The 360,782-nt window shown below is 51.1% G+C and carries 302 protein-coding genes (1 of these 302 only partly in view); 110 read left to right on the top strand and 192 right to left on the bottom strand.

All coding sequences use genetic code 11. From position 1 onward, the window contains the following. Positions 1-177: 177 nt before the first annotated feature. The 3 genes from Q4E93_RS18295 to Q4E93_RS18285 form a co-directional block, all read right to left on the bottom strand. Positions 178-498 (bottom strand): transposase, encoded by a 321-nt coding sequence (locus tag Q4E93_RS18295; RefSeq protein WP_303587631.1) that lies wholly within the window; start codon positions 496-498, stop codon positions 178-180. A 189-nt stretch (positions 499-687) separates the two neighbouring features. Next, the gene (locus Q4E93_RS18290) at positions 688-1,389 is read right to left on the bottom strand and encodes a DUF6896 domain-containing protein (protein WP_303587629.1); all 702 of its coding nucleotides are present in this window, start codon (positions 1,387-1,389) and stop codon (positions 688-690) included. A gap of 131 nt (positions 1,390-1,520) precedes the next feature. Continuing rightward, positions 1,521-2,096 (bottom strand): hypothetical protein, encoded by a 576-nt coding sequence (locus Q4E93_RS18285; RefSeq protein ID WP_303587627.1) that lies wholly within the window; start codon positions 2,094-2,096, stop codon positions 1,521-1,523. A 180-nt stretch (positions 2,097-2,276) separates the two neighbouring features. Here Q4E93_RS18285 and Q4E93_RS18280 point away from each other — a divergent pair, with 180 nt between their 5' ends. The 3 genes from Q4E93_RS18280 to Q4E93_RS18270 all read left to right on the top strand — a co-directional run bounded on the left by Q4E93_RS18280 (position 2,277) and on the right by Q4E93_RS18270 (position 4,662). After that, complete coding sequence (locus Q4E93_RS18280) at positions 2,277-2,861, top strand: Crp/Fnr family transcriptional regulator (RefSeq protein ID WP_303587625.1); 585 nt, start codon at positions 2,277-2,279, stop codon at positions 2,859-2,861. A gap of 360 nt (positions 2,862-3,221) precedes the next feature. After that, complete coding sequence (locus Q4E93_RS18275; protein ID WP_303587623.1) at positions 3,222-3,980, top strand: SDR family NAD(P)-dependent oxidoreductase; 759 nt, start codon at positions 3,222-3,224, stop codon at positions 3,978-3,980. Between the two features lie 94 nt (positions 3,981-4,074). Beyond that, a complete protein-coding gene (locus Q4E93_RS18270) occupies positions 4,075-4,662 on the top strand; it encodes an NADPH-dependent F420 reductase (RefSeq protein WP_303587621.1) in 588 nt (195 codons plus the stop codon). Positions 4,663-4,826: 164 nt separating this feature from the next. On the opposite strand, the gene Q4E93_RS18265 is transcribed toward Q4E93_RS18270, so the two are convergent. Then, positions 4,827-5,078, bottom strand: a complete 252-nt coding sequence (locus Q4E93_RS18265; RefSeq protein ID WP_303587619.1) for a hypothetical protein — start codon at positions 5,076-5,078, stop codon at positions 4,827-4,829. 397 nt (positions 5,079-5,475) lie between these two features. On the opposite strand from Q4E93_RS18265, the gene Q4E93_RS18260 reads away from it, so the two are divergent. Both Q4E93_RS18260 and Q4E93_RS18255 read left to right on the top strand, forming a co-directional pair. Then, positions 5,476-5,895: a hypothetical protein gene (locus Q4E93_RS18260; protein WP_303587617.1), complete on the top strand. Its 420-nt coding sequence runs from the start codon at positions 5,476-5,478 to the stop codon at positions 5,893-5,895. Positions 5,896-5,938: 43 nt separating this feature from the next. Beyond that, positions 5,939-6,961: an LLM class flavin-dependent oxidoreductase gene (locus tag Q4E93_RS18255; protein WP_303587615.1), complete on the top strand. Its 1,023-nt coding sequence runs from the start codon at positions 5,939-5,941 to the stop codon at positions 6,959-6,961. 37 nt (positions 6,962-6,998) lie between these two features. On the opposite strand, the gene Q4E93_RS18250 is transcribed toward Q4E93_RS18255, so the two are convergent. The 3 genes from Q4E93_RS18250 to Q4E93_RS18240 form a co-directional block, all read right to left on the bottom strand. After that, entirely contained in the window at positions 6,999-10,799 is a 3,801-nt protein-coding gene (locus Q4E93_RS18250; RefSeq protein WP_303587614.1) for a glycosyltransferase family 2 protein, read from the bottom strand. Then, positions 10,796-12,109, bottom strand: coding sequence for a glycoside hydrolase 5 family protein (locus Q4E93_RS18245; protein WP_303587613.1), 1,314 nt, complete (start codon positions 12,107-12,109; stop codon positions 10,796-10,798). The genes Q4E93_RS18250 and Q4E93_RS18245 overlap by 4 nt, the downstream gene beginning before the upstream one ends. A gap of 141 nt (positions 12,110-12,250) precedes the next feature. Then, a complete protein-coding gene (locus tag Q4E93_RS18240; RefSeq protein WP_303587610.1) occupies positions 12,251-12,706 on the bottom strand; it encodes a cold-shock protein in 456 nt (151 codons plus the stop codon). A 137-nt stretch (positions 12,707-12,843) separates the two neighbouring features. Here Q4E93_RS18240 and Q4E93_RS18235 point away from each other — a divergent pair, with 137 nt between their 5' ends. The 5 genes from Q4E93_RS18235 to Q4E93_RS18215 all read left to right on the top strand — a co-directional run bounded on the left by Q4E93_RS18235 (position 12,844) and on the right by Q4E93_RS18215 (position 17,297). Next, entirely contained in the window at positions 12,844-13,416 is a 573-nt protein-coding gene (locus tag Q4E93_RS18235) for a Crp/Fnr family transcriptional regulator (RefSeq protein ID WP_303587609.1), read from the top strand. Between the two features lie 110 nt (positions 13,417-13,526). Further along, positions 13,527-14,261, top strand: a complete 735-nt coding sequence (locus tag Q4E93_RS18230; protein ID WP_303587608.1) for an SDR family NAD(P)-dependent oxidoreductase — start codon at positions 13,527-13,529, stop codon at positions 14,259-14,261. Positions 14,262-14,435: 174 nt separating this feature from the next. Further along, positions 14,436-14,558 (top strand): hypothetical protein, encoded by a 123-nt coding sequence (locus Q4E93_RS18225; RefSeq protein ID WP_303587606.1) that lies wholly within the window; start codon positions 14,436-14,438, stop codon positions 14,556-14,558. Positions 14,559-14,594: 36 nt separating this feature from the next. Next, positions 14,595-15,803 carry an exodeoxyribonuclease VII large subunit gene (locus Q4E93_RS18220; protein WP_303587604.1) on the top strand — a complete coding sequence of 403 codons (1,209 nt, stop codon included), beginning with the start codon at positions 14,595-14,597 and terminating at the stop codon, positions 15,801-15,803. A gap of 240 nt (positions 15,804-16,043) precedes the next feature. Then, positions 16,044-17,297 (top strand): TCR/Tet family MFS transporter, encoded by a 1,254-nt coding sequence (locus tag Q4E93_RS18215; protein WP_303587603.1) that lies wholly within the window; start codon positions 16,044-16,046, stop codon positions 17,295-17,297. On the opposite strand, the gene Q4E93_RS18210 is transcribed toward Q4E93_RS18215, so the two are convergent. Continuing rightward, the gene (locus Q4E93_RS18210; protein WP_303587601.1) at positions 17,259-17,861 is read right to left on the bottom strand and encodes a phosphatase PAP2 family protein; all 603 of its coding nucleotides are present in this window, start codon (positions 17,859-17,861) and stop codon (positions 17,259-17,261) included. The two genes, Q4E93_RS18215 and Q4E93_RS18210, sit on opposite strands and share 39 nt — an antisense overlap. 123 nt (positions 17,862-17,984) lie before the next feature. Between Q4E93_RS18210 and Q4E93_RS18205 the strand changes: the two genes are divergently transcribed. Next, positions 17,985-18,143, top strand: coding sequence for a hypothetical protein (locus Q4E93_RS18205; protein WP_303587600.1), 159 nt, complete (start codon positions 17,985-17,987; stop codon positions 18,141-18,143). 41 nt (positions 18,144-18,184) lie between these two features. Here Q4E93_RS18205 and Q4E93_RS18200 read toward each other — a convergent pair whose 3' ends face one another. Beyond that, positions 18,185-21,022, bottom strand: coding sequence for a M16 family metallopeptidase (locus tag Q4E93_RS18200; protein ID WP_303587599.1), 2,838 nt, complete (start codon positions 21,020-21,022; stop codon positions 18,185-18,187). A gap of 118 nt (positions 21,023-21,140) precedes the next feature. On the opposite strand from Q4E93_RS18200, the gene Q4E93_RS18195 reads away from it, so the two are divergent. Next, the gene (locus Q4E93_RS18195) at positions 21,141-22,073 is read left to right on the top strand and encodes a DMT family transporter (protein ID WP_303587597.1); all 933 of its coding nucleotides are present in this window, start codon (positions 21,141-21,143) and stop codon (positions 22,071-22,073) included. Here the strand turns inward: Q4E93_RS18195 and Q4E93_RS18190 are convergent. The 4 genes from Q4E93_RS18190 to Q4E93_RS18175 all read right to left on the bottom strand — a co-directional run bounded on the left by Q4E93_RS18190 (position 21,988) and on the right by Q4E93_RS18175 (position 23,957). Continuing rightward, a complete protein-coding gene (locus Q4E93_RS18190; RefSeq protein WP_303587596.1) occupies positions 21,988-22,479 on the bottom strand; it encodes a MarR family winged helix-turn-helix transcriptional regulator in 492 nt (163 codons plus the stop codon). The genes Q4E93_RS18195 and Q4E93_RS18190 overlap by 86 nt on opposite strands. Positions 22,480-22,483: 4 nt before the next feature. Further along, positions 22,484-22,975, bottom strand: a complete 492-nt coding sequence (locus Q4E93_RS18185; protein ID WP_303587595.1) for a GNAT family N-acetyltransferase — start codon at positions 22,973-22,975, stop codon at positions 22,484-22,486. A 105-nt stretch (positions 22,976-23,080) separates the two neighbouring features. Beyond that, entirely contained in the window at positions 23,081-23,566 is a 486-nt protein-coding gene (locus tag Q4E93_RS18180) for a peptide deformylase (protein ID WP_303587593.1), read from the bottom strand. A gap of 13 nt (positions 23,567-23,579) precedes the next feature. Next, positions 23,580-23,957 carry a winged helix-turn-helix transcriptional regulator gene (locus tag Q4E93_RS18175; protein WP_303587591.1) on the bottom strand — a complete coding sequence of 126 codons (378 nt, stop codon included), beginning with the start codon at positions 23,955-23,957 and terminating at the stop codon, positions 23,580-23,582. Between the two features lie 90 nt (positions 23,958-24,047). On the opposite strand from Q4E93_RS18175, the gene Q4E93_RS18170 reads away from it, so the two are divergent. Then, positions 24,048-24,791 carry an SDR family NAD(P)-dependent oxidoreductase gene (locus Q4E93_RS18170; protein WP_303587589.1) on the top strand — a complete coding sequence of 248 codons (744 nt, stop codon included), beginning with the start codon at positions 24,048-24,050 and terminating at the stop codon, positions 24,789-24,791. Between the two features lie 30 nt (positions 24,792-24,821). Here Q4E93_RS18170 and Q4E93_RS18165 read toward each other — a convergent pair whose 3' ends face one another. From Q4E93_RS18165 to Q4E93_RS18155, 3 genes are all read right to left on the bottom strand, one after another. Continuing rightward, positions 24,822-25,325, bottom strand: coding sequence for an SRPBCC family protein (locus Q4E93_RS18165; protein ID WP_303587587.1), 504 nt, complete (start codon positions 25,323-25,325; stop codon positions 24,822-24,824). A 12-nt stretch (positions 25,326-25,337) separates the two neighbouring features. After that, on the bottom strand, positions 25,338-25,685 hold the full coding sequence (locus Q4E93_RS18160; protein WP_317505173.1) for an ArsR/SmtB family transcription factor: 348 nt from the start codon (positions 25,683-25,685) through the stop codon (positions 25,338-25,340). Between the two features lie 75 nt (positions 25,686-25,760). Continuing rightward, positions 25,761-29,900 (bottom strand): hybrid sensor histidine kinase/response regulator transcription factor, encoded by a 4,140-nt coding sequence (locus Q4E93_RS18155; RefSeq protein WP_303587585.1) that lies wholly within the window; start codon positions 29,898-29,900, stop codon positions 25,761-25,763. 219 nt (positions 29,901-30,119) lie between these two features. On the opposite strand from Q4E93_RS18155, the gene Q4E93_RS18150 reads away from it, so the two are divergent. The 9 genes from Q4E93_RS18150 (at position 30,120) to Q4E93_RS18110 (ending at position 45,015) form a co-directional block, all read left to right on the top strand. Further along, positions 30,120-33,323, top strand: a complete 3,204-nt coding sequence (locus Q4E93_RS18150) for a SusC/RagA family TonB-linked outer membrane protein (RefSeq protein WP_303587584.1) — start codon at positions 30,120-30,122, stop codon at positions 33,321-33,323. Positions 33,324-33,342: 19 nt separating this feature from the next. Further along, positions 33,343-35,049: a RagB/SusD family nutrient uptake outer membrane protein gene (locus tag Q4E93_RS18145; RefSeq protein ID WP_303587583.1), complete on the top strand. Its 1,707-nt coding sequence runs from the start codon at positions 33,343-33,345 to the stop codon at positions 35,047-35,049. A gap of 27 nt (positions 35,050-35,076) precedes the next feature. Further along, complete coding sequence (locus Q4E93_RS18140; protein ID WP_303587581.1) at positions 35,077-36,567, top strand: glycan-binding surface protein; 1,491 nt, start codon at positions 35,077-35,079, stop codon at positions 36,565-36,567. 8 nt (positions 36,568-36,575) lie between these two features. Beyond that, a complete protein-coding gene (locus tag Q4E93_RS18135; protein WP_303587579.1) occupies positions 36,576-38,327 on the top strand; it encodes an alpha-L-arabinofuranosidase in 1,752 nt (583 codons plus the stop codon). Positions 38,328-38,333: 6 nt separating this feature from the next. Continuing rightward, positions 38,334-41,693, top strand: a complete 3,360-nt coding sequence (locus Q4E93_RS18130; protein ID WP_303587577.1) for a VCBS repeat-containing protein — start codon at positions 38,334-38,336, stop codon at positions 41,691-41,693. Positions 41,694-41,786: 93 nt separating this feature from the next. Next, complete coding sequence (locus Q4E93_RS18125; RefSeq protein WP_303587576.1) at positions 41,787-42,341, top strand: dihydrofolate reductase family protein; 555 nt, start codon at positions 41,787-41,789, stop codon at positions 42,339-42,341. Positions 42,342-42,353: 12 nt separating this feature from the next. Further along, positions 42,354-42,704, top strand: coding sequence for a YciI family protein (locus tag Q4E93_RS18120; RefSeq protein ID WP_303587573.1), 351 nt, complete (start codon positions 42,354-42,356; stop codon positions 42,702-42,704). A 5-nt stretch (positions 42,705-42,709) separates the two neighbouring features. Further along, positions 42,710-43,939, top strand: a complete 1,230-nt coding sequence (locus tag Q4E93_RS18115) for an RNA polymerase sigma factor (protein ID WP_303587572.1) — start codon at positions 42,710-42,712, stop codon at positions 43,937-43,939. 77 nt (positions 43,940-44,016) lie between these two features. Beyond that, positions 44,017-45,015, top strand: coding sequence for a YncE family protein (locus tag Q4E93_RS18110; protein ID WP_303587571.1), 999 nt, complete (start codon positions 44,017-44,019; stop codon positions 45,013-45,015). A 17-nt stretch (positions 45,016-45,032) separates the two neighbouring features. Here the strand turns inward: Q4E93_RS18110 and Q4E93_RS18105 are convergent, their stop codons facing one another. From Q4E93_RS18105 to Q4E93_RS18085, 5 genes are read right to left on the bottom strand one after another with little or no spacing between them, the layout of a single operon-like run. Beyond that, positions 45,033-48,077 carry an efflux RND transporter permease subunit gene (locus Q4E93_RS18105; protein ID WP_303587570.1) on the bottom strand — a complete coding sequence of 1,015 codons (3,045 nt, stop codon included), beginning with the start codon at positions 48,075-48,077 and terminating at the stop codon, positions 45,033-45,035. Between the two features lie 4 nt (positions 48,078-48,081). Beyond that, entirely contained in the window at positions 48,082-49,017 is a 936-nt protein-coding gene (locus Q4E93_RS18100) for an efflux RND transporter periplasmic adaptor subunit (protein WP_303587568.1), read from the bottom strand. A gap of 12 nt (positions 49,018-49,029) precedes the next feature. Further along, positions 49,030-50,265, bottom strand: a complete 1,236-nt coding sequence (locus Q4E93_RS18095; protein ID WP_303587566.1) for a TolC family protein — start codon at positions 50,263-50,265, stop codon at positions 49,030-49,032. Next, on the bottom strand, positions 50,262-51,545 hold the full coding sequence (locus Q4E93_RS18090) for a sensor histidine kinase (RefSeq protein ID WP_303587565.1): 1,284 nt from the start codon (positions 51,543-51,545) through the stop codon (positions 50,262-50,264). The genes Q4E93_RS18095 and Q4E93_RS18090 overlap by 4 nt, the downstream gene beginning before the upstream one ends. Positions 51,546-51,547: 2 nt before the next feature. Next, entirely contained in the window at positions 51,548-52,222 is a 675-nt protein-coding gene (locus Q4E93_RS18085; RefSeq protein WP_303587564.1) for a response regulator transcription factor, read from the bottom strand. A gap of 94 nt (positions 52,223-52,316) precedes the next feature. On the opposite strand from Q4E93_RS18085, the gene Q4E93_RS18080 reads away from it, so the two are divergent. After that, positions 52,317-53,024, top strand: a complete 708-nt coding sequence (locus tag Q4E93_RS18080) for a DNA alkylation repair protein (RefSeq protein ID WP_303587563.1) — start codon at positions 52,317-52,319, stop codon at positions 53,022-53,024. Here Q4E93_RS18080 and Q4E93_RS18075 read toward each other — a convergent pair. Continuing rightward, a complete protein-coding gene (locus Q4E93_RS18075) occupies positions 53,021-53,602 on the bottom strand; it encodes an HD domain-containing protein (protein ID WP_303587562.1) in 582 nt (193 codons plus the stop codon). The genes Q4E93_RS18080 and Q4E93_RS18075 overlap by 4 nt on opposite strands. Positions 53,603-53,715: 113 nt before the next feature. Here Q4E93_RS18075 and Q4E93_RS18070 point away from each other — a divergent pair, with 113 nt between their 5' ends. Then, the gene (locus tag Q4E93_RS18070) at positions 53,716-55,950 is read left to right on the top strand and encodes a putative Ig domain-containing protein (protein WP_303587560.1); all 2,235 of its coding nucleotides are present in this window, start codon (positions 53,716-53,718) and stop codon (positions 55,948-55,950) included. On the opposite strand, the gene Q4E93_RS18065 is transcribed toward Q4E93_RS18070, so the two are convergent. The 20 genes from Q4E93_RS18065 to Q4E93_RS17970 form a co-directional block, all read right to left on the bottom strand. Next, entirely contained in the window at positions 55,940-58,111 is a 2,172-nt protein-coding gene (locus Q4E93_RS18065) for a multicopper oxidase domain-containing protein (protein WP_303587559.1), read from the bottom strand. The genes Q4E93_RS18070 and Q4E93_RS18065 overlap by 11 nt on opposite strands. Before the next feature lie 15 nt (positions 58,112-58,126). Then, a complete protein-coding gene (locus tag Q4E93_RS18060) occupies positions 58,127-58,609 on the bottom strand; it encodes a DUF3347 domain-containing protein (RefSeq protein WP_303587557.1) in 483 nt (160 codons plus the stop codon). A 50-nt stretch (positions 58,610-58,659) separates the two neighbouring features. Next, the gene (locus Q4E93_RS18055) at positions 58,660-59,034 is read right to left on the bottom strand and encodes a hypothetical protein (RefSeq protein WP_303587556.1); all 375 of its coding nucleotides are present in this window, start codon (positions 59,032-59,034) and stop codon (positions 58,660-58,662) included. A 17-nt stretch (positions 59,035-59,051) separates the two neighbouring features. Continuing rightward, positions 59,052-59,264 carry a heavy-metal-associated domain-containing protein gene (locus Q4E93_RS18050; protein ID WP_303587554.1) on the bottom strand — a complete coding sequence of 71 codons (213 nt, stop codon included), beginning with the start codon at positions 59,262-59,264 and terminating at the stop codon, positions 59,052-59,054. A 1-nt stretch (position 59,265) separates the two neighbouring features. Further along, entirely contained in the window at positions 59,266-61,455 is a 2,190-nt protein-coding gene (locus Q4E93_RS18045; RefSeq protein ID WP_303587553.1) for a heavy metal translocating P-type ATPase, read from the bottom strand. A gap of 55 nt (positions 61,456-61,510) precedes the next feature. Continuing rightward, complete coding sequence (locus Q4E93_RS18040) at positions 61,511-62,074, bottom strand: helix-turn-helix domain-containing protein (protein ID WP_303587551.1); 564 nt, start codon at positions 62,072-62,074, stop codon at positions 61,511-61,513. A gap of 50 nt (positions 62,075-62,124) precedes the next feature. Beyond that, positions 62,125-63,522 carry a SusD/RagB family nutrient-binding outer membrane lipoprotein gene (locus Q4E93_RS18035; protein ID WP_303587549.1) on the bottom strand — a complete coding sequence of 466 codons (1,398 nt, stop codon included), beginning with the start codon at positions 63,520-63,522 and terminating at the stop codon, positions 62,125-62,127. A gap of 10 nt (positions 63,523-63,532) precedes the next feature. Beyond that, positions 63,533-66,538 carry a SusC/RagA family TonB-linked outer membrane protein gene (locus Q4E93_RS18030; RefSeq protein WP_303587547.1) on the bottom strand — a complete coding sequence of 1,002 codons (3,006 nt, stop codon included), beginning with the start codon at positions 66,536-66,538 and terminating at the stop codon, positions 63,533-63,535. 373 nt (positions 66,539-66,911) lie between these two features. Next, positions 66,912-67,295 carry a nuclear transport factor 2 family protein gene (locus tag Q4E93_RS18025; RefSeq protein ID WP_303587545.1) on the bottom strand — a complete coding sequence of 128 codons (384 nt, stop codon included), beginning with the start codon at positions 67,293-67,295 and terminating at the stop codon, positions 66,912-66,914. 505 nt (positions 67,296-67,800) lie between these two features. Beyond that, a complete protein-coding gene (locus Q4E93_RS18020; protein ID WP_303587543.1) occupies positions 67,801-68,268 on the bottom strand; it encodes a pyridoxamine 5'-phosphate oxidase family protein in 468 nt (155 codons plus the stop codon). Between the two features lie 169 nt (positions 68,269-68,437). After that, a complete protein-coding gene (locus Q4E93_RS18015; protein ID WP_303587541.1) occupies positions 68,438-68,803 on the bottom strand; it encodes a DMT family transporter in 366 nt (121 codons plus the stop codon). Next, complete coding sequence (locus Q4E93_RS18010; protein ID WP_303587539.1) at positions 68,709-69,662, bottom strand: sterol desaturase family protein; 954 nt, start codon at positions 69,660-69,662, stop codon at positions 68,709-68,711. Before Q4E93_RS18010 ends, Q4E93_RS18015 begins: the two co-directional genes overlap by 95 nt. Before the next feature lie 3 nt (positions 69,663-69,665). Then, on the bottom strand, positions 69,666-70,592 hold the full coding sequence (locus tag Q4E93_RS18005) for an N-acetylneuraminate synthase family protein (protein WP_303587537.1): 927 nt from the start codon (positions 70,590-70,592) through the stop codon (positions 69,666-69,668). Between the two features lie 5 nt (positions 70,593-70,597). Further along, on the bottom strand, positions 70,598-71,098 hold the full coding sequence (locus tag Q4E93_RS18000) for a KdsC family phosphatase (protein WP_303587535.1): 501 nt from the start codon (positions 71,096-71,098) through the stop codon (positions 70,598-70,600). Positions 71,099-71,128: 30 nt separating this feature from the next. Next, the gene (locus Q4E93_RS17995; protein WP_303587533.1) at positions 71,129-71,932 is read right to left on the bottom strand and encodes an SDR family oxidoreductase; all 804 of its coding nucleotides are present in this window, start codon (positions 71,930-71,932) and stop codon (positions 71,129-71,131) included. A gap of 5 nt (positions 71,933-71,937) precedes the next feature. Then, the gene (locus Q4E93_RS17990; RefSeq protein ID WP_303587532.1) at positions 71,938-73,275 is read right to left on the bottom strand and encodes an aminotransferase class III-fold pyridoxal phosphate-dependent enzyme; all 1,338 of its coding nucleotides are present in this window, start codon (positions 73,273-73,275) and stop codon (positions 71,938-71,940) included. Then, positions 73,265-74,176 (bottom strand): transketolase family protein, encoded by a 912-nt coding sequence (locus tag Q4E93_RS17985; protein WP_303587530.1) that lies wholly within the window; start codon positions 74,174-74,176, stop codon positions 73,265-73,267. The genes Q4E93_RS17990 and Q4E93_RS17985 overlap by 11 nt, the downstream gene beginning before the upstream one ends. A 13-nt stretch (positions 74,177-74,189) precedes the next feature. Further along, positions 74,190-75,869: a cytidylyltransferase domain-containing protein gene (locus Q4E93_RS17980; RefSeq protein WP_303587528.1), complete on the bottom strand. Its 1,680-nt coding sequence runs from the start codon at positions 75,867-75,869 to the stop codon at positions 74,190-74,192. Continuing rightward, complete coding sequence (locus Q4E93_RS17975; protein ID WP_303587526.1) at positions 75,820-76,920, bottom strand: hypothetical protein; 1,101 nt, start codon at positions 76,918-76,920, stop codon at positions 75,820-75,822. Before Q4E93_RS17975 ends, Q4E93_RS17980 begins: the two co-directional genes overlap by 50 nt. A gap of 118 nt (positions 76,921-77,038) precedes the next feature. Further along, on the bottom strand, positions 77,039-77,704 hold the full coding sequence (locus tag Q4E93_RS17970) for a GDSL-type esterase/lipase family protein (RefSeq protein WP_303587525.1): 666 nt from the start codon (positions 77,702-77,704) through the stop codon (positions 77,039-77,041). A 41-nt stretch (positions 77,705-77,745) separates the two neighbouring features. On the opposite strand from Q4E93_RS17970, the gene Q4E93_RS17965 reads away from it, so the two are divergent. After that, on the top strand, positions 77,746-78,336 hold the full coding sequence (locus tag Q4E93_RS17965; RefSeq protein ID WP_303587524.1) for a nucleotidyltransferase family protein: 591 nt from the start codon (positions 77,746-77,748) through the stop codon (positions 78,334-78,336). Between the two features lies 1 nt (position 78,337). Here the strand turns inward: Q4E93_RS17965 and Q4E93_RS17960 are convergent, their stop codons facing one another. Genes Q4E93_RS17960 through Q4E93_RS17945 form a run of 4 tightly spaced genes read right to left on the bottom strand, consistent with a single transcriptional unit; the run spans position 78,338 to position 84,706 of the window. After that, positions 78,338-78,751 carry a Dabb family protein gene (locus Q4E93_RS17960; RefSeq protein WP_303587522.1) on the bottom strand — a complete coding sequence of 138 codons (414 nt, stop codon included), beginning with the start codon at positions 78,749-78,751 and terminating at the stop codon, positions 78,338-78,340. 36 nt (positions 78,752-78,787) lie between these two features. Beyond that, complete coding sequence (locus tag Q4E93_RS17955; protein WP_303587520.1) at positions 78,788-80,173, bottom strand: aminopeptidase P family protein; 1,386 nt, start codon at positions 80,171-80,173, stop codon at positions 78,788-78,790. Positions 80,174-80,196: 23 nt separating this feature from the next. Continuing rightward, a complete protein-coding gene (uxuA, locus tag Q4E93_RS17950; RefSeq protein WP_303587518.1) occupies positions 80,197-81,384 on the bottom strand; it encodes a mannonate dehydratase in 1,188 nt (395 codons plus the stop codon). A gap of 40 nt (positions 81,385-81,424) precedes the next feature. Further along, complete coding sequence (locus Q4E93_RS17945) at positions 81,425-84,706, bottom strand: glucuronyl esterase domain-containing protein (protein WP_303587517.1); 3,282 nt, start codon at positions 84,704-84,706, stop codon at positions 81,425-81,427. Positions 84,707-84,935: 229 nt separating this feature from the next. Between Q4E93_RS17945 and Q4E93_RS17940 the strand changes: the two genes are divergently transcribed. The 8 genes from Q4E93_RS17940 to Q4E93_RS17905 all read left to right on the top strand — a co-directional run bounded on the left by Q4E93_RS17940 (position 84,936) and on the right by Q4E93_RS17905 (position 97,272). After that, complete coding sequence (locus Q4E93_RS17940) at positions 84,936-85,964, top strand: LacI family DNA-binding transcriptional regulator (protein WP_303587516.1); 1,029 nt, start codon at positions 84,936-84,938, stop codon at positions 85,962-85,964. A 23-nt stretch (positions 85,965-85,987) separates the two neighbouring features. Further along, entirely contained in the window at positions 85,988-86,740 is a 753-nt protein-coding gene (locus tag Q4E93_RS17935) for an SDR family NAD(P)-dependent oxidoreductase (RefSeq protein WP_303587515.1), read from the top strand. A 10-nt stretch (positions 86,741-86,750) separates the two neighbouring features. Beyond that, entirely contained in the window at positions 86,751-89,564 is a 2,814-nt protein-coding gene (locus tag Q4E93_RS17930) for a glycosyl hydrolase 115 family protein (protein WP_303587514.1), read from the top strand. A 245-nt stretch (positions 89,565-89,809) separates the two neighbouring features. Then, entirely contained in the window at positions 89,810-90,400 is a 591-nt protein-coding gene (locus Q4E93_RS17925; RefSeq protein ID WP_303587513.1) for a hypothetical protein, read from the top strand. Between the two features lie 118 nt (positions 90,401-90,518). Next, positions 90,519-90,956, top strand: a complete 438-nt coding sequence (locus Q4E93_RS17920; protein ID WP_303587512.1) for a hypothetical protein — start codon at positions 90,519-90,521, stop codon at positions 90,954-90,956. Between the two features lie 174 nt (positions 90,957-91,130). Next, positions 91,131-93,008 carry a M1 family metallopeptidase gene (locus Q4E93_RS17915; protein WP_303587511.1) on the top strand — a complete coding sequence of 626 codons (1,878 nt, stop codon included), beginning with the start codon at positions 91,131-91,133 and terminating at the stop codon, positions 93,006-93,008. 127 nt (positions 93,009-93,135) lie between these two features. Then, positions 93,136-95,025, top strand: a complete 1,890-nt coding sequence (locus Q4E93_RS17910) for a DUF8202 domain-containing protein (protein ID WP_303587510.1) — start codon at positions 93,136-93,138, stop codon at positions 95,023-95,025. Between the two features lie 72 nt (positions 95,026-95,097). Further along, positions 95,098-97,272: a glycoside hydrolase family 3 N-terminal domain-containing protein gene (locus tag Q4E93_RS17905; RefSeq protein ID WP_303587508.1), complete on the top strand. Its 2,175-nt coding sequence runs from the start codon at positions 95,098-95,100 to the stop codon at positions 97,270-97,272. Here the strand turns inward: Q4E93_RS17905 and Q4E93_RS17900 are convergent. Both Q4E93_RS17900 and Q4E93_RS17895 read right to left on the bottom strand, forming a co-directional pair. Then, positions 97,265-98,461, bottom strand: a complete 1,197-nt coding sequence (locus Q4E93_RS17900; RefSeq protein WP_303587505.1) for a DUF5009 domain-containing protein — start codon at positions 98,459-98,461, stop codon at positions 97,265-97,267. The two genes, Q4E93_RS17905 and Q4E93_RS17900, sit on opposite strands and share 8 nt — an antisense overlap. A gap of 51 nt (positions 98,462-98,512) precedes the next feature. Then, positions 98,513-99,502 carry a type I glyceraldehyde-3-phosphate dehydrogenase gene (locus Q4E93_RS17895; protein ID WP_303587503.1) on the bottom strand — a complete coding sequence of 330 codons (990 nt, stop codon included), beginning with the start codon at positions 99,500-99,502 and terminating at the stop codon, positions 98,513-98,515. A gap of 162 nt (positions 99,503-99,664) precedes the next feature. On the opposite strand from Q4E93_RS17895, the gene Q4E93_RS17890 reads away from it, so the two are divergent. Further along, a complete protein-coding gene (locus tag Q4E93_RS17890) occupies positions 99,665-100,135 on the top strand; it encodes a response regulator (protein ID WP_303587502.1) in 471 nt (156 codons plus the stop codon). 18 nt (positions 100,136-100,153) lie between these two features. On the opposite strand, the gene Q4E93_RS17885 is transcribed toward Q4E93_RS17890, so the two are convergent. Next, positions 100,154-101,203: a DUF6340 family protein gene (locus Q4E93_RS17885; RefSeq protein WP_303587501.1), complete on the bottom strand. Its 1,050-nt coding sequence runs from the start codon at positions 101,201-101,203 to the stop codon at positions 100,154-100,156. Between the two features lie 78 nt (positions 101,204-101,281). After that, complete coding sequence (locus Q4E93_RS17880) at positions 101,282-101,833, bottom strand: HdeD family acid-resistance protein (protein WP_303587500.1); 552 nt, start codon at positions 101,831-101,833, stop codon at positions 101,282-101,284. A gap of 30 nt (positions 101,834-101,863) precedes the next feature. On the opposite strand from Q4E93_RS17880, the gene Q4E93_RS17875 reads away from it, so the two are divergent. Beyond that, positions 101,864-102,550 (top strand): FadR/GntR family transcriptional regulator, encoded by a 687-nt coding sequence (locus tag Q4E93_RS17875; RefSeq protein ID WP_303587498.1) that lies wholly within the window; start codon positions 101,864-101,866, stop codon positions 102,548-102,550. A 10-nt stretch (positions 102,551-102,560) separates the two neighbouring features. Beyond that, a complete protein-coding gene (locus tag Q4E93_RS17870; RefSeq protein ID WP_303587496.1) occupies positions 102,561-103,799 on the top strand; it encodes an MFS transporter in 1,239 nt (412 codons plus the stop codon). A gap of 72 nt (positions 103,800-103,871) precedes the next feature. On the opposite strand, the gene Q4E93_RS17865 is transcribed toward Q4E93_RS17870, so the two are convergent. Beyond that, on the bottom strand, positions 103,872-104,057 hold the full coding sequence (locus Q4E93_RS17865; protein WP_303587494.1) for a hypothetical protein: 186 nt from the start codon (positions 104,055-104,057) through the stop codon (positions 103,872-103,874). Between the two features lie 206 nt (positions 104,058-104,263). Between Q4E93_RS17865 and Q4E93_RS17860 the strand changes: the two genes are divergently transcribed. Further along, on the top strand, positions 104,264-104,821 hold the full coding sequence (locus tag Q4E93_RS17860) for an RNA polymerase sigma factor (protein ID WP_303587492.1): 558 nt from the start codon (positions 104,264-104,266) through the stop codon (positions 104,819-104,821). Between the two features lie 8 nt (positions 104,822-104,829). After that, a complete protein-coding gene (locus Q4E93_RS17855) occupies positions 104,830-105,915 on the top strand; it encodes a S1C family serine protease (protein ID WP_303587491.1) in 1,086 nt (361 codons plus the stop codon). A gap of 32 nt (positions 105,916-105,947) precedes the next feature. Here Q4E93_RS17855 and Q4E93_RS17850 read toward each other — a convergent pair whose 3' ends face one another. Beyond that, positions 105,948-106,790 (bottom strand): nucleotidyltransferase family protein, encoded by an 843-nt coding sequence (locus Q4E93_RS17850; RefSeq protein ID WP_303587489.1) that lies wholly within the window; start codon positions 106,788-106,790, stop codon positions 105,948-105,950. A gap of 131 nt (positions 106,791-106,921) precedes the next feature. On the opposite strand from Q4E93_RS17850, the gene Q4E93_RS17845 reads away from it, so the two are divergent. Together Q4E93_RS17845 and Q4E93_RS17840 are read left to right on the top strand one after the other, a co-directional pair. Continuing rightward, a complete protein-coding gene (locus tag Q4E93_RS17845; protein WP_303587487.1) occupies positions 106,922-107,758 on the top strand; it encodes a 1-aminocyclopropane-1-carboxylate deaminase/D-cysteine desulfhydrase in 837 nt (278 codons plus the stop codon). Positions 107,759-107,794: 36 nt separating this feature from the next. Then, positions 107,795-108,727: a hypothetical protein gene (locus Q4E93_RS17840; protein ID WP_303587486.1), complete on the top strand. Its 933-nt coding sequence runs from the start codon at positions 107,795-107,797 to the stop codon at positions 108,725-108,727. Here Q4E93_RS17840 and lipB read toward each other — a convergent pair. Beyond that, the gene (lipB, locus tag Q4E93_RS17835; protein WP_303587485.1) at positions 108,708-109,448 is read right to left on the bottom strand and encodes a lipoyl(octanoyl) transferase LipB; all 741 of its coding nucleotides are present in this window, start codon (positions 109,446-109,448) and stop codon (positions 108,708-108,710) included. The genes Q4E93_RS17840 and lipB overlap by 20 nt on opposite strands. Before the next feature lie 44 nt (positions 109,449-109,492). Between lipB and Q4E93_RS17830 the strand changes: the two genes are divergently transcribed. Further along, entirely contained in the window at positions 109,493-110,548 is a 1,056-nt protein-coding gene (locus tag Q4E93_RS17830; RefSeq protein ID WP_303587484.1) for an RluA family pseudouridine synthase, read from the top strand. A 9-nt stretch (positions 110,549-110,557) separates the two neighbouring features. On the opposite strand, the gene def is transcribed toward Q4E93_RS17830, so the two are convergent. From def to Q4E93_RS17800, 6 genes are all read right to left on the bottom strand, one after another. After that, positions 110,558-111,136, bottom strand: a complete 579-nt coding sequence (gene def / locus Q4E93_RS17825) for a peptide deformylase (protein ID WP_303587483.1) — start codon at positions 111,134-111,136, stop codon at positions 110,558-110,560. A 32-nt stretch (positions 111,137-111,168) separates the two neighbouring features. Then, entirely contained in the window at positions 111,169-111,585 is a 417-nt protein-coding gene (gene ruvX / locus Q4E93_RS17820) for a Holliday junction resolvase RuvX (protein WP_303587482.1), read from the bottom strand. Between the two features lies 1 nt (position 111,586). Continuing rightward, complete coding sequence (locus tag Q4E93_RS17815) at positions 111,587-112,006, bottom strand: type II toxin-antitoxin system VapC family toxin (protein ID WP_303587481.1); 420 nt, start codon at positions 112,004-112,006, stop codon at positions 111,587-111,589. After that, a complete protein-coding gene (locus Q4E93_RS17810) occupies positions 111,996-112,226 on the bottom strand; it encodes a DUF6364 family protein (protein WP_303587480.1) in 231 nt (76 codons plus the stop codon). Before Q4E93_RS17810 ends, Q4E93_RS17815 begins: the two co-directional genes overlap by 11 nt. Before the next feature lie 62 nt (positions 112,227-112,288). Further along, on the bottom strand, positions 112,289-113,266 hold the full coding sequence (locus Q4E93_RS17805; RefSeq protein WP_303587478.1) for a UbiA-like polyprenyltransferase: 978 nt from the start codon (positions 113,264-113,266) through the stop codon (positions 112,289-112,291). Next, positions 113,263-113,817: an RNA methyltransferase gene (locus Q4E93_RS17800; protein ID WP_303587477.1), complete on the bottom strand. Its 555-nt coding sequence runs from the start codon at positions 113,815-113,817 to the stop codon at positions 113,263-113,265. The genes Q4E93_RS17805 and Q4E93_RS17800 overlap by 4 nt, the downstream gene beginning before the upstream one ends. A gap of 117 nt (positions 113,818-113,934) precedes the next feature. Between Q4E93_RS17800 and mutS the strand changes: the two genes are divergently transcribed. The 3 genes from mutS (at position 113,935) to Q4E93_RS17785 (ending at position 118,987) form a co-directional block, all read left to right on the top strand. Further along, entirely contained in the window at positions 113,935-116,556 is a 2,622-nt protein-coding gene (gene mutS / locus Q4E93_RS17795; RefSeq protein WP_303587476.1) for a DNA mismatch repair protein MutS, read from the top strand. Positions 116,557-116,796: 240 nt separating this feature from the next. Continuing rightward, positions 116,797-117,798, top strand: a complete 1,002-nt coding sequence (locus Q4E93_RS17790; RefSeq protein ID WP_303587475.1) for a helix-turn-helix transcriptional regulator — start codon at positions 116,797-116,799, stop codon at positions 117,796-117,798. A gap of 205 nt (positions 117,799-118,003) precedes the next feature. Beyond that, positions 118,004-118,987 (top strand): helix-turn-helix transcriptional regulator, encoded by a 984-nt coding sequence (locus Q4E93_RS17785; protein WP_303587474.1) that lies wholly within the window; start codon positions 118,004-118,006, stop codon positions 118,985-118,987. A gap of 62 nt (positions 118,988-119,049) precedes the next feature. Here Q4E93_RS17785 and Q4E93_RS17780 read toward each other — a convergent pair whose 3' ends face one another. The 4 genes from Q4E93_RS17780 to Q4E93_RS17765 all read right to left on the bottom strand — a co-directional run bounded on the left by Q4E93_RS17780 (position 119,050) and on the right by Q4E93_RS17765 (position 125,247). Beyond that, a complete protein-coding gene (locus Q4E93_RS17780) occupies positions 119,050-120,513 on the bottom strand; it encodes a gluconokinase (RefSeq protein ID WP_303587472.1) in 1,464 nt (487 codons plus the stop codon). A gap of 4 nt (positions 120,514-120,517) precedes the next feature. Then, positions 120,518-121,645 (bottom strand): cysteine desulfurase family protein, encoded by a 1,128-nt coding sequence (locus Q4E93_RS17775; RefSeq protein WP_303587471.1) that lies wholly within the window; start codon positions 121,643-121,645, stop codon positions 120,518-120,520. Between the two features lie 144 nt (positions 121,646-121,789). Further along, entirely contained in the window at positions 121,790-123,169 is a 1,380-nt protein-coding gene (gene glmM / locus Q4E93_RS17770; RefSeq protein WP_303587470.1) for a phosphoglucosamine mutase, read from the bottom strand. Positions 123,170-123,300: 131 nt separating this feature from the next. After that, positions 123,301-125,247 carry an LTA synthase family protein gene (locus tag Q4E93_RS17765; protein WP_303587469.1) on the bottom strand — a complete coding sequence of 649 codons (1,947 nt, stop codon included), beginning with the start codon at positions 125,245-125,247 and terminating at the stop codon, positions 123,301-123,303. Between the two features lie 140 nt (positions 125,248-125,387). Here Q4E93_RS17765 and Q4E93_RS17760 point away from each other — a divergent pair, with 140 nt between their 5' ends. Continuing rightward, positions 125,388-126,014 (top strand): phosphatase PAP2 family protein, encoded by a 627-nt coding sequence (locus Q4E93_RS17760; RefSeq protein WP_303587467.1) that lies wholly within the window; start codon positions 125,388-125,390, stop codon positions 126,012-126,014. Then, positions 126,007-127,317, top strand: coding sequence for a hemolysin family protein (locus Q4E93_RS17755; protein ID WP_303587465.1), 1,311 nt, complete (start codon positions 126,007-126,009; stop codon positions 127,315-127,317). Before Q4E93_RS17760 ends, Q4E93_RS17755 begins: the two co-directional genes overlap by 8 nt. Here the strand turns inward: Q4E93_RS17755 and Q4E93_RS17750 are convergent. Further along, on the bottom strand, positions 127,314-127,790 hold the full coding sequence (locus Q4E93_RS17750) for a DUF6702 family protein (protein WP_303587464.1): 477 nt from the start codon (positions 127,788-127,790) through the stop codon (positions 127,314-127,316). The genes Q4E93_RS17755 and Q4E93_RS17750 overlap by 4 nt on opposite strands. A 51-nt stretch (positions 127,791-127,841) precedes the next feature. On the opposite strand from Q4E93_RS17750, the gene Q4E93_RS17745 reads away from it, so the two are divergent. Together Q4E93_RS17745 and Q4E93_RS17740 are read left to right on the top strand one after the other, a co-directional pair. Next, the gene (locus Q4E93_RS17745; protein WP_303587463.1) at positions 127,842-128,426 is read left to right on the top strand and encodes a HupE/UreJ family protein; all 585 of its coding nucleotides are present in this window, start codon (positions 127,842-127,844) and stop codon (positions 128,424-128,426) included. Positions 128,427-128,457: 31 nt separating this feature from the next. Next, positions 128,458-130,833, top strand: a complete 2,376-nt coding sequence (locus Q4E93_RS17740) for a M1 family metallopeptidase (RefSeq protein WP_303587461.1) — start codon at positions 128,458-128,460, stop codon at positions 130,831-130,833. A gap of 69 nt (positions 130,834-130,902) precedes the next feature. Here the strand turns inward: Q4E93_RS17740 and Q4E93_RS17735 are convergent, their stop codons facing one another. From Q4E93_RS17735 to Q4E93_RS17725, 3 genes are all read right to left on the bottom strand, one after another. Beyond that, complete coding sequence (locus Q4E93_RS17735) at positions 130,903-133,497, bottom strand: alpha-L-arabinofuranosidase C-terminal domain-containing protein (RefSeq protein ID WP_303587459.1); 2,595 nt, start codon at positions 133,495-133,497, stop codon at positions 130,903-130,905. After that, entirely contained in the window at positions 133,494-135,887 is a 2,394-nt protein-coding gene (locus Q4E93_RS17730) for a beta-L-arabinofuranosidase domain-containing protein (protein WP_303587458.1), read from the bottom strand. The genes Q4E93_RS17735 and Q4E93_RS17730 overlap by 4 nt, the downstream gene beginning before the upstream one ends. A gap of 85 nt (positions 135,888-135,972) precedes the next feature. Beyond that, positions 135,973-136,638 (bottom strand): toxin-antitoxin system YwqK family antitoxin, encoded by a 666-nt coding sequence (locus tag Q4E93_RS17725; protein WP_303587457.1) that lies wholly within the window; start codon positions 136,636-136,638, stop codon positions 135,973-135,975. Between the two features lie 90 nt (positions 136,639-136,728). Between Q4E93_RS17725 and Q4E93_RS17720 the strand changes: the two genes are divergently transcribed. Then, positions 136,729-137,433 carry a peptidylprolyl isomerase gene (locus tag Q4E93_RS17720; RefSeq protein WP_303587456.1) on the top strand — a complete coding sequence of 235 codons (705 nt, stop codon included), beginning with the start codon at positions 136,729-136,731 and terminating at the stop codon, positions 137,431-137,433. 37 nt (positions 137,434-137,470) lie between these two features. On the opposite strand, the gene aroQ is transcribed toward Q4E93_RS17720, so the two are convergent. The 13 genes from aroQ to Q4E93_RS17655 form a co-directional block, all read right to left on the bottom strand. Beyond that, positions 137,471-137,884, bottom strand: coding sequence for a type II 3-dehydroquinate dehydratase (gene aroQ, locus Q4E93_RS17715; RefSeq protein WP_303587455.1), 414 nt, complete (start codon positions 137,882-137,884; stop codon positions 137,471-137,473). Next, positions 137,884-138,969: a glutamine-hydrolyzing carbamoyl-phosphate synthase small subunit gene (carA, locus tag Q4E93_RS17710; protein WP_303587454.1), complete on the bottom strand. Its 1,086-nt coding sequence runs from the start codon at positions 138,967-138,969 to the stop codon at positions 137,884-137,886. The genes aroQ and carA overlap by 1 nt, the downstream gene beginning before the upstream one ends. A 75-nt stretch (positions 138,970-139,044) precedes the next feature. Beyond that, complete coding sequence (gene rplQ, locus Q4E93_RS17705) at positions 139,045-139,590, bottom strand: 50S ribosomal protein L17 (RefSeq protein ID WP_303587453.1); 546 nt, start codon at positions 139,588-139,590, stop codon at positions 139,045-139,047. Positions 139,591-139,785: 195 nt separating this feature from the next. Further along, positions 139,786-140,781, bottom strand: coding sequence for a DNA-directed RNA polymerase subunit alpha (locus Q4E93_RS17700; protein ID WP_303587452.1), 996 nt, complete (start codon positions 140,779-140,781; stop codon positions 139,786-139,788). A 28-nt stretch (positions 140,782-140,809) separates the two neighbouring features. Continuing rightward, entirely contained in the window at positions 140,810-141,415 is a 606-nt protein-coding gene (gene rpsD / locus Q4E93_RS17695; protein WP_303587451.1) for a 30S ribosomal protein S4, read from the bottom strand. 130 nt (positions 141,416-141,545) lie between these two features. Continuing rightward, positions 141,546-141,950: a 30S ribosomal protein S11 gene (gene rpsK / locus Q4E93_RS17690; protein WP_303587450.1), complete on the bottom strand. Its 405-nt coding sequence runs from the start codon at positions 141,948-141,950 to the stop codon at positions 141,546-141,548. A 290-nt stretch (positions 141,951-142,240) separates the two neighbouring features. Continuing rightward, positions 142,241-142,621 (bottom strand): 30S ribosomal protein S13, encoded by a 381-nt coding sequence (gene rpsM, locus Q4E93_RS17685; RefSeq protein ID WP_303587449.1) that lies wholly within the window; start codon positions 142,619-142,621, stop codon positions 142,241-142,243. Positions 142,622-142,650: 29 nt separating this feature from the next. After that, positions 142,651-142,767, bottom strand: a complete 117-nt coding sequence (gene ykgO, locus Q4E93_RS17680; RefSeq protein WP_038084689.1) for a type B 50S ribosomal protein L36 — start codon at positions 142,765-142,767, stop codon at positions 142,651-142,653. A 6-nt stretch (positions 142,768-142,773) separates the two neighbouring features. Then, positions 142,774-142,992, bottom strand: a complete 219-nt coding sequence (infA, locus tag Q4E93_RS17675) for a translation initiation factor IF-1 (protein ID WP_303587446.1) — start codon at positions 142,990-142,992, stop codon at positions 142,774-142,776. Positions 142,993-143,155: 163 nt separating this feature from the next. Next, entirely contained in the window at positions 143,156-143,569 is a 414-nt protein-coding gene (locus tag Q4E93_RS17670; RefSeq protein ID WP_303587442.1) for a hypothetical protein, read from the bottom strand. Positions 143,570-143,631: 62 nt separating this feature from the next. Then, positions 143,632-144,627 (bottom strand): aldo/keto reductase, encoded by a 996-nt coding sequence (locus tag Q4E93_RS17665; protein WP_303587440.1) that lies wholly within the window; start codon positions 144,625-144,627, stop codon positions 143,632-143,634. Positions 144,628-144,684: 57 nt separating this feature from the next. After that, complete coding sequence (locus Q4E93_RS17660; RefSeq protein ID WP_303587438.1) at positions 144,685-146,325, bottom strand: amidohydrolase; 1,641 nt, start codon at positions 146,323-146,325, stop codon at positions 144,685-144,687. Between the two features lie 30 nt (positions 146,326-146,355). After that, positions 146,356-147,537 carry a homogentisate 1,2-dioxygenase gene (locus Q4E93_RS17655; RefSeq protein WP_303587641.1) on the bottom strand — a complete coding sequence of 394 codons (1,182 nt, stop codon included), beginning with the start codon at positions 147,535-147,537 and terminating at the stop codon, positions 146,356-146,358. Between the two features lie 182 nt (positions 147,538-147,719). Between Q4E93_RS17655 and Q4E93_RS17650 the strand changes: the two genes are divergently transcribed. Further along, positions 147,720-148,217: a metallophosphoesterase family protein gene (locus Q4E93_RS17650; protein ID WP_303587639.1), complete on the top strand. Its 498-nt coding sequence runs from the start codon at positions 147,720-147,722 to the stop codon at positions 148,215-148,217. Here the strand turns inward: Q4E93_RS17650 and Q4E93_RS17645 are convergent. Both Q4E93_RS17645 and Q4E93_RS17640 read right to left on the bottom strand, forming a co-directional pair. Next, positions 148,214-150,523, bottom strand: coding sequence for a PAS domain-containing hybrid sensor histidine kinase/response regulator (locus Q4E93_RS17645; RefSeq protein WP_303587437.1), 2,310 nt, complete (start codon positions 150,521-150,523; stop codon positions 148,214-148,216). The genes Q4E93_RS17650 and Q4E93_RS17645 overlap by 4 nt on opposite strands. Before the next feature lie 19 nt (positions 150,524-150,542). After that, a complete protein-coding gene (locus tag Q4E93_RS17640; protein WP_303587435.1) occupies positions 150,543-150,983 on the bottom strand; it encodes a hypothetical protein in 441 nt (146 codons plus the stop codon). A 136-nt stretch (positions 150,984-151,119) separates the two neighbouring features. On the opposite strand from Q4E93_RS17640, the gene Q4E93_RS17635 reads away from it, so the two are divergent. Next, on the top strand, positions 151,120-151,512 hold the full coding sequence (locus tag Q4E93_RS17635; RefSeq protein WP_303587433.1) for an Hpt domain-containing protein: 393 nt from the start codon (positions 151,120-151,122) through the stop codon (positions 151,510-151,512). A 26-nt stretch (positions 151,513-151,538) separates the two neighbouring features. After that, on the top strand, positions 151,539-152,246 hold the full coding sequence (locus tag Q4E93_RS17630) for a LytR/AlgR family response regulator transcription factor (protein WP_303587431.1): 708 nt from the start codon (positions 151,539-151,541) through the stop codon (positions 152,244-152,246). A 518-nt stretch (positions 152,247-152,764) separates the two neighbouring features. On the opposite strand, the gene Q4E93_RS17625 is transcribed toward Q4E93_RS17630, so the two are convergent. Beyond that, complete coding sequence (locus tag Q4E93_RS17625) at positions 152,765-153,226, bottom strand: hypothetical protein (RefSeq protein ID WP_303587429.1); 462 nt, start codon at positions 153,224-153,226, stop codon at positions 152,765-152,767. Positions 153,227-153,339: 113 nt separating this feature from the next. Between Q4E93_RS17625 and Q4E93_RS17620 the strand changes: the two genes are divergently transcribed. From Q4E93_RS17620 to rpe, 3 genes are read left to right on the top strand one after another with little or no spacing between them, the layout of a single operon-like run. Beyond that, complete coding sequence (locus Q4E93_RS17620) at positions 153,340-153,525, top strand: hypothetical protein (RefSeq protein ID WP_303587427.1); 186 nt, start codon at positions 153,340-153,342, stop codon at positions 153,523-153,525. A gap of 52 nt (positions 153,526-153,577) precedes the next feature. Next, positions 153,578-154,582 (top strand): tetratricopeptide repeat protein, encoded by a 1,005-nt coding sequence (locus Q4E93_RS17615; RefSeq protein ID WP_303587425.1) that lies wholly within the window; start codon positions 153,578-153,580, stop codon positions 154,580-154,582. A gap of 21 nt (positions 154,583-154,603) precedes the next feature. Continuing rightward, positions 154,604-155,254, top strand: coding sequence for a ribulose-phosphate 3-epimerase (gene rpe, locus Q4E93_RS17610; RefSeq protein WP_303587423.1), 651 nt, complete (start codon positions 154,604-154,606; stop codon positions 155,252-155,254). Between the two features lie 2 nt (positions 155,255-155,256). On the opposite strand, the gene Q4E93_RS17605 is transcribed toward rpe, so the two are convergent. After that, positions 155,257-156,168 carry a hypothetical protein gene (locus Q4E93_RS17605; RefSeq protein ID WP_303587421.1) on the bottom strand — a complete coding sequence of 304 codons (912 nt, stop codon included), beginning with the start codon at positions 156,166-156,168 and terminating at the stop codon, positions 155,257-155,259. Positions 156,169-156,213: 45 nt separating this feature from the next. Here Q4E93_RS17605 and Q4E93_RS17600 point away from each other — a divergent pair, with 45 nt between their 5' ends. The 3 genes from Q4E93_RS17600 to Q4E93_RS17590 all read left to right on the top strand — a co-directional run bounded on the left by Q4E93_RS17600 (position 156,214) and on the right by Q4E93_RS17590 (position 159,280). Then, positions 156,214-158,694, top strand: a complete 2,481-nt coding sequence (locus Q4E93_RS17600) for a carboxypeptidase-like regulatory domain-containing protein (protein WP_303587419.1) — start codon at positions 156,214-156,216, stop codon at positions 158,692-158,694. 182 nt (positions 158,695-158,876) lie between these two features. Beyond that, positions 158,877-159,005, top strand: a complete 129-nt coding sequence (locus Q4E93_RS17595) for a hypothetical protein (protein ID WP_303587418.1) — start codon at positions 158,877-158,879, stop codon at positions 159,003-159,005. 8 nt (positions 159,006-159,013) lie between these two features. Next, entirely contained in the window at positions 159,014-159,280 is a 267-nt protein-coding gene (locus Q4E93_RS17590) for a T9SS type A sorting domain-containing protein (protein WP_303587417.1), read from the top strand. Positions 159,281-159,351: 71 nt separating this feature from the next. Here Q4E93_RS17590 and Q4E93_RS17585 read toward each other — a convergent pair whose 3' ends face one another. The 3 genes from Q4E93_RS17585 to Q4E93_RS17575 are packed head-to-tail and all read right to left on the bottom strand — an operon-like array spanning position 159,352 to position 163,415. Beyond that, positions 159,352-160,698 (bottom strand): sugar porter family MFS transporter, encoded by a 1,347-nt coding sequence (locus Q4E93_RS17585; RefSeq protein WP_303587415.1) that lies wholly within the window; start codon positions 160,696-160,698, stop codon positions 159,352-159,354. 17 nt (positions 160,699-160,715) lie between these two features. After that, positions 160,716-162,473: a class I mannose-6-phosphate isomerase gene (locus tag Q4E93_RS17580; RefSeq protein WP_303587414.1), complete on the bottom strand. Its 1,758-nt coding sequence runs from the start codon at positions 162,471-162,473 to the stop codon at positions 160,716-160,718. A 6-nt stretch (positions 162,474-162,479) separates the two neighbouring features. Further along, positions 162,480-163,415 carry an ROK family protein gene (locus tag Q4E93_RS17575; protein WP_303587412.1) on the bottom strand — a complete coding sequence of 312 codons (936 nt, stop codon included), beginning with the start codon at positions 163,413-163,415 and terminating at the stop codon, positions 162,480-162,482. A 100-nt stretch (positions 163,416-163,515) separates the two neighbouring features. Between Q4E93_RS17575 and Q4E93_RS17570 the strand changes: the two genes are divergently transcribed. Together Q4E93_RS17570 and Q4E93_RS17565 are read left to right on the top strand one after the other, a co-directional pair. Next, on the top strand, positions 163,516-164,232 hold the full coding sequence (locus Q4E93_RS17570; RefSeq protein ID WP_303587411.1) for a pyridoxine 5'-phosphate synthase: 717 nt from the start codon (positions 163,516-163,518) through the stop codon (positions 164,230-164,232). 154 nt (positions 164,233-164,386) lie between these two features. Beyond that, positions 164,387-165,490, top strand: coding sequence for a DUF2911 domain-containing protein (locus Q4E93_RS17565; RefSeq protein WP_303587409.1), 1,104 nt, complete (start codon positions 164,387-164,389; stop codon positions 165,488-165,490). Between the two features lie 22 nt (positions 165,491-165,512). Here Q4E93_RS17565 and Q4E93_RS17560 read toward each other — a convergent pair whose 3' ends face one another. The 18 genes from Q4E93_RS17560 to hisG form a co-directional block, all read right to left on the bottom strand. Then, on the bottom strand, positions 165,513-166,610 hold the full coding sequence (locus Q4E93_RS17560; RefSeq protein ID WP_303587407.1) for a TlpA disulfide reductase family protein: 1,098 nt from the start codon (positions 166,608-166,610) through the stop codon (positions 165,513-165,515). A 7-nt stretch (positions 166,611-166,617) separates the two neighbouring features. Further along, positions 166,618-167,217, bottom strand: a complete 600-nt coding sequence (gene hisIE, locus Q4E93_RS17555) for a bifunctional phosphoribosyl-AMP cyclohydrolase/phosphoribosyl-ATP diphosphatase HisIE (protein WP_303587405.1) — start codon at positions 167,215-167,217, stop codon at positions 166,618-166,620. A gap of 16 nt (positions 167,218-167,233) precedes the next feature. Then, entirely contained in the window at positions 167,234-167,992 is a 759-nt protein-coding gene (gene hisF / locus Q4E93_RS17550) for an imidazole glycerol phosphate synthase subunit HisF (RefSeq protein WP_303587403.1), read from the bottom strand. Positions 167,993-167,995: 3 nt separating this feature from the next. Continuing rightward, entirely contained in the window at positions 167,996-168,727 is a 732-nt protein-coding gene (gene hisA, locus Q4E93_RS17545) for a 1-(5-phosphoribosyl)-5-[(5-phosphoribosylamino)methylideneamino]imidazole-4-carboxamide isomerase (protein ID WP_303587401.1), read from the bottom strand. A gap of 11 nt (positions 168,728-168,738) precedes the next feature. Beyond that, the gene (hisH, locus tag Q4E93_RS17540; protein WP_303587399.1) at positions 168,739-169,329 is read right to left on the bottom strand and encodes an imidazole glycerol phosphate synthase subunit HisH; all 591 of its coding nucleotides are present in this window, start codon (positions 169,327-169,329) and stop codon (positions 168,739-168,741) included. Between the two features lies 1 nt (position 169,330). Continuing rightward, a complete protein-coding gene (gene trpA, locus Q4E93_RS17535) occupies positions 169,331-170,104 on the bottom strand; it encodes a tryptophan synthase subunit alpha (RefSeq protein WP_303587397.1) in 774 nt (257 codons plus the stop codon). Beyond that, positions 170,101-171,297, bottom strand: a complete 1,197-nt coding sequence (gene trpB, locus Q4E93_RS17530) for a tryptophan synthase subunit beta (protein ID WP_303587395.1) — start codon at positions 171,295-171,297, stop codon at positions 170,101-170,103. The genes trpA and trpB overlap by 4 nt, the downstream gene beginning before the upstream one ends. Before the next feature lie 11 nt (positions 171,298-171,308). Continuing rightward, the gene (locus Q4E93_RS17525; protein ID WP_303587393.1) at positions 171,309-171,950 is read right to left on the bottom strand and encodes a phosphoribosylanthranilate isomerase; all 642 of its coding nucleotides are present in this window, start codon (positions 171,948-171,950) and stop codon (positions 171,309-171,311) included. 65 nt (positions 171,951-172,015) lie between these two features. Beyond that, the gene (trpC, locus tag Q4E93_RS17520) at positions 172,016-172,801 is read right to left on the bottom strand and encodes an indole-3-glycerol phosphate synthase TrpC (RefSeq protein ID WP_303587390.1); all 786 of its coding nucleotides are present in this window, start codon (positions 172,799-172,801) and stop codon (positions 172,016-172,018) included. A 2-nt stretch (positions 172,802-172,803) separates the two neighbouring features. Next, positions 172,804-173,796 (bottom strand): anthranilate phosphoribosyltransferase, encoded by a 993-nt coding sequence (gene trpD, locus Q4E93_RS17515; RefSeq protein WP_303587388.1) that lies wholly within the window; start codon positions 173,794-173,796, stop codon positions 172,804-172,806. Positions 173,797-173,798: 2 nt separating this feature from the next. Next, a complete protein-coding gene (locus Q4E93_RS17510) occupies positions 173,799-174,368 on the bottom strand; it encodes an anthranilate synthase component II (RefSeq protein ID WP_303587386.1) in 570 nt (189 codons plus the stop codon). An 18-nt stretch (positions 174,369-174,386) separates the two neighbouring features. Beyond that, positions 174,387-175,808, bottom strand: a complete 1,422-nt coding sequence (locus Q4E93_RS17505) for an anthranilate synthase component I family protein (RefSeq protein ID WP_303587384.1) — start codon at positions 175,806-175,808, stop codon at positions 174,387-174,389. Between the two features lie 252 nt (positions 175,809-176,060). Continuing rightward, the gene (hisB, locus tag Q4E93_RS17500) at positions 176,061-177,200 is read right to left on the bottom strand and encodes a bifunctional histidinol-phosphatase/imidazoleglycerol-phosphate dehydratase HisB (RefSeq protein WP_303587383.1); all 1,140 of its coding nucleotides are present in this window, start codon (positions 177,198-177,200) and stop codon (positions 176,061-176,063) included. A gap of 97 nt (positions 177,201-177,297) precedes the next feature. After that, positions 177,298-177,732: a c-type cytochrome gene (locus Q4E93_RS17495; protein ID WP_303587381.1), complete on the bottom strand. Its 435-nt coding sequence runs from the start codon at positions 177,730-177,732 to the stop codon at positions 177,298-177,300. Between the two features lies 1 nt (position 177,733). After that, entirely contained in the window at positions 177,734-179,002 is a 1,269-nt protein-coding gene (locus tag Q4E93_RS17490; protein WP_303587379.1) for a PQQ-dependent sugar dehydrogenase, read from the bottom strand. 172 nt (positions 179,003-179,174) lie between these two features. Beyond that, on the bottom strand, positions 179,175-180,227 hold the full coding sequence (gene hisC / locus Q4E93_RS17485) for a histidinol-phosphate transaminase (protein WP_303587377.1): 1,053 nt from the start codon (positions 180,225-180,227) through the stop codon (positions 179,175-179,177). 10 nt (positions 180,228-180,237) lie between these two features. Next, a complete protein-coding gene (hisD, locus tag Q4E93_RS17480; RefSeq protein ID WP_303587375.1) occupies positions 180,238-181,527 on the bottom strand; it encodes a histidinol dehydrogenase in 1,290 nt (429 codons plus the stop codon). A 9-nt stretch (positions 181,528-181,536) separates the two neighbouring features. Further along, positions 181,537-182,391 carry an ATP phosphoribosyltransferase gene (gene hisG / locus Q4E93_RS17475; RefSeq protein ID WP_303587374.1) on the bottom strand — a complete coding sequence of 285 codons (855 nt, stop codon included), beginning with the start codon at positions 182,389-182,391 and terminating at the stop codon, positions 181,537-181,539. Positions 182,392-182,746: 355 nt separating this feature from the next. Here hisG and Q4E93_RS17470 point away from each other — a divergent pair, with 355 nt between their 5' ends. Further along, complete coding sequence (locus Q4E93_RS17470) at positions 182,747-184,537, top strand: M28 family peptidase (RefSeq protein WP_303587373.1); 1,791 nt, start codon at positions 182,747-182,749, stop codon at positions 184,535-184,537. Between the two features lie 15 nt (positions 184,538-184,552). Here the strand turns inward: Q4E93_RS17470 and Q4E93_RS17465 are convergent, their stop codons facing one another. Continuing rightward, positions 184,553-185,371 (bottom strand): tetratricopeptide repeat protein, encoded by an 819-nt coding sequence (locus tag Q4E93_RS17465; protein WP_303587371.1) that lies wholly within the window; start codon positions 185,369-185,371, stop codon positions 184,553-184,555. 18 nt (positions 185,372-185,389) lie between these two features. After that, on the bottom strand, positions 185,390-186,028 hold the full coding sequence (locus tag Q4E93_RS17460; RefSeq protein WP_303587369.1) for an RNA polymerase sigma factor: 639 nt from the start codon (positions 186,026-186,028) through the stop codon (positions 185,390-185,392). An 11-nt stretch (positions 186,029-186,039) separates the two neighbouring features. Between Q4E93_RS17460 and Q4E93_RS17455 the strand changes: the two genes are divergently transcribed. The 3 genes from Q4E93_RS17455 (at position 186,040) to Q4E93_RS17445 (ending at position 191,929) form a co-directional block, all read left to right on the top strand. Further along, positions 186,040-187,119, top strand: a complete 1,080-nt coding sequence (locus tag Q4E93_RS17455) for a hypothetical protein (RefSeq protein ID WP_303587368.1) — start codon at positions 186,040-186,042, stop codon at positions 187,117-187,119. 117 nt (positions 187,120-187,236) lie between these two features. Further along, the gene (locus Q4E93_RS17450) at positions 187,237-189,231 is read left to right on the top strand and encodes a DUF7849 domain-containing protein (RefSeq protein WP_303587367.1); all 1,995 of its coding nucleotides are present in this window, start codon (positions 187,237-187,239) and stop codon (positions 189,229-189,231) included. Next, positions 189,212-191,929, top strand: coding sequence for a CHAT domain-containing protein (locus Q4E93_RS17445; protein ID WP_303587365.1), 2,718 nt, complete (start codon positions 189,212-189,214; stop codon positions 191,927-191,929). Before Q4E93_RS17450 ends, Q4E93_RS17445 begins: the two co-directional genes overlap by 20 nt. Positions 191,930-191,940: 11 nt before the next feature. Here the strand turns inward: Q4E93_RS17445 and Q4E93_RS17440 are convergent, their stop codons facing one another. The 5 genes from Q4E93_RS17440 to Q4E93_RS17420 form a co-directional block, all read right to left on the bottom strand. Next, on the bottom strand, positions 191,941-192,435 hold the full coding sequence (locus Q4E93_RS17440) for a hypothetical protein (RefSeq protein ID WP_303587363.1): 495 nt from the start codon (positions 192,433-192,435) through the stop codon (positions 191,941-191,943). 109 nt (positions 192,436-192,544) lie between these two features. Then, positions 192,545-193,858, bottom strand: a complete 1,314-nt coding sequence (locus Q4E93_RS17435; RefSeq protein ID WP_303587360.1) for a gluconate:H+ symporter — start codon at positions 193,856-193,858, stop codon at positions 192,545-192,547. A 19-nt stretch (positions 193,859-193,877) separates the two neighbouring features. Continuing rightward, complete coding sequence (locus Q4E93_RS17430) at positions 193,878-195,596, bottom strand: IlvD/Edd family dehydratase (protein ID WP_303587358.1); 1,719 nt, start codon at positions 195,594-195,596, stop codon at positions 193,878-193,880. Between the two features lie 7 nt (positions 195,597-195,603). Further along, entirely contained in the window at positions 195,604-197,118 is a 1,515-nt protein-coding gene (locus Q4E93_RS17425; protein ID WP_303587357.1) for a serine hydrolase, read from the bottom strand. A 58-nt stretch (positions 197,119-197,176) separates the two neighbouring features. Then, complete coding sequence (locus Q4E93_RS17420; protein ID WP_303587355.1) at positions 197,177-197,893, bottom strand: carboxypeptidase-like regulatory domain-containing protein; 717 nt, start codon at positions 197,891-197,893, stop codon at positions 197,177-197,179. A gap of 75 nt (positions 197,894-197,968) precedes the next feature. Here Q4E93_RS17420 and Q4E93_RS17415 point away from each other — a divergent pair, with 75 nt between their 5' ends. Continuing rightward, positions 197,969-198,769, top strand: coding sequence for an NIPSNAP family protein (locus Q4E93_RS17415; RefSeq protein ID WP_303587354.1), 801 nt, complete (start codon positions 197,969-197,971; stop codon positions 198,767-198,769). Between the two features lie 385 nt (positions 198,770-199,154). On the opposite strand, the gene Q4E93_RS17410 is transcribed toward Q4E93_RS17415, so the two are convergent. Genes Q4E93_RS17410 through Q4E93_RS17390 form a run of 5 tightly spaced genes read right to left on the bottom strand, consistent with a single transcriptional unit; the run spans position 199,155 to position 201,315 of the window. Beyond that, the gene (locus Q4E93_RS17410) at positions 199,155-199,793 is read right to left on the bottom strand and encodes a SprT-like domain-containing protein (RefSeq protein WP_303587352.1); all 639 of its coding nucleotides are present in this window, start codon (positions 199,791-199,793) and stop codon (positions 199,155-199,157) included. After that, entirely contained in the window at positions 199,786-200,196 is a 411-nt protein-coding gene (locus Q4E93_RS17405) for a hypothetical protein (protein ID WP_303587350.1), read from the bottom strand. The genes Q4E93_RS17410 and Q4E93_RS17405 overlap by 8 nt, the downstream gene beginning before the upstream one ends. Further along, positions 200,186-200,455, bottom strand: a complete 270-nt coding sequence (locus tag Q4E93_RS17400) for an AtpZ/AtpI family protein (protein WP_303587348.1) — start codon at positions 200,453-200,455, stop codon at positions 200,186-200,188. Before Q4E93_RS17400 ends, Q4E93_RS17405 begins: the two co-directional genes overlap by 11 nt. Beyond that, positions 200,433-200,879, bottom strand: coding sequence for a bactofilin family protein (locus Q4E93_RS17395; protein WP_303587346.1), 447 nt, complete (start codon positions 200,877-200,879; stop codon positions 200,433-200,435). The genes Q4E93_RS17400 and Q4E93_RS17395 overlap by 23 nt, the downstream gene beginning before the upstream one ends. 40 nt (positions 200,880-200,919) lie before the next feature. After that, positions 200,920-201,315, bottom strand: a complete 396-nt coding sequence (locus tag Q4E93_RS17390) for a hypothetical protein (RefSeq protein WP_303587344.1) — start codon at positions 201,313-201,315, stop codon at positions 200,920-200,922. 209 nt (positions 201,316-201,524) lie between these two features. Here Q4E93_RS17390 and porW point away from each other — a divergent pair, with 209 nt between their 5' ends. Then, positions 201,525-204,761 carry a type IX secretion system periplasmic lipoprotein PorW/SprE gene (gene porW / locus Q4E93_RS17385; RefSeq protein WP_303587342.1) on the top strand — a complete coding sequence of 1,079 codons (3,237 nt, stop codon included), beginning with the start codon at positions 201,525-201,527 and terminating at the stop codon, positions 204,759-204,761. Between the two features lie 59 nt (positions 204,762-204,820). After that, positions 204,821-207,244, top strand: coding sequence for a penicillin-binding protein 1A (locus Q4E93_RS17380; RefSeq protein ID WP_303587340.1), 2,424 nt, complete (start codon positions 204,821-204,823; stop codon positions 207,242-207,244). 77 nt (positions 207,245-207,321) lie between these two features. Here the strand turns inward: Q4E93_RS17380 and Q4E93_RS17375 are convergent, their stop codons facing one another. After that, on the bottom strand, positions 207,322-207,795 hold the full coding sequence (locus Q4E93_RS17375) for a Dps family protein (protein ID WP_303587339.1): 474 nt from the start codon (positions 207,793-207,795) through the stop codon (positions 207,322-207,324). Positions 207,796-208,078: 283 nt separating this feature from the next. On the opposite strand from Q4E93_RS17375, the gene Q4E93_RS17370 reads away from it, so the two are divergent. Next, a complete protein-coding gene (locus Q4E93_RS17370) occupies positions 208,079-208,495 on the top strand; it encodes a hypothetical protein (protein WP_303587337.1) in 417 nt (138 codons plus the stop codon). Positions 208,496-208,545: 50 nt separating this feature from the next. On the opposite strand, the gene Q4E93_RS17365 is transcribed toward Q4E93_RS17370, so the two are convergent. The 14 genes from Q4E93_RS17365 to Q4E93_RS17300 form a co-directional block, all read right to left on the bottom strand. Continuing rightward, positions 208,546-209,001 carry a septal ring lytic transglycosylase RlpA family protein gene (locus tag Q4E93_RS17365; RefSeq protein WP_303587336.1) on the bottom strand — a complete coding sequence of 152 codons (456 nt, stop codon included), beginning with the start codon at positions 208,999-209,001 and terminating at the stop codon, positions 208,546-208,548. A 64-nt stretch (positions 209,002-209,065) separates the two neighbouring features. Beyond that, positions 209,066-210,661: a L,D-transpeptidase family protein gene (locus tag Q4E93_RS17360; protein WP_303587334.1), complete on the bottom strand. Its 1,596-nt coding sequence runs from the start codon at positions 210,659-210,661 to the stop codon at positions 209,066-209,068. 169 nt (positions 210,662-210,830) lie between these two features. Further along, entirely contained in the window at positions 210,831-211,853 is a 1,023-nt protein-coding gene (locus Q4E93_RS17355; RefSeq protein WP_303587332.1) for a chorismate synthase, read from the bottom strand. Continuing rightward, the gene (gene aroA / locus Q4E93_RS17350; protein ID WP_303587330.1) at positions 211,850-213,127 is read right to left on the bottom strand and encodes a 3-phosphoshikimate 1-carboxyvinyltransferase; all 1,278 of its coding nucleotides are present in this window, start codon (positions 213,125-213,127) and stop codon (positions 211,850-211,852) included. Before aroA ends, Q4E93_RS17355 begins: the two co-directional genes overlap by 4 nt. Position 213,128: 1 nt before the next feature. Continuing rightward, positions 213,129-214,160: a 3-dehydroquinate synthase gene (gene aroB, locus Q4E93_RS17345; RefSeq protein WP_303587328.1), complete on the bottom strand. Its 1,032-nt coding sequence runs from the start codon at positions 214,158-214,160 to the stop codon at positions 213,129-213,131. After that, positions 214,157-214,585: an IS200/IS605 family transposase gene (gene tnpA / locus Q4E93_RS17340; protein WP_303587326.1), complete on the bottom strand. Its 429-nt coding sequence runs from the start codon at positions 214,583-214,585 to the stop codon at positions 214,157-214,159. Before tnpA ends, aroB begins: the two co-directional genes overlap by 4 nt. A 2-nt stretch (positions 214,586-214,587) precedes the next feature. Next, positions 214,588-215,679, bottom strand: coding sequence for a chorismate mutase (locus Q4E93_RS17335; RefSeq protein ID WP_303587323.1), 1,092 nt, complete (start codon positions 215,677-215,679; stop codon positions 214,588-214,590). 35 nt (positions 215,680-215,714) lie between these two features. After that, positions 215,715-217,403 (bottom strand): DEAD/DEAH box helicase, encoded by a 1,689-nt coding sequence (locus tag Q4E93_RS17330; protein ID WP_303587321.1) that lies wholly within the window; start codon positions 217,401-217,403, stop codon positions 215,715-215,717. A 77-nt stretch (positions 217,404-217,480) separates the two neighbouring features. Then, positions 217,481-218,329 (bottom strand): prephenate dehydrogenase, encoded by an 849-nt coding sequence (locus Q4E93_RS17325; protein ID WP_303587319.1) that lies wholly within the window; start codon positions 218,327-218,329, stop codon positions 217,481-217,483. 15 nt (positions 218,330-218,344) lie between these two features. Next, positions 218,345-219,556: a pyridoxal phosphate-dependent aminotransferase gene (locus Q4E93_RS17320; protein ID WP_303587317.1), complete on the bottom strand. Its 1,212-nt coding sequence runs from the start codon at positions 219,554-219,556 to the stop codon at positions 218,345-218,347. Between the two features lie 4 nt (positions 219,557-219,560). Next, entirely contained in the window at positions 219,561-220,394 is an 834-nt protein-coding gene (locus Q4E93_RS17315; protein WP_303587315.1) for a prephenate dehydratase, read from the bottom strand. Between the two features lie 227 nt (positions 220,395-220,621). After that, positions 220,622-221,185, bottom strand: a complete 564-nt coding sequence (locus Q4E93_RS17310) for a hypothetical protein (protein ID WP_303587313.1) — start codon at positions 221,183-221,185, stop codon at positions 220,622-220,624. 4 nt (positions 221,186-221,189) lie between these two features. Then, the gene (murQ, locus tag Q4E93_RS17305) at positions 221,190-221,999 is read right to left on the bottom strand and encodes an N-acetylmuramic acid 6-phosphate etherase (RefSeq protein ID WP_303587311.1); all 810 of its coding nucleotides are present in this window, start codon (positions 221,997-221,999) and stop codon (positions 221,190-221,192) included. A gap of 22 nt (positions 222,000-222,021) precedes the next feature. Then, on the bottom strand, positions 222,022-222,864 hold the full coding sequence (locus Q4E93_RS17300) for an N-acetylglucosamine kinase (protein WP_303587309.1): 843 nt from the start codon (positions 222,862-222,864) through the stop codon (positions 222,022-222,024). Between the two features lie 185 nt (positions 222,865-223,049). Here Q4E93_RS17300 and Q4E93_RS17295 point away from each other — a divergent pair, with 185 nt between their 5' ends. Further along, entirely contained in the window at positions 223,050-224,639 is a 1,590-nt protein-coding gene (locus Q4E93_RS17295) for a S41 family peptidase (RefSeq protein ID WP_303587308.1), read from the top strand. 46 nt (positions 224,640-224,685) lie between these two features. Here Q4E93_RS17295 and Q4E93_RS17290 read toward each other — a convergent pair whose 3' ends face one another. Continuing rightward, positions 224,686-225,072, bottom strand: coding sequence for a DUF6249 domain-containing protein (locus Q4E93_RS17290; protein WP_317505171.1), 387 nt, complete (start codon positions 225,070-225,072; stop codon positions 224,686-224,688). Positions 225,073-225,292: 220 nt separating this feature from the next. Here Q4E93_RS17290 and Q4E93_RS17285 point away from each other — a divergent pair, with 220 nt between their 5' ends. Together Q4E93_RS17285 and Q4E93_RS17280 are read left to right on the top strand one after the other, a co-directional pair. Next, the gene (locus Q4E93_RS17285) at positions 225,293-225,883 is read left to right on the top strand and encodes an RNA polymerase sigma factor (RefSeq protein WP_303587305.1); all 591 of its coding nucleotides are present in this window, start codon (positions 225,293-225,295) and stop codon (positions 225,881-225,883) included. Then, positions 225,855-226,448: an anti-sigma factor family protein gene (locus Q4E93_RS17280; protein ID WP_303587303.1), complete on the top strand. Its 594-nt coding sequence runs from the start codon at positions 225,855-225,857 to the stop codon at positions 226,446-226,448. The genes Q4E93_RS17285 and Q4E93_RS17280 overlap by 29 nt, the downstream gene beginning before the upstream one ends. Positions 226,449-226,459: 11 nt before the next feature. Here Q4E93_RS17280 and Q4E93_RS17275 read toward each other — a convergent pair whose 3' ends face one another. Continuing rightward, complete coding sequence (locus tag Q4E93_RS17275; RefSeq protein ID WP_303587301.1) at positions 226,460-228,730, bottom strand: Tex family protein; 2,271 nt, start codon at positions 228,728-228,730, stop codon at positions 226,460-226,462. A 52-nt stretch (positions 228,731-228,782) separates the two neighbouring features. Between Q4E93_RS17275 and Q4E93_RS17270 the strand changes: the two genes are divergently transcribed. The 5 genes from Q4E93_RS17270 to fbaA all read left to right on the top strand — a co-directional run bounded on the left by Q4E93_RS17270 (position 228,783) and on the right by fbaA (position 237,690). Further along, on the top strand, positions 228,783-230,144 hold the full coding sequence (locus tag Q4E93_RS17270; RefSeq protein ID WP_303587299.1) for a pyridoxal-phosphate dependent enzyme: 1,362 nt from the start codon (positions 228,783-228,785) through the stop codon (positions 230,142-230,144). Between the two features lie 749 nt (positions 230,145-230,893). Then, entirely contained in the window at positions 230,894-231,679 is a 786-nt protein-coding gene (locus Q4E93_RS17265) for a helical backbone metal receptor (protein WP_303587298.1), read from the top strand. A gap of 47 nt (positions 231,680-231,726) precedes the next feature. Then, complete coding sequence (locus tag Q4E93_RS17260) at positions 231,727-235,380, top strand: hypothetical protein (RefSeq protein WP_303587296.1); 3,654 nt, start codon at positions 231,727-231,729, stop codon at positions 235,378-235,380. 22 nt (positions 235,381-235,402) lie between these two features. Continuing rightward, positions 235,403-236,512 (top strand): hypothetical protein, encoded by a 1,110-nt coding sequence (locus Q4E93_RS17255; protein WP_303587637.1) that lies wholly within the window; start codon positions 235,403-235,405, stop codon positions 236,510-236,512. 110 nt (positions 236,513-236,622) lie between these two features. Beyond that, entirely contained in the window at positions 236,623-237,690 is a 1,068-nt protein-coding gene (gene fbaA, locus Q4E93_RS17250; protein WP_303587295.1) for a class II fructose-bisphosphate aldolase, read from the top strand. 16 nt (positions 237,691-237,706) lie between these two features. On the opposite strand, the gene Q4E93_RS17245 is transcribed toward fbaA, so the two are convergent. From Q4E93_RS17245 to Q4E93_RS17205, 9 genes are all read right to left on the bottom strand, one after another. Then, entirely contained in the window at positions 237,707-239,023 is a 1,317-nt protein-coding gene (locus tag Q4E93_RS17245) for a MutS-related protein (protein ID WP_303587294.1), read from the bottom strand. Next, entirely contained in the window at positions 239,020-240,342 is a 1,323-nt protein-coding gene (locus Q4E93_RS17240; protein ID WP_303587293.1) for a MutS-related protein, read from the bottom strand. The genes Q4E93_RS17245 and Q4E93_RS17240 overlap by 4 nt, the downstream gene beginning before the upstream one ends. Positions 240,343-240,345: 3 nt before the next feature. Continuing rightward, the gene (locus Q4E93_RS17235) at positions 240,346-242,658 is read right to left on the bottom strand and encodes a Gldg family protein (protein ID WP_303587291.1); all 2,313 of its coding nucleotides are present in this window, start codon (positions 242,656-242,658) and stop codon (positions 240,346-240,348) included. A gap of 7 nt (positions 242,659-242,665) precedes the next feature. Beyond that, a complete protein-coding gene (locus Q4E93_RS17230; protein WP_303587289.1) occupies positions 242,666-243,592 on the bottom strand; it encodes an ABC transporter ATP-binding protein in 927 nt (308 codons plus the stop codon). Positions 243,593-243,606: 14 nt separating this feature from the next. Next, complete coding sequence (locus tag Q4E93_RS17225; protein WP_303587287.1) at positions 243,607-245,157, bottom strand: redoxin domain-containing protein; 1,551 nt, start codon at positions 245,155-245,157, stop codon at positions 243,607-243,609. A gap of 18 nt (positions 245,158-245,175) precedes the next feature. Further along, on the bottom strand, positions 245,176-246,639 hold the full coding sequence (locus tag Q4E93_RS17220; RefSeq protein WP_303587285.1) for a RagB/SusD family nutrient uptake outer membrane protein: 1,464 nt from the start codon (positions 246,637-246,639) through the stop codon (positions 245,176-245,178). Between the two features lie 20 nt (positions 246,640-246,659). Beyond that, positions 246,660-250,340 carry a SusC/RagA family TonB-linked outer membrane protein gene (locus Q4E93_RS17215; protein ID WP_303587283.1) on the bottom strand — a complete coding sequence of 1,227 codons (3,681 nt, stop codon included), beginning with the start codon at positions 250,338-250,340 and terminating at the stop codon, positions 246,660-246,662. Between the two features lie 300 nt (positions 250,341-250,640). Then, positions 250,641-251,864, bottom strand: a complete 1,224-nt coding sequence (locus Q4E93_RS17210; RefSeq protein WP_303587281.1) for a FecR family protein — start codon at positions 251,862-251,864, stop codon at positions 250,641-250,643. Between the two features lie 56 nt (positions 251,865-251,920). After that, complete coding sequence (locus tag Q4E93_RS17205; RefSeq protein WP_303587279.1) at positions 251,921-252,469, bottom strand: RNA polymerase sigma factor; 549 nt, start codon at positions 252,467-252,469, stop codon at positions 251,921-251,923. A gap of 93 nt (positions 252,470-252,562) precedes the next feature. On the opposite strand from Q4E93_RS17205, the gene Q4E93_RS17200 reads away from it, so the two are divergent. Together Q4E93_RS17200 and Q4E93_RS17195 are read left to right on the top strand one after the other, a co-directional pair. After that, on the top strand, positions 252,563-253,621 hold the full coding sequence (locus Q4E93_RS17200; protein ID WP_303587277.1) for a class I fructose-bisphosphate aldolase: 1,059 nt from the start codon (positions 252,563-252,565) through the stop codon (positions 253,619-253,621). A 70-nt stretch (positions 253,622-253,691) separates the two neighbouring features. Next, a complete protein-coding gene (locus tag Q4E93_RS17195) occupies positions 253,692-254,306 on the top strand; it encodes a hypothetical protein (protein ID WP_303587276.1) in 615 nt (204 codons plus the stop codon). Positions 254,307-254,365: 59 nt separating this feature from the next. On the opposite strand, the gene Q4E93_RS17190 is transcribed toward Q4E93_RS17195, so the two are convergent. Continuing rightward, positions 254,366-255,595 carry a BamA/TamA family outer membrane protein gene (locus Q4E93_RS17190; protein WP_303587274.1) on the bottom strand — a complete coding sequence of 410 codons (1,230 nt, stop codon included), beginning with the start codon at positions 255,593-255,595 and terminating at the stop codon, positions 254,366-254,368. Between the two features lie 56 nt (positions 255,596-255,651). On the opposite strand from Q4E93_RS17190, the gene Q4E93_RS17185 reads away from it, so the two are divergent. After that, a complete protein-coding gene (locus Q4E93_RS17185) occupies positions 255,652-256,650 on the top strand; it encodes a YCF48-related protein (protein WP_303587272.1) in 999 nt (332 codons plus the stop codon). A 1-nt stretch (position 256,651) separates the two neighbouring features. Here Q4E93_RS17185 and Q4E93_RS17180 read toward each other — a convergent pair whose 3' ends face one another. Then, on the bottom strand, positions 256,652-256,981 hold the full coding sequence (locus Q4E93_RS17180; RefSeq protein WP_303587270.1) for a DMT family protein: 330 nt from the start codon (positions 256,979-256,981) through the stop codon (positions 256,652-256,654). A gap of 1 nt (position 256,982) precedes the next feature. Then, positions 256,983-260,504 carry a chromosome segregation protein SMC gene (gene smc / locus Q4E93_RS17175; protein WP_303587268.1) on the bottom strand — a complete coding sequence of 1,174 codons (3,522 nt, stop codon included), beginning with the start codon at positions 260,502-260,504 and terminating at the stop codon, positions 256,983-256,985. A 223-nt stretch (positions 260,505-260,727) separates the two neighbouring features. Between smc and Q4E93_RS17170 the strand changes: the two genes are divergently transcribed. After that, entirely contained in the window at positions 260,728-261,564 is an 837-nt protein-coding gene (locus Q4E93_RS17170) for a universal stress protein (protein ID WP_303587266.1), read from the top strand. Positions 261,565-261,629: 65 nt separating this feature from the next. On the opposite strand, the gene Q4E93_RS17165 is transcribed toward Q4E93_RS17170, so the two are convergent. Continuing rightward, positions 261,630-265,562, bottom strand: coding sequence for a T9SS type A sorting domain-containing protein (locus Q4E93_RS17165; protein ID WP_303587264.1), 3,933 nt, complete (start codon positions 265,560-265,562; stop codon positions 261,630-261,632). Between the two features lie 137 nt (positions 265,563-265,699). On the opposite strand from Q4E93_RS17165, the gene Q4E93_RS17160 reads away from it, so the two are divergent. After that, the gene (locus Q4E93_RS17160; protein WP_303587262.1) at positions 265,700-266,272 is read left to right on the top strand and encodes a methyltransferase domain-containing protein; all 573 of its coding nucleotides are present in this window, start codon (positions 265,700-265,702) and stop codon (positions 266,270-266,272) included. Here Q4E93_RS17160 and Q4E93_RS17155 read toward each other — a convergent pair. The 4 genes from Q4E93_RS17155 to bshB1 form a co-directional block, all read right to left on the bottom strand. After that, positions 266,265-267,311 carry an agmatine deiminase family protein gene (locus Q4E93_RS17155; protein ID WP_303587260.1) on the bottom strand — a complete coding sequence of 349 codons (1,047 nt, stop codon included), beginning with the start codon at positions 267,309-267,311 and terminating at the stop codon, positions 266,265-266,267. The two genes, Q4E93_RS17160 and Q4E93_RS17155, sit on opposite strands and share 8 nt — an antisense overlap. A gap of 9 nt (positions 267,312-267,320) precedes the next feature. Then, on the bottom strand, positions 267,321-268,196 hold the full coding sequence (locus Q4E93_RS17150) for a carbon-nitrogen hydrolase (RefSeq protein WP_303587258.1): 876 nt from the start codon (positions 268,194-268,196) through the stop codon (positions 267,321-267,323). Positions 268,197-268,259: 63 nt separating this feature from the next. Beyond that, complete coding sequence (locus tag Q4E93_RS17145; RefSeq protein ID WP_303587256.1) at positions 268,260-269,327, bottom strand: fatty acid desaturase family protein; 1,068 nt, start codon at positions 269,325-269,327, stop codon at positions 268,260-268,262. Positions 269,328-269,468: 141 nt separating this feature from the next. Further along, a complete protein-coding gene (gene bshB1, locus Q4E93_RS17140) occupies positions 269,469-270,206 on the bottom strand; it encodes a bacillithiol biosynthesis deacetylase BshB1 (RefSeq protein WP_303587254.1) in 738 nt (245 codons plus the stop codon). A gap of 150 nt (positions 270,207-270,356) precedes the next feature. Between bshB1 and lpdA the strand changes: the two genes are divergently transcribed. Further along, a complete protein-coding gene (lpdA, locus tag Q4E93_RS17135) occupies positions 270,357-271,760 on the top strand; it encodes a dihydrolipoyl dehydrogenase (RefSeq protein ID WP_303587253.1) in 1,404 nt (467 codons plus the stop codon). 77 nt (positions 271,761-271,837) lie between these two features. Continuing rightward, positions 271,838-272,371 carry a DinB family protein gene (locus tag Q4E93_RS17130; protein ID WP_303587251.1) on the top strand — a complete coding sequence of 178 codons (534 nt, stop codon included), beginning with the start codon at positions 271,838-271,840 and terminating at the stop codon, positions 272,369-272,371. Here the strand turns inward: Q4E93_RS17130 and Q4E93_RS17125 are convergent. Genes Q4E93_RS17125 through Q4E93_RS17110 form a run of 4 tightly spaced genes read right to left on the bottom strand, consistent with a single transcriptional unit; the run spans position 272,343 to position 277,380 of the window. After that, complete coding sequence (locus Q4E93_RS17125; RefSeq protein WP_303587249.1) at positions 272,343-273,461, bottom strand: bile acid:sodium symporter family protein; 1,119 nt, start codon at positions 273,459-273,461, stop codon at positions 272,343-272,345. The two genes, Q4E93_RS17130 and Q4E93_RS17125, sit on opposite strands and share 29 nt — an antisense overlap. Positions 273,462-273,466: 5 nt before the next feature. Beyond that, complete coding sequence (locus Q4E93_RS17120; protein WP_303587247.1) at positions 273,467-274,906, bottom strand: mandelate racemase/muconate lactonizing enzyme family protein; 1,440 nt, start codon at positions 274,904-274,906, stop codon at positions 273,467-273,469. A 48-nt stretch (positions 274,907-274,954) separates the two neighbouring features. Further along, a complete protein-coding gene (locus tag Q4E93_RS17115; RefSeq protein ID WP_303587245.1) occupies positions 274,955-275,881 on the bottom strand; it encodes an RraA family protein in 927 nt (308 codons plus the stop codon). A gap of 11 nt (positions 275,882-275,892) precedes the next feature. Beyond that, entirely contained in the window at positions 275,893-277,380 is a 1,488-nt protein-coding gene (locus Q4E93_RS17110; RefSeq protein ID WP_303587243.1) for a gluconokinase, read from the bottom strand. Between the two features lie 137 nt (positions 277,381-277,517). Here Q4E93_RS17110 and Q4E93_RS17105 point away from each other — a divergent pair, with 137 nt between their 5' ends. The 3 genes from Q4E93_RS17105 (at position 277,518) to Q4E93_RS17095 (ending at position 280,830) form a co-directional block, all read left to right on the top strand. After that, a complete protein-coding gene (locus tag Q4E93_RS17105; protein WP_303587241.1) occupies positions 277,518-278,372 on the top strand; it encodes a helix-turn-helix transcriptional regulator in 855 nt (284 codons plus the stop codon). Further along, complete coding sequence (locus Q4E93_RS17100; RefSeq protein WP_303587239.1) at positions 278,369-279,898, top strand: gluconokinase; 1,530 nt, start codon at positions 278,369-278,371, stop codon at positions 279,896-279,898. Before Q4E93_RS17105 ends, Q4E93_RS17100 begins: the two co-directional genes overlap by 4 nt. A gap of 80 nt (positions 279,899-279,978) precedes the next feature. Further along, complete coding sequence (locus Q4E93_RS17095) at positions 279,979-280,830, top strand: methylated-DNA--[protein]-cysteine S-methyltransferase (RefSeq protein WP_303587238.1); 852 nt, start codon at positions 279,979-279,981, stop codon at positions 280,828-280,830. A gap of 2 nt (positions 280,831-280,832) precedes the next feature. On the opposite strand, the gene Q4E93_RS17090 is transcribed toward Q4E93_RS17095, so the two are convergent. After that, positions 280,833-281,735, bottom strand: coding sequence for a DNA-3-methyladenine glycosylase family protein (locus tag Q4E93_RS17090; protein WP_303587236.1), 903 nt, complete (start codon positions 281,733-281,735; stop codon positions 280,833-280,835). 160 nt (positions 281,736-281,895) lie between these two features. Here Q4E93_RS17090 and Q4E93_RS17085 point away from each other — a divergent pair, with 160 nt between their 5' ends. Genes Q4E93_RS17085 through Q4E93_RS17075 form a run of 3 tightly spaced genes read left to right on the top strand, consistent with a single transcriptional unit; the run spans position 281,896 to position 285,317 of the window. Then, the gene (locus Q4E93_RS17085; protein ID WP_303587234.1) at positions 281,896-282,528 is read left to right on the top strand and encodes an RNA polymerase sigma-70 factor; all 633 of its coding nucleotides are present in this window, start codon (positions 281,896-281,898) and stop codon (positions 282,526-282,528) included. Beyond that, positions 282,525-283,547, top strand: coding sequence for a FecR domain-containing protein (locus Q4E93_RS17080; protein ID WP_303587232.1), 1,023 nt, complete (start codon positions 282,525-282,527; stop codon positions 283,545-283,547). The genes Q4E93_RS17085 and Q4E93_RS17080 overlap by 4 nt, the downstream gene beginning before the upstream one ends. A 6-nt stretch (positions 283,548-283,553) precedes the next feature. Then, positions 283,554-285,317, top strand: coding sequence for an STN and carboxypeptidase regulatory-like domain-containing protein (locus tag Q4E93_RS17075; RefSeq protein WP_303587230.1), 1,764 nt, complete (start codon positions 283,554-283,556; stop codon positions 285,315-285,317). 17 nt (positions 285,318-285,334) lie between these two features. Here the strand turns inward: Q4E93_RS17075 and Q4E93_RS17070 are convergent, their stop codons facing one another. After that, the gene (locus Q4E93_RS17070) at positions 285,335-286,114 is read right to left on the bottom strand and encodes an arylamine N-acetyltransferase family protein (RefSeq protein WP_303587229.1); all 780 of its coding nucleotides are present in this window, start codon (positions 286,112-286,114) and stop codon (positions 285,335-285,337) included. 317 nt (positions 286,115-286,431) lie between these two features. On the opposite strand from Q4E93_RS17070, the gene modA reads away from it, so the two are divergent. Genes modA through Q4E93_RS17055 form a run of 3 tightly spaced genes read left to right on the top strand, consistent with a single transcriptional unit; the run spans position 286,432 to position 288,627 of the window. Continuing rightward, a complete protein-coding gene (gene modA, locus Q4E93_RS17065; protein ID WP_303587227.1) occupies positions 286,432-287,205 on the top strand; it encodes a molybdate ABC transporter substrate-binding protein in 774 nt (257 codons plus the stop codon). Positions 287,206-287,236: 31 nt separating this feature from the next. After that, positions 287,237-287,914 (top strand): molybdate ABC transporter permease subunit, encoded by a 678-nt coding sequence (gene modB, locus Q4E93_RS17060; RefSeq protein ID WP_303587225.1) that lies wholly within the window; start codon positions 287,237-287,239, stop codon positions 287,912-287,914. After that, a complete protein-coding gene (locus Q4E93_RS17055) occupies positions 287,911-288,627 on the top strand; it encodes an ATP-binding cassette domain-containing protein (RefSeq protein WP_303587223.1) in 717 nt (238 codons plus the stop codon). The genes modB and Q4E93_RS17055 overlap by 4 nt, the downstream gene beginning before the upstream one ends. Here Q4E93_RS17055 and Q4E93_RS17050 read toward each other — a convergent pair. Both Q4E93_RS17050 and Q4E93_RS17045 read right to left on the bottom strand, forming a co-directional pair. After that, a complete protein-coding gene (locus tag Q4E93_RS17050) occupies positions 288,602-289,309 on the bottom strand; it encodes a siderophore-interacting protein (protein WP_303587222.1) in 708 nt (235 codons plus the stop codon). The genes Q4E93_RS17055 and Q4E93_RS17050 overlap by 26 nt on opposite strands. Before the next feature lie 59 nt (positions 289,310-289,368). After that, positions 289,369-290,244 carry an AraC family transcriptional regulator gene (locus tag Q4E93_RS17045; protein ID WP_303587221.1) on the bottom strand — a complete coding sequence of 292 codons (876 nt, stop codon included), beginning with the start codon at positions 290,242-290,244 and terminating at the stop codon, positions 289,369-289,371. 26 nt (positions 290,245-290,270) lie between these two features. Between Q4E93_RS17045 and Q4E93_RS17040 the strand changes: the two genes are divergently transcribed. Next, positions 290,271-291,407, top strand: coding sequence for an NAD(P)/FAD-dependent oxidoreductase (locus Q4E93_RS17040; protein ID WP_303587220.1), 1,137 nt, complete (start codon positions 290,271-290,273; stop codon positions 291,405-291,407). Between the two features lie 54 nt (positions 291,408-291,461). Beyond that, positions 291,462-293,918 carry an ABC transporter permease gene (locus Q4E93_RS17035; RefSeq protein WP_303587218.1) on the top strand — a complete coding sequence of 819 codons (2,457 nt, stop codon included), beginning with the start codon at positions 291,462-291,464 and terminating at the stop codon, positions 293,916-293,918. A gap of 146 nt (positions 293,919-294,064) precedes the next feature. Here Q4E93_RS17035 and Q4E93_RS17030 read toward each other — a convergent pair whose 3' ends face one another. The 3 genes from Q4E93_RS17030 to Q4E93_RS17020 form a co-directional block, all read right to left on the bottom strand. Then, positions 294,065-294,637 (bottom strand): hypothetical protein, encoded by a 573-nt coding sequence (locus Q4E93_RS17030; RefSeq protein ID WP_303587217.1) that lies wholly within the window; start codon positions 294,635-294,637, stop codon positions 294,065-294,067. A gap of 80 nt (positions 294,638-294,717) precedes the next feature. Further along, on the bottom strand, positions 294,718-295,284 hold the full coding sequence (locus Q4E93_RS17025) for a hypothetical protein (protein WP_303587215.1): 567 nt from the start codon (positions 295,282-295,284) through the stop codon (positions 294,718-294,720). 38 nt (positions 295,285-295,322) lie between these two features. Next, the gene (locus Q4E93_RS17020) at positions 295,323-295,754 is read right to left on the bottom strand and encodes a DUF1573 domain-containing protein (protein WP_303587213.1); all 432 of its coding nucleotides are present in this window, start codon (positions 295,752-295,754) and stop codon (positions 295,323-295,325) included. Between the two features lie 187 nt (positions 295,755-295,941). Between Q4E93_RS17020 and Q4E93_RS17015 the strand changes: the two genes are divergently transcribed. From Q4E93_RS17015 to Q4E93_RS34460, 3 genes are read left to right on the top strand one after another with little or no spacing between them, the layout of a single operon-like run. Further along, positions 295,942-297,861, top strand: coding sequence for a hypothetical protein (locus Q4E93_RS17015; protein WP_303587212.1), 1,920 nt, complete (start codon positions 295,942-295,944; stop codon positions 297,859-297,861). A gap of 24 nt (positions 297,862-297,885) precedes the next feature. After that, a complete protein-coding gene (locus Q4E93_RS17010; protein WP_303587210.1) occupies positions 297,886-299,664 on the top strand; it encodes an O-antigen ligase family protein in 1,779 nt (592 codons plus the stop codon). Further along, positions 299,661-300,884 (top strand): acyltransferase family protein, encoded by a 1,224-nt coding sequence (locus Q4E93_RS34460; protein WP_368501884.1) that lies wholly within the window; start codon positions 299,661-299,663, stop codon positions 300,882-300,884. Before Q4E93_RS17010 ends, Q4E93_RS34460 begins: the two co-directional genes overlap by 4 nt. On the opposite strand, the gene Q4E93_RS17005 is transcribed toward Q4E93_RS34460, so the two are convergent. The 7 genes from Q4E93_RS17005 to Q4E93_RS16975 all read right to left on the bottom strand — a co-directional run bounded on the left by Q4E93_RS17005 (position 300,871) and on the right by Q4E93_RS16975 (position 320,645). After that, entirely contained in the window at positions 300,871-308,961 is an 8,091-nt protein-coding gene (locus Q4E93_RS17005; RefSeq protein WP_303587208.1) for a GH92 family glycosyl hydrolase, read from the bottom strand. The genes Q4E93_RS34460 and Q4E93_RS17005 overlap by 14 nt on opposite strands. A gap of 12 nt (positions 308,962-308,973) precedes the next feature. Beyond that, entirely contained in the window at positions 308,974-310,542 is a 1,569-nt protein-coding gene (locus Q4E93_RS17000; protein WP_303587206.1) for a RagB/SusD family nutrient uptake outer membrane protein, read from the bottom strand. Positions 310,543-310,546: 4 nt separating this feature from the next. Then, on the bottom strand, positions 310,547-313,978 hold the full coding sequence (locus Q4E93_RS16995; protein ID WP_303587204.1) for a TonB-dependent receptor: 3,432 nt from the start codon (positions 313,976-313,978) through the stop codon (positions 310,547-310,549). Positions 313,979-314,116: 138 nt separating this feature from the next. Then, positions 314,117-315,214, bottom strand: a complete 1,098-nt coding sequence (locus tag Q4E93_RS16990; protein ID WP_303587202.1) for a FecR family protein — start codon at positions 315,212-315,214, stop codon at positions 314,117-314,119. A 66-nt stretch (positions 315,215-315,280) separates the two neighbouring features. Further along, positions 315,281-315,847 carry an RNA polymerase sigma factor gene (locus Q4E93_RS16985; RefSeq protein ID WP_303587200.1) on the bottom strand — a complete coding sequence of 189 codons (567 nt, stop codon included), beginning with the start codon at positions 315,845-315,847 and terminating at the stop codon, positions 315,281-315,283. Between the two features lie 17 nt (positions 315,848-315,864). Further along, entirely contained in the window at positions 315,865-319,203 is a 3,339-nt protein-coding gene (locus Q4E93_RS16980) for a VCBS repeat-containing protein (protein WP_303587198.1), read from the bottom strand. A 164-nt stretch (positions 319,204-319,367) separates the two neighbouring features. Then, positions 319,368-320,645: a M43 family zinc metalloprotease gene (locus Q4E93_RS16975; RefSeq protein WP_303587197.1), complete on the bottom strand. Its 1,278-nt coding sequence runs from the start codon at positions 320,643-320,645 to the stop codon at positions 319,368-319,370. Positions 320,646-320,921: 276 nt separating this feature from the next. Between Q4E93_RS16975 and Q4E93_RS16970 the strand changes: the two genes are divergently transcribed. Continuing rightward, positions 320,922-321,743 carry a glutaminyl-peptide cyclotransferase gene (locus tag Q4E93_RS16970; RefSeq protein ID WP_303587195.1) on the top strand — a complete coding sequence of 274 codons (822 nt, stop codon included), beginning with the start codon at positions 320,922-320,924 and terminating at the stop codon, positions 321,741-321,743. Positions 321,744-321,746: 3 nt separating this feature from the next. On the opposite strand, the gene Q4E93_RS16965 is transcribed toward Q4E93_RS16970, so the two are convergent. The 4 genes from Q4E93_RS16965 to Q4E93_RS16950 are packed head-to-tail and all read right to left on the bottom strand — an operon-like array spanning position 321,747 to position 328,058. After that, on the bottom strand, positions 321,747-322,649 hold the full coding sequence (locus Q4E93_RS16965; RefSeq protein WP_303587193.1) for a class I SAM-dependent methyltransferase: 903 nt from the start codon (positions 322,647-322,649) through the stop codon (positions 321,747-321,749). A gap of 28 nt (positions 322,650-322,677) precedes the next feature. Further along, positions 322,678-323,328 carry a hypothetical protein gene (locus Q4E93_RS16960; protein WP_303587192.1) on the bottom strand — a complete coding sequence of 217 codons (651 nt, stop codon included), beginning with the start codon at positions 323,326-323,328 and terminating at the stop codon, positions 322,678-322,680. 17 nt (positions 323,329-323,345) lie between these two features. Next, positions 323,346-325,001 carry a TonB-dependent receptor gene (locus Q4E93_RS16955; protein WP_303587189.1) on the bottom strand — a complete coding sequence of 552 codons (1,656 nt, stop codon included), beginning with the start codon at positions 324,999-325,001 and terminating at the stop codon, positions 323,346-323,348. A 24-nt stretch (positions 325,002-325,025) separates the two neighbouring features. Next, complete coding sequence (locus tag Q4E93_RS16950) at positions 325,026-328,058, bottom strand: tetratricopeptide repeat protein (protein WP_303587188.1); 3,033 nt, start codon at positions 328,056-328,058, stop codon at positions 325,026-325,028. Positions 328,059-328,342: 284 nt separating this feature from the next. On the opposite strand from Q4E93_RS16950, the gene Q4E93_RS16945 reads away from it, so the two are divergent. Together Q4E93_RS16945 and Q4E93_RS16940 are read left to right on the top strand one after the other, a co-directional pair. After that, on the top strand, positions 328,343-328,753 hold the full coding sequence (locus Q4E93_RS16945) for a DoxX family protein (protein ID WP_303587186.1): 411 nt from the start codon (positions 328,343-328,345) through the stop codon (positions 328,751-328,753). 90 nt (positions 328,754-328,843) lie between these two features. Next, positions 328,844-329,251 (top strand): acyl-CoA thioesterase, encoded by a 408-nt coding sequence (locus Q4E93_RS16940; protein WP_303587184.1) that lies wholly within the window; start codon positions 328,844-328,846, stop codon positions 329,249-329,251. On the opposite strand, the gene Q4E93_RS16935 is transcribed toward Q4E93_RS16940, so the two are convergent. Continuing rightward, entirely contained in the window at positions 329,242-330,084 is an 843-nt protein-coding gene (locus tag Q4E93_RS16935) for a glycerophosphodiester phosphodiesterase family protein (RefSeq protein WP_303587183.1), read from the bottom strand. The genes Q4E93_RS16940 and Q4E93_RS16935 overlap by 10 nt on opposite strands. Positions 330,085-330,180: 96 nt before the next feature. Between Q4E93_RS16935 and Q4E93_RS16930 the strand changes: the two genes are divergently transcribed. The 3 genes from Q4E93_RS16930 to Q4E93_RS16920 all read left to right on the top strand — a co-directional run bounded on the left by Q4E93_RS16930 (position 330,181) and on the right by Q4E93_RS16920 (position 333,722). Then, a complete protein-coding gene (locus Q4E93_RS16930; protein ID WP_303587182.1) occupies positions 330,181-331,437 on the top strand; it encodes a competence/damage-inducible protein A in 1,257 nt (418 codons plus the stop codon). Positions 331,438-331,522: 85 nt separating this feature from the next. Next, positions 331,523-332,905 (top strand): dihydrolipoamide acetyltransferase family protein, encoded by a 1,383-nt coding sequence (locus Q4E93_RS16925; protein ID WP_303587181.1) that lies wholly within the window; start codon positions 331,523-331,525, stop codon positions 332,903-332,905. 97 nt (positions 332,906-333,002) lie between these two features. Next, the gene (locus tag Q4E93_RS16920; protein ID WP_303587179.1) at positions 333,003-333,722 is read left to right on the top strand and encodes a hypothetical protein; all 720 of its coding nucleotides are present in this window, start codon (positions 333,003-333,005) and stop codon (positions 333,720-333,722) included. Here the strand turns inward: Q4E93_RS16920 and Q4E93_RS16915 are convergent. The 4 genes from Q4E93_RS16915 to Q4E93_RS16900 form a co-directional block, all read right to left on the bottom strand. Continuing rightward, positions 333,703-334,599, bottom strand: coding sequence for a DMT family transporter (locus Q4E93_RS16915; RefSeq protein ID WP_303587178.1), 897 nt, complete (start codon positions 334,597-334,599; stop codon positions 333,703-333,705). The genes Q4E93_RS16920 and Q4E93_RS16915 overlap by 20 nt on opposite strands. A 1-nt stretch (position 334,600) precedes the next feature. Then, entirely contained in the window at positions 334,601-335,389 is a 789-nt protein-coding gene (locus Q4E93_RS16910) for a polyprenol monophosphomannose synthase (RefSeq protein ID WP_303587177.1), read from the bottom strand. A 64-nt stretch (positions 335,390-335,453) separates the two neighbouring features. After that, complete coding sequence (locus Q4E93_RS16905; RefSeq protein WP_303587176.1) at positions 335,454-336,221, bottom strand: 3'-5' exonuclease; 768 nt, start codon at positions 336,219-336,221, stop codon at positions 335,454-335,456. 29 nt (positions 336,222-336,250) lie between these two features. Further along, positions 336,251-337,606: a UDP-N-acetylmuramate--L-alanine ligase gene (locus Q4E93_RS16900; RefSeq protein WP_303587174.1), complete on the bottom strand. Its 1,356-nt coding sequence runs from the start codon at positions 337,604-337,606 to the stop codon at positions 336,251-336,253. A 246-nt stretch (positions 337,607-337,852) separates the two neighbouring features. On the opposite strand from Q4E93_RS16900, the gene Q4E93_RS16895 reads away from it, so the two are divergent. Both Q4E93_RS16895 and ytxJ read left to right on the top strand, forming a co-directional pair. Then, positions 337,853-337,978 (top strand): hypothetical protein, encoded by a 126-nt coding sequence (locus Q4E93_RS16895; protein WP_303587171.1) that lies wholly within the window; start codon positions 337,853-337,855, stop codon positions 337,976-337,978. Between the two features lie 126 nt (positions 337,979-338,104). Beyond that, positions 338,105-338,434: a bacillithiol system redox-active protein YtxJ gene (gene ytxJ / locus Q4E93_RS16890; RefSeq protein WP_303587169.1), complete on the top strand. Its 330-nt coding sequence runs from the start codon at positions 338,105-338,107 to the stop codon at positions 338,432-338,434. Here the strand turns inward: ytxJ and Q4E93_RS16885 are convergent. After that, positions 338,431-338,940, bottom strand: coding sequence for a CAP domain-containing protein (locus Q4E93_RS16885; RefSeq protein WP_303587167.1), 510 nt, complete (start codon positions 338,938-338,940; stop codon positions 338,431-338,433). The genes ytxJ and Q4E93_RS16885 overlap by 4 nt on opposite strands. Before the next feature lie 322 nt (positions 338,941-339,262). Between Q4E93_RS16885 and Q4E93_RS16880 the strand changes: the two genes are divergently transcribed. The 4 genes from Q4E93_RS16880 to Q4E93_RS16865 all read left to right on the top strand — a co-directional run bounded on the left by Q4E93_RS16880 (position 339,263) and on the right by Q4E93_RS16865 (position 340,965). Then, positions 339,263-339,715: a MauE/DoxX family redox-associated membrane protein gene (locus Q4E93_RS16880; protein WP_303587165.1), complete on the top strand. Its 453-nt coding sequence runs from the start codon at positions 339,263-339,265 to the stop codon at positions 339,713-339,715. Continuing rightward, entirely contained in the window at positions 339,712-340,008 is a 297-nt protein-coding gene (locus Q4E93_RS16875; protein WP_303587163.1) for a DUF6520 family protein, read from the top strand. The genes Q4E93_RS16880 and Q4E93_RS16875 overlap by 4 nt, the downstream gene beginning before the upstream one ends. Before the next feature lie 220 nt (positions 340,009-340,228). Then, a complete protein-coding gene (locus Q4E93_RS16870) occupies positions 340,229-340,681 on the top strand; it encodes a MauE/DoxX family redox-associated membrane protein (protein ID WP_303587162.1) in 453 nt (150 codons plus the stop codon). Beyond that, a complete protein-coding gene (locus Q4E93_RS16865; protein WP_303587160.1) occupies positions 340,678-340,965 on the top strand; it encodes a DUF6520 family protein in 288 nt (95 codons plus the stop codon). Before Q4E93_RS16870 ends, Q4E93_RS16865 begins: the two co-directional genes overlap by 4 nt. Before the next feature lie 6 nt (positions 340,966-340,971). Here Q4E93_RS16865 and Q4E93_RS16860 read toward each other — a convergent pair whose 3' ends face one another. From Q4E93_RS16860 to Q4E93_RS16815, 10 genes are all read right to left on the bottom strand, one after another. Continuing rightward, positions 340,972-342,399 carry a RagB/SusD family nutrient uptake outer membrane protein gene (locus Q4E93_RS16860; RefSeq protein WP_303587158.1) on the bottom strand — a complete coding sequence of 476 codons (1,428 nt, stop codon included), beginning with the start codon at positions 342,397-342,399 and terminating at the stop codon, positions 340,972-340,974. A 12-nt stretch (positions 342,400-342,411) separates the two neighbouring features. Then, positions 342,412-345,849, bottom strand: coding sequence for a SusC/RagA family TonB-linked outer membrane protein (locus Q4E93_RS16855; RefSeq protein WP_303587156.1), 3,438 nt, complete (start codon positions 345,847-345,849; stop codon positions 342,412-342,414). A 133-nt stretch (positions 345,850-345,982) separates the two neighbouring features. Continuing rightward, positions 345,983-347,017 (bottom strand): FecR family protein, encoded by a 1,035-nt coding sequence (locus Q4E93_RS16850; RefSeq protein ID WP_303587154.1) that lies wholly within the window; start codon positions 347,015-347,017, stop codon positions 345,983-345,985. 103 nt (positions 347,018-347,120) lie between these two features. Continuing rightward, the gene (locus tag Q4E93_RS16845; protein ID WP_303587152.1) at positions 347,121-347,729 is read right to left on the bottom strand and encodes an RNA polymerase sigma factor; all 609 of its coding nucleotides are present in this window, start codon (positions 347,727-347,729) and stop codon (positions 347,121-347,123) included. A 233-nt stretch (positions 347,730-347,962) separates the two neighbouring features. Continuing rightward, entirely contained in the window at positions 347,963-348,412 is a 450-nt protein-coding gene (locus Q4E93_RS16840) for a hypothetical protein (RefSeq protein WP_303587150.1), read from the bottom strand. A gap of 99 nt (positions 348,413-348,511) precedes the next feature. Next, entirely contained in the window at positions 348,512-349,342 is an 831-nt protein-coding gene (locus Q4E93_RS16835) for a sulfite exporter TauE/SafE family protein (RefSeq protein WP_303587149.1), read from the bottom strand. A gap of 12 nt (positions 349,343-349,354) precedes the next feature. Then, complete coding sequence (locus Q4E93_RS16830) at positions 349,355-349,786, bottom strand: EamA family transporter (protein WP_303587147.1); 432 nt, start codon at positions 349,784-349,786, stop codon at positions 349,355-349,357. Positions 349,787-349,809: 23 nt separating this feature from the next. Beyond that, the gene (locus tag Q4E93_RS16825; RefSeq protein WP_303587146.1) at positions 349,810-351,405 is read right to left on the bottom strand and encodes an FG-GAP-like repeat-containing protein; all 1,596 of its coding nucleotides are present in this window, start codon (positions 351,403-351,405) and stop codon (positions 349,810-349,812) included. A 6-nt stretch (positions 351,406-351,411) separates the two neighbouring features. After that, positions 351,412-353,208 carry a RagB/SusD family nutrient uptake outer membrane protein gene (locus tag Q4E93_RS16820; protein WP_303587144.1) on the bottom strand — a complete coding sequence of 599 codons (1,797 nt, stop codon included), beginning with the start codon at positions 353,206-353,208 and terminating at the stop codon, positions 351,412-351,414. A gap of 30 nt (positions 353,209-353,238) precedes the next feature. After that, positions 353,239-356,595, bottom strand: coding sequence for a SusC/RagA family TonB-linked outer membrane protein (locus Q4E93_RS16815; RefSeq protein ID WP_303587142.1), 3,357 nt, complete (start codon positions 356,593-356,595; stop codon positions 353,239-353,241). Between the two features lie 194 nt (positions 356,596-356,789). Between Q4E93_RS16815 and Q4E93_RS16810 the strand changes: the two genes are divergently transcribed. Next, positions 356,790-357,104, top strand: a complete 315-nt coding sequence (locus Q4E93_RS16810; protein WP_303587141.1) for a hypothetical protein — start codon at positions 356,790-356,792, stop codon at positions 357,102-357,104. A 50-nt stretch (positions 357,105-357,154) separates the two neighbouring features. Here the strand turns inward: Q4E93_RS16810 and Q4E93_RS16805 are convergent, their stop codons facing one another. The 3 genes from Q4E93_RS16805 to Q4E93_RS16795 form a co-directional block, all read right to left on the bottom strand. Continuing rightward, complete coding sequence (locus Q4E93_RS16805; protein WP_303587139.1) at positions 357,155-357,733, bottom strand: gluconate 2-dehydrogenase subunit 3 family protein; 579 nt, start codon at positions 357,731-357,733, stop codon at positions 357,155-357,157. 62 nt (positions 357,734-357,795) lie between these two features. Beyond that, positions 357,796-359,511 carry a GMC oxidoreductase gene (locus Q4E93_RS16800; RefSeq protein WP_303587137.1) on the bottom strand — a complete coding sequence of 572 codons (1,716 nt, stop codon included), beginning with the start codon at positions 359,509-359,511 and terminating at the stop codon, positions 357,796-357,798. A gap of 3 nt (positions 359,512-359,514) precedes the next feature. Further along, positions 359,515-360,782, bottom strand: the 3' portion of a protein-coding gene (locus Q4E93_RS16795) for a GMC oxidoreductase (protein WP_303587135.1). 412 nt of this gene lie beyond the right edge of the window; 1,268 of the gene's 1,680 nt are visible here — the last part of the coding sequence; its start codon lies off the right edge, out of view — the gene reads right to left on this strand; the stop codon is at positions 359,515-359,517.

Here is a 360,782-nt window from a genome sequence, read left to right as displayed (position 1 = left end):
CTTCTATTTGTACAACTACGATCTTGTTCTCTATCCTTTCGCCGGCAATCGTAAGACTGTGGGTGCTGGGTTTGATGCCTTTGCGGGCGCCAGACGCCTTGTAATAAAAACTGCTGGGGGCCAACCCAGCCCATTTAAGCAGGCTTCGAACCGGTACACTCCGAAGGGCATAGACTCTCACGAGCCCTTGCGCCTCCGCTCGTAGGCCTCGTTTTTTTTTAATAACTCCGTTTTGAACTCGAGCTCTAGTGCCTGATTGCCGATGATCTTTTTAAGCCGGGCGTTCTCCTCTTGCAAGGCCTTCAGCTCCGGATCTACCTTCCTGTACTGGGGCTTCAAGGACCCAGCCCCGCCCTGGTCAAACTGCTGCTTCCACCGTAGGAAAACGGAATGGGAAAGATTGTGCTTGCGCAGCGTCTGGGTGATCCCATGCTGCTCCGCTTCCTGGATGATCTGAAGCTTTTGTTCCACTGAGAAACTCCTGCGACCTTTTGCCATAATACCCTAAATTTAAGTGACTAAATTGATTTAATAATTTAGTCCAGCTATTTAGGGGGTCAGTACACTCTTATCTTGCTCATGCTTTATAATTTTAGGTGAACTAACTTCATTACAAAGATCGAGAGAAAATCAGATTGGGATAGGGGCACCTACATTAAGGGACAATAAAAAATAAATTGTATTTGTCTAGTTCGGTTTATTTTTCCCTTTGACTATTATATCGCGCTGCCACCCTCCATCTGAGTATACTCGTTCAAACTTTCCCAATTTTATCATCCCTTCAAGGATTCTCGTTCCGTCTCCGTACTCTTCATACAACTCAACGGGCAACGGACTATAAGTTACTGTTGACAAAATATATTTGGTAAAAAAGTAGGCATCTAATGCTCCAAATTCTGCCCCGCTTAAAAGAGACACCTCTATTTCCTGATTTGTCTTTGTATTGAAAAAAGCACAGTGACCACCATGAAAAAAATATTCCCATGGATTCATTACCCCTCTCTGTTTCCCCATTTTAAATATACCGAATGTGTCCATAGGTCTGTCCAGATTGATCTCAACTTTTAAATGAATTGCCAGGTCAGTAATTAATTTTGTTGCTAAACTATGATAATCCTTTGCACATCTTTCAAAGAAAATTTGATGCTCAAGAATTTCCTCGTCACTTATTAATTTAGCTATATTAATTTCCGGCTCAACCGTGTGGATGCCTATGAAAAAATCGGGAAGCGCTTTTTTCCATTGATTCCCTATAGATTCTCTTAGATTTTGAATGTGTCGTCCGAATACTACTTTTAGTTTGATGTTCCTGGGAATGAGCGAAATCCGCTCAATGGAAGGAAGTGAGTCAGGGGTACTACAATTCACTATTTCGGTTGTTCGCTGCAATCTAAATATTCTTAATTGGTTGATTATTGATTAGGTCAAATAATTCGTTTCACCTATGTTATCTATATTTTGAATATGATTGGCAATGCAGGCCTCTAGGTAAAATTTTCTATAGTCCATTGGGCTGTACTTTATTTTCTTCTTTTTCTTAAATATTTCCTGAATGTGGTGGAGTATCTGTCTCCAAATTTTACGATGCTTATAGTATCCAGTTTTATCACAGTTGGTTTTTCATCAAGGTTTCCATCGGGATCATAGTTGTGAATACTCATACTTTTTTCCGCAACTCTTGTAATTGGCCCAATCCAAAAGTCAAGCGAGCCATTGTTAACATTTTCTATGACAACGTGTATGTCATAATTTTTTAGCGTCTTTAAAATATCAGCCCAGCATGTTAATGGCAAATGCTTTTCAAATCCATACCCGTTGGCCAAAAGTCCCTCAGCATAAAATATTTTCCGTTGAGTCCGTTCGTAGCTGGAATGCCTTATGCTATTAAAGTCGTCAAGTCTAATCACTGCATATCCGTCAAGAGTGAATTCGTTGTCAAGTTGCAAAAAAAGGAAGTTGTTCGACATTCCAAGAATAAATCCTGACAAATCCTCCTCCTCGTTGCATACCGTCCTAAAAATCTTTACAAAGGATTTGTTGTTGATGTGTTTTTTCAACATCAAATTGTATTCTCTTATTTTTTCCTGTCCTTTCATTCAAAAAGTTCTTTTGATTTTCAAGCTGACCATCAGAATTATCAAATTAAGATATGGTTCTACCAATCTCTTTCCCTTATCGCTTGCTGGAAGGCCATATCGGGCAGGCAATGCCCCTAAATATATTTTAGTCTTTTAGCAGAAGCTTGAGTAAATTACGCATAATTTTAGACTCGAACGATGTCCAATTTTGAAACGTTTTTCGATTACATTCAAAATATATCAGGCAAACTTCTATCCGAAGATGATAAGCATTTATTGACGGCACATTTCAAAACCAGAAAACTCCGAAAGCGGCAATATTTTTTACAGGAAGGGGACGGATGCAAATATATTGGGTTTATTGTAAAAGGGTCCGCCAGGACCTTTACGGTAGATGAAAAAGGACATGAACATATACTGAAATTGTCCGTGGAAAATTGGTGGCTGACAGATTTTGAAAGCTTTTATCTATTAACGCCAAGCCGCTTTAATATTGAGGCGCTGGAGGAATTGGAGATCCTGCAATCAACCAACGCGGAAATTGAAGAGTTTCTTAAGAAGATCCCTGCCTTTTTAGCGATGTCGAACGTAATCAGTCAAAACAACACCATTGCAGCCCAGAAAAGAATGCAGGCTATTAACTATTCAGCCGAGGAGCGTTACGAGGAATTGGTCAGTAATTATCCTCATTTTCTGCAGCGGTTCCCGCAAAATATGATCGCTTCTTATCTTGGTTTATCCCCTGAAACTTTAAGCAGGATAAAGAAAAACGCTTTAAAATAGTCCGACTGATCAATGTCTGGATTTGCAAAGGTACTTGTCTCCTACTTCTGCCAGAGACTCCAATGCATTATTGGCCAATTTTATACTTCCCCGGATGAGAAAAAGGCGCTCAACAATGGAATATATGCCGTTGTGGTCTTTCTGGAATCCTGCATTTTGACCCCTAACCGATGCATTAAATAGTTGTCTTATAAACAGTTACCATGTTCTCTTGATTTAAGTCACCACTTCAACTTGACATTTTTCGTGTGTATTTAATGATCCGTGTCAACATGCAGCTCGTTAAGATGCACCAATTTTGAAGTGTAATTCAGAACGGAAAAAAACCGTAGGACTTGAATATAATTAATAATAGAAATCATGAGTAAATTAGAAAACAAGGTAGCGGTAGTTACCGGTGCTTCCAAAGGAATAGGTGCAGCGATTGCCAAACATTTTGCTGCTGCAGGCGCAAAGGTTGTTGTAAATTATGCTTCCAGTAAAGAAGGAGCGGACAAAGTGGTTAAAGCGATAACCGATAATGGCGGCACAGCCATTGCGGTAAAGGCCGATGTATCGAACGAAGCCGATGTGATCAGGCTGTTTAAAGAAACTGAGCATGCTTTCGGCACGGTGGATATTTTAGTAAATAACGCAGTACATCAGGGGTATGCGCCTATTGAACAAATTTCAGCAGAAGAATTTCGTAAAAGTTTCAACGTTAATGTGTTAGGGCCTGTATTAACTATTCAGGCAGCGCTGAAACTTTTCGGGGATAGGGGCGGAAACATCATCAACATCAGTTCGGGTGCAAGTAAATACCCTCTTCAAAATGCCTCATTATACTCTTCAACCAAAGCGGCACTGGATGCCTTCACGATTGCTTTATCTAAGGAATTAGGTATTAAAAACGTTCGTATCAATTCTATTTTGCCGGGCGCTACGGACACGGAAGGCGCAGCCAGCGCGGGCGTCACTGCCGGCAGTGAGTATGAAAAGATGTTTGTAGAAAAAACACCGCTTGGCCGTAGAGGCCAGCCCGCCGATATTGCGAAAGCAGCAGTATTTCTGGCTTCAGATGATGCAGCCTGGATCACCGGTGAGCAAATTTCCGTGTCGGGTGGTATGTACGGTTTTTAAATTCGTAATCTCCAAAAATGAAACTCAATTAGAAATATCACTGATTGACGGCGGTTTCACCCAACCATATAATACTTTTATTAAGAATAAAACTATGAAATTAATAGGTATCCTTGGAGCAGGGCATATCGGCATAGCCGCGGCTACTCGATTTTTGGCCAACGATTTTCAGGTCCTGATCAGTAACAGTAAGGGACCTGAAACCCTTACCGATATTGTCTCACAACTGGGCACCGGCGCAAAAGCCGTAACAGCGGCTGAGGCTGCCGCAGCGGATATTATTCTAGTAGCAGTACCCTGGGCTAAGGTCGAGGATCTCAGCGGACTCACAGACTGGAACGGAAAGATCGTGATCGACGCCACCAATCGTATAGAATACGGTGCCGGAATTGAAGATGGAGGACTGGCATCAAGTGAAGTTGTGCAAAATTATTTACCGGGCGCGAAGGTCGTTAAAGCGATGAATACCCTCTCTGCCAAAATACTTGCCGCAGATCCGTGTGTTGCAAACGGAAAGAGGGTTCTTTTTATTTCTGGCGACGATAAAGATGCGAAGGCCATCGTGAGCGGAATTGTCAGTAAAATCGGCTTTGCGCCCATCGACCTCGGCACGCTTGCAGCCGGTGGCAGATTACAGCAGTTTAATTGGCCGTTAAACAGTCAGAATTTTATTAAGCTTTAAGTGCACAGGTTCGAAACTATCCCTCCTGGCACGCAAAGCATGGGAATCCAAAGAAATGCCTTCAGAATCGACGATCTGAAGGCATTCTTCAATGTAAAAATTTGGCTCTCGCTGAGCCTAAACTGGAGCGAGCTTACATGAGCTGCTATGTACTCGTGTTTAAGTCAATAATCAGTTGTATCAATAATGTCCTTGACCTTTCTCTTTGCAAACCGGTATCGCAGGAATTTCCACATTTCAGGGTCCAGCATCACCCCTTTCTCTTTAATAAGTCTAAGTTCTTTATCTTTAATATCCAATAGAATTAAACTTAACATCTCATCGGACGCACATTTTTCGAGGCCGATAAGAAACAATTTAGTTTGACCTATAATAGCAACTTTCAAGCTTCTGGCAGGCGAATATCCGACGGTCATTGCATGGGTTTATTTAAGCCTTAACATATCCTTTCGTTCCTTTTTCATTTCAGGCAACGAAGGGGGCATTGCCTGACCATATTTCCAAACTTATGTGATAGCCAACATCCATATATTTTATAACCCTCCGATCCGGCTCATCGCTGTCTGCCTTATCATCCCTTATTTTAATCTCGAAATAGTGACTATCGGTTTTCACTACATCGTAGATCTTATTAAGGTAGGACATAAGAAACAGTGAACTGGACCGATACCGAACTGTGTCGCCCGCGTGAACCTTTTCACCGGGATTTAGTGATTTCCACATAAAGGTTGAATCAAAGATATTAGAAATTTTCCCCAAGCAACCACTATACTAATAATCAATTAATTATAAGCAAAAATCAGGTCAACTTGAATGATTGTTGCTATTTTCTACGGTTGGGGTGAGGGGTCGGAATTGGATGGGGGAGATGCGTTTTCAAGCATAAGACAAGAAATTTCTGCCTTGGTCCTATTGGTTAGGCGAATAAATTACAAAAAACAAAAACGGTTCAATATTTTGAAACCCGGCGAGCAATTAATTTCATTAGTTGGGCCTCCTGCTCCGGAGTTTGCAGAAGAAATTGGTTTACCCTGGTATTTAAAATTAGTAACAAAGCTTTTAAGTTCCGGCGCAAAGAAGAAAGCAAAAAAAATAAATACCAGGTTTCTATTCTTATTTATGAGGGCAGAAGGAAGCCAATTAGGGAAAATTACGTCGTTGATAGAAGCAGGTGTTATTAAACCTACAGGCTCTTTTGAAAAAACGTCCTTCACGCTTCAGGCGACGATATAATTTCTATCTTTGCAAGGGCTATTTTACAGTCGAAAAAGGATTTATGAAGAAAATAGGATTTTTATCGTTCGGACATTGGTCCAATCATCCAGCCTATAAAACCCGAACGGCGAGTGACACATTGCTTCAGTCCATTGAATTGGCCGTTGCCGCCGAAAAGATCGGTCTGGATGGTGCGTATTTTCGGGTGCATCATTTTGCGGCTCAGCTGGCATCTCCATTTCCTTTGCTTTCGGCAATCGGTGCCAAAACAAGCAACATAGAGATTGGAACAGGTGTTATCGATATGCGTTATGAAAATCCCCTCTATATGGTGGAAGACGCCGGAGCCGCTGATTTAATTTCTGGCGGGCGATTACAATTGGGGATCAGCAGGGGTTCGCCGGAACAAGTGATCGATGGGTGGCGTTATTTTGGGTATGCACCTGCTGAAGGAGAAACAGATGCTGATATGGGGCGTAATAAAGCGTTGCAATTTTTGGATAAGCTCAAAGGTGTTGGGTTTGCCCAGCCTAACCCATCCCCAATGTTTCCCAATCCACCGGGCTTATTACGATTGGAACCACATTCCGAGGGATTGCGGGACCGTATCTGGTGGGGAGCGGCCTCTAATGCTACAGCAATTTGGGCGGCCGAACACGGTATGCACCTGCAAAGTTCTACCTTGAAATTCGACGAAAGCGGTAAGCCTTTCCATGTACAACAAGCCGAACAGATCAGGTTGTACAAAGAAGCATGGAAAAAAGCAGGACATCAGCGCGAGCCAAGGGTTTCGGTGAGCCGGTCGATCTTTGCCCTGACCACTGACCAGGACAGATATCTCTTTGGACAGGAAACCAATAGAGTCGATCAAATCGGCTTTATTGAAAAAGACAAACGTGCCATTTTCGGAAGGAGCTATGCCGGGGAACCAGATCAGCTCATCAGGGAGCTGGCCCAGGACGAAGCCATCCAGGAAGCGGATACGCTCCTTTTGACGATACCCAATACATTAGGAGTTGACTACAATGTACACTTGCTGTCTTCCATTTTGAAGCATGTTGCACCCGGATTAGGTTGGCGTTGATTTTTTTTCCGGCTCGTGCTTGGAAGAAAAAACATTATCATCGATAGTCATTTTGCAAAGGCGTATTAAGTGAAGTGTGGACTACTTTTACATCCGTCCCCTTTATTGTATAGAGATACACCTTATACAGGGAAGGGTTAGGTGGTATGGTAATGACCACCCGGGCGCCGGTTCCGGCGGATGATATGTTTATCGGTGTCCCGATTGCATCTTCCAGAACGAGGTACCATTCGAATCGCAGGCCCATGGCCTGAGGAGAGGCAATACGCCAACCATTGCCCGAGGGAACAATTGCACTATATGCCAGATCGGCGCCTTTCTCCGTTGGGCTGGCCGTCCGCAGGATCTTAATTTCAGGGAGCGTGTCCGGCCCCGGACTGCCGGTCCATCTTTGCCTCAGTTCATAATAATCGGGCTTCCTTCGATCGTGGCTGTCGAGTAAGCCGTCCAAGGTCGCTATGTCTGTAGCTTCATCATCCTTCCAGTTGCTGATAAAAGTGCCTGCCTGTGACGACGGCAGGCGCAGGTAAGCAGCCGCGGTTACATTACCATAGAACCATGGTCGCTTAAGCTTTCCGATAAGAGAGAAGGACGTGTCTCTTTCATTGATGACCAGGCCAAAGCCTGCTATGCAGGGGACACGGGCATGGATCATTTCAACAGCTTCGGGCATACTGCTGGTAGCGGCTACGTCTATGGTGATCGGCCTTAGGGAATCTTCTTTCCGGACATCCGCTATCAGTTCCTGAAGCCAGGACAGATAAGCGTCGCGTTGGTAGTTAACGTCGGGTTTATAATAAGTCGATCCCAGGCTCTGGTAAGTAGTATTTCCGATGTTCCAGGATATGATCTGTCCATCTTCCTTCAGTTTCCTCACCGTCGCCACGATCTTCCTGCGCAACTGCATGAGTGTTGCTGCATTATCCCCTGTAAAGCTGATCCCGTTCGGTATCCAAAAGCCATATTGGATCTTAATGTCCATCTTACCTGCGGCACGTAGGATATTGTGATCATAAATACCGGGGCCGTAATGTTTTATGGTGTTAATGCCCAATTGTTTTATCTCTGTGAAGTCTTTAACCAGTTCGTTCCACCTAAACGCCCGCCGGTTGCCATACCAATTCTGCCCCCTGGAATACCCGATCCCCCTGAGTCCTGTGAACAGCTGTTTACCATCGATATGCTGAAATACACGGGAGGTATCTTCCGGCATCGGCGTCAATGCAGAACCGTAGCTTAACCCGGAGAAATGCTTATGTTGCGGCGTCAGCAGGAAGACCGAGTCGCGGTCTATACCCGTCCAGTTAAGTGGCGATTTGCCATCCCCTGACGGCGTGTTCTTATCCGACGAGTTATCAAAGAAGACGAGCCCTTTTATTTCGGGATAGTAGGTTTTGACAGCATGGAAGGCCTCTGTGAACCATTGGAGCTGCCTGCCTTCCGAAGGCAGGGAACCCAATTCTGTGATCATCACTGGCAGGCCTGACTGAAAAATGGCCTTTTTATGGAAGGGATCGTACAACTCGCGCATGGCGTACCAGGTGGAATCCGGATTCTTACGACCATAGTTAAGAATGGTCACACCGATCCAATCGACATAAGCGGCGCCGGGAAAATAATCATCGGCTGCGGTTGCCTTCCAGGGATTCCATACCCAGATCACGTTAAGGACATTCCTGCTGCCGAAGTAATCATGCACATACTTCCAGGCGGCGGTAAATTCCGCAGCGGTATTGCCCCCCGTTGGCGACCAGGGGTAGAAAGGATTGTCCGCCTCGTGGGCAAATCGCAGGAAAACGGGCCGCGCGAAGGTTTTCAGTTCTTTACAAAATCTATCGAGAAAGCCGTCATATTTCCCCTGTACGATCCGTTGAAATATTTTTTTCTCCTTTTCGGCGGTTGGCGGTCTTTCCGGTCCATCAAACAGCGTTTGCCAGGGTTCCCACGTGATCATGGAGAGGGAACCCTGTCTGTAGATGGAGTCCATTGTGCCAACAGGAAGGTCACATTCCCGTCTATCCCCCCAGGGAAGATACAGGGATACAATATCCAGCTGCCGCTGATATCTTTTTCTAACGGCGGCGACAGTATCGGCAGGCGTAATGCTCCCCCTCGCCCCCGGCGAAAAGATGCCGGTAAGGAAAATATCCTTCCGGCCCGGAACACTCATGGCCCCGGGGCCTTTGTTCCATTCCAGCTCCAGGATATACAGCGTTATGCCGATCGTGACGGCAAGGAGCGGCAAGGCGGCAATGCGTACTCCTGAATAGATCCGGCGTCTCAGTCTCCAGAAATGAAGCTTGAATGTGGCCACATGCCGCATGATGAATTGCATGCCCGGGTGCCTATTCCTGAAAGCCCTGAAACGCTGCTGTCTGCTCGCTGCCACTGTAAACAGCATGATCAGGCAGTTGAGCGCGGCAAAGCCCGCCATGCCGATGGAGTAGGGATTCCAGTCATAGACAAGGCCATAAATGATGGCCAATGCCGACAGCAGGATTACCAGGATATTAGGAAAGTTGAGGCGCCAGCTGTCTGACTTTTCATCCTCTTTTGGTGTCGGGTCGTATGGAACTTTTATCCGGAAGACCGCGAACACGAACCCCAATATATAGATCCACCATGTTCCGATCATCAACAATCCGCCTACGACATGGAAACCTCGCTCTTCGTCTTCCATCACCCAATTTTGAACAAAATGCCTGATGAGAAAAATAGCGACGATCAGGGGAAAAATGCTTATCATAAACCTTTCGAATCCCACCGCGGTGGTGCTCAGGTCCAAAAGGAAAAGCATCGGGATCAAAAGATTGATCAGAAAAACGATCCCGGACAAATAATAGAAAGAGCCGAGACCGTAATGTAGTTTCTGGCGCCAGGTGAACTGCCGGAATAACTTTGGGTAGGTAGTGAATAACAGTTCAAAGACACCCCTTGACCATTTCAGCTGCTGCTTGTAATAAGCCGACAAGGAAGAAGGAACAAGCCCCCGGGCCAGGACACGGGGCACGTATACGGACCTCCATCCCTTTGCATGCAAATGCATGGCCGTGTTCATGTCCTCGGCGAGGCCCGCGGCATGCCCTCCAATGGAGTCCAGCGCCGTCCGGCGGAATGTACAGTTCGCGCCAATCGCCTGCACCGTGCCGTACTTGTTCATTGTCATCATCATCGGGCCATAGAACTGGTAGGTTTGCTGGGACGCACCTTTCGCTATCAGCGTCGCGCGGGAATTTTTATAGGCCTGTACGATCTGGACAAATCCTATGGAGGGATCGTTGAATTGAGACACGATCGGATCAAGAAATTCGGGAAAAGGAACGTGATCCGGATCAAGCACGACACACAATTCACCGGAAGACTGCTTTAGGGCATTGTTGATATTTCCCGCCTTGGCATCTTTCCTGTTATTGCGGGTGACATGTTGTATGCCCAACCTCCCGCAAAGGTCCTTAAGGTAGGGATCGTTGGCCTCGTCACAGAGGTAAGTTGTATGCGGGTACCTGATCTGAGTGATCGCTATCAACGTTTCCTCGATCATAGCCAGCGGTTCACCCGGGCAATAGGTCGTAAAAATATCGACCGTAAATTCTCTTTCCAGCGGCGGCGTCGGAGGTACTGTAATAAAGATATAGTGGACCCATTCCAATACGATCCTGATGCAGGTAAATACAATGGTGAAAAGTAATAACCAATATAGCACCGTATGCCGATCATGTCCCGCCTGGTAGACGGTATAGAGGAAGTAGCCCATGGCAACAAGCCCCAGAATGACCATTATTCTGATGGAAAGAAGCTCGGTACGGGAAGGGGCGCGTATCGTATTATTCGCTTTCATGGGTCTTTCACTACATAAAAGGGGATGTTACAGGTGGAGAAATTTCCAAATTTATCATATAGCTTGGCAAAAAGACGATAAGGTCCTCCGACAGAAGGTGTGAGGATCTCGGCGGTCAACCCCTCCCCTGCCTTGATATGTTCTTCTATTGGAGGGGGTTTCACTGGTTTGATGTCCTCCTCTTTGGTATGATACCAGTCTTCCGGAAGCAGCTCCCATTTTACCCTGGTGATATTGCTGTCAGGCTGTAACAGGACAACCTCAGCATGAACCGTAACAGCCGGATTGAACATCAGATCGGATGGCGCCCCCTTTTTCTCGATAAGCATATAGTTGATCTGCGGAGGCATATGATCCGGGAACTTTCCGGTCCACAGGTATTGCATCAGGCTAACGGACTCCGACCTGTTCCCTTCCTCGTCGAACATGCTGAACCAGGTGTGGGTATATTCCTGCTTCTGTCCCCAATAAAAAACAAGCGACCCCAGCAAACGAGGATCTGTTGGGGCAATAGCCTTTTCGTAACGTTCCCGGTACATTTCCGCCTTCTTGGTGCTACTGTTCTCAATATAGGCTCCCCAGGCGGTGAATGCCGTGCCGCTCCATGGACCATCGATACCCCATTCCGTTAACAGATAAGGGCCTTTCCAAAACCAGGTGAGGCCGTCGATCTGGCGCTTCATGTCAGGAAGCTTGTTGAAAACATTGAGAGAGATGAGGTCGACATTGCTTTTACGCAAAACGTTAAAAATGTACTTGGAATGCACATTCAGGATGGTCGTAGTCACAGGATGATCCGGATCTTCCACATGGATCATGTCGACGATATCGCCAAATGCGCTATAAAAATCATTGTACCGGAGATTGAAAGGGAAATACAGCTCATTGCCTACGCACCACATGAGGAGGGCCGGATGATATTTGTATGTATGCACTACCTTTTGAAGGGCCTTATACTGCTTGAGAAGTCTATCGGCATCATAGAAGCTCAATGCGTCAGCATAATGAAAAGGCAGACCGACTACCACTGCCAGATGGTTCGCTTCTGCCTCATCCAATATCCGCCCCAGGTTCGCCGTATCCCATACTCTGATGGTATTTCCCCCGGATTCGTGCAGCGTAGCCAGATGCGTATACCCGCTGCCGCCTTTTATAAAGAAAGGGTGGCCGTTCCGGAATAAGGTAAACTTCCCAGCTTTATGATCGATAAATACCTTGCGCTTTTCAGCAGGCGGAACTCTTTTGGGGGAGCAAAACGGGAGGACTGTGATCAGTAAAAATAAAGTAACCGCGAGCCTTGGTACGTACATAACTAACACCTGTACTTCCCCTTACTCAAAATATATGCCGTAAAATGACGGAAATTTTATATATGCGGAAGATGACCCCCGGTCCGCTGTATATTAGAAGTAATATACAAATAAAATAATGTATAATATATTGAAGATGAATTAAATAACCTTTTTGACATTGAGAGCATTCAACCCTCTGGGGCCATTCTCTACTTCAAAAGTTACCTTTTCGTTCTCCTTTATCCTTTCAGAGAGCTGATTTACATGCATAAATACACTTTCCTGCGATTGCATGTCTTTAATAAATCCAAATCCTTTCGACTCGTTGAAGAATGTAACTACACCTGTTCTTATCAGGTCAGCCGGGTTGCCTTCTACAGCTTTAGGCGTGCTTATCTGCATATCTTCGGCTCTTACCCTTTTCCTGTTACGCAAATCAGGAGGGGTGGCGGACAAGTTGCCATTTTCATCTAAATAAGCCATCATCTCTTCAAGGGTCTTACCCTTGCTGTTCTTTGCCTTGCGCTCCTCCATCTTTTCCCGCTTGTCCTGGCGCTTTTTTGCCTTTTTCTTATTTCTTTCTTTTTTACCTATGGTTTCTCCAAAATTTCCCATTAATCTCTTTAATATTTGATATCCAGTGAAGGTACGCTTTTTAATTGCAAACTATTTTTAATTTTACCATCTTGCCAATGGCATTTACATTTGTAAGATCCCACGAAATTCGGTCACAGGAAACGTTGAAACCAACAATGGAAGGGAAAGAAACCTTAAGAGCTCATATAGCTAAGACAACCATGTTGACCGACGGGCAATTTGAATATTTTTATTCGCATTTCAAAAGACAGGCGTTTCAGAAAGGGCAGGCCCTTATTACCGAGGGCGATCGTGTAGATTACGAATACTTCGTCGTTTCCGGCTGTCTAAAATCCTTTTTTATCAATGACGATATGAAAATGTTCATCCTGCAGTTTGCAATGCCTACCTGGTGGGCTTCCGATTACAACGCCCTGTATCACCGTACCAAAGCTACCATTAACGTAGACTGCATTACTGATGGAGAATTGCTTTGCCTCAGCAATGACGATCGGGAAAAGCTATGTCGCGAGATCCATAATGTGGAGCATTTCTTCCGGTGGAGGACCAATAAAGGGTTTGTTGCAGCCCAAAAGAGACTGTTATCCTTTATGAACAACAATGTGAAATACCGGTATGAGGAGCTCCTGGAACAATACCCGGAGCTTTATAACATCGTCCCTAAGCAGCTGATTGCAGCATACCTGGGCGTTTCAAGAGAAACGCTTAGCCGCCTGTACCATCCCTGATAAGTGACCTGCCTCACATAAGATGCCGGTTCATTCAAAAGTGACCTGGATCACACAGTATTATGAGAGCGCCGTGCTTACTTTGTGTTGTAATTAAAAACACAAGGAAAATGGAAAAGCAAACAATCATCGTCACCGGCGCATCGTCAGGCATCGGAAAAGAAATAGCCCGCCAATTCTTACACAATGGCGACAATGTGGTGATCAATTCTTCAACTGCTACAAAGCTGGAGCAGGCTTTCCTGGAACTGGGGGGAGGCGATAATCTCGCCATGGTGGCAGGTAACATAGCGCATAGAAAGACCGGAGAGAAACTGGCAGCGACCGCCATCGAAAGGTTCGGCTCAGTAGACGTATTGGTGAACAATGCCGGTATTTTCGGGACCAGGCCTTTCCTGGAGGTGGATGAGGCTTATCTCGACCGGTTTCTTAATACGAATCTGAAAGGGACCTTCTTTACTACCCAGGCCGTTATCCCTCAAATGCTCAGGCAGCATGACGGCGTAGTGATCAACATCGGCACCCCTCTGGTAAATCATGCGCTGGGAGGCTCCCCTACCACCGCGGCACTCGCCTCCAAAGGAGCGATACATTCGCTCACAGTCCAGTTGGCAGCCGAGTTCGGAAAAGATAATATCCGGATCAATACGGTGGCGCCCGGCGTTATCCGCACGCCTATGCATGGAAATGACGCCGATCGAAGCGCCGGGTTGCACCTCCTGAACCGGGTCGGCGAAGTGGAAGACATCGCCCAAATGGTCTTTACCGTTGCAAAAAGCAAGTTTATCAATGGCGCTATCATCAATGTGGACGGCGGTATGGCCGCCGGTCACCACCTGAATTAAAATAAATTCCCCCCTATGTGATACAAAACAAAGGCATCTGAACCACTGAATATTACCTATCCCATCCTGCAAGGGCCATTCGGCGGCAACCTTTCATCCGTCGCACTGGCAGCAACTGTCTTCAACGCCGGCGGGCTTGGAGGCTACGGAGCTTATACGCTAAGGGAGGCGGCCATGGAACAGGAAAAATGGGATATGATCTTATTCTGGGGCGGTCAGATCGCACCGGTATTGAAACATACAAAAGCCGGGGAGCTGATGCAGTCCATCATAGAAGAAACCAACATCGGGACGTAGAAGAACGTAAATTTGCAAAGGAGGCAAAGTTTACTTATGGCTGAAGAACTACCCGTTCTGACTTCGGAAATAAATTATTCCCCATCGGCGATCCTGCAACTTTTCAACAATGCGCTTACCCCACCGGCTTCAAAAAAAATGCTGCAGCTTAAGGGCATTTACCAACCGGGGAAAGGAATGGCCTATGGCGGATTCTACTATGATACGCTCCGGGATGAGACGACAGATGCACAGCTAACGCTGATCGTGCCTGCCCTGGCCCGTTCCACCCTCAAGCCCGGAAAGACAATTGAATTCTGGGGGTTTATTACCCGGCGGGTCGTCCCGGCCGGCGGGCGGATCGAGATCCATATCAATCTTTCCCAGCTGGTAGCCCAGGTAGCCAGCAAACATTCTGAAAAAGAGGTCCTGATGCTGGAGATCCTGCGGCAGAAAGCTGCCATGGGCTACCGGGACGTAGACGCCATGATCAAGTCGCGGATTGTCCGGGAGCAGCGTATCAGCATCACCATCCTGATCGGCAAAACAGCCATAATAGACGCGGATATTAAGCACAGCCTGGAAGAGGCCATCGGCTTTTTCGACCTGCGGTTCCAAAGGATCGGGCTGAACTCGGAAACAGAGATCACAGCCGCATTAGAGCGATTGAACGACACAGGGATGCAGGACATCCTTGTCATTGCCCGGGGAGGGGGCGAAAATATGGAGATCTTCAATAGCCCGGCTATCGCAGCTTGTTGTTTGAAGCTGGTCCCCCTGCTGGTGACGGCCATTGGCCACAAAGAAGATACCAGCCTGGTACAACAGGTGGCGGACAAAGCCTTTATCACTCCTACCGCCCTGGGACAATATTTACGGGCGATCTATAATGACACAATCGCCGAGATCGAAAATTCCAGGGCAAAATATACCGAGCTGATCAGGAGCCAGTATGAAGCGACCTACGGGAAACAAGTGAAGAACATGGAAACGCAGGTCCAGGCATTAAAAGAGCTAAGCGAAAAAGAAACGGGACTGCATAAGGAAGAAGTAAAAATGATCCAACAGCAGCTGACAACGCTGGACCTTCAGAAAACAGAGATGGAATACAATTCCCGGCAAGCGCGCGAATTAGCCCATATGCTGGAGGATAGAGCCAATGACCTCGAAGTGGCCATCCGCAGATTGAAGCTGCAACGATGGCGATGGCTAGCCATCGCCATCGGACTGGGGTTATTGATCGGTTGGCTGCTGGGGAAAAAATAAGCTGGTATAACAATTGCATAGTTGCCTTTGGCTTTTAATAGGATATTGGATTTTAGCAACGGCCCGGATTTCTATCCGGGCTTTTTTAAACCTTCGACTTTAACCTTCGACCATATCTTTTAAGGTGCCATCGGATGAATCCGAAACCCTGGGGGCCGGGTTAAAATAATACTAATCAAATTAGCATTTTGTTCCGATCTTTTGTAAGTTTGTTGCTCAAGTCCATAAACACCGACTTTTATGCAACCAACCAAGAAGGCAGCTATCAGCTTTATATTCATCACTTTACTGATTGATGTAATGGGATGGGGTCTTATCATCCCCGTGATGGCTGACCTGATCTCGCAATTAAAGGGCATACCTGTCAACCAGGCCAGTACATACGGCGCCCTGTTGCTTTCCGTCTTTGCCATCACCCAGTTTTTATGTGCGCCGGTGATCGGCAATCTAAGTGATCGGTTTGGCCGCCGGCCCGTCCTGCTGTCTTCTTTATTGGGCTTCGGCATCGATTATATCATCCTGGCATTGGCCCCGGCATATGGATGGCTATTCATAGGGCGTGTGATCGCCGGTGTCACAGGCGCCAGCTTTACAACCGCCACTGCCTATATTGCCGACGTAAGTACAGATGAAACCTCCAGGGCGAAGAATTTTGGCCTGATCGGGGCTGCTTTTGGTTTGGGCTTTGTGCTCGGACCCGCACTCGGAGCGTTCCTGTCCACCTGGGGGATCAGGGCGCCCTTTTATGCTGCTGCCGCCCTTTGTTTACTGAACTGCCTGTACGGATACTTTTTATTACCTGAATCGTTGAGCAAGGAAAACCGGCGGCCCTTCGAGTGGAGGCGCGCTAATCCTTTCGGATCTCTGAGATTCCTCAGATCGCACCCGGAGATTGGCGGATTGGCATTCAGCTTTTTCCTGATCTATCTTGGCGCCCAGTCAGTACAGGGCAATTGGAATTTCTTCACGATCTACCGGTTCCATTGGAGTGAAAAAACAGTGGGCATCTCCCTGACCGTAGTGGGGGTGCTGGTCGGCGCGGTGCAGGCTGGATTGACAAGGGTCATCAACCCGAAGATCGGGAATGAAAAAAGCATTTACCTCGGGCTTTCTCTCTACACATTGGGGCTGGTGCTGTTTGCTTGTGCCACACAGGGATGGATGATGTTTGCTTTCCTGGTGCCCTATTGCCTGGGTGGGATCTGCGGCCCATCGCTGCAATCCGTCATTTCGGGCCATGTATCCCCCTCCCATCAGGGAGAGCTGCAGGGTTCACTGACAAGCCTGATGAGCCTGACCACCATCATTGGCCCGTTGATCATGAGCGGCACCTTTGCTTATTTCACCAGCACGAAAGCACCCTTCTATTTCCCGGGCATGCACTTCCTCATCGGAGCTGTATGCATGCTGCTGAGCATTGTTATTACCAAAAAGGTCTTGGGCAGGGAAAAAAAGTCACCTGAGCAATTTCCGGCTCAACCAGTGGCTGAGTAATGCGCCGCCGGTACCGACAAGGGCCCCGCCAATGACATCGGTGGGATAATGCTGCCCCAGGTAAACCCTCGAATAGCCAACGGTGCCCGCCCAAAGATAGGCTGGCACTACCACATACCATTTTCTGTATTCCAGGGCAAGGCTGGTGGCGGTGGCGAATGCTATGGTTGTATGGCCCGAAGGAAATGATCTTCCGGTCTCTACCTTGTACGGAAATATTTTATCGGGATGTTTTTCCCCGGGCCGCTGCCTGTCAATACTAAATTTGAGCGTTTCCGTAATAGCAGCGGAGACCACCAGGCCCGCCAGGCTTTCGTATGCTTTTTTACGGCTGTTCTTATCGTGGGCAATAATACCGTAAACGAACTGACTTACAGGTAATGCAACCCCCAAGGGATAAGCAGAAGAGGTTGCCCCCCGCCATACGGCGGAATGAGGGTTTTGAGGATTTATGCGCTCCGCGACTTTGAGGTCCCAGTCCTGGCTGAATGCCACAAGACTATGGCTGCAGCAAACCACAAATAATGAAAGAGGAAGAAGAAAATGTCTTTTAAGTATTGACATGCTTGCGGATACGATGGGATCAATATGATTGAAGATATTCAATTTTGGTGATACTCAATTGTTAAGACAGAAAATGTTTTACAGTGGTCCGGGTTTTGATGGCAAACATTAAAACGCCCCATTATGAACAAGGACAAACAAAAACCTAATGACAAAGAGGACGATCCTGTAAAAAGAGGACAGGAAGCCATCAGGATACAAGTGAAGACCAGCGGCAAATCGAAGAAAGAAGCCGAAAAAGACCAAAAAAAGGATGCAGAGCAATGGCGGAATGAAGGATAAGAAGGCCCGGATCTCGGGATCCGGGCCATTTGCATAAGTCATTATTCAGGTAAGAGCACCAGCCTGATCAGGTTGTTACCCTTCAGATACCGGTCAGCTGCCTGCTGCAGCGCCTGGACTGTCACCTTGTCCAGATCCTCTTTCATATGCAGCACCTCGTCGACATTCTCCTTATTCTGGTATTGAGAAGAGAGGTAATGCAGCCAGAAACTATTTGTCTTATCCGCCGTCTCGAACGAACGGAGGGTCTCCGCCTTATACTTCTCCAGGTTGACAGGCAGGGGCCCAGCCTTCCTCAGCTTGTCTATCTCATCAAGTGCGGAAGCAATGAGCTTGTCCACGTTCTGCGGCGCACATCCGAATGCTACCGTTAAAGCATACCGGGGAGTGGGATACTTTGTAAAATTCACGGAGGCATTAGGGCTGTATACGCCGCCTTCATCTTCCCGCAGCCGTTCCAGCAACCTGATCTCCAGCACCTCTGACAGTGCCTGCAGCAAGTCGTTGTTCTCATTGCTGAAAGTATAGTCGCCGCTGAGAACAAGGCGCACGGTTGCCTTGGGTTCTTTCCCCTTATGTACGGTCTTCGTGATCTGGCCGGCGGGGATGTGGATCCCACGGTCTATTGCCTGCTCATTGAGATGGGTGGCGGGCAATGCACCAGGATATTGCTCCAGCAAAGGCCTGATGGCGGCTGTATCAAAGCTGCCGACAAACAGGAAAGTAAAGCCCGATGCGTCAGAAAATCGCTCTTTATAGATGGCATAAGCCTTGTCAAGGTCGATCTGATCCAGTTTCGCCACGGTAGGCCCCGTTGCCCGGCTGTTGTAATTGCTCATCACGGCGCTGACCGTGTCGGAAAAAACGCTGTTGGGGTCGTTGGCGCGGTTGGCCAGTCCCGCCTTGCTCCGGGAAATGATATTATGGAATATGCCGGTGTCCTTTCTTGGAGCCGTAAAATAAAGGTAGGTCAGCTGTAAGGCCGTTTCCAGGTCTTTAGGAACTGCAGCGCCATTGATGCCCTGCATCCTGTCTCCAATGTACGGTTGCACCGATACCTGTTTGCCCGAAAGATATTTGCCCAGCTGTATGAGATTGAAATCTCCGGCGCCGCCATTGTTGATGAGGACAGCAGCGTTGGCTGCCGACTGGAAGTCGGCGTCTTCATAGAGCGAGCTGCCGCCCGGCGCGAAAGCCGTAAAAAGCACCTCGTCATTCTTGAAGTCCGTGGGTTTTAAAATGACCCTGACACCATTGCTCAGCGTCATCTCTGTTATTCCCAGGGCTTTGTTTTGTTTTACATCGACCACTTTGCCAGGGGTAGGCTTAATGGCCAGCAACTGGTTGCCCTTCACATCGTCCGTATACCCCGTCAGCTTTTCTTGCTCCACTGATTTCAGCCAGCCATTTACTGTTGCCTCGTCAGGCAAACCCGCTTTCTCTTTCTCCGGCGCCAGTATCAGGATATCCCTGTCAGTGGTCCTGATATATTCTTTTGCCAATGCATTTACTTCGGCAAGCGTGATCGTCGGAAGGGCGTCCTTTACCAGTGCGTATTCCTTATCGATACCCGGCGCAGCCTCTCCTTTCAGAAAATATCGCTGGTACTCTTCTACATAGCTTTGCGAGTTGGTCTTACCTTTTTCCTTAAGCGAAGACTCCATATTGCTCATGTAATTTTGACTGGCCCTGTCCAGCTCAGGCTGTGTAAAGCCAAAGCGACCGGCACGGACGGCTTCACGCCAGGCCGCTTTAAAACCATTCTCCAGCTGTCCGGGTTTCGCTGCAACATTGGCATCAAAGATGCTAAGGCCTCCCAGGAAATCCTCGATGCCCGCTCCGGCCTGTATAAATGGAGGATTGGCTTGTTGTCCCAGCTCACTGTAGCGTTGGCTCAGCATCTGGTTGAATAGCTGCCGGACGATGGCGTTGCGGTATTCCGTGGCCGTCCTCAACTCCGTACCCGCATGCTTGATCACCACCTCGGCGACCGTCGACGGCATTTCCGGGTCTGTAACAGCGATGAATTGGTTCTTTCCTGTCAGGTTGATCCGGTATTTTGGCCTGGGTTTTTCCCCGGCAGGGTTCTTCAGGTCCGCGAATTTCTTCCTGATCAGCTGTTCGACGGAATCCACATTGATATCCCCTACCACGATCAGCGCCTGCAGATCCGGGCGATACCAGTCGTGGTAAAATCGGCGGATGGCGGCGGGCTTAAAATTATTCAGGACGGAGTCTGTCCCGATGGGTATACGATTGGCATAGCGCGAGTGATTCAGCAGCTGGGGCCAGTATTTTTGTTGCATACGCTCCTGAGCGCCTTTTCCAAGGCGTTTTTCTTCCAGCACAACGCCTCGTTCCTTATCTATCTCCGTGGGATCCAGGGTAGCTTCCTGCGCCCAGTCGCGCATGATCTGGAAACCATGTTGAAGAAGGTCGGGATCGTCCGACGGCAGGGGCAGTTGGTACACCGTCTCATCGAAGGACGTGTAAGCATTTAGATCCGCGCCAAACCGTACGCCCGATCTTTGCAAATAATTAACTAATTCATTTTTGGGAAAATGGGCAGTACCGTTGAAGCTCATGTGCTCCATGAAATGGGCCAGTCCCCGCTGGTCATCCGCTTCCAGTACAGAGCCCGCCTTGTTCACAAGGTACAGCACTACCCTGCTCTTGGGTTCTGTATTGCGACGGACGAAATAGGTAAATCCATTGACCAACCGGCCTGTCCGAACGACAGGATCCAGTGACAGCGGTTTTTCACCTGAAGCTTTTTTTTGTTGTGCTGCGACAGTGAGGGTTAGTAACGAACTAAAGATCATAACGGCAGGTGCGATGGTTGACCTTTTCCATCGACGCCACCGGTGTGTTGAATGCATATTTTAAGTTTTGCGCAAATTATAAAGAATTTCATGCCCGGCCGCACCGTTGATCATGATTGCAGAATTTACTACATTCGGGTTGCAATACCTTGAATCGATCCAAAATGATTTACCTGTGGCAAATAAGAGATTAGTAGGACTTGTCAGCATTTTATTCGTTATGATCGTATGGGGAAGCTCGTTCGCCGTCACTAAAGTCATCGTCAACGTTGTCCCTCCTTTGACACTGGCCTTTTACAGATGCAGTATCGGCGCCCTTACCCTGTTGAGCATATTCTTTATCCGGAAAGGGCGGTCGGCGGGCAGGCATCTTGCCGATATACCCTGGGGAGTAATAATACTTTTAGGCTTTACGGGTGTAACGGTATTCTATATCTTTTTCAATCTTTCAGTCCGGCTGACCTCCGCCTCGGTGGGAGCCCTGCTGCAAGGGTTTATCCCGATATGTATCGCAGTGCTTGCTGCCGTCTTTCTTAAAGAAAAACTTTCTATCAAGCAGGTGTTCGGGATCATCCTATCCGTCACCGGCGTGATATTCATCGGGTTCCTGTCGTCCAATCAAAGTAGTACAGGTAACAGCATCACAGGCAATGTGCTGATGATCATTGCCGTCATTGCATGGGGCGTCTATACCATCATCTCCAAAAAAGTAGCGGACAGAGACCCTTTGCTCATCACCAGTCTTTGTACTTTGGCCGGCTCGGTGTTATTGCTGCCGGCCGCGGTATATGAAAATTGGGGTAAGGGATGGCCTTCCGTGTCATTTTCCGGATGGCTGGCCATCGTTTTCCTGGGCGCGCTTGCTTCGGGCATCTGCTATTTGTTGTATAACAAGTCCCTTCAATTATTAAGTGCCGCTGAAGTGGGGAATTTTATCAACCTCGATCCCCTGGTGGGGTTTATCTTAGCATTGGCTTTTTTACACGAAAGCGTTACCATGGTGCAGATCATCGGGGGAGTGCTCATTGTCGTGGGTATTGTTTTAAGTACAACACCTTCGCCCGTTGAAAAAAGCTCTGCTGATCCAGTTTCTCTTCCACCTCTATGATCGCCTTCATCAGGTTGTTCCTTGTATCCGTGAATTCAGCAATACTAGCCGTCATGATATCCCATACCGGCTTCATTTTTCCAATCAGCGCCTTTCCCTTATCCGTCAGCCGGAGCAATCTTTTCCGCTCGTCGATCTTGTCTTTTTGAGAGCGGATCAACTTTTGCTTTTCCAGTTCTTTCAGCAGACTGATCGTCGAAGGATGAGTGTACCCTATCTCCGATGCTATCTCGACAACGCTCAACAGCGGCTTGAAATGCAACGTATAGATCACGGGAAACCATTTAGGCTCAAACTCGATGCCATGGGCTTTATAGATCAGGGCGCCGTCCTTACGCAATCTTTCGCTGAGGCGCTGCAGCCTGGTGGAAATTGCGAGTAACCCGGATTCATCTATGACATTCATGATGCTATTGTTGATTGACAAGATGTAAATGATAGAAGATGTCATCCGCCGGCATCAAAGGGAAATAGCCTGGTAATTCCTTTTTCTCCAGCCGGTGAAATCCATTGCGTTCATAAAACCGGTGTGCCGCCTGGAGGACACTCACCGTTCCCAGATAGAGTTCGGATATCCCATGTTCCCCGCAATATTCCACCAGCGTTTCGAACAAACGTTGGGCAATGCCGGATCCCTTGCCCCGAAACTCCTTTCTTACAAACATCTTTCGGATGGCGCCGGCCCGGTGCCCAATGGCAATGAGCGCGATAGTCCCCACCAGTTGCCCTTCGCTGAATGCACCCCAGAAGTTACCGCCCGGAGCTATATAAAAGCTTTCAACGTCCAGCAGGTCGGATTGCTGTGCAAGGGTGACTGGGATATTGAACTCCATCTGCTGGATGGGCAGAATAAGATCTACGATGCTGTCGCAGTACGTATTGTCAAGAGGGTGTATGAGCATTTCCGTGTCCATTATACCTGAGTATTAGATATAAAACTACGTAGTCAACTACATATATACAAATAATTTTCTTCCCTTCTCCTCCGGCTCACCCCTGGTAGTCAATTAAGGCCTCCATTTAAAAGATTGTCCATCAATAGCTCGCATAGTGCAGAGCACGCCATTCAAATGATCGTATTCATGCTGCAGCAGCTCCGACAGGTCGCCATCCATATCCCATTGTTGCGGCCGCCAGCGCTCATCCAGGTATTGGATGGTGAGGGCGCGGTGCCTTTTCACCTTCACCAGCAGGTGGGGAAAGCTCATGCAGTCATCCCACAATTCGAATAATTCTTCGCTGAGGTTCACCAGCTCAGGATTGATGAACACGACAGGCCGGTCGATATGCATATAGATCAGCCGCTTCATGATGCCCAGCTGCGGGGCTGCAATAGCCCTCCCAAAATGATAGCGGGCCTTTACTTCTTTCATCACGTTGTCCAGATCCGCAACCCAGGCTTTCACCTGCGGTAACTCGGATGGCAGAATGGGAGCGCAACGCTCATACAAGCGGGGATCTCCCAGCAATAATAGATCTTTTAGCGTTTTCATTTCCCTGGTATTGTCAGATGGCCGGAGTCATTTGCAGGGGGGTGACCTTACTCCTATGCATATTTCCCCAATCGGACATGGCGCTGAACATCGCTTTCATACTTTGGCCCAGTGGGGTCAGCTGATATTCCACCCGAGGCGGCACTTCCGCATATACATGGCGTTGCACGATCTGGTCTTTCTCCAGTTCCCTTAATTGCGCAACAAGCATACGCTCCGATATACCTTCGATCGATTTCTTCAACTCGCCATACCGCATCGGACCGAAAAGCAGCCTGCATAATATGGCAGGCTTCCATCTTCCTCCTATGATGTCCAGCGTATACGCCATCCCACAACTGGCGCTGATCTGTTGCTGATTTAAGGTATTGGTGGAGTTGTTTTTTCTCATTTCTTACTTTTTTGTTAGTACCTAACAATTTGTGGCTTACTTACAAATATAAATCATTGCCGTTAGTTTTGTGTTCAAATAAAAAAACCCATGAGCAAAAAATTAGAAAATAAAATAGCATTGATAACAGGCGGAAGCCGCGGCATCGGCGCCGCTATCACCAGGAGACTCGCTGCCGAAGGCGCCAGGGTAGCCTTCACCTATGTGCATTCTGCCGAAAAAGCAGCCGCGCTTGCCGCGGAAATAAATGCAGCGGGAGGGCATGCCATCGCCATCGCAGCCGACAGCGCCAGCCCCCGGGAAGTGACCGACGCCGTTGATAAGACGGTGGCCACATTCGGCGGGATCGATATTTTGGTCAACAATGCCGGCATTTACATGTGCAAAGCTTTCGAAGAGCACAGCCTGGCGGATTACGAGCAAATAATGGCCGTGAATGTTCGCGCGGTATATGTCGCCGCCCTGGCAGCGGTGAAACATATTTCCACAGGAGGGCGCATTATCACTATCGGGAGTAGTATGGCAGACAATGCCTTGGGCCCGCAAACCACTTTATATACCATGAGCAAATCAGCCCTGCAGGGTTTTACAAGAGGGCTGGCCAGGGACCTTGGCAACAAAAAGGTCACCGTAAATGTAATACAGCCCGGTCCGATCGACACGGATATGAACCCGGCGGATGGTGCGCTCGCTGATTTTATCAGGACCCGGCTGCCGCTGTCCGATTATGGGACAGGAGAAGACGTGGGTGGACTGGTGGCCTTCCTGGCAAGTGAGGAGGGGAAATATATCACGGGTACCGCACTTACCATTGACGGCGGCTTTAATGCGTAAGAAGGTGAACCTTTTATTTATTCACGCGCCTTAATGACTGGCCTGCAGTTCTCCCTCCAGGAGCCTGTCCAGGCTTTCATGCGAGTCAGTGACACCTCTTTCCATTCCGGATTGTACCATTCCATCGCGGTCGGCAACAGACTGAAAGACCGACTGGATGGTCACCTTTGTTCTGTCACCCGGCAAGGCTTCGAACTTTGCCGTCTCCAGGACGACATGGCCACTCTCCGGCAATCCTTCGAATTCGAATGTCCGGATAAGCCGCTCGGGCGCCGTCTCATCGTGACAAACCCCATGAAAGCCATACTCGTTACCCTGCTTATCCGTATGAATAAAACGCCATGATCCACCAGCTCCCGGTTCCCATACATCGATCTTCATGGTCATTTCGCAAGGCCCCATCCATCTCGGTAAAAGTTCCCGGTCCGTAAAGGCTTTGAACACCAACTGCCGGGGCGCCTCGAATTCCCTGATGATAAAGAGCTCCTGTTTGCCTGGTTCGGCCACGATCTTCGTTTGATTTCTTGTTGTCATTGTTGTAAGTTTTTAGTTGCTATTTTTTTTCCGCGATCTGCTTTTTGTTTTCATCTCCTCCAACAAAAGATCCAGTTTGCTGAACTGGTGATCCCACAACTTCCTGTACCGCTCGATCCATTCCGACACCTCATTCAGCTGCTGCAGGCTGGCTTCACAGTACCTTTCACGGCCCTGCTTCTTAATAGTAATGAGCCCGCACTCCGCGAGGATCTTGATATGCTGCGAGATGGCCGGCCGGCTGACTTCAAAATTCTCCGCTATAGCGTTGAGGTTTAATGATTGGTAAGCAACCAGGTTAATGATCTCCCTCCTGGTAGGATCAGCTATCGCCTGAAATACGTCTCTTCTTATCTGCATATTATATTATGTAAGCATTTACTTACGAATTTAAGCGTAAGTATTTACTTACACAAATTTATTTTTAAAAAAGCTTTATTTCACCCTCTTCTCCGACCGGTAAACGGAGGGGATCATGTTGAATTCCATCTTGAAGTATTGCGTAAAATATTTGGGATTGTTGAATCCAACAGTATATGCGATCTCTGCCACGGTGAGCTGGCTTTTCTCCAGCAGCTCGGCCGCCCTTTTCAGACGAATGTGACGGATCAGCTCCACAGGTGTCTTGCCTGTAAGGAGCAGCAGCCGCTTGTAAAACGTGCTCCGGCTGGCATGGAACTGCATGCTCAGCTCCCCGACTGAAAAATCCGGGTTGCCCATGTTCTTTTCAATCTGCCCCAGCACTTCCCGCATAAAGGCGTCATCGGCAGAAGCGACCTCCACTGGCATGGGTTGGGCCTGCACTTGCCGTTGATAGGTCTTTTTAATGATCTCGTTGTACTCCAGGGCATTCCGGATCTTCGACAGCAGCACTTCGAAATTGAATGGCTTGGAAATATAATCGGTGGCTCCCGTCTGTAATCCCCGCAGTTCACTGCCCTCACCAGTCATCGCCGTCAACAGGATGACAGGGATCTGCCTCGTCCGCTCGTCCGACCGGATCTTTTCACAAAGCTGGATGCCATCCATCATCGGCATGCTGACATCGCTGACTACGAGATGCGGATGCGCGGCAAGCACTTTCCTCCACCCCTCTTTCCCATCGGAAGCTTCGATGATCCTATAGAATGCACGAAGGTTGTCCTTCAGGTAGAAACGGAAATCCTCATTGTCCTCGATGATCAGGATCGTGCGTTTGGCGGAGCTCTCCTGCGCTTCCTCTGCGATGCCTTTAAGGGCAGCTGTCACGCCTCTCGTCTCCACCGTCGCATCTGCCATCGCCGGCGCAGGCAGCAGCCCAACCTCCGGCGCCATTATTTCCCTGAAAGGCAGACTCACGGTAAAGCAGCTACCTTTATTCAATTCACTCTCGACTGTCAGATGGCCATGATGCATTCTTACGAACTCCTGCGTGATGGACAGACCGATGCCGCTGCCCTGGTTCAGGATGGTCTCAGGAACATCGCTCTGGAAAAACCGCTCGAAGATCTTTTCCTGCTTGTCCGGAGCTATGCCGATGCCCGTATCCTTTATCTTAATTGACAGCAGCACATCTTCCTCCCTGGATGCTGTTTCCAGGGTTACGCTCACCGCCCCATTTTCCGGCGTGAACTTAAACGCGTTCGACAATAGATTAAAGAGGATCCGTTCCATCTTATCGTGATCGAACAGCGTCACCAGCGACCTGCGATCCTCCCGGTAGGAGAAGGATATATTCTTTCTTTCCGCCAGGTCGATAAAAGAGCTGTAGATGTCCCTGGCAAACCGGACTACATCGCCCTGACGAATGTGCAGCTTCAGTTCATTCACCTCCATTTTCCGGAAGTCCAGCAGTTGGTTGACCAGGTGCAAAAGCCGCCGCGCATTCCGGCGGATCATTTCATACTGCCGGCGCGGGTCGCCTTGAACAGGCTGGTCCAGCAGCTTGTCCACCGGTGCAAGGATCAATGACAGTGGCGTCCTCAGCTCATGGCTCATATTGGTGAAAAACCGGATCTTCATCAGGTCCATCTCGTGCATACGCCGGGTCTCCCTACGCTCATGCTCCAGGGCAAAACGCATTTTCGCTCTTTGTAAGATCATTCTCCGGGCCAGGATCAAACTGCCGGCAAACAGCATAAAATAGACAAAATATGCAAGCGGCGTTTTCCAGAATGGCGGCAGCACGATGATCTTTAATGTAGCTTCCTGACCATACCATTCCCCATCCTCATTGGAAGCCTTCACCCGGAAAAGATATTCGCCCGCATCGAGGTTCGTATAAGTGGCCTTCCGTATTTTGCCGTCCGTGGTCAGCCAATTCCTGGAAAATCCCTCGAGCGTGTACGTATATTTATTTCTGGCATTATAGATAAATCCCAGCGAGGCAAACTCGATGGAAAAGACTTTATCCTTATAATGCAAAGTGATGGCGTTCGTCTCCGTGATGGCTTTATGCAGGATCACATGGCCCCCCGTCGTGTCGCCGACATGCACTGGCTTATTGAAAACCTCCAGGCCGGTGAATGCAATAGGCGGCGTCTTCCCCGTGGGAACGATGTCCCCGGGGTTGAATATATTGAAGCCATTGGGGCCTCCGAAGATCAGCAATCCGTCCTTTGTCGCCAGGCCGGCGCGTTCATTGAATTCCCTGCCCTGCAACCCGTCCTGCTCATGAAAGTTCCTGCACCGGATATGAAAGACCGGGCTATCTTTCCCCCTGGACAGCTGGATCCTGGAAAGGCCATTGGGCGTGCTGATCCACAGATCATGCCGGCTGTCCTCCTGGATGCTGCGGACAGTGTTGTCGGGGAGGCCGTCCTCTACGCTAAAAGATTGGAAAACCTTTTTATCAGGGTCAAAAACATTCAGGCCCTCCCTTGTCGCAGCCCACATATTTTGCCGGCTATCCCTGAAGAGTAAAATAACATTATCCGAGCTAAGCCGGTTGCTGTCCATGGAATAATGATGGAAGCGGCCCGTGCTTTTCTCCAGCACGTCGATACCGTACCCGGTAGCCACCCAGAGGTTCTTATAGACATCCTCTGTAATAGACGAGACATACCCATTGCGGATCGAGCCCGGCCGGGAATATTTATAATGATAGAATTTATTGTCCCGTCGATCCAGCCTGTCCATCCCTTCTCCCAGCGTGCCTATCCACAGCTGTCTTTCCGAATCCTCGTAAACGCACATTATCCTGTCCTCGGCCAGACTGTTGGTGTCCTTGTCATTATGCCTGTAATGCACGAAGCGCTTGCCATCAAAGCAGTCTAATCCTCCAAAATAAGTTCCGATCCACAACTTGTTATCCTTGTCCAGCAGCAGGCTCACGACAATGTTATTGGACAGGCTGTTCTTATTACGCTCATCATGGACGTATTGTGTAAAGGTGTTGGTCTTCCGGGAGAAGTAGATAAGACCGCCGCCGTTGGACGCTATCCAGATATTGCCCGTGGCGTCCTCCACAAAATTATTGACGTCATCGAAGCTGAGGCTGCCTCGTTGATGAGGCTCATGCCTGTACTGGGGGAATTGGAAACTGCTCTGGTGATAGTAGCTGATCCCGCTTTTGAATGTTCCCACCCACATCGTGCCCAGGTTATCCCTGAACAGAGACGTAGTGCTGTTTTCCGAGATACTTTTTCCATCGTCCTCTATGTGGGCCACGTATTTCACGGAAAAATCCCGTTTGTCAATGATATTGACACCGCCATGGTCCGTTGCCAGCCAGATCAGGCCTTTACCATCCTGCAAAGCACTGTAAATGACATTATTGTTCAGCCGCCTTTCCCCGGCATCAAGGGCAAAATGTTTTAGCTCCCGCGTAGCGGGATGATAATAATAGGTGCCTTTGAACACCCCGCTGGAGTAGATCCATAAGTCATCCTGTCCGTCGATATAGATGCCGGCATGGATATGATCGTTGCAGAAATCCTTTTTCAGCGCCTCTGTCCGGAAAACCACCTTATGCCGCCTGCTGTCAACCTTTTCCAGTAGGCCATTCTCATGGACGACCCAGAGGTCCCCATTGCTGTCTTGCTTCGCGCCAGCGATCAGCGCTGTAGAGAGAGCCATGGGATCGGCCCCTCCCGGCCGGAGGGCGATCACCTTGCCATCCGGTAAATAATGATACAATCCCTGGTCTTTATAGACAAACCAAAAACCAGACTTTCCGTTCACGATATTTATCAACCAGGATTCGGGCAAACCGCGCTTCCTCAGATACCCCAGATAGTCCCCGTCAAACTGGTCCAGGCCAAAATCATAAATATTGAACCGTCCGGCCCTGGCGTCCACCCACATTTTTCCATCCGGCCCTTCGAAGATCTGCTCAATATAATTGTCGGTGATGGACTGCGGATTCCGTGCATCGTGTTTAAATAGCTTGAACTGGTAGCCGTCAAACCGGTTGAGTCCGGATAAGGTGCCGAACCACATAAACCCTTTTCCATCCTTGTACATGCAGGTGACATGGTTGTTGGAAAGCCCGTTGGTGAAATCCAGGTGGGAAAAAAGGTATTCGTTTGGCTGTGCGTAAAGCTGGCTGAACACCAGCCAGCAGAACAGGAGGAGTGGGGTCTTTTTGGGCATCATATCTTAAGCAGTCGTTATAGCAAATATAATATTTATCGCTCATAAGAGTATACGCGATTTAAGCCCCAAAAGTCCAAAAACACCCCCTCATCGAACATTTTCATACCCTTTTATACGATTCTTATCCCCCTGCCTCAGGCGCATTGTATCTACTTTTATTCGGAGAATTTCGACCGATTGCAAATTCTCCCTTACATACCAAAACACAATTGCTTACGTATGAGAAATTTAAGAAGATCAGACCTGCTTGCCCTGCTGGGATTACTCCTTATCATCCTGGCCGTTACCCCTCCCCTGGTCGCTCAACGATCCGGCGCCCGCCGGGTCACCGGAGTGATCACCGCCCAAAATAATGGCGCACCCCTTTCCGGAGCCACAGTTGCCGTTAAAGGGACCAAAAACTTCGTTACAACGGATGAGAACGGCGCGTTTACTATTTTGGTCGCGCCGGAAGAACGGGTGGTCGTCACCAATGTCGGATTTACGGCCAAAGAGGTGAAAGCAGGCAATTCCACCGTCCTCAACATCGCACTATCGCAGGATTACAACCACCTGGAAGATGTAATCGTCGTCGGCTATGGTAAAATGAAAAAGACTGACCTCAGCAGCGCAGTCCACACCATTTCCAACGCCGATCTTCAAAAGACGGTGAATGTGACCCTGGAAGACGCTCTCCGGGGAAAATCGCCCAACGTCTATGTATCCACCAGCAGCGGCTCGCCAGGGGCCGGAGCCTCGGTTATCATCCGGGGCGTAAGCACGGTCACCGGCAACTACCAACCTTTATACGTGATCGACGGCGTGCAGATCCGTCCTGGCTTGAATGGCGGTGGCGCCTATAATGTAAGCCCGGGACTGACTAATTCGCTGGCAGGCATCAATCCCGATGATATCGAGAGCGTCAGCGTGCTGGAAGGCCCTGCAGCCACCTCTATTTACGGTGCCGCCGGCGCCAACGGCGTTTTGATGATCACGACCAAGCAGGGTAAAGCCGGAGCTACCAGGGTGAATTTCAACGAATCACAGACGATCCAGACAAGACCGCCTAACCAGCCCGTGATGAACCTCCGGGAATATGCCGTCTACATCGGCAAATTACAACAGTTAGGGCTGGTAGGCGTCGAGCCGCCGGAACTGGCCGATCCCTCCATCCTGGGTCCCGGCACGGACTGGCAGCACGAACTGTTCCGCCCTACCCTCATGCAAAAGCATTCCCTGGGTGTCAGCGGCGGCTCTGAAAAATCCACCTTTTACCTGTCGGGCGACTATCTCAACCAGAACGGCGTTGCAGCAGGATCGGGCTTCAAGCGGGGGTCCATCAGGCTGAACCTGAATAACCAGGCAAACAAATGGTTGAAGATCAGCACCAACCTCAGCGCTTTCGCCACCTATGAAAAGGCAAATACTTTCCGGAACAACATCGTCAACCTGGCGCTCAACCAGAACCCCACCATCCCTGTGAAGAACCCGGATGGCACTTATGGTGGTCCTGCCAACACAGCCCAGGCACAATATGCCATTACCAACCCGCTGGCCATTGCCAACCTGAATAACAACTATAATACTTCTTTCGGGGCCATCGGTGGTTTGAACATCGACATCACGCCTATAAAAGGACTTTTATGGCACACGGAGACAAATGGCAACTATACCTTCACCAATAACTATACATTCGCCCCATCCTATAACCTCGGTCCTTATTATGCCAACCTGACCACCAGCGGCGGCCGGGGCAGCGGCAACAATTATTGGGCCTCCCTGAATACGCGGGTGCAGTATGACTTCTCCCTCAACAAGCACAGCATCTCGATCATGGGCGGGCATGAAGCCACCTACTATGCTTACCAGAGCTTAAGCGGAACGGGCACCGGCTACTCCACTAACTCTGTACAGGAATTGAGCGTCGCCTCCCCCTTATCGCCTCCTGCCACCAGCTCCAGGGGTAATGGCGCCGGCGAATCCTATTTCTCCCGTCTTGGCTATTCCTACAATAATAAATACTTCGCACAGGTCGTGGTCAGACGCGACGGTAGCAGCAATTTCGGACCGTCTAACCGCTGGGGCACCTTTCCTGCGGCTTCGGTAGCCTGGAAGATCTCGGACGAACCTTTTATGCGGTCCATTCCGCTCATTGACGATCTGAAGCTGCGCGCGGAATACGGCATTTCCGGCAATTCCGGCTCGGGCGGTGCGGTTTATTCCAACCTGTATTCCAGCTCTACGGTATGGGGCACAGGCTTTTTGCCTTCCAATTTTCCCAATCCCGACCTCAAATGGGAGCAGGATAAGTCAACCAACATCGGACTGGACCTGCATATGTTCAACAACCGGCTCGAGATCATCGCAGATGCTTATTATAAGAAGATTTCCAACCTTATCCTCTCCGCATCAGGCCCCAGCTACATGGGCGGCTATCTCAGCGGTGGCTATGGCGGACAGCTGAGTTGGCCTGTGAAGAATTATGGTGACATGGAGAACAAAGGCTTCGGAGTTTCCGTCAATACGGTCAATATATCCACGAAGGACCTTCAATGGCGGACTGGCGTCAATTTTTCCATGGACAGGAATAAAGTGAATAAGCTGGTATCTACCATCTTTACCCAATATTACTCGCAGATCAATGACAGACAATCGGAATTCCTCACCAAGGAAGGCCAGCCGCTGAGCATGATAACAGGGTATGTAGCCGAAGGACTCTTCCAGGATTACAAGGATATTGAAAGCCATGCCATACAGACGGGCGCCGTAGGCAGTCCGCGCATCATCAACCCGACCAACGGCAGCTGGGTCGGAGATATTAAGTACAAGGACATCAATGGTGACGGCTATGTGGACCAGAATGACCGCGTACCCATCGGCAATCCCTGGCCTAAGTTCAATTACAGCTTTACTTCAACCCTTACTTATAAAGGATTTGAGCTGAACCTCTTTTTCACCGGCGTATCCGGCAACCAGATCCTGAACCTGACACGTTATCAGAATGAGACGCTGCCCCAGGGTACCAGCCCCTACAGCAACCACTACAAAGGGGTCATCAACTTTGCCGTTCCCAGCAGCATGAATTCTGCCGATGCGCTGACGGCCACATTGACCAATCCGGGTCACAGGATACCTAACGTATTCGTCGACGCCAACGGCAACAACCGGATCTCTACATGGAACGTGGAGAGCGGGACCTATTTCAGGCTGAAGAATGCTCGCCTGAGCTACCGGGTGCCCTCGAAATATTTATCAGTCACACATGTGCTCCGGGGCGTGCTGGCGACTTTCCAGGTACAGAATGTATTTACCATCACGAAATACACGGGATATGATCCCGAAATAGGCATGTACAATTACAATGGAGTGAACATAGTTGGTATGGATGAAGGCAGATACCCTTCCACAAGATCGTACAACTTCAGCCTTTCATTGGATTTTTAACAACTACAATTCGAGACAAATGAAACCGAGCATTATATTTTTTACCATGATCTTCCTGCTTGCCGCATCGATCATGCCGGGCTGCAAAAAAGATTATTTAAACCGTCCTCCCCTGGCATCTCCCACCGCAGGTACTTTCTACCGCACCGACGCGGATATTCTAAGCGGTACAGGGCCGCTGTACAATGGCTCATGGGGCGGTTACAATGGTACCTCTCTCCAATACATAGGAGACATCATGGGCGGCAACAGCACGACGGATAATTACAACGGCAGAGGATCCTATCTTAGCTTTACGGTGACATCCACGGATCCCAGCGGAGCGCTGCAAAGCGCATACCAGGCACTGTGGTCTGTCGTGGCCAATGCCAATGTAGTGGCCTATAATATCAAGAACGCAGGTGCGGGAGCCAGCGAGAGCGGGAGGAACTCCGGTCTGGCAGAGTGTTATTTCATGCGGGCTGCAGCTTATTACTACCTGGCCCTGGACTGGGGAGCGGTGCCCATTATTTACAACAACAGCAGCCAGTTGGGAGATACCAGTATCCGGAGGAACAACCTGGCGGATGTATGGCAGTTCATCATCAACGACCTCACCTGGGCTAAGAATAACCTCGCTGCCACCCCCCTGCAGCCAGCCCGTATCACCAAATGGAGCGCCGAGGGCATGCTTGCCCGGGCTTATCTGGTACGGTCTGGGCTGGGCCAGTCAGGCACCCGCAAGCAGACGGACCTGGACAGTGCCAAATTCTATGCGGGCGATGTCTGCAATAACAGCGGCCTTTCCTTGCTTCCGAACTATTACAACCTGTTCACGAGTAAATATTTCAGTGGCACCAACGTCCCGGCGGAATGTCTTTTCGGCCTTTTGTGGGTGCCCACAGGCCAGTGGTTCGTACAAAACCATATGCAGGCCAACCTTGCCTATAGTAGCCTTATCACGCAGACGGGCGACGGATGGGGCGGCGCATTCGGCGCATCTCCCAGTCTGCTGGAATATTTTACGGACCCGGCCAATAAAGCCGATTCCATCCGCAGAAAAGCCACCATTTTCATGCCCAATGATAACTACCCTGATATCGCCCAGGCCACCGGCGGCTGGCATGTGGATACCGCGCTTTTTAATAACGGCAAGATCTATCATCCGGGCGATAAAGGCAACGGTGGTACCGACCATGCCTACGTGAAGAAATATGTCATCGGGTCTCCCGCCGACAACGGAGGCTTCGGCGGATCGCAGAATGAGAACCTAAGCACTTATATCTTCCGGCTTTCTGAAGTATACCTGATCTATGCTGATGCGATCCTGGGTAATAGCTCCACGACTTCCGATCCGGAGGCGCTGAAATATTTCAATGCGGTAAGGACCCGCGCAGGCGTGGCGCCCAAGTCATCCATCAGCTATGCCGATCTTATCCAGGAAAGGAAAGTAGAGTTTGCCTTCGAAGGCCATGCATGGTACGACTGGAAAACATGGTTCTATTTCGACCAGGCCGCGGCCACCAATTACTTTTCCAATCAGAACCGGGGCACCTACAATATCTCTTATAATTCAGGGAACCCATTTGTAACCTATTTCGCACAGGATAACCAAACGCCCGGCACTATCAATTACTTTATCGCGCCCAACAAGGCAGACCTCCCTTACCCGGAATCCGATCTCCTGGTGGCGCCTGGCCTGGCGCAGCCAGCAGTGCCCTTCGACTTCAGCAAAGTGAAATATTAACATTGATCCAAATAAAATCTTTTAGAGATGTTAAAGAAATTATTACTTCCCTTCCTCCTCATTGCCGGCCTCATACAATTCGGCTGCAAAAAGAATTCATCCGGTCCGCCAACGATCACAGGTATCCGGCTTATCGATACGACTAAGCGGGACAGTCTTTTCACCAGGGCCATGCCCGGCACCGAGATCGTCATCCAGGGAAATAACCTTGACGGGCTAAGGGCGGTGTTTTTCAATGATACATCCGCCTACTTCAACCCTGTATACGCCACCGGCAGCAATGTCATCGTCACCATCCCTTCCAGCGCCCAGACCATGGCGACCAACCCGTCCGTGCCCGGCAATATCAGGCTGGTCACCGACCACGGTACGGCAACGTACAACTTCACCCTCTATCTGCCTCCGCCTTACATTACATCCATCGCCCTCGATAATTCGGGTACGATCGTCACCATCAACGGAGGGAATTTCCAGGGGGTCAAAAAAATAACCTTCCCGGTCGCAGGTAATGACACGGCACTGTCCTACACCGTTAATAAAGACTATAACCAGATCGTTGCCGCTATTCCTCCCGGCGCATCTTTCAAAGACTCGATACGGGTGATCTGCACGTTTGGGACGGGTTCGTTCTCCTACCCGCCACCCATGGTCATTAAGTCCGTCTCCAACGAGAATGCCATGGCAGGCACTACCATTACCATCAACGGCAGCAATTTTATCGGCGTAAGCCAGGTGACTTTCCCCGGCGGTATACCGGGGACAAACCTGCAGGCGGTAAGCGTTACCCAGCTTACGGTGACGGTGCCACCTGGAATCACTGCCCCGGACTCGCTGAAGGTAGAAGGTGTGCTGGGCACCGTCACAGCCCCTCAGCTGTTCGACTCTTACCTCACCCATCCTTCACCAGGCTACCTGTCCACTTTCGATGTCCAATGGAATGGGGACAATCAGGGTTTTGTGGGCTGGACGGGAGGATATGCAGCAGCACCAGCCACAGCTTACCCCAATGCCACTGGCAGCGTGGCCTTCCTGGCACAGGGTAGCCCCATGCCTGGCCATACCGCCCCCCCCTCACAGGGTAACGCCGGATTCGTCCAGTTGAATGACGTACCCTGGGTCAGCAATACAGCCACCCCGGTCGCCGGGTATTCCCTGAAATTCGAGGTGTATACGGCCCAGCCCTGGAGCGCCGGCGCCATATGGGTCATGATGGGCGACTGGTATGGCTGGCATAATTACCTGGCACGTTATGCGCCCTGGGAAAGCGCCGCAGGCGGCACCTTCCAGCCTTCCGGCTGGACGACGGTGACCATACCGCTGACACAGCTTGTATCCATTTCCGGCAATGCATGGGACCTATCCACCTTCCCGTCCACCGGCTCGCCCGCAAACAAGTTCTCGGACTATAGCTCCACCGCATTGTGCTTTACTATCGTCAACGATCAGGCATCACCCGATATTCCGGCAAATACGCTCAATATCGCCATTGACAACATCCGTATCGTAAAAGGTCAATAAAACATTATATGAAAACACACCTATCTGGCAGCAGGTGGCTCATCCTGCTGTTGAGCCTGGCTGCCTGCAAGAAACATACAACTCCGAACAACCCTGTTGATGGCAAGTATCCTGTTAAAACAGACTCCATCTATAACCCGGTGGACCCGGCTGTTCCGGCGACCATTGGTTTTTTCGCGGACGGATGGGTTGGCAGGTCTTTTGCAACCCCTGCCGGCGATGTCGCCGGGTCACCTGCCACGGCAGTTGCCTCCGACTCTTTGACTATTGACGTCAATAAGGTCCTGGTAAAGACCTCTCCCTACCTGTTTGGAAATAATTCCAATCTGTGGTCGGGTCAGATGGTGACGCAGCCGGTGCTGATGCAATATCTCGAAGACCTCTCCCCCAATATCGTCCGCGGCCCGGGTGGCAGCATCAGCGACGTGTATTTCTGGAACGGAACGGACGCCCATCCCAAGCCGGACGACGCGCCTGACAACCTGATGAATGCCGACGGAGCCTCCAGCTCCATCGGTTCCTGGTACGGCGGCAACACGGCCGGCTGGACCTTTTCGCTCCAGCATTATTACGAGCTTTTATCCCAGACCAACAGCACTGGCATCATCACCGTGAACTATGGTTATGCCCGCTATGGCACGGGACCAAATCCCGTAGCCGCCGCCGCCCACCTGGCAGCCGACTGGGTACGCTATGACAATGGCAGGACGAAGTATTGGGAGATCGGCAACGAATCCTACGGCAGCTGGGAAGCCGGCTACCGCATCAATACCTCGAAGAACCAGGACGGACAACCCGAAATGATCACAGGATCCGTCTATGGCGCACATGTCAAAGTATTTGCCGACTCCATGCGGGCTGCCGCGAGAGAAACGGGCGCCACGATCTATATCGGCGCCACCCTATATGAGCATCCTCCCGCAAGCTATGATTACGCTTCTATCCAGAGCTGGAACCAGGGTGTATTAGGCAATGCCGGCGCAGCAGCCGATTATTTCATCGTGCATAATTATTTCACTGCCTTCAATACAAACTCCTCTGCCAAGGACATTTTGGCTACGGGTACAGCCGTACCTTCGTCCGTCGCGTCATACGTTCAACAACAGATCACCGGTGCAGGCCTGCCCATGAAACCCATCGCTATGACGGAATGGAATATTCAGGCCACGGGTTCGAAACAAAATACCTCGTACGTCGCAGGCATGCATGCCGCGCTGACGCTGGGCTCATTCATCAAAAACAAGTTCGGAGAAGCCAGCCGCTGGGACCTTGCCAATGGGTATTCCAACGGCGACGATCAGGGTATGTTCAACAATGGGGACGAACCACAGGCCCCATTATGGAATCCCCGTCCGGCATTCTATTACATGTACTATTTCCAAAAGTATTTTGGCGACAGGATGGTCGCGGACACTTTGCGGAAGGCCCTGAACAACGGGGATATCACTACTTATTCATCCACGTTCTCTTCCGGGCAGGCGGGAACCATTATCATCAATTCCGGCGCCTTCAACCACGTGGTGTCCGTCGATTTTCAGCACTTCCCCGCCGGAAGTAAATACTATTGGTATGCCCTGACAGGAGGTACGGACGCCCCCTTCTCCGGAGCGGTGTATGTCAATGGAAAGGGGCCGGCCAGCGCCACCGGAGGGCCGCTGGAATATGCGACGATCAAGCCTTATTCGGCTCCGCTGACAGGCTCCATCAAGGTGTCCGTCCCAGCGATGAGCGTCATATACCTGGTAGCCGATAAAAAATAGTTGGTTATGGATAAAACCCCGGTGATGGCGGCTCTATGTCTTTTGACCGCCTTGGCATCCTGCGTTTCCCATGACAGGAAGGAAGGGCTGCATTTTACGCGCCTGTCCTCTTCCTCCACAGGGGTGACATTCTCCAATACCATCACCGAGGACGATTCGGCAAATATGTTCGTCAATGAATACACGTACATGGGTGGAGGAGTAGGGATCGGCGATTTCAATAAGGACGGACTGCCCGACATTTTCTTTACAGGCAGCCAGGTAAGCTCAAGACTCTATCTCAATAAAGGGAAAATGCGCTTCGAGGATATTACGGCGGCGGCGGGTGTGACCACTGCCGGATGGTGCACGGGTGTCAGCATCATCGATATCAACAACGACGGCTGGCCGGATATCTATGTCTGTGTATCCGGTAAAGTACCGGGAGGTCTTCGGAAAAACCTTCTTTTTGTCAACCAGCATGATCTGCGTTTCAGCGAAGAAGCCGCGGCCTATGGTCTTGCCGATACAGGTTACGCCACGCAGGCGGTCTTCTTCGATTATGACAAGGACGGCAGGCCCGACATGTACCTGCTGAACCATACGTTGAATGACGACCGGCCCAATGACATCCGGGATAGAAAGACAGACAGCAATGCGATAGCTGGCGATAAGCTGTTTCATAATGATGGCATCCCCGCCGGCATGGACCACCCGGTATTCAGGGATGTTTCCAAACTGGCCGGCATCGTGGAGGACGGCAATGGCCTGGGTGTCGCTGTCAGCGACATCAATGGCGACGGATACCCGGACATCTATGTTGCCAACGACTATATCCGCAATGACAGGCTGTGGCTGAACAATAAGGACGGCACTTTCACCAATTGCATCAGTGCTGCGATGAGGCACCAAAGCTATTCCAGCATGGGTGTGGATGCAGCCGACCTGAATAACGATGAGCTTCCTGACATCATGAGCCTCGATATGCAGCCGGAGACCAGCCGGCGGAAGAAAATGATGTACTCCTTCCTGGGCGAGGAGCGCTGCCATATAGAAGCGGCAAAAGGCTATGAACCGCAATATATCCGCAACATGCTGCAGCTGAACAATGGCAATCGGCTCGTCAATCACCGGGAAGAACCTTTCTTTAGCGAGATCGGCCAGCTGGCGGGTGTCTTTGAGACGGACTGGAGCTGGAGCGTTCTGCTGGCTGACCTGGACAATGACGGATGGAAGGATATCCATATCACCAATGGCCTGGGGCGCGACCCTACCAATATCGACTTTTTGGAATACAGGCGTAATATGATGATGCGATCCGGTGTTCCTGAGAAAGACGCAGGTCAAAGGAGAATGCTGATGGAACATCTGTCTGAGCTGGGCCCTGTACGCCTTCATAACTATTTATATCGTAACAACGGCAGCCTGAGCTTCGAAGATATTTCCATACAGGCTGGCATCGATGAGCCGTCGGTGTCAAACGGCGCGGCTTATGCCGATCTGGACAATGACGGCGATCTCGACCTTGTCACCAATAATATCAACAGTACGGCTTTCATTATGCGGAATGACCTGGCCCCCGCGCCCGCTGCCTCCAACAATCTCACGGTCGTTTTAAAAGGCGACTCACTTAATAGGGACGGACTCGGCACGAAAATATTTGCGTACGCAGGAACCTCTTCTCAAATGGTGGAGCAATATCCCGTGCGGGGCTACCTGTCCTCGGTAGATGCGCGACCGCACTTCGGCTTTGGTGCTAGGCAGGTCGATTCTCTAAGGATCGTTTGGCCCGATGGCAGAACAGAGTTCATTGATCACCCTGCAGTCAACAAGACCTTACTCGTGACACATGCCGATGCGCAAGCCCCTCCTCCCGGGAACGCCTCCCCTTCGTCAAATACAACCTTCAAAGACCTGACTCAGCAGATGAAGATCGATTTCGTTCATAAGGAAAGCTTTTTCTATGATTACGGCATCCAACCCCTGATCCAGCAAAAATATTCACAGGAAGGTCCTTTTATCAGCACAGGCGATATCAACGGAGATGGACTGGAGGACTTCTTTATTGCCGGAGCTTTCCGGCAATCCGGCAGGGTCTTCCTGCAAAAGCCCGGCGGAGATTTTACAGGCAGGGACCTTGTTACGGGAGTGAAGAATGAGGAGGATATGCAAAGTGCCTTATTCGATGCGGATGGGGATGGCGACCTTGACCTGCTGATCGCAGGAGGAAGCAGCGAGTTCGAAATTAATTCATCTTTTTATCGTCCCCGCCTGTATCTGAACGACGGCAAAGGAAATTTCCGGCAGGATGAGTCAGCCTTTTCTCCCATGGTGCGCACGCCGGCAAAAAGTATCGCGGTGGCAGATATGGATGGCGATGGGGACCAGGATGTTTTCATCGGCGGAAGGGTTTCGCTGGGCACTTTTCCGACACCACCCCGAAGCTATGTGCTCCGCAACGATCATGGCAAGTTTGTCGATGTCACTGCAGCCGTCTGCCCTGCGCTGGAGACGCCAGGGCTGATCAATGCCGCGGTGTGGGCGGACCTGGACCACGACAATTCACCGGAGCTGCTGCTCGCCGGAGATTGGATGTCCCTCCGCATTTTCAAGAACAATGGGGGTACCCTGGTGGAGATCACTGCGCAAAGCGGTCTGGCGGAACACTCGGGTTTTTGGAGAAGCCTTGCCGTCGCCGACATCGACCATGACGGCGATATGGATATCATTGCCGGGAATTTTGGATTGAACAATCCCTTCCATATCAACGATCAACAGCCCGCACAGTTGATCGCCAGGGATTTTGACGCCAACGGCATCGTCGAACCCATCTTTTGCAATTATATTAAGAACGATGACGGTAAATTCCTGCTGTCGGCAGGGATCCCAAGGGATCAATGGGCCAGGCAAATGCCTTCGATCAAAAAGTCCTTTGACGTGAATGCGTCCTACGCCGCCGCGTCGATGGACCAGCTGTTTACAAAGGAAATGATGGCAGGCGCAACGGTCCTGCACTGTGCGGAGGTTCGCAGCGGATTCTTCGAAAATGACGGCCATGGCAAATTCACTTTCCATCCCTTCCCCACCCCGGCCCAGATAGCCCCGGTGAATGCCATTGTCGTTGACGACGTCGACAAAGACGGGAGAATGGACATTTTATTGGCCGGCAATGAATACCAGGCGGCAGTACCGGCAGGCCGGTATGATGCTTCTTACGGCCTTTGGCTAAAGGGCGATGGACATGGCGGCTTTATCCCAGTGCCGCCGGCCACCTCCGGTCTAATACTCGACGGAGATGTCAAAGACTTGAAAATGATCAAAGTCGCAGGTCGAAGGATAATGCTCGCAGCCATTAACGACCAGCCAATGAAGGCATTTTGCTACTAGCTCCTCTAAAAAAATTCATCCCCCGTCCAATTTTTGCTTTCTCATTTGATATAAGGGTGTACAATATCTTTATCAATTATTAAATCATTAGAAATGAGAAAGTTAGTGATTTTCAACTTCACCACCCTGAATGGCTATTTCGCAGGACCCGGTGGGGACCTCACCTGGCACAGGCATGGCGAAGAAGAAAGTAAATTCGCCAGCGAATCGGTGGGGCAGGGCGGCGTTCTGCTCTTCGGACGCATTACATACGAACATATGGCCAGCTACTGGCCTACGCCGCAGGCAATCCAGCAGGCCCCTGCCGTCGCCGAAGGAATGAATAAGGCGGAGAAGATCGTCTTTTCCCGGACGCTGAAAAAAGCCGGTTGGCAGAATACACGGATCATAAATGGGGATCTCGCCGGCGCCGTTAAGCAGCTGAAGGAGACGCCGGGAAAGGACATGTGCGTCCTGGGCAGCGGCAGCATCATCACCCAGTTGGCGGATGCGGGCCTTATCGACGAATACCAGTTCATGGTCGATCCGGTAGCGTTGGGAGATGGCGCCCCCACCTTCAAGGGATTGCAGCGCAAGCTGGACCTGAAATTAGTCTCCGCCCGGACGTTCAGGAGCGGAGTTGTCTTACTTTCGTATCAACCTTTATAAAATCTTAAAATTATGGACGAATACTTAATACTGATGCGTCTCGACATCATTACCAAAGAAGCACAGCCTTCCCCGGAGCAGATGCAGGTGTATATGAAAAAATATCAGGATTGGGTGGGTGGCATTGCGGCGCAAAATAAATTCGTGGGAGGCACTGCCCTGTCAATGGAAGGGAAGGTCATCAAGCCAAAGCAAATCATCACGGACGGCCCCTTTGCAGAAGTAAAAGAATCGATAGCCGGATTTATCACCATCCGGGCAAAGGATTTTGACGAAGCCGTCAGCCTGGCGAAGCTATGCCCCATCCTTGGAGGAGAAGGCAATAGCGTGGAAGTGAGGAAAATAACGGGCGGGCATAACTGACGAACATGGCAGATCAGCAGCTGATACCTCATCTATTCAGGACGGAGTACCGGAAGATCGTCGCGGTGCTCTGTAAATATTTTGGATTGGGCGGGATGGAGAATGCCGAGGATATTGCCAGTGAGACCTTCCTCACGGCCACGCAAACCTGGGGCCTGCATGGTATCCCGTCCAATCCTACCGCCTGGCTATACGGCGTGGCAAAGAACAAGGCCAAAAATCATCTGCAGCGTCATACGCTGTTCCGGGATAAGATCGCCCCGGCGTTGAAAGGCGATGAGTCAATGGAACAAGACCTTGACCTCTCGCCTCAAAATATCATCGACAGCCAGCTCCAGATGATGTTCGCCATTTGCCATCCTTCCATTTCCCCCGAAGCGCAGATCGGCCTCTCCCTTCGCATCCTCTGCGGTTTTGGCATTGAAGAGATCGCAGACGCCTTCCTTACGAATAAGGAGACCATCAACAAACGATTATTCCGGGCCAAAGAGCAGCTGCGGACTTCCGGGATAAAGATCGGCGTTCCCGGCCCGCCGGAGATCGAAGAAAGGCTGTCTCCTGTATTGACCACCATCTATCTTCTGTTTAACGAAGGCTATTATTCCATCAGCCGGGATCAACCGCTCCGTAAGGACCTTTGCCTGGAAGCCATACGGCTGTGTACCATGCTTGTTGAAAATGCCGCGACCAATCAGCCACAGGTGAATGCCTTGCTTGCTTTGATGTGTTTCCATGCTTCCCGGTTCGACGCGCGTACGGACAGGAATGGCGGCATCATCCTGTACGAGGAGCAGGACCCCAGCCTTTGGAATGTGGACTTCATCAGCAAAGGAGGTTATTTTTTGCAATGCTCCGCCACTGGCAACAAGCTGTCCAGGTATCATCTGGAAGCGGGTATTGCCTATTGGAGCACACAGCGTGCCGACATCCCGGAAAAATGGGAGAACATTTTGCAATTTTACAACCGGCTGCTGCAAATGGAATATTCGCCCATTGCGGCCCTCAACAGGACGTATGCGCTCTCGAAGGTCAATGGAAAAGCAGCCGCCATCGTTGAAGCGGAAAAACTGGAATTGACGGACAACCATTTTTACTTTGCCTTGCTGGGAGAGCTGTATACGTCCATCGATGATGAAAAAGCCAGGCTGCATCTTCAAAAAGCTTATTCCCTGGCGAAGACGCCGGCAGACAGGCAGGCCATTCAGAAAAAGATGGACAGGCATGCCACTCTTTGAACCGGGCACAGTGAGCACTCGCCAGTTCAGTTTTGCTACAGGATTAGTTCTGATCTTCGGCGGACAATCTTATAAAAATGAAAAAAAAGAACTTATTCCTGGGCCTGGCGGTCATGTCACTTACCTTTCATACCGTAGTAGGGCAACAATATGCCTTTGACAAGAAGATCGCACTTCCCGGCGACGGCGGCTATGACTATCTGTCGATCGACGAAATAAACAATCATTTATTCGTTTCGCATGGCACTTCCGTCAACGTGATCGATCTCGGTACGGAAAAGCCCATCGCCAGCATCGATGGCATGAAAGGCGTACACGGAATAGCCGTGGACAATGAGCTCAACAAGGGGTTTATCAGTGACGGTAAAGGCAATTCCGTTGTCGTCTTTGATCTCTCTACCTTTAAGATCCTGGCGACCATTCCCCTCAGCGCCAAGGGCCCTGATGCGATCATATACGATCCATACAGCAAAAAGGTCCTCACCTTCAACGGTAACAGCAAGAACGCCTGCGTCATCGATCCTGTAGCCTTGAAGGAGATCAAGACCATCGACCTGGAAGGAGGCCCGGAATTCGCCGTACCCGACGGGAAGGGCCTCATCTATAATAATAATGAAGACCTGAATGTCCTCAAAGTCATCGATGCGAAGAACTGGACAGTAAAAGCCTCCTGGCCCCTCGCCCCATGCGGCGGCCCTACAGGACTGGCCCTGGATGCAGCGCACGGCAGGCTTTTCACCGGCTGCCGCACCAATAAAGGCCTCAGTGTAGTGAATATCGCAACGGGAAAAGTGATCGCCACCCTACCCATCGGCGCGGGCGTCGATGCCGTGGTCTATGATGCCGCCAACCAGCTGATATTCGTCTCTAACGGCGACGCTACCGCCACAATTATCCGCCAGGAATCTGCCGACAAGTACACCATAGTACAGTCATTGACCACCGTCCCCCGCGCCAAAACCATGGCGTTCGACAAAAAAACCAGGAAGATCTATTTCAGCGCACCCGAATTCCAACCGGGGACCCGCAATATCATACCCGGCACCTTTGCTGTGCTGGTCTACAAGCCTCAATAGATCGGACGGATTGAACCCTATATTAGTTCCGGCGGCCTGTGCTTCCTGTAAAGCAATCGCAGCATCGACGGCAGGACGATCAGCAGGATGGGCAGCGCAGCCACAAACCCTCCGATCACCGCAATGGCCAGCGGCTGGTGCAGCTGGGCTCCCGTGCCGATGCCCAGGGCCAGCGGCATCAGGGCAATGATGGCCCCTAGTGCCGTCATCAGTTTGGGGCGCAGACGCGTTGAGACGGAGAATACGATGGATTCATCCACCGACCTCTCCTTCAATGAATCCCGGAACTGCAGGAAAGTGAAAATGGCATTTTCCCCAATGATGCCCACGATCATGATCAGCCCGGTGTAGCTGCCCACGTTCAGCGGCGTATGCGTGATGTATAAAGCAATATAGCTGCCGGCGATCCCCAGCACGGCCAACAGGATAATGAGCAGGGCAACCCGCAGATCGCGAAAAAGAAAAAGTATGACTGAAAAGACCAACAGGCTCGATGTGATCAATATCGTCAGCAGCTCCTTGAATGACTGCTGCTGCTCCGCATAGGACCCGCCGTATTCAATATGATATCCCTGCGGCAGCACCACATCCGTTGCCACACTCTTTTGGACGTCCTTCATCACGCTTCCCAGGTCGCGGTTCTCCAGTCGTGCTGTGACCTCACCCATCGACTGAAGATTTTCACGACTGATCTCTGCATCCCCCGGGTTCACCTTTACGCCTGCCAGTTCAGTTATAGGTTTCAGCCTTCCCGAAGGCAGGAATATCTGCAATTGCTGGATATCGGCGACCGTTGCCGTCCTGCTATTGGGATAGACCATCCGTATGTTGGTGAGCTGCTCTTTTTCAAGGATGCTACCTACAATATTCCCTTCCAGCCTGTTTTGCAGCTGCAGCTGCAACATAGCTGGAGTGACGCCAAATTGCGCCAGCTTGTTATAATCCGGCTCGATGCTGACCGATGGGCCGGCGATCACAATACCGTCAAATACGTCGGCAGCACCCTCCACTTTTTTCACCGATTCGGCCACCTGTTTGGAAAGGTCCTGCAATTTTTTTACGTCGTTACCGAATATTTTGATCGCCACAGGCTGGACCGAGGTCATCAGGTCGCCCAGCATATCCCCTATCACCTGGCCGAAATCGATCCGCAAGGCGGGTTGGGAGGATTCCACCTGCTTGCGTATGTCCGCTATGACCTCGTCGGTGCTGCGTGCCCTCTCCTTTTTCAGCTGTATCAGGTAATCTCCCGTATTGGGCTCGGTAATAAAAAAGCCCATCTGCGTCCCCGTGCGACGGGAATAGCTTGCCACCTCCGGCACCGAAGTAACGATCTTTTCCACCTGCCGCAGGATCCTGTCCGTCTCCTGAAGGGAAGTGCCGGGCGGAGAGGTATAATCCAGCACGATGCTGCCTTCATCCATTTCCGGTAAAAACCCTGTCTCCAGTTTGGGCAGAATGAGATAAATGGCCAAAGCCAATCCTGCTATAAGCACCATGCTCACATAGGGCTTGTGAATGAAGAATCCCACCCATTTCTGCCGTTTCACCATATGGGCTTTGGGCTCTTTTTTAGGCGATTTGCCCCTTTTCGGGCTCAGCAGCAGGTAGATTACGGGGAGGCCGATCCAGGTGACGAAAAAAGAGCACACCAACGTAATGATCATCGTATTGGTCAGCACCTTGAAATAGGCGCCGGCTACTCCGCTCATTAGTTCGAAGGGAATAAAAATGACGATGGTGCTCAGGGACGATCCGATCATAGCAGGGTACAGGTAACGAATGGCTTTTTCAACCAGGACGCCGGACGGTTCGAGAGGATGTTCCTCATGCGTTCGCTGTATTTGTTCTACCACCACGATGGCATCGTCGATGATCAGTCCAATGGACGCTGCAATAGCCCCCAGGGTCATGATATTGAAGGTATAGCCAATAGCATAGACCACTATCAACGTCAGACAGATGGTGACGGGTATGGTGATAAGAATGGTTGCGCTGGCCTTTACGCTCCGGAGAAAGATAATGGCCACTATGATCGCCAGCGCAACGCCGATCCATAAACTGTCCGTTACGCTCTTTACCGAGTCCTGCACGAAATCAGCCTGTACATAGTAGGGCTTGAGCCGGACATTTTTGGGAAGGATCTTTTGCAGGTCGGCGATCTTTTGCTCCATCCGGGTAGACAGATCGATCAGGTTGGCATTGGGCTGCTTGATGACGGCGATCAGCAGGTTCTCCTTTCCGTTGGCGTTGATCTTCGTATATTCCACAGACTCCTGGATGGAGACATTAGTGATCTCGTCGAGACGGACGACCCTTTTTCCATTGTTGATGACGATGAGGTCCTTTAGCTGGCCCAGCGTCTTCACCGTGGCATCAGTGACAGTAAGGTATAAAAGATGATAGTCTGAGAGATAACCATTGCTCCGGATGAAATTAGTTTGCGCGAGGACGGAGGAAAGCGAATCCGGTGTGATGCCCAGGGTACTCATTTTCTGCATGTCGAGGGTGAGCCAGTATTCCTTTTGCTTCCCACCGATGACCCGGACCTCGGATACACCCTGGACCTGGGATAAAAATGGCTTGACGGTATATAGGGCCAGCTGCTTGATATCGATGGGGGACGCAGCCGAATTCGTCTCCAGAGAATAACCCAGCACGGGAAGTATGGAAGGGTTCATCTTTTCTACTGTTACCTGTACGCCGGCGGGAAGGCTATTGCTGACCTGGGCGATCTTCGATTCGATGCGCTGCTGCGCCAGGTCGATATTGCTGTTCCAGTCCATGAAGGCCGAGATCTCACAGGTGCCGCGGCTGGTGGTGCTGCGGATATTCAGCAGGTCAGGCACTTGCTTGATGGCATTCTCCAGCGGCTTGGTCACCGTAACCATCATCTTGTCCACAGGTTGCAGGCCGGCATCCGCAATGATCTTTATCTTCGGGAATGTGATCTCCGGGAACAGCGACGTCTTCAGCCGGCCATAGAAAAAAAAGCCGCCCATCATGATGATCGCCAGCAACGCCGTCACAGGACTCTTATAGGATGCAAAAAAGTTCTTCATGATATTATTGTTTCTGCACGATTACTTTAGCCGTATCAGGCAACCCGTAATTACCGGCGATCACGATCCTGTCGTCCTTTGAAAACATCGGATCCAGGATCTCGATTGTATTATGCTGCTCCAGACCCATTCGCACGGGAGTCTTAACAGCAGTGGAGGAATCAATGAGCTTCATTACCCAAAAGCTGGTTTGCGCTTCATCAGACAGGATAGCAGATCTGGGCAGCGTCTGCGCATGACTACGTAGATTCTTGATGATCCGCACCTTCGCTATCAGGTTTTGCGGTATCGGGGTCCGGCTGCTCACCTTTATGACCACCGGTTGTGTCTGTGAAAGGGAATCGACAACGGGCATAACGGAGCTGATAACACCTGTCAGGTGTGTGGCATCTGGCAATACCAGGTCCACATTCCTTTTGTTAAGCACAAAAGGCCGCAGCTCATAAGGTAGGTTCAGCAAAAAAACAAAGCTATTGATATCACTGATGACGGCCAGTTGTTCTCCATCCTGCACATAATCCCCGGGCTGATGGTTCAGCTGTGTGACGTACCCTGCTGAAGACGACCTGACAGTGCTCATGCCGGAGAACTTAAACGAGCTGTCCAGCCTGGAGATGGAATTGCCGATGACCAGGGATTCCTTTGTCTCGATGATAAACAACGGTTTCCCTACCCCCACCAGCTCCCCGGGTTTGACATTTACTGTTTTAACATACCCTACAGCTGTGGACCGTACATAGCTGCTCTGTAAGAAAGTGGAGGTGGCATTCAGCTCGATGGAGTCCGTTAGATCCTTGTATTCGACGTTCATCACCGTCACCGGCGTTCTGATTTCCTCAGTAGCGGGGTCAGCCGCCGTAGCTTCCGCCGGGGCGCTTTTACCGTTGCAGGAAATAGACCCGGCCAGCACGACTATCCATAAAAATCCAAATTTTGCCATGTACCTATGGTTTTATAAAGCTTCCCAATAATTGATCTGGTTAATGATCTGCAGCCTGCTGGTGTAATTCTGGTTCAGCAGGTTCCTGGCATTCAGCCACGTATTGATAGCCAGCACCAGTTCGGTGATCCTGACATTGCCTGTCTCCAGCAGCTTGGCGTTCACTTCGATCAGGGCGCTGGAATACTTGATCTGCCCCCTGATATCCTCGATCAGCGATTCGGTGGCGCGTAGCTGCTGTGTTAATTGGGCTATCTGTTGGTCATACTGCCGCAGAAAGAAATCCCGATAACCGGTCCTTGTCCTTTCGGCAATATCGATCTTTTTGAATTTCATTTGCCGCTGCTTCCCGTCGTAGATCGGCACATTGAGCGAAAGCCCAAAGCTCGTTCCGAAATTCCTGCCAAGCTGGAATGGATAGCTTGATAAATACCCGGCATCCGCGAATACGCTTAACTTGGGTTTGTAGCTGTAATTGACGAGCGCGTGCTGGTTAATGTTCTTCAGGCTGTCAATGGTATATTGCCTGTAAAACTCAGAGCTGTATGCATCCGGCAGTACGGACATTTTCAATCCGGGATCCGGAAGATCGGTGACTGCAGTGTCGACGACACCGCATAAATAATTCAGCAAGGCAAAGTCGTTCCTGAACTGGATCTCCGACTGCCGGAAGATCAGCTGCTGTTGCTGCATGGTAACATAGAACGTAAGATAATCGGTCTGCTTATATATATTGGCCTGTGTCAGCCCTTTCAATATGCCCTCCTCCTTTTGCAGCAGCGCCAGGGTTTCCCGGTTGAAGTTCATGATCACCATGTCGCCGTATGCGGTGATGTACTGGGCAGTCACCGTCTTCTTCAGGTCCCGCCGGGCTATCGCCGTGGCGTTGCCGATGGTCTTTTGATTCAGGGAAAGGGTCTGGTATTGCGCGGACAGGTAGTTCCTGCCCACAAATGTCTTGGTCGCCAGCACCTGGGCGGAAAGCTGGCCTCCATTGGTAACAGCATTGTCATATCCATAGCCGCCGATCAAAGGTGCATAGGAATTATTACTGACACCGTTTACCTGCGGCAGATACGAGGCCCGGATCAGCTGACTGTCCACTCCGTTTGAAAGCAGCTGATTCTGATAGTCCTTCAATAAAGGACTGTTGTCCCTGGCCCGCCCGAGATAGTAGTCCAGGTTATGATCCTGGCCGAAGGCGCAAAGGCGGACACTTAAAAGAATATATAGAAAGCCTTTTTTCATTCGGGATCACGTTTAAATAATATACGGAAGACATGCCTGCCTTCCTGGAAAGAATAATCGACGCTATAGCGGTAAAGAGTACATATATTTTTTACGATGGCAAGTCCCAGACCAGTGCTGTCATCACTCCCTGCCGGACCCGCCTGCTTGTAGAACCGGTCAAAGATCCTGCTCAAAACCAGCGGTGTGGATGCGCCCGTGTTCTCGATAACAAGCGTGTCCTTCTCCGTTCTTACCACAATCGCTCCATTGTCTGTGTTGTACCGGATGGCATTGGAAAGCAGGTTGCCTATGAGGATTTCTATCAGGGTGATATTGACGCTGACAATGATGGCGTCCGGGAAATCCCCGTGGATGGAAATATTCCTTGCTTCCGCATGTATCCGGGAATGCCGTATGAGCCTGCTGCATATGGATCCTATCTCCACCTCTTCGACAGTTTGGTATTGATTGTTCTCGATCTTTGCCAGCAGCAGAAGCGATTTATTTAATTTTATCAGACGCCTGTTGGTAACGTCCAGGGAATTGATCAGGTCCGCCTGCTCCTCCGATAAATGCGGGGTCTGCATCAACAGCTCCAGCTTGCTCTGGAAAATGGCCAGCGGAGTTTGCATCTCGTGAGACGCATTCTCTGTAAACTCCTTCTGCTGCAGGAATATTTCGGAGCTGCGGCTGAAAAGATTCTTCATTGCCACATTCAGCTCATTGAACTCGTCGGTGGTGCTGGCCAGGAAGGAAAGATTGGTCTGTTTGTTGACCTGGAATTGATGCATATTTTTCAAAGCGACGTAAAAGGGCTGCCACAGTCTTTTAGACACTTTTTGGTTGATCCAAAGCATGCCGCCGATGAGCATCAGCAATACAGCGGCCTGCACCAGCAATATGCTGCCCAGGAGATCCTCGTTCTCGACGAGGCTGCTGCTGATGATCAGCCGATACGTCTTCCCGCCTACAGTGATCATGCCTGCAATCTCCCTGTAAGGTTCCTTTTCCCTGTGCTTTGGGCTAAATCGGTAGCCGGTGTAAATACGGTCTCCGATGACCTCATCGGCCGGCGACAAGGAAATATCCTTATCCAGCCTGGACCAGGCCGTCAGGTCAGCCTGCGACCGGATCTCACCCAAATTCGAACGGATCTCCCGCAGCTGGGAGCGCAGGGATCTATCCACAGAATGCAGAAGAACCGATCGCACCACGAAATAGAATAGAGGGATGGTCAACAGAAAAATGAGGGATGAATAAAACAGATAATTACGTATGGTCTTATTATTAAGCCTCATGGTCAAACGTCGAATTTGTAACCCATTCCATAGATCGACCGGATATACTCGCTACAGCCTGCCTGCTGCAGTTTCTTTTTAAGGTTTTTCATATGAGAATAAATAAAATCGTAATTACTGTAAATATCCGATTCATCGCCCGACAAGTGTTCGGCAATAGCATTCTTCGAAATGACCCTGTTCTTGTTATAGGCAAGATATAACAGCAGATCATATTCCTTCCGGGTAAGCTCCACTGTACATCGGTGAACAGTGACCGTCTTGGCCGTTAGATCGATCGTTAATTCATTAAAAATAAGTATCTGCTGCCCCTGAAAATGTCGCCTGCGGATAACCGCCAGGATACGGGCATTTAATTCGGACAAGTGAAAGGGCTTCGTAAGATAATCGTCCGCCCCCAGGTTCAATCCCTGGATCCTGTCGCCGATGGAGTTCTTTGCCGAAATAACGATGACGCCGTCGGACTTTTTGTTTTCCTTTAACTCGTTCAGCAATGAAAGGCCATTCCCGTCGGGAAGGGACACATCCAGCAGGATGCAGTCATAGCTGAAAAGCTCTATCTTTTCCCGGGCCGTCTTATAATCGGGAGCCTCTTCACAGACAAAGTTTTCACTTTTAAGATAGGTGGCCATACTTTTCATCAATTCCTGTTCGTCTTCGACGATTAGTATTTTCATTCTGCTGCTTTGAGCAAATTAACCACCTCAATCTGGAGGAATTCTGAAGACCGGGCAGAAAAAATAAGTAAATTTACCTACAATCCCTTCTCCCATGACAGTAAAAGAGATCATGGCCCGGCTGGAATCCCTGGGCAGCCCGCAAATAAAGAATATACATTTGAAACACGGTATAAAAGAGCCGCTTTTCGGTGTAAAAGTATCCGATCTGAAACCCATCCAGAAGCAGATAAAAAAAGATTACCAGCTCGCGAAGGACTTGTATGCCACAGGTAACGCTGACGCCATGTACCTGGCGGGCCTCATTGCGGACGATAAAAAAATGACGAAGAAAGACCTTCAATCCTGGGTGAAGCAGGCCGATTCCGACACCTTATGTGGATACACCGTCCCCTGGGTGGCTGCGGAGAGCCTCCATGGCTATGAGCTGGCGCTGGAATGGATCGAATCGAAAGAAGCGCATATTGCTGCCGCAGGCTGGTCGACCCTTTCCAACCTGGTAGCGCTGAAGCCGGATAGCGAGCTGGATTTAAAGGCACTGAAAGCCCTGCTGGCCCGCGTCGGAAAGACCATACACGCCTCGGCCAATTGCGTAAAGTACAATATGAATAACTTTATCATTTCCGTCGGCGCCTACGTGACGCCACTGACGGAGGAAGCCATCGCAACAGCCAAAAAGATGGGTGTGGTGAAAGTAGATATGCATGGGACAGCCCGTGAAATGCCGGACGCCATCGCGTATATTAAAAAGATAGAAGACAGAGGCAGCCTGGGCAAAAAAAAGAAGACGGTGAAATGCTAGAGACTTTTCAGCCACCTTATATTTTCCTGCTTCCCGCTGTCCAGCAAGTCCTGGCAGTATTTTGTAAAAAAACGATGCTCTTCCAGCAACTTTATGCTTTTTTTGTGCCAGTCAGGATATATCTTTCCTGTCCGTAATTCAACTTCTCTTTTCACCGCAGTATCCGTTTCCTTAAATTTTGATGTGCCAAAATGAAAAGTATCCGCGTCGCAAAGTATTTCCTCATACAATGTGTGCGGATCCCATGGGTACTTCGTAGCCATGATACAACCTGCAATGGCAGTTACCAGCCGTTCGGGCACAGGCAAGGGAGTCAGGCAGGTCCGCATGATCGCTGCTCCACGCTCTTCATGTCCTGTCATGTCCCCATTTAAATGACCGATGTCATGGAACCAGGCGGAGACCTTTACAATAAAGCGCTCCGGCGCTGACAGGAGATAGTATCCGCAGATCTCTTCCGTAAAATGAACAACGTCTACCGTATGATCCAGATTGTGATAGGGAAAATGCCTGTCGGAAAAAACATAGCTATTCCTTACATATTCTTCTACGTCCCTTTCAATTTTGCTATAATCCATGCCTGGTAAATTTCGAAGTCAATTCTGAAGAAATTCTGGACTGGTTAATATCAGGCAACAATTTACTAAAAACCTTCTATGGATACGGCGGTCGTTCAGCTAGATTTGTTGCCATGTTCCAAAAGATCACCGCCACCTTCGCCTGCTGGCTGCTGTCCTGTGCGGCTTTCGCGCAGCATAAAGACGCCATTTTCCTGGATAAAGCACAGTTTACGACCGGCGATGATCCGGCCTGGTCCTTCCCGGGCTTTGACGATAAGACATGGAAAACCTTACAGACCGGGCAGGTGTGGCAGGCACAGGGTTTCGATAATTACCATGGCTTTGCATGGTACAGGATCCATGTATTCGTTCCTTCCTCGCTCAGGGAAAATGCGTTCTGGAAAGATAGTCTCCGGCTGTTCCTGGCGCATGTCAACGATGTCGACGAGACGTATTTCAATGGTGTAAAGGTCGGCAAAACAGGGGCCTTCCCGGACGATGCGGGAGGATATGTCAGTAAATGGCCGGCCACCAGGGAATATCATATTGCGGCCGAGGCCGCTGCCGTCAAATGGGACGCGGAGAATATCATTTCGATAAAAGTATACGATGGAGGAGGGACGGGAGGCATCTTTATGGGCGCACCGTACATCGACATGCTGGAGAAAACGGATGGTCTTGCTATAACGATGGCGGCGGAAGATATACGGTACGATGCGGATAAGGCTACCCTGACCTTAACCGTATCCAATAGCTATTCCGTCTATTTTGACGGCGTGCTGAAGACAAAGATCCTGGATGCGGCGGCGCATGGCATCATCACACAGAAAAATGCGGTGCTCCATATCCGACCTTTAGACAAGAGTGTCTTCCATTTCACCGTACCTAACAGGCCGGGTGTCGAAATATCCTGGTCATTCACCCAGACAGGCACGACACTGGTGAGATCCGAAAAGCAAACCTTGCCCTATACCCTTACACCCTCACCTGCCGACCTCCCTCGGATCAACAGCGCGGCTGTGCTGGGTCTCCATCCGGGATCACCGGTCTTGTTCAAGATCGCCGCCACAGGTAAAAAGCCTTTGCGGTATGCGGCCTCGGGTCTGCCAGCGGGTGTACAAATAGACCCCTCTACAGGTATGATCGGCGGTGTGGTTACCGACAGTGGCAGCTATCCAGTGGTGATCACTGTGAGCAATAGCCTGGGCAAGGCGCAGCAGCATTTCAATATCGTTGCCGGAGCCAGGCTGGCGCTTACTCCTCCTATGGGCTGGAACAGCTGGAATTGCTGGGGTATCAATGTCAGTGCAGACAAAGTAATGCAATCCGCACAGGCATTGATCGATAAGGGATTGATCGATTATGGCTGGACCTATATCAATATTGATGACGGATGGCAAAAACCCGTCCGCGCCACAGACAGCAGTGTTGTCCCCAATGAAAAGTTTGATGATATGATGGCGCTGGGTACCTGGCTGCATAGCCGTGGATTGAAGTTCGGGATCTATTCTTCCCCCGGACCCCGGACTTGCGGCGGCTATCTGGGATCCTATCGGAATGAGGAGAAAGATGCCAGCACTTATGCAGCATGGGGTGTGGATTATTTAAAATATGACTGGTGCAGCTATGATGAAATAGCCAGGAATGACAGTGCGCTGACGACATTCATAAAGCCATATTCCATCATGGACGAAGCGCTGCAAAAGCAAAAGCGGGATATCGTATACAATCTTTGCCAGTACGGAATGAGAGATGTCTGGAAATGGGGCTCGCAGGTCCACGCACAAAGCTGGCGGACGACGGAAGACATCGAGGACACCTGGCAAAGCTTTAGTAGCATCGGCTTCGGGCAGGCCCGGCTCTACCCTTATGCTGGCCCCGGGCATTGGAATGATCCCGACATGATGATCGTGGGAAAGGTGGGATGGGGTCAGGATCTTCATCCAACAAGGCTGACGCCGGACGAACAATACACGCACGTCAGCCTTTGGTGCCTGTTGTCAGCTCCATTGCTCATCGGATGCGATCTCAGCAAGCTGGACGCTTTCACCCGGAATCTGCTGACCAATTCCGAGGTACTGGCCATCGACCAGGATGTCCTTGGCAGCCAGGCTCAACGCATGGTTGAGAACGACAGTACGCAGGTGTGGGTAAAACAGCTGGCTGACGGCGGAAAGGCGATAGGCGTTTTTAATATGACCTCCGGCTACAGCCATGTAAGACTTCCATGGAAAGAGCTGGGGTTCAGGCGTACGCAAAGAGTACGGGATGCATGGCGGCAAAAGAGCCTGGGGACGGTGCAAAATGTACCCAGGCTCCTGTTACCCCCTCATGGGTCCGTGCTTCTAAAACTCGCTAGTAATTAAAGGTCACCCCTGCTCCAAAGCCCATATCACTGTCATAGTGGGTTGAAAGACCGAAGTACTTAGTGAGAATATACCGGAACCCCACCATGTATTCCCTGTCCGTATTCGCCATGAAATTGAACCGCAGCCTGCTGGTGACAGGTATATCTTCCCTGCCCAGCTGGAGCCGGAGATTGCCCTTCATATCCACACGGGCATCCGCCGTTACCAGGAACGGCAACGTATACTGTAGTCCTACGCATAATACGGAACGCTTATTTTTCGTATCCTCCTGTCCAAAGAGGTTCTTTTCCATGACGCCGCCCCTTCGGTAGCGGAAGTCCCAGCCTACATAGGGCAGCCAGAACTGCATCCTTCCGAGATATCTTCCGAAATGGGTCTCGCTCTCATAACCTTTATTCCCATCCGTACCCACCCGCCATTCCGTCTGCAGCCTGTAGCGTCTGTCGGCAACGATCACTTCTCCGTCGCTGCCATTGCTTTCCAGCCCTACCCTTCCCATGGGATAAAGGGTCCTGTCGTCCGCATAGACCTTTTTCAACGCCTTTTTCGGATCGCCCAATGCCGGATCGGGCGGCGAGCCCTCATAATGGAAGATCCGTCCCATGCCGCTCATCATATGGTACAGGATATGACAATGGAAGAACCAATCGCCGCTTTCCGTGGCGGCAAATTCCAACGTATCTGTTTCCATGGGCATGATATCCACCGTATTCTTTAATGGCGCATAGTCTCCCTGACCATTCAGGAGCCGGAAGAAGTGGCCATGCAGGTGCATGGGATGACGCATCATCGTTCCGTTGTAGAGAATGATCCGCACATTCTCCCCCTTTCTGATCAGTATCCTGTCTGTCTCGGAGACGGCTTTGTTATCGATGGTCCAGACATACCGGTTCATATTGCCCGTGAGATTGAACCGTAGTAATTTGACGGGAGCTTCCGGCAAAGTCGTCTTGACGGGTGAACGCAGCATTCCGTAGTTCAGTGTCTTGCCGATGGACTCCTTATACATCACGGCATTCATATCCATCACCTGGTGGGTCATCTGCATGCCCATATCATTCATTTCCCCGTTTCCCTTCATCATGTCGTTCATCATTTTCATCCCCGCAAAGTAGTCCAGCCGGGGCAGTGGCTTCGCTTTCACCTTTGTTCCTTCTCCCAACCATACCGACGCCGATCCCGTCCTGTCTTCGGATGTAGCCAGGAGTTCATAGCTGCCTCGATCGGGAATGGTGACAACGGCGTCATAGGTCTCTGCCGTTCCTACGATGAACCGGTCCACTTCCACAGGCTCGACGTCTTTTCCATCATTGGCGATGACGGCTAACTTACCGCCTGCATAAGTCATCCAGAAGTAGGTGGAAGAACTGCCATTGATGATGCGGAGATGTACTTTGTCGCCGGCCTTGAATGTGGTCTGCTCGTCCTGTCGGAGGCCGTTGGCAAAAAAACGGTCGTAATAGACGTCGCTGACGTCCATGGCCAGCATACGTTTACGTTCATTGTTGAGCTTGGTGCCGAAGTGTTTTTGTTTGATGGCAGCGGCATAATCCTGTACGCTGCGCTTCTTAATCGCATACCAATCCGTGGCATTGTGCAGCCTGCGCTGTACCTGCTCTGGCTTTTCATTCGTCCAATCGCTCAGCAGGATGGTATACTCCTTCATGGGTTCCGGCTCCCGCTTGCGGATGATGAACGCCCCATATTCGCCGCTTTGTTCCTGGAGCATCGTATGGGAATGATACCAGTAGGTCCCGTTCTGTACGATAGGGAAAGTGGCCACATAGGAATGCATGGCGGCGATGGGCGGAGTGGTGAGGTAGGACACCCCGTCATATTTATTCGGAAGGATGATGCCATGCCAGTGCACGGAAGTCTCCATCATCATTTCATTATGAATATGGATCTCGGCCGTATCACCTTCTGTAAAATAGAGGGCCGGCCCCGGAATGGAGCCGTTGACCGCAATGGCGTTTACCTTTTTACCCGAATAATTCACCGTAGTATCGGTGATATATAAATGATAGATCACTCTTCCGGAACGCAGTGTCCGGAATGGCTCCCGCTGTATGGGCGATGCGGGCATTTCATGGTGCATCTGGGCTATCGCAGGAAATGCCATTATACATGCCCATAGGCATATAACGATTGCTTTCATGTGGTGATCTTGATATTAGGGCTTCAGGGTGGCTTGAACTTTACCGCAGGTGAGCATGGCATCACCGTAATAAGGATTTTTGATCCCCGGCTCGTTGCTTAACCAGGTAGCCTTCTTCATCGGGCAATATGCCTCGTAAATGGGGTCCTGCGACAGTTTGACCGATTTGGCCAATGTCAGCATGTTGGCGGATAAAGTTTCGAAATGCTCTCTTTGGTGAGCAATCTCTTTTTTCTCCGAGATATGCCTTGCGTCGAAAGCGAGCTTGTCCTTTAATGCCATGAACGCCTTGTGATCTTTTTCTGTCATTTTGGCCATATCCACGGCGCCGATGGCTTTTTGTAATTCACCGGCCTTTTCGGCGGCTGTATTGGCGTCGCCGGCTACCAGCGCGTCCTTGATGCCATAATAAGCAGGGAGAATGGGAGAAAGCCCTGTTTGCTGGGCGAATACGTATTGAGTTGCAAGCAGCATTACTGCTATGAGGATCTTTTTCATTTTGATGCTTTTTAAAGTTAATAATGAGGCGATGGTCTAACTTATCGTCATCAAATGAGGAAACACTGGTATAAAGAGAGAAGATCGGGAGGAGAATAGCGGGGCGGCCATCTGTGCCGGAAGGACTTCCGGATGTCATGGCCCGCGGACGACGCAATGACCCAGTCGTGTGTATGAACAATCGCGTACAGCGGCTGAACATCGATCTTTGCGGAAGCCTGTTTTTCCTTTAAGTTGAACTTCACCGCGTGCATGCCGCTGCAGCCCTTATCGTCCTTGCAGGGCGGCTTATTTTCCGCTTTGGAACAGCAAGATTGATGTGGCGCAGCCGCCCGGGCCGAACAATGGCAGACGACGAGGAAATTGGCCGCAAATACGGTCAACATCAGCAGTGCCTTCCATTGTATGGTCCTGAACAGTGACATGGGTCAAAGGTAATAATTTATTGCAGCGGTTGTATGTTAAATCCCACCTTCTTCACCGCCTCGATGATGGGCTCATTGGAGAGCATTTCCGTCTCCACCGTCAGTATCTTGTCCGGGTTGTCCGTATCCACTTTCCAGGAGCGAATGCCTTTCACTTCATTAAGACGGGGCGTTACCCGGGCAATACATCCACCGCAATTGATATTTGTTTTGAACTGTAAGGTTGGCATATTATAGTTTTTTAAATTTAAGTCTTAGGCTGTTGCTCACCACGCTGACGCTGCTGAGTGCCATGGCTCCTCCGGCGATCATCGGGTTCAGCAAAAACCCGTTGATGGGATACAGTACTCCCGCCGCGACAGGAATGCCGATCAGGTTGTAAATAAAGGCCCAGAAAAGATTTTGCCGTACGGTGCGCACGGTATATTTCGAAAGCCGGATGGCCGCCGGGATCCTGGTAAGATCCTCCGACAACAGCGTAACCCCGGCTACGTCCAGCGCAATATCACTGCCTGTCCCCATGGCAATGCTGACATCCGCCTGAGCGAGGGCCTGGCTGTCATTGATGCCATCGCCCACCATGGCTACTACTTTTCCTTGCTGCTGCAGTTGGCTTACAAAAGCAGCTTTGTCAGCGGGAAGCACCCCTGCCTTAAAAGAAGAGATCCCCACACTGGCCGCTACCGCCGCAGCCGTCTGTTGATTGTCCCCTGTGAGCATGTGCACCGCTATGCCCTGTTGCTGTAAGGCCGTGATGGCGGCCTTTGCGGAAGGCTTTATCCCATCGCCGATGGCGATGCCCGCCAATACGGTGTGTTCGTCGGAAAAGAATACTACGGTCCGGGCTTCAGCCTGTTTTCCTTCCGCCCATTTTTCCATGTCAGCCGTTTGCAGTACTCCCTGCTCATCCATGAGCTGCTGGTTGCCGACGAAGAAAGTACGACCTTCACTCCGGCCCCTGATGCCTCTGGCTGTAAGGGATTGTATGTCTGTCAGCACCACTGGCCGGGCGGTCTTTTCCAGGTAGGCGGCTACTGCGACAGCCAGCGGATGTTCCGCTGCCTGTTCCAGCGAAAACAGGATGTTCTGATCCTCAGGTTTTAATCCGAAGATCTCTGTGACGGTGGGTTTGCCGGCTGTGATCGTCCCTGTTTTATCAAGGACAACGGCTTCGATCTTATGGGCATTTTCCAGGCTTTCGGCGTCCCTGATCAGGATACCCTGTTCCGCCCCCTTCCCTACCCCTACCATGATCGCAGTAGGCGTAGCCAGTCCCAATGCACAGGGGCAGGCAATTACCAATATAGTGACCAGGGATAAAAGTCCATAGGACGGCCCTTGCGCTCCGCCCCATGCCCACCAGGCTATAAAGGACAGGACTGCCAGGCTAATGACCACGGGTACAAAAATACCAGCCAGCTTATCCACCAGCTTCTGTACAGGCGCCTTGCTACCCTGCGCTTCCTGCACCTGCTGTATGATCCGGGCAAGCAAAGTATCCCCCCCTACCTTTTTGGCTTTTAGCCGAAGGCTGCCTTTTTGGTTGATCGTTCCGGCAAAAATATTATCTCCGGAAGCCTTGGCTACCGCGACAGGCTCGCCGCTGATCATGCTTTCATCTACATAGCTGCTTCCTTCCGTTACCTCGCCATCGACGGGGATCTTATCGCCAGGTCTCACCAACAGCACATCCCCGGCAACGACCTCCGCCATCGGAATAGCTGCGACAGTCCCATCTTCCCGCACCAGCGTCACCGTCCTGGGTTGTAGCCCGATCAGCTTTTTGATGGCTGACGAAGTACGGGCCTTTGCTCTTTCCTCCAGCAACCTGCCCAGCAGGATAAAGGTGATAACGACGGCGGATGCTTCGAAATATACATGAGCATGCAACCCACGGTCATGCCAGTAACCAGGGAATAAAGTATTGAAAACGCTGAAACAATAGCTGATGCCCGTGCTCAGCGCCACCAGCGTATCCATACTGGCCCTTCGATGAAGCGCCTGTTTGTAAGCGTTGATAAAAAAATGCCGGCCCAGCCAAAGCACCACCGGTGAAGCCAGCGCCCACATCCAGAAATTCACATAAGGAAGGTCCATAAAGAACATGCCGATGATCACCAGGGGGACGGATAATACAACAGCCGCGATCGTACGTTTGCGAAGCTTTACCCATTCCGCCTGCTGTATTTCCTCCAGCTTTTCCTTGGGCTCATCCACCAGCAGGTCATAACCTATCTCCTGCAATGCGGCCTTCATCTGCTGCGGCGTGATCTTATCCGGCGCATATTCCACCTGCACGCTGTGATTAGGGAAACTGACGTCCGTCCGGGCGATGCCTTCCCGGGAAGAAAGGATCGTCTCCACGCTGGATGCGCAGCTGGCACAGCTCATGCCGATGACGGGAAATAGCTTCTTTGTCATGGCACAAAGGTCCGCTTTATCGCAGGTGGGTGTGTTATACTATCTTGTAAAAATGTTACACAATTTTGTCGAGCGGGGTCCGGCGGCTGTTGCCCGTCTTCTTGAAGTGACTGGGGGTAAGGCCCGTCATTTTCTTGAACTGAGCAGACAGATGTGCCGTGCTGCTGTATCCTAGCTTCCACGCGATCTCGCTCAGGGTGAGCTCATCATATGCCAGCCATTCCTTTACCTTCTCCATTTTCAGCAGGATGAAATACTGCTCGATCGTCATACCTTCCACTTCCGAGAACAAACGGCTGATGTTGGTATATTCTTTATTGAGCGCTTTACCCAGATAAGCACTCAGGCTGAAATGCTCTTCCAGTTCCCCTGGTTGGATAAGGGTTACCAGGAGATTCTTGATCTTTTCAATCTGTTTTTGCCGCTGGTCATCCAGCAGCTCGAATCCAAGGGTCTGCAGTCCTTCCCGGAAGTTCTGCAGGTCTTTTTCCGGCAGGGCCTTCTCAAGCGCTACTTCTCCCAGGGACACTTTGAATGGCTGGTCCGTCAGCTTTGCCAACGTCTGCTCCACTGCCAGTATGCATCGGGGGCATACCATATTCTTAATGTAGAGGGTCATGACGCAAAGATACGAAAGAGAAGCGGCCCGTGACCGGGCCGCTTTTTCCTTTAGTTAGTAGTGTCCCACCACACACGATCCGTCAATGTGGCGGACTGCTGCGGCTGTGGATTCGTAAGTATTTCACTTTGGGGGTAAAGCAACCGGCGGGGTATGTCTGACAGCCCCCCCTGCACTTTCGTCAGCAGCGGAAAACCCGTCCTTCGCCAGTCGGTGAAATTCTCTTCATTGAGAAAGTTCGCGATGCTTTTTTCCTCCATGATACGTTGCAGGGCATTACCAGCGGTCAAGGCCCCTCTCGATGCCAGGTAAGTGGTGATATCGCCCGGGTCCACCCCCAGCTTCTTCATATGATTGGTGACAGCAGCCTGGTAGATAGGCTCCGCCGCCGCCGCCCCCGACTTGATAAGTGTGGCTTCCGCCGCCAGGAACTGCGCCTCTGAAAAATTCACGATATAATTATAAGCGCTGGCTCCCGCATAGTAGTCGGTAGGATAACAATAATCAGTCAGGACGCCGAGAGACGTACCGATGGTACGACCTTTATACGGACCGCCGGACGCCGGAGGATTCGCCATTTTTGACAGCCTGGGATCGTTCCGCACTTTCAGGCTATCTATAAAAGTCGAACAAAGAACAGCTGTGCTCACCTGGCCAAAAGCATAATACCAGGGATTTTCTCCCCCTGCGTCTCCCGCGTAAGGGAACTTAAAGTCGTTGCTGTCGGCCAGCATTCCATGGGACAGGGCGGCCAGTGCGCTGTCCGCCTGGACGGCGGCCGTGTGACCGGGCGCCTTGGTCAGGTGCATGAAATAACGGGCTTTTAAGGTATAGGCCAGCTTAAGCCATTGGCTCATCGTGCCATGATAGATATAATCCGCAGAGCCGGGTCTGACAATGTCATTTTTACCAATCAGCGCGATGGCCTCGCTCAGCAGGTCCTGCACGGTCCTGTAAAGATCTTCCTGCTTGTCATAAGAAGGCGTGAAATTGCTGCTGCCAGCAAAAGCTTTTGAATAGGGCACATCGCCCCAGAAGTCCGTTGCCGTGCCCAGCGTGTAAGCCGAGAGTATATCGGCGATGGCGGCATAGTTCGGTTTGTCGTTACGGATGCCCTTGTCGTGCAGGATCTTCATGTTGTTGAGACAGACTACATAAAAATTATTCCAATCGCCGTCCATATCCGCATTGAACATCTGGTAGCTCCAAAGTCCGGGATTGAGCTGGTTCGGTGCGATCACCTGGCCAAAATACTGGAGGATGATGGGACCTTGTCCCGGTGAGAAACCTGCATAAACGAAATCCGATACATAGGTCTCCAATGGAGACAGTATCAGGTCTTCCTGGACATCCAATGGGTTGTTGGGATCCTTATTGACGTCCAGGTATTTTTTACATCCCCCGGTGAAGAGGGCTATGGTGATGAGCAGAAGGATTGCTTTTTTCATTTCTTTTGATTTAAAAGCTGCATTTGAGAGTGACGTTAAAGCTGCGCGTGGTGGGCGTGGAGAAGGAGTAGATCCCTTGCACGCCATTCCCGGACCCATACGATCCAACTTCGGGATCGGCCCCCGTAAAATGCGGGCTGTAGATCCACAAATTCCGGCCGGACACCGATAAACTGGCTGCCTTCACAGGCGTCTTTCCCAGTACGGACGGATGGATGTCATAGGTCAGTGTCACGTTCCGCAGCTTTAAATAAGTGCCATCCTGGATGGAGGACTCGTATTGCCGGGTGGTGTAATAAGCCTGGGCGTCGACAGCCACCTGGTTGGGCTTATGGTCGACGATACTGATGCCCTTGATGATCAGCGGTTGCCTGTTCTCCGTGACTTTCGCCGTGCCGTAGAAAAAGGCCAGTCCTTCCACTTCATTGGCTACATCGCCGCCTTTCTTATAATCGAAGAAGAAACTAAGAGAAAAGCGTTTGTAACGGACGTTATTGGTAATACCCGCCAGCCAGTCCGGGTTCGGATCGCCTACGACGCCTTGCTTGTCGTCCACCACAGGCTTCCCGTTCGCATCGATCATCAATTGTCCCGATGCCGAATCCCGCAGGTACCTGGGGCCATAGAACACGTTAAAAGGCTGACCTACGATCACCCTGCCCAGCTGATCCAGACCGGGATACAATGCCAGGACCTTATTGCGTATACGGGTAAAGTTGAGCGTTAGGTCCCAACTGAGATCCCTTGTTCTTACGGGGGTAGCCGTAAACAAAAGCTCGAGGCCCTTGTTTTGTATGGAGGCTGTATTCACTGCCGTTCCGTTATACCCCGTGGCGGCTGAAATCGATACGCCGGGAATGATACCATGATTTGTCTTCCTGTAGAAGTAAGAGCCTTCAAAACCTATTCGGTTGTCCAGGAACTTAGCTTCCAGCCCCCCTTCAATTTCATTAAGCCGCTCGTTCTGCAAGGTAGGGTTGCCCAGGGTGGATGATAGCAAAAAACCGGACTGGCCCTGAAATGGAAATGCGTTGCCATTCCGGTACTGGTTCGTAAAAGGAGTCAGCAACGAGTAAGCGCCGATACCTTCGTTACCTACAGTAGCATAGGAGATCCGGACCTTGGCAAAGCTAATGGCCGACCGCAGCTGGTCTGGTAATAGCTCCGAAAAGATAAAGCCGGCGGCAGCCGAACCATAAGGATAGAATTGCTTGTTGCTGGCCAGGACCGAACTGCCATCAAGCCTTCCCGTTAATGAAAGCACGAGAAAACGGTTATATTCGATATTGGCCTGGGAATAGAAACCGACCTTCCTTGTCTGGTAATGCGCTTCCGTTGCCGAAATAGAGCTGGTAGCGGAAACATTATTAAAATTATCCACTGTGATCCCCACCCCTTTGATATTGACGGATTGGTTATAAGAAGAAAGCAGGTTGTTACCTATCAGCAGGTTGACATGGAACTTTCCAAAGTCTTTCACAGCACTGACGATGAGGTCATGGTTGAATTGCCTGAAATTGATGTTCTGGTCCAGGACCTGTCCCTTCAGGCTGATGGCGGGACTGGGAGACTCTGTATACTTGTCCTGCTCTAAATAGATATCAGCTCCCACCCTTTCCGTAACGGTCAGCCAGGAGGCCGGAGTATAGCTGGCGGTGAACACGGGGATAAAACGATTCACCTGCGAAACATTCTTTACATTGTCCAGGTCCCATAAGGGTGGATTCCGGGAATTCCTGTACAGCCGCTGGCTGCCATCAGGGTTCAGAATGGGATAAGGGTTCCAGGAGATCGGCTGCACCAGCAAGACATACAAAGGTCCGTTGCTTTGCCCTTCCGGCAGCCTGTCCTGCACCGAATTGCTGTATCCGATCTGAAAGGTGGTGTTCAGCTTTTGCCCAACCCTTGCATTATACTTGAAGAAAAACGAATGCCTTTTCAACTCGTTCACTGGCACGATACCCTTCTGATCCAGGTAAGAGTAGGACATATAATACCCGGAATTATTTCCGCCTCCGGATACGCTTGCAGTGCTATTGGTGGTGACGCCGGTACGGAAGAAAGAGCTGTAAGGATTGTACGTAGGCGCCTTCACGCCGTTGATCTTCAGGGTGTCCATGAGAGGTCCCCACGACATGCTGGTCTTCTGGGCCGACGTCTCTCCGTTTAAAAACTTCCCGCCGGAACCCTGTCCATACTTCCACTGCCTTTGAGGGAACAGCCCTTTATCAAAGGATAAGTCAGAAGAAAGGGAAATGACAGGCTTCCTATCGATGCCCCCGGCCTTGGTGGTGATGAGCACTACGCCCCTGGCGCCCGCAGACCCGTATAAAGCAGTGGCTGCAGCGCCTTTCAGCACATTTATATTTTCAATGACAGCGGGGTCTATGTCCACTATCCTGCTGACGCCGGCCCCTGCTGCGCCACCGCCGATGTTGCCAGTCTCATCATTATTGATGGGTACGCCATCCACCACGAATAAAGCCTGATTATCACCTGTAGGCGAGGAAGCGCCCCTGATGACGATCCTGGAAGAGGCGCCGGGCGTGCCGGAAGAGCTGGTGATCTGTACTCCGGCTACTTTGCCGGCCATAGCATTCACCAGGCTTGGCTCCTTGGCCCTTACTAATTCGTCACCCTTTACTTCCTGGCTGCTGAACGTGAGGTTTCTTTTCTCCCGTTTGACGCCCAGGGCCGTTACCACTACCTCTTCCATGGCGTGGGGGACGGCCAGCAGGCGTATTTCCAGGAAATGCCCATTCCCCACAGGAATTTCCTGCGTCCTGAAACCAATGGCGCTGACGCTCAGGATGGCGCCCGGGCTTGCGCTCAATGAAAAGGAGCCGTCATTGCCCGTGCTGGTGCCGGTGGATGTATTCTTTACGCGCACGGAGGCGCCGGGAAGTCCGTGACCTATGCTGTCGATCACCTTACCCGTAATAGTCACCGACTGCCCCATGACATGGATGCAGCAGGTGGTGAGCAAGCCCAATAGCAGTAGTCTTACTTTTCTCATACTGTTGTTTTGAATTGTTTAATGAAATGGGTTAGCGGAAAATGCAGGAAGGAAAGCCAGTTATGCAATGATCTTATTTTCATTATGGCAAATAATAAATTATAAATGTCTTAATGACATTTATATGTGTGGTCATAAAAAAATCAAACACTAATTCTCATGTTTGACTGATTGTGACGAACAGTGGGCCGGGACAAATAATGTATGGTGTGGCCGGCAAAGTAAATGTAGCAGTTAATTAACCTGGGCGCTTTTTCGTTTTTAACTTATTGTAGACGGATTTTAACCTATAAGAAAAAGAGGCCGCATCATTCGATGCGGCCTCTCTGTTTACGGATCGTTTTTAAGTTCGGCAAGCGGAATTCGCTGAAAGTTACATGGAATAGAAGAACTGTTCCTTGACCACCTTTCCATCCTTTACTTCATAGACCGCTACTTCTTCCATCAGGTTCCTTCCCATTCCTTTAAAGTCAGCGTCGACTGTAATAGTAAGAGCGAAATGATTCCCTGCCACAATGGGCTCGGAAGCACCTGCGCTATGCAGTGTTTCGATAGAGTCCCTGAACTGTTCGCCTTTTTTGATGATCTCATCGCGCCCTTTCACCGACTGAGGGCCAGGCGTGCCGACGGGCTCGATGCTAAGCGCATCATCGGCATAAAGTTCCACCTGGGCCTGTTCGTATTGGCCAGCTTTGCAAAGCTCATAAAGGCGATTGGCGATGTCCTGCGTGGTCATCACGGCTGCTTGTGTTGCCATAACGGAGATTTTTTAAAAGTTAAGAATTGGAAATGGATAAGAAAGCTACAAAATAAGCAAATTCCAACGAATTACTAAATTATTAAGTAAAATTTACCAAATTAATTAGTATTCTGTTTTTACTGGACTAAAATCCATTGGGCATCATGTGGTTTTTTTTCGCAAATGCAGTATCAGTAAGGATTTCAGTATTGCCCCCTTGCTTTTGGCATAATAGAATTACCACTAAGTTGTATTTCTCCACCGAAAAAACCGCCCTATATTTGTGTCATCAAAAGAGATAATATCAGAAGTTCGATATAAAGATTTTTCATATGGCAAGCAATCGTTAGAGGTCGGCTGTTTCTACAGTGGACCTTTTTCTTTTTAGCCCTTCCCCGTTTACTTTCTTCCGACACGTATAAAAACTGAAAATCCGCGACCAAATCGCGGACTCAGCTTCCTATATGTAACACGCGCAGTATGCTCTAAGGGTCAGGGTATCGGGGTATGCGTTATCAGGCCTTTAGAAGAACCAGCTTGACAGTTGACTCCTGCTGGCCTGGAACCAGTTCTTCGCGGGCTTGGGCGAATTGTCTATCAGCTCGGCATCCTGCATCCTCACCTTCATGGCTATCACACGTTCTCCTTTCATTCTCTCCTTCATCTCTGCAGTCAAAGTAGGATGATATTCGATCTCCTCACGGTCAGTAATGATATAGGCCGTTCCGGAAACCTTCACAAAGAATTCCATTCCTTTCTTGAAAAAATCCAGCTTCGCCGGTATCTCTTTATCAAATGCGTCAATATGCTGCACGGGCTTAGGGATCACAAACCAGATCTGCTCTTCCTCATCGATCTCAATTTCGGAAATAACATGCGTGGGCAGCTTAACGATAGAAGAGCTGTCATTAAAAAATAAAGCGCTCTGCAATTCTATCATCTTATTCCTCAGCATCTGTGCTTGTGTTTCCTGGGCTGTTTGCGTGTTCATAGTTTCGTTATTTGTGTACTGATTAGTGTTACTGGTTACGGACGACAAGGATAATTCAATTGGCATACCATTTCTTAATATATTGATTATCAGTACAAAATTTCTGGCATGGGCGGGGACATCCGTCCCAGAATGGGATAATCTTTCCAAAAAAAGAGCCTGTACCATTCTAATCGGTCTGTTTCAGACCGATAATACCCACCAAAATGAGACCCATGTACAGGAATTGATAAAGATTGGAAGGCTGCTTGAAGAAATAGATTTCCGCCAGCCTGGTGCCTATCAGGGTGAGCCCCATCCAGGCGGCAAGCGCCGTAGTAGCAGAGATTTGCTTCATGGACATCGAGAAAAAGATGATATTCCCTACCCCAAAGACGACATAACCGGCAAATGGCAGCAGGATCTCCCAATGTTCGCGTCGGGAAAAGAAGGCTCCCCAGCTAATGGTCCTTAGCTTCTGCACGCTCATGAACTTCAGGCAAAATGTCCAGCAGATCTCGAACAGGGATGCGATCACCAGGTATATCCAGGCCATGAAATATGTTTTTAGTTTTCATCCGTTGCAGCAGCCTTCCTCTAAAACCATGATAGGCCCGGAACCACCGGTACTTTTCCGCCAGCTTCCCCTCATCCATTCGCTTGACGGCAAACAGGTGCTGAAGGAAATAATCTTTCGGATAATCATAATACAGTCCATACTCGCCCGGCTTCTCCTCATTAGGCAAAAAGGCGGTGCCGAACAACCAATCCCAAAGGGCCAGCTTGGTAGAGAAGTTGGCATAGAACACTCTTTTGTCATTGGCATGATGCCACTGATGCATCTCGGGTCCATTGATGATACACTGCCATCTGCCGCTGCGCACATTTATATTGGAGTGGATATACATTCCCCAGACGGCATCCAGCAACGCTTTAATAGGGACGATCAACGGGTTGGCGCCCAGCAGGACGATGGGGGCAAACTCCACCGTTTGATTGATCAATATTTCCAAAGCGTGGCTCCGGGTGCCCGCCAGCCAATCCACGGCTTTGTTGGAATGATGCGCTTCATGGGTACGCCAGAGTATCCTGGAATGATGTTGCCATCGGTGGAACCAATAGATATAAAAGTCGTGCACCACTAAAAAGAACAGCACCTGCAGCGCCAGGGGCCAGGAGGCCACGAGATGCATGGAGGACAGGTGCCAGGCTTTGTCTATAGGAATAATGATATAGTCGAAGATCAGGATCTTTAAAAAATAGCTTTGGATCAGCGTATACCAGACCAGGTCCACCCAAAAACCATCCCGGAACAAGGGTAGTCCCTTGGTATAGGGTATCTTTCTCTCCAGCCAGAGAAAGACGCCTACGCTTATCAGCAGGACCGTGGTCGTATAATAAACGATATGCTGCATAGATCACCTCTCCTTGTAGCTTGCAGCTTGTAGCTTCCCGCTTGTAGCTTGTAGCTTGTTGCTTCTTCTCAGCCGTTTCATAGCGCCCAGCTCACTTTCGTATACGCGCTTGATGCCATCGCCCAGTGCCAGCTCCACATCACGTATGTCCCGTACCAGCTTTTGCATGCCCTGCGGTTCCACGGAGGCTGCATGGTCGGACCCCCACATGGCCCTGTCGAGCGTGAAATGTCTTTCTACAAAACAAGCGCCCAATGCCACGGCCGCTACGGTCGTCGCCAGCCCCGTCTCATGCCCGGAATAACCTACAGGTGTATCCGGATACAGGTCCATCAAGGTCTGTACCATCCGGAGATTCAGCTCCTGCGGCGGACAGGGATACGCTGACGTGGAATGAGCCACCATGAGATTGTCCGTCCCGAACTTGTCAACAGCTGCTGTGATCTCACTCATCGTGGACATGCCGGTGGAAAGGATATAGGGTCGGCCTGTGCGTTTGACCCTTGCTATCAGGTCGTGATCGGTAAGGCAGGCAGAGGCAAACTTGTAAACCCCGGGATCGAATTGTTCCATAAAGTCGACGGCAGCCTCGTCCCAGCAGGATACGAACCAATCGATCCCCTTCTCCTTACAATACGAATCGATGGCTCCGTACTCATCGAATCCCAGCTCGATCATATGTCTGTAATTGATATAGCTCATTCTTCCCCAGGGCGTATCCCTTTCCAGGTGCCACTGATCCCTGGGCGTGCAAAGCTCAGGCGTCCGCTTCTGGAACTTAACGGCATCGGCTCCTGCCTGTACGGCTTCGTCGATCAGTCGCTTCGCAATGTCCAGGGACCCATTGTGGTTGATCCCTATTTCAGCAATGATGTACACAGGCTGGCCGGCGCCAATACTTCTTTTGCTGCTCACATGAAAAGTGTTCATATTCTTTATTTTTTAAGTTCTATCAACCATTCGGCGAATTCCCTGAAAGCGCCATAGCCACCCTCGTTCCGGCAATGGTAGCGCACTATTTCGCTCACCTGGGGCATTGCGTCGGCAGGACAGGCCGTCAAACCGGCTTTTTCCATCACTTCCAGGTCATTGACATCATCTCCGATATAGGCGATCTCCTGCCACTGCAGCTGAAGACGTTGCATGATCTCCGTAACCCTGTCCAGCTTGTTCCTGATACCCAGATGCAATTCCCGGATCTGGAGCTTCTCTGCCCGGCGAACCACCGAAGGAGAGGTCTCTCCGGTGATGATCCCCGTGTCGATGCCTGCCAGCTTACGAAGGCGTTCAACGCCCATTCCGTCGCGGATGGAAAACCGCTTCATCGCTTCGCCATTCTCCGAATAGTACACGCCGTTGTCTGTCAATACGCCGTCGACATCCGTCAGCAGAAGCTTTATCCGTGCTGCGGATACCTTAAGTTGATCTTCACTCATGCATTATATTTTTAGGTAGTCAGCGCCTTATCAAATAGCCGTCCAGCCACCATCCACTATCAGGTTGCCTCCAGTCATATAGGCAGAAGCATCCCCGGCCAGAAAAACGATGGCGCCCTTATAGTCCACCGGGGTCGCCATCCGGCCCAGCAGCGTCTTGCTGGAATAATTGCCTACGAAAAATGCATCCTGGCTATTCTCTACCCCACCTGGCGATAACGTATTGACCCGCACCCCACGATGTCCCCAATAAGCAGCCAGGAACCTGGTAAAGCCGATCACAGCCGACTTCGTCACAGGGTAGGCAGGCGACTTGTAAAATGTCTGCTCTCCGGCCTCATTACGGTAGATGCGCTGGTCCGGTGCCACGACACCGTAAGTAGATGAAATATTAATGATGCTGCCCGACCCCTGTTCCGCCATAACCCCTCCCAGGATCTGGCTGCACAGGAATACCCCGCTGACATTCACCTGCCAGCTCCTGTTCCACATCTCCAGGGGATAGTGCTCGAACATAGATTGCCTGGCGCCCAGGACGGGATCTTCAAACTTGTCATTGATGGCTGCATTGTTGACCAGCACATCGATGCGTCCATACCTGCTTACGATACGTTCCCTGGCTCCCTGCAAAGAGTTAATATCCGTCACGTCTACCCCTAACCCCATATGCTGTCCCCCCAGTTCCTCCGCAACCCGGACACATCGCCCTTCCTCCAGGTCTGCTGCCACCACCAGCGCGCCTGCTTCTGCCAGCGCTTCACAATGACTCTTGCCCAGTAGGCCACAGGCCCCTGTGACCACTGCTATTTTGCCGGATAGTGAGAAAAGTTCCATATTTCTTATTTTGTCACAGGCTTTGTATTGAAATTGCTGACCTTACGAAACACCGGTTCGATAGGCGCTCCCCGCAGCAAGGATGCCACCTCCTGGCGGGTCACTGCCTCTTTCAGCAAGCCAAGGACTTCCCTGTAGGCTGCCAGCGTGTAATTCACCTCCTCATCCGTATGGCTAAAGCTCATATTGTGAAACCCAGACCATAGAACACCGCGCCTGAGCATCTCCTGCTGAACAAAAGATTTGAGCTCCAGGGGATTGCCCGCAACAGCATCGAAGCTCACCAGGGACCTGCAATCATATCCCGTACACCCTGTGTAATGTGCGATGCCCAGCTCGGCTGCCAGCATATTATAGCCGTCCTTTATCCTTTTGCCTTTCTCCGCCAGGTACGCGGCGACATTCTTCTCCTTCATCTCCTGTATCGTAGCCACTGCCGCAGCCAATGACAAAGCTTCCCCCCCAAAAGTGGTGAAGAAAAAGACCTCCTCTTTGAACAGGTCCATGACCTCTTTCCTCCCTGTCAGCAATGAAATAGGCATCCCATTGGCAAATGCCTTGGAATAGCAGGCCAGGTCAGGTGTCACACCGAAGAATTCCTGCGCACCACCCAGGGCGATGCGAAAGCCGGTCCACATTTCGTCAAATATGAGTAAGGTCCCGTTAGCCTCACATAGGTCCTTTAGCTCCTGTAAGAAATTATGCCGCGGCGCCTCGAACACAAACGGCTCCAGGATCACACAGGCAGTATCCTCATCCAACGCATTTTTTACAGAGTCGATATCATTGTAGCCGAAGGTCGAGGTCAGGTCCCTGACCTCTTGAGGTATCCCGCTACTGCGGCTCGTGACGGAGATATACCAGTCATGCCATCCATGATAGCCGCAGCAAAGCACTTTCTTCCTGCCGGTGAAAGCCCTGGCGACACGAACGGCAGCGCTGGTGACATCCGCGCCTGTCTTGCTGATCCGGATCGCTTCCGCATTGGGAATGATGTCATGGATCAATTCCGCCAGCACGACTTCCAGCTCATGCATCATGGAAAATGTGATCCCATCTTTCAGCTGGGCAATGATGGCCTCATCTACGCGGGGATAGCAGTAACCCAGCGACAAGGGACCAATCGCCATATTATAATCCAGGAACTCATTTCCATCCACATCCCATACGCGGGCGCCTTTCCCCCTTTTCAGGTATTTCGGCGCCACACCGTTGATATATTGTCCGGGACCTTTGGCCAGCGTCTGGGTGACGGGCGTCATGATCGGCAATGCACGCTCGTACAGGCCATCCGACCCCGTTACGACGGGGTACGCTTCATTGAAAGCAACTTTATTCGGCATATAACAGATTGGATGATGTAAATATCTTTCCGGCAATTTTCTCCGGCGTGAGCCCTTCGGTCTCCAACACCCCCGTCAGCAAACCGGGTTTGAACCAACGTTCTTCAAAAGCCATCGGTAAGGTGCGTACCGTAACACCGGCTCTCAGCAGGACTTCAGCTACGATGGAATATAGCCCCCCTGTCAACAGGTGGTCTTCGATGGTCACCAGCATCCGCGACCTTTTGGCCGCGCGCACGATGGCAGCTTCATCTACGGGCTTTAGTGAGCGCATGTTCAGCAGTCCCACCGACAGCCCCTCCCGCTGCAGGATTCGCTGAGCCCTTAAAGCATTCTCGAATAAGAACCCATATACCAATATGGTGATATCCGTGCCTTCTGTAACCACTTCCGCCTTACCTCTTTCAAAAGGCCGGTGAGTATACTCGCCTTTTTTGTGATTCACCCGGACATAGGCCGGGGCATCCGAAGACCAGATGGCCGGCAGCGACCTCACCAGGTCATCCTCGTCAGCAGGACAATATACTTCCATACCCGGTATCCCGCGCATGATGGCTACATCCTCGATGGATTGGTGCGTGGGTCCATTACCGTCAGACAGCAGGCCGGGGATATAGCCGCTGAGCTTCACAGGTAAATGAGCGATCCCGACATCCGTTCGGATGAATTCAAAGGCCCGCATGGTGAGAAAAGGCGCCAGCGCGTGTATGATGGGAATACGTCCTCTTAAAGCAAGACCGGCTGCCATGCCGACAAGGGTTTGCTCCGTGATGCCCGTATCCACAAAGCGGTGGCCCAATGCCTTCGGCACATTCCGGACCAGGGCCCTGTTCTCCGCCGTCATGACGATGATACGCTCATCCGCCAGGGCTGTCTCTATCAACAACTCTTCGTAAGTCATAATTTTTATTTTTTCAACGTACGACCAGGCTTTCCGATGTTATAAGTATTTCTTCTTTAAGGCCGTGTAATTCCTGCAACAGCTGCTCTATTTCCGGTGCCGTGAATGCACAGAACCAACGGTCGGCCCTGGCCTCGATGCTGGGCAGCCCCTTCCCTCTTACCGTATCGGCGATGATGACATTCATACCACCGGTGCCATCGGCAACCGGCAGCTCCCGGAATGCTTCCTCTAATTGCAAAAAATCATGTCCGTCAATACGGCGAACACGGCATCCAAATGCCCTGAACTTGTCCGCCAATGGTTCCAGCGGCACCAGCTCTTCCGTCCGGATATTCGCCTGGAATTGGTTGCGGTCCACTACAAGGGTGAGGTTATCCAGCTTTTGCGCATCGGCGACTAATATGGTTTCCCAGACACTGCCTTCATTCAGCTCGCCGTCGCCTGTAATGACGATGACCCGGTTGTCCGCGCCCCGCAGCCTGCAGTCCAGCGCCACGCCGGCCGCCACGGCCGGAAGATGCCCGAGGGAGCCGGAATGAAACTCTACGCCGGGAATGGCCCTGTTGGGATGCCAATAAATGCTATCAGTGGTAGATAGATGATTATCAAGCCGGCCTGGATCCAGGAGGCCCAACTCCACAAAAGTGCCGTAAAGGGCGGGCACATCATGACCTTTGGATAAGAAAAGATAATCCCTGTGAGGGTCCGATCCGCCTTTGGGTCCATGGCGGAGAAATTCCGAGTAGAGGTAGACCATTAATTCGACGCAGGAAAGCGAAGCGCCGATAAAACATCCGCCGCCGGCGGACATGCGTATGATATGCTCCCTGACACGCAGAGCAATGGACTGCAGTCGCTGGAGCTTGGAATTTGTCACGGAGGGGTTTCTGGTCTCGCCCGGAGATATGGTTTTTAGTTCATCCAGGTGATGTCGATACCAATTGACGCCTGCCAGGGATGCATTGATCCGATAAATATCCGGCCTCCTCTCCAGTAGCTCCAGGATCTCCCGGACTCCAAACAATGGATCCGACGGGTACAGCTGCTCATACACAGCCTGTATAAACTGGTAGTCCGCCTGGTAATCAATCGTCCACCGGTGCGTCATGGAATAATTCAATCCTCCCTCCATCACCACATTGCCAATGCGGAACTGCTCCGGTCTTTCCCAGATATACGGAGTGGTGTGCTCCCTTTCCATCAGCAGGGTCGCATGGGCATGGGCTTTTTTCAGGACCTCCAGCGACATGACCTCCACGTCATTACCATCAGGCCAGGTGGCCGGATGCAGATTGCTGACATAGTCATATTCATGCTCATGATGCAGATAGTAGGCGATCACCTGGTCGACGATCGCAGGATCTATCAGGGGACAATCGCTGGGGATCTTCAGCACAACATCAGCCTCATAGTGGCACGCCGCCCGGTAATGCCTGTCCAGCAGGTCGGCAGCATGCCCCCGGAAACATTCGATACCTTCCTGCCTGCATATTTCCACAATGCTGTCGTCGGCCTGTGAGGGCGTTGTCGCTACAACCACCGTTCCTGCCAGGTTTGCAGCCTGTATCCTGCGCACCTGCTGGACAAATAATGGTTTGCCTGCAAGAGGCATCAGCGCTTTGTCAGGCAGCCGGGTGGACTCACGCCTGGTTTGAATAATAGTGACGATCTTTTTCCCGCAGTCGTTCATGGCTACTGTTTGTATGTTGATGAATAGTGGTCCTGGCCAAAAAGTCTTCCCGGGTGCCTTTGAACTCGATATATCGCCGGCACAGGTCCGCTATACTTGCCGCCGAGCCGCCGCCATTCTGGATGGGGGCCAGCTGCCTTAGCTTCTCCACATCAAAATAGGAATGTACCTTTTTACCTAGGGCGATACCCGTGTACACCACTGTGGAGTACTGGGTGATCAGCTCATCGCAGTTGGCGATCATATGATCCGTATTACCTTCCGTGAAGATCATTGCGCCGGCAGGAGCATATTGACGGATCTCGGCAATGGCGCGTTCCTTTAGCTCATTAGGATGCAGCTTGAAAAGTAAAGGTCTGCCGGCGGCGATCTCCACGCATCGGCGGATGAAGCCCGGCCGGTCATCCTTGTTAAAGCATTCACGGATGTCCGATGTAGCCACCATCACATAGTTATGATGCGGAAAATCGTTGTCAAGGTGGACCGCTGCATGATCGTAATTCGGTATGCCCGTAACAAAGATCCTGGCAGCTTCAGTACCCCACCGGCTGAATTGCGCTTTGTACCCCGCGCTGGCCGCGCAGTAAATATCACAGATATTGCTGCATCCGTTGAAAGCCGTGTTCATGGCAGACCAGGATGGAAGTCCCAGGCGATGCGTCCACTTAGCAAGAGGCGTAACAGGGTCCGTCATGCCTTCCTGTACCCAAACTGTTTTCAAACGGCGCAACTCTTTGGCGACCAGCAAGTCCGTGCATAGAACAGCCATGTCATATTCATGCCCGTAGATCCCGCGGGCGTAATCATTGCGTAAACGATGCCGTTGCAGGTAGGCATCTCCCTTTCTTTTAAATTCACCTGAGAGGATCGTGTTTTCAAGGAAGCCTTTCTTCTTACACCATTTGACGATGGGATGCTTGCTGTATAACTGGCTGAAGTAGCAGTCGTATTCCGGCAACAGGGATGCTATCTGATGCATCTGGCTTGCCTGGTTGGGGGAACCTATCGTAAAGAGAATTTTCTTTGGGCGAAACTTTACGTCCTTCAGCATGGCGCAAATTTCACCGTAAGCTCAATACGGAATATCAATGCCTGTGAGAAGTTACAATAAGTTAGCGCAGAGATTACAAAAACTTAATATTGCCCGGCCATCATTTAAGTAGATCTGCTTATTCAGGTTTATCGAGATAAGGCAGGATAATTTTCTGCCAGATATCATACCCTTTTGCATTCATGTGGAGCTTGTCGCTTTCGAATATATCATCCATCGGCCGCCCTTCAGATGTGAGCATCGGGTGGTACACATCGACAAATGCCGCATGCTTTTGTTGGTGGATAAATTCACGGATAAGCTTGTTGGCGGCTTCCATACGCGGCATTAGTTTCTCCCGGCTGGGGCTGGGCTTAATGGAGACATATAATATATCCACGTTCGGCAGCCGGCTGCGGATGAGATGGAATAATCCGGTAAAACGGCGGAACACCACCTGGGCCGTTACCGAGTCGTTAGACGCCAGGTCGTTATCACCGCAATAAAGCACTATTTGCCGGGGATTATATTTAAAAATAACATCTGACGCATAACGGACGACATCCGGAAAATTGGATCCGCCAAATCCCCTGTTGATAATAGGATAGCCCGGGAAGGCCTCCCGGACCCCTGTCCATTTGCGAAAAGATGAGCTGCCTGTAAAAACGATGGGATGCGCGGGAGGCGGGTTCAGGCTATCAGTCTTTTTAAAGGCGTCTATCTCATCCCGGAAAGGCGGCTGCTGTTGCGCCGGCAGACTGGCGGAGATCGTCAATGCAAATAGCAGGAAAGCGAGCTTTTTCATATGTTATTCCAAGATAATGCATTTTAGCCGTAATTTTAGACATGCTCACCGCCATCGTATTAGCTGCGGGCTCCTCCCGCAGAATGGGTAAGAACAAGCTATTGCTGCCTTATAGAGGCAGACCACTCCTGGCCTATGTGGTAGAAAATATACTCTCCGCGAAGGTCGGTCCTGTCATAGTAGTGACAGGACATGATGCCGAACAGATCGAGGGGGCTTTAAAGGGTTTGCACGTGCAGCTGGTATATAATCCAGGGTATGACAAAGGCATGACCAGCTCTATACAAGCGGGGGTAACCGCAGCGGGTGGCGATGGCTATATGATCTGCCTTTCGGATATGGCGCTCATCAGGCCCGAAGAATACAGACTGTTGAAAAATGCTTTCGAAAAGGAACACAAACGGGATATTGCCTGTATCATTCAGCCTGTCTATGACAACCAGACAGGCAACCCCGTCACCTTCTCGGCTGCCTGGCGGCAAGCTATCCTGGAACACCCCGGTCCCGAAGGATGCAAAAGCATCCTCCATAACCATGCGGATAATTGCTACCAGGTGGAGATGCCCACTTCCAGCGTCCTGGAGGATGTAGACTGGCCGGAGGATTACGACCGGCTTTTCGAGAGCGACTGAGCTATACTTCCATGGCGTCGTACACCACCACTTTAGCCCATAAGTGGCTATAGTTCTTTATAAAATCCAGGTGGATGGGATGATTCTGATACGTGGCCTGACCAGCCAGGTCGGTGAAGAACATCAGTTCGGACACCTGCCAGCTCGTGTCGACCACATCGCGTTTTTCCGTGTCTGCAAGGATACCGACATGGATCTCTTTTACAGTGGGAATACCTTTAAGGGTTTTTACCCCCTCTACCAGCTTGTCCCTGTCTTCTTTGGAGGAAGGATCCTTCAGCGTGAAGAAAACATGATGGGCCAGAGGCGTTTTGGCGGCGGCAGCCTGTGCAGTGAATGGCAGCGCGGCAGCGGCCGTGCCGGCGCCAAGGGCAGCGGCGGTACTCAGGAATTTACGACGGGTATTCTTGCGCATATTTTTCGATGTGGTTTAATAATACTGAAACTAATTTCACCCTCTTGCCGCCTCGATCTCTTCCGCCCTCTTGATCAACGGCTTTCCCAGCAACCTGCTGCCATCGGCCGTGATCAGCAGATCCTCCTCTATCCGAATGCCGCCAAAAGCCCGGAAAGCCTCCAGTTTATCGTAATTGATAAAATCGAAGAACTTACCTTCCGACCTGCGCAGATCCATCAGCTCGGGAATGAAATAAAGACCGGGCTCGATGGTGACCACGAATCCCGGCTCCAGCGCACGCCCCAGACGCAAAGACTTCAGGCCGAACTCCGTGCTCTTCTTTAGATCCTCCGTATATCCTACGTAAGGTTCACCGAGATCCTCCATATCATGCACATCCAACCCCATCATATGCCCCAGCCCACATTGGAAGACCATGGTATGGGCGCCTGCGGCTACCGCCTCTTTTACATCCCCTTTCATAACACCCGCAGCTTTCAGACCTTCCACCAGCTTTTCGCAGGCGATGAAATGCACGTCCCGGAACAATACGCCGGGCTTCAGGGCCGCGATCGCAGCTTCCTGTGCGCTCAGCACTATTTCGTACATCTCCTTTTGAACCGCAGTGAACTTTTTCCCTACAGGGAATGTGCGGGTCATATCGCCCGCGTAGTGCATCGCATTCTCCGCCCCCGCGTCACATAAAGCCATCTGCCCCTCATGCATCACAGTAGTGCTGTAATGATTATGCAGTACCTGTCCGTGCACCGTGAGGATCGTAGGGAAAGAGAGATTACCGCCGCCGCCAATGGCGATGCCTTGCAGGACACCGGCCAGCTGCGCCTCGGTCATGCCATCTTTTGCGCCTTTGATGGCTGCCAGGTGCATAGCCGCTGTGAGATCCACTGCCTGCTCTATCTGTTGCACCTCCTCGGAAGACTTGATGCTGCGCTGGGCCACGACGGCTTTGATCAGCGGCACAGAAGCATGTTCCTTTACTCCCGCCGGAGGAAGTCCCAGCCACCCGCTGAGCTTCTGGATATTTTCGGGCCTGTAAGGAGGCAGGAAATGGATCGTGTGGCCCGAAGACCGGGCCTTCTGTAATACACTGGCCAGCGATACAGGAGGCTCCACATCCGTGATGCCCACTTGTGCCGCCTGGTCGGCAATGGAAGCCTGCGGTCCCATCCAGACGATCTCGTCCAGGGTAAGCTCTCTTCCAAAGAGGATGTCCCTGTCCCCATCGATATCGATGACAGCGGCAAGCCCGGGCTTATCCAGGCCGAAAAAATAAAGGAAGCTGCTATCCTGGCGGAAATGATACCAGTTGTCCTTATAGTTCATGCTGCTTTCCTCATTTCCCAACAACAGAATAAGACCTTTGCCCAGCTGTTGCTTTAGCTTCTGCCTGCGCGCTATATAGATCTGCTTGTCGAACATAATGGATCGTTTTCTCCGGCAATTTAAGATTTTATTCCCCCTACTCCCCGGATACCCCATTGAATACCTCTTAATTCGGCCAGCCCTCTCAGTCTTCCTATGGCGCTATAACCCGGGTAGGTTTTCTTTTTCAGATCATCCAGCATCTGGTGTCCATGGTCAGGTCGCATCGGAAGCGAAATGCCCCGCTTTGCCTGTACTTTCAGCAATTCACCGATGACAGCCACCATGTCCACATCACCGCCCAAATGATCGGCCTCAAAGAAATTCCCCTCCTCATCCCTTTTGGTGCTGCGCAGGTGGATGAAATGAATGTGTTCTCCCAGCCGGCGGACCATGCCGGGAAGATCATTATCCGCCCTTACCCCATACGAGCCGGTGCAGAAACAAAGCCCGTTGGCAGGGGAAGGCGCGCTGTCCAGTAATTCCCGGGCATCCTGCTCAGTACTGACAATGCGCGGCAGACCCAGGATCGGAAAGGGAGGATCGTCAGGGTGAATGGCCATCTTGAGCCCTTCCGCGGCTGCCACCGGCACCACCTGTTGCAGGAAATAAAAAAGATGCTGTTTCAGCTTATGCGCGTCAATGCCTTCGTAAGTACGCAATGCCGCAAGGATCTGCTCTTCTGTGAAGCGTTCTTCACTACCCGGCAGACCAAGCAAAGCGTTGCGATATAATGTTTCTTTTTCTTCATCATTCATCCTGGAGTGACGGACGCGGGCTTTTTCTATCTCTTCTTTCGTATAGTCCCTTTCTGCACCCGGTCTTTTCAGGATGAACAAATCGAAAGCAATGAAGGCGGATTTCTCAAAGCGAAGGGCTTTGCTCCTGTCGGGCATTTCATACGCGATCTCCGTCCGCATCCAGTCGAGGATGGGCATGAAATTGTATGTGACGACTTCCAGGCCACAGCGGGCCACATTGCGGAGACTCTCCTGGTAGTTTTTAATATATTGCTGAAAATTGCCGGTGTGCTTCTTGATGTCCTCATGCACCGGAAGACTTTCGATCACCGTCCAGCGCATGCCGGCCTTTTCGATCTCATCTTTTCTTTTTTGGATCTCCTCCATCGGCCATACTTCCCCAACAGGGATATGATGAAGCGCCGTGACTACACCTGTACAGCCGGCCTGGCGTATATCCCACAGGCTTACCGGGTCATTGGGGCCAAACCATCTCATCGTCTCTTCCATTAACGAATTCCTTTCCATTGCTGTTGAATGTTTAAGACGTAAAAATAGGGCCTGCGGCTCACTTTGCCAATACTGCGTTAGCGCCTTTCGCTCCGCTGTGATCCTTCGGGGTCTTAAAATAGCGACCGGCAAATTGCAGGAATGCCGGCCAGTTCGGACCAGTGGTATGTCCTCCGCTATGCTGGCGGAAGGCTATCTCTCCGCCGGTGAGTGCCGTCTCCATGGGAGGGAACTCCGTCGTGCCAAGGTCCTTTTTTCCCAGCAGCCTGTAAACAGGTCCGGCATATACGCCTCCAAGGAACATGCCTCTCGCGTCTACCCAGTTGCCTTCCACCTGGGGGGAACCCGAGCTGATAAACACTGGCCGGGGAGCGCAGAGCGCCACAAGCTCGTGGGCATCCACGGGCAGGTCGTTGGGAGTAAGCGGTCCCGCATATTTCAGGAAATTACCAGCCATCCAATGGTATTCGGCGGATGAGGCAACGTTCTCCACCTGCTCGCCAAAATGTCGTCGATGGATCTTGACGCCGCCTTCGCCGGAAGAACCTACAAAGGCAATCGCCAGGCGTGGCTCATAGGCCATGGCGACAATAGCAGCTTTTCCATAACGGGAAAGCCCTTCAATGGCTACCTGTTTTGCGTCCACGGCAGGGTCTGTCCCGAAATAATCCAGCGCACGGCTGGCGCCCCAGGCCCAGGCTTTCAAGGCGCCCCAATCATCAGGCTTGCGGGGCTGCCCCTTATTTACCAGTCCGATAATACCTTCCGTCAGTCCAGCTCCGTTGTCGGCTTGTATGCTGGTGGGATAGATAATTGCATAGCCCCAGCCTTTTGCCAGCACCTGTTCCTGCCAGGCCGGAGCCTGAGGACCCGAAGGTGGATCGGGCGGCCGCATGCCAGCCGGCCATCGAAAGCCGAATTCCATGATCACTGGCACCGGCCCCGGGGCATTGGCCGGCGTTGTCAGGGTAAGTTCGATGTTCACGGTGACGGCCGGATAGCTGCTGTTGTCCACATGGCCCGATAATTTCTTTGTTATGACGGAAAAATCTCCCACCTTCTCCTGTGCGGCGCTCACGATCTCCCATCGCACCGCAGGAATACCCGCCGGCATACGTCCATAAACCTCCCTGTCGAAATCTTCCACGATCTCAGGACGTCGCTGCCCCCACCACCTGGCTGAAGTTGTTACCTTCTTCCCATTGTTCAGTACCAGCGGGTCCGGCAGGCTGACATAGGGACTGGCCTTTGACTCATCGACGTTGGCGGCATTGGTTGCCTGCGGATTGCCGGAAGGTCCCGGACGGAGAGAATCGATATGGAGCAACTGCATCATACGACGATGGTCCTGCTCAGCCGTCAGGCGCACGGGGGGAACAACGGGTCCAATCGTATCCGTGCGGAAAGGAGAAGCTGGAAGGCCTTCCTTGTTATATAGGTTCGCGCCTTCCGGATTGTCGGCCCAGGCATAGCGCACTGCCACCGGATCGCTCACCTGCCCGCTCTGCACCACCACGTCGGCGCCCTCGATCATGGCATGGGCCCATACAAAATGTTTGTCAGGGCCGGCTATGGCAAAGCCTTTCAGCGCGCCGCCCCCTTTGGCCGTCAGCCCGCTGCCGATGGATGTAAACCTTATCCGTATGGCGTTACCCTCCCTGCGCATCGAACTATACAGCGGACCACTGTACACCAGCCCCTTCTCCCCATAAGCTATCGCGCGGGCCGCCAAAGCAAGCCGTTTGCCGACATCATATTTATCCAGCGGATGAAGATCGTTCCACTCTCCGACATCCGTCGCCACGGCCATGCCTGTTCGTGGGACGACCAGCGTCTGCAGCTGTGCTTCGCGCAAGGCCGCCCAGTCACTTTCGGAAGGCTGTGCTTTTGCCTCCATAAAATTGGCCAGCTGTACATAGAGGAATGGCAGGTCGTCTGCTCTCCAGTGCCAACGCCAATCGGCGATCATAGCGCTGAATAAACTCCGGTACTCCCAGGCCCTGCCGGCATTCGACTCACCCTGGTACCATATGACCCCCTTGACGGCAGTATGCAGCAGCGGAGCGATCATACCATTGAATAATCCCAGGGGCTTATATTGAAAGAAAGTGGTGGATGGCAGCGGTGTGGCCGTGGCGCCCAGCTTGTAACGCCATTTTCCCCGCAGGTCGATGCGGTTGCCTTCCAGTCCCATCCAATAGGGCTTATCGGTGATAAAGCCGCCCTGGCCGGCGCTGTTGATCACTCTTATGACAAGGGTATTCCTGCCGGGCTTCAGTATTCCGGCGGGTATCTCATATCTTCTGGGCGGATACTGATACCCGGTGGTCCCTACGAATACGCCATTCACATACACCGAGTCCAGGTCGACAATACGCCCCAGCATCAGCTTCACAGATCGCCCCGTCAGCTGCTCAGGCACCTCGATATCTTTCCGGAACCACACCACGCCGTTGACCTGGGGTAGGCCCTGGTCGGACCAGAAGCCGGGTATGTCCATCTCCCGCCATTCAGTCGCATCATAGGCAGGGTCGGACCAGGACTTTACATCATGCAGTCCGGCATCCTGCTGCGCTATGCGCTGGTACCAGGCTTTATTGACGGAGTCCTCCTTCCGGTGGATGCTTTCGGCATAAGAAGGGTCTTTATACTTGGCCGCAACGGCTAAGTGATCGGGGAATTGCTGCAGGGCCTCTTCACTCAGCCAGGCCTCGGCAGGCGATCCTCCCACCGGGGCCTTTATCAGGCCAATGGGTATATGGTATCTTTCATAAAGTTCTTTGGCGAAAAAATAACCCACGGCGGAAAAGGCAAGCACTGTCGCCGGCGTTGCAGACTGCCAGCCACCTGCCTGAAAGTCTTCCCGCGGCCTGCTGAAGTCGTACTGCATGCGGGGCGCGAATTGCCTGATCATTGGATTGGCGGACCGCGCTATTTCATCGGCATATTTTTCTTTTACCCTTTCCATGGGCAACTCCATATTCGATTGACCGGAACACAACCACACGTCTCCTATAAGTATGTCCTTGACCAGTACCTCATCAGATGCGTCGATGCGCATGTCATAGGGACCGCCGGCAGACATGGGCGCCAGCTCCACAGTCCATTTTCCATCGCCGCCCGCGACGGCCGAAGACGAATGGCCATCGAAATGCACAGTCACTTTTTCGCCGGGAGCCGCCCATCCCCAGATAAGCACCTTGCTGTCCCGCTGCAGGACCATGCCATCGCTGATAAGACGGGGGAGACGCACTTGGGCAAAAGACGTAAGAATGCACAGCGACGCGAAAAACGACATACCTGCCGTATAAAAGATCCGGGCATAATTTATTGCTTTCATCACTCGACTTCTTGCTATTATATAGTTTCACCTTTTGAATAGGAAAGATCATCTTCTTCATTATGGTCATGCCTTGGGTCGGTTTTGGTTAATAGTCAACCCTACCCGGTCTCCCGGGCAATGGCCCGCGAGATAAATGTAGGAATTATTTCGAGAAAATGTAACCGATTACATTTTTCATGTATAATTTTGCTTAATTTACCTTTACTTTCAGCATGTAAGCGATTGTATGTCTACACCCAAAGAGATTACCATATACGACCTGGCCCGAAAGCTGAATATTTCTATTGCCACCGTTAGCCGCGCCCTGAAAGACGATCCGGTCGTCAGCAAGAAGACCCGGAAAAAGATTGCGGACCTGGCAGAGAAAATGGGCTATCGCTCTAATAATTTCGCAAGGAACCTCCGTACACAGCGCACCAATACCATCGGGGTCATCGTTCCCCGCCTCAATAGTTATTTTATGGCCGCCGTCATCGCCGGCATTGAAAGCGTAGCCAATAGCGATGGATACAACCTGATCATCAGCCAATCCTCCGAGTCGGCCCGGAAAGAGATGGCCAGCGCCAAGACCATGTTTAATTCCCGGGTAGACGGATTGCTGGTTTCCCTTGCCTATGACACCGACTCCATTAACCATTTCGACGCCTTCATAAAGAAGAATATTCCCCTGGTGTTTTTCGATCGTGTCGAGGAACACGAAAATTGCCTCAGCATACTTATTAATAATAAGAGGGCGGCTTACGAAGCCACCACGCATCTCATCAGCCAGGGACGCCGGCGCATCGTATACATCACCGCCACACCGAAGAGGAATGTATATATCCACAGGCTGGAAGGATATAAAGAAGCACTGAAGGATCAGAAGATCAGGTTCAGGGAAGATTATGTTTTGCTGAGCAACCTGAGCCAGGAAGCGGGTGTGGAGGCAGCAGCCGTCATCCGCCAGATGGATCCCCTCCCCGACGCGGTATTTGTCGCCAATGACAACTGCGCCGTAGGATGCATGGTAGCCCTTAAACAGGGCGGCATACGCATTCCGGAGGACATTGCCTTCGTAGGCTTTAACAATGACCCTGTATCCACCGTCGTGGAACCGAATCTCACTACCATCAATTACCCAGGCTATGAAATGGGACAGGTGGCGGCACGCAACCTGATCAATCATCTCAATGGCGCCTCCAGTATCAACGTGACCAATACTATTATTTTACGATCTGAGCTCATCGTCCGGGAATCTTCCGGGCGCAACCGTTGAGAACATACCCTAAAAGATAAACCATGCAAACTGCCAGTCCAAACAAAGTAGCGATCGTCACCGGAGGAGGTGGTGGCATCGGCCTGGCCATCGCTGAAAATTTCGTATCGCACGATATTACAACGGTGATCATTGGCCGCAATCAGGAAAAATTGAACGCTGCCGGCGCGGACCTGGGTCCGCTGTGCCACCCCGTCTGCCAGGACCTGGACGATCTCGCAGCCCTTCCCGGCCTCATACAGCAGATAATCACCCGATTCGGCCGGATCGACATCCTGGTGAATAATGCGGGCATCAATCAGAAAAAAGAGCTCACAGACGTCAGCGACCTGGAATTCCAACGTATACTCCATACCAATGTGTCGGTGGTATTCGCCCTCTCCCGGGAAGTGGTGAGATCCATGGTGGCAGCCGGCAATGGCGTCATCATCAACATAAGCTCCATGGCCGCACAATATGGCATACCGAAAGTTATCGCCTATAGCGCTTCCAAATCCGCCATCGAAGGGATGACGAAGGCCATGGCCGTAGAGCTTGCCCCCAAAGGTATCCGCGTCAACTGTATTGCGCCCGGATTCATCGCAACAGATATGTCGGAGAAAGCGCTGAACGGAGATGCCGAACGAAAACAAAAGGTCATGTCCCGGACGCCCATGGGCCGGTTGGGTGCCCCTGCCGACATAGGCGAAGCCGCCCTTTACCTTGTCTCTGAAGGAGCGAAATACGTGACAGGCGTCGTGCTCCCCGTCGATGGAGGTAACTCCATCGGCTTTTAACGATCATCATATGAAGAATTTACTCCTTATACTGCTTACCATCGGCTGCACGCAGCAAGCCCCTGCACAGGACATGGTCCTCCATCGCGCAGATGCCGCCGCCTTTCCGATCGTCTCACCCGCAGGCGCCACTGCCATTTATGTCGACAGCAACGACCATTGGCTGGTACGCCAGGCAGCCATCTTTCTCCGGCAGGATATTCAACGGGTAACAGGTCGCCTGCCGGTGATCCTTCACCGGATACCTCCGGACGCCGCAAACCTTATCATCATAGGCAGTCATGACGGCAGCCCTTCCGTGGCCCGTATTGCCGGCGACAGTCTCCGGGGAAAATGGGAAGCCTTCGCCCTGCGCGTCATTCCCCACCCTGTCAAAGGGGTCGGCCAGGCCCTGGTGATTGCGGGCAGTGACCGCCGGGGAACAGCCTATGGGGTCTTCGAGCTGTCAAAACAGATGGGCGTATCGCCCTGGTATTGGTGGGCCGATGTCCCCGTCCCACCCCAAAAAGTGATCTATTTCCGGAAAGACGCGCAGACCTGTCAGCATCCCGCGGTAAAATACCGCGGCTTTTTCATCAATGATGAAGCGCCCAGCCTGTCCGGCTGGACAAAAGAAAAGTTCGGCGGCTTCAATCACCTTTTTTATGAGAAAGTGTTTGAGCTGCTGCTACGCATGAAAGCCAATTACCTCTGGCCGGCCATGTGGGGCAATGCATTTAATGATGATGACACCCTAAATCCCGTCCTGGCGGATAAATATGGCATCGTCATGGGGACATCTCATCACGAACCGATGATGCGTGCCCAGCAGGAGTGGAAGCGTTATGGCTCCGGTCACTGGAATTACGAGACCAATGCCGCCACCTTGGATTCATTCTGGCGGAAAGGCATTCAGCATATGGGCGATCACGAAAGCATCGTGTCCATTGGCATGCGTGGCGATGGTGATATGCCCATGACGGAAGGCAGCAATATTGCCCTGCTGGAAAAGATCGTCAACACGCAACGCAGGATCATTCGCGAGGTCACAGGCCGGGCGCCTGAGTCCGTTCCGCAATCCTGGGCGCTATACAAAGAGGTGCAGGATTACTATGACAAAGGCATGCGCGTACCGGACGATGTGACGCTGCTGCTGTGCGATGATAATTGGGGCAATGTCCGCAAGTTGCCCGCCCTGCCGGACAAAGCGCGCAGCGGCGGTTACGGCATGTACTATCATTTCGACTATGTGGGCGATCCCCGTAATTACAAATGGCTCAACACAAACCCGCTTCCACGCGTCTGGGAACAGATGCACCTGACGAAGGAATATGGCGTCGATCATATCTGGATCGTCAACGTGGGAGATATCAAACCCCTGGAGCTACCCATCACTTTCTTCCTCGACTATGCCTGGAACCCGGATAAATGGCCGGCTGACAGCCTGGATGCGTATGTTCGCCATTGGACGAATGCTCAATTCGGACGCAAATTCTCCGAAGACATTGCATTCATCCTGAAACAATATGCTTTCTACAATGGTCGGCGCAAACCCGAGCTGTTGGCGCCGGATACTTATAGCTTACTGAATTACAATGAAGCATTACGCGTAGTCACAGACTACAACTCCCTGGCCCGCAAAGCCGATTCCATCTATTCCCTGCTCCCGGCCGCAGCCCGGGACGCCTATTACCAGCTCGTGCTCCACCCCGTGAAAGCCTGCGCCAACCTGAACGAGCTTTATTTCACCGTCGCCCTCAACCACCTCTATGCAGCCCAGGGTAGAGCAGAGACCAATACGCTGGCCGAAAGAGCTTTGGCCCTGTATACCAGGGATTCCCTAATTTCCAACTATTACAATGACACGCTGGCCGGCGGAAAATGGCGGCATATGATGGACCAGACCCACATCGGCTATACTTATTGGCAACAACCTCCCGTCAACAAGATGCCCGATGTTGTCCGGCTTTCCCCTTCCGACATTCGCCCATGGGGCGTATCCATCGAGGGATCTTCCGGCAGCTGGCCCCGCGACTCGATGCCTGCGGCACTGCCCGCTTTCGACCAATATGGAGCCCCCGGACACTATATTGACGTATACTCAGCACCACCCACCTATACTATCCTTCCCGGCGCCGACTGGCTAAAGACAAACATTGCACAGGCTACCCCTATGCACAATCGCTTACTGATCACCGTTGACTGGGGAAAAGCCCCTCCCGGTACACATCACATCCCTATCCACATCACCGGCCCTGGCGGCGAAAAAGTGACAGTGACAGCCATCATCAACAAACACCCCCTTAATGCGGCTGCCAACGGCTGTTTCCTGGAAGGCGACGGCTATGTTTCCATGGAAGCGGAACATTACACCCGCTCCGTGCAAACTGCAGTTAAATGGCAGCGAATACCGGGACTGGGTCGCACGCTGTCAGGCATGCAGGCCATGCCCGTCACTGCTCCAGCCCAAACCCCTGAGGGCAATAGCCCCAGATTGGAGTATGCGGTGTATCTCCTTGACTCAGGTCAATACAACGTTCATGCATATTTTTCTCCTACTTTGAATTTCAGTGGGAAAGGACTGCGATATGCCCTCTCTTTTGATGATCAGCCCGCACAGGTGATCGACCTGGCGAAAAATTCCACCGGCAAAAGTTGGGAGATCTCCGTAGCAAATAATACCTTTATTTCATCATCACAGCATGCGCTCCTCCGACCCGGCAAGCATGTACTGAAATATTGGCTGGTGGATCCCGGTGTGGTGTTACAAAAGATCGTAGTCGATGCAGGAGGTATGAGATCCAGTTACCTCGGCCCCCCGGAATCCCGTTTTAAGGCTCGTTGATATTCCGCTCCCGCGGCTGACCCGCCGCAGAAAGCAATTGCCCGGACCCAACGGACCTTACAACAACCTTGTCCTATATGTTACGTCCTATTGCTTGCCTGGGCATCCTGTCTGTGCAGTTTTCCTTACTGTCGTACGCCCTGTATGCTCAAAAAAATGAAACTGCGAAACAAGAAATTCAGATAACTTATACAAGTATAAGCGGAATAACGAAAGTTCTCCCTGGAGGAGATCGCTCCAAAAAAATGATCGTACTTGTGCCCGACACGAATTCGAAGGATTTTTTGCAGGCGATCAGGGACCTGCAGGTCATTGATTACCCGACGGAAGAGGTCCTCGGGGCCATGAACCACGCTTTTGACCTTGCAATAGCCAGCGGAGGGTACGAACACCAGTTCTTTGTAGGAAAAAAAGGGAAAGTGTCCATCATTGTGCAGGGCTTAAAGGATCGCATCGACAGCATTGCCAACCGGAAGGTACGGGTGGACCTGGATTCCATAAAAGGCGACGAACCCGCTTACGATGTACATACGCATGGGGACAGCCTTGCAGGAGACGTGATCCCATATTTTAAGCCAGATCCTTCCGACACCGACAGGCTGGCCATCAATTTCCGGGGCCGGAGACAGGCAAGTGTGATATTGTCCTTTGAAAGAAAAAAACTTCCCAATCTAAGCACCGGGAATAGTACCAGCGTTCCATTCGGATCAGGCAGTTCAGAAGAGAAGTTCATATACACGCGGGTGATCGTCTTTTATAATCAGAAAGGAACCATCTTTAAACAATACTTCAGTGATTTTACAACATTCGTTCGACTACATGCCCACGAAAATTAAAATTACCTTTATCATCCTTTCATGTCATATCCTATCCTTCGGTCTTTGTCAAGGCCAAAACAATCTGGCCCTTACAACACGAACTCCCATTTCACCCTCTTTTCACTTCGACTCCACCATGTACTACCAGGATTCTGTAGTCTATCTGTTCAATACCAATATGATCCCGAGGTCCGACAATGAATTCATCCGCCCTCTTTTATTCAGGATTAAATTACCCGCCGGCCTCCTGTGCACCTATACTTCCGGTTTTGACGCTTTCGGCTTCCTCTATCCTGAAAAACAAGTGGTATTTGTGCACCTGGACCCCTACGGTGAAAATTTCCATGATACATCTTACCGCATCATGGACAAGCGCGAAACGGAACGGCTGCTGCTCTACAAATTAAATACACTGAACCACCGGGATCAGCTGGATATGGATGGCAATCCTTTTGACCCCAACCGATCTACCTGGCTCATCAAAAGAGGCAAGGCTACCATTCTTCTTTATAACATCAACAATGAAAATGCAAGCCGGTTCATCAGATATGCCATGAGTTTCAGTTTTCTATAGTCATGACCAGATACAGCGGGCCGCCCTAAGAAAGCATATTGGAAAATAGTACAGTTTCCGTAAATTTATAAAGGGAGATCCTTGCGTCCGGCGAGAAACCCCATTCAAAACGATTGCTGCTGGCAAAATTATGAACGGCGAATGCCGTTCATAATTTTTTTCTACCTTGCCCGCATGATCAAATTCATATTTTGCTGCCTCGCGCTGGCCTTCGCGCAACCAATACTGCTCAGCCAAACCCTTTATACCCCCCGCAATATCCAGGATGCTTATAAAAGAGGCACCCGCTCCCCGGACGGTCGGCCCGGGCCGAATTACTGGCAGAACAAAGGCCGGTATAACATCGTTATCAACGCAGCGCCCCCCGACCGGACCATCCGGGGTACCGAACAGATCACCTATATCAACAACAGCCCGGATACTATACAATCCCCCGTCATCAGGCTTATCCTGAACATCCATCGTCCGGGAGCGGTCCGGTATGGCGTAGCTAGCCCCGAATATCTCACCAACGGGACTGAGATCGACGCATTTTCCGAAAACGGGCGCTCCAGGCCCTTCCCCGCCAAAGGAGCTGGCGCAACCTGGAAAGCTTTTCGTCTGGACAGACCTGTCGCTCCGCATGACTCCGTCCAGCTGTCCTTCGATTGGCATTACGAAATATCGCTGGAAAGCAACCGGGAGGGGATGATCGATTCCACCACCTTTTTCCTTGCCTATTTCTATCCTCGCGTAGCCGTATACGACGACTATAATGGATGGGACAGACTGGATTTCACCGACCAGCAGGAATTCTATAATGATTTCAATGACTATCACCTTACTGTCAATGTACCGAAGGACTATATAGTCTGGGCAACGGGGACGCTGCAAAATGCGGAGGCCGTCCTCACACCCGCCTGCGCAAAAAAACTGGCGGCCTCCATGTCCACCGATGATATCCTGCACATCGCCACGAAAGAGGATCTCCTCAAACATCGGGTCACCACCCCCAATGCCGTCAACGCCTGGAAATGGACAGCAGACGATATCACCGACGTGACGGTTGGTCTCAGCAACCACTTTGTCTGGGACGCCTCCAGCGTGGTGGTCGATGACGCCACCAAACGCAGGGCCAGTGTACAGTCCGCCTACAATGACACGGCGGAGGATTTTCATCAAATGGTGGAATTCGGCCGTCATTCCCTGGATTGGCTGTCCCATAACTGGCCGGGTATCCCTTACCCCTTTCCAAAAACCACTATCTTCCAGGGCTATGCGGATATGGAATACCCTATGATGGTGAATGACAATACCACTGAGGATCCCATCTTTTCCCGGTTTGTCGCAGAACATGAGATCGCGCATACCTGGTTCCCTTTCTATATGGGTATCAATGAAGCCCGGTACGCATTTATGGACGAAGGATGGGCTACTACCTTCGAGCTGCTCATCGGCAGGGCAGACCTGGGCGTCGAAAAAGCCGAAAACTTTTACAGGCAGTTCCGCGTCAACAATTATATCTACGATCCTTCACAGGAGGAGGATCTGCCCATTATCACACCAGCCAATGTCCTGAAGGATGTCGCTTACGGCAACAACGCCTACGGCAAGCCTTCCCTTGCCTACCTGGCCATGAAAGACATGTTGGGTGACGATCTGTTCAGAAAATGCCTTCATGAATACATGGCCCGCTGGCATGGCAGGCACCCGACTCCCTGGGATTTCTTCTATACATTCAACAATGTCGCGGGGAAGAATTTGAATTGGTTCTGGAACAACTGGTTCTTCACCAATAACTACATCGACCTCGCGATCGACAAAGTGGAAGGGAACAATGTCCTTATCAATAACATCGGCGGATTTGCGATTCCTTTCGACATGGTGATCCATTATGCGGATGGCAGCAGCGACAAACAGCACCTGACCGCTGCGACATGGAGCAACAATGAAAAAATGACGCAGATCACCGTTGCACCGGCTTCCGGAAAAAAGATCCGGTCGCTGGAATTGAAAGGTGGTATCTATGTGGATGCGGACGTGACCAATAATAGCTGGACAGCCCCGCGATAGGACGACAAAGATGGGTGGACCATTACCCGGCCGCCTGAGTTTACCCTTAGGGCACGTCAATTAATCCCCAAAACCTTCGCTTTAAAAGAAGGACGCTATAATTTGTAGGCGATCCAAACCCTATGACATGACCAGGAACTACCCTATTCTGATCGTTGTCGCCCTTGTCAGTTTATCCTCCGACTCTTCCGCACAAAGCCCCGGAGGAATAAGTACAAATCTCAGCCTGTGGATGAAGGCCGATGCAGCGCTTCCCACAGCAGGCGGCACGCTTACCCAATGGAAGGACGAAAAGAACGTCAATACTTTCTCTATTTCAGGCACACCCACCACTGTAACGAACGTCGTCAATTTTCACCCGGTAGTCCGTTTTGCCGGATCCACCAAACTGACAGGCAATACCAACATCGACTGGTCGGAATGTACGGCCGTAGTCATATACAATGGTGCGCCCAATTCAGAAAGAGGGACTGTAATCTCCCCCTTGACCAGCGGCACGGCCGTCAATGATGCCGCCCGTTACTTTTTCCGCAGCGGGACGGAAGGCGCCACGGGCTATTGTTACTCCGGCATGGGAACAGACTCTATCGGCTTCGTATACACGGCCGCGCCGCCCGACGACACCGTCAATCTCCTCACTGCCAGCGGCGTGGGAAACGTGTTCACCCGCAACGGAGTAGATGCCCGGATAGGTATGCTTTACGGGGGATTCACCGCCCGCGCCACCGCCATGACAGGCATCAAGCCGCAGATAGGCGAACGAAGCACTGCGGACGGCAAATACCTGATAGGCGATATCGCCGAGATCATCCTGTACAGCCAGAATAATGCCGCCAACAGGAACAGGGTGGAATCTTACCTGGCGCTGAAATATGGTATCTCGCTGGGTACACCCGGCAGCCTTGTGAACTACGTGTCTTCTACAGGCGTAACTTTCTGGACAGGCAAATCGACCTACCAGAATAATATCTTCGGCATCGGCGCCGACCCTGGATCAGGCCTCGCCCAAAACGTATCCAATAGCATGAACACCGGATCAGGTGCCGGCACAGGACTATCCGGCAAAGGCAACCTGGTCCTGACAGCCATCGGCACTCTTTCCAATCAGCAATTCCTGATGATCGGCTCGGACCTGGGCAGCCTCAGTGAACAGACCATTACAGCTGCTATCGGTCCCTCCAATGCCATCACCTCCCGGCGGCTTACCCGCACCTGGAAGGCCCAGAACACCGGATCGGTAGGAGGCGTCAAATTGACTTTTGATAAGACAGGGCTCAGCCTCTCCGGAGGCAGCACTGCCGCCAATTATTGGCTGGTCATAGATCAGGATGGGGATGGCAATTTCAATACTGGACAGCAAGGCTTCTTCGAGGCCACCTCCCTTTCGGGCAACCTGGTCGTATTCAACGGCGTAATGCTACCCAATAATGCTGTCTTCACCATTATTACCAAGCCGGGCTCGTCAGTCGTCCTTGGAATGGACTGGCAGGACTTTAAAGCCATGACGCAGCAGCAGACAGCCATCCTGCAATGGACCATGGCCAATGAAGACAACATTATCCGGTGGGATATAGAACGATCCTCCAATTCCATCGACTTTACGCCCGTCGGCAGCCTGCCTGGCAGGCAGTCAACAAATGCAGCTGCCTGTTCTTACCATGAACAGCCAGGCCCCGGTACCTGGTATTATCGCATCCGGGCCACCGGCCAGCAAGGTCATATGAGCTTCAGCCCGGTGAGATCGATCCTTATTACAGGAGCATCCAATACATTCCTGCGGCTGAGGTCCAATCCCATCGTGGGTGGCCAACTGCAGCTGGACATCTCGCTTCCGGAAGCCCGTACAACGATGGTGCGCATCGTAGACAGGCAGGGCAAGCTGCTGTTCCAGCGGCAATATCCGCTGTCGCAAGGCAGCAATCCGGTAACGATCGATGTCAGTCATTACCCTCCCGGACTTTACTTTATACAGGCAAAGGCTGGCGCGGAGAATAAAACATCGTCTTTTTTAAAATAGCGTCCGGATATAGCGTTCGGTTCATGAAATTGAACGAACTTGGCCGTCGAAAGTCAAGTCGAAATTACTACCATGAACGCTCGTATCTTCTCCCTTCCGTACAGGCTGCTGATAGCCGCCTGGCTTATAGGCTCCGTTCCGGCCGCCGCTCAAAAGACATCCTCGTTCCGCGACCCCTCCCAGCCCATGGCCGTAAGGGTGAACGACCTGCTTCGGCAATTGACCGACTCTGAAAAAGTTTCTTTACTGGGGTATCGCAGCGAGGCGGTGGACCGCCTCTCCATTCCTGCCTATAACTGGTGGAATGAAGCGCTCCATGGCGTCGCCAGGGCCGGGGAAGCAACGATGTTCCCCCAGGCCATCGGAATGGCCGCCACTTTCGATGATCAGCTGCTGCGGCAGGCAGGAGGTTACATTTCCACCGAGGCAAGAGCCAAGTACAACCTCTCAGCAGGCGTCGGCCGGCCTGAACAATACATGGGATTGACTTTCTGGTCCCCCAATATCAATATCTTTCGCGATCCACGGTGGGGACGGGGCCAGGAGACCTATGGAGAAGACCCATTCCTGACAGCCACAATGGGAGTGGCTTTTATCAGGGGCATACAAGGCGATGAAAGCCCCTATTTAAAAGCATCGGCGTGCGCCAAACATTTTGCCGTGCACAGCGGGCCCGAAGCCAACCGCCACACGTTCAACGCTATCGTCGATGAAAAAGATCTCCGGGAGACCTATCTCTACGCATTTAAAAAATTGGTGGACGCCCGCGTGGAATCCATCATGTGCGCATACAACCGTGTAAATGGCGAACCCTGCTGCACGGGTCCTACCCTCCTGCACCGCATACTGAAAGATGAGTGGAAGTTCAAAGGCCATGTAGTGACGGACTGCGGAGCCCTGGAAGATATCTTCAAAAGCCATAAGGTCCTCGATGGCCCCGTGGCTACTGCCGCAGCCGCCATCAAGGCAGGCGTGAACCTGGACTGCTCCAATGTCCTGCAAAAAGATGCGCTGCAGGCCGTCCGCCAGGGTTTGCTGACGCACGCCGATCTCGACTCCGCACTCGCGCCTTTGTTACGCACCCAGATGAAGCTTGGATTCTTTGATGATAAAGCGAATGACCCTTATCATTCCTATGGCGCGGACAGCATTCATAACGCTCCTCATACCGCTCTTGCCAGAACCCTTGCACAGGAAAGCATGGTGTTGCTGAAAAATGAAAAGGCCATCCTCCCCTTATCCATGGATAAATATCATTCCATCATGATCGCAGGACCCAACGCCTATTCTTTCGATGCGCTTTCCGGTAACTATCATGGCGTCGCTTCGCATATGGTCAGCTTCGTGGAAGGAATTACCGCCGCTGTAGGAGCCGGCGTCCGTATAGAATACGACCAGGGCAGCGATTATAAGGACACCACCCATTTCGGTGGTACCTGGGCGGCCTCCAATGCCGACCTGACCATCGCCGTTATAGGTCTCACTCCGGTGATGGAAGGTGAAGAAGGGGATGCCTTCCTCGCCCCTCATGGCGGCGACAAGGTGGACCTCGATCTCCCCGCAGCGCATATCGCCTACATCAAAGCCCTGCGCAAAAGCATCCGTAACAAGCCCCTGATCGCCGTCATTACTGCAGGCAGCGCCGTGGACCTCACATCCATCGAACCTTACGTGGATGCGATTATTCTGGCATGGTATCCGGGTGAACAGGGAGGCAATGCATTGGCTGACATCCTGTTTGGCAAACTTTCCCCTTCCGGGCACCTTCCCGTGACCTTCTACCGGAGCTTTAACGATCTTCCGTCCTACACCGACTATGGGATGAAAGGCAGGACCTATCGTTATTATAATGGTCCCGTCCAATACCCTTTTGGCTATGGGCTCAGCTATACGTCTTTTAGCTATAATTGGCAGCGGCAGTTGAACGGCGCTTACTCCGTGAAAGACACCATCAGCTGCATGATAGAAGTAAAGAATGAAGGGGCGATGGACGGGGATGAGGTCGTACAAGCCTATATCGAATATCCGTCCTCCGACCGGATGCCTGTGAAAGAGTTAAAAGGATTTCACCGGCTGTCCATCCCGCATGGCAATGGTAAGAAGCTTACCCTTTCCATTCCCGTCAATGACCTGCAGAAATGGGATCTGGCCAGCAGGAAATGGAAACTCTATCCGGGAAAATATAAAGTGGTCCTGGGTAGTCATTCACGGGATGAAAAGCTGCAGGCGTCCTTCACCGTCAAATAGACAGCCGGAACCTTTTCCGCTCCAATACACCCGTCAGGAGAACAATGAAGAATGCATAGAGCATGCATTTGACGATGCCCATGCCATCCGTACGCAGATTGGCAGGCAGCCGCCACTTTTCCCCTATCAGATGATAGACCGCGAAGTGGATATTGGGCAATAGATAACAGGTCAGGGTGCTGGTGCCTGCAGGCCTTATCACCTTATACCAGTTCCGCAGGCCCTTCAGGTCCATGACATAGGCCATGAAAGCAAAAGTCGCCAGGCTGATGCCCATGGAGAGCAGTATCCAGGAGGGCGTCGAACGGATCTTGGAGATGCCCCAGAAGGGCCTCAGCGCAAACCCTGCGGCAGCCGTCAATACGGCAAAAAGGAGCAGGATCAGCAGGCTCGGGACTGGTTTACCCCTATCGACGCCTTTGCGATAGATGATGGCCGCCAGGACGCCGCCCATCGTCAAGGCAGGCAGAGACCCGCTGCCCACGATCCAGAAAAAATTCCGCATTGGTTTTAGTACAAGCAACAAGCCCGCCTTGTCGGCAATGCACAGTCCTATAAAAAAGAAGAAAGATATCCAGAGCACAGGCTGCCGGCCCCGCGTCCAAAGGCAAAGACAGGCGCATATGAGATAGCACCATCCGATGAGCCCCAGGATCCCATACCAATGGGTCCGCAGCCAGATGGTGTGTCCATTATCCTCTCCTTTGTAAGCAAGCGCAAGAACAACCAGCAGCAGGATACCTGTTCCCTGCAACGAGCGCTTTCGCGTCACGCTCATCTCCCGGGGATAATCCAGCCATACAAGGAAAAAGGCGATGGTCGCCAGCAACAACCACCAATATTTTGGAATGATCGCCCCTTCCCTGACAAAATTCTCATAGTTGACATTATAAATGCCCATCACCAGGAGAGCCAGGCTCCGGTAGAGGACGTGGATCAGCGTGCTTTTGGGTGAATAGCCCTTGGCCGTCCTGTTGGCAATGGCAAAGGGAATGGAAAGGCCCACTATAAAAAGAAAGGCAGGAAATACGACGTCGGCCAACCCCATCCTGTCCTCCATCTCGCCGGCATGTTCCAGCCATGCGGGCACCCCTTGCACGGAAACCAGGTCATTTACAAAGACCATCAGCAGCATGGTAATGGCCCTGAATGCATCTACAGAAGCCAGCCGGCGGAAAACCATTGTCATAATATAGGCGTTGTTCGGTTGTGGTTAAAAATCGGGCCAAATTTCCCGCCGCTATAAAAATTTCTTCCAATAGAATAGCCAGTCGATCATCCGGCTGGTATAGCCGTATTCATTGTCAAACCAGGCCACCAGTTTGAGATGGTTCCCTACTACGGAAGTGAGGGTGCCGTCGATCAGGCAGGAATGCGTATTGCCTTTGATATCCAGCGATACCAGCGGCTCTTCGCTGTACTCCAGGATACCTTTATACTCCTGTTGCGCAGCCTTGCTGAAGAGGGAATTGATCTCCCGCGCAGTCACCGGCCGCTGCATCTGAACCGTGAGATCCGCCATAGCGCCATTGGCAACAGGCACCCGGGTCGATACGGCAGCGATCTTTCCCTGCAAAGGCGGCATCAGCCGCTCCAGGCTGACGGCCAGGTCGATCTCGACTGGGATAATGGACTCCGCAGCCGCCCTGCCCCTGCGGAACTGTTTATGCGGAGCATCCACCAGCTCCTGGCGGGAAGTATAGGAATGCAGGATGTTAAGGTGAGCAGATGTGATGCCGATGGAGTTCAGCAGATAAAGGATATGAGTGGAACAATTGGTCATACATCCTCCAGGTGAGATCACCAGGCTGTCGGCCGTCAGCAAATGCTGGTTAAACCCATAGATCAGGAGGGGAATATCAGAAGTCCCCGTAGTCGACAAAAGCACTTTCCTGGCGCCCGCCTCCAGGTGCAGGTTGACCCCTTCGCCATGGGAGAACTTTCCCGAGCACTCCAATACAACATCGACCCCCAGGTCCTTCCAGGGTAGACGCGAGGGATCTGCCTGGCGGAAAACAGCCATCTCTTTAGTACCGACGATGAACTTGCCATCCCGGTGCAGGACAGGCGACGGCAAAGTACCATACACGGAATCATAACGGAAAAGATAAGCCAGGTTATCGGTGTCCATGATATCGTTCACGGCCACCAGCTCCAAACCCCGCAGATCGATGAGCCTGCGGCCCAGAAGCCGCCCGATACGACCCATTCCATTGATTGCTACACGCATAATAGAGTATTTTGAAATGAACGGCAAATATCGATTACTTGATTGACAATCTCTTCCCGTTGGAAAAGAAGATCAGGCAACAAGGCAATTTTTAATACCTTTGCAAGTGTCCCGGGCCCGGGAACAACCATGTAACCGCATTACCCTTATACCTCGCCTCTCATGTCAGTATTGAACCATAAGCCCGGATTTCCTGACCGCATTCTGGTCATTGACGATCTTCCCATCATTCCTCTGGCGTTCCGGGAGATCTTGCGCACTATCGATTCCTCCGTAATAGTGGAATATTCCGATAATCTCTTTTCAGCGCTTTCATCGTTGACCTTCACCAATACCCGGTTTGACCTGGTGATCGCAGGATCGTTGCAGGACGGCTTTCCTGGGAATTTACAGCAGGCGGTAGCCGAGCTGAAAAAAAAATTCGGAGAGCCGAAAATAATGATTTATTCCAGCGCTTATGACCCGGCGATCATCGGGCATATGGCGACGACGGGCATCGATGCGTACGTTCACAGATTTGAATCCATCGAAGAGATCCGTAAGACCTATTGCCAGCTTGCTAAGGGAGAATCATACGTGTCGGAGATCTTCCATACGTTGTATTATGAATATAGGGATGGGTTAGGAAAGTGAGCATCCCGTTTGAGCACTTCAGGGCGCAGCGGACACTTCGCTCTGCGATCTCAGTATGGCATTGTCGGCCTCCCTGTTCTTAAGCACTTGCAGGTAGCTCAGCGCCAGGCGATTGCTGAAGGCCTCATACGCCTTTTGCGCCCATTGCATTGCCCCCGCGATGTCGCCGTTGATCTCGCTGATGATGGCCATGTTATAACAAGCCCTTCCGGCTATTTTTCTGCTGCCATTTGATGTTTCCTGCTGCCAGAGCCTGGCGGCGCCATCCCAGTTGCCGGTCCTGGCCATGCGCGTGGCAACAGTGAAATTAGCATTACCCCTGACATAATAATATCTCGACACGCGCATGGAATAGGGTACGATGCGGTAAGCGTAAGCTTGTCCGGCTTCATTGCCGACCCTGATAACCGCCTCTTTACGGCCGATGATCGCGGATGCCGCAGCCATGGGGTTTACGCTACTACCGGAAAAAACGAGGTTCTTTGAAAGAACAAATTCATCCAGGATATTCCGGCCGGCGGGGTCATAGATCCTCCAGCCTGTCTTTACCATGGTGTTCATGCTTATCTGTTGCTGAATGGCCGGGATATTTCCTACGATACTCTTCAAGGTGGTGGGGGCGGCGCCATAGCTTACCTTTGATTCCGTATCGAAAAGCTCCAATGAGAAAAGCACGTCCGTATTGCTTTCCCTGCATATTCTTTCCACCGTATCCCACGGCAAAGCAGACGGGAATACACCTGCTCCAAACGACCTGAGATCGAGGTCATTCAACGGCCTGACGGCCGAAAAACGGTTGTTTTTCATCAGTTCGTCAGCCAGGCCGGACATGCTGGCCCTGGCTCCTTCAGCCTGGAGGGTGCCGCTCTCCAGGGAAACGACCTTATGCAAGACGTCGACGGCCTTATTCTCATCTGCCGCCCTTGTCCTGTTGACAACGGCCACCGCCTTGATATTCGGCGGAAGGCTTACAGCAGCAGGTTGCGGTGCATTGAGGGACATTAAGTTCGTGGAGCTGCAGGAATAACAGGCCGCGATGATGCAAAAGAAGGCAATGGGGTTCTTCATATATAAGACGTTGGAGATTAGCCTTATTAGAACGAATTTACCGCAAATTTAGTATCCGCCTGCTGGCGGATCAGGGCCTTACAGCATCATATCCAGCGTATCCTCCTTCTTCCTGTAATAAAAGGCATCCAGTATGTAAAGGACTCCCATGATGGAAGCGAAAGCCCCAATGAGGAGCGTGATGCCTTCGGCCCTGGCAAACGGAAAGGATAAAAGCCCCGCCCCGAAAATAATGGAAAGGATACCCACCAGCAGAATGAACTTCCATCCACGAACGACACGGCGCAGATACAGCGCCGCCAACGTCTTTAATATCCCCACCAGCAGGATCCAGATCCCGATGAGATAAGGCAAAAGTATAAATGACAGCAGGGGATTGAACAATAGTACCAGCGCAAACAGAAAATGAAGAATGCTCTCGGCCTGCATCCAGCTGTTCTCGCGTGGATATTTCTTATTGGCGACGATCACTGTCTGCAGGAGCATCCCATTCAGAAGAAGGCCGGCGCCCGTATACTTAGCAAGCTTTACATAGCTGTTCAGGGGCCGCGTGAATGCCAGCACGCCGATGATCAGAAAAACAACGCCGACGGTCAGCAGCAGGATCCAAATGGAAGAATTCTTTCGCATGCGGGAAGATATGGAAAAAAATCCCTACTTTTGAAGTCATCAGATGATATGATGGCTACAAAAAACCAACTTTTACAGCGCCATTCCCTGGCGGACGCCGTTGTCAGCAAGCTGCAGCAGCAGCTATCCCTGGGCGAATACCAGCCGGGTGAAAAATTGCCTTCAGAGCCCGAGCTGATGGAACAATTCGGCGTGGGCCGCTCTACCATCAGGGAAGCCATCCGCATACTGGCAAATACGGGGATGGTTTGCGTCCGGCAGGGCTCGGGGACATTCGTGGAAGAGCAGAAAGGCATCTCGGAACCGCTGTCCCAACGGCTGAAAAGAGCCGCTGCGCACGATCTCGACGAGGTAAGGCAGCTATTGGAAATGAAAATCGCAGAGAAGGCGGCGCTTCACCGCAGTAAGAAAGATATCGAAAAAATGAAAGCCCTGTTGAAGAAAAGAGATGCTGCCGCAAAGGCGGGCGATACGGAAGAAACCATCCATGCCGATATACAATTCCATATAGCTATTGCAGCCGCCAGTCGCAACGACATCCTGGCGGACCTGTACAGGGCATTTGCAGAGCACCTGACCCTGCATTTCCGCCAGCTGCATCAGGATACCGGCGCATTTATCCGTACGCAGCAATTACACGAATCACTGTTACAAAGCATCATCGACCAGGACGCTGAAAAAGCCTGGTACTGGTCGTCAAAGATCGTAGCACACTAAAAAGTTCAACATGTCCGACACACTTGCAGGTCAACCCATCGCCGTCTCCAAAGACATCGCACAAAAGACCGTCTTTCCCATCCTGGTAGCCATCAGCGTTTCGCATCTGCTGAACGACACCATGCAATCCCTAATCCCTTCCACTTACCCTTTGCTGAAAAAATCCCTTCACCTGGATTTCGGGCAGTTGGGACTTGTCACCTTCTGCTTTCAGCTGACAGCCTCGTTACTCCAGCCATTCGTAGGACTATATACGGATAGGAAACCACAGCCCTATTCGCTGGCCATCGGCATGTGTTTTACATTGATGGGTTTGGTATTGTTGTCGCAGGCCGCCAGTTTTCACCTGGTGCTGGTAGCCGTATGCCTGGTGGGCATAGGCTCTTCCATCTTTCACCCCGAAGCTTCACGCCTGGCGCATATGGCTTCCGGAGGTCGGACAGGTATGGCACAATCCCTCTTCCAGGTGGGTGGCAACGCAGGCAGCTCCCTGGGGCCCCTGTTGGCTGCACAGATCATTGCTCCATATGGGCAGTCGCGGATATTGTGGTTCTCGCTGGCCGCCCTCCTCGCTATCGCCGTGCTGCTGCGCACCGGCAGCTGGTACAGTCGGAACATCACCCTTCGCAAAAAGAAACAAAGCACTGCCGGGGATATCCATCCCGCGCTTAACAGGAGAAAAGTAGCTTTTGCCCTGGCCATCCTGCTGGTGCTGATCTTCTCCAAATATTTCTACATGGCCAGCATGTCGAGCTATTACACTTTCTTCCTGATGGATAAGTTCCACGTATCTGTCCAGAGTTCGCAGATGCACCTGTTCATCTTCCTTTTTTCCGTTGCAGCCGGAACTCTCATCGGAGGGCCCATCGGCGACCGCATCGGCCGGAAATATGTCATCTGGTTCTCCATCCTGGGCGTGGCGCCTTTCACGCTGTTGCTCCCCTATGCCAACCTTTTCTGGACCAGTGTGCTCACTGTATTTATCGGGGTAATACTCGCTTCGGCCTTCTCAGCCATCCTGGTCTATGCGCAGGAGCTGGTGCCGGGAAAAGTGGGGATGATCGCGGGATTGTTCTTCGGACTGGCTTTTGGAATGGGCGGCATCGGCGCCGCCGTGTTGGGTAAGCTGGCGGATCGCACCAGCATCAGCTACGTGTTCCATCTCTGCGCTTACCTGCCCTTATTAGGATTGCTCACCGGGCTCCTCCCCAACGTCGGCCACAGGCCCACGGCCCGAAAAAAGTCTTAACTAACCAAAAAGAAAAAGGCCATCCCGTGAACGGGACGGCCTCTAACGATTGTTTGCCATATGAAAAAAAGCTTATTTCTTGGTGGTATCCTTCTTAACGGTATCCTTGATAACCGTAGTAGAATCGTGCTTAACGGTGTCAACAGATTTAGTAACGGAATCCTTAACAACTGTAGAATCAGTTTTAGTTTCTGTGCTGGAGCTGTTGTTACATGCTGCGAAAGCGCCGATTGCTAATACGAAAAAGAACTTTTTCATGTTGAGACTTTTTGTTTGTTAATTGAATGGTTTCCAGTTAATACCTATAGGATCAAAAAGTAACCCCCGTTTTTCAGTGTTTTTTATATATTATTTTTCAGCATGCGTAAAAATCACGGATTGATACTACAACTGACTTATTTTACTTTTTTTGTCCCTATCTTGGGTTACAAATCCTACATTTCGGTATTAAATATAGCATCAGCGTGAGGACCGCAAACAACGAACAGCAATTACTCCAGGGACTGGCTCTAAACGATCGAAAAGCCATCGAAACCATTTATAAACAGCATTATAATATGGTGCAATCCCTGATCCTGAATAACAATGGTTCTCCCGACGATGCAAGGGATATATTCCAGGAAGCCATGATCGTGTTGTTCGAGAAAGTGAAGTCCGGCTCCTTTGAACTGAATTGCCTTATAAAGACCTACCTCTATTCCGTATGCCGCCGCCTGTGGCTCAAACGCCTCAGCCAGCAGCAACGAATCTCTCCTGAAGTTGAGAAGTTGGAAGAGACCGTACCCGTAGAAGAAGACCTGGAACTGCACGAACAAAAAGACCTTGACTTCCAGGTGATGGAAAGATCGATGAAAAACCTGGGCGAGCCCTGTAAAAGTCTCCTGGAAGCTTATTATCTCCAGAAGAAAAGCATGGTGGAAATAGCCGGCAGCTTCGGGTATACCAATGCCGATAATGCTAAAAATCAGAAGTATAAGTGCCTGATGCGATTGAAGAAATTATTTAGCCAGTATAAAAAATAAGCAGCGTTATGCAAGAGACAACCATATTAGAAACCATCGAAAGATACATCCGGGGCGAAATGCTGCCTGAGGAGCGTGTGTATTTCGAACAGCTGCGGAAGTCCAATCCCGGCGTCGATCAGATGGTAGTGGAGCATACGATCTTCCTCAACCAGATGAACCAATATGGCGAGACGAAAGAGCTGAAGTCCCGTCTCAGCGAGATCCATGAGGCACTTTCCGCCACAGGCGAGATCCGTGAAGAACGCCCTGCAAAGGTGGTGGTCCTCTGGAAAAAATACAAAAGGGTCGTCTGGGTGGCAGCCAGCATTGCAGGGGTGACGGCGCTTTTCATCAGCAGCGTTATCTCTTACTTCTCGCCAAAACTGAACAGTGCCCAGGTTGAATTATTGGGCAGACGCCTGTCCGTCCAGGAAAGCCGGCTGAATAAGGTTGCCATCAAGCTCGATAGCAATAATACGGTGATCGCGGAAACTTCACGGGCCATCTTCACCACCGGTGGCACGGGCTTTCTCATAGATGCCAGAGGTTACCTGGTCACCAACTCCCACGTAGTGAAGGGTACGGGCCGCATAGAAGTACAGAATAGCCTGGGTGAATACAAAGCCCGGCTGGTGTACCGAAATGACACGACGGACCTGGCCGTTCTGAAAATAGAGGACAGCACCTTCAAAGCTTCTCCTATCCCCTACGGCATCAGCAAGACGGGCATGGAGCTGGGTGAAGAGATCTTTACCATGGGCTATCCCCGTAATGAGATCGTTTATGGCAAGGGCTACATGAGCGCCAAAACAGGTTATGATGGCGATACGGTCACCTGCCAGATCACGGTCCCGGCTAACCCCGGCAACAGCGGCGCACCTGTTCTCAATAAAGACGGGGATGTAGTAGGTATTATACGGAGCAGCCAGCATGATGCGCAAGGATTCGTCTTTGCCATCCGCAGCAAGAATATTTTACATACGCTGAACCTCATGAGGAACGACAGCACGCTTAGCCGTATACACATCCCACTGACCTCAGCGATAAAGGGACTGGACAGGGAACACCAGGTCCAGCGAATACAGGATTGTATCTTTATAGTGAAGCAATAAAAAAAGGCGGGGTATACCCGCCTTTTTGATGATTAGTAGATCTTGTTGGGATATTCCCCTTTTGCGATCAGCTTGTTCAGACTTGCCTGGACATCAGGCGCATCTTCCTTGTACGTCACACCGAACCATTGCGCATCCGTCGGGATCACTTTGATAGCTCCCTTCCCATCCTGGATGAACTTGTCCCCGATGATGGGAATAAAGAACTCAGCCTTGGGATTCGTTCCCTGCTCTTTCAGGAATTCCGCAAAAAGCTTGGTGATATACGGGAACACCGAAGGCGCAAAACACCAGAAGTTCATGGACACCTTTGAATCGAAAGGAACTTCGAACTTCTTATCCCCCTCCTCATACGTGATCTTGTCGCCATCCTGGTAGATCTTCGTACGCTCGGCAATGGAGACCAGGTTGCCCCCGCCATCCACCTGGCAAACGCCCCTGCTCACCGTCCCATTGTCGGACAAGGTCTTCGCCAGCTCATAGCCGATGATGGAATACAGCTTGTCATTGACATCCTTTGTCAAAAAGGCATATGCCTTTTCAAATGCATCCCGGCCGTAGAAATCATCCGCATTGATGACGGCAAAAGGCTCGTGCACCACTTCCTGGGCACAAAGGACGGCATGGGCCGTTCCCCAGGGCTTTGTACGCTCGGCTGGCACCTGGAAGCTCCCGGTATAGGCATGCAGGTCCTGGAACACATAGTCGAGAGCCACCTTGTCTTTCCACTTAGGCTCGAATATATTTTTAAAATCTTCGGCAAAGTCTTTGCGTATAATGAACACTACTTTCTTAAACCCCGCGCGAACAGCATCATAAATAGAATAATCCATGATAGTTTCACCATTGGGCCCAAAACCCTGAATTTGCTTCATACTGCCGTACCTTGATGCCATGCCGGCCGCTAAGATCAAAAGTGTTGGTTGCATTTATCGTATTTTTAATTTAATGCACGAAAATAAAAAATTACTCATAGAGTATGGACAATTTATTAATGGATAATTTAATGAAACCGACATTTAATTATCCATTATCTATCCAGACCGTCGAATTACCTGAACTGGCACAACATCATGTCAGCATGGACGTCCTCCGCCTGGACCTGATACATCCTGTCATTTCCGGGAATAAATGGTTCAAGCTGAAAGAATGGCTGCGCATCGCCGCAGCCGGTGGAGGCAGCCATCTCATTACATTCGGCGGCGCCTGGTCGAATCATATCATCGCGTCCGCCTTCGCTGCCAGGGAAGCCGGTTTGTCCGCTACGGGTATCATCAGAGGCGAAAAGCCGGCAAGGCTATCAGCCACCCTGTCCGCTGCTGCAGCATATGGTATGCGGCTGGAATTTATCACACGGACAGCTTACAGGCAGAAAGACGACCCTATATTCCTTGCCGGCCTCTCCACGCGCTATCCTGGCGCCGTCATTATCCCTGAAGGCGGCGCCGGTGAGCCAGGTATCAAAGGTAGCATGGACATCCTAAGGGAAATAGATAGCAGCCCTTATTCACATATCCTGTGCGCGGTAGGCACAGGCACTACCTTCAAAGGATTGTCCGCGGCAGCAAGCACCAGCCAGGAGGTCATAGGCATCTCCGCGCTGGCGCCTCCTTATCATTTTGGAGGTTACGCCCGCCACACACCGGAATTGCTGGAATTCATGAATCATTTTTACAGGACCACCGGCATACCGTCGGATTTTGTCTACACCGGTAAATTGTTTTACGCTACACTGGATATGGTCCGCAAAGATCATTTTCCGCCTGATTCACGTTTATTAGTCATTCATAGTGGTGGTTTACAAGGCAACAGGGGTTTACCGCCGGGATTATTGTATTTTTAGGTCTGGAATATAAAACATCTTATCAATAAATTCGTTATGCCTGTTATGCTCAGGACGCTGGCCTTTTCTTTCATCCTTTTTTTTTCATTGAGCGCCAGTGCGCAGGATACGCTTCCCAGGTTCTCCGTTACAGCCAGGGGTCCCGGAAAGATCCTTGTCAGCTGGCATAACCGCTATCCCAAGGTCTCCCAGATAAGCATACAGCGTTCCTCCGACAGCCTAAGAAATTTCACCACCCTCCTGACCGTTCCGGACCCGCATCTGCCCGAGAATGGCGCCATGGACCTGAAAGCCATCCATCCCAATTTCTATTACCGCCTGTTCATCGTCCTGGAAGAGGGCAAATACCTTTTCACAGCCGCTAAAAAACCACAGACGAATACAGGCGTTGCCCCGAATACCACGCAGGACGACACGGACGAGTCCGATGCCATCCTGGCAAGAACAGATCATCAGCGGGTGATGTTCCTGGACCCGCAGCATGTAAAAGGGACACCGCAGATCAAAAGCCCTTCCAGCATCCAGGGCGGATTACGCGAAATAGAAGTGCAAAAGACTGTATATATCAAAAAGGGGGAGACGGTGCTGACACAGATCCCCGGCAACAGGATCCGCGCATTCAGGGATTCCCTGCTCACCAAAACCAAGGATACGCTTATCTTCATCGATGGCGACAGCCTGCTGATCCGCCCTTTCGTACCCAAAGAAATCTACCGCGCCTCTTCCTATGTGTTCACGGGCAAATATGGCAATATTCAGGTCGCACTGCCCGACGCAGCGAAGAAACACTATGCCGTCAAATTCTTTGACGAAGAAAATAAATTGTTGTTTGAAATATCCGCTATCAAAGCCCCTTCCCTCATCCTGGATAAAAGTAACTTCCTCCACGCGGGATGGTTCAGGTTCGAGCTCTATGAGGACGGTCAGTTAAAGGAAAAGAACAGGTTTTTTATTCCGAAAGAGTTCTGAGCGCCACGTCAAAGACCTCCTCAAACCGGCGCCGGACCTCGTGTTTCACGGCTTCAAGGGGGACGGATCGCCCCAGCTCTTTTTCCAAGGAGGTCACCTGCTTATCCTGTATGCCGCAAGGCACGATGTTGCCGAAATAATCCAGGTCGGTGCTTACATTGAAAGCAAATCCATGCATGGTGATCCACCGGCTGCACCGGACGCCGATCGCGCATATCTTACGTTCCCGCCCTTTCACACCCGGATCCAGCCACACGCCGGTCTCTCCCGGCGACCGGTCGCCCTGCAGACCATAGGTCCTCATGGTAAGTATGATGACCTCTTCCAGGTTGCGCAGGTACCTGCCGATATCCGTATAGAACCTTTCCAGGTCAAGGATGGGATAGCCAACGATCTGACCCGGCCCGTGAAAGGTGATATCACCGCCACGGTTCGTCCGAAAGAACTGGATTCCTTTTTGATGCATGCGGTCTTCATCGATCAGCACATTTTCCATATGGCCGCTCTTTCCCAGGGTATACACAGGGGGATGCTCCACAAAGAGCAGGTAATTGGCCGTGAAAGGCCCTTCCCCGTCAGGGATCTCCCCGGCAGCCACGCTTTCCGCCAGCCGTTTGGCTTCCGTTTTGATCCGGACATTTTCCTGCAGGAGCGACTCCTGGTAGTCCCATACCTGCTTATATTCCACTTTCCCCAGGTCCCTGAACAGCACTTCTTGCATGTGGTAAAGTTACGATTTCCCCGGGGAATAGGTACCTTTGCGCCATGACGGGAGAACAGGAACTGGAAGAAACTACGCCATCGGACGGATCGGAAGAGCTGTACGAACGAATGAACCTGAAAGTAGACAAGGGACAGGAACCCATGCGCATTGACAAATTCCTGGTCCAGCGCATAGAGAACGCCTCCCGCAACAAGATCCAGAAAGGCCTGGAGAACGGCATGGTCCTGGTCAATAATAAGCAGGTGCAGCCCAATTATAAGATCAGGCCATTGGACGAGATCGTCGTCTATTCCGATAAGGAAGTGCACGGCGAAGAGATCATTCCGGAAGAAATGCCGCTGAACATCCGTTATGAGGATGAGGAAATTATGATCATCAACAAACCGCCAGGCCTGGTGGTGCACCCCGCCAGCGGCAATTATTCCGGCACCCTGATCAATGGCGTAGCCTGGTACCTGCAGCAAAAGAACCATGCCATCAACGAGAACAACCTCCCCCGCTTTGGCCTGGTTCACCGCATCGACAAGAACACCAGCGGGCTGATGGTCCTGGCCAAAACGGAGCGGGCAGTCCGCAGCATGGCCAAACAGTTCTTCGACCACACGGTCAAACGTCAGTACATGGCCCTTGTCTGGGGTGACCTGGCCGAGGAAGAAGGCACCATCGTCGCCCATGTAGGCAGGCACCAGCGCTTTCGCAAGCTCTTTGACGCCTACCCCGAAGGCGAACATGGCAAAGAAGCCATCACCCATTATAAAGTATTGGAAAGATTCGGTTACACCACCCTGGTACAATGTGTGCTCGAAACGGGCCGCACTCACCAGATCCGGGTACATATGCAGCACATCGGTCACCCGCTTTTCAACGACGACACCTATGGAGGCGATAAGATCGTAAAAGGTACGGTGTTTAGTAAGTACCGGCAATTTGTGGACAACTGTTTCGCCGTCTGCCCCCGCCATGCCCTGCACGCGAAGACCATCGGCTTTGTCCATCCCGGCACCGGAAAAGAAATGCTATTCGAGAGCGAGCTGCCCGCCGATATGCAGCAGCTCATTGAAAAATGGAGGGGATATATCACCCACAGACCTGTGTGAAACGCCGGCTTATTTAGGGAAGCTCATCTTATAGTCCACCCTGACCTTCCCCCGCGTAATGTCGTCCAACTTGCCTTTCAACAGCTTGCGCTTCAACGGCTTCAGATAGTCGATGAAGAGCTTGCCCTCGATATGGTCGTATTCATGCAGGATGATACGGGCAGAGATGCCATTGAATGTCTTCGTATGGGACTCGAAGTGCTCGTCCACGTATTCCAGGGTCACCTCTTCATGTCTGAATATATCTTCCCGTATCTTGGGAATGCTGAGGCAGCCTTCGTTATAAGCCCATTCCTCACCATTGAGCTTTACAATATGCGCATTGATAAATACCTGCTTGATGCCGGGCCCGTCGGGGTACTTGTCCTTTTCGTCCTCCTCCAGGTTCTCGAAGATCTGGGAAGAATCCACTACAAAAAGACGGATATCACGGCCTATCTGCGGAGCCGCGAGCCCTACCCCGCTGCTGTAGTACATCGTCTCCCACATATCCTCTATCAACTTCGCCAGTCCGGGATAATCGGGTGAAATGTCTTTGCCTACGGTTCGCAGGATCGGATCGCCATAAGCTACAATCGGTAAAATCATATTGGACGCAAATTTAAAAGAAAAATAATAAATCACCTGCCGCTCCTGCCCAGGTACTCCTGCAGCATGATGGTGGCGGCAATTTCATCCACCAATGCCTTGTTCTGCCGCTGTTTTTTCTTCATCCCCATTTCGATCATGGCCCTCGACGCCATTTTGGATGTATATCGTTCGTCTACAGTGAGGAGAGGTATGGCAGGGAACTCCTTTTGCAGCCGCAACAGCAGCTCGCGTACCAGGGGCGTGCCATGGGTATCAGTGTCGTCCCAGTTGGTGGGCCACCCTACCAGCAGCAGTTCCACTACTTCCTTTTTGAAATAGTCTTTCAGGAAAGCGATCAGCCTGGGGGATTCCACCGTGGTCAGCCCGCTGGCTATGATCTGCAGAGGGTCCGTCACCGCTATACCGGTACGCTTCAATCCATAATCGATGGCCATGATACGGGACATGCTAACTGTTGTTTTTTATAAATTCTTCGGGCCGGCACACCGGCAATACAGCGCTCGCAGCCTTATCCAGGGTGCTGTCCCGGGTGATGAAATAATCCAGCTTGTGGTGCAGTGCAGTGTAATATTGCAATGCTTGCTCCACATCCGTTATCCGGGAGTGCAGGGCATTGACCGCGATCTCGTGACCAATGTCGATGACCTGGATATCCGCCAGCAGGGCCGCCAGGAGCTCCTTGGCTTTCCCGGCTCCATAAGCTTTTGTTAACCAATATGCAGTCACATTGACAACATTCGTTGTGATAAAGATCTGTACCCTGCCATTCATCGCCCATTCCATCAGCCGCCGGGCAGACGCATAAGCCTCACGTTTGAGCGTGAAATCCAGGAGAATGTCCGTGTCGAGGAATATTCTAAACGCCATTTTGACGATGGTATTGGTCCTTCAGGTCCGCATGCACGTCAAAAGCCGGCGTTTCCAGTTGATCCACCATATCCAGGATATTCGTCCGGGGCATGGGTTTGGTGACGGTCCGGAAATAGCTTTCCACCAGTTCCGACACGCTCATATTCTTGCCGGCAGCATATGCTTTCATGGATTCGACGAGCCCGGCGTCTATGGTAAGGTTGAGTCGCTCCTTCATGAAGTGTGAATGTCTTTAAAAATGCAAATATACGCATAAATCTATATTATGCGCATACGTTTTTATAGATGGTTCAGATTCCATCCATGACCTCCCGACAAATAAAGGTCTGAAATGACAAAAACCGCGAAAACGACACTGGCGATGCCATTGGCGGTCATGAAAGCAAGATTCACCCGGCTGAGATCATTCGGTTTGACGATGGCGTGCTGGTAGATCAGCATGCCCAGGAATACAGCTACCCCCAGCCAGTAGGATAAGCCGAAATGCCCGTGGAGTCCGGCGGCTGCCACACAAAGGGTGCTCAGCAAATGGAGGAACTCGGAGACGTGAAGCGCTTTGCCTTTTCCCAGCCATGAAGGCATGGAATATAAGTTCTGTTTGCGATCGAATTCCTCATCCTGCAAAGCATAGATGATATCGAAGCCGCTTACCCAGAAAATAACGGCAAATGAAAAGAGCAGGGGCAGGAGATCGAAATGCCCCGTCACCGCAAGATACGCGCCGATGGGAGCAAGCGACAGGCCCACGCCCAGCACGAGATGACAGAAAGGAGTGAAACGCTTGGTATAGCTATACCCCAGCACTACGGCCAGGGCTACGAAAGACAAAGCAAAACAAAGTGGATTGATGAACCAGGTACAAACGACAAAAGCCAGGCAATTGACGATAACGAATCTTAATGCGCTGTTCTTCGAGATGATGCCTGCCGGTATCTCACGAATGGCCGTGCGGGGATTGAGCGCATCCCATTTCACGTCCAGCCAGCGGTTGAAGGCCATGGCGGCGCTGCGGGCAAAGATCATACAAGCGACTACCAGCAGGAACTTCAGCATCACATCCTCAAATGAATGGGGCATGTATTTTAATATTTCTTTCGCCGCAGAAACAGGAGCGGTACTGACAAATCCTCCGGCAAAAAAGCCTGTCATGTCATTAAAATACCTTATCCCCAGAAAAAACCCGATCATCGCAAATGGCATCGCGAAAATAGTATGTGAAAAACGGATCAGGCTGAGATAATTCTTTACTGTACTCATAGTTTATATGCTCTTGCCAATTCCCACAGGACAATACCCGCGGCAATGGAAATATTTAGCGAATGTTTCATGCCCCACTGGGGGATCTCCACACTACCATCACACAGCTTTAAAGCCTCTTCCCCCACCCCGCTGACCTCATTCCCGAATACAACAACGGTCTTCCCGGAATGTTGGGCCGTCAGCTCCTGCAGGGGGATGCTCCTCTCCACCTGCTCCACCGCAAAGACCTTATACCCTTCTTCCTTCAGCTGCTGCAGCGCCTCCCGGATGTCCTGGAAATATTTCCATTCCACGGTCTCCGTCGCTCCCAGCGCCGTCTTGTGGATATCCCTGTGTGGCGGCCTTGGCGTATACCCGCAGAGATAGATCCCCCGGATAAGAAAGGCATCCGCCGTCCGGAATACGCTGCCCACATTGTGCATGCTGCGGATATTGTCCAGGACTATCACCACCGGCATCTTCTCCGACTGCCTGAACTCATCCACCGACAACCGGCCCAGTTCATCCATACCCAGTTTGCGCATGCGCAAAGGTAAATTACCGCTCATGCATTTATACTTTCGCTGGCCGATTTTATTTGCCTTTTTTGCCTACTTTCCACCAACTTATCCCCATACCGAAAGCCTCACCATCCATTTGTTGAGGCTTTCTTATTTTTGCCCCCCATGGCAAAATCCAGCGCAGACACTCCTCTCATGCAACAGCACCGGGCCATCAAACAGAAATACCCCGATGCCGTGCTCTTATTCCGCGTAGGCGATTTTTACGAAACCTTTGGCGGAGATGCTATCATCGCCTCCAAAGTGCTGGGTATCACCCTTACCAAACGCAACAATGGGGCCGCCTCCGCTTCTGAATTGGCCGGCTTCCCCCATCACTCGCTGGACACCTACCTCCACAAGCTGGTACGGGCGGGCTATCGCGTGGCCATATGTGATCAATTGGAAGACCCCAAAGCCGCCAAAGGTATCGTCAAACGCGGCGTCACGGAAATGGTGACACCCGGTGTCGCCACCAACGACAAGCTGCTGGAAGGCAGCAGCAACAACTTCCTGGCCGGTGTCTATTTCCCCCCCGAGTGGCCGGACGCCAGGGACGACCTGGGCATCGCTTTTTTAGACATCAGTACGGGAGAGTTCTTCGTGGCGGAAGGCAATACGGAATATATAGATAAATTACTGCAAACCCTCCGCCCCGCCGAAGTCATCTTCCAGCGCAATTTTCAGAAACATTTTAAAGAGATGTTCGGATCCCGGGTATACACCTATACCATGGAAGACTGGATCTTCGAGGAAGGATATGCATCGGAAAGCCTGCTCAGGCATTTCCAGACCCACTCCTTTAAAGGGTTTGGTGTGGACAACATGCGGGAAGGTATTATTGCGGCAGGCGCCGTCCTCCATTACCTGAAGGACACAGAACACCCCCACCTTCAGCACATCAGCTCGATACAGCGCATAGACAGGGAAGACTACCTGTGGATGGACAAATTCACCATCCGCAACCTGGAGCTGCTGGGCAGCGGCGAGGGCCGCGAACAGGGATTAAGCCTTCTCAAGGTGCTGGACCATACGGTTTCACCCATGGGGGCCAGACTGTTGAAACGTTGGCTCCTCATGCCGCTGAAGGATGCTAGCCGTATCCAGGAACGTCTGGATGCCGTCGAATTTTTTATTAAGGACCCGGACCTGCGCAGTGAACTGTCCCGGCATATTCAACAATGCGGCGATATAGAAAGGCTGGTCAGCAAGATCCCCGTGAAGAAGATCAATCCCCGGGAACTGCTGCAGCTGGCGAGGGGCCTGCAACACATCGACGAGATCAAAAAAGATGGCCCCGGCTTCCCCAATGAGCATGTCCGTCTGCTCGCTTCCCGGCTGTCCCCCTGTCAGCCCATCATGGAAAGGATCTTTTCCACGATCATGGACAATCCTCCGGTCGCTGCCGCAAAAGGCGACACCATACGACCCGGCATACACGAGGATCTGGACCGCTTGCGGAAGATCGCCTCCGGCGGCAAGGAATACCTGGTTGAGCTGCAGCAGAAAGAGGCGGAAAGATCCGGCATTTCGTCCCTGAAGATAGGATTCAATAATGTCTTCGGCTACTACCTGGAAGTCACCAACACCCACAAGCATAAAGTGCCGGGTGAATGGATGCGGAAGCAAACCCTGGCAAACGCAGAGCGCTATATCACTCCTGAACTGAAAGAATACGAAGAGCAGATCACAGGCGCCGAGGAAAAGATCCTCGCACTGGAAACAGACCTGTACGATCAGCTCGTGTCAGCCCTGCAGGAATGCATCGCACCCATGCAGGTGAACGGCCACGTATTGGCCGAGCTGGACTGCCTCCTTTGTTTCGCCGGCAATGCGCTGCAATACAACTATAAAAAACCAGTCCTCCACGCAGGGCATGAGATGGAGCTAAAAGGCAGCCGTCACCCCGTCATCGAAAGGAACTTACCCGCCGGCGAACCCTACATCGCTAATGACCTCCTCCTGGATCCTCATGCACAGCAGATCATCATTCTCACAGGTCCGAATATGAGCGGCAAGAGCGCCTTACTACGGCAGACCGCGCTGATCACCCTGATGGCGCACATGGGAAGCTTCGTGCCCTGCGATTCGGCCAGGATCCCCCTGACAGACAAGATCTTCACCCGGGTAGGCGCCTCCGACAACCTCAGCGGAGGTGAATCCACCTTCATGGTAGAAATGAACGAAACGGCCAGCATCATCAACAACATCACTCCCGGCAGCCTTGTCCTGCTGGATGAGATCGGGCGGGGAACATCTACTTATGACGGCATCTCCATTGCCTGGAGCATCGCGGAATACCTGCACAACTCACCGCATCTGCCTAAAACACTTTTTGCAACCCACTACCACGAGCTCAATGAACTGGAGAACAAGCTGACCCGCGTAAGGAATTATCACATCACGAATAAAGAAGTAGGTAACCGGGTGATCTTTCTCCGCAAACTGGCCCCGGGTGGCAGCACCCACAGCTTTGGCATCCACGTAGCCAGGATGGCCGGCATGCCCGCAACCCTGCTGCAACGCGCCAACGAGATCCTGCACCAGCTGGAAAACAAACACGTAGACTCCCCCGTCGGTGATACGATCAGAGACATGGCAGCACCGAAGATGCAGCTGTCCATCTTCGATGCGCATACGGAAGCATTCGAAACCATCCGGCGCCTGCTGGAAAGCATGGATATCAACCGGCTGACACCCGTGGAAGCCCTCCTGAAACTGCAGGAGATAAAAAGCGTCCTGAAATAACCTTCCGGCGCCCTCTTTCCGTCCATCCCTCAGCCCGTTTTGTCCGCCAGAGACACGCGCTTGTCCCAAAAAAACATCCCTGCACCGCCCAATTGCGTTTCGTGTGTTAATTTACGTTAGCCGGGCGTACCCGCCCCACTTGCCGTCAGATCGAAAAAGAGTCATTGCAATATGACATAATTTCGTTAAATTAGTTTTGTATCTGCTGATAATAAACCTTCTTTCTTAAACGATTGTCCTATGATCAGATATGTTTATCAGTTGAGAGATTTCCGTAGTTGGCTCAGAGGCTTTGGCAAGATATTGAAGCTTCCAGTCATAGCCGGAAAGATACAGATCCCCCGCTCCATGGGTGAAGGGTATATTATGGCTGCCAACATCAATTCCGATATATCCTACGTCATCATGAACTTCTCGCTTAATGACGACCTTGTCTTCCTGCGTAAAAAATCTTCCTTATACGGGCTAAGCCTTTTCTTTAACCAGGTCACCGTCAGCGATTTTTTTGTGATCCGCGAACCGCACAATTCCGTCACGGATAAAAGCCCCAACCAAAGCAATATCTTTTTGTCTTCCACCAATTACGACCTGGAAGTGACTTATTCCAGGAATTCCCGCCTGAAACGCGTAGGCATCTTCTTCAGCCCCTCTTTCGTCGGCAGAGCCATAAAAAAAGATATCCTGCTGGACCTATTGGTATATGCAGACAATCGTCTGCGCAATATCAACAAGGAGCCCATCACTTTCGAATACAGACAATTGCTGGAAGATATTTTCACCGCCGACTTTCAATCGCCCGTCACCCATCTCCTCCTGCAGAACAGGGTGCTCATGCTCGCCGAAAAATTCCTGCACACTTTCCTTACCAAGGCGCCGCTGCTGAAAGAGACCGGCGGGCTCAAACAAAAAGATAAAGAAAAAGACCTGGAAGCCCTGAAAGACGTGGAACGCATCCTCAGCAATAATAAACTGGACAAATTTCCTTCCATCGACATGCTGTCGAAGACCGCGATGATGAGCTCAACCAAACTAAAGACCAAGTTCAAACAGATATACGGAATGAAACTATATGAGTTTTATAACCGTAACCGACTGGAAAAAGCCAAGGAAATGTTGCAAACAGGCAAGTACAGCGTGAAACAGGTAGGATTGAACATCGGTTTTTCAAATTTGAGCAATTTTGCAAAGGCATTCAAAAAAGAGTTCGGTATCCTTCCCAAAGAGATCCTGAAAGGTCGGTGACAATACTCTGATACGGTGACATAAGATTTTGTTAAATAGCGTATACAGCTATTATTGCGCTCATTGCAGGTATTTCTTGCCCCTGATTTGTCGTAATTTTGCCCTCTTGCCGTATAATAGCACTCCTCTTACCCTATCCATTCAAACCACGACAGCTGCCTGAATTTTAATTTTTTCACGAGACTTACCTCGAAAAATAGTGAACATGGTAATGCATTCATTCAAGCTGGAAAATTATGAACAATGGTTGGAAGAATTTGCAGCCCTGCTGCACGTTCCTGTTAAAGACCATCTGTTAGTTTTGCCCTCTCACATAGGAGAAGGAACGATCATGGCCCACACTATGAGCCCTCAGCTTTCCTATGCCGTTATGAATTTCAAGCTGAGATCCGACCTGGAACTTTACCGGGAATCGGATGGCGCCAAAGGATTCTCCCTTTCCTTTAACCAGGTGGAAGTAAACAAAGAGGTCCGGTTGAATGGCGACCAGGCCATCATGGCAGATAAAGGGACACTTCGCAATGATATCTTCCTTTCAGATACACGCGATCCCCTGCATTTGAGGATACCGGCCGGCAGCCAGATCAAAAGATTGGTGATCTTTGCCACACACGACCTGGCTTCCCGCTATCTGTCTGCCGAACTGTTGGAAAAGCTCGAAACCTTTGCAAGAGCCAACAGCCTTTCCGAAAACCCCTATTTTGTCAACCTCCCTCACCGGGAAACGTTGAAAGAGTTGTTCGAAATGAAGGAAAATGATCCGTTAAGCCAGATACGCCGTCTGTCACGCATCATCCACCTGGTGGAGAAATTCCTGACCTCTTTCCTGCGCCAGGAGCAGGCCAGCCTTCCCAGGGCCATCAAAAAGAACGACCTGGAAAGCATGCAGCACATCGAACAAATCCTCAGCAGCAAGCTGGAAGGTTTCCCTTCCCTGGAGTCGCTGGCTCATGAAGTGTTCATGAGCACCAGCAAACTGAAGAATCTTTTCAAACAACTGTACGGTCATACCCTGTATGATTATTACAATAAGAACAGATTACAACGCGCAAAAGAAATGCTGATCACCGGGCAATGCAGCATCAAGCAGGCCGGCAGCGAGATCGGCTTTTCCAATCTCAGTCATTTTGCCAAGGCGTTCAAAAAGGAATTCGGCATCCTGCCGAGGGACCTCGTAAAGCACAAGTAGATGTTCATGTACAAGGCCCGCCATCCGGCGGGCTTTTTTTATGAGATTTTTTTATGAGAGACTTACATCAGATCCTGCAATCGACCGTAGAGCGCCGTAAACAGACCATAGCCCTTTTGATACGCCGCATGCCGCCCCTCGTCCGGCACATACCTATCCCGCACATGTATCAACCCTGACGCCTTATCCAGATCGGGAATAATGCCCCTGGCATAAAATCCCATGATGCAGGCGCCAATGGCGGAAGCATCCGCCCCATTCGTCGTAAAGACCTCCTTGCCAAAGACATCAGCCACTATTTGCAACCAGGTACGGCTGTGCGTAAACCCGCCGCTGGCGTGGATATGCTTCATCGGACCAATGGTCTCTTCCAGTGAAGTCCCCACCTGGTAAAGGCTGTAGGTGATGCCCTCCAGCACTGCACGCATAAAATGACGCTGTTCATGGCTTGAACGGATACCAAAGAACAGCGCGCTTGCATTCGCATTCCAGATAGGCGCCCGCTCGCCCAACAAATAGGGAAGAAAGATCAGACCGTCAGATCCGGGCGCGACATTCCCGGCTCCCGATGTAAGCTCCTGTACACTCCGGCCTCCTCCGAAATTTCCGGCATACCATTGCACGGCGCCGCCTCCATTGTTGATCGCGCCGCCGGAGACATACAGCTGATCAGTGAGTATATACTGGAATATCCTTTCCACCGGATCGTATTTCGGACCGCTGGTGCTCATACGAAGGGCGCCGCTGGTGCCGATGGTCAGTGCCGTTTCGCCCGGCTGCACCGCGTTGCTGCCCAGGTTGGCAAGACAGCCGTCACTTCCCCCGATAATGAACGGCAGCCCCCCAGGTAATCCAGGCAGATGAAGATCAACTGACAGCGCTGATTCCTGGTGTACGGCAGGCACAGGCTCCGACAGCATCTCCTCCCGGATGCCAGCCAGTTCAAGGGATTCCCGGTACCAGGTGAAATGATTTATGTCGAACAAGCCGGTGGCGGAGGCAATGGAGTAGTCCACCTGGTATTTACCGAACAATCGCCACCAGATGTACTCTTTGATTGAAATGAATTTTGCCGCCCGCCTGAAGATCTCCGGCCGTTGCTGCTTCAGCCATAACAGCTTGCATAAAGGGGACATAGGTGCTATAGGCGTTCCCGTCTGCCGGTAGATCCGCCGGCCGGCTTCACTGGCTTTCAGCACATCGGCGAAAGGTTTGCTGCGCAGGTCCGCCCAGGTGATGGCGCGGGTCAGAAGCTCCCCCCGGCTATCGACGGCTATGAGACTATGCATGGCGCAACTGAAGCTGACCCCCGCCAATCCCGTCCTGCCATCCGTTTGTACAAGCGCTTCCTTCAGCACCGTAAGTACCGCTTCCAGCAGTTGTAAAGGATCGAGCTCATGAGCGCCGTCGGCATCGGTAAAAGCAGGATATGAATGAACGGCATTGGCTACAACTTCTCCCCCATCTGTGAATGCTACAGCTTTAGTATTGGTCGTGCCGATATCTACACCGATGATGAAAGACATATGATCAGATCATCTCTTTCAGCTTTTCAACCAAATAATCCACTTCGTCCTTGGTATTATGCTTGCTGAAGGAAAATCTTACGGTGACCTGGTTGGGATTGTTGTTGATCGCCCTTATCACATGCGATCCCTGTTCCGCCCCGCTGGTGCAGGCGCTTCCCCCGCTGGCGCAAATATGATTGATGTCCAGGTTGAATAGCAGCATTTCAGACTTCTCCGTTTTTGGGAACGACACGCTGAGCACGGTATAAAGGCTTCGTCCAAGGGCATCCCCGTTGAAAGCAATGCCTTTCACGTTCTTTTTCAGCTGTTCCATCATATACACCTTAATGCCCTTGATGTAGGCGCCCTCTTCCTCGAAACCAGCCGTAGCCAGCTCCAGCGCCCTTGCAAAACCTACGATGCCATACAAGTTTTCCGTTCCGGCACGCATGTTTCGTTCCTGGCTGCCGCCATGTATAAAAGGGTTGATCTTGACATTCTCATTTATATACAACAGTCCCACCCCCTTCGGGCCATGGAACTTATGACCTGCCCCCGTGACGAAATGAACGGGAGTATTCCGCAGGTCGAAAGGGAAATGTCCCACCGTCTGGACGGTGTCGGAATGAAAATAGGCGCCATACAGCTTGCATAGCTCTCCCACCGCATGAATGTCCAGCATATTGCCGATCTCGTTATTGGCATGCATCAGCGACACAATGGTCTTTTCGGCACTGCCTGCCAGCTTATGCTTCAGGTCCTCCAGATCGATATGCCCATCGGGAAGGAGCTCCACATAACTGACAGAAGCCTCGCCCGTCTTATGGAGATGCTCCACCGTATGCAGGGTGGCATGATGTTCCAGAGGCGAAGTAATGATGTGGGTGCATCCCAGGTCCCGTACAGCCGCCGAAATCGCAGTATTGGAGCTTTCCGTGCCGCCGGAAGTAAAGAAGATCTCAGCCGGATGCGCGTTGAGTATCTTCGCCACCGACTTGCGTGCATTTTCTATGGCCAGCCTGGACTCGCGCCCATAGGAATAGATGGAGGAAGGATTACCGAACTTTTCTGTCAGATAGGGCATCATAGACTCCAACACCTTGGGATCCAAGGGTGTCGTCGCCGCATTGTCGAAATAAATTCTTTCCATAGCGGGCGTAAAGATACAATATTCTTCAGGTCTGAACTATGTCGGCTGGATGACACTTTTGAGCGGCAAGTAACGCCTATTTAAATCCTGACTTGTAGCTGACAGCTTGCAGCATGTAGCCGGAATTTATATAGCTCCTCTTTGCTATATAAATTCCTTAATGTCCTTCATGAGCCGCGAAGCGATATTATTGGCCGTTGTTTCGAAATTGCTTTCGGCATAGATCCGGATGATGGGCTCGGTATTAGACGTGCGAAGATGTACCCAATCGTTGTCGAACTCGATCTTCAGCCCATCGTCCGTATTGACGGGGTGATTTTTGTATTTTTTTTTGATCTTGTCGAAAATGGCTGACACATCGATGCCCTTTTGCAGCTCTATCTTATTCTTGGAAATGAAATAATCCGGGTAGCGGGTCCGGAAAGAACGCAATCCATTCTTATGATAAGACAGGGCGCTGAGAAAAAGTCCGATGCCGATCAGCGCATCACGGCCATAATGCAGGTCCGGTACGATGATGCCTCCATTGCCTTCGCCCCCTATGACGGCATCCACGGCTTTCATGGTATTGACCACATTTACTTCTCCCACTGCCGATGGATAATACTGCCCTCCGTGCTTCAGGGTGATCTCCTTTAAAGCTTTGGTGCTGCTCATGTTGCTCACCGTATTTCCAGGCTTTTTTCCCAATACATAATCCGCAACGGCCACCAGGGTGTATTCCTCTCCGAACATGCTGCCATCCTCGCATACAAAGCAAAGCCGGTCTACATCCGGGTCCACGGCGATCCCCAGGTCCGCTTTCGATTTTTGCACGGCGGCGCTCAGGCCGGCAAGATTTTCCGGCAAAGGTTCCGGATTATGGGCAAAGCGGCCATTGATCTCCTCGTTCAACAGGACGACCTCCTTTACTCCAAGCGCCTTCAGCAGTGGCGGCAGGAACAGCGCCCCCGTGGAATTGATGACATCCACTACCACCTTGTATTGTTTTTGCTGAATGCTTTTGACATCGACCAAAGGATGCCGGACAATGGCGTCGATGTGTTTCTGAAGCCAGGAAGTATCGATGGCATATGCACCCAGCCTGTCGACAGTAGAAAAATTAAAATCGTCCTTTTTTGCCTTTTCCAGGACGGCTGCCCCCTCCTCGGCACTGATGAACTCTCCTGCACTGTTCAGCAGCTTCAGCGCATTCCATTCCTTTGGATTGTGACTGGCGGTAATAATGATGCCGCCTGCCGCCCGCTCCCCCACCACCGCCAGCTCGACTGTCGGAGTGGTGGACAGCCCCAGGTCAAGCACATCCATGCCCAATCCCCGCAAAGTGCTGACCACCAGTTGGCTGACCATTTCCCCGCTTATACGTCCGTCACGGCCAATAATGATCTTCTTCCCTTTGTTAAGTGTGAGGATCCGGCTACCGAATGCTGCGGCAAATTTGACGATGTCCAGGGGAGACAAACTATCGCCTGGCTTGCCTCCGATCGTTCCTCTGATGCCGGAAATGCTCTTGATCAATGCCACAATCAGTATATTTAAGAATGTAGGTAAAAGTACGTTTTTGACAGGGGGAAAGACTACTACTTTGTGGGTATTCTCAATGGACCACAGGTTTTACAATTCCGCAAGTAAAATGCCAGAAACGCCTGGAAATACTATTTTTTATTCCTTAATATCATATATTTCGCCGTTTGATAGATGCCTTCTGTCAATTGCCGCAGCTCTTTTTTCCGGGGACCGTTGAGCACCGAGTCCGGAACAGGGTCGTTATTCACCGTAGAAACCATTTCCTCCTTGCCTGTTTTTAGCTGCAGCCGGTAAAAATACCCATTATGCACCACGCCGATGGATTCCTGGTCGGGGTTAAATATGAAGGACAAGGCTTTCCCTTCATAGCGGGCGCTATCCAACAGATCGCGTCCCAGGGTAGTGTTCAAATAGGAGATATGGCAAAGGCCTGCAAGCGTCGGCAATACATCCAGTTGGGAGCAATCTTTCGTAATCCGCCGGGGGGCAAGGAGCTTCGGGGAATACACCAGCAGCGGGACATGCTCTGCGGTAAGCCAGAGGTCCGTCCATGCCCTGGGAAACATCGTTCCCGCATCGCCGGGAATGCCATGGTCTCCCACAAACAGAAAGATCGTATTGTCAAAATACTTTTCTTTGGCAGCCGCCTCTATAAAAGTACGGAAGCTGAAATCCGTGTAACGAAAAGCATTCATTTCATCGTTTGTCGCAAATCCGCATTTCTGCAATGAATCCTGCGATACGGTGATGGAGTGGAATGCCGCCCTGTCCTCAGCCGGGATAGTATAGGGACGGTGGTTGTCCGCCGTCTGAATGACGGCGAAGAATGGCTTCTCTCTTTGCTTCAACACATTATTGGCTTCCAGGAAAAGGTTCTTATCGCTGATGCCCCAGACGTCCACTTTCGGCGCTTTGAAATTTTCCTGTTCATATATCTTCAGTCCTTTTATATTGTTGGTGAGCATTCCCTGGATATTCGCCCAACTCGTGCTGCCGCCCAGGAAATACATTTTATCGTAGCCTGAAAAGTCGTTGATGATCGTATGTTGGTCGACGGCGGAAGGGTTACGGCTGGAAGTGGAAGTAGATATTGCCACGTCGGGAATGCCCGTGATGGTGGCCCACACGCCGCGGGCCGTGCCATAGCTGGGCGTAAAGCAATGATCAAAGAATATACCCCGCTGACACATGCTGTTGAAGAAGGGGGTCGTGTTCAGGGGATTGCCCCACATGGAACTCTTATAGCCGCTGAATGATTCACAGATCACCACCACCACATTGGGAGGGGTGGCCGGTCCACCCGGCCTGGCAGGCATGACCCTGCGAACGGCAAAAGCCAGCGGATCGGTGCCGGCAGGCGCTGCGGTGAAATCGTTGAACCCAAAGAAAGGAGCCAGTTGGGGCAACGCTTTCTTCACCTTAGCCTCGTCAAAGGAAGCATGCCGGAATTTCAGCCCGCTGAAGAAGGACTGAAAGGGATTGAGAGAGATATTCGCCTTGTAATCGTTGCCCAGGCTGAATGCATCGCTCCACCGGAGTGGGAATTGACCGATCCTGCCGAAAATAGCAAGGCCCAGCAAAAGGAAGATAATGATGAACCAGGTGACGCGGACGGAAGTCTTCAGGACAGGGTCCTCCTGCCGGCGGATCCTGTTGTAGACGTATTTGGCACCCTTCACCACCAGCCAGGTACCCGCCAGCAGCAGCAGCAGGATCCGGATCACGGGATAAGTCTGCCATATCATGCCGGCGGAGATGCGGGTGTCTGCCAGGTAGTTCAATACACTGGCATTCAGCCTTTGTGAAAGATAGCTGTAATGGGCAAAATCCACCGAATAGAAGAATATGACCAGGAAACCAGCCAGCCCCATCAGGAAAATGGCCCATTTCCGGCCCGCCGGACGCCTGAAAGGTTGTAAAAATGGAAAACTTCCCGTAATGAGCAGGAGGACGCAAAGGATACCCACATAACGCAGGTCAAAACGCACCCCCAGCCCAAAGGCTGGCAGGAGATCCGAAAAAGAATGGCCCTGTTTGTTAAAAGAAATGAAGAGAAAAAGACGCAACAAGCTCATGATCAATAAAAAAATAATCCCCATCGCAAAAATCAAACGGATCAATTTTGGTATCTTTATTCCTGCCTTTGTTCCCATGACTTTCCGGAGTTATCTTTTTATTAAATGGGCGTAAAATTAGGGCAATTATTCAGGAAACCATGATTTTACTTGACAGTAACAGTCATCCGGGCTTCATACAAAAGATCGTACAGGCGGATCATTGGCTTTTCACAAAAATAAACCAGGACTGGGCAGGCCATGCCGGTGACCTTGTCTTTCCTTTCCTGCGGGAAATGGAATTCTGGATGCCCATCTATCTTTTTCTCCTGGTGTTCATTATCCTCAATTTCGGCGCAAAAGGCTGGCGGTGGGCGTTGATGTTCGTTCTGACGGTGGCCATCGGGGACCAGGTCAGCAGCAACCTGGTAAAAAGCTTCATTTTCCGGCTACGCCCCTGTCATAATCCCGAATTGGCTGACAATATACGTATCCTGGTCCATTACTGCCCGCAGAGCTCCAGCTTCACATCTTCCCATGCCTGCAATCATTTTGCAATGGCATGGTTCATTTTTCTCACCTTGCGGCACACAGGCCGGTGGTGGGGGGCGGTATTCATCTGGGCTGCTTTAGTCGCTTATGCACAGGTGTATGTAGGGGTGCATTTTCCGGTGGACGTGACGGCAGGCGCTTTGCTGGGCAGCCTGATAGGAATCATCACCAGCCGTCTGTTCCGGTGGCAATCCGGTCCCCTCAATTTACAACCCTATAATCATCAACATGCTTGAGATATTTATCCTGTTTTTCCTGATCATATTGAACGGATTGTTCGTCATGGCGGAGATCGCGCTGGTGTCAGCGCGAAAAAGCCGGCTGGAACAACTGGCGGACAAGGGAGACGACAAAGCCAAAGCCGCACTCAGACTGGCGGAAAACCCCGAACTCTTCTTATCCACCGCTCAGATCGGGATTACGCTTGTCGCCGTCCTCGTAGGCTTCTACTCGGGGGAAAAATTTTCCGCCGACCTCCAGCCCTACCTGGAAAAGATCTCCTATCTCCGGCCCTATGCAGCCAATATCTCCACTGCGCTTATCCTTATCTCCGTTACGCTGCTGTCCATCATATTTGGAGAGCTGATCCCCAAACGCATCGGGCTCCTGCGGGCAGAGCAGATCGCCCGGCTCGTAGCCAGGCCCGTAAGGATACTGTCTCTTGTCACGCATCCTATCGTATGGCTGCTGAATACATCCAGCAATCTTTTTTTCAGGTTTTTCCCCATTACCCCTTCCCGGGACAGCGCAGTGACAGAAGACGAGATCAAGGCCATTATCCATGAAGGTACCGAACAAGGCACCATTGAAGAAGCGGAACAGGAGATCATCGAACGTGTCTTCCACCTGGGCGATAGGAATATCACCTCCCTCATGACTCACCGCAGCGATATCATTTGGTTCGACCTGAATGAAAATGAAGAGACCATCAAGGAAAAGATCATCAAAGAACCCCATTCCGTCTACCCCATCTGTGACGGAGCCATTGATAATATCAAAGGTGTCGTGTCGATCAAGGACCTCTACGTGACGGATGATTCTGTCCTGTTCAAGGACATCATGACCCCGGCCCTTTTCATCCCTGAGAATAATTCCGCATATGTAGTACTGGAAAAATTCAAGCAGTCCAGGATCCACTGCTGCTTCATCGTGGATGAATATGGCAGCCTGCAGGGGCTCATTACATTGAACGACATCCTGGAAGCCATCATTGGAGACATCGCTCAGCCCGATATCCCGGATTATGAGATCACCGCACGGGAAGACGGCAGCTTCCTGGTGGATGCCCAGATACCTTTCTACGACTTCCTCACCCGCTTCCACAAGACTACATGGATGAATGAAGGAGACCATGAGTTTGATACGTTGGCAGGATTTATACTCAACCAGTTGGAGCGCATACCCACCATCGGCGAAAAGCTGGAATGGAGAGGGTTTACCTTCGAGGTCGTGGATATGGATGCCCAACGCATCGACAAAGTGCTCGTGAACCTTTCCGAGGAGCTTAAAAGCGAGGTAAAAGAGGAAGAGGAGAACTAGAATTCAAAAACAGCCGCAGCAGCCGGATAATCCAGGCGGGTGCTCTTCTTTACACCTCCTGCGGAAGCATGCATAATATTGATCTCCTGGTTGAAATTGTCATACAACAGACTATTGCTGACGTCTATCCTCTTGACGGTGGGAATATCATTCACCTGAAAATAGCTCCAGGTGCCGTCAGCTTCCTTCTCGCTGCCAACGAAGTGCAGGACAGCTGCGCGCCCGTCTAACTTCAACAGTAAGTGCCGCTGTATATAGTCGGCGATCAGCTTGTCCGTGGCGGCCTTGTTCTTCACGTCCGATAGGTCCACCTTCGCATGCGCCTGTTTTTCCAGGACAGCCTCGAAATCGTTGGTGAACATCTTGCAGCTGATCTCCAGGGTCTTGTCCTTAGGATTGTGATTGATCTCGGTGACGGTGATATACAGGGGGTGTGTTAAGAATATCAACCATTTAAATAGGGATGCAGCCATTTAAAAAGTAAATTTTTATGGTACAAAAGTCTGGATAATTTTGATTGCCGGATGAATGAATTTAATATATATTTTGGGATAGGTACACACCACATCCTCGCTTGGGAAGCCATGGACCATATCCTCTTCGTAGGTGCGCTGTGCCTGCGGTACCAGCTAAGGGATTGGCGAAGGGTAGTGGTATTGGTGACAGCTTTTACCGTCGGTCATTCCATCACCCTTGCCCTCAGCGCCACCGGCTCCGTGCATTTTGCCACCCGCTGGATCGAATTCCTTATTCCCATCACCATCGTCGTCACGGCCATTAACAACCTGCTCCAGGGTCGTGGACAGATGGAGCATCCGGCCAGGCTGCCCCTGATCTATTTTTTCGCCCTTTTCTTCGGGCTGATCCACGGTCTTGCCTTCGGCAGCACTTTGCTCAGCCTGGAAGGCAGAGCAGGACTGGTCTTGCATCTGCTGGCTTTCAACCTGGGTATCGAGGCGGCCCAGCTGCTGTTGGTCGCTCTTTTCCTGCTGATTTCCTTTATTTTCGTGCAACTTTTGAAGATCCGGCGGATCTGGTGGGTGCGCATCGCGTCCGTAGTAGTGCTGGCATGGAGCCTCCAGATGGCCTGGTCGCGCTGGCCTGAATAATTCGAGTAAAAACCAAAAATAAACACACATCATGAGAAATGAACTGCTATTGTTCCTGGGTCTCGCCGCCACCGGCGCCGCCATGGCCCAGAACAATCCTGCTTCCAATCACGGTAATAAGTTCGAAGCCCTGGGCACCATGCTGCCCACGCCGAATGAATACCGCACCGCCAGCGGCGCTCCCGGTCCAAAATACTGGCAGCAACGGGCTGACTATGACATCAAGGCCACGCTGGATGAGGACAAACAATGGCTCACCGGTTCGGAAACGATCACTTACTTCAACAACTCTCCCGATGAGCTGACCTACCTATGGCTCCAACTGGATGAGAACGAGCACAGCGCCAAAAACAACGCCAATTACCAGGACGGCAGTACCATGCCGAACATGATCAGCGACCAGATGGTGGATCGTACCGTCAGGATGAAGCAGAGCAATGACTTCGGGGACAATATCGTGAAGATCACCGACGCGCTGGGCGCGTCCCTCAAATACATGATCAATAAGACCATGATGCGGGTGGAGCTTCCGGCAACATTAAAGCCCGGCCAGAAGTTCATCTTTAAGATCGATTGGAACTACCATATATCGGATCGCATGAAGTACGGCGGCCGGGGCGGCTTCGAATATTTTCCCGAAGATGGCAACTACCTCTTCACCATGGCCCAATGGTATCCCCGTCTTTGCGTATACAGCGACTTCCAGGGATGGCAGAACAACCAGTTCACCGGCCGTGGTGAATTCGCACTGACCTTCGGCAACTTCAAAGTGCAGATGACGGTGCCCGCCGATCATGTCATCGGCGCCACAGGCGAATGTCAGAACTACCAGCAGGTGCTCACGCCGGCGCAATTCACCCGGTGGCAGCAGGCGCAGACTGCCAAAGAACCCATAGAGATCGTTACGCTGGCTGAAGCCAAGGCTTCCGAGGTCAAAAAGAACAAGCAGATGAAAACCTGGATCTTCAAGGCCGACAACGTACGGGACTTCGCCTGGGGCTCCTCCAGAAGATTCGTGATGGACGCAATGCCCGCCTACGTGGAAGGGAAAAAAGTGATGTGCATGAGCTATTATGGCAAAGAGGCCTACCCCATCTATCGTCGCTTCTCCACCAAGGCCGTAGCCCACACCATCAAGACCTATTCTCATTTTACCATCCCTTTCCCCTATCCTGTGGCCCAGAGCGTGGAAGCATCCAACGGTATGGAATACCCAATGATCTGTTTCAACTATGGCAGGGCTGAAAAGGACGGCACCTACAGCGAAGCCACCAAATATGGCATGCTGGGCGTGGTCATCCATGAAGTAGGTCACAACTTCTTCCCCATGATCATCAATAGCGACGAGCGTCAGTGGTCCTGGATGGATGAAGGGCTCAACTCATTCGTGGAGTATCTGACGGAAGAACTATGGGACAATAAGTTCCCTGTCCGCGGCAAGGGCCCGGCTTGGGCTATCGTGGATTACATGAAGCTGCCGAAAGATCAGCTGGAACCCATTATGACGAATTCCGAGAACATCGTCCAATTCGGCCCCAACGCCTATACCAAACCCGCGACCGGTCTTAATATGCTCCGTGAGACGATCATGGGCCGGGAATTATTCGATTATGCATTCAAGGAATATGCACGCCGCTGGGCCTTCAAACATCCTACGCCCGCCGACCTGTTCAGGACCATGAATGATGCCAGCGCAGAAAACCTCGACTGGTTCTGGCGCGGATGGTTCTATGGCATCGACGCCGTGGATATTTCCATCGATAGCGTCAAACATTTCACACCCGACCTCGCCCATCCGGTGGCCAAAGTGGATACTACCATCATGAAAAGCATCGATAAGCCCATGCCGGATGGTAAATTCCCCCAGGATGTCTCCAAAGAAAAAAACCGCAACGATAAGAACATCAAATTCGCGGTGGATGCAGACACATCCCTGCATGACTTCTATTGGAAATATTCCCGCGGCCTGATCCCCTACGACACGACAAAATATCCACAGCATATCGTACAGTACGATCAGCCCCTGGACGATTCCGCGAAAACCCTGCTGAGCTCGAAACAATTCTATGAGTTACAATTCAGCAACAAGGGCGGCCTGGTGATGCCCATCATCCTGGAATGGACCTATAAGGATGGCACCAAGGAGGTCGAACGCATTCCCGCCCAGGTATGGCGCAAGAATGAAAGTCACCTGACCAAGCTGTTCATCAAGGACAAGGAAGTGGAGAGCGTTAAATTGGATCCCAACCGCGAGACGGCCGACATAGACGAAAGCAATAATAGCTGGCCTGCCGTGAAGACGGAAAGCAAGTTCCAGGTATATAAAGCGAAGCAGCAGTTGCTTCGAAGCATCCCACAGACGAATAATCCGATGCAGCAGACGCAGAAGGATAAAAAAGCATTCTAAGAAAAAGGCCCCGCGAGGGGCCTTTTTCTTTAACTTGCAGGTAGAGCCTGTAATTATATTTTACCCCGGCTATTTTTTTTCGGCCATCGCGATCCGTAGAACAGAGATAGAGAAAGGTTGTAAAGTGAGCTTGCCCGCGTCGCCTTGTCCTGACGGAGCAAAAAAGTCAGAGAGCGTGCTTTCATGCGGTATATACTGAACAGGCTGGGCAAAGGAATTCTCCGCTTCCCCGGAAGGCGCGCTGAGCGTCGTCACCTTCACGGAGCCGGCCGGCTTAGGAAAGTCATTCAATAATAATGTGGCCTCACAAGGAACGGCAGATGCATTGACCACTTTGACGATGACGTCGCCATTCCTTTTATCCCGGCCCGACAGCGCAAACAAAGTAGGAGGTTGCTTGTAAGACATGATCAGCGTGTCATCCAGGTAGCAATCCACTTTATCCATGCCCATTTCCAGCCGGATGTCATACCAGCGGTCTTTTTCGATAGGCCTGGCCAGCCTTTTCTGCGAGGTCACATCCGAAACATCGAAACCATTGGTGACACGCTCGAAAACACAGTTGACATTCACATAGCTGCCGATATGCGCCCGTAGAAAAGTATTGCTATCCTTTACTGCGAAGGGAATGACGAAGGCATTGTACCCGTCCAGCTTCCGCGCTTTCAGTGTAAGCGTATACGCGCTGAAGGACTTGTCCTTCAGGAGCGCCAGGCGCTGCGGCCCATCGGCCGTCTCGGCCAGGCCGCTGTCAGCTCCCACTTCCCATTTTCCTCTCAGCAGCTGCCATTCCTCCGGATGATGTATAAAGTCACTTTGATAGACGGTCTTCCCATCCTGGACGACCTTTACATCTTTGTACTCGGTGTGCGTATCCCAGGTGGCCAGGCCAATGCCGCCCTCGAACGGTGGCGTTTGCACGGCCGGCGGCATCACCCGCACTTCTGTAGAAAGATTGACATCCGCACGGTGATCATTCATCATTTTAATAACATAGTAGGATATCCGGGCAAAGCTGCCGCCCGCATCGAAATTGATAAGGTTCACCGGCCAGTCCACATCATTGACATTCACCAGCAATGGTGCATAGCTGCTCATCTTCACCAGGTCTGCATTCTTCTCCATGCTCATGATATACACCGCGTCGCTGAGCGAGGCTGTCATATTGCCCCTGCCCACTCCGCCATTCGTGGCATATTCCCCTACATACATATTCCAGCCGCCACGGGGATAGCGGTCGAAATGATCATAATGCGTCATTGCCCACCAGGCCGCTTTGTATGCATGCTCGTCTGCCAGTTCCACATGTTGCATGCTGTCTAATGTATGCTTGTTGACATCGCCGATACCCATGCTGGCAATGATCTGTACGGAAGGATATTTCTCGTGGATGGCATCGTAGAACCAATTATAACGTATGGCATAGCGGGAGCCCGATTGCTCATTGCCCACCTCCACATATTTCAGGGGAAAAGGCGCAGGATGCCCATTGGCCGCCCGTACCCTACCCCACTTGCTGCTGACAGGCCCGATGGCATATTCGATGGCGTCCAATGCATGCTGTATCGTAGGCCCGAGACTATCGTCCGGAATAAAAGTACCGCTCCTGAAATCACAGGAAACCCCCACATTGAACACATACAGGGCCGCCGCATGAATATCCTCGCAAAATTGCAGGTATTCGTGATATCCGAACCCATCGCTCGTCCAATATCCCCAGGGACTGTAAGTACCGGGTCTTCCTTCGACGGGACCTATGGTTTTCTCCCAGTCAGGCGCACTTTGAATGTCGATGCCTTCTACAAAACATCCTCCCGGCCACCTGATAAATGCCGGCTTCAGATCCGCAATATATTGCGCAAGGTCCCTCCGCAGGCCGTTTGTCCGGCGAAGAAAGGTGGCCTCGGGAAAAAGAGATACAAAGTCCAGCCACAGTGTGCCCGCACCGCCAAAGGTCAGTACGAATTTCGCCTTGGGATCGCTTTTCCGGGCCGTCAGGGTGCAGCTGTACTTATGCCATCCCTCGTCCTTCAATACCGTAAAGGTATTTCCCGCCAGTACCCCGCCGTCGGCTGACTGTAGCGATACAGTCAGTGGCCCCTTGTACATTCCCGCAGTCCTTACATAAAAACTAAGATGGTACTTCTCTCCCTCGACGGTATTGATACCCCAGAACCCTTCATTCAGCAGATCGGCTTTGCCTTTGGGATCATGCTTGCGTATTTTCACCTTTAATGAATGTGGCGTAGCGGTATTCAACGGCCGCTCTGTGTCAAGCGAAAGCTGCATCTCCGTGCTTCCTGCCGACCGCATCGACCAGGCCGGCCATTCGCTCTTCAGCGGCCACTCCATTTTCCAGTCGCTGACCCCATTGTTGGGGATCGAGAAATGCGGGGTCCTTTCAGGAACGATGTACGTCCCCTCCTGGTGTGTTCCGGGAGGTAGGCGCACTTCCTCGAACCCTCTGTTCTGGATCAGCTCCGCATATAAGCCTCCCTCTCCCGCATGGCTGATCTCCTCGAAGAATATCCCATGCAACGTAGGTGATACAGCTGCGCCGGGTTTTGCTCCATCGATGGTGATCACGGCCTTGTCCGGAACTTGCTGCGGCCGCGCGGCCAGCGCGCAGGCGATCAATGGAAATATAAAAAGTATACGCATCATTTTACGATCCATTCATGAATGCCGGAAGCAAAATCCCCCGGTAGCCGCACTTCCAATCGCAACGCCCTGGTGGTCACAGGCTGGAACTGTACTGTATTATACCTGTCTTTTACAGTCTCGTACGGCGTAGTGTTCTGCACTGGCACCCACTCACCGTCTTTCTTATACAGCAGCCGCCAGGATGCGGGGATCCTGCAGCCCCCCCAGGGGCCATCGTCAAACCAGTACACATTGGATGAAGAGATAGTATAGGTTGTGTCAAAATCATATTGCACCCACTCGGTGGTATTCTTCTTCGGCCACCAATGCAAATAACTCGCGCTGTTGTCCCTGGAGTCCGCAGGATCATACTGGTCATTCAGCGCTTTCAACATCAGCCTGCCTTGTACGGATGAGGAGACGGCGCTTTTACTGGCGATGGTAGGAGCAGGCTTAGGCAGGGCTGCAGAAGATTTATAGGGGATCCACACTTCCATCTCGCCCGGCCCCCGGTTGTTCCAGGAATAATAAGGAATGGCTTTCACGGTTTCTCTCTTCGTGATGATCTCTTCGCTGCCTTCCTGCCGCGCCGAGGTATTGCCTTCGGCCGTCAGCTGAACGATGCCTCCCAGCTTATCGGCAGTATAACCGCTGCTGACGTCCGCCGATCTGTCCACGACAATACTTTGTACCGTGCTGTCCTGCTGATCCTTCCCTTCCAGGCAATACACGATGGGGCCGCGTTGCAGGGCAAACCTGTTCCTATCGGCTTTTACGCTGTCACTCGCCAGTACTTTCCGTACATCCATCGGCAGATCGATCACTACCTTATCCCCTTTTTTCCAGGTACGGTCTAATACCGCATACCCTTTGTCCATCCGGTAACTGATCTTATTGCCATTGATGCTGATGGGAATAGCCGCCCCCTGATTGGAAGCAAACTTGTACAGACCGCCCGGGATAGGCTGATCCTGCGCCCAGCCTGGAATGCGTATATGCAATATGACCCGGCCGCTCCGGCCAGGGTCGATGCCTATCTCGATCCTGCCCTCCCAGGGATAAGCGGTCTTCTGCGTAAGGACCACCTTTCCCGAAGCCAGCGCAATCTCCGCCCTGTTGCTCATGAACAGATTTACAAATAGATCGTCCCCATTCTGCGCATAGACATATCCCGGCACCGAAGGCAGGAAACGTGCGACGTTGGAGATACAGCAGGCACAGCTGAACCAGGCGCTGCGCTGATGCTGTCCGAGCGAAGCCAATGGGTTGGGGTAGAAAAACCGGGTTCCCGTCAACGATACTCCCGACAAAAGACCATTGTACAAGGTCCTCTCCAGCACGTCCACATATTTTGCATCGCCATGGAGAAGGTACATCCGGCTGTTCCAGTAAACATTGGCGATGGCCGCGCATGTCTCCGCATAAGCAGACATATTGGGCAGGTCATACGCGTCGCCGAAAGCTTCTCCGTTGCCCGTGGCGCCAATACCGCCGGTGATATACAATTTCGAATAAACCACATCACGCCAGATATCGTCGATGGCATCCAGGTATTTTTTGTCTCCTGTCAATGCGGCCACATCGGCCATCCCGGTGTACATATATGCCGCACGCACTGCGTGCCCCTCCGCCTCATGCTGGTCTACCACTTTCTTATTCGCCTGGTTATAAGCGTCGCCGCCCGGTCCGCGTACATCCAGGAAGAACTTCGCAAGATCCAGGTATTTTTTTTGCCCCGTCACCCTGTACAGCTTCACCAACCCGATCTCCACGATCTGATGGCCGGGATATACCTGTACCTTACCATAGCCGAAGTCCTTCACCAGCAGGTCGGCATTTTTGAGAGCGATGTTCAACAACGTCTTTTTTCCCGTTGCCTGGTAATGAGCGACGGCGGATTCGTACAAATGTCCTGCATTGTACAATTCATGACTGAGGTCTTCTTCTTTTTCCCAACGCTTCGCCCCGATCCATTCATGAGGATGCTCCGGATGGGAAGTTCTGAAAGTATACAGGTAGCCATCCGGCTCCTGCGCCGCGGCAATAATGCCGATGAGCGTGTCCAGCTGCGCCGAGAGCTGCGCATCAGGGCTTGCTTGCAGGCTGTAGGAAGCGCCTTCTATGACTTTATACAGGTCCGTGTCGTCAAATGGAAAATCGGTGAGCTTGCCGGGCTTTTTCTTTCCTGCCGCCATCAGGAAATTATCGATCCTGCCGGTCTCCCGGCATTTATTCAGCACATAGGGGATGGTCATACGGGCATTCACCTGCAACTTGGGCTCCCAGAAATTGTCGGAGAGATGCACCCTTGTGAAAGCTACGGGCTGGATGGGATAATCCTGGGCATTCGCAGCGAGGGGTAAGAAAAAGAAGGCCAGTTCAGTCAATGGCCGGAGAATACTTTTTACCATTTGATAAAAGTATTGGAAAGAATAAATGTCAGGTTTACGGTTTTTAATAAACTATAGGCCGAAATTAACCTGTAGACTTTATTGGTTAGAAAGTGCTGCCGTCCTGCACTTTTACTTTTTTCTTTCCAATTTTCTTCTCGAACTCGAGGACTTCCTTGGGCTTGGTAGCCGTCTTTGAAGCCTTGGCATCCGCAGTGGCTTGCGTGGATTTGGCGGTCTCGTGTTTGCCTAACGTATAAGTTTCTGTACGCTGGACCATGCCGGTGGAGGGATCATAAAATTTCCAGGTGCCGTCCTTGATGGCTACGCCCTCGTTCTTTACGATCACCGTCTTGTATTTGTCCAGGTGGTCGATATCCTCTATAGTGAGTGTGTCATATGCCTTATTCGGGTTGAGGGCCCTCCAGCTCTCTTCCCGCAGCAGTGTACCATTGATGCCGAAATACTGGCACACGCCGTCCTTATTGCCCCATTTGTAGAACTCCACCCCTATCAGGTCGCCCTGCAGGCTATACAGCCTCCAGGTACCCTCTTTACGCCCATCCTTATATAGGCCTTCTTCTTCATAGCCCGGCTCGCCCCGCAGCTCGTCAATGTGGTTGACCCATTTGCCCTGCTTCTTATCCTGGTTATCTGTGCAATTAATGGTATCCCCCTTGGGGCTGATGGTAAAATCCTTGCATTGGGCATAGCCCTTTCCTGGATGTATCTGTAAGATAATCAGTGAGAAAAGAAAGAATGTCCACCGCATAACCATTGTTTTTACGGGACAGCAACCGTCCCTGCCTTAAAAAAGAACGAAAATCGTTCCAATTTATGATCCAACCCTTAACTTTCCGGTATGAACAACTTCCTTATACTGACTTGCCTGCTGATGGGTAGCATGATAACATTCGGTCAACAACCCCAGGGCCAGAAGCTTACCCCGGAGCAGGAGGCCAAGGTCATTGGCCAAATGCAGGCCGAAGCCAAAAAATTCACCATCCCCCAGCTGAAAACGGCCCTGGAACAGTCCCCCAATCCATTGCTGTATGCCAAACAGATCCTTCAAAAGAAGTTCAGGATCGATACGGTCGTAGTCACCAGGACCAGGGGCTTTAGCAGCCTTGCTGATAGCCTTGCCTACACCGGCAAGGAAAAAAAGGTATATGGCCCCTATGGGGACAAAGGCAATAAGTTCCTCGTGCAGCTGCTTACCAAGGCGCCTAATCAATTCTATCACATCAGCCAGATATTCATTGATACCTCCGTTTTCCGCTATCGCATCGCGGATTCGCTGGGCAACACCATTCTTCGCAAACTAAAGGACAGCAGCGCCAGCTTCGAGCAGCTGGCAAAGACCTATTCGATGGGAGGAGAAGGAGGTGGCGACCTGGGATGGATCGCAAGGGGAGTGATGGTGCCGCAGATCGAGCATGAGGTCATCGCCCACAAGAAAGGAGAGGTTTTCCGGGTATGGAGCGCCAATGGGCTTCATATCATCCGGAAGACGGACAATCCCAGGCAGGATACAGGGTTTGCGCTAATGATGAGAGTATGGCTATGACAACCCTGGCTCAAAGCTCGAAGCGCACAGCTCGTCGCTATAAAAAGTACCTCACAGCCAGCTCATAACCCCGTAAACCCAACCCCACAATAGTCCCCCTGGCCTTCGCCGAAACATGCGACAGCTGCCTGAACGCTTCCCTCGCATGGACATTGCTGATATGCACCTCTATCACAGGCGTGGTGATAGCCGCTATGGCATCCCCAATCGCCACCGACGTATGCGTATATCCGCCGGGGTTGATGATAATGCCGTCATAGGAGAACCCCACCTTCTGCAGCTGGTCTATAAGCTCCCCTTCTATATTGCTTTGAAAATAGCTGAACTCCACGGCAGGAAATAGCTTTCGCAGCTCTTCAAAATACTGTTCGAAGGTCTTGCTGCCGTACACGTCCGGTTCCCGGGTACCGAGGAGATTGAGGTTGGGACCGTTGATGATGGCTATGTTCATTATTTGTGCTTTTTGATCAGCTCGATAAAGTCGTCGAAGAGATAGCGGCTGTCATGGGGGCCGGGAGTAGCTTCCGGGTGGTATTGAACGGAAAAGGCTGGCCTGTCCTTCAGGCGGATGCCTTCGATGGATTCATCGTTGAGGTTGACGTGGGTGATCTCGATATTGGACGCTTTCCGCACGGCAGCCGGATCTACGCCAAAACCGTGGTTCTGGGTGGTGATCTCGCATCTGCCGGTGACGAGGTTCTTCACGGGGTGATTGAGCCCCCTGTGCCCATGGTGCATCTTGAACGTAGGGATATCGTTGGCGAGGGCCAGCAGCTGATGCCCTAAGCAAATACCGAACAGGGGTTTCTTATCTTTCAGGATCTCCTTGACAGTGGGGATGGCATAGTCCATGGGAGCCGGGTCGCCGGGGCCATTGGAAAGAAAATAACCATGCGGGTGGAAGGCACGGACCTTTTCCAAAGACGTCCTGGCAGGAAACACTTTCACAAATGCGCCCCTTTCCACCATACATTGGAGGATATGCTGTTTAACGCCATAGTCCATCACCGCTATGCGGATATCGGCCCCGGGATCACCCAGTTCATATTCGGTCTCTGTGCTGACGGCGGAGGCCAGTTCCAACCCATCCATGGAAGGGGTTTGGGCAAGCATCGCTTTCAGCTGATCGATATCCGTTATTTCGGAGGAGATGATGCAATTCATGGCGCCTTTCACTCGGACATGAGCCACCAGGGCACGGGTATCTACACCTTCGATGCAAACGATATTGTTTGCCTTGAGATATTCGTCCAGTGATCCCTTGGCTTGTATGCGGGAAAATTGCTCTTCCAGATTACGTCCGATAAGCCCTTTGATCTTAACGCCATCGGACTCGATATCGCCGTCCTTTACCCCGTAATTACCGATGTGCACACTGTTCATGATCAGCACCTGCCCATAGTAGCTGGGGTCTGTGAACACTTCCTGGTAGCCTGTCATACCTGTATTGAAGCAGATCTCGCCGGAGGTAGTGCCTCTCTTGCCGAATGCTTTGCCATAATGAACGGAACCATCTTCGAGTAACAGGATAGCCATGTTGTACAAAATTTTGCAAAACTACATAAAAAAGGCCGTCTGAGACGGCCTTTTTTATGTAAAGAATTAAACAATTTATTCAGCTGCTTTTTTCTCTTTCTTTTCTTTTTTGGGAGCTTCAGCCGGAGCTGCTTCAGCAGCGCCTTCGGTTGCTTCCCCGGCTTCAGCCTTCGGAGCGCCTTTCTTGCGGCTGCCACCTGCGCGGCGGGTCTTCTTGGCGGCGGTAGTATCTTTTGCTTCGCCTTTACCCTTACCGTAAATATCGTTGAAGTCCACCAGCTCGATCAGCGCGGTTTCTGCGTTGTCCCCTACACGGGCGCCCAGCTTGATGATGCGGGTATAACCACCGGGACGGCCGGCCACTTTTTCAGCAATGTTCCCGAACAATTCCACGATAGCTTCCTTATCCTGCAGATAGCTGAATACGACCCGGCGTTGATGGGTGGTGTTTTCCTTCGCTTTGGTGATCAGAGGCTCGACGAACTTCCTCAATGATTTGGCCTTGGCGAGAGTGGTAACGATCCTCTTATGAGCGATCAGCTGGATGGCGAGGTTGTTCAGCAGCGCTTTGCGGTGCGAGGCAGTCCTGCCCAGATTGTTGATTTTGTCTCCGTGACGCATGACTTATTGTTTTAAACCTTATACCGTGTCAGGAATTATAAGGCTGTATTAAAAATGTGCCGGGGATCCGCTTTTGAAAAAATTAGCGCATCCCCGGCAATTGCGCTAATGCCTGTCCTTCGGACAATCCGCCCTTGGCGGCTAAAAAGAAACCGGCTCACTCCTTGAGGGAGAAGCCGGCTATTGTTTCAAAAATTATTCATCATCCACTTTCAGCTTGCCCAGGTCCATACCGAAGTGCAAACCTCTTTCGCCGAGCACCTGCTCGATCTCAGCCAGGGATTTCTGGCCGAAATTGCGGAACTTCATCAGGTCTTCCTGCTCGTAGGTCACCAGCTCGCTAAGGCTGTTGATCTTGGCCGCTTTCAGACAGTTGAAGGCACGTACGGAAAGATCGAGATCTTCCAGGGGTGTCTTCAGGATCTTGCGCAGCTGCAGCGTCTGTTCGTCTACCAGGTCTTCCTTCTTCTCTTCCTTGTTGTCGAAAGTGATGTTCTCGTCCGTGATGATCATCAAATGCTGGATCAGGATGCGGGAAGCTTGTTTAACGGCTTCTTCCGGATGGATGGTACCATCGGTGGATACTTCCATGATCAGCTTTTCAAAGTCGGTGCGTTGTTCTACGCGGGTGTTCTCGATGGAGTACTTCACGTTCTTGATGGGCGTGAAGATAGCGTCCGTCGGAATATAACCGAAGGGAGCATCTTTAGGTTTGTTGTCTTCTGCAGGGACATAGCCACGGCCCTTGCCGATGGTGATCTCGATGTCCAGCTTGGCAGAAGAATCCAGGGTACAGATAAGCAGACCCGGGTTCATCACCTCGAAGCTGGGAGTAGCTTCTCCCAGAGTGCCGGCGGTGAATTCGGTTCTGTTCTTCAGGCTCAGAGTGATCTTTTCCTGGCTAACTTCGTGTTCAACTTTCTTTTTGAACCGAACTTGCTTCAGGTTGAGGATGATCTCTACCACGTCTTCCGTCACACCCTTCAGCGTGGCGAATTCGTGGTCGGCTCCTTCGATCTTCACCCCTACGATCGCGTAACCTTCGAGAGAGCTCAGTAATACCCTGCGCAAGGCATTACCAATGGTGACACCATAGCCCGGCTCTAAAGGACGGAATTCGAATTGAGCTTCAAAATCAGTCGCTTTTTGAAGAATGATTTTGTCTGGTTTCTGGAAATTTAAAATGGCCATATTTAAATTTACGATTTACGTTTAACGATTACTTGGAATACAATTCAACAATCAACTGCTCCTTAATGTTCTCCGGCACGCTTTCCCTTTCAGGATAAGCGATGAAAGTGCCTTTGAACTCAGCTTCTGTCCAGTCCAGCCAATTGAATTTTGCATTCTTGCCACGGATCTGGCTGGTAATGCCGGTGTTACCCTGAGTGGTACCCTTGATGCCGATGACATCGCCGGGTCTCAGCTGGAAAGAAGGGACGTTGACGATCTCGCCATTGACAGTGATATGCTTGTGCGTCACCAGCTGACGGGCGGCCGGCCGGGAAGGAGCTACACCAAGACGGTATACCGTGTTGTCCAGGCGTGCTTCCAGCAGCTTGATCAGGTTCTCACCCGTAACGCCTTTGCGACGGACAGCTTCGTCGAATGTTTTGCGGAACTGGCGCTCCAATACGCCGTACGTGTATTTAGCCTTTTGCTTTTCCTTCAGCTGCAATGCGTATTCTCCTGGAGCCTTACGCTTCTTGGTAGCACCATGCTGACCGGGAGGATTGCTGTTCTTCGTTAAATACTTTCCATTGCCTAAGATGGGCTCGCCGAAAATGCGGCAGATTCTGGTCTTTGGACCTCTGTAACGTGCCATAATTTAATTGTTAGATTTTTAAGTTCCCAGGTAAGATTGTCTAAAAATCTTAAAATTGAATCTTACCCAGCTTGTATGATATATACACCGGGACCGCCCCAAATAATTATGGGATGGCGGTCTCGCATTACTAAACCCTACGTTTCTTGGGAGGACGGCAGCCATTGTGCGGCAGAGGCGTCACATCCTTGATCATCACTACCTCGATGCCATTGTTGGACAAGGCGCGGATGGCGCTTTCACGACCAGACCCGGGTCCTTTCACGAAAACGTCCACTTTCTTCAGACCGGCGTCCAATGCTGTCTTGGCGGCATCGGAAGATGCCATCTGAGCGGCATACGGCGTATTCTTCTTGGAGCCTTTGAAGCCCATTTTACCGGCGCTGCTCCAGGAGATCACCTGTCCGTTCTTGTTGGTAATGCTGATGATTATGTTGTTGAAGCTGGCGCTGATATGTGCATCGCCATAAACGTCAACTTTTACGATCCTTTTCTTCGCAGCGGCCTTTGCGCTGGGTGCTTGTGCTTTTGCCATGTTGATCTGATGATAGGTAATCTTTAATTTTTAAAATCAGCGCCTTTGTAAGCCGCAAGCTTCAAGCCTCAAGCTACAAGTCAGGGTCTGTATAAATATTCCACTTGTAGCTTGCAGCTAATAACTTGTAGCTGCTCTGGTCGCCCGGACCTACTCTCCTCCTGCACCGGGTATCCGCAGCAGGTCCGACTAATGGTGCAATATAAAAAAGCGTCAAGCTACAAGCTTCAAGCCACAAGTTGGACATCTAAGTATATCCCGGCTTGTAGCTTGCAGCTCATAGCTTGTAGCTATTTCTTGGCTACTTTCTTCTTACCGGCCACCGTCTTACGTTTGCCCTTACGGGTACGGCTGTTGGTCCTGGTACGCTGACCACGAACGGGAAGACCTTTACGATGACGCAATCCACGGTAGCAGGCGATATCCAGCAAACGCTTGATATTCATCTGAACTTCCGAACGAAGGGCACCTTCGACCTTGAACTCGTTGGTGATGGTATTACGGATGGCATTCAGCTCATCATCATTCCACTCATGTACTTTCTTATCCAGGCTGATCCCGGCCTTAGTAAGAATGTACTGGGCAGTGCTGCGGCCAATACCGAAAATATAGGTAAGTCCGATCTCCCCTCTTTTGTTTTTTGGTAAGTCTACACCGGCAATACGAGCCATATACTATCTATTTCTGTTTTAAATTTAAATTAACCTTGTCTTTGCTTAAAACGAGGATTTTTCTTGTTGATGACATACAGCTTCCCCTTCCTCCTCACGATCTTGCAATCGGCGCTGCGCTTCTTAATGGATGCACGAACTTTCATGTTAATTTATTTATACCTGAAAATAATTCTACCTCTTGTCAAATCATAAGGGCTCATCTCCACTCCCACCTTGTCACCCGGCAGAATGCGGATATAGTTCATTCTCATTTTCCCAGAGATGGTGGCCAGAATTTCATGCCCATTCTCCAGCTTCACCTTGAACATAGCATTGGATAGGGCTTCTATGATCGTACCATCTTGTTTAATGAGTGCTTGTTTAGCCATACAGATTTTGGGAGCGCAAAGATAGGAATAATTTTGTTTGTGTCAAAAAATTGCAAAAAACATAATTTTTTGACGCAAAACTCTCTTTTTCAATACTCGGCCGGCGGCCTCATATATGAATCGTTTTGATATAAAAATGTATAAATCCCTGAAACACCGACTTTTAAGAGGTCTGGATCCCTTGGGAGCGAACCAATTCCACCTTCGTCATCTGGCGGTAATGATTCTGTAACTCATGAACATAAAGCGGCTGGGTGATATGTCGGCGGTCTTCTCTGTACCACATTTCGAAGTGAGAGAAATCATTTTCATGCGCCAACACAATGCGGAAAGGCCCCCTTTTATACTTTACTCCGTTCCCGTACACTTCCTTTTCAAAGCCCAACTGCATTAACTGGTTGTCATCCAATGAAATAGGGAACAGCTGATCCGGGGTATACCAAAAGTCCTGCACACTGGTCTGCACACAGGCCATTCTATCCGCCCCATTCAATTCAATGACCTCACCCTCTGAACGCTGTCCTTCGAATTCGGCCAGCACATAGTCTCCGACTTTAAGTTCATGAAATCTGATCATACGGCAAACGTTTTTTAGTTAGTATCGAATTTACACTTTTTGGAACGAAAAGCCAAGGACTTTTAATCCACGAGCTCCAATCCCTCCAAGTGTCTGTTAATGAAAAGGATCTCTTCGGGCGATAGCTTTACATCGATGGCTCTGGCGTTCTGCACCGCCTGTGTCGCATCCCTCGCCCCCACCAGCGCGATCGTAATGCCCGGCCTTTCCAGCGTCCACCGGATCACCAGCTGCGCCAGCGAAGCCGACCTGGCTTCCGCCATGGACCGCAACTGATCCAGGAAAGCATTGATACGCATCACATTCTCAGGCTTGTAGAATTTGCTCCCCGCCCGGGTGTCCCCTTCCCCAAATAAATGCCCCGGCCGGATCTTGCCCGTCAGCAGTCCACGCTGTAAGGGACTGTAGGCCAGTATCGCCTTCTTATTCCGGATACACCAGGGCACCAGGTCCTTCTCGATCCCCCGGTTCACCATGCTGAAAGGCACCTGGTCGGAAGCGAGGCTCAGGGTCTTTTCCGCCCTTTCCATCAGCTCCACATTATAGTTGCTGACACCCGCCGCCCTGATCTTCCCCTGCTTCAGCAGCTGCCCCACAGCCTCCATCGTCTCCTCAACTGGCGTGGTACTATCCGGCCAGTGTATCTGGTACAGGTCGATATGATCCGTCCGCAGCCGCCTGAGGCTATCTTCACACTCTTTTACGATGCTGTCCTTGCCTGCATATTTATACACCTCCAATGGCCTTCCGTCATTGTCCTGGCTGCGAAAACCAAACTCCCCCTTTTTCTCATCCCAGCGCATGCCATACTTCGTCATGATCTGCACCTTATCCCGGGGAATGCCTGTCAAAGCTTCCCCCACGATCTCCTCGCTAAGTCCCTGCCCATAAATAGGCGCAGTGTCGATGGAAGTCACTCCCTGATCATAAGACGCACGAATAGCGTCCACAGCATCCTTCCTTTCCGCGCCACCCCACATCCAGCCGCCAATGGCCCAGGCGCCGAACGTAATAGCAGAGGCTGAAAGGCCCGATTCACCTAATTGCCTGTATTCCATAGTTCATCCTTTTACGATAAAGATAAGGAATGGGCCCAGGCATGGGAATCACTTACATTATAATGAGTGAACTTTAACGCCACCCGAGTAGGTAGCCTCGACTTTCGTCTGCAACACCTCTTCCTGTGGGATCTTCATAAGATCCTTATCCAGGATGATAAAATCAGCTTTTTTGCCGGCTTCCAGGCTGCCGACCTCCTTTTCCAGACAATCCGCACGTGCCGCCCAAAGGGTCATGCCCCGGATAGCCTCCTCCCGGCTCAGGGCATTTTCGGGCTGAAATCCACCCGCCGGCCAGCCCCGGGCATCCACCCGAAAAACGGCGGCCAGGAAGGTCTTAAAAGGGCTGATATCCTCCACAGGGAAATCCGTCCCCAGGGGGATCCATCCATTCTGAGCAAGCAGCTGTTTCAAGGCATAGCCGCCTTTCAACCGCGGGCCCCCCAGCCTTTCACCCGCCCAGTACATGTCGCTGGTGGCATGGGTAGGCTGTACGGAAGGGATGATGGATGCTTTTCCAAACAGGTCGAAGTCCCTTTCATTGATCACCTGGGCATGCTCGATCCTCCACCGCTTGTCGTTCTTCCCGGACAGGTATTTGTTGTAAACGGTCAGTATCAACCTGTTGGCCGAATCGCCAATGGCATGGGTACACAGTTGAAAATCCGTTCCCGCCACCTCACGCGCCAGCGAATCATAGTGCGCCGGATCGTTCAGCAAAAAGCCACGCCATCCCGGTCTGTCATCATAAGGCTGCAGCAGGCAGGCGCCGCGGCTGCCCAAAGCTCCGTCTGCATAAGCCTTTACGCCTTTTACATATATCCGGTCGGTCTTATACGGCCCCTTAGGCAAATAGTACTCCAGGTTTTCCCTTGTGTCGCTCAACATAACGTAGATCCGCATATGCAATTTCCCGGCCCGCTGTAAAGAATCGATGCCTTCGATCTCCCGCCGGCTCAGCCCGCAATCCGTCACCGTGGTGAGGCCCTGCGCAAAGCAATTCTTTTCAGCCGCCAGCAGCCGCTCCGTAAAGTCTGCGGACGACAGGGGCGGGATCTGCTGCCACACCAGCCCCTGGGCATTGTCGATCAGTATCCCGGTGAGCCGGCCATTCTTGGTCTCCACCGTACCGCCTGTCAATTGTCGGCCTGGTTTGACGCCTGCCAGCTCCAGGGCCTTCGCATTGGCGATCGCGGCATGCCCGTCCACCCTTTCCAGCATGACAGGGATGTTTGCAAATACCGCATTCAGCCTTGTATTGTCGGGGAATGCTTTTCCGGGGAACTTATTCTGGTCCCAGCCACGCCCCGTGATCCAGGCCAGGTTAGGATGGCTGGCGGCAAACTTTTGCACCCGCTGCACCACTTCTTCCATGCTGGCGCTGCCAAAAAGATTGACGGCAAATAAGCTCTGGCCATAGCCTGCAAAATGCGCATGGGCGTCGATAAGACCGGGATATATGGCCTTGCCCCCCGCATCCACCACCTCCCGCGCTTGATAAGCATCGAGTATGTCCTTGTCCTTTCCTGCCGCCAGGATCTTTCCATCTTTCACGGCAAAGGCTTCCATTTTGCTGAAAACGCTGTCCATAGTATAGACAAGCCCATGATGGACAATGAGGTCGGCGGACTGCCGGGAATGGCAGGCTGCCATAAGGATAAGGAACAGGATAGATGAGACGGTCGTCCTGAAAGTCATAGTATAATGTTTAGTATCGTAATGTAGTAATTACTCCGCCCAACTCATCGTATAACCTGGATTTTCTATCTCCAGCGCATCCACCGTCAACATCAACGGATGAAATGTATCCACCATAACAGCCAGCTCCTTCGTCTCCCTGGCGCCTATGCTCCGTTCCACTGCCCCGGGATGCGGCCCATGAGGAATACCACTGGGGTGAAGGGTGATCATCCCCTTCGTGACATTTTTCCGGCTCATGAAATCACCGTCCACATAATACAGCACCTCATCACTGTCGATATTGCTGTGATTGTAGGGCGCCGGTATCGATTGGGGATGATAATCAAACAGGCGGGGACAAAATGAGCACACCACGAAGTTATTTCCCTCGAATGTCTGGTGCACGGGAGGCGGCTGATGGACACGACCGGTGATGGGCTCGAAATCATGTATGCTGAATGCAAATGGATAGCAACAGCCATCCCACCCCACCACATCGAAAGGATGGTGACCGTAGTGAATGCCATAGACACGTCCTTTCTTTTTTGTACGGATAATAAAATCCCCTTTTACATTATGGGTCTCCAGGCCATGCGGAGGCCGGATATCACGCTCACAATAGGGAGAATGCTCCAGCAGCTGGCCATAACGGCTTAAATATTTTTTGGGATAACGGATGGGACTGAAAGACTCGAGAATGAACAGCCTGTTATCCGTATCATTGAAGCTTATCTGGTAAATAGTCCCCCTGGGAATTACCAGGTAGTCCCCATAATCGAAAGTAAGGTCGCCATACATGGTCTTCAGCATCCCGCTGCCTTTATGCACAAAGATCATCTCGTCCGCGTCCGCGTTCTTGTAGAAATAGCCTTTCATGCTCTCCTGGGGGGCTGCCAGCACGATGTGACAGTCGTTGTTCACCAGGACAGGCCTGCGGCTTTGGAGAAAATCCTTCTCCGGACGGATACTGAACCCTTCAAAGCTGCGATGCTTCAGCATTTTCTCTTCGGCGATCCGGGGCACGGCGTCATACGGTTCGTCGACGTGGATGATCTCGGTGGGAGGATGACAATGATACATAAGGGAATAATCATTGGAAAAACCTTCGGTGGAAAACAGCTGCTCGGCATACAGTGCGCCATTAGGTTGACGGAATTGCGTATGGCGTTTATGGGGGATCGATCCCAATTGATGATAATGCGGCATAAAATAATTTTGAAATGAGGAAATAGATGGTGCGATCGGCTGCTGATTTCACCTCCCCATCTCCAACGCCACCATCAGGAAATAGTATTTCCAGCTGCGCTTGTCTATCCAGTAAGTAAAATTGCGGAAGAATGGCATAGGCTTCTCGTTGGCCCAAAGGTAATAAATCTTAATTTACACGCGGAAATCAATAGCATTTGATACTTATGCTGCGCATCGGCCTCCTATCGGACACCCACCATTTTCTGGACGACAACGTCTTCCGCCATTTCGAAACATGCGATGAAATATGGCATGCCGGCGATTTCGGCAACGCTCAGCTGGCCCAACGACTGTCAGCCTTCAAACCCCTGCGGGGCGTCTATGGCAACATCGACGGACAGGATATCAGGAGTCTCTATCCGGAAAAGCTCCGGTGGACTTCCGAAGAAGTGAAGGTCTATATGATACACATCGGCGGTTATCCCCCCCGCTATAACCCTGCGCTGAAAAAAGAGCTGACCGCTGACCCTCCGGGGCTTTTCATCTGCGGCCACTCCCATATCCTGAAGATCATGTATGACGATAAGCTCCAATGCCTGCACATGAACCCTGGCGCCGCCGGCAATCAGGGATGGCATAAGGTGCGGACGCTTGTCCGCTTCACCATCGATGGAAAAAATATGCGGGATTGTGAGGTCATAGAACTGGGACGGCGGGGCTAGAGATATTCCATGATCTTGCTGCGCAGCTCGTTCGGCTTGAAAGGCTTGCTGACAAAATCGTTCATCCCGCAGGCCAGGATATCCTGCTGTATCTCATTTTTAGGAGAGGCCGTGACGGCTATGATAGGAATATCCTTAAAATGCTTGCGGATCTTCTTCGTACAGGCGAAACCATCCAGCTGCGGCATCTGCACGTCCATGAGGATCAGGTCATACTTCTTGCGGCTGACGAATTCAATCGCCTGCCAGCCATCTGCTACCACATCAATTTCCGCGCCCCAGCCTGTGATAAACCGGCGGGCAATATTTGCATTGAACGTATTGTCTTCCGCCAGTAGGATGAGTTTGTTCCTGAACTGCTCGTTGCCCTTTCCCGTGGGTTTCTGCGCGGGAGTCTCCGCCTCGACGACGCTGGCACGTTGCAGGACAATGCTGAAACGAAAATCAGATCCTTTCCCTACCTCGCTTTCTACATGGATAACGCTGCCCATCAGTTCCACCAGCTTTGCCGATATGGAAAGCCCCAGGCCCGTACCTCCGTATAGCCGGGTGGTATTGCTGTCCGCCTGGGTAAACTGCTCGAAGACCTTACCCTGCTTATCTATGGGAATGCCGATGCCCGTATCCACGACGGAGAACTTCGTGTCATAGTCTCCACCCTTTTCCTCCACCAGGGATATTTTCAATTTTACAGAACCCTCCTTCGTGAATTTAATGGCATTGCTGATCAGGTTGTTCAACACCTGTGAAAGTCTGAAATTGTCCCCCTTGACCATGAAGGGCATCTTCTCGTCGTATTCCACGTCAAAGACGATGTTTTTTTCCTTTGCCTTATACGTAAATGACTGGTAAAGGCTCTGCGTAAGCTCCCGCAGGTTGAAATCAATGGCCGATAGCTCGATCTTCCCTGAGTCCAGCTTCGTGAAATCCAGTATATCATTGATAATGTGCAGCAAACTCTCCCCGGAGAATTGTAGGGTGCGCAGGTCTTCCTGCTGATCTTCACGCGGTTGGCTTTGCAGCATCAGATGCGTGATGCCGATGACGGCATTCAGCGGTGTCCGGAGCTCATGGCTCATGACGCTGAGGAATTGCGACTTGGCCTTGGCGGCCTGCTCCGCCTTCTCTTTCATTTGAACCAGCTCCTCCTCCCGCTGACGACGTAAAGAAATATCCCTGATAAAAACACTGTAATAGAACTCGTTCTCATCACGGATACCCGTGATGGTTAGCTCAATGGGAAATTCCTCTTTGTTCTTCCTGATCGCCGTAAGCTCTATCCGCTGATTGACAAAAGAATCGTTGTTCTCGCCCGCAAACCCCTTGAAGCCATTCCAGGTGGAATATTGATATGCCAGGGGGATGATGGTCTCCATCAACGTACGGCCCTTCACCTCGCTTTCAATATATCCGAAGATCTCGGTCGCCGCCTTGTTCCAGTGTATGATATGGCCCGCCCCCCCTATCAGCACAATGGCGTCCAGCGCCGAAGAGATCACGCCGCTGAGCATGATCTCGTTCTTCCGCAGCAACTTTTGCGTCTGCTCATTCTCTTTTATCTTCTGGTCCAACGCAATGTTGAGCTGCTCTGACTCCGCCAGCTTTTCCAGGAACACCTGCTCGATCTGCGCCTGCGTGAATATACCCAGGTGCTCTCTATCGACTATCTCCTTCGGTATCAGCGTAAGCATATAGGGAAAAGACTCCAGCTCTTTATAAGAACTGGAAAAAGCTTCATAGGTCTTTTCAAAGATCTTTCCCGCCAACGCCTCGCCATAATTGCCTCCGACGAACTGGAAGACCTCAAAGCTGAGGAACTGCAGCTTTCTAAAGATCTCCACTTCACGGATCTTCTCCTGCATCGTGGTCAGCTCGTTCAGCTTCTTTTCCACATAACCTTCCCCGGCGCGGCCAAATTTGTCGCCGACAGCCAGAAGAAAAGAACGCAGGAACTCGATGGCCAGGGTATTCTTCTGCTCAGTTTCCGATACGAATAGAATATTGAAGATCGCCTCCTGCAAAATGGCGGGGAAACGCTGGCGGATGCTTTCACGCAGCGTCCCCCGGTTGAACCGTTCCGACTCGAATGTCGTGAGGTATTTCTCGAAAAGAAGATAGATATTGAAGACCTCTCCCACTTTTTTCCCTGAAACCTTCAGCCCCAGCTGGATCAGTTGGGGAGCGCTGGCAGATGCAGGGATACAGGATATAAGATACCCGAACAGCATCTTATACAAATGCGAACGCCCATCCTGGCTGTGCCGGATGGCCTTCTTCTTTTTTGTTTTCAGGAAGTTTTTCAGCATGGACGAAACAGACTAAGCCCTATGCGCCTTTACTCGCCCTATAGATCGAGTAGAAACCTAATCCAGACAAACCCCAGGTGACGATCAATGCGATAAACCAGGCGATCGATCCGCTCAGCTGCCCAAGGACCGTCTTAAACAGGTTGAACCCGTAATAATGCTCTATCTGCATATGAAGATGACCGACAGCCATCACCAGGAAGCCCCAGGCCATAAAAGTCATGCCCTTTCCAAATTTGCCTCCCCGCAGGGCATAGGCTGTCATAAAAGCAAAGAACACGGAAATAAAAAGGAAAGGCAGCTCCATTACGCCGAACCAATAGCCCATGCTGGAAGAATGGTTGTCAGGCGCAGATACATTTGCCTGTAAAAGATTGCATTGTGACTGGCTGAAAACAGGTGGGCTGTATACAATAACAAAAGCGATCAACAGGAGGGATAGGGGTCTAATTTTTTTCATAACAAACTGGATTTTGAAACAATAATTGCAGGTATTTCTCGTATGGATATGGACCTGAACGCGTTTTTGAATGTATGTATGTGTTTTTCATACATATATACTCTTAACGTCTTCAAAATAAAAAAATTGTTACCTGATGAAACCGAGCACAATATTTTCTTTCCACGAAAGCCTGAATGCCGCATTCCTGGAGGAATTGTTCGAAGGTGATACTATCTACGCAGAGACGGTGTTCGAAGACTTCTTACGGGACCTGCCGGCTTATTGGGAAAAAGTGCAGTCATCTTACCAGCAAAAGAACATGTCGCTGCTGGGGACGAATATCCACACCTGCAAGACTTTGTTCGGCTACGTAGGCTTCACCGACCTGCAGGAACTTTGCCAGGAATTCGAGAATAAATGCGCGCTGAATACGGCGGAAGCGCTGCAGGCTGATTACGGCATGCTGACCAGGAAAAAGCAGGAGGCGCAGCAGATCATCGAAAATGAATATAGCAGGCTAAAAAGGTTCAACGAAGGACAGGTTTAGCCCCCTGCCCAAATCCCAATGTACCAATGAAGACCTCTTGCATAATAGTTGAAGACATCCAGATCGCAGCCGACTTTCTCAAGAAATTCTGTGAGAAAAGCGGTCTTGTCGACGTAAAAGGACATTTCCTCAATGTGGCCGATGCACTGGAATTCCTCGACCAGGAGAAGCCCGACCTCATCTTCCTGGACGTAGAGATGCCAGGCGCCAATGGGTTCCAGCTCCTGGACAGCCTAACCTACTCTCCTAAGATCATACTCACCACCTCCAAGACCGAATACGCATTCGATGCCTTCCAATACAATGTCAATGACTATCTGAAAAAACCTTTTACCTACAAACGCTTCCTGGAATCCGTCCAAAAGGTCCAGGCCCAGCCGGTGACATCACCCGCCACGACCACCACCGCGCCGTCCGCCGACATGGATTTCCTCTTTATAAAATCCGATGATAAGCTGGTAAGGCTAAAAAAGGACGATATCCTGTTTATGGAAAGCATGCGGGATTATGTGAAGTTCGTCACGCCGGGTAAAACCTATATCACGTACAGCACCCTGAAAAGCATGGAAGAAAAGCTGGCAGGACCATCATTCATAAAAGTGCATAGGTCCTATATAATCAATATCAACAAGATCGATGATATAAGAGGCAATACGATATACGTACAAGGGAACGCCATTCCTGTAGGAAAAGGGCATAAAGAGGATCTGGCCGCCAGGCTGAATATCCTATAAATTCCCGGTCGCTTTACGTTCATCGGGCAAATCTTTCTTTCGTCGGGCAGAACTGAATATTGGTCGAAAAAAGTCTTTACGTCTCCGCGGATTTTACATCTTTGTATCAGCAAACAAAACGATCCCAGATCCAGAAAAACCGAACCAAGATCCAAAGACCGAAGAAAACCCAAACCCAGATCCAGATCCGAAAAAACCAAAAGATCCAAAGTTCCGAAAAACCCGATCCAGATCCAGAAAAAACCAACGACGTCCAAAGATCCGAAAACCATCCAGATCCAGATCCGAAAAACCAAACGATCCGAATCGCTATTCGAAAAACCGGCATTTGTTATCCGACAACCAAAAAGAATGTAGTAGTGCAATCCAATCATCCGAAAGAACAACCTGCCTGGGCAAATCCTGGAATAGTTAAATCCGTCCGAATGATGACTTTATGATCGCTTGAATTAGCCTGAAGATCGTTGGCCCTGACAAAAAATTGCCGCCGCGGGTACTCCCCGCGGCGGCTTCATTTATTAGAACCAGGGCCGCGCAATCCCCTCCCTGAAAGGCCAGGGTATCGACACCAGGATGATCACCAGCGCCACAAGGAAAAACCAGAATGTCTTCTTTTGTTTTACCGTATCCGGAATGCTTTTCTTGGAAACGCCCCGCCCAATGGTGATCAGCACAATGGCAATGAGCATCGCCACTATATGCTCCACCCCGTAAAAACGGGCCGTATGATCCTTCATAGCCGCCCCCATCCCCATATTGCTGAGATTCTTTATCCCCCAGGGACCAAAGATCCACTGGTACAACCCTACCAGCAGCTCCGTATGCGCCGCGATCATCAGGAAGAGGCCCGTCTTCTTCTGGCCTGCGCTAAATGGCTTTTTACCCGTCATGCCCGATAAACTCATAAGAATAGCTATGACCAGCAGCAACAAAATGATCCATCGCAGAAAGCTGTGTAAATGCAAAAGTCCGGTGTACATGCAATTAGATTTTTTTAGATTTTGGAAACGGGCCCAAAGCTACAACGCGATGACCGGATGGGAAAAATTTCCGGGACCGGGGAGGAATTAATAGCAGTATAAACCCCTTAAGATTGACTACCAACATCTTACACCGCGATTATTCACTTCACCGGCACATTCACGGCGGTACGGCAAACATCTCATCCACCTTCAGCAAAGCCGTCACTACTCCTGATATAAAGATCCAACAATGCGTTGCCGCTGACGAACAGCACAGTGAAGATGAACGACGTCGGCACGATCACTGGCATCGGTAATGGTCGTACGCAAACATGTACGGTATTGGAGCAATAAGTGTAAATTTGTTCCATGAACAAATTAAGTCTGCTACTGATCGTCGGCCTGATGGCGGCAGCCTGTAATGGACATGACAGCAATGGAAAGGAGGGGGAATCCACTGTCCTGAAAAAGCCGCCCTACGCTGCCATCACAGACAGCATTCACCAGTCCGGCAACATCGATAAGGCAGGCTTGTATTACAGGAGAGCGGAACTCTTATCCAGGAACAACCTGCACGAACTGGCAGCAGCCGATTTTTTAAAAGCATGGCAGCTCCACCCTGACGAGCCTACGGGACTGCGCTACGCGGCTACCCTCAATATCATCGGCCAGCCTCAAAAAGCCATCCGCCTGCTGCAGGAATGCCGGATAAAATTTCCCGGCAATGCCAATTTCTCCAATATGCTGGGAGATCTCTACCAGCAGGCAGGTCTGACAAAGCAAGCCTTACAGCTCTACAACGATATGTTGCTTGCGGATTCGCTGGACTTCGAAGCCTGGTATGAAAAGGGTCTTTTATTGGAAAGGGCCCAGGATACGGCCTCCGCGCTGGAGGCTCTCCGGAAAGCATATGCGCTGCAGCCTGTCAGGACCTATGCCCTGGAACTGGCCCACCTCTACGCTGAGAACAGGAACAGCGCGGCCATTGAACTATGCGACGCCATTTTACGAAAGGATAGCACCCACGAGCTGATAGACCCCCTGTTTATCAAAGGCATTTATTATTCCAATACAGGACAATACAAACAGGCCATCGCCCAGTTTGATTCCTGCATCCGTCGCGACTGGAAATTTACGGACGCCCATCTTGAAAAAGGCATCGTACTCTTTCATGAGAAAAAATATACAGAGGCCGGCGAAGCATTCCAGATGACCGTGAAGGTCTCCAATACTTTCCCCGACGGGTATTTTTGGCTCGGACGATGCTTCGAAGCCACCGGGCACAAAGATGACGCCATCTTATACTATCAGCAGGCGCTGGCGCTGGACAAAGACTTTACAGAAGCCCGCGAAGGAATAAAACGTCTTAAATAGAACGCCTTAAATAAAAAAAACATGGCGATAATAGCACCTTCCTTACTAGCCTCCAATTTTCTCCGTCTGGAAGAAGAATGTAAAATGCTGAATGAAAGCCAGGCCGACTGGTTTCACCTGGACGTAATGGATGGGCGGTTTGTGCCCAATATCAGCTTTGGCCTTCCGGTGATCGAACAGATCCGCAAGGCAACGACCAAGGTCTGTGACGTTCACCTGATGATTGAAGAGCCGGAGAAATTCACCGAAGCCTTTAGGAAAGCAGGGGCCGACCGGCTCACCGTCCACCTGGAAGCCTGCCGTCATCTGCACCGGAATATCCAGCAGATAAAACAGCTGGGCATGCAGGCCGCCGTAGCCCTGAACCCTCATTCCCCGGTGGAGCTGCTGAACGATATCCTCCAGGACCTGGACATGGTGCTGATCATGAGTGTCAATCCGGGCTTTGGCGGCCAGTCATTCATACCGCACACTTTCCAAAAGATCCGCAATCTTAAAAAAATGATCCACGAAAGAGGATTGCCTACGCTGATCCAGATCGATGGCGGCGTAACAACGGAAAACGCGGGGTCTATACTGCGGGCTGGCGCCGACGTCCTGGTAGCCGGCAGCAATGTCTTCCGTTCAGCCGATCCGAAAGCAACGATAAAAGCGCTGAAGAACGCTGTGTGACATTAAAATTTATTGGTCAGCTGCTGCAATACTTCCCCGGTTTGTTTCACCCAACTGGTAGGATGCTGTGGCCATTTCAGCTCATGCTTCCCTAATTCGCCGGCAATGATATCATAAGCCGTGTAAGCCTGGTCCTCGGAATAAAAGCAGGCCTGCCATTTTTTATCCAACCCCGACCTCGATTGCATCCCAATCCCTCCATTATACCACTCGAAACACGAAGGCAGCCCGCTGAAAGAGATCTCGGTCTCCTGCCTGTTGTGATTATCCATGAAAAAAAGCGCATACCAGTGCACGCAAGCCTTTATCCTGTGTCGCAGCTGCTCACGCGTTTCTTTGGCTGCCGGCCTGACCATCCATTTGACATTGGAAGGGTAATACGGGTCCTCCTCCACATGTTTATGTACGATGGCATCCGACTTGAGTCGGACAAGTGCCAGGTCACCCCCCCTGTGCCAGGCAAGCTCCATTTGCCTGAGGGCCCTCTGCCGCACAATAAAAAGGTCGGCAGAGCCGTCTTTCCAGAGAAGGCTCATCTCGCCGTTCTCCTTGTCCAGGTTCCATGTCCCGATCTTCAATCCGCAGCGGGGGTTCAGGAGGGCGGAATGATCGCGGAAAAGAGCTAACTCGGGATACTGCCGGGTATCAGTGACAGTGTCCCAGAATATCTTGTTCCAATGGGTCTTGTCGGCATCATCGAATTTCCACACCTGGCTGATGGCATCCTCCAGCGAAAGGGTCTGGAACGTCTTCAGCGCCATCATGGAAGTGTCCAGGGCGATCGTCGCTGACATGACAGCTGATTTGTCGGAAGTGACGGTGTCCATCGTCACAGTTGGGATGGGGTGAGAGCCCGTGTTCCGGCAGGATCCCGCTACCGCCAGGCAACATAAAAACAACAAGGGTTTGTTCATAGTGCTAAATAAACATAATTTCGGTCATCTTAAACGCTTTTTTCATTGAGAATTGTACTCGCTGTCCTGCTTATCCCTTCCCTGCTGTTTTTCCAGTCCGCACTGGCACAAAAAAGATCGGCCTATATATCGGGGCGGCTGTTGGACGAGAACGAGCATCCCCTGGCTGGAACCTCCGTAATGATCCTGGGCAGACAATCCGGCGTGCTGACCAATGACTCCGGCGCGTTCCGTATAAAAGTACCCGCCGATAAGGCCTTTGCACTGGTATTTACCTATGCAGGCTTTAAGACCGAACAACGCAACTTCCTGCTGAATGAGAACGAGGAGGAAAAGATAGTGGTCCGCCTGGAAAGAGGCGCCCGCCAGCTGCAGGAGGTAGTCATCTCGGACCAGCGTGAGAGCAGGGAATCAGGGCTGGTGAAGATCAATCCCAAGAACGCCATCAATATCCCCGCGCCTATTGGCGGCATAGAAAGCCTGTTAAAGATCTTCGTCGGGTCAAATAATGAGCTTACCTCCCAATATTCCGTGCGGGGCGGCAATTACGACGAAAACCTCATTTACGTGAATGACTTCGAAGTCTTCAGGCCCTACCTGGTCAATAATGCCCAACAGGAAGGACTGAGCTTCATCAACCCGGAAATGACCCGCAGCGTCAGCTTTTACACAGGCGGGTTCCAGGCCAAATATGGCGATAAAATGTCCTCTGCCCTGGACATACAATACAGGAAGCCAACGGCGTTCGGCGGCTCTGTTTACCTTGGCCTGCTGGAGCAAGGCCTCCACCTGGAAGGGACTGGCGCCCATAAAAAATTCACTTACCTCCTGGGCGTACGCAGCCGCACCAACCGTACCCTGCTCAGCAACCAGGAAACAAAAGGTAACTATGCCCCTTCCTCCGCCGATATCCAGGCGCTGCTGACCTACCAGCTGAACAGCAAAAGCCAGCTTGAGCTGATGGGAACCTTTTCACAAACCAAATTCCATCTCATCCCCCAATCCAGCCAGCTGACCTCCTCGGTATTCTCCCCTTTTTATGCATCCAACCTGGGACTCGATATCTATTTTGACGGACAGGAGCAGGACCGCTATCAGACGAATATGCTGGGGCTTTCCCTTACCCAACAGGTGAGAAAGAACCTCCGCCTGAAATGGATGGCCTCCCGGTTTGGCGACAACGAACGGCAATCTTATGATATCACAGGCGCTTACCTGTTCGGAGAACGCGACTTCGATAAAAGCAGCTCCACCTTCGGACTCATCACCAATCCGCTGGGCGCCGGCGTCTACCAGAACTATGCCCGCGACAGGCTGAACATCGCCGTCTGGAATGCCACACATAAAGGCTACCTCACCCTGGACAAACACTTTATTCAATGGGGTGTCAGCGCTGAGCGGCAGATCGTGCACGATCAGCTGAATGAATGGCAATACCAGGACTCCGCAGGCTATGCACTACCGTATGTTCCTGGTCAGCCCTCCGTCAGCAATGCCGCCAAATCGAAGGACGACTTTTCCATCACGCGCCTCACGGGCTTCATACAGGACAATATCCTCTTCAATGACCCCGGCGGCTTTACTATCCAGGGCGGCCTGCGGTACAACTACAATACGCTGAACAAGGAACTGCTGCTATCCCCCCGGCTGGGCCTCTCCTGGAAACCCAGGCACGCACGAAAGGACATCGTGTACAGGGCCGCCCTCGGCATCTACGACCAGCCACCTTTCTTCCGGGAAATGCTCCGGCCCGATGGCTCCCTCAACAAAGACCTGAAAGCACAACGCAGCTGGCAGGTGGTCGCAGGCATCGAAAAGAATTTCAAGCTGGGCTTGCGGCCTTTCAGGTGGACGACAGAAGCCTATTACAAACAGATGTCACGGATAGACCCATACGACATCAATAACGTCCATATCCAATATTTCGGAGAGAATAAGGCCCAAGCCTATGCCGCCGGCATAGAGTCCCGCCTGTTTGGCGAATTGGTAAAAGACGCCGAAAGCTGGGTAAGCATCGGGTTTATGAGAACAAAGGAAAGGATCGACACTTCCTACTACACCTATACGCTGAATGCACAGCAACAGCCAGTGGACAGCATGCGGACCAAAGCTGGTTGGGTAAGACGACCTTCCGATCGCCTCTTCACATTCGGACTGTATATGCAGGACTACCTGGCTACCAACAAAAACCTGAAAGCTTTTCTAAATTTTCTCTACGGCAGCGATCTGCCTTTCAATATCCCCGGCAACCTGCGCTATCGCAACGCCCTGACCATCCCCCCCTATATCCGTATCGATATAGGCTTCAGCGCCCTGCTGCTGGACAGCGAAAAAAGCAATCGCAGGAGCCATAGTCCCTTCCGCAATTTCGAAAATATCTGGGCCACCCTGGAAGTTTTCAACCTCATCGACAGGGCCAATACCATCTCCTATATGCTGATTAAGGATTTCTCCAACACCACCTATGCAATGCCCAACCGCCTTACCCCCAGAATGCTCAACCTGAAACTGGTCGGACGGTTTTGACCTCTCGCCAACTACGTGTTTTCCGCAGTTTCGCATCGTAGTAATACGCAATTTATTCCCAGATTCAACATATTTTTCCCATTCCGGGATAAAATCATTTCCTTTGCGGTCAATAAGAAGCTGGTTAACAGATAGTTGAATTTTTGGCCGAATTATGGCCTCTACCTACTTAAACCGTTACCATGAACACGCTCTTCCAACTAATCGAAACCTTCATCCGCCAGCTTGTTACTTCTAAAACCAGCCACCAGAAAATGCCGGCGCTGATACCCCTGCGGGTCATCACAAAGGTTAATCGTGACCAATATTAATTTTAGCTATGTCCACAGCCGTCTCGGTATATCCGAACCCATTCGACCGTTTTATAGAGATTGAGCTCACCTGCGCAGAAGATAGAGATTGCATTATTCTGCTCGCCAACCTGAAAGACAACAGGATCATCCGGATGCTCGGCGCCGGACTTGAAAAAGGAGTGAATAAGATCCCCCTGGGTGACCTGCAGTCCCTGCAATTGGGCTCCTACCAGCTGGATATTAAAGATCCCACGGGAGACACCATCTACAAGACCATGCTTGTTAAGCAATAAAGATATGAGCAGCCTTCGACGACAGGAAACAGGAGCACTTCGGTGCTCTTTTCTGTTTGTAGCCATTCCGTCTAATGGGGAGCAATAAATACTGTCTCCATCTCCTCCAGCGTCTTGCCCTTCGTTTCCTTTACAACCCTCCAGCTGAAAAAGAAATTAACGATGCTGCACCCGGCAAAGATCCAGAATGTGACGGCCGCACCAGCCTTTTCCAGCATCCAGGGAAAGAACTGCCCCACCATCCAGACGGCGATCCACAATGCCAGGGTACAGATGGACACGGCTTTCACCCGTATGGCTGTAGGAAAGATCTCGTTGATGATGATCCAGGTCACTGGTCCCAATGAAAAAGCAAAGCAGGCGATGAACATCAACATGAGGACCAGCAGCAGCAGCCCGTGCGTCTTTCCGGTGTAAAAAAGCACACCACAGAAAACAAGAGAGAAGATGATTCCACTGAGCCCGGTGATGAGCAGGAATTTACGACCGTATTTATCGGACCACAGTAATGCGACAATAGTAAAAAGTACATTGATCGCGCCGACGATCACCTGGAAGATCAGCGCATTGCTGCCCCCTATCCCAGCCGCTTCAAAAATGCTGGGTCCATAATAGATGATGGCATTGATACCTGAGAACTGCTGGAACACGGCCAGCACGATCCCTATCAGCAGGGGCAGACGCAAAGGGCCTTCCAGCAAGGATATTTTTTTCGCGGATGCCTTGCGGGCTGCCTCTTCCATATCCGCCAGCTCTTTGTCCGCCACCCGCTCCGGCCTGATGGTGCCGAGCACGGCGCGCGCCTTTACATGCTCCCTGATGGATATCAGCCAGCGGGGACTCTCGGGCACTTTGAATAAAAGGAGAAGGAATAGCAGGGAAGGCGCAGCCATCACCAGGAACATCGGCCTCCAGATCTCATTTGAAAAACCACCCGCTCCCAATGAAAGGAACAATGCATTGGATAGATATGCCAGCAGGATACCCACCGTGATCGCCAGCTGATAATAAGCGATCATCCGCCCCCTGCTGTCGGCCGGCGCGAACTCCGCTATCAGCATGGGAGATATGACGGAAGCCATTCCTACACCTACACCGCCAACAATACGGGCAGCGATCAGCCAGTCGACATCGGCCGCAAAAGCGCAGCCAATGGCGGATAGCAGGAACATCCCTGCCGCAAGGAGAACGGTCCGCTTGCGGCCGATGCGGTCGCTCAGGACGCCAGTGACCAGCACACCGATGATACATCCCGCCAGTCCGCTGCTCACCAGCCAGCCTTCCTGCACCGTACCCAGGGAAAATTGTGCTTTAATTAATCCGATGGCCCCTGAAATAACAGCCGTGTCAAAGCCGAACAGCAATCCGCCAAGGGCTACGGTCATGCATATGTAATTGGTTCTTGCAGCAAAATTCATATGGCGAAAATGATGTTTTAGGGATTTTTCCGTACATAAGCCTTCATGGTGGCGCATTGCTTTCCTGCGCTCTCCCCATACGGCGTAACACTGTATTCCTTCACGAACTCCGGCACGACAAAGGTCTCTGCATAATGCACCACAAACGGCTCGAACGCGCCGGAAGGGCTCTCCACCAGCACCTCCCGCCCTTCCACCAGGTTCAGCACATGCACGCTGCCATTCGTCTGATGAACCACCGTATCTGTGAACCAATGCCGGCGCGTCTCTATGAACTCTCTTTCATGCAGCCCCGTACGCTCTTCTCTCCAACCTTCGCCTTCCGCCACCGTCTCCACCGTATTGATCAGCTCCTTCTTTGTTCGCTCCGGGGTCATGGTCCAGTCGATGACATGCTTGCCATGACCGATATTGATGGGACGTGGCTTGCCGTCCAACCCCATTCTTCCCCAATCCCAAAGCTTGAATGTAAAAATATAAGGAGTGGCGCTGATCTCCAGCACCATGCTGTTCCTACCGGAACAATGGACGGTGCCTGCAGGTATCAATACATGATCGTGTTTCTTTACGGGCCACCTGGCGACATATTTTTCTGCATCAAAACAAGTGCTGCTGTCCTGCGCTTCCTCCAGTTCGCAGATCATCGCTGCGGGAGAAATGCCATCCTTCAGTCCCAGGTATACACAGGCATCGTCTCCTGCATCCAGCATGTAATAACTTTCATCCTGGGTATACTGCATTCCGAAATGCTCCCGGATGTATTCCGTGGTAGGATGCACCTGCAAGCTTAGGTTCCCCCCACCCATCGTGTCCAGGAAGTCAAACCGTATAGGAAATTCATCCCCAAATCTCGCCTGTACGGCATCTCCCAGCAATTTACGCGACTGTGCGAATACAAGATTGATACCCGGCGTTTCGAAAAGTATGTCATTGAATCGCAGCAGCAGCGAATTTTCCTCCGGCACACAGTCGAAACACCAGGCATAATTCGCCTGTGCACCATCGAGCCCGCAATGCTGCTTCATCCATTGCCCTCCCCAGGGACCGGGATCGAAGAATGGCACCAGCCGGAAAGGCTGCGACACGGCCTGACCATAGGCTTTATTCAACGCAGCTCCCGTCACCAGCTTTGGCTGTTCGCGTATAGTCGTGTCCACCACCAGGTCCCATCTGTCCATCAACATCTTCTTGTGCCTGTCACATACCCGCCAGTCGACAAAAAACGCTTGCTTGTATTGCAGAGCCGCTTTGGCATTCTTATCCGTAAAGCCAAGATTGGCCACTTCATTACGTCGGAAACGCAGCTGGCCTTCCCATCGCGGCATGTCGAAATATACCACCAGGTGCGCCTCCGGAACCACCAGCGCAGCGCCTGGGCCATATACGATGATCACCCCCTCTTTCTTACCATCGATCTTTCCCCGCATGGCACCGATGGCTTCCCCGTCGAAAAGGTCCCGCAGCTCGAGCCGGGTGATGCGACCAAACACTTCATCGTCCGTAACATCAGGATGCAGCATGGGCCTCAGCTTTTCTTCCGGCAGCATGCAAGCCTTGGACAAATGAAACATCCCTTTTACCCCTTCCTGTAGCCGGACCAGCACCTCCTCGTCATCAACGCCCTGGTAGCATTCCATGGCAACAACCTTTTTCTTCCCGGGCAAACGATCGATCTTCTCACTGATGATCCGACAAGTCTCATTCCAACCTTCCCAACATTCTGCCGCATCTTCCCTGACCCTGATAAAAGGGCCTTTATCATAATTTGATATCATAGCTCATTATACCTTGTGCTGCAGGCAATGCACAACTCCTAATATACCTGCGTCGCTTAATAATTGTGTAGCTCTTATCTGTACCCTTCCCCAGGGACACCAGACATGTGGCAGCACTTTCTCCGTCACATACGGCAGTACCTCGTCGGCGCGGTGCATCACACCACCCCCCAACACCACTACTTCGGGGTCATACGCATGGATCAGGTTAATGACACCCGCCGACCAGCTGTCCAGGCATTGCTGTCGGACATGAATAGCCAGCTTGTCCCCTGCCCCGGCCGCATCAAAAATGGCGGCCATATCGATCGTCCCGGCCTTCGACAACATACTGGCTGCATAGTCCGGGGATCTTTTCACCGTACCTTCCAGGCTCCAGGTTGAGCCGTATGCTTCCACACAGCCAATGTTTCCGCAATTACAGGGCCTTCCGTCATATTTGATGGACAAATGCCCGCCCAGGATCCCGGCCTGGAAATGACGGCCCCGCAGCAGCTTGCCTTCGATGATAGCCGAAGTGCCGATGCCCGTTCCAATGGTCATGACCACCAGGTCCTCCGTATCCCGCCCAGCTCCATATTTCCATTCTCCCACAGTGGCCATCCTGGCATCATTATCCATGAAAAAAGGCACCCCCCAGGCACGCTTTGCCCAGGCTTCCAGGTCAAGCTCCCGGGCATCTGCATATGCTTTATTCGTGGATAATATCCGCTTCCGGACTGGATCCACCAGACCGGGAAAAGCCAGACCCGCTCCGGATAAGACGGCGCCACGGGCGGCCAGCATAGCGTCTATCTCCTCCTTTACGACCTGCAATCCGGCAGCCAATCCCCCCTCCGGCCGGGCAGCGATGACCTTTTTAGCCACTACCGCGCCCCCGCTCACCAATCCGATCTTCACACGGGTACCCCCTAAATCAATGCCTGCGAAGTAATTTTCCATTTTTCTATATGTTCAGACATATGAACTTAGGTAAAGATAGTTTTTCGCCCGATATAAACGAGTATCCTTCCGTAAATTTTTTTCATTTTACCTTTGAGGTATGACTAAGCTTTCTGTGAATATCAACAAGTTCGCCACCTTGCGCAACAGCCGGGGAGGCAATAACCCGGACGTGGTGAAGGCAGCCATCGACGCACAGCTTTTTGGCGCAGACGGAGTGACTGTACATCCCCGTCCCGACGAACGGCATATCCGTTACCAGGACGTTTATGAGATCAAAAAGATCATAACGACTGAATTCAACATCGAAGGCAATTCCCAGGAACAGAAATTCGTAGACCTGGTGCTGGACGTCCGTCCTCACCAGGTGACCCTGGTCCCGGACGCATTGGGACAGATCACTTCCAACCATGGATGGGACACCATCCGTCATAAAGATTACCTCGTGGAGATCGTGGGAAAATTCAAGGCAGCAGGCATCCGGGTCTCCCTTTTCGTGGATCCGGTCATACCCATGGTGGAAGGTGCGGCGGCAACAGGTACTGACCGTATCGAGCTGTATACCGAGGCTTATGCCCACGGATTTCATACGGACAGGGAAAAGGCCATAGCACCGTATCGTGCCGCCGCCATACGGGCCGCCGAACTGGGACTGGGGCTCAATGCCGGTCATGATCTGGACTTGCAGAACCTGGCCTTTTTCGCGCATAATATTCCCGGATTGGCAGAAGTATCCATTGGCCACGCCCTGATCAGTGATGCCCTTTACCTGGGATATGAGAATACGATACAGCTGTACAAACGGCAACTACAATAAAGAATGCGTATACGCTGATAAACGACGACCATTTATCCCGGATTCTCCAACTTTATATCCGAAATGTCCCACTTCGGTACAAAAGTCTTCTCCCGGCGCTGCAACTATTTTATATTTGGATAGCTACACATTGTTAACACCAAAACGCTCGAATATGAAATACATGCTGCTGGTACTACTCCACTTCGGAATTTTTTCCGTTACACATGCTCAATTGACAATGCTCCCCAATGGCGGAAATAAAAAAGCCTCGGTCAGCGAATGGGTCGGCATTACAAACGTGACGATCACTTACAACCGCCCCGGCGTAAAAGGCAGGGAAGGACAGATCTGGGGAAAGCTGGTCGCCACGGGCTACACGGACCAGGGATTTGGCACGAGCAAGGCAGCTCCCTGGAGAGCCGGCGCCAACGAGAACACCACCATTGAATTCAACACGGATGTAAAGATCGAAGGACAAACGCTCCCCGCCGGGAAATACGCATTATTCATTGCTTATGACCCCGCCGAATGCACGCTGATCTTCTCCAGGAATTATACTTCCTGGGGCAGCTTTTTTTACGATCCCAAAGAGGACGCGCTGCAGGTGAAAGTAAAGCCCGTTGCACTGGACAACAGCGTGGAATGGCTGCGCTATGAGTTTAAAGACCAGAAGGAAAGCTCCGCTACCATCGCTTTGGAATGGGAAAAGGTTTCTATCCCCTTTAAAGTGGAGACCGATTATATACAGACGCAATTAGCATCCTTCCGCAGGGAGCTGCGCAGCGACAAGGGATTCACCTGGAACGCCTGGGTGACGGCGGCACAGTTCTGCATTCAGCACAATACAAATCTGGACGAAGCCCTGGACTGGTCCAACACGGCCATCAGCGGAACTTTCATCGGACAGAAGAATTTCCAGACGCTGTCCACCAAGGCGCAGGTCCTTGCCCTACAGGGGAAATCCTCCGAAGCCGATGCCATCATGAAGGAGGCACTGCCGCTGGGCCAGGTAGCAGATGTCCATCAATATGCCCGCATGCTGCTGACCCAGAAAAGATCCAAAGAAGCGTTTGACGTCTTCAAGCTGAACTACGACCGGCATCCCAATGAATTCACCACGAATATGGGCATGGCCCGGGCTTGGTCCGCCATGGGAGACTACAAAAAGGCAATAGCTTTTATACAGAAAGCGCAGCCACAGGCGCCCGATAAGCTGAATAAGGACAATATCGACAAATCCCTGAAAATGCTGCAGGAAGGCAAGGATATCAATTAAAGGAGGGCGCATAGCCCTTCTTCTAATTACATCCCAACAGCTCGCAGAGCTTGGCCTGCAAGTCCGGACCACGAAGGTTACGGGCGACTATTTTGCCGCTGGGATCTATGAGGTAATTCTGGGGAATGCTTTGAATGTGATATTTCACGGCCACCTCATTGTACCAGTACTTCAGATCGCTCACCTGCGTCCAGGACAGGCCATCGTCCTTAATGGCCTTGACCCAGGGTTCCTTTGCCTTGTCCAGGGACACGCCTAATACCGTGAAATTCTTATCCTTGAATTTTTTATACGTACTGACTACATTGGGGTTTTCCATCCGGCAAGGTCCGCACCAGCTGGCCCAGAAATCCACCAGCACATACTTTCCCTTAAACGAGGAAAGGGTCACAGCCTTGCCGGCAGTATCGCTTTGAGAGAAATCGATCGCCTCGGACCCCACCGCCCCGATCTTCGCTTCGTCGATCTGCTTTTTCAGGTATTGCCCATAGTATCCTTTCTGCACCTCAGGAGAAAGGGAAGTAAGCCTTTTTTCCTGCGCTGTCACATCCTCCGAAAGCTGGTTCAACACTACCAACACAAACGGCGAAACATAGGACGACTTTTTAGCGGCAATAAAATGGTCCAGCTGCATCAGCGTCGAATCCGCGACGCTCTTATATACTTTGAAGAGGGAATCCTTGCTTTTCGCACCTGCCGGCGAATTAGCCAGCTGCATGACGCCGTTGATCCGGGTGAAATAAGGATTGAACTCCTTCTGGAACTGTTGAAAATCATCGTTGGAAGCAGACCCCTTCGTCACCAGCCCCTTCAGATCTTCGATTGCCCCGGTAACACTGATATTGTCATTCCCCATGAAGAGGGGCGCCTTATTCTTAGCGCTGCCCAGGTTCAGCTCGAACAGATTAGGCTCCTGAACATGCCCGTTCAGCACAAAATGGCCGCCTTTTGCATGTCCCTGTGACAGCGTATCGGCGGGGTTGGATACATCCGTAAGGAACACCAGCTCATTTTCCGCCAATCCTTTGACATCACCCGTGATGATGAATTGAGCATCCTTCTTTTCCTGGCCGAAAGTGAGCAGCGGCAACAGCCCCAATATTCCAAAAAACCTCTTCATATAATAATTATTTTTTATGTCTTTCTTTTAAGATATCCGTCACGTCCTGCAAATTATAACCTTTTGCGTTTAATAAGATCAAATAGTGAAAAAGCAGGTCGGCCGCCTCGTTCAGGAACAGACCTTCATCCTGATCTTTTGCTTCGATCACCAGCTCTACCGCCTCCTCTCCCACTTTCTGGGCTATTTTGTTGATCCCTTTATGAAAAAGGCTTGCCACATAAGATCCGGACGGATCGGCCTGCTGACGGCGCTGCTGTATGATCTCCTCCAGACAGGTGAGAAAATCCTCGTTATGGTTCTTCTCGTCCCAGCAGGTATCAGCTCCCGTATGGCATACAGGCCCCAGCGGTTCCGCCTTGATCAGTAAAGTATCACGATCACAGTCCAGGGCGAGGCTTTTCAGAAGGAGGTAATTGCCGCTCTCCTCCCCTTTGGTCCATAGCCGCCCCTTGCTCCGGCTGAAAAAGGTGACCTTCCCTTCCTTTTCAGTCTTATCCAGCGCTTCCTGGTTCATGAATCCCAGCATCAGCACTTTTTGCGTGGTGGCGTCCTGTATAATGGCCGGAACCAGCCCATCCCCGTATTTTCCAAAATCTACGTTCATATCTGGTATCTTATCGCTAATATCTTACTGCAATATGTTGATCCTGCAAATATCCTTTTAATTCCGGAATTGTGATTTCCTTAAAATGGAAGATGCTGGCAGCCAGGGCCGCGTCCGCCTTTCCTTCGCCCAGGACATCCACAAAATGCTCCATTGTTCCCCCTCCGCCGGAAGCGATCACTGGAACAGGCAGCGCGCCCGCCAGCTCCCGGGTAATATCCAGCGCAAAACCTTTTTTGGTGCCGTCATTGTTCATAGATGTCAGCAGGATCTCTCCAGCTCCCCTGTCTACTCCCTGCCGGGCCCAGTCCGCACAAAGCATATCCGTCTTCACCCTCCCCCCATTGAGGTATACATACCACCGCCCATCTGCTTCCTTTTTGGTATCGATGGCCAATACCACGCATTGGCTGCCGAACTCCCTGGCCAGCTCGTTGATAAGCTCCGGCCGGCGGTAGGCGGACGTATTTACGGAGATCTTATCCGCACCGTTTTGCAGCAGCAGGCTTACATCCTCCACACTGCTGATCCCTCCCCCTACCGTAAACGGAATATTGATATGGTGCGCGATCCGGTTCACAAGCTCTCTCAGCGTCTTTCGTTTTTCATTGGTGGCGGTGATGTCCAGGAATACCAGCTCATCAGCACCCTGCTGCGCATACAGCGCGCCCAGCTCCACGGGGTCGCCTGCATCCCGGATATTTTCAAAATTCACCCCTTTGACGGTCCGGCCGTCTTTGATATCGAGACAGGGTATGATCCTTTTTGTCAGCACGGGTTATTTTTTAGTTGTTAATGCGACCCTGGAAAGTTCCTGCAACGTAATGCGCCCTTCATAGATCGCCTTCCCGATGATTACCCCCTTGCACCCGGCCTCCTCCAGCCTGTGAACATCATCCAGCTCGCTGACGCCCCCGCTGGCGATGAAATGCAGCTGAGGGAACTTGCCGACGATGTTCTTATACAGGTCCAGCGAAGGCCCCTGCAACAGGCCATCCTTGCTCACATCCGTGCAAAACACCTGCCGGATGCCCTTTCCTGAATAGTCTTCAATGAAATCATAGACCCATTTATCAGTGGTTTCCAGCCACCCCCCCACGGCGATCTTTTCATTTTTTACATCGGCTCCCAGGAAAAAACGTTCTGCGCCGTATTGCTCCAGAAACCCCACAAAAACTTCCGGCTCCTTTACCGCAAGACTTCCGATAGTAGCCAGCGCAGCACCCGAGTTAAAAATAATATCCACATCGGCTGCCGTCTTTATACCGCCTCCAAAGTCGATGACCAGTCCTGTCTTGCCAGCCAGTGCTTCCAGCACCTTCCAGTTCCTAACGGCGCCTGCCTTCGCGCCATCCAGGTCCACCAGGTGCAGCCGCTGCAGACCGGCATCCTCGAAGGCCCTGGCCACTTCCAGGGGATGTTCGTTATATACTTTTTTCTGTGCATAGTCCCCCTGTGTGAGACGAACGCACTTGCCATCGATGATGTCTATTGCCGGTATGATCTCCACTTCCTTATCGCTTAAATATTTTCTAAAAAATTCTTTAATATTTGTTCCCCCACCGCCGCCGATTTCTCCGGGTGGAACTGCACGCCATAAAAATTGTCTCTGTGCAGTCCTGAGCTATACGGCAAGCCATAGCTGGTCGTCGCAATGGTATGCCTGCCCAGGTCGGCATAATAGCCGTGCACGAAATAGCAAAAGCTATTCTCCTTCAGTCCATCGAACAGCGGGGTCTTCAGGTCATAGATATTGTTCCAGCCGATTTGCGGAACCTTCAGACCCTCTCCCCCGGAGAACTTTTTCACCTTTTCTTCGAAGATGCCCAGGCAGTCCGTATCGTTCTCCTCACTGTAGCTGCACATGAGCTGCATGCCCAGGCAGATACCCAGCACAGGCTGATTCAACTCTTTTAACAGCTTGTCCAGCCCCCTGCCTTTGAGATATTCCATGGCCGTGCTGGCTTCTCCCACCCCCGGGAAAATGACCTTACCGGCACTGCGGATCTGGTCCGGATCATCCGTCACGACAGCCTCTTGCCCGATCCGCTCCAGCGCATACAGCACCGATTGAATGTTACCTGCATTGTATTTGATGATGACGGTGTTCATATCATGCCCCCAGGATAGGTTTTAAAAAGGCCGCCGTAGCAGCATTGATGTCTTTGGCATTTTCCAATGCTTTGATATAGGCGGTTCCGATGATGGCCCCATTGGTATATTTACAAGTGGTCTCAAAAGTATTTTTATCCTTGATCCCGAATCCCACCAGCACAGGGTTCCTCAGTCGCATCTCATGGAGCTTTTCGAAGTATGCCCGCTGCCCATTCAAATCCTTGTCCTTTCCCGTAGTGGAAGAGGAGGATACGGCATAGAGGAACCCGGAGCTCAGGGAGTCTACTTTAGCTATCCGCTCGGGGAAAGTCTCGGGCGTAATGAGAAATACAAAATCCAGCCCATACTTTTTGATCACCGGGCCATACTCGGTTTCGAACTCATAGATCGGGAGGTCGGGCAGGATAAGACCGTCGATCCCTACCGCCGATGCCGCTGCACAGAATTTTTCGAAGCCGTACTGCAGGACGGGGTTCATATAGCCCATCAGCAGCACAGGCAGCCGGATGGTCGTCCGGAGCTCCTTTAGCTGTCCGAACAGGGTGGAGATGGACATGCCGTTCTCCAATGCCTTGCTGCCGCTGGCCTGTATCACCGGGCCGTCCGCCAGCGGATCGCTGTAGGGCATGCCCAGCTCGATCATATCGGCCCCATTGTCCTGCAGGGCCTTCATCACTTCCATTGTGCTGTTGAGCCGGGGATAACCGGCCGTACAATAGACGTTCAGCACGCGCTGGTTCTTCTTTCTGAAAAGGTCTGTTATTCTGCTCATAATGATTGCTCCTCCATTGCCCGCATATAGGTGGCCATATCCTTGTCGCCCCGTCCACTGAGACAAAGGACGACCGTATCTTTTTCATTCAGCTGTAATTGGTCCAGCGCCGCTACGGCATGTGCCGATTCCAACGCGGGAATAATGCCTTCCAGCTTTGTAAGCTCAAAAGCCGCCTTCAAGGACTCTTCGTCCGTGGCGCTCAGGAAGGTAGCACGGCCGGTGTCAAATAAATGCGCATGTAAAGGACCGATGCCGGGATAGTCCAGCCCTGCAGAAATGCTATGCGGCTCTACCACCTGTCCGTCTTCCGTCTGCATGACCAGGCTCTTGCTGCCATGGAGAACACCCGGCTTGCCCAACCGGGTCGTGGCAGCGCTCTTCCCGCTGTTGATCCCATGTCCAGCAGCCTCCACCGCCACCAGCTCCACGCTCGGCTCATCGAGGAAATGATAAAAAGCGCCGGCTGCATTGCTGCCCCCGCCCACGCAGGCTATCACATGCGTAGGCAGCTCGCTGCCCGTCTTTTCCTTCAGCTGCGCCCTGATCTCTTCACTGATGATGCTTTGGAACCGGGCCACCATATCCGGGTAAGGATGGGGACCAACGACGCTGCCGATGATATAATGCGTGTCCACCGGGTTGTTGATCCAATCCCGTATGGCCTCATTAGTGGCATCCTTCAATGTCCTGCTGCCGCTGACAGCCGGCACCACCTTTGCACCCAGCATCTTCATACGCGCCACATTGGGCGCCTGCCTTTCGATGTCTTTCTCTCCCATATAGACGATGCATTCGACGCCCTTCAGCGCGCAAACGGTGGCCGTTGCTACGCCATGCTGGCCCGCACCCGTTTCCGCAATGATCCTTTTCTTGCCCAGCCGCTCCGCCAGTAATATCTGCCCGATGGTGTTGTTGATCTTGTGCGCCCCCGTATGATTGAGGTCCTCCCGCTTGAGGAAGATCTCCGTATTGTATTTATTGCTCAGCCGCCGCGCTAAATATAATGGGGAGGGACGCCCTACATAATCTTTCAGCAGGGAATGATATTCTTTCAGGAAAGACGCCTCATGCATGATCTCCAGATAGCGGGTCCGCAGCTCTTCCACGTTGGGATAAAGCATCTCCGGAATGTAAGCGCCCCCAAATTTTCCGTAATACCCTTGCTTATCAGGAGCATAATTTGTAGTCATAATAATATTTTTTAGCCATTGTTCTTCAGGCTGTCAAGTAATGTCCTTATCTTCTTCAGGTCCTTCACGCCGGCGCTTGTCTCAAACTTGCTGTTGATGTCGATAGAGAACATTTTCCTGGCAACAGGCTCCCTGGCGAATACCTTCAGCTTTTCCGCGTCTCCGGGCTCAATGCCGCCGCTTAAAAAGAATAGCTTGTCAATGTGGGCGGATTTCAACGTGCTCCAGTTGAACTTCTTGCCCGTACCCCCATATCCCACGCCTTCCGTATCGAAAAGGAACATATCGCAGGAATCCTGGTAGGGACGTATCAGCCAATCGATAGGGTCATCCTCACCCAGCCGGAATACTTTGATCACCGTAATATAGTTCGACAGCTGCTCGCAAAAACGAGGGGTCTCATCCCCGTGCAGTTGCACCATGTCCAGGCCATAACTATCCACCTGCTTCATGACCTCGTCATAGGTGGCATTGACAAAGACACCTACCTTACCAAGCCGCAGCTTTGCCTTTTTCACCTGCTCTCCCGTCAGATGACGGACTACATACCGGGGTGACTTGGGGTAGAAGATAAACCCCGCAAAATCCACGCCCATGGCGTCCAATTGCTTAACCTGGTCGATCTCGGTCATCCCGCAGACTTTTACTCTCATACAGTGTCCCCCATTGTAACTTTAACTGGTGAATGGATGAGGCAAAAACATATTCGTTAGCTTTGTTAGTTTCCCTTCAGCGCGCTTACAAATTCACCGAAAGCGGCGCCTGGGTCTTTTTCTTTCATAAAATTCTCCCCGATGAGAAATCCGGTGAACCCGGCGTTCTTCATATGGAGGATCGTCTCGATCTTGCTGATACCGCTCTCTGCGATCAGCGTCTTTCCCTTGGGTATCTTCATGCTCAGATCGATGCTGCGCTGTATATCCACCGTGAAGGTCTTCAGGTCGCGGTTGTTCACCCCCACCAGCTCCGTCTCTTCACAGATATGCTCCAGCTCTGCCTCGTTGTGGATCTCTAATAACACCTCCAATCCCAATCCCCTGGCAAATACAGCCAGTCTTTTCACGGCTTCCGGCGTCAGACAAGCCGCTATCAGCAGGATCACGTCCGCACCGATGGCCTTCGCCTCCGTGATCTGGTATTCATCGATGATAAAATCCTTTCGCAGGATGGGGATCTCATTGACACGGGCTTTCCGCAGATCTTCGTCGCCCCCTCCAAAAAAAGTTTCGTCGGTCAGCACGGATAAGCAGGAGGCGCCGGCTGCCGTATACTTTTTCGTCACATCCTCCACATCCACCTGGTCATTTATCACCCCTTTCGAGGGAGACCTTCTTTTAAATTCAGCGATAATGCCTGTTTTGCGCGCATCCTTCAAAACCTCTTTCAAAGACAGCGTTTTGCGGCCAAACAAAGGCCTTCCCCTAAGCATTTCCACCGAAACTTCCTCCTGCCGCCTGGCCACTTCCGTCCGTTTGTGCTGAATTATTTTATCCAGGATATTCATACCTATTGTAATGCAATTAATTTTTTCAATGAATCATAGGCCTTCCCGCTTTCCAGGCTATCCACTGCCGCGGCATAAGCATCGTCGTACTTGCCGAACCCCCCGGTGGAATATAATGCCATGGCCGCATTAGCTAGCACCACCGCATTCTGGGCCCACGTGCCTTCTACCTTCAGGATCCTGGTGAAAAGTTTAGCCGCCTCCTCTATGGAATTCCCCCCGTAAATATCGGTAGCATTTACCATTCGTTTGCCCAATTCTTCCGGCGTCATGATCTTTTCTCCCAGGTGGGTGATGACCTTGGTATCACCCGTGAGAGAGATCTCATCGTATCCATCCAGTCCATGGATGATGGTGTAATAGCCTTCCGTCTGCTGTAGCAGATAATTATAGATCCTGGCCATTTCCAGGTTATAGACGCCTACCAGCTGAAAACGGGGGCCTGCTGGGTTCACCATGGGGCCCAACATATTGAAAAAAGTGCGGACGCCCAGGTTCTTACGGATAGGTCCTACCGTCTTCAGTGCCGGGTGGAACATGGGCGCATGCAGGAAACAGATGCCCGCCGCCTCCACCTCCTGCTTCAGTCTTGCGGAGTCATTCTTGAACTTATATCCCAGCTGCTCCATGACATTGGAAGCGCCGCTGATGCTGGAAGCTCCGTAATTACCATGTTTCGCCACTTTCTGACCAGTGCCGGCCACGATAAAGCAGGCCAGCGTGGATATATTGAAAGTGTTCTTCCCGTCGCCGCCCGTACCCACGATGTCGATGGTGTCATGCCCGTCCAGATCCACCCGTACGCAAAGGTCCAGCAAAGCGTCCCGGAAGCCCTGCAGCTCGTCGATGGTAATGCTGCGCATGAGGAACACCGTAATAAAAGCGGTGATCTCGCTGTCATTGTAGCTTCCCCCGGCTATATTGGTCAGTACTTCCCTGGCCTGTTGCCTGGAAAGGGTCTTGTGCTCGAATAAATATTGTAAGATCTTTTTCATATCTATACTTTCAACCAGTTTTTCAATATTTGCTCCCCTTTGGGGGTTAATACGCTCTCCGGATGGAACTGTACTCCCTGCACGTCAAGGCTCTTATGCCGCAGCGCCATGATATAGTTGTTCTCATCCCGCGCCGTCACCTCCAGGTCCTCAGGAAAACCTTCCTCGCTGATAACCCAACTGTGATAACGGCCTGCCTCCAGTTCCCCGGACATCCCTTCAAACAATCCCCCCGTCTTTATGATCTTCACGGGCGTGGCCACGCCATGATACACCGTGCTGAGATTCGTCAGCTTTCCGCCAAAAGCCTCTCCAATGGCCTGGTGTCCCAGGCATACCCCCAGGATGGATTTGCTGGCGGCATATTCCTTTATCAACGGCAGCAGCAATCCCGCCTCTTCCGGAATGCCCGGACCGGGAGAAAGAATGATCTTGTCAAAGTCTTTCACTTTCTCCAGAGGGATCTTATCATTGCGATGCACTTCCACTTTCTGATGAAGCAGCTTCTCCACCAGGTGCACCAGATTGTAGGTAAACGAGTCGTAATTATCAAATACAAGGATCTTCGGCACTGTACTGGATTTAAATAGTTATTGATGACTAATGTCTTCTGCGAACAAAATGGCCTTTTTCAAAGCGCCCAGCTTATTGTTCACTTCCTGCAATTCGCTTTCCGGCTGGCTCGCGGCAACCACCCCGGCCCCCGCCTGGTAGGTCATGGTATTGTTCATGCTCAGCAGGCTCCGGATCATAATGGCATGATTGCAGCTGCCGTCAAAGCCCATGAACCCGATACACCCTCCATAATAGCTGCGGGGCGTGGGTTCATATTCATCTATCAGCTCCATGGCCTTGAATTTCGGGGCCCCGCTAAGCGTGCCCGCAGGAAAAGTAGTGGCCAACAGCTCGAAAGGATTATAGCCATCCCTCAATTTTCCCCGCACTTCACTGACCAGGTGGATCACATGCGAGTAATATTGCACCTCCCGGTAATGCGCCACCGTCACCTCATCGCAGTTCCGGCTAAGGTCATTGCGCGCGAGGTCCACCAGCATGACATGCTCCGCATTCTCTTTTGCATCTTTCAGTAATTTATCCGCCATCAACTCATCCGTCGCATCGTCGCCGCTCCTTTTAAACGTCCCCGCTATCGGATGTACAATGGCCTCTCCGTTCTGCAGGATCAGCTGTGACTCAGGAGAAGAGCCCATCAGCCTATAATCCCCATAATCGAAGAAGAACAGGTAGGGTGAAGGATTGATGCTGCGCAGCGCCCTGTACACATTGAATTCGTCGCCCGTAAAACCCTGCTGGAAACGGCGGCTCAGCACGATCTGGAAAACGTCACCCCTGTGGCAGCTGCGGATGCCCTTCTTTACGATCTCGATATATTCCTCATCCTTCATATTGGAGGTCTCCTCTCCTTTTATCCGGAATGGGTATACGGGAACATCCTTGCTCTTGATAAGCGACTCGACAAGGGCGACTTCCGATTCCAGGCCCGCGATCTGATTCTCGCAGATGTATAGCTCGTCCTTGAAATGATTGATGGCGATCACATATTGATAGAGCCGGTAACGCATCAAAGGTATCCGCGCGGCATCGTTGTGATGATCCAGTTTTATGGAATCAAAGAATTGTACAGCGTCGAAGGTCGTATAGCCAAAAAGTCCTTGCACGGCTCTCACTGCCTTCTCGGTGGCGGGTTTTGTGTCAAAGCGCTGCATGAACTCCCATAAGAGGCCGGGCGTATCCGACAAGTTGGTCAGAAGCTTCTTTTCAGGCGGCTGCCCTGGCAGCTTGAATTCAATGTTCCGGGTATCGGAGATCTCGATGCCGGCAATGGCATTGATGCAGATAAAGGAATAACTGTTCTCCGCCACGTGATAATCCGTGCTCTCCAACAGGATGGTATCCCGAAACCGGTCCCGCAGCCGCAGGTAGATACCCACGGGCGTAAAGATGTCCGAAAGCAGTCTGCGGCAGTTGGTTTTTATTTCTATTTTCTTCATAATGATTTAATTGTCCAACGATTACACCAGATGACGGACCTGGGGCCCTTCGCTTCATACAAATAAAAAACCCCGGTATACCGGGGCCCAATATGGTAATACATGTAGTAATAGCATTACTTGCCCCGCTTGGAGTTTGTATGCCACCACCACACTTTATTGATGAATTGTTTTGTCATTGCACGGCAAATATGAGCCAGAGAGTTGAATTCTCCAAATTTTTTTTAGTGGGTCAGCATGAACCGGACATGCTCACAATACCCCTTTTGTGCTGGGCAGGTAGTTGCTGAGCGGATCCCTTTTCACCGCCATCCGTATCGCTTTTGCAAAGGCCTTGAAAATGGCTTCGATCTTATGATGCTCATTCTCTCCCCGGCATTCTATATTCAGGTTACATTTCGCTGCATCCGAGAAGGATTTGAAAAAGTGGAAGAACATTTCCGTCGGCATTTCCCCGATGTGCTCCCTTTTGAACTCCGCATTCCAGACGATCCAGCTCCTGCCCCCGAAGTCGATCAGCACTTTTGCGTCAGCCTCATCCATCGGCAGGGCAAACCCATATCTCTCCATCCCCCTTTTGTCCGCCAGCGCCTGGGCAAACGCCTCTCCCAGCGCAATGCCCGTATCTTCGATCGTGTGATGCTCGTCGATGTGCAGATCGCCATTGCTGCGGATGGTGAGGTCCATCTTTCCATGCCGGGCTATCTGCTCCAACATGTGATCGAAGAACCCCAGGCCTGTGACGATAGCAGCCTTACCGCTGCCGTCCACGTTCAATTCGATCTTTATCTGCGTCTCGTTGGTATTGCGCTCATGGATCACTCTTCTCAGGCCCAGTTTCAGGAACTCATAGATCTTGCTCCAATCCTTTGTCTCCAGGGCCACTACTTCGTTCAGCGCTTTTGCATTGTCACTGACCTCTCCGCCGCCCAGCCCCGGTTCGTTGTTCAGCCAGATAGCCCTGCAGCCCAGGTTCTTTGCCAGCTGCACATCCGTGATCCTGTCCCCGATGACAAATGAGTTCTCCAGGTCGTACTCCGGGTTGTCGATGTATTTTGTCAGCATGCCTGTACCCGGTTTGCGGGTGGGGACATTGTCCTTTGCAAGGCTCTTGTCGATATATACGTCGGTGAAATGAATGCCTTCGCCTTCCAGGCTTTTCATGACGAATTGCTGGACGTGCCAGAAAGTTTCTTCAGGGAAGCTCTTTGATCCCAGGCCGTCCTGGTTGGTAACCATCAGGAGCTCATAATCCATTTCACGGGCAATGCGTCCCATGTATTCGAACATATAGGGATAGAATTCAAGCTTGTCGAATGAGTCGATCTGGTAAGTAGGCGGCGCTTCTTTGATCAGCGTACCGTCGCGGTCTATGAACAGGATCCTTTTCATGACGAATTATTGTCTTTTTAATGGTGTCATGCAGTCGCTTGCGCTCGTGTCATGAATGAGCAAAGTTTCGGCAAACCTACGGTAAAATATTTAACCCCTACTTCATCCTCCCCCTGCTTGCCTTCACCTCCGCCACCGTCACCGCACTCGCCTTATTCCCAAAATTATTCCGGACAAACGTCAGCACATCCGCTATCTGCTGATCTGAGAGCACACTCTCCTGAGCCGGCATCGGATTGTGAAAAGTATCCCCGTCAATTTCGATCTGACCACCGGGCAAACCTTTCAACACGATCTGCGCCAGCTTAACCTTGTCCCCCAGTACCCATTTCGTCCTGGACAACGGCGGATTCATATTCGGTGCTCCCCCTCCATCCGCCATGTGGCAAGGCTGGCATGTCGACTCATATACAACCTTACCCCTCGCGATCGAAGCCGCCAAAGCACCTCCTTTGGCAGCAGGCTTCTGTGTCTGCGACATCAATAAAAAGGCCAGCAACGCTGTACTGGCCATAACAAACAGTCTGTTCATATTATTTCTTATAGCTGATCTTCCAAACATTCCCCTTTGAATCATCCGTCACATAAATGGACCCATCAGGCCCCTGTGCCAGACCACAAGGCCGGTAAGTCGCCCTGCCGGAAGCCGTCTTATCAGGCCCCCCGGAGAAATTGTCCGCAAAAACCTCCCATTCACCGCTGGGCTTGCCATTGCTGAACGGTACAAACGCGACAAAATAGCCCTTCTGGGGCTCGGGCGCCCTGTTCCAGGAACCATGAAAAGCAACGAAAGCCCCATTCTTGTATTTCTCGGGGAACTGGTTGCCTGTATAAAATAAAAGACCATTGGGAGCAAGGTGACCGGGAAATGCCACTACAGGGTCCTGGGCATCTTCGGCGCCAGTCTTCTTACTATCACCACCGTATTCGGGCGCCAGGATCTTCTTATGCTGGAATTCATCATAATAGATGTAAGGCCACCCGCAATTGGAACCCTTATGCAGCTCGTACATGCATTCCGCAGGCAGCTCAGCGCTTTGTTTGGTATCATACAGGTCGGGGAAAAGATCGTGCAGTTGATCCCTTCCATGCTGCATCACGAACAAAGTGTTGGTTGCCGTGTTCCAGTCCAGCCCCACTACATTGCGGAGCCCGGTGGCATATCGTACGCCCGTGCCATAGGTCTGTCCGGGCTGGTCGGCTTTGAACTGCCAGATACCACCGGCCGAATCCAATATAGGACATGGCTGCCTGCCGGGCGAGCCTTTGGTTCTGTCCTGCAGCTGGCAGGAATTCGAATAGGCGCCGATATTCACATATAGGTTTCCGTCATTATCCAGGGCGATGGACTTCGACTCATGCTGGTGACGATCGATCAGGCCCGTGACGATCTTCTCCGGATTGTCCGGATTGGTGACATTGAAGTTATCGTCCAGCTTAAATCTGTATACATCTTCGTTGGAAGACGCATAGAGATAGCCTTTCTTTATGGCGATGCCCGTACCACCGAATTTCCCGAAACCTGTGACCTGGTCAGGCTTCCCGTCGCCATTCGTGTCCTGGAGACGATAGATGCCCTTCCCATCCTTCAACCGCTCGAGCTTTACGAAGACCACGCCGTTGGGAGCAATTACTATATGACGCGCTTTACCCAAGCCTTCCGCAACGATACTTGCAGAAAATCCGGACGGCAGCTTGATGCTGGTGTCCTTGGGGATCTCTGCCCCCGCAGCGGGTGTCGATCCTGCTGCCGGCGCCGGTGCTTTATCCGAATTCCCCGCGCATGCGAAAAGTCCCATCATACACAACCCCATGGCAAGGTGCAGGGTCTTGTGCGGAAATGACGTCCGAGACCCACGGTTGGTTCGCTCAGACGTTGGTGATTTTTTAGTTGGCTGTTTCATGGAATGACACTGTTGAATAATGAATGTAATTTACGCGAATGCATCGAGCGCACAATCACTAATTTTTACCTTAGGTTATCTGATATTGGCTTAACGCTTCCAGCAATTTCCGGTTCTCCGACTCCGTGCCGACAGTGATCCGTAAACACCCTTCGCATAGCGCTACTTTGCTCCGGTCGCGAACGACGATGCCCTGGTCCAACAGGTACTGATAAACGGCTCTTGCATCAACGACCTTGACCAGGAGGAAATTGGCATCACTGGGATAGATCTTCCTGACCACGGGGAGCTCAGCCAGCTGATTGTGCATCTGTTCCCGCATGCTCACCAATGCCCTTATCATATCATTCACCTGCCCGGTCTCTTCCAATGCCTTCAAGGCAAGCTCCTGGGTCGCCTGATTGATATTATAAGGAGGTTTCACCTTGTTATAGACATCGATAATGGCTTCACTGGCAAATGCCATGCCCAGGCGAAGCCCCGCCAGCCCCCATGCCTTGCTCATCGTCTGCAATACGACCAGGTTCGGGTAATCCGCCAGCTCCTGGATAAAGCTGCGATGGCGGGAAAAATTGATATACGCCTCATCTACGACCACCAGCCCGGGGAAATTGTTCAGGACCGTCTCTACATCCTGCCGGTCCATGGAATTGGCCGTTGGGTTGTTCGGACTGCAGATCCAGATGATCTTTGTGTTCTCATCCACGAGGTTCTCCAGGTGTACAAGGTCCAGCTGGAAATCATCCAGCAGCGTGGCCCTCCGGACCTCTATGTCATTGATATGAGCGCTGACCTCATACATGCCATAAGTGGGCGGGTTGATTATGATATTGTCCTTGCCCGGTACACAAAAAGCCCGATAGAGGACGTCGATGCATTCATCGCTGCCGTTGCCCAGGAAGATGTGCTTCGGCTCAACGCCCTTGACTTTGCTGAGCGCTTCCTTCAATTTCCATTGCAGCGGGTCGGGATATCGGTTATACCACCGGGTCAGCGGTGATCCCAGGCTATTCTCGTTGGCGTCCAGGAAGACCTGTGCCTCCCCTTTGAATTCATCCCTGGCAGAGGAGTATGGCACCAGCTGCCGGATATTGTCCCTTAATAATTTGTCCAGTTGAAACATACTATATGATTTAAGACACCCTTACCCTCACGGCATCGGCATGCGCCCGCAAGCCCTCGGCCTCGGCCATCTGTATGACAGCAGGGCCGATGCCCCGAATGCCTTCCTGCGTGAGTTGTTGAAATGTGATCTTCTTTACAAAGCTGTCCAGGCTCACACCACTGTAGGCCCTCGCATAGCCGTTGGTAGGCAGCACATGGTTGGTGCCGCTGGCATAATCCCCCGCGCTTTCCGGAGAGAAGTGCCCGATGAAGACGGAACCGGCATTAACGACCTTTTCAGCCAGCTCGGCGGCGTTGTCGCAGGCCAGGATCAAATGCTCGGGTGCATATTCATTCAGGATCTCCATGGCCTGTTTCGCATCCCTGGTAATAAAGGCCCGGCTGAAGGCCAAAGCTTTTGTAGCCACTTCGGCGCGGGGCAGCCGGATCACCTGCTGCTGTACGGCTTCCAACACCCGCTCCGCCACCTGGCGCGAAGGGCAGGCCAGCACCACCTGACTGTCCGGACCATGTTCTGCCTGCGACAGAAGGTCGGCAGCCACGAATCCGGGATGAGCGCTGTCATCGGCATAAACAGCTACTTCGCTGGGACCTGCCGGCATATCAATGGCAACACCATCCTTCTGGATCAGCTGTTTGGCGCAGGTGACATATTGATTACCCGGCCCGAAGATCTTATAAACGGCCGGGATGGTCTCCGTACCATAGGCCATGGCGGCAATAGCCTGCACACCCCCTGCCTTATAGATCTTCGTCACTCCCACCAGCTTTGCGGCATACAGGATGGCAGGATGCAGGCGTCCCTGCGGGTCAGGAGGCGAGCACAATACGATCTCCCGGCACCCGGCCAGCTTGGCAGGTATGCCCAGCATAAGCAAGGTGGAGAACAACGGCGCAGTCCCCCCCGGTATATAAAGCCCAACTTTTTCAATAGCCACCGACTTCCGCCAGCATTGCACCCCCGGCATGGTCTCCACAGCCTCCACCGGCTGCCGCTGGATATTATGAAAGGTCTGGATATGACGCAGCGCCTGCCGGATAGCCAGCTGCAGCTCCTCTCCGACCGCCCCCACCGCAGCTTCCATCTCTTCATTGCCGACCTCCAGATGCTCCGGCGATACCTTGTCGAACTGCAGGGAGAACGCCTTGACGGCAGTGTCTCCGCCTCGCTTCACAGCCGAAAGGATATCGGCCACCTTTTGCTCCAACGCCGTAGTATCCAGCACGGGCCGCGACAGCCATTCCCGCCGCTGCGCCGGGGAAAGCGTATCATACGAACTAATGTCAATCAATTGCATATCGATGTATTAAATGATCATCTTCTCAATAGGAACCACCAGGATGCCCTGGGCGCCCGCATCCTTCAGCCGCTCAATGATATCCCAGAAATCATTTTCATTCAGCACGCTGTGCACGCTGCTCCAGCCTGCTTCAGCCAGCGGTAGCACTGTCGGACTCTTCATGCCCGGCAGCAGCGCAATGATATCCTTCAGCTTGTCGTTGGGAGCGTTCAACAGGATGTATTTCGTATTTCTCGCCCTCTTCACCGCACGTATGCGGAAGAGGAACTTATCCAGGATCGTCTGTTGCTCATCGCTCAGGTTCTTATTCCTGACGAGCACCGCCTGGGATTGCAGGACGGTCTCCACTTCCTTCAACCCGTTCATGAAAAGCGTGCTGCCGCTGCTGACCAGGTCGACGATGGCATTGGCCAGCCCGATTCCGGGCGCGATCTCGACAGACCCGCTGATCTCATGGATATCCGCCTCCACCTTGTTCTTCGCCAGGAATTGACGCACAAGGGTCGGATAGGTCGTGGCGATCCTTTTGCCCTGCAGATAAGTGACATCCGTATACTGTTCTCCCCTGCCTACGGCCACCGACAGGCGGCATTTGCCGAAGCCCAGGTGCTCCACAATGTCCACTTGCTTACAATTCTCATACAGCACATTCTCTCCTACGATACCGATGTCCGCAACTGCGTCCTCCACGTACTGGGGAATATCGTCGTCCCGCAGGAAATAGATCTCCATGGGGAAATTATCCGATTCGGTCCTGAGCTTGTTGACTCCGTTCTTCAGGTCGATGCCGCAGTCCTTCAGGAGCTTGACGGAATCATCGTAGAGTCGTCCCGATTTCTGAATGGCGATTTTTAGCTTCATGCCAATAGTTGGTTAAAAAATTAGGGGCTCACCTTCCGGTAAGCCCCTTTAATTAGTTTGTTTTATATAGTACAAAACATCACCGGCCTACCCCTGTGGTAAAAAATGATGGTGGTGATGGTGTATTGTCATTTTCATAACGAGGCCCAAAATTAAAGGCCAAAAGCCAATGTCCAAAATTTTATTTTGTCTTACTAATAGAAATATCCCCTTAAGTGGGATCATGGACAGGCCTTATATCACAGGCAAGTGGACTGCCATCGATGGAATTTATGGCTATTTTGGCGTTACGATCGCACTTATCCTACGCTGACAACCCCTATTTTCTAAAAAACACCTAAACCCAAGCACTCCCATGAAACCAGTATTACTATTGCTGGTCCTGGCAATGACAGGATCGTTCGCACATTCCCAAACCAATATTAGCCCTTCCACAACAGAATTGACCAACCTGCTGAAAGGTAATTACAGTCCATCGACATATAGCATCTCTGCGTCGGTGAGCCATCCCGACTCCGTTTCAGCAGGTCTGCGTAGCCTTATCTCGGCGGACTCGCTGAAAAGCTACCTGGTAGCCCTGCGGAGCTTCCAGAACAGGAACTCGGGATCTACTACTACGTCCGCTACCCGGGGCATCGGGGCGGCGCGCCAGTGGGCTTATACCAAATTCCTGCAATACGGCGCAGCCAATGGCGGCAGGCTTAAAGCGGGCTTTTTACAATTCACCCAGACGATGTGCTCCGTATCCGCTCACAAAAATGTCATCGCCGTATTGCCCGGCAACCAGACTACAGATAAATCCATCGTCCTGATCGAAGCGCACCTTGACAGCCGTTGCGAAGGACTATGCGACATCAGCTGCAATGCCTTCGGAGCCGACGACGACGCCTCCGGCGTGGCATTGGTTATGGAGCTGGCGAGAGTATTAAGCCAGTATACTTTCAAGAATACCATCGTATTCTCTCTCAACACGGGCGAAGAGCAGGGATTATATGGGTCCATCGCTTTCGCCACTTATCTGAAGAATAATAGCATCCCGGTCAAGGCGGTTAGCAACAACGACGTATCGGGAAATATCTTTTGCGGCCATACCTCCTCAGCACCCAGTTGCCCGGCTTTTGGCAATATCGACAGCATCGGGCTGCGGATCTTTTCTTTAGGGGGCTTTAACTCCCCGCATAAACAATGGGCCCGGTACATCAAGCTGGAATACAAGGAGCAGCTAAGCGGCCTCGTCAACGTGTTTACGGACATCCGGATCATGACGCCGGAAGACCGAACAGGTAGAGGAGGCGATCATCAGCCATTCAGCGCAAGAGGATACACGGCGGCGCGCCTGGTTGAGGCTAACGAAAATGGCAATGCCAGCTCAAGCTCCCCGGGCTATGTGGACCGGCAACACTCCACCAGGGACATCCTGGGCCTTGATGCAGATGGTGACGGAGTGGAAGATACACTGTATGTAGATCTTAATTACCTGGCCAGGAATGCCCTCGTCAACGGCAATGCCCTGGCAATGGCAGCCCTCTGCCCATCCACACCTACGGCATCCGCTGCGATCATCAGCTCCAATCGGCTAAGGGTGCGTCTGAATGGCGCTTACCCCGCATTCCGGATAGCCGTAAGATCGGCTACCAACGACTGGGACAGCGTATACACCGTGCCGGGAACATCCGCCATAGCTACTTCCGACACGATCACAGTACCCTATGGCAGCGCCACGAATTTTTTCGTCAGCGTCGCCGGAGTGGATGCCAACGATCTGGAAAGCTTCTTTGGTGCCGAAACCTCCCTGACGACAGGGACGGTTATCGCTGCTACCGCTAAAGGGATGGCTTCCACTACGTCAGCCACACTGACAGCGCCATCTCCCTATGAAGGCATCCAACTGTTGCAGAACAGCCCCAATCCCTTCGACGAGGCGACGATGATCACCGTCATATCGTCTACGGACACTTACAACGGGCGGGCCTGGATCAATATCAGCGCACTCGACGGCCGGGTGGTACAGCGGATCAGACTGCCATTAAAAAAAGGTGTAAATGAAGTGATGTATAGCCACGGCTATGGTGTGAAAGGTACTTATATCTGCTCGTTACTCATCGACGGCCTGCCCGTACAGAGCCGGAAAATGATCTTTAGATAAAATTGGTTAGTGCGATCAATTTACTCCCAGCTTCCTGCGTAGCCCGGCTGCCTTATCCGCGCCGGGCGCGCCGGCCGGGATCTTATCCAGCCACTCTTTTGCCACCGCATTATTTTTCTGCTGTGCATAGCTGAGCGCCAGGTAAAAAGCCGCCTCATATTGGAAAAGACTGCCCCCTGCATATACTTTCAGCAGATCGGAACGAGCCGCATCGACACCGCCCGTATGCAAAAGAGCTACCCCCCTGTAAAACAATGCCGTTTGATTAGTGCTGTCTTTACGGAAGGCCTGATCCAGCAGCGGCAGCGCTTTCTCAAAATCCCCCGCATTGAAATATGCCGAAGCCTGCTCCATCAATGAATCATTCCCTTCCCCTCGCTCCGCACTCCCTACCATCTGTGTCTTCCCATAAGTATTCAGGTAATCGGAAGGCCACAGCATCACCACGGCAAAAAGGATGGCCGCCGCGGCAGCCAGACCGACTACGTATTTCCTGAAGACATCTGCCCGGACCTTCATCTTTACTACTTTTCCACCCGCACCTGGCTCCTCTCCGGATGGGGACGTAACATCCGCTCCACCGCCCGATGCGCCCCCTCCCGCAGCCCCGCCAAAATATTTTCCCCGCATATCCCGCAGCGTTTGTTGCATCGCCGTAGCGCCTTCATCAGCAGGAAGGCGCTGCTCCAGCGTCTCTTTCAGCTGCCGGTAAAGCTCGACGCCAGCCGCCAGCGAGACATCGGCCCGCAGGTCGTCCTCCATTTTTTGCTTTTCTTCCGAAGACAGCTCGCCCTCTACATAGCGGATGATATCTTCGTTCGTATAGATTGCCATAATAAGATTTTTTCATTTTCAGACGACCCATTTTTCGGATACGTAGGACATCAGCGTCGCCATACACTCCGATTTCTTCTTTCGGAGATAGCCGTATGTGACGCCCAGTGCTTCTGCGATCTTCTCCTGTCTGTCTCCAGACAGGCTCAGCCGGAGGATCTCCCTGCATTTCTCGCCCAATCGCTGAAATTGCTGTAAGAATAGGCGGGCCTTCTCTTCTTCCATTCCCACCCGCTCAGCAGCAGCAAATACATCCTCTCCATGATCAGATAAAGCATCGAAGGATTTTGTTACCGGCCTGAGCCCCCTTTTCTTTACTTCATTCAGCCATTTCCGCTTGCACACCAATAATAAGAAAGGCTGAAAAGGACAAGTGAGCTCCAAGCCCTTATATTTTGCCTGGTTGTATATATCCACAAGAGATTCCTGAAAAATATCCGCAGCGTCATCCTCTGAACCGCTGTTTTGGACGATCCAGATCCGGACGCCAGGGGAAAAAAGTCGATAGACTTCTTCAATTAATTGATTATCATTATTTAGCAAACCTTCAAGGTAACGTTGGTCAGGATGGATGGCCACGAGGTTTTTGGCGAATATCGAAAAAAAACAGAATAAAGGGGTAACAAAGGCCAGGTATTGCTGATATACCTCAAACAAAAACACCGAATATGCAAAAGTCATCCCTACACTCCCTGGCATTGATTACCGCTACTGCCCTCAGCGTCATCGCTTGTAAAAAGAGCGACCAGCCAGCTCCGCAGCAAAATAACAATGCTGACAGACAGGCAATGGCTACGTTCATGAAGGAACATGGGCCCGTATTCGAAAGCTTTACGGTCGATGCCGCTGCCGGCGGCGTCCTCACCTCGTCTACAGGCACTACCTATACGATACCCGGCGGCGCCTTCCAGACGAAAGCCGGCGTTTCAGTGTCTGGCGCCGTCACCGTCAGCGTCAAAGAGATCAATTCTGTCGCCGACATGATCCTGAGCAATAAACCTACCCTTACCCGGGACGGTAAATTATTGCAGTCTTATGGAGAGTTCTTTGTCAAAGCCGTTCAGGGTAATAACGACCTGCAGCTGAAAAAGGACAGCGGGATAAAAGTTGCCGTCAGGGCCAAGCCCAACGGCCAGGAAATACCCATGTGGAGCGGCGACTCCAGCATCACCACCACGCTCAGCGGGTATGACTACCTGAATGTGGCTGTTACCCTCTCAATACAGATGTCCGTAAATAAAGGGGTGGTGTGGGATCAGCTGACTACCCACGGCTATGCCTTTTTCAATGGTACTGATGGCACCCTGAATTTCACCCTCGACAGCCTGGTTCAATGGAGGAATTGCGACCAGATCATCAGCAATCCTTCGGATCCCAAGACCACAGTGCTGGGTTATTTCAGCAGTCATTACAACGCTGAAACACAACAGAGCTACCAGGGCGATCAGCCGACGATCCTGTTCTTCAAGCCTCACAACCAGAATACGGTGATCAGGCTGTACGACATCATCCTCAATGCACCCGCAGGCTACCAGGGTTTCTACAGCTACCAGAACTCCATGCCCATTGGCATGCAGGGTACCTTCCTTGCCATGAGCAGTGTCAATGGAAAGTTCTACGCGGATATGAAGGATGTGACCATTGCAGCTCCCACGGGCGGCAACAATTACACCAGCTTCACTTTCGACCCCCAGGAAGTGTCGGAAAGCACCATGGCAAGCATGATCTTGTCGATGAATACCAAATAGCGGCCTATAGGTCCTCGACAAAGACTCGGGCTTCGCCCGGGTCTTTGTTCGTATTACAGCACCTGGAAGCAACAATGAAATTGATACATTTCCGTTAACATATCTATATTTATCACCATGCTGAGACCCTCCCTTGTCATAGCCCTCCTGCTGGCAACCTGCGCCCTCAGAGCCCAGGATTCCATCCCCCCCGAGATCCGGGTAGAAGAAGCAGGCGACAGCATGCATTTCACCGCCAGGCTGCGTCCCCTGCGACAGATCGCCGGCGCTCCCGCAGCCTTCTACACCTATTTCTGGGAACTGGGCGACGGCCGTTTCAGCTTTGACAAAGAACCGCTTTACGCCTACCGGGACACCGGCGTCTACCAGGTACGACTATATGCCACCAACAACTATGACGATGGCAAAGCGCCTCCGACGCGTCCCCGCCCGGTGAAAGTAAGAAAGAAGGCCGGCGGCAATGTCTGGGCTTCGCATTTCTTCCATGGCAGCGGCAACATCGAAATGAAGATCAACAGGAATCCACGACCAGGAGAAGATTTCGTAGCGGTGGTGGGTTATCGCAACCAGCGGAAAGATAGCCTCTCAGGCACCATCATTCTGTTCTATAACGAACGGCAGTTCGGACAAAAAGGATTCGACCTGGCGGATAAAAGATATTACAATAAGGAAGACAGCCTGCCCCTCAACACCCTGATGGCAAGACTCTCCCCCCCTGCCGGCGCCTGGTGCGCCCTGGACAAAAAAAATCCTTTTATCAACGAAGCTTTTAAACCATCCGGCCCCGAGATCACCTACGACGAAGCCCCGAACTATGCCGGCGAAGCACATTCCATGCTGCAGATGCTTCAGAAAGAATACTCGGAACATACCGTCCTGCATTATCCCGCAATATCCAACGGAGAGGAAAAGTTCGTATTCATGGACCTCAATACCCTGCCCACCATGATCCAGGACACCAACGCCACAGTGGCCTTGACTGCGATGATGGTGCCCGACGATCCGGCCTTTCCGCCGGAGCTTCACAGACTGGAGGTGGCCGTGGTAACGTCCCACGACCCCAATTATATGCAGATAAAACCCAGGCGGATCAACTACCGCTTTATGGGAAAGAAAAAAGAGCTGACCTACACCGTTCACTTCCAGAACACCGGCCGGGGACCTGCGAAAAAAGTATCCATTGGCGTCGCCATCCCCCGCCAGCTCAATAGCAGCACCGTACAGCTGAAGACCATGAGCCCCGTCTGCAGTTGGTGCGACTCAGCATACAACCGCCAAAGCTGCATCGATACGGTCCGCACCGGAGATAGCCTTTATTTCATATTCAACAATATCTATCTGCCAGGCCTTCAGCAGGAAGGAGTATCCGACAAAGATTCTACCAAAGGGTTTGTGGAATATTCCATCCGGTTTAAAAAGAAGCCGAAAAAAATACCTTTCAGCACCCGGGCGGCCATTGTCTTCGATAAGAACGAACCAGTCATAACGAACAGGAGCACCGCAAAATTCATCAAAGGGATCTCCCCCGGTATCGTAGCAGGCTATGTCTACTCACCTTCGAACGGCAATTATTCCACTAATGGCTCATTACAGATTGGATATGTGCTGGCGCCTTTCTCACCGTCCCGCCCCTATTTCCAGATCGAAGCCTTCGCGGGCCTCCTGCAGCAGGATAATGGAACCACCGGGATCACGAGAACGCAAAGCGATACCGCCCTCGGTGCGCTGAAATTCCTCATCATAGGAAGAGAGACCGCCACAACAGTGAAAAAGAACAGCTTCGAAGTGACGCCTTTACACTTCCGGTATAACATCGGGAATTGGATAGGCGTCGGGCTCGGCGCCCAGGTTATGGTAAACATATCGCAGCAGACCACGACGGAAAATAAAGTGTACCTGGCCACCGCCCAGTTGCCCCTGCTCCCTGACAGCGTACTCGTCACCGTTCAAAAGTCTAAGACCCAATGGCTGCATACCTGGAATGCTGCCCCCTTCGCCGATCTCCAGGTGGGCCGTGTAAAGACAGGGCCGGTCATAGGATTGCGTTATCTTCGTCTGCTGAAAGGAGATGTCTCCAATCGCTTTTTCCTCTATGCGGGCATTAAGTTGTAAACATTGTCACCTGGTAAAAAGAACGGCAGTATTGTTGTTCTGCGGCCTGCTGTTCCTTTCCAATCGACCGTTCCCGCCCACGCTTGAACAGCAGCTAAAGCACTTGCGGGAAAAAGATGATCTGGCGGGATGGCTGTATTTGCAGATCCAATGGGTAGCCAAAGTACCCGTCAGCCGGGCCGGCCAGCTGCAGCAGGCAGTGAGCGAAGCCTGGCGCCCTCCCTCGTCCAATGAAGAGATCCAGGCATGGCAGGACCTGCTCATCAATGCAGGATATGCGCTGCTGATAAGCGGCGACATCGTCCGCTCCACCGACAGCTATACGGCAGCCTTTCAATGGGCGAGACAACATATAGAGCTGGCAGATGATAGCATAGTGCTGGAAAATATCCTGAAACCCCTGGGCAACAACTACACCAGGCTCGGCGACTACGAGCAAGCCCTGTTCATCCACCGGAAAGCCCTGGCCATTGCAAATGCATTGGGAGAACCTTTGGCGCTGGCTGGCACCTACAGCAACCTGGCCAATACTGCCAGCAATATGGGCCAGGCGGCGGAAGCATTGGATTACTGCCGCCGTGGACTGGGAATGGCTAAGGGGTCCTCGCCGCTTCGCGGACTGCTGCTATCCGAACAGGCGGACGCGCTTGTCCAATTGGGTCAGCCGGCTGCAGCCAGGGAAAGTATACAGGAGAGCGTCGCTATGCTCGAAAGATCGTCCACTCCGGAAAGCAGCTATTGGCTGTTCACCGCCTACCAGCAAGCCGGAGACATCTACCTGCGGGAACCCAAACAAGCACTGGCATACTATCAAAAGGCGCTTACGCTGGAACAACGGCTGTCCAGGGAGCATGGCCCCCTCCACCAGCGGCAGAAAGCCAAGCTTTTTCAGCGTATCGGCAGCCTATACGCCAATACGGACCGGCCCGCCCTTGCCGCACATTGGCTGGATCAATGCCTCTCCGTCCTCATCCCCGGCAAGCCCCTGGATTCCCTCAGGGAAAAAGACCTCTACGGAGAAAATACATTGATGGACCTGCTGTTTACAGCTGCCGGACTTGCCGGAGCCCAGGGCAGCACGGATAAGTCCCTTCGCCTTTATAAGCTCTGCTTCACCGCCGAGATCAATCTGCGCAGAGAGCTGATCACCGGGAACTCCAGAGAGCGGGCCGTTTCGGATAGCCATTTACGGTACGAGGAAGCCATTCGCACTGCCTGGGCCGCCTGGGAAAGTACCAGCCAGCCATCCTATCGCCAGGCTATGCTGGAATTTATGGAAGGCAGTAAGGCCAGGCTCCTGCTGGATGAGGTGCTGCAACAGCAACAGCTGGCCCGGACCGCCGGCACTGCGGACAGCCTGGGAGACAGGATTCGCCTGTTGGAAAAAGCCATCATCTATTATAAAAAAGAAGCGCTGGAGCAAACAGGTGGAACAGACAGCCTCAGCCAGGCAATGGCCGCCCGCGAAAAGCAGGCGGAATGGGATCTTGCCCGGCTGCGTAAAAAGATGGGCGTCGCAGCCTCCGGAACTTCGTCTCCGTTCGGAAGCCGACCACACAGCTATCCCTACCAGCTGACAAGAAGCTTCTTTGCCGGGACAGCCGCATTGTACGTCGTGGAATGCGATCAAAAGGGAATTCGCTTTGCTGACAAGATCGTCATGTCTGAAGGATGGCAGGATAGCATCCGGGCATTCATCCATACCTGGTTTGAAAAAGGCGCCGGTAACATGATCAACAGTCCGCAGGATTACTACCGGCAAGCATACAGGTTATACAGGCGATTGTTTGGCGCCCACCCGCTGCAGACAGGGAGAGAATATATTTTGCTGCCTGACGGCCCCCTGAATCTTCTGCCCGTAGACGCGCTGGTCACCGTACCCGCCTGTCCACCCTCCCCTTCCGACTGGCTCTTCGTCATCCGGCAGTCATCCATCTCCTATGCCTGGTCCCTCCGCACCCTGGAAGAACAGATGTCGTCCCCGGGGAATAGTAAGGGATTTTCCGGCTTCTTCCTGTCGGATACACGTCAGCTGCCTCGGCTAAACAACATTGCATCGGAAGAAAAAAGCATCCCCGCCATCATTGACGATGGCACCTGGTACAAGGACGACAAAGCCACCACGGCTGCTTTCCGGCAAGCCCTGCAGGCATCGGCTGTTGTACACATCAGTTCCCACGCTTTTTCCGGCAAGGAAACGGCGCAGGTGCCCCACATCGAATTATACGATCAGCCTTTTTATTTATTCGAGCTGAAGGACCTCCGTCAACATCCTTCCCTGGTAGTGCTGAGCGCCTGCCGTACGGGAGACGGAAGACTCGTGACGGGAGAAGGAGTACAAAGTCTGGCTCGCGCCTTCACCGCCGAAGGGACGAATGCCGTGGTAGCAGGATGGTGGAATGTCAATGATGTCGCAGCCGCCCGGCTCATGGAAAATTTCTACCGGATATGGACGCCTGATAAACGCACGAACATCGCATCTGCCCTGCGTCAATCCAAGCTCGACTGGCTATATGACCCACAGGTTTCCTATCAGCATAAGCTGCCCTATTATTGGGCCGCATTGAACTATGCAGGCAGCCCCGAGCCATTGAAAAATACGGTGACCCCCAAAGGCCCCGTAGCCCTATGGTGGGTAATAGCCATCCTGGTTGCGGTGGCAGGCTTATCTGTTGCCCTTCTGCGATTCCGGAGATAGATCGCCTTTATTCAACCTAGTTTCTTTCCGATTATAAGCATACTTTCCCGTAAAAGGTCGCCGATATATGCCAGGTCCCTGTTCAATTCGCCGGCCAGCTCTTCTCTTTGCCTGCCATTTATAAACAGCTCTCTGAATACCCATCGTTGCTCGGGAGAGGCATCTTCCAGCAGAGAAAAATAATAAACCCGCATTCCCCCGGGATCCGATACCCCGGAATACACCTCCCCTGTCTCCTGCCCGCGTTGCTCAAGGATAATTTTCCTGGCTTCGATCTGCAGCCAGCAATAAACGCTGAGGCTGGATTCAAACGCCGTCTCCAGCCGGGAGACCAACCGGGAAAATATATTCACCAGCAGGTTTTCCGCCTCTGCCCGTGAAGGCACGAATTGCTGTATATAGCTGAACAGCATTCCCCCATACCGGTTGTATAAAAGCTCCGCAGCAGGCTTGCCGCCAGAGAACAATTCATCTCGCAGGATATCTTTCGTGATTGCTTTCTCCAAAATAAAGGACTTTTCCCGGCAGTTATTTTAAAGGGTCAATTCTAGATATAAAAATATATACTATTATTTAAACTCCATGATTTCAGCAGTTTTTTTTAAACTGGGAAGGCTATACCCAAATATTCAGGACCAACACTCCCCCCAGCCCCACTAATGCCACGATCGTCTCCATCAGACTCCAGCTTCGGATGGTGTCCCTGATGGACAGGTTGAAATACTCCTTAAAAAGCCAGAAGCCCCCGTCATTGACATGGGAGAACATAAGGCTTCCCGCCCCAACGGACAGCACCATGAGGTTCGGATTCACGTGGGAGGCTTTCATAAGGGGCAAAATGATGCCCGCCGCCGTCAGCCCCGCCACGGTGGCGGAACCCAGGCATACGCGTATAATAGCCGCTATGAGCCAACCCAGCACCAACGGATGAACAGGCCATTGCTCCAGCACTCCTGCAATCTCGCGGCTGACGCCGCTGTCGAGAAACACCTCCTTCAGGGCTCCGGCCCCCGCGATGATCAGCAGGATCATGGCGATATCCTTCACCGCCTCTTCATAAATGCGCATGATGGCTTTTATGCTCCTGCCGGTGCGGATGCCCAGGGTGTAGGTGGCGACGGCAATGGCTATCAGTAAGATGATGGAAGGGTCTCCCAGGAAATGCAACAGGTCCTTCCAGAGGCCCGTCCCCGGCAGGATCAGTGGCAACAGCGTGGTCAGCATCAGCATGATCACAGGCAGCAGCGACGTCAGCAGGCTGTTGGCCATACCCGGCAGCTGCTCCTCCGGCTTGCTGGGCGCCACCAACCCCTCCAGCGGGGAAGAGACTATCTTTTTAACCGTGCGGGAAAAAAGAGGTCCGGCAATGATGACGGCTGGGATCGCGATGGTGATGCCATACAACAACGTCCTGCCCATCTCCGCATGGAATTGCCCCACCAAAGAAGCAGGCGCCGGATGAGGAGGGAGGAACCCATGTGTTACAGAAAGTGACGCGAGCATGGGCAGACCGATATAGACAGCCGGTAGCTTGTACTTGTACACCACAGAGAAGATCAATGGCACCATCAGTACAAAGCCGACATTGTAGAAGAGTGGGATCCCGATGATAAAGCCCGTCACCATCAGGGCCCACTGGATATATTTCTCCCCAAAGAGATTCATCATCACCGTTGCGATCCGCTGGGCAGCGCCGCTCTCCGCCACCAGCTTGCCCAGCATGGCGCCCAGCACAATGACGATGGACAGCTGCCCCAGTGTATCCCCGATCCCTTTGTATACAGAAGAGGTAATGGTACCCAGCGGAATGCCTAACAGCAATCCCGTGGTCAACGAAACGATGAGAAAAGCCAGGAAAGCGTTCAGCTTCCCCCAGGTGATCAGGACAATCAGCAGCAGTATTCCTGTAAGAACGATGAAGATATGCATGTTATAATTTACAATAGTATCAATGAGAATCCCTGTTGACTTCCGATCCGGAGCCGCCGACGAGAAAATCCAGGTCCGCCCCTTTGTCCGCCTGCTGGACGTGTCGCATATAAAGATTGACATAGCCGCGATCCGTGCGGGGCAGCTGCGGTCGTTGCCATTGCTGTCTCCTTTTTTCCAGTTCCGTGACGGCAACGTCCAGGTGCAGCCGCCTGCCGGCAACATCCAGCTCGATCCAGTCGCCATTCTCCACCAGTCCCAGGACACCGCCGATGGCTGCCTCCGGCGAAACATGCAGCACCACCGTCCCGTAAGCCGTGCCGCTCATCCGGCCATCGGAGATCCGCACCATATCCGTCACCCCCTTTTCCAATAACTTTTTGGGCAAGGTCATATTCCCCACTTCCGGCATACCGGGATATCCCACAGGCCCCACATTCTTCAGGACCATGATACATGTCTCGTCGATGTCAAGCTGCGGATCGTCTACCCGTGCATGATAGTCTTCGATGTTCTCGAACACGACGGCCCTCCCCCTGTGCTGCATAAGGGAAGGGGTAGCCGCCGATGGCTTGATGACAGCCCCGTTCTCGCATAGATTGCCCTTCAGCACCGCTATGCCGGCTTCGGGGATCAGCGGCTGCTCATAGGCAGCGATCACTTCCCTGTTGTAACATTCACTGATCCTTGCTATATTTTCCCGGTGGCCCCTGCCTGTCACCGTCTTAGCATCCATATCCAGGAGCCCCTTCAGCTCCGCAAGTATCGCCGGCAGACCGCCTGCATAATAAAAATCTTCCATGAGGAATTTACCCGAAGGCATCAGGTTCAGCAGCAAGGGTATATGGCTTCCCAGGCGATCGAAGTCCGACAGGTCCAGCGGCACCCCAATGCGACCGGCAATGGCAGTCAGATGAATGATGAAATTGGTGCTGCCGCCTACCGCGGCATTTACTTTTATGGCATTTTCAAAAGCGGGACGTGTAAGGATCTTCGACAGCCGCAGGTCTTCCTTCACCATTTCCACGATCCTCCTCCCAGACAGGTGGGCCAGCACTTTTTTCCTGGAATCAACAGCAGGTATCGCCGCCGCGCCAGGCAACGTAAGCCCCAGTGATTCCACCATGCAGGCCATGGTGCTGGCCGTTCCCATGGTCATACAATGACCGGCGCTGCGGGACATACAGCTTTCTGCCAGGATATAATCTTCGTCGGACATGCTGCCCGTTTTCCGGTCGTCGGCGAACTTCCAGACATGCGTGCCGGATCCGATGTCCTTGCCCTGGAATTTTCCGTTCAGCATCGGACCTCCCGGAACCACGATGGTAGGCAGATCCACGCTGGCCGCCCCCATCAACGTGGAAGGCGTGGTCTTATCGCATCCCGTCAACAGCACCACCCCATCCAGCGGATTGCCCCGGATGGATTCTTCCGCATCCATGCTGGCCAGGTTCCGGAAAAGCATGGCCGTAGGCTTAAGCAAGGTCTCGCCCAGGGACATGACGGGAAATTCAACAGGGAATCCTCCCGCCTCATATACCCCCCTTTTCACCACCTCCGCAATGTCCCGCAAATGGGCATTGCAGGGAGTAAGCTCCGACCAGGTATTGCAGATCCCGATCACAGGCCTGCCATCGAACATATCATCCGGAAACCCCTGATTCTTCATCCAGCTGCGATAGATGAAACCCATTTTATCCGTCTTGCCAAACCAGTCTCTGCTGCGGAACGCCGTCATAAATACGCTAATTTTTTACAGGTTTGTAAACTACGCCATCCTTTTCAAACTGCATTATCTTCCCTTCCGGATCCAGGGAAAATTGTATCCATTCCCTGTCCCACCAGAAATAATCGTAATATCCGACAAATGTGTCATAATTCCAGTGCTGAAGCCGGAGGCACACATTATTGGGGAATTCCACCCGCAACGAATCGCCCCCCAGGATGACATGCGCATCACCGTATATCTCATTTGTATATTTTCCCGCATAAGTGGCCAGGGGCACGGACGGCTTGGTACCCTTCACCCTTCGGGCCTCTTTCTCCTTGTCTTTCTGACGTCCCTCATCCTTAACCTTCTTATACATCGCATAGCACTCCGCGCTCCAGTCACGGCTGTTGTCGGAGAAGCCCCATAGGTCCATAGCCTTGTACATGAGGGCATGCCTCAGTTCTGAATGATCCAGGTTACCAAAAATATAGATCCCAAAATGTTCGGAAGGCATCAGGCCGACGATGGCTACCGCCCCGTCCAGGCTGCCGGTATGGAACTGCACCATCCTGCCACGGTAATCTTCCTGGAACCAGCCCAACCCATAAGTCGTCCATGAAGAATGCGTCAGCCCCACCGTGGGATAGAACTCGCTCTCCGTCACCAGCGATTGCGGCCTGAACAGTTCACTCCAGGTACCGGCCTTCAGTAGCCGCCGGCCATTCACCCTGGCGCTGTCCAGCATAAATCGCATCCACTTTTCCATATCGTCCGCACAAGACCATACGCCCCCGGCAGGCCCCAGATCCTCGTGATATAAGAACGGGATCGTCCGGATACTGCTGTCCGGCATCATAAAATGCGGCGTCTCCTTGCTGGGCTCACCGGCGCCCAACGCATAGCTGGCATAGGAATGATGCATCCCCAGCGGACCAAAAAGACGGTGAGTGATAAAATCCTCCCAGGTCTGACCGCTGACCTTGCGGATCAGCTCGCCGGCAACGATGTACATGACATTCTGATAGGTAAAGGAAGATCGTAAGGAATAGGCAGGTGGCACCCACCGCACACGGCGAAGGATCTCATCCCTGGAATATCCATATGCCCAGAGCCCATCCGTATTTCCCAGCCCGGCATTATGGGTGAAAAGATCGCGAACAGTAAGCTCCGCCGCTACATACGGATCATAAAGCGAGAACTCGGGAAACACGTCGCGCAACCTGTCCGTCCACCGCAACTTTCCCTCGTCCACCAGCATGCCCATGCACACGGCCGTCATCGCCTTCGTCGTGGAAGCGCATACGCCGATCGTAGCCGTGGTGAAAGCAGCGGTTTTGCCGAGCTCTGTCACTCCAAAGCCCTTTTTAAACACCATCTGGTCGTCTTTTACCACCACGATGGACATACCAGGCGTCCTCCAAACAGCCAGCGCCTTACGGACATAATTATCAAACAGGGCTGCTTTGTCCAATGGCTGCTGACGCTGCCCCGCAGCCGTCAACGCATAGAAAGATAAAAAAAGGGGGAACCTCCACCAGGCAGGCTTCATACAACAGTTGGTTTAACGTAAGTCACCCCCAATATACGGTAAATCCGGAAGGAACATTTCAATTCTGTTCTTCCCGTTTCATGAACTTTTTGAAGCTGTCATTGACAAATACGAGGATATCTACATTGGCCGCCTTACGGCAATAGTCATAAGTAGGCCGGAAGTGCATCATAAACTGCTGCAGGCTGTCGCCTTTTAGCTTCGTCAGGCGGGAAACGAATTCCTTTGAGCATCGGAAATCCACGTAATATTCTTCCTCTTCCCTTATGAGCCTTTTCTTTAGCTTCTCCCTGTCCTTATCTTCCTTTGAAGCATTCCGGAAAAGATCCAGGTTGATGCCCACGCCATCCCCCGTTCTTTTATGCTCCAGCCTGGGAGGATTGCCATGGCCATATACCCAGCTGTATTCCTCCCTCCTTGCCATCGAATCGAGCTGGTAATTGCTAAGGGAACCGACCTCCACAGCCTTTAAGGTCTGGGCCTTTGGTTCCATATACACCGGGTAATCGCCGGCCTGCATGGATGTATCCACCACGATGGTATCCGACCAGTACCCCACATGGGAAAAGATCAAAACATCCCCCTGGGTGGATTGTATACGGTAGTTGCCCCTCTCGTCGGAAAGGTCATGCCGCCGCTGCGTCTTGTTTTCGATGCTTACGGAAACGAGAAATTCTTTGCTGTCCTCTTTAAGGACCTTCCCCGTGAGGAAATGCTGTGCAAAACCCGGACAGGAAAATAGCATCAATGCTATCAGAAACGATGTGTAGCGCATAGGTCAGGCGTCAAATTAGGACTATTGTGCGAAATTTCGACCCCCGATCTCCTAAAAAAAACCTAATTTCCAATTATGCAAATTCGCTTTCTCCCCACTTGCCTTGCCATATTATCTATTTTTTTCCAGGGATCGTCTGTCAGCGCAGCAGGTCCGGCGGCCGCCGGACAGGAGATCTTTTCCCTCCGCATCTATCAGCTGAAAAGCGCCCAGCAGGAAGAAAGGCTGGATAAGTTCCTGAAAGAGGCATACCTGCCGGCCCTGCACCGCCAGGGCATTGCCAAAGTAGGTGTCTTCAAGCCGGTGGGGAATGATACGGCCGCCATCCGCAAAACCTATGTCCTGATGTCCTTCCACACCCTGGAACAATGGACAGCCCTTTCCTCCCGCCTCGATAAGGATGCCCAGTACCAGTCCGAAGGAAAAGATTACCTGGATGCAGTCCATAGCGATCCGCCCTATCTGCGAATGGAGACCATTCTCCTTCAGGCATTCCCGGGCATGACACACCTGGAAACGCCAGCCGGCTTGAAAACCCCCGCCTCCGAACGCATATATGAGCTGAGAAGCTACGAAGGCCCGACTGAAAAGTATTTTGCCAATAAAGTACAGATGTTCAATAAAGGGGATGAAATTGGCCTGTTTAAAAGACTGGGGTTCAATGCCGTCTTCTATGCTTCAGTCCTGGCCGGAGCGCATATGCCCAACCTGATGTACATGACGAGCTTTGATAATATGGAAGCCCGGGAAGCGCATTGGAAAGCTTTCAGCGCAGACCCTTACTGGAAACAGCTGGTCGCGGACCCGCAATACCAGCACAATGTATCACATGTCGATATCATTTTCCTCCATCCTGCGGAGTATTCAGACCTGTAACACCCTCCGGGGAGCGCACATTTACACATGCCCTGGCATACTAATTGCCTCCCCGCTTGCGTTAACCCAATTATTAATCCTATAGAAATCAGATATACATGAAAAACGCGGACAAACCATTCATCGGACTCATCCTTCTTTCCATGGCGATCCTGTACAGCGTCATTGCCATACTGAGCTGATAAAAAGCAGGCAACGCTCCACGCCGGATTTCTTCATAAGTAAAATTTAACGCGGCAAAAACGGCTTCCCAATAAGGCCTGGATTAAAAACGGGCGTACACAACGGATAAGTAACGACTGGGTAGCAAAAAGGGGATTAAGACGGTTGGATAGGTAGTTAAAAGAACCTGCAATATACTTAATTCTCCGATACATTTACCAGCTCATGCTGATAAGTTGGAAGAGGCCACAGGCTTCACCTCGTATATCGGACTGAAAAGATACAATTTTCCCGTGGACAGTTCCACACATTGAAACCTTTTTCTCAGTTTTTTTCCCTTGCGAAAAACCCGCCCATCATCGAGCGCAAAATCTGCGCCTTCTGCGATCTGCTCTACCAACGATAAACCTCCGGGGTTCCTGTCATATTTCTTCAGGATCCGCATCAGGTTCTCGTCGGCGCAGCTGCTGGCCGGCAGATCATGAAGGTTCTTCTTCAAGGCAGCCAATATATCGCCGGGGAACACCTTTAGTTTCAGGAACTCTTCCAGCATTTTACGGTAGACCAGCTTCCATTCCTTCCCATGGGACTGTACCCGGTTGCCATGTTCCATAAAGGTCACCAGGTGCGCCAGCTCATGGATAAGAGTGATAAGGAACGAGAACTTATTGAGATTGCCATTGACGCTGATGCGGTGGTTGCTTGACTGCGTGGCATGCCGGTAATCACCCAGCACGCTCTTGCGCTCCCGGGTAATGGTCAGATGCACCTTGTAATGCTCCAGGTACTCCAGGATCAACGGGGCGGATAAGTCGGGAATGAATTGACGCAGATATTCCAGCGGAGCTTCTTTCTTAGCCATTTTTCGGTTGATTCTTACTCAGACGCATTAAAACCTTTACCTCTGCATACGTGTAAACGACGTAGAGGATAAGACTGGCGATAATGCCGGCCTTGTTGAAATCCTTTCCGGCGACGAAAAGATAAAGTAAGGTAGCCGCCAGGCAAAATACCATCTTTACCAGCAGGCTGGAATACATCATACGAAGGAATAACTGTGTATTATTATTTCGTAAAGCTTTGGAATACAGGTAAAAAGAAAAACATGTGGCCAAAAAGAGCACCGCATTCCCCACCAGCACGACCACAAAGTCCATGCTCCATTGGGCCGCCAGCCACGATCGGGTGATGAGGATCAGCAATGCAACGACGACGAAAATGGCCACGATGGGCCGGAAGGACTTGGCGGGTGTATTATTTTCCATCTTTTTTCCGGGATGATTCTTTCACCAATCGTACGATCAGTGCTATTATTACCAGCAAAGGTAACGACACGGAAAACACCGGAAAAGAAAGCTTGAACCATTTATCGGCTTTTATTCCCAGAAAAATGGCAATCCCCACGGAGGCAAATACCTCCGATGACAATCCGGCATAACGCAATAGCTCTTGTCGATTGCTGATTTTCCGGTCTTTATCCGGCGCTCCTTTATCCCCGGGATCAGCCGGCGGCGATTGTTGCATGTTTTAGTTCCTTACTGACCTCTGGAGCAGTTTTGCTGGAAGCCGCTGCTGCCGGTTGAGGCGCCATATGACATTCCCCGTTGAAATTGGCGGTAGGCTCTATCTGCAGCTTGGCAGCTTGTATGTTCCCGCTGACCGTACTGCCACCCTTCAGCTGAAGGAGATCCTTGACCTTGATAGTGCCGGTCACCGTACCCATGATATCGGCCTGTTGACCATTGATATCGCCCTGGACGACCCCATTGGCGCCGATCACAACCTTGGCAGAGCAGTTGATATTACCTACCAGGCTTCCATCGATACGCAGGTCCCCGTTGCTGGTAATGTCGCCCTTCATAGAAGTTCCGGCCCCGATAAGGCTGGTGCTGGTGCCCGCAGAGGAATTATCCCCCAGGACATCCGATTTGGATTTTCCATTGAACATAGTAGCAGATTTTAGATAGTATTAGATTTTATATATATTCTCAATCGTTGATCTTCTCCGGCTTCGGTATCTTCAATGTCGTCGTGTCCAGCTTCACTGTGGTATTTCCCTGCAACACACTCCGGATGCTCTCCAGGTACTGTTCCTTATAACGAACCTCCTGCTCTAACGAATCAGTACGTATTTTTAGTTCGCGCAGGTCCTTCGTATTGTTCACATCTCCATATCCGGGAATATATAGCTTCAACGGCGTAAAAACAATGAGCGCCACCGTCAGCCCCGTCAGCAGCACAAAAATCGTGCAGAGACCTACATAAACACTCAGGCGGGACAATTTAAAGGTCACTACCTCCTCGTATGTGTCATCATTCATGACCACCAGGCGGTAGCGGTTTTGAAGGCGCTTAAAGGTCGAATTGGCGTCGAATTTGGCCATAGAGACTAAAGATACAAAATTGGTCCACAGGACCAATGCCCGAAGGGCCATTATTAGAGTCTGATAAGACCCGGACCGTCAGGTCCGAAAAAAAACTATCCCACGCCTAACGAATCTCCCTTCAATTGATTGTGCGGTGAATACAATAAATTTCCACCCGGAGAGTTATAGACATTTTAGTTTAGCTTGCGGTGATAAACGTTGGGTTCGTGACTTATAGTAAAATTCTGCTATTCGCTGTTTTTTCCATGTTGACGTTGTCCACCCTCGGACAGCAGGGAGTAGCCTATGACCTGAAAAAACCAGCCAAATTCGAGAACAGGACCCTGGCCTCCGAAAAGTCAGGAGAGAACCCCAAAAAGATAAAAAAAGTACGCCGCTTCTTCCAGAACACGATCACCCATTACAATTACTACTTCAACGCCAACGAAAAGCTCAATATGGTCCTTGCCCGGGCCAAATCACAGAACAGGGATGACTACACCAGCCTCCTGCCCTTCTACAATTATACGCTGGATGCCACCGCCGCGCAGAAAAGAGAACTGGATTCCGTCATCTATAAATGTACGGCCGGGATCCTCATTCATGACACCCGCAGCGACTGGGTAGACAACCTTTATTTCCTGATAGGCGAGGCCTACTACCTGAAAAAGGATTTCGATTCCGCCTATATCACTTTCCAGTTCCTGAATTTTGCCTTTGCCCCAAAGGAAGATGATGGGTACGACAAGCCCATCGGCAGCAATGCCAATGCGGACGAAGGTGGCAATGCCAATATCGTTTCCACGGTAGAGAAAAGGAATGTCCTGCAAAAGACATTCTCCCTGCCCCCCAGCCGCAATGAAGGACTTCTTTGGAAGATCAGGACCTACCTGGCAAAGGACCAGTACGCCGAAGCCACCAGCCTCATCGAGGTACTGAAGCACGACCCGAAATTCCCTCCCCGCCTGGCGCCCGGCCTTGCGGAAATGCAGGCATTCTCCTTTTATCGTCAGTCCATCTATGACAGCGCCGCCTTCTACCTGGAAAAAGCACTGCCGGTGGCAGAAAATCATGAAGAAAAAGCCCGCTGGGAATACCTGATCGCCCAACTCTATGAAAAGGTTCAACGCAGCTATGAGGCCAGGACCTTTTATGAGCGAACGATCCGCCATACCTATAATCCCGTCCTGGAGATCTATGCCCGCCTGAATGCTATTCGTCAGAACAAGGAAGGCGGAGAAGATTTCATCCAGCAAAATATCAACGCACTGGTGAAGATGGCCCATAAGGACCGCTATGAGTCCTATCGGGATATCATCTATTACATGGCAGCTCAGATGGAGCTGGAAAGAAATAACAAGCCCGGTGCCAAAGCCTTCCTCCTGCTGTGTACAAAAGCCGCCTCCGGAATGGTGGGTACGCAACGCAACAGGGCTTTTCTGCTCCTGGCCAACCTTTCTTTCGACGAGAAGCAGTACAAAGACGCCAAGAACTATTATGACAGTCTCAATATTAATGACCCGCTGCCCCTGGGGGATTTAAGCTGGCTCCCGGACCGCAAAGCAGCCCTGGCCATTATCGTAACGCAGCTGCAGGTCATCGAAAGACAAGATAGCCTTCAGCGCATCGCCGCTCTCCCTCCCGATCAGCGGGACGCCTATATTAAGAAGCTGGTAAAGACACTTCGTAAACGCCAGGGTTTGCGGGATGAAGGGGACAGCACTTCCAATCGCAACGGTCCGCTGAATAATAATGCCGTGGTTCCCGACCTGTTCAGCACTGGCTCAGGCAATGCAGACTGGTATTTTAACAATAATTCGCTCAAATCGAAAGGATACAACGATTTTAAAACAAAGTGGGGCAACCGGCCCAACGTCGACAACTGGCAGTTGTCCTCTCTTGCTAAGAACATGCAGCCTGGCCGTCCGGGTGAAAGGAACGCTCCCGGCCTGGGGGACCTGGATGCCAAAGCCGCCGGGGCCGCCGTCACACCCCTGAGCTTCAAGTCCCTTATGGACAACCTTCCGCTGACCCCGGAAAAAATGAAAAAGCTGAACGATTCCGTCGAAAGAGCCATGTACAACCTGGGTAAGACCTATCAGGATGGCATAAGCGACTATCCTTCCGCCATCACTGCGGATGACAGCCTGCTGCAAAGATTTCCTTCCACGATGCTCCGGGAAGAGACACTGCTGAACCTCTACTTTTGCTATAAGAAACTGGGTGACATGGCAAATGCGAACAGGGTCCTGGCCTTGCTGAGAAAAGATTTTCCAAAGGGCCGCGCCGCCGCCATGGCTTCCAACCCTGACTCGACCGTTCAGGCCGAAGGCAGCCTCAAGGTCAGCGCCACCCGTCAATATGAAAGGATCTACAACGCTTTCATTGAAGGAAGGTTCGAAGAAGCCCTGGCGGCCAAAAAAAGGGCCGACAGCCTCTATGGCGACAAATACTGGACGCCCCAGCTGCTGTACATCGAAGCAGTATATCATATCCGCAACCGCGAAGACCAACGGGCCATCGCTATCCTGGGTAATATCCCCATGAAATATCCCAAAACGCCCATGGCAGCCAAGGCCACTACCCTGATAGATGTGCTGAGGCGACGCCGTGAGATAGAAGACTATCTCACCAAGCTGGAGGTCAAACGGGCTTCCGATGAGGACACCGTCGCCACAGCAGTGCTGATGCCAGGAAAAGTCACCGCGCCCGTAGGCCCAAGGCTGGTACGCGATGACAGCCGCCTGCTGGTGAAAGAAGATACTTCCACGATGGCAAAGGCCAATATTCATGCGCCGGGCGCAAACCCCGGAGGGGTAAAGCCCACCACGCCCACCATCGGAGGCTTGGATAAGCTGAAGGTAGACACGGCCGCAATGAACAAAGCCAAAACAGACGCCGGTCAGCTCGCCAAACTGCAAAAAGAAATGGACTCGGTCCAGGCTGCGATAGCAAAAGCCGCACAGGATTCTCTCCAAATGGTGCAATTACGCCAGAGGTCTGACTCCATCCGGGCCGCCGTAGCAAGATTAAGAGCCGATTCCGCCGCCATAGCAGCTAAAGTGAAGTCCCAGAACTCGTCCTTTACCTTCACTCCGGAGAAGACCCATGCGGTGATCATCGCCCTGGATAAGGTAGACCCGGTATATGTCACCGAAACGCGGAATGCCTTCACCCGGTACAATCTCGAGAACTATTATGGCCAATCGCTTACGATCAATAACATTTCCTTAAATGATTCTGTGAAGCTGGTGGTTGTCAATACCTTTGAGAACAGTGGCGCTGCAATGGATTATCTGCAAAAAGCCAAAGCCGCCGCTCCCAGGGAAGTAGTGCCCTGGCTGCCCGCGGGAAAATATACCTTCCTGGTCATTTCGGCCACCAATCTGGAGCTGCTGCTGTCCAACAAGGATCTGCCAGGATACAGGAAGTTCCTTTCCACTGCTTACCCGGATAAGTTTTAATTTTGGAACGGAATGTGTATTACGCATGGTAGCACCTATTAATTACAACTACTCATTATATGTCGTCTAAACTGGTTCGCATTTTCTGGAAAGTCTTTTTCTATGGACTGGCCGCTTTCATCCTTTTCCTGGTCCTCATCAACCTGGGAGTATTCGGCTCCCTCCCTTCCCTGAAGGAACTGGAAAACCCCTCCATCACCCTGGCTACCGAAGTCTTTGCGGAGGATGGCACGGCCATGGGCAAATACTATAAGGATAAAGGCAATCGCAGCAACGTGGAATACAGGGACATCAGCCCCAACGTGCTCAATGCCCTGGTGGCCACGGAAGACGAAAGGTTTTACGATCATTCCGGGATAGATGGTTTTTCCGTCATGCGTGCTGTAGTGAAGATGGGCAGGGACGGAGGTGGTAGCACTATCACCCAGCAACTGGCTAAAAACCTGCTGGAACAGGGCTCCAAAAACTTCGTCCGCCGCGGCATCGAAAAGCTGAAAGAATGGATCATCGCCATAAAGCTGGAACGCAATTTCACTAAGCAGGAGATCCTTGCCCTCTACCTGAACGAAGTCCCTTTCGGAGACAACGTCTATGGGATCCGCAATGCATCCCGCACCTTTTTTAATAAGGAGCCGGACCGCCTCACCGTAGATGAGGCCGCGGTGCTCATCGGTATGCTGAAAGGTAATACCCTGTATAACCCACGCCGGAACATCAAAGCTTCTTACGACAGACGCAATACCGTCATCAACCAGATGGTGAAAAATAACTATGTCACACCCGCAGAAGCAGCAAAATTCAAGGCCTTGCCCATTGACATGAGCAACTATAAGAAGCTGGATGAGAACAACGGGCTTGCGCCTTATTTCAGGGACGTCCTCCGGGATGAGATGAAAAGATGGTGTAAGGAGCATAAGAATCCAGCTACAGGCGAGCCTTACAATCTATATGAGGATGGTCTTCGGATCTACACCACCATCAACCCGAGAATGCAGCTGTATGCCGATGAGGCGGTGGCCAAACAATTGCCCGTCCTTCAAAAAGCGCTGAGCGCCCAGGCCAGCCTGCGAAAAGGCCTTATCTGGAAAGAGCATCAGAATATACTGGACGCGGCCATGCACAATAGCGAACGCTGGAGGAGCCTCGAAGACGAAGGCCTCAGCGATGCAGATATCCGAAAGACCTTCTTCCAGCCGGTGTCGATGCGGGTATTCGCCTGGAACAACAAAAGAGAGAAAGATACGGTGATGACGCCGATGGATTCCATCAAATACCATCAGCAGATGTTACAGACGGCCTTTATGGTGATGGACCCTGTCACGGGCGCCGTAAAAGCCTGGGTGGGAGGCATCGACTTCAAGACCTATAAATACGATCACGTAAATGTCAATACCAAACGGCAGGTAGGCAGCGCCATCAAGCCCTTCCTCTACAGCCTGGCCATCGAAGACTATAATTTTACGCCCGAAACGGAATGTCAGACGAGCCAGCAATATTTCCCCGGCTTTGGCTATGTCCCCGCCCGCATTGACAAGCACGAAGGAGGGACGATGACCATGGCCTCCGGCCTGGCCTGGTCCATTAATGGCGTCGCCGCCTATATCATGAAACAGGTGGGCCCCAAACGCTTTGCCGAATATGTAAAACAAATAGGCATCCCCACGAAGATCGACCCCTACCCCTCCATGGCGCTGGGCGCCTGCGATCTTTCCCTGTATGAGATGATGTGGGGATACACCATGTTCCCCGCCAGCGGCTTTAGCACCAAACCCTATTATATTTCCCGGATAGAAGATAAGAATGGCAATGTCCTGGAACGATTCGACACCAAACGCAAAGAGGTCATCAGCCAGGGCACCGCCTATACCATGGCCCGTATGATGCAGGGGCCCGTTGATTTCGGCACGGCAGCAGGATTGCGCAACAGGCTTGACATTACTGAGATGGGCGGCAAGACAGGTACGACCAATGACAACTCCGACGCCTGGTTCATGGGTTATACCCCCCAGCTGATGGCCGGCGCATGGATAGGATGCGACGCACGGTTCATTCACCTGGAAAGCGGGCTGGGCTATGGAGCACAGGCCGCCAGACCGATCTGGGAATATTTTTTCGCAAAGGTCCTCGCGGACAAGACCCTGGGCCTCGATCGGAATGCAAAATTCATCCAGCCGGAGAATATGCGCAAGGAAATGATGTATGACTATATGAACATCGAGAAGATCGCGCCCCCCGGTGCGGAAGGAGCCAATGAAGGCAACGGTAAAGCCAACCAATACCTGGATACCAGTGCCCCTACCGTGCCTACAGACTCCAAATTGTCTCCCGAAGAACAGAAGATCCTGAAAGAAGCCACCACCACCCAAAAGAATAGCCCGCAAGGCTCCATTAAGGTCACCGTGACGGACGCAAATCAAACACCTCCGCCACCAAAGAAAAAGGAAGGCTTCTTCAAAAGATTGTTCGGGGGAAAGAAGAACTAGCCTCAAGCTACAAGCTTCAAGCTACAAGGACGTCTTATTAAGTCCTGGCTTGTAGCTTGCAGCTAGAGGCTTGCAGCTTATTTCACGTGCGAGCGTAGCATCCAGGCCATCTTCTCATGCTCCTCCATAAGACCTGTGATAAAATCACTGGTGCCCAGATCGCCGTATTCATTGGCAAATCTGTTGATATTCTCACGGAGGTTGATGATGATATTCTCGTGGTCGATCAGCAATTCCTTGATGAATCCCAGGCTGTCATTCTTCTCGCCTAACTTCTCAGTAAGATGCGTCAGGGAAAGAAAACTTTTCAAAGTAGCCGGCGCGAAATGTCCCAGCTGCCGGATACGTTCGGCGACGCTATCCATCGTCTCATCCAACGCATTATACTGTGATTCGAAAAAAACGTGCATGGTGTGAAAATCGTGTCCCTCTACGTTCCAATGCGCATTACGGGTCTTCGTGTACAATACAAATTCATCGGCCAATAATTTGGACAGCTCTGCTGCCACCGCCTGTAAATTCTGCTGAGAAATTCCAATGTTTGTGTTCATCGCTTTTATTTTGAATAATGTAACGCTTTTTTATCGAAAACGTTCACTAACGTACAACCGAACGTCCGATACCGGACAGTCACGCTTTTCTACGAAATTGTCATATAGCTAACTATCAATCGGTTAGACTACTGTAACCTGTTTGGCATTACGTTGGTCTAAGTATCTGCAACCAATAATGGCAAACAAACTTAAAAAAATAAATATCATGAAATCGCAGATTCACCAACACCCTAAAAATACAATTGTTACTGTTGGCAAAAAGGTATCAATCATCGTATTAATGGTAATAACCATTGTAAGCTCAGCTTTTGCAGGCGACAACAACGCATTGAACTTTAAAGGCGCAGACGCATTTAAGAAGCTGTATCCGCATGCTACCAAAGTAGTATATGAAGTGAAAAAAGAGTACACGCAGGTCCGTTTCAGCTGGAACAATATTGACCTGCAGGCCTTTTTCGACAGACAAGGCAATCTCATCGGCACGAGCCGCAACATAGCTGTGAGTGATCTACCCCTTGCGTATGTTCGCAATATCAACAACGAGTACGATGGCTACACTATTACAGAAGCTATCGAGTTCGATCATGCGCAAAATGGAATGAGCTATTATGTGTCCGTCATCAATGGAGAAAAAAAGTATGTCCTCAATGTAGCGACCGATGGAACGGTCAGTGTTTTTAAGAAAATGAAGAATTAGTCCTACCCGCCTACGAAAGACCGGGCGACGGTCCGGTCTTTTTTAACTTCCTAATTATTAGCCACCGCTTCCGGTGGTTTATTTTTACCCAGCACATCGATCCGTACACGGGTCAACCCCCTTCCCATATATCCCAGCTGCTCCGCGGCAGCATGGCTTAAATCAATAAGACGCTTGTTGTGCGGATGCATCTTGTCATTGATCCTTACCACCACCGTCCGGTGATTCCGTAGGTTCGTCACCCGCACCCACGTATGCATGGGCAAGGTATTGCTGGCTGCCGTCAGCTTTTTCTGCGTGAAGATCTCGTCCGTATAGGTCTTACGGCCCTCGAACTTATCGGCATAATAGCTGGCTACCCCATATTGTACCTTAGCGGCTGCCGCCTTGTGATGGTGCTTTGGCTTCGAAGGAACAGTGTCCCTGACAGGTCTGTCTTCCCGGCCTAATACAGCTACGGGAAAAAGAAGGTAGGCAAGTAGGCCGGTTTTAAGTTTTTTTGACATGGCGACATTGTTTTTCTAAGGATTGGACACAGAGGCGCCTACGGCGCCACCTTTCGGCAAGATATCAATAAATCGGCTTATCTGCAAAGTATCTGTTCCTAAGCTGCCTGTCCTCCCCATAAATGTCATCGTGAAAGAGAATTTTGCCCTTCCTGCCCTCCACCGAGAAATAGCGGAGATATATGGGTACCCGGGCGAACCCATATACCGTATGCTTCTCCTGTCGCGAGATCCACGCCTTCAACGTATCCGGCTTATAACGGATCGTATCGTTGCGGACCAGGAAATTAGCGAGTTTCTGCCATTCCTTCACCCGGACACACCCATGGCTAAGAGCCCGGAACGACTTGCCGAACATCCAGCGGACATTGGTGTCATGGAGATACACATCATACTTATTTCTAAAGTTAAACTTCATAACTCCCAAAGAGTTATCATCTCCCTGGCGTTGTTTTAACTGGTAAGGAAAGTTATTTTTATTGAGGCGCGCCCAATTGATCTTGGCTGGATCCCGTACGCTATCATTCCAGTCCACCACGATGAGGTTCTGCTTGGTGAGATAAGCTGCATTATGTTTGATCTGCGGCAGCATTTCCTTGAAAATGATGCTATTAGGAACAGTCCACTGGGGATAGGTGATAAAATTCGAGATCTCGCTTGTCAGCAGAGGGGTTCGGGTCTTGGGAGCCCCCACGATCACCTTCGACTCCAGCACTACCGTGTCCGTATTGATCACACGCAGGTCGAAAGCCGGCAGGTTGACCCATACATACGTGTTGGGCAACGTGTCGGGCAACAACTTGTATTTGTCCATGGTGATGGCGATCCGCTTGAATTTCTCCCAGTCGGAATTGTCCATCATAGTGATCATATCCCCGTAGACTTTACCGGTGACCTTGATCTTATTGGCCCGTTGATAATTCCGGATGGCCTCAGCGAGAGTAGCAGTATCTACGTTGGCGGCCGCCGAGTCGATATACCCCACTTCCTGCAGCCGCCGGGTCAGCCCGCGATAAAATGTGGCGGAATCCTTATAGGGGTATTCCAGCCAGGTTAACTTTCGAAAACGGGCCGTGGAGAGAAACTCCCCTATATACGTTCTCAGGGAATCATACCCCTTGTGCTTCGGTTGCAAAGCCTGCAGAACGGGGCTTAAACTATCCGCTGTATGCAGGGCGCTGGTGAGCGTATTTCTGTACAATCCTTCCGGCAGAACGGAGTCGGTCCTTAAAGTAAGGCTGTCATAGCTCAGCCGGCCCTGCTTCAGGTCCTTTACGAGGGCAAAGAACGCATCGGTGAACAAAATATCGGCCCTGGCCCAAAGCGCCGCATTTTTACGGGCCAGCGTGTCCTCACGCAGAATGCGATGAATAAAGGAGAGAGACGTATAATGATAGTCGGAAGGAAAAAGGCCGTATTGCTTGCTGTTCTCGATAAAGAAAAAAAGACTGTCGGCCGGCCGGTTCCATCGATCCCTATCGCTCCAGAGCGGAGTATAGTTATTGGCTTCGTAAAGGCTGTCCAGGAATTTCCGGTAGCCCAGGGAAGTGCTGTCATTCAGCTTATCCTTATTTTCGGACGCGTACTGCAGCATCTTCTTCATGTCGTCACCCACCCGCTCTTCCAGCTTGGCAGGATTCTTCACAGTGTCCTTTTCCATATTCCCGGGTTTGTCTCCACAGGAACATAACATCGACAACAGTATAATAAAGGGTAGTAGCCTGCGACTGCACATTCGATAATTCATACGCACGACAATATAATACAACGAACTAATATATCTCAATTGTAATTAACTATTTTTCTGTTATTTCCACAGAAATGGCAGCCTAATCGGAGAATTCATCCCTCATTCGTCGGGGTATATGCTGTTCCAACAGCAAGAGATCGGCCAGCACCAGGGCAGTGACTGCTTCCAGCACCACGGGCACCCTTAAGGCAATACACAGGTCATGACGCCCTTTTACAGAAAAAGTCTCCTGTTCGCCCGTCTCCCAATTGAGCGTTAGCTGTTCTTTGGGCGTTGACGAGGTAGGCTTGACGGCTATGCGAAAAACAAGCTCGTTGCCATTGGATATACCACCCACCACACCCCCGGCATGATTGGTCCTCGTCCTGCCTGCAGTGTCCTCGATGGCGTCATTATGCTGGCTGCCGAACATCCTGGCCGCGGCAAAGCCAGTACCGAACTCCACTCCCCTGATGGCGGGGATGGCGAAAACAGCATGGCTCAGCACAGACTCCACTGAGTCGAAAAAAGGTTCTCCCAGACCGAGGGGAAGGCCCTCCGCCCGGCATTCGACGATGCCGCCAATGGTATCCTTCGCGTCGATGGCCTTCTGCAATCCTTTTTCCAGGTCTTGCTCCCCCCCGATCTCCAGGATCGTCGCCCGCACAGGAACACCGGAGCCTACCCTTGCCAGCAGTTTCTTGGCTATGACGCCGGCAGCCACCAGTGCCACGGTCAGGCGGCCGGAAAAATGTCCCCCGCCCCGGAAATCTTCAAAACCTCCGAATTTTTGATGTGCCACAAAATCCGCATGCCCGGGACGCGGAACAGCCCGCTGTTTTTCATAGTCGGTCGACCGGGTATTGTTATTCTCAAAAAGGATCGTCAGCGGCGCACCCGTAGTCCGTCCGTTGAAGACCCCGCTTTTGAAGATAGGCAGGTCATCCTCTTTACGGGGCGTGGTCCCTTTCTGGGTGCCGCCTTTCCGCCTTTCTATGTCGGCTAAAAAATCATCCACGCTCAAAGGCAAGCCAGCGGGGCATCCATCGATGTTCACGCCAACGCTTTCCCCGTGGGATTCGCCGAAAATGGTTATCCTGAATAGCCTGCCGAATACGTTCATACTAATTGCTTTTTAATACTTATGTCGGCCCCTAGTTGATGCAGGTGATCATAAAAATCCGGATAAGACTTGTTGATGGCCTCTGCTTCTTCAATTGTGGTCTCACCATCCGCACGAAGCGCCGCTACCGCACATGCCATCGCTATCCGGTGGTCATGGCGTGAATGCACAACGGCGCCTTTCAGCCCCTTGCCCCCTTCTATGCTCATCCTGTCCCCCTCCAGCCGGATGGCGACTCCCAGCTTGCCGAATTCTTGCTGTAAGGTGAGTGCCCGGTCGCTTTCCTTATGCGCCAGGCGGCCTACGCCGTCGATAAGGGTGGTCCCTTCACAATAAGCAGCCAGTGCTACCAGCGGCGGGAAAAGGTCCGGGCAATCCGTAGCGTCGAACGCAAACGCTTTTAATGCCGCAGGACCAATGTCCATCGCTCCATCGCGAATGGTCAACACAGCCCCGCTGTCCTTCAATGCCTGAAGAATGGCTTTATCTGCCTGCGTGCTGTCGGTATCCAGCCCCTTCACCGTAATGGGCCCGGCAATAGCCCCGGCTACCAGCAGAAAAGCGCCTCCGCTCCAATCTCCTTCCACTCTATAGCTGCGGCTTTCCGCCGCTGCCGTAAGACCGGAAAAGTAAAACTCCTCATAATTCCTGTTCTCGACCTTCCAGCCGAAATGCCCCAGTACCTGTAAAGTAAGATCGATATACGGCCGGCTCTTTAGGTTGGTCACGCGAATGGATACGTCCTTCGCTCCCGCAGCAGCATACGCAAATAAAAGTCCTGTGAGGAACTGAGAGCTCAACGACCCGTCGATGGTGATCGTCCGGGGCCGCAAGGGACCTTGGATCTCCAGGGGCAGCCTGCCTTTATTGGAAATAACGCGGATCCCCAACTGCGGAAAGATCTCATCGAAGAAATCCATGGGCCTGCTGAGCAGGCTGCCTTCGCCATTGACGACGACAGGCTTTTCGCTCAGGGCGATGATCGGCGCGAACATCCTGATCCCCAGGCCGCTTTCTCCGCAATTCACAGCTGCCTTTCCAGGCTGTACCCCTTTGCCGGTGATCTTTAGTCCGCCTGCCTCTTCCTTCACTTCTGCGCCCAGTGCCTGTATGACGCCCAGCGCAGCCTTATCGTCATTGCTATAGCCGGGATTGAGGATAGTGGTCTCCGCCCGGTTCAGCAGCGCGGCAGCGCAGGCCCGCTGCATAGAGCTCTTGGAGGCCGGCGCCTGTATCGTTCCTTTTAATATAGATGGTAATATGGTCGTAAGCATATCAGCGAGCCGTTATAATTGACAATAAGAGCTTTTCCAGCTGTACGATGGGAATGGCCTTCACACTGGCCTGCCCGATCTTGTTCAGAAATATGTAATTCATGGAATCCTTCACTTTTTTCTTATCCATCCGCAGCAAGTTCATCACTTCTTTGGCATCGAAGTCTATTTGTGTGGAGAGCCCATACTTTTTCAGCGTATTGATGACCCTTTCCGTATCCTTGAAATCCGTGTATTCCTCGGAGATCAGGCTTGCCGCCACCATGCCAATGGAGATCGCCTGGCCATGAGACAAGCTGTAAAGGTTCTCGATAGCATGCCCCAGCGTGTGGCCGAAGTTCAGCAGCCGCCGGTCCCCATGCTCGAATTCATCCTTCTCCACCACATTGGATTTGATCACCACATTGCGGCGGATCAGCCTGGCGAGTGCCTTCCTGTCTTTGCGATAGGTGGAAAGCTTGTTCTTCTCCAGTTCCCTGAAAAGGGCCGCATCCTTAATGGCGGCATGCTTGATCACCTCTGCAAACCCATTGATCCATTCTTCATCCGGAAGGGTTTTCAGGAGGCTATAATCATAAAGCAGGAACTGCGGCTGGCGGATGGTGCCGACTAAATTCTTGTAGAGTCCTACGTCGATGCCGTTCTTGCCTCCTATCGAAGCGTCCACCATGGCCAGTATGGAGGTGGGAAGGAACCCGAATGAAATGCCCCGCATATAAATGGCGGCGACATAACCGGCGATATCCGTCACCACGCCACCACCGATGCCTATGAGAAAAGTTTTCCTGTCGGCGCCCAAGGCTATCAGCTGGTTGACCACTGAGTCCACCGTGACCTGTATCTTAAAAGCTTCGCCCGCCTTTATTACGATGGTATTCCAGCCTTTCAGCTTCTTTTGATGATGCCTGAAGACATTTTCATCCGTGAGGATCACCGCCTGTTGCTTGTCCACGAGCTTCTCCAGGTAAGATAGACCGGCATCGAAATAATAAGTGGTCGTCTTACCGGAAAATTTATACTGTAGTTTCGTCATATCTGTTCTTTGAGTCTAACAAACGCCTCCAGCTCGGCTTCAAGGGTTTTGGTCTTGTGGTGTTCTTCCTGCTTGTCTATATAGTCCTTCACCTGTTTGACACTGCTGGGACTCACGGATAAGGCATAATATGTTTCGTCCCATTCGAAGGCGGCAGGCAGCAGCTTATTTTCGTTTAACCAGCCGGCCGCGGCCGTCCTGATGCTTCTTACCACCTGTACAAGGTTTTGCGAAGGCATTAATTGCAGTAATAAGTGTATATGATCTTCCACGCCATTAACTGCCGTGATCCTGATCCCTTTTTCCTCTCCCTCCTTTTGCATATGGACGAATAATACTTTCCTAGCCGGCCTTGCCAGCAGCTTCTCACGCCCCTGTACAGTACAGATCACATGTACAAAAAGATAGACGGTGGGATCCCCCATGACTACGCGTTCATGATCTTGTTCTGGTGGTTGATGGACTCCATATGCACGGCATCATAATACTTCGTTATGAACTCCTTGCTCAGGCCCAGCTTTTCGCCTTTGGCAAATGCTTTTTCCAGGATGGCGTTCCACCGGTTGGTCTGCAGGATAGTGATATTATTGTCCTTCTTATAGGTCCCTATCTTATCGGCGATCTTCATACGTTGGCTCAATAGCTGGATCAGCTCGTCATCGATGTGGTTGATCTGTTCCCGCAGCTTTTCAAGGGCCGTGATGAAATCTTTTTCCGTAGTGGTCTCATGACGCCATTTGATAGTGTCCAGCAATTCGGCCAGCCTTTCCGGAGTGATCTGCTGCTTGGCATCACTCCATGCTTTATCAGGGTCGATATGGCTTTCGATGATCAGGCCGTCGAAGTCCAGGTCGATCGCTTTCTGGGCAACGTCCAGCAGGATATCGCGGCGACCGCTGATATGGCTGGGGTCATTGATCATCATGAGCTCAGGGCTGCGGCGCTTCATCTCGATGGCCAGGTGCCACATGGGCGCATTGCGGTATTCCGTATTGCCATAAGAGCTGAATCCCCGGTGTATCAGCCCGATCTGTTTGATCCCTGCCTTGGCTACTCTTTCGACGGCCCCGGTCCAAAGCTCCAGGTCAGGATTGATTGGGTTCTTGATGAGCACAGGTACATCCACGCCGCGCAGCGCATCCGCCACTTCCTGTACGCTGAATGGATTCACCGTCGTGCGGGCGCCGATCCACAAAACATCCACGTCGAAGTGCAAAGCATCTTCCACCTGCTTACCGGTGGCCACTTCCACCGTTATAGGCAGCCCCGTTTGCTTCCTTGCCTGCTGCATCCAGGCCAGCCCCTTCGTCCCGATGCCTTCAAAGCTGCCCGGACGGGTACGTGGTTTCCAGATACCGGCACGGATCATGTCCACTTTGCCGGTCTTTGCAAGGCGGCCGGCGGTCTCCAGCACCTGCTCCTCGGTCTCTGCACTGCAGGGCCCGGAGATGATCAGGGGACGCTTTTTCCATGCGGCCTGAACAACCTCTTTTGCACTCTTGGTTTCTGTCGCTTCCATATACAATAGATTTTAGCGTATTATATTAAAGTTTGTTATCTCGAATTCGCATCGTTCATCCTGATCCGCCGTCCCTTATAGTTCTTCCCGTCAATGGCGCGGATCATCTGCTGCGCAGACCGCTTATCGATCTCGATCCAGCTGTTCATTTCCTTCATGTCTATGCGGCCCAGGACCTCCTTACGCAGATCGCTCATGTCCAGGATGAACTGCAGGAAACTGGCTTTATAAAATCCGTCCTTGGTGCCCAGGTTGACGAACAGCCGGGTAAAATCGCCGCCGGTGGTATTCCCATTGTATTCCCTGCGCACTCTTCCCTCTCCCCCCGCGTCACGACGATTGAAATCACGGCGATCCGCGCCACGTCCATCCTTACCCGCATATTCACGGACCCTTTCCCGTACATTCAGGTCTTCGGCATTCTCATAATATTTCAGGAACCGGTCGAACTCCATCGCAGCCACCCGCTTCAGCACTTCCTCCTTGCTGATGTCGGCAAACTTCTCGGCCAGCATTGGGACATAAGTCTCATAATCCCCGTGGCTGATGTCCGCCTGCAGCAATTTATCCATGAAGGAAAAGAACTGTTTGCGACATACATCCTTTCCGCTGGGCAGCTCCATCTTATGGAAAGGCACCTGTACGATGCGCTCGATCTGCCTTAATTTACCGATCTCACGGCTGTGGACCAGGGAAAGTGAGATCCCCGTATTCCCTGCCCTTCCGGTACGGCCGCTCCGATGCGTATATACTTCCACGTCATCCGGCAGTTCGTAGTTGATCACATGCGTGATACCCTGTACGTCGATACCCCTGGCGGCCACATCCGTGGCGATCAGCAACTGCAGGGTCTTTTCCCTGAACTCACCCATCACCTTGTCACGCTGCTGCTGGGTAAGGTCCCCGTGAAGAGCGTCGATGTCGTATCCTTCCCGGGTGAGCTTTTCCGCAATGTTCTGCGCGTCGGCCTTGGTACGGGTGAAGATGATGCCATAGATGCCGGGGTTGAAATCGATCAGCCGCTTCAAAGCCTCATAACGATGATGGGCATTGGTCACGTAGTAATGATGATCGATGGCCTTATTCGCAGTATTCATCTTGCCCACCGTGATCTCCTTCGGGCTTTGCATATACTTCTTGCTGACCCTTTTGATCTCAGCCGGCATCGTAGCGCTGAACAGCCAGGTAGCTTCCCGTTGAGGCGTATTCTGAAGGATGAACTCGATGTCGTCCTGGAATCCCATGTTCAACATCTCGTCCGCCTCGTCCAGCACCACATATTTGATCTGCTCCAGGTTGATCGCCTTGCGCTCGATAAGGTCGATGAGACGACCCGGCGTGGCTACCACTATCTGCACCCCGCGCTTCAGGTCCCGGATCTGCAGGCCGATGGAGCTGCCCCCATAAACAGCCAGCACATGCATACCAGGCATAAACTTCTTAAAGAGCTCCACCTCGTTGACGATCTGGAGGCATAATTCACGGGTTGGGCATACTACCAGGGCCTGGGGATATTTCTGGGCCGCATCTATCAGTTGCAGCAACGGAAGCCCGAAAGCAGCCGTCTTGCCGGTGCCAGTCTGCGCCAGACCTACCAGGTCCTTGGTCCCACTTAATAAAACAGGAATCGCCTGCTCCTGTATAGGGGTCGGATTTTTGAATCCCAGTGCATCGGTAGCCTGAACCAGCCTGGCATCCAAGCCCAACCCTTCGAATGTCATCATATACTATTAAAATTTGGCGCAAAGGTACGATTTCTAGGGCCTTTAGCCCATTTTAACTTTGGATCGCACCATTACTATTACTTTAAGATCTTCCTGATCTTATTCGCATTTTCCATCAGCTCCTGCAAGTAGGTATAATTCTCTTTTTCCAGGCAACTCTTGAACTTCCGCAGCTGGGCAATATGCTCGTTCAGCACGTCCAAAACATGCTCCCTGTTCTGCTTGAATATAGGCAGCCACATGGACGGATTGCTCTTGGCCAGCCGCACCGTACTTTCAAAACCTCCCCCGGCCAGGTCGAATATCGCATCCTCTTCCTTTTCCTTCTCCAGGACAGTGTTCGCCAGGGCAAAGGAAGTAATATGGGAGATGTGGCTGATATAGGCGGCATGCATGTCATGCGCATCCGCATCCATATAGACCAAATTCATACCCAGCAATTTATATATATGCTCCACTTGTCTCACCGCCTCAGGGTCGCTGTCCTCTTTCCCACAGATAACACAGGCCCTGCCGGCAAAGGCATTCCGCACCGCCGCTTCCGGACCGCTGTACTCCGTACCCCACATAGGATGGGTAGCCACGAACCGCTTGCGCATAGGATGGTCTGCCAGGCTTTCACACAGCACCTGTTTGGTAGAACCCGCATCCGCCACTATCTGCCTGTCATTCACCAGGTCCATGATCCTTTTCATCATCGGCACTGTCGCATCGACGGGAATAGCTACATAGATCAGATCGCTCTTCCTGACGGCCTCCTCCAGAGGCAGCGCCTCATCGATCAGCCCCAGCTCCAGCGCCTTGTCCAGGCTAGCAGGCGTCCGGCTCACCCCTATCACGTGCTTTACAAGCCCCCTGTCCTTTAATCCCAGGCTAAAACTTCCACTGATCAATCCTACCCCGACTATTGTCATTGAATCAAACATGGCAATGTTTATTTGCTATTTTTCCAGTGTTGATAATGGCGCGCCTTTCTGTAGCTGCGCGACTCGGCTGATGCTTTCCTGCAGCTTTTCGGCACTGCTGCAAAGACTCACCCGTATATATCCTTCTCCGGCCTTACCGAAGATACCACCGGGCGTAATGAACACCCCGGCTCCATACAGCACCTTGTCGCTCAGCGCATAGCCGTCCTTGTGATCTCCGGGGACCTTGGCCCAGACAAACATCCCGGCCTGTCCGCGATCGAATTCGCAGCCCAGCTGCTCCAACAACTGGTAGACCCATTGCCTTCTCTCCCGGTAAACCTTATTGACACTGTCATACCAATCCTTTCCCAATGAAAGCGCTTTGGCCGCAGCCAGCTGCAACGGAAGGAACATCCCACTGTCCATATTGCTCTTGAACCGCAGGACCTCATCGATCCGTTGTTTGGAACCCGAAAGCGTCCCCACCCGCCAGCCTGCCATATTTTGCGACTTGCTGAGAGAGTTGAGCTCGATCACGATGTCCCTGGCTCCCGGCACCGCCAGCAGGCTTGCCGGCGCCTCATTCAGGATAAAACTATAAGGATTGTCATGACAGATGAGGATGTTATGCTTCTTTCCAAAAGCCACTAACTTCTCGAATAATGTTACATCCGGCAGCTGCCCGGTGGGCATATGCGGATAATTCACCCACATCAGTTTGACCGGAGCCCCCCCATCCGTTGCAACCCGCTCAAGGGCGTCAAAATCCGGGTACCAGCCTTGCTCAGCCGTCAGCTGATAATCCACGCAAACACCTCCCGCCAGCTTCACCGCACTGCGATAAGTGGGATAACCCGGGTCGGGTACAAGGGCCCTGTCACCTTCATTCAGATAGGTCATACAAATATGCATGATCCCCTCCTTGCTGCCGATGAGTGGCAGGATCTCCGTATCAGCCGATAGCTCCACCCCATACCATTCCCGGTACCAATTGGCAATCGCATTACGCAGCACAGGCGAACCTTTATAGGATTGGTAGGCATGCGTATTGGGCTTGGCGCTCTCTTCCTGCAACACCCGGATCACGTCAGGATGTGGGGGCAGGTCCGGGCTGCCAATGCCCAGGTTGATAATATTTTTTCCCTGCTTGTTGAGCTCGTCGATCTCCCGCAGCTTCTGAGAAAAGTAATATTCACCGATGCCTTCCAGCCTCCTGGCTGTTGTTATAAGATTCGATGTCTGCATATTTTCAAACTGTTTTCCCTTTTTTATAAATACCGTAGATCTTCAGCTCCGCCGTGATGGGACGTATTGATTCCATCACGCTGTTGAACTGCTCCAGCGATTCGAATTCCATATCTGCATGAAAAGAATACTCCCATTCAGTTCCGGGGATAGGAAAGGATTGCAGCTTACTGAGATTGATCCCCCCTTCCGCAATTCTTGTCAACACCCTGGCCAGGCTTCCCCTGGAGTGGTCCGTATGAAAATTCACGGAAGCCTTGTCCGCGCGTTCCACCTTCTCCGCCCTGTCTTCCCGTTGCAGGATAAGAAAACGGGTGTAATTATTCTTCATCGTATGGATATTGGGCGCCAGCACCTCCAGGTCGAAAAGTTCGGCAGCCAGCTTGCTGGCGATCGCCGCCACATGCTTGCTCCTGTGCTGTTGCAGCAGCTTGGCGCTCAGAGCCGTATCCTCCGTCTCCACCAGCTTCCATTGAGGATGCTTTTCCAGAAAGTCGATGCATTGCAACAAGGCCATATGATGAGAATGCACTTCGCGGACATCCTCTATCTTCACCCCTGGATTGACCAGAAGTTGCTGGCGGATCTGCAGGTAGATCTCCCCTACGATCCGCAGATTGCTTTTTTGCAGAAGATTGTAATTGGGAAGGATGCTGCCCGCAATCGAGTTCTCGATGGCCATCACCCCCCCGTCACTCTCCTTTTTAGAAGCCGCCACCCGGATGGCCTCCCGGAAAGTGGCGCAAGTGATAACCTCTACGTCCTTGCCGAAAAATTGCTGCGCAGCCACCTGGTGGAAGCTGCCCTCATAGCCCTGAATGGATACTCTTGTGCTCATGGTTTAAAAGCAAGAGTCCCGGCCTTCTGGCCGGGACTCTTTATGTTAAGTTTCTTCTTATTTAGTTGTTAACAAAAGCATTCCCGGCCTACTTGTAAAGTAGTAAAAAAAGTAAAAGTAAAAATAACGGTATGCCTTCGCGATGTTCATATAATGCACCAAAATTAAAGACTTCTCCCGAATAATAAAATTTATTTTAAGAAAACCTAAAAAAGCTTGAAAATTGCCTAATCCAACCGGTTATTGATCTGCTGGTCGATCAGCTTGAACAAATGGAAAGGCTTGTAGGTCCGCCAGTTATCAAGCTCGATCAATTCGATGAATCGATTGAGCTTGGCCTTACGGAAATCATGCTGCGTCTGCTCCGGCATATTGAGACAGGCAATCCATCCGCCGGCGTCAGTCACCTCCTCAAACCATTCCTCATAATAGTCCTTGTCGCCACTGTGAAAATTGAGCACATTCTCGGCAATAAGGATAAATTTCGTGATACCGGACTCGGCAAATTTGTCGACGACCTCCCGCTTTATGTTCATAATGTCATTCTCGATCGCATCATTCCACTCTCCGAACAATTCGATCACCACATAATGCTCGTCATAGTCGGCCAGCAGCACTTTCATGTAGAGCGTCCGCGATTCGAACTCATCCCATTGCGGATGGATATAATAGTTATAGATAGTATGGGAGAATACAAATTCAGAATAAACCCTTCCGTAAAAAGGCGATCGCTCGTCTTCTTCGCTCACATAGATATGGCGCCAGTTATAAAAAGGTTCTATTTCATGCATATTCCTAACAAGATTCTATTGCTTTTTTTACACTACCGGATTTCAACAGCAGGGCTTTGGCCTGTTCGTAATCCGTCAGCCCCGTGCCTTCCATTACCATCTTGGTGCCCCGGTCCACCAGCTTGCTATTCGTAAGCTGCATATTGACCATCTTATTATCCTCCACCCTTCCGATCTGGATCATCACAGCGGTAGAGATCATATTCAGCACCAATTTCTGGGCCGTACCGCTCTTCATGCGAGTGCTCCCGGTGACAAATTCAGGACCGACCACCACTTCGATCGGATGATCCGCCTGCTCCGCCACGGGAGAACCGGGATTGCAGACGATACAACCAGTGATAATACCCCTTTTCCTGCTTTCTTCCATTGCACCGATCACATAAGGCGTCGTTCCGCTCGCCGCTATGCCGATCACTACGTCCTTTTCGTTTATGTCATAGCTTTCCAGGTCCGCCCAACCCTGCTCATAATCGTCCTCGGCATTCTCTATCGGCTTGCGAATAGCGCCTTCCCCGCCTGCAATAACCCCGATGATCAGATCAAAAGGCATACCATAGGTGGGAGGGATCTCACTGGCATCCAGCACTCCCAGCCTTCCGCTGGTCCCCGCGCCTATGTAGAACAGCCGGCCGCCCGCCAGCATCTTGTCCGTGATCACCATCGTCAGCTTTTCAATCTGCGGAATAGCTCTCTCAACAGCCTCCGGAACCGTCTTGTCTTCCTTGTTCATGGAGGTAAGGATCTCGAAAATACTCATTTTCTCCAGGTCATGATACCGGCTGGGCTCCTCGGTAACCTTCTCAAATGCCATACTTTATACTAATTGTTAATGTTTACGATTCGCTATGATATTTTATCAATCCATCCATGGGTTTTTGCAGGATCCTCCCCAGCTCGAACTCATACGTCCCACACAGCTCTTTCACCACATCCCTGAAGCCATATGCCACCCCTCCTACAAAATGGATCGGTAATTTCCAGCTTTCCCGGTACTTACACAAATGCTGGAAGAAAAAATCGTTCAATCCATCCTCGATGATATTCTCGATCATATAATGTCCCCGGTTCTCCGCCAGGAACAACGAAAAAGAGGCCAGATAACGGTTAGGCAATGGCCGCTTATAAACACTTTCCAGGATCTCCTTGACGTCTGTGACATACTTCGCATCGAACTTATACCGCAGCTCCTCATCAAATGTATTATAAAGATAATACTGTAATACCTTTTTACCCAGATAGGCGCCACTTCCCTCATCCCCCAGCACAAAACCCAGCCCCGGGCTGTTCTTTGAGATCTTCCTGCCATCAAAATAGCAGGAATTGCTTCCTGTCCCCAGGATACAGGCAATACCTTTGGTATCTCCGCAAAGAGACAAGGCAGCCCCCATCAGGTCATGCGTAACATGGGCTGCAACCCCCGGAAACACCTGTCGCAGAGCCTTCTGTACGACCTTTTGGTTCTTCGGGTCCTTACACCCCGTACCATAGTAATAAACGACATCCACCGGCCACTTTGCAAGGAAAGGCTTTAGCTCCGTCTCAATAACTTTGGCGATTCCCGCCGCATCCAGGAAATAAGGACTGATACCCTGGGTATCCACCTTCTTCCGCTTGCCTTCATGCAAAAGACACCACTCGCATTTCGTAGCGCCGCTATCGGCTATGAGTATATTCATTACCCCCCTCTTTTGGGCTGCAAGTTATAAAAATAGCCGCACGCGGCAAGCTACAAGCTGCAAGTGAATGACTTATAGGTACCACCTTCTAAATCCCCGCTTGTAGCTTGAAGCCTGCAGCTTGCCGCTAAAAAAATCCTGGCTTGCAGCTTGTAGCTTGCAGCTTGTAGCTTAATTTGCGTCGAATGAAAAAACTTCAGGTCTGGCTCCCTTTGTTATTCGCCGTCGTAATGATCATGGGAATGCTCATCGGCTTTCGTCTAAGGGGAAACATCGTCACTTCCGGCTTTTTTAAGACTCGTAAACAATCCCCCGTACAGGAGGTGGTCGACCTTGTTAATATGAAGTACGTGGACCCCGTATCCATGGACACGCTGGGCAATGCAGCCATCGATGGCATGCTGACCCGCCTGGACCCCCATTCAGTGTATATCCCTGCCGCCGACCTGTCCGAGGTCAACGAAGACCTGCAGGGTAATTTCGAAGGCGTAGGCATAGAATTCCAGATCTTCGACGATACGGTCAACGTCGTCAGCGTGCTGGCAGGCGGTCCAAGCGACAAAGCAGGACTACAGGTGGGTGATAAATTCTTAAAAGTCGGTGATTCCATAGTCGCCGGAAACGGTATTTCCACCGATAAGATCAGAACGCTGCTGAGAGGACCCGGCGCCAGTAAAGTGATCATCAAAGTACTGCGGAAAGGACAACCCCAGGATTTCACCGTCTCCAGGGGCACCATACCGCTGCCGGCCGTGGATGTATCCTACATGATAGATAAGCAGACAGGGTATATCCGGATCAATAAATTTTCCGAGACCACCCATGCCGAATTTGCCCGCGCCATACAAGGCCTCCAGGAAAAAGGGCTTCAGCAGCTGATCCTGGACCTGAGAGGCAATGGAGGCGGCATCCTGCAGGAATCCATCGAAATTGCAGACGATTTCCTGGATGGAGACAAGCTCATTGTTTATACCGTAGGGGCCCGGGCCCCCAAAGTGGAATATCATTGCCGCCGTGACGGTCTCTTCGAGAATGGCAAGACGGTCATCCTCACAGATGAAGGCACCGCCTCTGCCAGTGAAGTGCTGGCCGGTGCACTGCAGGACTGGGATAGGGCCACCATCATCGGGCGCAGGACCTTTGGTAAAGGTCTGGTCCAGGAACAATACCAGCTCAGCGACGGTTCCGCCATCCGCCTGACAGTGGCTCGCTACTATACACCCACGGGACGCAGTATCCAGAAACCTTACGATAAAGGACACGAAGACTATAATGAGGAAGTGATCAAAAGGTTCCGCAATGGAGAAGTAGTCCACGGCGACAGCGCAACGGCTCATGCCGGACCGGCCTACAAGACCTTTGGCAAGCAGCATAGAACGGTATTCGGAGGAGGGGGCATCACGCCCGACATCTTCGTAGGCTTCGATACGACGACCCTGGATAAGAACATCACTTCCCTGTACATGGATGGGACACTCAGCCGCTTCATATACAGCTACTATATCCAGCATATGCCTCTTTTCCAATCCTTTAAGACCCCTGCCGAATTTGTGGCGGGCTTTCATGGGGAGGAGCAGCTCTGGAACGGCCTGGCCAATTATGCCACCAGGGATACCATCGACCTGCATGCCATCCCCCAAAAAGATAAGGAGATCCTGCAGCATCGTATCAAAGCCCTGATGGCCAGGCAGATCTGGCGGACAGAAGGCTATTACGAGGTGAGCAATGCCTACGACCCTGTGGTCAATAAAGCGCTGGAAACCCTAAAAAAATAAAAAAAGCCCACTTCTCAGTGGACTTCCGGTACCGAAGGGTATATGGTTATTTGTCCTTGTCCAGTAATTCCTTCTTCTCGATCCTGTAGGAGCTGATCAATCCCAGCCCGCCGCCGATGGCGATCATGGCAAAGTAGATCGACACATTGGCGCCATTTGTCCCAAAATGATCATGCCCAATGTTATACAAAGCCGTATTGTCCAGCAAATAGGCGAGAAAAAGCCCAATTCCGGCGCCAACGAGCAACAGCCCCCATTTAAGGTTGCGGAAAGGCGCTGGGCGGGGTTTCTCTGGCTTGATATTCGGGTCCAGCCCTTTCTCGATCATGGCCATATTCTCTTTGTTCCGCATATAACGTATGCCAAAAACCATAGCACAAATTCCCAGGCTTAAGAGTATTAACCACAAAAAAACTAACTGTTCTGGTTGCATTGTATTACTTTTTTCTTTTTTAAATGTTGCCTCTCGCTCCTCATCGGACTACTGCAGCTCGTCCGGGGTTACAGATTTTTTAATATTTTTTCTGAAAAAGAGCTGATCGACTGTTTACAGGAACTAGGACTATCCCCGGAACGCGGAGGTTACAACCCGGCTATCTTTTAAATTCCGTACCTTTCTGTAACCTGCCTTCGACAGCAGCCGTCTTATTAATGTGTTACAACCCGGACTTACTGATACAGAGCTCATTAGCAAAATCCTAAAAGGAGAGCAATCCTTTTTTGCACCGCTGGTCGAACGCTATCAGAACTACGTTTTTACACTCGTATTGCGCTTTACCGACAGTCGCGAAGATGCCGAAGAGATCTCCCAGGATATCTTTGTAAAGGCTTACCGCTCCCTGGCGGATTTTCGGGGCGAATCGAAATTCAGTACGTGGCTCTATACCATCGTTCGCACCAGCTGCATCACCTTTCTGCGGAAAAAGAAGCTGGATATAACGTCCATCGACAATGAAAGGACCTTTTTGCAGCTGGAGAACCGTGAGTCAGGCTTTTCAGCCAATACCATCGAGCAGAAGTCCAGGCATGCCATGGTCAATGAAGCCATTCGCTTGCTCAGTCCGGATGATGCACAGCTGATCACCCTATTTTATAAAGGAGAGCAATCCCTGGAAGAGATCAGCAAGGTCATGGGGCTGGAGGCCAATACCGTAAAGGTAAAGCTGCACCGGGCCCGGCACAGGCTGAAGGAAAAAATGGAAAAATATTTCAGTCATGAAATACGTGAGATACAAGGGGAATGACAAAAACTATATTATGGACACACCTATTCAAATGGAAGAACGCTTGTGGGATTATATCGACGGACTCAGCAGCCCTGCGGAACAGTCCGCCATTGAAGCCCTGATAGCCGGGAATATAGACTGGCAGCATAAGTACAAAGAGCTGCTGAACATTCATCAAATGATGGATGCCACGGAGCTGGAAGCGCCCTCCATGCGTTTTACCAAAAATGTAATGGAAGAGATCGCCAGGCTGCATGTAGCGCCGGCTACGAAAACATATATCAATAAGAATATCATTCGCAGCATCGGAGGCTTCTTTATAGCCATGATCACTGGCTTTCTCGTCTTTTGTCTTGGACAGTTCAAATGGTCCGGCTCAGGCTCCTCATCCTCTTTCCTGCCACGCTACGACCTCAACCTCGACACAAAGATGAAGGAATTCAACTGGAGCAAGCTCTTCAACAGCGGCTATACGAATGTCTTCATGCTGGTGCTGGTGATATTGGGGCTCGTGATGCTGGATATGTACCTGCAACGCAAAAAACAACAACACCTGGAAGCACATGGCAACAAAGAAGCCTGATGACGGGACGGCTACTTGAATTTTTTCTTCAGCTCCATCAACTTTGCCTGGAAAGGATCCAAAGCCTTCTCCCCTCCCTTGGCCGCCGGCGCTTTTGAAGGTGCGGGGCGCTGACCGGCTCCGCCTTGCGGCTTACCAGCGGCAGCCGGCTTATTACCCTTCATAGATAGAGAGATCCGCTTACGGGAGATATCCACCTCCATGACAGTCACCATTACCTTCTGCTGCAGCTTTACCACCTCATTCGGATCCGACACATACGTATTGCTCAGCTGGGAGATATGCACCAGCCCATCCTGTTTGACGCCAATATCCACGAAAACACCAAAATTGGTGATATTGGTAACAATACCCGGCACCGTCATACCCTGCTTGAGATCCTCCATGGTCTTGATGGTCTCCTCAAAACGGAATTCTTCGATGACGCTTCGTGGATCACGACCGGGCTTTTCCAGCTCCTTCATAATATCGTCAATGGTGAACTCCCCGACTTTTTCCGAGACATATTTCTTTTTGACGACCTTCTTCCGCAGGTCAGATTGAAGGATCAGGTCCGTCACCGTGCAGCCCAGGTCCTTCGCCATGGCCTCCACCACATTATAGGTCTCCGGGTGAACGGCGCTGTTATCCAGGGGGTTGGCAGCCGCCCGGATTCGAAGGAAGCCGGCGCACTGCTCAAAGGTCTTTGGCCCCATCAGGCTTACTTTCCTCAGCTCTTCCCTGTTTGCAAAAGCCCCGTTCTTTGCCCTGTATTCAACGATATTCTTCGCCAGCGTGGCGCTGAGGCCGGATACATAGGTCAGCAGGTGTTTGCTGGCGGTATTGAGGTCGACGCCGACATGATTCACACAGCTTTCCACAATGCGATCCAGCTCCTCTTTCAGTTTGTTCTGGTTGACGTCATGCTGGTACTGCCCTACCCCGATGGATTTCGGGTCTATCTTCACCAGCTCGCTCAAAGGATCCAGCAGGCGACGGCCGATGCTCACCGCTCCCCGTACCGTCACGTCCTGGTCGGGGAATTCCTCCCGGGCCGTTTCACTGGCGGAATAGATGGAAGCGCCGCTTTCATTCACCATGAAGACACTGACATGCCGACCAAAGTCGATGCCACGTACCAGCTGCTCTGTCTCACGACCCGCCGTTCCGTTTCCAACAGCGATGGCTTCGATATCGTATTTGTCCACCAGTCGACGGAGCTCTGCCGTACTGGCCTGTACTTCATGCTGCGGAGGATGGGGATAAATGGTGCTGTTGTGCAGGAAATTTCCCTGCGCATCCAGGCATACCACCTTACAGCCTGTACGGAATCCAGGGTCCAGCGCCAGGATCCTCTTGGAGCCGAGAGGAGAGGCCAGCAGCAGCTGGCGGAGATTTTCGGCAAATACCCGGATGGCTTCCTCATCGGCCTTATTCTTGCTGAGAAGCCTGAACTCATTTTCAATGGAAGATTTCAGCAGGCGGTCGAAAGAATCTTCTATGGCTTTCTTCACTTCCCCTGCCGCTGGCAGGGAAGACTTTATAAAGATCCTGTCCAGCTCGTCCACAGCCGTCTGCTTGTCGATGTTGATATCCATGATCAGGTAGCCTTCCTTCTCGCCCCTCCGGATGGCCAGGATGCGATGCGAAGGGCAATTGGCCAGGGACTCGCTGAATTCAAAATAATCCCTGTATTTCTGGGCGTCTTCCTCGTCCTTTTTGGAGGTCAGCACTTTCGAGCTGAGCGCAGCGCTTTCGGTGAACAATTGCCTAACCTTATTACGCGCCTGCTCATTTTCCGCAACCCATTCCGCGATGATATCACGGGCGCCCTGCAAAGCCTCTTTTTGATCCTTCACCTGCTCGTTCAAAAATTTAGCGGCCTCCTCATTGGGATCTCCAGCTCCTTGCTCGAAAAGAAATCTGGCCAAAGGCTCCAGTCCTTTTTCAATGGCAGTGGTAGCCCGGGTCTTACGCTTGGGCTTATACGGAAGATAAATATCTTCCAGCTCCGTAGCGTCGTAACAATTTATGATACGTTCTTTTAATTCGGGGGTAAGCTTGCCCAACCCTTCGATGGTTTTCAGCACCGTTTCCTTTCTCTTATCCAGCTCAGTGAAATATTTTATCTGCTCCACCACATCGTTGATCTGGACCTCGTCCATATTGTTGGTGGCCTCTTTCCGGTAGCGGGCCATGAATGGAATAGTGGCGCCTTCCGCATGCAGGTCATGGATATTGTTAATCTGCCTGAGGCTAAAGCTTAATTTCTCTGCGATCTTTTGAATATATATTGGTTCCATAGTAAGTCGAGTGGGGCGCAAATGTAAACAAAAACCTTGTTACCTTTACCGCATGGATATCAAAAACAACATCCTGGAGACCATCGGCAATACTCCATTGATCAGATTGAACAAACTGACGAAAGATCTGCCTTGCACCGTACTGGCCAAAGTGGAATATTTCAATCCGGGCAACTCGATAAAGGACCGGATGGCGCTTAAAATGGTCGAAGTGGCCGAACAGGAAGGCAAATTGAAGCCGGGTGGCACCATCATCGAATGTACCTCAGGCAACACAGGCATGGGCCTGGCCCTGGCAGCAGTGGTAAAAGGCTATAAGTGCATCTTTACCACCACCGACAAACAATCCAAGGAAAAGATAGATATTCTCAAAGCCCTGGGCGCTGAGGTCATCGTGTGCCCGACCAATGTTGAGCCGGAAGACCCCCGCTCCTATTATTCCATCGCCCGTCGCCTCGCTAAGGAAATACCCAACTCCTTCCATGCCAATCAATACGACAATCTGGCCAACCGGCAGGCGCACTATGAGACGACGGGACCGGAGATCTGGCAACAGACAGATGGCAGGATCACTCACCTGGTGGTAGCCACCGGTACAGGCGGCACCGTCACCGGGACTGCCATGTTCCTGAAAGAAAAGAACCCCGGGATTCAGGTATGGGCCATGGACCCCTTCGGTTCCCTGCTCACCAAATACTTCCGCACCGGAGAAGTGGACATGAACCAGGTACACCCCTATATCAGCGAAGGCATCGGAGAAGATTTCGTGCCACAGAACTACGACATGAAATATGTGGACGTGTTCGAGCAGGTGACCGACAAGGACGCCGCCGTCATGGCCAGGCGTATTGCCAAGGAAGAAGGGCTTTTCTGCGGTTATAGCGCGGGTACTGCCGTACAGGGTCTGCTACAGCTGAAAGATCTCCTGAAAAAGGATGACCTGGTGGTGGTGATCCTGCACGATCACGGCAGCCGGTATGTTGGAAAGGTCTACAACGACCAATGGATGATGGAACGTGGTTTCCTGGACGTGAAAACCTTCAAGGACATCGTATCCGGACGGGGCGCCAAGCGCCTGATCACCGTAGACGCTGATCAAACGGTGGGTCAGGCCTTCGAACTGATGCAGAAATACAATGTGGAAAACCTGCCCGTCCTCCGGCAGGGCGAACCCGTCGGCGCCATCAGTGAAAGCGGTCTCTTCGCCCGGATGATGAGCAATGGACAGGATATAAAAGGGAAAAAAATAGCCGAAGTGCTTGAAAAACCCTATCCCATCGTCTCCTTTGACACCCCTCTCGAAAGGCTTAGCAGCCTGATCACCCGCGAAAACGGGGCCGTATTGGGAAAAGATGACAGCGGGAATTACCACATCGTCACCAAGTATGACGTCATTCACGCACTGGGCGCTTGAGGACACACAACTTAATTATATACCTAATATAATGATTGTCAATTATTAATATTTTTGTCTTCCGGCTTATCGTATCTTTCCCATAGCCCCGCACTGCATTTTTACTAGCTTATTATGCAATGATTACGAGCAGCTTAGTAATTCCTGATGAAAAAAAATAGAGCAAAACCTCTCTTGCCTTTCCAACTTTAACAAATTATTTTTGATTTAGAAGTTGATTGATAGCTATCAATCACCCAGTATCCGAAAAACCAGTCAAAATCCAATATCCAGTAAAAGAACCTGACCCAATATCCAAAGAAATTCCAGGTTACAATCCAATATCAGTCAACTTCTATTTTTCTGTTATCCTGTGAAAAAAAACCAAACGTCAAGGCTCTGATCCAATCATCCGGAAAAACCAAAGAACCAAATCCTGTAAAAAACCCTGGTATCCTTTAAAAGACCGAAAAGAACCAACATTCCGAAAAACCAAAAAACCCGGAACCGATCCTGAGAAACGAAACTTATCCTGAAAAATCCAACACATCCAATAAAAGACTTGTCTAAGATCCAACGTCCGAGAAAAACCAAAAAGCAAGTGTCCTATCCTAGTGTTCAAAAACCACCTGCTTTAACTCCGGTACCCTCCTGCTAAACTCTTAAAGGAACTGATTAGTGCGCGAATTTAGCAGGAGGCCTTTACCGATGGGCCCTCCCACAGCATTGCCCCCTACTGGCAGAGCGGAAAGTCGTTCGTATCTTGCAGCATGCCCGCTTTTACCGACCAGCTTAACAGAACCATCTCCCTCGATCATCTTCCCCGCCGGATCATTTCCCTGGTGCCTTCTCAAACCCAGCTGCTCCATGCATTGGGATTGGAAGAAGAAGTAATAGGCGTTACCAGATTCTGCGTTCATCCCGACTCCTGGTTCCGTAAAAAAACACGCGTAGGCGGTACCAAGGACATTCGCTCCGACATCATTCAAAGCCTGCAGCCCGATCTGATCATCGCTAATAAGGAAGAGAACCAGCAACACCAGATAGAAGCGCTGGCGGCTAACTACCCTGTATGGGTCAGCGATGTCGCGACCCTGGAAGATGCGCTTGCCATGATAAACGCCCTGGGAACACTCACGGGAAAAATGCAGGAAGCGCTTTCACTGACAGACCGCATCGGGCGGCAATTTCAGGAGCTTGCTCTTTTACACCCCCGGCCTCTCCGCACCGCCTACTTCATATGGAGAGACCCGTGGATGGTGGCCGGTGGGGATACCTTCATCCACCATATGCTGCAACAATGCGGCCTAAGCAATATTTTCGCCGGCGAGAACCGGTATCCTGCTATAACGCTGGACGAACTGGCTGATCGTCGTTGTGAACTGGTGTTGCTATCCTCCGAACCCTACCCTTTCCGTGACAAACATATCGCAGAGATCAGGGAAGTCCTGCCGGCAGCCAGGTTCAGGCTGGTGGATGGTGAAATGTTCAGCTGGTATGGCAGCCGCCTGCTGGAAAGTCCCGCCTGCTTCCGTCAGCTCCTGGATAGCCTGTAAAATACCCCCTTTGGGGTATATACACCTGTCATAAGTAACCTACCTTTATGATCATGGGCACCTCCGGTGGCGGCAATACGATCGTACGGACAATTATACCTGTCATGCTCACCCTGTTGATATTGGGTATATTCCTGTCCCTGTATTTCCTGAAATATATTCCCGGCAAACAAAGCGCGCTCAACGACCGGGCCTACATGGAGCTGCAGCAAATAGCAAAAGCCATACAACGGAGGGATAATGGCTATGTACAGGCCATCCGGTATTTCCTCAACAAGCCCCAATCCTCCAGCCCCCTGCTTCAATCCTTTAAATGCACGCCACGGCGTCCCGATGAAAGGGACAGCACGATCAGCGTCTATCCCGCAACCCTCATTCCCGACAAATTCAACAATGACAGCTGGCAGCTTTCCTACCCATTGGTCCACGCCTCGGGTAAAGACACCATCTTCATGTCCACGCCGCTTGATAGCCTGCTGACCCCGCTCATATCCACCTATAAGGACATTTTCAATAGCTATCTGCTCATCGGTCAACCCTCCGCCGGCAATGTTCAAAAGAACATCCTGTTCAATTCGGACAATCTTCCCCTGGGCAGTGACTTCGATCCGGATACGCTGCTAAAAAAAAGGGATGGGCTCAATCCCCAGTTCATTCACGATGTCAGCATTGAAGGCACGCCCCATAAACTATTCCTTTATCCGCTGCAATTCGGCGCCGTACACGTCACACTGGCCGGGATCATCAGCACTGCCGATTACAACAGCGGGTATAAGGACATCCCCCTGAAGCTTTTTGTACCTGCCGGCATCATTATCCTTTTATTGATCATTTGCCTGCCCATCCTGAAGATATTTATCCTGGGCGCCGGCGAATCCATCACCGATTGGAATATCCGTCAGATCGTCGGCGCTTATTTTGTTGCTGCCTTCACCTGCTTCTTCCTTTTCTCGTGGCTTTTCCTCACCCGTGCTCAGTCGGCAGATGACAGGGCCGCACTCCGACGCTTCTCACGGAGCGTCCAGGGACAATTCCTCCGTGAGATCGACACCATCTGCCTGCAGCTTAAAAAATGGGATACCGCCTATCTGCAGATCGATGGCATCGCCGACAGTGCCCTGATGGCAGGACTGCGCGGTGACTATGTGCTGAACCGCGGGGATAGCCAGCGCCTGGATCACACCTTTTACGCGGACGCATACCCCTACACGGACTATGCCTTCTGGATCGACTCCTCCGGAAAATGGGTGGCGACATGGAGCGGGAAGACAGGCAATAATAAACCCTTGCTCCTGAATGTGGAGGACCGTGATTATTTCAAAGACTTTGTCAATCGAAAATATCTCAATCGCCGATGGCATTATACCATCCAGCCCACGCTTTCAAGACTGGACGGAGAATATACGATCACGGTTGTCATCGAAAGCATCGCGCCCCCCAAAAGAGTGATGAGCCAGGGAAAGATCCGGATCTTGCGCCGCCCCATGCTGGTAGGGCTATCCGCGCAAATGCACTCAGTCACCAATACCGTGCTGCCCCAAGGCTATAATTTCAGCATCATCGACGAGAATGGCGCCGTACTGTATGACTCCAAACCAGGCCGCGCCCTCTTATCCAACATCCAGAAAGAAAGCGAGGGATCGTCCGCCATCCTGGAATGCGCACGCTTCAGGAACCACCGGTATTTCAGTCATTTTCAGCTGAAAGGCAGGGACGTGGCGCTGGAAGCGACGCCCATGGAAGGTCTGCCTTATACCCTGCTTTCCTATTCCGACCTTACCAGCACAGATCATTTCCAGATCCATGTCATCGGTCTTTCGGCCATCTTTACCATCAGCATCGTCGCGCTGCTCATACTGTCGACGGTCATAAACGAATGGACAGGAAAAAAACCAGGCATCCTGCTGACCCCGCCACTGCACTTCGAATGGTTAAGACCACGGCAGCATAAGAATAGGTATTATCTGCATCTGGTCATCGGCCTGCTCGCCATGCTGGCCGTCTATATCCTTGCCTGGATCGTCATTTCATCCATGCCGCGTGAATATGAATTCTCACTTTTCTTCATCACGATCTCCCTTCCTTTCTACTGCTCATTATTCTATTATACCGTACGGGAAAAGGAAAAGAAACTCCGGCAGCACATGAGTCCGCTGATCCCGCTGGTCATCTTTTTTTCCCTGAGCCTGGTATTGCAGGTCTGCCTGTCCTTCTTCGGCGCCTCCACCATCGGCATCCCCTTGCTGTCAATGGCCGTCCAGGCCCTGTTCCTGGCGGTCCATTTGCTGTTCGTCACCATCTTCACCCCTTCTTATCTGCAGGCTCCCACGGACGGCCGGCTGTTCCGGATGAAAAAAGCCCTGTTCGACTGGAGCGGCAGACGAAGCCCCTCCTGGCTCCGCAGCTATTCCATGGCCATCGTCATGGGCGTATTCCTTATCAGTGTCGTTCCGGCGTGCGGGATCTTCTGGCTCTTCTTCAGACAGGAAACAGGACTTCGACGGAATAGCACGAGACTGGAAATGGCCAGGACCATCAACAGCCGAAGGTTGATGCTGAACAAACGGACGGCTGTCTACAAATTCGCCGACACCAACTACAATAGGAGATTGGAAAGTCTGCGGCAGCTTAAATTCGATTTCGGCATTTACCTCATACGGAATGAACATGTCCGCCCGGACCCTACGGACAAAGGGACCCCCTTCTTCCCCATAGCTTCACAATACGTCAGGGTGCATGACGTATTCTTTCCGGGAGATACCAATGTGCTGGCAGGCGTATCCCCACCTGATTCAGCAGCAGACGGGACCTGGCGCTTTTCAACACCTGGCGGCGACGCCCTTTCTCCCGTGAGATTGGATTACGATGACCCGCAGGATCATATCAATCCCGGCGGACTCCGGCTGGAAGCAGGCAGGGAAGCCTCCTGGTCCAGCTTTGGCCTGATCCAACGCACCGATAAAGCCATCGGACCTGTTTTTATGATCCTCTTTTACCTGGCGCAGCTCCTCATCGTATTCCTGGTCTATAAGCTCACCAGGGCCCTCGCCACAAGGATATTCCTCATTGACATGTTTCATAATGGTCTGCAATTTTATTATGACAACAGGCCACGCGAGCCATTCCAGCCATCGCCCGGCCTCCCCGCCAGCTTTGGCCTGCTCATGTCCGCTCTCCGCGTGGAAGAAAAGGAAGCCGGAACAGACCCGATAGATAAAGCAGAGACCATTTTGCGCAACCGGGCCGCCTACGCAGCTGTTTACGCGGAAAGATGGTCCTCGTTACCCCCCGTCAAAAAATTCGTCCTTTTCGACCTGGCAAGAGACGGCTTTCCCAATTACAGGACAGCCAATACCCTTTTCGATCTGCTAAACGACAGGTTGCTTGAATTTCGCAGGAATGGACACCTGGAGCTGATCACGCCCAGCTTCCGGGAATTTGTCCTCCAAAAAGCGGAAGATCCCGAAGTCGTAGCCGCAATAAAAAAGAGCCGCCAAAATGGAGAATGGCTGTCATTCAAAACAGGATTGATGATCCTGTTCACCGCCTTTGGATTATTTATCTTCTTCACACAGGACGCGCTGTTCCAAAAGATGACGGGACTGCTGACCTCTCTCATATCCCTTACGACTCAATTCTCCTCCCTTTTCGACAAATCCATCCCAAAATCCGCGCAAAATTCAGCCGACGAGGATAAGTAAAAGGAAAATACGACATTTGAACATGCAGTTCAGTGATCACCCATCCGCCGCTGACGGAGAGTCAAACAAGCCGTCCCGGAAAAAACCCATTTTTCCAGTCCAGGAGCCCCTGCGCAATTACCTGAAACACCATGGCCGTGAAGTGCGGCAGCCCGTATCCTATCGCGATCTGCTGCAGCATATTACCTATTCCGTCCCCCTTCGGGACAAGCACGGCCAGGATAGCCTTTGGGAAACAGCCCTCTATGACATGCGGCACTGGGACTTTATCCGCGAAGGGCTGGTTCAGATGTACGCCATCCTAAAAACGGAAGGTGACCTTAGCTACACCAAGCACCTCGATGTAGCAAGGATCGACTTCTGCAGCTTTGCCAATTCCAATCCCTTCCGGATCCGCATCGTCAACAAGTTCAACGATAACTACGATCACTATTACATCAAACAGGCCGATGCCTCCCGTATCTATGGCCTGGAGCTGGAACATCTGCTTTCTCCCAACCGCATTACCTTCTTTACGCACCACAGCACTTTGGTGGAAGAACATATCCCCGGCATACCGGGTGACCTCTTTATCAAAAATTTCATCGACGACCCTCTGACCAATAAGATCCGTCTGTCGAAAGAATTCGTCAAGTTCAATGAACGCTGCTTCGTACGGCTGCTGGGAGATATGCGCGCCTATAACTTCGTCGTAGACATCACGCCGGATATCGAAGATTACCAATACCGCATCAGGGCCATCGACTTCGATCAGCAATCATACGAAGGCAGGAAGAACCTCTACATCCCGCAATTCTTCAAGGAGAACAACGCTTTTGTAGGGCTGGCCCTGAAATACCTTAACAAGGAATCCATCGAACAATACCAGACGGAAGAAAGGACCATGATGGCCTTCCGGGTAGCCTCCTCCCGGTTCAGACTGATGGAACTATTGAATATCATGGCAAAAGACCAGCTCATCTCCAGCCCCGAGAAGCTGCTCCAGCTGAAAACCGAACTGAGTGAACATTTCAGGAATCCCGCTTTTCTCAAATGCCGTTCTATGGGCCAGGTGGTCAAAAGACAGCTGAAACAAACCCTGCAGAAGAATCTCGCCCTCATCCAAAAAAACCTGAGCAAATTCGAAGATTAGACGGCGATGCCGTATATTCGCGACTTCTTTAAGAAACGAGGCTTACCATTTAATGAATTTCAACGTTTTCGACTTATTGTAAAACAAAAAACAACCAAAGTTCAGTTAGTATGAAAAAATACAAAGCCGGTGTACTATTCGGTGAAGAGCTGGAAGCCTTGTATAAGGATGCAAAAGACAACGAATTTGCCCTTCCTGCCGTAAATACCATTGGCACCAATACGATCAACGCAGTCCTGGAGACAGCGGCCAAGGTCAACTCCCCCGTCATCATCCAATTCTCCAACGGCGGCGCTCAATTCATCGCAGGCAAGGGAATGCCCAATGACAAATTACAGGGAAATATCTCCGGCGGCATCTCCGGAGCCCTTCATATACATAACGTCGCTAAGTACTACGGCGTTCCCGTCGTACTGCACACCGACCACGCCGCTAAAAAATGGCTGCCCTGGATCAGCGGTCTCATCGACGCCGGTGAACAATTCTTTAAGGAAAAGAAACAACCCCTGTTCAGCTCCCACATGCTGGACCTTTCCGAAGAACCCCTGGAAGAAAACATCCATACTTCAGTAGAGTTCTTCAAACGCATGCAGCCCCTGGGCATGGCCATTGAGATCGAGCTGGGCGTCACAGGCGGTGAAGAGGATGGCGTGGACAACAGCGGAGTGGAAAATCATAAATTATACACGCAGCCGGAAGATGTTGCCTACTCGTATAAAGAGCTCAGCAAAGTAGGCCGCCTCTTCAGCGTGGCCGCAGCCTTTGGCAACGTACATGGCGTATACAGCCCCGGCAATGTGGAGCTGCGCCCCATCATCCTGAAGAACAGCCAGGACTATATCGAAAAAGAATTGAAGACAGGCCCCAAGCCCGTGTACTTCGTATTCCACGGCGGCAGCGGCAGCCCCCAGCACCAGATCAGGGAAGCCATCGGCTACGGCGCCATCAAGATGAATATCGATACGGACCTGCAATGGGCTTTCTGGGAAGGCATCAAAGACTACTACCAGAAGAACGAAGCTTTCCTCCAGGGCCAGCTGGGCAATCCCGGCGGCGCCGATAAGCCGAACAAGAAGTACTATGATCCCCGCGTATGGTTGCGCAAGGGTGAAGAGTCCTTCGCCAAACGGCTGGAAGTGGCTTTCGAAGATCTCAACTGTATCAACAGAAATGCATAAATCGGAAAGCCCCTCATCATAATGAGGGGCTTTCTCTTAGTAGATCGAGTATCTTTTCATTCTCGATGATCATCATCCCATGCCTGTCATTGGTAATTCCCTCCGTCAACCGGTAAGTATACCTGGGTATATGCCCCTCCATCACCGTCGGCAGATAGCTGAACTGTATCGCATCCCTGGGTAAAGCCTCTCCCACTTCGATGATATGGGTCGAGATCACAAAGCAGCAATTTCTGTAATCGGAAAAGGATCGTGTGACGGCCAGCGTCGCATCATAAGCATCTTTGACGTTGGTGCCCTTGAACAGCTCGTCAAAGAGTACGACCAAAAACTTACCTGAGCTGACTGCTTCCGCCACCGTCTTCACCCTTAATACCTCCGCATAAAAGTGACTGTATCCCTGTGCAAGATTGTCGGCGACGTTGATAGATGAATAAAGCCCGTCCCGTACCGAAAACTCCAGCGTTGCCGCCGCGACAGGGAATCCCATATGTGCCAGGTAGACGGCGATGCCAAAGGATTTCATAAACGTAGATTTACCCGCCATGTTGGCGCCCGTCAGAAATACCAGGTTGCTTTCGCTGTAAAAGGCCAATGAATTCCCCACGCCTTTATCCAGGGCAGGATGCCTTAGCGCTGACGCCCGGAATATATTATGCTCCTTGGGAAATGCCATGGCATAAGCAAAGCCCCTGGCGCGCGCCACACCGCTGACCGCGATATACAGGTCCAGCTCATAAATGATCTCCAGGACCATCTCCATCTCATTGAAAAAGCCCTGCTTCAGCAAATGGTCATAACGCGCCACCTGCAAAAGAGACAATGTTTGCGACGAGAGGGCATCGGTCAGCCTGCCGTCTGAGAACAGCGCTTTGAGATCCAGCACCCTGGCCTGGTAAGGACTATCCTTCTCTTCCAGCCGGTCAACAAATGCACGCAGCGTCTGCAATAACACAATAGTCGCCGTCAACCCTTCATACAACTGCTGATATTGCTCGTCACGGATAAAAGAACCCATCAGCTTCTTTTTCAGCACGGATGCCGCCGCCGTCATTCTGGTAGCGCCTGTTCCCATGCCCAGGTAATTCTCCACCTTCCCTACCTGCTCTGCGCTAAAAGGAAATGCCAGCTGTCGACGGTGGAAATACTGAAAGATGCCCGCCCTTGTATTGATGGCCTCTGCATCCGTCAGCGGGATGTTGAACATCGACTCCAATAGCCTGCCGCCTCCATGGGTCTTTACCTGGTTAAAGATCCCGAATATGGAGTGAGGCCTGTATTTCCCCAACAGGTTCAGGTCCTCCAATGTCTGTTTGTCCGCTACAAAGCTCATGATGCTATCATTTTTTTAACCTTACCCTTCTCCAAAATATCCAGTATTCCTTCGTTATTGATAATGACCATTCCATGTCTGTCGGCCGTGATCCCTGTCTCCAAAGTATACGTATACATCGGCGTGTTGCCATTCATCCGTGTCGGCAGATATTTGAAGCTGATATTATCCCATTTCTCTTTCAATACATCGCCAGCCTCGATGATATGCGTGGAAATAACAAACAGGCTATTTCTTTTTTGTGCAAATGCCGACGCAATGGCAATCGTGGCTTCGTAAGCGTCCTGAACATTCGTACCTCTGAACAGCTCGTCGAACACAATAAAAAGCCGGCGGGACTGGCTGAGCTCCTGCGCCATCTTCTTCACCCGCAGCACCTCGGCATAAAAATGACTGGCGCCCATACCCAGGTTGTCCGGCAGGTTGATGGTGGTATAGATGCCATCCAGCACGGAGAACTCCATCCGTTGAGCCGGCACCGGAAATCCCATATGCGCCAGGAACAGGGCGATACCCAATGACTTCATAAAAGTCGATTTACCCGCCATATTCGCCCCGGTGAGAAAGATCAGGTTGCTGTCCGGCGTGACCCGCAAAGTATTGCCCACCGCATTTTTTACATGGGGATGATAGACACCGTCGAGGATCACCACCGGTTTCTCCCGCGGCAATGCCAATGGGAACACAAACTTCCTTTCTGCCGCCACCTTACTTACCGCCATATACACATCCAGGAGATACAGATGCCGGAGGAGCCGATGCACTTCTTCCCTGTGCCGGAACCGGAACTGTATATCATAATCTGCTATGTCGGCATGGGAGAGCTTGCCCTCTTTATATGCAGGCATTTTTTGCAGCAATAGGGTAATGGCGGCCTTTTCGTCGTCGTATGGGCTGATCGGCAGGGAAAGCAGAAATGCCTCTACGCCTTCCAGCAGCTGCATGATGGCATCTACGCCTTTATAGATCAGGGCCGTCTGCACATCCATCCCGATGATATTGCCCAGCTTCCTGCCAAGCGACGCATCGTCTTTTGACAGCTTTGTCCGTTCATCCGTATTGGCCAGGTAGGGCTCCACCGCATCGAAGAGTACGCTCTTAAAAGGGAAGACAGTTCCTGCATTCGAAAAATACTGTATGATCCCGCTCCGGCGATTGATGGCCTGCTCATCGGACAAAGGGTAACGGAACATTTCTTCCAGCAACAGGGCGCCGCCCCGGGTAGTGGTACGATTAAATATATTGTACACCGACTCCCCGCCATGCTTACCAAAGATGTTGAGATCGTCCAGTGTTTGCCTATCCGTATTGAACAACATGTGTTACTTTCTTTTACGTCTGATCAGCAATACCGTCCCTACTGCCAGCAGGAGAGCGGGTATGATCCAGACAAATATGATCTTAAATACATCCACCTGGTCGGGGGTCACCCTGACGCGGTTATCCAGCGCATCGGGACGGCTGGTATCGATGGGAAACTCTCCATAAGACAACCAGCTGAACAGGGCTGTATTGAATAGGAAATTGGCGTTCTTGATATTGAACCTCGAAAGCTCCGCATTGCTGATAAAGTCGGCATCACCAGTGACGACGATCCGTTGCTCCCTTCCATTGATCTTTCTTGTCAGGCTGATGGCCGTCGGAACACGCTTCATCACATCCCCGTTGGCCGCTGAGAATACGATGTCAGCGGAGTCCACCACCAGTTTGTCCTTCTTGATCCAGCTTTCGCCGTTGGTCATCAACAATGGTTTGATCTCAAAACCGCTGCTATCCGTGTAGGACAGTCCTGTCGCACCTGCCATGGAGACGGGTAGGCTATCCTTGTACTGTTTCATCAGGGGTTTTGTGAAGGTCGCCGCCCATGCCGTGATACCAGGCAATACCAGGTCCGGTGAAAAATCCTTGCTCTTTTGCACAATAGCGCCGTCCATCATCTGCACACCCAGCTTCTGCAGCAAGGGGTTGAGGATGGCCTGCTTGCCTGGTTCTCCCGCGATCAGGATATTCCCCCCTTTGTCGATATAGGACTGCACCTTCGCCACGGTCTCAGGACTTAATGCCGTCCTTGGATCTGCGATCACCAGAGTCGATATGTCGGTCGGAATATCCTGCGTCGCCAATGACACCGTATCCACATTAAAGCCCTGGTTGACCAGCGCATACCGGAAAGTGGCCCTGGTGGTGATATCTTTATATTCCCTGTTACCGCTCTTTGAGATATTCCGTTCGAGATCACCCGTCAGAAAAGCGATCTTTGGGAGTCTTGCCGCCAGCAGCCGCTTGAAGGCAGCCGAGGTTTCCGTTTCACCGGGGAAGACTGTATTGTCGTCGAAGATCCGCAGGAAGGTAGACTTGTTCTTGTATCCCAGGTGCATGACAAAACGGTTGTACTCCGGCTTCAGATCGATGATCTTGTGTATCTCCTCCGGTGTCTTGAACATGGACAGCTTCAGATCTGCATTCTTAGCATTCGCATCTGCCATTTGCTTCAAGGTCTTGCCTTCGTTCTCCTTCATTTTGAACATCCACGCATCGATATAAGAGCTGTCGTAGTAATAGACATATTTCAGGTCTATGTTTTTTTTGAACCGCATATAGGGCTCCCAGCGCGCCAGGTCATAATTACGGGATTCAGGCAACCCGTACCAATAGTGGTTCTCCAGCAGATTGACATAGGTTGTGACCTCGATGGGGTCATCACCCAGCTCTTTGATGATATTTTGCGTGGCCGTCGTCAACGTTCTGGACTTACCCCTTGTCACATCCCAATAACCCACCAGGCTTGGCCGGGAGCTGATGTATCCCACTAGCAATGCCGAAACCACGATAAATACATAACGTCCAACCTTTACCAGCGCAGGTTTTGACTCCCTGCCCGACTTTAGCTTATAGATACTAAGCCCAAGAAAAATATAAATGATGAGGACGAAATACAGCACGTCCTTTGTCGTCAGCAACCCGAAAAGCATTTTTTCCGTGCGTCCGGTCAGCGAGAGAAAATAAGTGAGGTCCCTTACGAAGTCGATGCCCTGCCAAAGCCTGCCGATATAGCTTAGGATGCCGATCATGATAAAAGTTGCCACTGCCGCTACCACCTGGTAAGTGGTCAGACAGGACATAAATAGCCCGATGGCGGAATAGGCGCAAAGCAACAGGTAAAATCCCAGTGCGGAGGTAAGCAGCATGCCGGTGTCCGCCGACACGATCTGGAATTCACCGGCTATGAGAAAAATACCCAAGATACATACAAGTACCAGGCTGAAGATCATCATGGCAAGGAACTTTCCAAACACGATATCCCGCACCCTGACAGGAGAAGAATAAAGCAGCTTCATCGTACCTCCGTTGATCTCCCGGCTGATAAGCCCCATGGTCAGCAACGGTATATACAGGTATAATTTCTCCATGACGCTGCTGAACAATCCCTCCCGGGCGCCAAAGATCCTTTCTGTCAGCTGGGTCATATATTCCAGTCCAATGCCTCCCAATTCCTGTGACTTGGCGTTTGACCCCAGGTGATAGGTGTAGGCCAGTGCGCACTGGACAAAAAAGACGATCATTAAAAACCAGGCGATGGGCGAATAAAACAGGGTTCGCAGCTCTGTCTTTGCAATATTGAACGTGGTCCTCATGAAAATGTTATTGAGTTGATTTATTGGACAATTGTTTAAAGATCTCATCAAGTGCGCTCTTATCGACGTTGATCTCACGCAGCCTCCATCCCTGTTCCACGCTGGCTACCACCAGCCGCTGGGATATATCCTGGTCGCCGCTGAAATAGACACGCACCTGTCGTTCCGTGAGGAAGTCCACTTTTGTGACACCCGGCACTTTCAGCAGCTCAGCTTCGGCAGGAGGATTATCCAGGTTCATCAGCACGCTGTGGGGCTCCACATAGTTATTAAAGGCCTCCATCGTGTCGGAGAAGACGATCCTTCCCGCTTCGATCATCTTGATCTCCTTGCACAGGATCTGCACTTCGGAGAGCACGTGAGAAGAGAAGATCACGGCCCTGTCGCGCGCGATCTCCTTGATCAGCGACCGCACTTCGATGATCTGGTTGGGATCGAGTCCGTTGGTCGGCTCATCCAGCACCACCAGCCTGGGCCGGTGGATAATGGCCTGGGCGATGCCTACGCGCTGGCGATAACCGCCGGATAGATTGCGTATCAGCCGCTTGCTGAAATGGGCGATACCGCAGCGTTCTTTGGCATCTTCCATAGCAGCTTTTATTTTACGCCTGTCCATCAGCCGTATCTCTGCGCAAAAATTGAGGTATTCGTCCACGGTCAGATCCATATAAAGGGGCGGCGTCTGCGGCAGAAAGCCGATCTCCTTTTTTGCCAGCTCCGGCTGCTCCCGGACATCGATGCCATTAATGTATACATTGCCTTCCGTCTGGTTGAGAGCGCCGCAAAGGATGTTCATGGTGGTGGACTTACCGGCGCCGTTGGAGCCCAGGAGACCGACGATGCCGCTCTGGCTGATCTCTATATTGATATCCCTGATCGCCCAGGAGCTGGTGTATTTGTGGGATAGGTGTTCGATCTTTACAATACTGCTCATATGATTTGATTGTGCTAATTTTTTGTTGCCAGCACTTCGGCGGCGTCGATGGTGAATTTGTTGTCTATCAGTAGCTGGATGATGGCTTCGTTCAGCTTGTCGGGATGGGTCTGCCACACCAGCTTGTTGTCCTGGATGATAAAGGTTTGAGGGATTCCCATTACTCCGGCCGGCTGTATCCATTTTTTATCGAAGTCGCTCTCCCTTCCACCGGCATAGGCGATGGCGTAGGTCAGCCCATCCCTTTTCTTTTGTACGAACTGCTGCACCTTCTGCTTATCTTCTTCCATCACATCCTGTCCGACGACCGTGATCTTGCCGGCGAATTTTTGGCCGAGTCTGTTCAGGTGCGGCATGGCAGCCACACAGGGTACACACCAGGTAGCCCAAAGCTCTACGATATAGATCTTACCTTTTTCGAAGCTCGTCACAGGCTGCCCCTGTATCCAATCCACCTGCGGATATTTTATCATCTCTCCTCCTACGTAGACATCTCCTTCGGCAGCGGTGCCGGCGGGTTTTATAAACCTGGCTATCCGGCTGGGCAATTCATTGTTTAATGACATCCGGCTGGCTACGATCTTTCCGGCCGGGTCCACCAACACACATTGCGGCATATCCGTATAATCACTGCTCTCGTCAAGGGCCGCGGGAAGAATATACACATCCTTATATAGCCGACTCACTCTATCCAGGCTGAATCGAAGCCCTTCGATGCCATATACATTCTTTTGCCAGAAACAGATCAGCACGTATTTTCCCTTCAGCGCCGACAGGTTCACAGTCTTTCCCGACGTGTCTTTCAGCACAAAGCCTGTAGCAGACCCTCCTGCATCCAGTTTCCGGGCCCGGGCGATCTCTGCAGCCAGCTTCCCCCCTTCCAGACTATGACGTATGCGCTCGCTGAAATGCAGGAATTCCGGTTCTATAACGGCAGGCTCGATGGTGCCGCGTACCTTCTTCTTCCACAGGTCCCATGCGACATAGCTGTCGGGATGATCTTTGATAAATGCGCTGTCGATGGTATTGCTCTGCGCCGACAATGGCTTCATCCGTTCTTTCAGATGTTCCATATCGATATCGCCGCCGCCCGTCTTGTATTTTGCTACGGCAGCATTGATCTCTTCCATTTGCGCATCGATAGTTTTGTGCAATTGCCTGAAGGTGCTGTAATCAGTCTGGGCCTGACCGCCCGTGATGTTGGCCGCCTTCAGGCCAGTTTCGCTTTCCACCCAAAACGCCGCCCTTTCCAGGTAGATACCTTGCTGGTCCAATCCCTGGTAATAGTCCATCGTCATCGGTCTATGCGCGTCAAAATTCAGGATCAGTTGCGCCATACCGGGTGCCGTCACCTTGCCGGCCAATACAAAAGCACCGTCTTTCACAGCCGCGGAATCCTGTATACGCCGGCCATCGGAGCCGTAATACAACAAATGGACAAAGCCTTGCCGGTCTTTACCGAGCCTGCCTGTTATGGTATATTGCTGCTGCGCAAAGGCAGCAGTACCTGCCATCCAGGCAATAGCCTGGATGGCGGTGTGTAAGAACACCTGCTTGAACTTCATTCTATGTGGGATTTGATGTTACGGGTTATTCACCATGCCCGGGTTGGCCTCGATATACGTCGCCGGTATCTGAAGGACCCAGCGCTCAGGCTGCTTGAGCGTGTATATCTTGTTACCGGCCGGGTCATATAAAGTATGGGTATAGGTGGCTCCCGCGAACAAAGGGTCCACGGACAGTCTTCTCATGTCGAACCAGCGGAATCCTGTAAACGCAAATTCCCGCTCGCGCTCTTCGATGATGAATTTCGTCAGTGCTGCTTGATCACCGGTGATGGCGCCCGATACCGGCGCATCGCCAGCCGGCATCCTGTTCTGGCGCAGCGTCTCCACATCCGTGACTGCATTGGCGAGATCACCTGTACGTGCTTCACATTCGGCCTTGATGAGATACATCTCATTCAGCTCGATGCCTATCCGGATGTACCTGATGCCGTAAGGACGCAATCTTCCACCGGGATTGGGTGTACCGTTGGGTTCTATATCGGAATAGAAATTCAGACGCAGATCCGATGGCTCAAACAAGGCCTGGGCCTTTGGGTCCAGGACCAGTCCGTCGTTCTCGAAGGGATTGCCGTCATAGCTGCCACCCATATAGACCATGGTCAGGGCAGCCTGCGTTTGATCGGTATAATCGTTGAATGGACCTGCAGGGCCGCTGTAGCTGTCGATCGGGAGGAATTTGCCGCCGGGCGCGAATTCCACATTGTAGTCATACAGCCTGGGCTTGAGCGGGCTGGCCATCACATCAGTAAACGCCGTCTTGATCTGCGTAAGAGCATCCGGGTATTTGCCCATAAATAAGGAGACTTTCGCTAGTAACGCTTCCGCCGCCCCTTTCGAAAATCTCGTTTTTGCCGGCGCCTGCACCGGCAGGAGTGCTATGGCTTCTGTCAGATCTTTGATGATGAAGTCGTACATCTCCTGTACAGTGGCCCTTTTAAAGCCGGATTGGGAAATATCCGCTTTTACGATCAAAGGGAATGCGGGATCGCTGGCAGCAGTGGCCGGATTATATGGCTTACCGTAACTATTCACCAGGAGGAAATTCAGGAATGCGCGGGAAGCCTTCGCTTCTGCCTGTAAGCTTTTCTTCCTGGCGTCATCGCCCTCTGACGACAGCACCTCGTTGATGATCTTATTGATCGTATACAGATTGCCTGTCTGGGTATTCAGGTCCAGCGGATAGTCTTTATTGTCCCAGATCAGGGCATCCCATCTGAAAGCTCTTGGCGTCTGCGGTTTCTCCTGCTTGCCAAAGAGATCGCCCTCGGCAGCGATGTCGTCGCCCATCAGCACGAACTCGCGGAGCCCACCGGCAGCCTGGTAAAAATAGAAGTTGCTGCTGTTCATGAGAAGATCGTAGTCCTCCACCTTAGTCGCCACCTGGTATCCTTTCGGAACGATGTCGAGGAACCCTTTTTTGCACCCTGTCTGCGATGCGATCAACAACACCATGCATACTATCGGATAATATCTTTTCATTGCTTGTTTTTGAATGTCGTTTAAAATGATACATTGACGCCCAGGCTAAGGGGATGCTTGCTTTGGATCAGCCCTCTTCCAAATTCCGGATCTATCCCTCTGTGATTGGCCTTCCACACCAGGAAATTGGCCGCCTGGAAGTATACGCCCATATTGTCGGCCCGTACGGCCTGCATCCATTTATGAGGCAGGGTGTAGTTCAGCGTGATATCCCGGATCTTGACAAAGGAGGCGCTGATGACATTGATGTCGGCGTTCCTGAAATAGTCATAGCTTCGCCGCGTGTAGCTGATGTAGCCGTCGGATATGTAGGATGGTATCGTAGTGACATTTTCGTCTCCCGGATTCTTCCACCGGTTAGCAAAGGCTACAGGCAGATTGCCGCTCCATCCTGAGCTCACGGACGTCCTTCCTCCAACATAGTCCACACCGTAAGCATCCCTCATAACATGGCCCAGGCTATAGATCATATTCACAGCAAGAGACAGGTCCTTGTATCGGAAAGTGTTGCTCAGGCCGCCGGAGAAGACGGGCGTCCTGGTGCCCTTATAGTATACATCGTCCACTGTAGCTATATTAGGCTTCTTTGTCACGCTTTTGTCCTTCAACTCGATCTGCGGATCGCCCATGTTGTCCAGACCGGCCCATTTGTAAGCGAATACCGGGTTGACCGCGTATCCAATCCAGTAGGAGGCATAAGTCTTCCCAAAGTCCGTGAGGGAATAAGGGCTGGGAGTGGAATAGCTCACCAGTTTGTTCTTGTTCCAGGCAAAGGTCAGTCGGGTGGACCAGGAGAAGTCCTTAACATCGAGGTTGACTGATGTCAGTCCGATCTCAATTCCTTTATTGACGAGACTGCCGATATTGCCGGTGCCGCTGGATGTGCCGGTGAAGGGGTTAAGCCGCACGCTGCCCAGCAGATCTTCGGAATTGCGGTGATACAGGTCGATATTGCCGCTAAGCCGCTTTTTCAGCAGTGCAAAGTCGATACCGATGTTGAACGTCTTGGTCGTTTCCCAGTTGAGGGTCCTGTTGGCATAGTTGTTTATACCCAGTGCAGGTCCGCTGATCGGAGGAGGGTAAACATAGGAGGCGGCATAAAGAATATCCTGGCTGGAGGCTGCACCTACGTAAGGGGAGTTACCGGTGATACCATATGTCGCCCTCAAACCAAGATCACTCACCCAGGTCACTGTCTTCATGAAGTTCTCTTTGGAAGTTTGCCATTTGGCGCCAAAGCTCCAGATGGGCCTGTTCTGGGAGGATTGGTCGGAACCGAACAGGTTGCTGTGATCCTGGCGCCAGCTGAGGTCCACGCTGTATTTGTGATCGAAGGTGTAGTTAGCCAATGCGAAATAAGAAGTGAAACGGCTTCTCTTTTCTTCAGCCGTAAAAGGATTTTGATAATAGCCGCCATAGCCGGTGACCGTGCCGTAAACACCCTGGCTCAACGTCTTGTAATCGAGTATGGCGTAGCTCTGCAAAGCTTCGTCATACCCTTCCAGGGTGATGCTGTTCTTCGTGTACATCGACTCCCTGGCCTCCTGGCCGACCTGCAGGCTCAGATCGTCCTTGCCATCCCTGGGGTTGGCAATATAGGTCAGTTGATTTCTCACCGTCCAGTCCCGCTGCTCATTCGTGCCATGATAGTAAGTGCCACCATAGTTAGGCAACAGGTAGACGGGGATATCCGCCGCAGTCGGCGCGATGGTCATGCTGACCTGGTCCTTGCGGCTCCTCCATGACGAATGGTCATCGTAAGTGTCGTATACCCCGGGCTGCTTGCCATAGCTATACGTCCCCAAAAAGCTCAGGCCGCGCCATAAATGAACATTGATGTTGGCGGTCAGATTGATACCGATGTTATTGATCTTCGTGTAGCCGCGGTTAAATTCGTCGAATGGATTGTAGTCGAGGTTGATCCGGCTGCGCGCCTGGTAGTCCTGCCGCAGGCTGTCGGACCAGCCCATGAGATAATCCATATCGAGCGAATGTCCCTGGGCGTCTTTGAACAGCTGATAGGGTATGAACCTGTTCGACACCTCCGGCGCGCGTTTGCTGCTGGAGATGGTATTGTTCAGGTTCGTACTGAGGGAGATCCTGACATCCCTCGTTGCATTGATGTCCTGGGTAAAATTAAGGCGATAGGCATTATTCTTTTCGCCGGGCCTGTTGCTCTGCATATCCGTATACGACAATGATCCATAAAAGGAATAGATACTGCCGCCGCCCGAAAGGGAAATGGTATGATTGGTGGTAAAAGCATTGCGGTACCACAGGTCTTTTATCTGACCGATATTGTCGATGGCCGACAGGCTGTCCAGGCTGGCGTTGGCCTGCGCCGGGGAGATCAATCCCCTGCATTGGTTGTATAGGATCACCTCGTGCGGCGCGATATAATCATTGTACAAGGAGCCCCAGCTGTAATATACGGGATCGAAGGTCTCTTTGGCTGTCTGGATATACTGGCGGCTGTTCATGAAAGGCATGTACTTGAAATCAGGCTTGCCCTGGTAGTTGATGTAGCCGCTGTAGTTGACCCTGAATTTGCTGTCCCTTCTTCCGGTCTTTGTCACCACTACTACGACCCCATTGGCCGCCTGTGCCCCCCAGATAGCAGCGGCTGCTGCGTCCTTCAGGACGGTGATGTCCTGGACATCGTCAGGGTTGATATCAGAAAAGTCCGGAACAGGCACTCCATTCAATACATACAAAGGTTCAGTCGAGAGCCCTAAGGAACCCTGGCCTCTGATCAGCGAAGATTGTGATTTCTTTCCATTACCGCTCCTGCTGGCCTGGTAATTACCCGGAGGGGCCACGACCATGCCGGGCACCAGTCCATCCAGCCGCTGGATCAGATCCTGTGTGCTCACACGTGCCTTGAAGGTCTCCATATCCGGCTTGGAAAATGAACCGGTGGCCCGTTCCCTGGACAACACCTGGTAGCCGTTGGAATAAGTGACCTCGATATTCTTCAGCTCCGTTACTTTGATCTTCATCCTGACAGCTACCTCTTTCTTTTTATTGATCCTCAGCTCCTGGGTTTCGAATCCCACGCTGCTGATCATGATGAAGGCATTTTCCGCCACCTGGTACAGATTGAACTCCCCATTGGCATCGGTGACTACCACTGCAAAAATGCTACCTGCCGTCACCTGCGCTCCTGTGGCCTGTGCCACCGGCGCATTAATAGCCGCTATTGCGCTGGGCTGATCGTAAGCCGGAGCTGTCGCGGGCATCGTCCCCACTACGACGACACCGGCGCCGGATACCGCCCTGCTTCCCCGTACCATCACCGTAGCCCCAGCAATGGGATTTCCCTTCTCATCCGTAACGCGCCCATGTACATCTATCCGGCCCGGCGGAGGCTCGACATCCCATGGCTGAACCGGCGCCACTACAATCGGCGGCTTTTGCTTTAAGACGATCATATTGTCAACGATGAGATAAGTGAAAGGCTGGTTGTCGAAACAAAGTTTCAACACCTCTTCAAGTGATCCCTCCTTCACGTCGACGTCTACCTTATCCGCCTCTTTCAGCCACTCGTCACGGTACACAAAAAGATAGCCCGTCTGCTTCTTGATCTCGCGGAAGACTTTCTCCAGCGAGGACCGGTGCTCCGACAGTGTGATCTTCTGGGCCCTGCTGTTAGCGCTGAGATGCAGGCAGGTAGACAACAATAAAATGGTTGTTAGGCGCATCACTAACAAAGTTTTGGTTAGCACCCCGTTTCTCATGCAAATGGGGTGGCGAAAAGCTCTAAAAAGCATACTTTTACATCGTTTGGGTTAAACAATAAGCAGTTCCAACAAATTGTATCATTGGGTAGACCTGAACATTCCGCCGGGAGTGGTACCAACACTTCCGGTTTTTTATTTCAGATCTCCCCGGGCACGCAAAGCCTGCCCCTGACAGGTAAATGCCTGCCCTCATTTTTTTGCAATCGGTAATGTTAAGGTTTAATAGCGTTCGCTCGAGAGGTGGTTCTCAATTGGATAGATCTATTTCATCACCACGATGGTCTTTCCTTCTATGCGGCAATGTATGCCGCTGGTCTGGAAGACCTTCAGTACTTTGGATAAGCTGGTATTGCGCGGCACCTCACCCGTGATATGTCCCACCGGCACTCCGTCCTCGAAAGCAACCTGCACATCATACCATCTTGTCAGTTGCCGCATGATCGTGGGGATATCGCTGCTCGTCATATGGAACAGCCCGTTCTTCCAGGCCACTGCCCCATCTACATCCGCATTTTTATTGATGTCTATATTTCCTTTTCCCGTCAGGCTGGCCTGTTGTCCCGGCGCCAGTATGGCCGTCTCCTTATCTTTTCTCACCCGCACACTGCCTTCCACCAATGTTGTCCTTATCGCGGGCTCATCGGTATAGGCGTTGACATTGAACGTAGTTCCCAATACCTCCACCGTCATGCCGCCGACCTTTACAAAGAAGGGCATCTTTGCATTGGCCGCGATCTCGAAATAGGCCTCCCCGCTGACCTCCACTTCACGGCTCCTGCCTGTAAAGCCCGTCGGGAAATGCAGACTGGACGCCGCATTCAACCATACCTTCGTACCGTCCTGCAGCACCACCTGGTATTGCCCGCCCCGAGGCGTATTGATCGTGTTGTAGCTGATCTTACTCGTAGCTCGCAGCTCGTGGCTCGCAGCTGTCTCATACGCCAGCTGTCCCTGCTGCAGTTTGAGCACTTTTGTACTGCCCTGTTTCGCCAGCGATCCGTTGGCAGCTGTATCCAGCGCTATCTTTGTACCGTCGGATAAGGTCAGTGTAGCAAAATTTCCGCCCGGATCGATGTCCAACGGCGCTGTGACAGGAGGCAGCTCCGCTACAGGCGGCGCCTCTTTTGTATGGGTATTGAAATAATAGATACCTGCCACCGCCAATAATAGTACAGCCGCAGCCGTAAACCTCAACCAGGCTGTCCTGAGAAAATGCACCCGGTGCATCGGTTGTATCACACGCTCCGGCTGCCGGGCATCCACCGCCTGCTTGTCCAGCATAAATATGGCTTCCGTCCTGGCCTTCAATAACGCTGGTTCCAGCTCCATTCTGTCCGGCTCTCCCAACGCCATATCGCTCAAGACATCCGTGACCGTCTCTTCATGCGCCGGCTGGCCGAGAATACCCAACAGCTCTTCCGCCTCCTGTATCGTCAGTTGTTGTTTGAGCCGCTGCTCCAGTAAATAGGTGATTCTTCCGCGCATAGTATAGATAAGACCATTGGACAAACCAATCGTCCTATTCCAATTTTAAAATTTTATTACCTTTTTATAAATAAAAAAAGAAGCGTACCCAACAATCCCGCCTGCTCGATATTCTCCCGGATAGCCTTCAGGGCTGAAAGCAGGGTATTCTTAACGGTGCTGACGGAGATCTCCAGCCGGGCGGCGATCTCACCCGGCTTTAGTCCTTCTTCGCGGCTCATCTGGTATATCAGCTTCCGTTGCGGCGGGAAGGCCCCTACCGTCTCCTGCACCACATCCGCGATCCTGTGCATGTCAAGCCGGTCTGTTACATGGTCATGGACTGGGACCGTACCCTGCTGCGCCCGCATATGCACCTCCATCGTCAATTGCTTTTTCAGCCAGTTCCTGCCCGTATTGGCGGCCACACGGAAGACCCAGCTGCGGGGGCTCTCCACCCCGGCCAGCCTGTCCCTGTGCAGCCAGACCTTCAGGAAAACTTCCTGTATGATCTCGTCCGCACCGTCCCTTGTACCTATTAGTTTGACTAAGAAGGGCCTCAACATTTTACCGTACTCGGCATAGCAGTGAGTGAAGGCCACCTGATCCCCCTCGGAAATACGCACAAAAAGTTCATTTTCTATATAAGACGAATTCATTTAAATTGCCACTCCGGTCGGACTAAAAGTAATCAAAATGTAACAATTAAAATCAAAGCCATGGCATCTAAAAAAATCCTCGACATACTGGGCGACAAAGCCGCCTCCCTGCTGGACCACAAGCCCATCATCGACAAGTCCACACTCAGCGCATTCCCTTCGCCCCGCCATGTGGAAGAAATATGGACCAATTCCAATCGCAGCAACCAGGTCCTGAGAAGCCTGCAAACCCTCATCGGGCACGGCAGGCTCGCCGACACCGGCTACCTTTCTATTTTTCCGGTTGACCAGGGCATCGAACACAGTGCCGGCGCATCCTTTGCCCCCAATCCCATGTACTTCGATCCTGAAAATATTATCCGGCTGGCAGTGGAAGCAGGCTGCAATGCCGTCGCCTCCACCTTCGGCGTCCTGGGCATCATGAGCCGCAAATATGCTCATCGCATACCCTTTGTCGTAAAGATCAATCACAATGAATTCCTAAGCCTGCCTAACCGGTATGACCAAACTATGTTCGGAAAAGTAAAGGACGCCTGGAACATGGGCGCCGTATCCGTCGGCGCTACTATTTATTGGGGCAGCGCGGAAAGCACCCGCCAGCTGCAGGAAGTCTCCGAAGCATTCGAGCTGGCGCATGAGCTGGGCATGGCCACTATCCTATGGTGCTACACCCGCAACGCCGGCTTCAAAGTGGACGGCGTAGATTATCATACTTCAGCCGACCTCACAGGACAAGCCAATCACCTGGGTGTCACCATCCAGGCCGACATCATCAAACAAAAGCTGCCTACCAACAACGGCGGTTACCTGGCTACCAAACACGGCAAGATCTCCCCACTGGTGTATTCTAAACTGACCACGGACCATCCCATCGATCTCACCCGCTACCAGGTAGTGAATTGTTACAACGGCCGCGTAGGACTCATCAACAGCGGCGGAGAAAGCAAAGGCGCTTCCGATCTCACCGATGCAGTGTTTACAGCCGTTGTGAACAAGCGTGCCGGCGGAATGGGACTCATCCTGGGACGTAAAGCTTTTCAGCGCCCATTCAAGGAAGGCGTGGAAATGATCCAGTCCATACAGGATGTATACCTGGATAAGGATATTACGATCGCGTAAAGAACACTAACATCCCAATAACAACCCCAGGCCCGAAATCTGCGTACCTTTTTATATAAAAGGTATCAATATGAAAATGCTTGCAGTTGCTTCGGTATTGCTCCTCTTCCTCGGTTCCTGCTCCAACAGCAAAGTAACTTCCTCCTGGAAAGGCAGCAACGCCGCTAACCTGGCGCCCGGTAACAAGATCCTTGTTCTTGGCATCATCCGCGAGAAAGACATCCGCCTCCGCATGCAGATGGAAGGCTACCTGGTGGACGCCCTTAAAGCAAAAGGATACAACGCCGTCAGCGCCTACACACTGTACGGCCCTAAAATGTTCAGTAATAAAGAGGAAGAAGCCGTCCTGGGCCAGCTGCGCAACAGCGGCATCGACGAAGTTTTCACCATCACGCTCCTGGATAAAGCCCGTGAACGGAACTTCCAGCCCGGAGCCATGTACCCCTACTCTCCGTTCTGGGGCTATTACACCTACAACTATGGCAGAATATATAATCCCGGTTATATTTCAGTGGATACGCATTACTTCTGGGAAAGCAACCTCTACGACGTCAATAGCAAAAAGCTCCTGTATTCCGTCCAGTCGCAATCCACCAATCCTTCCTCTGCCGGATCCATGGGAAAAGATTACAGCGCTGCCATAGTAAAAAATATGACAAAAGAAGGACTATTGGCAAAAAAATAATGTTTCTGTATAGCGCGCGAGCGACGCCTATTCCACAATTTGGGTAAGAAATTACGCGATCAAAACGCTTCGCCCAATCCCATATAAAATGCTGTACGTCCTTTGCTGGTTGCTATATCCAGGGTTATATTCGTTCCTGAATGCTTGTTGAATTTCACCCGCAGGCCCGCGCCGGCAGCCGGATGCAGATAAGAGAAGCGGTCGGTTGTAGGCTCCGTCACCGCATTGACATTGGAAAAGACGACAAACCCCAACAACCCGTCACGGGTAAGGTCCCGCCGGTATTCTGCTTCGAGATAATACAGCGTTTGCCCTGTGTAATGCCCGGGATAGATCCCCCGGCCGGATTTCTGGTACGGATCCTGACCGATGGCCGGCAGGTCCAGGTAAGGGGTCTTATTGCCCAGTGAGGTCCAGAAATAGCTCCAGATAGCCAGCATATTCTGTCTTGTCTTACTGAATGGAATGTATTTGCGGGCATCCAGGTAGATGGACTGCCAGAAATCATCACTCCCCAGGAATTTTGGGTTCACCCGGTAGACAGCATTCCAGTACCACCCCGGCAGCGGATTGATGGGGTTGTTTCTCGTGTCATATAATACGTTGAAAGTCAAGCCAGAGGAAAAAGAGTTACTATGGCTTCCCGTCCCGTAGTGATAGCCTGTGAATTTTTGGAGACTGGCGGTGTCACTTTCTTCCCGGATATTGATATGGTAGTCCAGGCTGTAGCCGACGCCCACAAACATATAAGGCTTGATCTTTTTCAGGGCATTCTGGTAAAATCGGATATAAGTATAGCGGATCAACATTTTATCGCTGTCCGGCCGGTTGCCCCCCGGGCCCCACGTGTATTGCGGATAAATGGTAAGACGCAGGTCCCCGTTGTAGTTCCAGCTGTTGTTGGGCGACCAGATATTTGCATGGAAAGGGATGTTCCACTGCCCCTGAAAATTCGTACTGGGTGAAAAAGTTACGTTGGAAAGATAGGTCGTCTTGCGGGGCCCCAGGTAAAAACCCGCCGTGGTAGCCGTGATCAGGGCGGTACCACCCCCGGGTACGGAGGTTCCCAGTGGCAACAGGGAATAATAAACCCTTTTGCCCTCCACTTCGGGAGTCCGCTTGAAATGCCAATGCGTGAAATCGAGTATAACACCGATGATATCCCGCTGTCCCGAAGTATCCTTATACTTCATCGCGCTATCCGCGGGCAGGATCGACCCTGACGGGTTCTGGGCACAAAGACTAAACGAGATCAGACAAGCGCAGAAAAAGACGATTCCTTTCACCATACCTGTTAAGAATACCAATATTGTGCTATTTTTCCGGCACCAATCAGAATAATACTATGCGTACATTATTTTCCCTCGCAATATATCTCTTTATAACGCCTTTACCATCCACGCACGCCCAAAAGATCGAACTGCTCACCAGTGGGACACAAAGCTCTTTTCGGGGATTGAGTGTCGTGAGCGACCGCATTGTCTGGGTAAGCGGCAGCAACGGCGCCGTAGGCAGGTCTGTCGACGGCGGGAGCAGTTGGGATTGGATCATCGTTCCGGGCTATGAAAAAAGAGACTTCAGGGACATCGAAGCTTTCGACGAAAACACAGCCATCATCATGGCCATTGCCGAGCCGGCCAGCATCCTGAAAACCACAGACGGTGGCAAGACCTGGAAACAGGTGTATAACAATACCACTCCGGGCATGTTCCTGGATGCGATGGAATTTATGGATTCCCGGCACGGCATTGTGATCGGCGATCCGATTAAAGGAAATTTTTTCATAGTCAATACCACAGACGGAGGCAATTCCTGGAGCATGCGATCCTCACAAAGATCCATTGCAGCCGACTCAGGAGAAGCCTGCTTCGCTTCCAGCGGCACCAATATACGCTTAGTGAAAGGAAACCGTTATTTCATCAGCGGAGGCCTTCGCAGCCGCCTGTTTAAAGACGGCCAGGGGATCGACCTGCCCATCATACAGGGAACCGCCTCCACCGGAGCGAACTCAATCGCCGTACAGGATAAAGATAACCTCATCGTCGTCGGAGGAGACTTCACACATGATACATCCCGCGAAAAGAATTGCGTCCTTACCCACGACGCAGGCCGCACCTGGATCGCGCCTGCTACCCCACCCCATGGCTATCGCAGCTGCGTGGAATACTTCGATAAAGACAAGCTCATCACCTGTGGTACTTCCGGAGTGGATATCTCCACGGATGGAGGCCTCAACTGGGAGCTCATCGATCCCGGCAGCTTTCATGTCTGCAGTAGGGCGAAAAAAGGAAAGACAGTATTCCTGGCAGGGGGAGGTGGTCGGGTGGCCAGGCTGGTGCTGTGATCTATTTCTTAAACACGATCCACACCGCCGCCAGCAGGAATCCGAATGCCAGCAGGTATTTCCAGTGGAACGGCTCCTTTAAATATAACACGGCGAAGAAAGAAAACACGATCAGCGTGATCACCTCCTGCGTGATCTTCAGCTGAAAAGCGCTAAATCCATTGATCGATCCCCAGCGATTAGCCGGAACAGTGAGACAATATTCAAAGAAGGCAATCGCCCAACTGATAAGGATCGCCTTCCACAAAGCCAGTTCCTTATGATTCAAATGCCAATACCAGGCAATCGTCATAAAGACATTAGACGCAAATAGCAATAAGATCGTTCGCATATTAGTTCAAACCTCTGAAATCCACAGGCACCAGCTTGCTGACGCCCGGCTCCTGCATCGTCACCCCATATATGACGTCCACAGTGCTCATGGTCATTTTATTATGTGTAACAATGATGAACTGGGAGTTCTCGCTGAACTGACGGATCATATTGGTGAACTTGCCGACATTGGCATCGTCCAGCGGAGCATCCACCTCATCCAGGATACAAAAGGGCGCCGGCTTGATAAGATATATGGAGAATAGCAGCGCTGTGGCCGTGAGCGTCTTCTCCCCGCCGCTGAGCTGGCTGATGGAAGAAGGCCGTTTGCCTTTCGGCTTGGCGATAATATCGATACCCGTCTCAGCCAGGTTCTCAGGATTTTCCAACACCATGTCGGCCGTATCTTCTTCCGTGAACAGCGACTTGAATACCCGCTGGAAATTTTCCCGCACCTTGTTGAAAGTGTCCAGGAACTGCTGGTTGGCGGTAGCTTCCACTTCCTGGATGGTCTGCAGCAGGCTGTCCTTCGCCGTCACCAGGTCATTCTTCTGCTCCAGGATGAACTCATACCGTTTTTTCATTTCCTGGAAAGCCTCGATGGCAGTAGGGTTCACCTCTCCCAGGTTCTCCAGCCGCTTCTTCATCTTATCCGCTTTCTCCTGGAGATCCTGCACCGGGACATCCCCCGTCCGGGGTTGATCGATGATGTCGTCCAGGTTGATCCTGAACTCCACATTCAATCGTTCCTTCATCCCCGCCAGTTGCAGCTTCAACTCATTCAGGCGGTCCTTTATCTCACTCAGCGAGTGTTCCAGTTGCTCACGCTCTTTGACCTTATGGCGCAGCTCGCTTTCTTTTTCACTCAGGGCATTGCGAATGTTATAATAAGCCTGGTCGGCCTCGTTGAGTATTTTTTCGTCTTCTTCCTTCTTGCGCATTAGCTCCAGGAGGCCGGACTCGGCAATGCTCAGCAGCTCTTCACTTTCCGCAATGCTTTCCAGGGTTTGCTTCAGCTGACTGGAATTCACCTCCAGCTGGTTACGCAGGGTATCCAGCTGATTGCTCTTGAACTCCAGCTCCTGCTTCAATGCATTGATACGGCTATGCTGGCGCGTCACCTGCAAATTGAACTCGTTGTACCCCGCGGATGCGCTGTTGTAAGCTATCTCGGCGCTCCTGTATTCCTCTTCAGCCAGCTGCGATTTTTCTTTCAGCTCGTTTACCACCTTTACCAGCTCCGCCCATGCATTACGGGTGTCTTCGATGCCGGCAATCGTCTCTTCAAGGCTCAGCTGCAGCTCTTCCAACCTGTTGAGGGAGGTATGCTGCTGCGCATGCAGGTTTTCCACCTTGTTCTGCAAGGAGAAGACAAAGTTCGTGAGCCTGTTGATATCTTCCTGTGTCTGACGGATTGCCTGTTCCTTCAATTGCTCGTTAAAGCTGATGACCTCGTTATGCTTTTCCTGGATGGCGGTCTTCAGGTCGTTTACCACGGATTCCAGGCTGCGAACCTCCTCGTTCAATTTTGCCAGGTTTTTGGCACGGCCGATCTTTTTCCCTTCGAACAGACCAACGCTGCCGCCCGTGAGAGAGTATTTGCCCTTTACATATTTACCGGTTTTTTCCAGGACGACGGAACCATTGCTGTTCGTCAACGCTTCATCGCTTTCCGCAATGTATACATTGCCCAGCAGGTGTTCGGCCAGCTTACGGTGGCTCTCATCTACTTCGATGACATTCATCGCAGGGATCATGCCCGCCGCCTGATGGCTTTCGACAGGAGGCTGGCTGGCTATCTTATCCAGCAGAAAGAAGTTGGCCTTACCCTTTTTCTTCTCGTCCAGCAGGTGTACCGCCTCCATACCTTCCTGGAGATTATTCACTACATAATAGTTCAGGTAAGGCTCCAGCACATTTTCCACAGCGGCCCTGAACTCTTCTTTTACATAAATGATATCGGAAAGAATGGGCGCCCCATGATTCCAGGCCGGGTTTTTATGCAGAAATTTTATGCTTTCCGGATATCCCTCCATCGAGTCGATGAGACTCTTTAACAAGTCATGTTCATTCTTCCTGGAGTCCAGCTTACGTCCTTCATCAGCCAGCCGCTGCCGCAGATGCTCCAGCTGCCCTTGAGCCTGAAGGATATTCTCTTTGGTCCTTTCATGATGATCCTGCAGCTGCCTGAGGTCGGACTGCCTGGATTCCAGGTCCTGCTCCTTCATCAGCCGCTCCTCTTCCAGCTGTTTCAGCTGACTGTCCCGCACCATTCTTTCCTCCTCCAGCTGACGGATGCTGCGTTGCAGGTTCTGTATGGAAGTGTCCGCCACTGCGACTTTTTTCTCCGCCTCGAACTGGTCCCGCTGGATCTGCGCATTTTCCCTGCGAAGTGCGTCCACACCAACACGCTTTTCATCGAATACCTGACGGGTCTCATCGACGGAGTCCTTCAAAGATTCCAGCTGCTCCTGGAGACCGGACAGCTTATTCTCTTCCTCTCCCACCTGCTGACGGGTGAATACGATGCTTTCATCAAGGCCTTTTAGCTGACCCTCTCCTTTCAGAAGGAATTCCTGGAGACTGCTCTCCTTTTCCTTCAGGAAGTTAAGGCGCTGGGAAGAGAGGTTCTTTTCGTTTTCTTTGGTACGCAGGTGCTGGACGAGATCGTTGAACTCGTGCTGCATGGATTGGAGGGCCCTCTCCTTTTCGATAAAGCCTACCTTCTCCTGCTCGATACCGGCCTCCTCCTGCGCAATGATCGCTTCCAGCCGCACCTTTTTATCCGTCTCGCTGTCCGCTTGCTCGTTCAGCTCGCGATAAGTCAGGTTGAATCCTTCCAGTGCCGCTTTTGCCAGCTCGATGCTCAGCTCGCGGTACTCCTTCTTGATCTCGTAATATTTTTCCGCTTTTTTGGCCTGGTTCTCCAGGCTTTTCAGCTGGTTGTTTATTTCGAACAGCAGGTCCTCGATACGGGCAAGGTCCTGCTCGGTGGCGTCCAGCTTCGAACGCGCCTCTTTTTTCCGGGTCTTGTAAATAGTGACGCCGGCAGCCTGTTCAAGCATACGACGACGGCTGTTCTCCTTGTCCTTGATGATATCGTCCACCATTCCCAGCTCGATGATAGCATAGCTGTCCGTGCTGACGCCCGTATCCATAAAAAGGTTCTGAATGTCCTTCAGACGGCAGGAAACATCATTCAAACGATACTCGCTTTCCCCGCTCTTGTAGAATTTGCGGGTGACAGTCACTGTATTGAATTCTGTAGGGAGGAGGTTCTTGGTATTCTCAAAAGTAAGGCTCACCTCGGCCAGTCCGGAAGCCGACCGGGTCTTGCTGCCGTTGAAAACCAGGCTTTCCAGGTTCTCGGAGCGAAGATGGCTGATCTTCTGCTCTCCGATGACCCACCGGATGCTGTCGATGATATTGCTCTTTCCGCAGCCATTGGGGCCGATGATGCCCGTGATGCCTTCGTCAAAACTAACGACAGTCTTGTCGGCAAAACTTTTAAATCCTTTAATTTCCAGGCTCTTTAATCGCACAATTCTATTATTTATTTGAGGTAACCAATTGCCCGCGGGAGAACACTTTTCCCATTTAGGCAGACGGCAAACCTACACTAAAAGTCTTAATTCTCCTTTACCCTGTTGAAAAGTGGTGAATAACAATTTTGGGGAGTATTTATACTAAATCCTAAACTGTAAAAGCAGGAATTTTATATATTTACCGGGCTTTCGCCATGGCTAAAGCACAAACCATCTACATATGAATAATTTTCTTGTCCCCGTCGATTTTTCCGAAACTTCCAGGAACGCAGCCCGGTACGCGGCGCATATCTCTACGCTGGTCCCGGACGCACATCTGATCCTCTATAATGTTTTTGACTCCCTGGAATACGGTTCTGACAGCAGTCCCCTTGGCACCGACGAAGAGGAAGACGCAGGCCGGCATAAGATCATGGAGCTGGCGCTGGAGAGCGTGAAAAGAGAGATCACCGCCATCACGAGCGCCCGCATCTCCCTCGTGGCCGAGGAAAGCAATCGTTTCCTGGACACCCTGGAGAAATATGTACTAAAGAACAATATACAGCTCATCGTCATGGGGATCACGGGCTCCACCCGCCTGGGCCAGATCTTCATGGGCAGCAATACCCTCAATCTCGTCAAAAGGGGTATCGCGCCCGTCATCATCGTCCCGCCCCATGCAACTTCGGAGTCGGCCAAGAATGTCATGCTGCTCACAGACTTCAAAGACATCGAAAATACCATTCCCCTGGATACCGTGAAGTCCGTTCTTGACCTGTTCAGGCCCCGCCTGCACATCGTCAATGTGGACCATGAACATTATGTCCAGGTGACGGAAGAATACAAGACGGAAAGAGGCAAGCTGGAGACCATGCTGAAAGATTATCAGCCTGAGTTCTATTTCATCAGGCTCTTCGACTTTATGGAAGCCATCAACCAGTTCGTGCTGGACAATAAGATCGACCTGATCCTCACTTTCCCCAGAAAACATTCCTTTTTATCGAATATCTTCAAGACGACGAATACCACACAGCTGGCCTATCATAGCCATGTGCCGATCGTTGCCATACAATCTTAAAATAGAAGCTTAAAATAGAAGCGCCGGGCAAGCCCGGCGCTCATTCATGAACAGGTGTTAATAGCTTATTTGAATTGTATCTTATAGGTATTGTTCGCTCCCATCGTCGTATTCAGCACTTTCAGGATATAAATGCCTTTCGGTACGGCCCCATCCCGGTGATATTGCAATAGGCCGGCCGCACCGTTCACCTGCCGGGTAAAGATGGGTTGCCCCACCACATTGTAGAGCGCCACCGTATAACTATGGCTCGACTCTCCCTGAATTCTGATGTTCAGCAGCTTATCGACCGGGTTTGGATAAGCAGACACCAGGGGACCACTTCCTTCTCCCAGTGATACGACATTCGTATAACTCTCTCCGCCGCCATTATACAGGATATGCAGACGGTACAGATTGTTGCCCGGCCCGGGGACGTGATCCATAAAACTATAGGTATCGTCAGCCTGTGAAACGCGCGCAGGTATATGACCGACGGGCATGTACACCGCATTGACATCATTGGTACGCTGCAGCTCGAAGCTCCTGATGCCGCTGGCCACCGGCACCGTCCAGCTCAGCTGGTTGCCGCCAGACTGCTGCCTGCCTTCAAGAACAATACTGGTTGGCAAAATGGTCCCGCACGTCCCGGTAAGCCTGAAGTAAGATATCTTGGTAAGACATCCTGAATTAACGGAAGTCTTAGCCACATATAGCCCGGTATCGGCATATCGTACATTCGCAATAGCATAAGTCGGCGCGCCGGAAGCCACCTGGACGCTGTCCCCCGTTTTTGACTTCTTGTACCAGGTGTAGGTGGCATTGGGAAGCGCGTCTGTTGACAAAGTGGTAGCCTGGTTGATACAGTCGGAAGAAGCGGTGACGATGGTATTGGCCAGCGGCAGGATACTGACGTCATTCAAGGCCGAGTTTCCGCAGGCATCGACAGCCCGCAGGCGGATCAGGTTGTACTTCGTATTGTTATTGATATTGAAGATCGGGCTGCTCTGCGGAGGCGCTACGACGCTGGGGGTCGAAGGACTGCTGGCGATGATCTCATACTTATAAGGTGCAATGCCGCCTGAAACTGAAGCCCCTACACTAAAGCTGCTGTTGTCACACTGATAAGCGGACGATTTCGCAAGACTCGGGAATGCATATTTCGGAATGACCATGGTGTCATTGACAAAAGTGGTACAGCCTGAGAAAGTGTAGGTCAGGACATAAGTGGCCGCATCAAGGTTGCTGAAAGTATAGCTGCTGCCGGATTTAAAGGAATAGCTGATGGCAGCCGGTGCAAAATCCTTCTGCGTAATGGTCACATTCAGATTGGAAAGATTGCTGGTTGCCGTAACGACCAGGTTGCCCGAGCCATCCGCCTTGAGGCTGGAAGGACATTGGGGCGTGACCGCATAGGAAAAGGTCACATCGCTCGGTTTGGCGGCAACAGTAATAGTATCCGGACGCCCGCAGAGACCCGAAACAACTACTTTATATTTCAGGGCTGCGCCCAGCGATGACAGACCCGTAATGGAGGTCGTCGTACCGCTGAAGCTGGCGGTTTCCAGCAGATGAAAGGCTGAGTCATAGACATTCACCTGGTAAGGGCCGGTGCCTGCCATCACCTTGATGGCGATATCCGTCGAATCCACCGTACAGGAAGGTGTCGCTGTTGCATTTGCATCTATGGCGATAGGCGCCTGCGTAAAACATCTTTGAATGGTGGTATCTCCACACGCATTGGTGATGAAAATACAGTAGGACCCATAGCTGATCGTATTGAATACGCCGGTGGAATTGCTGGCGATCGCCGTTCCCGCATTATCCTTCAGGACATACAGCGCACCGGCAAGATTGGTCTGCCCCGTGACTGTCGCCGTGAACGAACTACAGGTCTGCTTGCTGAACGTCAGTGCCGCATCCACGTATGCTACTGGTTTGGGCGCATTGAAAGGAGAAGTAAAGACCTTACCCGTACAGCCATCCGTCGTTTTGATCGTATAGCTGCCGTACCCCGTGACCGTAAACACACCTGTACTGTTACAGGCGCCCACCTGGTTGCCCTGCTGGTTGAACAGACAGTACTGGGGCGTATATAGATTTTGCTGATTGGTAACAGTGGCTTTGAAAGTGCTGCAGCTCAGGTTGTTCACTGTTACAGGCCCTACGGAAGGCACAGGTGCGGCCGTAGTAATACAATTGGTGAATACGCCATTCGTACACCCGTCGGTCACCTTCACACATACTTTCCCATAAGGCACATTGGTAAACACGCCCGTCGTATTACATGCTATCTGGTTGCCATTCGCGTCCAGCAGGCAATATTGCCCATTGTAAATGTTTTTCTGGCCTGACACCGTTACCGTATAGCCATTACAACCCAACGCGCTGACATTGAGACCGCCGCCGCTGGGAGCCGGTTTGGTCATATTGATACAACGGGTAATGGTCGTGTCGTTACAGGCGTCAGTGACCTTTATACAATAGTTTCCATAAGGCAGGTTGGTGAATACGCCTGTCGAGTTACACGCCACTTTCTGTCCCGCATTATCATACAGGCAATATTGCGGGGTCGTCATGTTCGTGGCGCCCCCAAGGATAGCTGTAAAAGTGCTGCAAGTGGTATTGTTGGTCGTGATCGTACTGCTCACCGACCGCACCGGCTTGGTGCCATTGACATCTACCATTCGGATGATGCCGAGACAACCGTCCGTCACCCTTATCTTGTAACTGCCATATGGAAGATTGTTGAATACCCCCGTCGCGTTACAAGGCTGCCCTGCCACAGCACCGCCACTGGCATTCAATAGACAGTACTGCGGATTGGTCAGGTTCTTCTTGCCCGTGACAGTGGCCGTGAACGTTGTACACGTGAAATTGGAGGTCGAACTGGTGGCATCCACAGCAGGGTATGCCCTGGGCTGCTGAAAGCACCGGCTGAAGGTCGTGTCGTAGCAGACATTCTTTATTTTTATGCAATAGAAGCCGTCATACGCCAGTCCGCTGAACGTCCCGGTAGTGTTACAAGCCTGACCGGGAATAGGATTGCCGCTGGCATCCACCAGGCAATACTGGGGACTGTTCAAATTCGTCTGTCCCGTGATGGAAGCCGTATAGGTAGTACAATTTTGCCCCGAAATAACGACGTTGGCATCCACCGATGGGATCACCGTATTCCTCCAGCTCTTGGATTGCACCTGTCCGCACTTGTCCTTTGCTATCAGCTGTATGTTCCGGGCATCGCCAAGCGCAAAAGGGAACGAGGAGGTGTTGGACCACACCGTATCCCCGGGACTGCGCACCACGCCGTATTTAAAGCCATTGAAAGCCGTTCCCGAAGCATTGGTATTCCCCTTGCTGTCAGTGAGACTGATCTGGGCATTATAGTTCTGGCAGCTGGATAATGTGACAGTGGCGGCAGAAATAGACCAGGTATAATTTTGTATGCTTACCGTTCGTGTCTGGATGCTGCCGCAGCTGTCCGTCATCTGAACGGAGTAAGTGCCCGGCGTAAGACCGGAAAAGCTTCCGGTGCTATTAGTGGTTCCTACCCCCGAAGGCGAAGGCGCCACGATCTTGTATACAAAAGGCGTACGGCCATTCAGCACGCCGGTGACCGTAATAGTCCCGTCTGTACCATTGTTACACGTGACATCCGTCTGCGTAAGTCCAAATTTGGGTTGCACATACGTTCCGGGAATAACAACATTGGTTAAGGTGGTCTCGCAATTCGTAACAATATCCCTGACGGTCAATGTGTAGGTTCCCGGTTGTAAGCCTGTAATAATATTTGAGGAGGTGTAATCTACCGTTGTCGGACCGGCCATCTTGTAATTGTAGGTACCGGAGCCGCCGGAGGGAGTCACTTTAAGCGAACCTGTAGCCGTACATCGTGATTCCGCCGCTGTGTAAGTGGCCTTCAGTTCACGGCAGTTCTGCGATAGACCTGTTCCCTGGAAGCCTGCCATCAGCAGTACCAGCATCGCGACTACCCGAAACGGGTGGGTTCTTGAGCTCATAGGGTCTGTTTTCTTAGGTATGGATTACGGACTTGTCCTAATGGACACCACAAATCTTTAAAAAAAATCGTTAAAAAACGAATGTTTTTACATTTTTTTACAAAAAACTAACTACAACCCTTATAAAAAAGTAGTGTATGTCCAACGCTTTTTACTGGGATCAACAATATTTAAAGGGTGAGCCCCCCTGGGATATGCACCAGGTTTCTCCACCCCTGCAAACCTATTTCGATCATTTACAAGATAATACACTTAACGTATTAATACCAGGCTGTGGCAATGGCTATGAGGCCGGCTATCTGTTGGACAGGGGATTTACTTCCATCACCCTTATAGATATCTCCGAAGTGTTAATGGAGCGGCTGAAGGATAGGTTTGGGCGCCGCCTCACCCTCATAATAGGTGATTTCTTCGATCTCTCCGGGGAATATGACCTCATCGTGGAGCAAACCTTCTTTTGCGCCCTCACCCCTTCCCTCCGGCAGAACTATATAGAAAAGATGTATAGCCTCCTCAGGCCAGGCGGCAAGCTGGCAGGACTCCTGTTCGACAGGGATTTTCCGGATGGACCGCCATTTGGCGGCAGCCGGGAGGAATATCAAAGATTGCTGGAAAAAAGATTTAAAGTGCTTACCCTGGCGCCCTGCCTTAACTCCATCAAACCCCGCATGGGTACAGAATTATTCTTCATTGCGGAAAAACCTATATAGCAGGCTCCTGCTGGCTCAGGCAATGGAAGCTGCCCAGTCCCCAGATGATCTCCGTGGAATCGATGCCCACCACCCTTCTGTCAGGGAAACAGCTTTCGATGATCTGCAACGCCTTCGCATCACGGTTGCATCGGAAAGTAGGGACGATCACCGCGTCATTGGCAATGTAAAAATTAGCGTAAGAGGCCGGCAGGCGCTGGTCCTCGTAAACGACGCCCTCCGGCATCGGGAGCTCGGCTATATTCAGTTGCCGTCCATTGGAAAGTCGCATTTTCTTCAGGTCAGCCAGGTTATCCTGCAGTAGTGAATAGTTCTCGTCCTGCTTGTTCTCCTCTATCACGGTGATGACGGTGTCTTCATTGACAAACCGGACCGTATCATCGATATGCCCGTCCGTATCATCTCCCACAATTCCTTCCTTTACCCACAACACCTGGTCCACTCCGTAATAATTGACCAGAAAGGTCTCCACCTGCCCACGGGTGAGATGGGCATTCCGGTTCTTATTCAGGAGACAGCAGGTGGAAGTGATCACCGTGCCCTTGCCATTAAAGTCCACAGAACCACCTTCCATGATAATGCCGGGATGAAATACGGGAAGATTCAATGCCTTTCCAATAAGCGTAGGAATGACATCGTCCAGGTCGAAAGGAGGATACTTATTGCCCCATGCATTATAATCCCAATCCACGATGACCTTTTTCTGTTCGGCGTTCGGATTGATCAGGAAGGCAGGACCATGATCCCTGCACCAGGCATCATTCGTTGGGTGAAAATAGAACCTGATCCGGCTGAGGTCCACCCCCGCCTGTTCCAGGCACCCCACCGCAAACGCTTTCATCGCTTCATCCCGTACATTGATGCAGACATCCTCTCCTTTTACCAGCTCCTTTATAAAAAGGCTGTAATAAGGATAGATCGTATGGATCTTTCCCGGCCAGGAAGCTTCTTTATGGGGCCAGCTGAGCCAGGTGGCCGCGTGGGGATGAAATTCTGCGGGAAAATAGTAGCCAAGTTCTCTGGGCGTGGTGCTCGTCATAGCGAATGCTTAATCCTGGTCGATATATCTTTGAGTGATGGGTTGGTAGGAGTCGATCCGCCTGTCCCTCATAAAGGGCCAGTGGGTGCGATAGCGGTCGGTGGCTGCCGTGTCGATCTCGACGACAGTCGTCTCCTCCTTATCATGGGAGGCCTGGTACAACAAGGTCCCGAAAGGATTGGCCACAAACGAGCCGCCCCAGAACTTCATCGCGCCATTCTGCTCGAAGCCTACCCTGTTCACGCTGACCACATGCACCCCATTGGCAACGGCATGGCTGCGTTGCATGGTCTGCCAGGCATTGTATTGCTCCGTATTGGTGGCCTCATCCTGGACGGTGGCCCAGCCGATGGCGGTGGGATAAAAAAGGACTTCGGCGCCCATCAGGGCGGTGATACGGGACGCTTCGGGATACCACTGATCCCAGCAGATCAATACGCCGATGCTGGCATATTTGGTCCTGAAGATCTTATATCCCAGATCGCCCGGGGTAAAATAGAATTTTTCGTAATAGGCAGGATCGTCGGGAATATGCATTTTGCGGTATTTCCCCAGGTAAGCGCCGTCTGCGTCCAATACTGCCGTGGTATTGTGATAGAGGCCCTGCGCCCGCTTTTCAAACAGGGAAGCAATGATGACTACTTTCAGCTCGGCAGCCAGCTTGCCTAACGCTTCGGTGGAAGGACCAGGAATAGCTTCCGCCAGCTTGAAATTTTCATAATCCTCCACATCACAGAAATAGAGGGAGGTGAATAGCTCCTGGAGGCAAACGATCTGTGCTCCTTTAGCAGCCGCAGACCTCACCTCCTTGATGGCCTTCTGCAGATTAGCTTCCTTGTCGGAAGTACAGCTCATCTGGACAAGGCCTATTTTAACCTTAGACATAGTGCTTAAAAATAAACCGCGAAGTTACGAAAATACAGAAAGACCCCATCGGTCCCGGATCGATTATTTCCTTCCCATCTGTCGCAGAAAGGCCACGTGGGAAGCTACGGCATAACGCACCCGGGGATACTCGATATACACCAGCCCGTATTCCTGGCAAGCCTGCTTGATGATCTTGCTGATGGCAGGGTAATGGATGTGCGATATCTTGGGGAAAAGGTGGTGCTCGATCTGGAAGTTCAACCCGCCTACCAGCCATGATACGACCTTGTTCTTCGTGGCGAAGTTCGCGGTGGTCTTGATCTGATGGACGGCCCATTCGTCTTCCATCTTGCCGGTCTGTACGTCCGCCACAGGGAAGGCGGTATGCTCAACGGTATGCGCCAGCTGGAAGACCATGCTCAGCACAAAACCCGCCACACAGGTGAAGATGATAAAGCTGATAAGCCAGTCCTGAAAACCCAGCATGTAAATAGGCAGGCCCACAAAAAGAAAGGCGTGGAACAGCTTGAAACCCCAGAATACGAAATGGTCCGAAAGGCTCATTTTCTTCAGCGGCATATTTCCTACCCGGCTCTTGAAATATTTTTGGTAGTCCAGCACGAAGATCCAGAAAATATACAGGACACAATAAAGGACCCAGAAGTAAAGGTGCTGGTATTTGTGCATGCGGTATTTCTTCTGTGTCTCGCTCATCCGCATCCAGGGCTGGATATCGATGTCGTCATCGATGCCGTCCACATTGGTATACGCATGGTGGACCACATTGTGCTTCATGTTCCACATAAAGCTGTTGCCCCCCAGGATATTCAACGAAAATGCGGCCAGGCTGTTCACCCATTTATATTTGGAGAAGCTGCCATGCGCCCCGTCATGCATTACGTTAAAACCGATGGCGGCGACCACTCCCCCCAATAGCACGCTTTCTACGATCGCCCAAAAAGCATTGGGAGTGAAAAATACCAGATGGACGTAGATAAATACGAAACTGACCATCAAAATGACGGCCTTTATAAAAAGGTTGTAATTCCCGGTCGTGGATTTGCCTACTTCCTCAAAATAGGCGCTGATCCTTTTCTTTAGTTCAGCATGGAAGGATTGGGAAGATGTGGCAAACTTGGGCATTGACATAATAAAGCCTGTTAAGATATTAATAATTGGACAAAGGTAGCCATTTTGGCGCGGAATAAGTGTTAAGGGTCAGACAATTCCCAAACGCGTAAGTGGCCATTTTGTTATACGGTAGCTGTATAAGTTTTCCCCCAATCTCCTTCAGGTATCCAGCTGTATAAAGGCGTCGAAATCCCGCACTCCGATCATCTTTTCCGTAATAAACCCTTCCGCATAGGCCGTGCCGATCATCTTTCCGAACATCTGGTGCCGGCCGATGATGGCATTCAGGAACTCCGGAGTGGAAATATAGGTCTGGGGCTCATCCTTGTCATACGCCGTAGAGAAGAACTGGGAAGAGTACGCCCTGATGGACGCCAACTTTTCCTCGAAAACAGGTGTTATATCGTAGACAAAGGAAGGATGGGCATAGCGGTCCTGGATGAAATGGAATATGTATTTCGGACGCCAGTGCTCCTGCGGGAGTCCATCGTTGTCCACTGTTTCGATCTTTCTCAGACCACTGAGAAAACATGCGTCCGAAATGAGATGCCCCGCCCGGCCATGATCAGGATGACGATCTGCAAGCGCATTGGCCAGGACGATCTCGGGCCTGTATTTGCGGATCGCGCGTATCAGGTGCCGCTGATGATCTTCGTCATTGCGAAAGAATCCGTCCGCCATGTCAAGATTCTCCCGGACATCCAGCTCCAGGATCCTGGCGGAAGCGGCTGCTTCTTCGGCCCTCAGCTCGGGCGTCCCCCTCGTACCCAGCTCGCCCCGGGTAAGGTCCACCACTCCTGTCTTTTTCCCGTTCCTTTTTTCCATCAGGAGGGTACCGGAGCAGCAAAGTTCAACGTCATCAGGGTGTACGGCGATGGCCAGAATATCCAGCTTCATGTAGGAAAATTTTTACGCGAAAGTACCGTTTTTTGCGTTTTGGCCATATGCGCATTGTGAAGTAGCTTCGCAAGTCGCAAAACGGCCCACGGGGCCGTTGGCCGAAGGCAATGCTAAATTTCTAAAAACTCAAAAAACAAATCGTTAGACATGGCATACGATGTAGTCGTTCTTGGCAGTGGCACCGGCGGATATGTAGCCGCGATCCGCGCTGCACAATTAGGCCTTAAGGTAGCAATTGTAGAAAAGGAAAGTCTGGGTGGCGTTTGTCTGAACTGGGGATGTATCCCTACCAAAGCGTTGTTGAAAAGCGCCCAGGTATACCAGGATATACTGCATTCCAAGGACTTTGGCATCAATGCCAGCGGGACCCCCGATTTCCCGGCCGTGATCAAACGCAGCCGCGGCGTCTCCGATAAAATGAGCAGAGGTGTCCAATTCCTCATGAAGAAGAATAAGATCGACGTCGTTATGGGCGTTGGTAAATTAAAAGCAAAAGGTCAGCTGGAAGTGACCACCACGGATGGCAAGACCCAGATCGTGGAAGGCAAGCACATCATCGTCGCCACAGGCGCCCGCAGCCGCGAGCTCCCCAGCTTGAAACAGGATGGCAAGAAGGTCATCGGCTACCGGGAAGCAATGACCCTGCCCGAGCAGCCAAAGAGCATCATCGTGGTAGGCAGTGGGGCCATTGGCGTGGAATTTGCCTACTTCTACTACAGCCTGGGCACAAAGGTCACCGTAGTGGAATTCCTCCCCCGCATCGTTCCCGTGGAAGATGAAGAGATCTCCAAAGAGCTGGAAAAGATCTATAAGAAATACGGTATCGAAGTACTCACCAGCAGCGAGGTCACCGGCGTAGACACCAGCGGCAATGGCGTCAAGGCAAAGGTCAAGACCCCCAACGGAGAAGTCACCCTCGAAGCCGACATCGTGCTGAGCGCCGTAGGCATCGCCGCCAACATCGAGAACATCGGCCTGGAAACCCTGGGCGTAAAAACCGATAAAGGCAAGATCAGCGTCGATAAATTCTATCAGACCAATGTACAGGGTATATATGCCATCGGCGACTGTGTACCCGGACAAGCGCTGGCCCACGTTTCCTCCAAAGAAGGCATCATTTGCGTGGAGAACATCGCCTATAATGAAAAGAAATATGCCCACCAGCCGGAAGCCCTGGACTACAACAATGTTCCCGGCTGTACCTATTGTACGCCGGAGATCGCATCCGTAGGCCTTACGGAAAAGCAGGCCCGCGACGCCGGCTACGAGATAAAAGTAGGTAAGTTCCCGCTGAGCGCCTCCGGTAAAGCCACCGGCGCCGGACACAACGAAGGCTTCGTAAAAGTGGTCTTCGACGCCAAATACGGCGAGTGGCTCGGCACCCATATGATCGGGTACAACGTGACGGAAACGCTCATGGAGACCGTACTGGGCCGCAAGCTGGAAACCACTTACCATGAAGTGCTCAACAGCATTCACCCCCACCCGACCATCAGCGAAAGCATCAAAGACGCCATCGAGGTGGCCTACGGCGAGGCAATACATCTTTAAAATTAATTATCTGACAATAAAAAAGGTGTCTCAGTTGAGACACCTTTTTTTCATACCTTTCCTGAAACTTCTTCCATATGAACAAAATACTTTTTTCCCTTTTTATCTCCCTCCCTACCTTCCTTTCCGCCCAATCCATTTCCGGCGACGACATCAAAGCCCAGTTCGCCAAAGATTGGGAAAGATCAAAAGCCTATACCCTGGATTATCTCAACACCATGCCTGCCGACAAATATTCCTTCAAGGCCGTCGACAGCATCCGCAGTTTTGCCCAGCAGATGCTCCATCTTGCATCCGGCACCGCCTTCCTCATGAATATGGCCACGGGCGCACAGCCGTCCTTTAACGCCAGGGGCCTGGAAGGTAGAACCACCGCACAGACGAAGGACTCTGTCGTCTATTATGTCACAGCCAGTTACGACTATGCCATCGCCGCCATGAAGAGTGTAGATGCATCCAAACTGGGAGAGCCGGTAGGACAGGGTGACAATAAGGTTTCTCGTTATGCCTGGCTGCTGAAAGCCCTGGAACACCAGGCCCACCACCGCGGACAAACCACGATCTACATTCGCCTCCAGGGTATCAGACCTCCGAACGAACGATTGTTTTAGGCGGCTCCGCCACCCCGGTTTCCACCCCTTCATCGGGGACCCTGTTATGCCACCAGCTGGCAAGGGAAGACCCCGTTGTGTTCATGAGAGGACCAAAGACGGCCGGCGCCAGTCCTACCGTTGCTAATTTCCCCATCGTGAGCGCAAGTCCCGATGCAAGTCCCGCATTCTGCATGCCCACTTCCAGTGCAATGGTGCGGCAGTCCCGCTCGCGAAACCGGAATAGGCGCCCAGCCCAATAACCGAGGAAATAACCCGTCACATTATGCAGGAAAGTAGCAAGGACCAGCAAACCTCCCACCTTTAAAAGACTTTCCCTTCCCGCTGAAGTGATCACCACGATGATGAGCGCAATGCCTCCCATCGAGACCAACGGCATGGCCTTGTCCAGGCCCTTGAATCGCCCTCTCACCAGGTAGTGAAATAACAACCCGGCTACGACCGGGAAGATCACCATCTTCGTGATATCCCAGACCATGGCCTGCCAATGTACCTCGATGAATTGTCCCGCCAGCAGACGCATCATCATAGGCGTAAGGAATGGCGCTAGCAACGTGGACACCGTTGTAACCGATACGGATAGCGCCAGGTTCGCCCTGGCCAGGAAAGCCATGACATTGCTGGCCAGCCCGCTGGGGCAGCAGCCAACCAGGATAATGCCCGCCGCGATCTCCGGCGGGAACTGAAAGACCCGCGCCATGGTAAATCCCACCAGGGGCATAATAGTGTAATGGCAGACGACACCGATGATCACACCTTTAGGCATTCGCAGCACCGTCGCAAAATCCTTCAGACTCAGCTCCGTCCCCATGCCGAACATGATCACCTGTAACAATGGGACGATGAGCCCGGATAGTTTGAAATCGCCCACCTTTACAAAATACTGGGGATAATATAGCGCCAGGCTCACCCCTGCCAGGATGATCATGGTAAAAGAAAAGCCCTTCAGAAAAGTATGTCTTCGGAAACCCAGTGCTATACTAACCAGGCATAACATGAGACACCACCCGGCCCACTGCGGCTGGTGATAGAAGATGGTCGCGATATAGGCCAGCAGTAAAGCTATGGCCAGCTTGTAGAATATATTCATAATTGTCAGCTCCAAAGCCTGTCCCAGCTGCGGACATTATCCCATTCGGGAGTAGGTACAAAATAATTCTTATTTTCCGGATCAAGATGTTTTTTAAGCACCTCTTCATTCAGCTCAAGCCCCAGACCGGGTGTATCAGGCACATTGGCAAACCCTTTTTCGAAAAATGGCTTGCCATCCTTCGTCCTCGCGAAATCAGACCAATAAGGCAGGTCCAGCGAATGATGCTCCAGCGCCACAAAGTTCTGCGTGGCAGCCGCACAATGGACGTTGGCCATAAAGGACACGGGCAACCCGGCAAAATGCATCGCCATGGCCACTCCCTTCTCTTCCGCATAATCCCCGATCTTCTTCGTCTCCAGCAATCCCCCTGAAGTAGCCAGGTCGGGATGGATGAGGTCCGTAGCATGATTATCCACCAGCTTGATGAACTCTTCCTTAAGATAGATATCCTCACCTGTATTGGTGGGCGTCTCGATACTCCGCGTGATCTCCTTCCACTCATCCGTATACTGCCAGGGTATCAGATCCTCCAGCCAGGCCAGACGATATTTCTCCATCGCCCTGCCCAAACGAATGGCATTGTTCATATCGAAATGACCAAAATGATCGGATGCCAGCGGCACTTCAAAGCCAATGACGTCCCTCACTTTGGCCACATACTTGCCCATCTCTTCCAAACCCTTGTCCGTCACCTGCACCTGGGTGAATGGATGTTTGGTAGCTCCATAGGTCATGGGAGCCATATTCCACTGCCGCTGTACATCCCAGAAATTGGAGTTGACGATCGTCCCCGGTATCTTCCGGATCATCTCTATCCCCAGATCCATCTTCAGAAAAGTGAAGCCCTTGCCTTCCAGCCTGTCTTTCAGCTTGGCTACGAATACATCCGGATCCTCTTCCTCCGGCGTGTCCGCATACAGACGCACCTTGTCCCTGTACTTCCCGCCCAGCAGCTGGTAACAAGGTACATTGTAGGCCTTGCCCGCCAGGTCCCACAATGCCATTTCCACTGCGCATACGCCTCCGCCCTGGCGTCCATGAAACCCGAACTGCTTGATCCTTTTAAATATCTGCTCCACATTGCACGGGTTCATCCCCACGATGCGGCTCTTCAGAAAAAGCGCATAACGCCAGTCTGCGCCGTCACGCACCTCTCCCAGACCATACAGCCCCTGGTTGGTGTCGATCCGGATAATGGTACACCTTCCCGTGGTATTCATGACGGTGGCATACCGCATATCCGTGATCTTAAGGTCCGACGGTGAGGACATCCGGTTGACCTTCGAAGTACTCTGCGCCATCGTATCCTCGATGGAAGCGGACATAAAAGCGCCCAGCGACAGGCCTCCCAATGTTTTTTTCAAAAAACCACGACGGCCTGTATCCTTACTTTCACTGTCGGACAGCCCGTGCTTAGCTAGAAATTTTTCAGATGGGTTCATATCAATCGTTTTAATTAATGTAAGATCCAGCCCCAGCCGAAGACCCGGTCACCAGGTGCGGTCCTTCATGAACTGGTCAAGCTCCGCACGGCTCATGGGAAGCTTCCCCGGGTTCTCATCCAGCCAGCGAAGGAAATCCTTCTTGATCTCGTCGGACCACTGTGCATCGATCTGGCCAGGCGTGTACTTTCCCTGCCGCAGCCGCAAATGACCGAACTCGTCCCGTAGCTGAATGAATTCCGCATTGAGCACCACATACTCCACCAAATGTGCAGGGATGAAGACAATGCCGCCTTTCTTGGCCAGCACCACATCTCCAGGCAACACCGTGGCCCTTCCGATCCGGATAGGTACATTGATACCCCCCAGCATCATCTGCTGGATATAGGAAGGATCATACCCCTTCACCCATCCGTTGAAGCCGTCTATTTCCTCCAGGCCTTCTATATCCCTCACAGAGCCGTAAAAGATCACACCCCGGTGAGAATGCGCATAAATGGCATTGCCAAGGTTATCCCCTATCAACGTGCCGTCCACGATCTTACCATAGCTGTCGGCTACATAGATGTCTCCATCCTTCAATACGTCGATCGGCCAGGAGTTGGTATTGCCAATACGCCCCTCGGACTTTCCCTTATCCCTGATCAGCTTGTCGATATCCGGCCGCAAAGGCAGGTACTGGGCCGTCACAACCCTCCCCGTCATTACCGAATCAGGATGAATGACCATCCACTCCCCCTCGAACTGATTCTGATACCCCTTGTTGCGGAGAATGCCCCAGGCCTCTTCCAGGCCTACATGCTTCAATCGCTGCAGGAACTTATCAGCAACTCTTGGTCTTCCGTCCGCCGAACGCTCACCCGTCCATTCCGGCGTAAATGCTTTCAATTGCTCCGGCGTAAGTGTCACCTGCTGTGCGCCGGCACTGGCCGCCAGGCCGATAGCGCACAGAAAAAGAAGAAGATGCTTGACCATGTAAATAATATTTAAAATAAATGTACGGATTCCCCGGGTTGTACATTAAACTCATCTTTTAGTTTGTCGTAAATACGCTTGAATTTCTCCACCCTTTCCCGGTAAACCACATGTGCATGCTCATCAGGTTCATAGACGGCCAACACCCTTTTGCGAAAAGCAGGCAGCTCTCCCAACGCTTCCATGCCGACGACCACCGCACCAATAGCCGAACCTTCCTCATGTCCGAATGCCAGCACCCGCACCATAAAGACGTCAGCCAGCATCTGAAGCCAGAGAGGACTTCGTGCAAATCCGCCCGTAGCATGCAGCTCCCTGATATCTTTCCCCACAGATAGAATATTCCCGATATTATAAAGGCCGTAAATGACACCTTCCATTGCCGCCCTCACCAGGTGCGCCTTCCCATGACGAATGTCAAGCCCAAAGTAAATACCCCTCGCTTTCGAGTTCCATACGGGCGCCCGCTCTCCTAAAATATAAGGGATGAACAGCAGCTCTTCCGATCCCGGAGGGACCGTGCCGGCCAATGCCATCAGCTGGTCATAGCTCTCCCCGGTACACAGCAGGTTTTCTTTCAGCCACTGAAGGACGATGGCCCCGTTGTTGGTGGGCCCTCCCCGTACATAAGAGCCGTCCTGCACATGATAACAGAACGTACGCATTGCCGCGTCCAGTTCCGCCCGCTGGGAGATCATCCGGACGGCGCCGCTGGTACCAATAGTGACAGCCATCACATGATCCCCCGTGGCGCCGGTTGCAAGATTCGCCAGGGCCCCGTCGCTGCCCCCGATGACAATCGAGGTTCCGGACCTGATCAGCAGCGGGGTGGAGTTGTCCCCCTTTCCGGCATCATAGGATAAGATATGCCGGGGAGGGACCACCCTCGCTAGTTTTGAATAGTCAACAGAAAGATATCGGAGGATGTCCTCATCCCATTGCAACGTTCCGAGGTTCAACAACCCCGTAGCAGATGCGATGGCGGAATCCACCAGGTATTCACCGAAAAACTTTGAAAAAACATATTCCTTGATGCCTATGAAGCGGCGGGCCGACATGAACAGCCCCGGCTCATGCTGTCGCAGCCAGATCAGCTTGCACAATGGCGTCATAGCATGGATGGGCACGCCGGTGGCCCGGTAGAATGCCACGCCTTCTTTACTGTTGCGCAAGGACTCTGCAATAGTGGCTGCACGATTATCCGCCCAGATCATCAAGGGGGTCGATGGGTTCCCCTCCTCGTCCACCACCAGCAAACTGTGCATGGCCGCGCTGAATGATACCATGTCCGGGAGAAATGGCTGCAGCGCGGCTATCACATCATTGATGCATCGCGCCACAGCCCTCGTGATCTCGTCAGGATCCTGCTCGCTCCGGTCAGCCGTCGTATGCCGCATGGCATAAGCCACCGACTGCCCTTTCAATATTTCCCCTTCCGGACTAAGCGCCACGGCTTTTGCCGATGTGGTCCCTATATCTACTCCCAAATAGTATTGCATCTCCTTACAAAGTATAGCAACTTTCACCCAAAAACTTCCATTTACATTCAGCGGTGAATTTTATACACTGAAATGAATTATCTTTTATACATTTCCAATCGCGTTCAATACAGATTGCACCAAATGATGATGCCGGCATGAACTCTTATTTACTTCAACAAGGCCGATCCAAAGAGCTGGAGCTTTTCCCGCACATCATCGAATTTGGATCCAAAAAGATCCAGACCATCCAGTTCAATTCCTTTCCCGTGGAGAAAACCGCCTGGCTGCGCGCTTATTATGTACTGGATGGTCGCTATGACTGGATCATCGATGGAATGTCGCGCATCCTTTACCCGGGAGACCTGGCCCTGATCCTGCCTGAACAGTCCTTTGGAGGCGCCCGTGAGCTGCTCGACATCGGCGCCTTCTTCTGGATCGCACTGGATATGAATAGGTCTTACCTCTCCACGCTGGAAAGCAGGAGCATTCAAAAGATCCTTTTACTCAACGACAGTCCCGTGATCGCCGGGTTTAAAGAAGGAGGACATATTCTCCAGCTCATCGGCCGCGAGCTGTCCGGACAGGAGATAGGGTTTCAGACGAGGATCAATCATCTCACCGACACCCTGCTCATCCTCATCGCCCGGCAACTGACCAAACAAAACAATTCCCAGCGGGACTTCCCCCGGACATTCATGAAGCTGGAGCAGGAGCTGCGGGACAACCTTTCCCATCAATGGACGGTGGAAGAAATGGCAGCCCTCGTTGGACTGGGCACCACGGCTTTCACCGAGAAAGTAAAAAGTTTTACCGGCTTCTCTCCCATAAGCTACCTCATCAATATCCGTATTTCCGAGGCCATCAAGCTGCTGAAAAGGACGGACATAAACCTTACGGACGTCGCCCTGGACACAGGGTTCTATTCCTCACAACATTTTTCCACCACTTTCAAAAAACTCACCGGCTATACGCCGAGTCAGTTCAGGAAGAATAACACCGACAATCTATGAATCAACAACACTCGGATTGCATCCTGACGATCGATATGGGCACAGGCGCTGTTCGCATATTTGCTTTCGATCTCAATGGCGCCGTCATCGGCTCCATGAAAGGCTCCTACCCCACTTTCCACAGGGAACCTGATTACAGCGAACAGGATCCTGAACAGGTGTTTATCACTGTCTTGTATGTACTAAAAAATCTTTTGAATGAACGCATCCACCCCGGCGGGCATAAAGTCATTGCCATCTGCTTCAGCGGGGCCATGCACAGTGTGCTGCCCGTGGATAAAAAAGGTATCCCTCTGGGTAATGCCATCACCTGGAGCGACAACCGCGGCAAACGGGAAGCACAGGCTTTAAAAGGGACAGCCAGCGGCAAAGCCATCTACGATGCGACGGGAACGCCCATCCACCCCATGTCCCCGCTGATAAAGATCAGCTGGATGAAACACCACGACAAGGAAAGGTTCGACCATACGGCCCGTTTCCTCTCTTTGAAAAGCTACATCATCCAGCAGCTGACGGGTGAACATATCATCGATTATAGCCTTGCTTCTGCCACCGGCCTTTTCAATATCCATACCTTCACCTGGGAACAGGCCGCCCTCGACCACGCAGGAATAGGAGCCGGTAAGCTGCCGGACCTGGTCCCCGTATTCTATTCCAAACCCAGGCTGCGGCGCGAATACCAGACCTCACTCGGCCTTGCACCCGACACAAAGATCATCGCCGGCGCCAGCGATGGAGCGCTGGCGACCCTGGGAGCCGGGGTCTGGGGAGAAGGCAAAGCCACCATCACGATAGAACAAAGCGGGGCGGTCCGCGTCGTGGGGAACAAAGTGCTGAAAGATCAGCAGCAGCGTTTCTTCAATTATGTGCTGACAGAGAACTACTATGTTTCAGGAGGACCAACCAACAATGGCGGCGTTATCTTCGAATGGTTCGCCAAAGAGTTCGGCGCCTTTCGCAAGGCCTTTGACCTCGACGATTCGATGGATCAGCTGATCCTGGAAGCTTCCAGGATCCCCGCCGGCTCTGATGGGATGCTTTTCCTGCCTTACCTGCTGGGCGAACGCGCTCCTATCTGGAATGCCAACGCCCGGGGCGTTTACTTCGGACTCAATATGCAGCATAGCAGGCAGCATTTCATCCGGGCCACGATTGAAGGCATCCTGTATGAGATCTATAGCATCGGTAAAACCCTGGAAGAACATAGGGCCATCCATACTTTGTCGATCAATGGCAGCTTCACCGCCTATCCTTTCTGGGCTCAAATGATCTCCGATATCTTTGACAAGCCCGTGCAGGTGAAGGACAATTCCGATAGCATCGGACTGGGGGCGTTCTTACTGACGGCGACGGAAATGGGCATCTATAAAAGCCTGGAAGAAGCAGCCCGGGTGGTCGATATTCCCACCATGTACAGGCCCGACAAAAATGACCACGAAGTATATATGCGCTATTACAAGGTATTTGAGCGACTGAGCAGCAAGCTATTAGAAGACTTCGAAGAGATTGCCGGCCTCCAGGGATGAAGCAGGACATCCAAACTCAGCAACTTCCGGGTTTTAGTCGGACATTTGTCACCTTAGTTTTGTGTGATAAAACAAACATTATGCAAGACATAACAAATTTTGACAGGATCGCTACGGCCATCGACTATATCAGGGAACATTTTAAAGAGCAGCCCGATCTGAACGAGGTGGCGGAAAAGGTGCACCTGAGCCCTTTCCATTTTCAACGCCTTTTCACCGACTGGGCCGGCGTAAGCCCCAAGAAATTCCTGCAATATCTCAGTATCGGGCATGCCAAAGCCATGCTGCAGGACAAAGGCGCCACCTTGTTTGATACAGCCTTCGAGACGGGCCTTTCCGGCACAGGCCGGCTGCATGATCTCTTCATCGGGATAGAAGGAATGACGCCGGGAGAATATAAGAACGGCGGAGAAGCATTGTCCATCAATTATTCTTTTGCCGAAAGCCCCTTTGGTGAGATCATCGTAGCTTCTACTCCAAAAGGTATCTGCTACCTGGCATTTACTACTGACCGCGAGCAGTCATTGGCGGACCTGAAAACCCAGTTCCCCCATGCGCGTTATCATCAGACCGTAGACCTTATCCAGCAAAACGCCCTCTACATCTTTACACAGGACTGGAAAAGCCTTTCCGACATTAAGCTGCACCTGAAAGGCACCCCCTTCCAATTGAAAGTGTGGGAAGCCTTGCTGAATATTCCCATGGGCAGGCTGTCCACTTACGGCTCCATCTCCGACGCGATTGGCAATCCCGGCGCCTCCCGTGCCGTAGGTTCTGCCGTCGGCAGCAATCCCGTGGCTTTCCTCATTCCCTGCCACAGGGTAATACGGTCCACCGGCGAGACCGGAGACTATCATTGGGGCAGCACCCGGAAAAAAGCGATCATCGGGTGGGAGGCGGCTAAGACATCCTCTCCGGAAAAAGAAAATTGATCTTACCCCACCGGCTTTACCGCCAGGCTTCTCCAGAGATAAAATACCAGGTAGCTTTCCCAACCCTTATATTTTGAAAAGAACCGATCGATCTTTGCCAGCTCCTTCCGATCCCTGATAACCCCATGATTGGCCAGCGCAGTCAACAGTCCCGTATCCCCATGCGGAATGCCGGAAGGGTCCCGCAGCGATTTCATCAGGCAATAATTGGCTGTCCATACGCCGATACCTTTCACTTTCATCAATGCTTGCAGCCTGCGCTCCCTGTCCGGTAAGGAAAGTAGCGCCTCCCTGCTTAGTTCCCCACGGGCAAACGTATTCGCCAGCCCGATGAGATAAGCCGCCTTGCTCCCCGAGAACTGTAGAGGCCGCAGATCTTCCACCGTTGCCTCCGCCAGCATCGTAGCGTCCGGGAATAAATGAAAGGTCTCTCCCCCATGCGAAATGGATTTCCCATATTTTTCCACCAGCCTTCGCTTAAGCGTAAAAGCAAACTTCAGGTTGATCTGCTGCCCGATGATGGACCAGGCCAGCGACTCGAAGAGGTCCACGATACCCATCAGCCTTAGTCCTTTGTAATCCTCCGTCATATAGGCCAGGCGCTTGTCTTTCTTCAGCAGCGTATAAAAAGGAGACAGATCCCTGTCCATGTCCATCCATTCCCTGATATACGCTGACAACAGCCCCACGTTCTTTTCATCCGCCTGCCCCTGTAAGATCCTAACCTCCAGTTGTCCCCACCCCTCCGTCATCTCCACCAACAGTTCCCGTCCATCCAGCTGCAGTGCCTTAATGATCCTTTCCCCACTGACCCGGTGCACACAATCATCGAATCCCCTGTCCAGGAACCAGCGGCATTCTGAAAAGCTGAAATCTTCCGGAAGGGAAATATGAAATTTTTTCATTTTTCAAAGATAGCATCGTTCAGGCAGGTGACGACCCGATTCTTGCGATCATACACCTTCCATTACATTCTGATCCCCAACCATTTCCCCGTAAAAAACAATATTTTTGCCCCGCAATAGGGGTACAGGCCTCCTCAGTTGTCATTATCAAAAGACCTGTTTGACAACGACAGTTATCAGTAAAGCCACTATTCAACCGGTAAGCATGGAATGGACCGACGCCGCGATCATACAATTATTGAAAGATCGGGATGAAACAGGATTTGAACGGGTTTTTAAACACTACTTTAAAAGCCTGTACAGGTATGCCCTTACGATCCTGCAGGATCACGACCAGGCCGAAGACATCGTACAAAACGTGTTTTACAAACTATGGGATAAAATAGGATCCCTCCATTTCTCAGACTCCCTGGCCGCCTACCTGTATCGGGCCGTTCACAACGAAAGCCTCAATCACCTCAAGCACAAAAAAGTGAGACGTACCTATCAAACCTATATCACACAGTCGACAAAAGACCAGGCAGAATCCGCACATAGAAAAGTGACCTTCAGCGAGCTGGAACGAAGACTACAGACTGCCATCAACGAACTGCCCGAGCAATGCCGCACCATTTTCCAGATGAGCCGGTTCGAGGAGCTGCGCTACCTGGACATCGCAGCCCAGTTGGGCATCTCCGTTAAGACGGTGGAGAATCAGATGGGAAAAGCCTTGAAGCAATTACGGATAAAGCTGGTAGATTATTTGCCCCTGATCATGCTCATCCTCCTGAACATTTTAAATCAACGCTCTTGAACGAATATCTACATAGCGACCCCGGTGGCCCTACGGGCATTCATGAGGACCTGCTGGTAAAGCACCTGCTGGGAGAAACGGGCCCTGAAGAGAATGCAAGAGTAGCTGCCTGGCTGGATGCAGACCCCGCCAACAGGCATTATTACGAGCACTTCCGGCTCATCTGGCGGGAAAGCCGTCGCCTGGGGGACAATTTCCAGGACACGGACGAACAGGAGGAGGCCGCCTGGCAGAAATTCAGACAAAGGATCCATGCCCCTTCCCCTCTCCGGGCCGTAAAGAACTATTCCCAACCAGCACCCCGGAGACGGATACTGCCATCCTGGACAAGAGCCGCAGCCATCCTGCTGGGTGTGGCCTCCATCACGGGTCTGATCTATCTCGGCAGCCGTAATGCCCCGGACAAACTGGTGGCCAGCACTACCACCGTGCTCACCGACACCTTGCCTGATGGCAGCCAGATCACCCTGAACAGACAATCGAGCATTTCCTACCCGGCTAAATTCCATAAGGACAGGTCCATTCATCTGAAAGGGGAAGCCTTCTTTAAAATAGCGGCGGATAAAGAAAAGCCTTTCCGTGTATATACCAATGGCATCACGATCACCGTCCTCGGCACTTCGTTCAACGTGCGCAATAAAGGCACGGCCACCGAGATCATCGTCGAATCGGGGCTGGTCCGTGTCGCCGACAGCCTGCACAGCATCCTGGTACATCCGGCTGAAAAGGTCGTTATCCACCGGGGAGATACCAGCCTGTCAACAGACCAGGAACGTGGCGAACTGTACAAATACTACCGCACGAAAGAATTTGTATGCGACAACACCCCGCTCTGGCAGCTGGCCGAATCACTGGAACAAGCCTATGACGTACATATAGCCATCCCCGATCCCGCGCTGCGTGAGCAAAAGATCAATACGATATTCCGCAATGAGTCGCTGGATCAGATCTTGTCCGTCATACAGGAAACGTTCCGGATAAAAGTCATCCGGACAGGCAACCAGGTAATCTTACAATAAGTACGGATGAAACTTTTCACCATAACGGCAGCCTTTCTCTTCATCGCCTCGTCGCTCCACAGCCAAAGCGTGCTGGACAAACAGCTGTCCGTAGAGTTCCGCCAGCAACGCCTCGACAAAGCGCTGGAGGTCCTCAGCCACAACGGCAACTTTTATTTTTCGTACAATAGTTCCCTGCTAAAGCGGGACAGCCTGGTTACCCTTTCCGCACAAAACAAGACGGTCCGTCAGATCCTGGACCTTCTCTTCCGGGGCAGTATCGAGTATAAAGAGAACGGCAATTACATAATTTTACGCAAAGCGCCTCCAAAGCTAAGTGCGACCCTTATCAGGACAGATCCCGGGAACGACAGATATATCGTCAGCGGCGTCATCCTGGATGAAAATACAGGAGAGACCATCAGTCAGGCCAGCGTTTATGACAAACACGGACTGATTGCCACGCTCACCAATGAAGACGGTTCCTTCACCGTGCGGTTGAAGAACAGGCCAGGGCCTGCCGCACTCACCGTCAGCAAGGAATTTTATGAGGACACCACCGTTAAGATCGAACCTGGCGCCAACCAGAAGATCACCGTCAGCATCTCTCCGCTCTCCTTCAGCAGGAAAATGGTCACCATCAGTCCCGATGGCTATCTGCCATCGGATTCCATACGGGTCGAGCTGGATGGCAATTCAGTATATATGCGTAAGGACCCCATTCGGGTGGAGATGACGGGATGGGGAAGACTATTGCTTTCCTCCAGACTAAAGATCCAAAGTATCAACCTCCGTAAGTATTTTACCCAGCAGCCCTTCCAGCTATCATTCCTTCCAGGCATAGGAACACAAGGGCCGCTGAGCCCCCAGATCACCAACAAGTTTTCAGTCAACATGCTGGGGGGCTACACGGCAGGGCTTATAGGAGCGGAGCTGGGCGGCGTATTCAACGTCGATAAGAGGAACGTGCAAGGCGTACAGGCCGCCGGCGTCATCAACGTGGTGGGAGGATCAGTGGAAGGGGTTCAGATGGCCGGATTGCACAACACCATATTGGACTCGTTGAAAGGTGTACAAATGGCCGGCATCAGCAATATCACCAGGCGAAAGCTAAAAGGAGTTCAGATGGCCGGCGTCTATAATCGTGCATCTGACACCCTGCAAGGCCTGCAGGCCGCAGGCGTCCTGAACAAAGCCCGCGACATAAGGGGCATACAAATTTCCGGGCTCGTCAACATCGCACGACATAGCAGAGGCGTTCAGGTCGGCATTATCAATATCGCCGACACATCCGACGGCTGCAGCATCGGGTTGATCAACCTCTCCCGCAATGGCTTTAGAGAGTATTCGCTTTTCGCAGATGAAGTAGCCCCCGCGAACTTCGCCTTCAGGTCAGGGAATACCAGTCTTTATTCCATCCTGCTGATAGGTTACAATCCGCTGATCGATCATCGATCATATCGATATGGATGGGGTCTCGGTCATCGATTCGGGCTCAACAAAAAACTCTCCCTCGACCCGGAACTCACCAATGAGCATGTCGCGCTATATGACGGCAGCAAATATAAAAAGGCCGACGACCTGTTCAAGCTAAACCTCGACCTGCATGCCCGGCTCGGCCGGCATTTTGCGATTTCAGGGGGACCATCGCTGACTTTCTATTCCTTCAACAAGAACGCCACCGGCAACGATCACACCAGCTTACCCGCATTTAAAGTATATCCACAATGGACCGTTTCAGACAGCTTTACAGGCTGGCTGGGTTGGCGCGTCAGCGTAAGTCTTCTGTAATGCCAAAAAGGAATGCCTCAGACAAGGTACACCATGTCCATATGGAAATATTTTTCCAGGATCTCGTTGCGGTGATCTTCGTTCAGGATCTGCTTCACCTGCTTCTTGCCATCGACAGTCCTTATCAGCTTATTATTGATCATGCTGATACGCCCATCCGGAATGGGCAGGCTGACGATCAGGCTGCGGGCGAAATGTGATTCACGCGAAGTCTGGTGAAAATGATTCATTTCTGCAAACTCATGCAGATGACGAGTTGTCAGCGTAAATATATATTCGATCTTGAATGCCTGTTTTGAATCATTCCATTTGGCTACCCCCATGTATTCATGGCCGTCTACGTTGATATGCTCCATGATCTGGTAGAATGTCCGGCCGTCACGCTGCACTTCTCCGGGAGCGATAGCAAGAGGTCGAAGGGAGAAATCGCCATACCCCACATCAATGAGCCATTTTTTGCCATCGAGCTCTACGATCAAAGCCATATGCTCGAAATCACGACCGTATCCGTGCCCATGCAGCAGGCGTCCCGCGATCATATGAACCTTGAAACCACACAGGCTCAGCAGGCGGTGAAATAATGTATTCAGCTCATAGCAGTAGCCGCCCCGGCGGTCCAGGATCACTTTTTGATACAGCGAATCCACCCGGAGGATGATCGGGATGTGATTATGTATGTCCAGCGTCTCGAATGGGATATTGAGAACATGCTGCTGCTGGAGAGATTCCAGTGTTGATAGGTCCGTGTAAACTACATCATTGAAATTGATCCGTTTTAAATAACCTCGAATGTCCATAGCGTATAAATTGTAGATCTCGTCTGTTGTATTACTGCTCGACTATTATATATCAAATATATCTCATCAATTCTCCTGCCAATGTCCTGCCTGCCATCCTGATAACAAACAGGTAACCATTGTGTATTATGGACTCGTTTTTTGCAGATTCCGCTGCACGTAGGTCATACGCAGTTGCCAGGTATTTGCTGAGTGGCCTTTTTCCGCTTTAAAAGGTGAGTAAAAGAACAATTCCCGGAAAGATAAGTTCACGGATCCCTCGAGATTTTTCGGCAGGAAAACTTAAATTTACATGTAAAATAATGTATATCATATAAATGAGGCGGATCATCCCCATAATTTTTATTTGCCTGGCCTTCTTGCCGCTGTATTCTTTTCCCAGAGAAGTCCCGGCGGATCCTCCGCAGGAAGTGTTGGTGGCGGCAGCCTCCGATCTGAAATTTGCCATGGATTCCCTGGTTAAAGCCTTCTCGGGGGAAACAAAAGACGTTGCAATAAAGCTGGTATATGGATCATCGGGTACTTTTTTCGAGCAGATCAGCAATGACGCTCCCTTCGACCTTTTCTTTTCCGCAGACCTGGACTATCCCCAAAAACTTGAACAGCAGCACAAAACACTTTCAGCAATAAAACTATACGGCACAGGGCAAATCGTCCTTTGGAGCAGCAGGCTGGACCCTTCCAAAGCAGGGATGAGCTCACTCCTGCAGCCTTCGGTCGCCAGGATAGCGATTGCCAATCCAGCACATGCACCGTATGGCCGTCGCGCTGAAGAAAGTCTGAAATACTATCATCTTTACGATAAAGTGCGGGAAAAGCTGGTGATAGGCGAAAATATTTCTCAGACAGCCCAATTCGCCAGCACGGGGGCAGCCGACATCGGGATCATAGCCCTGTCCCTGGCCTTGTCCCCCCAACTGCAGAAAGAGGGAAAATACTGGCCGATCCCGGAATCCTCGCATCAGCCTTTGAAACAAGGCTATGTCCTGCTGCAGCATGCAAAAGGCAATACAGGGGCGGAAAAATTCGCTGCATTTATCGCATCCCCCAAGGCGCATGCGATCCTGGAGTATTTTGGATTTGGTAAATAAGCAGAGCAGCGCACAGATGCTCAAGATAACTATGACCGATTGGCAACCATTATGGCTGAGTTTCCGGCTGGCTTCCATCACCACGGTGATACTGCTGGCGATCTCCCTTCCTCTGGCATATTGGCTGGCCTACAGCCGCCGGCGGATAAAGGCGGTGATAGAAGCCCTCATCAGCCTGCCCATGGTATTACCTCCCTCTGTACTGGGTTTCTATCTCCTGGTGGCATTCTCTCCTTCACACGGTCTCGGTATGTTCCTCGATAAATGGCTGGACATTCGCCTGGTCTTCACCTTTCCAGGCCTCGTCGTCGCCTCGCTTTTTTATTCTTTGCCCTTTATGGTGAACCCCCTGCTTTCCGGCTTCAAAAGCCTGCCACCCGCGCTGAGAGAAGCTTCCTATACTTTGGGTAAGTCCAAACTCACCACCCTAATAAAAATATTGCTGCCCAATATCCGTTCTTCCCTGCTCACCGGCATCGTGCTGAGCTTTGCCCACACCATCGGGGAATTCGGGGTCGTATTGATGATCGGTGGCAATATTCCCGGACAAACACGCGTCGCCTCCCTGGCTATCTTCGATGAAATGGAATCCATGAATTACAGCGCCGCTAACCGGTATGCCCTTATCCTGTTCTTACTGTCCTTCATCATCCTGGCGGTTGTGTACCTGGTCAATCATTATTTCAGCAAGCCTCAACCATTGACATGACCCAGCCCATGATCAAATTCCAGGCAGATAAAACACTGCTTACCTCTTTTGGTAAACAGCAATTGGAAATTGCATTCGAATTAGAGCAGGGACAACTGCTCACGCTGTATGGGGCCTCCGGCGCCGGTAAGACTACTATATTACGCATTCTATCCGGTCTGACAGAGGTAAGGGCCGGGAAAATTGTTGTAGACGGAGAAACATGGCAGGATACGCAGCGCAGGATCAATGTGCCTACACGCCGGCGATCCATCGGGTTCGTATTCCAGGACTTCGCGCTTTTCCCTAACCTCAGCGTAAAAGAAAATCTCAGGTATGCCTTACAAAAAGGAGACGACACCCGGCTCATGGAGGAGCTGATAGAGCTGATGGAGCTGGGACCCCTTCAGGATGTGCGGCCCGCCTTTCTCTCGGGAGGGCAGCAGCAAAGAGTGGCGCTGGCCCGGGCCATTATAAGAAAACCCAAGCTCCTGTTGCTGGACGAGCCGCTGTCCGCACTGGACGACGACATGCGCCGCCGCCTCCAGGATTATATCGAAAAGATCCGTCGCCATTACGAGCTCACGACCATCCTCGTCAGCCACGATCTGCCGGAGATCCTGCGCCTGTCAGATGAAGTGATCTGGCTGGATAGAGGGAAAATAAGGCAACAAGGACCGCCCGGATTAGTTTTCCCTTCCCATTCGCTCAATCCCAGAATCCCTGGCATCTGACCTGACGGCTGCTATAGCCCTTCCCTTTCAGCAGTTTCCGCAATCGCACGACAGCAGGAACGTATCCCGCCACGTAGAACACGGGATCGTCGCCATCGGCAGGATCAACACCGGACACCCATTCCTCCAATGCCGCATAAATGTTCCCCGCACCGCCCTTGCTCAGCGTTTCCAATCCGAGACCTGAAAAATAGCGTGCAAATTCATCCTGGTGATGCTTATGGGCAAGGGCGATCGCCCCATCGATCCTGGCCCCTTTCCCCGCCAGCTGCTGTAACGAGAGAAAATGCCCGATGGCCGTCTCATCCCCTAAGAACACCATGCGTTTGCCGGGCGCCGGCTCGTGATGGGAAGAGCTGATTCCGAGATAGGCAACGGCGTCGCCTGTCTTTAGCCCTTTTACCCATTGGCTGCCGGGTCCTTCGTGCCCTGCATCGATAAAAAGTGTACATGTCCGGGTGTCAGCATCCCAGCCGGAAGGGGAATAATCCCGGTAAGCCAGCAGCCCCACCTTGCACTTCATATGCTGGGACTGCTGCCATTTGCTCATGTCGCAATCCGGCAGATGCAGGTCGACCTCCAAAAAAGTAGCCGGCTTCCATGTCCTGACAGCCAATACTGTAGCTGTTTTCAGCCACCTGCGCTCCAGCAGCTCCACGGTGGCATGCGTTAACTTATTCATAAGCAAAACAACGACAGGAAAGATGGATAGCCAATAGACAAACGCCGGTAAAGATTGGACTATTCGCGGTAATGGCGGCGAAATTCCCCGGGCGTAACACCTACTGTCTTCTTAAACAGGCGGGAGAAATACGTATGATCCTCGTAGCCCAGCTCATGGGCTATCTCCTTCACGCTGCAGGAGCTGTGATACAAAAGACGCTTGGCTTCCAGCATGACCTCGTAATGGATCATGTTGCTGACAGACAGGCCGGTGGTGGCTTTCACGGCTTCGTTCAGGTAAGAAAGAGAAAGATTCAGGGCAGCGGCATATTCCATAGGGCTCTTGCAGACCTTAAATTGATGTAGCAATAGCCTGCGGAATGCCTGGGTGATCATGACAGGCCTGGGGGGAGGACCGCCGCCCGCATCAGGCTGGACAGAATAAAGGGCCGCTATCATAGCCGTGAACGAGCTCACCAGCCCATAAGCTGCCTGTTTGTAATACGGAGAAGCAGGTTCTTTCCTGCTGACGTCAAATAACAGCTGCAGACACTGGGACAAGGTCTCCAGCTCTTCTGCGCAAAGCGGCAGCGGCCGCCTCATCGGCAATGGGTCCTCCAGCACCGCCCGGAACATATCCGGTATCAACCCGGCATCCAGCGCCAGGAACCACCCGGAAGTGGTCCCACTCGCCTCGACATACCGGTGCACCTGCCCGGGAAGTATAAAGAAGATGGAATTGCCTTCCATTATGAAGTGATTGAAATCCACCATACACTTACAGGTGCCCGTCTCCTGCAGGAGGAAGATATAATGGTCATCCCGGTGCGTTCCCAGCAGGATGGCGTCCATGGCCTCGTCATTGGCAGCAGACACCTTGTCGATCTGGTACCCCTGATCCGTCGTCTCGCCCAGCCGGTGGAAAGGAATGATATCTTTTGCAGCAACCCCCATCCAACAAATTTCATTATTTTCAGTATATGAACCAATTATCTGTATGGGAGCTGGAAAGTTTCTTCGCACCTGCCGATATCATCATCGCAGGCAGTGGCTTTGTCGGATTATGGAGCGCTTATTACCTTAAGAAACATGCGCCGGGACTATCTATCACCATTCTTGAAAGAGGGCTGATACCCACAGGGGCCAGTACGCGCAATGCGGGTTTTGCCTGCTTTGGCAGCCTTACAGAGCTGATCTCCGACGGGGAAAAAATGGGCGAGGACAAAATGCTGGAGCTGGTGGAAATGCGCTACAAAGGTCTCCGGCGCATAAGCAAGCTCTTCCGCGACAAAGAGATAGACTTCCAGCGTCACGGCGGCTACGAACTGATCGATGGCAACAACATCGACTTAAATGAATTGCGCAGCCAGATCGACCGGCTCAACCGTCCCCTGAAGAAGATCGTCAAGCTCCAAAAGACCTTTCGGATGGTAGATCACAAACTGCCCGGTTTCGGATTCGCAGGCATCCGGCACCTCATTGAAAATAAGGCGGAGGGTCAGCTGCATTCAGGCAAATTATGCCAGGCCCTGCTGCAGCAGGTCCAATCCATGGGTGTCACGGTCTTGAACAACATCGAAATAAAAAACTACGAGAAGGTCAATGGGCATGTGTTGCTGCATACCAACTACCCTTTCTCTTTCACAGCTTCCCAGCTCCTGGTCTGCACCAACGCTTTCGCCCGCCAGTTGCTGCCGCAGCTGGACATAGAGCCGGCCAGAGGCCAGGTGCTCGTCACTTCCCCCGTCGATGGTCTTCCCTTCCAGGGTACCTTCCACTATGACGAAGGTTTTTACTATTTCCGCAACCTGGGAGATCGCGTGCTGCTGGGCGGCGCGCGTAACAAAGCTTTCGAAGCCGAAAATACGGATCAGATGACCACTACACTGGAAATTCAGCAGGAGCTGGAACGTTTTTTAAAAGAAGTCATCTTACCCGGCAGGAACTATAGCATCGACCATCGATGGAGTGGCATCATGGGAATGGGGAGTGAAAAGATGCCGCTCTTGCAATCTGTTAACGAACGGGTATTTTGCGCCGTCCGTATGAGTGGAATGGGCGTTGCCCTGGCCCCGCTCATAGGGGAAAGAGTGGCACGGCTGATGACAGGAAAATGATGGTAAATTGTGGTTTTTTGCTTAACTTCTCCCTTCATTTGAACCGGCCTTATCATGTTGAAAAATTATCTAATCATCGCCTGGAGAAACTTCTGGAGTAACAAAATTTTATCCCTGATCAATGTCATCGGATTGTCTATCGGGATCAGTGCCGCCCTGGTTATTTATCTGATCGTCCATTATGAATTTAGTTTTGACAGGTTTGAAAAGGATAAGGACCGTATTTACCGTGTGGTATCTGATTTTCAATTTTCAGGAAGTTCGCTTTCTTCTGCTGCCGTCCCTTCTCCTCTGGGGGAAGCGATAAGTAAGGATGTCACTGGTATAGAATCAATTGCAGAGTTCCAATTGAATGAAGACGCCATTGTTGCAATCACTAAGAATAGTACTGCAGAGCGAGTCATTTTCAAACATCAGTCAGGCATAATTTTTTCCGATGAGCAATATTTAAAGCTCCTTCCATATAAGTGGGTGTCGGGTACGGTTGAAACCGCTTTAAAAGAACCGTTTAAAGTGGTGCTGTCCCTGCAAAAAGCAAAAAAATATTTCCCCGGAAAAGATATCGGGGAGATCATTGGCCAAAAAATTATTTACAACGATTCCGTGATAACCACGGTTTCGGGGGTCGTAGAAGACCTTGATGAACAGACTGATTTTCATTTTAATGAGTTCATATCATTGGCAACCATTCCGAACAGCAGATTAAAGGATAATTATTCCTGGGGAAATTGGCATGGCTTCAATCTCGGCACTCAGCTATTTATAAAATTGTCACCTGCAACCACCCCAAACAATATTGAGCTTCAATTGATATCCTTGCTAAAAAAATACAATAAAGAAGCCAACAAGGACAGTAAGAACACAATGGCATTCAGCCTGCAACCATTGGGCGATCTGCATTTCAACGGTGTCTACGGCACATTTGGTGACCACACCGCACATAAACCCACTTTATACGGATTAATGGTCATTGCCATAATTTTATTACTGCTGGGGTGCATTAATTTTATCAATCTCACCACTGCTTATTCATCTCAACGGGCCAGGGAGATCGGCATACGTAAAACAATGGGTGGATCTGCGAGACAGCTTATGCTTCAATTCCTGAACGAGACATTCTTAGTTACCATTATATCGACCCTACTCTCTGTGGCCCTCACACCATTCCTGCTGAAAATATTTGCGAATTTTATCCCTAAAGGAATACACTACAACATCCTGCATCGGCCCGATTTATTTTTTTTCCTGGTTGGTTTAATAATTATAGTAGGATTTCTTGCAGGTTTTTATCCCTCCTTGATCTTATCAAGGTTCAATCCCGCATTGATCCTGAAAAATCAGGTTTACGCCGGAGCTTCCGGCACAAGAAAGGCTTGGCTGAGAAAAGGCTTGACTATTTTGCAATTCTTTATTGCCCAGTTCTTTATCATCGGCACCATCGTCACTGTAAAACAGCTCCATTTCATAGTGAACAAAGATCTTGGAGTCAAAAAAGATGCGATTATATTACTAAGTGTTCGCTCCGATTTCAATGATCCTGCTAATTCAAACAGTAAAAAGCTTGTCCTGTTCAATGAGTTGAGGTCAATCCCCGGGATACAGGCAATGAGTCTTGGAAGCCAATCTCCTTCTTCTTCAGATTTTCCGTCTATTGGAATTACTTATAGAGATGGAAAAAAAGAAATAGAAGCCGATGTCCTTCAAATATATGGCGACACCGGGTACATTAATCTTTACAATATAAAAGTGTTGGCGGGCAGGCTTCCCTATCACAGCGATACAACAAGAGAATTCCTTATAAACGAGACCTACATGCATATCCTGGGTTTCCAGGACCCAAGGGGCGTATTGGGGAAAAACATATTAGGATTGCCTGTCGTGGGTGTAATGAAAGACTTCAACCAGGAGTCCCTTCACTCCCCTATTAAGCCATTACTGTTTTCTGTAAGTACCAATAATTGTTATACTTTTCATATTGCATTAAAGACCCTGGATGCATGGGGAACAGCCTGGCAAACTACCATTGGTAATATCAAGACTGCATATAAAAAAATATACCCCGATGATGATTTTAGTTGCACCTTTTTTTCTGAAAGCATCGCCAGGTTTTATAAAAGTGAACAAGATATTTCTAGTCTCTTAAAATGGGCGACCGGACTTGCTGTTCTAATCAGTTGTATGGGATTATTAGGGCTCGTAATATACACAACTAAGGTTCGCACCAAAGAAATTGGAGTACGCAAGGTGCTTGGAGCCTCGGTTCCTCAGATTGTTTCTGTTCTATCAAAAGACTTTATCACACTGGTCTTTATCGCATTTTTGATCGCCGCCCCATCAGCCTGGTGGGCAACGTATCTATGGCTGGAAAATTTTGCTTATAAAACGAAAGTAAGCTGGTGGGTATTCCTATTAAGTGGAGCATCTATGACGCTAATTGCTTTACTAACATTAAGTATCCAAACAATCAGAGCTGCCAATGCCAATCCGGTCAAGTCGCTTAGAACAGAATGAGAAATAAAACAACATATATCTGGGATCATTGGCAATGAAATGAGACTTTACATATCATTTCTCCGGGATATATGTTGTTTGTTATCGAGCAACAAATGGTTGTAATAAAAAATAACAAGATATTAGTTTTTATAGAGTACTCCGGACTAACATCCTGTTAAACAGATAGCGTCAGATCTACTTAAACAACTGTGCAGCGCAGCACAATAATAATGCTCATAATCCGTGAAAAGCTTGGCTCCCCTTAATTTCACATCCTTTGTGACTTCAGCCCCACCACTTAATTGCGCAATGATCTTCGGATCATGACTAAAGCCCCAATAGCCTTCTTTGACATCCACGCCGAATATTCCCATGACTTCCGCAAAATCATCATAGCTCAGTGCCTCCTGTATACCAGCAAACTTAAGCGAGACAATACCCACTTCAGCTCTTTCTACAAGGCTGCTCCTGAAATCTCTTATCTGTGCTTGGGATAATTTTGCCAATGGCGTGCTTTTGGATGCTACCACTGCGTCAAAATCCTTGACAGTTCTGAGGATGTTGGCTTTGTGATCATTACGAAGGGTCTTAAGTTCATTACTAGTCTTAGCAAGAACGAAATTTACCTTATACTTTTGTGAACTGGCATCTTTGTTGCCTGATTTAAAGGCCAAAGCCAGGATCGCTCCGGATAATAGAACGACCGTAAACAAGCCTACTAACTTTTTGCTTTTCATAACTTTACTTTTAAATTTAATAAATAAAAAATACAACCATTTGGCCACAGGGGCTTCGATATGAGTAACTATACAGTTATCTAACATATATCCGTTGACAAGCAAATATATCCGGCCTTAGCTACACAGGCGTGCAAATTAGGATCACAATAATAGTTCTCATAAGCATTGAAAAAATTAGGCCCTCTTAACTTACCGTCTTTAGTAATTGTCATATCCCCACTCAGTTGCTGGATAATCCTCGGCTCTTTGCTAAAACCCCAATAGCCATTTTTAATATCCAGGCCAAACATTGCCATGGCTTCTGCGAAATCATCGGCGCTCAATCGTCTTTGTATACGGTCAAATTTCAGTGATACGATCCCTTTGCCAGCCCTTTCTGAAATGCCATTTCTAAAATCATCGAAGTCTTCCCTGGGTATTTTTTTAAACGGAGTATTTTTCGATACCACTTCAGCGTCAAAATCTCTGATGGTTCTGATAATATTGGCTGCAGAATTCTTCCGAAGCGCCTTAAGCTCGCTAATGGTCTTGGCTAGGGTAAAATTTACCTCGTACTTCGGCATATCGGAAGCATGCTTTCCCTCCGTCCTAAAGGCAACTACTATAATCGTGCAGGACACAAGAATGACAAAGCATAAGCGCATCTTTTTTTTATTTTTGATTATTAAACAAAACGCATATCCTATTTGGAAACTGTGGCTTCGATATGGATAACCGTGTAATTATCTTCCGTATTTGCTTTTATAATGATTGTTTTAGTATGAAGACCGGGATCATGGCTTTTACTAAACCGCACCTTGATGTTCCCCTTACCCTGAACAGGTATTGCGTTTTTTGGCCAGTCCACAACAGTGCAGCCGCAACCAGTGGAAATATCATGTATTATAAGTGGCGCAGAGCCAATATTTGTATAATTGAATACATGTTCGACAGTATCACCATCCTTGATTGATCCAAAATTATATGTGCTTTCCTCGAACGAGAACTCACCGAGTTTTTTGTCTTTTTGCAAAGTACTTATGGCGACATTCGATGGCTTGCTATTGCAAGAAAAAAAAGCGAATGAAAATAAAAGCATGAAGACCGTAAAGAGGAGGATATGATAAGGTTTCAAACTTCTTATTTTTATAAAAAAATAATAATGCTTAATGTAATTTAAGCAATAGCTCGCTAGGGACAAAATATAATTACATACTTATCTACACAAAATAAATTCGGTTAACCGCCATTCAAATGCGGTCAACCGCAAACCTTGAAAGGGTTAGGAAAATTTGGTATCTTAAGAATCAAAATCTCCCTGAATGAAATTCACGCCTCATCTATTCTTCCTGTTGTTATTTAGCTGCCAGGGAAAGCCAGACATTACACAAAAGGCAGCCGCCAACAGATCTGAATTGGCGAAAGTGATTTCTTTTTATAGTGAGAAGAAAGAAGACTCACTTAAGCTCCGGGCGGCAAAATTTCTCATTAGTAATATGGAGGGAAAATTTTCACTTGTGGGCGAAGGACTGCAACGTTTTTTTAAATTTTGCGATTCCATCTCAAACCAGTCGATACCCCCCACTGCTTATAAACAAGCATTTATTGCATTTGAAACAATAAATGGCAGTATGGTAGGACAACCGGCAAAAATGCCGGACCTTGAATCCATATCTTCGGCATATCTGATTAAAAATATCGAGGAAGCTTTTACCAGTTGGGATCAGGCGGCATGGAAAGGAAAAGTAACATTCGATGATTTTTGCGAATACATTCTTCCCTACCGAATTGGGAACGAATCCTTCGAAGATTTCAGGACCGCTCTACATCGGAAATATAAATTCGGAGAGATATCCCAATGCAATATGCAAATGGCAGCAGACTCGATATTGAGCCGTACCCGCAGCCCAGGCATGTTCCTGTTCCAGTTCCCCGATAACGTTCCCAGCTTCCCCATTTCAGTGTTGCAACATCTCAAGGGTGGTACCTGTATAGAATCCAGCAGCCTGTCCATATATATAATGAGGTCATTCGGGTTGCCCGTTGCACAGGACTTCACCCTCCAATGGCCACACAGAGCCAATGGTCACGCATGGAGCGCTCTGGTTATTAGCAAAGACTCCTGTATCGACTTTGAAGGTGTAAATGCCGGTAAAATAGGAGGACATCTCTTGATAAACACAGGGAACAAAATTGCCAAAGTATACAGGAGAATGTACAGCAGGCAACCTGGTAGTCTGGCAATCATTCATGGCAATGAGGAAATTCCTGAAATTTTTGACGACCCTTGTTTAAAAGATGTCTCTTCATGCTACTATAATGGTGTCAGTGTAGCAATAAACTATGACGGAAATCTCCCCAATCAACGAAAATTCGCCTATTTATGTGTTTTTGATAATGCAAATTGGACACCAATATGTTGGGCCGAAGCAAAGGATGGGAAAATCATATTTAAAGGGATGGGTAAAAATATTGTTTATTTACCCGCTATATATGTCGATGGAAAATTTAAACCCATCGCACCTCCACAGAAAGTCGATTCATTAGGATCCGTATATGCCTTGGTTCCGCAAGCAACCGCTCTACAAACCTTTTATCTGAAAAGAAAATACCCCATCTTTGATTGGTGGGATTCAAGGACACTGGCATTAATAGGGGGGCGCTTTCAAGCCTCTAATAAAGCAGATTTCAGCGACGCCGTGGACATATATAGGATTACCCAGGCACCCGAAATGAATTACCAAACTGTAAAGGTAACACTTAACTCAAAGTTCAGATACTGGCGATATCTTCCCCGTGATTCAACCTATGGAGATATTGCCGAGTTACAGTTCTTTGATACGCAAGACCAACAGGTTACTGGCCATCCTATAGGCTCGCAGCAATCGGATCCCGAAAATGGGTTGCAAACTGCATTCGATGGAAACCCGTTGACTTTCTTCCAGGGACTGACCTCGATGGGTAACTGGGTAGGAATGCGATTTGATACACCAAAAAAACTTTCCAAAATAAAATTCCTTTGCCGTAATGATGACAATTTCATAAACCAATCGGATATGTATGAACTATTCTGTTGGAATAATGAACAATGGCAATCTCTGGGCACGCGCACCGGCGACTCTACCCAAATGTTGATATTCGACCATGTACCGGGGAATGGGTTGTATCTGCTACACGATCAAACCCGCGGAAAAGAGGAAAGGATATTCACTTTCGAAAATGGCAAACAAATATGGTGGTGAATATCAAATTCCAATCCTCAGGCCATGAAAAAAATAAATACCGCATTTTTACTCCTCATTCTGATATCCCCCTGCGTTCATTTTATAGCATTTGACCCGAGAGTGCTTGATTGGCAAGTAGTCTATATCCAATCCATTATTTTACTATTTTCTATTTTCACTTTCAGCCACTTGCTCACGAAAAAAATAACCATAGTACTTACTCCTGCAGACTACATTGTCTTTTTTTTCATTTTAGTCTCATTTTTACGCCTGATCTTCACTGATTACTTTTCTCCCAAAAATGAAACGCTCCTTAATCTTTTACTTTTTCTGATATTGTATATCTCTTTAAGAAGCATAGAAATAAAACTAATAGAAAACATAATAAATTTCGCATTTCCGGCTGCAGGGTTGCTGTTTTCTCTTTATGGCATGTTGCAATTTTCCGGAATACTGAAGTACAATAATCCATTCTTTAAGATGGGAGGCCCTTTTGCAAACCCAAGCATGTTCGCTAACTTCCTTTGCCTTACCATACCTTTTTCCATAATTAATATCTACAAATCATGCATAGAGAAAGGTGTTCTCTTCCGGATTTTAATGATTACAAGTGCGTCGTTTTCCTTTGTTGTCGTCTTATTAGGTCTTGAAAGATCGTCATTGGTTGGGATCGTGGTCGGCCTCATTATTATTGCAGCCGGAAAAATAACGATGAGCAACCCATCCGGTTTTTTTTCATTGCTGTCAAATGGGAAAAAAACAGCAATAGTAATTACCATTGCTGCTGCTGGCATGTTGGCATTATACCTTTTACGCCCCACTTCCGCCCACGGCAGGATCCTGATCTATCAAAACACGTTGACATTAATCAAAGATTATCCCCTCTTCGGTATTGGACCGGGAAAATTTCCAGCTGTATACCCTCTATACCAGTCCAATTATTTCAATGCCCTGCAGCAAAGCACATCCGACCAGTTAGTTGCCGACAATGTCCAGGTCGCGTTCAATGAATATCTTCAGATCGTCGCCGAATTGGGTCTTCCGGGCTTGATATTAATTGTATTGGGGCTGTCCTATTGGATTAAACTCGTTAAAAAAACATATAACTCATATCAGCCATCCGTCTCTCCTCCGGTGATCGCATCCTTATCCTCCATTGCGGCCGTAGCGATCTTCTCCTACCCTTTCAGAGATTTCGTAATCCTATCCTACGTAGTAATACTGATCTCTGCAGTAAGACCCCGGGATGAAAAATCTGTTGAATACACGCTTACACCATTAGTTAGAAACGGTGTTTTGTCAACACTATTAGTGATTGCCATGGGAACAGGCATAATAAATTCTTATTTGACCAATGCTCAATACAAATGGGAAATTCTTGCATTAAGTCAGGAGGATTCGGATAAAAAACTAAAAAAATATAATGAGATATATTCAACTTTAGACAACAACGGCCGGTTTCTCTACAATTACGGAGTCGAGTTATCAACAGACAATGATTACATGCAAAGTCTGACAATGCTGGAAAAAGCAGGGAAATATTTCACAAACACTGACCTGTTGGTGTACCTGGGAGACGATTATCTTGGAATAAAAAATTATGAAAAGGCAAAAGAATATTATATGAAGGCTGTTACCATGGTACCTAAGAAATTCTTACCCAAATATGCACTGATGCAGTATTATCAAACCATACATAATAAAAGATCTGCTGATAGCCTGGCAGAAAAGATTCTAACTGCAAAAATTATTTACCCCTCTGCCGAAATATATACCATTAAAGGTCAGGCATTGGAATTATTAAAAGATTGCAATCAATGATATCGGAAGGCAAAAAAATAAACCACGGAATAGAGATCCTCAGAGGGTTTTCCGCATTGATCATCGTTTTCTTCCATATTATAGATCATCATGACATCCTCGACCTCGACTACTTTCCGACTGCATTGGGCCGGTTTAAACCTTCAGGACAATTGGCCGTTCTGCTTTTTTTTGTATTGTCCGGATATGTCATAGGGGTAAACCACGGAAACAAACTAGCCGGCCGGAATTTGTGGACCTATTTAAAAAAAAGATTCGTAAGAATATACCCTATTTATTTTATAGCCATCCTGTTAGGTATTCTGGTGGCACCCTACCCCTATCCCTGGCAGGTGATCGTCGCAAATTTCACGCTGACGCAAAATATAGTTTACGAGGTCCTCGGCACTAATGGCCCCGCATGGTCGCTAAATTATGAAGTTTTATTTTACTTGCTCTTTATCCCCGTCTCCCTCTTTAATATAAAGCCTTCCATCGCTTTTATCTTTTCACTGATTATCGGCACCATCAATCTCTATCTGCCTTTCAACCCGCTGATTTCTGCATATGCTTATGGGTTTTGCTTTTGGCTGTCGGGGTTGTTTATAGCCCGGAATTTTAAGGAAACTTATACCAGGCCAAACCTTCCGGCACTGCTATTTTACATTTTGGGGATAGGGAATATTATTGGAGAAAATGCTTTTTTCACCATTGAAGGACTTTTGTCAAAGATAAAAGCACCTGTATTCAAGGAGAACTTATGGTTATGGGATCAACAAATGGTTGGCGTAAACGACCTTTTGTTCATCCCCTATTGTTTCATGATTGTCCTATTTTTTGCAGGTAAGACTCTAAGATATAAAACCCACCTATTCATAATTATCCAGGTAATTCCCTTATTCATTGTATACCGTTTATTTAACGATCCATCCAATCTACCGCCTCAACTTTATATCAGCATTGCTTATCTGGCTATAGCGCTATTGATCTGTTTTATCCGGGTGCCAGACCTGCATCTGCGAAAGATCGGGCTATGGTCGGCAGGCATTTCTTATGGATTATATATGATCCACTACCCATTTCTGTTCCTGTTTGGCAGATTGTCCCTTTCGAATGACAATTTGTTACTATATATAGCTCGGGTAATAATATACTTGTCGGTTATATCGCTTACAGCATGGGTACTGGAAAAAAGATTGCAGCCTGCGATTAGACGACCGTTGATGCCTAATCTTCCTTAATAACAGCCCTCACTTCGTCTCCCGTCAATGGCTCCGCAAAAACCTTTACATTGTCCATGTATCCGTTGAATATCCTTAGCTCGGGAAATTCTTCGTTCCTACCTAATATCCATTTATTGGATACCGACATATTCACTTTCCCTTCCACTCTAGCCTCTCCCTTCAGTTCTCCATCTATATACACACGAAGCTGGTCACCTTCACATACTCCCGCAATGTGATGCCAGTGGCATATCCAGTTTGCCGGTAAGTCCACTGTACAATCTCCCCTTCCCCAGCCTCCGGCGAAAAAAGTTAGTTTCTTATTATCCGTCACTTGTAAAACATGGCTGTCTCCTTTTGTAAGAATGTCCACTAACCCCTCACACTGTACCGTGGGATAAACATTGACCATCATAGAAATAGTTTCTCCCATCCTGTCCAGTGACTGTGAACGCCGTACCACCAGGTAAGCTTCCTTGCCAAACAGCGGATAAGAGCCCCCTCCTATTACTCCTGTATCATTCCTTACAATCACACCTTCATTACCATAGCCCGATCTGTCTTTTACCAGGCTGTCCCCGGCAGTCTTATTCAGAGAAAGGTCCAGCAAGATCGACTCGCGCCAATCCCGATATATTTTACATTTTTCAGCCGATCCCATTACACTGATGGTATACACTCCTTCATTGGGAATATGCAGCAGTTGCGATACTGTCCTGCACTCACCCGGATCGAGTTTTATGCTGTCAACAACCACCGTATCCTTATTAACCCTGACAGGAACGCTCAATAAACCTGCCTCGCCCCCTATGTTTCGAACAATAAATGAAATGGACTGCGATTCTCCCTTTTTGACCAACGGGCTCACCGCAAGATCTGACGCCTCCGCCTGCGCTCCTTTACCATCCCTGATAACCTCTACCTCCCGTGTACCCTTTACCCCTTCTATCTTAAGCTTCGTCCTTCCAAATGCATACAGCCGGCAAGACACAGAATCGATGACGGTCGCCCCTGATGCGGCAAGGCAATTCTTTTCACCTATGACCCGTCCGTTGGCCATCAACCTTACTATCTTCGTTCCCATGCTACCCCTGTTTTTCAGAGTGAATGTCACGCTGAATGATTCATGAGGCCGCACTTTATCCTTTCTAACGGAAATACCCGTAATGGAAAAATCGGGGCTGTTTCCCCCTATTGGGCCATACCCAGGCATTGAACCCATGATAAACTCAACCACCCCTCCTTTAGCGATCAGCGCATGTGCCAGGGACAGGCCCTTACAACGCTTGTGATCAACCAGCATTCCCCGGACATACCGATTCTGGGCAGAAATGCCAGGAGCCTTTATCACCAGGTCCCGCCCCCCCGCAAGATGCAGGATCGACTTTCGAAAAAGCGGCGTGCCCACATCATACACCGGCCTCCCCGGACACACGGGATAAAATCCCAGGGCGCTGAAAACATACCAGCTCGACATCGAACCCAGATCATCATTGCCCGGAAGCCCTCCGGGTGTGGCGGCAAACCGGCCGTCCCGGATGCTGCTCACCCATTCCTGCGTTTTATCCGGATGATCGGCATAATTGAAAAGGTACGGTATATGGAACACCGTTTCATTATCAAATAGAATATCCTGTCGCTTCAACGCTTCGTTCAGTCTCTCCGTAAAAGCATCCCCACCTCCCATCAGGTTTACCAGGTCTTCCGGATGCTGCGGCGCAAAATACGAATACACCCATTTGTCCCCTTCCTTATATCCGCTGTTACCCCGCTCCCCATCCCTGGGCAATATGAATAGCCTGTTCGGATCAAATAGCTGCCTGTAATTATATCCCTGGTCTCTCCTTCCCCCAAACCATGCAACCACCCAGTCATCATATGCATATTCCACCGTTCTCGTCACTGACTCGGGATAGGTCGAAGGAATATATCCCAGCTGCCGGTAGACGTTTCTGTCGTCCTGTAAGTAAGGTGTGTCGATCACTCCCCTTCGCATAGCGGCATACGCTTCAACGCTGTCATATCCGCGAATACCTTTCCCCCACGAATCCGCGATCACCGCCACCGCATGGTTTCCCGTCATAGGGTCCAGGGGTAGGTGCCCCGTCTGCCGGTAGATATCCAGCAGCGATAGCACCATGTCCCGTTGCCGCTGCGGGAACAATAAGCAAAGCAAAGGATGCAGGCTGCGAAATGTATCCCAGGCTGAAAAACCTCCATATTCGCGTTGTCCCGAAGCCTGGTGAATAAGCCCGTCTTGCCCCCTGTACCGTCCGTCCACATCGGAAATGATCCAGGGCAGCAACGCTGCATGATACAACGCCGTATAAAAGATCTTTTTCCTGTCTTCCCGCTCGTCATCGACCTCGATGACACTTAGCTGTTTCCTCCAATCTGCACGGGTCTTCTCCAGAACAGCATCGAATCCAAGCCCACCCGTTTCTTTGTCGATGTTATTCAGCGCGCTGGCTTCCGACACGGAAGACGCGCTCACCCGTAGAAGGACCTCACTGGTTCCCTCAGGGAAAACGATCACCAGTCCGTCATCCACCACCTGCTCAGCAGAGCTGGCCCGGTCGAATTGCACAACAATTCCGTACGTGCCGTATAACAGCAAAGGACTACGGCGAATGATCTTTCCCATACCACCGATAAAGACCTTCGCCGCAGTGCCCGATGGAAAACGCATGCGAAAAAAACCCACCCTTTCCGAAGCCGTGGCTTCCACAATGGTATTGTCAATAAACTGAACTTTATAATACCCCGGCGCAGCTGCTTCATCAGCGTGCCTGAACAATTTACTTTCTCCCATCCCTCTAACCACGGGCATGATCTTCATCCTTCCCGCAGAACCATTGGGATAGCCGCTCATGTGATGCAGACAGCTGAAAAAGAAAATGGTGCTGTCATGATAGTCATATCCTCCCGTAGCCTTTGTCTCCGGGGTCAGCTGCATGGCCCCCCAGGGCGCTACGGCTCCGGGATAAGTCCCCCCTTCATTACCCCATCGCGTGTATACATCGCTTTTGGCCGTCCCGATGAAAGGGTCCACATAAGACAGCAGATCACGGTCTTTATAATGCATGATCTCCCTGCTCGCTTTCAGTTCCGGAACGATCGCTACTTCCGCCGGACGCTTACCATCCTCGTCGAAAATAATCAGTTCATTCATCCCCTCCTTCATCCAGCATTCAGGGATATAAAGACCCGGTGCAGGGATCTTTTCAGGGAATCGGCCCAGGTTGTGCCCATTGACCCAGACGGAACCATGGCCCAGCCCCTGTGTCGAAACTCTCCATATCAAATGGTCGCCAGGAGGTTGCACCGGCGCATCGAAGGTCGTGCGGTAAAAACAAGGGGTCATCGTATCCCCGTCATGGATATCCGCATAGCGAACACCAGCCGTATCCCCGAAGCCTCCGCACATCCGCCAACCTGCTACTTCCTTCACATCGGAAAGGTAGTCCAGCTTCACTGCCTGATCGATTCCGCCTTCATTGGAATAGTTCTCTATAAAGATAGTGAGCGTCAGCGGCCTGGTCATCGTATCCAGGCCATCCAGTTGCACCTTGAAAGGGATGTTCCATCCCTCATGCCTGGTTAGCCGCCTTCCATTGAGATATACCGTGGCATTTTCATCCACGCTGCGAAAGATCAGCTGCCCCTTTGTTATGCCCGCCGGTAACTCCGGCAGCACCGTTCGGAACCAGGCTGTCCCCTGTTGCCTGGAAAATATATCCTGTCCGATGGTATAGTCTTTCCATTCCTCCTTTCCATCTTTCGAATATTGCCAGCCCCCTAATATATGCCTTAAAGGACCTCCTTTCACCACGCTCGCTGTCCCCGTCAGCCCCTTGCTGTCCACATCCGACATATCTCCCATGAAACCAGCCAGCTTATCACGCCCGTCATGAGCCGTAAAAAGGGCAAGGGTATGCATGCCTTTCGAAAGGGCGAGCGCAGCTTCCCCCTCATGAAGATGGATGCGCCTCACCGGCGCACCATCGACAAAGATCGTGGCCCTGTCCCCTCCCTCTACCTGCAGCGTATAGTTACCGTCTTCCTTTATTTCAATCTGGCTGGAATACCAGGCCCAGGGCGCCCCATTGCCATCTGATCCCATTTGCTTCGGACGGGCCGAGAGCAGCCACTTATCTCCGGCTTTCGGAACGGTTACTTTTTTCATCTGCCAGCCCGAGAGCGAAAGGGTCCTGATATCCCGGTGTTCCGGCATCTCATCTATTGTCAGCCGCCGCTCTCCGTTGGCATCAAACATCCGCACCGGAAACGCCCGCTTGTCCCCCCACGTTTGTTCTGCAAAAATGGAAGCCCCTTGCATCCGCCCAACATAGCCCGGGCCAACAATAACGCCCTTCTCTACAAACCAGGTCCGGTCTGCCAACTCCCCGCTCATAGCAATTATCCGTATTCTTTGCCCGCCGACAGAAAAACTATAGGTAGCAGCGCTGTCACCACCCCTGAATAAGTCCTTGAACACAACTTTCCCATTACTCGTCACGAAATGCTCCGTCTCCGGCACTGACACAACCTTCCCCTTGACGGAAAAATACAATTCGGCAGGGGTGCCCTCCTCACCATAGATCACCATCGTGGTAAAGGCGCCTTGCTTATCAATGCCCAACAATCGTACAGGCCCCCATTCCAATACCACTCCGGATGCAACGGAGACATTATGAATAACAGACACGATCTCTCCCGGCCCGATTGACAATGGCCCCTGCGCTGGCAACGTAGCAACGTCCCCGACGGTTATCTGCACTTTCCGGGCAGCCCCGGAAGGGTTATCCGCAAACAACAGATCACCCGCACGGCTTTGCCTGGCAGTCACCTTTATCAAACTATCCTTACAAACATGCTTCCATATATCCGTGGCATCCTCGCTGTTCTCCAGCACCTCCGCCATACTTCTGGCAAACCAGGCGGCTTTTTTAAAGCTGTAATAAATTGGCCGCAGATCCCCTGCCTGTCCGACAGCCGCTCCATAATCATACGATGCGGCATCCTCGTCATTATTGGTAAATCCAAAATTGCTGCCCCCGTGGGCCATATAATAATTATAGCCGCTGCCTCCATGAGCAATGATTTTCCAGGTCCTTCGCGCATATTCCCGGGCATCATGCTCCGTGGAGCCGTAACCGTTGTACCATACGCTCCAGAACTCCGTGGACATCCAGGGACTGGGCCTGGCCGGATCATCCAGTCTTGCGGGATCTCCCCTGTGATCCGTGACAACGCCGCCGCCATCGCCGGCAGGATCGCTGGCATGATGCAGGCCGCTAAAAAAATAAGGCACTTCCATACCCATCGAAAGTGCCTTTTTCTGCAGATGCCGGAAATATCCATCCGGCATATAGGTACCCCAGCCCTTGTTATGTTCGTTCTCCAGCTGTACCAGGATCACCGCCCCCCCTCGATGGATCTGCTGGCCGCATACGATCGGCAATAATTTATCGAAAAAACGATCCACATACTTTTCAAACTCCGCATTATCTTCACGCACACGAACGCCCGGCTTGAAACGCAGCCACAATGGATAGCCGCCGTTGTCCCACTCCGCACAATAATAAGGCCCCACCCGCACGATGGCATAGAGGCCCATGCTTTTCACCAGACGAAGAAAAGCGCCCAGGTCATGATCCCCGCTGAAATCGAATTTTCCTTCCTCCGGCTCATGCCAGTTCCAAAAGGTATAGATCTCGATGCAGTTAAACCCGGCCCGTTGCAATCGCAATAACCTGTCTTGCCAAAGCTCGTGCGGTATACGCGCATATTCCAGCCCTGCCGAGACAAGAAAGGTCCGCCGGCCATTTACCAGAAACCCTTTGCTGTCAAAATCTATGAAGCGCTTCGCAACAGCAGCGCCGGGAAAGATATGGTCATTGGTCGCCACGGGCTCCTGCATGGCTGCAAAATATTTCTTAAACATCGCGGTAACAGCCTGTACTTCATCTCCCTTCACCACAGCAGCATAAGCGTCATGACCATTCACCCACTGCCATTCCCAATCCTTCACCTCCTTATCGAAAGCCTTCCAGTCGAGGTCCACGCCGGCAGCCAGGGCCTGCTCCATCCGGCGAAAGAACAGCTCCCACCGGTGTTTATAAAAACCTTTGATCAGCCCGCTCCACTGACGGCAGGAATACTCCCGCAAACCACTTTCCTTATCTCCCCAAAGTGTAACGAGGTCCCGCGCATTCTTCTCATACAGGTCGGATTCCGATGCCGTCGCCCCGCATGCCCTCGCTTCCTTGATCCATTTGTCCAACAGAAAGTCCCGGCGTGTCGCCAGCACCCGGTCCATATCGTCCATCAAAGTCAGGAACTGCCGGCTGTTGCGGCGAAAAGCCGCCGTATCCTTCTCTTTCCACGCAGCGGCAAAACGCTGCTGTAATACGGAGGCATAGTTGGCCAACACCTGCCGGGTGATATCCACCAGGTCATACCGGTAGCCGTCACTGCCTTTCAGCCTGGGCGCCGCCTGGACAAAGATCTTCCAGGCCTGTTGCAATACTGCCGGATCATAGCTTAAATGAGTGTTCACCCGGTCGACAGCCGGCTCCAGTGTGGGCCGCGCCTGAATAATGGACTCCATACCGCCTTCCGTCAATCCGCCATTATAAACACTACCCTCCAATAGACCCCAGGCCGTATCCACCGATTTATCGCTTACACCATACCGTTGTAAAGCATAATCACGCAGCCACGCCTTCAGGTCCACCGGTCCGTCCTGCCACACATTTTCCAGCATCAGCTGGTACAATGCAGGATTCTGTTCGATACCCTCCGGCGTAAGACCTATGCCTGTCATCCTGCCCGCGGCAGGATCGTGCAACGCCTTTGAAGGATCTTCGGCGGCATGACTCATCCTTCCCCAAAGACTGATGTTGCCCCCGAAATTATGCAGCATGTTCCATATCCAGGGTTTGCCATAATAGGCTTCCGTCCTGTTCCACACCGGGTGGCTCTCGCTATAAAGGTCCAGCAGGATCATATGATCGTCCGGCACGGCTTTCAGCAGCGCCTGTATCTGGGTGGGCTTCCAGTATGCCGCATTGTAATGGAACATCCACCCCTGCATGACCCAAATGGCTTTTGGGTCCGCTTGCGCCATGGAAGCATATACTTTCCGGCTCATCCCATCCAGGTACAGGGAATCGCTGGTGGGAGGCACATTCTCATTGAACGTATCGGCCGAATAAAAATGGTCCGTCCCGAAAGCCCGTGTCTGCGCCTCGATAAATTTTTTGCCAATGGTCTCGAAAAGAGGATCCGAAGGATCGAGTATATACACATCGTCGAAGCCGGCATCCCAATTCGTTTTCTTTACTTTAGCCTGGGGAAACCTGTCTTTGAATGAAGGTGGAACATGCCCCGTGAATGCAGGCAGCACCGGCTTCATCCCAAAGGACCGTTCGGCCTGTAATATCTTTTTCTGCAGGGCGGCATGGCTCTCCTTCCAATGCGCGGGCAAAGGACCGCCCCAGGCATCGATATTCCCCATCCACAACCAGGAAAAATAAGCAGGCCCGCTGAAGAATCGGTCCAGCTCCTTGTCCTGGAATCCCATTTCCCGGTAGACTTCCTGCCAGATAGCCTCTTCGCCCGTAAGGGCCAACGGCATATTGATACCATTCAGCGCCATCCAGTCGATCTCACGCTGCCAACGGTCCCAGTCCCACCATGCGATGGAATATTGAAAAGTACAATAATTGAGGTAGTAGCGATATTGATAAGGCGTGGCGCGATGTACTTTCTTCCGGACAGCAGGCAACACCCCCGGCAGCGGCGCAGGCGCCCCATTCCAGGTGATCAGGCGGTGACAATAGTTCTTCAGGTAATAATTGAGCGCCGAAGCTACACTGAGGCCATTGCTGCCGCGCAGCACGATCCTGTTCCCCCGCCCGTCCAGCTCAAAAACATCCTTGCCACCTTCCTGCGCAATATATTCCACTTCAAATTGGACAGCCTTATCCTTCACTATTCTTTGTAAGAATGCTCCCAGCGACGCTTTATCCAACTGAGCATATGCCATCCCGCCGGACAAGACCAGCAGCACACAAATGATATATTTCATTTTGCAAATTACCTACTTATAATTGGGATTTTGTGTGATCACTCCCTTACTTTCATCAATGACCACCTGCGGAATGGGCCAGTAATAGTTCTTCGGACGTGTAAACGTACGCGCCGGCAATGCAACGGCATGGTTATATGGCTGCAAGGTTGATGCATACTTAGGCTTGCCGACAATAGTGTCAAGGTTCACCACGCCTGCTTTGTCCCAACGCACCAGGTCCTGGAAGCGTGTGTTCTCGCCACCCAGCTCTACGCGGCGTTCGTGGATAAGATCATTGATCGTCGCGCCCGTAATAGCCGTAAGCCCGGCCCGCTCCCGAACGGCCTTGATCTCCGCGTCTCCGGCGCCAGCTCCGCTGGTCCGGATCTTCGCTTCCGCCACCAGCAGGTAAACATCGGCCGTACGTAGCAGGGGTTGCTTGAGGTCGCCGTCCAGGTTGCCGGAACCATCCGGGTTATAGGCAGTATACTTCCGGAGACAGTAGCCGGTGGTGGGAGAATTGCTCGGCAACATCCTGCCGGTTGACTGCCCTGCCTTGCCTGTGAACATCTGGTAAGCATCCGAGGGAGCTATCTCGATCATGGTCGTCTGGTTCGGAATACTGTCTCCCACAGCCAGAATGGTAGTCCGCTTGCGGACACTATCACCCGTTTCGAACTGGGATACAAAATTCTCCGTCGGGTGATGAAAACCCCATCCATTCCAGGCACGCGGCGTGAAATAAATATTGATAGGAGAATTGTTGTAGTTGTTCTTATTCCACACCGCAAAAAGGATCTCCGTATTGCTCTCCTGGCTGCCCAGGGTAAAATTGTCCGTATATTTTGAAGCGAGCGCATAATTGGCATTGCTGGTCACCATCGTTCCATAGGTGATCGCCTTATCCAATTTCTCCCAGGTCATATACAGCTTGGTCAGCAATCCCCAGGCCGAACCTTTTGTTACCCTGCCCTTGTCGCTGGCCCCATAGCTCTCCGGCAACAGGTCGGCGGCTTTCAGCAGGTCCGATTCAATTTGTGCACGCACAGAATCCACTGATGACTTGGGTATATTATAGTTCCCGTCCAGCACATTCGCTTCCAATATCAGCGGCACTTCCCCGAAGATCTGGTTCAGCACCCAATAACCATGGGCCCGGAGGAAATACGCTTCCCCCATAGACCGGTTGCGGATATCGTCGCTTAACACCGGCACCTTGGGCACATAGATGATGGCATTATTGGCGCGTGCGATCTGCTCGTAAGACCAGCTCCAGGTAGGATGCAGCTGGTAGGCCGTCGCATCGGCCGTAAACCGCTCGATGGCCCACATGTCCGGATGGTCACCATCTATAGCTATGTCATCGGACGCATCGTCAAAGGCATACAGGTTGTGTCCCACCCCTTCTTCCTGCGTCAGCACATTGTAGATCCCGTTGATCCCGGTGATCACGTCGCTTTCATTACGCCAATAGGTTGCTGTGGTATATGTGCCCACCGGCTTTATGTTCAAGGAAGTTTTTACACAGCCGGCAAACAGCAGGCCCAGGGTCACGCTGCCCGTTACTATCTTGCTATATGTTGCTTTATGTAGGTTCATTTGATTAAAAATTAAAGGTTGCACCGATGGTGAAATTCCTTGCAGGCGGATATTGAGCTACGTCCACGCCCCTTTGCCTGTTGCCGTCTGTATAACCCAGCTCAGGTGTGTATCCCCGGTACCCGGTGATCATGAGCAGGTTGTAAGAGCTGACATAGATCCTTGACTCCGGGAGTTGCCAGCTGCCCACCATCGTCCGTGGCAACGTATACCCGAGGGTCAGCGTTTTCAGGCTCACATAATTGCCGCTCTCGACCCAAAGGTCGGAGCTCCGGTTGTTGACATTCAGGTTAGCCTTGCTGAGGCGGGGTATGCTGTTGCTGGTGTTCGGACCATGCCACCTGTTCACAGCCTCGGCATACATGTTGAAGAACTGGGTGCCGTCCAGGCCCGTCATCCGGTCGGCATTGTACAGCTTGCTGCCCAGTTGGCCACTGAAATTCCAGCTAAGATCGAAGCCTTTAAAGCCCAGGCTGCCATGGAACCCGAAAGTGAACCGGGGATTGGGATCGCCCAGCTTCACACGGTCCTTGTCATCGATGACCCCGTCCCTGTTGATATCCACAAATCGGACATCGCCGGGTTTGATATTCGCCTTGTTCGGATCGTTTGCAATACCCGCATCCTTGTTGATATCATCCTGTGACTGGTACAGTCCGGCCGTCCTGAACCCATAATAGGATGCAATGGGCTGGCCTTCATAGGTCCTGGAAGTTTCCAGGGATTGACGGCCATAGAACACTGACCCGATGTAGGTATCTTTTGATCCATAAAGATGGGTGACCTTATTGCTCAGGAAGGCCGCATTGATACCCAGCGAGTAGCTCAGCTTGCCCGCTGTATTTTGATAGGTCAGGTCCAGTTCCACTCCATGGTTGTTCAGCGTTCCCTGGTTCTGGTCGGGCACCGTCACATTTCCATAAATGCTGGGCGCAGCGCCATAGGTCTCCACCAGTGAGACGGGTACCAGCATATCCTTGGTGTCCTTGTTAAAATAAGTAAGGGTTCCCGTTAGATGATTCCTCAACAGTCCGAACTCAAGTGAGATATTTGTCATTTCCGCCCTTTCCCAGGTGATGTTCGGGTTGGAAAGACCGACGATATAAGAGGCGTTCACCACCTGGGCAGGATCGCCGAAATTATATTGATTGGTTGCAGACAAATTGCCTAAGAACTGGAAGTCGTTCACATTCTGGTTACCCAGCTGTCCCCAGCCGCCTGTGAGCTTAAGACTGTTGACAAAAGCGACATTGTTCTTGAAGAAATTTTCGTCGGAGACCCTCCATCCCAGCGAGAAGGCTGGAAAATAGCCCCACTGGTGACCGGGAGGAAATTTGCCGGACCCATCCGCACGCATGGTCGCCGTCGCCAGGTATTTCCCTTTGTAGGCATAATTGCCACGTACGAAATAGGATATGAGCACCGTAGGATTTAAATTGTATCCATTGGCTCCGCTGTTGTTTCCCCCCGAGAACTGGTTGCTGCCGCTGCCATTGTCCAGTATCAGCTGGTTGGGGTCCGTATCAGAAAAACCGGTCCTTTGCGCATAATACGAGCTTCCCTTGGATGTTTGTCCCGAATAGCCGCCCGTTAAGGTCAGCGAGTGGTCCGTCCCGAATTGCCCGTTATAGGTGAGGTAGATCTCGTTCAGCAAAGAAGAATATTCCGTATGGCTTTGCTTCAGGCTGGCCAGCTGGTTTACCCGGACCTGGTCCGGCGTAGCAGGATAGAACTCATATCTTTCCTGCATTTCCTGATCATAGCCCAGGTTGCCGCGAAGCTTCAAACCCTTCAATATCTCTATTTCGATATAGGCATTCGCCAGCAGGTTATTGTTAGTGGTATGGATGTCGTTCGTCGTGGCGGTGAACACCGGGTTATTGATGTCCCCAAATTCCGACTTGCCCTTTGAAGACCCCCATTTGCCCGTGGAATCTGTATACACAGGAATGGCAGGATTGAAGCGCAGAGCGCTCCAGACAAGACCTGTCTGGGTGGAACGCGTTTCAGGAGAGGCCCCGCTGCGCTTGCTGTACAGGAAATTCTCCCCCACTTTGATCCTGCTGCCCAGTCGGTGCTCCGAGTTGATCCTGGCGCTGTATCGCTTAAAATAGGAATTGATGATCAGCCCCTTTTCATCGTAATAATTACCGGAAAAACTGTAATTGGAATTACCACTGCCACCCCGGATAGCCAGATCGGCGTTATTGACCTTGCCAGTGCCGAACAAAGCCCGCTGCCAATCCGTACGCTGCACCGCATTGGCCGGATCTTGCCAGAACTCTACATTCGGACCCGTGGTGACTGAATCATTTGCATAAGCCTCCAGCTTTAAAGGCGCTAGCTGTGCAGCCGTTGCCAGCTTCAAATACTTTGCTACATGGCTGACGCCGGTGTACCCATTGGCGCTGATCTTCATCTGGTCGCCGTAGCTTCCTCTCTTAGTTGTGATGAGCACAACCCCATTCGCGGCCCGTGTACCATAAATAGCGGAAGAAGACGCATCCTTTAATATTTCGATCGACGCAATATCATTTGGGTTCACATCATTCATCGTCCCCGCAGGCACGCCATCGATGACCACCAGCGGATCGGAATTGTTCAACGTACCCGTACCACGGATCCGGATGGCAGGCTCACTGCCCGGCGCACCGTCCGCCCGAATGATATCTACGCCGGATGCACGCCCCTGCAACGCAGCGGAAGGACTGCTCACCGGTATATTCTTCATGTCATCCCCTTTCACCGTGCTGATGGTCCCCGTCACATCCCGCTTCCGCTGACTGCCATAACCCACGACCACTACTTCATTCAGACCTGCTGCACTCGGCTGCAAAGCAATCTCCAGGGATTTCTGCCCCTTGACAGAAACCGTCTGCGCCTTATACCCTACATAGCTTATCTCCAAAGTGGCATCTTCCGGCGCATCGATGGTAAACTCGCCTTTTTCATTGGTCGTCACCGTCCTGTTGGCGCCCTGCACCTTCACCGTAACGCCGCTCAACGGCTTACCCGTCTCGTCCACGACCCGGCCCTTCACCTCGGCAAAAACTGCCGGTGTCGCATTTTCGCTGCCAGCTGGCGAGATGATCACCAGGTCCTTATCAGTAATGGTAAATTTGAATTTGGTGCCCAACAATATATTCAGTACCTCCGGCAGGCTTGCCTTGTTCACCTTGATATCCACTTTACCCAGCTGATTCAATAGCCCATTGTTGTAAAAAAACCGGTAGGAACTCCCTTTCTGTATTGCGGTCAGTATCTTGCTGACCTCCATTCTTTTGTAATTCAGGCTGATCTCTCCCTGGGAATAGCTGTTTGCGGATACCTGCAAACAGGTAATGAGCATAATGGCAAAACTAACCTTCATAAGCAGGAGAAATTTTAACAATGGCAAGGGCAGGCCGAAAGCCCCCGCCGTTTTGGATTTCTTCATATATTTGTTTTGGTTGATTAATTAAAGGAGTACAACAGTTTGACGGCTATGTACTCCATGATTTCTCGTCCGGAGAAGAGTTCACGCTCTTCTCCTTTTCATGTATTCATAATTTATAATATATTAATTGTTCTGTGTTTACTGTTTCGAGAGATAGATCGTTTTCCCTTCCACCTTGTATCTGAAACCCGTCGTCATTTTCAGGATCTGCAGCACTTCGTCGATGCTCTCTTTTTCAAATACGCCGCTGATATGCTCCTGCAGCAGTCGCTCGTCACCAAAACGGATACTGACGTCATATTTCCTTTCCAGCATATGCGCCACTGCCTCAAAGGATTCATCATTGATCACCAGCTTATTATTTACCCACGCCGTCTCGACAAAGCCGTTGTCGGTACTTTGAGGTAGCCGCTGCACCTGGTAGCGAAGGGCGTTATAAGCCTTTTGCGGCTCCGGAACCTGCACTCCTGCGCCTTTCTTTTCCCGTGCGCTTTCCTTCTCATTGACAATAGTGAGCTTCTCATGGGGTGAAAGCAGTATCGGCTTTTCGGGCTCATTATCCATCGTTACCTGTACCTTTCCGGTGATCAACGTAGTTTCGATATCTTTATCACCGTTGTAGGCTTTCACATTGAAGCTGGTACCCAACACCCCTACCGTGATCTTCCCCGCATGCACGCTAAAGGGCGCCTTGCTGGCTTTGGCCACTTCGAAATAGGCCTCCCCCTCCAGCTTCACTTCTCTCCGGTCGCCCGGAAAGATATTTGGATAGGTGAGTTTACTGCCTGCATTGAGCCAGACCTTGGTTCCATCGGACAACACCAGCTTCCTGGTAACGCCAAATCCGGCATAAGACACAACGGAGGAAGGATTTTCAGCCTGCAGCTGAGCCGAAGACTTTTTGTAATACAGGAGGGCGCCTGTCAAAAGGACGATAAGGAATACAGCAGCCGCCACCCAACGCATCCCCACGTGCATGCGCTTCAGCAAGCCTGCGCCACTCTCACCTTCGTTTAGTTTCCCGGACAGGTCCTGCCAACCATGATCTACCAGCTCCTCTTTAGGGGTCATCAGCTCCAGGTGGTCCTGGTTCCCTTTCAGGGCATGCACTATCTCGTGAAAATACGCGTAAGACGGATTGGCTGCCAGCAGCCTGGTAAGCTCTTCCAACTCTTCCGGGCTGGCCCCTTTATCCGCCTTTTTGGCCATTAATTCTATGATCCTTGAATTTTCCATGCTTTTCGTCACCATGGATAAGGACACCGGCTTCTTAATAAAATCCTAAAAGAAAAGAAGTTTTTTTTAAGGTCGCTTCACTTTTACATGATATTCCTGCAAGGAAGGCCGCAGGTCCTGCTCGAGCTTCTTAAGGGCGATAGCCAGCTGGGCATTCACCGTCTTGTAGGACAGCCGCAGGATAGCAGCCACCTCATTGCCGCTGAGGCCGTCTTCCTTCACTAATTTGAAGATGAGCTTACATTTTGGCGGCAGTTGATTTACAGACTGTTCGATGGTTTTGCGCAGCTCGTCGGTGATCATCACCTGTTCGGGGTCCGGACTGAGATAAAAATGGGAGACGGTCAGGTTGTCAATATCTGGCTGTTTGCGCCGGAAGTCCTTGCGAAGATAATTGGCTGCCGTATTCTTGACGGCGACATATAGGTAGACATTCAGGTTGTCGATCTTATCCAGCGCATCCCTTTTCTGCCACAACCGTAAAAAAACATCATTTACGATCTCTTCGGCCAGTTCCTTGTTCCGTACAAAAGCAAAGGCAAACTGGAATAATTTAAATACGTTCTCCTTATAAAACTCCCGGAAAGCAGTTTCATCGTTTTCGAATTGTATGCGATGAAGTAAGGATGGCATATATTAATAACTGTTCATTATTGCTTCGTTTCCCTGAGAACTTGTAAAGGCCCGTTATTCCTGGCCGCGACGATCACCGAACCTTTGCGGCCTTGCACCCGGACAAGGGCCCGCACATCCCCCCGTATACAAAGACCCGAACTGGCATACGGCACAGGAGTGAACTCTCCTTTTCCATCTCCCTTCAGTACCAGCCCAATTCCCGCATCCAGCGGCCCCATCTGTGCACGGAATGGATAAAAGTCTCCGGCGATGATCAGCCCCGGCCCTTCGCCCCCTTCGATCGTTGAAGGCACCATACCATTTACGATGCTCATTTGTGCATACTCAGGTAAAGGATGGATCTGCCAGGCGCTTCCTTTTCCGCGTATCAGGCAGACGGACTGCAGCATGTCGATCCCCGCTTTATGTGCAGCACCCAGTTCTGCGGTGCTGAACAGGTCCCCCATCTGCGCATCGGCATAGTCTGCATAACGGGCGATCTTCTTCTGCAGCGACGGGATCTGTTCCAGGATCTCATCCCTGGAATAATAAGGATATTCCTTACCCTGGTTATAAAGGCATAGCACCGGGTCGAGCAAGCCATCTCCGTTGAAATCACTGTAGGTAATACTCATGGGGGTTTGTGGTCCGGCTTTGAAAAAAGTGTTCAGCCCGAGATTGCCAATGACCAGGTCGGGATCTCCGTCCCCGTTGACATCAGCTGCCAGCAGGCGGCTCCACCATCCCTTTGTGGCGCCAAGCCCATAGGCCGCCGTCTTATCGGCAAGTCTTCCCTTTTCATTTTCAAAAATGGTCACCGGCATGAATTGACCCACCACCACGAGGTCCGGCCAGCCATCCTTATTCAGGTCCATCCAGGCAGCATCGGTCACCATTCCCGGATGCGCAAGTACACTGTCGCCCTGAACGGCATCCCTTTCAAAACGAATATGCCCGGGACTGCTGACATTCTTCCATATCCAGCTTTCCGGGGGAACAGGGAACTGTCCCGGACTAAGCCTTCCCCCGACAAAAAGGTCCGGTAATCCATCTCTATTGACATCGGCTGCCCGGGCACACCCGCCGCTGACCGTTTCCGGTGGCAACGCATCTTTCAGCTCCCTGAAATGCCCGTGGCCGTCATTTTCAAAGATCCGGTCCTGGTAATGCTTATTTTGTAAAGGATAATCGGCTCCGCCGCTGACAAGATAGAGGTCGGAGTCCCCGTCCCCATCTGCATCGAAGAACAACGCATCCGTATTGGTAAAACCCTTGTCCTGATTCCACGGCTGGTCAGCAGCCGCCGTAAACTTCCCCTCTCCCGTCTGCAGGTACAGGCGGCTGTCAAAACCTGCCGAACCGCCGACAAAAAGATCTTCCAACCCATCCCCATTGACGTCCCCTTTCGCCAGGCTCGGTCCCATCCTGGACACCTGGTAAGGCAGCAAAGGGGCGATCTTAAAATCCACCGCCGCTGATTGCTGATGAACATAGTCAAGGCCGGAACCCGCCGTTATATCCATATATTTTGCCCCCCCCGATCCTTCGTTTTTCTTATCCTCCCCTGACCCTGCGCTCCGTTCGTCCACCTTCAACAAGGTATCCCCTCTGATATTTTCCATGCTGGTCACCTTGCCGCCCGGCCATTCCACCCTTAGCAGACTGATGACGCTGTCCTTTCCCAATCCGATATGCATGATCGGGTCCACAGAGGATTGGAAGCCACGGCTTGTATACTGCTCCTGCCATTGTCCGCCGCTGGCCGTCCTCACATACACCTTCGCACCGATGCCCCATGTATTTTTGCGCTCGCCGGCCAGCTTGAGCCGCACATAATGCGACGCGGCACGATCAGCCGTCACCTGGTTATTTCGATACAGCGTAGCCCGGTCATTCACGTTGTTGATCACCAGGTCGAGATCCCCGTCATTATCCAGGTCGGCATACACGGCGCCATTACTGACAGAACGATGCGTCAGCCCCCATTCAGCCGTCTTATTGGAAAAGCTCAGGTCACGGTTGTTCCTGAACACGTAATTGGTCAACTTGGTCGTTGGCATGTTCTTCACCAGCTCCCACATCTCTTCTTTACCCACCTTTGGACCCAGATAATTCTGCGAATAGCCGGATGTATATTTCACAAAATCCAGGTTGGTCATATCCCGCAATATGCCATTGGAAATAAAAAGGTCCTTCCACCCGTCATTGTCAAAGTCGGCAAGCAGGGGAGCCCAGCTCCAGTCGGTGGATGATACCCCCGCCATCTGGCCTATCTCGCTGAAGATGGGCGCGCCGGACGTATCATTGCCATTGTTCAGCTGCAGGGTGTTGCGCATCTGCTGACGATGAAAACCCTGCCGGTCGCGCATCGTATACTTGTCATAGTTATTCCCTCCCCGTAACAGCTTCTGCCGGTGGTTGTCTTCCGGGAGCATGTCCAGCACAAAGATATCCGTCATGCCGTCATTGTTATAGTCTGCTATATCAACACCCATGGCGAACTCAGAGATGTGGCCGGCCGCCGTCCTCAAGACTTCCCGGAAATGTCCCTTGTGGTCATTCAGGTAAAGGAAATCCCTTTCATCATAATCGTTCGTAACATAGATATCCGCCCAACCGTCATTATTGATATCGCTGATAGCGACGCCAAGCCCGAAATTGAGGCCGCTGCCATCGATATGGGCGGAATCACTTATATCGGTAAAAACATCGCCGTCATTACGGTACAGGCGATTGCCGAATTTCAGGTTACGGGTCGCTCTCAGCCTGTCCGTATTGAAGTCCGGATTGAAGAACATATCCCCATGATTCACCATGAAAAGGTCCAGGTCTCCGTCATTATCCATATCAAAGAATGACACCGTGGTCGTGAACGTGCCTGGCGCATCCAACCCGTATTTTTTGGCGCTCTCTGTAAAATGTGGAACACCGTCTTTTATGCCATCATTGATATAGAGCTCTTTGACTCGATCTGCATCGCTGCCGGGCCCGGAATAGCAGACGAAAATATCCAGCAGACCATCTCCATTGACATCCGCCATCACCACCCCCGTCCTCCATCGTGTCCGGCTGCTGAACCCCACCCTGGCCGACACATCTTCGAACTGTAGTCCTCCTTTGTTCAGGTATAGCCGGAGAGGGGTCATATTGCCCGAAAGAACGAGGTCGGCAAGTCCGTCATTGTTCAGATCGCCTGCCGCCGCCCCTCCTCCATTATACAGGTACTCGTAAGTAAGGATATTGTAGTCCTTGTCTTCCGTAATAGTATTGCTGAATTCGATATGAGATTGTGTAGCCGGCACTTCGGAGAATAATGTCTGGGGCTGGTTCACCCTGTTTTCCTGGCAGCCGGAAAAAAAAGATGCGATGGTCATAAATGCCAATGCCCACGATGTCGTACGTATATGATCCGCTGGAATGTTCAAGAGTCAGGGCCTGTTAAATGGTTATATTGAAATCACTCAATAGAACACGCTGCATTTTGGTATGGTAAGATAAGGCCGCGCTCAAATATAGGGAAAATTACATATCCGAAGTATTACATTTTTATAAGCTTGGTTGGCATCTTATGCGCCGCACCTTTAATGACGATGAAATACAAGCCGGCTGAGAGAGAAGAAACATCCAGTTGAAAAGTACTTCCCGGCACCCGCGTCGTCAATACCCGCGCGCCTGTCTGGTTGTACACTTCCAGCTGCGCTCCGGGCAGCAGGTTTCCGGAGGATGACACCTGCACCGTATTGAAGGCAGGGTTGGGGTATAATTGTATTTTAATGCCGTCGCCTGCCACCACTTCGTCGGCTGGCGCATCATCCAGGGGTGTTCCGGGCGCAATGCCTTTGGAGGAAAGCAGCGCATTCCTGAACCCTCCTTCTGCAAACAGGCTTCTCATCCTGTCCCGCTGGCCAAAAGTGAAAAGATGCATGCCCACGTCATCTGTAAAATCCATAAAGTCCATATACAGGTTGCCGTAAGGAGTATTGCCGCAGGAAAACACCATACCGCTGGGATTACCGCGCGTGGCCGCACCCTGTTGCGGCGTATCATCCACCTGATCGTTTCCACAGGACGCATCGCCCCAGATATGAATGAGGTTCAGCCAATGCCCGATCTCATGCGTTGCGGTCCTGCCCAGATTGAAAGGGGCCGCGGCCGTTCCCACGGTCCCAAAAGCCGTGAAGTCGATGGCCACGCCATCTTTTTGCTTCTCACAGCCCGGAGCGCTGGCATATCCCAGGACTCCTTCCGTGAAATGACCTACCCAGATATTCAGATAGCGATCTCTATCCCATCCATCATCTCCCCCTTTCGCCGTAAACTTGATCGCGTCATCATAAGAGAAATATTGTTTGTTGGTCTGCCGGCGCACAATGCCCGTCGTGCTCCTGCCATTGGTGTCCACATTGGCCAGTACGAACCGTATCCCGCAATTCGCCGCCAATCCGCTGTAATAAGATGGGATCTTCGAGGTATCCGAATTGAGCTTGCGGTAATCCCTGTTCAGCACGGCGATCTGCGACTGTATCTGCGCATCGCTGATGTTCTGGGAGGCATTGTTATAGACGATATGTACGACGACGGGGATGTTGATAGTAGCAGTCAGTTGCCCGGCATGGCCGCCGCCATTGACGACGACGGAAGAGCGCTTCACCTGCTTTTGCGTAAAGTTTTCGATCTCCTGGAATTTTATAGCCAGAGCCGGATCGCTCTGCAGCGTGGCCTGCTTATATTCGACGGAGCGGCATGGCTCCTGGGCAAGGGCGGGTAATCTGAGCAACAACCATAAAATGACCGACAAACGTAAAAAATGTCTCATGGTACCTTCTTTTTCAGAGGGTTGTCCAGAGAATATTGGCAATTACATCAATAAATAGAAAAATAAAGGCTGATCAGGGAGGATATTGCTATAGTTGGTAAGGTTGAATAACACCCGGTGTTGAGGATCTTAGCAGAGTCGATTGCGCAGGAGGATGATATTCAGATGATAAGCTACTGTAAAACAATACATTTTTTTCCAGAAATGCAAATTTTTAAGATAAAATATACAGTCCGGGAGCTGCCGGTCCTTAAATTTGCCCTTTAGCAGCACGTTATGAATAAATCCCTTCAACTCCTTTTACTCCTTGGCCTTTTTGCTTCCTGCAACAACCCTTCCAACCCGGATACGCCTGCCGGAAAACCGGAGGACAACGCCCCGCCCACCATCAACTACAGTGTTGTAAGGACGCTTCCCCATGATACATCCTCCTTTACGGAAGGGTTCCTCTTTCACGATGGAGCACTCTACGAAAGCACCGGAACAGAACCCAATATGCCGGAAAGCAGAAAGTCCATGTTTGGGGTGGTGGACCCAAAGACGGGGAAGATCGATAAGAAGGCTGAGCTGGACAGGAATAAATATTTCGGAGAAGGTATCACTTTTTTGAAAGACAAGGTATACCAGCTGACCTGGCAAACCAAGGTGGGCTTTATCTATGATGCAAAGACCTTTAAACCGCTGGGGCAGTTTCCCATTCCTGTTAAGGAAGGCTGGGGAATGACCACCGATGGCACAGACCTCATCATGAGCGATGGAACCAGCAACATCAGCTATGTCGACCCTGCCACCTTCCGGTTGAAAAAAGTGGTCGGAGTGACGGACAACAACGGACCAGTGAGCAATATCAATGAATTAGAGCTGATCAACGGCTTTATCTATGCCAATCAATGGCAAACCAATTATATCCTCAAGATCGATCCCGCCAGTGGGAAAGTAGTGGGAAGGCTTGATCTGGACGGCTTGTTCAGCACAGAGCGCAATAAGTACGCCACTTCCGATACGATGAATGGGATCGCCTACGACTCCACGACCGGTAAAGTATATATTACGGGTAAGCTATGGCCGGATATCTATGAAATAAAATTCAGCTTTTAGGACCTACTTCCCTATTACATAGATCAGGCTGCTGCATTTGGATTTATCTACAAAAGCTCTCAGGTTGGAAATAAAGCCTGTGAAGAAGGCTTTCACCAGGTTGCCCCGGCCATTCCTGTATTTCTCGCTTAACAGGCTGATATAAAAGCTATCGAACCACATGGGTCGGATCACCTGAAGCTGAAGTTCATGCTTTGCCAGCAGGGCCTCCATGGCGCCAGGGGAAAAATGATACAGGTGCCGCGGCACATCATAAGCAGCCCAAGCACTTTTGTATACGGCAGCATCATAGCTGGTATAATTGGGGACGGCAATAAAGATACGGCCCTCTCTTTTCAGCAATCTTGCCAATTGCCCTACGTAAGTATGAAGGTCATGCACGTGCTCCAGCACATGCCAAAGGGTGATGGCATCATAGCTATCAGGCGCGAGGGAATAAAAGTCGGACATGGGCAGCAGCAGGGTCCGGTTTTGGGATGAAGCTATGGTGCGGGCCGTCTCGTCAGGTTCCAGCCCCGTCACCTCCCATCCGTTTTCCGCCATATGCGCGACAAAGGCGCCCGTACCAGCCCCGACATCCAGCATCTTGCCGCGTTTGAGCCGGGTGGCCGACGACAGCAGGCGGCGCTTACCCGAGAGCGTTTGCTTTCTTACGATATGATAAAGATTGTTTACCAGTCCTTTCCGTGTATTGGTATGGGAGATATAATCCTCACTCTTATAATAAGGCCCGATCGTATCCGCATCCGGCACGTCCTGGGTAAAACGCAGGCTGCAGTTGCCGCACTCCCAGATGGCAAAATCCTTTTGCGAGACCGTATAGTCTTTGGCGGTCAATGCTTCTTTTATATCGGCTGAATTACAGGATGGACAAGCTTGGTAATGTTTCAGTATCTCTTTTTGCATGCGATGTTCTGGGCTCTTTTGAGTGTATTCAACGGAGAATGATAAGGGAGTTTTGGTTGCCGATAGACCAACCATTGTTATAAAAATGCCAGCCAAGGGCTACCAGGGCCAGGATGGCCAGTATCAGGGCGGCGATCCACCATGGCTTCCGTTTGGTGCTGGCTTCTTCTTCGTCCAGCAGCCATTCATTCATCTCTACATTGGTCCTTTCCTGGTCACCGACCAGTAGCGTATGCTGGGCATTCTCGCGGTTGACACGCAGGGCGGGCACCGGGGTCAGGAACAGCCCGTTGGGGGGAGCCGGCTCGAACATAATATTGCCCCCTTCATCTTTTTTCAACGTGCCTACTCCCTCCCATTCCACCTTGTCTTCCTGCCGGATCCGGTTGCGAAGGTCCAGGGAGAATTCATTATACCATTTAATAGCCTCGTAGTCCAGCACATTTTGCTGGGACGCGATATAAGCGAAAAATTCCCGGTCGGGTGAATCGAAATATTTGTCAAACCGGAACTGGTATAAGGGAGGCAGAATGATACGGTCGGCCACATCCACGCTGGCTGAAAAGGTCTCCAGGTAGATAGTCCCCAGCCCGGGAATGCTGATACTTCTATGCTGGAATAAATAGGCATTCAAAACCTGGAACATGGGACCTCCTTTTGTGGCTGCGAATCTACGCAAAAAGGCCTTATTTGGGCCTATTTGCCGCTGAAAGAAAATACGATGCCCCCGAGGATATTAAAGCCATACACCGGGTATTGATGCCATCTTTCGTATTTCTTATTAAAAAGATTGTTCATTTGTACCCACAGATTCAGCTGACGGGTGATCCGGAACTCGACACCTGCATTCAGGTCGAAAGCGCCATCACCTTTAAAGTCCTCGCCACTGGTGGCCCGGTATTTGGCGCCGTCAAAGGCGAATAAGTCCACCTTCGCCCAAAAATCCTTGAATGCCTGCCATTTCAGGTTGGCATTTAGCTCCAGGGGAAGAAGGCCCCATGCCTTGGGCTCCGTATGTAGCTTGTGAAACTGCGTATAGTTCAGGCTGGCTGTAGCGCTGAATTGTTCCCCCTGTATATAGCTCAATTCCCCATGCACCTGCAGGGTTTCCAGGGAGGACTCATACAGGACGTCAAATTGCTTCCCGCCGCTGCCACTGATCGCCAGTGTATCGTTGACGAAGAGGGGCATGTTCTTGAACGTATTGAAGCCAAGCTTGGCTGAGTAGCTGAAATGCTTGTCCAATGAGCCTTTAAAGCCTGCATAACGTTCCGTCGCCCGCGTGTTCAGCAGGAGACCGGGCTGTGCCAGCCAGGGATTGATAGACTCATAACGCTGATAGGACCCTTTATCATAGTAGCCGATCCAGCCGAGCTGGATGCCGAAACGTTGATCCGTGGTGGAGATATCCGCCATGAAATTGGGCAGCAAATTGAATTGCTTATTATCCCAGGAGGGTACGACGGAGGCCTGCAGGTATAGGTTGGGGGTCTTGATGAGGAAGGCCGGCGTTACCAGGAATACGTTGTTATTCTGGTTTGGAAAGTCGCTTGCCGGCCTGTAGTTGGTAAGGTCGGCCGTAAAAGCCAGGTTAAAGCCATAGGTTTTTCCAAATGTCTTTTCCAAAGGCAGATTGAGTACAGTATTCGCTTCCGAGGCTTTGGGGCTGTGGTTGTCGGAGAATACGGATACTTTTATGTTAGGCCGGTACGACAAGCCATATTCCGTGGGCTCGGTATTCCGGAGGCTCAGCCGCCCTTCGAATGTCTGGAAGAACTGCCTGAGATCCTCCTTTGCGAACTTCAAAGTGTCTGGCCGGTATCCGTACAGGTAATAAGCGTCATTCTTGAAACCGAGGCTGCCGTTCCACTCCAGGTTATTCGATGTTTTGACGGTACCCATCAGCTTTACGTCCGTCAGGCTGTTCTTCTGGGAAGGAAGACTCCCTTTCGAGCTCAGATGATTGGCGAAAATATTGAACTGGCTGGTCTTCTCGTCGCCGAAGGTGAAGCCTGTTCTGATAAAAGGAAAATGCACGTTGCCCACCCCTACCTTAATATAATTATAGTTTTCCCAGGATCTCATCGTATCTCCCTGGAAAGCCACAGGTTTCATTTCACTCGGCTGGTAGGTAAGGAACAAGTATTGGGAAGGGATATTATAGGTCAGACGGGGCTTGGAAGTATCCACCTGTGGAGGAGCCGCATTGAAATTGATCTTCACAGCCTCCCGCAGAACAGGTTTGAAGGAGGAGGTGATCTCGATGGTCTTGCGCTTCGTGGTATCCTGCGCGCGAAGGCAAACCCCCGCTCCCAGGACAAAAGTTAAAAGGAAAAATGATTTTCTATACATTGATAGTATCTATATGTAGGTTTATTATTGGTCTCCGATCTTGCTGTTCTTCTTCTCTTCGTCCGTCACCTGGATTAATTTCTGCTGTGCCTGTTTGCGCAGATCTTCTATCTTGGCGTTGTCGACGATACTTTGAAAAGTGGCCTTGGCATTGAAATAATCCTTTTCAGAGAAGTAGATATCTCCCAGCAGAAGATAGGCTTTCGTGACCCATTCTTCGTAGGAACCGGACTTATTGACTACTTCAAAGGCCGCTTTCTCGGCATCCTTCAGCTGATTCTGATGAAAAAGGCAATCTGCGATCTGGTACCTGGCTTCTGCCGCATACGCCGACTTGCTCAAAGCGGCGGCAGTCCTGAAATATTGCAGGGCCGTCTCGCATTGATTGTTCACCTGGTACGATTTGGCGATAGCCATATTAGCCAGCACTTTATCATCCGTGCTCACTCCTTTTTGGGCAAGAAGGTCCTTGGCATTCGCCACTGCATCCGGCCATTTTTCCAATTGATACTGGCTGCGCAGCAATCCCCGCATGGCCTCCATCTTGTTTTCCTGTCCGCTGGCAAAATCCTTCAGCCTGATGAAATATTTTTCTGCCTGTCCGTAATTCTTAAGTTCGAAGAAGTTGAGACGGGCGGCCTGCAACAAAGATTTTTCTCCGAACTTGTTCGGCGCCCTATCCGCCACAGCCTGATATCCGGTGACGGCCTTTGCCCAATCTTTCTGGGAGTAATAGATCTCGCTCTTATAATAATTGGCTTCCAGAGAGTATTTGCCGTCGGGGAATTTGGACAGATACGCTTCGAATTTCTGGCTGGCGCCGGCAAAGTTGCCATTGTTGAACTGCACTTCCGCCTCTTCATACGCCAGCTGATCTTCCTGGCTGGCGGTGACTTCCACGCCCATGGACTTGGCGAAGTTGACATACTCTCCGCTCCTGCCCTCTTCCACATAGATGGACTTGGCATTATCCAAAGCATCCTGGGCCTCCGGTGAATTAGGGAAGCTCTTCAGAAGGCTGTCATATTGATTCAGCGCTTCCTTGTTATTATTCAGGTTGTACCAGGCGATCCCTGACTGAAGATAGGCCCTGGGCTTCAACGCGTCGGCGCCGGGCGCCCGCAATACATTCTTCAGGTAAGGCAGGGCTTCCCGGTACTGTTCACCCGCCAGGTAAGTGCCCGCGATCTCCATATTGGCGTCAGCTGCCAGATTGGAAGCCGGATATTTCCGGTTGATGGAATTAAGGAGGTTGATCTTTTCCTTGCCATTGCTGACTCCTGCGATCATAGCTTTCTGGAAAGTGGCGTAGTCACTGGCCGGCCATGACAGCTCCAGCACTTTATTATACATACTCAGGGCTGTCTTGAAATCACGGTTCATATAGAAACAATCCGCATCCCGTATATAAGCGTCCTGCTCCAGGGGAGACGAATTCAGCTGTGGCGTGCGGACCACCTGCTCGAAGAATCCCTGCGCCTGCCGGTAATTTTCTTTTTTCAGGAAACAATAACCCAGGTTATACCGGGCATTGACCGGACTTACTTCTCCGTTGGTTCCGCCCGTTTTCAGGTATTCAAGGTAGTACCGGATGGCATCGTCTATTTTGTTCAACCGGTAGGATATCTCCGCTTTCCAGAAGTTGATATAAGGCAGCACGCTGGCATTGTAAGGGTCCTTCAGCGCTTTGTCGATGAGCTCTCCGGCTCCCAGTAGCATTCCGTCATTGACCATTTCCGTGGCCCGGCCGTAGAGGATCCGGGGTACCAGCCGGCGTGCATTTTCAGAAGGATGGTCCAGGCTGTCCAGGAAAGTCATCGCATCCTTATAATTATTGGTATTGGCCAGCACGCTGACCAGCAATTCCTTTGCTTCACGGTTGTAGGTGGAGTTAGGATACCGCTGGAGGAACGCCTGCAGCTCCGTGAGGGCCACATCCTGGTAGCCCAATTCATAGGACAGCTTGGCGTAATTGTATTGAGAGATCTCCTTTTGCTGGGGATTGCTGCTGTTGGAGGAGCAGAAGAGGAAAGCGTTGCGTGCATTCGCTTTCTGGCCTGTCTTTAAGTAGGCGTCCCCCAGCATGTACATGGAATTCTGGGCCAGAGAATCCTCTTTTCCGCCCAATTGCTTGAATCCTGCGATGGCCTTGTCCCAGCTTTTTGTCTGGTAATAGCAATAGGACAGCTCATACAGGTCCGTACGTGAAACTTTTTTGGATTGATTGACGTACTGCTCCAGGTACGGCAATGCTTTGGCAAAATCCTGCTTCTCGTAATAACCATGTCCCACCAGCTGCCGCATTTCAGCGTCATAGAACTGGTTGCCTTTTTTGAGACGTGCCTCCGCATAATCGATCGCCTTATCTTTTTGTCCTTGTACAAGGTAGATATTGGCGACATAATAGGGCACTATCTTTTCGTACCGGGGATTATCTTCCACAACCTTGAAGGCCGTCAGCGCTTCGCTATACTTTTTCTGGTAGAAGCAGATGAAGCCGTAATAGTAGTTGGCGTCTATATAATTAGGGTCTTTCGGCAGCTGGCGGATAGCATCAAACAACGGGAGGGCTTTGTCGAATCGCTGCTGGGTGAAATACCCATACCCCTGGTGGAACTTCAGGTCCGCTATTTCCCGGTTGCTCAGGTTCTCGATATCGGCCTGCTCATACAGCCGGACGGCCGCCGTGTAGTCCTTTTGCCGGAAATAGTATTCCGCAAGATGAAAGCTCATCATCCCAACCCGGGGGGCATTGTTTTCCACGTCAATGAACTCCATGGCCGGGTCTACGGCCGTCTTGTCGTTCTGTTCCAGCGCGCATACGAGATAGTAGTATTTTACATCCTGGTACTCCACGGCAACATTACTGCGATCCGTTTCACGCAAGGAGTATTTCAGCTCTCTGAATATGGGGTAGGCCAGGCTATAGTATTCATTTTGAAAGAAATCCTTAGCCTGTTTAAAACTGGCCTGCGGATCGTCCAGATATTTGGTCTGTTGGGCAAAAGACGAAGAGCTGAGAAGAACGATGGAAAAAAACAATACTGGTTTTTTCACTTGAGAACAGTTTACTTTTATTATTTTTCAAATGTCCTGGCGGGTTAACGCGCTAAAGTTTCTAATTATTTTACCTTTTACCAATTATCGTTCCAAACACCCTGTGGATAAGTGCGACCTTAACATTTCCTTGGCAATAGCGACCCGCCGGTCGCACTTATCCACGTCCCGAAGGGACAATAAGGAGAGTCTAACCAATCCCCGGGCCGTCAGGCCCGGCAAATCCTACTCCCAAATAATCTCAAACCAAATAATTATCTTCGACCCACCCAAAATTCAATTACATGAAGAGATTTCTTTCGACCGCCTATTCCGAAAATGCATTCAACCTTGCTTCCCTGTTGCTCCGTCTGACTTTCGGGCTGATCATCTGCATCAACCATGGGTTTCCCAAGCTGATGCATTTCAGCAACCAGCAGGCGATTTTCTTCGATCCTTTCCACATTGGACATAAATGGTCTCTGATCCTGGTGCTTTTTGCCGAGATCTTCTGCGCCCTGCTGCTGGTCCTGGGTCTCTTCACCCGTTTTGCCGCGCTGGTGCTGGTGATCGAGCTGGCGGTGGCAGTCTTTCTATTTCACAAGGGCCAGAACTTCGAGCACCATGAGCCAGCCCTCCTGTACCTTACTGCCTTTGCTTCCATCCTGTTGGTAGGCCCGGGGCGCTTCAGCGTGGATGGCCTGATGGGAAGATGATAAACAGCTACAAGCCATTAGCTACAAGTTGCCAGCCAGTACCTAATAAGACACTCTTGTAGCTTGTCGCTTGCAGCTCAAAGCTTAACTATGTATATCAGCGAAACAAAAATAAGGGTCCGCTATGCCGAGACGGACCAGATGGACGTTGTCTATTACGGCAATTATGCGCAATATTTTGAAGTAGGCAGAGTGGAAGCCATCCGCCAGCTGGGCCTCAGCTATAAGGACATGGAAGCTGCGGGCGTCATCCTGCCGGTGGTGGAATTTACAGCAAAATTCCTCCGCCCGGCCCATTACGACGATCTGCTGACGGTGAAGACAGCCCTGAAAGAGATGCCCGCGGATCATCGGATATTATTCCACCAGGAGGTCTTCAACGAAGCAGGCAAGCTGCTTACAGTGGGAAAGGTGCTGCTGTATTTCGTAAAAAAAGGTACAATGGAAAAGACGACGATGCCGGCTTACCTGGAAGAAAAGCTGGCCGCCTATTTTTGACCTGGCTTCACCGCCGGTTCGCTGCGGCGCTTCCTTTGTTTCAGGTAATTGACAAGCGCCTCCGGGTGATCTGTCTGCATCCCCTGTATCTGCCACGCCAGCGCCTGGTCCCAGACTGCCGGGCCTTCCTCGTCACTTTGCACATCCGGCCAGAGAGCTATGCCCATCTTCCGGGCGACGGCCTGCAATGCCGTATCATATACATTATCCAGCACTTCCAGCGGCGTCTGGTCCAGGAACCGCAGGAATTGCTCCGGTGTTTTTATTTCCTTGGGCAGGCTACCCATCAGGGGCATGGAAGGCGCCGCCTTTTTCCACTGCCCGTATTGCTCTGCCTTATTGATATAGACGACGACCTGCTTTTCCATGCCGGCAGCTTTTATCTGGCGGTAAGCTGTTGCCGGATCTGCATCCTTGAAATCCAGGTATATGTTAATACGCCCTTTACAGGCGTTTAACACATCTTCAAATGTCGGGACACGGTACGCTTCGCCACCGTCCGCACCTACCTTTAGCTTTTCTATTTCTTCGAACGCGAGGTCCCTTACATTGCCTTTTCCATTCGTCATCCGGTCCACAGACGCGTCATGGCTCAATACGAGCCTGCCGTCCTTCGTTGTCCGCAGATCCATTTCCACATAATCGGCGCCGCACAGGATGGCTTCGTTCACGGAGGCAACCGTATTTTCCGGCACCTTCACATGGTTGCCGCGATGGGCGATTACCACAAAGTCGTTCCGCACAGCGGGTAAGGGAGGGCGTGTTGATTGTGCCGGGACGTCCCCTGCTTCGATTAGCAGGTGGGCAATGATAAAAATTACAAACTTTCTCATAGTTTAATGAAGTTTTAGCGTACCCTCTATGAGAGAGATTTTTTCTTGTTTCATACTCAATATGATCCGGATATTACAACTCCTTACCTTTACAGTATGGAAAAGACAGCGGCCAGTATCATTACGATAGGTGATGAACTTTTGATCGGACAGGTAATAGACACTAACAGCGCCTGGATGGCGCAGGAGTTAAATAAGATCGGCGTTTGGGTACGGCATCGCTTAGCCGTGGGGGATGTATGGGATGACATTTGGAAAGCGCTGGATGAAGAATCTGCCCAGTCACAGATCATCCTCATTACGGGCGGGCTGGGTCCTACCGCGGACGATATTACCAAACCCCTGCTTAATGAGTACTTTGGAGGTAAGATCGTCGTGGACGAAGGGGCCCTGGCCAACGTGAAGCATATTTTTGAAAAGGTCCTGCAGCGCCCGATGATCGAGCGCAACCTGAAGCAGGCGGAAGTGCCGGACGTCTGCAAGGTGATCCAGAATAAGAGGGGTACGGCGCCGGGCATGTGGTTTGAAAAAGATAATAAGATCTTCGTCTCTATGCCTGGAGTGCCCAATGAGATGAAAGGCATGATGACAGACGCCGTCCTGCCGGCTCTCCGCGAAAAGTTTCGCCTTCCTTTTATCGCCCACCGCACATTATTGACCGCAGGCATCGGGGAGTCCTTCCTCGCCGAGCATATCTCCGCCTTTGAGACGGCTCTTCCGTCTTACATCAGGCTTGCCTACCTGCCCAACTATGGCATGGTACGGCTGCGGCTTACCATACAGGGAGAGGATCCGCTGGCTATGGAGAAGGAGCTGCAGGAGCAATTCGACAGGTTGCGAAAGCTGACGGCACAATGGATGGTGATCGACGAGGACCTCACCCTCCAGGAGGCCCTGGGGAAGGTCCTGAAAGCCAGGGGCAGGACGGTGGGTACTGCCGAAAGCTGTACAGGAGGATATATTGCCCATCTCATCACTTCCATACCCGGGTCCAGCCAATATTTCAAAGGCAGTGTCGTTAGTTATGCCAATGAGGTCAAGCAGCAGATCCTGGGTGTCAGCGCCGCGACGCTGGAGACGGCAGGCGCCGTTAGTGAGGAGACGGTCCGCGAAATGGCCGCCGGGGCCCTGGCCGCGCTGGATACGGACTATGTGGTAGTGACTTCCGGCATTATGGGGCCGGACGGCGGCAGCGCTGAAAAGCCCGTAGGCACGGCCTGGGTGGCCGTTGCAAACCGTCAAAGAATAGATGCCCAAAGATTCTGGTTCCGGTTTGACAGACAGCGGAATATTGAATTAACTGCAACAAATGCCCTGAATCTGTTGAGAAAATTTATCCTGGCTGATGGTTGATGGCTGAATACTAAATATTTACATACCTTTGGCTTTAAACCAAGGCCGGTATAGAATCTCTACATCTAAAAACTGATATACGCTTATGCCTCTTGTTGACCTGGTGATGCCAAAAATGGGTGAAAGTATCATGGAAGCCACCATCCTGAAGTGGCTCAAACAACCCGGTGATGCCGTAAAGCAAGATGAAAGCGTATTGGAGATCGCCACTGACAAGGTGGACTCCGAGGTGCCTTCTACCACCGAAGGCGTCCTGGAAGAGGTCCTTTTTCAGACGAATGATGTAGTGCCCGTGGGTTCCGTGATCGCCCGGGTACGTACAGGCGCCGCCGCAGCCGGCGTTTCCGTCCCGTCAGCAGAGCCCCCGGTCACACGCAGGGAGCCGTCCGTCCGTCCCGAGCCGGCAGTCATGGTAAATCAACCTGTCCAGACCGCCCAGACGCCCCCGAAGACCAATGGCCATGCTTCGGCCAGCGCCATTCCGGCCAATCGCTTCTACTCCCCCCTGGTGCTCAATATTGCCGCCAATGAAGGCGTGCCCTTGCATGAGCTGGAGAATATTCCAGGCAGTGGCAACGAAGGCCGGGTCACCAAAAAGGATATCCTGCAATATGTGGAAGGGAAAAAGATCGGAAGGCCTTATACTGCCGGCCAACCCATCGCATCACCCCGGACATCTGTTGCTCCGGCCATCAGCCTCGCTTCTATTCCCGGCGGCTCAGCCACCGGTGTTTCATCGGTCACGACGGCACCCAGCGGCAACGTGGAGATCATAGAGATGGACAGGATGCGTCGTCTGATAGCCGACCATATGGTCCACAGCAAGCACACCAGCCCGCATGTCACCAGCTTCACCGAAGCCGATGTTACAAACCTGGTGCACTGGCGTGATAGGATGAAAAAGGATTTTGAAAAAAGGGAAGGCACGAAGATCACATTTACGCCCCTCTTCATCGAAGCCATCGTACGTTGTATCAAAAAATACCCGCTGATCAACTGCTCCATCGAGGGAGACAAGATCATAATCAAGAAAGATATCAATATCGGCATGGCTACCGCCCTGCCCAACGGTAACCTCATCGTTCCCGTGATCCGTCAGGCCGACCAATTGAACCTCGTAGGGTTGGCCCGGCAGGTGAATGCCCTGGCCGACAGTGCCCGGCAAAACAAACTGCGTCCGGAAGATATCCAGGGAGGTACTTTCACCATGACAAATGTCGGCACATTCGGTAGCCTGATGGGTACCCCCATCATCAATCAACCGCAGGTGGCCATACTCGCCGTCGGCGCTATTAAGAAGCGGCCGGTGGTCCTGGAAACGCCGGATGGCGACGCCATCGGCATCCGCCATATGATGTACCTGTCGATGTCCTACGATCATCGCATCGTTGACGGCAGCCTGGGAGCCTCCTTCCTGACAGCCGTAGCCAATGAGCTGGAGCGATTCTCTCCTGACAGGGAAATTTAATTTATATACTTAAAAGCAGTTTTCTCCGTTAAAATATTAACAGGAACATGCTTCCTGCTGTGGCTGCTTTTTCGTATATTCATTAAAAGGAGTTCCAATGAAGACATTGTCCGAAACATGGTTTGCAGACGGGTATATTGACTTCGAATTAAAGAAATACACGCTGCTGGCCTACCTGCAGGAGATCCATCAGCAATTCTCCGAGAACAAGCTTTACCCTCAGCTATCCGATATTATTTTTCATTACAACAACCTGGTGGCCTTCCGGGAAAACAAGAAATATCTCCAGGAACAGTTCCCGAAAAAACTGACGGGCATTCAGATCGAGAAGCTGCAGGTGCTGTACGAGCTGCTCATTGAAGATGATGAAATGATGCAGGAGCTGGAGGATATCATTAATTATGCCTCGGCGGAAATGAAGACAGCCATCAGCAGCGGCACCGAGATCTACGAATTCGTGGAAGACAAGCTTGTCATCTTTCCCGTGGGGCTGATCCCCCTGGATAATAATGAAGGATACTTTTTTCTCAGCGAGGGGAGCTACTCCGATACGCGCGTATATCAATACAGGTTGAGCTTTTTCGAAAAGCATGACGAGCGTTATCGCAGCATCCGCACCGAGTACATCGATAGCTGGACGCGTAATATTGTCAATACTTACGAGAACATAAAAGCAGAGCTTATCAGGGTAAAGTCATATTTGCCAAACCCTGCTGTCTATTCCATCGAGACGGAGCTGAAATTTCCCGTGGATGAGACGCTGCTGCCGATTGCCAAGCGGAGTCTGGTGAGATACATCAGTAAGCCGGCGGCGTGATGGTTTTCTTCGCCTGCCTCCTCCAAAGCCTTATCATTTGCAACCCTATGGAAAGGATGATAAGCGAAAACCCGACATAAAATCCTCCCTGCAGATATTTATCTTCTCTGAACAACAAAAAAGCAAGCAGTATCCCATACACAGGCTCCAGGTTATAGCTAAGGTTCACCGTAAAGGCCGACAGCCGCTTCAACGCATACATGGAAAGGTTAAAGGCCAGCACGGTGCACGCAAGGCTAAGCACCAATAGCCAGATCCAATCCTGCAGGTCCGGCAGTACCTTGACGGTGGGTGAAATGCGAAGATAAAAAGGCAGCAGGATGCTTAAAAACAAAAACCCTCCGGTCAATTCATACAGCGTAACAGTCTTCGCAGGAACTTTTTCCAGGATACGTTTATTCAGTACAGGAAAAAGACTGCCCAGCAGCGATGATATCAGACCGATGATAATACCCGTCTTATAACGGGGGTCTACCTGGAAGATGAGAAAGATGCCGGCGATGACCATCAGCCCCAGCAGCAATTCCACCCAATCCACCCGGTGCCTGAATACCAAAGGTTCGATCAGCGCGGTGAAAAAACCGACGGCGGAAAAGCACAGCAGCCCCACCGACACATTGGAGTATTTGATGGAGCCATAAAAAGCCACCCAATGCAGTGCGGCAATAGCGCCAACGCCAAAAATGCGGAATATATCTTTACGTTGAATGCGGAAGGCCGGACGACGGAGCAGCGCCAGCAGCCATAGGGCAAGCGCTGTCAGCATCAGGCGATACCAGACCAGGAGCCCTTCATTAAGATTGATCAGCTTGCCTAAGACACCTGTGAGACCTGCCAGCAGGACGGCGATGTGCAGCTGGACGAATGCTTTCCTCAAGTTATTTGCTTTCAGCCATTGCTTTCCGTGAGAATTGAACGGAAGATGCTTCGTTCTTTACACGATTGCGGTAGTTTTTGAACAGGGATTGCCAGCGCAGATTCAGCACGCCCAGGATACCTTCTTTGACAATACCCTTATTCATTTTGGAGACCCCGAATTTGCGGTCTTCGAAGATGATAGGAACTTCTTTGATGGTAAAACCCAGCTTCCAGGAAGCGAATTTCATTTCGATCTGGAAAGCATAGCCGACAAAACGGATCTGGTCAAGGTTGATGGTTTCCAGTACTTCTTTCCTGTAGCACACAAAGCCGGCCGTCGGGTCCTGGACAGGCATCCAGGTAATGAGGCGGGTATAGATAGAGCCCCCTCTTGATAGTAAGATCCTGTCACGGGGCCAGTTGACATTTCCTCCACCTTTTACATAGCGGGAACCGACAGCCACATCCGCCCCCTGGAACTTACAAGCCTCATACAGGCGCTCCAGGTCATTGGGGTTGTGGGAAAAGTCGGCATCCATCTCAAAAATGAACTGGTAATTGTTCCGGACGGCCCATTTGAACCCGTGGATATAAGCTGTACCCAGCCCTTGTTTGCCTTGGCGCTCTTCCAGGAAAAGCATACCGGCATACTTCGTCTGCAGCTGCCGGACGATGGCTGCAGTGCCATCCGGAGAGCTGTCGTCAATGACCAATACATGGAAACCCTGATCCAGCAGAAATATTGTTTCCACGATATTGGAAATATTTTCCTTTTCGTTGTACGTAGGTATGATGACTATCTTTTCCAAATGGCTATGTAATTCGGTGTAAAGATACAATTTTCAGGGTGAAACGGCCCCTGTAGGGCCTCCATTATCCCTTTTTTAACATCGTTCTGTTAAATATTTCCGTCAGCTTTTGCTTGGTATGAAGGGGAAAGTCCCCTTTCATCATCCAATCGTAATATTGCGGTTCCGCTTTGAGGATTTCCGCAACAGAACGCCCCTTATGCTTGCCAAAATTGAACACTTCCGTCCCGTTTTCCATGACGAAACGACGGGCGAAGTCAACCACCTGCTCTTCTCCGATGCACTTCAATATAGTTTCAATATTCGTGCCTAGCTGCGGATATTTCACCACCTGCGCTACCAGCACCTCCCAGGTGGCCGTGGCGTCGGCTTCGGCGCCGTGAGCGCCTTCCAGTTCCTTATTACAATAGAACCGGTAAGCTGCGCTTAGCGTGCGCTGTTCCATCATATGAAATATTTTCTGCACATCGAGCAATCTCCGGCCTTTTCCGTCGAATTCCATTCCAATACGGAGGAATTCCTCCGCCAGCATGGGGATGTCAAACCGGTTGGAATTGTAGCCTGCCAGGTCACAATTATCCAGGAATTGTTTTAGCTCATTGGCTACTTGTTTGAAAGTAGGAGCATCTTTCACCATTTCATTGGTGATGCCGTGTATCTCCACAGAGGTGGCTGAGATGGGCATTTCCGGGTTGAGCAGCTTGCGTTTTATGAGCTGCTTACCATCCGGCATGATCTTTACAATGGCAATTTCAACGATGCGGTCAGTCCCAAAATTGACACCGGTAGTCTCCAGGTCAATTATCGCTAGGGGGCGTGTAAGTTGTAGCATTCCTTCTTTAATAGTAATTATAATATTCCCTACTGTGTGATCTTGTTAGAAAATGTAATGAGATCCAATCCATCGTAATTTCCTGAGCTCATCAGTAGCAAGTTAACATTTTCATAAGATTGTTCCATCAACCACTTTAGTAATTCTTCTTTTTCATTGATGACCACCAGGTCCTTTTTTCCAAAGCCGGCAGCTACCTTTTCCCGGGATAATGGGGGCAGGCGCTTCAGCTCCAGGGCGTGCCGTGAATAGAATACCACCGCCTCGTCCGCCGGGTCCAGGGCCCCCTGGTATTCCGACAGGAACTGTTCACTGAGGCTACTGTAAGTATGCAGCTCCAGCACGGCGATCAGCCGCCTGTCCGGGAATTGCTTCCGGACGGCTTCCATGGTAGCTTTTACTTTAGAAGGTGCATGCGCAAAATCACGGTAAATGTTCAGGTGACCATTGCTGTTCAACAGCTCCAGGCGCTTTGCCGCCCCGCTGAAGGCGGTAATGCCTTTCAGGAACTGGGCCGCTGAGACGCCCAGCTCTTTACAAGCGAGAAATGCCGCCTGCAGGTTCAGCAGATTATGCTCTCCAAAGACCTTAAGGGGACCGGAATGTCCTTCCAGCATAACAACTGTTATGCCGTTTTCAATCCGGTTTAGGGGAATTCCATAAGGGATCTTCCGGACAGGAGAAGGATGTTCTTCCACCAGCTGCCGGAGTACCGGGTCCGTCTCATTGTAGATCAATACGCCCCCCGGCGCTATCTTATCGATAAAGATCCTGAACTGCTCCAGATAGATCTCAAAAGTGGGAAAGACATTGATATGGTCCCAGGCAATACCCGTAATAATGGCAATATGGGGGAAAAGAAAGTGGAATTTGGGCCTTTTTTCCAGGGTGCTGGCAGGGTACTCATCCCCCTCGCAAACGATCACGGGCGCCTGGGTGATATTCACGGACTGGGAAAATCCTTCCAGCCGGGCCCCCACCAGGTAATCGAAGTCCCTGCCGGCGCTCTTCAGGACATTCATGATCATGGAGGTAGTAGTGGTCTTTCCATGGCTGCCGCCAACGACCACCCGGGTTTTGTCCTTGCTTTCCTGGTAGATGTATTCCGGGAAAGAGTATATAGCCAGTCCCAGCTCCTTAGCTCGTTGCAATTCAGGATTATCCGCTTTGGCATGCATGCCTAAAATAATGGAATTCAGCCCATTATGAATCTTTTCCGGATACCAGCCGTCCGCGGCCGGAAGCAGGCCTTCCGCTGCCAGGTTCGAATAGGCTGGCTCGAAGATCTCATCATCGCTGCCTGTCACGATATATCCCTTTCTTTTTAGGGCGATGGCCAGCTGGTGCATGACGCTGCCGCCGATGGCGATAAAGTGTACGTTCACGTATTTTTTGTTATTTAGGGTTAAATGTATTCAAGGCCAGTTGATTAGCAAAAAAAATCCTAAGAAGCCTATCCGGGCTTGCATGAATCGTTTTTTTGTATTTACTTTGTATCATCGTTCACAGGTTACCCTTTCTCTATCCTTCGAAACTCCCCAACTACATCCGGATCCCTTCCTCTGAATTACCTGGTCCCAATTCCTCATTATAGCCAGGCAATCAACTTTTAACACTAAATACCTCTTACAATGAGAAAGATTATCATGATCCTCGCCCTTGCCCTCGCCGTTGCAACTGCATTTACCTCCTGCGCTTCATCCAGGGGTGGTTGTAATATGAGCAGAGGCTTCAGTGGCTACGGTGCAAGCCGCTAATCCAAGTAAAACTCCTATTTAAATACTTATATGGAAAGGTTGTCCCCTGGGATGACCTTTTTTTTATTGAAAAAATGATCTTTTTTCCTTTGCCGGCGTTATTACCCCGACATAACTGATCAAAGTATGAACTGGATAACATTACAGACTGAAACACAATTAGATGAGATCCGTCAGCGGTCGGCGCAACGTCCCCAGGTGATCTTTAAGCATAGTACCCGTTGTTCCACCAGCGCCCTGGTAAAAAGCCGCCTGGAAAGAAATGCCCAGCCCTGGGATATCGACTTTTATTTCCTGGACTTGCTGAGCTATCGTCCCATTTCCAATAAGATCGCCGATAGCTTCCAGGTGCCTCACGAATCTCCCCAGGTATTGGTCATCCGCAATGGTGAATGTATTTATGATGAAAGCCATCTGGGCATCAGCATGGATGAGATAATGGAACGGGCCGCCTAAAATGGTTTCTGTCCAATGATGTTGCCGGCCGGGGAATAACGGCAAACAAGATAATCCTTCTTTCCATTGGTGGCCAGCGCGCACCCCACCTTTGTCGTATTCTTCCATACGATCTGCGTATAGTGCCCGACAACACCGCTTCCATTGTTACAATCTGGAAAGACCCCGTAAACGAACGCAGCCTTCTCGTTGCCCCAAAAGTCTACCATTTCAGTATAAGTAAAGGCGCCGGTCGTACCCCACCAGATATTTTCTCCCTCACGACCCCGGATGGACTGGTCATGGTCTCCTTTATCACTCTTCGCAAGGTGGCTGGCCCAGGCTTTGGCATCTGCAGCAAGTTCCTCCGACCAGCCGAGGGGTGACAATTGCTCTTCGCTCCTGAATGCATTATGTTCCTGCAGCATGCAACGAATAAAGGTCGAATCTTTCTCCTTCGACAGAGAGGGCTGGCCCTTCAGTCCGGGGCACATCAGCAGTATGCAGAAAAATGGTAAATAACGCATGATACACTAAACGTATTCATGGACTTCGTAGTACAAATAAATTATTAAAATCTGGGCACAAACCCATGGTGGCAGACCAAAACAATTACGAGTATTCATGTAGTATTGATTATTTTCCATAAACGTTTTTGCTATTGCGTCATTTTTACCGATCTTTAAAACCGGAATCTTAATCCTATTAGATCAATACCTTATTACTATCTAGCAACCTTTCCTTATTACTCTCCGTTCCATTTCTGAATACCGCCTTGCCTATCTAATTATTTTACATCAGAATCTAACAAATCGCCCGGGCAACCCCTTGGGTAAACCTTGAACTTTTATGAATAAGAGACAGGTCGTACTGGAGTCTATCTCGGCCCTACTGATAATGCTTTTCCTGTATGCGAGTGTAAGTAAATTTCTGGACTTTCAACGTTTCATCGGCGAGATGAATAACCAGCCTTTTCCTAATTCCTGGACCCCATTCCTGGTTTGGACAGTTCCCTCTCTTGAAATAGCCATTTCCCTTGCTTTGATCTTTGAGCGTACACGTATGGTGGGTTTGATCGCATCACTTGTCTTAATGACCCTGTTCACGATTTACACCGCTGTTATCCTGCTGCATTTCTTTGATTATGTGCCCTGCTCCTGTGGCGGCGTGATCAGGAAGCTCAGCTGGCCGCAGCACCTGGTCTTCAATCTTTTCTTTGTTGCCTTATCGGTCTTAGGCATTATCCTCCAACGTAAGAGTTCCTTTAAATCCATAATAATCACTAAAAACAGTTTCGTATGAAAAAGATCAAGTTCATGATCATGACCCTGGCTATCGCATTTAGTATTGGCGGCGCTTTCGCCACGACCCCCCGGCTACCGCAGGACTGTCTGGGAGCAACACAGTATTACCTTAATGGAGGTTCTTATGTGTTGGCCGGCAGAATGGGGATAGATTATATTTGCAATACGCCTTCTTCCGCAGTGTGCACTTATTACAAGGTAGGAAGCACCTACACGCCCTGCTGCTGGGGGAATTATTGCACCTCCAATTGCATGACTTCCAAACCCGCTCCCAAAAAAGCCAGGAACTAGGCTCCGGCCCGGTAGGCAAAGTGCCGGGTGAACTAATTTAGACCGGAAGGCATCAACAGATAGACATGACCGCTAGCATACGGCATAGGTATCACTGATGCCTTTCCTCTATTCTCTCTTCAGAATCTCTGCATTCATGCTTACAGATTAGCACATAGCCGCGCCCCTTTTTTCTTCCCTTCTTTGCCTGTTACCTTTTGACTTGCTAACTTCTCAGATCATGAACAGAAGGCAAGTCACGCTCGAAGCCATCGCCGCTTTATTGATATTACTTTTCCTATATGCCGGCATAAGCAAATTCCTGGAGTTCGATCGCTTCATCGGGGAGATGAACAACCAGCCATTCCCTAATTCCTGGACACCCTTCCTGGTATGGACCATCCCCTCGCTCGAAATTGTTATCGCCCTGACATTGATGTTCGAGCGCACCCGCTTACCGGGCTTGATCGCATCCTTGATATTAATGACACTTTTCACTCTCTACACCGGCTCCGTGCTGCTGCACTTTTTTGCCTATGTGCCCTGCTCCTGTGGCGGCGTGATCCGGAAACTAAGCTGGCCGCAGCACATGGTCTTCAATCTTTTCTTCGTAGCCCTGTCTGTCCTGGGCATTATTCTCCAACGCAGGAAGTTCTTTACCTCCATATTCATCACTAAAAAAAATCTTGTATGAAAAAGATCAAATGGACACTCATGACCTTGGCTGTTGGACTCAGTATTGGCGGAGCTTTCGCCACTCGTCTCCACCAGGATTGCCTGGGAGCAACGCAATATTATTTCAATGGGGGTTATGTTCTAGCCGGCAGAATGGGGATCGATTATATCTGCAATACACCTTCTTCTAATATTTGCACCTATTACAAAGTAGGAAGCACCTACACTCCTTGCTGCTGGGGGAATTATTGCACCTCTAATTGTAAAGCAGGGAACCCCGTCCCCAAAAAAGCCAAAAACTAATTGCATTTAATTTGGAGTGATCGTAACCCTGTTGTCATTATCCTGCATGCCGCTGAGCCGGAGCACATCCGGAGGCAGATAAAAGACATAGTTAGGACTGGAAGGCGGCAATCGATAGACCTGGCCATTCAGCCCATGGGATAGGGTGATATTGGCGCCTTCCTTATTGAGTCTTCTAAGATCAGTCCATCGCAGGCCCCGGAATGCCAGTTCCTTTCTTCTTTCTATCAGGACACTGTCCAATGCATCCGAGGCGGAGGCAGCTGTGACGGGAATATACGGGATAGAATCCGGTCTTACCCAGCGATGCTGTAGCAAGGTATTCAGATCGGCCAGGGCTGCATCTTTATTTCCGGCCCGTGCAGCGCATTCGGCCCTGATCAGGTAGACCTCATCCACCGCCAGGCCGCTAAAACAATAGGATTTGCCGGAATAGCTCCCTTTCAAGTAGGGCAAACCGGATAGGCTACCAATTCTATAAAATACAACGCGCCGCAGATCCCCTGGCGCATAGGATGCATAAAGATTGGAATCTACAATGCAAGTGACTTTAAAACTGCCGCCCACCAATACTTCCGAGAAACTATATAGAACGCTTTGGTACAACGTTTCCGGATTTAACTGATCTATAGGGAGATTGGATGTATATGGGCGGGTACGATAATCCATCAGCGTATCATACAATTGAAGGCTTCTATCAGCATAAGTGCCGGCTTGGGGATAAGCTTGCATGCTCAGGCAAACCCGGGCTAGCATCGCCAGGGCAGCCGGGCGGGAAGGACGGTTGAGATTGGCGGAAGGCCGCTCATCAGGAAGCAGGCTATCCGCCTGGCGAAGGTCCGAGAGTATCTGGTTATACGTATCCTGGACATTGGCGCGTTTGTATTTCAGGTTGACGTCCGGACTCAATCGAAGAGCAATACCTAAATCGTCAGAAGCGGTGGTAGCGTCATATACAGGAGCAAAGATTTGGGATAGATTGTAAAAAGCATAGGCCCGGATGAAATGGGCCGTCCCCATGATCCTATTCCAATCCTGCCGGTTAGATTCATCCACCTTGATCCTGGGCAACCCGTCCAGCACTACATTGGCATAAAACACCTGTCTATAAGGCAGGTCCCAATCCGGTATCTGTGTCTGGCCGCCATAAGTGTCCTGAGCCCAGGTATAAGCATTCTGCGACTTCGCCGTCAACCCCACCCAGGTACTGTACAGTATTCGGTAATTATCCGAAGACAGTTCACCTAGCTCCGGAGTTTCCTGCATGACCAGTTGATTATCCAGCAAATTCTGAAAATCGGTCAGGGTAGTAGGCACCACCAATTGCGAATTAGGTTTTTTGTCCAGGAACGCGGTCTTGCTGCACGCCGGCAAGATAACTACACCCGCCAGCAGCAGGAAGATTATGAACTGCCTACAATGTGATCTTTGCATACGCCGCTTTATTTAAAATTCCAGCTTACACCCCAAGGCCAGTGTTCGGGGGTTCGGAATACTATTAACATAATCCGGATCGATACCTTTATGGTTTGCCTTCCAAAGAATGCCGATATTGTTTGCATAAAGGTAAAAACGGATCGCCTGTAGGGGAAGCCTTGCATAGGACTTTTTAGGCAGATCATAGCTGATCCGGATATCCTGTAGACGAACATGGTCCCCCTTTTCGATCAGCACCTCCGAATTGGCATAAAATTGGTCCCGGCTATTATTGAGTGGAAAAGGCCGGGAGGGCACATTCGTCGTCTTTTCGTCCCCTGGCTTTTGCCAGCGAAGCGCATAATCGGAGCGCCCTTTTGAAATGCCGCTGTATACGCCGGCATACTCGATTGAATTCCTTCGAAAACTATACCCCAGCTTGAAAATAATATTGAAGGACAGCTCAAATCTTCGCCAGTTGAAAGTATTACGCCAGCTGCCGAAGAACGTTGGATAAGCAGGTCCCTTATAGATCAGGCTATCCACTGGATAGGTAATGAATTTACCATAGCTGGTGTCCGGTTGCCCATGCAAGTTACCTAAGGGATCGCCCGAACGAGGGTCCAGCCCCATCCAGCGCAAGGCATACACAGAGTATAAAGGTCTGCCCACCAAAGGATTGATGGTGCCTGTTTTAGTGTAAGCCTCCACGGAAGCCTGTGCCACAGCATAACGCGTCACTTTATCCTTAACTCGGCTGAACAGCCAGTCACTGTTCCACCTGAATGGCCCCACCAGGTTCCGGGTATGGAGAGCGAGATCCCAGCCGTGGGCAACCATGTTGGCAGTATTACCCGTAAACACGATCACGCCAGTGGTAGGATCCATCATGGTCTGGCCGATCAAATCTTTACCGCTCTTGATATAGTATTCGAAACTGCCTTCCGCCCGGTTGTTCCGGCTGGCAAAATCCAGGCCTGCATTGAAAATATTGATCTTCTCCCATCGCAGGGAAGGATTGGGTGGATTTACAATACCACTATAGGCCGTCCCATAATCATTTACAAATCCATTGAGCTGTGCCGTAGTATAGGCCGATACTGACCGATCCACATTACCATTGTATCCATCGGTGACCCGCAGCTTTAAAAAGGGCAGCCAGTCTATGCGATAGAAATTTTCCCGTGACATTTCCCACGCCGCTCCTACTGACCACAAGGGTACGCCTTTCTGATTCGTGCGCACGCCAAAGAGATTCGACTCATCCCGGCGGGCACTGGCCGAAATGATATATCGTTGACGATAAGAATAAGAAGCATTGCCATAATAGGAAAGGAAACGATCGGAGGTACCGTAATGCCGGTCCTGGTATGGAATTTTAGCCGTAGAGGGAGTGTAATACAGAAGGTAATCTTGAGTATAATCTACCGTGTCACCCGAATTTGTACCGGGATCATATCCGTAGAGACGGGTGCCGTCGTAATGACCTTCCACATCCCTTAGTTCCCAACCAGCTAGTACATTCAACTGATTTTCCGCGTCAAATGCGTGGTCATAATTCAATTGAAGGCGCACATTATGCGCATCATAACTGTTGATCGTCTCATCCATGATCCCACCCTTGGGTATAGGCCAGGAAAGCTTGCCATCCGCATTTATTCGCGTATAAGAATTAATGAGGTCTCGGGTAGCATAGGTTTGAACGCTTTGGAAATTCTTTTCATCCGACTTCCCATGTTGGTACTGATAATAAAGATGCGCATTCAACCCCTTATGGATGGTGTACTGCAGGCCGATATTGAGCCGGTAATCCGTAAGCTTTGTCTTGTCGTCTGCATTCTGTAATTCATCCAGGGGCCGGTAATGCCAGTCTAATAATTGTCCGCCACCCACGGTATCTACGTAGGTTTGACGTAACCCCACCGGAACAGACACGGCATTGCCATTGGCATCAGCCAGCTTCAGATAAGGGTACGATGCATTTATATCACCAATATTATTATTCTGCACACCACTCGACACAAACGTAAAGTCCGTACGGAGCTCCAGCTTCTTTGGCAGAATGCTCCAGGTATTACTTCCATTCAGCGTGATCCGGTCATATTGGTTCCTTACCAGGTTAGACAGGTCCTTGTTGTACCCCGCAGAAACAAAGTAATGATCCCTGGCGCTCCCCCCGCTGAAATTCAACGCATACAGCTGGTTCAGACTATGCCGGTAAAAATATTTCTTAAGGTCTTGCCGGGTGTCCACCTTCCCCAGGGCATCCAGCTGCGCCTGCGCATCGGCGGCGGAAATAACTCCATCCCTTTTTTTGATGAGGATCTCCACCACCGGAGATAACACAGGATGAGAAGAATTCATTTCTTTCTGCTGATAAAAGCTGCTGTCAAACAAAAACTCCTCCACCCCAATATAATCCTTCGAGCTCATGATCGGCTGATAATACAGATCCGGCTTCTCCCCTGCCATCATGCTCGTAGTAAAATTCCACTTCTTCGCCTGGTTGTACCTTCCCTTCTTCGTCGTCATCACAATCACCCCATTCCCCGAAAAAGCTCCCCAGATCGAAGCCGCCGCCGCATCCTTCAGCACCGTCACCGTCTCGATATCCTCCGGATTGATATTATTGATATTCCCGCTGTAAGGAAAATTGTCCACCACGACCAGTGGATCCGGATTCGCATTGATCGTACTACGTCCCCGGATCGTGATCACCGACTGATTCGTCCCCGGTACCACATTCTTGTTAAAGATCAGGCTGGAAGTCACTCCGTCCAGCCTGTCCAATACATTGGTCGACACAGCCCTTTCGATCACGGTATTGGTCACCTGGCTATAACTGCCCGTAGCCCTTTCCTTCGGCACATCCTGGTATCCATTATGCGCCACCACTGCACCGGCCAGCTCGATGATCCTGGCCTTCACCTCTACGTTCATTTCCTTCTCTCCCCTGTAAGGCATTTCTTTCGTCTCGTAATTGATGCTGCTGAACACCAGGCTCGTGTCCTGCTTGCCCAGCATGATGCTGAATCCTCCGCTCTCATCGCTGATGGCGGAAGAAGGCTTGCCCCCACCCTTGGAAAATATGGAGGCGCCCGGTACAGCCTCCTGCTTTTCGTTGCGGATCACACCACGTAATAGGAAATCTTTTGTGCGGATGATATGAATGGAAATAGCGCCGTCCACCATCTCATAATACAACGGCTGCCCCCGAAAACAGATGTCCAACACCTCCCGGAAAGGCATATCCCTGACGGAGATCGTCACTTTATGCGCTAGCTGCGGCCACGCTGCATCCCCGAAGTAGGTGATGCCGGTCTGCTTGCGTATGGCAATAAGAATTTTTTCTAAAGATGTATTCCTTTCCGAGAGCGTTACCTTGTTCGATGTTTGGCAATATCCGGTGGTGCTTCTCTGTAAGCAGGCTATAAGCAGTAAGAAAGCAACCGGTTTCATCGAGCCCATTAGGCGAAGGTTTGAATAAATAAAGTTACAGCCTGCGAATCATGAGTAAATATAAGAAAAATACTTATTTCTTACCCATGACAGCGGCTGTAACTGGCGGACTCGGTTCAATGGTTATGGACAATATGGTGCTCTAACGTAATACTGTAACTACTTTACCCTGTAACGAACAATGTATGTTTTGGTGCTCTAATTGATTCAAAATCTGTTGGATATTGGACTGACGTGAGAAGTTTCCGGTAAAACGCGCCTCCGGTATTCCCGACTGGTAGCGGATCTCAACATCGTAACAACGGGAGATGGCCTGCATGACATTTGATAGGGCATCATCCTTGAATTCCAGATCCCCGCTCTTCCAGGACAAGACATGATCGATGTCAACACCCTTTTGAAGCTTCATCGGAGGATTCGCTCCCGATGTAGGATACACTATTTCAGCTTGCTCACCTGGCTTGAGCTGCAAAGTTTCTGTACCTCTTATCACTTTCACCGCACCGTCTACAAGCGTTGTCTTGCTGGAAGACTCCTCACCATAGGCTTTCACGTTAAAATGCGTTCCCAACACCTCGATCTCGGCCCCTTTGATCTTAACATGGAAAGGTCTGGCAGCGCTGCCCGTCACCTCGAAATAGGCTTCACCCGTCAATTCCACCGTACGTTCAGACCCGCTGAAGCTCGCAGGATACTTCAATGTGCTGGCGGCATTCAACCAGATCTTACTGCCGTCAGCCAGCGTGAACTCCTGCTGCTGTCCCCCACGGGCGACCGAAAAAACTTTATTAAGAGCTATGACAGGATTATCTGCGACCGCTGCCTGTTTGTCTATCGAATGATTGTACCACAAATATCCCCCGGTGACCGCCAGCAAAACAGAAGCTGCCGCTATCCACATCGGCCTTCTCACTACCCGGCCAGTATTCAACCTTTTCACCGGCGCTAATCTTTCCTGCTCATCCAGTTTCTGCTCCAGTTGCCCCACCCACTCAGGAGAAGGAGCGACAGCAGCCAACGACCACTGTTCGAATAGTGCTTCATGTTCGTCTGCAATAATTCCCAGCTCATCGATCGAAGCGTCCTGGAGCCACCGTAAAAATGTTGCATATTCCTCCGGGGTATATTCCCCTTTAACGAAACGTGCAACAAATGATCGGGCATCCTTTAGATTCATAAAAATAAGGTGTTATGATAAAGACACGCACGGATAGTCAGGGGATACCCCGAAAAGCCTATTTTTTTGAAAAAAAATGCAGAAAACTTCAAGCAAGTGAAAATCAAATACTTAGAACATCAAAGAGGGAGAGAAAAACAAACAAGACCATCGATATCTGGGCATGATCGATCAAATACTGTCTTACAAATGCGGTTGCCTCATACAGTTGTTTCTTCACAGCCGCCCGGGAAATACCCAGCTTGCCGGCGATCTCATCCAGGGTAAAACCCTGCTCGATACGCATCTTTAAGATCTCCCGCCGCCTGGGCGTCAGCTTATCCATCCCCTCTGCCGCAATATGATAGTATTGCTTATACAAGACGGCATGCTCGGAATGATGCGCAGACGTGGACTCCATCCCTTCATCCAGCTCCCGGGTCTGCTGCTGGACCTTTAGCGACCGGAAATAGTTGAACACCGTATTCCGCGATACGATGAATATATAATCCTTAAAGCTATCCACCGTCGCCAGGCGCTGACGCTTCTCCCACATCTTTATGAAGATATCCTGCGTCAATTCCTCCAGGTTATCCCTGGAAGGCACAAAAAGACGCACATACTGTTGGACAATCTTGTAATAGTACCCATACAACTGCCTGAAAGCTTCTCTGTCATCCTGGGCTACACGATGAAGCAGCTCTTTTTCATTATGTATAAATTCAATTGACACAGGATATTAGCGTGTGGTTGACCTTAAAAATAGGGGGAATGAAGCAATACGGCAACTATCGGGCCACACCTTAGAGGCAGATGGATAAACTGAGAAGGGCTGAGGTAATGACATATCGGGCGTCAGGGGTTCTTATTCTTGAAATTAATAAGATATTCCCAGTTAACCCGCTTTTGCATAAAAAAATGCCCTGGCCGGTAAATCGGGCCAGGGCTGACACCATAGAAAGATCTTTAATCCAGCGGGGTGGCGTCCAGGATCACCACCTTGGCAAGGACATCCCCACTGGGAAGAGTAGGCTGAGATCCATCGATCGTCCGGAACCCTATATATACATTGCCCTTGGAATGGATCGCATTGTAGGTAATCCCGGTAATCTCCTCCGGCAACGCATCATACGTATTCCCTCCGTCAAAAGAAAGATAAACGATCACCCCTCCATTGGCAACGATCTTATCGTCTATCTCCGGCACACTCAGATTGGTCGCATATTGGTTCAATGGCGAGCCGGTCCCTCCCGTATAGGTATCCACCTTCCAATCCCCCGAATGAATAGTGTAAATAGCAGAAAAGCCCTGGTCCACTACCTGGGTAGTATGTTTTGTACAGGAGCCCAATCCAATAAGTGAAACGAACAATGCGGCGATCATGGTAGTCCTGGTCAATGCGGTGTGTTTTGTCATACTAGGTTTTTTATCTTATTAGAGTTAATACAATGCAAAAAGTTAGCCCGTTATTGTGCTCAGACGTGTTAAAAAAACAAAGGTTTAATTAAAAGGAGATTAAAGCTGCCCCAGCAGGATGCGGATACCTACTAACCCCAGGGAAACAGCCAGGGCCCGCTCGATGGCCCGCCCTCGTATCCGGTGAGAAAAATAAGCGCCAGCCTGAGCGCCGGCAATCGCCCCCAGCCCCAAACAGAATACCATGCGCTGTATCGCCGGATCATGATAGCTGCCCTGCACTATATGCACCACCACACTCACCACGGACATGACAGCCAGTATAAAATGAGAGGTAGCAGTGGCTATATGCACCGGGAATTGTAGCCAGTTGATCAAGGCAGGCACATGAATAATGCCTCCTCCGATGCCCAGGATCGGCGAGATAAATCCCACCACCAGGCTAATCCCCCAGCCAATATACTGGTTGTAAGAATAACGATAGGTCTCTCCCTTCCGGTCTGTCAGGATGCGGACCTGGGTAGATCTCCCATATCCCTTATTCACAGGTATCTTCTTATAGTCCTTCTTCGAAAACAATAAATAAAAAGCAAGAAGGATCAGCAAGCCTCCGAATACCATAGAAAACAGCGATCTCGATATTACCCTGGTGACCATCACTCCCAAAATGCTTCCCGGTATGGTAAAAGCTGCAAATTGTATGCCTGCCTTATAATCCACCCGCTGCGCGCGCGCATAAGCCAATGTTCCCGAAATAGCATTACATGCGACGATCGCCATGGAGATGGCCGTGATCGTGTCAGGCGCTAAAGAAGGATACAGGAATAACAGCACAGGCACGAGGATAAACCCTCCTCCTGCCCCTATCAGCGTACCAAGTCCACCTACCAATAACCCTATGGCAAACAACAACCAGACGGAATCCATCATGTATTTATTGAATTATTTCCATACCAGCACTAACATGCCCGCGAAGATAAGGATAGCCGCCAGCATTACCCGCAATGTCAGGGGCTCGCGAAGAAAAACAAAGGACAACAATATGGTAAAAACGATACTTCCCTTATCGATCACACTCACCTCGGACACCTTCCCCATTTGCAAAGCCCGGTAGTAAAACAACCAGGATAAGCCCGTAGCAATGGCCGACAAAATAAGGAAAAGCCAGTTGCTGCGTGAAAGCCCTCCTACCTCCTTTCCATGTCCCCGGTACAGCACGATCCCCCAGGTGATCAAAAGGACCACGGCTGTCCGCACGGCAGTGGCAAGATCAGAGTTGACATCCTTCAACCCCGCCTTGGCGAAGATCGCCGTAAGAGCTGCAAAAAATGCGGACAGCAACGCATACAACACCCACGTAGAAAGATTCGCCATAGACCCCAAAGATAGCCGAAAACTTACTTTCCGCTGTTCCTCAGCAGCATAAATGGAGGGCCTTTTTTCCAGTCCGTAGCGCCGTGGTCGAAGACAGGACCCACGCTGCAATTCGCCAGCAGGACATCCGGCCACCCGTCTCCATCCACATCCTGTACATCCATGGTGATCCATCTTCCCACCTCCGTACCCGGCACCGTATGGGGATCGAAATGCAGTCCTTTGTTGTTATGCAGGTATATGAATCCCTCCTCGGGATGATGACTGTAATCCGCAAAATAAGCCGTGGCCGCGATATCCGGCAGGCCGTCCCTGTCCAGGTCAGTGGCCATGGCCCGGTAGCAGCCATTCATTTGGAAAAAATATTGTTGTGTAAAATGGACAGCGCTGTCATTGATGAAGATATAGATCCCGTGATAGGGCTTGAGCACGGTGGAGAAATCTCCGTTGTCTCCGCAGGTATATAGAATATCCTTCCTGCCATCCCCATTGAGATCGGCCAGTTCGAAATACGTAGAACCATAACTGGGGGGAAATCGCAGCACCTCCCGCTCGGAGAACTGTCCCCCGCCCTTATTGGTATACAAAAAGATGCCTTCCTCGCCCTGTGCAAACAATACCCAGATATCGGGCAGGCCGTCGTGATCATGATCCTCTATCACCACGCGGATAGCCCCCGGCATATTACGCAATATATGCTTTGCATAGGTGCCGTCACCCCTGTTTTCCAGCCAGCTGAGCTCACCCTTGATATATCCGAACTCGCAGACTACTATATCCTTCCTGCCATCCCCATTGAGATCGGCTTCGGCTATGTGCACAGGACGTAGGAGGCCCTGGTGCACAGTGGTGAACGTCGGAGTCATAAATGGCTTCCCCGGCACCCACCGGTCTATATATCCCGCCATGGTATTATTCGGTTGAAAAGCTCCGATATTGCAGGCCAGGAACCCTGTATCGCTATGTACCATCGAGACCACTGCCCCTGGAACAATTGCCGTAGCTGCAGGTTGTAATTTCTTGTTCCATCGGGAAAATGAATGGGTCAGTATATCCGAACTCATCACCTGTTGCAGGAGACTGTCATATTGTATAAAACAGGTAGCAGGTGGCGATGGGTCAACTCCGCCCGGTGCAGCAGCCACCATTTGCGGCAGCATGATCCTGAATCTGGCCGTATCCGGCCGAAGCGCCTCCGTACGTGGCGGTACCGTCAGGCTGTCCGGGGCCAGGGCCGTATAATAAGTAATGATATCCCCCCACTCCTCCGCAGTCAGCATGGGCGCAGACGGATAGAACCCTCTGCCCACATTCGGATCCTGGCTGTTTTCAGGGTAACGTTGATGCATGTATTCGAATATGCCCAGGCGCGGCCCCATGGCTGGCAGTACGCCTTTCTCCCACGTCCCGGCCCCCAGCAGATCAGGCAAGGGCAGCATATGACAGGACTGGCAATATTTCACCGCCAGCGCCTCACCCCGGGCAATGTCTGCGTCTTTCACTCCCGCACGGGAATGGTTCTTATGGTAAGGGGCGGCCGTATTACACGCGGCCGCCCCCATCATCCCGGATAACAGCATATAGCAGGCTGCCCGGAACCTTATATTATTTAAAAGCATGCGTTCTCAATACCCCTTGTTCTGTTTCAGCTTCCCGTTGCTCAGATCGATCTGCGCCTGTGGAATGGGGAAATATTCATTCTTGTCTGCTGTAAAATTACCTGTCGACAGATCACCGGTGATCTGTCTTTCATATGCAAAATACGCATTCAGCGCCGTCGCCGCAATACCCCATCTTGCCAGGTCAAAGAAACGATGGCCTTCGCAGGCAAGCTCCAGCTTTCGTTCGAAATAGATGGCCGGCAACGCGGTAGTCGCGTTAAAAGCTCCGGGTGCATATTGACTGATGACATAATTAGCGGCCGGAGTTGCTGAAAACCCACCCATCGGCTTGGTATCATCGATATATTTGTGCAGGATATTGACAGGTTTGGCTGCCCTGGCCCGGACAAAATTCACATAGGTTTCAGCCTGGGCGAAATTGCCTAATTGAGCTTCGCATTCAGCGGCCATCAGCAGCACATCCGCAAAACGGATAATACAGTAATTGATCGCCGATCCGGGCGCCCAGGTGCTCTGATCGGAATAGGTCCCGGCGGTAGCCTGCCAGTATAGGTTCTTCTTGTTGGAATAAGGCCCGGCTGAACCCTGGTCGCGAATCCAGTTATTGCCAGGATGCAGACCCCAGTCATGCACGGGTATGCCTCTCCGGGCAATCGTCCAGTCAATACGGGGATCCAGGTTGCCCGCATCCGGTGTAAAGGGCTTGTCCGAGGCGATTCCCTGATCATTCGCAACAGCGTGACTATTATAATCCGTCACATAGGGCAGCCCGCCGGCATCCGTACGGTATGAATTGGCAAGGTCCACAGACGGTTGGAAAAAGCCGCAGCACCGGAAAGGACTGTTATAAGGGAAATTCAGCATGTCGCCGCCATTGGCATGAGCGATGGAATTGGTCCCATCATGGGCGGTCATTTGTATCGCAAACACTGACTCCTTATTGTTCTTTGCCGACGCATCGAAATTATCAGCAAACCTGTCCGTCAGTCCATAGGATAAATTGTTGGAAGTTACCCCGCCGGCCCCGGGGCCCCCATAAGTATTGGGGATCACCTGGTCGAACAGGGCCTTGGCTTCCGTATACTTCTTTTCATACAGGTATACTTTCGCCAGGTAGCACATGGCTCCCCATTTATTGATCGCCCCGACATTGGTCTGGGTCACAGGCAGGCTGTCGACCGCTACCTTCAGGTCAGCCTCTATCTGGGGATAGATGTCCTTATCGTTGGGCTGGTTGAAATCCTTGGTAGTCTCGTCGATCCAGGGCACCATATGGAAGAAGCGCCGCAGCTCGAAATAAAAATGGGCCCGCAGGAATTTGGCTTCGGCGGAAAATTCCGTGCGGTCCGCTGCCGAGATATAAGGATCGGTAGAAGCCGCCAGTGTGGCCAATGTTGAATTACAACGGGTGACGCCTTCATACAAAGCCCTCCATTTGTTATTGAAGAATCCATTGGAAGGGATCTCCTGTGCATTGGCTATCGGCACGATAGGAGGTTGGTCGCTGATACTGCTGCCTTTATGGGAATCGCCGCCCGCCACGCTGCCATAGATCCAGTTGCTAGGCGAAGCTTCCCATCCGTTTCCTCCGCCAACGGCGGCATTCCCCTGGCCCTGACCGTCCAGGATGGCATAAGAGCCCATCAGCAGGGCTGTGACCCCCGCTTTGTTATTTACCTGCGAGGGAACAAGTGCACCCAGGGCAGGCTTATCCAGGAATCCTCTGCTGCAGCCGACGATCAGCAAGGTAGAGGCGGTCAATGCGACACCGATATAGGGCAAATATTTCTTAATGTTCATTTTGATATTTTTTGTCTTTAGCAATAAGCACTAAAATGTGATCTGTAATCCAAGTAAATATTGACGGGGATTGGCATAAGAGCCCTCATCCACACCAAAGTCCGTTGCAGAGTTCTGGCCATTCATTGAATTGACAGAGATCTCGGGGTCTACACCGGAGTATTTCGTGATGGTGAAAAGGTTGGCGGCCTGCAGATAAGCCCGCACCCTGGATATGCCTATCTTGTTAAGATTGCTGGTCCCGAATGTATAGCCCAGCGTCATGTTCTTCGCGCGCAGATAAGACCCTTTTTCCACGAAATATGAATTAGGTACCGTATTCGTACTGCCATTGCTTCCATTCACGGCATCCTGGATAGGCCCCTTGGCATTATGGTTGTCAAAAGTCCATGAATTATACAGGGCGGTCTTGCTGGAGGCAGCACCCGGGAAAGACCCGTAAAAATCCGTCCACCATTTCACATTGTTCCAGATATCGTTGCCATACACGCCGTACAGGAATACACTGAAGTCAAAATGCTTGTAATCCAGGCCCAGGTTGAGTCCATAGGTGAATTTCGGACTTGGGTTACCCAGGAATGTCTTGCTGGTGGCGTCTATAAATCCCTGTTTCGTATTGTCGGCATAACGGAAACGGCCGATTCCCTCGTCCGCCTGGTATTTGGCATTGGGATTGCCGGTGGCTTTCTGCGCTGAAAGATCCGCCGCATCCAGCTCCGCCTGGCTGTTCCAGAATCCGATGATCTTGTACCCATAGAATGAGCTGACAGGATGGCCTACGGCATTGCGGACAATAAAGCTTCCATTGAACCGCCGGCCATCAAGATCGAAATATTTAGAGCCGTTGGCATCTATCTGCTGTATCTTATTGCTCACCGTAGTAAAGGTCAATGATCCCGTCAGTTTCAGATCACGGGTCAGGTCTGTCTGGCCGGAGATCATCAGGTCGATACCCGAATTCTTCATACGGCCCACATTATAAGCCGGAACAGTCGCCGCACCCTCCGCACCCAGCAGCGTGGTCTGGAACAGCAGGTCCTTAATGCTCTTATTATACCAATCCAGGCTGACAGTCAGCTTGCCTTGCAAAACAGTGAGATCAAACCCGACATTGGCATTGCCATCCTGCTCCCATTTAGCATTGGGATTGCCGATCTGGGATTGACTTAGGCCATATACAACGGAGTTGCCACTGCCCGTAATGTCATAATAAGTCGTTTGCTTGTTGGACCCATACAGCGTATAGGAGTTCGTGCCAAGGGCATTGAACTGGTTGCCCATGATGCCATATGATCCCCGGATCTTCAGGTCCGTGATCCAGTGCGCGTCTTTCAGGAAGCTTTCCTGGGAGATCCGCCATCCCGCACTGACCGCATAAAAATTACCCCAGCGGTTGGTGATGAACTTGGAGGAACCATCACGACGGAAAGTAGCCCCTAACAAATATTTTTCCGAAAAGATATAATCGGCGCGTGCAAAATACGACACCAGGCTCTCGCCGGCGCCCACTGGCGCTTTATAGTTCGCGGAAGTCGGACTATAGCCGATGATGGGATTGGCGTTACTGTAAGTGGTAGGAGTACCAGATCCGGTGGAAAGATTGACATAGTTAGGATCCCAGGAGAAAAATCCCTGGATGGATCCCCCAATATTATGGTTGATGAATTGACGGCTCTCCATGCCGCCCACCAGCTTGAGATTATGATCTCCCTTCACCAGGTTGTAAGTGAAGGTATTGCTCCAGGTCCAGTCTGTCCCGTTGTAGGAAGATTCGTTATAGCCGGGCTGGGTATATTGTGGCTCGGCATTATAAAAGTCGGGCTTATTGAAAGTGTGGCTCCATCCATAATAATATTCACCACCATAGCTGGTGCGGAAAGTCAGACCCTTGATCAGATCTATTTCACCATACACATTCCCGAAAAGCCTCCCGGCTAATCCCCTGTCATCACCCGTATTCGCCTGCAATGCCACTGGGTTCCTGGGATTGTTCAACCCTTTCGGAGCAGTGCCCGCATAGCCTCCTTTTATATCATGCACAGGGATGATGGGATTTTCACGCATGGCATATCCAATGGCGCTGCCTTCTACCAGGATGCCGCTGACGGCCTGCGGGTTCTGCGTTGCCGAATAAGCGATATTCTCGCCTACCCTCACTATCTTACCTACCTTATAGGTGGTGTTGGCACGTATGGTGTACCGCTTGAGATACGTATTGATCAGCGTCCCCTGCTGATTGAAATAGTTGAAGGAGAAAAGATAGCTGCTCTGGTCGTTGCCGCCGGAGAGCGTGACATTGTGCTGCTGGATGGGCTTCTTCTTGAATATCTCATGGTACCAGTCCGTACCGGCCTTGTTGGCGGCAGCGATCTGGTAATATTTAGCGCCCGTTGGATCCGCAAAATACAATGACGGATCGGCTGCTGGCGAGCCGGACGCAAATCCTCCCGTATTGGTTGTCGACCCCACCGTACCGTTGACCAGGAAATCCGGCATCACCGGAGTAGCGCCATACCCGTAAATATTGCTGCCTACAGGCTTTTGCAGCGTCGGATTAAGCGCGTTGTAATTCTGCCCCGCCTTGAACAGCAGCTGCCCGCCCTCCGTGGGATTCAATATGTCCCAGACATTTCCTCCCTTCGGCACCTGCAGCCCATAATATCCATCATACGATACTTTAACCTTGCCGGTTCCCCTTCTGGTTGTAATGACGATGATGCCATTTGAAGCGCGCGATCCATAAATACTGGCGGCGCCGGCATCCTTCAGCACCTGCATGCTGGATACATCGTTGGGATTAAGATCGTTTACATTCTGCGTCGGCACGCCATCAACAACATACAAGGGTGTGTTATTACCGAATGAATTGAATCCCCTGATCCGTATCACAGGGGCCTGTCCCGGCTGACCGGAACCCACGACCGCTACGCCCGAAGCCTGCCCCTGCAGCATATTCACCACATCGGGCACCGGCTGCTTCCTGGCATCCGCAAGATCCACCACCGATACAGCGCCCGTAAGATCTTTTTTACGCTGTGTGGCATAACCCGTGACTACGATCTCATTCAACGAGGCTGTCGTTACCGCAAGAGAAATATCCCCGAGAGAAGACCTTCCTCCCACCGGGATCTCCAGTTTGACAAACCCCACGGATGTGATCACTAATGTACTGTTGTCGGCTGCCTCGATGGTGAAAGTCCCATCGGCAGCAGTCTGTGTAGCCGTTTTTCTCCCCTTGACTTCCACCGTCGCACCCAACAATGGCTGTTTATCCCCGCCGCTGAGGACCTTACCGGTGATTTTTTTCTGTGCAAAAAGAAGATGAGAGGGAAGAAAAAGGCATAGGAATAGGCATGCCCTTAGAAGAGCGTTAGTTTTGAATGGCATATGCAAGGATAATCGTTTTTTACATAGGCTGGTTTAAGCCGTGACGATTAATATATGAAAGTACCAGAGAATAGCTGAATGTAATGATATTTTTTTAACTTTTTCTTGTACTTTTATTAACTACACTTGCTAGTGTCTAACCCTTAAGGATATCTAAAAGATATACCGTTACATTTTATGAAAAGTCACAACCCATGCGCATTTCATCTATTTTTCTTTTCACTGCATCAACATCCCTGCTGACAATAGCAATCGGTTGTAAAAGACGGCTCTCTCCTGCTGAGATAAAAGACAACCTGGAAAAAGCCATGACCGCCCACCTGATGAAGGAACAGCTGCGCGACTCAACGCACTTTCGCTTCAAGATAGAAGATGTGGCGTACTTCGACGGGAAAGAATATTACGACTGCGAGTTTAAGGTACACCTGTTCAGGGAAGAAGGTGGAGATACGACAGGGATTATCAAAGGGACGGTCTCTAAGGATTTTGCTGTGATCAATAAAAAATAGTAGGGCAGCGGAGCTGTGGTCCCCTGCCCTATATTAAGGTGAATTTACTTCTATGTGGTCGCCCAGGCCTTCTCGCCTTTCTTATAATCGATGCATCCCTCATACTTTCCCGGCACTGCAACATAGCGCAATGCCTTCGTAGCGCCCGGCTCGGAAGTGAAATAGCCCCATAAGGTCAGCTCCTTCATCATGCGGAAATAGTGCGTTGGATCTTCCTCTTTTTTCTTGGCCGCATATGCTTTCTGTTCTTTATCCATCTCCACCAGCAGATCATGTCTTTCCTCCGGCTTGATGTCCTGGAATCCATGGCCATACTTCTTCTTGCTGCTTTCGTTCAGCTTTTGCATGCCGTCGATGAATATTTTCTGGTCCTTATCCGTATAGCAATCCCGGACAATACGGGTCATGAACTCCCCAACCTTGGCTTCTTTAGCCCCTGGCGTATCCGTGGCCGGCAGGATCGTCTCTGCGACCTCATCCAAAAAGGCGACGTCATCATTCGAGAAATTAATGCCGGCGCCCCCGATGTTCTTTTCAGGTTGCGAACATCCGGACAGAAAAGCTTCGGCTCCCAGGATCGTTCCTCCCAGCAGCAAGCTTACTCTCGAAATTGCATCTCTTCTGTTCATAGTAACATTTTAAAATTTACACTTAATATTTCACTTGTAGCTTGCAGCTTGTCGCTTGAAGCTTAAATGTTTCCTTTTTTCAATTCGCTCACCGCAAAATCCGCTGCCCTGGTCGTCAATGCCATATAAGTCAACGAAGGATTCTGGCAGGCGGCTGAGGTCATACAGGCCCCATCCGTCACAAAAACATTTTTAGCATCCCACACCTGGTTATTGCCATTGAGTACGGATGTCTTTGGATCCTTGCCCATACGCGCCGATCCCATCTCATGGATGCCATCCCCCACATGATGACCATTGTCCCATGAATGCACGTTTTTAAAGCCCGCGGCTTCCAGCATAGCCACACCCTCCGAAAGCATATCCTTTCGCATCTTCTTCTCATTCTCTTTCAGCTCCGCATCCATATTCAGAACAGGCAGCCCCCATTTATCTTTCTTCTCCTTGTCCAACGATATCTTGTTCTCATGATAAGGCAGCAGCTCTCCGAATCCCGTCATGCCCATGGTCCATTGTCCCGGCTCCGTCAAAGTTTCCTTCAGGCTGAGCCCAATACCCAGCTCGGCTACATCCCGCTTCCAATCCTGCCTGCTCGCACTGCCCTGGTAGCCAAAGCCCCTCAGGTAATCACGTTTGTCCCCATGCAGGTTGGCAAACCGCACGATATAAAAACCATTCGCACGCCGGCCATACACATATTTATCTTCATAGCCCTCGATCGTTCCCGATGCACCTACGTTATAATGGTGATCCATGATATTATGCCCCAGCTCTCCACTGCTGCTGCCCAGCCCGTCCGGCCATACATGCGTCGCCGAATTCATCAGGACCCAGGCGCTGTTCAAAGCGCTGGCATTTACAAAGACGATCTTCGAATAATACTGATATGTATTGTTGTTCTCGGAATCAAGGATCTCTACCCCCTTCGCCTTCTTCGTATCCTTGTCATACAGGATCTTTGTGACGATGGAATATGGCCGCACCGTTAGCTTGCCCGTCGCCATCGCCGCGGGCAGCGTGGAGGATTGCGTGCTGAAATAGCCCCCGAACGGACAACCTTCCCAGCAGCGATTGCGGAACTGGCACTGCGTACGCCCCGGTATAGGTGCGGTCAGGTTGGCGACACGACCGATGATCATATGCCGTTGGTCCTTCCAATGCGCTTTGATCCTGGAAGCCACATCCTTTTCCACGCAATTCAATTCCATCGGTGGAAGGAACTGGCCATCCGGTAATTGAGGCAGCCCCTCGACAGAGCCGCTGATGCCGGCAAAACGCTCCACATGGTCGTACCATGGCGCCAGGTCCTTATATCGTATCGGCCAGTCGACAGCCCATCCATCCTTGGCGTTGGCCCCGAAATCAAAGTCGCTCCACCGGTAGCTTTGCCGGCCCCAAAGAATACTACGCCCTCCCAGCTGATAGGAACGCCACCAGTTGAAAGGCTTGGTCTCCGTATAGGGACAATCCACATCTTTGGACCAGTATTTTATAACTTCCTCCTTGGTACCCCAGGTACGGCCAATGTAAGGATGATCGGTCAGCTCCTGTTGTGTCACCTTGCCGCGATGCGGAAATTCCCAGGGAGCGTTATTGGTGGTCTTATAATCCTTTATATGCTCGAAATTACGCCCTCTCTCCAGCATGAGCGTTCTCAATCCTTTTTCAGTAAGCTCTTTGGCCGCCCACCCGCCACTGATGCCGCTGCCTATGACAATGGCATCGTAGGTATTCTGCGGCACCGCGCTCGTATTGATCTTTAGTGAATCTCCGGGCATATATTAAATATTGCCTTTTTTAAGCTCCTTCACCGCATGGTCGGCGGCCCTCGCCGTCATCGCCATATACGTGAGAGAAGGATTGACACAAGCCGCGGACGTCATGAATGAGCCATCCGTCACAAATACATTCTTCGCGTCCCACACCTGGTTGAAAGCATTCAGAACGGAAGTCTTGGGGTCCTTGCCCATCCGCGCCGTGCCCATCTCATGGATGCCCCGCCCGGGATAAGGGTTGCCGCTGTATCCATGCACATTTTTCACCCCGGCAGCCTCCAGCATCTCTACAGCGTCGGCTTCCATGTCCTTACGCATCTTCAGCTCATTGTCCTTTAATTCACAGTCGATGTTCAGGACATTCAGTCCCCATTTATCCTTCTTCGTCTTATCCAGCGTCACCTTATTGTCGTGATTGGGTAAGATCTCTCCGAACCCTCCGATATGCATCATCCAGGGCCCCGGTTCCGTCAGCGCCTCCTTATATTCCTTCCCAATGCTGTATTCCGCCACTTCATGGTTATAGCCTTCCCTGCCCCCTCCGCCCTGGTAGCCGAAACCCCGCAGGTAATCGCGCTTGTCGCCGAACATATTGCGGTACCGGGGGATGTAAATGCCGTTTGCACGACGCCCGGAATAATATTTGTCCTCATATCCTTCCACCATGCCACCGGCACCCACACCCAGATGATGGTCCATCAGGTTATGCCCCAGCTCGCCGCTGCTGCTGCCTAGCCCGTCCGGCCATATGTCCGTAGCCGAGTTCATCAGGATCCAGGCGCTATTGAGCGTGGAAGCATTCAGGAAAACGATCTTTGCAAAATATTGGTACGTCTTGTTCGTCTCCGCATCCAGCACCTCTACGCCCGTGGCCTTCTTCTTGTCCTTATCATACAGGATCTTCGTAACGATGGACCAGGGCCGCAGCGTCAGATTGCCCGTCGCCACAGCAGCCGGCAGCGTGGAAGACTGCGTGCTGAAATACCCTCCGAAAGGACAGCCCAACCAGCATTTGTTCCGGAACTGGCAGCCAGGCCGTCCACCATGCGGCACGGTGATATTGGCCACACGGCCGATGATCATATGACGGTTGCCTTTATAGTGCTCCTTCAGCCGGACCGCAATATCCTTTTCCACACAGGTCATATCATATGCAGGCAGGAACTGGCCATCAGGCAGGTGAGGCAATCCCTCCTTACTGCCGCTGATGCCTGCAAACCGCTCCACATAATCATACCAGGGCGCAATTTCCTTGTACCGCACCGGCCAGTCGA

The sequence above is a fragment of the Flavitalea plasmicola genome, from assembly GCF_030546645.1.
Classification (GTDB): Bacteria; Bacteroidota; Bacteroidia; order Chitinophagales; family Chitinophagaceae; genus Puia.
Note: the sequence above shows the minus strand (reverse complement) of the source record. Positions and strands in the feature narration are given on the sequence as shown.

What these genes read in the sequence shown, in the direction of transcription:
- Q4E93_RS18005 (WP_303587537.1), bottom strand. Translation starts at nt 70,592, where the DNA reads ATGAACACTTTTCATGTGAGCAGCAAAAGAAGTATTGGCGCCGGCCAG.
- Q4E93_RS17185 (WP_303587272.1), top strand. Translation starts at nt 255,652, where the DNA reads ATGCGTACATTATTTTCCCTCGCAATATATCTCTTTATAACGCCTTTA.
- Q4E93_RS17915 (WP_303587511.1), top strand. Translation starts at nt 91,131, where the DNA reads ATGATCAAATTCATATTTTGCTGCCTCGCGCTGGCCTTCGCGCAACCA.
- Q4E93_RS17200 (WP_303587277.1), top strand. Translation starts at nt 252,563, where the DNA reads ATGGCATCTAAAAAAATCCTCGACATACTGGGCGACAAAGCCGCCTCC.
- Q4E93_RS18205 (WP_303587600.1), top strand. Translation starts at nt 17,985, where the DNA reads ATGAACAAGGACAAACAAAAACCTAATGACAAAGAGGACGATCCTGTA.
- Q4E93_RS18280 (WP_303587625.1), top strand. Translation starts at nt 2,277, where the DNA reads ATGTCCAATTTTGAAACGTTTTTCGATTACATTCAAAATATATCAGGC.
- Q4E93_RS17645 (WP_303587437.1), bottom strand. Translation starts at nt 150,523, where the DNA reads ATGCTGAAAAACTTCCTGAAAACAAAAAAGAAGAAGGCCATCCGGCAC.
- Q4E93_RS17160 (WP_303587262.1), top strand. Translation starts at nt 265,700, where the DNA reads ATGTCCAACGCTTTTTACTGGGATCAACAATATTTAAAGGGTGAGCCC.
- Q4E93_RS18180 (WP_303587593.1), bottom strand. Translation starts at nt 23,566, where the DNA reads ATGAAAACGCTAAAAGATCTATTATTGCTGGGAGATCCCCGCTTGTAT.
- Q4E93_RS17405 (WP_303587350.1), bottom strand. Translation starts at nt 200,196, where the DNA reads ATGGAAAATAATACACCCGCCAAGTCCTTCCGGCCCATCGTGGCCATT.
- Q4E93_RS17755 (WP_303587465.1), top strand. Translation starts at nt 126,007, where the DNA reads ATGCTTGAGATATTTATCCTGTTTTTCCTGATCATATTGAACGGATTG.
- Q4E93_RS17605 (WP_303587421.1), bottom strand. Translation starts at nt 156,168, where the DNA reads ATGAACAAACCCTTGTTGTTTTTATGTTGCCTGGCGGTAGCGGGATCC.
- Q4E93_RS18165 (WP_303587587.1), bottom strand. Translation starts at nt 25,325, where the DNA reads ATGACAACAAGAAATCAAACGAAGATCGTGGCCGAACCAGGCAAACAG.
- Q4E93_RS17960 (WP_303587522.1), bottom strand. Translation starts at nt 78,751, where the DNA reads ATGCGCAAGAATACCCGTCGTAAATTCCTGAGTACCGCCGCTGCCCTT.
- Q4E93_RS18060 (WP_303587557.1), bottom strand. Translation starts at nt 58,609, where the DNA reads ATGAAAAAGATCCTCATAGCAGTAATGCTGCTTGCAACTCAATACGTA.
- Q4E93_RS17930 (WP_303587514.1), top strand. Translation starts at nt 86,751, where the DNA reads ATGAAGAATTTACTCCTTATACTGCTTACCATCGGCTGCACGCAGCAA.
- Q4E93_RS17275 (WP_303587301.1), bottom strand. Translation starts at nt 228,730, where the DNA reads ATGGAACCAATATATATTCAAAAGATCGCAGAGAAATTAAGCTTTAGC.
- Q4E93_RS16955 (WP_303587189.1), bottom strand. Translation starts at nt 325,001, where the DNA reads ATGTATAGAAAATCATTTTTCCTTTTAACTTTTGTCCTGGGAGCGGGG.
- Q4E93_RS16970 (WP_303587195.1), top strand. Translation starts at nt 320,922, where the DNA reads ATGAATAAATCCCTTCAACTCCTTTTACTCCTTGGCCTTTTTGCTTCC.
- Q4E93_RS18275 (WP_303587623.1), top strand. Translation starts at nt 3,222, where the DNA reads ATGAGTAAATTAGAAAACAAGGTAGCGGTAGTTACCGGTGCTTCCAAA.
- Q4E93_RS17125 (WP_303587249.1), bottom strand. Translation starts at nt 273,461, where the DNA reads ATGAATATATTCTACAAGCTGGCCATAGCTTTACTGCTGGCCTATATC.
- Q4E93_RS17575 (WP_303587412.1), bottom strand. Translation starts at nt 163,415, where the DNA reads ATGGAAAATTACTTCGCAGGCATTGATTTAGGGGGTACCCGTGTGAAG.
- rpsD (WP_303587451.1), bottom strand. Translation starts at nt 141,415, where the DNA reads ATGGCACGTTACAGAGGTCCAAAGACCAGAATCTGCCGCATTTTCGGC.
- Q4E93_RS17700 (WP_303587452.1), bottom strand. Translation starts at nt 140,781, where the DNA reads ATGGCCATTTTAAATTTCCAGAAACCAGACAAAATCATTCTTCAAAAA.
- Q4E93_RS17255 (WP_303587637.1), top strand. Translation starts at nt 235,403, where the DNA reads ATGCAGTTCAGTGATCACCCATCCGCCGCTGACGGAGAGTCAAACAAG.
- Q4E93_RS18115 (WP_303587572.1), top strand. Translation starts at nt 42,710, where the DNA reads ATGGCAGATCAGCAGCTGATACCTCATCTATTCAGGACGGAGTACCGG.
- Q4E93_RS17815 (WP_303587481.1), bottom strand. Translation starts at nt 112,006, where the DNA reads ATGGCGTTTAGAATATTCCTCGACACGGACATTCTCCTGGATTTCACG.
- Q4E93_RS17395 (WP_303587346.1), bottom strand. Translation starts at nt 200,879, where the DNA reads ATGTTCAATGGAAAATCCAAATCGGATGTCCTGGGGGATAATTCCTCT.
- Q4E93_RS18225 (WP_303587606.1), top strand. Translation starts at nt 14,436, where the DNA reads ATGGAACAGGAAAAATGGGATATGATCTTATTCTGGGGCGGTCAGATC.
- Q4E93_RS18245 (WP_303587613.1), bottom strand. Translation starts at nt 12,109, where the DNA reads ATGTACGTACCAAGGCTCGCGGTTACTTTATTTTTACTGATCACAGTC.
- Q4E93_RS17290 (WP_317505171.1), bottom strand. Translation starts at nt 225,072, where the DNA reads ATGCAACCAGAACAGTTAGTTTTTTTGTGGTTAATACTCTTAAGCCTG.
- Q4E93_RS16940 (WP_303587184.1), top strand. Translation starts at nt 328,844, where the DNA reads ATGTATATCAGCGAAACAAAAATAAGGGTCCGCTATGCCGAGACGGAC.
- Q4E93_RS17615 (WP_303587425.1), top strand. Translation starts at nt 153,578, where the DNA reads ATGAACAAATTAAGTCTGCTACTGATCGTCGGCCTGATGGCGGCAGCC.
- Q4E93_RS17935 (WP_303587515.1), top strand. Translation starts at nt 85,988, where the DNA reads ATGCAAACTGCCAGTCCAAACAAAGTAGCGATCGTCACCGGAGGAGGT.
- aroB (WP_303587328.1), bottom strand. Translation starts at nt 214,160, where the DNA reads ATGACGAAACTACAGTATAAATTTTCCGGTAAGACGACCACTTATTAT.
- hisC (WP_303587377.1), bottom strand. Translation starts at nt 180,227, where the DNA reads ATGTTTCAACTGGACAAATTATTAAGGGACAATATCCGGCAGCTGGTG.
- Q4E93_RS16865 (WP_303587160.1), top strand. Translation starts at nt 340,678, where the DNA reads ATGAAAAAGATCAAATGGACACTCATGACCTTGGCTGTTGGACTCAGT.
- Q4E93_RS17015 (WP_303587212.1), top strand. Translation starts at nt 295,942, where the DNA reads ATGAAATTCACGCCTCATCTATTCTTCCTGTTGTTATTTAGCTGCCAG.
- Q4E93_RS17635 (WP_303587433.1), top strand. Translation starts at nt 151,120, where the DNA reads ATGAAACCGAGCACAATATTTTCTTTCCACGAAAGCCTGAATGCCGCA.
- Q4E93_RS18120 (WP_303587573.1), top strand. Translation starts at nt 42,354, where the DNA reads ATGGACGAATACTTAATACTGATGCGTCTCGACATCATTACCAAAGAA.
- Q4E93_RS17260 (WP_303587296.1), top strand. Translation starts at nt 231,727, where the DNA reads ATGATCATGGGCACCTCCGGTGGCGGCAATACGATCGTACGGACAATT.
- Q4E93_RS17145 (WP_303587256.1), bottom strand. Translation starts at nt 269,327, where the DNA reads ATGTCAATGCCCAAGTTTGCCACATCTTCCCAATCCTTCCATGCTGAA.
- Q4E93_RS18220 (WP_303587604.1), top strand. Translation starts at nt 14,595, where the DNA reads ATGGCTGAAGAACTACCCGTTCTGACTTCGGAAATAAATTATTCCCCA.
- Q4E93_RS17780 (WP_303587472.1), bottom strand. Translation starts at nt 120,513, where the DNA reads ATGTCTTTCATCATCGGTGTAGATATCGGCACGACCAATACTAAAGCT.
- Q4E93_RS18010 (WP_303587539.1), bottom strand. Translation starts at nt 69,662, where the DNA reads ATGCAGCATATCGTTTATTATACGACCACGGTCCTGCTGATAAGCGTA.
- Q4E93_RS18210 (WP_303587601.1), bottom strand. Translation starts at nt 17,861, where the DNA reads ATGTCAATACTTAAAAGACATTTTCTTCTTCCTCTTTCATTATTTGTG.
- Q4E93_RS16855 (WP_303587156.1), bottom strand. Translation starts at nt 345,849, where the DNA reads ATGGGCTCGATGAAACCGGTTGCTTTCTTACTGCTTATAGCCTGCTTA.
- Q4E93_RS17410 (WP_303587352.1), bottom strand. Translation starts at nt 199,793, where the DNA reads ATGGCTAAGAAAGAAGCTCCGCTGGAATATCTGCGTCAATTCATTCCC.
- Q4E93_RS16925 (WP_303587181.1), top strand. Translation starts at nt 331,523, where the DNA reads ATGCCTCTTGTTGACCTGGTGATGCCAAAAATGGGTGAAAGTATCATG.
- Q4E93_RS16875 (WP_303587163.1), top strand. Translation starts at nt 339,712, where the DNA reads ATGAAAAAGATCAAGTTCATGATCATGACCCTGGCTATCGCATTTAGT.
- Q4E93_RS17980 (WP_303587528.1), bottom strand. Translation starts at nt 75,869, where the DNA reads ATGAACGACTGCGGGAAAAAGATCGTCACTATTATTCAAACCAGGCGT.
- Q4E93_RS17945 (WP_303587517.1), bottom strand. Translation starts at nt 84,706, where the DNA reads ATGAAAGCAATAAATTATGCCCGGATCTTTTATACGGCAGGTATGTCG.
- Q4E93_RS17050 (WP_303587222.1), bottom strand. Translation starts at nt 289,309, where the DNA reads ATGAATAAGTTAACGCATGCCACCGTGGAGCTGCTGGAGCGCAGGTGG.
- Q4E93_RS16985 (WP_303587200.1), bottom strand. Translation starts at nt 315,847, where the DNA reads ATGCCATCCTTACTTCATCGCATACAATTCGAAAACGATGAAACTGCT.
- ykgO (WP_038084689.1), bottom strand. Translation starts at nt 142,767, where the DNA reads ATGAAAGTTCGTGCATCCATTAAGAAGCGCAGCGCCGATTGCAAGATC.
- Q4E93_RS18130 (WP_303587577.1), top strand. Translation starts at nt 38,334, where the DNA reads ATGGATAAAACCCCGGTGATGGCGGCTCTATGTCTTTTGACCGCCTTG.
- Q4E93_RS16820 (WP_303587144.1), bottom strand. Translation starts at nt 353,208, where the DNA reads ATGAACATTAAGAAATATTTGCCCTATATCGGTGTCGCATTGACCGCC.
- def (WP_303587483.1), bottom strand. Translation starts at nt 111,136, where the DNA reads ATGATTTTACCGATTGTAGCTTATGGCGATCCGATCCTGCGAACCGTA.
- Q4E93_RS18000 (WP_303587535.1), bottom strand. Translation starts at nt 71,098, where the DNA reads ATGAGTGAAGATCAACTTAAGGTATCCGCAGCACGGATAAAGCTTCTG.
- Q4E93_RS18030 (WP_303587547.1), bottom strand. Translation starts at nt 66,538, where the DNA reads ATGAGAAAAGTAAGACTACTGCTATTGGGCTTGCTCACCACCTGCTGC.
- hisG (WP_303587374.1), bottom strand. Translation starts at nt 182,391, where the DNA reads ATGAAGCTAAAAATCGCCATTCAGAAATCGGGACGACTCTACGATGAT.
- Q4E93_RS17325 (WP_303587319.1), bottom strand. Translation starts at nt 218,329, where the DNA reads ATGTTTGATTCAATGACAATAGTCGGGGTAGGATTGATCAGTGGAAGT.
- Q4E93_RS17165 (WP_303587264.1), bottom strand. Translation starts at nt 265,562, where the DNA reads ATGAGCTCAAGAACCCACCCGTTTCGGGTAGTCGCGATGCTGGTACTG.
- Q4E93_RS17105 (WP_303587241.1), top strand. Translation starts at nt 277,518, where the DNA reads ATGAACTCTTATTTACTTCAACAAGGCCGATCCAAAGAGCTGGAGCTT.
- Q4E93_RS17570 (WP_303587411.1), top strand. Translation starts at nt 163,516, where the DNA reads ATGACTAAGCTTTCTGTGAATATCAACAAGTTCGCCACCTTGCGCAAC.
- Q4E93_RS17735 (WP_303587459.1), bottom strand. Translation starts at nt 133,497, where the DNA reads ATGATGCGTATACTTTTTATATTTCCATTGATCGCCTGCGCGCTGGCC.
- Q4E93_RS17855 (WP_303587491.1), top strand. Translation starts at nt 104,830, where the DNA reads ATGCAAGAGACAACCATATTAGAAACCATCGAAAGATACATCCGGGGC.
- Q4E93_RS16895 (WP_303587171.1), top strand. Translation starts at nt 337,853, where the DNA reads ATGAGAAAGATTATCATGATCCTCGCCCTTGCCCTCGCCGTTGCAACT.
- lipB (WP_303587485.1), bottom strand. Translation starts at nt 109,448, where the DNA reads ATGCAAGAAGTGCTGTTCAGGGACCTGGGGAAAGTGGAATATAAGCAG.
- rplQ (WP_303587453.1), bottom strand. Translation starts at nt 139,590, where the DNA reads ATGCGTCACGGAGACAAAATCAACAATCTGGGCAGGACTGCCTCGCAC.
- Q4E93_RS17240 (WP_303587293.1), bottom strand. Translation starts at nt 240,342, where the DNA reads ATGTTGTTCAATACGGATAGGCAAACACTGGACGATCTCAACATCTTT.
- Q4E93_RS17650 (WP_303587639.1), top strand. Translation starts at nt 147,720, where the DNA reads ATGCTGCGCATCGGCCTCCTATCGGACACCCACCATTTTCTGGACGAC.
- Q4E93_RS17055 (WP_303587223.1), top strand. Translation starts at nt 287,911, where the DNA reads ATGACCCAGCCCATGATCAAATTCCAGGCAGATAAAACACTGCTTACC.
- Q4E93_RS17800 (WP_303587477.1), bottom strand. Translation starts at nt 113,817, where the DNA reads ATGAGCGGTAATTTACCTTTGCGCATGCGCAAACTGGGTATGGATGAA.
- Q4E93_RS17790 (WP_303587475.1), top strand. Translation starts at nt 116,797, where the DNA reads ATGATCAGATATGTTTATCAGTTGAGAGATTTCCGTAGTTGGCTCAGA.
- Q4E93_RS17425 (WP_303587357.1), bottom strand. Translation starts at nt 197,118, where the DNA reads ATGAAGCCTGCCTGGTGGAGGTTCCCCCTTTTTTTATCTTTCTATGCG.
- Q4E93_RS18190 (WP_303587596.1), bottom strand. Translation starts at nt 22,479, where the DNA reads ATGAATGTCATAGATGAATCCGGGTTACTCGCAATTTCCACCAGGCTG.
- Q4E93_RS18065 (WP_303587559.1), bottom strand. Translation starts at nt 58,111, where the DNA reads ATGAAAGCAATCGTTATATGCCTATGGGCATGTATAATGGCATTTCCT.
- hisD (WP_303587375.1), bottom strand. Translation starts at nt 181,527, where the DNA reads ATGCAATTGATTGACATTAGTTCGTATGATACGCTTTCCCCGGCGCAG.
- Q4E93_RS18215 (WP_303587603.1), top strand. Translation starts at nt 16,044, where the DNA reads ATGCAACCAACCAAGAAGGCAGCTATCAGCTTTATATTCATCACTTTA.
- Q4E93_RS18175 (WP_303587591.1), bottom strand. Translation starts at nt 23,957, where the DNA reads ATGAGAAAAAACAACTCCACCAATACCTTAAATCAGCAACAGATCAGC.
- Q4E93_RS17470 (WP_303587373.1), top strand. Translation starts at nt 182,747, where the DNA reads ATGAAACCAGTATTACTATTGCTGGTCCTGGCAATGACAGGATCGTTC.
- Q4E93_RS17725 (WP_303587457.1), bottom strand. Translation starts at nt 136,638, where the DNA reads ATGCGGTGGACATTCTTTCTTTTCTCACTGATTATCTTACAGATACAT.
- Q4E93_RS16935 (WP_303587183.1), bottom strand. Translation starts at nt 330,084, where the DNA reads ATGAGAAAGTTTGTAATTTTTATCATTGCCCACCTGCTAATCGAAGCA.
- Q4E93_RS18095 (WP_303587566.1), bottom strand. Translation starts at nt 50,265, where the DNA reads ATGAAAAAAGGCTTTCTATATATTCTTTTAAGTGTCCGCCTTTGCGCC.
- bshB1 (WP_303587254.1), bottom strand. Translation starts at nt 270,206, where the DNA reads ATGAAGCTGGATATTCTGGCCATCGCCGTACACCCTGATGACGTTGAA.
- Q4E93_RS17565 (WP_303587409.1), top strand. Translation starts at nt 164,387, where the DNA reads ATGAAATACATGCTGCTGGTACTACTCCACTTCGGAATTTTTTCCGTT.
- Q4E93_RS17525 (WP_303587393.1), bottom strand. Translation starts at nt 171,950, where the DNA reads ATGAGAGTAAAAGTCTGCGGGATGACCGAGATCGACCAGGTTAAGCAA.
- Q4E93_RS16980 (WP_303587198.1), bottom strand. Translation starts at nt 319,203, where the DNA reads ATGACCATCGCATCTTTTTTTTCCGGCTGCCAGGAAAACAGGGTGAAC.
- carA (WP_303587454.1), bottom strand. Translation starts at nt 138,969, where the DNA reads ATGGCTATCCTGTTACTCGAAGATGGTTCCGTTCATTATGGCAAAGCA.
- Q4E93_RS18105 (WP_303587570.1), bottom strand. Translation starts at nt 48,077, where the DNA reads ATGAAGAACTTTTTTGCATCCTATAAGAGTCCTGTGACGGCGTTGCTG.
- Q4E93_RS18145 (WP_303587583.1), top strand. Translation starts at nt 33,343, where the DNA reads ATGAAACCGAGCATTATATTTTTTACCATGATCTTCCTGCTTGCCGCA.
- Q4E93_RS17230 (WP_303587289.1), bottom strand. Translation starts at nt 243,592, where the DNA reads ATGAGCAGTATTGTAAAGATCGAACACCTATCCCACAAATACACCAGC.
- Q4E93_RS16850 (WP_303587154.1), bottom strand. Translation starts at nt 347,017, where the DNA reads ATGAATCTAAAGGATGCCCGATCATTTGTTGCACGTTTCGTTAAAGGG.
- Q4E93_RS18015 (WP_303587541.1), bottom strand. Translation starts at nt 68,803, where the DNA reads ATGGCCTGGATATACCTGGTGATCGCATCCCTGTTCGAGATCTGCTGG.
- Q4E93_RS17280 (WP_303587303.1), top strand. Translation starts at nt 225,855, where the DNA reads ATGAAATACGTGAGATACAAGGGGAATGACAAAAACTATATTATGGAC.
- Q4E93_RS17745 (WP_303587463.1), top strand. Translation starts at nt 127,842, where the DNA reads ATGAATGAATTTAATATATATTTTGGGATAGGTACACACCACATCCTC.
- Q4E93_RS17225 (WP_303587287.1), bottom strand. Translation starts at nt 245,157, where the DNA reads ATGAAGTTCAAGCAGGTGTTCTTACACACCGCCATCCAGGCTATTGCC.
- Q4E93_RS17830 (WP_303587484.1), top strand. Translation starts at nt 109,493, where the DNA reads ATGACGGGAGAACAGGAACTGGAAGAAACTACGCCATCGGACGGATCG.
- Q4E93_RS17905 (WP_303587508.1), top strand. Translation starts at nt 95,098, where the DNA reads ATGAACGCTCGTATCTTCTCCCTTCCGTACAGGCTGCTGATAGCCGCC.
- Q4E93_RS16825 (WP_303587146.1), bottom strand. Translation starts at nt 351,405, where the DNA reads ATGCTTTTAAATAATATAAGGTTCCGGGCAGCCTGCTATATGCTGTTA.
- Q4E93_RS17920 (WP_303587512.1), top strand. Translation starts at nt 90,519, where the DNA reads ATGTACTACCAGGATTCTGTAGTCTATCTGTTCAATACCAATATGATC.
- Q4E93_RS17295 (WP_303587308.1), top strand. Translation starts at nt 223,050, where the DNA reads ATGAAAAAACTTCAGGTCTGGCTCCCTTTGTTATTCGCCGTCGTAATG.
- tnpA (WP_303587326.1), bottom strand. Translation starts at nt 214,585, where the DNA reads ATGGGGGATCCCACCGTCTATCTTTTTGTACATGTGATCTGTACTGTA.
- Q4E93_RS17435 (WP_303587360.1), bottom strand. Translation starts at nt 193,858, where the DNA reads ATGCATATCTTCATCGTTCTTACAGGAATACTGCTGCTGATTGTCCTG.
- Q4E93_RS17370 (WP_303587337.1), top strand. Translation starts at nt 208,079, where the DNA reads ATGGTAATAACCATTGTAAGCTCAGCTTTTGCAGGCGACAACAACGCA.
- Q4E93_RS18110 (WP_303587571.1), top strand. Translation starts at nt 44,017, where the DNA reads ATGAAAAAAAAGAACTTATTCCTGGGCCTGGCGGTCATGTCACTTACC.
- Q4E93_RS17150 (WP_303587258.1), bottom strand. Translation starts at nt 268,196, where the DNA reads ATGTCTAAGGTTAAAATAGGCCTTGTCCAGATGAGCTGTACTTCCGAC.
- Q4E93_RS17265 (WP_303587298.1), top strand. Translation starts at nt 230,894, where the DNA reads ATGCCCGCTTTTACCGACCAGCTTAACAGAACCATCTCCCTCGATCAT.
- Q4E93_RS17000 (WP_303587206.1), bottom strand. Translation starts at nt 310,542, where the DNA reads ATGAACCTACATAAAGCAACATATAGCAAGATAGTAACGGGCAGCGTG.
- Q4E93_RS17400 (WP_303587348.1), bottom strand. Translation starts at nt 200,455, where the DNA reads ATGCAACAATCGCCGCCGGCTGATCCCGGGGATAAAGGAGCGCCGGAT.
- Q4E93_RS18200 (WP_303587599.1), bottom strand. Translation starts at nt 21,022, where the DNA reads ATGCATTCAACACACCGGTGGCGTCGATGGAAAAGGTCAACCATCGCA.
- Q4E93_RS34460 (WP_368501884.1), top strand. Translation starts at nt 299,661, where the DNA reads ATGATATCGGAAGGCAAAAAAATAAACCACGGAATAGAGATCCTCAGA.
- Q4E93_RS16885 (WP_303587167.1), bottom strand. Translation starts at nt 338,940, where the DNA reads ATGCGTTATTTACCATTTTTCTGCATACTGCTGATGTGCCCCGGACTG.
- rpe (WP_303587423.1), top strand. Translation starts at nt 154,604, where the DNA reads ATGGCGATAATAGCACCTTCCTTACTAGCCTCCAATTTTCTCCGTCTG.
- Q4E93_RS17415 (WP_303587354.1), top strand. Translation starts at nt 197,969, where the DNA reads ATGCAAATTCGCTTTCTCCCCACTTGCCTTGCCATATTATCTATTTTT.
- Q4E93_RS17890 (WP_303587502.1), top strand. Translation starts at nt 99,665, where the DNA reads ATGTCAGTATTGAACCATAAGCCCGGATTTCCTGACCGCATTCTGGTC.
- Q4E93_RS16835 (WP_303587149.1), bottom strand. Translation starts at nt 349,342, where the DNA reads ATGATGGATTCCGTCTGGTTGTTGTTTGCCATAGGGTTATTGGTAGGT.
- Q4E93_RS17580 (WP_303587414.1), bottom strand. Translation starts at nt 162,473, where the DNA reads ATGATATCAAATTATGATAAAGGCCCTTTTATCAGGGTCAGGGAAGAT.
- Q4E93_RS16880 (WP_303587165.1), top strand. Translation starts at nt 339,263, where the DNA reads ATGAATAAGAGACAGGTCGTACTGGAGTCTATCTCGGCCCTACTGATA.
- Q4E93_RS17595 (WP_303587418.1), top strand. Translation starts at nt 158,877, where the DNA reads ATGAACACGCTCTTCCAACTAATCGAAACCTTCATCCGCCAGCTTGTT.
- Q4E93_RS18100 (WP_303587568.1), bottom strand. Translation starts at nt 49,017, where the DNA reads ATGGCAAAATTTGGATTTTTATGGATAGTCGTGCTGGCCGGGTCTATT.
- Q4E93_RS17315 (WP_303587315.1), bottom strand. Translation starts at nt 220,394, where the DNA reads ATGAGCACAAGAGTATCCATTCAGGGCTATGAGGGCAGCTTCCACCAG.
- Q4E93_RS17335 (WP_303587323.1), bottom strand. Translation starts at nt 215,679, where the DNA reads ATGGAAGCGACAGAAACCAAGAGTGCAAAAGAGGTTGTTCAGGCCGCA.
- Q4E93_RS17445 (WP_303587365.1), top strand. Translation starts at nt 189,212, where the DNA reads ATGCGGGCATTAAGTTGTAAACATTGTCACCTGGTAAAAAGAACGGCA.
- Q4E93_RS17640 (WP_303587435.1), bottom strand. Translation starts at nt 150,983, where the DNA reads ATGAAAAAAATTAGACCCCTATCCCTCCTGTTGATCGCTTTTGTTATT.
- Q4E93_RS17880 (WP_303587500.1), bottom strand. Translation starts at nt 101,833, where the DNA reads ATGCGAAAGAATTCTTCCATTTGGATCCTGCTGCTGACCGTCGGCGTT.
- Q4E93_RS17155 (WP_303587260.1), bottom strand. Translation starts at nt 267,311, where the DNA reads ATGACGAGCACCACGCCCAGAGAACTTGGCTACTATTTTCCCGCAGAA.
- Q4E93_RS17130 (WP_303587251.1), top strand. Translation starts at nt 271,838, where the DNA reads ATGAACAAAATACTTTTTTCCCTTTTTATCTCCCTCCCTACCTTCCTT.
- Q4E93_RS18240 (WP_303587610.1), bottom strand. Translation starts at nt 12,706, where the DNA reads ATGGGAAATTTTGGAGAAACCATAGGTAAAAAAGAAAGAAATAAGAAA.
- Q4E93_RS18090 (WP_303587565.1), bottom strand. Translation starts at nt 51,545, where the DNA reads ATGAGGCTTAATAATAAGACCATACGTAATTATCTGTTTTATTCATCC.
- Q4E93_RS16945 (WP_303587186.1), top strand. Translation starts at nt 328,343, where the DNA reads ATGAAGAGATTTCTTTCGACCGCCTATTCCGAAAATGCATTCAACCTT.
- Q4E93_RS17985 (WP_303587530.1), bottom strand. Translation starts at nt 74,176, where the DNA reads ATGACTTACGAAGAGTTGTTGATAGAGACAGCCCTGGCGGATGAGCGT.
- Q4E93_RS16830 (WP_303587147.1), bottom strand. Translation starts at nt 349,786, where the DNA reads ATGGCGAATCTTTCTACGTGGGTGTTGTATGCGTTGCTGTCCGCATTT.
- Q4E93_RS17840 (WP_303587486.1), top strand. Translation starts at nt 107,795, where the DNA reads ATGCCTGTTATGCTCAGGACGCTGGCCTTTTCTTTCATCCTTTTTTTT.
- Q4E93_RS17965 (WP_303587524.1), top strand. Translation starts at nt 77,746, where the DNA reads ATGCTCACCGCCATCGTATTAGCTGCGGGCTCCTCCCGCAGAATGGGT.
- Q4E93_RS18085 (WP_303587564.1), bottom strand. Translation starts at nt 52,222, where the DNA reads ATGAAAATACTAATCGTCGAAGACGAACAGGAATTGATGAAAAGTATG.
- uxuA (WP_303587518.1), bottom strand. Translation starts at nt 81,384, where the DNA reads ATGGAAAGGAATTCGTTAATGGAAGAGACGATGAGATGGTTTGGCCCC.
- Q4E93_RS17730 (WP_303587458.1), bottom strand. Translation starts at nt 135,887, where the DNA reads ATGGTAAAAAGTATTCTCCGGCCATTGACTGAACTGGCCTTCTTTTTC.
- Q4E93_RS17775 (WP_303587471.1), bottom strand. Translation starts at nt 121,645, where the DNA reads ATGGAAAGAATTTATTTCGACAATGCGGCGACGACACCCTTGGATCCC.
- Q4E93_RS17895 (WP_303587503.1), bottom strand. Translation starts at nt 99,502, where the DNA reads ATGCGTGTAGCAATCAATGGAATGGGTCGTATCGGGCGGCTTCTGGGC.
- Q4E93_RS17810 (WP_303587480.1), bottom strand. Translation starts at nt 112,226, where the DNA reads ATGAAGGAGCGACTCAACCTTACCATAGACGCCGGGCTCGTCGAATCC.
- Q4E93_RS17310 (WP_303587313.1), bottom strand. Translation starts at nt 221,185, where the DNA reads ATGCATGAAATAGAACCTTTTTATAACTGGCGCCATATCTATGTGAGC.
- fbaA (WP_303587295.1), top strand. Translation starts at nt 236,623, where the DNA reads ATGAAAAAATACAAAGCCGGTGTACTATTCGGTGAAGAGCTGGAAGCC.
- Q4E93_RS16815 (WP_303587142.1), bottom strand. Translation starts at nt 356,595, where the DNA reads ATGCCATTCAAAACTAACGCTCTTCTAAGGGCATGCCTATTCCTATGC.
- Q4E93_RS17220 (WP_303587285.1), bottom strand. Translation starts at nt 246,639, where the DNA reads ATGAAAAGATATTATCCGATAGTATGCATGGTGTTGTTGATCGCATCG.
- Q4E93_RS18075 (WP_303587562.1), bottom strand. Translation starts at nt 53,602, where the DNA reads ATGGATTATAGCAAAATTGAAAGGGACGTAGAAGAATATGTAAGGAAT.
- Q4E93_RS16800 (WP_303587137.1), bottom strand. Translation starts at nt 359,511, where the DNA reads ATGCCCGGAGATTCACTAAAGATCAATACGAGCGCGGTGCCGCAGAAT.
- Q4E93_RS17365 (WP_303587336.1), bottom strand. Translation starts at nt 209,001, where the DNA reads ATGTCAAAAAAACTTAAAACCGGCCTACTTGCCTACCTTCTTTTTCCC.
- Q4E93_RS18270 (WP_303587621.1), top strand. Translation starts at nt 4,075, where the DNA reads ATGAAATTAATAGGTATCCTTGGAGCAGGGCATATCGGCATAGCCGCG.
- Q4E93_RS18080 (WP_303587563.1), top strand. Translation starts at nt 52,317, where the DNA reads ATGACAGTAAAAGAGATCATGGCCCGGCTGGAATCCCTGGGCAGCCCG.
- Q4E93_RS17110 (WP_303587243.1), bottom strand. Translation starts at nt 277,380, where the DNA reads ATGCAATACTATTTGGGAGTAGATATAGGGACCACATCGGCAAAAGCC.
- Q4E93_RS18230 (WP_303587608.1), top strand. Translation starts at nt 13,527, where the DNA reads ATGGAAAAGCAAACAATCATCGTCACCGGCGCATCGTCAGGCATCGGA.
- Q4E93_RS16810 (WP_303587141.1), top strand. Translation starts at nt 356,790, where the DNA reads ATGCGCATTTCATCTATTTTTCTTTTCACTGCATCAACATCCCTGCTG.
- hisB (WP_303587383.1), bottom strand. Translation starts at nt 177,200, where the DNA reads ATGAAAAGGATCCTGTTCATAGACCGCGACGGTACGCTGATCAAAGAA.
- Q4E93_RS17750 (WP_303587464.1), bottom strand. Translation starts at nt 127,790, where the DNA reads ATGGCTGCATCCCTATTTAAATGGTTGATATTCTTAACACACCCCCTG.
- Q4E93_RS17670 (WP_303587442.1), bottom strand. Translation starts at nt 143,569, where the DNA reads ATGATCAGATTTCATGAACTTAAAGTCGGAGACTATGTGCTGGCCGAA.
- Q4E93_RS16805 (WP_303587139.1), bottom strand. Translation starts at nt 357,733, where the DNA reads ATGAACAGAAGAGATGCAATTTCGAGAGTAAGCTTGCTGCTGGGAGGA.
- Q4E93_RS17375 (WP_303587339.1), bottom strand. Translation starts at nt 207,795, where the DNA reads ATGAACACAAACATTGGAATTTCTCAGCAGAATTTACAGGCGGTGGCA.
- Q4E93_RS17215 (WP_303587283.1), bottom strand. Translation starts at nt 250,340, where the DNA reads ATGCGCCTAACAACCATTTTATTGTTGTCTACCTGCCTGCATCTCAGC.
- Q4E93_RS18045 (WP_303587553.1), bottom strand. Translation starts at nt 61,455, where the DNA reads ATGACAAAGAAGCTATTTCCCGTCATCGGCATGAGCTGTGCCAGCTGC.
- Q4E93_RS17010 (WP_303587210.1), top strand. Translation starts at nt 297,886, where the DNA reads ATGAAAAAAATAAATACCGCATTTTTACTCCTCATTCTGATATCCCCC.
- Q4E93_RS18160 (WP_317505173.1), bottom strand. Translation starts at nt 25,685, where the DNA reads ATGCAGATAAGAAGAGACGTATTTCAGGCGATAGCTGATCCTACCAGG.
- mutS (WP_303587476.1), top strand. Translation starts at nt 113,935, where the DNA reads ATGGCAAAATCCAGCGCAGACACTCCTCTCATGCAACAGCACCGGGCC.
- Q4E93_RS17490 (WP_303587379.1), bottom strand. Translation starts at nt 179,002, where the DNA reads ATGATGGGACTTTTCGCATGCGCGGGGAATTCGGATAAAGCACCGGCG.
- lpdA (WP_303587253.1), top strand. Translation starts at nt 270,357, where the DNA reads ATGGCATACGATGTAGTCGTTCTTGGCAGTGGCACCGGCGGATATGTA.
- rpsM (WP_303587449.1), bottom strand. Translation starts at nt 142,621, where the DNA reads ATGGCTCGTATTGCCGGTGTAGACTTACCAAAAAACAAAAGAGGGGAG.
- Q4E93_RS17025 (WP_303587215.1), bottom strand. Translation starts at nt 295,284, where the DNA reads ATGCGCTTATGCTTTGTCATTCTTGTGTCCTGCACGATTATAGTAGTT.
- Q4E93_RS17630 (WP_303587431.1), top strand. Translation starts at nt 151,539, where the DNA reads ATGAAGACCTCTTGCATAATAGTTGAAGACATCCAGATCGCAGCCGAC.
- Q4E93_RS17045 (WP_303587221.1), bottom strand. Translation starts at nt 290,244, where the DNA reads ATGGGGGTTGCTGCAAAAGATATCATTCCTTTCCACCGGCTGGGCGAG.
- Q4E93_RS17035 (WP_303587218.1), top strand. Translation starts at nt 291,462, where the DNA reads ATGTTGAAAAATTATCTAATCATCGCCTGGAGAAACTTCTGGAGTAAC.
- trpD (WP_303587388.1), bottom strand. Translation starts at nt 173,796, where the DNA reads ATGAAAAAGATCTTACAATATTTATTCGAGCACAAGACCCTTTCCAGG.
- Q4E93_RS17180 (WP_303587270.1), bottom strand. Translation starts at nt 256,981, where the DNA reads ATGCGAACGATCTTATTGCTATTTGCGTCTAATGTCTTTATGACGATT.
- Q4E93_RS17625 (WP_303587429.1), bottom strand. Translation starts at nt 153,226, where the DNA reads ATGTACACCGGACTTTTGCATTTACACAGCTTTCTGCGATGGATCATT.
- Q4E93_RS16990 (WP_303587202.1), bottom strand. Translation starts at nt 315,214, where the DNA reads ATGGAAAATTCAAGGATCATAGAATTAATGGCCAAAAAGGCGGATAAA.
- trpA (WP_303587397.1), bottom strand. Translation starts at nt 170,104, where the DNA reads ATGAGCAGAATAACAGACCTTTTCAGAAAGAAGAACCAGCGCGTGCTG.
- trpB (WP_303587395.1), bottom strand. Translation starts at nt 171,297, where the DNA reads ATGACTACAAATTATGCTCCTGATAAGCAAGGGTATTACGGAAAATTT.
- Q4E93_RS18170 (WP_303587589.1), top strand. Translation starts at nt 24,048, where the DNA reads ATGAGCAAAAAATTAGAAAATAAAATAGCATTGATAACAGGCGGAAGC.
- Q4E93_RS17420 (WP_303587355.1), bottom strand. Translation starts at nt 197,893, where the DNA reads ATGCGCTACACATCGTTTCTGATAGCATTGATGCTATTTTCCTGTCCG.
- trpC (WP_303587390.1), bottom strand. Translation starts at nt 172,801, where the DNA reads ATGAATATCCTGGATAAAATAATTCAGCACAAACGGACGGAAGTGGCC.
- aroQ (WP_303587455.1), bottom strand. Translation starts at nt 137,884, where the DNA reads ATGAACATAGCCATCATCAACGGTCCCAACCTCAATCTCCTCGGTACC.
- Q4E93_RS16975 (WP_303587197.1), bottom strand. Translation starts at nt 320,645, where the DNA reads ATGAGACATTTTTTACGTTTGTCGGTCATTTTATGGTTGTTGCTCAGA.
- Q4E93_RS16995 (WP_303587204.1), bottom strand. Translation starts at nt 313,978, where the DNA reads ATGAAGAAATCCAAAACGGCGGGGGCTTTCGGCCTGCCCTTGCCATTG.
- Q4E93_RS17245 (WP_303587294.1), bottom strand. Translation starts at nt 239,023, where the DNA reads ATGAGCTTTGTAGCGGACAAACAGACATTGGAGGACCTGAACCTGTTG.
- Q4E93_RS17925 (WP_303587513.1), top strand. Translation starts at nt 89,810, where the DNA reads ATGATCGTACTTGTGCCCGACACGAATTCGAAGGATTTTTTGCAGGCG.
- Q4E93_RS17210 (WP_303587281.1), bottom strand. Translation starts at nt 251,864, where the DNA reads ATGCGCGGAAGAATCACCTATTTACTGGAGCAGCGGCTCAAACAACAA.
- Q4E93_RS17665 (WP_303587440.1), bottom strand. Translation starts at nt 144,627, where the DNA reads ATGGAATACAGGCAATTAGGTGAATCGGGCCTTTCAGCCTCTGCTATT.
- Q4E93_RS17450 (WP_303587367.1), top strand. Translation starts at nt 187,237, where the DNA reads ATGCTGAGACCCTCCCTTGTCATAGCCCTCCTGCTGGCAACCTGCGCC.
- Q4E93_RS18055 (WP_303587556.1), bottom strand. Translation starts at nt 59,034, where the DNA reads ATGTCACTGTTCAGGACCATACAATGGAAGGCACTGCTGATGTTGACC.
- Q4E93_RS17430 (WP_303587358.1), bottom strand. Translation starts at nt 195,596, where the DNA reads ATGACGGCGTTCCGCAGCAGAGACTGGTTTGGCAAGACGGATAAAATG.
- Q4E93_RS17720 (WP_303587456.1), top strand. Translation starts at nt 136,729, where the DNA reads ATGAACAACTTCCTTATACTGACTTGCCTGCTGATGGGTAGCATGATA.
- Q4E93_RS17760 (WP_303587467.1), top strand. Translation starts at nt 125,388, where the DNA reads ATGATTTTACTTGACAGTAACAGTCATCCGGGCTTCATACAAAAGATC.
- Q4E93_RS17900 (WP_303587505.1), bottom strand. Translation starts at nt 98,461, where the DNA reads ATGACAATGGTTTTCCGCCGGCTGGCTTCTGTAGATGCATTCAGGGCC.
- Q4E93_RS17940 (WP_303587516.1), top strand. Translation starts at nt 84,936, where the DNA reads ATGTCTACACCCAAAGAGATTACCATATACGACCTGGCCCGAAAGCTG.
- Q4E93_RS17070 (WP_303587229.1), bottom strand. Translation starts at nt 286,114, where the DNA reads ATGGACATTCGAGGTTATTTAAAACGGATCAATTTCAATGATGTAGTT.
- Q4E93_RS17955 (WP_303587520.1), bottom strand. Translation starts at nt 80,173, where the DNA reads ATGTTCGACAAGCAGATCTATATAGCGCGCAGGCAGAAGCTAAAGCAA.
- Q4E93_RS18250 (WP_303587614.1), bottom strand. Translation starts at nt 10,799, where the DNA reads ATGAAAGCGAATAATACGATACGCGCCCCTTCCCGTACCGAGCTTCTT.
- Q4E93_RS17785 (WP_303587474.1), top strand. Translation starts at nt 118,004, where the DNA reads ATGGTAATGCATTCATTCAAGCTGGAAAATTATGAACAATGGTTGGAA.
- Q4E93_RS17885 (WP_303587501.1), bottom strand. Translation starts at nt 101,203, where the DNA reads ATGAAGAACCCCATTGCCTTCTTTTGCATCATCGCGGCCTGTTATTCC.
- rpsK (WP_303587450.1), bottom strand. Translation starts at nt 141,950, where the DNA reads ATGGCAAAAGCACAAGCACCCAGCGCAAAGGCCGCTGCGAAGAAAAGG.
- Q4E93_RS17030 (WP_303587217.1), bottom strand. Translation starts at nt 294,637, where the DNA reads ATGAAAAGCAAAAAGTTAGTAGGCTTGTTTACGGTCGTTCTATTATCC.
- Q4E93_RS18235 (WP_303587609.1), top strand. Translation starts at nt 12,844, where the DNA reads ATGGAAGGGAAAGAAACCTTAAGAGCTCATATAGCTAAGACAACCATG.
- Q4E93_RS17355 (WP_303587332.1), bottom strand. Translation starts at nt 211,853, where the DNA reads ATGAACGTATTCGGCAGGCTATTCAGGATAACCATTTTCGGCGAATCC.
- Q4E93_RS17195 (WP_303587276.1), top strand. Translation starts at nt 253,692, where the DNA reads ATGAAAATGCTTGCAGTTGCTTCGGTATTGCTCCTCTTCCTCGGTTCC.
- Q4E93_RS17190 (WP_303587274.1), bottom strand. Translation starts at nt 255,595, where the DNA reads ATGGTGAAAGGAATCGTCTTTTTCTGCGCTTGTCTGATCTCGTTTAGT.
- Q4E93_RS17320 (WP_303587317.1), bottom strand. Translation starts at nt 219,556, where the DNA reads ATGCAGACATCGAATCTTATAACAACAGCCAGGAGGCTGGAAGGCATC.
- Q4E93_RS16920 (WP_303587179.1), top strand. Translation starts at nt 333,003, where the DNA reads ATGAAGACATTGTCCGAAACATGGTTTGCAGACGGGTATATTGACTTC.
- Q4E93_RS17970 (WP_303587525.1), bottom strand. Translation starts at nt 77,704, where the DNA reads ATGAAAAAGCTCGCTTTCCTGCTATTTGCATTGACGATCTCCGCCAGT.
- Q4E93_RS17090 (WP_303587236.1), bottom strand. Translation starts at nt 281,735, where the DNA reads ATGAAAAAATTTCATATTTCCCTTCCGGAAGATTTCAGCTTTTCAGAA.
- Q4E93_RS17330 (WP_303587321.1), bottom strand. Translation starts at nt 217,403, where the DNA reads ATGATGACATTCGAAGGGTTGGGCTTGGATGCCAGGCTGGTTCAGGCT.
- hisH (WP_303587399.1), bottom strand. Translation starts at nt 169,329, where the DNA reads ATGAACACCGTCATCATCAAATACAATGCAGGTAACATTCAATCGGTG.
- Q4E93_RS17100 (WP_303587239.1), top strand. Translation starts at nt 278,369, where the DNA reads ATGAATCAACAACACTCGGATTGCATCCTGACGATCGATATGGGCACA.
- Q4E93_RS17995 (WP_303587533.1), bottom strand. Translation starts at nt 71,932, where the DNA reads ATGGAACTTTTCTCACTATCCGGCAAAATAGCAGTGGTCACAGGGGCC.
- Q4E93_RS16965 (WP_303587193.1), bottom strand. Translation starts at nt 322,649, where the DNA reads ATGCAAAAAGAGATACTGAAACATTACCAAGCTTGTCCATCCTGTAAT.
- Q4E93_RS18025 (WP_303587545.1), bottom strand. Translation starts at nt 67,295, where the DNA reads ATGGCAACACAAGCAGCCGTGATGACCACGCAGGACATCGCCAATCGC.
- Q4E93_RS17360 (WP_303587334.1), bottom strand. Translation starts at nt 210,661, where the DNA reads ATGGAAAAGGACACTGTGAAGAATCCTGCCAAGCTGGAAGAGCGGGTG.
- Q4E93_RS18155 (WP_303587585.1), bottom strand. Translation starts at nt 29,900, where the DNA reads ATGATGCCCAAAAAGACCCCACTCCTCCTGTTCTGCTGGCTGGTGTTC.
- Q4E93_RS17805 (WP_303587478.1), bottom strand. Translation starts at nt 113,266, where the DNA reads ATGAGTACAGTAAAGAATTATCTCAGCCTGATCCGTTTTTCACATACT.
- Q4E93_RS17845 (WP_303587487.1), top strand. Translation starts at nt 106,922, where the DNA reads ATGAAACCGACATTTAATTATCCATTATCTATCCAGACCGTCGAATTA.
- Q4E93_RS17380 (WP_303587340.1), top strand. Translation starts at nt 204,821, where the DNA reads ATGTCGTCTAAACTGGTTCGCATTTTCTGGAAAGTCTTTTTCTATGGA.
- infA (WP_303587446.1), bottom strand. Translation starts at nt 142,992, where the DNA reads ATGGCTAAACAAGCACTCATTAAACAAGATGGTACGATCATAGAAGCC.
- Q4E93_RS17975 (WP_303587526.1), bottom strand. Translation starts at nt 76,920, where the DNA reads ATGCTGAAGGACGTAAAGTTTCGCCCAAAGAAAATTCTCTTTACGATA.
- ytxJ (WP_303587169.1), top strand. Translation starts at nt 338,105, where the DNA reads ATGAACTGGATAACATTACAGACTGAAACACAATTAGATGAGATCCGT.
- Q4E93_RS17870 (WP_303587496.1), top strand. Translation starts at nt 102,561, where the DNA reads ATGTCCGACACACTTGCAGGTCAACCCATCGCCGTCTCCAAAGACATC.
- Q4E93_RS17590 (WP_303587417.1), top strand. Translation starts at nt 159,014, where the DNA reads ATGTCCACAGCCGTCTCGGTATATCCGAACCCATTCGACCGTTTTATA.
- Q4E93_RS18265 (WP_303587619.1), bottom strand. Translation starts at nt 5,078, where the DNA reads ATGACCGTCGGATATTCGCCTGCCAGAAGCTTGAAAGTTGCTATTATA.
- hisIE (WP_303587405.1), bottom strand. Translation starts at nt 167,217, where the DNA reads ATGAACGTAGATTTTGGAAAATACGGGGATGGGCTGGTTCCGGCCATT.
- Q4E93_RS18150 (WP_303587584.1), top strand. Translation starts at nt 30,120, where the DNA reads ATGAGAAATTTAAGAAGATCAGACCTGCTTGCCCTGCTGGGATTACTC.
- Q4E93_RS18285 (WP_303587627.1), bottom strand. Translation starts at nt 2,096, where the DNA reads ATGAAAGGACAGGAAAAAATAAGAGAATACAATTTGATGTTGAAAAAA.
- aroA (WP_303587330.1), bottom strand. Translation starts at nt 213,127, where the DNA reads ATGCTTACGACCATATTACCATCTATATTAAAAGGAACGATACAGGCG.
- Q4E93_RS16840 (WP_303587150.1), bottom strand. Translation starts at nt 348,412, where the DNA reads ATGACAAAACACACCGCATTGACCAGGACTACCATGATCGCCGCATTG.
- Q4E93_RS16870 (WP_303587162.1), top strand. Translation starts at nt 340,229, where the DNA reads ATGAACAGAAGGCAAGTCACGCTCGAAGCCATCGCCGCTTTATTGATA.
- Q4E93_RS16905 (WP_303587176.1), bottom strand. Translation starts at nt 336,221, where the DNA reads ATGCTACAACTTACACGCCCCCTAGCGATAATTGACCTGGAGACTACC.
- Q4E93_RS17495 (WP_303587381.1), bottom strand. Translation starts at nt 177,732, where the DNA reads ATGAACAGACTGTTTGTTATGGCCAGTACAGCGTTGCTGGCCTTTTTA.
- Q4E93_RS17095 (WP_303587238.1), top strand. Translation starts at nt 279,979, where the DNA reads ATGCAAGACATAACAAATTTTGACAGGATCGCTACGGCCATCGACTAT.
- Q4E93_RS17170 (WP_303587266.1), top strand. Translation starts at nt 260,728, where the DNA reads ATGAATAATTTTCTTGTCCCCGTCGATTTTTCCGAAACTTCCAGGAAC.
- Q4E93_RS18185 (WP_303587595.1), bottom strand. Translation starts at nt 22,975, where the DNA reads ATGCTCATACACCCTCTTGACAATACGTACTGCGACAGCATCGTAGAT.
- Q4E93_RS17765 (WP_303587469.1), bottom strand. Translation starts at nt 125,247, where the DNA reads ATGAGCTTGTTGCGTCTTTTTCTCTTCATTTCTTTTAACAAACAGGGC.
- Q4E93_RS18020 (WP_303587543.1), bottom strand. Translation starts at nt 68,268, where the DNA reads ATGAACACGCAAACAGCCCAGGAAACACAAGCACAGATGCTGAGGAAT.
- Q4E93_RS17075 (WP_303587230.1), top strand. Translation starts at nt 283,554, where the DNA reads ATGAAACTTTTCACCATAACGGCAGCCTTTCTCTTCATCGCCTCGTCG.
- Q4E93_RS17390 (WP_303587344.1), bottom strand. Translation starts at nt 201,315, where the DNA reads ATGGCCAAATTCGACGCCAATTCGACCTTTAAGCGCCTTCAAAACCGC.
- Q4E93_RS18260 (WP_303587617.1), top strand. Translation starts at nt 5,476, where the DNA reads ATGATTGTTGCTATTTTCTACGGTTGGGGTGAGGGGTCGGAATTGGAT.
- Q4E93_RS16860 (WP_303587158.1), bottom strand. Translation starts at nt 342,399, where the DNA reads ATGCAAAGATCACATTGTAGGCAGTTCATAATCTTCCTGCTGCTGGCG.
- Q4E93_RS17990 (WP_303587532.1), bottom strand. Translation starts at nt 73,275, where the DNA reads ATGCCGAATAAAGTTGCTTTCAATGAAGCGTACCCCGTCGTAACGGGG.
- Q4E93_RS17120 (WP_303587247.1), bottom strand. Translation starts at nt 274,906, where the DNA reads ATGAACCCATCTGAAAAATTTCTAGCTAAGCACGGGCTGTCCGACAGT.
- Q4E93_RS18255 (WP_303587615.1), top strand. Translation starts at nt 5,939, where the DNA reads ATGAAGAAAATAGGATTTTTATCGTTCGGACATTGGTCCAATCATCCA.
- Q4E93_RS17005 (WP_303587208.1), bottom strand. Translation starts at nt 308,961, where the DNA reads ATGAAATATATCATTTGTGTGCTGCTGGTCTTGTCCGGCGGGATGGCA.
- Q4E93_RS17910 (WP_303587510.1), top strand. Translation starts at nt 93,136, where the DNA reads ATGACCAGGAACTACCCTATTCTGATCGTTGTCGCCCTTGTCAGTTTA.
- Q4E93_RS17660 (WP_303587438.1), bottom strand. Translation starts at nt 146,325, where the DNA reads ATGACTTTCAGGACGACCGTCTCATCTATCCTGTTCCTTATCCTTATG.
- Q4E93_RS17465 (WP_303587371.1), bottom strand. Translation starts at nt 185,371, where the DNA reads ATGGCAATCTATACGAACGAAGATATCATCCGCTATGTAGAGGGCGAG.
- Q4E93_RS17270 (WP_303587299.1), top strand. Translation starts at nt 228,783, where the DNA reads ATGGATATCAAAAACAACATCCTGGAGACCATCGGCAATACTCCATTG.
- modA (WP_303587227.1), top strand. Translation starts at nt 286,432, where the DNA reads ATGAGGCGGATCATCCCCATAATTTTTATTTGCCTGGCCTTCTTGCCG.
- Q4E93_RS17865 (WP_303587494.1), bottom strand. Translation starts at nt 104,057, where the DNA reads ATGAAAAAGTTCTTTTTCGTATTAGCAATCGGCGCTTTCGCAGCATGT.
- modB (WP_303587225.1), top strand. Translation starts at nt 287,237, where the DNA reads ATGACCGATTGGCAACCATTATGGCTGAGTTTCCGGCTGGCTTCCATC.
- Q4E93_RS18050 (WP_303587554.1), bottom strand. Translation starts at nt 59,264, where the DNA reads ATGCCAACCTTACAGTTCAAAACAAATATCAATTGCGGTGGATGTATT.
- Q4E93_RS18295 (WP_303587631.1), bottom strand. Translation starts at nt 498, where the DNA reads ATGGCAAAAGGTCGCAGGAGTTTCTCAGTGGAACAAAAGCTTCAGATC.
- Q4E93_RS18035 (WP_303587549.1), bottom strand. Translation starts at nt 63,522, where the DNA reads ATGAAAAAAGCAATCCTTCTGCTCATCACCATAGCCCTCTTCACCGGG.
- Q4E93_RS18140 (WP_303587581.1), top strand. Translation starts at nt 35,077, where the DNA reads ATGTTAAAGAAATTATTACTTCCCTTCCTCCTCATTGCCGGCCTCATA.
- Q4E93_RS18135 (WP_303587579.1), top strand. Translation starts at nt 36,576, where the DNA reads ATGAAAACACACCTATCTGGCAGCAGGTGGCTCATCCTGCTGTTGAGC.
- Q4E93_RS16930 (WP_303587182.1), top strand. Translation starts at nt 330,181, where the DNA reads ATGGAAAAGACAGCGGCCAGTATCATTACGATAGGTGATGAACTTTTG.
- Q4E93_RS18125 (WP_303587576.1), top strand. Translation starts at nt 41,787, where the DNA reads ATGAGAAAGTTAGTGATTTTCAACTTCACCACCCTGAATGGCTATTTC.
- Q4E93_RS17115 (WP_303587245.1), bottom strand. Translation starts at nt 275,881, where the DNA reads ATGGTCAAGCATCTTCTTCTTTTTCTGTGCGCTATCGGCCTGGCGGCC.
- Q4E93_RS17740 (WP_303587461.1), top strand. Translation starts at nt 128,458, where the DNA reads ATGAGAAATGAACTGCTATTGTTCCTGGGTCTCGCCGCCACCGGCGCC.
- Q4E93_RS17455 (WP_303587368.1), top strand. Translation starts at nt 186,040, where the DNA reads ATGCAAAAGTCATCCCTACACTCCCTGGCATTGATTACCGCTACTGCC.
- Q4E93_RS17040 (WP_303587220.1), top strand. Translation starts at nt 290,271, where the DNA reads ATGAACCAATTATCTGTATGGGAGCTGGAAAGTTTCTTCGCACCTGCC.
- Q4E93_RS17505 (WP_303587384.1), bottom strand. Translation starts at nt 175,808, where the DNA reads ATGAAGAAAATAGAAATAAAAACCAACTGCCGCAGACTGCTTTCGGAC.
- Q4E93_RS17850 (WP_303587489.1), bottom strand. Translation starts at nt 106,790, where the DNA reads ATGAAGCAAATTCAGGGTTTTGGGCCCAATGGTGAAACTATCATGGAT.
- murQ (WP_303587311.1), bottom strand. Translation starts at nt 221,999, where the DNA reads ATGGCATTTGAGAAGGTTACCGAGGAGCCCAGCCGGTATCATGACCTG.
- Q4E93_RS17235 (WP_303587291.1), bottom strand. Translation starts at nt 242,658, where the DNA reads ATGAGGACCACGTTCAATATTGCAAAGACAGAGCTGCGAACCCTGTTT.
- ruvX (WP_303587482.1), bottom strand. Translation starts at nt 111,585, where the DNA reads ATGTCCCGTATCATGGCCATCGATTATGGATTGAAGCGTACCGGTATA.
- Q4E93_RS17560 (WP_303587407.1), bottom strand. Translation starts at nt 166,610, where the DNA reads ATGAAGAGGTTTTTTGGAATATTGGGGCTGTTGCCGCTGCTCACTTTC.
- Q4E93_RS17585 (WP_303587415.1), bottom strand. Translation starts at nt 160,698, where the DNA reads ATGAATTTTGCTGCAAGAACCAATTACATATGCATGACCGTAGCCCTT.
- Q4E93_RS18040 (WP_303587551.1), bottom strand. Translation starts at nt 62,074, where the DNA reads ATGACCCTCTACATTAAGAATATGGTATGCCCCCGATGCATACTGGCA.
- Q4E93_RS17300 (WP_303587309.1), bottom strand. Translation starts at nt 222,864, where the DNA reads ATGAATATACTCATAGCCGATAGCGGCGCTACGAAATGCGAGTGGTGT.
- Q4E93_RS18070 (WP_303587560.1), top strand. Translation starts at nt 53,716, where the DNA reads ATGTTCCAAAAGATCACCGCCACCTTCGCCTGCTGGCTGCTGTCCTGT.